Source organism: Paenibacillus sp. TSA_86.1 (assembly GCF_052691815.1).
Genome location: NZ_JBQZGE010000001.1, coordinates 863,903 through 1,325,275 on the forward strand (window position 1 = coordinate 863,903; position 461,373 = coordinate 1,325,275).

Annotated in this window: 400 protein-coding genes, 3 tRNA genes, 1 other RNA gene, 3 pseudogenes and 1 riboswitch (2 of these 408 only partly in view); of the genes and pseudogenes, 324 read left to right on the forward strand and 83 right to left on the reverse strand. The window is 45.9% G+C overall.

The window, feature by feature from the left end:
* The 9 genes and pseudogenes from ACUTVW_RS04035 to ACUTVW_RS04075 all read left to right on the forward strand — a co-directional run.
* On the forward strand, nt 1-287 hold the 3' portion of the coding sequence (locus tag ACUTVW_RS04035) for a hypothetical protein (protein ID WP_445644592.1). It extends 286 nt beyond the left edge of the window; the window shows 287 of its 573 coding nt (coding positions 287-573); the start codon falls outside the window, past its left edge; its stop codon occupies nt 285-287.
* 4 nt (nt 288-291) lie between these two features.
* Nucleotides 292-999, forward strand: a complete 708-nt coding sequence (locus ACUTVW_RS04040; protein ID WP_445644593.1) for a hypothetical protein — start codon at nt 292-294, stop codon at nt 997-999.
* Complete coding sequence (locus tag ACUTVW_RS04045; protein WP_445644594.1) at nt 999-4,079, forward strand: discoidin domain-containing protein; 3,081 nt, start codon at nt 999-1,001, stop codon at nt 4,077-4,079. Before ACUTVW_RS04040 ends, ACUTVW_RS04045 begins: the two co-directional genes overlap by 1 nt.
* 59 nt (nt 4,080-4,138) lie before the next feature.
* Nucleotides 4,139-5,332, forward strand: a complete 1,194-nt coding sequence (locus tag ACUTVW_RS04050; protein WP_445644595.1) for a discoidin domain-containing protein — start codon at nt 4,139-4,141, stop codon at nt 5,330-5,332.
* A 54-nt stretch (nt 5,333-5,386) separates the two neighbouring features.
* Nucleotides 5,387-6,739, forward strand: a complete 1,353-nt coding sequence (locus tag ACUTVW_RS04055) for a LamG-like jellyroll fold domain-containing protein (protein ID WP_445644596.1) — start codon at nt 5,387-5,389, stop codon at nt 6,737-6,739.
* 82 nt (nt 6,740-6,821) lie between these two features.
* A pseudogene (locus ACUTVW_RS04060) lies at nt 6,822-7,424 on the forward strand (LamG-like jellyroll fold domain-containing protein); the annotation flags it as partial.
* Nucleotides 7,425-7,604: 180 nt separating this feature from the next.
* The gene (locus tag ACUTVW_RS04065) at nt 7,605-9,023 is read left to right on the forward strand and encodes a hypothetical protein (protein ID WP_445644994.1); all 1,419 of its coding nucleotides are present in this window, start codon (nt 7,605-7,607) and stop codon (nt 9,021-9,023) included.
* 236 nt (nt 9,024-9,259) lie between these two features.
* A complete protein-coding gene (locus ACUTVW_RS04070) occupies nt 9,260-10,993 on the forward strand; it encodes a CBM96 family carbohydrate-binding protein (protein WP_445644597.1) in 1,734 nt (577 codons plus the stop codon).
* Between the two features lie 306 nt (nt 10,994-11,299).
* On the forward strand, nt 11,300-11,602 hold the full coding sequence (locus tag ACUTVW_RS04075; RefSeq protein WP_445644598.1) for a YunC family protein: 303 nt from the start codon (nt 11,300-11,302) through the stop codon (nt 11,600-11,602).
* A 205-nt stretch (nt 11,603-11,807) separates the two neighbouring features.
* Here ACUTVW_RS04075 and mtnA read toward each other — a convergent pair whose 3' ends face one another.
* Together mtnA and mtnK are read right to left on the reverse strand one after the other, a co-directional pair.
* Nucleotides 11,808-12,872 carry an S-methyl-5-thioribose-1-phosphate isomerase gene (gene mtnA / locus ACUTVW_RS04080; protein ID WP_445644599.1) on the reverse strand — a complete coding sequence of 355 codons (1,065 nt, stop codon included), beginning with the start codon at nt 12,870-12,872 and terminating at the stop codon, nt 11,808-11,810.
* A gap of 23 nt (nt 12,873-12,895) precedes the next feature.
* A complete protein-coding gene (mtnK, locus tag ACUTVW_RS04085; protein ID WP_445644600.1) occupies nt 12,896-14,113 on the reverse strand; it encodes an S-methyl-5-thioribose kinase in 1,218 nt (405 codons plus the stop codon).
* Nucleotides 14,114-14,411: 298 nt separating this feature from the next.
* Between mtnK and ACUTVW_RS04090 the strand changes: the two genes are divergently transcribed.
* The 9 genes from ACUTVW_RS04090 to ACUTVW_RS04130 all read left to right on the forward strand — a co-directional run bounded on the left by ACUTVW_RS04090 (nt 14,412) and on the right by ACUTVW_RS04130 (nt 22,308).
* Nucleotides 14,412-14,873, forward strand: a complete 462-nt coding sequence (locus ACUTVW_RS04090) for a Dps family protein (RefSeq protein ID WP_445644601.1) — start codon at nt 14,412-14,414, stop codon at nt 14,871-14,873.
* 150 nt (nt 14,874-15,023) lie between these two features.
* Nucleotides 15,024-15,602, forward strand: a complete 579-nt coding sequence (locus tag ACUTVW_RS04095) for a DUF1802 family protein (RefSeq protein WP_445644602.1) — start codon at nt 15,024-15,026, stop codon at nt 15,600-15,602.
* 390 nt (nt 15,603-15,992) lie between these two features.
* Nucleotides 15,993-16,775, forward strand: coding sequence for a Fe-S cluster assembly ATPase SufC (sufC, locus tag ACUTVW_RS04100; RefSeq protein WP_441925694.1), 783 nt, complete (start codon nt 15,993-15,995; stop codon nt 16,773-16,775).
* Between the two features lie 24 nt (nt 16,776-16,799).
* Nucleotides 16,800-18,104: a Fe-S cluster assembly protein SufD gene (gene sufD / locus ACUTVW_RS04105; protein WP_445644603.1), complete on the forward strand. Its 1,305-nt coding sequence runs from the start codon at nt 16,800-16,802 to the stop codon at nt 18,102-18,104.
* A complete protein-coding gene (locus ACUTVW_RS04110) occupies nt 18,101-19,321 on the forward strand; it encodes a cysteine desulfurase (protein ID WP_445644604.1) in 1,221 nt (406 codons plus the stop codon). The genes sufD and ACUTVW_RS04110 overlap by 4 nt, the downstream gene beginning before the upstream one ends.
* Entirely contained in the window at nt 19,311-19,742 is a 432-nt protein-coding gene (gene sufU, locus ACUTVW_RS04115) for a Fe-S cluster assembly sulfur transfer protein SufU (protein ID WP_434752005.1), read from the forward strand. Before ACUTVW_RS04110 ends, sufU begins: the two co-directional genes overlap by 11 nt.
* Nucleotides 19,743-19,762: 20 nt before the next feature.
* Nucleotides 19,763-21,160 carry a Fe-S cluster assembly protein SufB gene (gene sufB / locus ACUTVW_RS04120; RefSeq protein WP_434752004.1) on the forward strand — a complete coding sequence of 466 codons (1,398 nt, stop codon included), beginning with the start codon at nt 19,763-19,765 and terminating at the stop codon, nt 21,158-21,160.
* A gap of 153 nt (nt 21,161-21,313) precedes the next feature.
* Nucleotides 21,314-22,027 carry a M23 family metallopeptidase gene (locus ACUTVW_RS04125; protein ID WP_445644605.1) on the forward strand — a complete coding sequence of 238 codons (714 nt, stop codon included), beginning with the start codon at nt 21,314-21,316 and terminating at the stop codon, nt 22,025-22,027.
* 140 nt (nt 22,028-22,167) lie between these two features.
* Entirely contained in the window at nt 22,168-22,308 is a 141-nt protein-coding gene (locus ACUTVW_RS04130) for a hypothetical protein (protein WP_167375722.1), read from the forward strand.
* 83 nt (nt 22,309-22,391) lie between these two features.
* Here ACUTVW_RS04130 and ACUTVW_RS04135 read toward each other — a convergent pair whose 3' ends face one another.
* Nucleotides 22,392-23,438, reverse strand: coding sequence for an HD-GYP domain-containing protein (locus ACUTVW_RS04135; RefSeq protein WP_445644606.1), 1,047 nt, complete (start codon nt 23,436-23,438; stop codon nt 22,392-22,394).
* 125 nt (nt 23,439-23,563) lie between these two features.
* The gene (locus tag ACUTVW_RS04140) at nt 23,564-24,307 is read right to left on the reverse strand and encodes a molybdenum cofactor biosynthesis protein (RefSeq protein ID WP_445644607.1); all 744 of its coding nucleotides are present in this window, start codon (nt 24,305-24,307) and stop codon (nt 23,564-23,566) included.
* A gap of 119 nt (nt 24,308-24,426) precedes the next feature.
* Between ACUTVW_RS04140 and ACUTVW_RS04145 the strand changes: the two genes are divergently transcribed.
* The 7 genes from ACUTVW_RS04145 to ACUTVW_RS04175 all read left to right on the forward strand — a co-directional run bounded on the left by ACUTVW_RS04145 (nt 24,427) and on the right by ACUTVW_RS04175 (nt 31,180).
* Nucleotides 24,427-25,857 (forward strand): bifunctional metallophosphatase/5'-nucleotidase, encoded by a 1,431-nt coding sequence (locus ACUTVW_RS04145; protein WP_445644608.1) that lies wholly within the window; start codon nt 24,427-24,429, stop codon nt 25,855-25,857.
* Between the two features lie 69 nt (nt 25,858-25,926).
* Nucleotides 25,927-27,048, forward strand: a complete 1,122-nt coding sequence (locus ACUTVW_RS04150; protein WP_445644609.1) for an HD-GYP domain-containing protein — start codon at nt 25,927-25,929, stop codon at nt 27,046-27,048.
* Nucleotides 27,049-27,266: 218 nt separating this feature from the next.
* Entirely contained in the window at nt 27,267-28,403 is a 1,137-nt protein-coding gene (gene yfkAB, locus ACUTVW_RS04155) for a radical SAM/CxCxxxxC motif protein YfkAB (RefSeq protein WP_445644610.1), read from the forward strand.
* Between the two features lie 53 nt (nt 28,404-28,456).
* Entirely contained in the window at nt 28,457-29,803 is a 1,347-nt protein-coding gene (locus tag ACUTVW_RS04160; RefSeq protein ID WP_445644611.1) for a hemolysin family protein, read from the forward strand.
* 238 nt (nt 29,804-30,041) lie between these two features.
* Nucleotides 30,042-30,341: a spore coat associated protein CotJA gene (locus ACUTVW_RS04165; RefSeq protein WP_445644974.1), complete on the forward strand. Its 300-nt coding sequence runs from the start codon at nt 30,042-30,044 to the stop codon at nt 30,339-30,341.
* Complete coding sequence (locus ACUTVW_RS04170; RefSeq protein ID WP_445644612.1) at nt 30,313-30,588, forward strand: spore coat protein CotJB; 276 nt, start codon at nt 30,313-30,315, stop codon at nt 30,586-30,588. The genes ACUTVW_RS04165 and ACUTVW_RS04170 overlap by 29 nt, the downstream gene beginning before the upstream one ends.
* Before the next feature lie 22 nt (nt 30,589-30,610).
* On the forward strand, nt 30,611-31,180 hold the full coding sequence (locus ACUTVW_RS04175) for a manganese catalase family protein (protein ID WP_434751994.1): 570 nt from the start codon (nt 30,611-30,613) through the stop codon (nt 31,178-31,180).
* Nucleotides 31,181-31,356: 176 nt separating this feature from the next.
* Here ACUTVW_RS04175 and ACUTVW_RS04180 read toward each other — a convergent pair whose 3' ends face one another.
* The 4 genes from ACUTVW_RS04180 to ACUTVW_RS04195 all read right to left on the reverse strand — a co-directional run bounded on the left by ACUTVW_RS04180 (nt 31,357) and on the right by ACUTVW_RS04195 (nt 34,960).
* Nucleotides 31,357-32,349, reverse strand: coding sequence for a 3-oxoacyl-[acyl-carrier-protein] synthase III C-terminal domain-containing protein (locus tag ACUTVW_RS04180; protein ID WP_445644613.1), 993 nt, complete (start codon nt 32,347-32,349; stop codon nt 31,357-31,359).
* A gap of 62 nt (nt 32,350-32,411) precedes the next feature.
* Entirely contained in the window at nt 32,412-32,753 is a 342-nt protein-coding gene (locus tag ACUTVW_RS04185; RefSeq protein ID WP_445644614.1) for a hypothetical protein, read from the reverse strand.
* Between the two features lie 188 nt (nt 32,754-32,941).
* Nucleotides 32,942-33,310, reverse strand: coding sequence for a carboxymuconolactone decarboxylase family protein (locus ACUTVW_RS04190; protein WP_445644615.1), 369 nt, complete (start codon nt 33,308-33,310; stop codon nt 32,942-32,944).
* A gap of 12 nt (nt 33,311-33,322) precedes the next feature.
* Nucleotides 33,323-34,960: a thiamine pyrophosphate-binding protein gene (locus ACUTVW_RS04195; protein WP_445644616.1), complete on the reverse strand. Its 1,638-nt coding sequence runs from the start codon at nt 34,958-34,960 to the stop codon at nt 33,323-33,325.
* Between the two features lie 405 nt (nt 34,961-35,365).
* On the opposite strand from ACUTVW_RS04195, the gene ACUTVW_RS04200 reads away from it, so the two are divergent.
* From ACUTVW_RS04200 to ACUTVW_RS04240, 9 genes are all read left to right on the forward strand, one after another.
* Entirely contained in the window at nt 35,366-36,334 is a 969-nt protein-coding gene (locus tag ACUTVW_RS04200) for a Gfo/Idh/MocA family protein (protein ID WP_445644617.1), read from the forward strand.
* 33 nt (nt 36,335-36,367) lie between these two features.
* Complete coding sequence (locus ACUTVW_RS04205; protein WP_445644618.1) at nt 36,368-37,054, forward strand: HAD family hydrolase; 687 nt, start codon at nt 36,368-36,370, stop codon at nt 37,052-37,054.
* A gap of 196 nt (nt 37,055-37,250) precedes the next feature.
* The gene (locus tag ACUTVW_RS04210; protein WP_445644619.1) at nt 37,251-38,141 is read left to right on the forward strand and encodes a carbohydrate ABC transporter permease; all 891 of its coding nucleotides are present in this window, start codon (nt 37,251-37,253) and stop codon (nt 38,139-38,141) included.
* A gap of 22 nt (nt 38,142-38,163) precedes the next feature.
* The gene (locus tag ACUTVW_RS04215) at nt 38,164-39,045 is read left to right on the forward strand and encodes a carbohydrate ABC transporter permease (RefSeq protein WP_445644975.1); all 882 of its coding nucleotides are present in this window, start codon (nt 38,164-38,166) and stop codon (nt 39,043-39,045) included.
* A 117-nt stretch (nt 39,046-39,162) separates the two neighbouring features.
* A complete protein-coding gene (locus ACUTVW_RS04220) occupies nt 39,163-40,908 on the forward strand; it encodes a sensor histidine kinase (protein WP_445644620.1) in 1,746 nt (581 codons plus the stop codon).
* Nucleotides 40,909-40,922: 14 nt separating this feature from the next.
* Nucleotides 40,923-42,530: a response regulator gene (locus ACUTVW_RS04225; RefSeq protein WP_445644621.1), complete on the forward strand. Its 1,608-nt coding sequence runs from the start codon at nt 40,923-40,925 to the stop codon at nt 42,528-42,530.
* Nucleotides 42,531-42,659: 129 nt separating this feature from the next.
* The gene (locus tag ACUTVW_RS04230; RefSeq protein ID WP_445644622.1) at nt 42,660-44,060 is read left to right on the forward strand and encodes an ABC transporter substrate-binding protein; all 1,401 of its coding nucleotides are present in this window, start codon (nt 42,660-42,662) and stop codon (nt 44,058-44,060) included.
* A 93-nt stretch (nt 44,061-44,153) separates the two neighbouring features.
* A complete protein-coding gene (locus ACUTVW_RS04235; RefSeq protein ID WP_445644623.1) occupies nt 44,154-44,489 on the forward strand; it encodes a cupin domain-containing protein in 336 nt (111 codons plus the stop codon).
* Nucleotides 44,486-46,396, forward strand: coding sequence for an alginate lyase family protein (locus tag ACUTVW_RS04240; protein ID WP_445644624.1), 1,911 nt, complete (start codon nt 44,486-44,488; stop codon nt 46,394-46,396). The genes ACUTVW_RS04235 and ACUTVW_RS04240 overlap by 4 nt, the downstream gene beginning before the upstream one ends.
* Nucleotides 46,397-46,562: 166 nt before the next feature.
* Here the strand turns inward: ACUTVW_RS04240 and ACUTVW_RS04245 are convergent, their stop codons facing one another.
* The 5 genes from ACUTVW_RS04245 to ACUTVW_RS04265 are packed head-to-tail and all read right to left on the reverse strand — an operon-like array spanning nt 46,563 to nt 52,907.
* Nucleotides 46,563-47,741, reverse strand: a complete 1,179-nt coding sequence (locus ACUTVW_RS04245; RefSeq protein ID WP_445644625.1) for a YheC/YheD family endospore coat-associated protein — start codon at nt 47,739-47,741, stop codon at nt 46,563-46,565.
* Between the two features lie 37 nt (nt 47,742-47,778).
* Nucleotides 47,779-48,885 (reverse strand): YheC/YheD family endospore coat-associated protein, encoded by a 1,107-nt coding sequence (locus tag ACUTVW_RS04250; RefSeq protein WP_445644626.1) that lies wholly within the window; start codon nt 48,883-48,885, stop codon nt 47,779-47,781.
* On the reverse strand, nt 48,885-50,258 hold the full coding sequence (locus ACUTVW_RS04255) for a YheC/YheD family protein (protein WP_434751975.1): 1,374 nt from the start codon (nt 50,256-50,258) through the stop codon (nt 48,885-48,887). Before ACUTVW_RS04255 ends, ACUTVW_RS04250 begins: the two co-directional genes overlap by 1 nt.
* Before the next feature lie 52 nt (nt 50,259-50,310).
* Nucleotides 50,311-51,510 (reverse strand): YheC/YheD family endospore coat-associated protein, encoded by a 1,200-nt coding sequence (locus tag ACUTVW_RS04260; protein WP_445644627.1) that lies wholly within the window; start codon nt 51,508-51,510, stop codon nt 50,311-50,313.
* 29 nt (nt 51,511-51,539) lie between these two features.
* Entirely contained in the window at nt 51,540-52,907 is a 1,368-nt protein-coding gene (locus tag ACUTVW_RS04265; RefSeq protein ID WP_445644628.1) for a YheC/YheD family endospore coat-associated protein, read from the reverse strand.
* A 233-nt stretch (nt 52,908-53,140) separates the two neighbouring features.
* On the opposite strand from ACUTVW_RS04265, the gene ACUTVW_RS04270 reads away from it, so the two are divergent.
* The 3 genes from ACUTVW_RS04270 to ACUTVW_RS04280 all read left to right on the forward strand — a co-directional run bounded on the left by ACUTVW_RS04270 (nt 53,141) and on the right by ACUTVW_RS04280 (nt 55,424).
* Nucleotides 53,141-53,488, forward strand: a complete 348-nt coding sequence (locus tag ACUTVW_RS04270) for a YlbF family regulator (RefSeq protein ID WP_434751972.1) — start codon at nt 53,141-53,143, stop codon at nt 53,486-53,488.
* A 113-nt stretch (nt 53,489-53,601) separates the two neighbouring features.
* On the forward strand, nt 53,602-53,889 hold the full coding sequence (locus ACUTVW_RS04275; protein WP_445644629.1) for a hypothetical protein: 288 nt from the start codon (nt 53,602-53,604) through the stop codon (nt 53,887-53,889).
* A gap of 200 nt (nt 53,890-54,089) precedes the next feature.
* Nucleotides 54,090-55,424 carry a DRTGG domain-containing protein gene (locus ACUTVW_RS04280; protein WP_445644630.1) on the forward strand — a complete coding sequence of 445 codons (1,335 nt, stop codon included), beginning with the start codon at nt 54,090-54,092 and terminating at the stop codon, nt 55,422-55,424.
* A 146-nt stretch (nt 55,425-55,570) separates the two neighbouring features.
* Here the strand turns inward: ACUTVW_RS04280 and ACUTVW_RS04285 are convergent, their stop codons facing one another.
* The 3 genes from ACUTVW_RS04285 to ACUTVW_RS04295 all read right to left on the reverse strand — a co-directional run bounded on the left by ACUTVW_RS04285 (nt 55,571) and on the right by ACUTVW_RS04295 (nt 56,824).
* On the reverse strand, nt 55,571-55,891 hold the full coding sequence (locus tag ACUTVW_RS04285) for a YtpI family protein (protein WP_445644631.1): 321 nt from the start codon (nt 55,889-55,891) through the stop codon (nt 55,571-55,573).
* 88 nt (nt 55,892-55,979) lie between these two features.
* The gene (locus ACUTVW_RS04290; RefSeq protein WP_445644632.1) at nt 55,980-56,468 is read right to left on the reverse strand and encodes a hypothetical protein; all 489 of its coding nucleotides are present in this window, start codon (nt 56,466-56,468) and stop codon (nt 55,980-55,982) included.
* 26 nt (nt 56,469-56,494) lie between these two features.
* Entirely contained in the window at nt 56,495-56,824 is a 330-nt protein-coding gene (locus tag ACUTVW_RS04295) for a YtrH family sporulation protein (protein ID WP_026081169.1), read from the reverse strand.
* Between the two features lie 290 nt (nt 56,825-57,114).
* Between ACUTVW_RS04295 and ACUTVW_RS04300 the strand changes: the two genes are divergently transcribed.
* From ACUTVW_RS04300 to ACUTVW_RS04335, 8 genes are all read left to right on the forward strand, one after another.
* The gene (locus ACUTVW_RS04300) at nt 57,115-61,419 is read left to right on the forward strand and encodes a DNA polymerase III subunit alpha (protein WP_445644633.1); all 4,305 of its coding nucleotides are present in this window, start codon (nt 57,115-57,117) and stop codon (nt 61,417-61,419) included.
* A gap of 526 nt (nt 61,420-61,945) precedes the next feature.
* Nucleotides 61,946-62,437, forward strand: coding sequence for a phosphatidylglycerophosphatase A family protein (locus ACUTVW_RS04305; RefSeq protein ID WP_445644634.1), 492 nt, complete (start codon nt 61,946-61,948; stop codon nt 62,435-62,437).
* 281 nt (nt 62,438-62,718) lie between these two features.
* Nucleotides 62,719-62,907, forward strand: coding sequence for a glutamate decarboxylase (locus ACUTVW_RS04310; protein WP_090920220.1), 189 nt, complete (start codon nt 62,719-62,721; stop codon nt 62,905-62,907).
* A gap of 343 nt (nt 62,908-63,250) precedes the next feature.
* Nucleotides 63,251-64,144: an acetyl-CoA carboxylase, carboxyltransferase subunit beta gene (accD, locus tag ACUTVW_RS04315; protein ID WP_445644635.1), complete on the forward strand. Its 894-nt coding sequence runs from the start codon at nt 63,251-63,253 to the stop codon at nt 64,142-64,144.
* Entirely contained in the window at nt 64,145-65,248 is a 1,104-nt protein-coding gene (locus ACUTVW_RS04320; RefSeq protein ID WP_445644636.1) for an acetyl-CoA carboxylase carboxyltransferase subunit alpha, read from the forward strand. It abuts the gene before it with no gap.
* A gap of 107 nt (nt 65,249-65,355) precedes the next feature.
* Nucleotides 65,356-66,783: a pyruvate kinase gene (gene pyk / locus ACUTVW_RS04325; protein ID WP_434751961.1), complete on the forward strand. Its 1,428-nt coding sequence runs from the start codon at nt 65,356-65,358 to the stop codon at nt 66,781-66,783.
* Between the two features lie 132 nt (nt 66,784-66,915).
* On the forward strand, nt 66,916-67,422 hold the full coding sequence (locus tag ACUTVW_RS04330; protein WP_445644637.1) for an acyl-CoA thioesterase: 507 nt from the start codon (nt 66,916-66,918) through the stop codon (nt 67,420-67,422).
* A gap of 6 nt (nt 67,423-67,428) precedes the next feature.
* Entirely contained in the window at nt 67,429-67,827 is a 399-nt protein-coding gene (locus ACUTVW_RS04335; RefSeq protein WP_167375723.1) for an FxsA family protein, read from the forward strand.
* A 124-nt stretch (nt 67,828-67,951) separates the two neighbouring features.
* Here ACUTVW_RS04335 and ytvI read toward each other — a convergent pair whose 3' ends face one another.
* The gene (ytvI, locus tag ACUTVW_RS04340) at nt 67,952-69,070 is read right to left on the reverse strand and encodes a sporulation integral membrane protein YtvI (protein WP_445644638.1); all 1,119 of its coding nucleotides are present in this window, start codon (nt 69,068-69,070) and stop codon (nt 67,952-67,954) included.
* A gap of 496 nt (nt 69,071-69,566) precedes the next feature.
* On the opposite strand from ytvI, the gene citZ reads away from it, so the two are divergent.
* From citZ to ACUTVW_RS04360, 4 genes are all read left to right on the forward strand, one after another.
* Nucleotides 69,567-70,679, forward strand: coding sequence for a citrate synthase (gene citZ / locus ACUTVW_RS04345; protein ID WP_445644639.1), 1,113 nt, complete (start codon nt 69,567-69,569; stop codon nt 70,677-70,679).
* A 147-nt stretch (nt 70,680-70,826) separates the two neighbouring features.
* Nucleotides 70,827-72,119: an NADP-dependent isocitrate dehydrogenase gene (icd, locus tag ACUTVW_RS04350; RefSeq protein ID WP_445644640.1), complete on the forward strand. Its 1,293-nt coding sequence runs from the start codon at nt 70,827-70,829 to the stop codon at nt 72,117-72,119.
* Nucleotides 72,120-72,134: 15 nt separating this feature from the next.
* Nucleotides 72,135-73,076, forward strand: a complete 942-nt coding sequence (gene mdh, locus ACUTVW_RS04355; protein ID WP_445644641.1) for a malate dehydrogenase — start codon at nt 72,135-72,137, stop codon at nt 73,074-73,076.
* Nucleotides 73,077-73,211: 135 nt separating this feature from the next.
* The gene (locus ACUTVW_RS04360; RefSeq protein WP_445644642.1) at nt 73,212-73,637 is read left to right on the forward strand and encodes a hypothetical protein; all 426 of its coding nucleotides are present in this window, start codon (nt 73,212-73,214) and stop codon (nt 73,635-73,637) included.
* A 300-nt stretch (nt 73,638-73,937) separates the two neighbouring features.
* Here ACUTVW_RS04360 and ACUTVW_RS04365 read toward each other — a convergent pair whose 3' ends face one another.
* Nucleotides 73,938-75,497: a histidine kinase N-terminal 7TM domain-containing protein gene (locus ACUTVW_RS04365; RefSeq protein WP_445644643.1), complete on the reverse strand. Its 1,560-nt coding sequence runs from the start codon at nt 75,495-75,497 to the stop codon at nt 73,938-73,940.
* 354 nt (nt 75,498-75,851) lie between these two features.
* Here ACUTVW_RS04365 and ACUTVW_RS04370 point away from each other — a divergent pair, with 354 nt between their 5' ends.
* The 12 genes from ACUTVW_RS04370 (at nt 75,852) to ACUTVW_RS04425 (ending at nt 89,141) form a co-directional block, all read left to right on the forward strand.
* Entirely contained in the window at nt 75,852-76,724 is an 873-nt protein-coding gene (locus ACUTVW_RS04370) for an SDR family oxidoreductase (protein WP_445644644.1), read from the forward strand.
* 330 nt (nt 76,725-77,054) lie between these two features.
* Nucleotides 77,055-77,393, forward strand: a complete 339-nt coding sequence (locus ACUTVW_RS04375) for a cupin domain-containing protein (RefSeq protein WP_445644645.1) — start codon at nt 77,055-77,057, stop codon at nt 77,391-77,393.
* Nucleotides 77,394-77,476: 83 nt separating this feature from the next.
* Entirely contained in the window at nt 77,477-79,306 is a 1,830-nt protein-coding gene (pnpS, locus tag ACUTVW_RS04380; protein ID WP_445644646.1) for a two-component system histidine kinase PnpS, read from the forward strand.
* Between the two features lie 137 nt (nt 79,307-79,443).
* The gene (locus ACUTVW_RS04385) at nt 79,444-80,172 is read left to right on the forward strand and encodes a response regulator transcription factor (protein WP_090920260.1); all 729 of its coding nucleotides are present in this window, start codon (nt 79,444-79,446) and stop codon (nt 80,170-80,172) included.
* Between the two features lie 150 nt (nt 80,173-80,322).
* Complete coding sequence (locus ACUTVW_RS04390; RefSeq protein WP_445644647.1) at nt 80,323-81,519, forward strand: methyl-accepting chemotaxis protein; 1,197 nt, start codon at nt 80,323-80,325, stop codon at nt 81,517-81,519.
* 252 nt (nt 81,520-81,771) lie between these two features.
* Nucleotides 81,772-82,527, forward strand: coding sequence for a phosphate ABC transporter ATP-binding protein PstB (gene pstB, locus ACUTVW_RS04395; protein WP_434751948.1), 756 nt, complete (start codon nt 81,772-81,774; stop codon nt 82,525-82,527).
* 64 nt (nt 82,528-82,591) lie between these two features.
* Entirely contained in the window at nt 82,592-83,251 is a 660-nt protein-coding gene (phoU, locus tag ACUTVW_RS04400) for a phosphate signaling complex protein PhoU (protein WP_445644648.1), read from the forward strand.
* A 248-nt stretch (nt 83,252-83,499) separates the two neighbouring features.
* Nucleotides 83,500-86,154, forward strand: a complete 2,655-nt coding sequence (polA, locus tag ACUTVW_RS04405) for a DNA polymerase I (RefSeq protein ID WP_445644649.1) — start codon at nt 83,500-83,502, stop codon at nt 86,152-86,154.
* A 60-nt stretch (nt 86,155-86,214) separates the two neighbouring features.
* Nucleotides 86,215-87,060, forward strand: a complete 846-nt coding sequence (gene mutM, locus ACUTVW_RS04410) for a DNA-formamidopyrimidine glycosylase (RefSeq protein ID WP_445644650.1) — start codon at nt 86,215-86,217, stop codon at nt 87,058-87,060.
* Between the two features lie 130 nt (nt 87,061-87,190).
* Nucleotides 87,191-87,955: an MntP/YtaF family protein gene (locus tag ACUTVW_RS04415; RefSeq protein ID WP_445644651.1), complete on the forward strand. Its 765-nt coding sequence runs from the start codon at nt 87,191-87,193 to the stop codon at nt 87,953-87,955.
* A gap of 29 nt (nt 87,956-87,984) precedes the next feature.
* Nucleotides 87,985-88,581, forward strand: coding sequence for a dephospho-CoA kinase (gene coaE / locus ACUTVW_RS04420; RefSeq protein ID WP_445644652.1), 597 nt, complete (start codon nt 87,985-87,987; stop codon nt 88,579-88,581).
* Nucleotides 88,578-89,141: a lytic transglycosylase domain-containing protein gene (locus ACUTVW_RS04425; protein WP_445644653.1), complete on the forward strand. Its 564-nt coding sequence runs from the start codon at nt 88,578-88,580 to the stop codon at nt 89,139-89,141. The genes coaE and ACUTVW_RS04425 overlap by 4 nt, the downstream gene beginning before the upstream one ends.
* A gap of 97 nt (nt 89,142-89,238) precedes the next feature.
* Here the strand turns inward: ACUTVW_RS04425 and ACUTVW_RS04430 are convergent, their stop codons facing one another.
* A complete protein-coding gene (locus ACUTVW_RS04430) occupies nt 89,239-89,460 on the reverse strand; it encodes an alpha/beta-type small acid-soluble spore protein (protein WP_017689472.1) in 222 nt (73 codons plus the stop codon).
* Between the two features lie 115 nt (nt 89,461-89,575).
* On the opposite strand from ACUTVW_RS04430, the gene nrdR reads away from it, so the two are divergent.
* The 5 genes from nrdR to ACUTVW_RS04455 all read left to right on the forward strand — a co-directional run bounded on the left by nrdR (nt 89,576) and on the right by ACUTVW_RS04455 (nt 94,277).
* Entirely contained in the window at nt 89,576-90,043 is a 468-nt protein-coding gene (gene nrdR / locus ACUTVW_RS04435) for a transcriptional regulator NrdR (protein ID WP_445644654.1), read from the forward strand.
* Nucleotides 90,044-90,234: 191 nt separating this feature from the next.
* Nucleotides 90,235-90,307: transfer RNA gene (locus ACUTVW_RS04440), tRNA-Ala, on the forward strand.
* 412 nt (nt 90,308-90,719) lie between these two features.
* On the forward strand, nt 90,720-92,009 hold the full coding sequence (locus ACUTVW_RS04445) for a hypothetical protein (protein WP_445644655.1): 1,290 nt from the start codon (nt 90,720-90,722) through the stop codon (nt 92,007-92,009).
* 571 nt (nt 92,010-92,580) lie between these two features.
* Nucleotides 92,581-93,543 carry a helix-turn-helix transcriptional regulator gene (locus tag ACUTVW_RS04450; RefSeq protein WP_445644656.1) on the forward strand — a complete coding sequence of 321 codons (963 nt, stop codon included), beginning with the start codon at nt 92,581-92,583 and terminating at the stop codon, nt 93,541-93,543.
* Nucleotides 93,544-93,650: 107 nt separating this feature from the next.
* Nucleotides 93,651-94,277, forward strand: a complete 627-nt coding sequence (locus ACUTVW_RS04455; RefSeq protein ID WP_445644657.1) for a type 1 glutamine amidotransferase family protein — start codon at nt 93,651-93,653, stop codon at nt 94,275-94,277.
* Between the two features lie 136 nt (nt 94,278-94,413).
* Here the strand turns inward: ACUTVW_RS04455 and ACUTVW_RS04460 are convergent, their stop codons facing one another.
* On the reverse strand, nt 94,414-96,672 hold the full coding sequence (locus tag ACUTVW_RS04460) for a sugar-binding protein (protein WP_445644658.1): 2,259 nt from the start codon (nt 96,670-96,672) through the stop codon (nt 94,414-94,416).
* 399 nt (nt 96,673-97,071) lie between these two features.
* Between ACUTVW_RS04460 and ACUTVW_RS04465 the strand changes: the two genes are divergently transcribed.
* Nucleotides 97,072-104,871, forward strand: coding sequence for an immunoglobulin-like domain-containing protein (locus ACUTVW_RS04465; protein WP_445644659.1), 7,800 nt, complete (start codon nt 97,072-97,074; stop codon nt 104,869-104,871).
* Between the two features lie 94 nt (nt 104,872-104,965).
* Here ACUTVW_RS04465 and ACUTVW_RS04470 read toward each other — a convergent pair whose 3' ends face one another.
* From ACUTVW_RS04470 to ACUTVW_RS04480, 3 genes are all read right to left on the reverse strand, one after another.
* Nucleotides 104,966-105,496, reverse strand: coding sequence for a hypothetical protein (locus tag ACUTVW_RS04470; protein WP_445644660.1), 531 nt, complete (start codon nt 105,494-105,496; stop codon nt 104,966-104,968).
* Nucleotides 105,497-105,631: 135 nt separating this feature from the next.
* Entirely contained in the window at nt 105,632-106,570 is a 939-nt protein-coding gene (locus tag ACUTVW_RS04475) for an FAD:protein FMN transferase (protein WP_445644661.1), read from the reverse strand.
* A gap of 9 nt (nt 106,571-106,579) precedes the next feature.
* Nucleotides 106,580-107,509 (reverse strand): LysR family transcriptional regulator, encoded by a 930-nt coding sequence (locus tag ACUTVW_RS04480; protein ID WP_445644662.1) that lies wholly within the window; start codon nt 107,507-107,509, stop codon nt 106,580-106,582.
* Nucleotides 107,510-107,689: 180 nt separating this feature from the next.
* Between ACUTVW_RS04480 and ACUTVW_RS04485 the strand changes: the two genes are divergently transcribed.
* From ACUTVW_RS04485 to ACUTVW_RS04505, 5 genes are all read left to right on the forward strand, one after another.
* The gene (locus tag ACUTVW_RS04485; protein ID WP_445644663.1) at nt 107,690-108,304 is read left to right on the forward strand and encodes an NADPH-dependent FMN reductase; all 615 of its coding nucleotides are present in this window, start codon (nt 107,690-107,692) and stop codon (nt 108,302-108,304) included.
* Nucleotides 108,305-108,317: 13 nt separating this feature from the next.
* Complete coding sequence (locus tag ACUTVW_RS04490; protein ID WP_445644664.1) at nt 108,318-110,768, forward strand: flavocytochrome c; 2,451 nt, start codon at nt 108,318-108,320, stop codon at nt 110,766-110,768.
* Between the two features lie 321 nt (nt 110,769-111,089).
* A complete protein-coding gene (locus tag ACUTVW_RS04495) occupies nt 111,090-111,899 on the forward strand; it encodes an alpha/beta hydrolase (RefSeq protein ID WP_445644665.1) in 810 nt (269 codons plus the stop codon).
* Nucleotides 111,900-111,951: 52 nt separating this feature from the next.
* On the forward strand, nt 111,952-112,470 hold the full coding sequence (locus ACUTVW_RS04500; protein WP_445644666.1) for a MarR family winged helix-turn-helix transcriptional regulator: 519 nt from the start codon (nt 111,952-111,954) through the stop codon (nt 112,468-112,470).
* A 245-nt stretch (nt 112,471-112,715) separates the two neighbouring features.
* Nucleotides 112,716-114,068, forward strand: a complete 1,353-nt coding sequence (locus ACUTVW_RS04505; protein WP_445644976.1) for an FAD-binding oxidoreductase — start codon at nt 112,716-112,718, stop codon at nt 114,066-114,068.
* A gap of 230 nt (nt 114,069-114,298) precedes the next feature.
* Here the strand turns inward: ACUTVW_RS04505 and ACUTVW_RS04510 are convergent, their stop codons facing one another.
* From ACUTVW_RS04510 to ACUTVW_RS04525, 4 genes are all read right to left on the reverse strand, one after another.
* Complete coding sequence (locus ACUTVW_RS04510) at nt 114,299-115,699, reverse strand: prolyl oligopeptidase family serine peptidase (RefSeq protein ID WP_445644667.1); 1,401 nt, start codon at nt 115,697-115,699, stop codon at nt 114,299-114,301.
* 159 nt (nt 115,700-115,858) lie between these two features.
* On the reverse strand, nt 115,859-116,155 hold the full coding sequence (locus tag ACUTVW_RS04515; RefSeq protein WP_445644668.1) for a putative quinol monooxygenase: 297 nt from the start codon (nt 116,153-116,155) through the stop codon (nt 115,859-115,861).
* A gap of 114 nt (nt 116,156-116,269) precedes the next feature.
* Nucleotides 116,270-116,920 (reverse strand): nitroreductase family protein, encoded by a 651-nt coding sequence (locus tag ACUTVW_RS04520; RefSeq protein WP_445644669.1) that lies wholly within the window; start codon nt 116,918-116,920, stop codon nt 116,270-116,272.
* A 39-nt stretch (nt 116,921-116,959) separates the two neighbouring features.
* Nucleotides 116,960-117,379: a MarR family winged helix-turn-helix transcriptional regulator gene (locus tag ACUTVW_RS04525; RefSeq protein WP_445644670.1), complete on the reverse strand. Its 420-nt coding sequence runs from the start codon at nt 117,377-117,379 to the stop codon at nt 116,960-116,962.
* 367 nt (nt 117,380-117,746) lie between these two features.
* Between ACUTVW_RS04525 and ACUTVW_RS04530 the strand changes: the two genes are divergently transcribed.
* From ACUTVW_RS04530 to ACUTVW_RS04570, 9 genes are all read left to right on the forward strand, one after another.
* Complete coding sequence (locus ACUTVW_RS04530; protein ID WP_445644671.1) at nt 117,747-119,348, forward strand: helix-turn-helix domain-containing protein; 1,602 nt, start codon at nt 117,747-117,749, stop codon at nt 119,346-119,348.
* A 108-nt stretch (nt 119,349-119,456) separates the two neighbouring features.
* Nucleotides 119,457-120,440: an ABC transporter substrate-binding protein gene (locus tag ACUTVW_RS04535; RefSeq protein WP_445644672.1), complete on the forward strand. Its 984-nt coding sequence runs from the start codon at nt 119,457-119,459 to the stop codon at nt 120,438-120,440.
* Between the two features lie 60 nt (nt 120,441-120,500).
* On the forward strand, nt 120,501-121,283 hold the full coding sequence (locus ACUTVW_RS04540) for a hypothetical protein (RefSeq protein ID WP_445644673.1): 783 nt from the start codon (nt 120,501-120,503) through the stop codon (nt 121,281-121,283).
* A gap of 610 nt (nt 121,284-121,893) precedes the next feature.
* The gene (locus ACUTVW_RS04545; protein ID WP_445644674.1) at nt 121,894-123,321 is read left to right on the forward strand and encodes an NAD(P)-binding domain-containing protein; all 1,428 of its coding nucleotides are present in this window, start codon (nt 121,894-121,896) and stop codon (nt 123,319-123,321) included.
* A 175-nt stretch (nt 123,322-123,496) separates the two neighbouring features.
* Nucleotides 123,497-124,003 (forward strand): hypothetical protein, encoded by a 507-nt coding sequence (locus tag ACUTVW_RS04550; protein ID WP_445644675.1) that lies wholly within the window; start codon nt 123,497-123,499, stop codon nt 124,001-124,003.
* Between the two features lie 353 nt (nt 124,004-124,356).
* On the forward strand, nt 124,357-125,103 hold the full coding sequence (locus tag ACUTVW_RS04555) for a DeoR/GlpR family DNA-binding transcription regulator (protein WP_445644676.1): 747 nt from the start codon (nt 124,357-124,359) through the stop codon (nt 125,101-125,103).
* Nucleotides 125,104-125,105: 2 nt separating this feature from the next.
* A complete protein-coding gene (gene pfkB / locus ACUTVW_RS04560; protein WP_445644677.1) occupies nt 125,106-126,017 on the forward strand; it encodes a 1-phosphofructokinase in 912 nt (303 codons plus the stop codon).
* An 80-nt stretch (nt 126,018-126,097) separates the two neighbouring features.
* A complete protein-coding gene (locus ACUTVW_RS04565; protein ID WP_445644678.1) occupies nt 126,098-128,065 on the forward strand; it encodes a PTS fructose transporter subunit IIABC in 1,968 nt (655 codons plus the stop codon).
* Nucleotides 128,066-128,171: 106 nt separating this feature from the next.
* Nucleotides 128,172-128,405, forward strand: a complete 234-nt coding sequence (locus ACUTVW_RS04570) for a hypothetical protein (protein WP_445644679.1) — start codon at nt 128,172-128,174, stop codon at nt 128,403-128,405.
* A 164-nt stretch (nt 128,406-128,569) separates the two neighbouring features.
* Here the strand turns inward: ACUTVW_RS04570 and ACUTVW_RS04575 are convergent, their stop codons facing one another.
* From ACUTVW_RS04575 to ACUTVW_RS04585, 3 genes are all read right to left on the reverse strand, one after another.
* Nucleotides 128,570-129,709 (reverse strand): zinc-dependent alcohol dehydrogenase, encoded by a 1,140-nt coding sequence (locus ACUTVW_RS04575; protein WP_445644680.1) that lies wholly within the window; start codon nt 129,707-129,709, stop codon nt 128,570-128,572.
* 30 nt (nt 129,710-129,739) lie between these two features.
* Nucleotides 129,740-130,903 carry an oxalate decarboxylase family bicupin gene (locus ACUTVW_RS04580; protein WP_445644681.1) on the reverse strand — a complete coding sequence of 388 codons (1,164 nt, stop codon included), beginning with the start codon at nt 130,901-130,903 and terminating at the stop codon, nt 129,740-129,742.
* Between the two features lie 209 nt (nt 130,904-131,112).
* Nucleotides 131,113-131,967 carry an SDR family NAD(P)-dependent oxidoreductase gene (locus ACUTVW_RS04585; protein WP_445644682.1) on the reverse strand — a complete coding sequence of 285 codons (855 nt, stop codon included), beginning with the start codon at nt 131,965-131,967 and terminating at the stop codon, nt 131,113-131,115.
* Nucleotides 131,968-132,165: 198 nt separating this feature from the next.
* On the opposite strand from ACUTVW_RS04585, the gene ACUTVW_RS04590 reads away from it, so the two are divergent.
* The 4 genes from ACUTVW_RS04590 (at nt 132,166) to ACUTVW_RS04605 (ending at nt 136,130) form a co-directional block, all read left to right on the forward strand.
* Nucleotides 132,166-132,600, forward strand: coding sequence for a MerR family transcriptional regulator (locus tag ACUTVW_RS04590; RefSeq protein ID WP_445644683.1), 435 nt, complete (start codon nt 132,166-132,168; stop codon nt 132,598-132,600).
* Nucleotides 132,601-132,652: 52 nt separating this feature from the next.
* Nucleotides 132,653-133,555, forward strand: a complete 903-nt coding sequence (locus ACUTVW_RS04595; protein ID WP_445644684.1) for a LysR family transcriptional regulator — start codon at nt 132,653-132,655, stop codon at nt 133,553-133,555.
* Between the two features lie 46 nt (nt 133,556-133,601).
* On the forward strand, nt 133,602-134,336 hold the full coding sequence (locus tag ACUTVW_RS04600; protein ID WP_445644685.1) for a spermidine synthase: 735 nt from the start codon (nt 133,602-133,604) through the stop codon (nt 134,334-134,336).
* Nucleotides 134,337-134,504: 168 nt separating this feature from the next.
* Nucleotides 134,505-136,130 carry a sensor domain-containing diguanylate cyclase gene (locus ACUTVW_RS04605; protein ID WP_445644686.1) on the forward strand — a complete coding sequence of 542 codons (1,626 nt, stop codon included), beginning with the start codon at nt 134,505-134,507 and terminating at the stop codon, nt 136,128-136,130.
* 64 nt (nt 136,131-136,194) lie between these two features.
* Here ACUTVW_RS04605 and ACUTVW_RS04610 read toward each other — a convergent pair whose 3' ends face one another.
* Nucleotides 136,195-137,187: a Gfo/Idh/MocA family oxidoreductase gene (locus ACUTVW_RS04610; protein WP_445644687.1), complete on the reverse strand. Its 993-nt coding sequence runs from the start codon at nt 137,185-137,187 to the stop codon at nt 136,195-136,197.
* Between the two features lie 227 nt (nt 137,188-137,414).
* On the opposite strand from ACUTVW_RS04610, the gene ACUTVW_RS04615 reads away from it, so the two are divergent.
* Nucleotides 137,415-137,499: transfer RNA gene (locus ACUTVW_RS04615), tRNA-Leu, on the forward strand.
* 164 nt (nt 137,500-137,663) lie between these two features.
* On the opposite strand, the gene ACUTVW_RS04620 is transcribed toward ACUTVW_RS04615, so the two are convergent.
* Both ACUTVW_RS04620 and ACUTVW_RS04625 read right to left on the reverse strand, forming a co-directional pair.
* Nucleotides 137,664-137,855 (reverse strand): hypothetical protein, encoded by a 192-nt coding sequence (locus ACUTVW_RS04620; protein WP_445644688.1) that lies wholly within the window; start codon nt 137,853-137,855, stop codon nt 137,664-137,666.
* Between the two features lie 143 nt (nt 137,856-137,998).
* On the reverse strand, nt 137,999-138,595 hold the full coding sequence (locus ACUTVW_RS04625; protein ID WP_145329283.1) for a helix-turn-helix domain-containing protein: 597 nt from the start codon (nt 138,593-138,595) through the stop codon (nt 137,999-138,001).
* Nucleotides 138,596-139,041: 446 nt separating this feature from the next.
* Here ACUTVW_RS04625 and ACUTVW_RS04630 point away from each other — a divergent pair.
* From ACUTVW_RS04630 to ACUTVW_RS04685, 12 genes and pseudogenes are all read left to right on the forward strand, one after another.
* Nucleotides 139,042-139,434 (forward strand): annotated as a pseudogene (locus ACUTVW_RS04630) (phage holin family protein); the annotation flags it as partial.
* 312 nt (nt 139,435-139,746) lie between these two features.
* The gene (locus tag ACUTVW_RS04635; RefSeq protein WP_445644689.1) at nt 139,747-140,034 is read left to right on the forward strand and encodes a Dabb family protein; all 288 of its coding nucleotides are present in this window, start codon (nt 139,747-139,749) and stop codon (nt 140,032-140,034) included.
* A gap of 174 nt (nt 140,035-140,208) precedes the next feature.
* Nucleotides 140,209-140,664, forward strand: coding sequence for a DUF86 domain-containing protein (locus ACUTVW_RS04640; protein ID WP_445644690.1), 456 nt, complete (start codon nt 140,209-140,211; stop codon nt 140,662-140,664).
* A 17-nt stretch (nt 140,665-140,681) separates the two neighbouring features.
* The gene (locus ACUTVW_RS04645; RefSeq protein ID WP_445644691.1) at nt 140,682-141,584 is read left to right on the forward strand and encodes a DUF4261 domain-containing protein; all 903 of its coding nucleotides are present in this window, start codon (nt 140,682-140,684) and stop codon (nt 141,582-141,584) included.
* Between the two features lie 183 nt (nt 141,585-141,767).
* Nucleotides 141,768-142,223, forward strand: a complete 456-nt coding sequence (locus ACUTVW_RS04650; protein ID WP_445644692.1) for a YtxH domain-containing protein — start codon at nt 141,768-141,770, stop codon at nt 142,221-142,223.
* Nucleotides 142,224-142,447: 224 nt separating this feature from the next.
* Nucleotides 142,448-143,260, forward strand: a complete 813-nt coding sequence (racE, locus tag ACUTVW_RS04655; protein WP_445644693.1) for a glutamate racemase — start codon at nt 142,448-142,450, stop codon at nt 143,258-143,260.
* 267 nt (nt 143,261-143,527) lie between these two features.
* Nucleotides 143,528-144,766 carry a M14 family metallopeptidase gene (locus tag ACUTVW_RS04660; protein WP_445644977.1) on the forward strand — a complete coding sequence of 413 codons (1,239 nt, stop codon included), beginning with the start codon at nt 143,528-143,530 and terminating at the stop codon, nt 144,764-144,766.
* 101 nt (nt 144,767-144,867) lie between these two features.
* Entirely contained in the window at nt 144,868-145,125 is a 258-nt protein-coding gene (locus ACUTVW_RS04665) for a hypothetical protein (RefSeq protein WP_445644694.1), read from the forward strand.
* Nucleotides 145,126-145,269: 144 nt separating this feature from the next.
* On the forward strand, nt 145,270-145,572 hold the full coding sequence (locus ACUTVW_RS04670; RefSeq protein WP_090920458.1) for a heme biosynthesis protein HemY: 303 nt from the start codon (nt 145,270-145,272) through the stop codon (nt 145,570-145,572).
* A gap of 21 nt (nt 145,573-145,593) precedes the next feature.
* Entirely contained in the window at nt 145,594-145,815 is a 222-nt protein-coding gene (locus ACUTVW_RS04675) for a DUF1450 domain-containing protein (protein WP_090920463.1), read from the forward strand.
* A gap of 80 nt (nt 145,816-145,895) precedes the next feature.
* On the forward strand, nt 145,896-146,177 hold the full coding sequence (locus ACUTVW_RS04680; protein WP_445644695.1) for a hypothetical protein: 282 nt from the start codon (nt 145,896-145,898) through the stop codon (nt 146,175-146,177).
* A gap of 133 nt (nt 146,178-146,310) precedes the next feature.
* Entirely contained in the window at nt 146,311-147,141 is an 831-nt protein-coding gene (locus tag ACUTVW_RS04685) for an aldo/keto reductase (protein WP_445644696.1), read from the forward strand.
* 407 nt (nt 147,142-147,548) lie between these two features.
* Here the strand turns inward: ACUTVW_RS04685 and ACUTVW_RS04690 are convergent, their stop codons facing one another.
* From ACUTVW_RS04690 to ACUTVW_RS04705, 4 genes are all read right to left on the reverse strand, one after another.
* The gene (locus ACUTVW_RS04690; RefSeq protein WP_445644697.1) at nt 147,549-148,283 is read right to left on the reverse strand and encodes a DsbA family oxidoreductase; all 735 of its coding nucleotides are present in this window, start codon (nt 148,281-148,283) and stop codon (nt 147,549-147,551) included.
* 78 nt (nt 148,284-148,361) lie between these two features.
* Nucleotides 148,362-148,793: a cytidine deaminase gene (locus tag ACUTVW_RS04695; RefSeq protein WP_445644698.1), complete on the reverse strand. Its 432-nt coding sequence runs from the start codon at nt 148,791-148,793 to the stop codon at nt 148,362-148,364.
* 64 nt (nt 148,794-148,857) lie between these two features.
* Nucleotides 148,858-150,921 (reverse strand): LTA synthase family protein, encoded by a 2,064-nt coding sequence (locus ACUTVW_RS04700; protein WP_445644699.1) that lies wholly within the window; start codon nt 150,919-150,921, stop codon nt 148,858-148,860.
* A 291-nt stretch (nt 150,922-151,212) separates the two neighbouring features.
* Nucleotides 151,213-152,364: a THUMP domain-containing class I SAM-dependent RNA methyltransferase gene (locus ACUTVW_RS04705; RefSeq protein ID WP_445644700.1), complete on the reverse strand. Its 1,152-nt coding sequence runs from the start codon at nt 152,362-152,364 to the stop codon at nt 151,213-151,215.
* Nucleotides 152,365-152,610: 246 nt separating this feature from the next.
* Between ACUTVW_RS04705 and ACUTVW_RS04710 the strand changes: the two genes are divergently transcribed.
* Nucleotides 152,611-153,237 carry an O-methyltransferase gene (locus ACUTVW_RS04710; RefSeq protein ID WP_445644978.1) on the forward strand — a complete coding sequence of 209 codons (627 nt, stop codon included), beginning with the start codon at nt 152,611-152,613 and terminating at the stop codon, nt 153,235-153,237.
* A gap of 185 nt (nt 153,238-153,422) precedes the next feature.
* On the opposite strand, the gene ACUTVW_RS04715 is transcribed toward ACUTVW_RS04710, so the two are convergent.
* Nucleotides 153,423-154,634, reverse strand: a complete 1,212-nt coding sequence (locus tag ACUTVW_RS04715; protein ID WP_445644701.1) for an asparaginase — start codon at nt 154,632-154,634, stop codon at nt 153,423-153,425.
* A gap of 415 nt (nt 154,635-155,049) precedes the next feature.
* On the opposite strand from ACUTVW_RS04715, the gene ACUTVW_RS04720 reads away from it, so the two are divergent.
* Nucleotides 155,050-156,258, forward strand: a complete 1,209-nt coding sequence (locus ACUTVW_RS04720; protein ID WP_445644702.1) for a cytochrome P450 — start codon at nt 155,050-155,052, stop codon at nt 156,256-156,258.
* A gap of 58 nt (nt 156,259-156,316) precedes the next feature.
* Here the strand turns inward: ACUTVW_RS04720 and ACUTVW_RS04725 are convergent, their stop codons facing one another.
* Nucleotides 156,317-157,522 carry an MFS transporter gene (locus ACUTVW_RS04725; RefSeq protein ID WP_445644979.1) on the reverse strand — a complete coding sequence of 402 codons (1,206 nt, stop codon included), beginning with the start codon at nt 157,520-157,522 and terminating at the stop codon, nt 156,317-156,319.
* Nucleotides 157,523-157,754: 232 nt separating this feature from the next.
* Between ACUTVW_RS04725 and hemE the strand changes: the two genes are divergently transcribed.
* The 6 genes from hemE (at nt 157,755) to ACUTVW_RS04755 (ending at nt 164,204) form a co-directional block, all read left to right on the forward strand.
* A complete protein-coding gene (gene hemE / locus ACUTVW_RS04730) occupies nt 157,755-158,819 on the forward strand; it encodes a uroporphyrinogen decarboxylase (RefSeq protein ID WP_445644703.1) in 1,065 nt (354 codons plus the stop codon).
* Complete coding sequence (gene hemH / locus ACUTVW_RS04735; RefSeq protein WP_445644704.1) at nt 158,812-159,762, forward strand: ferrochelatase; 951 nt, start codon at nt 158,812-158,814, stop codon at nt 159,760-159,762. The genes hemE and hemH overlap by 8 nt, the downstream gene beginning before the upstream one ends.
* Nucleotides 159,762-161,189, forward strand: a complete 1,428-nt coding sequence (hemY, locus tag ACUTVW_RS04740; RefSeq protein ID WP_445644705.1) for a protoporphyrinogen oxidase — start codon at nt 159,762-159,764, stop codon at nt 161,187-161,189. The genes hemH and hemY overlap by 1 nt, the downstream gene beginning before the upstream one ends.
* 137 nt (nt 161,190-161,326) lie before the next feature.
* Nucleotides 161,327-162,727 (forward strand): CapA family protein, encoded by a 1,401-nt coding sequence (locus ACUTVW_RS04745; RefSeq protein WP_445644706.1) that lies wholly within the window; start codon nt 161,327-161,329, stop codon nt 162,725-162,727.
* 27 nt (nt 162,728-162,754) lie between these two features.
* Nucleotides 162,755-163,507, forward strand: a complete 753-nt coding sequence (locus ACUTVW_RS04750; RefSeq protein WP_445644707.1) for a glycerophosphodiester phosphodiesterase — start codon at nt 162,755-162,757, stop codon at nt 163,505-163,507.
* 64 nt (nt 163,508-163,571) lie between these two features.
* Entirely contained in the window at nt 163,572-164,204 is a 633-nt protein-coding gene (locus ACUTVW_RS04755) for a fumarylacetoacetate hydrolase family protein (RefSeq protein WP_445644708.1), read from the forward strand.
* A gap of 141 nt (nt 164,205-164,345) precedes the next feature.
* Here the strand turns inward: ACUTVW_RS04755 and ACUTVW_RS04760 are convergent, their stop codons facing one another.
* Entirely contained in the window at nt 164,346-164,750 is a 405-nt protein-coding gene (locus ACUTVW_RS04760) for a hypothetical protein (protein ID WP_445644709.1), read from the reverse strand.
* Between the two features lie 229 nt (nt 164,751-164,979).
* Here ACUTVW_RS04760 and ACUTVW_RS04765 point away from each other — a divergent pair, with 229 nt between their 5' ends.
* From ACUTVW_RS04765 to ACUTVW_RS04780, 4 genes are all read left to right on the forward strand, one after another.
* Nucleotides 164,980-165,789: a DUF92 domain-containing protein gene (locus ACUTVW_RS04765; RefSeq protein ID WP_445644710.1), complete on the forward strand. Its 810-nt coding sequence runs from the start codon at nt 164,980-164,982 to the stop codon at nt 165,787-165,789.
* A 14-nt stretch (nt 165,790-165,803) separates the two neighbouring features.
* Nucleotides 165,804-166,382, forward strand: a complete 579-nt coding sequence (locus tag ACUTVW_RS04770; RefSeq protein WP_445644711.1) for a TetR/AcrR family transcriptional regulator — start codon at nt 165,804-165,806, stop codon at nt 166,380-166,382.
* A gap of 84 nt (nt 166,383-166,466) precedes the next feature.
* Nucleotides 166,467-168,398 carry an ABC-F family ATP-binding cassette domain-containing protein gene (locus ACUTVW_RS04775; protein ID WP_445644712.1) on the forward strand — a complete coding sequence of 644 codons (1,932 nt, stop codon included), beginning with the start codon at nt 166,467-166,469 and terminating at the stop codon, nt 168,396-168,398.
* A gap of 188 nt (nt 168,399-168,586) precedes the next feature.
* Complete coding sequence (locus tag ACUTVW_RS04780) at nt 168,587-169,525, forward strand: hypothetical protein (RefSeq protein ID WP_445644713.1); 939 nt, start codon at nt 168,587-168,589, stop codon at nt 169,523-169,525.
* Nucleotides 169,526-169,695: 170 nt separating this feature from the next.
* On the opposite strand, the gene ACUTVW_RS04785 is transcribed toward ACUTVW_RS04780, so the two are convergent.
* From ACUTVW_RS04785 to ACUTVW_RS04805, 5 genes are all read right to left on the reverse strand, one after another.
* A complete protein-coding gene (locus ACUTVW_RS04785) occupies nt 169,696-170,736 on the reverse strand; it encodes a M42 family metallopeptidase (RefSeq protein ID WP_445644714.1) in 1,041 nt (346 codons plus the stop codon).
* A gap of 114 nt (nt 170,737-170,850) precedes the next feature.
* A complete protein-coding gene (locus ACUTVW_RS04790) occupies nt 170,851-171,237 on the reverse strand; it encodes a LapA family protein (protein WP_445644715.1) in 387 nt (128 codons plus the stop codon).
* Between the two features lie 133 nt (nt 171,238-171,370).
* Nucleotides 171,371-173,161, reverse strand: coding sequence for an oligoendopeptidase F (gene pepF, locus ACUTVW_RS04795; RefSeq protein ID WP_445644716.1), 1,791 nt, complete (start codon nt 173,159-173,161; stop codon nt 171,371-171,373).
* A gap of 267 nt (nt 173,162-173,428) precedes the next feature.
* Nucleotides 173,429-173,614: a hypothetical protein gene (locus tag ACUTVW_RS04800; RefSeq protein WP_090924720.1), complete on the reverse strand. Its 186-nt coding sequence runs from the start codon at nt 173,612-173,614 to the stop codon at nt 173,429-173,431.
* A gap of 3 nt (nt 173,615-173,617) precedes the next feature.
* On the reverse strand, nt 173,618-173,851 hold the full coding sequence (locus tag ACUTVW_RS04805) for a hypothetical protein (protein WP_090924721.1): 234 nt from the start codon (nt 173,849-173,851) through the stop codon (nt 173,618-173,620).
* 163 nt (nt 173,852-174,014) lie between these two features.
* Here ACUTVW_RS04805 and ACUTVW_RS04810 point away from each other — a divergent pair, with 163 nt between their 5' ends.
* A complete protein-coding gene (locus tag ACUTVW_RS04810) occupies nt 174,015-174,212 on the forward strand; it encodes a cold shock domain-containing protein (RefSeq protein WP_056700251.1) in 198 nt (65 codons plus the stop codon).
* 106 nt (nt 174,213-174,318) lie between these two features.
* Here the strand turns inward: ACUTVW_RS04810 and ACUTVW_RS04815 are convergent, their stop codons facing one another.
* Both ACUTVW_RS04815 and ACUTVW_RS04820 read right to left on the reverse strand, forming a co-directional pair.
* Nucleotides 174,319-175,491: an MFS transporter gene (locus tag ACUTVW_RS04815; protein WP_445644717.1), complete on the reverse strand. Its 1,173-nt coding sequence runs from the start codon at nt 175,489-175,491 to the stop codon at nt 174,319-174,321.
* A gap of 40 nt (nt 175,492-175,531) precedes the next feature.
* Nucleotides 175,532-176,848, reverse strand: coding sequence for a multi antimicrobial extrusion protein MatE (locus ACUTVW_RS04820; RefSeq protein WP_445644718.1), 1,317 nt, complete (start codon nt 176,846-176,848; stop codon nt 175,532-175,534).
* A 181-nt stretch (nt 176,849-177,029) separates the two neighbouring features.
* Here ACUTVW_RS04820 and ACUTVW_RS04825 point away from each other — a divergent pair, with 181 nt between their 5' ends.
* Together ACUTVW_RS04825 and pfkA are read left to right on the forward strand one after the other, a co-directional pair.
* Entirely contained in the window at nt 177,030-178,109 is a 1,080-nt protein-coding gene (locus ACUTVW_RS04825; RefSeq protein ID WP_434751852.1) for a tetraprenyl-beta-curcumene synthase family protein, read from the forward strand.
* A gap of 53 nt (nt 178,110-178,162) precedes the next feature.
* Entirely contained in the window at nt 178,163-179,134 is a 972-nt protein-coding gene (gene pfkA, locus ACUTVW_RS04830) for a 6-phosphofructokinase (RefSeq protein WP_123064288.1), read from the forward strand.
* A gap of 79 nt (nt 179,135-179,213) precedes the next feature.
* On the opposite strand, the gene ACUTVW_RS04835 is transcribed toward pfkA, so the two are convergent.
* From ACUTVW_RS04835 to ACUTVW_RS04850, 4 genes are all read right to left on the reverse strand, one after another.
* Nucleotides 179,214-180,563, reverse strand: coding sequence for an MATE family efflux transporter (locus ACUTVW_RS04835; RefSeq protein ID WP_445644980.1), 1,350 nt, complete (start codon nt 180,561-180,563; stop codon nt 179,214-179,216).
* Between the two features lie 253 nt (nt 180,564-180,816).
* Complete coding sequence (locus ACUTVW_RS04840) at nt 180,817-182,001, reverse strand: putative glycoside hydrolase (RefSeq protein WP_445644719.1); 1,185 nt, start codon at nt 181,999-182,001, stop codon at nt 180,817-180,819.
* 162 nt (nt 182,002-182,163) lie between these two features.
* Nucleotides 182,164-182,364 (reverse strand): hypothetical protein, encoded by a 201-nt coding sequence (locus tag ACUTVW_RS04845; RefSeq protein ID WP_445644720.1) that lies wholly within the window; start codon nt 182,362-182,364, stop codon nt 182,164-182,166.
* A gap of 161 nt (nt 182,365-182,525) precedes the next feature.
* The gene (locus ACUTVW_RS04850) at nt 182,526-183,347 is read right to left on the reverse strand and encodes a YitT family protein (RefSeq protein ID WP_434751847.1); all 822 of its coding nucleotides are present in this window, start codon (nt 183,345-183,347) and stop codon (nt 182,526-182,528) included.
* 304 nt (nt 183,348-183,651) lie between these two features.
* On the opposite strand from ACUTVW_RS04850, the gene ACUTVW_RS04855 reads away from it, so the two are divergent.
* The 4 genes from ACUTVW_RS04855 (at nt 183,652) to ACUTVW_RS04870 (ending at nt 187,110) form a co-directional block, all read left to right on the forward strand.
* Nucleotides 183,652-185,241 (forward strand): DEAD/DEAH box helicase, encoded by a 1,590-nt coding sequence (locus ACUTVW_RS04855; RefSeq protein WP_445644721.1) that lies wholly within the window; start codon nt 183,652-183,654, stop codon nt 185,239-185,241.
* A gap of 200 nt (nt 185,242-185,441) precedes the next feature.
* Nucleotides 185,442-186,260, forward strand: a complete 819-nt coding sequence (locus ACUTVW_RS04860) for a YesL family protein (protein ID WP_445644722.1) — start codon at nt 185,442-185,444, stop codon at nt 186,258-186,260.
* A 51-nt stretch (nt 186,261-186,311) separates the two neighbouring features.
* Nucleotides 186,312-186,502: non-coding RNA, 6S RNA (gene ssrS, locus ACUTVW_RS04865), on the forward strand.
* A gap of 215 nt (nt 186,503-186,717) precedes the next feature.
* A complete protein-coding gene (locus tag ACUTVW_RS04870; protein ID WP_445644723.1) occupies nt 186,718-187,110 on the forward strand; it encodes a DUF1499 domain-containing protein in 393 nt (130 codons plus the stop codon).
* 75 nt (nt 187,111-187,185) lie between these two features.
* On the opposite strand, the gene tpx is transcribed toward ACUTVW_RS04870, so the two are convergent.
* Entirely contained in the window at nt 187,186-187,704 is a 519-nt protein-coding gene (gene tpx, locus ACUTVW_RS04875) for a thiol peroxidase (protein WP_445644724.1), read from the reverse strand.
* A 148-nt stretch (nt 187,705-187,852) separates the two neighbouring features.
* On the opposite strand from tpx, the gene ACUTVW_RS04880 reads away from it, so the two are divergent.
* Nucleotides 187,853-188,479, forward strand: a complete 627-nt coding sequence (locus ACUTVW_RS04880) for a rhomboid family intramembrane serine protease (RefSeq protein WP_445644725.1) — start codon at nt 187,853-187,855, stop codon at nt 188,477-188,479.
* A 70-nt stretch (nt 188,480-188,549) separates the two neighbouring features.
* Nucleotides 188,550-189,461: a LysR family transcriptional regulator gene (locus ACUTVW_RS04885; protein ID WP_445644726.1), complete on the forward strand. Its 912-nt coding sequence runs from the start codon at nt 188,550-188,552 to the stop codon at nt 189,459-189,461.
* A 59-nt stretch (nt 189,462-189,520) separates the two neighbouring features.
* On the opposite strand, the gene ACUTVW_RS04890 is transcribed toward ACUTVW_RS04885, so the two are convergent.
* Entirely contained in the window at nt 189,521-190,201 is a 681-nt protein-coding gene (locus tag ACUTVW_RS04890) for a zinc metallopeptidase (RefSeq protein WP_434751840.1), read from the reverse strand.
* 26 nt (nt 190,202-190,227) lie between these two features.
* Complete coding sequence (locus tag ACUTVW_RS04895; RefSeq protein ID WP_434751839.1) at nt 190,228-190,656, reverse strand: MerR family transcriptional regulator; 429 nt, start codon at nt 190,654-190,656, stop codon at nt 190,228-190,230.
* 352 nt (nt 190,657-191,008) lie between these two features.
* Here ACUTVW_RS04895 and ACUTVW_RS04900 point away from each other — a divergent pair, with 352 nt between their 5' ends.
* The 3 genes from ACUTVW_RS04900 to ACUTVW_RS04910 are packed head-to-tail and all read left to right on the forward strand — an operon-like array spanning nt 191,009 to nt 194,270.
* Nucleotides 191,009-192,409 carry an ammonium transporter gene (locus ACUTVW_RS04900; protein WP_445644727.1) on the forward strand — a complete coding sequence of 467 codons (1,401 nt, stop codon included), beginning with the start codon at nt 191,009-191,011 and terminating at the stop codon, nt 192,407-192,409.
* Between the two features lie 41 nt (nt 192,410-192,450).
* Nucleotides 192,451-193,536, forward strand: a complete 1,086-nt coding sequence (locus tag ACUTVW_RS04905) for a DUF294 nucleotidyltransferase-like domain-containing protein (protein WP_445644981.1) — start codon at nt 192,451-192,453, stop codon at nt 193,534-193,536.
* Nucleotides 193,533-194,270, forward strand: coding sequence for an exonuclease domain-containing protein (locus ACUTVW_RS04910; protein ID WP_445644728.1), 738 nt, complete (start codon nt 193,533-193,535; stop codon nt 194,268-194,270). The genes ACUTVW_RS04905 and ACUTVW_RS04910 overlap by 4 nt, the downstream gene beginning before the upstream one ends.
* Here the strand turns inward: ACUTVW_RS04910 and ACUTVW_RS04915 are convergent.
* Nucleotides 194,256-194,765: a Mov34/MPN/PAD-1 family protein gene (locus ACUTVW_RS04915; RefSeq protein WP_445644729.1), complete on the reverse strand. Its 510-nt coding sequence runs from the start codon at nt 194,763-194,765 to the stop codon at nt 194,256-194,258. The genes ACUTVW_RS04910 and ACUTVW_RS04915 overlap by 15 nt on opposite strands.
* 166 nt (nt 194,766-194,931) lie before the next feature.
* Here ACUTVW_RS04915 and ACUTVW_RS04920 point away from each other — a divergent pair, with 166 nt between their 5' ends.
* Nucleotides 194,932-195,483 carry a TlpA disulfide reductase family protein gene (locus tag ACUTVW_RS04920; protein ID WP_445644730.1) on the forward strand — a complete coding sequence of 184 codons (552 nt, stop codon included), beginning with the start codon at nt 194,932-194,934 and terminating at the stop codon, nt 195,481-195,483.
* A 106-nt stretch (nt 195,484-195,589) separates the two neighbouring features.
* Here the strand turns inward: ACUTVW_RS04920 and cimA are convergent, their stop codons facing one another.
* Nucleotides 195,590-197,209, reverse strand: a complete 1,620-nt coding sequence (gene cimA / locus ACUTVW_RS04925; RefSeq protein WP_445644731.1) for a citramalate synthase — start codon at nt 197,207-197,209, stop codon at nt 195,590-195,592.
* 444 nt (nt 197,210-197,653) lie between these two features.
* Between cimA and ACUTVW_RS04930 the strand changes: the two genes are divergently transcribed.
* From ACUTVW_RS04930 to ACUTVW_RS04940, 3 genes are all read left to right on the forward strand, one after another.
* Nucleotides 197,654-198,967 (forward strand): DNA polymerase IV, encoded by a 1,314-nt coding sequence (locus tag ACUTVW_RS04930; protein WP_445644732.1) that lies wholly within the window; start codon nt 197,654-197,656, stop codon nt 198,965-198,967.
* Between the two features lie 120 nt (nt 198,968-199,087).
* On the forward strand, nt 199,088-199,330 hold the full coding sequence (locus tag ACUTVW_RS04935; protein WP_421897132.1) for a ferredoxin: 243 nt from the start codon (nt 199,088-199,090) through the stop codon (nt 199,328-199,330).
* A gap of 169 nt (nt 199,331-199,499) precedes the next feature.
* A complete protein-coding gene (locus ACUTVW_RS04940; protein WP_445644733.1) occupies nt 199,500-200,945 on the forward strand; it encodes a L,D-transpeptidase in 1,446 nt (481 codons plus the stop codon).
* Nucleotides 200,946-201,029: 84 nt separating this feature from the next.
* Here ACUTVW_RS04940 and ACUTVW_RS04945 read toward each other — a convergent pair whose 3' ends face one another.
* On the reverse strand, nt 201,030-201,167 hold the full coding sequence (locus ACUTVW_RS04945) for a hypothetical protein (RefSeq protein ID WP_434751832.1): 138 nt from the start codon (nt 201,165-201,167) through the stop codon (nt 201,030-201,032).
* Nucleotides 201,168-201,422: 255 nt separating this feature from the next.
* Between ACUTVW_RS04945 and ACUTVW_RS04950 the strand changes: the two genes are divergently transcribed.
* From ACUTVW_RS04950 to ACUTVW_RS04960, 3 genes are all read left to right on the forward strand, one after another.
* The gene (locus ACUTVW_RS04950; protein ID WP_445644734.1) at nt 201,423-202,520 is read left to right on the forward strand and encodes a quinone-dependent dihydroorotate dehydrogenase; all 1,098 of its coding nucleotides are present in this window, start codon (nt 201,423-201,425) and stop codon (nt 202,518-202,520) included.
* 135 nt (nt 202,521-202,655) lie between these two features.
* Nucleotides 202,656-203,471, forward strand: a complete 816-nt coding sequence (locus tag ACUTVW_RS04955) for a GTP pyrophosphokinase (RefSeq protein ID WP_445644735.1) — start codon at nt 202,656-202,658, stop codon at nt 203,469-203,471.
* Nucleotides 203,458-203,964 (forward strand): DUF309 domain-containing protein, encoded by a 507-nt coding sequence (locus ACUTVW_RS04960; RefSeq protein ID WP_445644736.1) that lies wholly within the window; start codon nt 203,458-203,460, stop codon nt 203,962-203,964. Before ACUTVW_RS04955 ends, ACUTVW_RS04960 begins: the two co-directional genes overlap by 14 nt.
* Before the next feature lie 125 nt (nt 203,965-204,089).
* Here the strand turns inward: ACUTVW_RS04960 and ACUTVW_RS04965 are convergent, their stop codons facing one another.
* Nucleotides 204,090-204,638: a thioredoxin family protein gene (locus ACUTVW_RS04965; RefSeq protein ID WP_445644737.1), complete on the reverse strand. Its 549-nt coding sequence runs from the start codon at nt 204,636-204,638 to the stop codon at nt 204,090-204,092.
* A gap of 218 nt (nt 204,639-204,856) precedes the next feature.
* Between ACUTVW_RS04965 and ACUTVW_RS04970 the strand changes: the two genes are divergently transcribed.
* The 6 genes from ACUTVW_RS04970 to ACUTVW_RS04995 all read left to right on the forward strand — a co-directional run bounded on the left by ACUTVW_RS04970 (nt 204,857) and on the right by ACUTVW_RS04995 (nt 211,647).
* Nucleotides 204,857-206,593, forward strand: a complete 1,737-nt coding sequence (locus tag ACUTVW_RS04970; RefSeq protein WP_445644738.1) for an RsmB/NOP family class I SAM-dependent RNA methyltransferase — start codon at nt 204,857-204,859, stop codon at nt 206,591-206,593.
* Nucleotides 206,590-207,351, forward strand: a complete 762-nt coding sequence (locus tag ACUTVW_RS04975) for a pseudouridine synthase (protein WP_445644739.1) — start codon at nt 206,590-206,592, stop codon at nt 207,349-207,351. The genes ACUTVW_RS04970 and ACUTVW_RS04975 overlap by 4 nt, the downstream gene beginning before the upstream one ends.
* A gap of 23 nt (nt 207,352-207,374) precedes the next feature.
* The gene (locus ACUTVW_RS04980; protein ID WP_445644740.1) at nt 207,375-208,178 is read left to right on the forward strand and encodes a Cof-type HAD-IIB family hydrolase; all 804 of its coding nucleotides are present in this window, start codon (nt 207,375-207,377) and stop codon (nt 208,176-208,178) included.
* Between the two features lie 129 nt (nt 208,179-208,307).
* Nucleotides 208,308-209,399 (forward strand): hypothetical protein, encoded by a 1,092-nt coding sequence (locus tag ACUTVW_RS04985; protein ID WP_445644741.1) that lies wholly within the window; start codon nt 208,308-208,310, stop codon nt 209,397-209,399.
* 194 nt (nt 209,400-209,593) lie between these two features.
* Nucleotides 209,594-210,142, forward strand: coding sequence for a GNAT family N-acetyltransferase (locus ACUTVW_RS04990; protein ID WP_445644742.1), 549 nt, complete (start codon nt 209,594-209,596; stop codon nt 210,140-210,142).
* Nucleotides 210,143-210,516: 374 nt separating this feature from the next.
* Nucleotides 210,517-211,647 (forward strand): glycosyltransferase family 4 protein, encoded by a 1,131-nt coding sequence (locus tag ACUTVW_RS04995; protein ID WP_445644743.1) that lies wholly within the window; start codon nt 210,517-210,519, stop codon nt 211,645-211,647.
* A 63-nt stretch (nt 211,648-211,710) separates the two neighbouring features.
* On the opposite strand, the gene catA is transcribed toward ACUTVW_RS04995, so the two are convergent.
* Both catA and ACUTVW_RS05005 read right to left on the reverse strand, forming a co-directional pair.
* The gene (gene catA, locus ACUTVW_RS05000; protein WP_445644744.1) at nt 211,711-212,361 is read right to left on the reverse strand and encodes a type A chloramphenicol O-acetyltransferase; all 651 of its coding nucleotides are present in this window, start codon (nt 212,359-212,361) and stop codon (nt 211,711-211,713) included.
* Nucleotides 212,362-212,514: 153 nt separating this feature from the next.
* On the reverse strand, nt 212,515-213,573 hold the full coding sequence (locus ACUTVW_RS05005) for a YkvI family membrane protein (protein ID WP_445644745.1): 1,059 nt from the start codon (nt 213,571-213,573) through the stop codon (nt 212,515-212,517).
* Between the two features lie 203 nt (nt 213,574-213,776).
* On the opposite strand from ACUTVW_RS05005, the gene ACUTVW_RS05010 reads away from it, so the two are divergent.
* The 4 genes from ACUTVW_RS05010 to ACUTVW_RS05025 all read left to right on the forward strand — a co-directional run bounded on the left by ACUTVW_RS05010 (nt 213,777) and on the right by ACUTVW_RS05025 (nt 215,618).
* A complete protein-coding gene (locus tag ACUTVW_RS05010) occupies nt 213,777-214,358 on the forward strand; it encodes a xanthine phosphoribosyltransferase (protein WP_445644746.1) in 582 nt (193 codons plus the stop codon).
* Nucleotides 214,359-214,456: 98 nt separating this feature from the next.
* On the forward strand, nt 214,457-214,786 hold the full coding sequence (locus ACUTVW_RS05015) for a hypothetical protein (RefSeq protein ID WP_434751820.1): 330 nt from the start codon (nt 214,457-214,459) through the stop codon (nt 214,784-214,786).
* Between the two features lie 119 nt (nt 214,787-214,905).
* The gene (locus ACUTVW_RS05020; protein ID WP_445644747.1) at nt 214,906-215,124 is read left to right on the forward strand and encodes a hypothetical protein; all 219 of its coding nucleotides are present in this window, start codon (nt 214,906-214,908) and stop codon (nt 215,122-215,124) included.
* A 164-nt stretch (nt 215,125-215,288) separates the two neighbouring features.
* On the forward strand, nt 215,289-215,618 hold the full coding sequence (locus ACUTVW_RS05025) for a carboxymuconolactone decarboxylase family protein (RefSeq protein WP_445644748.1): 330 nt from the start codon (nt 215,289-215,291) through the stop codon (nt 215,616-215,618).
* Nucleotides 215,619-215,712: 94 nt separating this feature from the next.
* Here ACUTVW_RS05025 and ACUTVW_RS05030 read toward each other — a convergent pair whose 3' ends face one another.
* Nucleotides 215,713-216,177 carry a C40 family peptidase gene (locus tag ACUTVW_RS05030; protein WP_445644749.1) on the reverse strand — a complete coding sequence of 155 codons (465 nt, stop codon included), beginning with the start codon at nt 216,175-216,177 and terminating at the stop codon, nt 215,713-215,715.
* A gap of 5 nt (nt 216,178-216,182) precedes the next feature.
* Nucleotides 216,183-216,314, reverse strand: a riboswitch (cyclic di-AMP (ydaO/yuaA leader).
* 382 nt (nt 216,315-216,696) lie between these two features.
* Here ACUTVW_RS05030 and pelA point away from each other — a divergent pair.
* Together pelA and ACUTVW_RS05040 are read left to right on the forward strand one after the other, a co-directional pair.
* Complete coding sequence (gene pelA, locus ACUTVW_RS05035) at nt 216,697-217,650, forward strand: pectate lyase (RefSeq protein ID WP_445644750.1); 954 nt, start codon at nt 216,697-216,699, stop codon at nt 217,648-217,650.
* Between the two features lie 196 nt (nt 217,651-217,846).
* Nucleotides 217,847-217,931: transfer RNA gene (locus tag ACUTVW_RS05040), tRNA-Leu, on the forward strand.
* A gap of 143 nt (nt 217,932-218,074) precedes the next feature.
* On the opposite strand, the gene ACUTVW_RS05045 is transcribed toward ACUTVW_RS05040, so the two are convergent.
* Nucleotides 218,075-219,463 (reverse strand): glucuronoxylanase, encoded by a 1,389-nt coding sequence (locus tag ACUTVW_RS05045; protein ID WP_445644982.1) that lies wholly within the window; start codon nt 219,461-219,463, stop codon nt 218,075-218,077.
* Between the two features lie 373 nt (nt 219,464-219,836).
* Here ACUTVW_RS05045 and ACUTVW_RS05050 point away from each other — a divergent pair, with 373 nt between their 5' ends.
* The 6 genes from ACUTVW_RS05050 (at nt 219,837) to ACUTVW_RS05075 (ending at nt 226,214) form a co-directional block, all read left to right on the forward strand.
* Entirely contained in the window at nt 219,837-221,183 is a 1,347-nt protein-coding gene (locus ACUTVW_RS05050) for an ABC transporter substrate-binding protein (RefSeq protein WP_445644751.1), read from the forward strand.
* Nucleotides 221,184-221,304: 121 nt separating this feature from the next.
* Nucleotides 221,305-222,186, forward strand: a complete 882-nt coding sequence (locus tag ACUTVW_RS05055; protein ID WP_445644752.1) for a carbohydrate ABC transporter permease — start codon at nt 221,305-221,307, stop codon at nt 222,184-222,186.
* Nucleotides 222,186-223,010, forward strand: a complete 825-nt coding sequence (locus tag ACUTVW_RS05060; protein WP_445644753.1) for a carbohydrate ABC transporter permease — start codon at nt 222,186-222,188, stop codon at nt 223,008-223,010. Before ACUTVW_RS05055 ends, ACUTVW_RS05060 begins: the two co-directional genes overlap by 1 nt.
* 75 nt (nt 223,011-223,085) lie before the next feature.
* Nucleotides 223,086-224,075 carry a LacI family DNA-binding transcriptional regulator gene (locus ACUTVW_RS05065; protein ID WP_445644754.1) on the forward strand — a complete coding sequence of 330 codons (990 nt, stop codon included), beginning with the start codon at nt 223,086-223,088 and terminating at the stop codon, nt 224,073-224,075.
* Nucleotides 224,076-224,193: 118 nt separating this feature from the next.
* Nucleotides 224,194-225,126 carry an alpha/beta hydrolase gene (locus ACUTVW_RS05070; protein WP_445644755.1) on the forward strand — a complete coding sequence of 311 codons (933 nt, stop codon included), beginning with the start codon at nt 224,194-224,196 and terminating at the stop codon, nt 225,124-225,126.
* Between the two features lie 224 nt (nt 225,127-225,350).
* Nucleotides 225,351-226,214 (forward strand): divergent polysaccharide deacetylase family protein, encoded by an 864-nt coding sequence (locus ACUTVW_RS05075; protein WP_445644756.1) that lies wholly within the window; start codon nt 225,351-225,353, stop codon nt 226,212-226,214.
* Here ACUTVW_RS05075 and ACUTVW_RS05080 read toward each other — a convergent pair.
* A complete protein-coding gene (locus ACUTVW_RS05080; RefSeq protein WP_445644757.1) occupies nt 226,189-226,938 on the reverse strand; it encodes an N-acetylmuramoyl-L-alanine amidase family protein in 750 nt (249 codons plus the stop codon). The genes ACUTVW_RS05075 and ACUTVW_RS05080 overlap by 26 nt on opposite strands.
* 191 nt (nt 226,939-227,129) lie before the next feature.
* On the opposite strand from ACUTVW_RS05080, the gene ACUTVW_RS05085 reads away from it, so the two are divergent.
* Entirely contained in the window at nt 227,130-227,324 is a 195-nt protein-coding gene (locus tag ACUTVW_RS05085; protein WP_445644758.1) for a YqzE family protein, read from the forward strand.
* 106 nt (nt 227,325-227,430) lie between these two features.
* Here the strand turns inward: ACUTVW_RS05085 and ACUTVW_RS05090 are convergent, their stop codons facing one another.
* The 3 genes from ACUTVW_RS05090 to ACUTVW_RS05100 all read right to left on the reverse strand — a co-directional run bounded on the left by ACUTVW_RS05090 (nt 227,431) and on the right by ACUTVW_RS05100 (nt 231,555).
* Nucleotides 227,431-228,456, reverse strand: coding sequence for a hypothetical protein (locus tag ACUTVW_RS05090; RefSeq protein ID WP_445644759.1), 1,026 nt, complete (start codon nt 228,454-228,456; stop codon nt 227,431-227,433).
* Between the two features lie 129 nt (nt 228,457-228,585).
* Nucleotides 228,586-229,791: a YqhG family protein gene (locus ACUTVW_RS05095; RefSeq protein ID WP_445644760.1), complete on the reverse strand. Its 1,206-nt coding sequence runs from the start codon at nt 229,789-229,791 to the stop codon at nt 228,586-228,588.
* A 3-nt stretch (nt 229,792-229,794) separates the two neighbouring features.
* Complete coding sequence (locus ACUTVW_RS05100; protein WP_445644761.1) at nt 229,795-231,555, reverse strand: DEAD/DEAH box helicase; 1,761 nt, start codon at nt 231,553-231,555, stop codon at nt 229,795-229,797.
* 340 nt (nt 231,556-231,895) lie between these two features.
* Between ACUTVW_RS05100 and ACUTVW_RS05105 the strand changes: the two genes are divergently transcribed.
* The 11 genes from ACUTVW_RS05105 (at nt 231,896) to ACUTVW_RS05155 (ending at nt 253,038) form a co-directional block, all read left to right on the forward strand.
* The gene (locus ACUTVW_RS05105; RefSeq protein ID WP_445644983.1) at nt 231,896-234,445 is read left to right on the forward strand and encodes an adenosylcobalamin-dependent ribonucleoside-diphosphate reductase; all 2,550 of its coding nucleotides are present in this window, start codon (nt 231,896-231,898) and stop codon (nt 234,443-234,445) included.
* Nucleotides 234,446-234,808: 363 nt separating this feature from the next.
* Entirely contained in the window at nt 234,809-237,598 is a 2,790-nt protein-coding gene (locus tag ACUTVW_RS05110; RefSeq protein WP_445644762.1) for a hypothetical protein, read from the forward strand.
* Complete coding sequence (locus ACUTVW_RS05115; RefSeq protein ID WP_445644763.1) at nt 237,591-240,311, forward strand: hypothetical protein; 2,721 nt, start codon at nt 237,591-237,593, stop codon at nt 240,309-240,311. The genes ACUTVW_RS05110 and ACUTVW_RS05115 overlap by 8 nt, the downstream gene beginning before the upstream one ends.
* A gap of 39 nt (nt 240,312-240,350) precedes the next feature.
* Entirely contained in the window at nt 240,351-240,920 is a 570-nt protein-coding gene (locus ACUTVW_RS05120) for a flavin reductase family protein (protein WP_445644764.1), read from the forward strand.
* Nucleotides 240,921-241,382: 462 nt separating this feature from the next.
* Entirely contained in the window at nt 241,383-243,470 is a 2,088-nt protein-coding gene (locus tag ACUTVW_RS05125) for an acyltransferase family protein (protein WP_445644765.1), read from the forward strand.
* A gap of 294 nt (nt 243,471-243,764) precedes the next feature.
* A complete protein-coding gene (locus ACUTVW_RS05130; RefSeq protein WP_445644766.1) occupies nt 243,765-245,078 on the forward strand; it encodes an extracellular solute-binding protein in 1,314 nt (437 codons plus the stop codon).
* Nucleotides 245,079-245,209: 131 nt separating this feature from the next.
* On the forward strand, nt 245,210-246,091 hold the full coding sequence (locus tag ACUTVW_RS05135; RefSeq protein ID WP_445644767.1) for a carbohydrate ABC transporter permease: 882 nt from the start codon (nt 245,210-245,212) through the stop codon (nt 246,089-246,091).
* Between the two features lie 36 nt (nt 246,092-246,127).
* Nucleotides 246,128-246,982, forward strand: a complete 855-nt coding sequence (locus ACUTVW_RS05140) for a carbohydrate ABC transporter permease (protein WP_445644984.1) — start codon at nt 246,128-246,130, stop codon at nt 246,980-246,982.
* 29 nt (nt 246,983-247,011) lie between these two features.
* Nucleotides 247,012-248,841: a sensor histidine kinase gene (locus tag ACUTVW_RS05145; RefSeq protein ID WP_445644768.1), complete on the forward strand. Its 1,830-nt coding sequence runs from the start codon at nt 247,012-247,014 to the stop codon at nt 248,839-248,841.
* Complete coding sequence (locus ACUTVW_RS05150; RefSeq protein ID WP_445644769.1) at nt 248,838-250,439, forward strand: helix-turn-helix domain-containing protein; 1,602 nt, start codon at nt 248,838-248,840, stop codon at nt 250,437-250,439. Before ACUTVW_RS05145 ends, ACUTVW_RS05150 begins: the two co-directional genes overlap by 4 nt.
* A 19-nt stretch (nt 250,440-250,458) precedes the next feature.
* Nucleotides 250,459-253,038, forward strand: coding sequence for a beta-mannosidase (locus ACUTVW_RS05155; protein WP_445644770.1), 2,580 nt, complete (start codon nt 250,459-250,461; stop codon nt 253,036-253,038).
* A gap of 144 nt (nt 253,039-253,182) precedes the next feature.
* Here ACUTVW_RS05155 and ACUTVW_RS05160 read toward each other — a convergent pair whose 3' ends face one another.
* Nucleotides 253,183-254,313 carry an FAD-dependent monooxygenase gene (locus ACUTVW_RS05160; RefSeq protein WP_445644771.1) on the reverse strand — a complete coding sequence of 377 codons (1,131 nt, stop codon included), beginning with the start codon at nt 254,311-254,313 and terminating at the stop codon, nt 253,183-253,185.
* 284 nt (nt 254,314-254,597) lie between these two features.
* Here ACUTVW_RS05160 and ACUTVW_RS05165 point away from each other — a divergent pair, with 284 nt between their 5' ends.
* The gene (locus ACUTVW_RS05165) at nt 254,598-255,080 is read left to right on the forward strand and encodes a MarR family winged helix-turn-helix transcriptional regulator (protein WP_434751793.1); all 483 of its coding nucleotides are present in this window, start codon (nt 254,598-254,600) and stop codon (nt 255,078-255,080) included.
* Between the two features lie 95 nt (nt 255,081-255,175).
* Here ACUTVW_RS05165 and ACUTVW_RS05170 read toward each other — a convergent pair whose 3' ends face one another.
* A complete protein-coding gene (locus ACUTVW_RS05170; RefSeq protein WP_445644772.1) occupies nt 255,176-255,475 on the reverse strand; it encodes a hypothetical protein in 300 nt (99 codons plus the stop codon).
* Between the two features lie 208 nt (nt 255,476-255,683).
* On the opposite strand from ACUTVW_RS05170, the gene ACUTVW_RS05175 reads away from it, so the two are divergent.
* From ACUTVW_RS05175 to ACUTVW_RS05190, 4 genes are all read left to right on the forward strand, one after another.
* Nucleotides 255,684-257,714 (forward strand): Na+/H+ antiporter, encoded by a 2,031-nt coding sequence (locus tag ACUTVW_RS05175; protein ID WP_445644773.1) that lies wholly within the window; start codon nt 255,684-255,686, stop codon nt 257,712-257,714.
* A gap of 89 nt (nt 257,715-257,803) precedes the next feature.
* Nucleotides 257,804-258,595 (forward strand): polysaccharide deacetylase family protein, encoded by a 792-nt coding sequence (locus ACUTVW_RS05180; protein ID WP_445644774.1) that lies wholly within the window; start codon nt 257,804-257,806, stop codon nt 258,593-258,595.
* A 319-nt stretch (nt 258,596-258,914) separates the two neighbouring features.
* Nucleotides 258,915-259,124: a YwbE family protein gene (locus ACUTVW_RS05185; protein ID WP_445644775.1), complete on the forward strand. Its 210-nt coding sequence runs from the start codon at nt 258,915-258,917 to the stop codon at nt 259,122-259,124.
* A complete protein-coding gene (locus ACUTVW_RS05190) occupies nt 259,124-259,732 on the forward strand; it encodes a DUF4269 domain-containing protein (RefSeq protein ID WP_445644776.1) in 609 nt (202 codons plus the stop codon). Before ACUTVW_RS05185 ends, ACUTVW_RS05190 begins: the two co-directional genes overlap by 1 nt.
* Here the strand turns inward: ACUTVW_RS05190 and ACUTVW_RS05195 are convergent.
* Entirely contained in the window at nt 259,729-261,144 is a 1,416-nt protein-coding gene (locus tag ACUTVW_RS05195) for a hypothetical protein (protein ID WP_445644985.1), read from the reverse strand. The two genes, ACUTVW_RS05190 and ACUTVW_RS05195, sit on opposite strands and share 4 nt — an antisense overlap.
* A gap of 302 nt (nt 261,145-261,446) precedes the next feature.
* On the opposite strand from ACUTVW_RS05195, the gene ACUTVW_RS05200 reads away from it, so the two are divergent.
* The 20 genes from ACUTVW_RS05200 (at nt 261,447) to ACUTVW_RS05295 (ending at nt 290,620) form a co-directional block, all read left to right on the forward strand.
* Nucleotides 261,447-263,240 (forward strand): sensor histidine kinase, encoded by a 1,794-nt coding sequence (locus ACUTVW_RS05200; protein WP_445644777.1) that lies wholly within the window; start codon nt 261,447-261,449, stop codon nt 263,238-263,240.
* The gene (locus tag ACUTVW_RS05205) at nt 263,215-264,828 is read left to right on the forward strand and encodes a response regulator transcription factor (protein WP_445644778.1); all 1,614 of its coding nucleotides are present in this window, start codon (nt 263,215-263,217) and stop codon (nt 264,826-264,828) included. The genes ACUTVW_RS05200 and ACUTVW_RS05205 overlap by 26 nt, the downstream gene beginning before the upstream one ends.
* A gap of 181 nt (nt 264,829-265,009) precedes the next feature.
* Entirely contained in the window at nt 265,010-265,996 is a 987-nt protein-coding gene (locus tag ACUTVW_RS05210; protein ID WP_445644779.1) for an ABC transporter permease, read from the forward strand.
* A 17-nt stretch (nt 265,997-266,013) separates the two neighbouring features.
* Nucleotides 266,014-266,922: a carbohydrate ABC transporter permease gene (locus tag ACUTVW_RS05215; RefSeq protein WP_445644780.1), complete on the forward strand. Its 909-nt coding sequence runs from the start codon at nt 266,014-266,016 to the stop codon at nt 266,920-266,922.
* A gap of 130 nt (nt 266,923-267,052) precedes the next feature.
* Nucleotides 267,053-268,582: an ABC transporter substrate-binding protein gene (locus ACUTVW_RS05220; RefSeq protein WP_445644781.1), complete on the forward strand. Its 1,530-nt coding sequence runs from the start codon at nt 267,053-267,055 to the stop codon at nt 268,580-268,582.
* A gap of 161 nt (nt 268,583-268,743) precedes the next feature.
* Nucleotides 268,744-269,442 (forward strand): hypothetical protein, encoded by a 699-nt coding sequence (locus ACUTVW_RS05225; protein WP_445644782.1) that lies wholly within the window; start codon nt 268,744-268,746, stop codon nt 269,440-269,442.
* A gap of 309 nt (nt 269,443-269,751) precedes the next feature.
* Nucleotides 269,752-271,506, forward strand: a complete 1,755-nt coding sequence (locus ACUTVW_RS05230) for a sensor histidine kinase (protein ID WP_445644783.1) — start codon at nt 269,752-269,754, stop codon at nt 271,504-271,506.
* 27 nt (nt 271,507-271,533) lie between these two features.
* Entirely contained in the window at nt 271,534-273,162 is a 1,629-nt protein-coding gene (locus ACUTVW_RS05235) for a response regulator transcription factor (protein WP_445644784.1), read from the forward strand.
* Nucleotides 273,163-273,286: 124 nt separating this feature from the next.
* Nucleotides 273,287-274,978 carry an extracellular solute-binding protein gene (locus ACUTVW_RS05240; RefSeq protein ID WP_445644785.1) on the forward strand — a complete coding sequence of 564 codons (1,692 nt, stop codon included), beginning with the start codon at nt 273,287-273,289 and terminating at the stop codon, nt 274,976-274,978.
* Between the two features lie 283 nt (nt 274,979-275,261).
* Nucleotides 275,262-276,152, forward strand: coding sequence for an ABC transporter permease (locus ACUTVW_RS05245; protein WP_445644786.1), 891 nt, complete (start codon nt 275,262-275,264; stop codon nt 276,150-276,152).
* A 29-nt stretch (nt 276,153-276,181) separates the two neighbouring features.
* Nucleotides 276,182-277,060, forward strand: a complete 879-nt coding sequence (locus ACUTVW_RS05250) for a carbohydrate ABC transporter permease (RefSeq protein ID WP_445644787.1) — start codon at nt 276,182-276,184, stop codon at nt 277,058-277,060.
* Between the two features lie 32 nt (nt 277,061-277,092).
* A complete protein-coding gene (locus tag ACUTVW_RS05255) occupies nt 277,093-278,178 on the forward strand; it encodes a glycoside hydrolase family 53 protein (RefSeq protein WP_445644788.1) in 1,086 nt (361 codons plus the stop codon).
* 53 nt (nt 278,179-278,231) lie between these two features.
* A complete protein-coding gene (locus ACUTVW_RS05260) occupies nt 278,232-280,304 on the forward strand; it encodes a beta-galactosidase (RefSeq protein WP_445644789.1) in 2,073 nt (690 codons plus the stop codon).
* Nucleotides 280,305-280,520: 216 nt separating this feature from the next.
* Complete coding sequence (locus ACUTVW_RS05265) at nt 280,521-281,960, forward strand: NAD-dependent malic enzyme (RefSeq protein ID WP_445644790.1); 1,440 nt, start codon at nt 280,521-280,523, stop codon at nt 281,958-281,960.
* On the forward strand, nt 281,960-282,625 hold the full coding sequence (locus ACUTVW_RS05270) for an HD domain-containing protein (protein WP_445644791.1): 666 nt from the start codon (nt 281,960-281,962) through the stop codon (nt 282,623-282,625). The genes ACUTVW_RS05265 and ACUTVW_RS05270 overlap by 1 nt, the downstream gene beginning before the upstream one ends.
* A 315-nt stretch (nt 282,626-282,940) precedes the next feature.
* Nucleotides 282,941-284,008 carry an FUSC family protein gene (locus tag ACUTVW_RS05275; protein ID WP_445644792.1) on the forward strand — a complete coding sequence of 356 codons (1,068 nt, stop codon included), beginning with the start codon at nt 282,941-282,943 and terminating at the stop codon, nt 284,006-284,008.
* Between the two features lie 134 nt (nt 284,009-284,142).
* A complete protein-coding gene (locus ACUTVW_RS05280) occupies nt 284,143-284,604 on the forward strand; it encodes a pyridoxamine 5'-phosphate oxidase family protein (protein WP_445644793.1) in 462 nt (153 codons plus the stop codon).
* A 194-nt stretch (nt 284,605-284,798) separates the two neighbouring features.
* Nucleotides 284,799-287,174 (forward strand): RNA polymerase recycling motor HelD, encoded by a 2,376-nt coding sequence (helD, locus tag ACUTVW_RS05285; RefSeq protein WP_445644794.1) that lies wholly within the window; start codon nt 284,799-284,801, stop codon nt 287,172-287,174.
* A 301-nt stretch (nt 287,175-287,475) separates the two neighbouring features.
* Complete coding sequence (locus ACUTVW_RS05290; protein ID WP_445644986.1) at nt 287,476-289,299, forward strand: adenine deaminase; 1,824 nt, start codon at nt 287,476-287,478, stop codon at nt 289,297-289,299.
* Between the two features lie 391 nt (nt 289,300-289,690).
* Nucleotides 289,691-290,620, forward strand: a complete 930-nt coding sequence (locus tag ACUTVW_RS05295) for a hypothetical protein (protein ID WP_445644795.1) — start codon at nt 289,691-289,693, stop codon at nt 290,618-290,620.
* A 140-nt stretch (nt 290,621-290,760) separates the two neighbouring features.
* Here the strand turns inward: ACUTVW_RS05295 and ACUTVW_RS05300 are convergent, their stop codons facing one another.
* On the reverse strand, nt 290,761-291,690 hold the full coding sequence (locus ACUTVW_RS05300; protein ID WP_445644796.1) for an AraC family transcriptional regulator: 930 nt from the start codon (nt 291,688-291,690) through the stop codon (nt 290,761-290,763).
* Nucleotides 291,691-291,862: 172 nt separating this feature from the next.
* Here ACUTVW_RS05300 and yicI point away from each other — a divergent pair, with 172 nt between their 5' ends.
* The 3 genes from yicI (at nt 291,863) to ACUTVW_RS05315 (ending at nt 296,805) form a co-directional block, all read left to right on the forward strand.
* Nucleotides 291,863-294,181: an alpha-xylosidase gene (yicI, locus tag ACUTVW_RS05305; protein ID WP_445644797.1), complete on the forward strand. Its 2,319-nt coding sequence runs from the start codon at nt 291,863-291,865 to the stop codon at nt 294,179-294,181.
* Between the two features lie 98 nt (nt 294,182-294,279).
* On the forward strand, nt 294,280-295,332 hold the full coding sequence (locus tag ACUTVW_RS05310) for a phosphotransferase (RefSeq protein ID WP_445644798.1): 1,053 nt from the start codon (nt 294,280-294,282) through the stop codon (nt 295,330-295,332).
* A 102-nt stretch (nt 295,333-295,434) separates the two neighbouring features.
* The gene (locus tag ACUTVW_RS05315; RefSeq protein ID WP_445644799.1) at nt 295,435-296,805 is read left to right on the forward strand and encodes an MFS transporter; all 1,371 of its coding nucleotides are present in this window, start codon (nt 295,435-295,437) and stop codon (nt 296,803-296,805) included.
* 160 nt (nt 296,806-296,965) lie between these two features.
* On the opposite strand, the gene ACUTVW_RS05320 is transcribed toward ACUTVW_RS05315, so the two are convergent.
* From ACUTVW_RS05320 to ACUTVW_RS05330, 3 genes are all read right to left on the reverse strand, one after another.
* Nucleotides 296,966-297,523, reverse strand: a complete 558-nt coding sequence (locus ACUTVW_RS05320; protein WP_445644800.1) for a GNAT family N-acetyltransferase — start codon at nt 297,521-297,523, stop codon at nt 296,966-296,968.
* A 141-nt stretch (nt 297,524-297,664) separates the two neighbouring features.
* Nucleotides 297,665-299,011, reverse strand: a complete 1,347-nt coding sequence (locus tag ACUTVW_RS05325) for an MFS transporter (RefSeq protein WP_445644801.1) — start codon at nt 299,009-299,011, stop codon at nt 297,665-297,667.
* Nucleotides 299,012-299,040: 29 nt separating this feature from the next.
* The gene (locus ACUTVW_RS05330; RefSeq protein WP_445644802.1) at nt 299,041-299,463 is read right to left on the reverse strand and encodes a MarR family winged helix-turn-helix transcriptional regulator; all 423 of its coding nucleotides are present in this window, start codon (nt 299,461-299,463) and stop codon (nt 299,041-299,043) included.
* Nucleotides 299,464-299,672: 209 nt separating this feature from the next.
* On the opposite strand from ACUTVW_RS05330, the gene ACUTVW_RS05335 reads away from it, so the two are divergent.
* The 3 genes from ACUTVW_RS05335 (at nt 299,673) to ACUTVW_RS05345 (ending at nt 301,688) form a co-directional block, all read left to right on the forward strand.
* Entirely contained in the window at nt 299,673-300,146 is a 474-nt protein-coding gene (locus tag ACUTVW_RS05335; RefSeq protein ID WP_445644803.1) for an RbsD/FucU family protein, read from the forward strand.
* 344 nt (nt 300,147-300,490) lie between these two features.
* Complete coding sequence (locus ACUTVW_RS05340; RefSeq protein ID WP_445644804.1) at nt 300,491-301,012, forward strand: GNAT family N-acetyltransferase; 522 nt, start codon at nt 300,491-300,493, stop codon at nt 301,010-301,012.
* Between the two features lie 55 nt (nt 301,013-301,067).
* On the forward strand, nt 301,068-301,688 hold the full coding sequence (locus ACUTVW_RS05345) for a TraX family protein (protein ID WP_445644805.1): 621 nt from the start codon (nt 301,068-301,070) through the stop codon (nt 301,686-301,688).
* Nucleotides 301,689-301,810: 122 nt separating this feature from the next.
* On the opposite strand, the gene ACUTVW_RS05350 is transcribed toward ACUTVW_RS05345, so the two are convergent.
* Nucleotides 301,811-305,485 (reverse strand): non-ribosomal peptide synthetase family protein, encoded by a 3,675-nt coding sequence (locus ACUTVW_RS05350; RefSeq protein WP_445644987.1) that lies wholly within the window; start codon nt 305,483-305,485, stop codon nt 301,811-301,813.
* A gap of 66 nt (nt 305,486-305,551) precedes the next feature.
* Nucleotides 305,552-307,297 (reverse strand): methyl-accepting chemotaxis protein, encoded by a 1,746-nt coding sequence (locus tag ACUTVW_RS05355; RefSeq protein ID WP_445644988.1) that lies wholly within the window; start codon nt 307,295-307,297, stop codon nt 305,552-305,554.
* 506 nt (nt 307,298-307,803) lie between these two features.
* On the opposite strand from ACUTVW_RS05355, the gene rpiA reads away from it, so the two are divergent.
* The 11 genes from rpiA to ACUTVW_RS05410 all read left to right on the forward strand — a co-directional run bounded on the left by rpiA (nt 307,804) and on the right by ACUTVW_RS05410 (nt 319,654).
* Nucleotides 307,804-308,475, forward strand: a complete 672-nt coding sequence (gene rpiA / locus ACUTVW_RS05360) for a ribose-5-phosphate isomerase RpiA (protein WP_445644806.1) — start codon at nt 307,804-307,806, stop codon at nt 308,473-308,475.
* Nucleotides 308,476-308,530: 55 nt separating this feature from the next.
* Entirely contained in the window at nt 308,531-308,992 is a 462-nt protein-coding gene (locus ACUTVW_RS05365; protein ID WP_445644807.1) for a MarR family winged helix-turn-helix transcriptional regulator, read from the forward strand.
* A gap of 208 nt (nt 308,993-309,200) precedes the next feature.
* Nucleotides 309,201-310,289, forward strand: a complete 1,089-nt coding sequence (locus ACUTVW_RS05370; protein ID WP_445644808.1) for a cobalamin B12-binding domain-containing protein — start codon at nt 309,201-309,203, stop codon at nt 310,287-310,289.
* A 15-nt stretch (nt 310,290-310,304) separates the two neighbouring features.
* Complete coding sequence (locus ACUTVW_RS05375; RefSeq protein ID WP_445644809.1) at nt 310,305-312,020, forward strand: ATP-binding protein; 1,716 nt, start codon at nt 310,305-310,307, stop codon at nt 312,018-312,020.
* Between the two features lie 180 nt (nt 312,021-312,200).
* Nucleotides 312,201-312,530, forward strand: a complete 330-nt coding sequence (locus ACUTVW_RS05380) for a hypothetical protein (protein ID WP_445644810.1) — start codon at nt 312,201-312,203, stop codon at nt 312,528-312,530.
* 42 nt (nt 312,531-312,572) lie between these two features.
* Nucleotides 312,573-313,286, forward strand: coding sequence for a class I SAM-dependent methyltransferase (locus ACUTVW_RS05385; protein ID WP_445644811.1), 714 nt, complete (start codon nt 312,573-312,575; stop codon nt 313,284-313,286).
* Between the two features lie 131 nt (nt 313,287-313,417).
* Nucleotides 313,418-313,855, forward strand: coding sequence for a GNAT family N-acetyltransferase (locus tag ACUTVW_RS05390; protein WP_445644812.1), 438 nt, complete (start codon nt 313,418-313,420; stop codon nt 313,853-313,855).
* 210 nt (nt 313,856-314,065) lie between these two features.
* Nucleotides 314,066-314,524 carry a MarR family winged helix-turn-helix transcriptional regulator gene (locus ACUTVW_RS05395; protein ID WP_445644813.1) on the forward strand — a complete coding sequence of 153 codons (459 nt, stop codon included), beginning with the start codon at nt 314,066-314,068 and terminating at the stop codon, nt 314,522-314,524.
* Nucleotides 314,521-317,688, forward strand: a complete 3,168-nt coding sequence (locus ACUTVW_RS05400; protein ID WP_445644814.1) for an MMPL family transporter — start codon at nt 314,521-314,523, stop codon at nt 317,686-317,688. Before ACUTVW_RS05395 ends, ACUTVW_RS05400 begins: the two co-directional genes overlap by 4 nt.
* 200 nt (nt 317,689-317,888) lie before the next feature.
* On the forward strand, nt 317,889-318,515 hold the full coding sequence (locus ACUTVW_RS05405) for a GDSL-type esterase/lipase family protein (protein WP_445644815.1): 627 nt from the start codon (nt 317,889-317,891) through the stop codon (nt 318,513-318,515).
* Nucleotides 318,516-318,601: 86 nt separating this feature from the next.
* Nucleotides 318,602-319,654, forward strand: coding sequence for a phosphotransferase (locus tag ACUTVW_RS05410; protein ID WP_445644816.1), 1,053 nt, complete (start codon nt 318,602-318,604; stop codon nt 319,652-319,654).
* Nucleotides 319,655-319,770: 116 nt separating this feature from the next.
* On the opposite strand, the gene ACUTVW_RS05415 is transcribed toward ACUTVW_RS05410, so the two are convergent.
* Both ACUTVW_RS05415 and ACUTVW_RS05420 read right to left on the reverse strand, forming a co-directional pair.
* Nucleotides 319,771-320,448: a tetratricopeptide repeat protein gene (locus tag ACUTVW_RS05415; protein WP_445644817.1), complete on the reverse strand. Its 678-nt coding sequence runs from the start codon at nt 320,446-320,448 to the stop codon at nt 319,771-319,773.
* A 248-nt stretch (nt 320,449-320,696) separates the two neighbouring features.
* Nucleotides 320,697-321,575 (reverse strand): AraC family transcriptional regulator, encoded by an 879-nt coding sequence (locus ACUTVW_RS05420; protein WP_445644818.1) that lies wholly within the window; start codon nt 321,573-321,575, stop codon nt 320,697-320,699.
* A 193-nt stretch (nt 321,576-321,768) separates the two neighbouring features.
* Between ACUTVW_RS05420 and ACUTVW_RS05425 the strand changes: the two genes are divergently transcribed.
* Entirely contained in the window at nt 321,769-323,286 is a 1,518-nt protein-coding gene (locus tag ACUTVW_RS05425) for a tagaturonate reductase (RefSeq protein ID WP_445644819.1), read from the forward strand.
* Nucleotides 323,283-324,797 carry a UxaA family hydrolase gene (locus ACUTVW_RS05430; protein WP_445644820.1) on the forward strand — a complete coding sequence of 505 codons (1,515 nt, stop codon included), beginning with the start codon at nt 323,283-323,285 and terminating at the stop codon, nt 324,795-324,797. Before ACUTVW_RS05425 ends, ACUTVW_RS05430 begins: the two co-directional genes overlap by 4 nt.
* Nucleotides 324,798-324,949: 152 nt before the next feature.
* On the opposite strand, the gene ACUTVW_RS05435 is transcribed toward ACUTVW_RS05430, so the two are convergent.
* On the reverse strand, nt 324,950-326,980 hold the full coding sequence (locus ACUTVW_RS05435) for a beta-galactosidase (protein WP_445644821.1): 2,031 nt from the start codon (nt 326,978-326,980) through the stop codon (nt 324,950-324,952).
* Nucleotides 326,981-327,105: 125 nt separating this feature from the next.
* On the opposite strand from ACUTVW_RS05435, the gene ACUTVW_RS05440 reads away from it, so the two are divergent.
* From ACUTVW_RS05440 to coaD, 19 genes and pseudogenes are all read left to right on the forward strand, one after another.
* Nucleotides 327,106-327,939, forward strand: a complete 834-nt coding sequence (locus tag ACUTVW_RS05440) for a helix-turn-helix domain-containing protein (protein WP_445644822.1) — start codon at nt 327,106-327,108, stop codon at nt 327,937-327,939.
* A gap of 305 nt (nt 327,940-328,244) precedes the next feature.
* Nucleotides 328,245-329,033 carry an alpha/beta hydrolase gene (locus tag ACUTVW_RS05445; protein WP_445644823.1) on the forward strand — a complete coding sequence of 263 codons (789 nt, stop codon included), beginning with the start codon at nt 328,245-328,247 and terminating at the stop codon, nt 329,031-329,033.
* Between the two features lie 66 nt (nt 329,034-329,099).
* Nucleotides 329,100-329,759: an SGNH/GDSL hydrolase family protein gene (locus tag ACUTVW_RS05450; RefSeq protein WP_445644824.1), complete on the forward strand. Its 660-nt coding sequence runs from the start codon at nt 329,100-329,102 to the stop codon at nt 329,757-329,759.
* A gap of 14 nt (nt 329,760-329,773) precedes the next feature.
* Entirely contained in the window at nt 329,774-330,655 is an 882-nt protein-coding gene (locus ACUTVW_RS05455; protein WP_445644825.1) for an SMP-30/gluconolactonase/LRE family protein, read from the forward strand.
* A gap of 337 nt (nt 330,656-330,992) precedes the next feature.
* On the forward strand, nt 330,993-334,067 hold the full coding sequence (locus tag ACUTVW_RS05460) for a X2-like carbohydrate binding domain-containing protein (protein ID WP_445644826.1): 3,075 nt from the start codon (nt 330,993-330,995) through the stop codon (nt 334,065-334,067).
* 282 nt (nt 334,068-334,349) lie between these two features.
* Nucleotides 334,350-335,891: a response regulator transcription factor gene (locus ACUTVW_RS05465; protein ID WP_445644827.1), complete on the forward strand. Its 1,542-nt coding sequence runs from the start codon at nt 334,350-334,352 to the stop codon at nt 335,889-335,891.
* Between the two features lie 23 nt (nt 335,892-335,914).
* Nucleotides 335,915-337,684 carry a cache domain-containing sensor histidine kinase gene (locus ACUTVW_RS05470; RefSeq protein WP_445644828.1) on the forward strand — a complete coding sequence of 590 codons (1,770 nt, stop codon included), beginning with the start codon at nt 335,915-335,917 and terminating at the stop codon, nt 337,682-337,684.
* 331 nt (nt 337,685-338,015) lie between these two features.
* Nucleotides 338,016-339,314, forward strand: coding sequence for an extracellular solute-binding protein (locus ACUTVW_RS05475; RefSeq protein WP_445644829.1), 1,299 nt, complete (start codon nt 338,016-338,018; stop codon nt 339,312-339,314).
* A 130-nt stretch (nt 339,315-339,444) separates the two neighbouring features.
* Nucleotides 339,445-340,344 carry a carbohydrate ABC transporter permease gene (locus ACUTVW_RS05480; RefSeq protein WP_221790616.1) on the forward strand — a complete coding sequence of 300 codons (900 nt, stop codon included), beginning with the start codon at nt 339,445-339,447 and terminating at the stop codon, nt 340,342-340,344.
* The gene (locus tag ACUTVW_RS05485) at nt 340,337-341,167 is read left to right on the forward strand and encodes a carbohydrate ABC transporter permease (protein ID WP_445644830.1); all 831 of its coding nucleotides are present in this window, start codon (nt 340,337-340,339) and stop codon (nt 341,165-341,167) included. The genes ACUTVW_RS05480 and ACUTVW_RS05485 overlap by 8 nt, the downstream gene beginning before the upstream one ends.
* 132 nt (nt 341,168-341,299) lie before the next feature.
* A complete protein-coding gene (locus tag ACUTVW_RS05490; RefSeq protein ID WP_445644831.1) occupies nt 341,300-344,350 on the forward strand; it encodes a glycoside hydrolase family 2 TIM barrel-domain containing protein in 3,051 nt (1,016 codons plus the stop codon).
* Between the two features lie 197 nt (nt 344,351-344,547).
* On the forward strand, nt 344,548-344,853 hold the full coding sequence (locus ACUTVW_RS05495) for a hypothetical protein (protein ID WP_090923916.1): 306 nt from the start codon (nt 344,548-344,550) through the stop codon (nt 344,851-344,853).
* Between the two features lie 430 nt (nt 344,854-345,283).
* Entirely contained in the window at nt 345,284-345,718 is a 435-nt protein-coding gene (locus ACUTVW_RS05500; protein WP_445644832.1) for a hypothetical protein, read from the forward strand.
* Between the two features lie 273 nt (nt 345,719-345,991).
* A pseudogene (locus ACUTVW_RS05505) lies at nt 345,992-346,201 on the forward strand (helix-turn-helix transcriptional regulator); the annotation flags it as partial.
* A gap of 78 nt (nt 346,202-346,279) precedes the next feature.
* Nucleotides 346,280-346,798, forward strand: a complete 519-nt coding sequence (locus ACUTVW_RS05510; RefSeq protein WP_445644989.1) for a GyrI-like domain-containing protein — start codon at nt 346,280-346,282, stop codon at nt 346,796-346,798.
* Between the two features lie 201 nt (nt 346,799-346,999).
* Entirely contained in the window at nt 347,000-347,356 is a 357-nt protein-coding gene (locus ACUTVW_RS05515) for a DUF3021 family protein (RefSeq protein ID WP_445644990.1), read from the forward strand.
* Between the two features lie 531 nt (nt 347,357-347,887).
* Nucleotides 347,888-348,670, forward strand: coding sequence for a hypothetical protein (locus tag ACUTVW_RS05520; RefSeq protein WP_445644833.1), 783 nt, complete (start codon nt 347,888-347,890; stop codon nt 348,668-348,670).
* Between the two features lie 404 nt (nt 348,671-349,074).
* The gene (gene rsmD / locus ACUTVW_RS05525) at nt 349,075-349,683 is read left to right on the forward strand and encodes a 16S rRNA (guanine(966)-N(2))-methyltransferase RsmD (protein ID WP_445644834.1); all 609 of its coding nucleotides are present in this window, start codon (nt 349,075-349,077) and stop codon (nt 349,681-349,683) included.
* A gap of 1 nt (nt 349,684) precedes the next feature.
* Complete coding sequence (gene coaD, locus ACUTVW_RS05530; RefSeq protein ID WP_434753027.1) at nt 349,685-350,191, forward strand: pantetheine-phosphate adenylyltransferase; 507 nt, start codon at nt 349,685-349,687, stop codon at nt 350,189-350,191.
* On the opposite strand, the gene ACUTVW_RS05535 is transcribed toward coaD, so the two are convergent.
* Nucleotides 350,169-351,452: a nucleoside recognition domain-containing protein gene (locus ACUTVW_RS05535; RefSeq protein ID WP_445644835.1), complete on the reverse strand. Its 1,284-nt coding sequence runs from the start codon at nt 351,450-351,452 to the stop codon at nt 350,169-350,171. The genes coaD and ACUTVW_RS05535 overlap by 23 nt on opposite strands.
* Nucleotides 351,453-351,780: 328 nt before the next feature.
* Here ACUTVW_RS05535 and ACUTVW_RS05540 point away from each other — a divergent pair, with 328 nt between their 5' ends.
* Complete coding sequence (locus ACUTVW_RS05540) at nt 351,781-352,821, forward strand: SepM family pheromone-processing serine protease (protein ID WP_445644836.1); 1,041 nt, start codon at nt 351,781-351,783, stop codon at nt 352,819-352,821.
* Between the two features lie 178 nt (nt 352,822-352,999).
* Here the strand turns inward: ACUTVW_RS05540 and ACUTVW_RS05545 are convergent, their stop codons facing one another.
* Both ACUTVW_RS05545 and hmpA read right to left on the reverse strand, forming a co-directional pair.
* Nucleotides 353,000-354,244 (reverse strand): nucleotidyltransferase, encoded by a 1,245-nt coding sequence (locus ACUTVW_RS05545; protein WP_445644837.1) that lies wholly within the window; start codon nt 354,242-354,244, stop codon nt 353,000-353,002.
* A 280-nt stretch (nt 354,245-354,524) separates the two neighbouring features.
* Entirely contained in the window at nt 354,525-355,760 is a 1,236-nt protein-coding gene (gene hmpA / locus ACUTVW_RS05550; RefSeq protein ID WP_445644838.1) for an NO-inducible flavohemoprotein, read from the reverse strand.
* A 510-nt stretch (nt 355,761-356,270) separates the two neighbouring features.
* Between hmpA and ACUTVW_RS05555 the strand changes: the two genes are divergently transcribed.
* The 19 genes from ACUTVW_RS05555 to trmD all read left to right on the forward strand — a co-directional run bounded on the left by ACUTVW_RS05555 (nt 356,271) and on the right by trmD (nt 374,171).
* Nucleotides 356,271-356,777 carry a YceD family protein gene (locus tag ACUTVW_RS05555; protein WP_445644839.1) on the forward strand — a complete coding sequence of 169 codons (507 nt, stop codon included), beginning with the start codon at nt 356,271-356,273 and terminating at the stop codon, nt 356,775-356,777.
* A gap of 65 nt (nt 356,778-356,842) precedes the next feature.
* Nucleotides 356,843-357,016 carry a 50S ribosomal protein L32 gene (rpmF, locus tag ACUTVW_RS05560; RefSeq protein ID WP_017689233.1) on the forward strand — a complete coding sequence of 58 codons (174 nt, stop codon included), beginning with the start codon at nt 356,843-356,845 and terminating at the stop codon, nt 357,014-357,016.
* A 400-nt stretch (nt 357,017-357,416) separates the two neighbouring features.
* Entirely contained in the window at nt 357,417-357,965 is a 549-nt protein-coding gene (fapR, locus tag ACUTVW_RS05565) for a transcription factor FapR (protein ID WP_240036837.1), read from the forward strand.
* Entirely contained in the window at nt 357,962-358,957 is a 996-nt protein-coding gene (gene plsX, locus ACUTVW_RS05570; RefSeq protein WP_445644840.1) for a phosphate acyltransferase PlsX, read from the forward strand. The genes fapR and plsX overlap by 4 nt, the downstream gene beginning before the upstream one ends.
* Nucleotides 358,958-358,965: 8 nt before the next feature.
* Nucleotides 358,966-359,955 carry a beta-ketoacyl-ACP synthase III gene (locus ACUTVW_RS05575; protein ID WP_434751721.1) on the forward strand — a complete coding sequence of 330 codons (990 nt, stop codon included), beginning with the start codon at nt 358,966-358,968 and terminating at the stop codon, nt 359,953-359,955.
* A gap of 25 nt (nt 359,956-359,980) precedes the next feature.
* A complete protein-coding gene (fabD, locus tag ACUTVW_RS05580) occupies nt 359,981-360,919 on the forward strand; it encodes an ACP S-malonyltransferase (RefSeq protein ID WP_445644841.1) in 939 nt (312 codons plus the stop codon).
* A 120-nt stretch (nt 360,920-361,039) separates the two neighbouring features.
* A complete protein-coding gene (fabG, locus tag ACUTVW_RS05585) occupies nt 361,040-361,789 on the forward strand; it encodes a 3-oxoacyl-[acyl-carrier-protein] reductase (protein WP_445644842.1) in 750 nt (249 codons plus the stop codon).
* 150 nt (nt 361,790-361,939) lie between these two features.
* Entirely contained in the window at nt 361,940-362,173 is a 234-nt protein-coding gene (acpP, locus tag ACUTVW_RS05590) for an acyl carrier protein (protein WP_024630176.1), read from the forward strand.
* A gap of 176 nt (nt 362,174-362,349) precedes the next feature.
* Complete coding sequence (gene fabF, locus ACUTVW_RS05595; protein WP_445644843.1) at nt 362,350-363,588, forward strand: beta-ketoacyl-ACP synthase II; 1,239 nt, start codon at nt 362,350-362,352, stop codon at nt 363,586-363,588.
* Between the two features lie 13 nt (nt 363,589-363,601).
* On the forward strand, nt 363,602-364,300 hold the full coding sequence (gene rnc / locus ACUTVW_RS05600; RefSeq protein ID WP_445644844.1) for a ribonuclease III: 699 nt from the start codon (nt 363,602-363,604) through the stop codon (nt 364,298-364,300).
* A gap of 187 nt (nt 364,301-364,487) precedes the next feature.
* A complete protein-coding gene (gene smc, locus ACUTVW_RS05605; protein ID WP_445644845.1) occupies nt 364,488-368,057 on the forward strand; it encodes a chromosome segregation protein SMC in 3,570 nt (1,189 codons plus the stop codon).
* Nucleotides 368,058-368,146: 89 nt separating this feature from the next.
* Nucleotides 368,147-369,160 carry a signal recognition particle-docking protein FtsY gene (gene ftsY / locus ACUTVW_RS05610; RefSeq protein ID WP_445644846.1) on the forward strand — a complete coding sequence of 338 codons (1,014 nt, stop codon included), beginning with the start codon at nt 368,147-368,149 and terminating at the stop codon, nt 369,158-369,160.
* Nucleotides 369,161-369,298: 138 nt separating this feature from the next.
* On the forward strand, nt 369,299-369,946 hold the full coding sequence (gene trhA / locus ACUTVW_RS05615; RefSeq protein ID WP_445644847.1) for a PAQR family membrane homeostasis protein TrhA: 648 nt from the start codon (nt 369,299-369,301) through the stop codon (nt 369,944-369,946).
* A 272-nt stretch (nt 369,947-370,218) separates the two neighbouring features.
* Nucleotides 370,219-370,569 carry a putative DNA-binding protein gene (locus ACUTVW_RS05620; RefSeq protein ID WP_434751713.1) on the forward strand — a complete coding sequence of 117 codons (351 nt, stop codon included), beginning with the start codon at nt 370,219-370,221 and terminating at the stop codon, nt 370,567-370,569.
* Nucleotides 370,570-370,635: 66 nt separating this feature from the next.
* Complete coding sequence (gene ffh / locus ACUTVW_RS05625; protein ID WP_434751712.1) at nt 370,636-372,012, forward strand: signal recognition particle protein; 1,377 nt, start codon at nt 370,636-370,638, stop codon at nt 372,010-372,012.
* Between the two features lie 54 nt (nt 372,013-372,066).
* Entirely contained in the window at nt 372,067-372,339 is a 273-nt protein-coding gene (gene rpsP, locus ACUTVW_RS05630; RefSeq protein ID WP_434751711.1) for a 30S ribosomal protein S16, read from the forward strand.
* 23 nt (nt 372,340-372,362) lie between these two features.
* Nucleotides 372,363-372,593: a KH domain-containing protein gene (locus ACUTVW_RS05635; protein WP_123064426.1), complete on the forward strand. Its 231-nt coding sequence runs from the start codon at nt 372,363-372,365 to the stop codon at nt 372,591-372,593.
* A 302-nt stretch (nt 372,594-372,895) separates the two neighbouring features.
* The gene (gene rimM / locus ACUTVW_RS05640; protein ID WP_445644848.1) at nt 372,896-373,408 is read left to right on the forward strand and encodes a ribosome maturation factor RimM; all 513 of its coding nucleotides are present in this window, start codon (nt 372,896-372,898) and stop codon (nt 373,406-373,408) included.
* 1 nt (nt 373,409) lies between these two features.
* Complete coding sequence (trmD, locus tag ACUTVW_RS05645; protein ID WP_445644849.1) at nt 373,410-374,171, forward strand: tRNA (guanosine(37)-N1)-methyltransferase TrmD; 762 nt, start codon at nt 373,410-373,412, stop codon at nt 374,169-374,171.
* A gap of 90 nt (nt 374,172-374,261) precedes the next feature.
* Here the strand turns inward: trmD and ACUTVW_RS05650 are convergent, their stop codons facing one another.
* Nucleotides 374,262-375,209, reverse strand: coding sequence for a polysaccharide deacetylase family protein (locus ACUTVW_RS05650; protein WP_445644850.1), 948 nt, complete (start codon nt 375,207-375,209; stop codon nt 374,262-374,264).
* A gap of 407 nt (nt 375,210-375,616) precedes the next feature.
* Between ACUTVW_RS05650 and rplS the strand changes: the two genes are divergently transcribed.
* The 8 genes from rplS (at nt 375,617) to ACUTVW_RS05690 (ending at nt 382,447) form a co-directional block, all read left to right on the forward strand.
* Nucleotides 375,617-375,958, forward strand: coding sequence for a 50S ribosomal protein L19 (rplS, locus tag ACUTVW_RS05655; protein ID WP_024630190.1), 342 nt, complete (start codon nt 375,617-375,619; stop codon nt 375,956-375,958).
* A gap of 306 nt (nt 375,959-376,264) precedes the next feature.
* Nucleotides 376,265-376,885, forward strand: coding sequence for a signal peptidase I (gene lepB, locus ACUTVW_RS05660; protein ID WP_434751707.1), 621 nt, complete (start codon nt 376,265-376,267; stop codon nt 376,883-376,885).
* A gap of 35 nt (nt 376,886-376,920) precedes the next feature.
* Nucleotides 376,921-377,784 (forward strand): ribosome biogenesis GTPase YlqF, encoded by an 864-nt coding sequence (gene ylqF / locus ACUTVW_RS05665; protein ID WP_445644851.1) that lies wholly within the window; start codon nt 376,921-376,923, stop codon nt 377,782-377,784.
* A 407-nt stretch (nt 377,785-378,191) separates the two neighbouring features.
* Nucleotides 378,192-378,896: a ribonuclease HII gene (locus ACUTVW_RS05670; RefSeq protein ID WP_445644852.1), complete on the forward strand. Its 705-nt coding sequence runs from the start codon at nt 378,192-378,194 to the stop codon at nt 378,894-378,896.
* 31 nt (nt 378,897-378,927) lie between these two features.
* Nucleotides 378,928-380,916 (forward strand): hypothetical protein, encoded by a 1,989-nt coding sequence (locus tag ACUTVW_RS05675; RefSeq protein WP_445644853.1) that lies wholly within the window; start codon nt 378,928-378,930, stop codon nt 380,914-380,916.
* Nucleotides 380,913-381,224 (forward strand): EscU/YscU/HrcU family type III secretion system export apparatus switch protein, encoded by a 312-nt coding sequence (locus ACUTVW_RS05680; protein ID WP_445644854.1) that lies wholly within the window; start codon nt 380,913-380,915, stop codon nt 381,222-381,224. Before ACUTVW_RS05675 ends, ACUTVW_RS05680 begins: the two co-directional genes overlap by 4 nt.
* Entirely contained in the window at nt 381,218-381,616 is a 399-nt protein-coding gene (locus ACUTVW_RS05685; RefSeq protein WP_445644855.1) for a YraN family protein, read from the forward strand. The genes ACUTVW_RS05680 and ACUTVW_RS05685 overlap by 7 nt, the downstream gene beginning before the upstream one ends.
* 279 nt (nt 381,617-381,895) lie before the next feature.
* On the forward strand, nt 381,896-382,447 hold the full coding sequence (locus ACUTVW_RS05690) for a nitroreductase family protein (protein WP_445644856.1): 552 nt from the start codon (nt 381,896-381,898) through the stop codon (nt 382,445-382,447).
* Nucleotides 382,448-382,761: 314 nt separating this feature from the next.
* Here the strand turns inward: ACUTVW_RS05690 and ACUTVW_RS05695 are convergent, their stop codons facing one another.
* A complete protein-coding gene (locus ACUTVW_RS05695; RefSeq protein ID WP_445644857.1) occupies nt 382,762-384,372 on the reverse strand; it encodes a YifB family Mg chelatase-like AAA ATPase in 1,611 nt (536 codons plus the stop codon).
* A gap of 415 nt (nt 384,373-384,787) precedes the next feature.
* Here ACUTVW_RS05695 and ACUTVW_RS05700 point away from each other — a divergent pair, with 415 nt between their 5' ends.
* From ACUTVW_RS05700 to ACUTVW_RS06065, 74 genes are all read left to right on the forward strand, one after another.
* Nucleotides 384,788-385,243: a MarR family winged helix-turn-helix transcriptional regulator gene (locus tag ACUTVW_RS05700; protein ID WP_434751697.1), complete on the forward strand. Its 456-nt coding sequence runs from the start codon at nt 384,788-384,790 to the stop codon at nt 385,241-385,243.
* Between the two features lie 247 nt (nt 385,244-385,490).
* On the forward strand, nt 385,491-386,651 hold the full coding sequence (gene sucC / locus ACUTVW_RS05705) for an ADP-forming succinate--CoA ligase subunit beta (RefSeq protein ID WP_090923884.1): 1,161 nt from the start codon (nt 385,491-385,493) through the stop codon (nt 386,649-386,651).
* Between the two features lie 63 nt (nt 386,652-386,714).
* Nucleotides 386,715-387,644 carry a succinate--CoA ligase subunit alpha gene (gene sucD, locus ACUTVW_RS05710; protein ID WP_434756599.1) on the forward strand — a complete coding sequence of 310 codons (930 nt, stop codon included), beginning with the start codon at nt 386,715-386,717 and terminating at the stop codon, nt 387,642-387,644.
* A gap of 242 nt (nt 387,645-387,886) precedes the next feature.
* Complete coding sequence (dprA, locus tag ACUTVW_RS05715; protein WP_445644858.1) at nt 387,887-389,017, forward strand: DNA-processing protein DprA; 1,131 nt, start codon at nt 387,887-387,889, stop codon at nt 389,015-389,017.
* Nucleotides 389,018-389,109: 92 nt separating this feature from the next.
* A complete protein-coding gene (gene topA, locus ACUTVW_RS05720) occupies nt 389,110-391,209 on the forward strand; it encodes a type I DNA topoisomerase (protein ID WP_445644859.1) in 2,100 nt (699 codons plus the stop codon).
* Nucleotides 391,210-391,215: 6 nt separating this feature from the next.
* Complete coding sequence (gene trmFO, locus ACUTVW_RS05725) at nt 391,216-392,571, forward strand: FADH(2)-oxidizing methylenetetrahydrofolate--tRNA-(uracil(54)-C(5))-methyltransferase TrmFO (RefSeq protein WP_445644860.1); 1,356 nt, start codon at nt 391,216-391,218, stop codon at nt 392,569-392,571.
* Between the two features lie 26 nt (nt 392,572-392,597).
* Nucleotides 392,598-393,140: an ATP-dependent protease subunit HslV gene (gene hslV / locus ACUTVW_RS05730; protein ID WP_434758333.1), complete on the forward strand. Its 543-nt coding sequence runs from the start codon at nt 392,598-392,600 to the stop codon at nt 393,138-393,140.
* A gap of 117 nt (nt 393,141-393,257) precedes the next feature.
* On the forward strand, nt 393,258-394,664 hold the full coding sequence (gene hslU / locus ACUTVW_RS05735; protein ID WP_445644861.1) for an ATP-dependent protease ATPase subunit HslU: 1,407 nt from the start codon (nt 393,258-393,260) through the stop codon (nt 394,662-394,664).
* Between the two features lie 1,001 nt (nt 394,665-395,665).
* Entirely contained in the window at nt 395,666-396,073 is a 408-nt protein-coding gene (gene flgB / locus ACUTVW_RS05740; RefSeq protein ID WP_434751693.1) for a flagellar basal body rod protein FlgB, read from the forward strand.
* Nucleotides 396,074-396,078: 5 nt separating this feature from the next.
* Nucleotides 396,079-396,531, forward strand: a complete 453-nt coding sequence (flgC, locus tag ACUTVW_RS05745) for a flagellar basal body rod protein FlgC (RefSeq protein WP_445644862.1) — start codon at nt 396,079-396,081, stop codon at nt 396,529-396,531.
* 53 nt (nt 396,532-396,584) lie between these two features.
* Complete coding sequence (gene fliE, locus ACUTVW_RS05750) at nt 396,585-396,896, forward strand: flagellar hook-basal body complex protein FliE (RefSeq protein ID WP_434758332.1); 312 nt, start codon at nt 396,585-396,587, stop codon at nt 396,894-396,896.
* A 130-nt stretch (nt 396,897-397,026) separates the two neighbouring features.
* Entirely contained in the window at nt 397,027-398,613 is a 1,587-nt protein-coding gene (gene fliF / locus ACUTVW_RS05755; RefSeq protein WP_445644863.1) for a flagellar basal-body MS-ring/collar protein FliF, read from the forward strand.
* A gap of 2 nt (nt 398,614-398,615) precedes the next feature.
* Nucleotides 398,616-399,641, forward strand: coding sequence for a flagellar motor switch protein FliG (gene fliG, locus ACUTVW_RS05760; protein ID WP_445644864.1), 1,026 nt, complete (start codon nt 398,616-398,618; stop codon nt 399,639-399,641).
* Nucleotides 399,634-400,491 carry a FliH/SctL family protein gene (locus ACUTVW_RS05765; RefSeq protein ID WP_445644865.1) on the forward strand — a complete coding sequence of 286 codons (858 nt, stop codon included), beginning with the start codon at nt 399,634-399,636 and terminating at the stop codon, nt 400,489-400,491. Before fliG ends, ACUTVW_RS05765 begins: the two co-directional genes overlap by 8 nt.
* Nucleotides 400,478-401,797 carry a flagellar protein export ATPase FliI gene (gene fliI / locus ACUTVW_RS05770; protein WP_445644866.1) on the forward strand — a complete coding sequence of 440 codons (1,320 nt, stop codon included), beginning with the start codon at nt 400,478-400,480 and terminating at the stop codon, nt 401,795-401,797. The genes ACUTVW_RS05765 and fliI overlap by 14 nt, the downstream gene beginning before the upstream one ends.
* Nucleotides 401,798-401,808: 11 nt before the next feature.
* Nucleotides 401,809-402,258 (forward strand): flagellar export protein FliJ, encoded by a 450-nt coding sequence (gene fliJ, locus ACUTVW_RS05775; RefSeq protein WP_445644867.1) that lies wholly within the window; start codon nt 401,809-401,811, stop codon nt 402,256-402,258.
* A 43-nt stretch (nt 402,259-402,301) separates the two neighbouring features.
* Nucleotides 402,302-403,240 (forward strand): MotE family protein, encoded by a 939-nt coding sequence (locus tag ACUTVW_RS05780; RefSeq protein ID WP_445644868.1) that lies wholly within the window; start codon nt 402,302-402,304, stop codon nt 403,238-403,240.
* A gap of 37 nt (nt 403,241-403,277) precedes the next feature.
* Complete coding sequence (locus ACUTVW_RS05785; RefSeq protein ID WP_445644869.1) at nt 403,278-404,726, forward strand: flagellar hook-length control protein FliK; 1,449 nt, start codon at nt 403,278-403,280, stop codon at nt 404,724-404,726.
* Nucleotides 404,727-404,745: 19 nt separating this feature from the next.
* Entirely contained in the window at nt 404,746-405,303 is a 558-nt protein-coding gene (locus ACUTVW_RS05790; RefSeq protein ID WP_445644870.1) for a flagellar hook capping FlgD N-terminal domain-containing protein, read from the forward strand.
* A 50-nt stretch (nt 405,304-405,353) separates the two neighbouring features.
* Nucleotides 405,354-405,683: a TIGR02530 family flagellar biosynthesis protein gene (locus ACUTVW_RS05795; RefSeq protein WP_445644991.1), complete on the forward strand. Its 330-nt coding sequence runs from the start codon at nt 405,354-405,356 to the stop codon at nt 405,681-405,683.
* A gap of 81 nt (nt 405,684-405,764) precedes the next feature.
* A complete protein-coding gene (gene flgG / locus ACUTVW_RS05800; protein ID WP_445644871.1) occupies nt 405,765-406,583 on the forward strand; it encodes a flagellar basal body rod protein FlgG in 819 nt (272 codons plus the stop codon).
* Nucleotides 406,584-406,649: 66 nt separating this feature from the next.
* The gene (locus ACUTVW_RS05805; RefSeq protein WP_434751683.1) at nt 406,650-406,871 is read left to right on the forward strand and encodes a flagellar FlbD family protein; all 222 of its coding nucleotides are present in this window, start codon (nt 406,650-406,652) and stop codon (nt 406,869-406,871) included.
* Nucleotides 406,871-407,326 carry a flagellar basal body-associated FliL family protein gene (locus tag ACUTVW_RS05810; RefSeq protein ID WP_445644872.1) on the forward strand — a complete coding sequence of 152 codons (456 nt, stop codon included), beginning with the start codon at nt 406,871-406,873 and terminating at the stop codon, nt 407,324-407,326. Before ACUTVW_RS05805 ends, ACUTVW_RS05810 begins: the two co-directional genes overlap by 1 nt.
* 39 nt (nt 407,327-407,365) lie before the next feature.
* Entirely contained in the window at nt 407,366-408,364 is a 999-nt protein-coding gene (fliM, locus tag ACUTVW_RS05815) for a flagellar motor switch protein FliM (protein ID WP_445644873.1), read from the forward strand.
* Nucleotides 408,354-409,655, forward strand: a complete 1,302-nt coding sequence (fliY, locus tag ACUTVW_RS05820; RefSeq protein ID WP_445644874.1) for a flagellar motor switch phosphatase FliY — start codon at nt 408,354-408,356, stop codon at nt 409,653-409,655. Before fliM ends, fliY begins: the two co-directional genes overlap by 11 nt.
* A 28-nt stretch (nt 409,656-409,683) precedes the next feature.
* Nucleotides 409,684-410,049: a response regulator gene (locus ACUTVW_RS05825; protein ID WP_090923862.1), complete on the forward strand. Its 366-nt coding sequence runs from the start codon at nt 409,684-409,686 to the stop codon at nt 410,047-410,049.
* 11 nt (nt 410,050-410,060) lie between these two features.
* The gene (locus ACUTVW_RS05830; protein ID WP_445644992.1) at nt 410,061-410,597 is read left to right on the forward strand and encodes a flagellar biosynthetic protein FliO; all 537 of its coding nucleotides are present in this window, start codon (nt 410,061-410,063) and stop codon (nt 410,595-410,597) included.
* On the forward strand, nt 410,594-411,349 hold the full coding sequence (gene fliP / locus ACUTVW_RS05835) for a flagellar type III secretion system pore protein FliP (protein WP_434751679.1): 756 nt from the start codon (nt 410,594-410,596) through the stop codon (nt 411,347-411,349). The genes ACUTVW_RS05830 and fliP overlap by 4 nt, the downstream gene beginning before the upstream one ends.
* A gap of 25 nt (nt 411,350-411,374) precedes the next feature.
* A complete protein-coding gene (gene fliQ / locus ACUTVW_RS05840; RefSeq protein ID WP_090923860.1) occupies nt 411,375-411,644 on the forward strand; it encodes a flagellar biosynthesis protein FliQ in 270 nt (89 codons plus the stop codon).
* Nucleotides 411,645-411,654: 10 nt separating this feature from the next.
* On the forward strand, nt 411,655-412,443 hold the full coding sequence (gene fliR / locus ACUTVW_RS05845; protein ID WP_445644875.1) for a flagellar biosynthetic protein FliR: 789 nt from the start codon (nt 411,655-411,657) through the stop codon (nt 412,441-412,443).
* Between the two features lie 23 nt (nt 412,444-412,466).
* Nucleotides 412,467-413,549 (forward strand): flagellar biosynthesis protein FlhB, encoded by a 1,083-nt coding sequence (flhB, locus tag ACUTVW_RS05850; RefSeq protein ID WP_445644876.1) that lies wholly within the window; start codon nt 412,467-412,469, stop codon nt 413,547-413,549.
* A 24-nt stretch (nt 413,550-413,573) separates the two neighbouring features.
* Entirely contained in the window at nt 413,574-415,607 is a 2,034-nt protein-coding gene (flhA, locus tag ACUTVW_RS05855) for a flagellar biosynthesis protein FlhA (protein ID WP_445644877.1), read from the forward strand.
* Nucleotides 415,604-416,962, forward strand: coding sequence for a flagellar biosynthesis protein FlhF (gene flhF / locus ACUTVW_RS05860; RefSeq protein ID WP_445644878.1), 1,359 nt, complete (start codon nt 415,604-415,606; stop codon nt 416,960-416,962). The genes flhA and flhF overlap by 4 nt, the downstream gene beginning before the upstream one ends.
* Nucleotides 416,959-417,846 carry a MinD/ParA family protein gene (locus tag ACUTVW_RS05865; protein WP_445644879.1) on the forward strand — a complete coding sequence of 296 codons (888 nt, stop codon included), beginning with the start codon at nt 416,959-416,961 and terminating at the stop codon, nt 417,844-417,846. The genes flhF and ACUTVW_RS05865 overlap by 4 nt, the downstream gene beginning before the upstream one ends.
* A 31-nt stretch (nt 417,847-417,877) precedes the next feature.
* Nucleotides 417,878-419,326 (forward strand): chemotaxis-specific protein-glutamate methyltransferase CheB, encoded by a 1,449-nt coding sequence (cheB, locus tag ACUTVW_RS05870; protein ID WP_445644880.1) that lies wholly within the window; start codon nt 417,878-417,880, stop codon nt 419,324-419,326.
* 32 nt (nt 419,327-419,358) lie between these two features.
* Nucleotides 419,359-421,434, forward strand: a complete 2,076-nt coding sequence (locus tag ACUTVW_RS05875) for a chemotaxis protein CheW (RefSeq protein ID WP_445644881.1) — start codon at nt 419,359-419,361, stop codon at nt 421,432-421,434.
* A 42-nt stretch (nt 421,435-421,476) separates the two neighbouring features.
* The gene (locus tag ACUTVW_RS05880; protein WP_272035097.1) at nt 421,477-421,938 is read left to right on the forward strand and encodes a chemotaxis protein CheW; all 462 of its coding nucleotides are present in this window, start codon (nt 421,477-421,479) and stop codon (nt 421,936-421,938) included.
* Nucleotides 421,939-421,975: 37 nt separating this feature from the next.
* A complete protein-coding gene (locus ACUTVW_RS05885; protein WP_445644882.1) occupies nt 421,976-422,569 on the forward strand; it encodes a chemotaxis protein CheC in 594 nt (197 codons plus the stop codon).
* Entirely contained in the window at nt 422,562-423,059 is a 498-nt protein-coding gene (locus tag ACUTVW_RS05890; RefSeq protein WP_445644883.1) for a chemotaxis protein CheD, read from the forward strand. The genes ACUTVW_RS05885 and ACUTVW_RS05890 overlap by 8 nt, the downstream gene beginning before the upstream one ends.
* 4 nt (nt 423,060-423,063) lie before the next feature.
* Nucleotides 423,064-423,504, forward strand: coding sequence for a hypothetical protein (locus tag ACUTVW_RS05895; RefSeq protein WP_445644884.1), 441 nt, complete (start codon nt 423,064-423,066; stop codon nt 423,502-423,504).
* A gap of 15 nt (nt 423,505-423,519) precedes the next feature.
* Nucleotides 423,520-424,308, forward strand: coding sequence for a FliA/WhiG family RNA polymerase sigma factor (locus ACUTVW_RS05900; RefSeq protein ID WP_445644885.1), 789 nt, complete (start codon nt 423,520-423,522; stop codon nt 424,306-424,308).
* Nucleotides 424,309-424,367: 59 nt separating this feature from the next.
* Nucleotides 424,368-425,777 (forward strand): DUF342 domain-containing protein, encoded by a 1,410-nt coding sequence (locus tag ACUTVW_RS05905; RefSeq protein ID WP_445644886.1) that lies wholly within the window; start codon nt 424,368-424,370, stop codon nt 425,775-425,777.
* Between the two features lie 51 nt (nt 425,778-425,828).
* Entirely contained in the window at nt 425,829-426,143 is a 315-nt protein-coding gene (locus tag ACUTVW_RS05910) for a hypothetical protein (RefSeq protein ID WP_445644887.1), read from the forward strand.
* A gap of 62 nt (nt 426,144-426,205) precedes the next feature.
* Complete coding sequence (locus tag ACUTVW_RS05915) at nt 426,206-426,793, forward strand: hypothetical protein (protein WP_445644888.1); 588 nt, start codon at nt 426,206-426,208, stop codon at nt 426,791-426,793.
* A 2-nt stretch (nt 426,794-426,795) separates the two neighbouring features.
* Nucleotides 426,796-427,422 (forward strand): hypothetical protein, encoded by a 627-nt coding sequence (locus tag ACUTVW_RS05920; RefSeq protein WP_445644889.1) that lies wholly within the window; start codon nt 426,796-426,798, stop codon nt 427,420-427,422.
* Nucleotides 427,423-427,646: 224 nt separating this feature from the next.
* Nucleotides 427,647-428,345, forward strand: a complete 699-nt coding sequence (rpsB, locus tag ACUTVW_RS05925) for a 30S ribosomal protein S2 (protein WP_445644890.1) — start codon at nt 427,647-427,649, stop codon at nt 428,343-428,345.
* 116 nt (nt 428,346-428,461) lie between these two features.
* The gene (gene tsf, locus ACUTVW_RS05930; protein ID WP_445644891.1) at nt 428,462-429,112 is read left to right on the forward strand and encodes a translation elongation factor Ts; all 651 of its coding nucleotides are present in this window, start codon (nt 428,462-428,464) and stop codon (nt 429,110-429,112) included.
* 230 nt (nt 429,113-429,342) lie between these two features.
* A complete protein-coding gene (pyrH, locus tag ACUTVW_RS05935; protein ID WP_445644892.1) occupies nt 429,343-430,071 on the forward strand; it encodes a UMP kinase in 729 nt (242 codons plus the stop codon).
* Nucleotides 430,071-430,625, forward strand: coding sequence for a ribosome recycling factor (gene frr, locus ACUTVW_RS05940; RefSeq protein ID WP_434751662.1), 555 nt, complete (start codon nt 430,071-430,073; stop codon nt 430,623-430,625). The genes pyrH and frr overlap by 1 nt, the downstream gene beginning before the upstream one ends.
* Before the next feature lie 89 nt (nt 430,626-430,714).
* A complete protein-coding gene (locus tag ACUTVW_RS05945) occupies nt 430,715-431,482 on the forward strand; it encodes an isoprenyl transferase (RefSeq protein ID WP_445644893.1) in 768 nt (255 codons plus the stop codon).
* A gap of 16 nt (nt 431,483-431,498) precedes the next feature.
* A complete protein-coding gene (locus ACUTVW_RS05950) occupies nt 431,499-432,293 on the forward strand; it encodes a phosphatidate cytidylyltransferase (RefSeq protein ID WP_445644894.1) in 795 nt (264 codons plus the stop codon).
* A 71-nt stretch (nt 432,294-432,364) separates the two neighbouring features.
* Nucleotides 432,365-433,504, forward strand: coding sequence for a 1-deoxy-D-xylulose-5-phosphate reductoisomerase (locus ACUTVW_RS05955; RefSeq protein ID WP_445644895.1), 1,140 nt, complete (start codon nt 432,365-432,367; stop codon nt 433,502-433,504).
* A gap of 114 nt (nt 433,505-433,618) precedes the next feature.
* Nucleotides 433,619-434,890, forward strand: a complete 1,272-nt coding sequence (rseP, locus tag ACUTVW_RS05960; RefSeq protein ID WP_445644896.1) for an RIP metalloprotease RseP — start codon at nt 433,619-433,621, stop codon at nt 434,888-434,890.
* 65 nt (nt 434,891-434,955) lie between these two features.
* Nucleotides 434,956-436,410 carry a proline--tRNA ligase gene (proS, locus tag ACUTVW_RS05965; RefSeq protein ID WP_445644897.1) on the forward strand — a complete coding sequence of 485 codons (1,455 nt, stop codon included), beginning with the start codon at nt 434,956-434,958 and terminating at the stop codon, nt 436,408-436,410.
* A gap of 154 nt (nt 436,411-436,564) precedes the next feature.
* Nucleotides 436,565-440,887 (forward strand): PolC-type DNA polymerase III, encoded by a 4,323-nt coding sequence (locus ACUTVW_RS05970; RefSeq protein WP_445644898.1) that lies wholly within the window; start codon nt 436,565-436,567, stop codon nt 440,885-440,887.
* Nucleotides 440,888-441,144: 257 nt separating this feature from the next.
* Entirely contained in the window at nt 441,145-441,606 is a 462-nt protein-coding gene (rimP, locus tag ACUTVW_RS05975) for a ribosome maturation factor RimP (RefSeq protein ID WP_434751655.1), read from the forward strand.
* Between the two features lie 124 nt (nt 441,607-441,730).
* Complete coding sequence (gene nusA, locus ACUTVW_RS05980) at nt 441,731-442,828, forward strand: transcription termination factor NusA (protein WP_090923835.1); 1,098 nt, start codon at nt 441,731-441,733, stop codon at nt 442,826-442,828.
* Between the two features lie 25 nt (nt 442,829-442,853).
* Nucleotides 442,854-443,162: an RNase P modulator RnpM gene (gene rnpM / locus ACUTVW_RS05985; protein WP_445644899.1), complete on the forward strand. Its 309-nt coding sequence runs from the start codon at nt 442,854-442,856 to the stop codon at nt 443,160-443,162.
* Nucleotides 443,155-443,484 (forward strand): L7Ae/L30e/S12e/Gadd45 family ribosomal protein, encoded by a 330-nt coding sequence (locus tag ACUTVW_RS05990; protein ID WP_342555501.1) that lies wholly within the window; start codon nt 443,155-443,157, stop codon nt 443,482-443,484. The genes rnpM and ACUTVW_RS05990 overlap by 8 nt, the downstream gene beginning before the upstream one ends.
* A complete protein-coding gene (infB, locus tag ACUTVW_RS05995) occupies nt 443,477-446,098 on the forward strand; it encodes a translation initiation factor IF-2 (RefSeq protein WP_445644900.1) in 2,622 nt (873 codons plus the stop codon). Before ACUTVW_RS05990 ends, infB begins: the two co-directional genes overlap by 8 nt.
* 25 nt (nt 446,099-446,123) lie before the next feature.
* Nucleotides 446,124-446,483 carry a 30S ribosome-binding factor RbfA gene (gene rbfA, locus ACUTVW_RS06000; protein WP_434751651.1) on the forward strand — a complete coding sequence of 120 codons (360 nt, stop codon included), beginning with the start codon at nt 446,124-446,126 and terminating at the stop codon, nt 446,481-446,483.
* A gap of 19 nt (nt 446,484-446,502) precedes the next feature.
* Entirely contained in the window at nt 446,503-447,480 is a 978-nt protein-coding gene (locus tag ACUTVW_RS06005) for a DHH family phosphoesterase (protein ID WP_445644901.1), read from the forward strand.
* Nucleotides 447,474-448,397, forward strand: coding sequence for a tRNA pseudouridine(55) synthase TruB (truB, locus tag ACUTVW_RS06010; RefSeq protein ID WP_445644902.1), 924 nt, complete (start codon nt 447,474-447,476; stop codon nt 448,395-448,397). Before ACUTVW_RS06005 ends, truB begins: the two co-directional genes overlap by 7 nt.
* A gap of 70 nt (nt 448,398-448,467) precedes the next feature.
* Entirely contained in the window at nt 448,468-449,406 is a 939-nt protein-coding gene (locus tag ACUTVW_RS06015) for a bifunctional riboflavin kinase/FAD synthetase (RefSeq protein ID WP_445644903.1), read from the forward strand.
* A 159-nt stretch (nt 449,407-449,565) separates the two neighbouring features.
* Nucleotides 449,566-449,835 (forward strand): 30S ribosomal protein S15, encoded by a 270-nt coding sequence (gene rpsO / locus ACUTVW_RS06020; protein WP_056700672.1) that lies wholly within the window; start codon nt 449,566-449,568, stop codon nt 449,833-449,835.
* Between the two features lie 259 nt (nt 449,836-450,094).
* Complete coding sequence (pnp, locus tag ACUTVW_RS06025) at nt 450,095-452,197, forward strand: polyribonucleotide nucleotidyltransferase (protein ID WP_445644904.1); 2,103 nt, start codon at nt 450,095-450,097, stop codon at nt 452,195-452,197.
* 174 nt (nt 452,198-452,371) lie between these two features.
* Nucleotides 452,372-453,367 (forward strand): polysaccharide deacetylase family protein, encoded by a 996-nt coding sequence (locus ACUTVW_RS06030; RefSeq protein ID WP_445644905.1) that lies wholly within the window; start codon nt 452,372-452,374, stop codon nt 453,365-453,367.
* A gap of 100 nt (nt 453,368-453,467) precedes the next feature.
* Nucleotides 453,468-454,748: a M16 family metallopeptidase gene (locus tag ACUTVW_RS06035; protein WP_445644906.1), complete on the forward strand. Its 1,281-nt coding sequence runs from the start codon at nt 453,468-453,470 to the stop codon at nt 454,746-454,748.
* On the forward strand, nt 454,714-455,157 hold the full coding sequence (gene dut / locus ACUTVW_RS06040; RefSeq protein ID WP_445644907.1) for a dUTP diphosphatase: 444 nt from the start codon (nt 454,714-454,716) through the stop codon (nt 455,155-455,157). Before ACUTVW_RS06035 ends, dut begins: the two co-directional genes overlap by 35 nt.
* Nucleotides 455,158-455,343: 186 nt before the next feature.
* Nucleotides 455,344-456,243 carry a dipicolinate synthase subunit DpsA gene (gene dpsA / locus ACUTVW_RS06045; protein WP_445644908.1) on the forward strand — a complete coding sequence of 300 codons (900 nt, stop codon included), beginning with the start codon at nt 455,344-455,346 and terminating at the stop codon, nt 456,241-456,243.
* Nucleotides 456,240-456,836, forward strand: a complete 597-nt coding sequence (locus ACUTVW_RS06050) for a dipicolinate synthase subunit B (protein ID WP_445644909.1) — start codon at nt 456,240-456,242, stop codon at nt 456,834-456,836. Before dpsA ends, ACUTVW_RS06050 begins: the two co-directional genes overlap by 4 nt.
* Nucleotides 456,837-457,140: 304 nt before the next feature.
* Nucleotides 457,141-458,358: an aspartate kinase gene (gene dapG, locus ACUTVW_RS06055; RefSeq protein WP_445644910.1), complete on the forward strand. Its 1,218-nt coding sequence runs from the start codon at nt 457,141-457,143 to the stop codon at nt 458,356-458,358.
* A gap of 47 nt (nt 458,359-458,405) precedes the next feature.
* Complete coding sequence (gene dapA / locus ACUTVW_RS06060; protein WP_445644911.1) at nt 458,406-459,284, forward strand: 4-hydroxy-tetrahydrodipicolinate synthase; 879 nt, start codon at nt 458,406-458,408, stop codon at nt 459,282-459,284.
* 479 nt (nt 459,285-459,763) lie between these two features.
* Nucleotides 459,764-461,373 carry the 5' portion of a ribonuclease J gene (locus ACUTVW_RS06065; protein ID WP_445644912.1) on the forward strand. 76 nt of this gene lie beyond the right edge of the window, so 1,610 of the gene's 1,686 nt are visible here — the first part of the coding sequence; the start codon lies at nt 459,764-459,766; the stop codon falls past the right edge of the window.

Here is a 461,373-nt window from a genome sequence, read left to right on the forward strand (position 1 = left end):
TGCAGGAGCAAGCTGCTGTTCCCAAAGCTCAGGCGAAATATGCCAAGGTGAAAATTGAGATCACTGCCGAGAAGCAGCAATCTACCTTTTACACAGACAGTTTCATGGAGAAGGGGAAGTATAGCAATCCTTACGTAGAGAGTGATTCTGGTGTACTAAGGTTAAAGAGCGAATACTCATTAAAAATGGATCAGACAGCGGTCACTTCAACTGGAGCGGTCTATCAACAAAAGGTTGAGCGTACGAAATTCAAAAAGATAGATCAGATCAGAGTAGGGAAGGGGTGATTCGATGGCAGTTCCTGCAACGACCGGGCAGTTGAGAGAACGTGTAGAGGATATGATGGTAGGCGATTATATTGTCTGGAAATACGATATTACCATTACTGGATATATTTTTGGGGGAAGTACAAGTGCTTATACCGAAATTCCAGTAACAGGACATCCATTAGCTAATATGCCGTCCAAGTATTTTTGGTATGCGATCAAGGTAGGTAAAGGGCTATTGATAGCAGATCGAGTTGTAAACCATACGGTGACATGGGATTGGCTGAACGCCAATCGATTTGTTGAAGGCTCACCACGTACCATTAGTGGGGTCTCGGGTGTCGTTCGTTGTCTTAGCGGTGGAGTTACGTATGCGGATGTTGATGGCAATAGAACTTTTGAAAACAAGAACATGGGATGTTTCCCTGTGGATAATGAATGGGATAAATACATCATTAATTTTCCTGTCGCCTTAATTCAAAAAGAAATGAAATTGAATGATGTGTGGAATTACGATCAAGGTGTTCAAACTTGGACAAGTGATACTTCAGCTAATGGGATCTATACCTCAAGTTCAGGTACAAAATCAGCACAAGTGAATAGCACATACAGAAGTATTAGGGGAGGGAATAGTCTGCTATCTGGTATTTGGGGAGGATTTGGGATATACCCGACTAATACTTCTTCTGTTGATTGTGGATTTCGTCCAGTATTTGAATATAAGGAGGTGTAATGATGGCGACAGTAGGAGAGCAAATCAAAGAACCGGAAGCAGGATGGAGACGATATGATGACACTCATCCTTGCTTAAAGTATACAGGAACGTGGACTACTCCATCCCCAACCAATGCAGGTTACTATGGTGGAAGTATAAGAGTAACGAGCCGAGCCGTTGATAATAACTATGTTACATTTTCCTTCTTTGGAACAAAACTCAGGATTATCTCTGATTTTTATTCTGATAGGCATTCTGACAACGCTATTACCATAGATGGTGTAACAGAGATATACAGTGCCTTTCGTACAGTAGGTACATCTAGTCTTCAGCAAGCTATAGTGTATGAGAAAGTTGGACTGACTTTGGGATTTCATACGGTTTCTATTGCAACTGGACATAATCGCATAAATTACACTTTAGATGCAATTGATATTGACGAAACAGGATATTTGTATAGCTATGCGTTAACTGCTCCAGAATCAGGATGGAAGAGAATCGATGATTCGAGTCCACAAGTAGCAGTAAGTGGAAATATAGCGCGGAATACTACAGATAGTAACTTTCACAATACATCAGCGATATTTACCCAAGATACTACAGGTCAGATTAATTTTAAGTTCTACGGAACTAAGTTTAGATTGATTGGAGCAAAAAATACAAATCGGTCAACCAATATAGAAGTTTTTATTGATGAGGTCAAAGATACATCTTTTTCTCAAAATGGAGCTTTGCTATACAAGTCAATGGACTATGAAAAGTCAGGACTTCCGTTGGGAACACACATCATCACCATTAAAGGGAATGGTGTATATGGTCTAGATGCAATAGATATAGATAATACTGGTTACTTGTTAGCTCAGTTGGGACAACAATTAACTGCACCAGAACCACGGTGGAGAAGATATGATGATAGCCACAGTGCTTTTGTCTATCTTGGAGAAAACTGGATCTACCAACAAACAGGAGTATCAGGTCTATATAATTCAACGCATCACTATTCCGCTCAAGGATTAGGTGGGAATGAAATTAAGCTTAAATTCTATGGAACGAAGTTTAGATTAATATCAAGTACAGGCTCAGATTTTGCAGATGATATTTTGGTAACCATTGATGAAAATACAGAATATTTTAGTGCGAAAACGGGAAGCACAATAGCCTTGAGACAAAGACTCACTTACGAAAAGCTAAATTTGCCATTAGGCGTTCATGAGGTTAGGCTTACCAGCGGAACCAATGGAAGTTGGAGATTGGATTTAGATGCAATTGATATTGATGAAAATGGTGAATTGTTAGCTCAAATAGGATCACAACTGTCTTCTCCAGAGGTTGGTTGGAAGAGATACGATGCAGATATTATACCTGAACACTTTGGGACTGATTGGAAAACCCAAGCAAATGAAACTGGTCGAATTTTTGAAGGGGGTTCTGTTTTATATACCAATGTTATAGGGAATTATATTAAATTTTCTTTTACAGGCAACAAGATTCGTTTGATCGCTGAGCTGTATAGCACATATGATCCAAGTGTTGAGATAGAATTGGATGGCAATAAAGAATCGATATCTTTAGTGTCGCCTAAGAGAAAATCACAAACTATGGTATACGAGAGAACAAATCTAGTTAATGGTAGACATGAAATGACAATTAAAAAGGTAATTGGAACTACAAACATGCATATTGATGCAATTGATATTGGCTATGATGGTCGCCTATTTCATCCAGAAGAAGTAACGACTGTTACAGAACTTGAAGTTGGCAAACGCATTAGATGTCATTATCAGTCCTCAACAGCAAATACGATGGGTTTTTTTAGTGGATTAGGAGAGCAAACTTCTGAATTAATTCCTGCCACGAGTTCTGCAACGCCAAATGGTGACTTTTACTACATTATGGTTGAAGATTGGAATGGTCGAAAACGGTTAGTAGCAGATAGAAACATTCAACATAGTATTAGTTGGGATACCCTAAACATGAGTGGAGTGGTTAGTGGTTTGTCAGTTTCATTGGCAGGACCTAAAGAGGCAGTTACTTCAATTCGTCTTCTTACAGGTGGTATTACTGCTGCAGACAAAGATAATGAGTGGGATAAATATATTGGGAACTCTACTCTGAATGATAAAGTGACCGCTGGAGATAACAATGTATGGAATTATAATGGTGGTGCTTCTTGGACTTCAACGACCAATGTCGCTGGAGCAGGAAACAGAACGGGTCGGGGGGCAAATGGAAACGCAGGGGCAAGCGGATACAATCCATCAGCCTATGTAGCGGCGGCAACTGCCACAGGGTTCAGACCTATGATGGAAATCGTAATCCTTCCTATGTATAAAACGTTAATTAATTATAATGAAACTTATGCTAAATTCTCTGAGTTGAACTATTCTTATTCAAAGCAAACTGCAATTCCATTTATGGACTCGAACACATCACCATCAGGTATAGCTGCCGCTAGTAGTATATATATTGGTGCATCTACATATGAGCCATGGAGAGCTTTCAATGGGACTTCTTCAAATGCAGCAGATTGTTGGGCAACTGAAAGTGGCAAAGTGACAGGATGGCTTGCTTATAAATTCACAGGCAAAGTAAGTGTATATAAGTACTCAATAACTTCTAGGAACTCTTCTGTAGCAGGCGATTATGCAAAAGAATCAGCGCCAAAAAAATGGACTTTCGAAGGTTCAAATGATGGAGTAAGTTGGACTGTATTAGATACTCAGCTGAATGTAACAAATTGGAGTATAAACGAGACAAGAATTTTTGAAATTACAGAGAGTTCAGTAGAGAGTTTCATTAATTTTAGATTAAATATATCTGAGAATAATGGTGGGAATTCATTTACAACTGTAGCAGAGTTAAGAATGTTTGAAAGGATAATTATAACTAATCAGGGATGGAGCATCATATCTACAACTCATCCATCAGAAAATACTTTCATTAGTGAAGGAATGGCGGATTTGAACGTATTTAATAGAAAACCTTTTGAATTTAAACAAGCGCTGAGTAAAAAGGGTAGCTTAGGTGCAGGTGAAATGTTTAGTACAAGTATAAACTTGAAAAAATATATTGAAATTCTAAACTTAAATGTGAAGTAGACAGATGACTGATTCTATTTCTTTTTAATTTGATCATATAAGAAAGGGGTTAGGATCTGATGGCTATAAAGAAAGTAAGATTCATACTACAAAAATCAAGTTATCAATATACAGCTTTCGGCGGAGTGAGGTTTTATAAGAGTGAAAGTGAAATCGTGAACTCTGGAACACAAATTTCGGCTAATCCAACCAGCGGAGAAACACAGAACTTTTTAACTACCGCGACTGTTGGATACTCATCAAATAATTATTATTACATGCCATTTCCTTTTGATGTAAATAAACCACAACGTGGGACATACACAGATAAATGTTACTGGCTTACGGATAGCGCTGCTTCTGCTTACACACTGACTGTTGAATTTAAAGCTCCCTTAAGTACATTATATAAAATTGAGTTTGTGGCACGTCCTGATGGTGCATTCACTAATAGGGGAATAGATAAGCCTGTTAATGTTGAACTTGTAGATGAAAATGAGAAAGTTCTAGTCCAAACTATTATCACGCCAACGAGTCAGGTTAATACTGTACAGACACTTTTTGTTCCTGCAATTATTTCAAGCAAGATCTTACTTTTTTCTGGTGAAAAGTCTTTTAGGGTAGAAAAGACTTCATACACAGAGAGTTACATTCCCCAGTTGACAAGTAATGTTTCATCTGCAGGAGCAGCCAGTGCTTCTCAAGCTAATTCTGGTGCGGAGGCTTACAAAGCATTTGATATAAGCGACTCTACCTCTTGGTACTCTGGTACAAACACTCCCTGGTGGATTCAATATGCTTTCGTTACTCCCAAAAGAATTAATAGGTATGGGATTAAACAACTATCTTCACAGGAACCCTATTATCCTAAAAGTTGGACTTTTGAAGGCTCTAATGATGGAGTAAGTTGGATTGTGCTAAATGAAGTGAAAAGCTTCTCTACATGGAAGGCAGGAGACTACGATTATTTTGATTTTGAAAACGAAACTTCATATGTTATTTATCGTTTGAGTATAACTCTTCCATATCAAAATGGCAGGGGTATGCTAATAAGTGAATTATCAATGCATGAAAAAATCGAACCCTTAATTATACAATTAGATAGGTGTCGAGAAAATGAATTTATTAAGTATGGTATGGAAGATGTAACTAGTGAGATATACTCGAAATTGAAAGACGTAGTTAGCGTCGAACAAACGCTAGAATCAGGAAAAACCTTTGAACATACAGTTGATATGTCAAAGCGTAGAGTGCATAAAATTAAATTAGGATAGCTCCAGTACACACCAATTCGGTGTGTTTATTTGGTTGTGAAAGGAGATGCTGATGTGTCAAATTATAATCCTACATATACAACGTATTTAATGAATAGGTATGGAGTTGCATGGTATAAGTTTGATGAAACAGTTGCAACATCTGTAGTGGATAGTAAGGGAACAAGCGTAGCAACAGTAAATGGAACGACGGTTATTCCTGGAATCACAGGGAAAGCAAGGTCCTTTAACGGAACAAGTGATTTTATTAAATTTAATGGGAATCCTGTCATACCTGCGGGAGCAAAGAGTATTCGTTTAAGAATGCGTTTTCCCACAACACTCCCCTCTAGTAATGCTTATCCATTTATGACAGTTGAAAGTTATGCCTCTCAGCACGGCCTTGGATGTGGGGTGGAATTATCAACTGGAAGGTTGTTTTTTAATGCTGGGCAAGCACAAAATGCATTAAGATTTCAAGTTTTTACTCCAAATAATATTTGTGATGGTCAATGGCACGATTATCTATTTACGTGGGATGGAACGAAAAATACAAATGCAGTTAAGCTGTACGTTGACGATATGAAAACGCCTGTGGCCCAAGCGACATCGTTGTCGGAAGAAACAACTCCTTATTTTACAGGTGGATTGACCATCGGACGGGCGGTATCCGCTTCGTTTTATGCAAAATTCGACTTAGACTCCTTTGAAATCTATAATTCTGTGATTGATCCCATTACTAATAAATTTGTGGTTTCATCAGAAGATACAACATATTCCTTTTACAAAAAGGTTGGCATGCCGCTAATTCCAGTGATGGATAGATTTGATAATGAAATTGGTAGTGCTATCGGATCGGCAAGCTATTCAACGGGTTACACATGGAAGGCATTTGATAATGATGGGACTACATATTATGGGACTAACTTCATACCTGATTCATCAAAACCAGTATATATAGGTTATAAATTCAATGAACCTGTATGTGTGAAAAGATATTCTTTTTTAGCCGGATTGAGAACATTTAAATTTATGGCATCTAACAATGGAACTTCTTGGGACATACTTGATACAAAAACATCATTGATATCAAATACATCTACAATACAAACCTTCGATGTGCAAAATGAAAAAAAATATAGTTACTACAAATTAGAAGCAACATTGGTGACGAGTGGAAACGCCTGGATTACCATTTATTTCGTTCAATTCTATGGATTAATGCCCCCTATTTTATTAGAAATTCCATCGAATGAAATTAATTATATTCAAAAGGGAATGGACAAAGGGTTTCAGATGGATATAAATGAAGAATTGAATATTCGAGAATATAACAAACATGACTCAATACAGTTTGAATCAGGTAAACTCTTCAAACAAAAGATCGACACGTCTCAATTACCAATCAAAAGCGTATCAATTACATAAGTTTATGAAATGATTTTTTGACAGGTATCATAGAGTGTTAGGAAAGGAGCTGGAGGTATACATGGCTAACACAAAGTACAATATGGATAAGCATGGGGTAGCTTGGTTCAAATTGGATGAGACAATTCCTACGAGTGTCATTGACAGTAGAGGAGCGAACACTACTGCTGTTACAGGTACATCAATTGTTTCTGGATTTAAAGGAAATGCAAGATCTTTCAAAGGATCAGATTTAATTCAATTTAATAGTCAAGTTATACCAATAGGAAAAAAGAGCATTAGATTTAAATTGAAACGCAATGGTATTCCATCAGGCAATGAGTTTTTAGTCTCCAATGAGCTTGGAAGTTCGGATAGACATGGAAACAGGATAGCTATACTTAACACTGGTCAGATTGGTTGGACGAGCTGTAAGGGGATCGCTGGTTCATTTCGATTTGGAGTTTGGTCACCTGATTCAGTATGTGACAATCAATGGCACGATGTCTTATTTACATGGGATGGGACTACATCGGTTAATGCTGTTAAATTATACGTTGATGATATGAAAAATCCAGTAACACAGACAACGGCTACCGCAACTGAAACTGTGTCTGCAAGTGCAAATCTTGTAATAGGTGCATCCAGTTTATCAGCGGCAAGATTATTCTATTCGGGTCAAATGGATGAAGTGGAAATATACAATGATGTAATATCGGGAGTGGAAAACAGATTCCTTGTTTATCACGAGGGGAACTATAAATATTTAAATAACGAAAATTGGATAATCATTTCATCAACCATAACAGAGCAAGATATTATAAAATATGGAATAGTTGATTTATCTAACATTTCTGAATCTGTATGGTCAAAACTAGAAGGTGAAGTGGATCTATGTTATTACACTGACGAGCAAGAGAGATTGGAAGTATCCTTCAACATCGAAACCGAACCGTTCACCCTCGCGGAAGAGTGGGAAGACAAAAAGATTAAAATCATTGAATACACCGACGACCCGAATCAAGCGGAATCAACGATCACGATTGAAACCGAACCATTCACCCTCTACGACGAGTTAGGCGAAACTGTGGACGTGCTCTATTATACAGACGATCCGGCGAAAACAACGGCAGAATTGAATTTTACGGCGAACTACTCCCCATTGGATGAACTTGAGGGAGATTTTGACGTGGTGACATGGACCAATGATGAAGAGGTTATTGCTGGCAATCGAGATATGTCACTAATTTATGATGCGCTACCGTTCGAGCAGATGATTGTACAGCCAACCGATCTGGTATTATACGGGGATCTCAAAAAGCTGGTGGCTACTAAAATCGTTGACAGTCGCACCGAGGGGACATTAAGATTCGCTGCTTCGTTTGATTCCGGGCTGACGTGGAAAACGTATCGCTTCGATAGGTGGGTCAGTCTGGACATTCAGAACACGACATTGTTCAAAAGAAAAGGCATGACTGTTGAAACGCTAAATACGATTTCTCAACAAGACCTGGCAGGACTCACACGGGTAGCGTATTATCTAGATAATAGTGAGCATTATGAGAACAACTATGCTTTGGATCAGATGAAGATGGTTGTGGATGCTCCTCGTCATACGGTGGAAGTTCAGCAGATGGCGTTACAAATCCTGAATACAATGGCGACGATAAACCTGACATTCTCCGGGAATAAACTTCAAGGAGTACTGGAAGATGCAGACAAGGGTAAAGTGAGATATCGTGTGCTTTTGAACGGCCAATCGTATTATCCAGCAGATGGACAGTTTACACGTTTACTGCCTTCGCCGTTTAATATTGAGATTAACGTGGATGAACGGAAGCTAATCTTTGGCAAGGAAAATTTGTTAAGAGTTGAGTTCCAGGACTATTGGGGTGCGGTAGATTCCAAGGAGTTTAGTTTTATTGGAACTTATTCAGGACTCATGTTTATGGACGAATCAGGAGATTACTTATCGGATACGTTTGGAGGCATTCTGAAGCAGCTTGATTATGAAGTGATTATTGCTGGTCAAACCACATTAACCAAGAAAGTTAAACTGATTAATCAACTTGGATACGCTGTAGATCATGTTTATCTCGAAATGGACAAGAGGTTGCAAACGAGTGGAGTTGAAGTTCAATTATCCCGACAGGCGGATCCATTTCTGCCGATGGATTACTTGACTTATGGGCTCATCAAGCCGGAAGAAAGCATTGATTTTTATATTCGGATTGCAACTGATATTCATGCCAAGCCAGACCCGAATGGAATTTTTGAGATGATTGTCAAGGCCGATCGAGTGTAGCTCTCAATACAATGAGACAGGAAGTGAGTGGGATTAACAACGGGGAGACGTCATTAAACAGCTACATACATCTTAAAAGTCCGGATAATCGTTTTCGAGCGAAATACGTTCTATACAATCAGATAGACACAGATTTGCCCTCAACATTGACATCTGCTATAAGGAAAAATAGTGAGAGGTTTTCCCGAGTCTCTGTTCGTGTTAAAAAATTCAAAGAAATGCGAAGTTCGTTATCCGTGGTGTATGCAACGCAATCCGATCTGCATGGCTTCATCCAGGCCTCACCCAAATATGATCTGGAAAGTGCACTTTATGTAAGAGAACATAATCGTGCACAGGGTAAATATGAGCTTCTGGAAGCACCAAGAGTCACGTTGAACTTGAAACCTGTGGCAGATGCAATGACTCGTAGTCTGCTCCGCTTACAAACGATCAATTTTGGTGATACACAGCGTATGATGATAGGCCGGGATGAATTGGAGCAATTCGAATCGTTCATTGACTTTGGAGACATAGACACACGAATACCTGATCTGATGTATCTGGAAGAAGCCAAGCTGAAAATATATTACACAGGAACAATCTCGCCAGGAGCATCTATTGAACTACATCAGCCGGATACATTGTGGAGTGAATATGGGATCACGTACGCGAACAAGCCTCATTCCATTCAACGCTTAACATCAAGCTATCGAATCAATACAAGCGAGCGTTATGTTGAATTTGATATGATGGACATATTGAAGATGCTCAGGAACGGTGAACTCCAAAATATTGGCATGATGATTCAATCTAGTGGCTTATCTCCAATCTATTTCAATACCCGTGAGTCTGCCAAGCCACCTGTATTACAGATTAAATATATTACTTCGCAGATCTATTCCATTGGACGTACGGAAAAACAAAGTGAACTTTTTGTCTATGGAGCTGGACGTAAGGAACTCAATGCCATATTAACTGTGCATAGTGATATCGATTTTGCTTGGCTGCAATCTATTTTATATGTACATCGTTATGAAGATCATATGCATCATGATGCGCCTGCCGTTGTAGCTGTGAATCGTCCAGATCTGAATGCATATATGGGCGTAGGACATCGAACGGAAGCAAAGTTGGATTCAATCCTTTCGATCGTTGAAAGAACGGTGAGTGAGCAAGAGGCATCCATTCGTATTTCCAAGCCTGAAGCTCCAGCCAAGATTACAGTTTCGATAAGCACAGAATCAGATAGAGACAGCGAATTAGCAGTTAGGCAAAGCACCGAAGATGAAAAAGTGGCGGAACTTGCTATATCTCATCCTGATTTGTCGTCAGCCATAACGATTGATCCGAAGATTTCTCTAGTCAGTGAGTTGACCGTATCCAGGCCTTTTGCTGCAGATTTATTGAACGTTTTACACATATCTACACCTGAATTACCTTCGGTCGTAGCAGTTTCTAATTACACTAAAGCAAGAAAAACACTGGATTCGGTGTTAACGATTATACGTAGTGATGAAGCTGCAATAACTTCGGCACTTGCGTCGAGTAGACCTGATCTTGACAGTGTGTTGTGGACGAGAGTAACTGATGAAGATGAAAAGCATAGTATTATAGAGATTCCTTTTGTCGAAGAGATGATTTCGCACTTGATTGTATCCAGACCGGATGCTCTTTCAAGCCTGGAAGTTAAATATTCGAATGATCTGGAAGTACATATTAGCGTCAAGGAAAGAGAATACTTGGAGAGTTTGGTTCAGGTTCGAGAATGGAAAGATCTCCAGTCCATGGTTGAGGTTAGACAAATTGCAGATCTGCACACGGAGATGATCATTTCTAAACCTGATCTGTATACCTGGGTCCAACCGAGAGTCGTTGCTGATGAGGAATTAAATGTCGTTGCAAGCGTTCGTAAACGGGCTGTAAGTGATCTAGTCACAACAGTGACTTTTAAAGGTCAAGGGGATCATGCATATTCCTATATTCTATAAAAATATATTTCATGACTAGGTAGGATAATAAAATATTAGGTGAGGTAATAAATAAATTGAAAGAAGAGGGCATAGCTGCCCTCTTCTTTGTTATATTCATTTTCTATTCATCTAATTCATTTTTATAAATATCTTGTTGAGTTACAGGCATTTTGCTTCCATCTGGGAACGTAAACACGTAATTTCCTCCTAATTTCTCCATTTTAGTTTTAGTTTTTCTCCTTCCACGGCAGGTGTCCACACGGCGATTCGCCAACAGGCATACAATTATCGTGATCTGTTGAAGAGGAGGTGGATCGTGAGATTATGGTGACGATGGAGCCGATTGTGGTGGGAGAGCATGTGCTCGTTGGGGTAGAAGTGAAACTTCCCAAAACGACACTGTTAACAATTAATACATCCAAAGGATATATCATGTGCGGCGCTCTTGATGTGGGTTTACTGAATGATAAGCTGGGCGATCGCAAGATTGTGGCTGCGCGTGCGGTTGGTGTACGAACACTGGAGCAACTGCTTCATGCACCTATGGAATCGGTAACGACTGAAGCAGAAGCTATGGGAATTACCGTAGGTATGACAGGCGCAGAAGCATTGTTAAAAATGATCTAAAACAAGTGCTGGAACACCTTTCCACACTACGCTACAGTAATAGAACCGAAAAAAGGGACGAAGTCGGAGGTATCCTTCTTGTCCCTTTTCTTTACAGACCCACAGCTACGGTTGGTGGCTATGTTATATAGTTTCTATACTAAATATTTCTTCGAACGTTACTTATGCAAAGAACTCTACATGATTTTTACATGCTTACTGTCTTTTATTCTGCGAATAAAGCAGCCAGGTTCTCCTGAAAAGGAGCACGAACAATACCTTTTTCCGTAATTATGGCAGTAACGTATTCGTTCGGAGTTACGTCAAAGGCTGGATTAAATACCTTAACACCCTGCGGTGCAGTGCGCTTGCCGAATCCTTCGGTAACTTCCTCTGCAGCACGTTCCTCGATGGGAATCAGATCGCCGGAAGATGTGGACAAGTCGATGGTTGATAATGGGCTGGCTACATAGAAGGGAATGTTGTGCGCCTTGGCTAGCACAGCGAGGCTGTACGTACCGATTTTGTTGGCGACATCTCCATTAGCTGCTACCCGATCTGTACCGACAATAACAGCTTGTACCCAGCCTTTGGACATGACCATGCCAGCCATGTTATCACATAGCAGAGTGACATCAATTCCCGCTTGTTGCAGCTCAAATGCTGTCAACCGGGCACCTTGAAGGACGGGACGTGTCTCGTCAGCAAAAACCTTGAGATGAATGCCGCGTTCCTGTGCGAGATACATCGGAGCAGTTGCCGTGCCGTATTTGGCTGTAGCCAAACCGCCAGCATTACAATGGGTTAGTACACCCATCCCATCCGCAAAGAGAGGCAAGGCATTCTCCCCGATCATGCGGCACACTTCTTCGTCTTCTTTCTGAATCAATAGTGCTTCCGCTTCAAGTTCGTCCGTGCTTTTTTCCAGACTCAATCCGGCTTCTGCCACTTGGTTAGCCTTTTGCATCATGCGATCTAACGCCCAGAACAGATTTACCGCTGTTGGGCGAGATGTCGCCAAGTGTGCACAGACAGACTTCACATGATCGAGCCAACCTTGAATGGCGATACCATCATAAGCTTTGGCTCCAAGCACAACGCCAAACGCTGCTGCGATACCAATGGCAGGAGCGCCGCGTACTTTCATGGAATGGATGGATTCCCATACTTCCTCAGGGGTGTACAGTTTCAGCATCAGAATCGTTTCGGGCAGTAAACGCTGATCGAGCATTTCAAGCTTGTCCTTTTTCCAATTTAGCGAAGACAGAGGCTGGTGTTCAGGGGTTGTCATGGATGTTCCTCCGTTCAATAATGTTAGACTTTAACCGTTGTGAGAGCAGAAGATACCAGATCTAGAACCTCACCGATTGTATTTACGTGACGATTGTTCTTAATCAAGGCTTTACCAACGGCCAGTGCCTTGCGCTGTGAATGTTCACGTTCAGTAGCATCCGTAATGGTGTCGATGTCAGCGACGTGGGCAAGTCCTACGATGCGACGTACCATTTTAGCCCCGGCAAAACCAATCGTATCTCGAAATAGCTGCTGTACATACAGGTCTTGATAACCTGGCGTTTTAGCCATCGGGTCAATGAGATCAGAAGCCCAGAGTGCACGGAAACGAGTTTCGAATTCAGTCCATACATCACGTACCATATCCAATAACTCCGTTTCACGTTCATTCCGTGTAGACTGATCCTGAAAACGGCCAGACAGCGAAACATGATGAAGCAGCAGGTTCGCCAGTACGGCGCCTACATCGAAGCCCATCGGTCCATAGAAAGCAAATTCAGGATCGATTACTTTGGTCGACTCGCTTGTGACAAAAATACTGCCGGTGTGCAAATCAGCATGAAGCAGTGCCTGGCCGTGGGTCAGAAACTTTTCTCGTAGCAAAGCAATCTCCAAATGCAGTGCTTCGTCCGTACGAAGCGCTTCGGCTTCATCCTCAATCGCTGCTTCATAGTTGTTATTTTGTGCAATCCGATACGGTTCATCAAAGATCAGGTCTTCTGTTATTTTACACTGGTCCGGGTTGACGAAGCGTCCCTGCTGTTCTTTCTTCTGTTGTTGGTTCATGCCGAGGTCGGAAGTGAAGAAGAGGGTTCTCGCCATAAACTCCCCAATGTGCTGGGCAAAAAGAGGGTAAGAATCTCCGTCAATCAAACCTTTACGCATAATGACATGGTCACTTAAATCCTCCATAACCGTTAATGCAAGATCATCGTCATAATGATACACTTCGGGAACCATTCCCGGGCATAGTCGATATTCTTCCTGCAAAATTTCACGTTCAATGCGGGCACGTACGAGGGAGAGCGGCCAGGATTCGCCCACCACTTTCGCATAAGGAAGCGCCTGTTTGATAATGATACTTTTATCGGAGTTCTGATCCGTAATATGAAAAACGAGATTCAGGTTGCCGTCACCGATCTCACGACAATCCAGATTCGCATCTGCCGTAAATGGACCCGGTAAAGTTTTGGCTAATTCGATCGCTTCTTGTGGGGTTAAAGGATGATATTGAGTCAAAGGTGCCACCTCCATATATATGAAGAAACAGGAAAACCCACTTCTTTGCTTGGTTTATGACAGTATATCGGATAAAGCGCGGTTTTTGAACTTTTTTTTGAGACAAGTCAGAGTTGTCGTGATTCGAAGATCGGGCTCAAGGGTAAAAAAGAATAGGCCGGATGGTTGGGTTAAACCGCGCCGCACAACACTTTGGTGGACCCAGCGGGTTCTAACATTGACTTTCTGTCTTGCGTGCAGGGTCACCTGAAAATGACGTTGGACAGACTACATTTTAAATTAAAGGATGGGATAGAATATGGCTACAAAAAACAAAACAGATCAAGCGAAATCCGTGGAACAAGTACTTAATCGTCAGGTGGCTAACCTGAACGTGCTGTATGTCAAAATCCATAACTATCACTGGTATGTAAAAGGCCCGAACTTCTTCACACTGCATGTAAAATTTGAAGAATTTTATAACGAAATCACCGTTCAAATGGATGAAATCGCTGAGCGTCTGCTTACACTGAAAGGCAGCCCGGCAGCAACGATGAAAGAGTATCTGGAGATGGCATCGATTCAGGAAGCTTCCGGTAAAGAAGATGCTAACGCTATGGTACAAAACCTGATTGAAGATTTCGCAACACTTTCCAATGAGTATCAAGAAGGAATTGATCTGGCCGATGCGGCTGAAGATCAGCCAACTGCAGACATGCTGACAGGCTTCAAAGCAGATCTGGAGAAACATATGTGGATGCTTCGCTCTTACCTGGGTTAAACCGTTTCAGGGCGGACTTTAATCCGTCTCTAACCCATTCGCTGCTGCTGTGTTCACCAGTAAAGTGTCCGGTGCCGCCTGCTCAAAGTTGTCAGATGAGTGCCCGAGCGTCTATACTGCTGTCAAGAGTGACAGGGGAGGGCTAACACAATGTTAGACACTAGAGCGATACCGGCATTAAAGGAATGGGCTTCTGCCATCAAAGCGCTGGAAAACGGTCGCCAGATTATGGTGATGCGCAAGGGCGGGATTGTAGAGGAAACAAAACATTTTGAGTTGAAAAGTCCGGCATTTTACTTGTATCCGACTTATGAGCATCAGCGTAAAGAACTGATCAAGTCCTTGGATCAATCCTATGTTGAAGAATCGCTGGCCGAATGGGTGCCTGAAGCTTCAACCGTCTGCATTACAGCGTATGCTGAAGTAACGCAGGATTTGGAGATTCGAGATCAGGAGATGCTGGATCGACTTCTGGAATATCATATGTGGACTGCGGATTTTGCCGAATCCCGTTTGAAGTGGAAAAAGAAAGATCCGCTCCATGTTTTGATTTTACGTGTGTACCGTTTGCAGGAACCGATGGAGATTTCCGTATTGCCTGAGTATAATGGCTGCCGTTCTTGGATTTCCATTCCGAATGGTCTGGTGACGCGCGATATGACGCCGGTGCTGGACGTTGCGGATTTTGCCGAACAGGTACAGAAGATTAACGAGACACTCAGAATGTAATCTTTTTATTTAGAAGAATTTAATGTTGTTACAGTGGAGGACTTGTCCAGAAATGGATAAGTCCTTTTTCATTCGGCGCAGAAGCTGAACAAACTGTGAATTTTGTGATTTATATCACTGTCTAATCATGGAGAAAATGTTTTCTCATTTGATTCAAACCGGCATTTATTATAGAATCAATAGGAATGAAGTTTCCTGTGAAAGATAACGATTGATAGGAAATGACTTGATAATCATTGAGAATCAGTTTAGAATTATTCTAAAGTGATTATTGCTTCACAGATGTATGATGAAACAGAGAAAGTCAGGGGAAGCCCTGTTCAGATATAATAGGCGCTTTTTCGTTTTCACAGCAAACATCAATTTAATCAATGGAGGGAAACAATACACATGACTACGAATTTCGTCATTGAAGGTCTGAAAGCGACCATTGAAGGTAAAGAAATCCTGAAGGGAATTAACCTGGAGATGAAAGGTGGAGAAATCCACGCAATCATGGGACCGAACGGAACAGGTAAATCCACGTTGGCTTCTGCTCTGATGGGACATCCTAAATATGAAGTAACTGACGGTACAGTAACACTTGATGGCGAAGATGTACTGGATATGGCTGTAGATGAGCGTGCACGTGCGGGTCTATTCCTGGCCATGCAATACCCGAGCGAAATTGCGGGCGTAACGAACTCCGACTTTTTGCGTAGTGCGATCAACGCTCGCCGCGGCGAAGGTAACGAAATCTCCCTGATCAAGTTCATTCGTCAAATGGAAGGTAAAATGAAAGAACTTGATATGAACCCTGAGTTTGCTCATCGTTACCTGAACGAAGGATTCTCCGGCGGTGAGAAAAAACGGAATGAAATTCTGCAAATGATGCTGCTTGATCCTAAAATTGTAGTCCTTGACGAGATCGACTCCGGTCTTGACATCGATGCTTTGAAAATTGTCGCAGACGGTGTAAATGCAATGAAGAGCGAAGATCGTGGTTTCTTGATCATTACCCACTACCAACGCTTGCTTAACTACATCACTCCTGACTACGTTCACGTTATGATGCAAGGTCGGATCGTGAAATCCGGCGGACCTGAACTGGCTCAACGTCTGGAAGCAGAAGGCTATGATTGGGTAAAAGCAGAACTGGGAATCACAGATGAAACTGTAGGTCAAGAAGCGTAAAGACAAAACGGAGGAGGATAATAAATGACTACACAAACAATTCTTCCGGTTGAATCTGAAGCGCTTCGCGCCTTGTCGGAAAGCAATAATGAACCCGGCTGGTTAACTGAGCAGCGGCTCGAGGCTTTGAAGCTTGCGAGTGAGCTGGCGCTTCCCAAACTGGAAAAACAAAAAATCGAACGCTGGAATGTCAGCGAGTACGGCACATATAAAGCAGGTGCAGCGATTTCTTCCCTGGAAGAAGTTCCTGCATCGATCAAAGAACTGGTTCAGGACCAGGCAGAAGGCAGTCTGGTGATCCAGCGCAACTCTGGTGCAGTATATTCCAAGTTGTCTGCTGATCTGGCAGCACAAGGTGTTATCTTCACGGATTTGGCAACTGCTGTTCGTGAACATGGCGATTTGGTCAAATCGTACCTGAACACAGCAGTCAAAGCTGATGAACATTCCATTGCCGCATTACATGCAGCTTTGTGGAATGGCGGGGTGTTCCTGTACGTACCGAAAAATGTAAACATTGAAGTTCCACTTCAAGCTGTGTTGCTCACAGACGATGCTTCTGCAACCTTTGCACCTCATGTACTGGTTATTGCTGAAGCGAACAGTTCAGTTACTTACGTAGATAACTATGTATCTGGCGAACTCTCTTCACCGGTCTTCCATAACGGCGTTGTGGAAGTTTTCGTAAAATCGGGTGCAAAAGTACGCTTTGCAACGGTACACCAGTTGAATGTCAACGTAACGGATGTTTCATTCCGCCGTGCTGTTCTGGAAAATGACAGCTCGATCGAATGGATTGTTGGTGAGATGAACAACGGTGATACAGCAAGCAACACGATGAGTGTCTTGAAAGGCAATGGATCCACTTCGGACTCCAAAGTGATTGCTGTTGGCTCCGGTTCACAGAAGATTAACTATACAACCGAAGCACGTCACTTCGGTAAAAATACGCCAAGTCAGATGATTACACGGGCGGTTATGCGTGAAGAGGCTTCGGCAATCATCAACGGTATCACCAAGATCGAGAAAGGCGCTACAAGAGCCGATGGACAGCAAACCGAGAAAGTATTGATGCTGAGCCCTAAAGCACGCGGAGATGCCAATCCGATCCTTCTGATCGATGAGGATGATGTAACAGCAGGTCACGCAGCTTCTGTAGGCCAGGTAAATGCGGAGCAGATCCATTACTTGATGTCGCGCGGGATTAACCGTACGGATGCGGAACGTCTGATTATTTATGGCTTCCTCGCACCGGTGGTGGCGGATATTCCTTTGGAAGCACTGCGTACCCAATTGCAGTCCCTGATTGAGAAGAAGCTGGGACAATGAACCCATCCATTCGCGAGCAGTTCCCGATCCTCCACCAGGAAATCAATGGACATCCGCTCGTATATCTAGATAGTGCCGCGACTTCGCAAAAGCCTCGTGCTGTGATTGACGCGGTTAAACATTATTATGAGTATGAAAACTCCAACGTGCATCGCGGTGTGCATACACTTGGAAGCCGTGCAACGGATGCTTATGAAGGCGCTCGTGAGAAGGTTGCCAAGTTTATCAACGCTCGGCGTACGCAGGAGATCATCTTTACACGCGGCACAACGACAGCCCTGAATCTGGTGGCTTCGTCTTATGCAAGGGCCAACTGTAAAGAAGGCGATGAAATTGTCCTTACACAGATGGAGCATCATAGCAACCTCATTCCTTGGCAGCAAGTGGCCAAGGAGACAGGTGCCACATTGAAGTACATTCCGCTTCAGCCTGACGGCCATATTGAACTGGCCGATGTGGAGCAGACAATTACGAACAAAACCAAAGTTGTCGCGATTGCTTATGTATCCAACGTGATGGGGCTAGTGCATCCCGTTAAACAAATCGCTGAAATCGCCCATCGCAACGGTGCAGTTATCGTTGTGGATGGTGCACAAAGCACACCGCATATGAAGGTGGATGTGCAAGATCTGGACTGTGATTTCTATGCGCTGTCCGGTCACAAGATGTGCGCTCCAACCGGGATCGGTGCACTCTACGGCAAAAAGGCGCTGCTGGAGTCCATGGAACCGATCGAATTCGGTGGTGAAATGATTAATGACGTTGGACTGTACGATTCCAACTGGAAAGAACTGCCGTGGAAATTCGAAGGTGGAACGCCCATTATTGCAGGAGCAGTAGGATTGGGCGCTGCCATTGATTTCCTGGAGCAGATCGGTATGGATGAAATTGCTCATCATGAAGGTGTACTTGCCGCATATGCAACGGAACGCCTATCAGAGATTGATGGACTAACGATCTATGGTCCGGCTAAACGTCATATTGGTGTCGTAACCTTTAATCTGGGAGATGTCCATCCCCATGATGTGGCTACCGTTTTGGATGCCAGTGGTATAGCCATTCGTGCAGGGCACCACTGCTGTCAGCCGCTGATGCGCTGGCTTGAAGTAAGTTCAACGGCTCGTGCGAGCTTTTATCTATACAACAATGAACAAGATGTAGATCGGCTTGTCAGCGCCTTAATCCAGACAAAGGAGTATTTTGGCGATGCAACTTGATGATCTGTACCGGCGTGTTATAATGGACCATTACAAAAATCCGCGTAACCGCGGAACGTTTGAGAATGACGTCGTAACGGTGAATTTAAACAATCCAACGTGCGGCGACCGGATTTCACTGCAGCTGATGCTGAATGACGGAATCGTTCAGGAGGCCAAGTATACGGGGGAAGGTTGTTCTATCAGCATGTCTTCCGCATCGATGATGACGGAGGCTGTCAAAGGCAAGACGATAGAGCAGGCACTCGATCTGGCTAACCGTTTCTCCTCATTGATGCAAGGGGGAGAAGTCGATTTCGACGACTATGAAGATCTCGAAGCCCTATCCGGTGTGAACAAGTTCCCTGCACGCATCAAATGTGCCACTCTGGCCTGGAATGCATTACGCAAAGGAATTGACGAAGAGGACAATGTACAATAACGATAGGGAGGTCGAGCAAGATGGCTAAAAAAGCACCAGAAATGGAAGAGTACAAGTATGGTTTTCGCGATGAGCATAAATCCATCTTTCAAACCGGCAAAGGTCTGACAGCGGAAGTTGTAACGGAAATTTCCAAAATCAAGAACGAACCGGAATGGATGCTGGAATTCCGTTTGAAATCCTTGAAGCAGTTTGAGAAAATGGCAATGCCTAAATGGGGCGGCGATCTGGACGGACTGGACTTCAACGAAATTCAATACTATGTTCGTCCTTCAGAAAAGCAAGGGAAAACATGGGAAGAGGTTCCTTCCGAAATCAAAGAAACGTTTGATAAACTGGGTATTCCGGAAGCAGAGCAAAAGTTCTTGGCAGGGGTATCGGCTCAGTATGAATCCGAGGTTGTATACCACAACATGCAAAAGGAACTGGAAGACCAAGGCGTAATCTTTATGGATACGGATACGGCTCTCAGAGAGCATCCGGAAATCCTGCGTGAATACTTCGCTACTGTTATTCCGCCAGCAGATAACAAATTTGCTGCCCTGAACAGTGCGGTATGGTCTGGAGGAAGCTTCATCTACGTACCTAAAGGCGTAAAATGTGAAGTACCTCTGCAAGCCTATTTCCGGATTAACTCCGAAAACATGGGTCAATTCGAGCGGACATTGATCATTGCAGACGAAGACAGCTTTGTACACTATGTAGAGGGTTGTACAGCTCCGATTTACAGCACGAACTCTCTGCACAGTGCGGTAGTTGAGATCATCTGTAAGAAAAATGCTCGTGTTCGTTACACAACGATCCAAAACTGGGCACCAAACATCTACAACCTCGTTACGAAACGTGCGGTTGCTGAAGAGAATGCAACGATGGAATGGGTCGATGGTAACATCGGTTCCAAACTGACGATGAAATACCCAGCGGTTGTACTGAAGGGCCGTGGTGCTAAAGGTTCCGTTCTGTCCATCGCTGTTGCAGGTAAAAACCAGCACCAGGATGCAGGCGCGAAAATGATTCACCTCGCTCCGGATACAACTTCCACGATCGTATCCAAGTCGATCAGTAAACATGGGGGTAAAGTAACGTACCGTGGTCTGGCTTCCTTTGGACGCCAAGCTGAGGGCGCGAAATCCAACATCAAATGTGATACACTCATTCTTGATAATGAGTCCACATCGGATACGATTCCTTACAACGAAATCATGAATGATAACATCATGCTGGAGCATGAAGCAACGGTGTCCAAAGTGTCTGAGGATCAACTCTTCTACCTGATGAGCCGTGGTCTTACCGAAGCGGAAGCAACACAGATGATCATCATGGGCTTCATTGAGCCATTCACAAAAGAATTGCCAATGGAATATGCCGTTGAGATGAATCGTCTCATCAAGTTCGAGATGGAAGGTTCCATCGGTTAAGACATATGTAATGGGAAAAGACGAACTTTCATGGTTCGTCTTTTTTTTTGCCATAAGGTGAGTAATCTTTGATTTAAAATGTAAAAATAAGACTAATAGCACAGGCCAATTCATAGAGTTAAGCATTAAATGATAGAAAAAGGATGTGATGCTATGAATGCAAACCCTTTCGTAGGGTATCGAATTACAAGTTCATTCGGTTATCGAATTCATCCTATACATGGAGGCCAGACGTTTCATCGAGGAGTAGACCTGGTCACTGAACCCTGGAATGGCCCTGTATACGCTTTTCTTGAAGGAACGGTACGTTTTGCAGCGGAGGGACGAACAGGCTCTGGCTTTGGCGGATACGGGCTCACCGTGGCGTTGGAGGATCATCGTGAATACCTGCATTGTTATGCTCATCTTTCACGTATTGCTGTTCGTGCAGGCCAGCAGGTGAAGCGAGGTCAGCTTATTGGATATCAAGGCAGTACAGGGCAGAGCACGGGTCCGCATGTGCATTATGAGATTCGAAAAACAAGCTCACCTTCCTACGGATATACCGCGAGTGAACATGGAGTCGTTGAACCAACAGCATATTTGCTAAAAGAATATGGAACGATCTCTCAGGAAGAGGAGGGTCCACCGATGACAAGCGAGGAAAAGCAATTGCTTACGCTTATGCAGAAGCAACTGGAGCTTCAGGGGAGATGGATTCAAGAACAGAAGCGATTGTCCAATATGAGCTGTCCTGACTGGGCACAGGAGGCAATGACGTATTACCTCCCCTTTATTCAGGATCACACGGGAAGTTATGACTTTTGGAGAACACTTGTGATCATGTATCGGAAGGAAAAAGGAATAGAAGTACAACAAGAGGATTGAAGCTGTAAGGTCAGTATAAGAAAGATATATGGGTCTTCTATGGGCTATAAACCAAATCGGGAAGATTGCCGTTTCGCCCGGTTCCTCCAGCAGGGAAGCATCATATGTTAGGGTATACCTGATAAAGAGGAGGCAATCACATGAGCGAAGTAGGTTATGGCTGTAAAGGCAACGTTGGTGGTGTAGGCGGTGTAGGTGGATACAATCCATGTACGTCGGTTGGCGCCATCTTGGTACTGTTCATCTTGTTGGTTATCATTACAAAAGCTTTCTGTGTGTAACTCAATCGACTGAATATACGTAAGACAGATTAAGGGAAGCTCAGTTGAGCTTCCCTTTTAAATATTTTCTCTGTTATACCGACTTATTGCACGTAAATCTCAACGATGGCAATATCTCTTTCTTTCGCTAAATCGATAAAGGCCATAGAGGTCTGAACGAGTGGGCGGAAGTAGTCAGCTGGATTATTCATGACGATGACACCAGTCTGTCCTGTTGTGAGGAGTACTTTTTTGCCTATAAAATTCGGAAGCATATGTTTGATCAGTTCCTGGGTAGCTTCGCCATTCAACTGACCGAAACTGAGGCTGTATAGCTCACACAGAACAGAAATTAGCTCTTGCTTGGTTTGGTACACCCGATTTGTAGTCATCGCACTGTATACGTCAGCTACAGCAGTTATACGAGCATAAGGATGGATTTCATCCCCTCGCAAGCCATGTGGATAACCGCTCCCATCTTCACGTTCATGATGTTGTAGGGCAACCATAGCAATGATTTCATCCTCAGTGGAAGCTTTAATAATATCGTAACCGTAAAAGGTGTGTTTTTTCATTTCTGCGAATTCTTCTGTCGTTAGTTTACCTGGTTTATGTAAGATTTCAGAAGGGATTTTGGACTTGCCAATATCATGAAGATACCCTGCTTTGGCTACCGTAAGACATTCGTCGGGACTATAGCCCATCCAGCCGGCAATATAAAAAGCGAGCATACCGACCTGCAAGGAGTGATTGTAAGTGTAGTCACTGTCTCCATCCAGCATAAGCAGCAGGGAAACAACGTCTTTTTGTTTTTCGAGTTGTCCCGTTAAAGTGCCCAAAATTTCATCAACCTGTGACTCATCAATAAAGCCTTTTTCTATGGCTTGTTGGAACAGAGATTCTGTGCCTTTGATCGTGTCGTTAAACAGATTGGTTAACAGACGGGTCTGATCGGAAGGCAAGTTTTGTTCATCAGAGTGAAGGTTGGATGTATGTTCTACATCTGCGAAATCAATTCCATGATGCAGCAGTTTAGATATATCATCTTCACTGAGAACGGAACCTTTCATCAGCATGTGGAGACCTGAAGTGTTGTAGATATCATTTTTTAGCAGGTCGCCGGGTTTAAGATCTGTAACATGCACTCTCACGTATAAACCACCTTTTCCTCGACTAATATCGACACATATCATTATAATAACAAGAAAAAAATGGGTTGACAACGACTTATTTACTGTTCATGTACCTCTGTAAACAGCGGATAGACCCATTTTTTCTAGTCCAAAGGGTTCCAGGGGCCTAGTTGATGGCCCTTCCACTCCGAGCCGTCTTCCCAAATTTCCTTTTTCCAGATTGGCACAGTTTGCTTCAACCTTTCAATGGCATAACGGCTTGCATCGTAACAATCGCTGCGATGAGGTGAGGATACCGCAATAACGACACTAACCTCTGCCACGTCTACTTTGCCAATTCGATGACTGATCGCACAGCGCACACCTGGCCAGCGTTCTGCAATTTCCGTGCCGATCGCAGCCATATGGGACAGAGCCATGGGGACATATGCTTCATATTCGAGATGTACCGTGCGTTGTTCGCCAGTCATTTCACGTGTCGTTCCTACAAAAGTTAAAGCAGCACCATGATTGGCGGTAATGACCAAATTCGTGGTGTCCTCCACAGATAACGGAGCATTGCTAATCACATACAGGCCATCTTCTGTACGATGCTCTTGGGTAGGTGGCTGTTTATCATCATGAGGTCTAACCGTGCCATCTCCTCCGGATACAGGAGGAATCAAAGCCAGTTCGTCTTCCGCCTTAAGTGGTGTATCGGCTGGAGCATAATTCTGGTTTACTGCCAGAAAGGAGGAACGAATCTGTGAGGCAGCATCAGGATAAGCCTGGCCTAATTGTTCTTTGAGCTTGAAAGCCGTAGGCGCATCACCGTCATACTCAAATTCTATTTGGGATGTATTTAAACGTTCTGCAATACCTGCAAATAGTTGAATTGTAAATTTCATGGAATGAATCGCTCCTTTTTGATCTCTAAACCCTATAAATATATCATAACGACGTAGAAAATGTTATGCTTATCCACTAGAAGAATGTACGTTTAATGAACGGCAGAGGAGGCGGTGTAATGCGCAGCAGCGAGAAGCAAACATTAACCATTCTGCACACCAATGATGTCCACAGTCATTTCGGCTCCATGAGCGCGATCGCTGCCATGATTCGTGAGGAACGTGCTCAAGCAGGGCATCTGCTTGTTCTTGATATTGGTGATCATATGGATCGAATGGCTATTGAAACGGAAGGTACCTTGGGCATGGCTAATGTGGACGTGCTCAATCTGACAGGCTATGACGCTATTACGATCGGTAATAATGAGGGGTTAACCTTTACGCCAGACCAGCTCGCCCAGTCCTATACCGGACTCCTTTGTCCGATTGTATGTGGCAATGTGTTTGAACAGGATACAGGACATCCCCCAGCCTGGATGAAACCTTGGAGTATTATTGAAAAGGGACCATTTCGCATTGGTCTATTGGGAGCAACGGCCCCATTTAATACCTTCTATGAACTCATGGGCTGGCAAGTGACGGATCCTGTAGAGACGTTAAAAGATCAGGTGAAGACGCTGCGGGAACACGTTGATATCATTATTGTTTTGTCCCATCTGGGCCTTTCAACGGATAAAAGACTGGCGGAACAGGTTACTGGTATTGATGTTATCCTGGGTGGACATACCCATCATGTACTGGAAGAGCCTTTGGTGATTGGCAAGACTGTGCTGGGAGCAGCCGGGAAATTTGGCCAATGGCTTGGGAAGGTCGTGCTGGAACGAGCAGGAGAAGCAGAGCCTATACAGTTAGTACGCAGCGGTTGTGTGCCGGTACAGAGCACCATGCTGGATGAGCAGGTGTCTTTGGCTATCGCTACAAACGCTGTAGAAGCTGAAAGAATGCTGGATCAAACAGCGGTGATCACAGATCGTACGTTACGTGTTCATTACGAGCAGGAATCTCCTTTTGCTACCTTGCTTGCACAAGCCGTTCGGCATTTTACGGGAGCGGAACTATCGCTTGTGAATGCGGGTCAGTTGCTCGGAAACCTCCCGCAGGGGGACATTACTAAAGGAATGTTACATTCCCTATGTCCATCTCCTATAAATGCTTGTACAATATGCTTGAATGGTTATCAGATTCGTGAAGCACTGGAGCAGTCACTGCTGGAAGAGTTCATCTCTAAACCCATTGTAGGTTTTGGTTTTCGAGGGCGAATTCTAGGGACGTTATGCGTGGATGGAATGGAAGTTCGTTATGATCCCAGTGCGCCAGCCTATGATAAGATTCAATCCATTCTTGTGAATCATATACCTATAGAAGAACAGCGTGAATATATTGTTGGAACGCTTGACATGTTTACGTTTAATGTAGGATATCCTTCTTTGGCTCAAGGAAGCAACATCCAATATTACCTTCCGGAATTCATACGTGATTTGCTGGAAAGGGAATTAAAACGACCAGGGGCACTGGAGGAGAGCCTGCATAGCCGCTGGTTTCAAAGTTAGAACATGACTGCCTTCTGCTGATGCGGCGGCTAGTGATCATTACATCTACGGAGCGGGAGAGGATAGGCTGTGCGTTTAGTACATATAAACTTATTGCAGCCTGGCATGAAGCTGGGGAAACGAATTTTTAGTGAAGAAGGTCTGGTTTTACTCAGTGAGGATGTAGAACTGACGAGCCGGTTAATCGGGCGATTGAAAGATCTTGGGATTGGATATGTCTATATTCAGGATGCTGCGACAGAAGACATTATCGTGCCCGATATGTTACAGGAAGATACAAAGCGAAGGGCACTTGTGGAGATCAAACAACAATTTCAACATATGTCCGGCTTCAAAAGCAAAAACCGGATCACACACTTCGGTAAAGCGCTTAGCGGTGTAATGAACAGCATTCTGGAGGATATCGGCAGTCAAAAAGAAGCCATGATCATGTTAATGGACATGAACTCCAGCGATTTTGACCTCTATAATCACTCACTCAATGTTTGTGTGTATACGCTCGTACTCGGTGTAGCCTCAGGTTATACACGCCAGCAGCTCATGGAGATTGGTCTGGGCGCTCTGCTGCATGATATCGGAAAGACACAGATTTCCTCCGACATTTTACATAAGCCTTCACGTCTTAGTGATGAAGAATACAAGATCATTCAGCAGCATACGACGTATGGGCACCGTATTCTTAAGGATGAACCCGGCATACCCTTACTTGCAGCACACTGCGCACTGCAGCATCATGAACGAATTGATGGCAGTGGTTATCCTTTTGGTTTGAAAGGCAATGAAATCCATGAATATGCGAAGTGGATTGCTCTTGCCGATTCGTATGATGCCATGACGACCAATCGGGTCTATCGTCAAGCTTTATTACCGCATCAAGCAGTAGAAGTACTATACACAGGATCGGGAACCCTTTATGAGCAGCGGATGCTTGAAAAGTTTAGAGACTGTGTGGCGATCTATCCCGTAGGTATTTCCGTAACGCTGAGCACTGGGGAAGTTGGCGTCGTAGCCGCGATTCAACCTCGCGTACCACAGCGGCCGCTAATTCGTGTTCTTAAGGATGCAGAAGGTCAGGTGCTCCGTGCACCGTACGAAATAAATCTTGCAACGAAGCTTTCCGTGATGATTACAGGAGTAGAGGGAGCGGAGAATTCGACTTCGCTTCTGAAGCATGAGCAGTTGAATAGTTAGCGAACGAAATATAGTGCAAGCGCTCAGGTGGTCACATGGGATAGATGAAGCTAATTTCCCGAAGACGCATGAGCGTTTTTGTCATGTAATGGACAGGGTTTGGCTGTGCAGGAAGATTCGTAATTGTGCTATGATAAAAGATAACTCCCAAAAAAGGTATCTAAGGTATGATGAAAATAAAACTTTTTAGGTTAATAAAAGGAATAAGGTGAAGAACTATGACCATGCTAAACTCAGGATCGGTACAACCGATGCCTTTATCGCCAACGAATGATCCGTGGGATCCGATTGGCTCTCTGCGTACATATGGCCGCCATGTGCTGACCAGTGTAGAAATGACAGTGACACATCTATGCAACATGCGCTGTGAACACTGTGCCGTAGGGGATATGCTTACGATGCAAGAGGCACCCGCACTGCCGCTCTCACTTATGTTGAAACGACTGGATGAGGTAGAACATCTTCAGACGATCAGTCTGACCGGAGGCGAACCCAGCTTTAGCCAAAAGACGGTGGATGAAATGATAATTCCACTGCTTAAATATGCCAAAGAACGCGGGATTCGTTCGCAGATCAATTCCAATCTGACGCTGGATATCAGCCGATATGAGAAACTGCTCCCATACCTGGATGTGATGCACATTTCATTCAATTACCTGAATGCGGATGATTTCCATCAGGTCGGGTTTGCCAATAGCGGCAGATCAGTGAAGCGTGAAGTTGCTGTGAAAATGTATGAAAAGATGATTGAGAACTCTCGCAAGTTGAGTGAAGCCGGCATGTTTATTTCTGCCGAGACGATGATTAATTATCGTACCCACGATAAACTGGATGGCATCCATCAATTAATACGGGAAATGGGTTGCGTTCGGCACGAAGTACATCCGATGTATAGCTCTAACTTTGCAACCGCTCTGCCAGTGCTCTCGCTGGATCATATGAGAGCTGCCATTCACAAGTTGCTTGATGTTCGTGACAAAGACATGTGGATGCTCTTCGGAACGCTGCCGTTCTTCGCATGCAGTGCGGCCGAGCAGGATCGTGAGCTGATTAATCGTTTGTACAGTGAACCTAATGTGACGGTTCGTAATGATCCGGATGGACGCAACCGTGTAAATGTCAACATGTTTACGGGTAACGTATATGTGACTGATTTTGCAGATATCCCGGCGTTTGGTAATATTCATGATCGTAAACTGGATGATGTCTTCCACGAATGGGCTGCGGAGCATCCACTCAATCAGACGGTAAACTGCCATTGCGATGCTGCATCGTGTTGCGGGCCGAACCTGCTTGTGGCTGACATGTACTATAAAGGCGTGGACTTCAAATCGAGAAAAGCAATTACACGTTAAATGTTAATATTCCAGGTGCATTCCTGAAATAGACAGAGAAGGGGAGTTACATCTTGGGCATTCATACCGAATTTCATCTTGGACAGCTGGTATTTAATCTGGTCTGTGTCTTTTTGCTCGTATTTTTGAATGGCGTATTTGTGGCAGCGGAGTTTTCTCTCGTCAAAGTAAGACAGACACGCCTGACACAATTACAGAGTGAGGGAAACCGTCTGGCTGGTTATGCATTAAAGGTGAACGGTAAGCTGGATGCCTATCTGTCGGCAACACAGTTCGGGATTACACTCACATCTCTCGGACTGGGATGGTTAGGTGAACCTGCAATCTCCAAACTGCTTGTGGAACCGCTGATGTTTAAGCTGGGTGTGTCCGATACAAGCCTGATTACAACGGTATCCGTTATTATCGGATTCTGTATCATCACGTTTTTGCACATTGTGCTTGGTGAGCTGGCTCCTAAATCGCTGGCGATTCAAAAGACAGATGGGGTAGCGTTGCTTTTATCCGCACCGTTGCTGTTATTTTATAAAGTTTTCTTCCCGTTCATCTGGGTTCTTAATGCTTCGGCGAATGCTTTATTACGTCTGGCGGGCATTGAACCGGCGAGTGAAAGTGAAGCCCATTCCGAGGATGAGCTTCGCATTCTGATGAAACAGAGTGCCAAAAGTGGTGTTATCGACAAGGATGAGATCAAGCTGATGGATAATATCTTTGATTTCTCCGACATGCTGGCTCGTGAGGTTATGTTGCCTCGTACAGATATGGACTGTTTGTATACCCATCTGTCGCTGGAGGAAAATCTAAAGATCATCAACGCAACGAAGCATTCCCGTTACCCGGTAGCGGTGGAGGATAAGGACGAGATTATCGGATTTATCCACATCACCGATCTGCTGCTGGCGGAACCGGAGCAGCAACAGGATCTGGCTTCACTTGTGCGTCCAATTCTGAACGTGCCCGAGTCGATGGAGATCAGCCATGTGTTACGTCTGATGCAGAAAAAGCATTCCCAGATGACCCTTGTCGTAGATGAATATGGGGGTACTGCAGGACTACTGACGGCCGAAGAAATTCTGGAAGAGATCGTTGGAGATCTGTATGATGAGTTCGAAGATGAGCGTCCACATATGGAACGGATCGGTGATGCGTTTTCGATCGATGGACGTTCGTTGATCGAAGAAGTGCATGAATGGACTGGAGCGGTCATCGAGGACGAAGAGGTAGATACCATTGGCGGATGGTTGTTCAAAGAGCTGGAAGGTAGTCCAGCCAAGGGCAAAACACGTGAGCGGAACGGCTATGTCTTTGAAGTGGAAGAGTCAGCACGTTTACGAATTAACCGGGTCAAAGTGTACAAGCAAACGAAAACACAAGATACAGACATGGAAGAGGAACAGTGAACTGCTGTTGCCTGTGATTGATGATAAATGATAAACAGTAGAAAACAGACAAGACCTTTGAAAGGGGTGCTTTGGCACCTTTCGAAGGTCTTTTTTGCATGGGTGGGAATAAGCAAGTTTACTCTGTAAATGGCAAAAATCTGCTCATCGTTTTGCAAAAAGGGATTATCTTGCTCAGCACGACATATGGTTATAAGGACAGGAAATGATGGGAATGTACTGCATGCCTTGTGAAGGAATGCAGAATGCATGTCTTTGGATCATAAAGGAGGCGTTTCGATTGAAAGATCCTCAGGTACGGGCTTATGTTCCTTTTGTGGGGCCATTTGATCCGTGTAAACCTCTAGGTGTTCGTACGTATCTGGTTCCACCGCAATTATTTATTCCCTTTCAGCCCATGGGTTGGCCGCAGTACAGTCCAGCTGAAGCCTTAAGACTGGGCACGTTGTGGCCAGCGCTGTATAGTCCGTATACCTCAAAAAAAATGAAGGAAAGGGCGGTGGAGAACGATGGAGAAGGAACAGCCGAAGCCTTGTGACGCCCAATATTACGAACTGCTGGAGGAGCTACAGGCGCTGGATTTTGTTCTGGTCGAGCTGAATCTTTATCTGGATACACATCCGGGAGATTTTCAGAGCATTGAGCAGTACAACAAATTTAGCCAGGAACGGATGCGTGTTGCACAAGAGTTTCAGCAATTATATGGTCCGTTAACGAATTTCGGTCATTCCTTTTCCAAATATCCATGGGAGTGGTCCCAGACACCTTGGCCTTGGCAAGTATAAAATCGAAGGAGGCGTCCTGTACATGTGGGTTTATGAAAAGAAATTGCAATACCCGGTTCGGGTGAGTAAATGTGATCCTCATATGGCAAAGCTGCTGATGGAACAATATGGTGGTGCGGATGGAGAACTCGCAGCAGCTTTACGCTATCTGAATCAGCGTTATACTATTCCTGACAAAATTATCGGTCTGCTAAATGATATCGCGACGGAGGAATTTTCTCACTTGGAGATGATTGCAACGATGATCTACAAGCTCACCAAGGATGCCACGATGGAGCAGCTGGAGCAGGCCGGGTTGGACGCTCATTATGCAGGACATGATCGGGCGCTTTTCTATAACAACGCTGCGGGTGTACCCTTCACGGCCTCCTATATTCAAGCGAAGGGCGACCCCATCGCTGATTTGTACGAGGATATCGCAGCCGAAGAGAAAGCCAGGGCTACATATCAATGGTTAATTGATCTAACGGATGACGTGGACTTGCAGGACAGCCTGAAATTTTTGCGGGAACGTGAGATTGTACACTCGCTAAGGTTCAGAGAGGCCGTTGAGATTCTGAAGGATGATCGGGAGACGAAGAAGATTTTTTAATTACGAAATCAAACAGACCTATAGCCAGAAAAGATAACGGGCAGTCCAGGAGGACTGCTTTTTTGTTCGGGTACTATTACTTCATACCCATAAAATCAGAAAAAGGGACGATTCATTAAGGTGTTGACCCCCAAAGTCGTCCTGCAGATCTAGAATAAACGTATGAATAAGCGCTCTTAGTATTCAACGACCATGGCAACATTTTGCCATCCGGCTCCAACGGTCCAGAACAACACTTTGTCACCACGCTGTATCTTGCCGGAGGTTATCGCTCGATGCAGTGCAATAAACGGACTGCTGGTGGAGGTGTAACCGAACTCATCTCCAATATAGACAGCGATGTTATCATCAATGCCGATATTCTCGGATACCGCACGGATGTTGGCAATCGACAGTTGTGAGAAACAGGCAGCTTTGACCTCATCCGGTCTGATTTCATTGCGTGTTAGTAACGTGCGAATGGATTCTGAAGCGGCATCGACACAGATCGAGTCATCAAACGGTGTGAATTTCACATGAAAAGCTCCTGCATCCACACCTGTGCTTCCGAGCTTGGCAAGCCCCTCCGCCGGAAATAGTGAATTTTGATATACACAGGTATCCGTCTGATAGATTGAATCGATAAATCCAACAGCATGTTCATCCCGTTCGACAATGACGGCTGCTGCAGCATCTCCGAAATTTGCAAAATAAACCGGATCATCCGGATTGGCATGTGGGGCCACATAATCCGAGCCTAGGATTAAAGCACGTTTAATCCTTGGATTACCGAGCATCTGCCGACTGACTTGTTCAAAAGCCGCAGTCATACCTGCACAGTTGGCATTGCTATCGATACAAATGGTGTGAGATGCTCCATGGATCAGATGATGAATCATTAAGGAGTTCGTAGGGAAAATATATTCGGGTGTTTGGCTTGCATAAGCAATCAAGTCGATATCCTGGCCGGTTAATCCGGTTTTAGCCAGCAGATTTCGGGTCGCCTCGAAGGCCATTGTCAGTGAGTTTTCGTCAGCGTGATCAATTTTGTAACGTGATTCACGCCCGAGTGCTTTTAACAAACCACGGATATCTACCCCTCTTGCATCAAAGTGTTCAATATAAAAGTCGTTGTGCACCTTGGTTTCCGGATGATACATATCGATATCAACAATACGAATTCCAGCCATCGTCATCCTCCTCTTATGTGGAAAGGCAGAGCTGTGATGAGAACACCAGACAATCTAAGGCGTTACGCCGAAATAATTTCCAGATTGTCGAGCCCTACGGTCCGACCCAGTCTGGCAAGTTGCATTTTCAAAATGGCATTGTTCTCCAGGGTTAACACGACTTTTTTATATTCGTCCTTTTTGAACATGGCCAGGCATCCCTCAAGAAGAGGTACGATCTCAGGGGCGGTAACATTCAGCTTTTTGCAGTCAATGTCCAGGTTGAAGTCTTGGGTGTTGATGGAAGAAATCGTATCCTGATATGCCGAGATCGAACGAAGACCATCCTCTTGAGAAAAAGAACCTTCCAATTCAATGTACAACACCTTGTTTGAAGCATCTGTCTTTAGAATAAATTTTCCCATTACGTGTTCTCTCTCCTTTGTAATATGAGTGAAATATATCCTCTATGGAATATTGCCGTCCATTAGACCCTAAAGAGAGGGATACCAGGTTGTTAAGCCGGAAGGATAATTTACCCATATTATAAAGGTAATAATGTAAAAAGATCAATAAAAAGGTCGAATAGTGTATAAAAATGTAGAACGTTGAATTACTGGATTTCCTCAAGCGTGGCAAGTAATACATTAAAAGCGCTGATAATACGCGGAACACCTACGCACGGCGCCAGATGGAGTAATATTCCTTTAAGTTCATCCAAGGTAACCCCTACGCTTAGAGCCATGGCATAATGGACACCGAGCTGTTCGAACTGTCCCTGCGTGATTAACGATGAGATGATAGCGACTTCTTTCCACTGATCCGTAATCGTTGTTCTCTGAAAAATATCACCATATGCTGTTCCCATAATAAACTCGGACAGCTCGGGAAAGTGTTCCTTAATCGGTGCAAATGCCTTCGCACCATATTCTCCGGAAAGCTTGCTAAAGCGTTCTAAACCTTGCGTCACCTGTTCACTCATGACTTGTGCCTCCTAATCCAAATTGACAACCCGGTGTGCCGTTGGCGGAATCTCGTCCCGATCCGTCAGCAGTTCGATTACAGCGACCCGTTTTAACTTCAAAGCAGCCTCCAGCGCGGCGGAGAACTGTGCCAACGTTTCTGTACGGAAAGCCGTAGCTCCCAGTGACTCGGCAAATTTGACGGCATCCATGGGAATCTCGAAGAGGGTACCATCGATGCGTCCCGTCGTTTTTTCCATACCTTTCAGGGCCATATCCAGCTGTTTGTTGTTGACAACAATAAAAATGACAGGAATATTTTTGCACACAGCTGTATTAATTTCTGTGCCCAGCATCATAAAACATCCGTCTCCGGTGATACAGATCACCGTCTCTTTGGGTGAGGCGGCTTTGGCCCCAATAGCCATACCGATGGCATTCCCCATGCAGGCAAAGTAGGCATCAAATATGAAACTGCCCGGTTTCTTCACTTTATAACGCTGAACGGCGTGAAAGCCATGGCTGCCATCATCAACGAACAATTTATGATCATAGGGCAGCAGGTCGCTCATTTGATCCAGCACCGAAGCGAGAGAGAGATGTGGCAACTCTGGTAATGGGGACTGATATTGAACTGGTTCAGTGATCGCTTCGGAAACAGCTACTGTAGCGGACGGCAGAGTGGTGAGCAGGTATTGCAGATTATCCTTGATGTCCCCTGTAATATGTAAGGTCTGAGATTGTAGAATTTTGCCTACAAAGGTTGGGTCGGTATCCATTTGAATCAGTTGTGCCGGATGATGATCTGGTTTGAGATTACACAGCGTCATATCGCTAAGTCTGGAGCCGAGAACAATATAAAGATCACTTTGATTCAGCATCTCGTCGCCATGTGAGAAACCACCTACACCGCAAGGTCCGTGATAGAAAGGGTGATCCCATACTATGGCTCCTTTGCCGCCGGGAGTTGTCACAACAGGAATTTTTAACGTTTCAGCTAGTTGTTGCAGCTCCTCATGTGCCCCGGAACGAGTTACGCCTTTACCTGCAATAATCAAAGGATGCTGAGCTTGTTGGATTAAAGGCAGTATTCGATTCAGATTAGAGATGCTGAGCATTGGCTCAGATTCAGGAATAACAATGCGGCAGGATGCAAGCTGTTCGGTTTGTACGTCAAAAGGAAGACAAAGATGCACAGGGCCTTTGTTCGGGCCTAGTGCAATGGAAATGGCATGATTCAAAATAGTTCCGAAGTGATCTCCACGCTCAACCAGTTTGCTGAACAGTGTAGCAGGCTTGAACATTTCAGCCAGATCGGCCAGATAAGAAGAGGAGTCCTGACACTGGGGGATGCCCAGTTCCTGAATGGATTGATGACCGGTAAGGAATAACACAGGAAGATTATTTGCTTTGGCATGAGCCGCAGCTGTGAGCAGATTGGTTCCTCCAGGGCCCGAGGTAGCAATAGCGACACCCAGGCGGCCTGTCTGCAATGCGTAACCCGAAGCTGCGAAGCCTGAACTGGCTTCATGGCGGCCGGGGATAAATTCCAGACCGTAATCTACCATTTTCAGAAGAGCAGGACAGATGGATTTTCCGATAATACCAAATACATGAGTGACACCCAGATTGCGCAGCGTTTCTGCTAAATAGTCTGCAACAGTTCTCACGCGAGGACACCTCATTTCGAGTAGTAGGTTTTTAGTACCAGGAGGCTTATCCGATTGTGCATGTTGGTATTTGTCTAAGGTTGTAAGAAGAAGAATTCCTTGGTATTAGAAATCGTATCTTTTTTTGTGGTTTTTTGTCAATCTTTTTCCTGATTCAAATTTCCTAAGCCTTAAGTTGTGAACACTTCATTTTTTATGAACCCGTTTTCATATATGCAATGTAGATTATGCAACTTATTACCTATTCGCATTACCGCGATGATGCAACAGTGTGGTAGTTGAACATCGTGTCAACAAGTTGATCGATTCTTTACACGTTAGTGGATTGGATTGGATAAAATCACTAGTTCAACTTAAATAACAGAGGATTTCTGCTATACTGAAAATGAATTGGAGGAGAAGGTAATGACATCATTGAAAATGGCTGTGATCGGCCTGGGTAAGATGGGTTTACATATGATTCACCAAGCGGAGAATACATCAATGGATATCCCCGTGAAGATTACTGCGGTGTGTGATGCGAATGAGCAAGGATTGCAGGCTTTTGCAGCAACCCATCCATCGGTAAAAACATATCTTGACTACAAACAGCTGCTGGATGAGCAGCAGATTGACCTCGTGTATATTGCTGTACCACCTAAATATCATTGTCCGGTCGTTATGGAAGTGCTGGAGCGCCGGATTCATGTGTTCTGCGAGAAGCCGCTGGCGAACAGTCTAGACGAAGCACGCAGGATGGTGGAAGCCGCGAAGCAGGCCGGCGTGGTGCACGCTGTTCATTTCTCGATGCCGCATGAATCTGCCGTGTTAAAGCTGCAAGAGATGGTTAAACAACATAAAGTGGGTGACATTCGCAAAATCGACCTGATTCTGCAATTCCCGCAGTGGCCGCGCTCATGGCAGCAGAATGACTGGATTACAAGCCGTGATCAGGGAGGATTCATCCTTGAAGTTGGCATTCACTGGATTCATATGATCCAGAATGTATTCGGACGCCTCCGTGTACTGAACGCTCAAGTGATTTATCCGGTCGATCAACCGGATGCGTGTGAACAGGAAGTACAGGCTGTGCTTGAAGTGCAGGACGGAACCCGTGTTCATCTACAGGGGATTTCCCATTTTGCCGGTGAAGAGAGAGTATCTATGGTTGTGTACGGCACCGAAGGTACCATTGCGCTGGAAAACTGGGAGGAACTGATGAGTGGACAGATCGGACAGCCGCTCTCTCCAGTAGAAGTGCCGGAATCCTCCAGTGAGCTGCCTGTTTTGAAACATGTAATCGCAAGGATTCAGGGCAGACCTGGCAGAATTTATACGTTCCATGACGGATATGAGGCACAACAAGTGCTTGAAGCACTTCGGAACAGCCATTAAATAAATTTTACTCCGAAAGGAAGTTGTTTGAATATGACCACAAAAAATGCCTTGCGTAAACCGGAAGCGATGATTTTTGATATGGATGGTACGCTGTTTCAGACAGAGACTTTACTCTTGCCTGCCTACCAGCAGTTATTTGATACCTTGCGTGCAGAGGGACATTTTGAAGGAGAAACTCCGCCGGAAGAGCGGATGCTTGGAAGTCTGGGTATGCTGCTTGAAGATATCTGGAAAGTGGTTATGCCCGAGGCATCCGAAGCGGCTCATCGCCGTGCAGATGAATTATTGCTGCAACTCGAGATTGAAGGACTGGATGGGGGAGATTCCAAACTGTATCCCGGTGTAAAAAAAACGCTGGAAGCACTGAAGGCCCAGGGTATTCGTTTGTTTGTTGCCAGCAATGGTCTGGAGGATTATGTAAAAGGTGTTGCGTTTGCACATGAAATTATGCCGCTGTTTGAAGGGGTATACAGTGCGGGTCAGTACAAAACACCTTCCAAGATCAATCTGGTGCAGATTCTGCTACAGAAACACCGGATTCAAGATGCATGGATGGTAGGGGATCGTTCCTCGGACGTCGAAGCGGGCAAAATGAACAACCAAACCGTCATTGGCTGTGCTTATGCCGGGTTTGGCCGGGATGAGGAGCTTGCCGGATCCGATGCGCTGATCTCGAATTTCACCGATTTGCTCCGCCTATATGAAGAAGCAGAATGAGCCGTTAATTCGGCTTAATCCTTGAAGTAGCAACCCTTATCGATGCACCTGCATGGGCGTGATTCACGCCCATGCAGGTTTTTTAGGTTGGAGCAGGAAGTTACATCCTCCCCTGTAGAAAGTTGATTTCCCTATCCCGCATAGGTTGTAAATCCCACTATACTTTCATTCAAAAGCTATAGGGGGTCTGATTCTGATGAAACCATCCAAACTGAACGCCTACATCTTCATCGTCCCGAGTCTCTTTCTCACACTGGTATTCGGAATCTATCCGTTGTTATGGGCTCTGCGTTACATGTTCTATGACTATCAGGGCATTGGAAAGCCGATCTTCATCGGACTTGATAACTTTGCACGTATTATGCGTGATGCACAGTTCTGGGACTCAGTCAAAAATACGGGGGTATATGCACTGGGTAAACTCGTCATTACCATTCCGCTATCCCTTATTCTGGCCATTATCCTGAATCGCAAGTGGCGTGGACGCTCCTTGTTCAGGGCCGTTTTTTATCTTCCAACAATCTTCAGTGCATCCGTTATGGCGATTGTTTTCTTTATCATTTTCAATTCATATAACGGCATTTTGAACCAACTGCTGCTCAAGTATCACATCATCTCCTCACCGATTGGTTGGCTGGATGCGAATCATGCGATGCTGACAACGATCATGATTGCTATATGGGGCGCTGTAGGGAACTACATGTTATTGTTCATTGCAGGTCTGCAAAGCATTCCGGAGGAGCTGTACGAGGCGGCATCACTAGACGGAGCGAGTGAGTTTCAGAAATTGCGCAATGTAACGATCCCGCTGCTTGGGCCCGTGCTGCAAATGATCATTATGCTCGCGATTACGACAGCACTTAAGGGGTACGAGAGCATTATGGTATTAACCGAAGGTGGGCCATATGGCAAAACAGAGGTCATGTATCTGTACCTGTTCAAACTGTTGTTCCCGGTTTCGGCAGACGCCCAATCCTTGCAGCAACTCGGTTACGGAAGTGCAGTCGGCTTCACGACAGCACTCATTGTAGGGGCGGTTACGCTCATTTACTTCCAAATTTCCAAAAAGCTTAATGATATCTACTAATGACGAACAGGAGGAAACGATGATGACTCAAACCGTGCTTGCACCTGCATCTTCCAATTCAAGTTCATACCGCTGGGCTCGCTGGACGAAGCGAACAATCCTCTTCATCTTTCTGCTGATCATTGCACTCTTATCCCTATTCCCGATTATCCTGGTGTTGCTAGGCTCGTTCAAAACCAACCAGGAGCTTACCGGAGGAGCAACGATTTGGCCGAAGATATGGCAGTTTACAAACTACGCCCAGGCGTGGAAGACTGCGAATTTTTCCGGCTTTACGATCAACAGCGTCTTTGTAAGTATGGCTACAACTGTAGGGACACTGCTGATATCTTCGATGGCAGCTTATGCGGTGGATCGGGTTCATTTTAAAGGTAAAAAAGCATACACCCTGCTTATGGCATCCACGCTGTTTATTTCGATTGGTGCCGTTGTACTCAGACCGCAATTTGATCTTATGGTCAAGCTGGGTCTGAATAATTCCCTATGGGGTGTCATCATCATATTAATTAGTGCACATGCGGCTACGTATTTTATTCTGGTCGGGTTCTTCAAGAGTATTCCCCGTGAACTGGATGAGGCAGCGATGATTGATGGCTGTAATTTCTTCACAACCTATTGGCTGATTATCCTGCCACTTCTGCGTCCGGGTCTGGCCGTTGCCGGTTTGGGTGTGTTTCAGAATTCATGGAATGAATATATTCTGCCTTTTGTGTTCACCATGAGCAATCCCAAGCTGCAGACATTGCCGGTTGGTCTGGCCAACCTGCGCTACGGAATCGGGGCTGCAGCTGAGGTTCAGTTAATGATGGCTGGCGCATGTCTGTCCATTTTGCCACTGTTAGTTGTATACATCTTTGCGAATAAGTCCTTTATGCAAGTTACGCTGGGGGCTGTCAAAGGTTAGGCTCACAAAGCGGAGGAAGAGATATTTGGGGAACGGTATTCCGTGCAGATTCCGCTGTGCTATACTCTTTTTAATTACAGCGGACAGGGCAAGCCCTTGTTCAAGGAGCGACCGCCTATGATGGCTTATTTCTACAAAATGTCTCTGAAAAAACGAATACAACTCATCTATATTTTTCTCGTTGTTTTGTGTATTAGTGTGACGGGAATCTGCTCATATCTCTTTGCTGCAAAAAGCATAGAGCGGAATGCCCTTGAGTTAAAGAAAAGCATTCTGAACAAATCGGTACAGGTGATGGATGAACATCTGCGTCATATCGTGGTGTCATCCTACTCGTTCATGCTGAGTGACACGTTCACACAGGTGATGCGCGATGTTCGTAATCATAATGATAAACGTTATTATCAGAATCTCTCTCTGCTTCAGACAACGTTTGCTCAGTTGAAGCTGGTAGAGCCGTTGATTGATACGGCTTACTTGAAGACACCGATCGGCAATTTTTTCTCAACGAAAGACTTCCCGAATCAAAGCACTGCATTTGACAAGGAGTATGGAGAGGTTGTGAAACAACCCGGCTGGAATACGATGTGGTTTAGTTCACATCCCAGTGAATTGTTCCAATCCCGTGGCAATGTGTTATCGCTATTGCTCAAACCGATTGTGATTGATAACCACACGTTTACGGAAGTCTACATGGTCGTCAACATGAGGGAAGCCGCGATGCGGGACATTCTGAACCAGGATCTGATGAACAGTCAGGTGCAATTGTTTTTATTGCACAAAAACGGAAGTGAAGTCATACGTCCGGGGGCGGGCACATTTGATCTGGTAACGGAGCCCGGATTTGCACAACGTTTAAATCGGGAAGCCGGTGATTTCACCTATACGAACGGACAGGGGCAAGACATGCTGGTGAACTACTCGGCTCTATCCATGAATGAGGACTGGGTTATGGTCAGTGTGCAATCCAAGGCCGATTTGTTATCTCCACTGAAGAAGATCCGCTGGCTGGTCATTCTGATTATGTTGTTCTGCATCTTGCTGGCGCTCGCGCTGTCCGACTTGTTATCCTCCGCCCTTTTGAAACCGCTGAACAAATTGCGGCGACTCATGGTTGAGGTGGAGTACAATGACCTGGACGTGCGGTTTCGCAGCAAATATGACGATGAAGTCAGTGCCGTTGGCCATCGCTTCAACCGAATGCTGGATCAGATTCAGATTTTGTTTGAAGAGGTACGCGACACGGAACACGACAAGCGGCGGCTCGAAGTGAAGGCGCTTCAAGCTCAGGTTGATCCTCATTTTCTGTACAACACATTAAATACGATGTTCTGGAAAAGCGAGAGCGGAGAGAAGAAGGATGTTAGCGCCATGATTGTCTCTCTCTCCCTGCTGTTCAGGCTTGGCTTGAATGACGGGAAAGATATGACGACTGTAGAGCAGGAGATCAGACACGTCGAGCAATACATGCAGCTGCAGCAGCAATGCTACGAGAACTTGTTTGAATACCGGATTGAGGCAGAGGAGTCGTGCAGGAGTATCGAAATTTTGAAAATTTTGCTCCAGCCTCTGGTTGAAAATGCAATCCTGCATGGTTTTAATGACAAGGAAGATCTGGGATGTATTCTCATCCGCATTGATCGTCATGAAGACACACTCCGACTTGCGGTCACGGACAATGGATGCGGCATGGACGTGGCGAAAGTTCGCGCGGAAGAAATACCTGGAGGCGAACGGAAGGGGTATGCCCTATCCAATCTGGTTGACCGATTAAGCCTGCAGTACGGTGAGCAAGCTTCGCTTGTATTTGATAGTGAAATAAACGTGGGAACTACGGTGGTTATCACCATTCCGATCAGCTAGGAGGGAGCGTACGTATGGAGCAATTAACGATGTGTGTTATGGATGATATCCAGGCTGTGGTCAAGGGCATCGCTTCCACCATTCCGTGGGAGGAGCATGAGGTTCGGATCGTTGGCACAGCGAACAATGGAGAACAGGGCTGGTCCCTTCTGGTGGAAGAGCAACCAGACATTGTGATCACGGATATCAAAATGCCTCGGCTCAGCGGACTCGAACTCATGAAGCGGGCAATGGATGCCGGACTGAGAACCAAATTTATTTTTATCAGTGGATATTCTGATTTTCAATATGCCCAGGAAGCCATCAAGCTGGGGGCCTTCGATTATCTGCTCAAGCCGTTTACTCCCGAAGAAATCCTGGGTGCGGTGCTCAAAGTGAGACAAGTCATTGAAAATGAACAAGCGAAGTCGAAGCAGCTTCAGAAGCTGAAACAAAAAGCGGTTAGCAGCAGCGAGTACGAACGTCAAAGTTATCTTCTCGGCCTGTTGCGGCATGAGATTGGAGGGTTTCTGAATGAGAGCCGGTGGGATGAGCTAAACATTGATCTGGATTCCTCCAATCTGAATGTGATGGTCATCGAGGTGGACGGGTATACACGATACGGCTCCACGATGCATCTGGATGCAGAGATTGTGCCATTTGCAGTGCAAAATATTGTCAGCGAAACATTAAATCGGTATACGAGAAGCATTGTGCTTCGTGAAAACCGATATCGGCTGGCAGCTATATTTGATACATCCGACCAGATTGAGGTATCGGAGCTTATGGAGCAATGCCGTCACAATGTGGAACAATACAGCAAAAAGACGATCTCCATCGGTCTGGGCACCATTGCCCGGAGACCACAGGAAATCTGGATATCCTATGCCAATGCAGATAAGGCGATATCCTATCGCTTTTACAGTGAGGGGAACTGCATTTTCAACTATGCAGAACTGGAGAATCAGGAGGTGATCGCCCCTGTGTATCCTTTGGAAAAGGAAAAGGAACTGTTTTACGCACTAAAATGCGGTAATGAGAGTTCCTGTCACCGGATCATCGATGAGATTCTGGAAGTATGGCAGAGCTCCAAGGGGTTCCCCGAGCCACTGACGATGATTCGTCTGTTGTCAGGACTTGCATTTGCCATCTACCGGGCATTCTGTGACGAAATCACGGAAGAAGAGCGTCTTCGTCTGGAAGCAGATCTGACCGTGCTTGAAGCGATGCGCTCGTTGACTTTTGACGGCTGGGGAGCATATATCAAGCATTTTAGCAGCATGGGCTGTGAGATCATGGATAAGAAACGGCTTACAGATGTCAAACAGGCGATCAGCAAATCCAAAGAGTATATCAGCATGAATCTGTCCGAAAATCTGACATTGCAGACGTGTGCGCAGTCCGTGCACTTAAGCCCGAGTTACTTTGCGAATGCGTTCAAGAAGGAGACGGGCATGACGCTTATCCAATATATTACGAAGCTCAGGATGGAAAAGGCGAAGGAACTGCTGGTTGCGGGTGTACAGGTACAGGAAATATGCCAGATGCTGGGGTATGAGGACAGACCGTATTTCAGTGGTCTTTTCAAGAAATACTGCGGTATGACCCCGACACACTTCCGGCAGATGTACGAGAACGGATAAGACAGAGATCGTCATTTTTCCCACCATGCATAGTCAGAATGTCCCTCACTTCGACTGAAGCGGAACGTTTATCATTACGGTAACGGGGAACCAAACAGGTTGTCCAGACAAGCATAAGGGGGCATTTCAATGGTTAAGAAGTGGATGATGACTACACTAAGTGCTGTGCTTGCATTAACCGTAGCCGGTTGTTCAACAGACAGTGGAACGACAACGGACAGCGGGGCAGCGGCTGGCGGCGGAGAACAGAGCAGCGGAAAAACAAAAGTGATCTATTGGACTCCGGATCGCCACGATGCTGATTTTATGAAATCCAAGATTGATCAGTTTAACCAGACCAACAAGGATAACATCGAAGTGGAAATGACCGTTATGGGTGACAATTATCCGCAGGCCGTTGATATTGCTTTTGCGAGTAAACAAGCTCCCGATGTGTTTCAAATTGACGATTTCCAAACGTATTACCAGAAGGGGTATCTTGCTCCAATCGACGGATATATGAGTGATGCGATGAAGGCCACGTTCAAAGACAGCCTGATCGAAAATAAAAATACAATTGATGGAAAAGTCTATACCCTTCCGAATACAGGCCAGATCTGGAGACTGGTGTACAATAAAGATATTTTCCAAAAAGCAGGCATTGCTTCTCCGCCTAAAACCATTGCTGAGATGGTAGCAGACGCAAAGAAAATTACCGAAGCAGGTAAAAGTGAAGGCATCTATGGCTTCGCCAGCCCGTTCAAAAGTGGTAGCGGTTTCTGGAGAGCGGCGAACACCATTGCCGGTGCAAGCACGAACGAAGGAATCGACGGCTTTAACTACAAGACAGGTCAGTTTGACTTCAGTATGTACAAGTCGATTGCCGAGGCACTTCGTCAAATGAATCAAGACGGCAGCATGCTGCCAGGTGTAGAAAGCCTGGATATTGACCCACTGAGAGCGCAATTCGCACAAGGCAAAATCGGGATGTACATTAACCACTCCGGTGAGCCGGGCGTCTACAAAGATCAGTTCCCAACCAAAGAAAATTGGGGTGCAGCACCTGTGCCAACAGATGATGGTACGATTAAAGGCGCTTCACAAGTCATTGGCGGCTCCTATATCGGCATTAATGCCGACTCGAAAAACAAAGAAGCAGCTTGGAAGTTCATGGAGTACGTATACAGCACGGATCTGCAAAGCGAGTATTATGAAAAAGGGTATGGTATCTCCCTGATCCCTGCAGTACTCAGCTCGGATAAAAAACCTAGCATTCCAGGCATTGAAGGTTTCTTGCCGAAAAGAGTTGATGCAATCTTCCCTGCGAATCCAGGTGTCATTACAGAGAGCTCGCTGGAAGGTATGAAATGGGCTGAAGCCTTCTCCGCTTATGTATTCACTGGTGGCGATCTGGATGGGGTAATCGAGGATCTGAACACACGGTATAATGCAGCACTTGAGAAAAGCAAAGCGGCAGGCCTGACTAAAATTGCGGCAGATCCATCGTTTGATTCATCCAAGCTTCAAGGTAAACTGTCCAAAGAAGAGTAAAACCTAAACATGGCGGCCGTCGTATTCATACTTCGGTCGCTTCACTTTACTGAAATTTTCAAAATTATCTTGCCTTGGAAAGGGGAATATCCAATGATTATTGACCAGAATTCCGTAAAACCACATATCATTAACGAAACAAGTTCGCGCAAAATTTTGGGGATGGGTGGAACACTCATGATGGTCGAAGTTACGTTTAGCAAAGGTGGAATCGGCGAAGTTCACTCCCATGATGCGCATGAGCAGGTCAGTTATATTGTAAAGGGAAGCTTTGAAGTTCAGGTGGGCGAAGAGACCAAAATTCTCAAAGCCGGAGACAGCTTTTATGCTGGCTTGAATGTGCCCCACGGAGTAAAGGCACTGGAAGATGCGATCATACTGGATGTGTTTACGCCATTCCGTGAGGATTTCCTTGAGGTTGACCAATGAGTGATTTTTACCTTTCGGCGGACGAACTGCAGCAGGCAGCTCTGTACTACCAGGAGCACTTTCCGGAGGAAGCCCGAAATTCAGTGACGATCGCGAACCGTGCCATTCTGAATGAATTTATCGTGCCGTATACCCATGATTTGACCAACTGGATTCCACTTGGCACACCGGTGGACTGGCTTCATAATCCGACCAATGATCTGGAGTTCACTTGGGGCATCAACCGCCACTGGCATATGCTTGATTTGGGTAAAGCTTATCTGATGAAAGGCAACCCGTTATATGTGACGACATTTATAGATCACTACCGCACGTGGAGAGAACAGAATCAGGTGCCTGTTGATCTGGCGTATGACGAGGCTGTTTTTTTTCAGAAACCAGGTCCTTGGCGTTTGCTTGAAACAGGTCTGCGTGTGCAATCCTGGATTGCCGCGTACAAATATATGGAATCCAGTCCGCAACTGGACGATGCCTTTCGGGCCGAATTTCTGCAAGGGCTGGAGGAGCATGCAGAGTTCCTGACGCATTATCTCGGTAGTACAGAGATCAATCACGCCATTATGCATATGCAGGGTTTGTTTATGATTGCAGCTTTTTACAAGGAGCATCCACGCAGTCCATTCTGGCGTCAAGTGGCTACCGAACGGTTGGAGCTCTGTCTGTTGCATCAGTTGAACGAAGAGGGTATCCAGGTTGAGTTGAATACCCATTACCATAACGCAAGTATCGAGATGTTTGGCACACCGTATCTGCTGGCAGGTATATCCGGGCATCCATTTTCCGTGTGGTACGGAGAATGTTTGCGTAATATGGCCGCATTTACCGAAGCGATGATCAGACCGGATCATCAATCAACAGGTATTGGAGATTCCGACTGGCTTAGTGACGGGCGGCAGCGGTTGACGCTGCTGGGTGCGATTCTGGGCGATAAGGATCTCATGGCACGCGGAACCGACAGCTCCGAATGTCTCTGGTTAGTAGGTGCAGCCACATATGAGAAGTGTATGAGATTGCAGTCTGGTGCTTCCCGTTCATTGACGAGCCGTACTTTTCCGAAGACCGGATATTATGTAATGAGAGATGAACAGCAATATCTGTTCTTTGATGCAGCGTCAATGGGTGGGGCTCACGGTCATGCGGATGCCTTGAACATCGAATGGATGTGGAATAACCGACTATTTTTCACGGACACCGGACGTTATACGTACGAAGAAGGGCAATGGCGCCATTATTTCAAGAGCACGCGCGCGCATAATACGATTACCATAGACGGGACGGACCAGACACCATATGTATCTACCCAGCAATGGGGGCGGCCTGAGGCAGAAGCAACAACACATCGCTATGAAAGTCACGCAAACTATCACTTTATGGATGCTTCTCAGGATGGATATACACATCTGCCGGATCGGGTTACCCATCGCCGTTGGGTGATGGCAGGAAAAGGTGTACCTTTGCTCCTGGTGGTTGATTGGCTGGATGCTGAGGGAACACATACATTGGAACAAAGATTCCATCTGCATCCGGAAGCCAGACTTGTGATCCGGAAGGAAGACCGCGCTAAACAGAGAGCTGGCATTCGATTTGAAGATTCTTCCGTTAAGCTCTGCATGAAGTTTTTGATGGCGGGAGAAGGTAGTGACACATTTGAGGTAACAGAGCAGGTAGGCTGGGTATCGGAAATCTACGGCTCGAAGTCCGAAACAGCTGTTATCCAGGGCCAAGCTGAGTTCTCGGGCAAAGTGGGAGTTGTAGCTATATGCCTGCCAGCGGATGAATCAGAGGAGGCTGTGAAAGTTACGGAGGTTGTGTTTGAGCCTGATCAAATGAGATTCACGCTATCTTATGAGTATCTTGGTAAGGCAGCCCGGATTGTTATCGACGAACATCTGGTAAACTGGAAGTAATTGCACGGGAATACGAAAAATTGGATAAAAAGATGTGCACCATGCCTTACAGCTAGAGAGGTTGAAGTAGGACTGAAAAAGGATTGAAGGCTCAATGTATTATTGAACCTTCGATCCTTTTTGTTTTGTTCGGCTTGGAAGTTATACTTTATGATCATCGAGTTGATTATTTCACCCTGCGGCTGCGTTTTACTCTCGCTGCTTTAGAAGTAACGGGCCTGGGAGAAAGAGGTTTTCTGACCACTTCCGCAGGGCGGTTGTGGTACACCCACAAGGCATATTCCAGTGGCTGGGTGATCGCTTTATAATAGATGCTTCGTTCACCAATTCGGGCAAAGACCTCACGAGCAGGCTTGGGATTGACCTCCAACAGGTAGATATGCCCGCTCTTGTCTATCGCCAAATCCAGAGCAAGCTCGCACAGATCCCCGTAGGTATCCTCCAGGAACGTGGCCACATCAATACCGAATTTCTCTGCCGTTAATGTCACTTCTTCCCGTAGCTCTTCCTCAAGAATCCACTGTTTCATCAATCGTTGCATGGCAACGGCCTGACCGCCGCCGTGAAGGTTGGAAGTTACACTTTTCTCTGCGCCCATACGCCCTGCACATCCTGTGAGCTCCCACTCGCCTTCTCCATTTTTCTGAACCAGCATGCGGTAATCATGTACCCTTCCGTTAGGGAGCTGGAGCTGAATTCCTTTTTGCACGAGATATTTATCTTTCATATTCCAGTGCTGGAGCAGGGGACCGAGCCTTGATAGATGGACTTTGCGCGGCGTAATAATGCGGCGTTTCTGATCCCGCCCCTGCACAAGCACCGTACTGGGCTCCTTGCTACTGCGTTCTACGCGCAGAATGCCGCGGCCGCCCGTACCGTTGATCGGTTTCAGATAGATCAGCGGGGAAGACTTCAGCATACGGTTTACATCGGACATATCCTGAAATAGTATCGTTTCCGGCAAATGCTGCCGAAACGCGGCTTTCTCGGAGAGTGTCTGATGAATCGTCCATTTATTGCGTAAAGGCCTGTTCAGGAAACGCAGATGTCCATATTTTGCACGAAATGCAAGCAGTTGCTGGAAGCGGTGGTTGCGCTGAATGCGACACCGGTCAAAGATCAGATCCGGGAATGCGCGCCATTCCCTGGACCAGCCTTTCTTTTCCTCGTATACCATTGCTTCGATCTGCTTGCCGCCAGAATGTACATCAGCAGGTGTGAATACGTAAATATCGAGTCCCCGTTTGCGCCCCTCCAGAATCATTCGGCGGTAAATGCTTCGTTCTTCCAGAGCGCGGTGTTCATTCAGATACAACGTCATAATGCCCAGAACAGGTGAGGACACAAACAATCACCTTCTTTGTATGCAGTATTCCTGTCCGTCATCGTACAGACTGGCGGGCAAGATAAGCGCTGTACTGGAAAATGCGTTCCAGTGAACGCCGTCTGATCTGTGGTTCATCAAATTTCATAGGTTTGGCGTTAGCTTCAAAAAACCAGAGCTCTCCCAGGTCATCCACGCCAAGATCCATGGACATTTCACCAAGCGTATGTCCCGAGCCGCGCTCAACCTGTCTTGCAATCGTTAGTGAGGTGGATTTCACCCTCTTCATCAGAGCCGTGGCCATCTCTTCTCCAAACAGTTCGGTGAGCAGCTTCTCCGGGTCTTCTACACTGCCGCCGCGAGGTACATGAGTTGTAATGCTGCGCGAGCCTGCGAGCCGTGCTCCGATTCCAGTCACGCTCCACTGTCCCTTGCCATTTTTCTGCACCAGCACACGAAGGTCAAAAGGACGCTTGTGAGAAGAAGCCAGCTCAATGCCTTGCTGCATGATATAGGGCGTGTGTCCGGTTTCCTTTCGAATTCGTGCCCATAACTTGGATAACGTGGCCGCTTTGTACGTCATACTCTTCCGGGTATTCTGTATTTTAAGCCGGTAAGGCAGTTTTTCTTTTTCCTGAAATTTAAGCATCATAATGCCTTTTCCTGCTTTGCCGCTCTCTGGTTTAAGATATAGATAAGGGTATGTTCGAAGTACCGTGCCGAGTGAAGAGGCACTGCGCATCCGCCGAGTGTGAGGAATCAGCGGCTGGGTGGACTTGGATTTTTTCAGCCATTCGAACAGATTCCATTTATTGAAAAAAAACGGATTATACAGCTCAATGCCGGATTGCAAACATTCTTCTATTTTCCGCTGAACCGAAGGCTTGCGCTCGTCTTCCCGGTTAGGAATACGGTTATACAACACATGAGGGAGGGGAAACGGCCGTGAAGTCCATTTGCCGCTCCCTTTGTTGTACGTATATCCTTTCACGGTAGGTCCAGTGACATTAAAATCCCGAACGGTAACGATATAAACGACATACCCCATGCTTTCACCCGTTTGCAGAATATCCTGAAAATTTTGATGATTCCCTCTGAACATACGCTGTTGATCATGCATGGTGAGCACGGCGATCACAGGTTTGAAATCATCGTGAAGGCTCATCAAATGCCTTCCCTCTTCCGGAATTTGCTCAAATACAGGCAATGCTCCAAGATGTGTTCCACCGACGATTTGCCCTCCACCCGGAGTGAAGGGTGACGGAAGATGGAGCGTCCGGGTTTGGCGTTCGCTTCGAACATCCATACATGTTCCTCCTGATCAATGCCCAGATCAAAGCCAATCTCACCAATCAGATGCTGGTGCTGGGATTCAATCGCCTGGGCCAGTGTAATAGCGACAGATTTCGCCTGCTGCAGAACCTCGCCCGCTCGTTCCCCGAAATTGCGGCTAAGTGCCTGTTCAGGGGTCATTAGAGAGCCGCCATTTTTGATATGGGTTGTGACACTTCCTCGTCCTGCCTTTTTGGCGCCAATGCCGACAACGACCCACTGATTGTTCCCGTTTTTGTGCATATGGAAACGAAAATCAATAGGACAATCGTCAATTTCGATCAGCCGTATTCCCTGTTGAACGACATAGCCCCGTAGCTGTTTGCCATGTCTGCCTTGAAGCATGCGCATCAGGCTATTGAAAGAACCGAAGCGTAGCAAGGCATTACCACCTTTTTTGCGATAACGTGCAAAATATCCACGTTTGGGCGAATAGGTCAAACGGTAGATCCCGTTTCCGAGGCTGCCTGCGGTTGGTTTATAATAAACGAACTGATGCCGCTCAAGCATTTCCTTCATCTGTTCGATCGTTGGGTTGGTGATGGATTCAGGGATGTAACGCCCTGCGGTTGGTTCGTTCTCCAGCAATTTGTAAATATCCGATTTGTTGAAGAAACTCCAGTTGAAGAAGGGAATTTTGCGGCGAATAAAACGTTCCCGAAGCTGATTGATTGCCGGTGAGAAGTCGGAGCGTCGGCTCGGCAAACGGTTGTAAACAACATCGGGCAGCGGAACCGTCCTGCGGATGAAACTTCCGCTCTCATTGAGAAAGTAACCGGAAACCGTCTCGTTCTGCCAGTTGATATCCCGCGGAGTGAAGGCATAGATATAGGATTTGCGGCTTCCTTCACGGAGCAGCTGTTTGATGAAACCTGTACGGGAGCCAAAAGGGTTGGAGCTTGATGATGAACCGTCGGATAGCACTCCGATGAGTGGACCCAGCTGTACTTCATCATTCTGGAGGTTACGAAGATAAATGCTACCCCGTTTGGGAACGTTCATTAAATTACGGATGCCTGATGCCAGATACAGATGTTTCCCGGCTTTGCGAATGGGTTTGATGGTGGCTGGCACGCGATCACGCCCGAAACGCAGATGTATCGTCTTTTTGCCGGACAGATTGAGGCTTTTCATTAAAGCATTAGATACGTACACCACTTTTTCGGGTTTTTGGGTGAAATGCAGATTACAAAAGGTCAAACTCATGATTTATCCTCCTATCCTGAAAAAGATCCTTGTGCTCCATGGCAAGCAGGCATTACAGGCCTTCGCCGCCTGGAATCGGGATGCGTTTCAGGCCAGCTTTGCTGGATGAATTCGGCATTTTCAATGGACGTGAGACGTCCGCGAGAACATGTTGTTGCAACAGATAACGGGCGTAAGCAAGCGGTTGTGTATACGTCTGGGCATGCATGCGTGTGTCACCTGATTTGGCAAAGGAGGTGCGGCCTGGTTTGGAATTCACTTCAATCAGCCACAACCTGCCACCTGAATCCGTTCCGAAATCCAGACCAAGTTCTGCAAGTCTGCCGAAACGGCTCTCCAGCAGCGGAGGAATGAGTGTGGCAGAATGCCTGATTTGTTGCAGCAACGAAGCTGCCTGTTTCTTACCATATCGTTCAGTGAGGTATGCATCAGCAGGATAAGCATGACCCCCGCCGTGAAGATTCGAGGTTAGAGAACCTTCGGCTCCTTCCCGAACCATGCATCCGGTTAGCGTCCAGTGGCCTTGCCCGTTTTTTTGAACCAGCGCCCGGATATCAAATGCTCTTCCAAGGTGGCTAAGCTCCAGATAAGGCTGCACAATCAACTTTTGTACAGCCTGATGTGATTCCAGCCAGGAAGATACGTCCGTCGCTTGATGAAATGTCATATTAAAGTGTTCGTTGCCTGTATTACGACCTTCCGCGATCCAGACAGATGGCGTATCTCCCATCGATAGACGAAAGGTGTTCTTGCCATGAGTTCCTGCTGCGGGTTTGAAAAATAAACCTTTGGGCCAGCGTGCAAGCCATATTTCCCAGGGAATAGACGGCCTTACCCGGGAGGTTGGGGCAAGAAGTCCCCGAAGCTTATTTGACTTGGATAACACGCGATGGACTTCCCATTTGCCAGGAAGTGCGGTGGACCATGAACGCTGTCGAAGACTACTGGCATGAGGTAAATATTGCTCCAACTGCTGCCTTGTATTTCTGGAGAGCGGTCCCAGGCAACGGTTCATCACCAGACCAATCGTTGGAATACGAACAGCTTTCCATTGCTTCTGATGATAGGTATATCCTCTGATAATGCTGCCCTCAGCAAACGGAGATGGGATCGGGATGACGATGATTCGCAGTCCATACCTGGGACTTTCCACACAGAGCTGGCGACAGAAATATTCATCTGCAAAGGGAGGTGAGCCTTCTGCTCCACGAACCAGAATAGCGATGGTGAAGTTCTGCGACGATGTAAACATGTTGCTGCACCTCCTTCTTGGGATAAACTTCAGAATCCGGCCAGATATGTGGAGTATTCAAGCATCGCTTTGACCGAAGGGCGAATCTTGCTTTCGCTCAATGGTGTATTATCATTTTTGGATGGTTTTGAATTCACCTCGAGCAGCCACACACGTCCACTCGTGTCTAGCGCCAGATCGATACCGAGTTCACCGAAATGGGCCGGAATGGCACTTTCAATGCCTTTGGCGATATCTAGAGCAGCTGTGTGCAGTCCTGCATATGCCGAAGCTTTGGCGGCACTGGATAGCTGTGTTTTGGCTACGGCTTCTTTGACGGTGCTGAGGCTTCCGCCTCGCGCCAGATTAGAGACGTAATGACTACCGCCTGCGATACGAGCGACGATGGAGGTTACGCTCCACTTGCCCGTTTTGTTCTTCTGCACAAGCGCACGGAAATCAACGGGCCTGCCGCTGTTATCAATCAGAGTCAGCCCTTGCTGGATCTGGTAACGCGTTGTTTTCATTTTTCCGGACATACTGGCATACAGTTTATCCAGAGAAGCATACGATTGCTTGCGGGTACCTCCAACACTTGTCGCCAGCGTCAGATAACCTCCTTCTGGCTGGCGGGAGACCCGGATAATGCCTTTGCCAAGTGAGCCGCGCACCGGCTTCAAAAAGATAACCGGATAACGTTGGCACATGGTCTTAAGGGTCGCTGATGTTTTGAGCAGATGGGACTCGGGCAGCACCCGTTTGAGTGTCGTGATGGACTTAAGTGCGTCAAACACCTCATTTTTGTCCAGAAACTTTTCATTAAAGGTGTGTGTGCCGTAAAGCGATTTTACTTCTTTCATAAAATGCTGTACGCTAGGTTTGTTCTCGAGTTTGCGGGACGTCAGCCTGTTATTGACCACATCTGCTACTGGCAGAACGGTCTTTTTCCAGCCGTCATCATACACCCAGCCTTTCATATAGCCGGTTACTGCTCCGATGTCCTCCGGTGTGAAAAAGGATACATAGGCGCCCTGCTTTCGGCAGGCATGCACTAATTCCTGGCAGAACATCGTAATCGAGCCAAAGGGCCGATCGGGCTGATCGGGGTAATCCTGGCTGACCATAACACTGATGTAGGGTCCCAGGCGAAGCGTATGGCTGGAAGCGCGATAAGATACCCTCAGGACCGAACGGGGCACAAGGCCGGTTTTGCTGGCTACCGTCTGATTGAGTCGTAATCCGTCATATCGGGGAACCGGAATAACGGTAACTTCACGGCGGTACGAACCGAATTGCAACTGAAGAGGCCTTCCCGAAGGAATCTTGAGTGCCTTGAGGACTCCTTCGCCCAGCATGATGACGTCGTCCTGCAGGATGCCCGAGCCGGTAACCTGTATCGTTACTTTTTTAGTGGACATCACGGATCTCCTTCCGGGCGGCAGCTTGATGTCTGATCTTGAAGTTGAACGGCATCTGAACATGGCATGTGCTTCATCATATGAGGACATATACCCCTTGGTGATTGACCCACCCGGAATTAAATGTGTTTGATTTAGGGCGTTTCTGGGCGATCTGATCCAGAACCTTTTGTTTGAGAGCATAGAATGCATATTCTTACACGGATGAACAACCAATCAGAGGAGGAATTATAGTGATTATTTATGACAAAGCGAATGATCTGGCAAAAGCACTAAGAGAGAGCAGTGAGGTAGAGGAGATTACCTCTGCAATGAAATTGATTGAGGCTGATCCAGAGGCCAAAGCGATGCTCGACAACTTCCGTAACCAGCAGATGGAATTACAACAACGCATGATGAGCGGAGATATGCCGGCACCAGACGAGATGGAAAAAATGGAAAAGGTGTTTGAGGTATTAAGTCTGAACCTGAACATTCGCCGCCTGTTTGATGCAGAACGTCGCCTGAGTGTAATCATTGAGGATGTAAATAAAATTATTGCAGACAGCCTTGCTCATCTGTACGGCGGAGCAGAAGCTTAAGGTATTAGCTCAATAAGCACGAGCACTGACTTGTCTTGTTTTTTTCTCTAAACCTCTCATATTACCTCTGAATCGTTCATAGACTAGCTATATATGGAACGAAGGAGCTGTGAATGGTGAAGAGGTTGAAAAAGACAAAACATGTCATCTACCTGTTGATTGCATTGTCGATGCTGGTGATTGCGCTCCCGCGTATTTCCTTTGCTGGCGGAATGGACTGGGTTAATATTTTTGGCATCGTGTGGGTGCTGTTCTCCCTGTTGATTGTAGGTGCTCACCTGCATTTCATTCTTGGCGTGGACGAGGAGAAGAAACGTGCGCTGGAGGCTGTACACCGGGCGAAGTTACGGCAATGGGAGATGAAACTGCTGGACAAGCAGGAGCGGAGCAAATCGGTGTGAACTGGATAAGACCGGAATCCTTGAATCAGGGGGTTTCGGTCTTATTTGTGTATTTCAGTAGAACATCCGTGATCGAATCTTTCACGATAGAAGTGAGATGTTTTTTCCTAACAAGTTCAGGTACCAGATGGGGTTATTTTCCTTAGGTCGTGTTATAATAGATACAGTATAGTACAGATGCAACCTCGGGGGTGGTACAGATGGACGGGCAGGAAGAGAATGTCACGAAGCATGAACAGCTTCTACAGCATATTGAACAATTGAAGGTAGGCAGCAAAATCTCGGTGCGCGGGCTTGCGCGTGAACTGGGAGTAAGTGAGGGAACAGCTTATCGTGCTGTCAAAGAGGCAGAGAACTTCGGACTGGTCGTGACCAAAGAGAGAATCGGGACGGTGCGGATCGAGAAAAGACCTCGGGGCATGTCAGAGCAGCTGACCTTTGCCGATGTGGTTACTATAGTGGAGGGACATGTGCTGGGCGGTAATGAAGGACTGGGGAAACCCTTGCACAAGTATGTGATCGGGGCGATGAAGGAGCAGGCGATGGCTCGTTACATTGATGCGGGCAGTTTGCTTATTGTCGGGAACAGGGAAGATGCCCACTCCTTGGCATTGGAACAGGGTGCAGGCGTGTTAATTACGGGTGGTTTTGGTACAAGCAGGGATGTGAGGATTATGGCAGATGAGCTTGGATTACCCATTATATCCTCCAGACATGATACCTTCACGGTAGCCTCCATGATTAACCGTGCCATCTTTGACAGGCTCATCAAGAAAAAAATTATGTTGGTGGAGGATATCATCGGTCAGAAACCGCGTCTGCAGGTGCTCAAAGTGACGAGTTCCGCCGCGGATTTTCATAAGTTAGTGTCGGAGACAGGGGAACACCGTTTCCCGGTTGTGGATGAATGGAATCGTGTGATCGGGATTGTGAGTCTCAAGGATGTCAGTGAGTTGCAGGCGGAACAAAGTATTGAAAAGTGTGTTGTCCGCCGACCGATAACAGCCTCGCTGCAGACATCTCTCGCTTCCGCCGCGCAGATTATGACCTGGGAAGGCATTGACTTCCTGCCCATCGTTGATCGCAACCGCAAGCTTATTGCTTCCGTTACACGCAAGGAAGTGTTGCAGGCCATGCGTGATGCGCAGAAGCAGCCTCAGCTTGGCGAGACCTTTGATCATCTGATCTGGAACGGATTCGCGGAGGAGCGTGGGGAGCAGAATGAACTGTTGTTCCACGGCTTTATTATTCCTCAGATGGCAACGGATCTGGGTACGATCTCGGAAGGGGTGCTGCTGAATGTCATGACACAAGCTGCACGTAGAGCAGCATGGGACGTCACGGGCAACGACCATGTGGTCGATAACGTAACGACTTATTTTGTCCGCCCGGTACAGATTGAGGATCAGATTATGGTGCGCCCCATGATTCTGGAGACGAGCCGCCGGACATGTAAAATGGATATCGTCATTACTCGCGAGGGCAATGTGGTATGCAAAGCGGTCATGACGCTGCAATCCATTGACCACGCTTAGAATAAACTGTATATGTTGGGCAAGCCGATGGCTGAAAACCATATCCACGCACACAAAAAGAGAGCTTATTGCTCTCTTTTTGTGTGCCAATATATTGGCCAAACCTGATTTGTAACGAAATCCTTAGGATTGTGCGAAGATTCAGACTAAGCAGGTGAGTCACTGGAATGTTGTTTAAGTCTTGCATAGTAACTGCGATTACGAATCCCGGCAAATACGTTATAGGCACCCATCACCAGAAAAAGCGCTTCCACAATGACAGATAGCGTAGAACCGGTGAAAACAAACATCAGGATCAGTGCGAGAATGATGAGCATGCAGCCCATCCAGATATTCGTCCAGGAACGATACAAACCCGCAACATGGTTGTCGGGAGCCCGGCGTGAACGAATGCTGTTCAGCGCAGAACAGATCATAGCGATGGCGAAGAGGGCGATCAGCACATACTTGAATACTTCGATCAACACGCAGAAGCAACTCCTTTTCTGAAAAAAGACTGCCCTTATTGTATCATGTGCACATGCAGACAAGGGCAGTTTTTTGCAGTTTTCGGAATTATACGGGAACATGCATGCGAATCTGTACCCACACTTGCAAAACACCTTCCATGACAAGCATGGTTTTGACCTGAACGGAGTACTCTTTTTCTCTGACTTTGTAAATTTTCTGGTTAAGCATAATACGTGTCATTTTGCTGTATTCGTCGATGTTAAAAACATCCCTGCCTCGCAGGACTTCAAGCTCGTCCCCGAGTTTTTGCAGCATTAATTTCAGCGAAGCCTCGTCTGGGCCTTTGTCGGATTCTTCGGCACGAACTTTGATCTCTTTGATGACCGTTTGACGTTTACTGTATTTTTTCAGTGTTTTGATATCTTCCTCGTTCTGGTGCAGCTGTAGCTGCAGCTCCTGATTATTCAGCCACAGTTTGTTGTAACTAAGATGAAAAACACCGTTATACACGACACATCCAGCAATCATTCCCAGCACGAATACGGCAGTCATGCGCATCAGCGGGCGGTAACGGGAGAAGGGAGGCAGTCTCATGCGGGGTCATCATGGATCATCTTCATCTAACTCCGGCCTCCACCGCACACCCATTTCACCAGTTCGGTTCCCATATGTGCACCCATAAAGGCTGAGATTAGGTACAGGATTTGTTTGACTGCCGGTGACAGGTTCCCATCCAGAAAATTACTCTCAATCACACGCATCGGGTCGATCGTACCGCCTACTGCGGCAGCGAGTGCCCATATTTTGATCTTGCCGGAAATATCGAGCATCGTTTGGGTGGGAGGCTGGAGAGAGATGACAGCCCCTATACCTCCAATCATCGCGCCGCCCAGCACGATTCCGAATGCAATAAAAAAATCAAGAATGGCTTTGGATAAAAAAGTGCTCACCCGTAACACCCCTTTCAGACCCAGCAGTCTACCTCCTGTCTTTGGTTAGCAACAGAGGAAGCAGCTTGTACTTCTAATGTATGGGCGAGCCCCCTGACGTTATGATAAAATAGAATAATAAACTCTTTTATTTAGATAGAGATTTCAATTTTAGCGGGAACATTCATGTAGGTGCATATTTACGCGAACTTCGATGATTCGGATTTTGCGCATTATAAAGTACACTACGGCGGCACATAGCATCAATGATGAGAGCTGCCACTGTAAGCGGGGAAAGGAAGTAAAAAAACATGAGTTCTTTTGTGCATTTGCATGTTCACAGTGAATATAGTTTGCTGGACGGCGCTGCGCGTATTCCGGATCTCGTGGATAAAGCCGCAGATCTGGGAATGACGACACTTGCGCTGACCGATCATGGCGTGATGTATGGTGCTATTCCATTTTATAAAGCCTGCATAGCACGGGGAATTAAACCGATTATCGGCTGTGAAGCATATATGACGGCGGGTTCTCGCAAAGAACGGGGGAGCCGGAAGGATCAACCGATTCATCATTTGATTTTGCTGGCGAAGAATATGACCGGTTATCGTAACCTGATGAAGCTGTGTTCCATTGGACATCTGGAGGGTTTCCATTACAAACCACGTATCGACATGGAGAGTCTGGCAGCGCATCATGAGGGGATTATCTGTCTAAGCGCTTGTTTGGGCGGCGAAGTTCCCCAACATCTGTTACATGGACGTGAAGATGAGGCGCGCCGTGCGGCAATGCGTTACAAAAATATTTTTGGCTTCGATTTTTATCTGGAACTGCAGGATCACGGGCTGGCTGAGCAAAAAAGAGTCAACCCCCAGCTGATCAAGCTCGCAGCTGAACTGGAAATTCCACTTGTGGCAACGAATGATGCCCATTATTTATCGGAAAACGATGCAGAGTTGCAGGACGTGCTGATCTGTATCGGAACAGGCAAAACCGTTGACGACGAGACACGTTTGCAGATCGGAACGAACCAACTGTTCTTGAAGAGCGCAGAGCAAATGGCTCGCCTGTTTCCTCATGTGCCGGAGGCCATTACCAACACGGTGCGTATCGCAGATTCTTGTGAACTGGAGCTGGAGTTTGGCAAATCCATTTTGCCGGAATACCGTCCGTTGCCTGAAGGTCTGAGTCCATCAGCGTATCTGCGTCAATTGTGTGAGGAAGGCATGAACGCACGTTATGCCAATTCTGATCGCTGGAACGATGAGGTGCTCCGAACAGAGCTGGACCAACGGCTGGACTATGAGCTGCGTGTTATCGACAGCATGGGGTTCTCGGATTATTTCCTGATTGTGTGGGATTTTATCGCTTATGCGCACAAGCAAGGCATTGTTACCGGGCCAGGTCGGGGTTCATCGGCAGGAAGTCTGGTTGCGTATACGCTGCGTATTACGGATGTGGATCCGATGAAATACAATCTGCTCTTCGAACGTTTCCTGAATCCGGAGCGGATATCCATGCCCGATATTGATATCGATTTCAGTGATGAGCGGCGTGATGAGGTTATCGATTATGTGGCAGAAAAGTACGGCAAAGCCCATGTTGCACAAATTATTACATTTGGTACGATGGCTGCTCGGGCAGCTGTTCGTGATGTAGGGCGGGCGCTGAATGTACCCTATGGCGAAGTGGACAAGGCTGCGAAGCTGATTCCTGCACAGCTGGGTATCAACATTGAGCGTGCAATGGAAACTACGCCTGAGCTGAAGATGCTGTACGAAACGAAACCCAAGACACGTGAGCTGCTGGATATGGCGATGAAGGTTGAAGGCATGCCGCGTCATGCTTCCACGCATGCTGCGGGTGTTGTCATATCCAGGGACCCGCTGACAGATGCTGTACCCCTGCAAGAAGGTAGTGAGGGCACAGCATTAACGCAGTACTCCATGGAAAATCTGGAGTCCATCGGGCTGCTTAAGATGGATTTTCTCGGTCTGCGCACGCTCTCCATTATTGAACGGTGCTTGCGTTGGATCGGGGAGCGCGCAGAAGTCCCCGATTTTACAAGGATTGCTGACGACGACCCACTTACGTATGAGATGCTGGGACGCGGCGATACGATGGGGATATTTCAACTGGAATCTGCCGGAGTACGCCGTGTGTTGAAGGAAATGAAGCCGAGTGTGTTCGAAGATATTATCTCCGTACTGGCGTTGTATCGTCCAGGTCCAATGGAGTTTATCTCCAAATACATTCAGGGTAAGCATGGTCAGATTGAAGTGGAGTATCCACATGATGATCTGGAGTCGATTCTGAAAGATACGTACGGCATCATTGTGTATCAGGAGCAGATCATGCAGATCGCATCCCGTATGGCGGGCTTTTCCTTGGGGGAAGCGGATTTGCTTCGCCGAGCTGTTTCCAAGAAAAAACGGGAAGTACTCGATCTGGAACGAGGGCACTTTGTTCAGGGCAGTTTGAAACAGGGATATAGCGAAGCAGAAGCAGACCTCGTCTACGATATGATCGTCAAGTTTGCGAACTACGGTTTTCCGCGTGCTCACGCAGCAGCATATGGCGTGCTTGCGTTCCAAACGGCATACCTGAAGGCCCATTATCCCATCCATTTCATGGCCTCCATGCTTACTGCTGTTATGGGCAGCCATCGCAAGGTAGCCGAATATGTAGTTGAATGCCGTCACATGCAGATAGATGTGCTTCCGCCAGATGTGAATGAAAGTGGTATTTTGTTTACGCCTGTATTTACTTCATCTGCTGTGCAGGAGAAGGGTGAAGTGGGGGAATCGGGCAGTATTGAACAAAATAGTCGGAACGGGCTTGGAGAACGAGCAGAGCATGCTGAAAAACATGAACCTAACCAAACTCGCGATGATGTTTCTCATGATAATTATGGTGAACATGCGGAATACGAGGATGCTCCGTTACCGGATGATCCTGGGCCTCTCCCGGATGATCCAGAATTTATAACGAAATTCGAGAGGAATGGATCCGGGGACGATTGGCAGGCTATGTCCGCTATGGCTGACTCGGAAGGATCCGGGCATCGGTTAGATCCGGGTCTCGTGAGGGTTTCCGCATCGGATTCTGTGCAGGATCAGGAAGATCATGAAGCTATGCAGGATCGTGATGGAGTGCAGCGTACAGAGAATGCTCCGTCTGATGATGAGGCACTCAACCAGAAGCGCGATCAGGCGCAAGATGATGCCTACGACCAAAAAGCTGATCAGGTACATGGACAGATTGTGGCAAAGGCAACTGGACATTCATCAGGTACGGATCAGGGGGGAGCTTCTGAAGATGTGGAAGCGACTGAATTAAGCGGTAAAGACAGCGAAGCGGTCACCCTATGGTCTTCGGGAGCCATTCGTTTTGGGCTGGCTGCGGTGAAAAATGTAGGTACACAGGCCATGGAAAGCATCATGGCTGTCCGGCAGGAAAAACCGTTCGATAGCCTGCTCGATTTTTGTCGCCGTGTTGACCTGAGGGTGTGCAACAAACGTGTCATTGAATCGCTGATTCAGGCGGGGGCGTTTGACAGCTTGCCAGGACACCGTGCTCAATTGCTGGCGATGTTAGATGAGACGGTTGAAGCGGCTCTGAAATGGCGTAAAGAGCGTGAAGACCTGCAGATTCAGTTATTCGACTTTGTGGAGACACCAAACTGGGAGATTGAATATCCTGAAATTCCACCGTTTTCGACGAGTCAGCAGTTGGAGCTGGAACGTGAGCTGCTCGGTCTGTATCTGTCCGGTCATCCACTGGATGACTACGAAGATGTGCTCGCATCGAGCGGAGCTGACCGGATCATGGAATTAACGGAGGCGGCGGATGATACGATGACCGTCGCCGCAGGTATGGTGGTGTCTGTGAAGTCGATTACGACGAAACAGGGCAAGGCTATGGCGTTCATGGAGCTGGAAGACCAGGTGGAACGCTGTGAAGTCGTTCTCTTTCCCGAGGTATGGCGGCGGAGCCAGCAGCATGTCGGGAAAGGTGAACTTCTCGTCGTGCGTGCCAAGGTGCAGCAGCAGGACGAGGGTTTTAAGCTGCTGGCTGAGGAAGTGTCGCCGCTGACACCGGCGGCATTGGAGCAGCAGCTGCGCAGCCGCGAGCGCCGCGGCAAGCCCGGCGGCGGCAGCGCTTCGCGCCCGGCGCAGGCGGCTTCGCCGCAGCGGCCGGCGGGCGCTGGAGCCGCAGCGCAGCGCAGCAGCGCAAGCGGTGACGCTTCCGCTGCGCGCGCAAGCGGAAGCCGTGCCCCTGCTGCGACGCGCAGCGGGGCAGGCACAGGCGCCGCAGCCAGCGCAAGCGCGGGCAGTGCAGCGCCAGCGGCTAGCGCGGCGGAGCAGGGCCGCGCGCCGCGTGGGGCCGAGCAGCGGGTGTTCGTGAAGCTCACCCCGCAGGCCGAGCAGCCCGAACTGCTGGCGCGCCTCAAAGAGCTGCTCCAGCAGCACCCCGGCCCGGTGGCGACCGTACTCTTCTACGAGCAGCAGCAGAAGCTGCTCGCCCTGAGCGACGCCTACCGGATCAAACCTTCACCGGCACTGTTCTCCGAAATGGAGAGGATGCTTGGTGAAGGCACAGTCAAAATCAAATAAAGGCTGAAGCGGTTATCACTACCTTCAGCAGGGGATGTCCGCAGTTCACATCATAGAACTGCGGACATCCTTTTTTTCTATATATAGGCTCTATTTGTAGGATCTTTTATCCCTGTATCTCTGTATCCCTTCTATTCAAGCGCAGACGTTCAACAGGAGGGGTATGTTGCGCGAATATACATTTCTTCCAATTGGGAGGATCATGAGGACCGTTATTACGGTGAAAAACAGCAAAATACGGCAAAAAAGTTTATGTTATGAGGCAATATCGTCACATTGGTACGTTAGAATCGAATGATGATTTGGAAGGGAAGAAGAGCATGACTGTGTTTCGTTAGCTATTCAATTATGTACAACTGTGTACATGCACACGAACGAAGGGAGTATGGGGACTGGGATGACAAGGCGTCTTGCACTCAACCTGTACATTCGCACAATTTATGAACATTTTGGAAGTTCACTGCATACACTTGAGAACACCGAAGAACCTTGAGGTTCTCGGGGGATTGATGCGGGAGGTCGAGATATGTCATATGAGATCGCGGAAGCTATGCTGGCCCGGCGGGGTGTACAGATTGATGCTATCGCAGAAATTGTATATCGTTTGCAAAAAGGGTACCACCCGGAATTGACCATGGACGACTGTGTAACCAGCGTGAAATCCGTTTTGCAAAAAAGAGAGGTACAGTATACACTGTACACCGGTATTGCACTTGACGAACTGGCTGAAAAGAAACTTCTGCCCCAACCGCTGCAAGCCATTATGGAAGCGGATGAGTCCTTGTATGGGGTGGACGAGACTCTCGCTTTAGGAATAACGCATGTGTATGGCATGATTGGTCTGACCAGTTTTGGTTATCTCGACAAAGAAAAAATGGGCGTTATTCATGATCTGAACGAACAAAGATCGGCGGTTCATGTGTTTCTGGATGATCTGGTCGCAGGTCTTGCGGCTGCCGCCTCCGCTCGGATTGCACACAAAAATATTAAAGCCAAGAAATACACTTCTGACCGTTAAAATCCATTATTTCCATGTAGATCGTTCGATTGTTGCTTCAACCTGTTTCAGAGGATCAGGGGCGGCTATGGCTGCCCTGGAAGGTTTTGACCTATTTAAAAAGTCTGCGAATTTTATCACATCCCTATGACCTTCTCGCTTGCCAAGCAGGGATCAATGTCCCGAATCATCCGATTTTCTCCTTAAAGGTCTTGAACCCTTCCTTGCAGAAAAAAACGGAGGTATGGTATCATTAGTCCAATATACGGGCTCTGAACATTAGCTTAGGGGGCGGACATGGCATGTGGACGGTGATTTATATTGCACCGACAGCAAAGGTTGCGGACAAGATCAAGACTAAGCTTTCGGAAGAAGGTTTTCTGGTACAGACCCGTCCCATCAGTTTATCCAAGCAGCAATATGAGATTCGCGTCCCTTCTGGGGAATTGGAAGAGGTTCAGGAAGTATTGAATTCCATTCTGCATTCCTGATTCACTCGATATTGAAGTGCCTTGGCAGATAACAAAAAGTACCACCGGTACATAAGGGACTGACCGCGGAAGCGGAAAGAGGAATCGACTTGCATGTGCGTTATGCTGCTGTCCTTCCTTCTTTTTTTGTTAATCGGTTATTGCAGGTAACATCAATCGTGCAGGAGAAGCCATTGATTCTTACCTTGTATCGGCGGATTTTTTGTTGTGAATGCTGGTCAAGGTCCAAGGCTTTGCATGAGTTATAAGCGTAAGCGGTTTACCGCAGCATTGCAGATCAGGCTGATTGATACAGCGGACTGTGGCCTGCGGCCATCAAATCATTGGCTGGAGAGGTGTAGTTGTGTTCAAAGATATATTCCAAAAGAAACGGAAGTACGCCACCATACCTTCCGAGCGTGCAATTCCAGGTGAACGTCAGGAAACCATTGAGCGCCCAAAACGTGAAATACCTGAAGGGCTCATGAACAAGTGCAGCAAGTGTGGCACCATTCAATATAGCAAGGAACTGGAGAAAAACCTCAAAGTATGCCCGGCCTGCGGCTACCATATGCGTCTTAACGCCATGGAACGTATTGCAATGGTTCTGGATGAAGAAGGTTTTGTTGAGCATGATGCCGATATGGTTTCGGTTGATCCACTTGGATTCCCGGGGTACAGCAGTAAGCTGGAGCAGCAACGTCTGAAATCGGGTTTGAAGGAAGCCGTTATAACAGGAGAAGGCACGATTGAAGGTCTACCTGTTGTGGTTGCTGTAATGAGCTTTGATTTCTTCACAGGCAGCATGGGTTCTGTAGTCGGAGAGAAAATTACCCGTGCGGTTGAACATGCCATTGAGAAGAAGCTGCCTTTAATTATTTTCTCTACTTCGGGCGGTGCGCGGATGCAGGAGAGTATTCTGAGTCTGATGCAGATGGCTAAAACAAGTGCGGCTTTAGCACGTTTGGACGAGCAGGGCGGGCTGTATATTTCCGTGATTACCGATCCGACGACGGGCGGGGTTTCGGCTAGTTTCGCGAGCCTTGGCGATATTATTATCGCTGAACCTGGTGCTGTATTTGGTTTTGCGGGCAGAATTGTTATCGAGCAAACGATTCGTCAGAAGTTGCCGGATGATTTCCAGACCGCCGAATTCAACCTGCAGCATGGTCAACTGGACATGGTTGTTCACCGGAAAGAGCTTCGGTCAACCCTCGGTAAGCTTCTCGATATGCACAGTGAAAAGGGAGGGGTCTAAATGGCGGGTAGTTTGCCATATGAAGCGCCTCTGATTGAGATGCGCAAAAAGATTGAAGAACTCGTTCAGTTTGGACAGGAAAAGGGTATTGATTTTACCGAAGAGATTGCCCGTCTGGAAGAACGATATCATAGACTGGAAGAAGAGATCTATACCGGCATCACAGCGGCTCAGAAGATGCATCTGGCACGTCACCAGCAGCGGCCAACAGCGCTGGATTTGATCCAGCTTATTTTTACCGATTTCACCGAATTGCACGGTGATCGGATGTTTGGCGACGATCTTGCGGTTGTAGGCGGACTGGCCAAGCTGAATGGACAAACGGTAACGGTTCTTGGACAACAGCGCGGAAAAGACACGAAGGACAACATCGCCCGCTTTTTTGGAAGTGCTCACCCGGAAGGGTTCCGTAAAGGGCTGCGTCTGATGAAGCAGGCTGACAAATTTGGCCGCCCAATTATTACGTTTATTGATACTAAAGGAGCGTATCCGGGTAATACTGCGGAAGAGAGAGGTCAATCGGAAGCGATTGCTCGCAATTTGATGGAAATGGCTAAGCTATCGGTTCCTGTCATTGTTGTTGTCATTGGTGAAGGTGGAAGTGGCGGTGCTCTGGCTATGGCTGTAGGTAACCGGGTGCTTATGCTCGAACATGCCATCTATTCGGCGATTTCTCCGAATGGCGCGGCTTCAATTCTGTGGAAAGACGCATCCAAGGCGGATCAAGCGGCTGAAGCGATGAAAATTACTGCAAAAGACCTGCTCGAGATGGAAGTGATCGAAGAGATTATCCCTGAGCCGCGTGGCGGGGCGCACCAGGATTACGATACAGCTGCGGCAGCGATATCGGAAGCTCTTGTTCGTCATCTGGAAGAGATGAAAGGCTGGAGTGCAGAGCAGCTTAAGCAGGATCGTTATGATAAATTCCGGAAAATTGGCTCAGTAACCTTTGAAGCGCCAGCAGCTGTGGTAGAACCTGCTCGAGAAAGCGAATCTCCAGGTGAATTAGAATCACAATCCGGGTCGGAATCGTTCGAGGCAGAAGCATCGGAAGAGCATCTCAAGGCAGAGCCTGTGAGAAATTTGTCGGGAAATGCAGAATGATGTGACGAATTTCCTATACAAATGATCAAAAGTATAGTAAATTTAATAGTTGGAAAAAGAAAAATAGAGATATAAAAGTTAGACCTTAAAATCGGAGGAAACCCAAAATGCGCAAAACGAAAATTGTATGTACGATTGGCCCATCCAGTGAATCCCTGGAGAATACCAAAAAACTGATTATGGCTGGCATGAACGTAGCCCGTCTGAACTTCTCCCACGGTGATTTCGATGAGCACGGCGGACGGATCGTAGCGATTCGCCAAGCATGTGAAGAGCTGAACAAAACCGTAGCAATCCTGCTGGATACCAAAGGACCGGAAATTCGGACAGGTAAACTCGAAGTGGAGCCAATTGAATTGGTTCAGGACGAGTACATCACTTTGACAACAGAAGAAATTCTGGGAACCAAAGATCGTCTTTCCATTACGTATGCAGACCTTCCTAAGGATGTTGAAGCAGGATCTACAATTCTGATCGACGACGGTCTGATCGGACTGACTGTGGTAGAAGTACAAGGCACTGAAATCAAATGCCGTATCGTTAACGGTGGTTCAATCAAAAGCAAAAAAGGTGTTAACGTTCCAGGCGTTGCGATTTCCCTGCCAGGTATCACCGAAAAAGATGCTAACGATATCGTATTTGGTATTGAGCAAGGTGTGGACTTCATCGCAGCTTCTTTCGTTCGTAAAGCAAGTGACGTACTTGAGATTCGTGAATTGCTCGAGAAACATAACGCAGGTCACATCCAAATCATCTCCAAAATCGAAAACCAACAAGGTGTTGACAACCTGGACGAAATCCTTGAAGTGTCTGACGGCCTGATGGTTGCTCGTGGAGACTTGGGTGTAGAGATTCCTGCAGAAGAAGTGCCACTGGTTCAAAAACGCATGATCGAAAAATGTAATGTTGCAGGTAAACCGGTTATTACAGCTACACAGATGCTGGATTCCATGCAACGTAACCCGCGTCCGACTCGTGCGGAAGCAAGTGACGTTGCCAATGCGATCTTTGACGGTACAGATGCAATCATGTTGTCTGGTGAGACAGCTGCCGGTAAATATCCGGTAGAATCCGTACTGACGATGTCCCGTATTGCAGAAAAAGCAGAATCTGCTCTGCCTTACCAAGAGCTGTATCTGAAACAACGTGTTGCACAACAAACAACCGTTACTGAAGCGATCAGCCAATCCGTTGCTCTGTCCGCTCAAGATTTGAACGCAAAAGCGATCATCACTTCGACGGAATCCGGACACACGGCACGTATGATCTCCAAATATCGTCCAGAAGCTCCAATCATCGCGGTGACTACAGAAGACAGAACTTCCCGTCGTCTGGCACTGGCATGGGGTGTAACTCCAGTCAAAGGCAGATTGGTAGATTCTACGGATGCACTGTTCGAAAATGCTATTGAAGGTGGCGTGAAATCCGGTCTGGTTAAAGAAGGAGACCTGGTTGTCATTACAGCGGGTGTTCCTCTGGGCCGTTCTGGTTCGACGAACCTGATCAAAGTAAGCCAAATTCCGAACAACGCTTAAATCTAGTGCATAATTCGGAAAGCAACAGGAAAGAAGCAATGGGGCCTTATGTCCCGTTGCTTTTTTTCCATCTTCATGACACGATTCTGCGATTCCATGCGTATGAATGGTAGAGCCAAGGAGGCTGAGTACGTGCAAAAAGAGAGTAATGGTAATTGGTATACAGCCCGTCTTCGTGTACGTTATCAGGAGAGCGATCAGATGGGGGTTGTCTATCATGCGAACTACCTGAACTGGTTCGAGATCGGCCGTACCGAGATGATTCGCCAAATGGGGTATACATATCGTAAAATGGAGGAACAGGCACTGTTGCTTCCTGTAACCGGTCTGGATGTGAAGTATCATAAACCGGCGCGGTACGATGACGAGATCATCATTTTCACTCGAATCACTGCTTTTAGCGGCCTGCGCCTGAATTACGAGTACGACATAAGACGTATGCCTGAGGAACATGATGTTTCACTCGCTATCGGTGAACGGGTGTGGGCACATGATGAATCCCTCCCAGGTGAACGGTTGGTGACGGGCTCTACCCAGCATGTGTGGGTGAATACCGACTGGAAGCCGGTTAGACTGGATAAGGTCGCCTCGGAGCTGTATAACGCGCTTGAAAAGGTGTGGTTTTCAGGAAAGGAGTAACAATCAATGCGAAAATGGATGTGGGCTTTACTTTTATTAATTCCGGTGATTGAGCTGTTTGGTTTCATTCTGATGAGTGATTGGATCGGGGCCGGAAAAACATTGCTTCTTATGATTCTCACGTCCTTGATTGGTATAGCCATGTTGCAGTTTGAAGGGCGAAAGGTATTGATGGATGCCAAGCAGGAGATGGAGCGCGGTAAGGTCCCTGGGCGGAAGATGGTCGATGGTCTTTTTGTTTTTGTCGGCGGATTCCTGCTGTTGATCCCTGGTTTTGTGACCGATCTCATCGGTTTTACGTTAGTATTTCCATTAACACGTCCAGTATATCGGTTATTCTTCCTGGGCTGGTTGGAGAAAAAGATGAGAAACGGCAGCATTACATTTTATCGCCGTCCGAAATAAGAGAGCATTTATCTCGTTTAAACCAAAAGTCTCCGTTCTGCAGGAACCTTCTGCCTGAAACGGAGACTTTTTTTTACACAAGTTTAACTCGAACACGATAACGCTTGATACTCTTTAATCAGATTCATCGGACTCTGCCATTGATGATATACGTCCTCAGATCACGCAGTACATTCGCTCGATTAAAAGCATCGAGGATAACGAGACTGACTGGGCCGATAATGAGACCAAGCACGCCAAACAGCTTCAAACCAACAAACATGCCTACTAACGTTGCAAGTGGGTCCAGCCCCACACTACTCGCAAGAACCTTCGGTTCGATGATCTGCCGGGCAATGAGCAGGATGAGATAGATTACGCTAATGCCGATGCCAAGATAGATATCCCCGTTCATGAACAAATACGCCGCCCACGGTACCATGACGAGCCCTACACCAAGATAAGGAAGCAGGTCAACCAGACCAATCAGCAGGGCAATCGTAAACGCTGACTTGACTTGAAGAATGAGGAGTCCAATCATCACGAAGAGTGCTGTAATCGAAATCATGATAAGCTGAGCGCGTACATAACCGAAGAGCGCTTTTTTGAGATCAAGCCATATGTCGGAGATCGGCTTGCGAACAGAGGACGGAACCCAGCCAGATACCGTAATGCTATGACGCGTCCAGCCTTTGCTAATGAAGAAGGTAGACAGCAACACAACGATAAGAACTGCGCCCATATTAGGCAAAGAAGTCAGCAGGTTAAGGATCATATTGAAAAACCCTGTGACAAGATCGGTCACAGCTGTTCCTACTGTCTCTGTGGTTTTACTAATATTGCTATTGATGGTTTCCTGATAATTCGGGTTTTCTTTATAAAATTCGTTAATCTGAGCAATCAAACTTTGGATCGTATCGTTCTGTGTCCAGCGGACAAACGTTTCTTTGATTTCGTCCACATGCAGATCAAAGCTGGTTGTTAGTGATATGACTTCCTTAACCATGCGAGTGACGGCCGCAGACAAGATTACAGCGATTGCACCAAAATACAATATGAGGGACAAGGTTACTGCAAGCCAGCGTGGGAAACGGAGTCTGTGCTGGAGCAACTTCACGAGCGGATTCATGGCATAGGCAATAATCCAGGCAATGACAAAAGGATATAACAGCGGGAACAATAGATATATTGCTATAGCAATCAGAAGGGTAGCTACAATGACCCATAGACCGCGAAGCAGACGTTTGAGAATGATTCGATCCAAATATCACCTCTCCTTTATTCACTCAAGAGCTTATCTTATTAATATAGAGCAATCGTAAGTTTTTGAAACGCAAAAAGAACAGTCTGCAACCGTGTGCCGGAATCTTGCTTTGCACATCGTCTGCCTAAAGTATGCCTGAGTTTACCAAATTATAGCAATACATTTTTTTGATTATATTTTTGTTTCCATTCGCTAATGACTTGAATTGTTTAGCACACATTAAATGTCAACCTTGCTTGTGTAAAGGCTTTCAAAAATGCTTTATCAGTCCGATAAATATGTTTGATGTGCGAATGAACTCTCATCATGTTCACATAAACGACAAAATCCAGTATGATGATATAAGTAAATACCGATTGACAGATAATAAAACCGGATTTTGGCAACTTAGGTCATTTTTAAAATGAAACGGTTTACAAAAGAGGTTAAGTGCATTTTGGCACTGATATGACTCTGAATGATTCCTGATTTCGCTTATTTAAAGGAGAGATGTAATATGACAGCTACCAAAGGTCTGGAAGGCATCGTTGCAACAACCTCTTCGATCAGCTCTATTGTAGACGGTGTGCTTACATACCGTGGATACGATATCGATGATTTGGCCGAACATGCAAGTTTTGAAGAAGTTGCTTATTTGCTCTGGTTTGGCAAATTGCCAACAACAGATGAATTGAAGTCACTTCGTAAAAGTCTTAGCGACTACGCGCCGATTCCGAGCGAATTGATTGCACAAATTAAATTGTATCCAAAAAACATTAGCACGATGGCGGCTCTTCGTTCTGCAGTCTCCGCACTTGCGCTGTATGATGAGCAAGCGGATGAGATGACAGAGGCAGCAAACGAAAATAAAGCGGTCAAGCTACAAGCCCAACTGCCAACGATTGTGGCAGCAATCTCACGTATTCGTAAGGGGCAAGAGCCTGTGGCGCCAAAAGAAGGCGCTTCCATTGCTGAAAACTTTTTATACATGATGACAGGAGAAGAACCATCCGAAACGGCGGTAAAAGCACTTGATCAGGCACTTGTTCTGCATGCAGATCACGAACTGAATGCTTCAACTTTTGCTGCCCGCGTGACTGTGGCTACTCTGTCTGATATTTACTCAGGCGTTACTTCTGCCATTGGAGCTCTCAAAGGGCCTCTGCACGGTGGTGCAAATGAAGCTGTAATGAAGATGCTGGACGAGATTAGTACACCGGATCGTCTGGAAGCGGCTATTCAGGAGAAACTGAACAACCGCGAGAAAATCATGGGCTTTGGACACCGCGTTTACAAAAACGGTGACCCGCGTGCAAAGCATCTGCAGAAGATGTCCAAAGAACTGGGCGAGATGAATAACGATACACGTTTGTATGACATGTCCGTGAAGATTGAAGAAATCGTGACAGGTCAAAAAGGATTGAAGCCGAATGTCGACTTCTACTCCGCTTCGGTTTACACTCAACTGAAAATTGATCAAGAATTGTTCACACCGATCTTTGCAATCAGCCGTGTGTCTGGTTGGACAGCTCACATTCTGGAGCAGCTTGCTGACAACCGCATTATTCGTCCACGTGCCGAGTACACTGGTCCAACAGATCAAAAGTACGTTTCCATTGATCTTCGCTAAACGTTAACAAAAACAGTATAATCATATAGATGAGGTGAGGGGCTTGTGAATATGAGGCTGTATTGCCGAGTAGAGACGGCCCTTCCTTCCTGCAAAAATGTGGTATGCTTCATACTGTGAAACCAAAACTTAGGAGGAATTGTAATTATGAAATTAGAAAAATTTGCACTCCCAACTGAAGGCGAAAAAATTCAAATTGACAACGGTACGCTTCAAGTACCTAATAATCCAATCATTCCATTCATCGAAGGTGACGGTACAGGCCGTGACATCTGGAAAGCCGCAGTACGGGTTTTGGATGCAGCCGTTGAAAAAGCATATGATGGCAAGAAAAAAATCGCTTGGTATGAAGTGTTTGCTGGCGAAAAAGCATTCAATACATACGGAGAGTGGCTGCCGAATGATACGCTCGAAGCAATCCGTGAATACATTGTAGCAATCAAAGGACCTCTGACTACGCCAATCGGCGGCGGTATCCGTTCCCTGAACGTGGCACTGCGTCAAGAACTGGATCTGTACACTTGCCTGCGTCCTGTTCGTTATTTCGATGGTGTACCTTCCCCGGTTAAACGTCCTGAGCTGGTAGACATGGTTATTTTCCGTGAAAATACAGAGGATATCTATGCAGGGATCGAGTACGCTGAAGGTTCGGAAGAAGTGAAAAAAGTGATCCAGTTCCTGCAACAGGAAATGGGCGTTAACAAAATTCGTTTCCCTGAAACTTCCGGTATCGGTATCAAACCTGTATCTGAAGAAGGTTCGAAACGTTTGGTTCGTGCAGCGGTACAATACGCTGTTGATCACAACCGCAAGACCGTTACCTTGGTACACAAAGGTAATATCATGAAATTCACTGAAGGTGCCTTCAAAAACTGGGGTTACGAAGTGGCTGAAGCAGAATTTGGCGACAAAGTATTCACATGGGCACAATATGATCTGATCAAAGAAAAAGATGGCACAGATGCAGCAAATGCAGCACAAAAAGCAGCAGAAGATGCTGGCAAAATCATCGTAAAAGATGCCATTGCCGATATCGCTTTGCAACAAGTATTGACTCGTCCGGGTGAGTTTGATGTTATCGCAACATTGAACCTGAACGGTGACTATCTGTCTGATGCTCTTGCAGCACAAGTTGGCGGAATTGGTATCGCACCTGGTGCGAACATCAACTACGTAACTGGACATGCTATCTTCGAAGCAACACATGGTACTGCACCGAAATACGCGGATAAAGATCTCGTAAACCCTGGTTCCGTAATCCTCTCCGGCGTAATGTTGCTTGAGCACTTGGGCTGGCAGGAAGCAGCTAACCTGATCTACAAAGGGATGGAAACATCCATTAACAATAAAACGGTAACGTATGACTTTGCACGTCTGATGGATGGCGCAACTGAAGTGAAATGTTCCGAATTCGCTAACCAAATCATTAAAAACCTGTAAGGGGAGATGTGAATCGTGACTATTCAGCGCAAAAAAATCACCGTTGTTGGTGCCGGTTTTACCGGTGCCACAACTGCACTGATGCTTGCCCAGAAGGAACTTGGAGATGTTGTACTGGTTGATATTCCTCAACTGGAGAATCCGACCAAGGGTAAAGCACTCGATCTGCTGGAGGCCAGCCCGGTGCAAGGGTTCGACAGTCATATCGTGGGGACTTCCAACTATGAGGATACAGCTGGTTCGGAGATTGTGATCATTACAGCCGGAATTGCCCGTAAACCGGGCATGAGCCGTGACGATCTGGTGAATACGAATGCAGGTATCGTGAAGTCCGTGTGTGAAAATGTGAAAAAATATTGCCCTGATTCCATTGTCATTATTCTGAGCAACCCGGTAGATGCAATGACGTATGCAGCATACCAGACACTCGGTTTTCCGAAAAATCGTGTAATTGGACAGTCGGGGGTTCTCGACACTGCACGTTACTGCACGTTTATCGCACAGGAGTTAAATGTATCGGTCGAGGACGTACGCGGATTTGTGCTTGGTGGTCACGGTGACGATATGGTACCGCTTGTTCGTTATTCGAGTGTAGGCGGTATTCCAATCGATACGCTGATCCCGGCAGAGCGCATTGAAGCCATCGTGCAGCGCACCCGTGTAGGTGGCGGAGAGATTGTAAACCTGCTGGGCAACGGCAGTGCTTACTATGCTCCGGCAGCTTCACTGGTCCAGATGACCGAAGCTATTTTGAAGGACAAAAAACGTATTATTCCGGTTATCGCTTATCTTGAAGGTGAGTATGGATATCACGATCTGTTCCTGGGTGTGCCAACCGTTCTGGGTGGTAACGGAATCGAGAAGATCTTCGAACTGGAGTTGACTGCCGAAGAAAAAGCAGCGCTTGATACGTCTGCAGACTCGGTACGAAATGTCATTTCAATCGTAAATATCTAAGTTTGAAAATGATTTGAACTTGGGAATTAAGAAAAACCTCCGTAAAAACGGAGGTTTTCTTTTCTTTGGATAAGTTCCCCAGTATAATGAGATGTGATATACAGCACAGCGAATATGTTGAGGAGGATGAAAATTTTGACAATGATTATGTATCTGCTCCATATCGTCGGAGCACTGGCCATGGGATTTTATCTGATCCTGCCATTCGTGGTTGGGAAAATCCGTACAATGAGCTTGCCAGCACAGGAGGGAGCATTTGCGTCACTTCGTTCGTTGAACAAAGTAGCACAGTATGCACTTATTATCCAGCTTCTTACAGGCGGTTATTTAATGACCAAGGGTAGTTACTCCCACCTCTGGATGGCTGTTGTCGTAGTACTGCTTCTGGCTATTGCAGCCATTGGCGGAATTATGGGTAAACCGCTGCGTCTTGCAGCAGAAGGTGTAAAAAATAATAAGGATGTCACACCATACCAAAGTAAAATTCGTATGTTCAGCACGCTGCTTGCCGTGTTCTTGCTCATTATGGTGTATCTGATGGTAGAAAGATCCATTTTCTAAAATAACTCATATAAATTCATAGATTCCAGATGGTCTATGATCTTAAGGTGAAGCGTTTGCACCAGTTCAGGACAAGCGGTTAGAGCAAGATAAACGCGCTGGCTCAGTAAACCGAGCTTGCCTTCGAAAGCTGTGGCGTAAGTCCCATTACATGAACTTAATTGAATAGTTCTAACCGGTAAAACTAAACAGACAGCCTCTTGGTAGGGGCTGTCTGTTTAGTTTTGTTGATAACTTTTCCAGGTATTAGAACGTAATATTACGTAGCGGCATAGACAAGCCTGGAATTACAGTGTTCAATTAACTAACACTTCCAGCGTGCACGCGCACCGCATTACGACCATTCCGCTTGGACTCATACAGGGCATGATCGGCATTACGGAGTAATGATTCCAGCGTATCCGACTCACTGCCGGATTGGGATACGCCAAAGCTGGATGTGAGAGAAACGGACTCGCCTTGTACGTCGAGCGGTTGATTCAATAATGCAATTCGCAACTTTTCCGCGAGATTATAAGCTTGTTGGAGCGTGTTGTTTGGCAAGGCAATAACGAATTCTTCTCCTCCATAACGGGCAAATGACATCCCACTGTTCAGATAGCTATTGCACACAGTGACAACGTGAATGAGGGCCTGATCGCCGACATCATGTCCGTAGGTGTCGTTGATTCGTTTAAAGTGGTCAACATCAAACAATATAAATGAGATTGGATGATGGTTAAGCAGGGCTTCCTGAAGCAATTCCCTGCCTTTGTTCAAAAATTGAGTTCGATTGTAAATCTTGGTTAATCCATCGTAATAAGCTAGCTGCTTCAGCTGTTCCTGTAAAAAGCGTTGTTCGGTAATATCAATTAACATAATAAGAATACCTACAACCGCATTGCTACTATTGAACACATACGATGTTCTGACCTGGTAACAGACGGTTTCACCGCTTAACTGCCAGTAAAGGTCTGTTTGCAGTCCTTCTCTGTCGTATTCAACAGGAAAGGTCTCTCCTGCAAGTCTGAGCCATATGTCATTCAGGGGTTGTCCAACCATCGTTGTTTGAATATCAGGCAACATATGTCGGAGCGATCGGTTGAAATCAACGAGACGATATGAACTGTCCAGCACGAGTACCCCTTCACGCATGCTCTCAAAAATGCTATCTTTCGCAATCGGAACAATGGTTAGCAGACGTGAGGACAGAATAGCCCAAATATACATGGCAGATGTGACACACATCAGTACAGGAACAGGGTCTAAACCAAACGGGGTCACGCCGAGCAGGTACACGAATGCAGCAACCATCGGAATAATTTGCGAAACAATCAGCGTAAGCAGTTGACGACGATACATCTTTTTGGTGTGCCGCCATTGTGCGATTAATATAAGGCCAGCACATAAAAGACAGGAGAAGGTGAATGCCCCGTGCACAACATACCATTGTCCGATATCCATCGCCATGACAGGGATCGTGCTGTCCTCACGCAGCCACACTCTTTTGTAATAAAGATGGTGCCAATCATTCGTAGAAACGAGAAAAACGGTGATGGAAGGAATGATGAACAGCGCTGTCGTCAGCCATTTAGACAACTTTTTCCCGGTGTATCGAATCATTAAAATCAGACCAAGTGGAGCCGAGACAGGCATGCCAATATACTGAACGATATTCCAGAACTTCATCTGTTCAAGTGTATTACTGGCGAGACCGATCGCATATCCGAAAGTGTAGACCGAAAGGGAAGCAGTGTACAGTATGAAGATACTGGCATTTGGAAAATGCGCTCTTCTGAAATACGTATACATACACAGAAACAAGTTCAGTACCGCTGAAGTGGTCACAAGTGTAATGTATGAATTAATATGCGATTCCATGTTCAGATCTCCATGTCAATTAAATTATGTTTATACCTGTATATTTTCCATTGTACATCAGCCCCAGCTACATAGGAATCACTTTGAATCATGAAAAAGGTGGAATCACAAAAAATAAACATTCCTGACATGCTGATGTTTCAATTCCGTTGATTAATTTCCCATAAAAGTGGTAAATAACGAGTAGAAGCAGCTTATTAAACAAGCACTACTCCTGAGCTGCAGAAGAATAATCTGGTCGGTTCATGCCATCCTACAGAGTGAGACTTATGAAGAACGAAAGACAAAGAAACCTGTTGTTGGTGTCCGAGTCTTTTTCATTCCAGCATGTTCATTTTGAAAGGAGAATGTAAAATGTCTAGCACTACCCAACAAAATCAAAAAACAATGCCTGCACAGCATCAGGATCAACGTCCAGGGATCGAATCCGAGATGACCCCAAAACCGGAATTTGAGAAACCCGAGTACAAGGCGGCTGGTAAACTAATGGACAAGGTGGCTCTGATTACTGGAGGGGACAGCGGTATTGGACGGGCTGTTGCCGTGACGTATGCGAAGGAAGGCGCCGATGTAGCGATTGTATATTTGAGCGAGCATGAGGATGCGAAGGAAACGAAACGTCAGGTGGAACAGGAGGGGCGCAAGTGCATCCTCATTGCGGGTGACATCGGTGATGTGAATTTTGCCAAGAAAAGTATTCAGCAGACGGTGGATGAGCTCGGAAAACTTGATATTGTGGTTAACAATGCGGCTGAACAACATCCGCAGCAGAATCTGGAGGACATTACGCCAGAGCAACTGGAGAAAACGTTCCGCACCAACATCTTCGGAATGTTTTATGTAACACAAGCTGCTATGCCACATCTGAAACAAGGAAGTACAATCATTAATACGACATCGATTACTGCTTATCGAGGAAGCCCAACACTATTGGATTATTCGTCTACTAAAGGGGCGATTACGTCATTTACCCGCTCTTTATCGATGAATCTGATTGAAAAAGGGATTCGTGTGAACGCCGTAGCTCCTGGTCCGATCTGGACACCACTCATTCCCTCGACATTTGACGAGAAGAAAGTAAGCGAATTCGGAGCAACGCAGCCGATGAAACGTCCAGGACAGCCGGATGAGTTGGCACCAGCTTATGTGTATCTTGCTTCCGATGACTCCTCTTATGTAAGTGGACAGGTTATGCATGTGAACGGCGGAGAGGTTGTTAACGGTTAAAATATAGTCTGTAGAGGCAATTGAAAAACGGGCAGGTGTACGAAAATATCTCAAAAGCGGGACGCTTAATGGATCATAGCGTTCCGCTTTTTGGTTTCTATTCTTCCTTAAAGAAGAGGGGAGGTGGGGAGCGTCAGCTATTTTGTAACACGCGATTTACAAAAGTCTGTATCTGCGTTGATAGATCTATGATACTTTATACAGGTCTGACTATAAAGCAATGGAGTGTGTCGGACGGGAAGAAGCAAGACTTATTGCTCATTTTACATGGAAAGATATCTCATTATATGTGATATGATAGACCGGATAATATATTCGGGAGGCACTCCTATGAAAATTAGCAAACAGAACGCAGCACATTATATATGGGGAGCACAGTGTGATGGCTGGCATCTTGTTCAAGGCGAAACACTTAGTGTGATTCATGAGCGAATGCCTGCAGGTACGACGGAAACAAGACATTTACATACGAAGAGCCGTCAGTTCTTTTTTGTTCTTAGCGGTGAGGCATATATGGAGCTTGATGGAGAAATCGTAATATTGGAAGCGCACGAAGGCATTGAGATTCCACCGGGTGCCCCCCATCAGATGCAAAATCGAAGTGCGGCAGATGTAGAATTTCTTGTCATTTCACATCCAACAACACGCGGTGACCGCACCGAGCAGTGATTGAAAGGTTATTCTGCCATCATCGGAGTGGTTATATAAATATTTTGTTCAACGGATTAAAATATAACAGAAGGAAGAGATCAATGAGACCGTTTCGCATTCGCCTGGCACTGATTATGATGGTGCTCATTGGCATTTCCGTCATTGTAGCCGGATATACGATGGGCAGAGTTTTCAAGACCACTCACATTGCTGCACTGGAGCAAACGATGGTGCGTGAGATTAATTTGTTAAAAGCCACCTTCCCGTTTCATGATGCTTCCAATCCGACTTCAGTAGAGACACGGAAGTATTACTCGGATCGGGCACTCGAATTGGATCGTCTGACAGACTCGCGGGTGACCTTTATCAATAAAGACGGTATAGTCATCGGGGATTCCGAGAGCGATCCTGCAACAATGGATAATCACTTGAATCGGGAAGAGGTTAGGACGGCTAACGAAAATGCTTTTGGACAGTCCATCCGGTATAGCGCAACGTTAGGACAGGATATGCTGTATGTGGCGCTGCCTGTCAATTCGGATCAAAGTGACATGATTGAGATGCCAAGCGGCAAATTCGACGGTTATATTCGGTTATCGATGAGTCTGCAAGCGGTGGATCAGGGACTTCAACGCGGATGGATGATTATGTTTGCCGCGCTGGGATTGCTCTTTTTGATTGTGGCATTTGTCAGTTATCGTGTAGCCAGAGGGCTAACGTCGCCAATCGAGCATATCACCAAAGTGGCACACCGGATTACAAAACTGGAGTACGATGCCAGAGTAAAAGTTACACGCAGGGACGAGATTGGCCAGTTGGGTCTGGCAATTAACGGAATGGCGGACAGTTTGCAGTCCCAGCTCAAAACCATTCGAGACAATGAAGCACTGCTTCAAAGTGTCTTGGCCAATATGACGGGCGGGATCGTCATGATTGATGCGACGCAATCGATCGCACTGGTCAATCGGGAAGCGGAGCGTATACTCGGTATCCAGGCCACGAAAGTTACAGGTAAACCTTATACTGAACTGAAGCGTCATTACGAGTTGACACGCACGATTGAAGAGAGTGTGGCTTTACAGGAACGTATGCACGAAGAAGTAAGTGTATTTAACCCGGAAGAACGGTTGATAAGGCTTGATGGTGTACCGATGTCGGAAGACAATGGTGGATATCGGGGCATGTTATTCCTTTTGCAGGATGTAACCGCGATTCGGCGATTGGAATCCATGCGCAGCGAGTTTGTTGCCAATGTCTCTCATGAACTCAAAACACCTGTGGCAGCGGTTAAGGGGTTCGCAGAAACCTTGCTCAGCGGCGGTGTGCAGGATAAGGAAACAGAACGCTCTTTCCTGCAGATTATCTATGATGAAGGTGACAGACTAAATCGGTTAATTGGAGATATTCTGGAGTTATCCAAGATTGAATCCAAACGTGCACCTCTGGAATGCTCCCCTGTCCATGTGCACTCGTTCTTCGAAATGGTGCTGGGAACCTTGTCCAAGGTGGCGGAGAAAAAGCAGATTCGTCTGGAAATGAATGTCCCTGAGGAATTGTATATCGAAGCGGATGAGGATAAAATGAAGCAGATTTTCATTAATCTTTTATCCAATGGCATTAACTATACGCCTGAAGGTGGAAGAGTGAAACTCCAAGTGAAGATGGATCAGACGAGTGAGGAAGAACAGGTTATTTTCTCGGTGTCTGATACAGGAATCGGCATACCCAAGAAGGATTTGCCGCGAATTTTCGAACGTTTCTACCGGGTGGACAAAGGCAGATCACGCAATTCGGGTGGAACAGGGCTGGGACTCTCTATTGTTAAACACTTGGTGGAGCTGCATCACGGCAAACTGTCGGTGGATAGTGAACTCGGGATGGGGAGCACCTTCCGGGTTATCCTGCCATTGATCCAGGAAGAAGAAATATAGTTTACTTCAAATGAAAATTAGGCGTATAGAAGCAAAATGTAAAATGAGTCATTTGCTTTACACAGCGTTAACAAATTAGTGCTATGATAGAAAAAGTGTTGTGGCAACAGACAACCTATGAAGAGAGAAGGGGTATCATGGCACAGCGTTTGCTGGTTATTGAAGATGAACCGACATTATCGAGATTACTTACGTATAACCTAACACAAGAAGGGTATGACGTAACGGCTGAGGACCATGGGTCAGCAGGATATGACCGTGCCTTGTCCCAGGATTTCGATTTGATCTTACTGGACTTGATGCTGCCAGGCATGAATGGTCTGGATATTTTGAACAAACTGCGCATTCAAGGGGTAAGTACACCTGTCATTATCCTTACGGCGAAGAATGGTGAAGCCGAGGTTGTGCAAGGCCTGAAATCGGGCGCGGATGATTATATTACGAAACCTTTTGGTGTATCCGAGCTCTTGGCACGGGTAGATGCGGTACTCAGACGTTATTCCAATGGCGATGATCTGCCGCAGCCTGAAGATAAAGACGGCTCACGCATTATTCTTGGCGAACTTGAAATTTATCCGTTGAAGTATGAAGTGACTTTAGGTGGACAATCGATCAGCCTGCGTCCGAAGGAGTTCGAAGTCCTGTTATATCTCGCTAAAAAACCCGGAGTTGTGCTGACTCGGGATGACCTGATGAATGCGGTCTGGGGTTTCGATTATATTGGAGGCCAGCGAACCGTAGATGTACACGTCAGTTCATTACGCAAAAAGCTGGAGCTTGATCCCGAATCCGTTCATATTGATTCCATCCGTGGTGTAGGTTATAAATTGGTTGTCAAAAGAAAAACTCCCCATCATTCTAGCTAAATGATCGGGGAGTTTTATTTTTACGTACATTTTACACAAAGGAAGATTTTTCTTCATTTATGGGGAGTAGGATGAGGTTATCCAAGTGATGCTTTGTACCTATAATTCCACCTTAGGGCGGAGCTAACACGTAAAGGAGAATGTGTAAATATGCCCACTTTGTTAGAAGCTAGACCTGAGAATCTGGATGCTGATTTACAAAAAGAGGAACAATCATCGGTTATGCCTGACTTGGAACCAGACGAATCAGTCAGCGAAATTCTTGATGAGCATGCCGTATCATTGTACGAATATTTCCGTCAGGTGCCCGTAGCAAAGGGAGATACTACCTGCGGAGAAGCGGCAGCTATGCTGAGTGATGGACTAGAACACCCGTGTATTGTGCTCTGTGATGAACACATGAGACCGACGGGATTATTGATGCGTGAGAACTTATATCGTTTACTGAACGGAAGGTTCGCCGCGGACTTATTTTATCGTAAACCGGTTGTGAATGCAGCTGACACGTCACCGGTTATTGTAGATATACATACGGAACCAGCAGCTATTATTGATGCTGCACTTCGGCGGGCTGAGGATCACTTCTATGACTGCCTGCTCGTAACGGAGCAGGAACGCTTGATTGGTGTGCTCACCATACGTGATGTGATGTCGCTTTCCCGTAAGCTGCAGCAGGCGGCATCCGCAGACCGGATATGTACCGTGACGGAGAGTGGACAGGAAATTTCACGCATTCATGAGGCCGTAACCAAACTGGTTCAAGCGGCGAATCAAACTGTACGAGAAGCTGGGCAAGTTATCCTCTTATCCAATGATGGGGAAGGACGACTGCGTCAAGTCGAGTCTTCCTACCTTCAGGTTCATGAGCATATGGGAGATCAGGGCAAACACGCCAGTCAGATGCTCGAATCCATCAAAACAGGTGCGGGGATGGCACGCTCCATTCGAACGCTGGCAGATCAGAGCGGACTTCTGGCATTAAATGCATCCATTGAGGCTGCTCATGCCGGAGAATACGGTAGAGGGTTCCAGATCGTAGCCGGAGAGATCCGCGCCCTTGCCAAGCAGACGCGAGAAGTTGCAGGCAACATGACGATATTGCTTCAGGACATCGAAGGTTTAACCCAGCAGACGGTATCTCTCATTCAGGCAAGTGGGAAGGAGATTGATGACAGTGCGGTGTATGTGAGGGAAGGAGCAGCGGCATTCGGAAAGTTAAACCGTGCGGTAAATGCGTTGTCCTGCATTGTTGAAACTATTGCTACCGAAGGCGTGGAAGCGGGTAGGGTTGCGGAGAATATCCAGTTGAAGCTAAAAGCCATGATTACAGATCATTCGGAGTTATGAAACGAAAGCTCAACCGAGGCACAGTTTATTGAAAATTGCAAAAGCAAAAAAAGAGAGACCCGGGACTTTGAACTAACGGCCGAGGTCTTCTTCAGGTGTTTTTTACATTCCGTTAACATGAAGGTGGTACTGTTTTTACAATGTTACGTTAGGATATTAAAGATGACCGTGCTAACGGGTAGAGCGTATTGGCGCTGGTCTCAACGTAAAGGGAATCCGATGATCCCTGCAGCGAAGGAGAAGTGAACATCCATGAAAGACCTCATTCATATTGATGGACTTAATTTATACTATGACACGCATCATGCGCTTAAAAATATATCGATGGACCTGCCGGAGAAGACCGTTACGGCGTTTATCGGGCCGTCAGGTTGCGGTAAATCGACATTACTCCGCACATTGAACCGGATGAATGACATGATTCCGGGTGTTCGTGTGGAAGGACAAGTTATGCTGAACGGTTCGGATATTTACAGTAATGAGATTGAGGTGGAGACGTTACGGAAACGGGTAGGCATGGTATTTCAACAGCCGAATCCTTTTCCCAAATCCATTTATGATAACGTAGCGTACGGACCGCGTCTGCACGGTGTAAGCCAAAAGGCAGAACTGGATCAGCTCGTTGAGCAAAGTTTGGTTCACGCGGCACTGTGGGATGAAGTGAAGGATGTACTGAAAAAGTCGGCGTTAAGTCTGTCTGGCGGACAGCAACAACGTCTGTGCATCGCACGTGCACTGGCCGTACAGCCGGATGTGCTGCTGATGGACGAAGCAACTTCGGCACTCGACCCCATCTCCACGCTGAAAATCGAGGAATTGGTCAAAGAGTTGCATCATAAATATACCATCGTCATGGTTACGCATAATATGCACCAGGCTGCGCGAGTATCTGGACGCACCGTGTTTTTCCTGAATGGCGAAGTGGTGGAGGCAGCTGATACGGAGACGTTATTCTCCACACCGCAAGATTCCCGGACCGAGGACTATATATCCGGCAGGTTTGGTTAAGGCGAGCTGAATAAGAACGATCCCGGTTTACCCGGAGATGATAGAGAAGGAGGACATGAAACTTATGATTCGCAGAAAAGAGTTTGATCAGGAGCTGGAAGAACTTCGCACCCTACTTAAACAAATGGGGGAACATGTAGGAAATGCCCTGGACGGTGCTATTAAGAGTTTGCAGACATTGGATGTGGAGAAGGCTCAGGTCATTATTAAGAATGATGCGAATCTCAATGCTCTTGAGGACAAAATCATGGAGCTGGGTTCCAAGCTGATTATTACACAGCAGCCCGTAGCCAAGGATTTAAGACGCATTATTGTGGCCTTCAAAATCTCCAGTGACTTGGAGCGTATGGGTGATCTGGCCCTCGATGTGGCTAAGGTGACCATCCGTATGGAAGGGCAAGAGCTGATTAAGCCGCTGGTGGACATTCCACGTATGGCGGAAGTGGTGAAATCTATGATTGATGAATCCATTGAATCCTATCTGAAGGAAAATACGGATCTGGCCTATAAAATGGCACAAACGGATGATCAGGTGGATCAGCTGTACAGTAACATGATCCGAGATCTCTATACGTTAATGACCGATCAGCCAACGAATGCATCACAAGCCATGTTGCTGTTGATGGTTGGACGTTACATTGAACGTATCGGTGACCATGCGACCAACATTGGCGAGAGCACCGTGTATCTGGTTACGGGTCAACGCCCGGACCTGAACCAATAAGTTATCGGGGGCAGGCTCTGCTGCACAAGCCGTGAAACATGCACATACAAGATAAGAGTTGATGATCGAAATGAGGAACTTTCTTCCGACTGGCCTGTGCACAGGCTGACTGGGAAGGAGGTTCTTTTTTTGCAGAAGAAAAGCGGGGAAAAGGGTTTTGAAGTTTTTTTGTTGTAGGTGGCAGGTATGGTATCATGAGAGTAGGTATGTAAGTGCAAGTCTGACCATATGATACGCGAGGTGCTGGAATGGACAAGTTTATTCTTATAGATGGAAATAGCATTATTTATCGGGCGTTTTTTGCTATGCCTCCCCTGACCAATTCGAAAGGGCTGCATACGAACGCGGTATACGGCTTTACGACGATGCTGCTGCGCTTGCTGGAAGAACACAAGCCTACGCATGTGATGGTGGCATTTGATGCGGGTAAGATCACCTTCCGCCACGAAGGGTATCAGGATTATAAAGGCGGTCGTGAGAAAACGCCATCGGAGTTGTCCGAGCAGTTTCCGTTGCTGAAAGAACTGTTGCAAGGACTCGGGATTGCGCAATTCGAACTGGCTGGTTATGAGGCAGATGATATTATCGGGACGCTGACCAAACGTGCGGATGAAGTGGGCAGACAGGTGCTGGTGGTATCAGGTGACAAAGATATGCTGCAGCTCGCTTCGGACCATGTACATATTGGATTGACGCGCAAAGGCGTTACGGAGATCGAGCTGTATGATCCTGCTCAGATTAAGGAACGTTACGGTCTGACGCCGTTGCAGATTATTGATCTGAAGGGTCTGATGGGGGATGCTTCCGATAATATTCCGGGTATTCCAGGTGTAGGGGAGAAAACGGCGCTGAAGCTGCTGCATCAGTTCGGTTCGGTGGAAGAGGTGCTGAACGGCACGGGTGAACTGAAGGGCAAGATGAAGGAAAAGATTGAAGCTCACGCCGAGGATGCAAGAATGAGTAAACAGCTTGCGACCATTCACCGCGAGGTTCCGCTGGAGCAGACGTGGGAGGATATGCAGTTTGACGGATTGAAGGAAGCGAGTGCTGGACCTGCACTGGCCAAGCTGGAGTTTAAGTCTTTGCTGGAGCGTTTGTCCTTTAGCGGCAGCATTGCTTCCGAGCAAGAGGCTATTCCGGCTGCAGAAGTGGAATCTACCATTGCAACAGAAGAAAACCTTGGAGAACTGATGGATGTACTGGGCTCGATTGACGTGCTTCATGTGGAGACGCATGGAGATAACCCGCATCAGGCGAAGCTAATCGGTCTTGCGGTGGGTGCCGGGGAGAAGTATACGTTCATATCTCCGGAATTGTTACAGTCGGGTGCGGCGGCTCCTGTACGAGAATGGCTTGCAAGTGCCGAGCAGCCGAAGCGTGGATATGATCTGCATCGCGTGGATTTGGCTTTGCATGCACATGGTATTGAATTCGCCGGTGCAGCATTTGATGTGCAACTGGCTGCCTATTTGCTTGATCCAACGGAGTCGAATCAGACGATTAGCGGGCTGACTTCCAAGTATGGGTTGCCTTCGCTGGTTGAAGACGATACCGTTCTGGGGAAAGGCGCGAAATACAAAGTGCCTGATGCGGATGTTCTGAGCGATTTTCTGTGCCGGAAAGCCGCTGCGCTGGCCGCGATTATCCCGCTTCAGGAACAAGCGCTGGAGAGCGATGAGATGAACTCGCTGTTCCATGAACTCGAGATGCCGTTATCTCGTATTCTTGCTGACATGGAGAAGCAGGGCATCAAGGCCAACACAGCTGACCTGCAAGCGCTTGGTAGTGAGTTTGAAGGACAGATCGGCAAACTGATGGCGGAAATCTACAAGTTGTCCGGCACGGAGTTCAATCTGAATTCACCAAGACAACTCGGCGAGATTTTGTTTGACAAGTTGGGCCTTCCTGTCGTGAAGAAAACAAAAACAGGCTACTCCACCGATGCGGAGGTGCTCGAAAAGCTGGCCCCTTACAACGATGTGGTGCAGCATATTTTGCAATATCGCCAGCTTGCCAAGCTGCAATCTACGTATGTGGAAGGTTTGCTCAAAGAGATATCGAGTCGGGATGGTAAGGTGCATACCTTCTATCGTCAAACCATTGCAGCGACAGGACGGCTGAGCAGCCAGTTCCCGAACTTGCAGAACATTCCGATCCGTATGGAGGAAGGACGCAAAATTCGGAAGGTCTTTGTGCCGTCCGAGCCGGGTTGGTCTATACTGGCAGCCGATTACTCCCAGATTGAGTTGCGTGTACTTGCACACATCTCAGATGATGAGCGGTTGAAAGAAGCTTTTGTGCAAGATATGGATATCCATACGAAGACTGCTTCCGATGTATTCGGCGTGAAGCCGGAGGATGTGGACAGTGATATGCGTCGTTCCGCCAAGGCGGTTAATTTCGGAATCGTATACGGGATCAGTGATTACGGCCTTTCTCAAAATTTGCACATTACACGGAAAGAAGCGGCACAGTTCATCGATCAATACTTCGAAGTATTCCAGGGTGTGCGTCGTTATATGGATGATATCGTGAAGGAAGCACGGCAGGACGGTTATGTGAAAACATTGCTGGAACGTCGCCGTTATTTGCCCGAAATCAACGCAAGCAATTTCAATTTGCGTTCCTTCGCGGAACGTACGGCGATGAATACACCCATTCAAGGTACTGCGGCTGATATCATTAAGCTGGCGATGGTACAGATGGATGAGGCGCTGCGGGAACGCAATCTTCAGAGCCGTATGCTGCTTCAGGTGCACGATGAGCTCGTGTTTGAAGTACCGGCGGATGAACTGGAACTGATGAAGGAGCTTGTGCCTTCAGTCATGGAAAAGGCGCTCTCGCTGTCGGTTCCGCTAAAAGCTGAAGTTAGCTTTGGTGAGAACTGGTATGAGGCAAAATAGATAAGAAAGGGTCCCGCTGAGCGTCATCTTCCGTTATAATATAAGGGAGGTGAGAACATCATGCCGGAACTACCGGAAGTCGAAACAGTCAGAAGAACATTGAATCAACTTATTGTAGGCAAAACCATTGATCATGTTACCGTTAATTTGCCGCGGATTATTCAGCGGCCTGATGATATAGAAGCATTTGCACTGGAACTGGCAGGACATACCGTGATTAGTGTTGAGCGCCGGGGCAAGTTTTTACGTATTTTGCTGGACGGGCTTGTGCTGGTCTCCCATCTGCGGATGGAGGGACGTTACGGGGTGTACCATCAGGACGAAGAGGTAGAGAAACATACCCATGTCATCTTCCACTTCAATGATGGTACGGAATTGCGATATAAGGATGTTCGTCAGTTTGGAACGATGCATCTGTTCAGTGCAGGCGAAGAACTGGTTTCGAAACCACTAATGAAGCTTGGATTGGAACCGCTGGATGAAGCTTTTACCGTGAATGCGTTCGCTGAAGCAGTGGGGAAACGTACCACCAAAATCAAAGCCGTTTTGCTCAATCAGGCATATGTCGTCGGGATCGGGAATATTTATGTGGACGAGGCACTCTTCCGTGCAGGTATACATCCGGAGACGATTGCCAAGACGCTGACTGAGGCACAGCTGGAGGTGCTGCACGAAGCCATTGTGGCTACGTTGCAGGATGCGGTGAATGCCGGGGGCTCCTCGATCAAGTCGTATGTCAACGGACAAGGCGAGATGGGCATGTTCCAGCATCAGCTGAAAATATATGGCCGTAAAGCGGAGCCTTGCCACACCTGTGGCACGTTGATTGAAAAAAGTGTCGTTGGCGGACGCGGGACGCATTTTTGCCCGAATTGTCAGCGACTTGATCTCTCTAACCTGAACTGAATCAATGAAATGATGAAATCATAGCACCCTTGGATTCCTCCCTCCATATACTGATATGGCAGAAATAAGCGGGCATATACCCATACTGACATCATCAGTTGGCACGTACCGCACAGGGGAGGAATCCGGGGTGCTGCATCATTTTATTTCATTACTGGCGCTTGCTTTTGCAGTGAGTTTAGATGGTTTCGGAGTTGGAATTACATATGGACTTCGGAGGACCAAGATTCCGCTCTTATCCATTGCTATTATTTCACTTTGTTCGGGATTGGTTATCGCATTGTCTATGCAGGTTGGGGTGTTATTATCTCATGTCGTGTCACCAGGTGTGGCTTCGATAGTGGGAGCTGTCATTCTGATTGTGATCGGTGCGTGGTCGCTCTTGCAACTGATTCTACGGCGAGGTAAAGAACATGAAGATACAGAGAGCGGAGTGTCGCAGGAAAAGGTGGTTCAGGGAAGCGGGACAACAGATTCAGGTCTGACATCTGGAGCCAAGAATCAATTGATGGTCCTGGAGGTGCAGCCTTCGCCAACGGATGGGTCGGTGGAACGAATGGTGTTTACACTTGAACTGCGCAAGCTTGGCGTGGTCATTCAAATCCTGCGTAGCCCGTCCAAAGCAGACATGGATAATTCAGGTAGTATCTCGGCTCAAGAGGCGATGTGGCTGGGGATTGCGTTGTCACTTGATGCTTTCGGAGCAGGGCTAGGTGCGGCGTTGCTTGGCTTCCCTACGCTGTGGACGGCACTCGTAATTGCATTGTTCAGCGGAGCCTTTCTGTCCGTTGGGTTGAAGGTTGGATTACGTTTTGCAGCACAGCGCTGGATGCAGAAGCTTTCGATTCTGCCAGCTCTGATGTTAATGATTATGGGAATATTCAAGTTGTTTTGAGGAGTAATTAAGTGTTATGAGGTGAGACGATGAATATAGGCTTAACGGGCGGAATCGCAACAGGCAAAAGCAGTGTTTCCGCCTATCTGGCCAGTAAGGGAGCGCTGCTCATCGATGCAGATGTTATTGCCCGGGAAGTCATGTTGCCTGGGCATCCCGTTTTGGCTGCCGCTGTTCAGCGGTTTGGACAAGCGATACTAAATGAGGACGGAACGCTGGATCGGAAAAAGTTGGGAAGTATTGTTTTTCAGCAACCGGAGGAACGTAAAGCGCTTGAGGCCATTACTCATCCGGCCATACGTAAGGAGATGCGTGACAGGGCAACTGCATATGAATTAAACCACCCGGACAAGCTGGTGGTATCGGATATTCCATTGCTGTACGAGTCGGGCCTTGAAGATGGTTTTGCGGAAGTTATGGTTGTGTATGTCCCGAGAGCAGTACAACTGGAACGGTTGATGAGTCGGGATCAGATGAACCGTGCTGATGCGGAAGCGCGCATTGCGGCACAGATGGATATCGAACGAAAAAAAGAGCGGGCAGATATCGTCATTGATAACAGCGGTTCATGGGAGCAGACGGAGCAGCAATTGCAATCTTTTTTAACGCATAAGGGCTTGTTATGAAAATATTGCGTAAAAAGCGTGTATTGTTGATTATGTTTGTTTCCTTTGTACTTGTGTTATTTCTAAACAGCAACTGGATGACATGGTTTTACCCGATTGAATATAAGGAAGAGATTCGGGCCCAATCTCAGAGTTATGAGGTGGATCCGTTTCTAATCGCTTCGATTATCAGGGTAGAGACCAATTTCAAGACGAGCAAGGAATCCAAGCGCGGTGCGATCGGACTCATGCAACTTATGCCAGATACGGCAAATTGGATTTTGGAGCAAGCCAAGATTCCTGATACTTCCCTGGAGGAATTAAAGCATGAACCGGGGCGAAATATTCAACTCGGAACATGGTATTTACGGAATCTGTCGGATCAGTTTAATGGCAACGAAATTGTGATGATTGCCGCGTATAATGCCGGACCGGGGAAGGTCAGCAGCTGGTTGAAAAACGGTGTATGGGATGGCAAACTTGAAACGGTAAAGGATATTCCTTTTGGCGAAACACGCCACTATGTACAACGGGTCATTTACTATTATAATCAGTATGTGAAGATCTACGATACGTTCTAGAGCGATGCCTGCAAAAGAGATACAGAAAGCACGGAGCAGACCGGTAGTGTACCGGCCGCCCCATGCTCCTCTGTGTAACGTATTACGATGCAGATAATTATTGGTATTGACCTGCCAATTGCTGTTCTGCAATTGTTACCAGACGCTTCGTGATGTATCCACCGATCGAACCGTTCTCGTAAGAAGTCATGTTACCTTGGTATCCGTCTTGCGGAATGCTGATTCCGAGTTCTTGAGCTACTTCATATTTCATTTGCTCCAGAGCTGCGGAAGCTTTAGTTACAACCAAGTTATTGGAGTTACCGTTGCTTTGTGCCATTGCTGTTCACCTCCTCGCGGGTTGGTAAAAGTATTATGTGTCGCGAATGCGATTTTCATTACAAGATATGCTCAGGGAATATGTGGTAAAAAGTAAAAGTGGGAAGTGATCTTAGTTGAAATGTCCTTATTGTGGTTATTTAGGCACTAAAGTGCTGGATTCGAGACCAGCCAATGAATCCAAATCCATCCGCCGCCGCCGCGAATGCGAGCAGTGCGCCAGAAGGTTTACAACATTTGAGATGATTGAAGAAACACCGTTGATCGTCATTAAGAAGGACGGCAGCCGGGAAGAGTTCAGCCGTGACAAAATTCTCCGTGGTTTGATTCGTGCGTGTGAGAAGCGTCCGGTATCGGTGGAAACGCTGGAGATGATGGTATCTGAAGTGGAGAAGTCACTGCGTAACACAGCCGAAGCGGAGGTAGAGAGCCGTCAGATTGGTGAATTGCTAATGGAGCAGCTGTTTCCGGTGGATGAGGTGGCGTACGTGCGTTTTGCTTCTGTATATCGCCAGTTCAAAGACATTAACATGTTTATGAAAGAACTGAAATCACTGCTGTCCAAGGATGAACTGGAGGAGTAGTGTAGTGGGGGAAAAGGAGAAGAGCAATCCGGGGGCTATCGTTGATATGTGCCCGCAACATGAATGTTCTTCTCCATACGATTTCGGCGGTTCAAAAGGGTATTGACAGTCCAGAAGGGATTTTATATGATATAGAAGTCGCCTGTAAAATGAGTTTTTGCAGTGCTGGACAAGATGTAACTTCATATCCTGGGGCCTTAGCTCAGCTGGGAGAGCGCATCGCTGGCAGCGATGAGGTCAGGGGTTCGATCCCCCTAGGCTCCATACTAAGGAAAAGCCGCTCCGAAAGGGGTGGCTTTTTGGGTTTTAAGCGTATGAGGAGTAAACTGCAAGTTTTAGTTTATGTGGACTGACGTGTAGGGAAAGGGTTCACAAAATGCGTTTCATATAAGAGCGCATAGTCTGAAGCTAATGCTAAAGTTAACATAATAAAAATTTTACACCAGACGATGAAGAAAATAAGATGGAAATATCAAATAATATTAGAAAAGACAACATATGGAGTAGCACGTTTTTAAAACAAATAGTAGCTTGGTGTCTATATTAATTAAAATACTTCCAGTGAGTGAGGTCTTCAATGATGTGGTCATTCATTCTAAATGTTTATGAATACATAATTCTTGTTATTTCTTTAATAGATAACTTGGGCACTTGGATAGTTGTGAGGATTCTGCTCATGTATGGTTTCTTGCTTGTTTGTTTGACTGTTTTATTGGTAGTTTATGATATGCTTATAATTAGTTTATCCCAATTGTTGGCTTATCTATATGAATTATCAAGAAAGAGAAGATCCATTTCTACAATAAGACTGCTCTCTGAATGGTTCTATTTGTTTGACAAGCTTTTATATAAAATTTCACCACACTTATTTCAATATAGTTGGCCAAGTGACAATGTGTTTAAAAAGTCAGATAAATACAGCCCGATTGTGCTATCTCGTACTTTAAGTGCATTATTTATTAGCATGGTTGCAGTTAGCCCTACTAATTTTGTAATTTGGGGTACAATTGCTATGTACTATTTTCCTACTGCCCCTATAGCAAGCTATAATTGGCTTAGACAATTGTCTTTTGATAAGGTTTACTTAGCCCTTACAAAATTTGAGTATGAGAAAGTAAATGATTTTGTTAGTTTTAGTCTGTTTGTTCTCTCTCTGCTGATCCTTTTACGGTTATCTTCCTCTTCATTTAAATGGCGTGCTATGATGAAAGTCAATGAGGAGAAGTATGAAAAAGTAATTAGATATCAGGAAACTATTGAGAACGAGTTATGGAAAATTAGAACCGGGTCATACACTAATATTTCCGAACTCAATCTTAAAATCAGTTCTTTACCGAATATTTATTGTCAGTTAGTTACGAAGACTGATAATTACTTATTTGAAGATAATAAGTTAAAACGAAAGACGAAAGAGTCTTGGAGACATTTCCAGTACAAGAACATTCAGGATATTTACAAAGGGCTTGAGTCTTTCCAAGTTCCTCTACAGAAGATAAATGAAGTCTTAAAAGATATTTCTGATTTGAAAGTTGGCTATATTTATCTGAGAATTAACAAGTGTGTGAGGTATGAAACAATTAAATTGGGACTGTATAGAGAAACTCATCTTGATTGGGAACTGATTGAAGGAGATAAATTTCGGAAGGCTATTGAAAATAGGTTAGAGAAAATTTCATATTTATCTGATCGATTTATGAAATTCAAAAAAATTAATAATGGTATGCTAAGTAAAAATGAGTTCGTTGAAGAATATAACAAATATGGTGGTTCGGTTGCTTACGAGGACATAGTAAAGTATACAGAAAGTAAATTGGAAGAAGAACTAATAAATTTTAAGAGATTTCTCCATAGAGCACTGGAGGAAGCGATATTTTCTCATACTGTCCTTGAGCAATATCTCACACTTTCGCATAAGAATACACGATTTAGTCTGCTTAAGATAATCTCTAACTTTATTACTAAATAGAATTCTGCTTAAATGCTTCAAAAAGATAGATGAAATCGAGACTACATTTTGACTTACTTAGTTACACGCTGGGTTATTGTTGTGAAAATGACTGTCCATAGAAGAGCGAATTTCTGCCAGTGAAGCTCTCAAAAGTTCGATCACCCTAAACTACATACTTCAAGAAAGAAAGAACGTCATGTGGTTGCTTTTACTGTGGAAAAATAGGGACTGTAATCTAGCAGGACCCATAATAAGGGCCGTTCAAGAGTCGTAGAAATTATGTGATTTTTAATAAGATCCTGAACTTTGAAGGAAGCGAGTATAATACAGCCCAATAGACCGCGTTAATATTATTTGCTTAAGTAACAATTGTGGTATAGAGCATCACTGGCAGCGATAGGTCAAGGGGGCGATCCCCTTAGGTTTCATAAGAGTGTTACAAAAAAACGGCAGAAATGCCGTTTTTTTGTTGGAGTCAATTGTTTCTCATGTCACAGATGAAAATTTGTTTCTCTGTGGCTAATAACGAATGTATGTAATTGACGCATGTGGAATTTCTATTATGATGATATGGGGGGAGGGTTGTCTTATGCCGAAAAATGATAATATGTTAGCCATTCTATGGATGTTAAATTCGGGAGAAAAGTTAACTGCAAAACAAATATCCGAAAAGTTAGAAGTCAATATAAGAACCGTTTATCGGTACATTGATGCACTATGTTCTAGTGGAGTGCCGATCATATCCGACGCAGGTCATCATGGTGGATATAGCCTGTTGCATCATTTTATCAGAGCGCCTCTGCTATTTGATATCGAAGAAAAAAAGACACTCCTTCATGCTGCTGTTTTTGCAAAAGAAGCTGGATACCCATCGAGCGAGACATTAGAGAATGCGACAGCCAAGTTGAAAATGTATTCGAATGAGCAACAGGAGAGCGAACTAAACAAACATGTAGCTGGATTTGAAGTGATAAACCGCATGGTCAGCCCTTCAAGTCAGCTCATATTAGCGGAATTGGAACATGCTGTAGAAAACGAAATCACTGTAGAGATGGATTACCGTACAAACCATGAAGATAAGCCAAAGAACAGGATGATCGATCCTTATGGAATCGTTTACTGGAACAATAAATGGTATACGGTTGCATTTTGCCACTTAAGAAATGAAATACGAAGTTTCCGGGTAGATCGGATTTTACGAATCAAGCGTACTCAACTAATCTTTAAGCGTCCTGAAGCTTTTTCTAGCCGTGAATTTTTTATGAAAAACCTGTTACCTGATCTTGTAGGTAAGGACGGGTTAATTTGTTTAAGGATCGAAGGCAGGCCAGAGGCGTTAGATGAACTAAGCATGCATTGGTTTTTCGGCCATCATCTGCAAGAGCGAACATTGAATCAAGCCATCTTTTTATTTGAGGAAAAATCCATTCATCATTCTGTCCCTTATTTTCTCCTATCCTATGGTACATCCATTCGAATCATCGAACCCCAGCGTGTGAAAGACAGACTTGTTGCTGTTGCAACAGAGTTAATGGAATATTATCAACAATAATAGCTTCACTGACAGCAGATGTCAGTGAAGCTATTTTATAATGAGATAGTCAGTGATTATCGATGGATTGTAGTCCTTGATAGATAAGAAAAGGGAGAAATTTAAAAATGAAAAATACAGTATATCTTTATGTTTTTGACAGCATGTCCGATTGGGAAATAGGTCATTTAACGGCCGAGCTGAACTCAGGAAGATACTTTAGAAAGGGACTGGCTTCAGCACAAATAGTAACCGTTGGGATCGAAAAGACTCCAGTAACTACAATGGGCGGATTGAAAATAATACCTGACATTAAAGTGGATGAGTGCAGAATTAGCAGTATAGATGCACTAATTTTACCAGGGGGAAACACATGGACAGAGGATATTCACAGGCCCATATTAAAAATTGCCGAGATGTGTCTACAAGAAGGGATCGTCGTTGGAGCCATCTGTGGTGCTTCCATAGGACTCGCTCAAGCAGGATTATTAGATTCACGTTTTCATACAAGCAATGATCTGGCTTACCTTAAAATGATTTGTCCGTCTTACACAGGCGAAGAATATTACAAATTGGAATCTGCAGTTACCGATGGAAAACTGATCACCGCTTCCGGAGTAGCTCCACTTGAATTTTCTGTTCATGTTTTAAGAGCGCTAGATGTGTTTTCTCCAGAAACATTAGAAGCATGGTATCATCTTAATAAAACGCATGAACCTCAACATTTCTACGAATTAATGAATTCAATTCAATGACAGCTCTACTCAAAGAGAAACGCCACCACTTCAATGTGATGGCGTTTCTTTGATGGATCGCTTCGTAAATCTGTCTTCTTATTGGTAGTAAAGTAAGGACTTTTGCTAAAATGGTTCTTTAGGGGGCCACTTTAGGTTAGATATTGTTCAGTTTGAAGCCGCTCGGCGCACCGGGTACGGCCGGTTTTCGCTGTGCGAACATCCAATCAAAGACATCGGTGTAGTCATTGTTCCAAGCTGGCAAGTTAGAGGACTGTGCTGTGGGAGCTATTGTCCAAGTTCCCATAGTTATCTGGTTATAAAGAACCGCCGCTTCAACTTCATGGGCTATATAATCAGCCAGAACAGGTGTGTTGGCAGGATTCGGCCTCAGATTCGGTTGATCAAATTGATTGTAGGGCCATGTAAGTACTTCATTACTTTCAAAGCGTGAAGCCCTCGCATTGACCATTTTCGGCATATTGGTATTGATGAAATTATTGAGGTTAGTCTGGTAGCTTCCAACATTATGAGCATTTAAAAACATCCAATAGGCCAGGGTGGTGTGAGCGTTATTGTCCTTAGCGTTCGGTGAACCGCTTACCGGGGCCATAGGTGCGGCGGCGGCGAAGAAACCAGGGTGGCTGTTAACTAAGTTGTTCGTATACTGGCCTCCCCAGGAGAAGCCCGCCGCGTAAACACGGTTAGGGTTTACTTCGCCGCTGGCAATCAGGGCGTCTATGACCTTCTTAACATTCTCTGTTGAAGGAACGGATACGCCGTTATAGGAAATATTCAGGATGTGGCTGGCGTATTTTTCAGGATTCTGTGCCATTTTTTTCATCAGAGCGACGGAGCCGTTGGCGGATTTCATGGCTGCTTTTTGGTCGGCTGCTGCGTTTGTTCCGCCGCGTGACATGCCATGGGTATACACATACAGCGGTAATCCTTTCATCACGTTACCGTCTTCATCCTTGTGAAGGTAGAGCGAACGATTGACCGAATTATCCGTGAATGTTGTGAACTTATCAAGGATGGGATTCACAACTTTTTCCTGTTCAAAAACTACGTTTTGAAGCGGATTCCCTTCTGTTAGTACGATCTCACCCTTGGGGATGAGGGTGTAAACCTGTTTTGTCGAGTTACTACTGCCATCTAGTGTTGTATTGCCGCCGCTTTGTGAATAAAATTCAGACTCAACGACGATGTAACGGCCACTCGCCAGTCCGTCCTGATAATCTGGTGAATTGCTTACCGGCCCCACATAGCCTCGTACCTTAGGTTCGTCATTAGCGTATACCCTTGTGATCTTGCGTGGTCCTTCAAAGGTCACTGCTTCACCGTTTAGGGTCGTATTCCTAGCCGATAAGGCAAACAAGTCCGGATTAAGCGCGGAGCCTATCGCCGCCTTCTCTTCGCCTAAATCAATGATAACAGCCGTAGTGTACTCGCCACTGGCGAAGTTGTCATTCCATACGATAAAGGGAAGTATGCCCGCGTCCGGATCATTTTTGAATGTCACATGAATGGTATGATTAGCCTCAATATTCGAAAAGGTATAAGTGCCAGCAGATGGTGTCACGCTCTCGCCATCTACCGTTACCGTATCCACAACTTTACCGGAATCGGGGGTAAACGTAATTTCTTTGTTAGAGCCCCGATCCACTCTCAGCACATCGCCGGGTGGGTTCGACATGATTGAGCCGCCCGGTCCGGCAGTGGCGGTAATGGATAATCTAGTGTCCACTTCATTGGCCGAGATGAGCTGCAGGCTGTCTGTAAATGAATCAGAGCTGGTATAAGCTGCGTCTGGAATTCCAAAAGAGGAAACGACTTCATAGCGGTCAGCACCGTTTTCTGTCGAGTTATTGATATAAACCTCAAAGGTAAGCATTCCCTCCTGTAAGGTCAAATTTCTTTTGGGTATTCTCATCTCCACAATGTATCCTGTTTCCGTGATCTGGGTCCATGCAGCTCTGCCTGGAGCGGCCTGCCCTGAAAATACACCCGTCGAGCTGACGCGCCATTGGTTTGAGCCTCCGTTTCCGGTACCCACATAAAACTCCAGGCTGTCATACCGATGATCTGCGCCAGCTCCCTGATATAGATTACTATCATTCACAACTACGCGGGCATACAGGTATTCATGATCCCAAAGGATTCTGGCTGTACCCGTGGCATGGGGTCTGGGGTCGGTGGGTACCGTGCTTTTGTTGATGTGATGCTCCATGGTTTGGCTCCAGAGGGGGTCGTTTGACCCGAGTTCGGGAGTTCCAAAAATGGCGGCCTTTGTTTCATTCGCTTCTGCTGAGCTCTCGATGTTGTCATTGTCGGCAGCGTAGCTCGTAGGCATTAGCGAGGCCACCATGACCAAGCAACAAAGGAACGCGAGCATTTTTCTAAATCGTTTTGGCATAGATGCAATCCTCCTTATTTTTTGATCCGGTACGCTCATGGTTTACTCGCATCCGTATTTGGAAGCGTTATCAAGTTGACAAGCGCACAACTATATATATTATGTTTATCTGGGGTTAAATCCTTTAATTTGAATGCAGAGTATATTTTGGAATAAAAACGATGACTTCGAGGGATAGGGACAACGCTTCAGTCCACATCAAATTTCAAATTGTAATAAAAAAGTCCACGTTATTAACATGATAGTACATTGAATTGAAATATCGGAACACGTAATATGAAAAAATGTAAGCGTATTCATTTTGGGGTGATCCTCTAGTTTCTTGAGTGAAGGGGTCTTGGTTTGAAAGCGAGCTATGGTTTTGTGTGCTTCTGAATATTCAATGAGGGGAAGAATGCTATGCGAAAGCGAATGACAAACATCACTTTGGTTTTACTGTTAACCTTCAGTAGCTGTTTTAGTTTTGGTATGCCATTTAACAATCAAGCTTCAGCTGACCTAATTACACCAACGATGTTGGCGCATTATCCATTGCTTGAAGATGCATTGGATCAATCAGGTAATGGCAAGCATGGGACGGCTGTAGGCAATATCACGTATGCCGATGGTCTTACTCTGCCTGGAGGGACAGATAGCAATACGAACTACGTACAGCTTCCTACGGGATTGTTTGATGATCAAGAAAATACAACGATTTCTGTATGGATCAAGAGTAACACGGGAAGCGGGAACTACTCCGCATTATTCTACGGTACACCAGCAGCTGAAAATAATTTGCCAACCAATTACTGGATGTTTAATCCATCGAATCCAAGTGGTGATTTTAAGTCCGTATTTACAGATCGCAATAATGTTGACCAGCCGTGGACGACTGAGGTAGGTGTATCAGGCCCTTCTACGTCGCAGTATGAAGGTCAGTGGACTCACTATACTACGGTCATCACAGAACACGCTGTTACAGGTTACATTAACGGTGTAAGTATAGGCACGGCTGCCAAAGACAAAACAACAGCCAGTTTTGGTACGGACCTGCAAGCTTACATCGGTCGCTCCAATTATCTAGGGGATGCTACTTTTGCGGGTAGCTTTCAAGATTTAAGAATTTACGGAGAGGCACTAAGTGGTGAAGATATCGCTGGAGTATATCAACAATCGCTCGATGAAAAGCAAGTACAACAAAGTAAAAAAGAGCTATCGTTAGGTGATGTATCCGCCGTTACAGAATCGCTTGAACTTCCTTCTGCCAATAAATATGGCGCATTGATATCATGGACCTCCAGTGATAAAAGTGCGATAAGTCCAACCGGGGAAGTGTTTTTACGAGAGATGGAGCAACAAGTGACGCTAGCTGCAACCATTTCTTTAGGTGGGAGCCAAGCAACGAAGGAGTTTATCGTTACCTTATTGCCTAAGGATGACTCAGCTATTACCGTTCAAGAAAAGTTGCTAAATGATGATCTGATTCTTCATTACAACATGAAAACGACGACAGAAGTAAACGGTGAACTCGTACTGAAGGATGTCGCCAATAAGAAAGTCACATTTGATGGGATTTTTAAAAATGCAAACCATGGACAATTCATTTCAAATCGTGAAGTTGGCTTTATTTCCTTCAATGGTGGAAACTCTACATCGAATAGTGGATATGTGGAGATCCCTAAGGGCTCAAACGGACTAGACCTATTACAAGGTCTGAATGATATTACCGTATCTTCCATCGTGAACTGGACGAATGATGGTACGAATCGCTGGATTTTCGGTTTGGGTACGGTGTTAACACCGGAAACGAACAAATATTTTTTCGTAACCCCACGTCACGGTAGCGGATCAGGCAATATGATTGCTACAGGTATATCTAAAAATGGCTGGCCGAACGAAGCATTACTTACAGGTAGCGCAAATTCCAACCTGATCGGTGGACAGTGGAAGCATGTAACCGTATCCTTCTCCGAAGCCAGCAACAGGATCACGTTATTCGTGGACGGAGTCAAGGTTGCTTCAGGTGATGCAAAGGGACTCAAGCTGTCAGACATCATTAATCCGGATTCTACGTTCTCTGGTTTTATCGGGAAGTCCATCTTCGCGAATGATCCGTATCTTCAAGGAAGCGTGGCTGATTTCAGAGTATATGACCGTGCGTTGACGGAGCAAGAAATGGGCGAGTTATATCAACAAGAAGCAGTGACTCACATCTCCCAGATACGTCAGCTCACTGTTGATGATGCAGCGAATCAACTTCGCATAGATCGGTACTTGGACGAAGCTGATCAGAGTGCGGATAAGATAACGAAAAACGTTACCTTACCGACAAGCGGTAAAAACGGCGTAAACATCACTTGGAGTTCCAGTCAGCCTACAGTTATTTCTAACAGCGGCGCTGTACAACGTCCAAATGCTCAAGCAAGTGATGTTCAAGCAGAGCTTACAGCTACTTTAACGTATCAGGGAGTATCTACATCGGCTGTATTCCCTGTTACGATCTTGAAGCAATTCGATGACCAGCAGAAGGTTGATCTGGATGCTGAACAATTAGAGATCTACAATGCAGACAACGTTAAAGGCAATTTACGTCTTGTGACTACGGAGGAACAAGGCTCCACTATTACGTGGACGTCTAGCAAATCTACTGTTGTTAAAGGAACAGCCGAAGCGGCTGGAAATGCTACACAGCTGGGCTGGGTAAGCCGTCAAGCTACGGATATACCCGTTAGGTTAACAGCTACAATTACGAATGGATCAGCTTCTAAAGAGCGTACGTTTGACCTTACCGTTAAAAAAGCAGCTGCGCCAGTACAGCTTGATGCGTACTTCTTTGCGTACTTTACAGGTGAATATGAGGGCGGTGAAGAAATCTCCTTCGCTACAGCCGAAGACCCATTGTTCTGGAAAGCACTGAATAATGGGAAGTCGATCCTTCAATCGAATATGGGTGAAAAGGGACTTCGCGATCCATTCATTATTCGTTCAGCAGAAGGTGATAAATTCTATATGCTTGCAACCGATTTGAAAATGGGTGAGAGTACGAATTTCGACCAGGCTCAAATTACGGGTAGTCATTACATGATGATTTGGGAGTCGGAGGATCTCGTTAACTGGAGCGAGCAGCGTATGATCAAGGTTGCTCCCAAGACGGGAGGAAATACGTGGGCACCCGAAGCGATCTATGATCAGGCAACTGGTGAGTATATCGTATTTTGGGCATCTTCAATGAAAAACACAGAGACATACGGTGATTATAACGGAAGACCAGCAGGGCAGTACAATGTGATGTACTACGCAACAACACGAGATTTCTACAACTTCTCAGAGCCAAAGGTCATGATTGATGAGTCGCTTCCAACCATTGATACAACGTTTATTGAGCATAATGATATGTTGTACCGATTCACCAAATCAGAAGTGAATACGAAAGTGTATGTGGAAAAAGCACCTAATTTCTATTATGACAAGGATGGTATTGCAGCCAATGGGCTTCAATACGACGCTGTTCCGGGTACACGCGATAATAAACTTGGCTTGATCGGAAAAAATGGAAATAACGAAGGACAAACGATTTTCAAAGATATTACTAAAGACAAATGGTATCTGTTCCTTGATTCATGGCCATATCATGTACGATATACAACGGATCTGGATAGTAGCACGCAATATATGAACAATGTGTTAAGTAGTGATCAATATGCACTTCCGCCAGGACCAAGGCACGGAACGGTGATTCCAATCTCACGTGCAGAGTATAATGCTTTGCAAGAAAAGTATGCATGGAAAGGCCCAGCACCATCAACAGACCCGGTTGTACATTACTCATTTGATGCAGATACGGTGAATGGTACAACGTTAAACGACATTTCGGGTAATGGCCATCACGCAACACTCGTAGGTGGAGCAACCATTAATGAAGAGGATCGTATCGGTAAAACGGGTGCTTCGCTAGAGCTTAACGGGTCAACAGGATATGTGAAGCTGCCCGATAACTTGATTCAATCTTTGAATCTGGAGAAGGCTACATTCTCAACATGGGTTCAAATGGACAGAAATCAGGCCAATCAGAGAATATTTGATTTTGCTTCCGAAACAGGTAGACAGGTGAACCGCAATACCATGTATCTGAGTACACAAGGGGATTCAGGTAGTTTAGAGTTCGCTGTTGTAACCCCTTTTACAGAGAAATTTAGCAATGACAGCACGAAACTAGGGTCGGATTATAAATATGCAGTGAGAAAAGCCGGACTATTACCAACGAAAACTTGGCAACATGTTGCCATTACTATGGATGAATTTGAGGCCGTATTGTATGTGAATGGTCAAGAGGTTAAACGTAGCTCGACATTTAACGTTGAGCCGAGAATGTTACTGGAAACAACGATGAATTATATTGGTAAATCGAGAAATAGCTCTGATCCTCTATTTGATGGGAAATTGGATGATTTCCGTATTTATAATCGTGCATTATCCGGTGAAGAGATTGCAATATTAGCAGATGAAGACATTACTCCTCCAGTAGAGCAGCCATCTGGAGCTGAGCTCATTCTGCACTACGACATGAAGGATATCGATCGTGCGAACGCGACGGTTAGTGACCAAACCGGAAATTTCAACGGGAAATGGATGAATCCGTCTAAAGCAGAGTGGATTCGTACAGAAGATGCTGGTGTGCTGAGCTTTAACGGGGGCAGGGCGGACTCTTATGTAGAGCTGCCACAAGGAGTTCTTGATGGATTAACGGATATCACCGTTTCATCGATTGTGAACTGGAGCGGTAAAAATGCTGCGGAGTGGTTGTATGCATTAGGAAGGCCGAATAATAATACGCACTACACCTATTTCACACCACGTTATAATGCTAACGGTCTAGCGCGTTTAGGCATCGCGACGAATGCCTGGAATAATGAGTCTTCAACTTCTACCACGGGCTTAAAGAATAATGAATGGAAAGTGGTTACGACTGTTGTTTCAGGCAAGGATGGTACACTAACAATTTATATTGATGGTGTTGCTGTTGCATCAGGCTCAACGAATGGAATGACGCTAGAACAAATCAAAAATACTTCAGGCAGCAGTGGATACATCGGTAAGTCATTCTATACAGCTGATCCATACTTCGGCGGGTTGATTGCAGACTTCCAAATCTATGATGGTGCTATGACGGCGGCAGATATTACAACACTTAAGGTTCGTGCTGATCAGAAGATTGCTTCGATGGAGGGCATGCTGGTAGCAGCTGCGACAGAGAAATTAACGATCGATGATCTCCTTGCTTCGAATACATCCAAAGATGCGATTATAAGCAATGTAACCTTGCCAACATCAGGTGCCTATGGCACAACAATAAGCTGGACCTCAGATAAGGGCAATGTGATCTCAACTACAGGTGCCGTAACTAGACCTGCTAACGCAACTGGCGATCAGGTTGTAAAGTTAACAGCGGTATTTACAGATGGTACTGAGACAGTTAACAAAACTTTCACGTTGATAGTTAAGGCATTGCCGAGCGATGCCACTGCTGTAGATGAAGCAAAAGCAGCACTAGTTGTTCATAACATTCATGATGTAAGAGGTCATCTCTCATTACCGGCCTCTGGACGATATGGAACAACGATTACTTGGGCTTCTGTGCAACCAAACGTTGTTTCAGTGACTGGTGAAGTAAAACGTCCGGCGCACGGTAGTGGAAATGTAGACGTGAAGCTCACAGCTACGATTACATTAAATTCAGCATCCACTACGAAGGAATTTATTGCGAAGGTGAAGGAACGGCCTGCTGATGAAAAATATGCAGGATACTTTTTCACATATTTCACTGGTGAAGGTACTTCAACGGGGGAGCAAGTTTACTTTGCATTAAGCAACGGTAATGATCCGTTGAACTGGCGGGAATTGAACGAGGGTAAACCTGTACTGACCTCTACTTTAGGAGAGAAAGGGGTACGTGATCCGTTTATTATTCGTTCACCTGAAGGTGACAAGTTTTACATGATCGCCACCGATCTGAAAATTAACGGAAATGGTGACTGGGGCAAAGCACAGACATGGGGCAGCCGTTCCATTATGGTTTGGGAATCGAATGATCTAGTCAACTGGACAGATCAACGCATGGTAGAGGTTGCACCGGAAGAAGCAGGTAATACCTGGGCACCGGAAATAATGTACGACAAGACAACAGGCGAATATATCGTATTTTGGGCATCAAGAATGTTTGATGATGCATCCCATACAGGCAGTGCTTATCAAAAAATGATGTATAGCAAGACAAGAGATTTTTATACGTTTACTGAACCGCAAGTATATTTGGATTATGGATACTCCATCATTGATACAACAATGATTGAACATGATGGAAAAGTGTATCGTTTTACGAAGGATGAACGAGACAACGGAGCTACTGCTCCATTTGGCAAGATGATTTTCCAGGAGGTGGGTGACTCGATCCTGGATCCAACCTTCAAGATGATTAATCAAGGCGTGGGTAACATGAAATGGGTTGAGGGTCCAACAATCTTCAAATCGAATACAGAAGAAAAGTGGTATTTATTCGTAGATGAGTTTGGTGGAAGAGGTTATGTTCCATTCGAGACAACCAATCTTGCATCAGGTGTGTGGACAGTATCTTCTAACTCCAACTTACCGGCTAGTCCGCGTCACGGAACGGTCATTCCCATTACACAAAGTGAGTATGATGCACTCAGTGGGAAGAACGTACCGGTTAGAGGAATTAGCTTGGACAAAACAACATTGACCATCGCAGAAGGTCAATCGGGGCAATTGACAGCTACGATCGCACCGGCAAATGCAACGAAAAAAGCAGTAACCTGGAGCTCAAGTAATCCAGCTGTAGTTACTGTAAGTGCGACAGGTCGAGTGACAGCGGTTGCACCAGGAACAGCAAACATTACAGTCACTACAGTAGATGGTAATTTATCATCCCGTGCTATGGTAACAGTGACACCGCAAGCACCAAGCAGTGGTAACGGAAATGGTGGCGGTGGCGGTAACATCCCTGCACCTACAGTACCACCAGCTACAGGTGCAAGTGGGCCAGTGGTGATGGACAACGGTCAAATAAACATTAAACCAGTTATTAATGAGAGCGGTACTTCTAACGTGAAGTTAAGTGCCGATACAGTGAAGCGTGCGCTTGATCAAACGACAGGTGGTAAACTGCAGGTACGAGTCGATGGTGATCAAAGCTTGAACGAGCTAACCGTTGAGCTAGCGGTAGATCCGCGCTTAACAAGTGGAACTTCTAGGGTAGATCGTATCGAGATCAATACAGGCTCAGCGGTCGTAACCTTGGCAACCGAACGGCTAGGAACAGGAACAGGCGCAGGTGCAGGGAAAAAGTTAGAATTGTCCATCAAGAAAATAGCAGCGAATCAACTGCCAGCTGGCACACAAGCTGGGTTGAATGGTAAGGTCGTATACGATATCAAGCTAACGATAGATGGTACGAAGCTTACAGCGTTTGATGGTAGAGAAGATCTAGTGATTGCATTGCCATACACACTAAAGGCTGCCGAAAATTCAAACAACGTCATCCTATACGATGTGAAGGACAACGGAGAGCTAAGAGTGGTGACGAATGGTAAATATAATGCAGCGACAGGTCAAGTAGAGTTCAAGCCAACGGGTCTAAGCAAGTTTACGATAGCGTATGTTGCAACGAGCTTTCAGGATGTGACCCAAGGCTGGGCGACGGATGCGATCTGGGCATTGGGAGCAAGAGGCATTGTGAAGGGTGTAGGCGATGGCGATTTTAATCCGAAGGGTCAAGTGACAAGAGCAGAATTCATCACCATGCTGATGAATATGTTGGAGTTATCGGTTGAGAGCGAGGCCGCAAGTTTTAGTGATGTGAAGCAAGGAGAATGGTACTCTGAAAATATCGCAAACGCGCAGAAGCTGGGGATTGTGAACGGGAAACCAGATGGTAGTTTCGGAGTCCATGAGAACGTGACGCGAGAAGATATGGCCGTTATGGTATACAAGGCAATCCAAGTGAAACAACTAGCATTAGCAAGTGCTGAAACTACAGCCTTCAAGGATGAAGCAAACATCGCAAACTATGCGAAGCAAGCGGTAGAGGCAATTCAAGGAGCGGGCATCATAAACGGTGTAGGTAACGATGAGTTTGCGCCGAAGAAAAATGCTAACCGTGCAGAAGCAGTAGTGATGATCTATAATTTATGGAGTTTGATGTAGGTGTATTAGTATAGAGAAACGCCATCACATTACGTGATGGCGTTTTTATTTGGAACACTGGGAAACTTAGCGTACAAGAACGAGTTTTCGTTGACTATTCAGAGGTGCGCGCTTTTTGCCTGGTTTCTATTAGCTCGAACGCCTCATCCATGCCGAGTGAGAACATAACGCTCTCGCTCGTTATCGGCTGAAAGTAGAATTCCAGCTTTTCTTTCCCGAATCGCTTTTCCAGATCCGTCCACTGTTCTGTTGACAATAAAAGAAATGCTAACGTGTCACTGCCCAGGGACTCCATAAACCATCGAATCTGATACCGGGGAGCAATCATTTTCTGCATAGCTCGAATGGCGCTGTCCCGATCAGTCCGATCATCAGCGAACGGAATTGTAAGCTTTCGATCGTTCGAACTTAACACGATATCGACGCCCCTTGGTTTGTCGATTTCGTTAATTTCACACTTGATTTGGTGAGATTCCGACAGTTGACCGTTAAAGTAATGGATGATATCTCCCTCGTCTTCTCTCCAATCAATCCATATTAACGACTCGTACCCGAAAAACTGTTCCATGACGTCTTCATCGGACGAATGTTGCAAGACATGGATAATCGGTTGAAGCGTACTCATTGTCATCCCATCCCTTATATAAAGTCGATATATACTCTATATTATCTTATAGGATGGTCAGTTCTGAATAGGGCAACGGACTCACTGCCTTTCGGAAATGGAACTATTCTCATCATCCAATTCGATGTTAAACCTTTAGCTTGATACCGTTTGGATTCTTCCTTGCAGATTGTCGGTATAGGCCAGGTTTCCATCAGTTGTGATGACGGCGGCCCCGATATGTTTCATTTGATTCACTTTATGAATAAGGGAGACCGCGTCTAACCCGAATAATTCTGTCGTATAGATATCACAGTCCAACGATCTATCCGCAATAATCGTTAACGAAGCAATGTTACTTTCGATGGGATATCCTGTTTTGCTGCTGAATATGTGGTGGTACTGCCGGCCTTGCTTCTCTAAAACGCGTTCGTATATGCCGGAGGTAACGACGGATTGCTCCCTGATGCTAACGAGTGCGGCTGCGTTGCCTCTGGGTAAAAAGGGATTCTGAATGCCAACATTCCAGTGACTGGAACCGGACGGGGATTCACCATGAACAAGAACATTTCCGCCCATATCAACCATAGCTGATTCAGCTCCGTTTTCTTTGAAAAAAGCCATGACTTGATCGGCAAAATAACCTTTGGCGATAGCTCCAAGGTCGATCTCCATGCCTTTTCTTAATAAATGCACGGTTTGCTGCTCATCATCGATCTGTATATGTTCAGGGTTCAAGAGCTCCAGAACCTTCTTAATCTCTGTATCCTCTGGTACTTGTGCCTCGCGGAACCCGATTCTCCACAATTTAATCAATGGGCCTATCGCAATATTCAAAAAAGAATCTTCGTTCATACTGTGTTCTTTGCCTATTTTGATGAGATCATACAGTTCCCTGTCTACTTTGAGCGGGTGGGCTGCAGCTTCTTTTTTCAACCTGGCAAGCTGTGAGTGATCACTATTGGCGCTGAAAACTTTTTCATAATGAAACAACCTGTTTTCTGCTTCCCGAGCTAGTTTTTCAGCATTTGTCCCCTTGATATAGAGGGATATTTGAGTTCCCATGAGAGGTATTGTTTGCGTAAAAGTGTTCATGACAGCCTCCTATACCGCACATGGTTGGCCATGATTCAGAAAAGTATGGATAAGGTCATGGTCAACGCTAGTCAGTTTTCTTTCTCCATGATGAGCTATAAAATAATCCAGACTGATCTTATCGGTCGGAATGGGATAGATGTTGTACTCCGAGCCACACTCCTCGATATTTACACTTTCAGGTACAATGGTCACGCCCACATTATGTTTTGCAAGTTTTAATACGGTGCGGATTTCGTTGCTTTCCATGACGATATTGGGTTGTATCTTGTACACACTAAGTAATTGATCGATCTGTTTTCGGATCGCAGATCCTTTGGACGTTAGAATGAGCCTTTGATTCAAAATAGTACTGATATCAAAAGTTCCCTCCGGAATTACCGCAACATCCTTCTGGTATAGTTCACAGCTACGCGGAATAACAGCTCGGTAACTGTGTCTGCCCCAGCTAACGGAATTCAAGTTTGGAGATATACTGCTCGAATTTTGACCGATCCAGAAGTCCAGCTCATTGTTTTGGAGGCGCTTCTCATTTTTCTCAGGCAGATCCTCGACAAGGTTTATTTTACAAGCTGGATGAAGGTTCAAGAAAGACGGTAAAAAAAGAGGCGTTAAATAAGAACCAAGGCTGGCAAGAATTCCGATCCTTAACAGCTTGTTGCCGATATCCGACACATATGAAATTTCCCTCACAAGTTTGGCATAGCTATGTTCGAGTGAAGTTAAATACTGATAATATATTTTGCCCTGCTCGGTTAATCGGTACGGCAGCTTGCTGCGAGTGATGAGTTCACAGTTCAACTGACTTTCGACTTTTTTAATCACCTTCGTGAGATAGGGTTGAGAAATATAAAGTGACTGGGCAGCTTTGCTATAATTGCTGTATTTCAAGAGGCTGTCGATGTAACATAAGATATCCTGAGACTCTAATTTAGACATGGTCCTCATCCTTTGTGAAAAAAGTAACAAACTTTGAATTTGAGCTGATTATAACAAATTGGTTATCAAACTGCAATGAATAACTATTAGATCAATCTTCCATTCCTATGTTAGAGTTATGCCGAAAGAACGAGTCTGACATGTACGAATATCATTTCGAATGACAGAAAGGGGATTACGATGAACTATTTAGCTATTGTGGGCACCAATTCAGATGTATCAACGAACCGTATGCTGCTTCAATTTATGCAAAAGCATTTCACGAGCGAGGCCAAGATTGATCTATATGAAATCAAGGATTTGCCTGCTTTTATTGAAAAAGATGACATAGAGGATGCTGAGGTTGATATCCCTGAAAAGGTAACAGATCTATCGAATCGAATTGCCGAAGCTCAAGGCGTGATTATCGCCACCCCGGAATATGATCATGCCATACCTGCCGTTCTGAAAAGTGCACTGGAATGGATCAGCTACACCACTCAAACCTTGAAGGACAAACCTGTTCTAATCGTGGGTGCTTCACACGGCTCACTTGGCTCTTCCAGAGCGCAAGCGCATCTTAAACAAATTCTGGATTCGCCAGAGCTTGGTGCGAGAATGATGCCTAGCAGCGAGTTTCTTTTGGGAAAATCACAGAGTGCATTTGATAACAGTGGCAGTCTCATGAATGCTGAGAAAGTAGCGGAGCTGGAAGAGATTTTCAGCGAGTTTGTTTTGTTTACGGAGATTACTAGGGAGCTACTGTCCAAAAGAACGTTGAAAAGAAAAACGAAAAAATTTTCCTGGCAGGAGTAGGGGGCTAATCATAATGAAAATCATAGCGATCGTTGGTACAAATGCTAAGAAATCGTATAATCGCAAGCTGCTTCAGTTCATGCAAAAACATTTTGAATCCAGAGCAGCCATTGAAATCCTTGATATTACAGATGTGCCGATGTTTAATCAATCCGATAACCAAACGAACAGTGCCATTATACAATCGTTTAATGAAAAAATCATCGCAAGTGATGGCGTCATTATTGCAACTCCAGAATATAACCATTCCATCCCTTCATCCCTTAAAAGCCTGCTCGAATGGCTGAGTTTTGAAATCCATCCGCTGGCTGGCAAACCCGTGATGATCATTGGTGCATCACAGGGAACACAAGGCTCTTCGCGTGCACAGCTACATCTTCGTCAAATCCTGGATGCACCAGGTGTCGAAGCCAATGTGATGCCAGGATATGAGTTTTTACTTGGGAGTGCACATAAAGCATTTGATGAATCAGGTAAGCTGAACAGTGAAGGCACGATTGATTTCCTGGAGGTATGTTTCCTGCGTTTCCTTCGCTTCGCCAACATTTCTAATCAGCTGAATGAGGAAGAAGAGTTCACCTATAAACCGGGTGTGTATGAAGTTAATGCCATAGGTCATAGCGGAAATCTTCCGATGAAGGTGTCCTTTAGTGAAAATCGAATCGAGAGTATCGATATTGATGCGAAGGGAGAAACCGAGGGCATCGCCGATGTTGTTTTTGTAAGAATTCCGAATAAAATTATCGAAGGACAGACGCTCAATGTAGATGCGCTCTCCGGTGCTTCTGAAACGAGTAACGCTGTCATTAACGGGGTAGCCAAAGCGGTTAAGCTGGCTGGAGTTAATCCGGATATTCTGAAAAGACGTGCAAAACCTGCCAGTAGCCAGCTGAAGGATGACGAGGAATATACTTGTGATGTGGTCGTTGTAGGGGGAGGTGGCGCGGGTCTAAGTGCTGCTGCAACAGCTCTACAACAGGGAGCAAGTGCCATCGTTCTTGAGAAATATCCAGCTGTGGGGGGAAATACGATCCGTTCCGGTGGTCCTGTCAATGCAGCAGATCCTTTATGGCAACAACAGTTTAGTGAGAACCCAGGAGAAAGACAGACTATTGAGAATTTATTACGTACCGATGAGCGTTTGATCCATCCCGAATATATCGATGATTTCCATGCACTTAAAGAGGAATTCACAGCGTATCAGGACAAGTTCGGGACAGAAAAAGCTTATCTATTCGACTCTCCACTGCTGCACAGAATGCAAACGTATTTCGGGGGAAAACGTACCGATCTGAATGGCAACATGATCTATGGACAATACGATCTGGTCAAAGTACTTACTGACCGTGCCTTGGAAAGTGTGACGTGGCTTGAGGAGATCGGTGTGGAATATGATAAGAGCATCGTATTTGCTCCGGTTGGTGCCCTATGGCGCCGTGGTCACAAACCTGTCAAGAGTTATGGATCTGCCTTTATCATCGCACTTAGCAAGTATGTAGAAGAAAATGGCGGACAAATTATTACAGATAGTCCGGTCAAACAGCTAATCATCGAAGATGGAAAAATAGCAGGTGTTATCGCAACGGGTGTCAATGGACAGAAAATTACCGTGCATGCGAAAGCCGTTGTGCTTGCTAGCGGCGGTTTTGGTGCAAATACACAGATGCTCAAGGAATATAACACCTACTGGAGCCATATTGACGATGATATCAAAACAACGAATTCTTACGCGATGACGGGTGATGGAATATCGCTTGGCAAGAGCGCAGGGGCGGCACTAACCGGAATGGGCTTTACCCAAATGATGCCTGTAGCCGATCCAGAGACGGGTGAACTGTTCAGTGGACTGCAAGTACCACCTGAGAACTTTGTCATTGTTAACAAGAAAGGTGAGCGTTTTGTTAATGAATTCTCTGGCCGGGATGTATTAACCAAAGCAGCTATTGAGCAAGGCAGTTTATTTTACCTGATTGCGGATGATGAGATCAAGAAGACCGCAGCGAATACCAGCCAAGAGAAGATAGATCGTCAAGTCGAAGCGGGTACTCTGTTCAGAGCGGATACGATTGAAGAACTGGCAGTGAAAGTGAATATGGACCCTCAGGTTCTCAGAACGACGATTGATAAGTATAACTCTTACGTGGATGCGGGCTTTGATCCGGAGTTCCATAAGGATACGTTTAGTTTAAAAGTGGAAAAAGCACCATTTTACGCTACGCCTAGAAAACCTGCAGTTCACCATACGATGGGTGGCATCAAGATTGATACCCAAACTCGTGTATTGGATGAAAACGGTCAACCAATTGCCCATCTGTATGCCGCAGGAGAAGTAGCAGGCGGGATTCACGCAGGTAACCGTTTGGGCGGTAATGCCTTGACAGACATCTTTACGTTTGGACGAATCGCGGGTAAAACGGCTGTTGAAGAAATGAATTGTGTAGCCAATGTGAAAATAGAACGTTAGAAAAGGAGATACGAGAAGGGGATACATCAAATGTGAGTTAAGCTGGAGCATGAGAAGACAGGTGCTGTTTACACAGTAACTGTCTTTTTCATTATTTAGAGCAGGAAAAGAGTGAAAGAATGAGTGAAAGAAAGGGAATTCTTTTGGCTGTGTGAGAACAAAGAATACCCTAACTTAAGTTAGATAGGTTCGGTGAATTCAAAACTGTAAGCGTTTTATAAATTCGTGGACAAATGGTTCGAAAGAGTGATATATTATTTCTGTAAGAAACAATATTATGTATAACGGATATTAAAATGCGAATAAAGGATGGGATGTACGATGAACAGTATCGAAACAACGATGAAATCCTTTGACGGAACACAGCTTTATTTTAGCAAGAATACAGTGGAGGATGCGAAGGCAGCCGTAGTCATCGTACATGGATTAGCTGAGCATGCCAGCCGTTATGATTATCTAACAGAGAAACTGAACGGGCGTGGATTCAACGTGTATCGTTTTGACCATCGGGGTCATGCGAGATCGGAAGGACAGCGTACGTTTTATAGTGATTTTCATCATCTGATTGATGATGTCAACGCTGTAGTTGAGGTGGCGCTACAAGAGAGCGGTGATACGCCACTGTATATTATTGGACATAGTATGGGTGGGTTTGCTTCTTCATCATTTGGAACGAAATATCCAGGAAAAGTGAAGGGTATCGTATTATCAGGAGCGCTTACTCGATTTAATACGAAAGTGGCTGGAGAACTGCCGATGGCTCTGCCAGCAGGCACGTATTTCCCGAATGAACTCGGCAATGGAGTGTGTAGTGTTCCTGAAGTCGTATCCGCTTACGCTAATGACCCGCTGGTAGAAAAAGAGATTTCTGTAGATTTGTTTAACAGTTTGGGGTATGGAGTAGAATGGCTGAAAGAACATGCGAAGCAATTTGTTGATCCGGTGCTTGTGTTACATGGAGCGAATGATGGGCTGGTTAGCGAAAAGGATTCCCGTGACTTTTACGGAGATATCGCTTCGGCAGATAAAACACTGAAAATCTATGCACATCTCATGCATGAAATATTTAATGAGACAGCACGGGATGAAGTGATTGAAGAAGCGATTTCATGGATTGAAAAACGAATCTGATTTCAGTAGAGTATTAGAGAGACGGAGACTCTGAAGACGAAAGGGATTATGCATGAAATTAGATTGGATGGGTGACCATCGGGGGCTTGTCGAGAAAATAATCAAATACGGCAATGCATACTCGAACACCTACAAGCTGCAACGAAGTTACGGAACGGATATGACCTTCTCTGCTGCTCAGATTCAGACACTCGAATATATTCTGGAAGCAGAGGATCAGGAAGAGAAGATGTCCGAGATGGCCGCACGTTTGGGCGTTAGTCGGAGTACATTTTCTAAAAATGTGAAGAATTTAACCGAAAAAGGACTACTGGAAAAATATCATTTAAGCGGTAACCGCAAAGATATTTACGTCAAACCTTCTGCTAAAGGTCGTGAGGTGTACACCAAGTACACCGCATTTGTCCGAGAGCTTTGTTTTGATGATATTTTTAAGCTGGCAGACCGGATTACGGAAGCCGACAAAAAAAGCTTCATTCGTATCATGGATCTGTTTGCCGACGTACTCGTCTGGTACGGTGAAAAAGAACAGGAACCACGTAAGCTCATCAAAATTGAGCCGGATAACTGATCGTTCCCAATGCCGGAAACAGCGTAGCGAATATGTAGTTTTTGTTTTAATTACCAGAATGATGATTACGAAGTGAAAAAAAATTCTCTTAAAGCTTTATATTTGCTTTAAGGGAATTTTTTTGCGTATAGGACAGTCCACAGCCCATTCCCTCCGCGTATGCCGGTCATACAGTATAAAATGCCTGATGCAGAAGTGCTGTATAACGATCAATATTGCAGGGAGTGGAATGTTTGAAAACAAACATGAAAACAAAAACAAAACTGACTGGCCGCGTCATCTTTAAAGGAGATCCAGGTTATGAGGCAGCACGTAAGAACTGGGACCCACATACCGACAGGTATCCTAAAGTCTTCGTTTTTGCCCAAAAAACGAAAGATGTCTCCAATGCCATCAAATGGGCTCGTGAAAATAACGTACCGATCCGGCCGCGAAGTGGAAGACATGCACTTGAGGTTAATCTGTCACAGGTGAACGGTGGGATTGTCATTGATGTCAGTGATCTGAACACCATCAAGCTGAATAAAACAACAGGAACAGCCGTTGTGGGAGCGGGAAACCGCGTTGGGAGAATTGCACATACACTCGCACGCCAGGGGTTTATTGCTCCATTCGGCGATAGCCCTACAGTAGGTATAGGCGGTATTACGCTGGGAGGAGGCATCGGTCCTCTTCAACGCACGATTGGTCTAATTAGTGATAATTTGCTCGAATTCGAGATGGTGGATGCGAACGGGAAAATCATTCGTGCAAACAAAAAATGTAACGCAGATCTGTTCTGGGCATCTCAAGGCGGTGGAGGAGGGAACTTCGGGGTCTACACCCGTTACAAGTTCAAAGTACGCCGTGCACCAGCCAGAGCGACAGTCTACCGGATTACCTGGCCATGGGCTCAATTCGAGAAGCTGCTCAAAGTGTGGCAAAAGTGGGCTCCATCGGTGGATACCCGGCTCGGGAGTGAACTGTCCATCGGGCCCAAAAAGGGCGGAAATGTCAGTATGGAAGGTCTGTTTCTTGGTTCCAAATCGGAGGCACTACGGCTGCTAAAACCGATGACCAGCACGGGTACGCCTTCCCAGACGATCATACGGTCAGTCCCTTACACGGAAGCCGTCACTTTTCTGTTGCCGCCCGATCCAGTGCTTACCCAAAGATACAGTAATCAATTTTCCTCCGGGTTTGGCCGAAAACCATTCCCGGATCGGGCAATCCAATCGATGCGAGAGTTTCTGGAACATGTGGAAGGTGAGTTCGCCGGATTCTTTTTCCTGAACTGGGGCGGTGCCGTTAGCCGTAAATCACCTACCTCCACAGCATTTTACTGGCGTAAAGCCAAGTTCTATGTGGAATGGAACAGTTCATGGACCAAACCGTCCCAGGCAGCAAAAAACATTGCGATTGTGCGGAACACACGCAAAAAATTACAGCCATACATCGTCGGTTCGTACATTAATGTTCCAGATCAGGGAATCAAACGTTCGGGGCCTGTATACTACGGAGCGAACTATGCCCGTTTGCGCAGAGTCAAAGCGAAATACGATCCCCAAAATGTGTTTAATAACCCGCAAAGCATTCGTCCGGCACGCACTTTAAAATGAGAGTGATGGAAATAGGATTACACGGGTGTAATTGAAAAATAGAAGTCATGGAAAAGGAGCCGCTTATCGCGGCTCCCGGACTCTACGCCAATATAACGGAGTCTATTTTACAGACACTTTTGTGTGTGTATTTCTTTCCAAACTTACTCTTCGCTTGACTAACATTCTGTTAGAATGCCCCTCAACGCCTTCGAATTAGACAAGTACGTATTGCACATACATTAGTCTAATTACTTTTTTTGGTTAGCCAGCCACTCCATAAGTGTTACGGCTTTGCCTTTGATTTTCACAGGTTTGCCATTGAAGTCTTTGGAGATGTCATTATTCAGAACAGGAATCCAGGACCAGTGCCCATTGTATTCATATGGAGCATTATCCCCGTTCCCTTTGGTATATACCCCACTCATATCAATTACCTTATCAAAATAGGAGTAATGAGCTTGTTTGGCTCCTGCAGCAATCAACCGCTTGTAGGTGGCCGTTGACGTTTTGGACGTATCCACCGTCTGATCGGCTCCTGCAGCTGTGAACCAGATCGGAATGTTCTTCAGTTTGGCGATATCTTTTTTGGTTAACAAGGCATCCTCGTATGCTTCTGCGGAAGGATAAGCAGCGGCAAAGTAATCCGGGTTCGCAAGCAGCATATTTAGAGTCATAAATCCGCCATTAGAGCATCCGCCAATGTAGATGCGATTCGTATCAATATCCGCTGCATGCTGTTTGACATATTTTTTGATCAAAGCGGTTAACGGTTGGGTATACATACTTTTTCCGTCCTTGGTATATTGCCCGGTTCCGTCATTCATCCAGAATGTTGGTGTTTGTGGAACCAATACAGCAGCATCTCCAAAATACTTTTGAATCGATTCATCGGCTAACGCTGTTACTTTATTGCCCAGAAGGGCAATTCTCGGATCGGTACCTCCTTCACCAGCACCGTGAAGCCAGATGATCAATGGCTTTTTCTTGCTGGTATCGGGCATATAGGAAGCATAGGTCAGATTAATCTGACCAAACTTGGAGTCTTTGTAGCTGAATTTGCCTGATGAATCAAACACATCAACACCCTGTTCTATCATCGTGTGTGGCGTATCTGGTCTTGTGGTTAGATGCTCGACGGCATTGCCCGTGTTATCCTGGAGTGATTTTTGCTGAATAATCGTATATTGAAGGTCTGCATATCGATTAGTAAAACTCTGAAGATCAAACGTAAACGGGCTACTTGTCATCAGATCTGGATGAACTTTCATTTCAATTGTAATATATTGTCCACTGGACATGGAGATTTTATTGCCATCTTTGTCGGAAAGGTAGGCTCGCTCTATCGTTCTGCTACTGCTATCGAAGCCATCGTATTTTTGCTGGGTTTGAAAATTAATCATCGGATAACTTCGTTCTGCAAGAACTTTGAACGTGTCTGTAGTAAGTGTGTTTCCTTGAATGGCTACGCCGGCATCGAGAATGATTTTGTACACACCAGGACCCCAATCATACCCTTTGGTCACAAGGGAGTAGGAGAGAGGAGACCGTGTATCAGAAGAATTGTTTGCGCTTACATTACTGGAGACGAGAAGAGTTGAAGTCAGAGCAAGAGCCAGGAAACCGGAGAGCAGTCCTTTTTTCATATTCATCAGCATATACCTCCAAATGGTTTATGTATTCAGCCTTAATCATTGTACCATTTCAGGATTAACATGGGAAATTGGATTGCTTTCTCCTGCTTATTTGCAAATAAAAGAACCGCCTGAAGATCACCATGAGGTGAAATCCAGACGGTCTTTCTTATATTATTAGTGTTTAACGGCTTCGCCGGCAAACACTTCAACGTTCAAAGGCGCAGCCATGAATGCCGGAGCTTCTTTTACAAAGGCTTGGAAGTGAGCACTGGTGTTATGAGCAGCGTTTGCTGCTTCGTCCTTCCACAGCTCGATCATGGTGTAGCTTTGCTCACGTTCTGTGCTTTTAACCAGATCATAGCTGATGTTGCCTTCTTCTTGACGTGTCGCAGCGATCAGTTCTTTGGCAGCAGCCAGGAAAGCTTGTTCTTGAGCGGCTTGTACTTGCAAATGTGCGTGAATGATAATCATCGTTGTAACCTCCAGATCGTATTTTGCAATTTTGTCTAAAACTATCTATGATACTGTGTATCCACTTGTCGAAGCGGTCAGAGCGTCTTAATTATAGCAACAGTTATAATCTGCTTATGCCCAAGTTGTGATTGTATCTACAGGCAGACGGTAAGATGGGTGTCCTTCTTTCGCAGATTTACCAATGGAAACCAGCATAACTGGTTGATAACGATCTTTGTCCATGCCAAATGTTTCTGCAATTTGGTCTTTCTCATAACCACCGATCGGGTTCGTGTCATAACCATGTGCACGCGCAGCCAGCATCAATTGCATGGAAGCAAGGCCAGCATCAATCAGGTTAACGTCACGCAGATCGGAAGCAGGCATGTTGTCATAATAAGGTTTAACAATTTTCACTTGTTGCTCTGCAATTTCTTTTGGCATAAATCCATGCTCAACAGCTTTGCCAAAAATTTCTTCCAAATACTCGCCATTTTTCATATCGATGAACACACCGATCACAGCAGCGGAAGTGAGCACTTGATTTTGGTTGAATTTTGCAAGTGGTGCGAGCTTTTCTTTGCCTTCAGGTGTATCTACAACCAGAAAACGCCAAGGCTGCATGTTTACAGAAGATGGAGCACGGGAAGCTTCTGCCAAAATTTCAGTCATTTCTTCACGGCTGATTTTCACTTCAGGGTCATACAGTTTGACGGAACGACGGCCGTAGGTAATTTCGTTAAAATCATTGGTTTTTTGGAATTTGCTTTGTGTTGTAGTCATGGAAATCTCTCCTCTATATATGGGTGTTAAAAATAAGGTTTAAAAATTGTTTTGCATTCGTTCCAAGAAATTGGCAAGTGCATGAATCTCGTCTTCACTGAAACCATCCAGAATTTGATGAATATAACTCGTTTTCTCTGTTTTATATCCTTCAATCTGTTTGCGGCCATGATCCGTGAGACGAACAAAGGTTACCCGATTATCCTCAGGGTTTTTGCGTCTTGTGACCATCTGGTCGGCTTCAAGTTGTTTCAGATGGCGCGTAATTGCAGCACTGTCGATGTTAATAATTTTCTGGAGCATGGACTGGTTAATCTCGTCAACCTGATCAAGCTCATGCAGAATTTCAAAACGAGAGGAACTGATCCCGGTGCAGCGTTCAAACTTGGGACTGATTCTGTTCCCCAGCACATTCAGCAGATTAATGATCTGCTCTTCTTTGGAAACCATACGTGTCATGACTAGACCTCCCGGGTGAATCCAATCAACAACGGCGTATGTGAACAAATAATTAAAGTTGCCAGTATACAATGCCATTGCTTCATGATTCTGTGGCTGCTCTCAATCGTTGATAGATCAATAGTTGATACGTCAATCATTGATGGCTCAATTAATATAACATGTGATTTTGGATAATGCAACAGGTTTGGAGCATTTAAAAAAAGATTTTTTTGCTTTTCAAATCATGAGATATGCATACGAACCAAGTTTTTGTTTCTATAGCTTATCCCTAGATGTATGATTTAACTCTATGGGGCTGGATCTGATCCCGGGTTCCATTGATAAAAATGAGAAGCAAGGGTTTATCCTAAGGAAAGGGGTTACCATGGAAACAAATCATTGGATTAAAAGAATGAAGCAACTATATATCTCTTCTGTACACATCTGTCATTATGCTGGTATTCCAGAGCAAATCCAGCACAGGGTATGGAAAAGGTTCGCCTTATGTAGAGTAACTGATGGCAGAGGTACTCTGATGATCGATAATGTGATGCATACCGTTTCTCGTGACGATTGGTTTATGTTGGCTCCAGGTATGCATGTGGAATTACAGACAGATATGGAAGCTACTCTTCGATATCAGATGATCTTATTTTCCGGTGCGGGACTTGTTCGAACACAGAATATTTGGCGCACACAGGCATTTGATTTTCCTTTTACGGGCAAGCTTCAACTTTCTTCCAACAGGCGAGATATTCAGGACATGATGGATCGATTAATCTATAAAAACCACACTGCATCCGAGTTGGAGAGCACAGCCAAGAAACATCTTTTACACCAGTTGTTGATTCGGTTGCTGACTAGTGTGGAAGTCATCGCTAAACCTCAGGCAGGAATGGATCTGGCAATGGATTATATGACGCGCCATTATATGAAGGAGATCCGGATGGATGAGATGGCCCGCATGGCGGGACTTAGTGTGAATCATTTTATAAGAACATTCAAACGTCAATTTAGGCTGACACCGATGGATTATATCTTGAAACAGCGTATGGCGAAGGCCAAACAGCTATTGTTTTCAACAGACAAAATCAAGGAAATCGCGGAGCGAGTTGGATATAGAGATGAGCACTATTTCAGCAGGGTATTTAAGAAAAATGAAGGTGTTGCACCAACATTTTATATGAAAAACAAAGTTAGTCGTATTGCAACATTGTATTATGGTCTGGATGATGTTGTGTTTACGCTCGGGTTAAAGCCTGTGTCTGCGTTGTCTTATGATCAGAGAGTGACTCATTCTGTGCAAATGCCTACACGCCAAGCAGATTCTCCGCAAGGACTTATTCTGGACAGTTCCGGTCAGCATTATGATCAATTGAGGGGATTGCAGCCGGATCTGATCATCACGAGTGATCGTATGGAGCCGAATGAATCTCTGCAACATATTGCGCCAACGGCTATTCTTAAACACACGAATCAAGTTGGGGAAAGTCTGCTGTATGTGGCGGACATTATGGGACGCAATGAACAGGCTATTCACTGGATAGAACAGCATGCGGAATTAAGCCGTGTTCTTCAAGCGCATATTCATTCCAAATGGGGGAAACAGACGGTGATGTTTATCCGTGTGTGTTCCGAATTTTCTCGCATGTATGGTCTCCATACCCAGACGGGTACCTTGTTATATGAAGATTTGGGGTTCCAAATCCCTGGGCATTACCCGAACGAGCACTGGGCAGTGGAGATGAATATCCACGATGTGCAGCTATACAATGCGGATCATCTTTTTATTATGGTGGATCCTACGAAAGAAGCGCATGCTCAATTACAACAGCTGCAGAAGTCTGTTGGGTGGTTGGCATGCAAAGCGGTGCAGGCAGGGCATGTTTATGATGCGGGCGATATTTTTTTCAAAACGTTGGGTCCAACCGGACGTTTAGCGGCGATGCGATATGTAGCCGAGAAACTCGGTGTTACCGTAGGGTGATATTTTACAAATGAAGAGAGTGGAATAATCCATGGCAAGCTACTTTGCTTTTCCCTACCATAATGATAATGATTATTATTATTAAGTAGAGAAGGGGAATGACAATACATGATAAGACAGAGAACAGTTTATATGATCCTGTTGTCCCTGTTCGTGCTCGTTCTGGCAGCATGTGGCAAGACAACATCGGAAGCAACAAATGGAACGTCTGCGAAACAGGACACAACGGTTGAAGAGAAGGGCACACAAACGGTTAAACATCTGAAGGGGACTTCGGTTGTACCGCAAAAAATAGAGCGTATGGTTGTATTATCTGCTGCGTACATTGATCACATGCTCACCATTGGTGAGAAACCTGCGGGCGTTAATGTGGAAGTTCGTTATGGTGGAGATTACTTGCCTTATCTGGCAGATCAGCTTCAGGGTGTTCCAACGGTAGGGTCGGCAGATAGTCCCAACCTTGAAGCGATTGTTCAGATTGATCCCGATGTCATTGTGATTGAGAGTCGAACAGCTGAAAATTCATATGATCAGTTGGAGAAAATTGCTCCTACGATTGTATTAGGTAACGATTGGATGGATTACAAAGGCGATACAGCGTTTTGGACTCAGGATTTACTGACTATTGCTGGAATGTACAATAAGGTTGATCTGGCTAAAGAAAAAATCGCGGAAGTAGAGCAGCAAGCAGATCAACTTAAAGCTAAAATAAAACAATTGGATCAGAAAAAACTGGCTTATCTAAGAGTAAGGGAGAAGAACCTGCAGATTTATGCGGCAACAGGTCACCCAACCAACACGCTCTTGTATCATGATCTTGGGTTTGAACCTTCTGCAGTGACACCTGCTGAACAACGTGAGGATTTGTCCATGGAGAAGATAGCAGATATCGATGCCAATTATGTTGTGCTTGAAGCAGATCCAAATGCTCAGGACTATTTAAGTAAAATGCAAGAAAGCTCACTTTGGAAAAACGTCCCGGCTGTTGGAACTGGTCAGGTCTATCAAACCGACTCCTTCTGGCTATTTAAAGGATGGGGAGCTATAGGACGAAGCGAAATATTAAATGAAATTAAAGATATGATTCAATAGATGGTACGTTATTCAGGGCATGACCGATCAGAGATGTTGGGAGTGTTGGAGACTTCTTTTGTGACGAGCATTCGTGGGGCAAATGAAGCTTCCATATATTCGTTTGGTGTCAGAGATCTTTTGCTTGAAGAGAAGAGAGACCAGATATTGTACGAACAAGCCGTACAACAAGGACTGGAGCTCGGCGGTACAGGAAGTGTAGCGGTCGGAACTCTTTTTGCCAAGCGGTATTCCGTATGGGTAATGGCTGTAATCTCAGCTAGCAGTTTATACGATACTATCCTGAACATTGAGGAAGATATCGTCCGATTTGAATTGAATGGAACAGGCGGAATGCGCTATGAGACCCAACTGGAGCTAGGGCAAGCTCTGGACAGCAGGAGGCAGGGGCCTGCAATGGAACCGTCAAGTGAAGTTCTGGTTCAGCGAAAGACGGAAATCAGCTTGCTTCGGGACCGTTTGCAGCTTCATTTGAACCGGATTTTTCAATCGATTGCCGAGGCAACGGGAGCAAGTATCAGGGTAATGAATGCACTGGTTGCCCATAATGTGCAACAATTGATTGCACAAATAATACACGATAGTGACATATGGAAAACACAAGATCGGCTTACGCTCATTGAGCATGATGCGATTATATGGCTGGAGGAGTCAAAGGATAATCCATTTTACACTCGTTTGCAGCGTTTTGAACATCCGGATTGGCAGGGGGCGCCGTTTCTAATTCGTCGGTATTGCTGTCTGGCATATCAAGTTAATAGTAGCAGTTCTTCTCATGGCTATTGTACCAGTTGTCCAAAACTAGATTCAGAAACGCGAGAGCGCATGCTTTTGAAACGCTAATTGTATAGAACACGTTTAGACAAAAAAACAGTTACAGTCGGTATATCTCCGAAGGTAGCTGTTTCTTTTTTGCGTAAGAGCCTTGCCTTCAAAAACCAAGAAATTCCTGTGAATTAGGCGGCTCACATAACGAGTCCTAGGCATAAAGTATAGGAATACAACATCGGAAAAGGGCTCTTATGTAGGAGGGAGGATAATCTTGTGAGTGGCATATCCAAAAAGAAGCGCAGGTTATCTTTAATCAGCAGAGCACGGAGTAAAGGTCGAAAGAAGTCAAAAAAACGGTTGATCTCAAAAAGGGCGACGTGATCGGGCTGTTCTATGCGGCCAATGGCTTGACCGTTTCACTAAACTTAGGCAGTGGTTCAACAAACGGGATTTATTGGTCTGTTCATCAGATGACTTGAACATGTTTTATTTCGTGTAAACGAACAAGTGAATTTATTATTTTTATGCTAAATGACAATAAAGCGGCCTCGAACTTCCAATGCTTGAGCTGAACTCATATAATAACGCTAATTACATTCGGGTACTGTAGTATAACACCTGGATGATCATGTACGATGCAACGAAGCCTGTTCCTGGAAAGATACGAAAGGGTTGATGAAGCATGGGCCTGGAAGCTTTGAATGAACAGGTGAAGCGTGATTTAGCGTTGTTAAGTTTTGGCGGAACCAACTGGGTCCGTGCACAAGAGCATCTGGAAGGGCATGTATATGATGTTGTTATTGTAGGTGGAGGACAGAGCGGGCTTGGGGCTGCATTCGGACTTCTGCGCGAACGAATCTCGAATATTCTAATCATCGACGAAAATGCGGCCGGGAAAGAAGGACCTTGGGAAACGTATGCACGAATGGTTACGCTGCGGACGCCCAAACATCTGACTTCAATAGACTTAGGTATACCATCTCTGACCTTTCGCTCATGGTGGGAGGCTCAGGCAGGTGTTGAGGGATGGGAAAAGATCGACAAAATCCCGCGCAGGGATTGGATGGATTATTTGCGTTGGTACCGGGAGGTGCTGGATCTGCCTGTGCAAAACGAAGTGAAGTTGCAACGGATTGAACCTACGCAGGAAGGGATTCATCGGCTGCATGTAAGCGGAAAAGGGACATCCCAAAAGATTATTCTTGCCAGGAAAGTTGTGCTTGCGACCGGTATACAAGGGGGCGGAGAGTGGTATATTCCATCTCTAATCGCAGATCATCTGCCGAGAGAATGTTATGCACACACTTCGGAAGAGATTGATTTTGAACGGTTAAAAGGGAAAAAGGTTGCTGTCCTGGGTGGTGGGGCCTCGGCCTTTGATAATGCAAATCACGCCCTTGCCTCCGGTGTGGCCGAAGCTCATGTTTTTGTCAGGCGTGCACAGCTGCCGCAAGTGAATCCAATTCGACAAATGGAACAATCCGGCATGATCGAACGATTTCACGCATTACCTGTTCCTGACAAGTATCGAGTGATATCTCACTTTTTCAAATTTAATCAACCGCCCACCAATGATACATTTAACCGCGCAGCCTCTTGGCCTGGATTTGAGCTGCATCTGGACTCCCCATGGCTTGGCGCAGAAGCGACAGACCAAGGAGCCCAGGTCCAAACCGCGCACGGCACGTATACATTTGATTTTCTAATTATAAGTACGGGTCTGCTCAGCGATCCCGCACTTCGCCCTGAACTTCGACTTGTGGAGCAGCATATTGCTCGTTGGCATGACTGTTACGAAGCTCCGCCGGAATTTCGTAATGTGTTGCTCGATGCACACCCCTTTTTAAGTCCCGGATTTGCAATGACCAGTAGAAGTGAACAGGGAAAGTCGTTATTGCATGGACTGTTTATATTCAATTATTCTGCACTGGCCAGCTGTGGTTTATCGGCTTCAGCGATATCGGGAACAAGGAGCGCCATCCCCAAACTGGTTTCAGGCATAGCGGATCAGTTGTTCCTTGATGACCGGGAGGTTACGCTGCAAGAGTTTTACAAGTATAATGAACCGGAATTCACAGAGACATGGGTGAAACGTCATGTGCTTGGTTAAGAGATAACTTCATAAGTGGCCACCATGCACTTCAGTCATAACATGCAATCCTAATATGTAATTCGTGCAGCATACGATGCTGTGCGTTTTTGCTTTTTTTACGATGTGACTTACGCTCGGTGCACATTTGTTGTAAAATGTCGTTTGGAACATGTTTAAAGGTAGGGATAAAGAAATGGAACCTAAGAAACAATTAAAACAAATGAATTATGAGCAGTTTAGAGCCCATGTAAAAAAAATGTCACGTTTACGCAAGGTTCCCCTGATCAAAATTGTGGCTTTTCAAGAGAAGTTTATGAGGATAGAGGAATTGCAGTTTTATGACGTGGAACACAATTATATGAGCGTTCAGGCCTGTAATACGTTGTGGATGAACCTGGAAAATAAATCATTCCGTAACATGGTGTCTCAGCCATTGCAGATCTATCAGCAGATGCCCAATCTTGGGCGGCTTTCTTTCGAGAATCTGATCCGGGAATTATATGATACCGCTGTACCCATTCTTATGGATTATGATCCTGCCGAATACTACACCCTGGAACAGTTAGTTGAGATACTGGCAACGGATGAGGAAAAGTTAATTGAGCAACTGGAGATGGGAAGATTCAAGGATGCTTTTATTAATGAAGAAGGTAAATGGCTCAAACCCAAACCGGAAGTGGGGAGTATCGAGTCGCTGTAGCAGGAAGCTCCGCTTCATTATAGCAAGAGTACGAGTATCATAGATTGTAACGCCAAAATCCTGCAACATCGCCGCCAAAATCGGCGGTAGTTGCAGGATTTTTGATGAGGTAGCTAGTAAACATATCGAATAACAAATCCATCTCTGCAGGAATTGGGAGATTCGGGCATCGATATGATACGCTGGCTCTGGATCATGATGCTTTTATCTTCTGTGGAACAGCCTACGGAGGAAGCTTCAACGATTCATAAGTCGAATGATGAATGTTTTTGAAGGTTTTTAAATTATCTTGAATGAAAATGGTTGTTTTTTACGGGATATATGATACTATAGAAGCAGTTGGAGGAATGTATATGCTGACTGAAGAACGATATGCCGCAATTGTAGAGCGCTTACATTTACAGGGAATTGTGAAGTTGCAAGAGCTAGTTGATGTGTTGGGTGTTTCTGAATCCACGATCAGAAGAGATTTGATTGATCTGGAAAGCCGTCAGATGCTCAAACGTATTCATGGTGGTGCCTCACTGGTGAATGAAAAATCATTAGAACCAGGTATGGAGGAAAAAACGTTCAAAAACATTCAACAGAAAACAGTGATTGCCCGGTTGGCAGCACAGGAAATCCAGAATGGTGAGTGTATTTACCTGGATGCTGGCACAACAACACTGGCTATGATCCCTTTTATTGAAGCCAGGGATGTAACGGTGGTCACCAATGGACTCTCCCATGTGGAGGCACTGGTAAGCAAACAAATTCGGAGTTACTTGCTGGGCGGCATGATGAAAACTCATACCAAAGCAGTGATCGGCAGCATCGCGCTGCAGAACATGGACAATTTCCGGTTTGACAAGTGTTTTCTGGGAAGTAACGGAGTGGACCCTGAAATGGGGTATACAACACCTGATCCGGAGGAAGCCTTGATTAAGAGGCGAGCACATCAATTGTCGGGAAAATCTTATGTGCTGGCTGATTCCAGCAAAATAGGGGATATTACTTTTGCCAAATTGTTTGATTTGGAGGAGGCAGATCTGATTACGGAGCGAATGCCAGAACATTGGCGGTCGGTAATCACCCAGAAAACTAAAATAATTGAGGGATAGCGATGATATATACGATAACACTCAACCCGTCCATTGATTACATCGTCGAAGTGCACGATCTAAAACTTGGCGGACTAAACCGCATGAATCGGGATTTGAAACTACCTGGCGGCAAAGGCATTAACGTTTCACGGATTCTGAATCAGCTCGGAGCGGCCAATACGGCTATCGGATTTTTGGGCGGCTTTACGGGACGTTTCATTAACGACAAGTTGCAGGAAGAAGCTATTCAAACGGACTTTGTTACCATTGCAGATGATACTCGCATTAACATTAAGCTGAAGCACGGGGAAGAAACCGAAATTAACGGTCTCGGGCCAGCGATTCGTGCAGAAGAGGCGGAGCAACTGCTGAATAAACTGTCTTCTCTGAAAAAAGGAGATATCGTCATTCTCTCTGGCAGTGTTCCGCCCTCACTCGGTTCTGATTTCTATAATCGTCTCATTCAAGTTTGCAAGCAGACAGAAGCCGAGTTTGTCATTGATACAACAGGACCGGCACTGATGGAAGCGCTCGTTCATCAACCATTGTTGGTAAAGCCGAACCATCATGAGTTGGCAGAATTGTTCGGCGTGACCATTGGGACACGTGAGGAACTCGTATCTTACGGACGTAAAATGCTCGAAGCGGGTGCCAAACATGTACTGATCTCCATGGCTGGAGAAGGAGCATTGTTCATCACGGAGACGGATGTTTATCACGCAACCGTACCTAAGGGCACCGTGAGAAATTCAGTTGGTGCAGGCGATTCCATGATTGGTGGATTTGTAGGGACATACGTGCTGCAGGGAGACTTGCTTGAGGCATTCCGCACGGGGGTAGCTTCCGGCAGTGCGACTGCTTTCTCCGATGACCTTGCTACTCGTGAGTTTATAGAAAAATTGCGTAATCAGGTTACGATTACAACGCTTTAAATGGCAAGAATAAAGTAAAGTGAAGAACTGATGCAGGGCCTGCCATGTGCAGGCCGACGAACTTAAGGGAGTGTTCCAAGATGAAAATCACTGACTTAATGATCCAGGAAACGATGATCATGGATCTGCAAGCAACAACAAAAGCCGAGGCTATTGACGAATTGATTGCCAGCCTTAACCAAAGTGGACGGATTAATGATCCGGTACTGTTTAAGGAAATGATTTACAAAAGAGAAGCGGAGTCCAGCACAGGCATCGGTGGCGGAATTGCCATGCCACATGCCAAAACCAAAGCGGTGAATGAACCGACAGTTATTTTTGCAAAAAGTAAACAAGGTTTGGACTTTGAAGCACTGGATGACCAACCTGCTCAACTCTTTTTCATGATTGCAGCTCCAGAAGGTGCAGGTAATACACATCTCCGCACATTAGCGGCTCTTTCAAGGTTGTTGGTTGACAGCGATTTCATTGCCGAACTGATGAACACCAATACGCCACAAGAAGTGAGCGCGTTGTTTGATGCAAAACAGGCGGAAGCCGCGGAGAAGGAAGCTGTGAAAGAGAAAACAAAAGCGGACAAAGCTGCACAGGCAACCTCGACTGAAAGTGATACTAACAACGTGAAAAACAACTTGGGTGTCATTGTTGGCAATGCGAATTCAGAAGACTTTGTTGTCGCTGTTACAGCTTGTCCGACAGGTATTGCTCATACATTTATGGCTGAGGATGCTTTGAAGAAAAAAGCACAGGAAATGGGCATTAACATTCGTGTTGAGACCAACGGTTCTGAAGGTGCGCAGAATGTGCTCACTGTGGACGAGATTGCTCGTGCTAAAGGGGTCATCATTGCTGCTGACAAAAATGTGGAGATGACTCGCTTTGATGGCAAACCGGTTCTGCAGAGACCGGTAAGTGATGGAATCCGCAAATCCGAAGAACTGATCCGTAAAGCGGTGAATGGCGATGCGCCAATCTATCGCAGTCAAGGTGGAAACGCGAAGGATGAAGGTGCAAGCGATAGCAAGATGAGCGTGGGAAGCAAAATTTACAAAGATTTGATGAACGGGATTTCACACATGCTGCCATTTGTTGTCGGCGGTGGTATCCTGCTCGCGATCTCCTTCTTGGTTGAGCAGCTTGCAGGTTCTGATAATCCGATTTTCAAATTGCTGCAAACGATTGGTGGACAAGGAGCGTTCCACTTCCTCATTCCTATACTTGCCGGATTTATTGCGATGAGTATCGGTGATCGTCCGGCCCTGATGCCTGGTATGGTTGGTGGTTTGATGGCCGTAAACTCCAATGCAGGTTTTCTTGGTGGTCTGGCTGCCGGTTTCCTCGCAGGTTACGTTGTCATTGGTCTCCGTAAAGCGCTGAAAGGTCTGCCTAAGGCGATTGACGGCTTGAAACCGATTCTGCTCTATCCGGTACTTGGTTTACTAATCGTTGGTACGATTGCTTATTATATTTTTGATCCGGTTTTCGGTGCTTTGAACACATGGCTTGTAACTGCACTCGGTAATCTGGGTACAGGTAATAAAGTATTGCTTGGTTTGCTGCTCGGGGGTATGATGGCGATTGATATGGGCGGCCCGTTTAACAAAGCGGCTTATACCTTTGCGATTGGTGTATTTACATCCAGCGGCAATACAGACGGTGCTTGGATGGCAGCGGTTATGGCAGGCGGTATGGCTCCTCCACTGGCGATTGCGCTTGCAACAACGTTCTTCAAATCGAAGTTCACGGAGCAAGAGCGTAAATCCGGTCTGACAAACTATGTACTTGGTCTTTCCTTTATTACAGAAGGTGCAATTCCATTTGCAGCGGCTGATCCGCTTCGTGTACTGACCTCCTGTATTATCGGTTCTGCGGTAGCAGGTGGACTTACACAGTTGTGGAGTATTAACGTTCCTGCTCCGCACGGTGGTATTTTCGCAGCGGCACTGGCTAACCATGCATTGCTCTTCCTGCTTGCTGTTGCGATTGGCTCTGTGATCTCAGGTCTAATTCTGGGATTGTGGAAGAAGTCACCTACGCTTGTTAAATAATAAAATGGTTTAATGTTAGCTCGAGTGATCGTATTACACCAACGTGTTACGATGGTCGACCCCAAGCATCTCTCCAATGAATAAATTCATGGAGGGATGCTTTTTTATGTTTGTTGTTACGCTTGCCATCATGGAGAACGATCGGATCAAAAGTCCGGTACAGAAGCAATTTTCTCACAATGCGGAGCATTATGTCCCCAGTGTAATTCATGCACAAGGCGAGGACCTTGCTCTTCTCGTTGAAAACCGAATGGATCGGAAGCGGGTCTCTTTTACGAAAAAAATTGATTTTGATGATTGGTGCCAGGCGTGCGTCCCTCTGTGGATAGGCTCGTTTTGAGCTTGAAGCCAAGTTGTTGCATGCAAAGACCGTAAAAAGACATCGTAATGAACTATGATAGACATAAATCAAGGCAGATTTACCTGTTCGAAGGTAAGTCTGCCTTTTAGCGTGAACCTGCCATAAAATAGCATGAACTTATAACGATGTATCAGATACTAAATTCAAGGTTTTAAAATAACCTTGGTGCATTCATCCTCGTGATCGTTAAAGATCTGGTAAGCTTCGCTTGCGTTATCTAGTGATATCCGGTGTGAAATAATTTCGGTTGGATCGAATTCGCCAGCCGTAATTTTGCGGAACAGTTCAGGCATGTAATGAATCACAGGAGCTTGTCCCATTCTAATGTTAATATTACGTTCAAACAGATTGCCTAAAGGGAACATATTGTAGGAAGAGCCATAAACGCCTGTAAGCTGGAGTGTCCCAAATTTGCGCACGGCTTTCATGCCGATTTCAATAGCACTGAGTGCTCCGCCATGAAGTTTCAACTTCTGACCGATTTCTTCCAGCATCGTTTTTTTGCCATCCATACCAACACAGTCAATGACGATATCTGTTCCACCATGGGTTATCTCGCGGATGTGCTCACCCATATCATCATACTCTTCAAAGTTAAAGACCTCCGTATCATTCATACGTTTGGCTCTGTCCAGCCGATAAGGCAGACGATCCACGGCGATAACCCGCTTGGCTCCTTTCATCCAGGCAAACTTCTGTGTCATCAGCCCGATGGGGCCGCTACCAAGCACAGTGACGGTATCACCCGGTTTAACGCCGGCATTTTCAACACTCCAGTATGCTGTTGGCAGCACATCAGAAAGGAATAGCAAAGCTTCATCTTCCAGCTCACAGGATTCAGGAATAACAAATGGAGTGAAGTTGCCGTACGGCACTCGCATGAGTTCAGCCTGACCACCCGGATGACCACCGTATCGCTCGGTGAAGCCGAAATAACCTCCTGTATGAATGGTGGGGTTTCCATTGGAATAATCACACTGACTTTCCATGTCATGGTTGCAATAAAAGCATTCACCGCAGGCAATGTTGAAAGGAAGCACAACCCGGTCTCCTTTTTTTACTCGTGTCACCTCGGGTCCAACTTCTTCCACAATCCCCATGGGTTCATGACCAATGACATAATCTTTGGCAGCAGGAAGCGCCCCCTGATAAATATGCAAATCCGATCCACAGATCGCGGTTGAAGTAATACGAACGATAATATCATCCTTCTGCTGCAGTGCAGGGTCTTCAACCTGTTTTACTTGAATGTCCTTGATGCCCTGAAACGTAACGGCTTTCATCTTCATACTCCTCCATAGGTTTATACTAATTTAAACGACAGGCCACTTCACTTTACGCAACGCATCCAGCAACTCTGGTGGAGCATTCAGATTGTCTCGTACCAGATCACGCGGTGTTAAAGCCATCCACTGATTGAGAGAAACATCCTCAAAACGGTCACTTCGGAAGATTTCCAAAAACCATAAGGTGTCTTTACCAGTATTTTGTATATAATGCCCCATGGCTACGGGAACATACCCCACATCTCCTGCCCGGTAATCAAAGGTGCGTGCGTTACCATTGCCACCAAAGACGGTCATTCTGCCTTCACCTGTCAAATAGTATTGCCATTCGTCTGCATTCGGGTGCCAGTGTAGTTCTCGCATCGCTCCGGGTTTGATCTCAACAAGGGCTGCAGCGACAGTGGTGGAGATGGGGAAGTTGGTGGAATCTACGATGCGTACACTGCCTCCGGGTGTAATCAAGGGCTCCTGTGCAAGCAAACGATGGGTAAACGGGAGAGGAACCGTTCCGTAGGGAGATTGGATCTCCTGGCTCTCCAGTGAACCGGGTACATGATCTTGAAAAATATAAACCTGCTCCTTGGGCATCGACTGAAAAGCCGATTCAGGAACGCCAAAATTCAGCGATAATACCTCAGGCGGAGTATGAGCAAACCAGTCAGAGATTGATAATGTGTTCAGGTCAGAGAAGCTGCCATCATCAAATACTAATAAAAATTCGCACCCGTTTTCCAGACCTTGGATCGAATGAGGCAGCCCTTTTGGGAAAAACCAAAGATCACCCGGGCCAACGTCCGCGATGAAATTCCGCCCGTTCTGATCAACAGAGGTGATCCGGGCCGTTCCCCAGATCATATAGGCCCATTCGGATTGCTGGTGCCAATGCAGTTCACGTACGCCGCCTGGAGTCAGGCTCATATTCACTCCCGCAAGCGTAGTGGCGACAGGCAGATCGCGTACCGTAATCTCGCGTGACCACCCACCGTGGTTCAGTTGCATATGGGTGTCCGAGAAGGACATTCTGAGGTTAGGTAACAAGCCGTTATCCGTCTTAGGTGGAACGAGCATATCTGGGTTTTGTCTGTCTCTCAGTACATCCCGTGGTCCATAATCGGGTCCTCCTGCACCGTCACTGCGAATAGGCTGTGGGATGATGAATGGTTGAGCACTGGGTTGTTTTTCTTTACTCATCACGATGTCTCCTTCCGATCCGCCGCGTTACAAGTCATACGGATTTCTCACTATGCTTACACCTATGAAAGCAGGCTTGGAAAATATGAAGGACAAAGATAAAAAAGAAACAAAAATAAAAAAACAAAAGACTCGACCTTATTCGGTCAAGTCTGGAATTAGATCTCTTTAGGACAGAGATCGGAGATCGGCAAATTTCAAAAATGATATTAGGTACTCAGATAATGATGCTTGTAGATTTCATCTACCCGTCGAAGCACAGTAGCGCCCTGCTCGCCAAAACGAAGGCGGGTGGTTTTGTTGTTAACTAGAAACGTACCGGATTCATGTCGGACTGTCCCGATGGCTGCCTCATGAAGCAGGGATGCGCCACGACTCGGATGAGCAAAAAATAGTTTCATCACGGGTCTGATATAAAAGGGCAAACCGGATGCCTTATCGCTTTTCAGCGTATTGTTACCGCCCGGATCTACACTAAGAAGCCGAATACCATCTGCCATGGCAGTGGGAGCAGCCTCTTGAGTCCACAACGATAGGGCGAGTTTGGATGCTGCATACGGGCCGAACAGCTTCTTAAACGAGGTGGGTCGTTCCAGCATGTTACGGTCAAACGTTCTCATCATGCCAAAAGCAGTTGTGGAAGTGTTCACCACCGTTTTCAACTGCCCGTGGCGAAGCAGATCGTAAAGCTCCCGGTAAATGATATAAGGAACCACAGTTTGAAGTTCAAAGTGCAGCTCATGCCCCTGATCCGAATATTGAAGGGTGGATGCGCTGCCTCCCGCATTGTTGAACAGGACGTCGATTGCATTCGTCTGTAAACGAACCTGCTCAAGCGCAGAACGAAGGCTGCTATAATTCGTCAGATTAGCTTGAACAGATATTAACTGCCTCGAGCTTAACGCAGCCTCGATTTCGGTATCATCTACAGGAAAAGGGGAGCGATTAAGGCCGATGATCTGCCATTGTTCTGTTAGAAGTTTTCGTGTAAGCTCCAGACCAATTCCTGAGGTGGAGCCTGTAATTACGGCTGTGCGAAGCGGGTTAGCGTGGTTCATCATCATAACCTCCAAATGGTTTCATGTCATGTCAGAATCAATCGGTATGCCTGAATAGATCAGTTGATTTTGCCGATTCATCTGCAGGAGAGGTTATTCTACAAGTTGGAGCTGACTCCAAGTCAAGGGGGAGAATTTTGGCTTGACTTGGAGTCAGCTCCAAGTTATATGATAGAGAGAGCTATGTATACGGGAGGGGTAAGGATGAGTGCTCCAACTATGTTCTCCATTCACGAGACATCAGAACGGTCGGGATTATCCAAAGATACCATTCGTTATTATGAGAAGATTGGTTTGCTTCCCCGCGCGGAGCGAAAAGCTAGTAGTCATCGTGTCTATTCCGAGCAAGATATCCAGACGATGAGTCTGATCACATGTATGAAGAAAACAGGTATGTCTCTGGAGGAAATGAAGCCGTTTCTAAGGATGTCACTCGAATCGGATTTGAACGATTTCCCGGAAGAACGGGAGATGCTGATTAATTATCAGAAAAAGGTAGAGGAACAGATTGCCTCCATGCAACAGGTCGTGGATTTTATTCAGGAGAAGCTTGAAAAGCGCAGCATGTTTCCTGAAAATTTTCCGATTACAGGAGAGCATTTGCTGACGGGACTAACCAAAAAGAACACATTTTCATGAGGGAATGTGAGCTGTGCGGTTTACCATGGATGAGAAAAAAAGGGGATACGTCATGACATTACAACAGCTTAAATACGTAATAGAGGTTGCCACGCACGGCTCGATGAACGAAGCTGCCAAACGGCTTTTTATCTCTCAGCCCAGCTTGTCTAACGCGATTCGTGATCTGGAGAAGACGCTTCGCATTACCATTTTTGAACGTACAAATAAAGGTATTACCCTCTCCAAAGAAGGGGTCGAGTTCCTAAGTTATGCGCGTCAGGTCGTGGAGCAGGCTGAACTGTTGGAGAATCGGTATCTGAATGCCAAGCCGTCTCCGCAGCATTTTTCGGTATCCACCCAGCACTACGCATTTGCGGTGAATGCATTCGTACGGCTTGTTCAGCAGCATGGTCAGGATGAATATGAACTGGCCCTGCGCGAGACCAAAACGTATGAGATCATTCAGGATGTGAAAAGTCTTCGCAGTGAGATCGGCATTCTCTATCTAAATGAGTTCAACGCCAAAGTCATCAACAAATTGTTGAAGGATGCGGGTCTTGTGTTTACAAGCCTGTTTACAGCGAAACCCCATATCTTCATCAGTGTTAACAATCCTCTCGCCAAGCAGGAGTCTGTCGCCATCGAGCAGCTTCAAGATTATCCTTACCTGTCCTTTGACCAAGGAGAGTATAATTCGTTTCATTTTTCGGAAGAGATTCTAAGTACACTATCACATCCCAAAAGCATTCAGGTGAACGACCGGGCAACGTTATTTAATCTGCTTATTGGTCTGAACGGGTATACCATATCGACAGGGGTGCTTAGCGCCGATCTGAACGGCAACGAGATCATACCGGTTCCGCTCGAATGCGAGGAATCGATTAATGTAGGGTGGATTAGTCATAAAAGTACGTCTCTTTCCAATCTTGGCGTTGCTTATGTACAGGCATTACACGAGGCCATTGGCCTGTAATACTGATTGTACAGGTTCGTTTTATTTACCCGAAGGGAGCAGGAAGTTGAGAGTATTATACCGGAATAAAAGTGAACAGCATGAGTTGACTGTATATGAGACCAAAAGGCTTTATGGGGAGAAGGGGCACTTCCGTGTATTACAGTTCTCGAATGATGCGGTTCAGGGTGCAATGGATCTGGAAGAGCCTTCGAGAATTGTACTGGAGTATCCGCGGGCTATGTTACATCTGATGGAACAAAATGATCCGCATTTCAATCATGTATTCGTGGTGGGGCAGGGCATTGGTACAATTCCTGCATATCTGTCAGATCGACAAGTCAAGGTGGCGGAGCTGGACGCGGAGGTTGTGGAAATAAGCCAACACTTTTTCGGATATAAAAGCTCATCGGTGTTGGTTGGTGATGGCCGAGAGCTGTTGGAACGGGAGCAGGCAGGAACATATGATTACATCGTTATTGATGCATTTACAGCAACGGGAACGCCGGAACAGTTTACGAACCGTTCTTTTTTTAGCATGGTGAAAGACAAGCTGGATGCAAATGGTGCAGTGCTGCTTAATGTGTTCGGACGCTCAGGCAACGACAAACTTGTGAATGCAATCTTTACAACGCTTGGAACAGCGTTCCCTTATATACGTGCTTTTGCGCTCCCGGCAGAGCCAAATGTTGTCCAGAATCGTATTCTGATGGGCAGCCATCGTCCGATTGATGTTCGGGTACGGCTTATGGCAGGTTTTGTGGAAGAAAATCTGGAAGAAGGCCATATCATTGAAGGGTAAGCAAACGAAGTGAGATTAGCGTCTTCCCCCTGTAGGCATGAATTTGTCATGAATTCGTCAATCCCATAAATAAATGTTAAGATACTTCGTTCTCTTCATTGTTTCTTAACAACTTTATTATATGATGGTACAGGTATGCCTTTTTATGAAAATCCGGGGGAAGCAAACATGATTGCAAATAAAATATGTTCCAGATTACGCAGAAAAGTCAAGAAATTCAAAAAGGTTAGTCTTACTGCATTACTTGGTGGGTTCGTTACAATCTCTGTCCTGATGACACTTACAATTATGGTGATTACTTCGTATACCACCCAGAAACAAACTCTTATTAACAATACCCTTACCGTTAACTATGCAAGTGCGGTACAGATGAGTCAAACGCTAAACTCACTATTTGAATCGATGCAAAAAAGTTTAAAGTACGGTGCGGCGCATTTTAAAGATGTCGATTACAATGACAAGGAGAAACTTAATACTACGCTCGATTTGATCCATAATAGCAGTGATTATTTTAATGCTATAGTACTGGCTGACAAGACAGGGCTTGTACTATCGATGTCACCTTATTCTCAGGTCAGTGTTGGTAAACACGTTAGCTCCGAAGCGGCCAAAACAGCGATTAAATCAAGAACCTCATACATATCGGATGCCTATTTGACTCCGCGAACGAAGCGCAGAATTGTTTTTCTCAGTGAACCGATTGTTGATCCGGAGGGGGAATTCAAAGGCATGATTAGTGGAAGTATATATTTGCAGGAAAATAATATACTCGATTTGTCATTTGGAAGTCAACTGAAGACCAGCAATGGAACGTACTTTTTTATTGTTGACCATAAGGGGACTTTGCTTTTTCATCCCAATGTCAACCGGATCGGAAGAGATATAAGTGAAAACACAGTGGTTCAGAAACTGATAAAAAATCAGACAGGACAAGAGCAATATACGAATCTGGATGGGGTTAATACGCTTGCAGGGTATTACAAAGTTCCAGCAACCAACTGGGGAGTTGTTATCGTATCCCCGACTCAAGTTGTCTATGATCAGTTAAATCGCCAGATCGGACTATTGCTGCTATACATAGCAGTACCATTTATATTGTTGACTCTGATTGTGTTAAGAGTTGCTCGCAAACTCGTGCATCCATTTGTATTTCTGGCTGATCTTGTGCAGCAAGTGGACAAAGGGCGAGTGGAGCTGCCTGTTGTGAAACCGCATTGGAACAGGGAAGCAGATCTGCTCACACGAACGATGCTTGGAGCAATGGCAAGTTTTAGAAACAAGACAGATCAGCTGGTATATGATGCGAGAACCGACGTGTTGACCGGTTTGAATAACCGTAGAACCTTTGAAGAGGTGATCCAGGAATGGATTCAAGATGAGAATCTGTTTGCCATCATTGTTCTCGATATAGACCGCTTTAAGTTGATTAATGATACTTACGGTCATTCTGCTGGGGACGAGGTGTTAAAACAGATCGCCAAGCTAATTCAGATATCTGTAAGATCTGAGGATATTTGTTTCCGATTTGGCGGGGAAGAGTTTGTTGTTTTGCTGCGGAATTACGATTCGAAGATGGCTTATGAGACAGCTGAGCGAATTCGGATTTCGGTTGAAGAAAGTGTACTGGCTGTTGACCGATCGGTTACGATCTCGGCCGGTATAGCAGAGTTTCCAATGCATTCCCGTTCGGAATCCGAACTGTTCCATCTGGCCGATAATGCGTTATATCTGGCAAAAGAAGAAGGACGCAATCGAACCGTTGTCATTCAGACGGTGGAAAAAGCAGAAGAGTAGCACAGAAAAACAGAAACAGACCCTTATGAACAGGGTCTGTTTCTGTTTTTTTTATCTATTTGTTTCAAATGAATGATGACAAGATTCGGTCACATAAAGCCATGGTGCCAACATTGTCGCGAGCACTGGAGAGCGGAACGGTACCCGTCTGACAACAGGCCATAAAGTGTTTCATTTCGCCTACGAAACCACGCAAATAAAGATCCCTGTATGCACCGGACATTGGCGTGCCAGAAGGCGTATATACCGCATCGTGTTCCTCAAGAGACTTCCAGGGAAGCTGATCTCCTTGCCGGGATTTATGTACCGTGAGTTTATTGATTTCATCGGCTAGTGCAAATCCGTGTTCAAAGGTAACCAACACACTTTCGCTCTCTCGTGACCATGCACTCATACCTGTAAAATAAGCACTGCCCGTCACACCATGATCAAAAATGAGGGAGATGCTCTGGTTAATATATTTTCCATCTCGTACGGTGGTTCCGGTTACTTGTATGGCTTCCCCAAACAGATAACGCATCAGATCGACCATATGTATAGCAGCCAGCTTGATAAACTGTTCTTCATTTTCGCAAAAAGGAGTGCTGTCTACGGCAAATTTCATCTGGAACGAACGTACTTTACCTAGTGTTCCCCCATCAATGATTGTTTTGAGTTTCTGATAGATCGGAGCATAGCGTTTCATAAAACCGACCATGACTATAACACCGGCCTGATCTGCTGCTTCAGCTACCTTTGTGGCTTCTTCTGCATTCCAGCCGAGTGGTTTGTCCACATAGACGTTGTGACCGGCCTCAATCACGTCCAGAGCAAGTCTGGTTTGATCTGCAGGCTGGGCAACCACGACGACTCCATCGCACGCTTCCTGCTCCAACATCTGAGGGGCGTGGTCATAGGCTTGACCTGAACTGCCGAATTGCAGCAGAGCGGCCTGAGAACGTTCGAGATTCCGTGTGGCTACAGCCTGGATGGTTGCACCTGCCTCGATCGCTGCAGGGTAAATATTCGTCGAGGCATGGAAGCCGGCTCCAATAAAGCATAGTTTTGAATTCTGCAAATGAAAGGCTCCTTCCTGTCCCTAGTTACATTCGTTATCAATGTGAGGATTTCTATTCTATAACATAAGCAGTTGGGGTCTGAGAAAAAAGGACATATGTCCCTAAAGACAGGGTGGAAAAAGTTGTTGCATTATAAAATTGGAACATGTATACTCTGAATTACGGAAAAACAAGGAATTGTTTCACCGGTTATGCTTTTCATTGATGATGAGAAGATACATATTATGCGGTCGTGGCGGAATTGGCAGACGCGCACGGTTCAGGTCCGTGTGGGCTAACCCCCCGTGGAGGTTCGAGTCCTCTCGACCGCATCAAAAAAGAAAAAAGGTTTGTACTTGCCTTGTAGGCACGGTACAAGCCTTTTTTTCATTTCTCTTTTCATTTCTCTTTTCTTTGAGCTAGAGAGAGATGAGAAGAACGCGGGGCTTTTCGTTACCTATAACATAGGGACTTCACATGACGGCTTTTTATGATATTAACGCTCCTGAACACGACTGTTCCATATAGTGGTGGTCAGCAAACCGCACAGTATGCCAGCCAAGCCGCACATGGTAACGCAGAGCATCAACGGAAGGGGGGCAAAACGGAATAGAAAAGCAATCCCGCTGCCAAAGGTGGTCCCTGCAAGAAAGCCGAGGGAGATCCCCAGATGTTTCGATGACTTCATTTCGTTCACCTGCTTCCAAGATGAATGTGACGGTTTCATTTTGTGGTATTTACAGGTAAATTATGCATGAACCAAAACGTATGCATCTAAAAAAGGCTCTGGCCCCGATCAGGGAGCGCAGAGCCTTTTGGCTGTTCGCTATGTTAGTGATTACGACGATCTTTAAGAATGACATCTGCGAACAGAATGGTCTTCGGGATGCGGAAAAATTGTTCCGCTTGTTCCTGAAACGCGGCAGAAGGCAGCGTTCCCTGATGCAGCCATTTGCGGAAAGTGCCGGGATGAACCCCGATCCAGTGGCTGACATCTGTCACCGACAAATCATGGACCATACATAAGCCAGTCAAAATACGGTTACTCACCGGAGAGCGGGTTACCGTCCGCTTCATGAAGCGGGAAGGCTCAGGTTGACAGATCACAGGACTATTGCGCACAACCTCTTCATTAAAAAGAATATGTCGCGGGTAGCCAAGCAACTGACAAGTCTTGTCCAGATTGGTACTGCCGGGTATTCGCCCTTCATACACCCACGCGCTTACACTGCGTGAGGAGATCGAGAGGTCTTCAGCGAGCTGAGACAATTTAATATCATTGGCCATCAGCACGGCAAGAAGAACGCGATTGCGGATTTGACAGCGTGTCGGTTTGCGGAACCGTTTAACACGGACACCTTTTCCCAAATATTTACGGTTGATCAGAGACCACGCCTGGATGGAATGTTGTTCTGGTTGATTAGGCATATTTCCTCCGATTTTTTTAACCAAATACTACAATAAATAAAGGGGTACTTTCAAGTGCCGCATTTACTGGTTTCAAAACCGCTTGTGCGTCATTCTACATGAAAGAGGGAACTATGAACTAGACCTCTAGCTATTCGCATCCTAGTATATTCCTAGATTACAATGATTCACTAAAAAAGATGGAATGAATTGTACGGGATTACAAATTATTTAGTTCTAATCACCTATTCTTAGGTCTTTAGAACTTTTGTGTTGTTTTTGCTGATATTATGCTGTTTGTGCCCCTGAGTCCCTAATATATTTACGGTTCTATTCATAACAGGCCAGCGTAAAAGTGCACAAATCTGAAATAATAAATCCGCATGTTCAGCAAGGCAGTTGAACTGTCACAATCTCTCATTCTTACATATATTGTAGGGTACTCAAACCAGGATAACAAGGGAGAGGTGAGGAACGTGAGCCCAGCGGTGAGTTCGGTTACTGCTATATCGGGAGCGGTTGTAACGTTCGCTTTTGGCGGGTGGGATCAGCTGCTTAGTTTGCTTGCTATCGCTATGGCTATTGATTATATTACAGGTTTGGCGGCCGCTGTGAGAACGGGAACGGGATTGAACAGCAATATTGGCTTTTGGGGACTTGCGCGTAAAGGGCTAATGCTTACCGTTGTTCTGCTGGCTCACCGCATTGATCTGATTATGGGAACCGATATTATCAAGGGAGGGGCTATTTATTTTTACTTGGTGAATGAATTAATCTCGATAACGGAGAACTATGCCAAAATTGGACTGCCATTACCCGACAAGCTCAGACAGGCTATCATGGTGCTCAAGAAACAGGAGGAAAAGAACATTCTGCTAGATAAGGAGTGGACTATATCTCAGCAGACTTCCGGCAGTCAGGCTTCCGTAAAAGAAGATACTCAAACAAATCAAGATGTTCAAACTGTGCAGGACAAGGATAAGAAGGCAGAGAATGGGGAAGTCTCCTCTGATCAGCAGTCGGAACCACCGAAGGGTTAGTCAGATTCACTACCATTGTTCAGGAAACGCATACAAGCATCCTTTCGTAATAGACGGTGATATGATATATTTTGGATACACGAAACATAACAAATGGTTCTAATCATTAATTCAAACGAGGTGTTTACCCAAATGATTAAGCATATTGTCCTGTTCAAAATGAAAGATCGTTCCACAGAAAGTATTGAGGCTGCTGCTCAGGTTCTGCGTAATCTGGAAGGCAAAATTGATGTTCTGATTTCACTTGAGGTAGGTATCGATGTACTGCGTTCGGACAGGTCGTTCGACATTTCACTGACGGCGGAGTTTGCTTCGCTGGAAGATCTTCAGGCGTATCAGGTTCACCCGCTCCATCAAGACGTTATCAAGTACATGAACGAAGTCAGAGAACAGTCCATTGCTGTAGATTATGTGATCTGAGGATTTAATCATTCTATTCTGGATTTGAAGGGGAATCTTCATGAGCGATTTAAGAGACGTTATGGAATTTCTATATATTTTTGTTGTGTTTCTGATCGCTTGCCCTGTCATGATCTTCTGGCTTAAGCGCAGAGGAAAACGAGATCGATAACTCACCGAACGGGAAGTGAATGAATGTATTATGTGAACAGGGAACAGATCGCCCGCCGGCTTGACGCGGTACCTGAAGTAGCCGAAGGGCTCAGGCAAGCTGTAAAGGCTTGGGATAGTGGTCTGGTGTTAGGGATGGTACAGGAACGTTGCTTGCATCTTGCCATCGAGATTGTGACCGATGTGGGGAGTTATCTCATTGACGGCTTCATTATGAGAGATGCAAGTAGTTATGATGATATTATTCAAATTAACTATGAAGAGCATGTGTTCGATGAATCTACCTATGAGGTATTGCGTCAACTCGTCACTTTGCGAAAACCTCTTGTGCAAGATTATTACAGCTGGCAGCGGCCTGTATTGCATCCATTAAGCGTTACCTTGCCGGATATATTGGAAAAGTTCTCCGGCCAGGTAAGCGTTTATGTGGAAAAAGAACTTGGTCCTTTCCAGGGAAATGAAGGCCAAGGGACAGAGTAAGGAATGAGGGAAGCCGTATGGAGAAAGATTCAAAAGAGATAGATCAAGGAAACCGTGAAAGTGGAGAGACTTCTTCTGGTTTTCACCCCGTGTATATGGTGGAGTTCTTGTTCAACGAACAGCCGGATGTGAATAATCATGTGTTACAGGAGGCGCTCATCAACCGGACGGGACAAGGACGACTTGATGTAAAACAGGGAGATAAGGAACAAGGAGCGAAGGAGATGCTGGTGTTCTACCATATGGAGCACAAGGTTGCCTTCCAGGAAGGCAGTATTCCGGCTCAAACTTGTTTTCTTCCCGCACATGAGATTGTGGAACGGACACGTTTTGCAGGGGCTTTGCAGCAAGCCTGGCATTGGCCTGAAGCGGGACAAGCTGTTGAATCGGCTCGTTACTCCATTCGTATTCATGATATGTTTACTGCGGCTATGCCGCGTAAGCAACGTCTGAATTTGTTTCAAGAAACTGTCTTAGCTGTATTGGATGCACTGAAGTGTGATGCGCTTTACTGGTACGGCAGTGACAAGTTGGTTGAACCTGCTGCTTATATTCAAGCCCAGGAACGGGAAGAGCATCTGTACGCAGCGATGAATGTGCGCATGTATCAAGCAGGGGGGACGGAAGAACAGCCGGAACTGGTCATGGATACCGTAGGTTTATCCGCGCTTGGCGTGCCTGATGTGCAATGTCACTTTACTGGACTTGACCCCGATACGGTGGCTCAGACACTGCTGGGTGCCGCTTATTACATATTTGATCAGGGAGATGTGCTGCAGGATGGTCAGACTTTGGGTTCGTCGGGTGGACGGCGCTGGCGCTGCGAGCATCAGGCTGCTCTGATCGCACCAGGACGCTATGTCGTAGATCTGAATCCAGGGGAAGAACACACGGTGTCTAAGCCGCAGACGGTTCAGTAAAACAGAATGACAGTGGGCGACTTACACCAGAGCAGCCTTTGTTCAGATTTTTTTAATCAGGAGTGTCAGGTCAAGCCCATCATGCTTATAATGCATCAACAGAGTAGGCATTGGCCCAGATGAGCAACCTATATGGTTGATTCATAAACCGATGTCTAATCCAAACAAAGGGAGAGATGAGTCATGAAAGATTCGAACAAAAGCTTGTTGTGGGGTGCTTTGATCGGCTCGGTTGTTGGTTCGGTCACGGCATTGCTGCTTGCGCCAAAATCAGGACGTGAACTGCGTCAGGATATCTCCGATGGTGCTCGTCAGGTATCGGACAAAGGTCAGGAATTGGCCGTGAAAGTTGGGGAGCAAAGCTCACAGATCGTATCCAAAGTGAAGGAAACGGCGGATGTGGTCATTAAGGATATTCAGTCCTGGCGTTGTTCATCGGATGGCAAGGAAATTCGGATTTCCGGCGCAATCGCGGAAACAGACAAAGCAGAAGTGCAGATTCAAGTTCAGCCTGAGATCCAGGTTCAGGATCAAGCGCAGGAGGTAGTACAAAATCAAGGCCTGAAATTGGAAACAAAAGAGCAAGGTTCGGAGAGCGTGGCAAAGCTTTCTGCGGATGAATCCAAAGACGCGAAGTAAGAAGTTGTGGTACCAGCAGGCTTTCCCCGTTCCGGTGGAAAGCCTGCTTTGTTGTGTGTCTATGCGTTGCATGCTAACAGGGTTTATGTACTTGAATTTGAACACGGCGATGAAATCGGGTAAGATGTAGGTACCTTTTTGCCGGAAATTTCATAGGGTAGGTAGAAAGCTTTTTGATATGTGGTTATCAGAATGAATTTAATGAAGAAGGAAGCGGTGTGTTCGTGCAGCAAGCTATTGCTATATTAGACTCCGGTGTAGGGGGATTGACCGTTGCGAAGGAAGTAATGCGTCAGCTCCCGCGGGAAAAGATCATTTATTTTGGGGACACTGCCCGGACACCGTACGGACCCCGTTCGTCCGAACAAGTGAAACAATTTACGGAGCAAATCGTTGATTTTTTGATCCAGTTTAATCCGAAAGTTATCGTTATCGCCTGCAATACAGCGACAGCCGCCGCACTGGAGTATATCCGGGCTAAGGTGAATGTGCCTGTCATCGGGGTGATCCATCCTGGAGCAAGGGCAGCCATTATGGCGACCCGTACCGGTCGAATTGGTGTAATTGGCACTGTAGGCACGATTGGAAGCGGTGCTTACACGTCGGCGCTCAAGCAGCTGTCACCATATGTAGATGTGGTCAGTCAGGCTTGTCCCACTCTGGTGCCCCTGGTGGAGCAAGGTGAATTTCGTTCCGAACATACAACACATACGGTGGATCAAGCGCTCGAAGATATTAAAGGACAGCCCATTGACTGCCTGATTCTCGGCTGCACTCATTATCCGTTTCTGATGGATACGATTCAGGATGTCATGGGGCAAGAAGTGAAGCTCATCAGCTCAGCCGATGAGACAGCGAGGGAAATCAGTACGATCTTATATGATAAACGCAAGTTGGCAAGCGGAGATGAAACGCCTGTTCATCAATTTTTCTGTACAGGTGATCCGCGTATGTTCCAGAATATCACCAAGCTGTGGCTGGGAGAACAAATTTCCAAGACACCTGTCGTTTGGCAAGTCACACAGCTGTCGGAATAATCGTAATTATTTTATTGGTCAAAAGGATGAAGCAGCATTTCTGTTTCGAATATTGCTTCGGTGCCCGAACCTGTACAGGTTCGGGTTTTTCATATTTCTCTGCTTGGGTGCAGCTGTGTTTAACTCGGGTAGCCAGATTGATCTATATGCAGAAGTCTGCGAATGATGTCACATGACGGACAACCGGGTTCGCATACGATAAGACAGACACGTCTAGGCGATAACCAAGCGCAGGAAGAATTGGATCCTGTGGAAGGGAGAGACAACATGGAACTACAGTGGATTATCGTGAAAGCAGGAGATACACTGCCGAGGATAGCTTCGGCATATCGAATGACCAAGGAGCTGTTATGTGCGTTGAATCCTGAAGCTACGTCGCAGCCTTATCTGCTTGCGGGTCAGATGCTGCGTGTGTTGCCTGGAACTGGACGCAGATATGCTGTACCCCCGGGAGAAACGGTACAGGAAACGTCGCGGCGTTTCGGAATAACGGAAGACCAGCTTCGTTTAAGTAATCCGGAGATTGCTAAGGAGAAGGATTGGGGCGGCAGCTGTATTCATATTCCGCTGAATGATGGAGAATCTATCGTGAACATCGAAGGTGAATATGGGTATCGTGAATTGATAAGGGACATACAGCGATTGGAATTGCGTTATTCCTGTGTTGAATCGGGGGTAATCGGTACAAGTGTGATGGGAAAAAAACTGCCTTATGTGCGGATTGGGCAAGGGGCGCGACATATTCATGTAAACGCATCGGTTCATGCCAATGAGTGGCTGACCTCTCCTGTTCTGATGAGGTTTATCGAGGAGTATGCTGAGGCATATAACTCACATTCACTTTGGCACACCTTTGATCCGCAGCGATGGATGCAAGAAACAACCTTATGGGCCGTGCCTATGGTGAACCCGGATGGTGTAGAATTAGTTCAGGAAGGTGTAGTAAATCATCATGCCTACGCTTCGGAATTACTGGCTTGGAATGGTAGCCGTTCGCACTTTACACACTGGAAGGCTAACATCAGGGGGGTAGATCTCAACGACCAGTTTCCTGCATATTGGGAAGAAGAGGTTGCGCGCAGAGGCGTTTATTCTCCCGGCCCACGGGACTACGCCGGTACGGCTCCACTGACTGAACCTGAGGCGCAAGCACTTGCGGAGTGGACGCAGGAGCATGCTTTTGCTGCGGTTGTATCTCTCCATAGTCAAGGTCAAGAGATTTATTGGAATTACCGGGATCTGGAGCCGAGAGAGAGTGCGCCACTGTCGCGCAAACTTGCCAAAGCATCGGGGTATAAAGCTGTAAAGCTGGGTGGTAGTGATGCTGGATATAAGGATTGGTTCATTCAAACGTTTGGCAGACCAGGATTTACGGTAGAGGTGGGTTCGGGAGTGAATCCGCTACCTGTGGAGCAATTTGATGACATTTGTGTGGAAGTGGGTATGCTACTGGCAGAACTGTTATCCCATGGGGAACGGGAAGGTGGAGCCCAGGGTCAGGCGTGAAACGAATCTGAAATTCAAACGTATAACTGGAACGGACGCTGGAGCGGCGTTCGTTTTTTAATTTTTTTGATCATAGTGCAGTCATAAAAGGGGGTCATACGATGAAGTGGAGAAGATTGATGTCGTTTCAGCGGTGGGTTCATGTGTTCAAGAGACTTCCGCGTCTGCTCAAGGCCCCGCAGATTCCTTTGGGCGAAAAGCTGTTGTTTATTATTCCGGCGCTTCTTTACTGGATGCTTCCTGATGTAATGCCATTTATGCCGATTGATGATATCGGGGTTACCTTGATACTGATGAACTGGTTTGTAAGCCGTGCTGAACGTAAATATCCTGTGTTGGTGGAAAGCGCAACATCTTGAGGTCGTGTCTAAAATATGACTTCACGTTGTTTTCGCATCAATGTTATTGCGATTAGCTGTAACTTTCTTTACAATAGATGCTGGAGTTTAAAACGTATGCTGAAATTGTTGGAACCAGCAATGATAATATAGGAGATGAATCGAATGAACTGCAAAATCACTCGTAACGCAGCAAAAGTGTTGAAGCTTGAACTGGACAAGCCGGAGAACGAAGGTAAACTATTGCGTGTAGTGATTACACATGCACACGGAGACCACGCGCATTACGGACTTGATCTGGACACGCCAGGAGATAATGACACCGTGGTATCTACGGACAAAGGTATTGACGTTATTTTGGAAAACGGACAACCTATGCTGGATGGCGTGAAAATTGATTACCTCTACTTGCCGCAAGAAGGGTTTGTCATTACAAATCCGTCCAAAGGCAACCACGGCGACCACTAAGGGAGCGAAGAAGGGGAACTCATGGCTAACGATATCCGCGTATGCGAAAAATGTAATCATATCCGATTGAAGTCGATTGTGCCCAAGCTGGAGAAGATGGCGCCAGGCACAGAGATTAAAATTGGTTGTAAATCTTATTGCGGCCCGTGTGCAAAGCGCGCTTTTGTTTTTATTAATGGCCGGTATATCAGTGCTCCTACAGAAGAAGAGGTACTGACGAAAGTTTCGAAGTTCATTAAGTGACTTTGGAAAAAAGAATAAGGGCGGCTTGGTTAACCCATGCTAACAGGGTAACAGGAATATGATTCCGAGGAGGAGTACTCATGCCCAAGCGTTATGATTCCAGTTTGCAAGCCGGTACAACTGTATCTCAGGCGCAAAATGCGGTGAACAAGCTTCATTATGCTGTTTCTCAAGCCATGTCCCACCCGAATCTGCAGACGATTGTACAGGCAGAGCAACGGCTCGCACATACCGAGCAGGCCATGAGGCAAGCGGAGTTGTCTCTAGGAGGACAAGGCTTCGAATTGGCACAGGAAATGTTCATTGAGGAGAAGAAGAGATTAAATTCGATCCAGAATCAGCACAGGCAAGAGGGGAAATAAACGGTTTCTGTTACATCTGAACCTGTAGGCAAACATTGCCTGCAGGTTTTTTTGGTTTAATCTAACGCGCTTAAAATTCTGTCAGAAGGTTAATAGACCAAGAGCAGGCAAAAATCAATACGGGAGGTACAGGATGACCAAACATATTACAGATTGTACAATTCTGAACAACGGAGTGACAATGCCATGGCTTGGAATCGGGACGTATAAGGCTAAGGGTAAAGAAGTGCAACAGGCGGTAGAAACCGCTTTGGAAGTGGGGTATCGAAGTATCGATACCGCATCGATTTATGGCAATGAGGAAGAAGTGGGACAAGCCATTGCGAGCAGCGGCGTAGCCCGTAACGAGTTGTTTGTAACGACCAAACTCTGGAACGATGATCAAGGTTATGATTCGACACTTAGAGCTTTTGAAGCCAGCCAGAAGGCGCTGGGGTTAAATGTCATCGATTTATATTTAATTCATTGGCCTGGCCGTGACCAGTATAAAGAGACGTGGAGAGCGTTTGAGCGTCTCTATAGCGAAGGAAGTGTGCGCGCGATCGGTGTGAGTAACTTTCAAGTGCATCATCTGCGCGATCTTATAGATGAAGGTGGTACTGTGCCTGCGGTGAATCAGGTGGAGTTACATCCGGGTCTGATCCAGCAGGAACTGCAGGATTTCTGCGGAGCACAGGGGATTCAACTGGAGGCGTGGAGTCCCATCATGAAAGGGAAGTTGAATCAGGAATCTACCCTGAAGGGACTGGCTCAGAAGTATGGCAAAACACCGGCTCAGATTATTCTGCGCTGGGATATCCAGAATCAGATTGTGACAATTCCCAAATCGGTAACACCTGAGCGGATTCGCGAGAATGCGGATATCTTTGATTTTGAACTGACCCCGGATGAGCTGAGACAGATTGATGCACTCGATGCGGACAAACGGACGGGACCGCACCCGGATCAACTATTTTGGGATTAAGGGCGAAGCTGATTTTCCAGTTAAACAAGTATGGACGTTGGAGTAAGCTTCAAGGATGAATCGTTCTTTCCAACACTGCGCTTCTACAGAATCGATTTCGTCCTTTCCGCAGCAACGTTTCATTGAAGAGATACTAGGAAAATGATCTTCGGAAGGCGAAGGGCAGTGACAAAACGGAGGGCTTCGCTTCTCCGTTTTGTTCTGATTTTGTAACTTTTCTGATATGAAGAGGAAGGCAACAGGTGATGAATGAATAAATTATGGATAAACAAAAATGAGCACTGAAGGCCACTAAAAAGTTTAAAGGTAATTCAAAAGTGCTGAAAGGTACATTGAAGCCGCTTTTCTAACGGCATTAAAAAAGCAGCAAGGTCATGAGCATAGCCATGATCCTGCTGCTTTTTATGTTAGTTGGACGGTTTGTTTTGCGGAACCTCACAGCCTTCATCTGTGCATACACCGTTACCATCTGCTGCGGAATCATCAGATTCAACAATGGTGAACGGGGAGCGATCATCCCATGCTTTTTGCAGGGCATCGAGGAATACATCATCAGGTTGTGCGCCCGAAATGGCAAATTTGCGATCCAGCACGAAGAATGGAACACCTCGGATGCCGAGCTGTGCACCTTCTGCCTGATCGGCACGTACGTTCTCTGTAAATTGGTCGCTGGACAGAACAGAAGCCGCGGCTTCACGATCCAGGCCAACTTCCTGAGCAAGATCAGCCAGCACTTGATGGTCACCGGTATGTTTGCCTTCAATAAAAATGGCTTGGAACAAGCGTTCACTCAGTTCAAGTGCTTTGCCCTGAGTGTCTGCCCAGTGCGTCAAACGGTGAGCAGAAAAGGAGTTCGTTATAACCATTGCATCAATGTTATATTCGAGACCTGCTGTACGAGCATTGGCATTCATCTGTGCATTCATGCCTCGAGCTTGCTCTTCACTGATGTTGTATTTGGAAGAAAGATACTCACTGTTCGTTTTGCCGCTGTTCACTTCTGCATTAGGATCCAATTCAAAACTTTTGAACTGCAATTTCACTTCATCCCGGTGAGGGAATTTCTCTAGTACATTTTCAAGACGGCGTTTACCAATATAACAGAAAGGGCACATGAAATCGGACCATATTTCAATATTCATTGCTTTAAAACCTCCATTTAATTCTCAATTGAAACTTTTATAGTTACAATTATAAAGAAACTTTCGAAAATTCGCAAGTTAATCGTGTTTATTTGGATAAGCCTTTGACCAATGGTTGGGTTGAAGCTCATTTAATGTTTTGAAAATAAGTTGTCCAGATGGATCGTAAACTGCTGCTTTGACTTCCTCACCCCAGTAAAAGAGGCGTTCCTGACAGATTCCGCATGGCGTTAGCACTTTAAATGCTGTATTTTCGTCATCGCGGGCGATACAGAGAGAGTGGGTGACGCGCTCATTTAATTTGTGGGCTTCCAGATAAGCTCCGGTTTCCATGCATAGATGTACAGCATCATTGATCACCTCGGGAGCCACGCTAATGAGGAGAGAGCCAGCGTCCGTGAATACGGCGCCTGCCCCGCCCCATCCTTGAGGATAACGCTGTTGTACAAACTCGGCAGCGGCATCAAACAGTTTTTGTTCGATATCGTGTGAATGGGTGCTGGATGACATGTAATGATGTTCCCCTTTTTGTATGGAATTCGGATCTCCATTCATTCAAATATTCTTTTTCTAATCATGGAGTCGAGATTTGTTCAGGTGCACTTGCTGTATTTTCCTCACGGAATTGACGAATCAGATCGTAGGTAATCAGTGTATCGGAAATATGCAGACGCTTGGAGGCTGTCTCAAAACCGGCTTTGCAGGCATTGATGTCGGTCTTTTTGTGAGTAGACAGATCATAACAGGTTCCATTTGCGTATATGTGATCATCCGACGGAATAAAGAACGTCTTGCCATCTGTAAAAGAACCATTACGCAGCACGACCATGCGTTCCGAGCCATCGTACACGTTGTTTCCCATATGATAATAGGATTCATCGGATATCCCGAGCAAATGTAGCACGGATGGTGTGATATCCAGCTGCCCCGAAGGTTTTTCCAATGTACCTGCTTCAGCTCCATCCGGCAGATGAACCAGTAGTGGAACTTCGTTCATGATCTGTGTCATATCAAGGTCGTTCAGTGGACGTTTCAAAAACTTCTCATATTGTTCTTTATCCTTAATGGAACTGTCATGGTCCCCATAGAACATAAAGATTGTATTTTCCCATAAGCCCCGATTTTTCAGATCCTCCACCATACCACCTAGCGCAGCATCCACATAATGAACCGATTGCAGGTAGTTTCCGAACATGGTACCTTCGAACTCACCTACATCCAGCTGCTGTTTATCTTTAGGAATGGAGGAGTATGGGTGGTGGCTGCTAAGTGTGATGAGGAATGAATAAAATGGCTCCTTCACCTCGCTGCTCATTTTCTCTACGGACTGCCGGAAAAAAGAAACATCGGACAAAGACCAGCCAAGCGGGTCATCTTCCACAAAATCATTTTTGCTGTAGAACTTGTCATACTTCATATTCTGATACATCGTATAGCGGTTCCAGAAGCCGCTCTCATAAGCATGAAATACGTTGGTGTTATAACCCTGATCCTTCAAGATGGAAGGCAGCGAGTCATACGAATGATCCGCATAACGCACAAACGCCGATCCTACCGGAAGGGGATGTAAAGAAATGTTGGCGCCAAAATCAGCATCCGACGTTCTGCCTTGACCGGTCTGATGGTAAAAGTGACTGTAATACTGGCTTTCTTTCATTAATTCATTAAAATGTGGTGTGATTTCTTGTCCGCCAATGCTTTGTCCGATCATGAAATTCATAAAGGCTTCACCCTGCACGATAATAACATTGCTGTCTTTGTATTTTCCAAATAAGGCCTGATTGTGCTGCGCCGCATTCGACTGCCGCCGATCTGCAAAATAAGCTTGAACCTGCTTGATATCGGCTGCATCGGCCTCGGGGCCGGAACCAACATGATCTTTGACATAGGAGTACACATCGTAGCCGTGAAAAGCGAGTAAACCGGTTACGTTGTACATGGATACATTCCACCAATTGTTCTCAAACAGCCCTTTGGCCCAGGTTTTGCTGTAATAATAGATCGGGCCAGCGCCAAGGCCGAGTCCCAGCACGAGAGCTGTGAAGCCTGCAAACAGGCGGCGGCGAAGACGTTTTTTACGAGCGCTCGAAGAAGTAAAGGAAGTGGAGGAGTATCCTTCATCCCCCCCATAACCACCGTCATAACTGCTTGTGTACATACCTGATGGTTGAGCTGAGCGATAACGTCTGCTGAACAGTAACATCACTGCAAATGGAATCACGATTAGTACATCGGCAAAAAACCAGAAATCACTCGCATAAATCAAAGTAGCGATGCTGTCCCCAAGTGCATCAACCTGTCGTGCCTGTAACAGCACTGGTACAGTCAGGAAGTCCTGAAAGTAGCGATAATAGACCATATCAGCATAGATAAGCGCAGTAAGAACCAGATGAAGAATGGCAAGTGCTACGATCATACCTCTACGTGGAAGCCACCAGACCCAGAAGGACAGAAGCAGCAAGGAGCCGATAGCAATGACTTTGTCGAGCAGTCCCATCGTGATGTTATAGGCGTGCAAGTTGTGATGCAAGAGCATCAGTTTAAGTAGAATAAGTAAGGTGAAAATAACATACAACGTCAGTGGATGACGCAGAAGCCCGCGCGTTTCGGAACTTCGCTTAGGCGGTGTGACAACCATAGTGTTTCCCCCTTGTTATTGAGTAGCAATTCATGCCAGAGATTAGGTTGCATTACATATCTTTATTTGTTTTTTGTTAACGGAATGTAAAACAGGGCTTCATATATTATAGCGTGACCGCTTGGTATTTCAACCATGCTCGTCATATCGGTCTGCCGTATACGTCTGAGCGTTCCAAAGAGGCAAAGTGAAGTTGATTAGATTAGTGGTATCAAGCAAACAAAAAAATGAAAAAACGCAAAAAAAACGCCCTTACCATAGAGGTCAGAGCGTTCCTATGCAATACGTTTATTAAACTTGCGGTGTCTTGTTACGCGGTGGCAATGGGCCCAAGTACTGATAATACTGGGTTTCAATCCGTCCATTGAACAGCTTGCGGCGCTTGTCCGCTTTGTGCCCGAAATACTCTTCGAATGTCTTGGTGGAGGTGATCGCAAAAAACGACCATGTCGGCATCTCCAGATAACTGCGGCCGAGGGAACGAAGCAGCTTCTGTACTTCTTTTTCTTCACTCAGACGTTCGCCATAAGGCGGGTTGGTAATAATGACTCCATACTCTCCTTGAGGTCTAGCCCGGTGAGCTGGCAGTACGCTAACTTCGATATCTTTGGCAAAACCTGCACTTTTGATCGCCGCTTGCGCAACTTCAATTGCCTCGGGATCAATGTCGCTGCCTGAAATTTGCAGAGGCACATCGTCACGCACAGCATCGAATGCTTCCTCGCGCGCTTGTTCCCACAGTTCAGCAGGAATCACATCCCAATTCTCAGAGTTAAACGTGCGGCGAAGCCCTGGCGCGATGTTCCAGCCGATCATTGCAGCTTCGATCAGCATGGTGCCAGAACCGCAGCATGGATCGTAAAACGGACGGGAAACGTTCCAGCGGCTGAGCTGAATCAGTGCAGCTGCCAGTGTTTCTTTCAGCGGTGCTTCTGTTACAAGTTTGCGGTATCCACGTTTGTGAAGTCCAGGCCCTGTTGTGTCCAGTGTAATAAGGGCGCGGTCATTCAGCAGAATGACTTCAACGACATAACGTGCTCCATCTTCGGGGAACCATTCGGTGTGATGTGTCAGCTTCAGCTTTTCAACAATCGCCTTTTTGACAATACCTTGTGATGCTGGCACGCTGCTTAGTTGTGATTTCTGTGATCGACCTTCCACCGGAAATTCACCGTCTGCCGGAATCCATTCTTCCCAAGGCAGTGCTTTGGTGCCCTCAAACAATTCGTCAAATGTGGTTGCGGGGAATTCCCCCATGTTGACCAGCACGCGGTCCGAACTTCTCAGCCACAGGTTACAGCGACAAATGTCAATATAATCTCCTGTGAAAAATACTCGGCCATTATCGACCCTGGCATCCTCGTATCCCAGCTGTTTCAGTTCCCGGGCAACAACAGCCTCAAGTCCCATTGCTGAGGTTGCGATCAATTGCAATCGAGCCATATAAATTCATTCAACTCCATTTCGAGCCGCAGAGGGCGTACCCTTCTGGCAGCGATATAGTAACGGTGCGGCCTTGCCGCTTTCCGTGAAAAAACTTACAATGAGTAATGCGGCTTAACCGCAAAAACTTCAATGCAGGTAATGCAGCGTTCTATAGCCTGTGTTGAATAACAAACATTCATTATAAAACATTGGCATCCATATGAAAAGCAGTCCAAGTGTCCAAGGAGGAACTTCGTGGTGAATATGACCCCTGACGAATATGTAAATCAATTATTTCAAGAGGATGAGCTCTTGTTAAAAGTAAAAGAAGCCATTCGGGTGAATGGCATGCCGGAGGTTTCGGTGGCGGCGGCTTATGGTCGTCTGCTCACCTTCCTGGCGAAAACTTCAAAGGCCGAAGCTGTGCTCGAAATCGGTGTGCTCGGCGGGTACAGCGGTATCTGCCTGGCTCGTGGTTTAAGCGAAGGGGGAAGCTTGACTTCACTTGAACTGAAAGAAGAGTACGCAGCGATGGCTCGTGCGCATCTGGAGGAAGGCGGATTTGGCGGGCGAGTCGAATACCGGATTGGGCCTGCGGCAGACAGCCTGGAGCAATTGGTACAAGAAGAGCGTACCTTTGACTTTTTCTTTATTGACGCAGATAAGGAAAATTATCCGGTTTATCTCGATTATGCGATTCGTCTTGCGCGTCCGGGTGCAGTTATCGTAGGTGACAACTGTTTCCTGCGCGGTCGAACACTTAATCCGGACAAGCAAGGGCCTGCTGTGCTTGCCGTGCGTCGCTTCAATGAACAGATGGCAAGTGACCCGCGTCTCGTCACGACTATGCTGCCAGACTATGATGGTTTAGCGCTGGCTTGGGTGAAATAGATCCATTGAACTCCGATGAAAGCTTGGTAGAGAGCCAAGTTAAATGCAAAATTACATCGCGGTGACATGCGGTTTTAATGTCTAATATTCATTATAAAGTTTGTGGGGATAGGAAAAAAGCCGAAGCGGGATGAACCTTTGCTTCGGCCTTTTTCACGTACTTCTGGCCATGATTCTTCGCTAATTTATACCTCTGGTGTGCCGTATGTTTCGAACCACTTTTTAATCGTATCAAAATCATCACTGAACGAAAGTCCAAGCATCAACAGAATCCGTGCTTGCTGTGGGCTAAGATTATCCCCGGCGATAATGCCTTTGCCTCCACCATATACGCTGCCCGATCCTGTTCGGGTTGTGGTTGCGAAAATAACCCCTTCTTCAATCGCCTTCGTACGGGCTTGACCCATTGCTCTGGAGATGCCGCCCGCTCCTGTACCGGAAGTAACGATTCCCTTCACTCCGCTCTTTACAAAGCCTTCAATTGCACCGCCACCTGCTTCTTGATAGGAGATGGCAATTTCGACTTTGGCAAGATCGGCTTTGGTGATCTTACGAAGATCAAATGCTGGCTTCGCTGTACCTTCGGGTTTCATGGCTCTCGCAGGAGCACGGTAAATTCGGATGTTTTCTTCATCGATATAACCAACAGCGCCGAGCATTGGCGTTTCAAAAGTGTCTGTCCGATAATCATTGGTCTTGGTTACACCGCGAGCAAGCTGAATAGTATCGTTGAGCATCAATACAGTGCCAAACGATTTGGTTCGGCCGCTGCCGGCCAGTTTGATGGCATTGTAGAGGTTCGCTTGAGCGTCGGAGCCAATCACCGTCCATGGTCTCATGGAGCCTGTGATGACAACGGGTTTATCGCTTTGAACCGTCATATCAAGGAAGTAGGCGATTTCCTCCATCGTATCTGTGCCTGTAGTAACCACTACGCTATCATATTGAGCTAATGCTTTATCTACCGTTTGAGACAAGTCGTACAGATCAGCCATCGAATAGGAGCCGGAACCGGAATTGCCGAATTGCAGCGTGCTTACATCCGCAATTTTTTGCTTGTCCGGCAAATCTTTGACCATGTCAGCAATGAGCAGTGTGCCTGCCTTGTAATTTTGGAAGCTGGTTGCGTCCTCGGATTGTCCCGCAATCGTTCCGCCTGTTCCGATCACAAGCACATTAGAGAGGGGAGATTGTTCGGAGGATTCCGGCACAGCCGGGATGGTGGTGTTACGTGCTGGCGTGGTCGGGGCGCTTTGAACTGTTCCTGTTGTGCCTTTTACCTCTACCGTAGCTGCTTGAGCAGCATGAGTTCCCATAGGGGAGAGAGAAAGGGTTAGTGCAGTTAGTGCGGCAGTACTCCAAACGGCCCAAGGACGAAGGTTAGAATGTTTTTTCATGCTGACACGCTCCTTTAAGTGAGTTTTGTGTGAGGTAATGTTATTTTTTTGTGTATGTAGATTAAAAATATTTTATTTTGTGTTAGTTAATATGACAAATATAGATTTCAATAGAGATAACGGTTACATTCATAGGATTATAGAGTTAAATGGCTATTTTATAAGGTGAATGACTAAATTTAAGTTGTTTTATCTTAATAAATAAATAATAAAAGTGAACTTTATATATTTATATGAAATGTTTGTGTAATTAAATATTACATAAACTTATTTGACAAAGATAAGGTGGTTAGGACCAGGAGATGGGCCGCGAGGCTTATTTGCGTTATTTTATTGGAATCTCCATCCAGTTGTGTGTATAATGAATAAGAGTTTATATGTAAATAAATATATATTATTGATTGGAGGAAACACGATGAAACAAGCGCCCCGAAAATATGCCAATTATATTCCTATTCGGGAATTGCACAGCAAGGAGCAACAACTATTTCCCTTCCAGGTGTATGCAGAACTTCGTGAGAACACTCCAGTCCGATATGATGAGCATCGTGAATGCTGGGATGTATTTCGATATGAGGACGTGCAGTATATTTTGAAAAATCCAAAACTGTTTTCTTCCGAGCGTAATCGCGCGGGCTCCAGCATGTTAACGACAGATCCTCCGAAGCACAAACAGCTTCGTGATCTGGTCAACCAAGCGTTTACCCCCAAGGCGATTGAAGCTCTGGCGCCACGTATTCAGGAGATCACGGATGAGCTGCTGGCTCCGCATTTACCTGATGGAAAGATGAACCTGATTGATGACCTCGCAACACCACTGCCTGTCATCGTTATTGCTGAGCTGATTGGGGTTCCGGCTACAGATCGCCATGAATTCAAGCATTGGTCAGATGTACTTGTGAAAGGCGCGCGAGATGACAGTGAAGAGGCGTTTCAGGAGTTGGCCAAAGAGAAACAGCAGAACATGCAGGAGTTATATGCCTATTTCACAGACATTATGGAGCAGCGCCGTATAGAGCCGCAGGACGATCTGATCTCCTTGCTACTCGCTGCGGAGATTGAGGGTCAGAAGCTGACGGAGGAAGAAGTGGTTAATTTCTGTATTCTTTTGCTGGCCGCAGGGAATGAGACAACAACCAATCTGATCGCTAACGCAGTACGTATCCTCTCGGAGCAACCCGAATTGCAGAAGGAGTTGTGTGAGCATCCGGATCGGGTCGCGAGTGCTGTAGAAGAAACGCTGCGTTTTTATCCGCCGATTGTGGCGATTGGACGTGTTGCGAGGGAGACCGTGGAACTAAGAGGCAAGACCATTAAGGCAGGTGAACAGGTGATCTCCTGGGTGGGGGCTGCCAATCGTGACAGTTCACAGTTCGAACGTGCAGATGAGTTTGTATCCGATCGTAAGCCGAACCGACATATGGGATTTGGATTTGGTATTCATTTCTGCCTGGGTGCACCGCTGGCGCGATTGGAAGCCAGGGTTGTGCTGCACACATTGCTTCAGCGTATGGAACAGATACAGTTAGTACTTGATCCTGAAAGCTCGTTAGAGCCAATCCAAAGCGCATTTGTCTTTGGTGTGAAGGAATATCCGATTCAATTCCAGGAACGACACATATAAAAGAAAGCCGCTCTCAGTCCAGAAATGGCACTGAAGCGGCTTTTTGTTTCGTTAAGGGTCAGGATTCATTTAGACGAACAGGCTTTTTGTACAATTTGAACCGCACCCAAACCATATTGAGCAGTAACAGGCCACCGGATACGATAAAGAGGCCCTCGATGCCGATGAAACCAGCCATAAATCCACCGATGATTGCGCCAAGCATGTTGCCTAGCGCCAGTGTACTTGTGTTAAAGCTGAATGCCCGGCTAATCATGTTGTCGGGTGAGTACCCGCGAATTAATGCATTTACACTCGGGAGCAGTCCGCCCATAAATATGCCCATGACAAAACGGACAAGGATGAGTTGCCATACCGTTTGAACAAAAGCCTGAGGTATAAGCATAATTCCGGTTCCGATCAGTGAAAAGGTGAGCACCCGGTGTGAACCGATCCGGTCGCTGAGTTTTCCGAGCACAGGTGACATCGCCATATTGGATAGACCCGTGACAGCGCCGACCATACCAGCCCAGAATGCAACATTCACTTGAGTTCCATGCAGTTTCTCTACATAAATAGGCAAGAGTGACATTGGACTGATCATCGCGAATTGCAGCAGGAACGTCACCGCAAACAGTGCAGGTAGCTGAGGTGATTTAGTGAGTTCTTTCAAACCGGATAATACGGATTGGTCGGGTAGCTTTGCGGCTTCTTGACGGTCGAATTTCTCCCGTACCAGGAACATTGCCAGCATGGAAGCTGTGAAGATAAGTCCACCTGTAATATAGAAAATGGGACGGAAGCCCACCGCATCTGCAAGCAATCCACCAATGAGCGGACCCAGAATTGTGCCCGCTACCTGACCGGACTGGCTAATACCCATGGCAAAACCCATGCGATCCTTCGGTGTTGTGCCTGAGATCAGGGCAACAGCCGCCGGATTGAAGCCGGAGATCGTTCCGTTAAGCAGACGCAAGAAGAGGAGTTGCCAAGGATTTTGCACAAAACCCATCAAGGCAATGACAATAGCCATCCCAAATCCGGAGCGAAGCAACATAATTTTTCGTCCGTATTTATCCGACAGCTTGCCCCAAAGCGGCTGAAATAAAAATGAGGTGAGGAAATTGGCTGCAAAAATAAATCCGGCCCAAATACCAATTTCATGCTCTCCTACAACGCCTAGATCTCTGGCAAGAAATAGAGATAAAAAAGGCGTAATCATCGTCATTCCTGCATTGACGAGGAATTGTCCGAACCAAAGCACAATGAGATTAACTTTCCACATTTTCAAAGTGCTTTCACTTCCTTTCAAAGATTTTTCTGTAACTCTCAAAAAAACCGATTCTTTCATTATATCATAAATGGCATATAGAGAGGGGCATGACGAATGGAATAGATTAGGGTGTAACGAATGTCATAGTATTGTCACTTGGAACACATCCCCATAAGGTTGTTACGGCTGTTTAAAAAGGGCATAATGGTAGTTATGAGTCCAAAAACTATTGGAGGCTTCTTACATGAGCTATAATGATCGACTTATTCGGGCCAGTTTCAAACAGCAGGTAGACCGTGTGCCAGTATGGTACATGCGCCAGGCTGGACGTTACGATCCCGAATATCGCAAAATTAAAGAAAAGTACTCCTTGCTTGAAATATGTCAACAGCCTGAGCTGGCGGCTGAAGTTACACTCATGCCTGTACGTAAATTGGGTGTGGATGCGGCTATTTTGTATTCCGATATTATGAATCCGGTTGCTTCACTCGGCATTGATTTTGACATTGTGAAAAATATTGGGCCGGTGATCGATAATCCCATTCGTTCGGCTGCAGATGTAGAGCGTCTGCGTCCCATTGATGTTGAAGGGGATCTGTCTCACATTCTGGAAACGATCCGTATTCTGGACAAGGAACTTGACGTTCCGTTGATTACGTTTGCCGGGGCTCCGTTTACGATAGCCAGTTACCTGATCGAAGGGCAGCCTTCGAAAGGGTATATCCGAACCAAATCGATGATGTACAGTGAGCCGGAAGTGTGGCATAAACTGATGCAGAAGCTTGGTGATATGGTCATTACATATATTCGTGCCCATATCGCAAATGGCGGTAAGGCATTTCAGTTATTTGACAGCTGGGTAGGGGCACTCTCTCCCAAAGACTTCAAAACGTATGTGCTGCCAACGATTACTCGTATCTTTACCGAATTATCCGATTTGAATGTACCGAAAATCTATTTCCCTGGTGTGGCTTCAGGTGAACTGTTGCCAACGCTGCAAGATCTGAATGCAAATGTCATCGGGCTGGACTGGAGAGTTTTCATTTCTGAAGGACGCAGACGTCTAGGTGGAAAATTCGCCGTGCAGGGTAACCTTGATCCGTATATCCTGACTGCGCCAATGGAATTAATCAAAGAACAGGCGAAAGTGATCATTGATGAAGGGATCAAGGATCCGGGTTATATTTTCAATCTGGGACACGGCTTGTTCCCTGAAGCTTCGCTTGATAAATTAAAAGAACTAACGGCATATATTCATCAATATTCAGCAGAAGCGTTAAAGACGGGAGTGACGGTAAGCAATGACTAATACAGTAGGCGTACTGGTGATGTCTTATGGCACACCTGAAAATATGGAAAGTGTTGAAGCGTATTATACGCATATTCGCAGAGGGCGTCCGCCTGAGCCAGAACAATTGAAAGAGCTGACAGATCGCTATGAAGCCATTGTTGGCGGTGTTTTTCCGCTGCGTGAGAACACGGATAACCAAGTGAGAAGTCTTCAAAAGGCGTTACAGCAAGATGAGCGCCGTGGTGAGGTTGAATTCCGCTGTTACCAAGGACTGAAGCATGCTTATCCTTTTATTGAGGATGGCGTGGAACAGATGGCCAAAGACGGTATCCAGACCGCCATTGGCATTGTACTTGCGCCCCATTTCTCAACGATGAGTGTGGGTAGTTACATCAAACGTGCACGGGAAAAAGCCGAAGAACTAGGCATCCAGATGACCTTTATTGAAAGTTATCATTTGCATCCGAAGCTGATTCAGGCTCTTTCCACGCGAGTGAGCGCGAAGCTGGACGCATTTGAAGAAGCGGGAGCCAAACGCGGGGATGTGAAGGTTCTGTTCAGCGCGCACAGCTTGCCAGCACGAATTGTTGACATGGGCGATCCGTACCCGAATCAATTGCTGGAGACTTCCGAAGCCATCGCTTCCCAAGTGGGGATTAGCAACTGGCAATTTACCTGGCAAAGTGCCGGACGAACAGCTGAGCCATGGCTGGGTCCGGACATTCTGGACACCCTCCAGGAGCTTTCACGTGAACAGGTGGAAGATGTGCTTGTGGCTCCAATCGGCTTTGTATCGGATCATCTGGAAGTCTTGTATGATCTCGACATTGAAGCCAAAGCGATCGCGAAAGAGATGGATATGCGGTTAATGCGTATCGACTCCCTTAACAGTGATCCTCTGTATATGGAGACATTGAGTGACTCTATCATTAGCCAGTGGCAGCAAGGGTCTGATAACTAATGGAAGACAAGAAACGGCGCATTGTTATTATCGGCGGGGGTCTTACAGGCCTCAGCGCAGCATTTTATATCCGCAAGCATTACAGGGAAGCTGGCTTTGAACCTGCGATTACCTTGCTTGAGAAAAGCTCGTCCATGGGCGGTATGATTGAAACGCTGCATCGGGACGGATTTGTAATCGAGAAAGGGCCTGACTCTTTCCTGGCTCGCAAAACAGCGATGATTGATCTGGCGAAGGAACTGGAGATGGATCATGAACTGGTCAGCCAGAATCCGGAGTCCAAGAAAACATACATCATGCAACGTGGCAAACTTCATCCGATGCCGGCAGGTCTGGTTCTCGGTATTCCAACAGAGTTGAAATCTTTTCTTAGAAGCGGACTTGTTTCTCCGGCAGGGAAATTGCGGGCGCTAATGGACTTTATTATTCCGCCCAAGCGCACAACTGAGGATGAATCTCTTGGTTATATGATTGAGCGCAGGCTCGGTCCAGAGGTGCTGGAAAACCTGACTGAACCGCTTCTGGCGGGGATTTATGCGGGAGATATGCGAAAGCTGAGCCTGCAAGCAACTTTCCCGCAGTTTGGAGAAGTGGAGCGGGATTATGGCAGCTTGATCCGAGGGATGATGACAGGGCGTAAACCTGCCGAGACACATACGGGCACCAAACGGAGTGCGTTTCTGAACTTCCGCCAGGGGCTGCAAAGTCTCGTGCATGCGCTTGTTCATGAGTTGAATGATGTGGATCAGCGTCTGAATACAGCTGCCCAATCCTTGCAACGACTGGATGGTCAAGATACCGGATATCGGGTTGAACTTGATAACGGACAATTTTTGGAGGCGGATGATGTTGTGATCACCGTGCCTACCTATGTGGCTTCTGACCTGCTCCAGCCCCATGTGGATACATCGGCGCTGGACGCGATCAATTATGTATCCGTTGCTAACGTTGTTCTGGCCTTTGAGAAAAAAGAAGTAGAACATGTCTTTGACGGTTCAGGATTCCTTGTGCCAAAAAAAGAGGGGCGTAATATTACGGCCTGCACATGGACCTCAACCAAATGGCTGCATACCAGTCCGGATGACAAGGTCCTGCTTCGTTGTTATGTTGGCCGTTCCGGAGATGAACAAAATGTGGAGCTTCCCGACGAGGCACTTACGGAGCTTGTGATGAAAGATCTTAGAGAAACGATGGGGATTGAAGCCACGCCGATTTTCTCGGAGATCACAAGATTGCGTAAATCCATGCCGCAGTACCCTGTGGGTCATCTTGAGCACCTGGCTAATCTTCGTAAAGAGCTTGGGGATAAGCTTCCGGGTGTTTACATTGCCGGGGCAGGTTATGAGGGTGTGGGACTGCCAGACTGTATCCGACAAGCCAAAGAAATGTCCGTAAAGGCGGCAGCACAGCTTACTGCAATGAAGTAAAAGCATGAACTTTATATCTGCCGTCCCGATGTAGCAGCATCTACAGAAGGGACGGCTTCTTTTATAGGATGTACATCCAGAATATGCTTGATATAATGGTATGCATATGGATCTTTTGTTAAGAAGAGGAGTTGCTTATGTATCCCCCAAGATCACAGAAAAGTTCAGAAAAGAAAAAAGTAAGACGAACCCGTAATACAAAAATCAGGATCGTAAATGTAATATTAATTGCAGCGATTGGTCTTATCGGCTTATATTACATGCTGAACACACGTGAACAGCAACCGTCCCAGCCTGTGAATTCAGAGGTTGTGAAGCAGGAGCAGCCTTCCGGATCGGAAGACAAGGGTGGAGGTGCAATGAATCAATCGGATACTAAACCCGCTGATACACCGGATGAAAAGTCTCCCGAGGTTGACGAGAAGCCAGAGGCAGAGCCGGGTAATACTGGAGACAGCTCTGAATCGGGCACGGGTAAAACATCGGGGGCAGCCAGTGAGAAGCCTACATCTGGAACGAAGCCTTCAAGCACCGGAAAAGGAACTTCAAGTAAAACAGATGGGAACCAAGGAAATCCTTCTACCTCTGATGCATCGAAGGATGTCACCATTCATTTTGTCGGGGATATTCAATTTTCCGGAAAAGTTGCAGAGTTGCTGGAGAAGAATGGATATAACTATCCATTTGCAAAGCTTGGCACAATGTTTAAAGACGACGATTTAACCATCGGTAATCTGGAGACTCCGGTGACCCATGGCGGCGCAGGGGCCGCAAACAAAACATATGTGTATAAATCTTCGCCTAAAGCTTTGCAAGCGATGGCTGCGGCAGGATTTGATGCAGTCAATCTGGCGAACAACCACATCCTGGATCAAGGAGTGGAAGGTTTAGTAGATACCTTGACGTATCTTAATGATTACGGTATTGCGCATGCTGGCGCTGGTATGAATGGCACCGAGGCTTATGAGCCTGCCTATTTCGAACGTAAGGGCGTGAAGATTGCCTTGCTTGGTTTCAGTCGGGTTGTTCCCGTAGCCAGCTGGAAAGCAGACGGAAATCGAGCTGGTGTGGCGGAAGCGTATGACTCTACAAGAGCAGTCGCAGCGATCCAGTCGGCACGTAAGAAGGCAGATCTGGTTATCGTTGTAGCCCATTGGGGTGAGGAACGTGTGAGTACCCCGAATGTGGATCAAACAAGGCTTGCGCATGAGTTTGCAGATGCCGGTGCTGATTTGATTATCGGTGGTCACCCTCATGTTTTGCAAGGGCTTGAGTACTACAAAGGCAAGTGGATTGCATATAGTACGGGTAATTTTATTTTTACCAGATCTACGAACGAAGAAACATGGAAAACAGCTGTCTTTCAGGCCCGTTGCAGCCGTGATGCTGTATGCAGTATGAAAGTGATCCCCTATGAAGCCGCTCTTGGGCAGGCTGTGCCGATGCTTGATGATGCAAACCGGCTTCTGCTGGAACAGATGGCTAAGATGTCACCGGGGATTGCGGTTAATGCGGATGGAGCTGCTGTGCCTAACTAAGGAGCGTACTACTGAGGAGAGATGATCATGAACAATCTGTGTGTGGCGCATCGTGGGTTTTCTTCCATTGCACCGGAGAACACGATGGCCGCTTTTAATATGGCGATGGAAAGACCGGAAGTTCAATGGATGGAACTGGATGTACAGTTATCCCGTGACGGTATACCTGTAGTGATCCACGATTTCACACTGGAGCGGACGACGAATGGCAAGGGTCTGGTGAAGGATATGGATTGGTCGGCGTTGAAACAACTGGATGCAGGATCATGGAAAGGCAAGAACTACACAGGCGAGCGCATTCCTTCCCTGAGTGAACTTCTGGATCGTTCATGCGGCAAAGTTCGTTTAAATATTGAACTGAAAACACAGGGGAATATGTATCCCGGTCTGCCTGCTGCCGTAATTCATGAAATTAGAAAAAGACATATGCAACATGATGTCGTTATCACCTCTTTTGAACCGGCCGCATTGGTTGAAGTGAAAAAGCTTGCGCCGGAATTAGAAACGGGTCTCATCATTGATGCCAAACCGGGGGATTTGCTTACAGCGTTGAAACAAATGCACTGCACGTTCCTCTCGCTCGGATATACCAATGTGGATAAAGCGTTGATGAACCAAATGCACGCTGCAGGCATTCGAGTGATGGCATGGACAGTAGATGACAAGGCAAGTATGAAAAAGCTGGCTGCTATCGACCCAGACGTCATGATATGTACAAATCGCCCTGATGTTTGGGAAGACGCGTTTCAGGAGACCAGCAGCCGTTTTTTCAGACCTTAATTGTAGTACCCGTAGTCGAACTAACAAACGAAGCATTGAATCCAGCAAAGGTGGTTATAACTCTATGTTGACTAATATTCGCAATGTGTATTGTGTTGGACGAAACTATAAACTTCATGCCGAGGAACTTGGGAATGCGGTTCCGGATGAACCGATGATTTTTATGAAACCTTCCCATGCTGTTGTACCTCTGACTGGAGAAGTACTTGAACTGCCATTCGAGAAAGGCGAAGTTCACTATGAGGCTGAATTAGTCATTCGCATTGGTCAGGATTACAAGCGGGGAGTGCTTGTCGATGAACTGGTCGATGCTTATGCGTTTGGGATTGATTTTACCCTCCGTGATGTGCAGACGGTAATCAAGAAAAAGGGACACCCGTGGACGGCTGCGAAAGGCTTCAAAAACTCCGCACCGATCACGGCGTTCCAGACATTCCCTGGAGCGGCGTCACTGCTCGAAAAGGATTTTACGTTGACCAAGAACGGGGTTCGGGTTCAGCGTGGCAATATCGTTAACATGATCTTTAGCCTGCAGGATATTGTGGATTATGTAGGTCATCATTATGGCCTGGGGCCGGGAGATATTATTTTCACGGGAACGCCAGAGGGTGTAGGTGCTGCACAGGCAGGAGATGTGCTTGAACTGGCCTGGGACGGTGAACCCATGGGGGCATGTACAATCAAGGCAGCGGACTAAACGATCAACAAAGTGATCCGCAAGATGTATGGCAATACAGCACAAATCAACATAGAATCGTGTTAGTGGGGGGAGTGCGTAATTGCGCTCCTTTTTGCGTTGCGCTGCCTTGAATCATTTAAGATCGAAGCGAAAGGTAAACTAGATATATGATCTGTTGGCACTCGCTGTGATCAGTTCTGCAATTTCCATGGATTGAAGCGCGTGTTGCTCGAAGCTGATACTTCCGCTGGCAAGACGCTCATCCAACTGTGTCTGAAGCTGTTTGATCTGAATAGCGATGGCTTTGGCGTAATTACCGCCACTCCTCTCTGCAATCGTTCGCAGCGAGTGTCCTTCATACAGCCTATCCGCCAGTTCCTCTTCGGAAGTTTGGTTTAGTGCACGAAGCAGTTCATCGTCATCTTTCTCACTGCTGTTATCCAGGTCAACAATAGACCATTTCGGTTCAGGAATGGGAGAAATCGTTGATTTTCCCCATGCAGATCCAGCGAAAGACATCGTAACAATCATCGTACCCAGTATGAAAACTCTTTTCATATTCATAGTCGTGCTCCTCGTTTCTATCGTTGTGTACGAAATGAATCGCAGCTGTTCTTGTTGTTTGAGCTGAATGTATTGTAACTCGGAAACCTGAAGCAAAACTTAAAATCAAATAAGGTTTTGTTTAGCTGCATGTCCGGTTTCGGCATTGGTCTCAAACCGTGGTATAATTAACTTTCAAAAATAAATAAACGTCATGTGGACGGTGTAGAGATCACATGCAGGAGAGCTTATGGATTGGATGATTGGTGCTGTATGCGCTTCTCTGGTGGCAGGGGCTGCTTATGCAAAAAAATCGCTAACCCTGTCCGGATGCCTTGCAGCAATCCTGATGGGGACGATATATTACGGGGCAGGTAATCTGTTCTGGTTCGGGACACTGCTATTATTTTTCATTACGTCTACGCTGCTTTCGAGATTTCGTAAAGAACGAAAGCAGGAGATGGAGAAGTCTTATGCCAAGACAGGCAATCGGGATGTCGGGCAAGTCATGGCTAATGGCGGAATAGGCATGCTGTTATGTCTGGCAAACTGGTTTATTCCGCATCCGGCGTGGATGTATGCTTTTATCGGGGTCATGGCGACGGTCACTTCGGACACGTGGGCTACAGAAATCGGAAGTCTCAGCCGCAAGCCGCCTCGTTCTGTGCTTACCTGGAAGGTGTTAACGCCGGGGGCTTCGGGCGGGGTTTCATTATGGGGTAGTTTCGCTGCGGCTTTGGGCGGGGCAGTTATTGGTGCAGGCGCTTTTGTTTTTGCATCGATTAGTGGTATAGATCAAACCGGATGGCTGGGCTGGACTGTGGTTGGACTGATCGGCGGATTGGCGGGAGCATTCGCGGATTCCTATCTAGGTGCAACGGTGCAAAAGATGTATCGCTGTGTGGTATGCGGCCGTGAAGTTGAAGTTCATGAGCACTGTGGTCAACCAACAGTACGTGCTCGGGGCTGGTCATGGATGAGTAATGATCTGGTCAACGTACTGAGTTCGGTGATAGGCGCATGTGTAGCCATAGGGTTAGGCAGTATTTTGGCGTTATAGGGAGGGAATGCAGGTTGAATACGGTGCAGGGAGATAAATCGGAGGCTATTTTGGATGCAGCCTACGGCATTTTTGGTTCGAAAGGGTTCTACGAAACCAAGATGTCCGATATTGCCGATGAGGCGGGCATTGCCAAAGGCACGATTTATTTATATTTTAAAAGTAAGGAACAATTGTTTGTCGCTGTATCCAAACGGGATTGTAACAGCTTTATCAGCCGTTTGGATTATGCACTGCAAGCATATGAGAATACAGGTGACAAATTGGGGGCCATAGCCAAGACACATCTGACGTATTATTATGAACGTCGCAATCATACCAAGTTATTTTTTATGGCGCCGAATAATGATCCGGATTTGATGAAATTTATGAAAGCATTTATGAACGAATATATGAGCATGGTATGTAAGGTTCTTGAGAGTGCTGGTGTCCCTGAGCCTGTGCTGCTGGCTGAAGCCTATATCGGCATTTTGGATCGATTGAAGATGGATATCATGCTGAATCCTGAATTTAATGAGCAAGATCTGAATAAACGAATCGCTTTTGCGGCGGCGTTATTTTTGGACGGTTGTCGTTCTTTTCTGCGAGTATAAGCAGCTTTGTTTGATTGCGTAGTAAAGGTTAGCTTTATAGTGAATAAAGCATTTCAAATTATAGAGAAGTGTGGGTAACGGGCAATGAATATAATGACGGTAGAACAAATTGCAAAAAGTTATGGCGAGAAAGTTCTGTTCAAAGATGCTTCATTTGGTATGGCGGATCAGGATAAAATCGGCGTTGTTGGTGTGAATGGTACGGGGAAATCCACGTTTTTGCGGGTTATTGCAGGTCTGGAGCCAGCGGATGAGGGACAGATCTCCATCGGTAATGACGTGCGAGTGCAGTTTTTGGCACAGAATCCGGATTTTAATCCGAACAATACGGTATTGCAGCAGGTATTCGAAGGGGATAGTGCCGAAATGAGAACGGTGCGCGAATATACGGAAACGATGGAGTTGTTGGAACTAAATCCATCGGATACCGCCCTGAATGAACGTCTGATGCGTCTGAATCAACAGATGGAGCAGCTCCAGCTTTGGCAGATGGAGAGTGAAGCAAAGAGCATTCTGTCCAAGCTTGGCATACAACAATTCGATGCGCTTATGGGCACATTGTCAGGCGGACAGCGAAAAAGGGTTGCGCTTGCTTCGGCGTTAATTCACCCTTGTGAACTGCTCATTCTGGATGAGCCGACGAACCATATTGATAATGATTCCGTTGTTTGGCTGGAACAGTATTTGCAGAAGCGCCGCGGCGCTCTGCTAATGATTACGCATGACCGGTACTTCCTGGATCGTGTAGCGAATGTCATGCTGGAGCTGGACCATGGGCGTTTATTCCGTTATGAGGCAAATTATACGCGGTTTCTGGAATTGAAGGCTGAACGGGAAGAGCGGGAGTCGGCCACGGAGCAAAAGCGGAAAAATCTGCTGCGAACCGAGCTGGCCTGGATTCGCCGGGGAGCAAAAGCGCGTACGACGAAACAAAAAGCGAGAATTGATCGCTTTGAACAACTCAAGGATCAGCAAGGAGTTCAACGTTCCGGCTCTCTGGAGGTGTCCGTTGGCTCTACACGTTTAGGTAAAAAGATATTGGAGATTGAACATCTCTCCAAATCGGTTGATGATCGCAAGCTGATTGAAGATCTCAGCTACATTGCTGTCCCAGGAGACCGGGTAGGTATTGTGGGTCCTAACGGTAGTGGTAAATCGACCTTGCTGCAGATGATTTCAGGTAGATTACAGCCGGACGCTGGAGAGGTTGTTCTGGGACCAACCGTGAATCTGGGCTACTTTACACAAGAGCATCAGGAAATGGATGAAACGCTACGAGTCATCGAGTATATCAAGGAAGTGGCCGAAAATGTGAAAACGGCAGACGGTTCACTGATTACCGCATCCCAGATGCTCGAACGTTTTTTGTTTAGCCCGACAGCTCAATGGACACCGATTGCACGGTTATCTGGCGGAGAGAAACGCCGTTTGTATCTGCTTCGCATTTTGATGGCAGCTCCGAATGTGCTGTTACTGGATGAGCCGACCAATGATTTGGATATTCAAACACTTGCTGTGCTTGAAGACTACCTGGATGAGTTTCCGGGTGTTGTATTTGTTGTATCCCATGATCGCTACTTCCTTGATCGTACAGTGGATAAAGTGCTGTCGTTTGAGGGGAATGGAGCGGTGCGTGTGCATGTTGGTGATTACAGTGAATATGCGGAATGGATGCTGAAAAATGCTCCTGGTAATCAGGAAAGTGGTGCTGGAGCAGTCAAGAAACAGGTAATTGAGAAAAGTCCCGAGGCTTCCGCTGCATCGCAGGCAAAACCTAAACTGAAATTCAGTTTCAAAGAACAACGTGAATATGATGAGATCGATGAAAATATTGAGAAGGCCGAAGCGAATCTGGCCCGGATTAACAAGGAGATGGAGGAATCCTTCAGCGATTCAGCTCGTCTTCAGGAGTTAATGTCGGAGCAGGCCGAGGCAGAGCGTCATCTGGATGAATTGATGGAGCGCTGGACTGTACTGAACGAGCTCGCAGAACAGATTCAGCAGAACAAAGCCTAATCTGCATCATGCATGTAAAAACATATCATTGCCTTTCTTCGTAAGTTGGCTGAATGCCGCTTTGAGGGAGGGCATTTTTTATAGAAATATGGATCATGAATTAGACATGGGTAATAAATTATGAAACGGGAGTGCTGTTTATTACGTTGTATTAGTAAACAATTCTATAGAAGGGAGCGAACGTTATATTGATGAACACAGAAATGAATGAACAGCTTGCCGTACTTAAGGAAAAAGGCAGAATCTACGAGAAATGGACGAAACGTCTTCATAAACTCCAAGCTGAAGAGAAGCAATGGCAAGCGAAGGTGGAGCACTGTACGGAAGTGCTGCAGAAGGAGCAGAGGGATGTTGACCGGCTGAACGGTATGAGCTTGGCCTCTTTTTTCTATGATCTGATTGGCAAGAAGACTGAGCGGCTGGAGAAAGAAGAGCTGGAATTGCTGGAGAGCAAGGCAGCATATGATACGGCATGTCGAATGTTACAGGATGTACAAGAACAGCGGACACAAGTCGAGCAAGAACTCCAGAGACAACAGCAATATCAGTTCTGGGAGAGTGACTATCAGATATTGTGGGGCAAGAAAGAGGATCGCTTACTCAAACTGGATGAAGAACTGCAACATCTAGCCGAAGAGCGGGAACATCTGGCGAGTGAGCTACAAGAACTTAATGAGGCTTTCAGAGAAGGTGAGTATCTGGTATATGCGCTTGAACGTGCCGAGAAAGCCTTGGAATCAGCGGGGAATTGGGGCATCTATGACATGATGGGCGGAGGTGTGCTCTCAACGCATATCAAGCGTAGCCGTATGGATGATGCTCAAGTAGCTATTATAGATGCGAGCAAACGCTTGCGGCGTTTTCAGAAGGAGTTAGAAGATGTGGAGATGGCAGTCCGTGCTGATTTGAATCTGGGAGGTTTGTTATCTTTTGCGGACTATTTCTTTGATAATTTCTTCGTGGATTGGATGATTCAGGACAAAATTCGTAGCGCCGAAAAACAGGTCAGACATGGACTTAGTATGGTGCGCCAAACAATACAGGTATTACAGGGTGAGATTAAGGATCACGAAGCACAGCTTGAGCTAAAGGAACGTCAATATCACGAATATATCGAACAGGCGTGATCAATGATCGTGTTGTACATTGCTGCCAGTTCCAGAACAAAGGACACCTCTCCTCTACACATGCTGTCATGTGCGGGGAAGAGGTGTCTTTATGTCATTTGAAGCAGATTTAATGAACTAATAAATGAGCTTAATCAGCTAGATCAATGAATTAGATCGGATGATGTGAACTACTTGTTAGTAATGTATGCGGCAAGTAGTCGTGCTGTATTTATCACTGCGTTTTTATGAGTGCGTTCCATGGAGTGCGAAGCGTGGACTCCAGGGCCGATTAAAGCTGCACGAATGTTGTTACCGCCACGTAGAGCAGCACTTCCATCTGAGCCATAATGGGGATAAATGTCCACCACATAATCCATGCCATCCTGTTGAGCAAGTTCAATAAGACGGCTTGTCATATCGTAGTCATAAGGACCTGAAGAGTCTTTTGCACATATAGATACATCGGTTTCTTTACAACTCAGATCATCACCCATAGCACCCATATCCACGGCGATCATTTCGCTAATTTCTGGCGGGATATAAGCAGCACCGTGCCCCACTTCTTCATAGTTTGAGATCAGTAAGGAAACGTTATGTACGGGTTTCCAGCCTTCACGATGTGCAGATTCGAGGATCCCGAACAGGGCGGCAACGCTTGCTTTATCATCCAGATGGCGAGATTTGATATAACCGCTTGGTGTAATGACGGCCCGCGCATCGAAGGAGATAAAGTCGCCTACACCAATGCCTAGCTTTAAGACATCTTCTTTGGATGATACAACTTCATCAATGCGGACTTCCATATGATTTTCCGAGCGCTCAAACGTACGGGCATCCGGATATACGTGTACGGAGGGATGCAGAGTAAGAATGGTTCCGGTGTAAACCTTGCCATCCCTTGTGTGAATGGAACAATACTCGTTCTCGATACTATGCATCGTAAAACCGCCTACGGAGGTCAATTTCAACGTGCCATAAGGGGTGATGGACCGCACCATGGCACCAAGTGTATCTACATGCGCACTTAGAGCAATGGTTCTGGAAGGATCTTCGCCAGGTAACGTAAGCATAGCCCCGCCTTTGTTGTTCAGTTCACAGGAGATATTCAGAGATTGGGCCTCCTTGCGGATCATCTCTATAATGTGGTGAGTGTATCCACTGGGACTTGGTGTATCAAGTAGCTTTTTTAAAAAAGATAAAACGTAAGATTCATTAATGGTAAAACTCATCGTTATATTCCTCCTTAATCATGCAGGCGTTGATTCAATAGAACAAATAGAATACAGCCTGTCTGGCGAAGAATGATGTGCATTCCAGTTCCGCCAGCAGGCTGTCTCTTATTTCTACAACGTACCTGGATTGTTTCCTTTGTGTTGACTCTGGATGGAGTCATTGTGTAACTGGCTGTCATGTTCAGGTTCGTTTGAACCTACGGAATTCATGTTATCATAAGATACAGGTACAACCTCGCTGACTGCAGAAGCTTCCAGTTCAGCGACACGCAGATGCAGGCGTTTGTTCTCCCGCTGAAGACGATACTGGCGGTATATTCCGTATGAACCTACAATAATACCGCCAATTAGAGTACAGCCCAAAATAAGCAAAATTAACGGAACCCGAACGGTATTAAACAGAAGATTAACTTGAACAGAATCTACATTAATGACTGCGAAAATACCTGTAAGCAGGGCAAAAACAAGACCCGCTATAAGCGCCCATTGCATTTTCATGATGTTGCCTCCTTGTTGTTGACCAATTGTGAACTAAACTGCATTACCCTTTTTCAAGCAGACTGCATCTTGCTTGATTATAAAATCCCTTGCCGCTTGGGGCAAGGGATATAGATTACAGGGATGTACGCCCTTATTTGGTTAATTGTTCCATCTGCTCTATCAATTCCTTGAATACACTCATCGCTTCACGAATAGGCTGTGGCGACGACATATCGACACCTGCTTTTTTCAATATATTGATGGAGTAGTCACTGCCGCCACTCTTCAGGAATCCGAGATAACGATCGACTGCAGGTTGACCTTCTTCCAGGATTTGCTTCGAGAAGCTGGTCGCTGCCGAGAAACCTGTAGCATATTTATAAACATAGAAGCTGTTATAGAAGTGGGGAATACGTGCCCATTCCATCTCGATATCTTTGTCTACGACCATATCTTTACCATGGTATTGTACATTCAGATCATAGTAAATTTCGGATAGAAGCTGTGGTGTAAGTGCTTCGCCCTGTTCTGCACGTTCATGAATAATTTTCTCGAACTCAGCGAACATGGTTTGACGGAATACAGTCGTTCTGAACTGATCTGCATAATAGGTAAGCAAAAACAGTTTTTCCTTCGGATCAGTGGATTTATTCAACATGTAATCCATGAGCAGAGCTTCGTTTGTCGTGGAAGCGACTTCTGCAAGGAAGATCGTATACTGTGCATCACGATACGGAAGGGTGGTATCTGAATAATGCGAATGTAACGCATGACCCATCTCATGTGCCAATGTGAACATGCTGTTCAGATTGTCCTTATGGTTGAGAAGTACATATGGGTGAGTGCCATAAGCTCCCCAAGCATAAGCGCCTGAGCGTTTGTTCTCATTTTCGTATACATCAATCCAGCGATTATCATATCCAGCTTGAAGTGCCTCTGCATATTCTTTGCCGAGCGGCGCCAGACCTTCCTTCACGGTCTTTTTAGCTTCCTCATAGGTAATGTCCATTTTGTATTCATCCACAAGTGGAGCGAACAGGTCGTACATGTGCAGCTGGTCTACACCAAGCAACTTTTTACGTAGATCCATATAACGGTGCAAGAGCGGAAGGCTTTCATGGATCGTATCTACCAGATTGTTATATACATCCGTTGGGATGTTGTCACCATACAGGTTCATTTCCATTACAGAAGGATACTTCCGCACGTTGGCATAAAACATATTTTTGGTTACGTTGGCATTCAGTGCTGCGGCAATCGTATTTTTCTGTTTTGCATAGGTTTCATATACCGCTTTGAAAGCACGTTCCCGAACTTCACGGTTTGGATTCTCCAGAAACTGAATGTAGCTACCATGTGTCAGTTCGACTTCTTTGCCTTTCTCATCTTTAATCCGTGGGAACTTGAGATCCGCATTGTTCAGCATGCTGAAGATGGTCTGCGGTGCTTGAGACAGATTGCCAACCTGTGCGAGCAGTGCTTCTTCCGTCTGGCTTAATACGTGTGCCTTTTCCCGTTTCATCTCTTCCAAGGTAAACGTATATGCGGAGAGACTCTCATTCTTAATAAGGGCGTCAAGCTCTGAATCCGGTAAAGAAAGAATCTCAGGTGTGACAAAGGAAAGTGCTTCGCCTACCCGTACTCCGAGTTTCTGAGCTTTTTGGGACAGGCTTTGATATGTAGGATTAGCTGTGTCTTCATCTTGGTGCATGCGAGCGTACACGAAAAGCCGTTCAAGCTTGAGCCCGATTTCGTCTTCGAATTCGAAGCTGCTTTTAAGGACGTCCGGCTGATTTAATTTGCCTTGGAATTCGGAGGCTTTTTTCATCATAGAAGATACTTCTTCATATTCCTGATCCCAAGCCTTCTGATCGGCAAATAAATCTTCCAGTTTCCAAGTATGCTCGGCGGGTACTTCGGAACGTTTTAATAGTTTACTCATGGGAATCCTCCTTTGATTATGTGCTTGATGTGCTGAAAATATCGGCATAGCCGCCTTCGTCTCCTGTGCATATGCGGCAGGAGACGAAGGAATCAGACTAAGAGTCAGAAGAACAGATAACGATTTCTGATATTTCAACAGCCTTCCTCCTTACCATACGAATAACTTAGGAAAATTAAATCCAAATAACTTCGTATAGTATGGCCTGGGCACAGCTGAAATATTTGGGTGCCTTGAACCGGGTGTAATCACATTCAGTATCTTGAATCAGGCTCCCATGTTAACGAGGTAATATACGATGAGGAAAAAGGCAAAGCAAACGAGCAACGTAGCGATTAGCGCCATTCCCCTTCTTAGACGATCCGGGACGGAATTACGTCCTAGAATTAGAGCAAACCCGAGTGCAAAGGCAAGGATGATAAAGATAACGACATTGCCTGAATCCAGCTGCATCGATTAAACTCCCTTGAAGGCGGCCATTAGCGCACGCCATTCCTCTTCGCGATTTTCGAAATCCTCCTTTGGAAAACGGCGCTCAGCCCAATGCATCAATGCCGGACGGCTGAGGAAGGTATGGCATTCTTCGCCCCACTCTTCGGAAATTTCCCGTAGAACGAGATATTTGCCTTGGACTTCTACAGTCATCATATTCCACTTGTCTGTTTTGTATATTTCGTGTTTTTTTATCATAGGTAGTCTCCAAACTAACGGTTTTGGTAAAATGATACCGTACCCTACGATGCAAAGCAAATTTTTTCATCATTTATGGAAAAGATAAATTGCAAAATGGAAGCCCATACAGTATAATGAAGGTATTCGCCATAGATGGCGATATTTTTAGGAGGTTGTTCATTTGAAAGGTACAGTTAAATGGTTTAACGCAGAAAAAGGCTATGGCTTTATTTCAGTTGAAGGCGGCGAGGACGTATTCGTACATTTCTCCGCAATCCAAGGCGACGGCTTTAAAACATTGGAAGAAGGTCAAGCGGTAGAATTCGAAATCACTGATGGAAACCGTGGTCCTCAAGCAGCTAACGTAACTAAATTGTAAGATTTTTCCGTTTACCGGACTTCTTATAAATTCTATTATAGCTGAACATAACAAACACAAGCACAGTCCCCATTTGGAGGCTGTGCTTTTTTTGATTTTGCAAAACCTATGATGAACGACTGGTTAACGTACGCAATAATTGGATACCAAAACCAACCAGAGCAGCCAAGGCAAAGGCCATTGCCGTAAGATAAAACGTCTGTCGTCCAGTATGCTCGAGCAGCAAGCCTCCTAAGGTTCCGCTAAGAAGTCCAGATGCACTCGACCAGACGATAGTAAACAGAGCCATGCCTGTTGCGCGGAAATCATCCGGAACCAGCCGGGTTATGTAACGAACGGCTGTGACATAGAAGATACCAAAGGTAACACTGTGCATGGTCTGAATGAGAACAACGGCAGCAGGTGTATGAGAAACAGACATGAACAGTAATCGGATGGTATACATTAAGGCTGCCAAGGTGAGGAGCGGAAGTTCTTTGTATTTATTTCCATATTTGCTCAGTAGTAAAAATATCGGGATTTCACTCACCGAGGAGATGAGTAATGACCATCCAATCAATCCTTCACTCGCACCCAAATCTTTGAGTGTTATTGTCAGAAAGGCTTCGTTCATTCGATGTCCCATAGCGAGCAGGAACACGCAACCGAAAAAGATAAGAACTTCTCTGCGCTTCAGGATAGCCCACAGACCGGACAATTCCATTCTGCTACCGCCACCGGAGGGTTGATCACGTAGTTGAAAGCTGATGAGTAATGTCACAGCCGCGAGGCTAATGCAAATTCCCATCGTCCATTCGGCACCAAAGGAGCCCAAAAGATAACCGATGCTAAGGGCGAAAAAAGCGTATCCAATGGAGCCGAAAACCCGAATGGACGTAAAGTTACGGCCGTATTTGCTCGCCGTTGTAATGGCCATCGTATCCGAAAGCGGGTAGACCGGATAATAGAAAAAGTAAAATAAAGTTACGAGTATAAACACTTCTCCAAAGCTTGATGCATTAGCCAGTAGGACACCGGTAATTAATTGCCCGCCAAGCAATAGGATCATCACTTTCCGTACCGTCTTGTATTTGTCGCTCGCCATACTCCAAAACATATTGGAGAATACAGAGATGAGCGGACCGATGCCATACAGGTAACCAATCTCGGCCGGACTGAAGCCAAGATGGCTGAAGTAAAGTTGGAAGTAGGATACTACCAGTGCGGTAGAGCCAAAGATGGTGAACATTAGTGCCCGAAGCCAGTTCTGATCTGGCCGGGCAGTGTGGCTTAATTTCATGATGAGAAACTCCATTCTTGAATGCGATTCAGTGTTTAATTTATTTTTGCGGTACAGACATCGTTGGTTCCTTTTGCGTGCGCCGGATGACCATCCAGACAATAACAAGCTCTGCGAGCAAACCGATGGATTGGGCGGCTGCACCGATCATGCCATTCCAAGCGGGAAAGATGCTGACCAGAATAAGTAATACTATAACAGTGCAGATGGCATTGGCGCTCTGCGAACGAAACATGGTTTTGGTCTGTCCGCGAAGCAGGATGAGGCCGTTACTGAAATCCAGAAATGGGGAAATCAGTGGGAAGAGCACAAAAGCGCGCAGTGTCCATAGACTTTGTTCAAGCAGCTGTCCCTGAACGCTCATCATATTCTCTAATACCCATGGTCCCAGAGGGGTATACGCAATGGAGACGGTCATAGTGAACGGAATAAAACCGGTAACGAGCGCAAATTTCTTAACGAGCTTGGCATCCATCCTATAAAAGTTGAGCACGATCTGATGAATATAGGTGAAAAAACTTAGCATGAGCTGCATGAGACTGCTCGCTACAGCAAACGAAGAGATAGCCAGCGCGATTCCAGTTGTTTTGCCAAGCACAATGTTGATCACAGGACCTATAAAAAGAGCTACAAAGCTGGAGAGAAGCAATGGTTTGTAGAAACGATACACATCCCCCTTACTTTCTACAGGGTGCTCTTCAAGCTTCGCTGGCATTTTTCGCATAATGCTTCTGCCCTCCAGGTAGCTGACAAGGGCTTCAATCATCATACCTGCAGCAAAGATGATAGCGCCTACACGTCCACTGTTAACGGAGTCTGTGTAGATGAAATACAGAGATAATCCATACATACCTGCTAATCGAAATATCATGCCAATGGTGAGCCATTTGGTTCTGTTGTTTGTGATGATAATGCCCTGGTAGATATTACGGATGACAGAAAAAATACTTACATACATCAGGATCTCGTAAACGTCGATCACTTTGTCCAGCAGATCCGGGCTTACGCCGAATAGATATTTGAACACCCCAGTACCCACGGGGGAGTATACAATGAGAAACCCAATCAGTAACACGCAGGCCAGAAATATTTTGGTTACAAACGTAAGAGCCTGAAAAGAGAGGCGGTCACGCACCAGCGCAGAACAGGTTTGGCGCAGCAAAGTGGAGGGACGCTCCGTGAGGGTCAGTAAACTTCCGGCAATGGCATAACTTGCAATAACAGTCTCGGGATGAGCTGAACGTGCGAGTGTACTGTTAATAATTACATGCGATATGGTAACGAGAGAGGCGGAGATGCCAAGCGGCACAAAAAAAGAAAATAACCGTCTCCACGAAAGTGGTTCATCTGACGACATGTCAACGACTCCTTTGATGGATAGAAATATGGATAGTATATCATAAAGCTTTGGGTGAGGATGCGAATTTTTACGCGGTTTATGCGCCAGATCATTTGTACAATTAAGGGGTTCATATTATAATAGGAATGGTTAAAAATCGCTCTAATACGTATTCAACCAAAGTGGAGGCACATTTATTTTGAGCCAATCAAATCGAAAACGTCATCAGTACCCGCGAGGACCGCTGGCATTGATGAGAGGGGTGTACAAATACACCATTCCGGAAACGCGTAAGGCATTGGATGGATGGCGTGCTCAAGCTGAGACGATTCCAGACGAGGAATTACGTACGCAAGCACTTGCCAGTCTAAGGGATAAGCAATTTCACTGTGAAGGTGGAACCGTCTATGCTTTGGCAGATATGCCTAACAGACACATACTCATTCCTTTGATCGTTTCATATCAAACCATAAGTGATTATTTGGACAATCTGTGTGATCGCAGCACCTCGATGGACGCAGATGACTTTCGTTTGCTCCATCAATCCATGCTTGATGCGGTAGATCCCGAGGCAACACCTGTCAATTATTATGCACTCCGCGAGGAGCAGGATGACGGTGGATACCTGCGGAATCTGGTGACCACATGTCAGGAGTTGACCCGTCAGCTGCCCGGATATGCATCGGCCAAGCCCCAAATACAGGATCTGGCAGGCCTATACACGGACCTGCAGGTATATAAGCACATCAAACCGGAACTGAGAGAAACGGCTTTGCTTGAATGGTGGTCGGAGCATCGCCACCGCACACCTCAGTTTCGCTGGAACGAATTTGCCGCCGCTACTGGCTCTACTCTGGGTGTATTTATGCTGTTCCTCGCTGCAAGTGACGATCAGCTGACCGAAGAGCAGGCGGTTTCAATCCACACTGCCTATTTCCCGCACGTATGCGCATTACACATCATGCTCGATTATTTGATCGATCAGGATGAGGATCGTGCTGGTGGGGATCTCAACTTCTGCAATTATTACGAGAATGTAGAGATGATGCTGGACCGAATTGCTTTTATTGTGGAGATGGCTCGCAGTGATGTGCAGAAGATTCCGGGAAGTTCTTTTCACCGAATGATTATTGAAGGACTGATAGCCATCTACCTGTCTGATCCCAAAGTCAGCGAACAACAGGAAGTTCGCGTTGTGTCCAAACGTCTGATGAAGAATAGTCCGATTACACGCGTGTTTTTCTTCATTTTCAGTCGCTGGATACGAAAGCATATGTAAGTCAGGTGTATTGTTGCGGAGCCTGAAGTGAAACTAGAGGAGGAAGAAACATCATGACAGCAGTAAAGAAAATCGCAGTGCTAACGAGCGGTGGTGATTCACAGGGGATGAACGCGGCTGTTCGTGCGGTTGTTCGCAGCGGACTATTTCACGGATTGGAAGTGTTTGGTATTCAACGTGGATATCAAGGGCTTTTGAACAATGACATTTTCCCAATGGATCTGCGGAGTGTGGGAGATATTATTCAGCGCGGGGGAACCGTTCTGCAATCTGCGCGCTGTAAAGAGTTTTATACCGCTGAAGGGCAGCAAAAAGGGGCAGATATTTTGCGTGCGCGCGGCATTGACGGTCTCATCGTGATCGGTGGGGACGGTTCATATCATGGCGCAAACAAACTGAGCAAGCTAGGTATTAACACGATGGGCTTGCCAGGTACGATTGATAATGACATCTCATTCACGGATTATACGATCGGATTTGATACATCCGTAAGCGTTGTGGTTGATGCGGTGAACAAATTGCGTGACACGATGTCTTCGCATGAGCGTTCTTCCATCGTTGAGGTTATGGGTCGTCACTGCGGAGATATTGCGCTGCATGCCGGACTTGCTTCTGGAGCAGAAACCATCCTGGTGCCAGAAGTACCTTTTGACATGGACGAAGTGGCTGAGCGTATGAAAGCCAACTTTGCACATGGCAAACGTCACAGTATTATTATTGTGGCTGAAGGTGTAGGTAAAGGCGAAGACGTTGCCAAGGAACTGATGGAACGCTGCCCGACGTATGAGCCGCGTGTTACCGTTCTTGGACATATCCAGCGCGGTGGTACTCCAACGCCATTTGACCGCAACCTCGCTAGCCGTCTTGGTGACTTCGCCGTTCGTAGTTTGATTGCGGGCGAGACGGATAAAGGCTGCGGACTTGTCAAAGGTGAACTCGTTCTGACCGACATCGATAAAGTAGTAAACACCAAAAAAGCGTTTGATATGGAAACGTATGAGCTTGCACAGCGCTTGTCTCAATAATCATTTATAATAAATAAAGAGCACAGCTCCGAATCATGCGGGCTGTGCTCTTTATTTATTTAGGATATAAGTGGTTACCTTATGTGCGAAGCGCAGCATGTTTCTGTACCCGGAAAAGTCTCCATAGAAGTGCAGTGGCACCCACTGCGAGTCCTGCAATAAGACCAATCCAGTATCCAAATGCCCCAAGCGAAGTGTAGGTTGCTGTAAAATAACCAACGGGTAAACCGATAATCCAATAAGCGACAAAGGTAATCATCAATGCCGGATTTACATCTTTGTACCCGCGTAGCGCTCCTTGTGTGGGTGTTGCAATGGCATCCGAGATTTGGAAGAAGATTGCATAGATCAGGAAATGCTGGGTTAGCGTAATAACTTCTTGTTCATTAGAGTAAATTCTTGCAATCGACTCTCCAAAAACGACCAATATGATCGCTGTAATCAAAGAGAGCCCGATTGCTCCCCCGATGCCAAGCAAACTATACTGTTTGGCATCTTTCAGTCGTCCAGCCCCATTTTCGAAACCTACCAGGATGGTGAGTGCCATACAGATGCTCACAGGCAACATATAGAGCGTGGAAGCAAAGTTCAGCGCTGCTTGATGCGCGGCTATGGTGACCGTATCGAATCGGCTCATCAGCAAGGTAACTGCGGCGAAGATGGACGTTTCAAAAAAGGTAGCGAATCCAATTGGAATACCAATAGCCAAAAGTTCCTTCCATTTACTCAGAGAGATCCGTGACCATTGACGGAATATACGATACTGGGCAAAAGGCTCCATGCGATGGGCAAAAAACAGGCTGATCAGGAAAATAAGCCAATATGTAAAAGCCGTGGCTACGCCTGCGCCCACACCGCCCAATTGAGGGAAACCAAAGCGCCCGAAGATGAGCAGATAGTTCAGCACAATATTGACGGGCAAGGAGACGAGGGTTATGAGCATGGTGACACGTGTCTGTCCAAGTGCATCCATGAAACTGCGCAGCACCGTGTACCCGAACAGAGGCATGATGCCAAAGGCAAGCGCACATAAAAAATAAAATGCTACATTCGCAACATGTGGCTCCAGCGGCATTCCATTTAGAATGGGACTTAGCAGAAGAGCGCCAGCACCAAGTACAAGTAGTCCCACAGTAATACCTAGGTAAAGGGCCTGGATGACGCTATGTCCAATTTGCTCGTGTCGCCGCGAGCCGAGCAGATGGGAGACCACGGGTGTTATGCCCATCAGTATCCCGCTAAGTCCCGTTTGTATGGGCATCCAAAGGCTTGTACCAATGGCGACGCCTGCGAGATCGGCGGGGGAGAACTTTCCGGACATATTGGTATCAAAAAATGACATGGCCGATAAGGCAATCTGAGTAGTGAAGATAGGTAAAAATATAACCAGGAACTGTTTGATTTTTTGTGAAAAATTCGATGTGTTCATATTCACTGAGAGTGCCTCGCGATCCTGTATAGTTATCATTCTGATGTCACATCAGACAGCTATTTATTGTAGAGGATTTTTAAGGATTTGAATAGTGCTTCAAAAGAGAGCGTCTTAAAGTTAGACTTCATTAGAATGCCCAGGGCATCTAAAAAAACCTCGATCCGTTATGAACGGGTCGAGGTTGGGAGAACTAAGGTTGCTGTTTCGAGATGGGTGAGGTTAAAGGAATATCCGTACGTATGAGTTCAAATTATTTGTATTGCACGCCAGGTGTGTAACGATTGGATGCATTCCACAGCAGATATTCATCCACATTCATTTCCTTCATCGCTCTGATCTGATCTTCTACCTGTTTCTTGCCGTACTTCGTATAATGTCCGCTGCCCAGCCAGCTTGCTGTGAAGTCTTGAATCCATGGACGAATGACCGGTTTGAGTTCTTTCGTGGGGTCCAGCTTCTTATGCGTGTCCTTCATGGAACCTTTAATGGTAGTATAAGGGTCTTTGTCAGGGTCCTTCACACCATACCAGCCCGTTGAATAATGACTTGGGTATACCATGGGCGAGATGACATCCACGTTTTCTGATATTTTCACGAAATCCTGACCAATTCCTTCGGCTGCTGGCACCGAGGCTGCATAACCGAAAATATCTACCGAGACTCGAACGCCAAGCGGTGCAAGTTCTTTGCGTGCATATTGCACAAATTCTGCGACAACGTCTACGCGTGATTGATCCGTCTGGGTGTACTTCAGTTTGTCCGCGCGCGTTTCGAAACCTTCAGGAAAACGAACGTAGTCGAACTGAATTTCCTTGAAACCAAGCTTGGCAGCTTCTTTGGCAATTTCAATGTTATAATCCCAGACTTCCTTGCTGTAGGGATTCACGAAACTGTCTCCTTTACCGTTGGCCCACACAGAGCCGTCTTGATTACGGAAGGAAAGCTCGGGGTTCTTTTTGGCAAGAATGGTATCTTTGAATACAACGATACGCGCAATGGGATAAACCTTATGTTTTTCTAATCGTTTCATCATGGCATCGATATCCCGAATGAAGGACTTCGCTTCGCCCATTCTGTTCACTGCTGTGTTTTTCGTGGGGTAGGTAATGTATCCCAGATCATCTTTGACATCAATAACCATAGCGTTCAGTTCGGTTTGATCTGTCAGTTCCAGCAATTGTGCCATTCTTGCACCACCTGCACTGTATGCGGTGACATATATGCCTTTAACGACAGGTGCATCGGGTTGAGGGTCTACCTTGGCAGGAGGATTGTTAGCGTCGATGACGACCTGATCTTTTTGTGATTGGATGATAGCGCTATTAAAACTGCTGTTGAGTGAGGGTACTGACATATGGTTGCCATGATCTTGCGCTGCGGACGAACCCCCAAAACCTCCAAATGCCAATGCGAACAAGGCCCACAGTATGTTCATATTTTTCCACTCCCTTTATGTACATTCCATAATTGTATTATACAGCAAAGTCCTCCGTGCTTTTAACCATATTAATCCTTTTATGAAACATGTGGAAAAATTGAAAACCGCTTCCTGACTGAGGAATACCTCGTCAAGAAGCGGCGTAAACGGTCTAAAAAATTATTGAATATATACATCATTCTGATGCTCACAAATACTGTACTGAATAATTTCCAATGCATCTCCCTGTTCCAGGATGCCCAGCCCATCCCGGAGAACAATCAGTGAGTCGAGTTCATTCGGTTTCAAGAAAGGGAGCATTTCAGGGCACCATCTGTTGACGATATCAAACAGTTTTACCGTTTCCGTATCCACAATCATCACCCTTTCCTACTCGAATTCCAAAATGGTAAGTCATTCGGCGCGAATCGGGAAAGCATATGGCTTTGTGAAAAGTAAAGGTTAGAACCTGCTTACAACATATTTAAGAGCGGTGCACCATTATTATACCACAAACTTATGAATTGTTAACGGGCGTATGTCTAACTGCGTCGGAATGAGCCCATGACACCCACCGTTTCTACAATGTTAACAAAAGCCTTCGGATCGGTTTCTTTGATAATCCGTTTGATCTCAACCAATTCGTAACGGGTCGTCACTGTCATTAACATATCCTTTTCAATGTCCGTGTATGCCCCTTGCGTTTTAATTTTTGTAACTCCGCGCGGTCTGCTCAGCAGTTTTTTCAACATGGCTTCGGTTTCGTTCGTGATAATGTACAACGTTACTTTGATATGACTGATATGAATGAGATCCAGCACTTTACCAGTAACATAGATCGACACCATGGAGGCGAGAGCGCTGTTCCAGTTATTGTTCAAGTAACCGGCTAGTAGAATGATAGCTCCGTTCATACCTGCCATGACGGTACCGATTGGAAAATCACGATTTCTTGTGAATATAGAGCCTACAATATCCAGACCTCCAGTAGAGCCGCCAACTCGGAAGGATACCCCTGTGCCGAGTCCAACAAGCACTCCGCCGAACACACAGCTTAAGAGTGGGTCGGAGGAGACAGCAGAAACAGGCAGCAGTCCAATAAACCAGGAGGTGGCTGCTACCGACACAATGCTCAATATAATGAAACGTCGTCCAAGAATAAACCAACCTGCTATGAGCAGGGGAATGTTAAGAACAAAATACATTATACTAAGATTCAGATTCGTAAAATAACCTAAAAGCATGGAAATACCTGATACTCCACCGCTGAGAAGCTGATGGGGTACCAAAAACCAGTTGAAGCCGCAAGCAATCGCTGCAGCACCCAAAATGATCACTAAAGAGTGCCAAATTATTTTGGGCAATTTAATCACCTCATTTTTATTTAAAACCAGATTGCTGGTAATCTTGAATAGTTTTATGATATAATGATTTGTGGATATTCTTGAGTAGGAAACTTTTCCCAAATCGATAGCTAAAATTTGAAATGTTTCAAACCCATGATTGTAGTTTTAGTCTTATCTTGGGGACCCATTCATGGAATTATGTTCGTTCATGAAAATAATTCGTCCCATTGGGATACCCTATAAATATTAACGCTACTTAAGAATACAGACAACAAAGTGGATTGTCCACCATGTCCACCATATAAAAGGAGTATGAATAATTTTGACAAATTTAAATTTCACAGATTTCAATCTTGAACCACTGGTGCTGCAAGCCATCACTGAGCTCGGGTTTGAAGAAGCAACGCCGATCCAATCCAAATCCATTCCTCTGGCACTTGAAGGCAGAGATTTGATCGGTCAAGCTCAAACAGGTACGGGTAAAACAGCGGCATTCGGTATTCCGTTGATCAGCAAAATCTCCAAAACGGATGATAAAATCCGCGCCCTCATTATGGCACCTACACGTGAACTTGCGATCCAAGTCGCTGAAGAGATCGAAAAACTTACTCGTTTCAAAGGTCTGCGCTCCCTGCCAATCTACGGCGGACAAGACATCGTACGTCAGATTCGTGCATTGAAAAGAAAACCACAGATTATCATCGGTACACCGGGACGTCTCCTTGACCACATCAACCGCAAAACAATCAAACTTGATGATGTACAAACTGTTGTATTGGACGAAGCAGATGAAATGCTCGATATGGGATTCATGGAGGATATCCAATCCATCCTGAAACAAGTTCCAGACGAGCGTCAAACGATGTTGTTCTCTGCAACAATGCCTCCTAATATTCAAAAATTGGCTCAACAATTCTTAAATAATCCAGAACACGTTTCTGTTATTCCTAAACAAGTCAGCGCTCCGTTGATTGATCAGGCTTATATTGAAGTTCCTGAGCGTCAAAAATTCGAGGCACTTAGCCGTTTGCTGGATATGGAATCTCCAGAACTGGCTATCGTATTCGGACGCACAAAGCGTCGTGTTGACGAATTGGCTGAAGCTTTGCAAAAACGTGGATATTCGGCTGACGGTCTTCATGGTGACTTGTCTCAAAACCAACGTGATACAGTAATGCGTAAGTTCCGTGATGGCAGCATTGATGTACTCGTTGCTACAGACGTAGCCGCTCGTGGTCTCGATGTATCCGGCGTAACACATGTAGTTAACTTTGACCTTCCGCAAGACCCTGAAAGTTATGTTCACCGTATTGGCCGTACAGGTCGCGCGGGTAAAGAGGGTGCAGCATGGTCCTTCGTAACACCGCGTGAGATCGATCACCTGCACTTCATCGAGCGTGTAACACGTCACCGTATTCCGCGTAAACCGTTGCCAACAATGGCAGAAGCGGTTGAAGGGAAACAACGTGTAACGGCTGAACGTCTCCTGGAGATTGTTCAATCCGGTGAACTCAATGAATACAAAGGTATCGCTATTCAAATGCTGGAGCAGTACGATTCCGTACAATTGCTGTCCGCAGCTTTGAAACTCCTGACAGGTGATAAAAAAGATGCTCAGGTGGATCTGACTCCTGAAGATCCGATCCGTGCAAAACGCCGCAGACCGGATGTGCGTTCGGGCGGACGTAAACCATCAGGTTACAGCGGTAACCGTAGCAGCAGCGGAAGCAGCGGCGGTGGTTACAACCGTGATCGCAACAGCAGCGGCGGCGGACGTGGCGGTTATAATCGTGACCGTAACACTGGTGGAAGTGGAAGCAGCGGTGGAAGCGGAAGCTACAACCGTGACCGCAAACCGCGTCCAAGCAACAACGAAGGACGTCGTCCTGCTAGAGACAACTCTTTCGAATAAGTGCAATATTAACGAGGATGGGGCAGGATGCTGCTCCATCCTTTTTACTTTGTAAATGTTCATGAAATTTCCATTTATTAGAGCTGTGAGGTTAAGTTAGAGGGATCTTCTTTCGGGAAATGCTGGCTTTTCCTATATATAATAAGGTATATTAATATTAGAATTCAGGTTACACGCAAGGTGCGGAGGAGGAGAAATGTTTGGAATTTAAAGGAGCTATGGGCGGGCTTTACCGGCTGACCGAATGGATTACAAGACTGGCCGCAAGCAATCTTTTGTGGGCGATCTGTTCGTCACCGTTCTTGTTTTTCATGGTTATGAAACTGCTCGTGATGCAGCAGAATCTCGCTAACGAATCATTGCAAATGAACTGGGCTATTGCCATTGTGGCACCGCTTACACTGTTTCCTGCGACATCCGCATTGTTTACGGTTGTTCGTAAATGGAATATGGGGGATACGGATGTACCGATCTTCCGTACATTCTTCACAGGTTACAAGGAAAACTACAAACAAAGTTTAATCGGGGGTATTTTCTACACACTGCTGTTCGCTATCATGTATCTGGACTATACGGTATATATGACGCAGTTCCGTAACATGCAGCTTGTCGGAATTATTATGCTCGTGCTGTTGTTACTATTGTTTGTGTCTCTGTTTAACTTCTTCTCGATGGTCGTTCACTATCACATGTCGATTGGGCTCATTATCAAAAATGCAGTTCTGCTGACGCTGATTCGACCTTTCCGTGTGTTCTCCACATTGCTGGGGAGTGGGTTACTGTTCTATTTCGGATTGCGTTATCCGGTGCTGTTTATCTTTTTCATTATGAGTATTGTAGCTTGGTTTGCATTCTTTAACTTCTATGCGACCTACAACAAGATGCAGGAACAGATGCAAAAGCTTCAATTGAAGAAAGAGGAAGAAGAAGCTGCTGCGTTGGCTGAAAAACCAGCCGAACAGGATGATCTGCAACCTGCCGAACCTTTGAATCCCAAAGACTTTACACAGCAAAAATAAAACATGTCTGTATGGCATTTACTTTTTACACAGTTAGGGATATAATAATTGTACATCCTGCGATGTACGTTTCGGTTATTCGTTGTTTTGAACCAATGATGATGTCTTCGGGAGATTAACACAGAATGTTGCTGAAAAGCCCTGTCTATACGACATGGGGACTTCAAATGCATTTTTGCAGTCACCCACCTGCCAAGCAGGTTCATAAGACAATGTAGCCGGACGGCATAGGCGGGTTTCTATTTTTTATGATGTACAGCACCCTGACTTTTCCTTTTACGAGGAAGTTGGGGTGTTTTTATGTTGGTTTATTGTTTGACATGAATGATGCATTGAATCTGGGGTGGAATTGTCCGTGTATTTTTGTTAAATATGATGCTTACCCTTTTGTTACTACTTGAACAATGTTACACTAGAATACATAACTGGAACGGTTACACTCAAAGGAGGAAGGGTCTTGACCTTAAAGAGAACGCTCGTCGGTATCATCCGAAGTATGGAGGGGACCAGCGATCGAGCCAAGGATCCCAAATTAAAAACGCGGTATTACAATTTATCCAAAGAAAAAGCCTGGGAAGAGGTATCTTCGACACTTAAGAAAATTCCGGGTTATAAAGTATTACATGAAGTACATTCAGTGGGTGAGATTATACTGGAGAAACGTACAACGTTTGGACGCACGATGGATATTACAGTTTCCATTATTTCGGTAAGCCCTGTTCGGAGTGCGGTGGATATGTACTCTGCTTCTCGCGGGTCAATGGGGGATCTTGGTTCAAACTATCGTACGATTATGCACTTGTTCTCTATACTGGATAAAAAGCTGAGCAAGTATAAGGCGAATGAGTGAAATAAATGATGAAATAACAAAAAGCGAGAGAAGGCTGGCCTTCCTCGCTTTTATGCTGCACATATGGAACCTATTTTACAGCAAGGCTTTTACTGCAGCAATAGCTTGCTCGAAGTTAGGGGAGTCTGTCATTTCAGGCAGGTACTCCACATATGTAATTTTGTCTTCGGCATCCAAGACGAAAATAGAGCGCATATCAAGTTGGAATTCTTTGATCAGGACGCCAAAGTTCTCGCCGAAAGAGCGTGTTTTGTAATCGGAAAGAGTAACTACGCGGTCAACGCCAGCTGCACCGCACCAACGTTCCTGTGCGAATGGTAGGTCAACGCTGATAGTCAATACAACAACGTTCTCTCCGAGATCAGCAGCTTCAACATTGAAGCGGCGAGTCTGCGCATCACATACGCCAGTATCCAGAGAAGGAACAACGCTGATTAATTTGATCTTGCCTGCGAAATCTTTCAGAGACGCATCTTCAATCAAGTTTTTGCTCACAGTGAAGTCAGGTGCCTGGTCGCCCACTTTCAATTCGGGTCCGATCAATGTGATAGGGTTGCCTTTAAATGTGGCTGCGCCTTTACGTTCTTGTGTCATAAATAATGTTCCTCCTTATAAATTGGTGATCCGTGCCAAAATCCATTATAATCTTTTATGAAAGACATTGTCCAATCTGGGCGTGAATCTGTACGATGGATTTAAAAGATAGGTTGATTTTAACAGGGTGGAGTGAAAGTGAAAATCTATGATATTTATTCGTTATGAAAATTGGAAAGATTATTTGAAGTACTTCCCTTTGACGTCGATTCTTTTAATTGCAAATGTGGTTATGTTTATCGTGTTATCGCTTAATGGCGGATCAACGAACAATATGGTATTGCTCAAGTTTGGCGCGCTGACGAATTATGAATTGTTTGCTCAGGATTGGTGGCGTTATGTATCTTCCATCTTTTTGCATGCGGGTTTCGGTCACCTTTTATTTAACAGTTTTGCGCTGATTGTGTTTGCACCACCGATGGAACGTTTGCTCGGATCGTTGAGATACGGCGTGTTGTATCTTGGAGGAGGCGTGGTAGGTAATATTCTTGCTGTTGCATGGTACAATTCGGTCGGCGAAATTACGATTTCGGTAGGGGCGTCTGGTGCGATTTATGCTGTCTATGGGGCATTTCTCTATGTGGCCTTGTTCCAGCGTAGCATTATGGATGAAACCTCGCGCAAAACGATGTATACGTTGCTGCTGTTCGGGATTATTTTCTCCTTTGCGATGTCAGGCATTAATTGGATGGCGCATTTAGGTGGTTTGCTCGGCGGATTCTTTATTTATGGTTTGATTATTCGTTTGTGGAAACCTCGTATTTTTAAGAAGTAGTCGGAACGTTCTCAAGACGGAATGTGATCAAAGATATAGTAGGGTAAAACAGATTGGAGCGATCAGGCAAGTGGAATTAAGACAGTTGCATTATTTTCTAAAAGTGGCTCAGAAGGAACATGTTACACAGGCGGCTGAAGAGCTACATGTGGCACAGTCCGCAGTCAGTAGGCAGATTCATCAGCTTGAGGAAGAGCTTGGCGTTGATCTTTTTATGCAAAAAGGACGGAATCTGCAGTTGACTGCGGTAGGGCAGCTTTTTTGCAAACGGGTAGAAGGTATCTTGAAGGATCTCGACAAAGCCGTTGGTGAGGTGCATGAGTTTCTTGACCCGGAACACGGGGAGATTCGGATCGGTTTTCCGCACAGTCTCGGAATTCATCTGATTCCTTCTGTAGTAGCGGCTTTTCGTCAGAAGTACCCGAATGTGAAATTCAGATTTAAGCAGGGTATGTATCCAACATTGATAAGGGATGTATTATCAGCGGAAGTGGACTTGGCGTTTATTTCACCATTTCCGGAAAAACATGACCAGGTTGCTGGAGATATTGTGCTGACCGAGGAGTTACATGCAATTTTGCCGCCAAATCATCCGTTTGCAGGGGAGGAGACCATTGCGCTGGAGCAGTTGAAAGATGAGAAGTTTGTGTTGTTTAGCAAAGGGTATTCCTTACGACCAATTGTATGGCATGCCTGTCTGGAAGCTGGATTCACACCGAAAATTGCCTTTGAAGGTGAGGAAACGGATACGATTCGCGGGTTGGTAGCTGCGGGTATGGGGGTCAGTCTCCTGCCTGAAATGGCATTATTTCAGACGAACCCTCTTCAACCTGCGCATGTGGCGATTTCTCATCCGAAGGTAACCAGAACGATAGGATTGATTCATCGTGCAGATGATAAACTGCCATTGGTTGCCCAATCTTTTCGCTCGTTTTTGCTGCAATACTTCGGTTTACAACAAAACAATACCCCATCCGAATAACGGTGGGGTATTGTTTTGTTTGTTTATTTAACTTTTAGTTATTTTATCGGCTGTGGTAATTAATCGCGGCTGTTAAAGATTCCGATGTAACGAATCAGTTCAAGCAGGGAGATCAATGCAGCAGCAACATAAGTCAAAGCAGCGGCGTTCAACACTTTGGCTACGCCTTTTTCTTCTTCATTGCGGATGTAACCTTCAGAGACCATGATCTCACGTGCTCGATTGCTGGCATTAAACTCGACCGGCAATGTGATCAATTGGAATGCGACGGTAACGGAGAAGAAGATAATACCGATTCCAACCAGATTCATGGCGTTAAAGAGGAAACCTGCGATCAAGAGGAACGGTGCAAGTCCGGATGCAAAGTTTACAATCGGGAAAATCCGGTGACGTAATGCCAACATAGGGTAACTTTCCTTATGTTGAATGGCATGGCCTACTTCGTGACAGGCAACGGATAAGGCCGAGATGGACTTTTCGTAGTACACAGGTTCTGACAAACGTACAACCCGGTTAATCGGATCGTAGTGGTCGGAGAGTGCTCCGCGAACGGGTTCAATCGGTACATCGTGCAGGCCATTGGCGTCAAGCATGTGACGGGCTGCATCATAACCAGTCATTCCGTTCTGGTTGGGTACTTCTGACCAGCGTCTAAAGGTGCCTTTAACGCGAAATTGCGCCCATAATGAGAGCAAAAAGGCGATGATAATCAATACGAACATACCGTTATTAAAACTCATATCCATTCCTCCGCTTTCTTAATAAGCTACATCATGGTGTGCTCAAGCAAGATTTTCAATGCTTCCATTGTACCGGCGCTTTTGGTAAGTAGTCCTGCCATCATCTTGCGAGCTTGTACAGGTTTCATCTCTCCAAGCAGTGGTTTTAGTTCATTGACCTCTCGCTCAAGCTGCTGTACATGAAGTTCAAGTGTTGTCAGTTTGCTTGCTACTTGTTCTTCTGTACTGACCAGACGCCACTTTTCAAGAGAATGCTTAATCTCTTCGAGACTATACTTCTCTTGTTTCATCTGTACAATACGTTCGAGTCTGGTTAAGGTTTCATGACTATAGAGACGATAATTTTTTTGTGTGCGCTCTTCGGGAGCAATTAACCCGAGCTTTGTGTAATAGTCAATTGTCCGTTCGCTTACACCAGCCGTTTTGGCGAGTTCGCCAATTCTAAAAAGTTTCATATCCCCAATGATATTCACCTCGCTTGCAAGTTCAAATGTAGGGAAATGTAGTTTCCACAAGCGCTTCAATCGAACACGCCCAATTATTCTTACTAATAAGTATGATACATGAACATGAACCGTACAGTCAAACGTTATGCTTTGATCGATAGCTTGCTTCCTTCTTATATCTATGTGCTCAAGGCATGTGAATATGTACTTAAGTGCAAGAAAAAGACGTAAGACTTTATTCCCATAAAATATTTTTGGAATTGATTAAAATACTCTTGTCAACTTTCCTAACTTCTGCTTATAATGACATTAAGAGTTTCACGTCATGTTAATAAACATAACATTCGAGGGAGTGGGGTACATGAGAAAGAAATGGTTAGTTTCAATGTTAGCAATGCTTACTTTGTTGGCATTTCCGATGAGTGCATTTGCAGCAGCAGCAGAGGGGCCAACAAATATTGAACTTCAAAGTGGTCTGAACTCTGCATTTACCTTCTTGGCCGTAGTGCTGGTGTTCTTTATGCAAGGGGGATTTGCACTCCTTGAAGCAGGTTCGACACGAATGAAAAATGCAGGACATATTGCGGGTAAAACAATCCTGACATTGGGCATTTCAGTGATTGCATTCTGGGGACTTGGTTTTGGCCTCGGGTTTGGTAACGGTAACGGATTCTTTGGAACAACTGGTTTCTTCATGAGTGGCGACAACATGGCATCTTCCTTTGATTCACTGGCTGCCTCTGATGTTCCGTTAACCATTAAATTTATATTCCACCTTGCATTTGCTGCTGTCTCCCTGGCGATTGCCTGCGGTGGTATGGCAGAACGTGCAAAGATGAGCGTATATATCGTGTTTGGTACACTGTATACCATTATTATGTATCCGGTTGTTGCTCACTGGGTATGGGGCGGTGGCTGGCTTGCAGAGCTGGGTATGCAAGATTTCGCGGGTTCAACAGTTGTTCACTTGACTGGTGCAACTGCGGCGCTGGTAGCTACTATTTTGCTAAAACCACGTATCGGTAAATACAATAAAGATGGAAAACCTAACATCATTCCAGGTCATAACCAAGTGTATTCCGTACTCGGGGTCATTATCCTCTGGATCGGTTGGTTCGGTTTTAACCCGGGTAGTACGTTGTCCGCGATGGGTGAAGGATTCTTCGGTTATGTGGCATTGACTACAAACGTCGCTGCAGCTGCCGGTGGTGTCGCGGCACTGTTGATCTCCTGGGCAGTTCTTGGGAAATCAGATATTCCTAGCATGTTAAACGGTGTGCTTGCGGCACTCGTAGCTATCACAGGTGCTTGTGCTTTCGTAGAACCTTGGGCGGCTCTGGTCATCGGTGCACTTGCAGGTATCATTACTTTCTTCACGGCTCAATATTTCGAGCGCAAAGGTATTGATGATCCAATCTATGCCTTCTCCGTACACGGTATCGCTGGTATGTGGGGTGCAATCTCCACAGGGCTGTTCGCTACACCTGAACTTGCTGAGAAAGTGGGCGTAGGTCAAGCAGGTCTGTTCTATGGGGGTGGGTTCCACCAACTGGGGGTACAGTTATTAGGTCTTGTCGGTGCATTTGCCTTCGTGCTCGTGATGTCCTTCATCATTCTCGGTGGTATGAAAGCTTTGATGGGGATCCGCGTTACTGAAGAAGAAGAAACCATGGGTCTCGATCTGAGTGAACACGGTACGTATGGATATCCTGAGCAAATGAAACATACAGAATCCAAGTCGGGCGGTACGTTCAGCTCCTGAGGTAGATGATGATTGAAATTGCTTCAAGGAGGCTGGATATGATGGAACCTATCTCAACAACAAATCTTTCCTGGTCTTATCAAGGGATCGATGGTGCGGTTTCTGCAGATGAACTGCGCCAGGCGCGCGTCATTTTACAGAGAGAGCTCCAGAAATCACTGTCCGCTTCCTTGTCGCTGGTAGAATGGTACGAGACGGTAAATGAACTGCATGACCGCATTGCACGGAAAGCAGTAGAGTTATGCATTCAGGGGATGGTAGAGGAGGGCTTAGGCCAGCCTCCCGTCCCCTATGCCTTTATCGTATTCGGAAGCTCCGGCAGGGAAGAAGCGACATTATGGAGTGATCAGGATAATGGCATGATTATCAGCGATGCTCCGCATGCAGGAAAAGAAGAATATTTTACGGAACTGGGAATACGTATTGCTGATCTATTGGAACAGTTGGGTTATGCCAAATGTGAAGGTAAGGTGATGTGCTCGGAGCCGCTATGGCGTAAAACGCTGAAATCCTGGAAGCAGCAGCTCTCCGAATGGAGTTCTGACCTGAACTGGGAGCCTGTCCGCAACCTGATTATTGCTTCCGATATGCGTTTTATTGCGGGTGAGGTTAGTCTGGCAGATGCTTGGCTTGCGAGTTTTTACGAACAGTTTCGCCGAGTGCCTGAACTTTCGGACGCCGTGCTGCGTAATACAGTAAAGCATAAGGCAACGTTGAATATACTTGGACGTGTGGTTACAGAGCGATTTGGTGAACACGCAGGCGGTTTTGATGTCAAATACGGTGTGTATATTCCGCTGGTCAACAGTGCCAGATTTTTGGCTTTGCAGCATGGGATTCAGGAATCATCGACATTAAAACGTATGGAGAGACTGACTTCACTTGAGGCGATTCCGTTTCAGTTAACGGATACCTGCCAACGTGCTTTTTCTGCGGCTTTGAAGCTGCGCCGAAGTACACCGGTTGTTATCCGGGAGGAACTGCAGCAGAGTAGCGGTTTTCTGGATGAAAAGCAGATGAAACAAAAGCAAATCCTTTATGATCTGAGAGAGACTCTGGGACTTGTTAAGCGAGTACATCGTGCTTTGCAAAGACAGTTGCGATTTGAAGAAAGGAGACGTCTATGAGAGAGCCGGCAAGGGGCAGTACAGGATTTTGGAATTCGCTGCGTCAGGGAGGGGTTCCTTCCGCCATCGCTTCCATTATGGGAGCCCCTACGGCGCAACATATGGCGTTCATCCGTTCCATGATGAGGGAGCAGCGCAGGCCTGAAGTGTTGCATACACCGCTAAATGAACTGGATGCAGTTGTGTTTGATCTGGAAACAACAGGGTTTTCTCCCCAACATGGAGACGAAATTCTGTCCTTCGGTGCAGTGCGCATTCGAGGCGGTGTTGTGCTGGAAGAAGAACAATTCTATACGGTGGTACAGTCAAAAACAGCGGTGCCGAAGCATATTACCGAACTTACCGGCATTACGCAACAGATGACGGAAGAGGCTCCTACGTTGCTGAAGGGACTGCATGATTTCATGTCCTTTGTTGGCGGGAATGTATTGGTTGCTCATGCGAGTGCGCATGACCGGGCTTTTCTCAATGCGGCGTTGTGGCGAACCTCTAAGGTTAGGTTGACCCATCGTTTAATTGATACGATGATGCTCGCCCGCTGGCTTGAACCTGCAAGACCGGGATACGGACTGGATGAATTGCTAGAATCCAGAGGCATTCCCATCTATGGGCGGCACCATGCGCTTGAGGATGCCAGAATGACAGCACAGTTATGGTCTAGTTATCTGGAGGATATGAAACGTGAAAACGTTGAGACATTAGGTGATCTCTACACCCGGTTAAGTCATGCGTAGTGCCAATGGTACTAGGCTATAGGTGGGTGGAATAGACGATGGTTCACTTTGTCGCTGTTTTTCATCCGCTATAATCTGATACGAGTTCAGAAGCATGGGGGATTCCAGTTCGCTTGAAACTGCTGGAGCCGAAAGATCAGGCGCGCCGATCAGATAGGCTTGTATCATTCCTGCGAAGTGCGGAAGGGCCTGCAAATCTTCTTGCGAAGGAATGGGCCATGTACGCGGGTGGGAGTGAAAGATGCCAACGATGGTACATTCGGAGTAAAAACATTGAATCCATTCCGTTTGATCCAGTAAGAAGTGATGCAGCGGGTCAGGCGCTACGTTACGAATGGGCTGAAACCGACTGATTCGTATGCCGCCCGCTGCGGATTCACCCAGCACAACTCCGCAGGCTTCCTGCGGCAGCGAAAGATGCATATGCCTGGACATTTCCTGTTCCACCGAGCGGGGAAGGGTTAAGGTGTTTTGCTGCCCGTGAAGTGCTGCCATTTGTATTCACCCCTCTCTCTTTGGCTCCTGCTTCATGCAGGAGTCCTTTTTTATTTTATTTTGTTCTAACCGGATTGTAAAATTTTAAGGGAAAAGGGTACAATATGATAAAGAATTGATTTAACAACATTTGAGACACTTTGACTGAACAAGAGGGTGGATAGGGATGAAACGTAACATATACATATTGCTTGGAGTTGTCCTGCTTGTTGGCATAGCTCTGGCTCAGAATACAGACAGTGGCATTGCTGCTGTTTTTAAGCAAGAGCAGCCTATGCCTACAGAGACAGGACCGAAGGCGGGTTTGCTGGCACCGCCGTTCTCTCTGACAGGGTTGGATGGTAAGACTTATAGCGTGGGTGGGGCGAAAGAAAAAGCTACCTTTGTTAGTTTCTGGGCGTCATGGTGTGAGCCATGTAAGCAAGAAGCACCGGAACTAAACCATTTCGCGGAAAAATACAAAGATAAGCTGGATCTATATGGTGTGAATGTTACTTCATACGATAAACTGAAGGATGCGAAAACTTTTGCGGACGAGTACAAGCTTTCATTCCCGATCCCGCTGGATGAAAAAGGAACGGTATATGCCCAGTATAACGGCGTTGCATTTCCGACCAATGTGTTGATTGATTCCCGCGGTGTGATTCAGGAGATCATTCTTGGTATATTGCCGGAAAAAGAGCTGGAAAAAAAAATAAAAAAGTTGATTGCAGATTAGGATTTGTCTGCTCACTTGTTTTGCATCTAAAGAAGCTTCTGCTACCATCACGAATGGTTGCAGAAGCTTCTTTTATTTTCCGGGAAATATAAAGTGGGCTTAAACCTTAGTGATTAATTAGCCCAGGGGTTGGGATCGAAAGTGAATCCGGCTCGTTCAAGATTTTTTCCTGAAGCAGAGCATATCTGAAGCTATGCACAAGCGCTTCCCAGCTGGCTTCGATGACGTTCTCGGATACCCCAACCGTGTTCCAGGTATTCTCTGTATTTTTGGATTCGATCAATACACGAACTTTGGCCGCGGTGGCATCCTTCTCATCCAATACACGAACTTTGTAGTCAGACAAGTGCATATGGGCAAGAGAAGGGAAGTATTGCACAAGTGCTTTCCGAAGTGCGTTATCTAGCGCATTGACTGGACCGTTGCCTTCTGCTGCAGTGTACACACTTGTTCCCGCGACATTCAGTTTGACAAAAGCTTCGGAGACTACGGATTTACCAGCCGTTTTTTCCACAAGCATTTTGAATGATTCAAACGTAAACAGTTCTTTCATATCGCCATTCGCTTCACGAATTAACAGTTCCAGTGATGCGTCAGCACCTTCAAATTGGTAACCTTGATGTTCCAAATCCTTGATTTTTTCAATGATCTGGCGTGAGTTCGCACTGCTTGGGTCAAACTCCAAACCGAGTTCCTGCGCTTTGGACACGATATTGCTCTGTCCGGCCAGTTCAGAAACAAGAACTCGCTGCTTGTTGCCCACCAGTTCAGGTACGATATGTTCATATGTCCGGGAATCCCGCAAGATGGCAGATACGTGGATACCGCCTTTGTGAGCAAATGCAGCATTACCAACATAAGGTTGATTAATGGGCATATTCACATTCGCGATCTCGCTGATGTAACGGGCAACATTGGTGAGCTGTTTCATGGAATCTTCCGATACACACTCGTAACCCAGTTTCAACTGCAAGTTCGGGATAATAGATGCGAGATTAGCGTTACCACATCGCTCACCATATCCGTTCATTGTACCTTGAATCTGACGGGCACCGGCTTGTACAGCGCTAAGGGTATTGGCGACAGCCAGTTCACAGTCATTATGGGTATGAATACCAAGATGTGCATGAGGCAGTGTCCGATGCAGGTTGGATACGATCTCATGAACTTCGTGCGGCATCGTTCCACCGTTGGTATCACACATCACAAGCCAGTCCGCACCGGCTTCATGAGCTTTGGTCAAGACGGCTTGTGCATACTCGGGGTTGTTTTTGAACCCGTCAAAAAAGTGCTCGGCATCAAAAATGACTTCCATTCCGCTTTGCTTCAAATATGCGATGGAATCGTAGATCATAGACAGATTTTCTTCCAGTGTTGTCTGCAAGGCGGTATGCACATGAAAGTCCCATGATTTTCCGACCAGCGTGGCTGCTTGTGCCCCGGATTCAATCATACGCTTCAAGTTGGCATCTTCGCTGGCAATGCTGCCTTTGCGGCGTGTACTTCCGAATGCAACGACCTTGGCGTTCAGCTTCAGTTCCTTGACTCTTTTGAAAAACTCAATGTCCTTGGTGTTGCTGCCTGGAATTCCGCCTTCAATATAATGAGCACCGAGGTCGTCCAGCTTTTTGGCAATTTTGAGTTTGTCATCTGCGGATAAGCTGACACCCTCTCCTTGTGTGCCGTCACGTAAAGTCGTATCGAAGATGGAGATGGCCTTTGACATGAAGATCCTCCTTTTAGGTAAAGCGCTTTTTTATAAGTTTTGGTCGTGTGGTTGAAAAGCAGGTGGAAATGTTAATGGATAAATCCTTCGATGTAGCAACGCTACACTGTGTTAAACTGACTTGATAGATTTGTCCCAAACGCGTGAATTTGTATAATTAATTATTATAGCATCATTATAGCCAAATGCTACATTGAATTCGCAGGTTAACATAAACATTTGCCGATTTAAATGTAAAAAGCGTCCGGGGATATAAAACAGACATCTATGTTATAATTTGGTTTAACGGAAGAGAGGGGATTACGGTGACTATAATATGGGAGAATGTATTGATTGCAGTTATGCTTCTGATCATTATTGGTCTGGTTGTCCGGGCCATTTTCAAGAACAACAATAGACCTGGATGAAAATAAAGTGAACTCCCGGGCCGGGAGGATAGAAAGGATGGGGGGCGTGAAGTCTTCAGACAGCAATCCTCCAATCGATGTAAGTGAGTATTATCCGGCAGCAGGCAGAGTGATTCTTCATGTGGACATGAATGCCTTCTATTGCTCTGTACATGAAGCAGAAGAGCCGGAGTTATATCGTGGAAAGGCAACTGCCGTTGCGGGAAGCAGTGAACTGCGCAAAGGTGTCATTGTTACTTGTTCATACACAGCCCGAGGCAGAGGGATCTCCACGGGCATGGTTGTACATCAAGCAATGAAAAAATGTCCTGATCTGATTGTAATTCGACCTGACTTTCACCTGTATCGTCAATACTCCAGAGCTTTTATGCAGATTGCATATAGTTATACGCCGCTGCTGGAAGCAACTTCGATTGATGAGTGTTATCTGGATATTACGGGTTCCAAACAATTCGGTACACCTGTCGAAATCGCTGAACAGATCCAGAATAGGATCAGGGATGAGCTTGGCCTGCCTTGTTCCATCGGTATTGCGCCGAACAAACTACTCGCCAAAATGGCTTCTGATCTTAAAAAGCCAAACGGTATATCGATTTTGCGGATGAGGGATGTACCGCGCATTTTATGGAACAGACCGTGTAACGAGATGTTTGGCATCGGTAAAAAGACGGCTGAGAAACTCAAAAAGCTGGGGATTGATACGATCGGTCAATTGGCTAAATCGGATGAAAAAATGCTGACTGACCTGTTTGGTGTTAATGGAACATGGCTCAAAAATTCGGCAAATGGTATTCATCATTCTCCGGTCGTTGCTGAACGGGAAGCGAACAAGTCCATTGGACACACGACGACACTGCCAGCCGACGTCTCTGAACAAAGTGATATCCAGCGGGTATTTCTAAACATCAGTGATCAGGTCGCCCGAAGATTACGCAAACATGAAATGTTCAGTCAGGGCATTCAGATCACCATTCGTACCCCTGACATGAAAACGATCACGAGGTCACGCATGATGGATATCCCTACAGAGGACGCAGCAGTCATTTACCGAGAGGCTTGCCAGCTCTTTGCAAAACACTGGGGAAGCGGAAAGCCTGTACGAATGCTTGGCATCACGCTGCAGAATTTGATTCCACGAGAGGAATCCGCTGTGCAGATGGATTTGTTCGAATATGAGCAGAAGCCAAAAAAGGAAAGTTTGATTCGTATTATGGATCAGTTACGGGATAAGTTTGGTGAGAATGCAGTTGTCACTGCAGGTATGCTGGGTGATGATCCTTCCACATTGCTTCGCAACCACAAGGTAAGGGGGACGTCACTGCAAAAAGATAACTTGCAAAGTCTGGACTAAATAGGGATAATATAAAGTTGTGGTTGTTGCAATTTGATTTGTAATTATTCTAACTTTGGTTTAATATGTTTTTAGATAAAAACACGGTTCGTGGAGAATCCTAGGAGGAGAGATTGTATAATGAGTAAGTATACTTGGGTTGAAAAAGATACATGCATCGCATGTGGCGCTTGCGGAGCAACAGCTCCAGATATCTATGATTATGATGATGAAGGTTTGGCAGAAGTTATTTTTGATGGTGATGCCAACCATGGAATCAAGGCTATTCCTGAAGATTTGTTCGATGATATGCAGGATGCATGCGATGGCTGCCCTACAGACTCCATTAAAGTAGCGGACGAGCCTTTTAATAAAGAAGGTTAATTTTTTTCTTCATATTGTATATCAAGGCACATGTTTTGTCCCAGTGACAGAAGGTGTGCTTTTTTGTATGTTTATATGGTTAGTACCAAGTAACGAAGTCCTATGCACATTTTGCCTGTGGCTGCCGATATATACTCTATAAGCACAAGGCGGAATAGTGGAGGATTAGATGCAAAACACGGATCTAAGGTCATATGTCAAGAAGCATCCAGATAATAAAATGGCTTGGTATTTGCTTGGCAAAGAGTATCTGGGCGAAGGACAGGAAGCGAAGGCGAATTATTGTTTCCAACAAGCGGGCGAAGTGTACGAAGCTTTTGAACGCAGTAAAGCTCCTGCCGACATATGGATGGATTACCAGGAGAAGCTGGTAGAGGAGTCTGAGCAAAAGGAGAAAAAGAGACGCAGACGCAAAATGTGGCTGACGCTGCTCATGTTTTTGCTGTTAGCGGGACTTCCGCCTGCAGATGCCCCGGGTGGTAAACATGAGGTGGCTGACGCGTTATCCGCAGCTCTGGAGACTGAGGATGATGCATCAGATGCATCGCCTGTGAACAAAGAACGAGGAGCGAGTACAGCACCTGTGGAACAGAGCAATGTGTTCACTGCGGCTGCGTTTGGCGGCCAAAATGATGGAGGGGCTGCTCTTGCCGCAGTCTGGTCAAGATCGGGTAATGGACTTCATACTACAGCTGTACTCGGTATGCAGACATCGGATAAATGGTTGGTCTGGAAGCGGGTTATGCCCGTAAAATATATTGTGCAGACCAATTCAAAAGGCAAACTTACGGCTCAGAGTTATGATGCAAAACAATGTAACTGTAAACCTCCTGAAGTATCCTCGAAGATTAAACGGTTGGGTCTCGCTTGGACGAGCAAACAGGAGACAGCTGCCGTTTTATCCAGTGCCATCATATCCTATCATAAGCAGCATAAAACTTGGCCGAAGAGTGTCGCAGCACTGGCACAGCCGTTTCCTAACAATATATTGGGTGAAACTTCAGCTGAAATGAGCGAGATGTTTCCAGCGTTGTTAGCGATGTCTCAAGCCAAGGTTCGAGCTGGGGAGGGGAGTTCTACTGGTGACGGGATACCGCAGGCTGTTGAATCGTCCGCTGCGAAAAAGGCCCCGTTTGCGGATACATTGGGTGGACAGCCGTTTTTAGAGAAACCGCTTGAGATTGTTATTGACAAGAGTAACCACAGGTTGGCACTCATAAGCGGGAGTACGATCGTACGGATGTATGAAGTGGGCCTGGGCGGGAAGCGGACGCCAGAGGGCTCATATGTCATTACGGATAAGGTTGTTAATCCGAATGGTCACGCGAATGGAGAGTTTGGAAGTCGAGGCATGCAGCTCTCGAATACGAATTATGCCATCCACGGGACTAATGAGCCTGATAGCATCGGACTGGACGAGTCCCTTGGATGTGTGAGAATGAGCAAAGCGGATGTGGAGGAGTTGTTCGCCCTTGCTCCGCAAGGAACTCCGGTGCGCATCGGTAAAGACCTGCTGCCAGAGCTTACGCCTGCTCCGCAAGCCGAACAGCGGTATAAGTACAAACTTGTTCCGCAGCAGAACAATCCAAACAAAACATATCACTGGCTTAATTGATCCTGCGTATCTCTGATGTATCGGCAATGTTCCCGTTCATCTCAAAGATCTTCATATGTATGTCCGGCTGGCTTACTGAATCATCTACATATTGGCAATAATGATCAGTGCGCCGATGATAAGGATTAAACCGCCAACACTGGCTGCTGTCCATATAATGGCTTTGCGGTTAACCTCTTCTTTTTTTTGCTGTAATGCAGGTGGTTTGCGTTTTTGAGCCATGTTTTCTTCGTCCTCCTTAATAGGTATCGAACTGGTCTAGAGTAACCATGCTTTCATTGTAAAGAATTTGGCCCGCTATTTCCAGTAGTTGGGTTGATTTCTTGTGCATAGATCATCTGAATTGAATTTTGTTTGTCTATGCGTAAATGACTTTCTTTTTGAAGGAGAAACGGCTAGACTTGTGTGTAGAGTTTTTTTACATATGAGGACGGAGAGCGGCCATATGGCGTACCGAACCAGAACGGAGTGAGTGATTTGTTATACAAAAGTCTTGCTAAACCTTTATTGTTTAAAATGGATCCTGAGCAGGCCCATCATCTAATCATTGGTGGCCTTAGCGGTGTAGGCAGAGTTCGTCCAGTTCCGTCCGGACTACGTGTCATGTACGGCGTACGTGAAACACCGGATCTGGCAGTGGACATGTTTGGTTGTCATTTTCCTACACCGGTTGGTCTAGCCGCAGGTCTGGATAAAAACGGACAGGCCGTAACCGGGTTTTCCTCCATCGGCTTCGGATTTATGGAAGTGGGAACGGTGACGCCGCTGGCTCAGTCCGGCAATGATCAGCCTCGTTTGTTCCGTTTACCGCCAGATGAGGCGCTGGTGAATCGAATGGGTTTCAACAATCTGGGTGCAGAAGCGATGGCAGGCGAGCTTGCCCGCCTTCAGGAACGACGTATCCCCGTAGCGGTCAATATCGGTAAAAATAAAGCAACTCCAAATGAGGAAGCTCATCTGGATTATGCGAAATGTATACAGGCGTTATATACTTATGCAGATCTGTTTGTGGTTAATATCAGTTCACCAAATACACCGGATTTGCGTAATCTGCAACATGGGAATGAATTAAAAGAATTGTTGGCTGCGGTGATGACCGAGATGAACCTTCAACAGGCTAAAGCTGGCGGAGAAGCCAAATCTGTGCTTGTGAAAATAGCGCCTGACGTGAATGATCAGGAACTTGAATACATGGTTAGTACGATTGCCGCGAGTGGAGTATCGGGTATCATTGCCACAAATACGACAATCAGCCGTGAAGGTCTTTCGCATCAGCATGCGAAGGAAACGGGCGGGCTTAGTGGCAAGCCGCTACGTGAACGTTCAACGGAAATCATTCGTCAGGTGTACAGACAGACGGAAGGCAAGCTTCCGATCATCGGCTCGGGTGGTATTTTTACAAGTGAGGATGCGTACGAGAAAATTAAAGCCGGGGCAAGTCTGGTGGAAATCTATACTGCGTTGATCTATGAAGGACCTGAAGTGAATCGCCGGATCCATGCCGGATTGCGCGAATTGCTGCGTGAGGACGGTTATCATCATATTTCAGAGGCGGTTGGTGCAGACCACCGTTAAGGAGCGAGTTACACACCCCAGACACGATTTATAGAAGCATGGAAGAGTAGAACATGGATCGGGACTCTTCCCCCCGGCTAACATCATGTATAATGGATAGGAACAGGGGATGCTATAGAGACAGGAGGCTTAACCATGGACGGTAGAGACTGGGGTACATTTTTACTTCCTTATGAACAAGCGGTAGAAGAATTAAAGGTCAAATTCAAGACGATGAGGGCCGAATTGAAGAAACGGGAAGAGTATGCCCCGATTGAATTTGTTACTGGCCGTGTCAAAAAAATCTCCAGCATTCTGGAAAAATCAAGACGTCTGAATGTCGCACTGGATGATGTGGAGACGGGGATAGAGGATATTGCAGGCATTCGAATCATGTGCCAGTTCGTGGATGATATTCGTCGGGTTGCCGAGTACATCAGAGCACGGAAAGACTTAACGGTGTTAATTGAAAAAGATTATATAACCAACTTCAAAGAAAGTGGTTATCGGAGTTTCCATATGATTATTGAGTATCCTGTGCAGACGGCTTTGGGGCAGAAAAAAGTGCTCGCCGAAATTCAGATCCGGACGCTTGCGATGAATTTCTGGGCAACGATCGAACATTCCCTGAGCTATAAATTTCGGGAAAGTCTGCCGGATGATATGAGAGCGAGACTGAAGAAAACGGCAGAGGCTGCCTTCGTACTGGATAACGAGATGTCAGCAATTCGTCTACAGATCCTTGAAGCGCAGAAGGCGTTTGAGGATGATTCCAATATTGTGTCAAGAACGCTCAGCATCATTCAGCAGCTGTATTTCTATCATCTGGTTCATGAGGCGATTGAAGCTCAGAGAAGATTTAATGATTGCTGGGAACGGAATGATATGGAGGGACTCAAAGTGCTGCTGGACGATGTGAAGGAACTCCTGAACAACGCCAGAAAGGGCGAAAATCCCGATGAACAGCTATGAACCGCTCTACATTGATTATCTGATTTATTTTAATCGGGATCAGGATTACTTTGAGTGTCACGAGGTGCTTGAGGAACTGTGGCTGGAGCGGAACCGTGATCCTCTGTACAAAGGACTGTTACAGATCGCGGTAGGATTGTATCATTACCGAAACAGGAATTTTCGTGGAGGACTTATGATGCTCCAGAGTTCGCTGGAGTTGCTGGAATCGTATCCGAACAGTAGTCTCGGAATCCGCCTTGGAGATTTGATTACGGACGTTCGTGAACTTGTAAGGGATTTACAGGGAAATGAACCTGAAACAATCCGGTATCGTGATCTGTCTATCACCATTGAAGACAGGGCACTTATCGAGCTGATACAGATCAGATCTTTAGAGCTGACGCCTAATGTTCCACAGCGGCGAAGTCCAACACGAGGACGAATTTACGAAGAGAAAATGAAGGCGTTGCAGCAGAATCAAGTGCATGAGCACCAGGAGAAACGCTCATAATCATGCCAATAATTAGGATGAAACTCCTATGTCTTGAATACAAAACACCCCGTCGATTCCGGTAAAGGAATGATCGGGGTGTTTTTGGTTATTGAATGTAGTCTTTTACCTGGAGTTCATTCAAGTTAGCTTTTACTTGGGGCTGCGTTGCTTTTATATTTTTCGAAAAATTGTTTGTAGTCATCCAGCGAATAACCGTTGTCGCTTCCGTTCTCTTTCAGGCCGCCAACCATGCGGTCTTTCTCAACGCCATCTTGATAATAGACGAGTGTAGGTGTGAATTCGATGTTGTAATCGGTCCAACCCGCTTCAAACTCACGCAGATTAAATTGTGGAAGCTTGATTCCTTCACTGTCCACGAGCGGCATCAATTGTGGTGTCGTTGCACGGCAGTGTGAGCAGTCGGAAGCAAAGAAATAAACAAAGAAACTGTCTTTCTTGTCAATTCTGGCCTTCAGATCAGCGGGCAGGATAATCTGTTGATAGTTAGGATCATCGAGCAATTCCCGTGTAGCCGGATTAAGTTTGGAAGCTGCGATTCCATATGCGTTTTCTACAGTATCCATCTGTTTCTTGGATTGTTGGTTCACAAGAACCAGCGCAGCAATCATGACGACCAGTATACCAAGGAATATAAGGATTGTGGCGCTCTTCTTTTTCTTCTTGGAATTCATTGTTCATCCCCCATTGTTCATATCGAGATAAATTGCAACAAAAATATAGGTTGGGATAATATACATAAACAACCGAATTTTTGCTTATAAAACAATCTATTAGCATTATACTACATTACACGCTGTAGTGGAATACACATGATAGGATAGGCAAGTAAAATGAGGATATGATAACATAGAGCAATATGTCATTTTAACAGGATAGGATGAGTGGAATTATGGCTGTACAGCTGCCTTTCATCTTTGCGGAGCGAATGCAACATTTGCTTGGCGAAGAATTTGAATCTTTTATGAAATCATATGAACAATCTCCGCATGCCGGACTTCGAGTGAATACACTTAAAATATCAATGGAACAATTCGAAAAGATAGCTCCGTTTGACTTGAGACCCATTCCGTGGTGTGGAACTGGTTTTTATGTGCCTCATGGAGTGAAGCCCGGTCTGCATCCGTATTATCACGCGGGTCTGTATTATATTCAGGAACCAAGTGCAATGGCTCCGGTGGAGCAATTGGATGTAAAGCCGGGTGACCGCGTGTTAGACTTGTGTGCTGCGCCAGGGGGGAAATCCACTCAGATTGCTGCCAAGGTTCAAGGTAAAGGAGTGCTGGTCACGAATGATATTCATGCGGAGCGAACCAAAGCACTGGCCAAAAATGTGGAACTGTACGGCGTAAGAAATGCCGTTGTGCTGAATGAGTCACCCGAACGCATTGCGGAAGCGTTCCCTCATTATTTTGATAAAGTGTTGATTGATGCACCTTGCTCAGGTGAAGGCATGTTCCGCAAGGATGAAGACATGGTGAAATCCTGGGAACATCATTCTGTGGAGAAATGTGTGCTGATGCAGCGCGACATTCTGGAAACGGCAGCGCGGTTACTGGCTCCGGGAGGTACGATTGTTTATTCGACTTGTACTTTTGCGCCGGAGGAAAACGAAGCGATGATCGCCGAGTTTTTGAAGATGAACCGTGACTTTGCCGTGGTAAATATTGCGGATAACGCTGGTTTTGCCCCAGGACGCCCGGAGTGGGTGCGCCGGATGCTGCCCGTGCAGGCAGCTGAGACAGAAGAAGTGTTGGATCAGACGCGCGGCACAGCCCGATTATGGCCTCATCTGATAGAAGGGGAAGGACATTATGTTGCTGTGTTAAAACACCTTGAGCGTATTGAGAGTGGCACGAGACGTTCAGAAGAACTTATTGATGAGTTCAATGGAAAGTCAGGGAAAGATCTGGATGAAGAAAGACAAAGTATCGGACAACGTGTACAGGAGTCCGAATTGTTGCATGACCCAAGTGAGGATCGTTCCTTTTTACGATCGGCTTCGCTTCCTATGACCAAAGCCGATCGTAAAAAGGAACGTTTGTTACGGGTTGAATCCAGAGAAAGCAGTGACCGAAGTGCGCGAGGCGGCAAACAGGCTTCTAAACCAGGCAAGAAAGGGAAAGAGGCTGGAGGTCGCAAGTCTGAACGAGGTCAAGGACGAGGTGCCGATTCAGGTTCGTCTGATCCGTTAGCGGTGTACGCTCAATTTGTAAATGAAAATCTGGATATGATGCTTGAAGGGGAGACGGTATGTTACGGGGATCGTGTATACCAGTCAGCAGTAGGTGCGGCCCGTCTGGAGGGACTTAAAGTGATTCGTCCGGGGTGGTTTATGGGCACGATCAAGAATGGCCGCTTTGTGCCATCCCATCCACTGGCTTGTGCTTTGCGTTCATCGGAGGCTCGTCGTAGTGTGAATCTTTCCTCTACGGATGGGGAAGCGGTGAGGTACCTGAAAGGGGAAACGCTGAACATAGAGCAGGAACGGGTCCATTTTCAGGAAGGAACAGTACCCAAAGGGTACGTGCTGGTATGTGTGGATGGATATGCGGCGGGTTGGGGCAAATGGTTGGATGGTGTGTTGAAAAATGAATACCCGGCAGGCTGGAGGTGGACATCCGTATGAGTGGGAAAGGCAAACAAACGCAGCGCTTGGACAAAATATTGAGCCATATGGGTGTAGGAACACGCAGTGAGCTTAAAAAAATGGTGAAGCAGGGACGTATTCATGTGGACGGCAAAGCAGTGAAGGACAGCGGCATTCAGGTGGATCCGGCGATTAACGTTATTGAAGCAGATGGCGAGCGGATTGTGTACCGGGAAATGATCTATCTGATGCTGCACAAACCGCCAGGCGTTGTGTCTGCGACGGAAGATACTAGGGATAAAACCGTGCTGGATCTGTTGCGCAAGGAAGATCGAGTCTTCCAACCGTTTCCGGTAGGAAGGTTGGACAAGGACACGGAGGGGCTCCTTATTTTGACGAATGACGGCCCCCTCGCCCATGATCTGTTATCTCCTCGCAAGCATGTGCCCAAAACGTATGAAGCACGGGTACGAGGAAAAGTAGACGAAGAGGATGTAAAGCGTTTTGCAGCCGGACTGCAGCTTGATGACGGATACGAGACCATGCCGGCGGAGCTGACCGTGCTGGGATATGAAGAAACAGACGGAGATATTGTATCGCTTATTTCACTGATCATCCATGAAGGGAAATTTCATCAGGTTAAACGCATGTTCCAGGCTGTGGACAAACGTGTTATCTACCTGAAACGTGTAGCGATGGGAGAATTGAAGCTGGCTTCCGATCTTTCGATCGGGACTTATCGCGAATTAACAGCAGATGAATTGACCTGTTTACGAAATAATGATGCAGCCAACTAAACACAGATGAGGATGAAAATCATATGACGTATAAATTGATTGCACTGGATGTTGACGGAACCTTATTGAATGATCATCATGAACTGACGGAATGGACACAAGAAACGTTGATTCAGGCCTCCCGCCATGGGGCAGAGATTGTACTCTGTTCAGGCCGCGGTCCGGCCAACACGATTCCTTTTATGAAACAGATGGGGCTGGATGGTTATGTTATTACGCATAACGGCGCTGTGACTGCACAGGTGGATACGCGGGAAGTTATTCATCAGTTTGCTTTGGACACCCGGGGACTTGAACCTGTTATGACGTACTGCCGTGAAAATGATGTGCATTTTGACATCAATACAGCCTTTGGTCTGTATGTAGATCAACCGGAAGGTCTGGAGCTGCAGGTAAGACAGATGTATTACAATTTCCTGGCTGAGCCGCTCAAGCTACCCCGGTGGGCAGATATGACTGAACCACTTGCTAAGTTTACAGCGTTTGGTCCGATCGAGCAGATGGACGCTGTCCAGCGCGAATGGACGTCCTGGAATTTGCCTTATTACATGACACGCAGCGGAGATTTTTTCATTGATCTGATGCATCCGGAAGCTTCCAAAGGAGCTGCGCTCAAAAGACTGGCTGATTCCAAAGGCATTGCTTCTTCCGAGATTATGGCCATCGGCAATTATTTTAATGACATTACGATGCTCACCTTCGCCGGAAAAGGGATCGCAATGGATAATTCTCCTGAAGAGGTGAAAGCAGCATCCGATGAGGTGACCTTGTCCAACAATGATGAGGGCGTTGCGCACGCTATTCACAAGCATATTTTATCCGTATAATTCTGCGTTTACTTGTTACCTGATCTGTGTAAATGGACCTACTCGACCTGCGAAAATGTACAGTGCCTCATAAACTACTCTCTCCGGGGACATCCTAAGAGAATACGTTAGGAATGAGGAGGACTTGCAATGATAGAGATCGATTTAACGACAGATCTGCGAACAGCAAGTGGTGAAGTGCAGGATATTATGGTGGATGACCGATATACAGGCTCGCTTTTACTGATATACAGGGAAGGGGAGCGTCTGTCAGGCAGCCTTCAACTGGAACAGGAATCGATAGAAGAGGCAGTGGAACAGCTCATTATAGATAAGGTGCACGCTTATGTCCGTGCGCTTGCGGATGCGGTGGCGGCATCTTACTATGAAGTTTTGGTGAGCTGTGGCACGTTGCATTCCGTCCTGCGACCAGTGGACATGGATGAGGAAGAAGTATGGTCTTCCCCTGGAACAATAGCAACGGAGAATTACCTTGGGTATGACGAGAGCCGTTATGATGATGTATTACCTGATGAAGAGGTGAATCTCATTCCTGCATCTCGGGATGATTCTTTTACATACGAAGACCGGGAACATCTGCTGGAAATGGAGATGGTCAGTGCCGGTCGTAACTTATCAAGTTATGTGTTCAACGATGTCGAAGGAGAAGAGATGGCAGAAGCTACGCTGAAACAGTATGGAGCCGATGCACATGGAGAGATTCACTGGTATGACGAACCTGATGAAACGGTGCAGGAAGCTGCAGCGGAACTGCTTGTAAGGGAACTGGACGAGGAGATCATCGATACGATTACGATTCGGATGTGGCATCAGGGTAACGAACTGCAGACGCTTGAGTGGGTGCACCGTGATTTTTCCGAGGAACTGGAGGAAGACGAAGAGCAAGAAGAATCATTGGATTCCATCGATGATTGGATCGAGCCGGAAGAAGCGGAAGAAGCAGGCTATGTCATGCTTAGGAACAGGGATCGGGAGTTCAGAATCTATGATCTCTTCGTTCAGGAGCGCGGAGGCCTTCCGGTGGGTACGGCAACTATTGATACGTCCCATTCGGATCTGACGGGTTATATGGATTATGATGTGCCCGGTACGAGTGTGCAGCGGAGGACATTGGTGGAAGTACTGATGCGAGAGCTGAATAAAGAGATCGAATTTGACTCCTTACATCTCACCATGTTGTATCGTAATCAGATTATTGATGAAGCCAAAATGGAAGGGTAAGAGGCGAAAGCCTTTTATCCTTTTTTTGAGTTATCTTGAATTGATTTTGACGAAAAAATCTTTTCCCGGTATAGTACGATTAGTTATTTTAATTAATGCAGTTGCGATGGTATCGAATGGGAGCGACTTTTGGATTTGGACGTAGTCCAAACCAAGGGAAGCGAGCAGTCGAAACCGGAGCATATAGGAGGGGCATGATGACGGAATCATTCACAATTCGCAACCCATACATTAATGATAATTTTCAAGCTGTTCATGCACAGCCAGAGGACACGGAAGAAGTGTTATCCTTGCTTGTAGAGACGGCTTCCTGGCTGAAAAGTCAAGGATCTTCCCAATGGAGTGCATTGCTTCAAGGGGAGGATTCTCATGATACACCTTCCGCTATTCGGCGAGGCGATGTCTTTGTTTTCAAAAAAGAAGCGGAGATTGCTGGAATGGTCATTCTCATGAAGAAGCCAAGTCCATGGGATATCAAGTTATGGGGAGATCACGCCCATGCGGATGATAAAGCACTCTATCTGCATCGGCTCGCGATTCGAAGAAAATATGCTCGAACGGGTCTGGGGAAATCCATATTACAATGGTCTACCAGCGGCATACAATTTAAAGAAAAATCTCTCGTACGACTTGATTGCGGCGCTGACAATGTCAGGTTAAATGCTTTTTATGCAGGAAATGGATTCAGTTATGCAGGGGCTCACGAAGGATTCAGCATTTATGAGAAGCCGGTTGAGTTGTAGAGAAACTGGTTGAGATATGCTGCTGAGAAAATGATTAAAAAGAAGCCGGAAGCTGTTAAGCTTATCCGGCTATATTGATGTGAACAGCTGAATGGATTGATTAGTCAAGAAATGTGAATTTATACTTCTGTATGGAGAGTAGATTGAATACGTTGTATATACGACTTGATGTTTTAGTTGTCAAAACAGTGGATGTTCAAGCTTTTTTATGTCATAATGAACATTGATGATATGCAATAAAATGCATGAAAATACATTTTGGTGTATAGAACGAAGTGCATGGCTTTAGAACCGCTTTACTGAACATATGTTCTAATATATCATAAATGAATGTAGAAGAAGAGAAATGAAGCTGGGAAAGGGGGATAATGACGTTGAAATTGCTACAGGCCCTATTTTTTCCTCCGGAGCAGCCCGGAGGCGTATCCTCTATGATTCCTTACATGCAGGAGAGGTTTGCGAGTCCAAGATGGGAGATGGATCTGTTCTCCTTGCCCAAACGAATTCGTAACAAAGGGCGAGAGGAAGTCCGGTTTGAAACGTTTGATTGGACCATCTATCAGGATAGTCCTGTGGTGCAAAAATATATTCAGACCTATCGCGACTATCTCTGGTGGACCCGGCTTCGGATTCAGAAGCCCTATGATCTGATCCATGCTCATCACCCTATTGCAGGGCTTGCGATGAAAACGGTATTTCCTGAGGTTCCCCTCATTCAGACGATTCACTCCAGTTACGAAAGAGAGCTTATCCTGAATGGGCGTATTGAGCCTAATGGGATAGAGCATCAGTTCCTGCAGGCCATTTATGGGGAACTTGAACATCGTGCAGAGCGACTGTTAACGGTATCCGATTCGTTCCGTCGATATTTGAGCCCGTATGTGAAACACCCAGACCGAATTGGAATTATTCCGAATGGTTTTGATGAAAAACGGTTTAAGCCGATTCCACATGAGAATGCAGTTCCGCAATTGGTCACGGTCTGTCGTCTTGTTCCGGCTAAAGGACTTGATATTTTGTTTAAAGCCTGTGCGGAACTGAAGGATAGAGGGCTTGATTATGTGCTCCATATTATTGGAGATGGACCGATTCGTCTGGATCTCGAAGAGTTGGCACAGCGTTTGGGAATCTATAATGAGACCATTTTCTATGGATATACACTGCATCCTGAAGAGTTTATGCCGTTCTTTGATGTGTTTGTACTGCCATCACGTGCAGAAGCCTTTGGTTCGGTGTTCGCTGAAGCGGCGTTAAGCTGCCTGGCTCTTGTTGGCACGGACGTAGGGGGAATACCTGAACAGATTGAAGATGGAATAAACGGCTTGCTTGTGCCACCTGAGAATCCATCTGCGTTGGCTGATGCCCTTGAAAAGGTCATGCTCGACCCGGCATATCGCTATGAACTGGCTCGTTCCGCTTGTGAAAAAGCTAAAACCTTCTATTCGCTGGGAAGATCGGTGAATGATTTGAAAAAGATGTACCTGCAATTTCAGGCACAAGCCTGAGAAATAACAACAACACACAAAAGCCGCTGTAGGTATACAGCGGCTATTAATATTTAACAGATTTTAAAACAGCCAATCCGTTGGATGACTTGCTAAATCCTGAACAGCATTCATGAACAATCCGGCGTGGTAACCATCACAGACCGAGTGATGAACCTGTAGTGATAGTGGCAAAAATATGGAATTCTCTTTATGAATGAATCTCCCTGCCGTAATGATGGGTAGAAGGTAACGACTATTGTTATTAATATTTAAGTTGAACCCAGTAAACGATGTCCATGGAATCATAGAAAGAGAGAAGATATTTTCAGGTATAGGTGTCTTGGGAAATAACTTGCCTGAACGTTTATATTTTTCGATATCGGAAATGTAGTCTTCTTGAAACGTACTGAAATCATTTGTAACACGAGTCCATATGGCAGAGAACGACTCAGATGGTTGATCAAAGATGGTATAAAGTGGATCCAGCGTATCCCAATAACCTAGATCTCCATCATTATTGTAACTCGTTCTAAAAGAGGGATGTGAATTGATTACATGCGTGATCAAGAAGATAAACACAGGATAGAATCGATATTCTTTTTGTTTGATGAGTTGATATACAGCACTAATATCAATTTCATTGGTTAGGCTGAATGAAGTATTTTGATTCATATAGTGATGAAATATGTCTGTTCTTTTCCAACTGCTAAAATCGATTTTATTAAAATTCATTAGATGAGCCTCCTAAATTTTATTTGAAGCGAATTTAGGAGGCGAAATTGTCTGCTTTCTTCATAAAGAACCCATCCTTAATTAAGATTTACTTTGAATTGTACCATAACATGACCCATTATTATTAATGACTTCCACCCCAGATCTGTGTATTCAATTCATATTGTTCCGACCACGAAATGTGCCCCAGCGATCCATAATGAGTTTACCCGCCCAAAAGAGTGCCATACATCCAAAGATAGGGTAAAGAATAGATAAGAGAGAGCTGAAGCCAAATTGGCTGAGTGAGTAACACAGCATCATGATGACTAGTGTAATCAATCGGGGATGAACCTGGATATGTTGCCTGAGCTGCAAGGTCATGCCGTAGATGTCAGCAACAAACGTAGTGAAGATTTCCATGAAAATGAGTGTGACATATACGGACTGCACAACCCATCCCAGCTGAAAAGCGATACTGCCCATAGGGATTTCAAACTGTATGATGCCTGGCATCTGGGCCGACATGGCAAAATGGGCTGCCATCAGCATAAAACCAACGCCGATTCCCCCTGTAATTCCACCCCATTTTAACGTATTACGATGACGAATCTGGTTGCCAACAGGTACAAGTACCGCTTGAGCAAGCGCGAGATTAAAGGCGGTGTAGAGCAGCGGGGATAACCATACTTGAATGGGATTGCTATCTGTTGTTAGTGTGACAAAACGAAAAACACCTGGATGATGGAGTGTACTGAATATCATAAGCAGGGAGAGCAGGAGCATCATGGGCACAACAATGCTGTTCATTTGCAAAATAGCCTGCATTCCGCGTCCCAGAAGAAGGTATGTACCCAACAAAGTAATGATCAAGCCCGTTTGGTAGTGCAAACCCAGATGTTCCATAAAAACAGAACCTGCCCCGGCGAGCATGACGCTGTTAACGCCGATGAGAACGATAAGAGTTACCCATGTGATCCATTTACCAGCCCTATGGCCAAATAAATGTTTGTTGAGATCCTCATAGGAACGAGAGCGGGTATCATGAGCAATAAGCATCATTTTTGTTCCGAGCCAGACAAAGAGTATGGTGGACAATGCGATGGTGATTGTGGCCCACTTGCCATACTGGGTGAAAAACTGCAAAATTTCCTGCCCTGTGGCGAAGCCGGCTCCTACGACGGTTCCGATGTATGTGAATGCAATCTGTAGCACCCGGAATACCTGTTTCAATGCGTTACCCCTTTCAGGTCCCGGGATTGGTTAGCTATGCGGGTACCATAGTACAAGTTATGCTTGACCCATAAAAGTCATGACAGCAGGATGAGGAACGAGTGAATAATGGTGTGATCCAGCCTTATGACGGATTTCGCTTGAACTTGTAGCTCGATATATGATACTTTAAACCTCATAGGATAGGCTTGGGAGGTCAAATCATGGATGTATTAAAACAACGAATTTTACAAGAAGGTGTCGTCATTTCGGATCAGGTCTTGAAGCTGGATGGTCTGCTGAACCATCAGATTGATCCTGCATTAACGATGGAGATGGGACGGGAGTTTGCTGCGCGTTTCCGAGAAAGTGGAGTGACACGGGTGATTACGGTCGAATCTTCAGGTATTCCGGTGGCCTTTGCTGCAGCACATGAACTGGGGGTACCCTTGGTATTTGCCCGCCGTAAAAAAACGCTTCTGGCTGATCCGGATGCTTACTGCGAACGCGTGCCATCCTTTACGAAAGGAATTGTAACGGACATCATGGTATCTCGCGAATACATTCATGAGCATGACCGCATTTTATTCATTGATGATATTATAGCGAACGGAGACGCTGCTCGCGGTGTCATCAAAATTATCGAGCGTTCTGGCGCAGAGCTGGTAGGATTCGGTGTGGTGGTGGAGAAGTGCTTCCAGGCTGGTGCCCGCACGATCCGGGAGCAAGGCATTCCAGTGGAAGCCCTTGTACGCATTCGTTCACTGAATAATGGCACCGTGCAATTCGACGATAATGAAATGTGACTTTTTGAAGGAAATAGGGCCTAATTTTTCAACTATGGCTTTGCATGGCCGTCGATTTCATTTATAATGGGGTTATGTTAGGGAGAGGAGGCAACAACATGGGGAACCAACCGGCAACAGACCAATTTTTTATTGATAAGCTGGCGAAATCGAAAGTTCATTTTGAACGTGCCCTGGATTGTAAACATACGGAATTCGATGACCTTTATCCCTATATGATTGAACATCCTCAATTTTTCTGGTACAAACGCTATGTTGCCTGGTCAGAATTGCTGACGATTGTAGGCTTGTGTGAAGAGTTGTCCTTCTCTTGGAAAGAACAATTTACACCGCACCAAGTGGAGTACCTTGAAGAACGTGTGATGTCCGCCAAAGTGCTTGATTTTTGGTTCGAGAAGAACGACAGCAAAGAGCACGCGCAGCGGTAAACTCTCAGTCGGGACATTTTTTCGAATGACATGACAGTCCAATACAGTCACGTGAGACCTAAATGACTTTTCATTTAGGTCTCTTTTTGTAAAGAAATTTGAGTATGGGAGTTAGAGACATGATTAGTGATACAGAGTTGGATGCCCTGCGTTTGTCAGGGGAGAAGGTAAGAGTAGTGCGGGACGAGCTGGAGTCTAATGACGTAACGGGTATCGTGGTTGCCTGGGATGATGGGCAAGTACTTATACGCAGGCAGAATCGCCGTGTTGTGAAGCTGGATCGGTCTTACCGTTATCAGTTGTTCAGTGAGCCTCGTCAAAGTGTTTTAAGTGAATAAATAACGGATTCACGTGACCGGAAATCTTCTCCAAAGAGAATATTTTCAACACCGAATGTTTGGAATTACCATCAAGGCTGGGCATAATTGCGACACAGGCGTGGGAAGATAGGTACAGTGGAAATAATCGCTGTGTTTACAGCCGAGAGGGTGTGCTGCAAGTCATGACATTGATGAATGATAAAGTTCATGCGTATAAGGATCAGATTGGCGCATTAAGCGATGTTCTCCCCGATGTGGTGAAATCATATCATGAGTTCACGGGTGAGTGCTTCCAGCCGGGTGTGCTTGATGCCAAGACCAAGCAGTTAATTGCGCTAGGTATCGGTTTGTTTGCTAATAATGAAGTCTGCACGTTCTATCATGTAGAAGAGGCACGTTCCAAGGGCGCGACCGATCAGGAGATCATGGAGACCGTAGCTGTCGCTGGTGCAGTGGGCGGCGGACATGCTCTGTCACAGGGAGCAATGAGGGTGCAGAAGGCGCTGCAGTAGTCTTACGATGTTACAATAAAAAGGAGGTTCCGGTTTAAACCGGAGCCTCCCTTTTATTGTAACTGCTTATGTGGATGTAGATCGGAATGGTTTCTTAGATTTTACCCAACATTTTGTTATACATAAATTGACCTGTAACGCGTCTTGCTGTCACATAACGATCATTGAAATAAGGGTTAGACAACTTGGTGATGCTGATACCTTTGCTAGTGGAAGCATGAGCAAATTGACCTCCGCCAATGTAAACGCCTGTATGTGAGATGCCTCTGCCCGTTGTGTTGAAAAATACCAGGTCTCCTGTACGAATGCTCGCTTTGGATATCGGAGTTCCTGCTTTGGCTTGTTGTTGCGACGTGCGTGGCAATTCAATGCTGTATTTGTTAAAAAGATATCTCATAAACCCGGAACAATCGAAGCCAGCCATGGTTGTGCCGCCCCACTTATACGGGATGCCTGTCATATTGTTAACCATTGTATTAATTGTACTTGCCTCTGTGCTTGTTGCTCCGGATGTAAATAGTACAGCAGCTCCAAAAATGGAAATAATCAGTTTTTTCAAAATCAATGTTCTCCCTTCGATGCCTACGGAGTTAGCTAAGGGTTCGGTAGAAGGTTCCCTATATTTCCTATGTATAAGAATAATTCACCCAAAATGGTTCCCCCGTTTTCAATCCTGAAACTCGGCAAATGAATAATTAAGTTTTTGTAACTATTTGAAACTATATTGCATAAATACGTAATTGTCAAACCTATTTAAAGCCCTTCTTTTAACGTCAATGTTAGCGGAATTATCGTTTTTAGTCATAATTATGTTTAAAAAGGGCTGAAAAGATTACAAAAAAGTCATTAGTGTTTCATGGGAGACAAGTGTGGATATTAAACAAGCTTGTCAAGAGCTAAAAGGGTACTCCTTTATGTTAAATTAAAGAAAATACATATAGGATGTTGCATATATTGACAAATGTTTGTTTATTGCATATCATACAATTATTAAATACAAAATTTGTATTTAAATTGTTTTCATTGGAATTATTATGAGGGAGTAATCAAATTTGTGAATTGGGGAGAGTGTTATTGAGTGAAAGCAAAAAAATTAGTAACATTTGTACTGGCATGTTCAATGGTGTTTTCCGTCGCGGGAATGGCCGTTCTTCCTGCACCAACCGTATCGGCGGCAGATGCCTCTGGTACAACAGCGAGTTTGTCCGATATTTTGAAAAATCAGCGCCCGGATGGTGGCTGGAGAAAAGATTATAGTCAGACGTCAGGTGAATGGGCTAAGTCAACAATTGATAATAAAGCTACATATTCAGAAATTAGAAGACTTGCAACTGAATTCAAGAAAACAAATGACCAGCGATACTCGGCTGCTGCAATCAAAGGCATTAATTTTTTGCTTAACATGCAATATTCCAATGGCGGCTGGCCACAAGTCTATCAAAGTTCCGGTTATCATAAACATATTACTTATAATGATGATGCAATGATTAATGTGATGTACATGCTCGATGAAGTCGCAGCACGTAAGGGGAACTTTTCCTTTATCGACAGTTCACTCGCAAATCGTAGTAAAAATGCGGTTTCTAAAGGAGTGGACGCCATCCTGAACACCCAGGTGGTATCCGGTGGGAAGTTAACGGCTTGGGGACAGCAGCATGATTCCAGTTCACTGAGACCTGCAGGAGCGAGAATCTATGAAGTGCCGTCACTGACGGCAGGTGAAAGTGTTAATATTGTGAAGTTTCTGAAAACAAGATCGGCTAATTCGAGAATCACTGCATCCATCAAAGGTGCCGAAGCTTGGTTTAACAAAGTGAAAATTACAGGATATCGGTATGAGCGTGGGAACGGGGACAGCCGAATCATTGCTGATTCGAGTGCATCACCGATCTGGGCGCGTTTCTATGAACTCGGTACGGACAAACCTATCTTTGTTGGACGTGATGGCGTCGTGAAATATAAGCTGAGTGATATTGAAAAGGAAAGAAGAGGCGGTTATGCATGGTACGGCAACTGGCCGTCCAAGCTGTAAAAGATCTTTTCTGGACAGTAGTGAATAACACATCACCAACGGTTATGTATAGCTTCATCACAGGCAAGCCCAAGGGGTGCGAACCGACTACGTATTCGGTTCGCACGTATTTGTTTATTTTTATGTATTGACAGGTCAAAGCACGCGTGATATATTATTTCTTGTCGCCGATAATAATTGGAGAGACAAAATATATGCGGTCGTGGCGGAATTGGCAGACGCGCACGGTTCAGGTCCGTGTGGGCTAACCCCCCGTGGAGGTTCGAGTCCTCTCGACCGCATCGAATAAAAAGGTTCCTCAGATTAACTTCTGAAGGAACCTTTTTTTATTCGAATTGATTCTGGAATACTTCTCTTGAAGAAAAGCCCCCGATTCCTTACGTGCCACATGAGCATGTAAGGAATTGAGGGCTTGGTTTGTATTTTACTGATTCACGGGTTCAACAGCAGGCGTAACGTCAGTGTCAACGTTAGTCTCCATATCCGTCAATGGAAGTTCAATTTCAAACTCGGAGGCAATGTCCTCTTCCGAAATACGGTTTGTACCTGTGAGGTTAGCTACAAAAGTGGTTACACTGCGCGCTGGAAGCTGTGCAGTAAAGGCTCGGTTAGATACATTGATTGCGGATTGACTTGCCAAGTTCCGATTGGCGTCTGTCACCCAAGAAGACACCGTGGAGGCATTGCCATTCTGCAGCACGAACTTTTGGCTAACCGCAGAGGTACCACGGTTAATGGCTACGATAACCACTCGGTTGTTGCCTTTGTATGCAGATACGAAAGTGTTTGTGTCCGGATTTTTGGAAGCATCAACTCTGACATAGCCTGGGCGTATGAATTTGGAGAAGTGGGCCATGTTATAACCACGTTTACTGATCGTACCATCTTCTTTCATTGGTCCATATGATCTGCGGATGTACCACCATACATAGGCTTGGAAATCGCCTTCAACCATTGCATTGTGCATGTGGTAGGAGATATCCAATGCTTCTGGCCAGCGATCAGCCGAATTGTTGTCACTGTTTGGATAATACACCTCAGTCATCCAGAGCTCTTTGCCGGCTCCCTTTTGTTTGAAAAGAGGGTAGGCAAAGTTGCTGAACTGTGTTCCATACAAATGTGCTCCCAGAATGTCCATGTTAGCAAGCGCTTGTGGATCATTCAGAATCGGGTCAGATATGTTTTTGAGGTATTGGAAGGATTCTGGAGCCATGACTTTGGCACCTTGAATGCTACCTGCGTTTTCTTTCATGAAACGAAGAATCTCTTGCGGCGTCCACCAAGTCCAGTCATGAGCATAATCCGGCTCGTTTTGAACGGAAATGGAATACAGGTTTACACCGTTATTTTTCATATAAGTTACAAAATCATTCAGATGTTGCGCGTAAGCAGCGTATTTGTCATACCGTAATCGTTTTGCATTGGTATCACCGTTTCGATTAAACGTCTCAACCATACTGCTTGGAGGGTTCCAAGGTGATGCAAAGACGATAGCTCCTTTTTCAATCGCACGTTTGGCTGTAGCCAATTCACGAGACCAGTTATTCCGATCCGGGTCAACCCAGATTCGGAGCACGGAGAATCCCAGTTGGTTCTGATCATTTCCGAAAGCGGTTTCACGTTGTGCCGCCGTTAAGTCGCCAATCCAGACGGGATGGTTAATGCCGCCGAAACCACGGATTACTTGTTTCTGTGAGGATAAGTTGATGTTGGCGTCACTCGCCGCGGATACGTTCGTTGGAGTTAACATCAGTGGCAGAGCAGTTAAGCAGGCTAACAAAATGTTGACTGATTTTTTAAATTTGAGATTCATCTTCAATGTGTACACTCTCCTCAATATAAGTGACTTGCGAAAGCATGGACAAGAAAAATAAATTCCTCGGCATAACTTCGAATAGGGCGGGCATCACATCCTCTCGATCAAGATGCATCTAATAGATGATTGGATAACAAGGAAAAGTTTTGTTTTGTAAATTCTACTATATTATTCCTGTGAAAAATACCCGATATATTGCAGTTCTTTGTAATTTTTTATATTTTTATGACATGAATACTATTTTCATAGGAAAATAAGCTTCTGTAAAATTTATGTCAACCGGTTGACATGTCAGAATATCGCCATTATGATAAAGCTGTATTCAAAATGTATGCGCATTCATAACGAACATCAGGGGGGAAGTTGAGAAATGAAAAAGATATGGGTACCGTTTGTTAGCGTATTGTTACTGATGTTAATCATCACCGCCTGTTCCTCAGGAAAAACAACGAATTCTTCATCGCAGGGTTCTGACAAGCAGGCCGGTGAGGCTTCAAAAGAGGTGAAATTAACCTTTTTCAACACTTCGGCTGAAGTAAACGGCGTCTTTGAAAAGTTGTTCAAAACGTATCATGAGCTACATCCGGAGGTAACCATTGAGCTAATCCCTACCCCGATTGGTGGAGCGCAGCTGGAGAAATTTCAATCTCTGCTTGCATCTGGCAATCCCGCAACGATTGCAAATCTGGATGCAGGTACGATTCTGCAATATAAAGACAAATTTCTTAATATGGATTCCGAAAAGGCAACATATGAAGGCTTAACGAAACCTGGTGCTGTAGACGGAGCCCTGCTGGATGGTCAATTTCTGGGTATCCCTTGGACAGCACAAGGATACGGTCTTTTATACAACAAACGGGTTGTAGATGACGCGATGGGTGGCTCTTTTGATCCGAACAGCATTAAAACTCGTGATGATCTGGAAGCTGTTTTCAAAAAAGTAGAGGCTGCTGGCAAAGCACCTGTCATGCTACATGGTGCAGACTGGTCACTTGGAGCGCATTATCTGGGACTGACCTATTCTCTTCAATCGAGCAACGTGGAAGACAATCGTAAATTCGTGAAGGACTTGGAAAATGGAACTGCGAAGCTCACGGACAATGCTGCATTTAACGGATTGATTGATACGTTCGATCTGCTGAAAAAATATAATGCACGCAGCAAAGATCCGCTGGTGGCAGATTACACCAAAGACAGTACAGATTTTGCTAAAGGAGAAGCTGCTTTTTATTTCATGGGTGACTGGAACTGGGCTGTGATTGGCAGTCTGGAAGGTCGGGACAAAGAGTTCGGCATTATCCCAGTTCCGGTCAGCAACAATCCCGAAGATTACGGAAATACACAAGTGGCGTACAGTGAGCCCAAACTCATTGCAATCGATAATTCAGGTTCTACGGAAGCTCAGCAGGCTGCGGCCAAAGCATTTATTCAATGGATGGTAACGAGTGACGAAGGGCAGGAGGCGATTGTCGGACAGATGGGTCTGGCGCTGCCATATAAAGATGTCAAAGTGAAAAGCAGTAACATTTTATCCGAAGCGGTGAACCAGTACGTAGACCAAGGAAAGGTGTTGAATATCAGTGTGATTAACTATTTACCACAGGATTACTGGGCAAAGACTGGCGCATCGATGCAGAAATATTTGGCAGGTGTTATTGATCGGAAAGGACTGGCAGAGGAAGTGCAAGCTTACTGGGCTAGTCAGGCGGGAAAATAGAATTATAAACGTTTGAAAGAGGATGTGCATCCATACAGGGGGCGCATCCTCCATTATTCCAATCGTTCATTAAATCATTCATCAAGCCGTTACCAAGCCAAGGGACACACAGGAGGTCAACATGGATAGAAAAATACGGATGAGAAACGCGGGAACCTTCTTACTCTTTGGAGCGCCTTCCGTCATCGCTTTTCTCGCAGTGGTTGTGATCCCGTTTATCGTTGGATTGTACCTTACGTTCACCAATTGGGATGTTCGTACCGGGGATAACACATTTATTGGTATATCCAATTATATCGCGGTCTGGCAAGATAGTGTGTTCTGGACTCAATTATGGTTCACCCTGAAATATGTATTTTTCACTGTCATTATCGCTAACGCTGCTGCTTTTTTTGTCGCTCTTGTCCTGACCGGCGGGGGTAGAGGTGAGCAATGGCTTCGTACAGGTTTTTTCACACCGAATCTGATTGGCGGCATTATTCTCGGATATCTGTGGCAGACATTATTTTCGCAGGTACTGCCTTATCTGGGGCAAAAGTATGGTTGGGTCTGGTTTGAGACATCCTGGTTAACCAACACGGATACTGCTTTTTGGGCACTGGTCATTACTACGTCATGGCAACTGATTGGTTATTTAATGATCATCTATATTGCCGGCTTTGCCGGGGTTCCGAATGATGTACTCGAGGCAGCCAGCATCGATGGAGCAAACCGTATGGCAACGATTCGCCGTATTATGCTGCCGCTTACGATTCCGGCCATTGTCATCTGTGTATTTATTTCAATTTCCCGTTCATTTCTGACCTATGATATCAACCTTGCATTGACCAAAGGAGGGCCGTTTAACTCCACGGAGCTGGCGACCTACCATATCGTGCAAAAGGCATTTTTGTCCAACCAGTATGGGGTTGGTCAGGCGGAAGCTGTAGTGCTCTTTGCAGTAGTCGCTATCATTGCGCTGACACAATCGTACCTGCTCAAGAGATTGGAGGTTGAATCCTGATGTCAAGCCGCCAATATCTTCCCTCGTTGAAAAAAATACTGCTGTACGTTTTGCTGTTCCTGTTTCTAACACCGTTTTTGCTGATTATTATGAACTCATTCAAATCGACCCAGCAGTTCGTGGAGAATCCTTTATCACTGCCAGCAGGTATTCAACTGGATAACTACGTCAGTGCATTTGACAATATGAATTTTCTGGACGGATTTTTGAACTCGCTGCTGATTACAGTCGGTTCGGTGATCCTGATTCTTTTTTTCTCATCCATGACGGGTTATCTGTTTGTCCGCTTCAAATGGCGCGTGAACGGCATCCTCTTCTATGCAATGCTGGCTTCACTTGCTCTACCGTTTCAGGTATTAATGATCCCGCTGGTGATGTTATACGGCAATATGAGTCTGCTCGACTCCAAAATAACCTTGCTGTTTATGTACCTGGGTTTCGGTGTGCCTTTTGGCGTATTTACGTTCCACGGATTTATTAAGGGCATCCCGTATGAACTCGAAGAATCTGCTTTTATTGAAGGTAGCTCTCGTATGAGAACGTTCTTCCAGATTGTGCTTCCCTTGTTAAGACCGGTATTTGTTACTCTGATTGTGCTGGATGTGTTGTGGATCTGGAATGACTATTTACTTCCCAGCTTGGTACTGTTATCACCGGAACACAAAACGTTGCCGCTCTCGACGTATAATTTCTTCTCATCATATTCGGTGGATTATGCACCGCTGATGGCTGGTTTGATCATGACAATTATTCCGGTATTGATTATGTATCTGGTTCTGCAGAAGCAGATTATTAAGGGAATTACAGAGGGTGCATTGAAGTAGAAACGGGACGGCTGGAGTGAAATGGAAAACGATTAAGTTTATAATGGATTAAAAAGAGCAAGGTGGTTAACAGTTATGCCCAAGATTGATGATGTTGCCAAAAAAGCGGGAGTATCTGTCACAACGGTGTCCCGTGTACTGAATAATAGAGGCTATATTAGCGAGGGAACCCGTGAAAAGGTCTATCGCGTAATGGAAGAGCTCGATTATCAACCCAACGAGATGGCAAGAGCACTGTTTCGCAAAAAATCCAATATGATCGGTTTGATCATTCCAGATGTATCCCATCCTTTTTTCAGTGAGATGACATATCATCTAGAGTATTATGCGGATAAGTCCGGATACAAACTGTTACTGTGTAATTCGAATCGGGATGTTGGTAAAGAGAGCAAATATATTGATATGTTGAAAAAAAACAAGGTGGACGCCATCATCACAGGCAGTTCTCTGCTTGAAGTGGAACATTATCTGAATCTCAATCTGCCGATTGTTTCACTGGATCGCGAAGTGGCTGACAACATTCCGGTCGTTTCTTCGGATAACGAGATGGGAGGCAGGCAGGCTACACAACTTCTGCTCGACAAGAATTGTAAACAACCTGCTTTTCTCTATCGAGGGATTGGTGGGCCGCACCATGTCGCTTTGCTAGCAAACGGGAGGGCACAGGGATATGAAGAAGTGATGCGTAACGCGGGTCTCGATCCGATTCATCTACAGCTGAACGCATCCGCTAGGGACGAGCAGGAGATTCAACAGGAGATCATACAGTTTCTGAATCAACATCCCGCAGTGGATGGCATATTTGCAAGTAGTGACGTCATTGCGGCTGAAGCGTTACAGGCCTCTCGTCATGCGGGAAGACATGTCCCTGAGGATATGAAAATTGTCGGTTATGATGATGTGAAAATTGCTTCGTTGCTCAGTCCGCGTCTAAGTAGTGTACGACAACCGGTGCAGGAGATGGCAGAACGCATTATTGAACTGGTTGTACAACAGATTAAGGGAGAAGACATTCCGAGTACAAACCTGTTTCCAGTCCAACTGATTGAGCGGGAAACAACATAGAAGGGGTGCTTTGAAAAAAGCACAATTCCTGTGTTGTTCGTATGTCAACCGGTTGATATACAGGCGCACAAGTAAGTTAGTTACGTTATGAATTCTTTACGAGACAGGGGGATACAGAATGGATTTTATGAGTAGGGTGACACCGGAGCTGCGGGCGGGTCTACTGGGACTTGAGGTCATACAGTTGCCAGAGGACTTGATGAAAGCACGTACGAATGCCGTGCAAGTTGTTCAAACTTCGACAGCTGTCGAGATTGTGAACATGTACATTCACGGAGTGGATGGAAACGAACTGCAGCTTCGTATCTATACACCTGCGCATATAGATACAACGGATAGACCGGCCCTGTTATGGATTCACGGGGGTGGGCTGATTCTGGGAAATCCCGAGGGAGATGATCAGCTGTGTACAGATTTTGCGATCCGTGCCGGGTGCATTGTCGTCTCTCCGAATTATCGATTGGCACCGGAACATCCTTATCCTGCAGGACTTGAAGACTGTTATAGCACACTCGAATGGATATCTGGAGAGGCCGTGACACGAGGAATAGATCTAGAGCGTATTGCCGTTGGGGGAGCCAGTGCAGGGGGCGGGCTTGCAGCAGCGCTCACTCTTTTGACAAGAGATCGGAAGGGGCCTGAACTGTGCTTTCAGCTGCCTCTGTACCCGATGCTGGATCATCGGAATAGTACATCGTCTAGCTATGAGATCACATATCCTTCGGTATGGAACCGAGCACACAACATGGCGGCCTGGCAGATGTATCTCGGACCGAAGTGGAACGATGATATTCCTGAATATGCTTCTCCAAGCCTTGCTGCCGATCTTACAGGTCTGCCACCTGCTTATATTTGTGTCGGTGAGCTGGATCTGTTCCGGGATGAGATCATGGACTATGTTATCCGTCTGACGAGAGCAGGAGTTAAGGTCGAATTTCATCTGTATCCGGGTTGTTATCATGCTTCAGAGCATGTAGCTCCCGAAGCGGAGAGCAGTCAACGGATTCGAAACGAGTATATTGAGCGTTTAGCTCAGGCATTAAACCCGTGAACCGGAGCCGAAATCTGATTTTTGCAAAAAAGTGATCGTTTTACTGACAAGTTAGTGGAGTCCGTAATATAAAATTGGTGATGAGTTCACATGATAAAGCTTGCTCTAATGCAGGCTTTTTTTGTGTTCCAATTATTTTAGAATGAATTGGGAAAGTGAACTTACATAGAACTGCAGCTGGAATCAAACAATGAGAACACCAAGTACAGAGGAGGCTGCAGGATATGATGCGACATAAATGGAGAAAAGGTTACTGGGGGGGACTGAAGTTTCGATTTTGGATCTTCCTGTGTGTCGTAAGTATAGTCATTGCCTCAGGAGGAACCGAAGTTTCTGCTATGCCGCCAGAGACGAAGTTATCATCATCTCAGCTCAATCGAATGGCCATCATTATTGATGATGTCGGCAATGATATGAGGGGTACCAAGGAGATTCTTGATATGCCTGTGAAGCTGACTGTGGCCGTAATGCCTTTTTTGCAAACAACGAAAAAAGATGCGATCGCTGCGCATGAAAAAGGGATGGATGTGATTGTTCACATGCCGATGGAACCCAAGAAGGGCAAACCGGAATGGCTTGGCCCAGGGGCCATCACATCCAATCTGACGGATGAGCAGGTTCGGGAACGGGTGGAAAAGGCTATTGAAGATGTTCCCTATGCCATCGGTATGAACAATCATATGGGTTCCAAAATCACTTCTGATAAACGCATCATGTCCATTGTACTGGACGTTTGTCGGGAGCATGGGCTATTTTTCGTGGACAGTCGTACCAATTTTCGCTCCGTGGTCGGAGAGCTTGCTATAGCCAAAAAGTTGCCGCCTGTGGGTAATGACATTTTTCTCGATGACCAAAATTCAAAGGCACACATCCGCAAACAGCTTGATCTGGCTGCTCAGCGTGCGGTTGACAAGAAAAGCTGCGTTGTCATTGGTCATGTGGGTCACACCGGAATGAACACTTCCGCAGTAATACGCGAGTCGGTATCCCGCTTGCAGAAGCGGGTTCAATTCGTTGGTATCGGCGATATGATAAGGGATGTATGGCACTGGGAAGCAGCCCCTACACTACCGACAGATAATAAATGATACCGTCTGCAATCGACTGGGCAATGCGTTTTTGTTCTGCCGGATTATTGATTCTGGCCCGGTCGGCTGCATTACTCAAAAAACCGGTTTCCACAATAACTGCGGGCTGTTTCACGTAATTCAGCATATAAAACGGCTTGCCCCATACCACTTCACGATGGGTACCGCATAAGCGATTCATGGCATCCTGAATGGATTGCGCCAGCAAATAACTTCTACCCTCTCTCTGGTGCAGCACTACAGGGCCGTGCGTAGCTGAGCGCGAACTCCAATTGGCGTGAATACTAACGACGATATCGGTGCTAACTTCCTCACTGAGGCTTTTGCGCTGTGCGAGATCCCTAACGTGACGTGAGCGGCTGTTTAACCAGCGATTCTCATCACTAAGTGCATAATCGCCGAGGCGGTTAATGATGACCGCGTAACCTTTGCTGCGAAGCAGCAAATATAACTTTTGACTGATGGCCAAATTAATGTCTTTCTCCAAAACACCTGCGTCGGATGTGCCGCCGTCTATACCTCCATGTCCAACATCCAGCAAAATAGTCGGCGCTGCAAAAGCGTGATGGCTGGAGCGATAGGCATCCCCTTCGGTGATTGGCATGATGGATGTCTGATCAGCAGATGGATCAGGGTGATCCAAACGGAACGCCGAGGACAGACCAGAAAGAGAATGTAAACTAATTAGCAAGGTCACGGAAACGGTCAATAACAGCTTGAACATGCAAATACACACTCCTATTACGGTATTTATGGTTCAGAAGCACAAGGGAGACAGGATGGATACCTTTGGCATTAGACTGTGCATTTTGCATCATTTCATACGCTGCTGCACAAAATAATGTTTAGTTCCATCACGTTCTGCACACAATAGGAATAACGGTCACGTTACGGTTGTGCGGAAAAGGAGGCTGTATGATGGCTAAGAGTGATGAGTTGGTTAAATACATTACACAGCGTGTGGTGCATTATATCGACACCCCGAAGGATGAACGGAAAGAGCGGAGAGCGCAAAGCAGGAGGAAAGAGCCGTGGTCGATGAAGTGGTTTGGCATGATTCCTTTTGCGGTATCGCTATGGATGGGTAAAAAGAAAAAAGGTTCTGAGTGAAACTCTGAGTGAAGTGTTGTCTTAAACCTGTATAAATTAAACAAAAAGACGCAGTCCGAGAAGGGACGCGTCTTTTTATCATGTGATTGGAGTTTGTGCTTGTCTTCTACAGATTGATCATGTAAAAATGCCCGTCAAGCAAAAGCTTATTCAAAGGTACAAACCGTTGAGTGGAGTCAAAACCTCCAAGCCCTACATAAAGAACAGACGCTGATTCTTTCCCTGTCCCAGTGGTTAAACCTGATCTATCCTTGTTACCCGTTTGGATTGGGGGTATTGCTTCGGGTTGTTGCGTATGCCACATTTGGTATCCGCTTACTGGCAAGGGGCCTCCGTAAAATAGATTGCGTTCTCCTGCTGAAAAAACAAGAGCACTAAGATGACTGTTCTGAATCCGTTCCTTGACTTGAGAGAGTTGAAGAGGTTCAGATGTTAGCCAGGTTAGTTGTAATGAGGGGCCAAAAGCTGGCCGCAAACGGACTGGATCTGTGATCCACGTTGTGGCGGCAGGCATGGCCTGCAATTCTTGCAACTTCGGTGGGGCCGAAGATTGCGTTCCGGGACTTTTCTCTAAACGTTCCAACACATCACTCGGTAACAAATCTCCATTCGATGCATCAATATACAAGGCAGGATAATTCGCACGTCCCACTTTCCAATACGCCAGCAGAGGAGCAGCATATCGACGCGTAAGCTCTCCACCTGCGGTTTGTATTGTGCTCAGATTCAATTGCTGTCGTTCCAGAGCCTGTCCTAACAACTCGTTATTGTACAGCACTTCTTCTCCCTGACCGTACTCGCTAAGGAAATACTTTCCTTGTTCAGTTATGGAAATAATCATATACCCGATTCGTTGATCCTGAACGTTGGCGTAAACAAGCCAGCCGTGGGTACCCGGCCCCAAAGGATAATATTCAAGCTGGGCAGTAAGCCAGTCCGAATTAGATGTGCCAAGCACACTAGCTTGTTGCTGGGCATATTGCTCTACAGCAGCGGGAGCCAACCTGTCGGTGAGTACAGCCGCGTGAGCTGTTGACCCGAATGAGAAGAGGGTGAGACCGATCATTACGCTCAGGAAGACGTATAGGGGCTTCCATAGATTTTCTCGTTCTGTCGTGGCGTGTATCTTCAACTTGAACACCTTCTTCCTGATTCCATTGTAGAGCAGAGACGATGCAAAGAGTGCTGCAAAGTGTCGGTTCAGTGATCATGAATAAACACTACTTTTGCCAGCATTTGCAGGAAAAGTAGTGTCTTCGTCTTATCTTAAGTGAAACATGCCGCTGCTAATGGCGGTGACCTTCACCTTGGGCTCATATTGCCAGATCATTTCGGTTCGTCGTGTCTCATATTGCTGTTTCATTGCTTCACGATCCATGACCGCCTGTTTTGCTTTTTCTTGCTCTGGGTCTTCCTGATCCTGAGTAAGCATAACGGCTGGTTCGGCAGCCAATTCCACGTCATCCGTGACTGGCTCCAGTACGCCACGAACCCGATTATGGAAAGACGGAGCGGGTGATGGAGGGGAAATCGCCTGAACATCAGCTGAAGTCTGTACATCTGAATGGGTTGCTGAGGGTTTAGATGAAGCAGGAGTGGCATCTCCTTCAGTAACCTCAGGCATATCTTCCCGCAGCACGGCTTCATAATACGCGTCGACAACATCCAGTTCCAGTTGCAGGCGTTCTTTGGCTTTTTCTGCCCAGCTATAATCAAGTGTACTCAGATGATTGGTGAGATGCATTTCGAGAGCAGCCCCGGCATCAGCGAGTGAAATTTTGGGTGACTGAGCGTGCATATTTTCAGCCAGCCTTGGACTGAGATCACGCCGGTTCAGCTTGCTGCCGAATTTCTCGATAATTTCACCCGAGCGCAATGAAATGCCGAGAAAATGTAACTCCTCCCGTTTCAGATCACACGCAAACTCCACTTTAAAACAAACGCCTAACCAAGGTTCATACACAGCTGGAACTGTGGCCCGAATCTGACGTTTGGCAGCTTGTTCAAACAGGTTAACAAAAGCACCACCTTCGCGTGCCGCCTCAAAAATCTGTTGCAACCTGCGGCTGCCATACACGACATCTTCCCGCAGAATGCGTCCAGGGCCGAGCTGTGGCATTGAGGGTGTGATGCCGAAATAACGTCCGAGAATCGTATCTTTCGGTGCATCAGAGTTCGCTTCCGTAGAGACTCGAGCAGGCTCTGCAGCTTTGATTTTGGCTTCTGCCGCTTCCGTTATTTGCTGGTAGGCCTCCGGGTCAAAAACAAATGTAAAGGACATAGTCTCAGGTTCCACCCCGACACGTTCCACAAATCCCCAGTAATAGGGACGGTTCGTTAATGCCTTGTCTGCTTCAGGTGACAGCTTAACGGTAACATGAGCAGGGGATCGTTCCATGATCTGACAATCCAGGGCTTCCAGGTAGGTCAGAACATAAGCCTGGATCTCATGCGGTGACATCGTCATGGATCAGTTGCCTCCTTTGTGCAGATCAAGTTGGGTTATCAACGGCACCTCATCCGCGACTTCACGCTGAATCGTGCTCAGCGATTGACCGAGCGAGTCCATTTTGCGGCGAATATCTTCTTCGTTCTGCGATTCCAGCATAATTTTGTACAGACTTTTTTCAATGGATTCATTTTTCTCCAGCCGCTCCAGAATGACATCCAATCCGCCGATGACCATCTCAAACATATTAATTTTCTCATGCAGCAGATTCAAAATATGTTCTTCAATCGTGCCTTTGGTAGACAGGTTGAAAATGTTAACGTCATTCTGCTGCCCTAGCCGATGAACCCGGCCAATCCGCTGCTCTACCCGCATCGGGTTCCACGGCAGATCAAAGTTGATCATGTGATGACAGAATTGCAGGTTGATGCCCTCACCGCCAGCTTCCGTGGCAATCATTGCCTGCACGCGCCCGCGGAAGAGATCCATCATCCAGTCCTTTTTACCCCGATTCATACCGCCCCGATAAGGAACGGCTGTAAGGCCGTTGTTGCGAAAATAGTTCAGCAGATATTCCTGCGTCGCCCGGTATTCCGTGAAAATAATGACCTTCTCATTCATATCACGAATCAGTTCCATCGTTTTTTCGGCCTTTGTATTTTCTTTAATCGCCTTGATATGGGCCACCAGCTCCCAGATTTTATCTCGCAGCGGGGAATCGAGCGGAAGTTTCTTAGACAGATTCACAAGGGTTACAAATACGGCATCCCGGCTGCTACAGACTTCCCGTTGTAACGTGACGAGCGAAAGCATGCTGCTGAGATTACCGCCCGCTTCCTGGTACTGGTCTTTGACAAACGAGGTCACCCCGTCATAGAGCGTCTGCTCTTCGGGGGAGAGTTGCAGATCTACGTTAGAAACGTTCCGCTTCGTAAATTGCACGGGGCCTTCCCCTCGTCTGTTACGGATCATCACTTTGGACAGCTCGTCTTTGAGCTGTGCCTGATTTTTGGGAACACGTTTATCCACAACAAAGTTGGCTGCAAAATCGCCCTGACGACCAAGCTGGCCAGGCTTTAGCAAGTTGATGAGATTGAATAGTTCACTCATGTCGTTCTGCACAGGCGTAGCCGTGAGCAATAGGCAATATTTTTTGCGCAATTTCAACATGAATTGGTAGTTGGTCGTTTTTTTGTTTTTCAGTTTATGGGCCTCATCAATGATGATCATGTCATAGTCTGTGCCCAGCAGCATATCCTTGTGTGGGTCGCGCTTGGCCGTGTCCATGGAAGCGACTACGACTTCATTTTGCCAAGAGTAGGCTTTTTTCTGAGCAATTGCAGGGATGCCAAATTTGGAATTCAGCTCACGCACCCATTGCAGCACAAGAGAGGCAGGTACGAGAATTAATACTTTAGATACCAGACCACGAACCATATATTCTTTCAGAATAAGACCGGCTTCTATCGTTTTGCCCAGACCTACCTCATCGGCAAGAATGGCCCGGCCTGACATTTCAAATAATACTTTGCGTGCCGTATCCATCTGGTGAGGAAGCGGGGTCAAACCTTGCAAATGCTTCAGACACTGGATTTCATCAAAGTTCGGAATTAGATTGGTTTCTTCCGCCTGAATGCCAAGTTGAAAAAGACGGTAATCCCCCCAAGGGCCGCCTTTGTCCAAACGTGATTCAAGCTGGCTAAGCCAGTTACGATCAAACTCAAGAGGCACAGGCAACTCAGCTACAGGTTGATTCGGATGATGCGGATGTTTCCGGTTCATGATGCGACCTCCTCTGCCATTCTATTTATGTTGGACATGATCTTCACGGATTACTCCGATGAAAGAACAAACTTCTGAGCGTTGTATCCCGGATTATAGATCATTCAAAATATAGATAATGTTTTATTCGTAGGTAATAGTATGGACGAAGGAAAGGGAGTTCATAACCTGTTCCGCATCGTAACCGGTGAGATTATAAGGGTTTTTTGTGGAATATCAATATATAGTGTAATATACTGGTTATATATCACTATATGTAGTATTTTTGCATATTTTATTCACAGGAAAAGCAGTTTGTCTGATGAATTGAATTGTCTATTCGGGGAGGTTGATTTCAATGATGTCATCCAACAATACACAAACGAGTCATCCAGAGGATAACCAGGAAAACAAGCAAAAACTGCATGGGCTCAGCGAGAAAATATTTCTGGATCGTTATGCCTGGAAAGACGAGGATTCGAATCATGCAAAAATCGGAGATATCGTACTTGTGCTAACGAAGGATGATCCCAGGTTCCCGGTGAAGGAAGTGGGGCAGATTGTAGAGCGGCAGGGACAGCATGTTAAAGTACGGACGCGAAGCGATGTGATTATAGAGACCGATGTGGAGAAATTGACGCTCACGATAGAGAAGACACCAGAAGAGATGTGGGATCGTCTTGCGAGAGCGATGGCATCTGTTGAATCGACACCTGAAGAGCAGGTATTGTGGGAGAAGAAATTCCGTTCTGTGCTGGATGACTGGAAGCTGGTTCCTGGGGGGCGCATTGCTGCTGGTGCCGGAGCCAGTGATGAATTGACGCTGTTTAACTGTTATGTCATTCCTTCTCCGCAAGACAGCCGGGGCGGTATCATGAAGACGTTGACGGAAATGACCGAAATTATGGCCCGCGGTGGTGGGGTAGGTATCAATCTGTCTTCGCTTCGTCCGCGGCGAGCTATGGTAAAAGGCGTGAACGGTTCGTCCAGCGGATCGGTATCCTGGGGCGGTTTGTTCAGTTATACAACGGGCCTTATCGAACAAGGCGGCAGCCGTCGTGGTGCGTTGATGCTGATGATGAATGATTGGCACCCGGATGTGCTGGATTTTATTACGGTAAAACAAACGATGGGACAGGTGACCAATGCGAATCTGTCGGTTTGCGTGAGCAACGCGTTCATGGAGGCCGTCAAGCAGGACGGGGATTGGGAGCTTGTTTTTCCCGATACCCGTGATCCCGATTATGATATCAAGTGGGAGGGCGATCTGAGCCGGTGGAAGGCAGAAGGACATAAGGTCATTCCATATCGCACGGTGAAAGCGCGAGAAATATGGCATACGATTATTGAATCTGCGTGGAAATCAGCCGAGCCTGGCGTTGTATTCATGGAGTACTATAACCAGATGTCTAACAGCTGGTATTTTAATCCGATCATATGTACTAATCCTTGTGGTGAACAGGGTCTTCCCGGCTGGGGGGTATGTAATCTGTCGGCGATTAATCTGTCCAAATTCTATGATGAAACCAATCACGATGTGGCGTGGGACGAACTGGCGGAAACCACGCACATCTCGGTCAGATTTTTGGATAACGTGATTGACGCGACGCCGTATCATTTTGAAGAAAATCGATTAAATCAGCAGCGTGAACGCCGGGTGGGGCTTGGCACAATGGGGCTTGCGGAGCTAATGATCAAACTTCGTATCCGTTATGGCAGTACAGAGTCGCTTGATTTTCTCGATAAACTGTACGGATTCATGGCCAAGGAGGTCTATTTGGCTTCAGCCGAGATTGCTGCGGAGAAAGGTGCGTTCCCCGCGTTTGAGGTAGAACCTTACTTACAGAGTGGATTTATGAAACAGATGACAGCAACATATCCTGAGGTTGGAGAAGCCATCCGTGAAAATGGGGTTCGAAACGTGACGCTGATTACTCAAGCGCCTACGGGAAGTACCGGAACGATGGTGGGAACGTCGACCGGCATTGAGCCGTATTTTGCCTTTAAATATTTTCGCCAGAGCCGTCTTGGGTATGATGAACAATTTGTACCGATTGCTCAAGATTGGCTCGAGCAGCATCCCGGCGAACCTTTACCGGATTATTATGTGACTGCGATGGACCTTTCAGCTAAGAATCATATTCGGGTTCAGGCCAGGATTCAGAAATGGGTGGACAGTTCGATCTCCAAAACGGCAAATTGTCCGGCTGATTTTACAGTGGAGGATACGGCAGAACTGTATGAGTTAGCCTTTCATCTCGGTTGTAAAGGGGTAACCATCTATCGGGATGGCAGCAGGGATGTGCAGGTGCTCTCCACCTCGAAGAAAGAAGACGCCTCGGAGAAAGAGAACGGGAATACGGAGGTTAGGGCAGGTTTGCCAGCGACGGCCGAACAAGTAACAGAAGTTGTTGTGGATACGCAGTACAAACGCCGTCCGCAAGTGCTACGCGGTGCAACGTATAAGATCAATACGCCGTTTGGCATGGCCTATATTACGATTAACGATCTGGATGGTACACCCGGCGAGATTTTCCTCAATGTTGGCAAGGCAGGCTCGGATGTATTTGCGATGGCTGAGGCATTAGGCCGGGTCTGCTCTCTATTCCTGCGATATGGTGACCATGGTCATAAAGTGGAGCTTCTGATCAAACATCTGAAGGGCATCGGCGGTTCAGGGGCGATTGGCTTCGGAGCCAACCGGGTGGAATCCATCGCCGATGCCGTGGCCAAAGCACTGGAAAGCCATGTGCAGATGGATGAGGACAATGGAGAGAACGATGCTGAAGGTGAGGAGCAAAAGGCTTGTGTCCAATCGATAGACTTATGTCCTTCATGCGGTTCAGCATCGCTGATCAATGTGGAAGGCTGTAAAACATGTAGTAGCTGCGGTTACAGCAAGTGTAATTAAGCAGATTGAATGAAAAGTCCCCTATGGTTTTGGAATTATGACACTATTGTAATAATTGATTGCCGTGTTTATTAAGGTGAGTTCTATAACATATTTGAATAGATGCATCTATGGATAACAGATATTTGAACATTCAAGAGTTAAAAGACCTTGTAGGATAACGCTTTCGTAGCTTCAAGGTCTTGTTATTATCGAGTTGGCTAGGTCAGAGTTTTTGGGTGAATTGAATTTAGAGTATGAAAAATTTAGCTGATCTAACGACTTTTGGCGACTAAAGAGGCAGACTATTTAATTATCTACATGGTATAATTTTGAAGATATACATTTAGTAAGTATTCCATGAGAAACGAAAGGAGAAGTAGGATGAACAGAAACGAAGATGAAGGGGCAGGAATGGTTTCAAAAGTTTCTATCGGTGCCCGAAATCTTGGAGAAGAGGCAGTTAGGAAAACATTGCCGACGTTCGACTTGTTATTAAAACAAATTGAGCAAATCCGATCGAGTTCACTACACGTGGGAAACGATAACGGGATTCAAACTCCCCCTAATAACACAATTGGTATATTTGGCAAAAGAGGCACAGGAAAAACATCAGTTTTGTATACGCTGATTAATAAGTTAATACCTGCAGAACACAACAAACAAAAACACTTTAGATTTCATAATCATAACTTGGGAATTATTGAACCTGATCAATTCGGTGACAATACAAAAATTATGGGATCCATTGTCGGCTTATTAAAGAAGGCAGCTGAAAAACAGATCATGCTGATTAAAGATACTGGAAGTCATAGAAGATCAATCGATGCGTTCGAACCCTATTTTAACAAAGGAATTTTCATACCAGGCAATCCCCTTCAGCAACAACTAAATGATTTGATTGAGTATCACTTGTATACCGAAAGCGAATACCGTAATCTTCTTGTCCATACTTACGATGATCTGGCTACTCATATCAAAAAATCCTCTCACTTATTAACTCCGGATATCGAGTTTAAGGAAAAACTGCATGGTCTTATAACCTGTTTGGTTAAGAATCAGCGGATTTTGCTTCAGACTTCACAAGACAATAAAATAAAAATCGAGCCGCTTTTTTTTATTTTCATTGACGATATTGATTTGAAAATGACGAGAAGCCGTGAACTGCTGGAGGCAGTATTGCAATATGCAAATCACCCAAATGTCGTTACCGTTCTGTCAGGTGATTATGAAATTCTAAAGGAATCCGTCATGCTGGATTTAATAAGGGACGAACAACTGCACTTTAGTAATTTGAGGCCGATTAGTAAATTAAATGACAAAGAAACCATCATGGATCGAAAGAAAAATCTGGCACATGAATATATAAAGAAAATGATCCCTCCTGCACGAAGACATCAATTGTTGTACTGGAACAATAATACAATACCTGGATTTTCATTCGATAACGAAACCTTGATGGATCAACTTCTCAAGATGTTTGGCGAGTCCAGTCTGTTCAGCCATAGATCTGTTGGAGAAGAAAAGCTTCAGCCGATTACAATTAGTTATACGCTATTTGACAGAACACCTCGGGGGATTGTGAATGTTTATTATCATATTAATGAAATCAATCAACAATTTCCGCTCGAGATGGACGAGCATCGCAACATAAATAATCCAGAGTGGTTCAATATCGTAAAAGCACTTATTGATACGATTATTCTCTCTTCCACCAGATTGGTTGTGGAACAAGAATTTATCCTTGAACATTTTATAAGATGGGGAAACAATTCAAGTAACTCATATATTGATTATGCGGCTCTGAATTATGTAATAGACGAAGTAAATCAGAATGAAAAATCAACCCATCAAGAGAATTTGGATTTACTATTGTCACTAGTTCTGATCGGAGACATAGCTAAATCATTATTAATCAATATGAAGGTGGATCAAAATAAATGTCACGAGATTCAAAATCATTTGTTTGACTCTTTGTTGAAAAGCAAAGACACTAAAACAAAGCTGGGAAATATTGCAGAGTCGATTATAAAACATATTACTTTTCGAAATTCCCTTTTTTTTGTTGATCAGGCCTCGGAGCACACAGAATGGTTAAGTTACAAAAAAAGTGAAGGTAATGTTCATTCCGAAAGTCAGGAAATTCAAGAACGTTGGATGTTTATGTTAATAGCAACCTTACTGGAGAAAGACAAAGAACCCCAGTTGCTCGTTCGTTTATATTTACAATTATATCAACAAAACAGAAATGAGAAGAAACTGGATTATAGCAGGGGGATTTTAGATTTTCTTTCTGAACGGAGTTCCAGAACGGAACTATATGATTATTATTCAAATCTATACGCATATCCCCAACAGGATTGGTCCGAACTTATTTTCTCATGGGTTAGGAACACCACACACTTCAATGAGCTTTTTGTCAACATGTTGATTCAATTGAATTCATTGGATGATCATAGTTTTGATTCCTATGTCAAAGAAATTGGAAGTGAACCGGAGGGAGTTTCTGCTACAGCAGAGGCATCGCGTCTTAAAAAAATTCTCACCAATATTCAGAACCAGTCCAAAACGCAAGAACTTTCTTTGACACCAAATCAGAATGCCGCAATTCTAAGAAGAATCAAAAAATTCTATGAAGATCTTTTAAGTAGAATCAGAGACGATCATCAAGGGCTGTTTGAGGTTGAATGGAAATCGAGCGACTCAGTCAACCAAGCAATGGATGTTTTTTTAAATGGAACTGACGGCATGAAAACAAAATATAAAGAAGTGAAGGAATTGATCAAAAATAAAAAAGTACAAAACAAGTATGAAGCGTATGCGGACTACATAGAAAGACGTCATAAAGTCAGTAATCTTGCTAACAATTATAGAGTTTGGTTTGGAAGGAAAGAGGCTGATAACCTTATAAAGGTGCTTCGAGAGCAATCTTTTTTAGCTCCCAAAAACTTTTATGCAGTCGAGCTGCATGTCTTAAGACTTCTAAAGCCTTATCTTCTCCAGGTTAATGAAAATATTATCCAAGATCAAGAATACGAAGCTGCAAAAGTTCAGATGCGGCAGAATCTGAGCTCTGCGTTTGAGGAAGCAATGAGTATAACCAGCAGTGAATTAAATGCACTTGATATGGAATTATGGGAAGATGAAGATTCAGAGGAACGCGAAAATGCCTAGTAAAGTAAACTTGATGTTACATGTTGCATTTTTTCCTATTAAAGATCTATTGTTTGCACACAACATGGAACTGGTTGAGGTAGCGCGGAAAGTCCATCAGAACGAAAATAAAAGCCTTAGCTCCAGTTATAAACTGAGGAGTAAGTTGTATCCCTCACTTTTGACCCTATGTCGATCGTCGACTCTGGATCAGATCGATCTGTTACTGGAGAAGTTTCACCCCTATTTGTTTCGCCAATTTTTTGGTTCAGACACGATGACTTTGGAGGAGATGGAACTTCAGCTTTACAAATATTATTTTAACCTCATAGGACACTTCGCTCGTGCATTGTTGTCGCATCGGGACGGAGAGATGGTTTTTAAGTATTGGAAGCAGGAGGTTCATGCAGACGAGAAGCACTTGGCTGATGTGTGGGAAGCTTTTACCGAATTCGATAAAGTTCATATGTTTAGCACCTTGAGTCGTCTCCTACCTCTGGATTTATTTATAGTTAAATATCATGCAGATAATTATTTACTTGAACCGCTCCAACTTGATGGACTATATCAACATATCAACTTAGCAGATGCCCCGCTACATGACGTTTTGCGGCAGGGAGTAGCGGAAAATCATATGCATGCGAGTGCAGCTTCTACGTTTACGTTGCTGTGGCAAGCCTGTATGAACTTTAATGGGATTTTCAAAGATAATATTGTGGGAGATTATATCAGAACATTTAAAACTTCCTTCTCTTCTACTTCCACGCAGGTAGGAGAGTACCTCTTGACTGCTCAACTCTTAAGGCGTGTACTGTGTTATTATTTTGATTCCGGAACAACAATAAAAATCAGCAAGTGGATGGTTTCCTTTACAGCTAAGCCATTTGGAAGATTGAATGAGTTATTATTCAATGATCTTCACTTTGCTTCAATTGAGGAATTGAAAGATAACTTGGAAGTCTTAAATAAAATGTTTAAAACAAACATTGAGCATGACGAGACAGATTGGGTTTTTGACATTTTCGGTGAATACAAGCATATCAATACGTACGGCGAGTTTGTATTCATGCAACAGGTGATGAAATATATTGAGTCTAAAGACAGAGAAAAGCGAAATCCTGAAACGCAAGAAGTGTTAACTTTGTTTTTTCGGTACATCCGGATCAAAAATGAGTTCTATCAGCAAGTAAACCAATCTAAGGCGATTAACGGGCTTGACTACTTCCGTACTTATTTCAGCAGAGCGACCGGCATCTTTGATTCGAAAAGTGAACGTTTCTATCTGGATATGTTAAGGAACTTATTTCAGAATCAATATTTGCAGAAAGTTGAGTTTAGAATTTCGATCGAGAAGCGGGAATCGCATAACAGACTCACAATTTTGCGAATTCTTAAAGCGTATCGCTTAATTTTAAGCGAGGATTACAATGTTGACCAGGACCGTCAATCTTCTTTTCCACGTATTGGAATTGTCTATCATCTGATGAAGGAAAAGGATGATCTGAATAAGGATTGGAGGCTCGCAAATAGTGAGGGTCAAATTGACAAGCTTCATTACGGAAAAATCCAACGGAGTTATTTGGATAAGATTAAAATGATTTTGAATCTGCGTAACCGTATCCCCTATTTGTCCCATTTTATTGTCGGATTGGATGCGGCCAGCCTAGAAAATAACACGCCGGTTCAGGTATTTGCTCCGGTATATGGTGTAGCAAGAAACAGCGATAACGACAAAATGATGAAAATTGATCATAACGGCAACAAGATTAAGCATCAAAGTTTGTTTTTTACTTTTCACGCTGGTGAAGACTTTAGGCATTTAAATTCTGGTTTGCGCCGAATCGATGAGGTTATCGATTATTGCAAGTTTCATTCGGGAGATCGAATTGGGCATGGAATTGCGCTGGGCATTTCAGTAGAAGAGTGGGTGAAAGAAAACAGCAAAGTCATTATTCCGCAAGGAGAATATCTTGATAATCTGTTGTGGATATGGGGAGTGTACACCAAGATATCAGATATCAACTACAAAACTCATTCGTACTTGCAACACAAAATACATGAGGTGGTTAAAAATATACTTGCCAACGAGTTCGACTACGGTATTTCCATTGAAATGTTATATGAAACATACAAAAGACGCTTTAAAGAGATTCCAGAAATTCTTGAAATGGGTAATATCTCGTTTACGGATAACGAGAACGAGTTGAGTCAAACGAAGTGGAGCCCCGATCGCATTATGCGTATGTATCACGATCGTATTTATCTCGAGAGGTTCGCCGCACCTATTTATGTTAACACTACGGATATAGAGAAGGAAATTACGGTGGATATGCAACGCTATGTCAGGCGAAAAGTAGCTATGAACGGTATTGTTATTGAAGTGAATCCATCCTCTAACCATACCATTGGGGAGATGAATTCACTCTTCGATAATCAATTTTTTCAGATCAATAAGCCGCATGACAAAGAATTGGATAATATCATGATTAGTATTAATACGGACGATCCAATCGTATTTAATACTAATATCAGTAATGAAATTGCTTACTTATATTACGGTATGCTTTATCGGGGAATTGGAAAAAGTGCTGCAATTCACTGGATCGAAAGTATTCGAAAATCCGGGATGGATACGTCTTTCATTCGCGACAACATCAGCAATTATGACTATTTAGAACAGTTGGATCGTCTTATCATGGCGCTTCAAGATCCTATGTATTGTGAGGAATGTTAGTGTATTCCAAACTTGAAAAGAGAGGAGCGAGCTGAGTACATGCATAAACCGATTAATGAACCTGTTTTTTATTCTTATCCCGGCATGGTTGCAGTGGTAACTTCGCGTCATGGAGATGTGCAGAATGTGATGGCTTCTGGTTGGCATACATATATCGGGTCTTCTCCGAGCGTGTATGGCATTTCGTTGCGCAAAGAAACCTATTCTTACCAACTCATCGAGCAGAGCGGTGTATTCGGAGTTCATTTTCTACCTGCCCATCGGTCAGAGTGGATTCAGGCCGCAGGAACGTTTAGCGGGAAAGACACAGATAAGTTTTCAGAATTTGGCATCACCTACAGTGAGGGAATGCGAGTCAATGTACCTATTCTGGATGATGCGTATTTTGCTTATGAATGCAAGGTGATTGATATTACAACCTATGGTGACCATGAGTGGATTGCAGGCGAGGTACTGCAGCGTTATCGGGATGATGATTACTTTATGGATGATGGGCTGGTCAATCTTGAAAAGCTGCAAATTCCAATGTACACAGGTCGTTCCAGCTACCGTATTCTGGATGCAGGCGCCACAGAAAAGATTCACCCGTTCCACCTCCTGGAGTCCTAGGAATGAAGGAGCAATTATGAGCAAAACTTTCAATCCGCTCGGAGATCGGTTTATAATGGATAGTGGCTGCTGAGTAAGTCGGCAGCTTTTTTCTATTTGAACAGGCTCAGGTAATTATGTCCAGTCCATGTAAAGCACTATATTAAACGTTAGATATAGAGTATGATTTTACAGCTGGTTGTACGGGGAGGAAAGGTTACATCGGTTAAACGGGTTTGTAACTATTCTTGTCATTTATATAGATGGTTTTAGAAGTATAATGCTAATCGTAACCGTGAACTCACGAAAATATATAAGATTCACAATCTATACAACTAAATCTATAGGCAGTTCGTCTTTGTTATGTTGTAAATGAAAGATGGAAGGTGCAATACGTATGATAATAACAACCAGAATGACCGAACGTTTCAGGATGCCCCGATCTCGATGGATGTGGACTCGCAGTAACAAGGAGGGGCACGTATGTCACAATCAGTGAAAAAAAAGAGGCATATGAACGGACTGGATGGTTTGCGAGCCATCGCGGTACTTGGCGTAATTGCTTATCATCTCAATTTGGATTTTATTCCGGGCGGCTTGCTCGGTGTAGGTATATTTTTTGTGCTGTCGGGTTACTTGATTACAGATATTTTGTTATCCCAGTGGCGAGAACATGGACGCATTGCTCTTGGTGATTTTTGGTTAAGACGTTTTAGACGCTTGCTGCCTGGCATGGTGACTGTGACAGCCGTTGTAATGCTCTGGCTGTTATGCACAGACTCATCCCGGCTTGCTTCACTGAGAGGGGATATTTTATCCGGTGTTACGTACATAAGCAATTGGTGGTATATCTTTCACCATGTTTCGTATTTTGAAAGTTTCGGCCCACCATCGCCTTTTGGACATTTCTGGTCACTGGCTGTCGAGGAACAGTTCTATCTGATCTGGCCTCTTCTGTTGATCGCATCGATTGTGTTGCTCAAAAGAAAAGGATGGCTCGTTGTTTTCATTGTTGTTGCAGCTGAACTATCGGCTGGTGCAATGGCCATCATGTATAACCCGGATCTAGATCCAAGCCGTGTATATTATGGAACAGATACCCGTGCGTTTGCCCTGCTTGCAGGGGCTGCGTTAGCTGTAGTCTGGCCGAGCCGTAAGCTGTCCGGCACACTACCTGCGATGAATCGGCTTGTATTGGATGCATCAGGGGTGGCAGCCCTGGCGGTGTTGATCTATATGATGCTGAATACCAGTCAATACGACTCGTTCCTGTATCAGGGCGGTATGGTGCTGCAAGCCATTGCGGCGACAATACTGGTGGCTGTACTCGCGCATCCTTCATCGTTCCTGGGACGGATCATTGGGGCAAAACCACTACGCTGGATCGGTGAACGTTCATATGGGCTTTATCTGTGGCATTATCCCGTCATTGTCCTGACGAGTCCTGTTGTAGATACAGGTGGTGCTCATCCTGTACGTATGATGTTACAGGTAGCTGCAACGGTTGTACTGGCATCCATGTCACTAAAATATATTGAGAACCCGATCCGATATAACGGATTTCGTGATTCGTTGTCCAAACTGTGGGGAAACGGGTGGACTTCCCTCGTTCCCAGGCATGTATGGTGGAAACGTTCAGGTCTGCTGATGACATTACTGTTATTATGTTATACGGTGTCACAGATGGTACTGCCTGTATCAGCTAATTCAGATTCCCATTCGGTATCGATGTCTACCGTGTTCAATGGAGAGAAATCTGCCGAAGAAAAGGGTCAGGATGTTGTACCGGCTGCAACCAAACCTTCGGATTCCGGGAAAAAGGATCAAGCGGCTCAGTCAGGTCCTGAATCAGGGTCGGATGGGAAAACGGATGGAAATAACAAGTCTGAAGCCGGATCTGCAGAAGGCTCGAAACAGGGCAAGCCGGATGATTCATCCAATGTTAGTGGGGATCAGGACAAGACGTCCGAAAATCAGCCTGATTCCAATTCGTCCGCATCTGGCGACGAAGAAACGGATCCACCGAGTTCGAAACCAGATGGTGGTGCAACCGATGCGACGGATTCAGGCCAAAAAGATACACCTCCGCTACCTGTCGTAAAGGATGGGAAAATCCAATATACCGTTATCGGAGACTCGGTTATTCTGGATGCCAAGCCTTATCTGGAGCAGAGTGTATCCGGTGTGTACGTCGATGGTCATGTCGGCCGTCAGATGTGGCAAGCCGGGGATGTGTTGAAGGATCTGAAGCGTAACAAGCTAATGGGCAGCCAAGTGGTGCTGGAGCTTGGAACGAATGGTTCATTTAACTCCAAAAATTTAAAAGCTGTGCTGGATGGGTTGAAGGATCGAACCCGAGTATACCTTGTCACGGTACGTGTGCCGCGTCCTTGGGAGCGAACGGTCAATAAGGCTCTGACGGATGCAGCCTCCAGTTATAGTAATGTTTCTCTTATTGACTGGAATCAGGCGAGTGAAGGTCATGACGAATATTTTGAAAAAGACGGGGTGCATCTGACGGCAGAAGGTTCTGAAGCTTTTGCAGCTCTCGTGAAAAGCAGTCTTCGGTAACAAGTTGATTAAACTGTAGGAACCTGTAATTCGAACTTATCTATGTATTCTATTCAGTAGTGTTACGTTATACGTTCATCAAGTAGAGTCTATATACATCCTTAAAGTCTCTCCCTGAGGGCAATGTGTTGAAGTGATTTTTGACTTCTTGACATTGTCTTGGGGAGGGCTTTTTTTATTAGATAGACGGAAAACCGATATTATTCACCCCTGCATCCGTGGATCGTCACCTTATGTTATGGTAGCGTTACCATTTACAATACAAGTACCAAATGCTCAAGGGGGAGTATAACGATGTGGAAAAAGTGGTTTTCAGGCATGTTGGCATTAAGCTTATTTGCAGTTATTCTGGCAGGATGCACAAGCGGTGATTCATCCGAAACAGGCAGTGGGAAAGACAAAGTCTCCGTGACCATCTGGCATAACTGGACCGGACAGGACGCCAAAGCGGTGGCGATGCGAAAGATTATCGAGGATTTCCGCACGGCACATCCAGAGATTGAAGTGGTGGATGAAGGCTTGCCAACGGACGGTCTCAAAACTAGACTGCGCACGGTTGCGGCAGCCAACGAGATGCCAGATCTATTCGTTATGTGGCCAGATGCGATGACGAAGGAGTTTGTGAAAGGGGATCTGTTGCAGCCGATTAACGCAGAGCTGGATGCGAAGCCGGATTGGAAAGAACATTTTATTCCGAATGCGCTGGATGGATACACGGTAGATGGCAATATTTATTCTGTGCCGATGAATCTGGCACCCAGCTCTTTTATTTATTACAACGAGGCGCTTTTCAAGGAGCATAACGTAAAAATTCCTGAAACTTGGGCTGAGTTGGAGCAGGCGGTAGCTACGTTTAACGAAAAAGGCATTATCCCGATGGCGCTGGGTAACAAAACGAATTGGGTGGCACAGTCCACTATTTTCAGTACGCTCGCTGACAGGGTGACGGGTACAGACTGGTTTTTGAAGGCGGTAGCCCAGGACGGGGCAAGCTTCACCGATCCGGATTTTATTGAAGCGTTGAAGAAAATGCAGGAGCTTGGCAATATCAAAGCTTTCCAGGATGGATTCAACAGTATCGATGAAACACAGATGATGCAGCTTTATTTTCAAGGGAAAACGGCTATGGTCATGAACGGCGGGTGGGCGCTTGCAAACCTCGTCAACAATGCACCGAAAGAGGTGTTAAGCAATACACATATTACGATTTTGCCCCCTGTGGAGGGAGGCAAGGGAGAACCAAGAACAACATCAGGCGTCGTTGGAACAGGTCTTGGTGTCAGCAAAAAGCTGAGCGGTGCCCAAAAAGAAGCCGCGATGGAGTTGTTCTACGCACTGGCTGGGCCGGATGGCCAGAAAGCTACGCTGGATAGCAGCACCCTTGTGAGCTACAAGATTGATCTGGATAAGTCCAAAGCGCATCCGTTGTTCGTGGAGCTGTACGATCTGATGCAGGAAGTGAAAATTACACCGGTATACGATTCCAAGCTGGGGTCGGCTACGGTTGAGGTGATTAACAACGGGTTGCAAGAGCTGCTGATGGGTGGCAAAGCAGAGGACATTGCGGGCCGAATCCAGGCAGCGCAGGCAAATGCAATGAATCAATAGGCTGCTACTCGCTGCTGATTAATCAAACCACTGTTTATTCCCCTTCCCGGCAGGGGAGGGGTTTTTAGATCAGAGATCGAAGTCCGATGCCGGACAGAACAGAAAGGCATTAACGAGGGGAAGTGAACCGATTGAACCTATTGCAAAGTCGGCGTTTTATTATGCTGGGGCTTGCTCCGGCTGTCATCATCTATGCATTGTTTGTGTTTGTGCCGGTTGTATGGTCAGCGTATTATGGCTTTTTCAACTGGTCGGGCATTGGAGCATCCAAGTATATTGGTTTAAACAACTACGTGGAAATCTGGAATGACGCGATCTTTTGGCGGGCTTTGAAAAATAACGTCATTTTTGTGCTGGCTTCGGTATTTGGCCAGATTCCATTAGCACTCATGCTGGCCGTTATGCTGCATAAAAGCAATCCGCTCCAGCGGTTTCTACGCTCAGCTGTATTTCTGCCGATGGTATTGTCTACCGTGGTCATCGGCATGATCTGGCAGTACATTTATCATCCGCAGATCGGGATTCTCAATTTTCTACTGGATGCGTTAGGGCTTGAGAGCTGGAAGCTGCAGTGGTTATCCGATGCCAGGATCGCCATATTTTCACTCGTGCCGCCACTTCTCTGGAGTTTTGTTGGATTGTATTTGATCATCTTCATCTCGGCCTTGCAGAACATCCCGGGTGAAATTCATGACGCAGCCAAAATAGATGGTGCATCAGGTATCCGCAAATTGGTGTCCATCTCTCTTCCAATGATCTGGGGCACGGTTCAGGTGGCGATTATCCTGTGTATTTCAGGCAGTCTGAAATCCTTTGATCTCGTCTACATTATGACAAAAGGCGGGCCAGCTCACGCTACGGAGCTACTTGCTACGTATATGTATAACTCGACATTTACAACATACCGCTACGGTTTCGGTAGTGCAATCTCAACAACCATTGTTCTGATTTCCTTGCTGCTCATCGGAACAAGCCAGTGGGTGACTAGCCGGAAACGCAAAGAAAACCGATAGAAAGGAGGCACGTACATGCAAATAACACCTGTGTCTATGACAACACGAAGAGGCCGTGCAGGGCAACCCGTTCGCCGGATTCGCAGCGGAATCGTTTGGACGCTGCTGACGGTCTATGGTATTTTAACATTGTATCCGTTTTATTGGCTCGTGATCAGTGCGTTCAAAACCAATGAAGATTTCTACAGCAGGCCTTTTGGTTTGCCAGCTCACTGGAATACGGCTAATTTCACCAATGCGTGGGAAAGTTCGAAACTGGGAACTGCTTTTGGCAATTCACTAACGGTATCGATCGGGTCGCTGATCTTGACATTGTTTATTGCTGCCCTGGCTTCCTTCATTCTGGCACGATTCCAGTTTCGCTGGAAAGGGCTGATTATGACGTTTTTCGTTGTAGGCATGCTCATCCCGATTCATAGCACCCTCGTTCCTTTATTTATTTTGATGAAACAGATGTCCTTGCTCAATACGTATTGGGCATTAATCCTGCCGTATACGGCGTTTGCATTGCCTACGGCGATCTTTGTGCTTACGGCGTATCTCGTCAGCATTCCGCGTGATATTGAGGAAGCGGCATTTATGGACGGAACAGGGCTGTGGGGGCTTTTCACCCGAATTATGCTTCCAATGTCACTGCCTGCGCTTTCCACCGTGACCATTTTGAGTTTTCTACATGCGTGGAATGACTTTTCTTTTGCCCTTGTATTTATTAATAAAACCGGATTAAAAACGTTGCCACTCGCCATAGCGAACTTTGCAGACGGATATCAGACTGATTATGGTCTAACGCTTGCTGCCATGACCCTGTCGGTTATTCCAACCATTATTGTTTATCTGATTTTCCAGGAACAAGTCATGAAGGGCATGACAGCAGGCGCAGTCAAAGGGTAAACGAAAGCGTATCCAAAGGAGGAACAGAGTTGGTTCGCTGGCTTACATCTTCACTGCAACGAAAGCTGTCCGTGGTGGTCACAGCTTCGATGATTGTGCCGCTGCTGGCGCTCGGACTGTTTGCTTTCCTGTTTGCTTCACGCATCACAGAGGAAAAAACGAAGCTGTCGGGCATGGACACGCTGAAACAGGTGGAGGCGAATCTTCGTTATATGCTTCAAGATGCTGAGAATTTGTCCATTTTCCTGATTGGAGAACGGGATATTCAGCAGTATCTAAGCCGTAATGAAGACCATGAACTGGATCGCATTGATATTTTAGGCCGAATGACCAACCTCGCTGCCTCCAAAAAGTACATCGCCAACATAGCGATATATCCTGGAAGGTTCGACGCCGCGTTGTCAACCGCCACGTGGTATGAAGCAGACGGGGAACGGATGTTTAATCCCTCCCTCCCTAGTGGACATGCGGATAAGAGGTGGACGGGAGTATATCCGGTACGAAATTATGCCGGAATTCAGAATGTCATAACCTTAATTAGGCCTATTCGCAGCATTCATGACTATCGTCCCATCGGCTGGCTCGCGATCAGTCTGGATGAAAAGATCATCACCAAAGGATGGCCTGCACTGGGACTAGGGCAAGGAGAAGGTAGACTAGAGCTGATTGGCAACACCGGAGATATCCTGTCTTCCATGGATAAATCCCGGCTTGGACTTCATGTATCTGATCTGGAACCAGGACTCATCACGCGCATTCAGAAGGGGCACAGTGGAACGACAACGTATGGTGAGGAAGAATTCAAGCGTACTGTGCTTTATTATGCTGAGGAAATGACGGGCTGGACGCTGGTTGGAACGGTTCCTTATGAACAGTACAAGTCTGAAAATAGTTACATTTTGATTTTAACTGCGGTTGCAGTTGCCCTGTCTGCGTTAATCAGTGGCGGTTTGATATGGTTCACGGTTCGCAGGGTTACAAGGCCGCTGCTTTTATTAAACAGGCATCTATCGCGGATTGACCCGAAGCGTCCATTGCCCTTATTTCGAGCGGAGAGCGATGACGAGATTGGTAAACTGGGCGAGAGTTATAATCTGCTTGGGGCACATATCGAGTTGCTGAAGGAAGAGATTATCCGCGGTGAAGCTCGTAAAAAAGAAGCGGATCTGCGTGTGCTCCAGGCACAGATCAATCCTCATTTTCTATATAACACACTCTCCTCCATTCACTGGATTGCGTTGATGTCCAAGGAAAATCGAATCGCAGATATGGTGGAGGGACTGAGTGATTTTCTACGCATTAGTTTGAATAAAGGACAGGATTATTGCCCGGTTGCTCAAGAAATTGCGCATATCCAGCATTATGTGCGAGTACAGTCGATTCGTTTCCCGGATCAGTTCGTGCTGCATTATATTGTTGATCCTGCATTGGAGCAGCGAATGATGCTGAAGCTTCTGCTACAGCCATTAGTGGAGAATGCCATGATTCACGGGATTCAGAAGGCAGGAAGACAGGGGACCATTACAATCATGATTCAGAAGGACTCGGTAGCTGAACGTATGAACATCCTGGTGCTCGACGATGGTGCGGGGATGGCTCCGGATAAGTTGCAACAATTGCAGGCAAGCCTTGTACCCGCAGATGAAAGTGGCATGCTGCCATCCGGCAGTCATTCAGAAGGGAAGCAAAAAGGGAAGCAACTGGAACATTCATGGTCTGATGGAGGTTATGGTCTCCGTAATGTAAATGAAAGACTGCTGCTCTACTATGGGACGGATGCGCTCCTTGAAGTGAACAGCAGAGAGGGCGGGGGTACCCGGATTTCGTTTTCCATTCCAATCCTGGAGGAATCGCCATGAGATTATTAATTGTTGATGACGAAGTTATTATTCGCACAGGTCTCGCTAGTGTCATTGCCTGGCATGAGCTCGGTATTGATGTTCTTCAGCCTGCCGCTTCGGCGGAAGAAGCATTGACCCGTCTAGCCGAGGAACGTCCACATATCTTGATGACGGATATTCGGATGAATGGAATGTCTGGGCTGGAGCTGGCGGAAGAAGCGTTGCATCTGCTTCCAGGGCTGGAGGTCATTATTTTATCGGGTTATGATGATTTCTCTTACGCCCAGCAGGCTATTCGCAACGGGGTCAAGGACTATCTGCTCAAAACGAGCAAACCGGAAGAGATCATCAAAACGGTATTGCAAGCCAAGGCGAGAATTGCCGAACGGTGGACAGAAAAGTCTCGCGAAGGACAATGGTTACGTGAGAACCGGGAGAGGCAGTTTGCCGGGTGGGTAATCGAAGGCAATACCGATTCGGGGAGTTGTCCCGTTTTTTTGGCATTTGGCGAGGAAGCCGCGTTTCCCGTTCAAGATATTCAGTATGGAAGTAATGGTAATCGATCTAAGAGCAGACAGGTTGTTTTGATTCATGCGGAAGGCTGGGGCCGTTCTTCGGATGCGTTGCTCCGGTTCGCTGTGCAAAATATGCTGGAAGATGTGCTGCCAGGAGCAATAGCTCAGATTGAGAAGCAGCATATTGTCTGCATTCTGCCTTACACTTCTGAGATGGGCGTAAGCATATATAGATTGGAAGATGGGTTATACCGGGTGGAACAATGGTTGAAATGTACACTTCGGGCAGCCGCGGGTGAGGCTGTTCACCGCGCCTCTGAACTGCACCGTAGCTATCAAACGGCGCTGGCAGCTTTTCGCTACCGTGGGCTAATGGAAGCTAAAGTGTGGAGATATGAAGAAATCAGCGGCCGGCAAGGTGGCAAAACGGTTCTGACACATGAGGAGGAAACCACACTCGGCACGTTGTTGCTCGATCATGATCCGGTCGCACTAACGACGTGGATTCGTGAGCTGATTACGAGAATGATTGCTGAACCGGGCGTCACACCCGGATCATATACAGCTTGTCTACACTCGGCAGTTATCGCAGGACACCGCTGGCTTGCGCGCACACTACAGGCGATTGGAAGAGAACAACCGGCCCGGCTCGAACCCTGGACTCCGGACGCGGATAAGACACCTGCAGAGATAGGAGACGAACTGTTTCATCATCTGTACGATCTGATGGATACATATCATAGCCGTATGGGACAGGGGCAGGCCGCACATGTGCAAAAAGCGATCGGTTATATTGAAACCTCACTGACACAGGATGTCAGCTTGCAGCAGGTGGCTGGGCAAGTTCATTTGCATCCAGGGCATCTCAGTGAGTTGTTTAAGAAAGAAATGGGTGTAACCTTTGGCGACTTTGTTACGGACATGCGGATTAGACGGGCGATGGATATGCTCGCAGTGTCGCCGGCGAAAGTGAGTGAAATCGCTGCAATTAGTGGTTACGAGGATGTGAAGTATTTTAGCAGACTGTTCAAAAAGCATACAGGCAAGACTCCGAGTGAATACCGGGAGCAGGCACTTGTTTACAAATCTTCAGGCAGTTAGACGGAAGGAGCGGGAGTACATGGTAAACGTTCATCGTTCGACTCAGGATCTATCAGGACAGTGGAGAATACAGCATTATGAGGTTGGAGAGAAGCGAGCAATGGATGTCGCCGCTGCGGCACTGGATGACCGGTTCTGGATCGGCGCGGCGGTGCCAGGTGACGTTCATGGGGCACTCGTAGAGCGCGGCATCATTGATCCCCCTTATTTTGGACATAACGATGCCAAAAGTCGCTGGATTGAGCAGAAGGAGTGGTGGTATCGCACCACCTTTAATCTGGAATTAGATGCCTCCTCCGAGGAGCATGTTGAACTGGTGTTTGAAGGGTTGGACACGTTTGCAACGGTTTACGTCAATGGGCACGAGGCTGGAAAAACAACCAATATGCTGATGTCTCATACCTTGGATGTGACCCGTCTGCTGCGAAGCGGCTGGAATGCCATTGCCGTAAAGTTTGATCCGCTTCATCTTCATCATCGTGACAAAGAGATGTTTGACTGGTCTTCCTACACGAAAGAGCGCCCTTGGCTGCGTAAAGCAGCGATGAATTTTGGCTGGGACTGGGGGCCACGTATCGTTACAGTGGGCATCTGGGGAGCTGTACGATTGGAGCGCTACACGGTTGCCAAGCTGCAGAATGTGTACGCACGAACCGAGTCTGTGAGTAAGACGGAGGCTCAAGTCCAAGTCACGGCAGATGTACAATCGGTTCTTTCTTTCCGCAGCAGGCATAAACGGGCACAGCCTGTTATCACTACTTGTGATATTCGCCTTATAAACGACACTGGAGATGTTGTCGCAAGTTCTGCCTCATTATCTGTGACTGAGGGGAAAGCAGAGACGGTACTCGACGTGCTTCATCCCCGCTTATGGTGGACTCATGATCTGGGTGAACCCTATCTGTACAACCTGGAGGTTACGTTGTATGCGGATGGCATAGCCGTGGATCGTTATTACCAGGCTTATGGCATACGGACGATTGAGCTGACGCTGCATAATGAGCAGGGAGAGGGGCGCTTTGCTTTTATTCTGAACGGGCTCACAATCTACGCCAAGGGAGCAAACTGGATACCCGCCGATCAACTGATTGGAATGATTCCGAACTCGCGATACCGTGAACTTGTGGAGCTGTCTGTAGAAGCGCATATGAACATGCTACGGGTGTGGGCAGGGGGTATCTATGAGAAAGATGTCTTTTATGATGAGTGTGATCGGCAAGGGGTGCTCGTATGGCAGGATTTTGCGTTTGCCAATGCGTTGTTCCCGGATTTCAATCGTGACTTCATGCACAATGTACAGCAAGAGGTTGAGAATAACGTCCTTCGTTTACGTAACCGTGCTTCGCTAGCGATCTGGTGTGGTAACAACGAAATCGATTGGTTGTACGATATGAAGACGGCGAGCGGTGATATCACGAGTCCATTCTATGGGCAACATATCTACCATGAGCTGATCCCTGAGGCGTTGGAGCGGCTTGATCCGTCTCGTCCATATTGGCCTTCTTCGCCTTATGGCGGAAACCATGGACAGGATGCGAATGATCCGGATACCGGAGATCGACATAACTGGCAGGTGTGGCACGGTTCGGTATATCCGAGAAAAGAAGGAGAAATCCCGGTGCTGGATTACAGCATTGAAGGGGTTACGTTTAAAAATTATAAAAAGGATCATGCGCTGTTCAGCAGTGAATTTGGCATGCATGCTTCGGCTAATCGGTACACGCTGGAGAAAAATATGCCTGCTGGCCAATTTTACTGGGGTAGTCCCGAAATGGCCTATCGCAACAAGGATACCAATCATCAGAAAGGCATTCTGTTGATGGAAGGGTACACGGGCATACCTCAGAATATAGAGGAATACATGAACTTTTCCATGCTGACACAGGCGGAGGGGCTGCGCTATGGCATTGAACATTTTAGACGAATCAATGATCGTAACAGCGGTGCTCTGGTATGGCAACTAAATGACAGCTGGCCCGGTACAAGCTGGTCGATGATTGATTATGAACTGCTGCCAAAGGCATCCTTTTATTATGCAAAAACGTTCTTTCATCCTGTATTACTGTCTCTGGAGCATGAACCTGAGCAGCCACTTTCTTTATGGGTAGTTAATGATACACGGGATGAAGTGGCTGGTGAACTTAGGCTGAATGTCTATGACCTGCATGGAGAGCGACTGTATTCTACTACATATGAAGTGAGGGTGCAGGCTCAGACATCGATGCGGATCGAAACATTGGAGGAAGCTGAAGTGCTCGGGACAAGACAGGCGGAAGAAGTGATGGTGGAACTGCGGGCCGAAGGGTTTAAAGCGCCCATGAATCGGTATTTTTTACGTGATCCTAAGGATATCGTGTTGCCTCAGTCCCAGCTCAGCGTTCATGTGAACGAAGAGGAACAATCGGTTACGGTTACTGCAAGTGCTGCCATTGCACGTATGGTGAAGCTGGAGCTGCCTCTAGGACGGATTCGATGCAGTGATAACTATTTTGATCTGCTACCGGGAGAGAGTAGAACGGTAACGCTTCGGCATCCGGAGAACAGAGCTTTGCCACTCACAGAGCTGCGCGTAAGTGCTCTAAATGGTATTGAGGCTTGAAACCGGTGTAAGCAAACTACGTGGAGTAGTCTACTGTATATTCCAACCAACTTGAAATGATAAGTCAGAAGCCATGGTTCCCCGTAAGGGAAGACATGGCTTCTTCACTTGGTTAGGACATATGCTGTGCAGCCCGGTCTCTAATTAGCGAAAGGATTCATAACGTTGCTGAAAAGAGGACTCCATTTGCAGTTGGCGTGCCAACTGCTGTTGAACTTTGGAGCCGCGAATGGCTTGCAGCTGCTGCAGCACATCGGTAGATCCGAAATGATCCTCGGCCATCTGTATGAGCAGTTCAGAGAGGACATCGGCATCTTCGAGTGCAGCATTCAAGCCAAACGCTCCTGTTGGCGTCATCGTATGAGCAGCATCACCGATAAGCACGACATTATCATCCGCCCATCGTGAGCTGTAGCTACTCTCCACGGACAGCAGCACAAAGTCGCTCCAGTCCTTAATATGCGCAGCGACAGAATCGGCGAGACAAGGGAAGGCGGATACGAGCTTGCCCACAAAAGGAGCAAAGGGCTGTTTACGCAGCTGGGTATATCCTCCCTCGGGAATGTTCCATCCAATCTGTACGTAACCGCCGTATTGTGAAAATAGCGCAAGCTGCTGACCGTCCATGCTTGCCATGCGAACCGCAGGTTCCCATCCTGGAGGGGCGGGGATCCGTGCCCACAACAGATCGTATCCGTGCTTGCGTATCTCGGGTACAAGGCCGGCGTGTTTGCGTACCGCCGAATATCTGCCGTCAGCACCTATCACGACGGATGCTTGAATGGAGGCAGGAACCCCATTTTGCCGCACGTTAATGCCAGCAACATGGCCACTTTTGTCCCGAAGCAAACCGGTCATGATTGTACTGAAGCGAACCTGATGCAACGGGCTTAACGCTTCGGTCTGGCTTGTGATCGCTTGGAGCAGATGATCTTGTGGTACGTGCACGCCCACATGATGCTCCCCTTTGTCTGCATCGGGGTTAATGGTATGCAGGATGTTGCCTTCTTCCCAATATTGGATCTCTTCAAGCGGTAAAACACCCTGTTCTTGAATGTGCGAATATAACCCGTGTTTGTTCAAAATGGCTTCGCCGTCTGCGTTCAGAAGTTCCCCGCGGAATGATTTATGTAGATGTGGCTGTCGCTCAATGAGTAATGTAGAGATGCCTTTCCGATTGAGCAGATACGAAAGCAAGGCGCCTCCCGGGCCTGCCCCGACGATACAGACATCGGTATGACTGATATCGCTCGTTTGAGGTTTCATCGATTTCATGTACATTATTCCCTTGCTATATAATGGTGAAGATCAATTGCTGACATTTGTTTACTTTATGATAACAAATTTATTTAAATCATTAAGTAACTAAAAGTAACTTAAAGGATATACGTTATTATAAACAAAGTATCCCTTATATACAAGAGGCCTAATCTTATTTTTTATCTCATCGAAGAGAAGGAAACCGCTGCTCATAGGAAACCTCGTTTTTTTCACAACTAACGGAGTGTAAATATGTTACAATATAAGGCAGGTTATGATGAAAGGCAGGAGGAACGGATATGAGCCCGAATACGGAGCGAAACTCGCAATTGGCAAACGTTGATCAATTGATGGAGGCCTTCTTCAGATATAAGAATAAAGTGTTGGATCAGCAGCAAAAGTCGGAAACGAACTGCAGACTGAATCCAACGAAAATCCATATATTAGGCATGATTTTGCGTGAAAAACGCTGTATGGCCGTAGATGTAGCACGTCAGCTCAGTCTGTCATCCGGAGCAACAACCATTGTGCTTAATCAACTGGAAAGTGAGAACCTCATTCAACGGGAACGCAGCGAGGAAGATCGCAGAATCGTGTGGTTATCCTTAACGGAAGAGGGAGAGCAATTAACCAGAACATTGAACGCCAACCGCGGCCGTATGACATGGGAATTGTTACAAGCATTGACGGAGGAGGAACAGCAGTTAATGTTGGGCATGCTCAAGAAAATAGAAATGAAACTGCTGGAAGATATGAAATCTTTCGAGCAGACGTATCGTTAATGTATATGACACTTGAAGACGTCAGTCCTCATCTATTCGTCCCACTACCGGGCATGAATTTGTGAAGACTGGCGTTTTATGTGTTACAGCAGTGTTTATAGATGAAAGCGGGATACATGATCGGTCAGGCCTTCCTGGATAAGAATATCTTTCTGTCTGCTGCCCATTAAGTCGAAATGGGGGAAGGGTTGTCTCCGATGAATGTAACGTGGGTCTAAACCGTGTTCGTCGCACCATTGTTCCAGGCGATCCAGGTCGTCGCAGCCTACTTTGGTAACACTGGTGATTCCAGGAAATCTGGAGTCGATCCAGAAATGCGTGAGATAGGCGATCTCCCCGCGCGCGACACGTTCTTTCCATGCTGCAAGTTCTTGCCGTTTAATACCAAAAGCCATAGTTGAACGTTCCTTTCTAACAGAGTATGTGCTTCACATATTGTACATCTTATATATGACCTCGATCAAAATGTTTCAGTACCATGCGTATCAGCTTCGTTGAAATGGGTAAATGAATATGAAAACTTTGTTATAAAGGCCTATACTTTTGTTAAAATAAAGGCATTACGAACGATTCATGACTTATGCAGCGGAAAGGGTTGTCATCATGGAACTATTCATTGCGGTACTTGTATTGCTGGGACTGATCGGTTTATCTAACGTGCTGAACCGGTTCGTACCTTTTATTCCCGTTCCGCTTATTCAGATTGCACTGGGGGTAGGTGTGGCTTTACTGCCAGCTGGTGTGCATCTGCCACTGAATCCGGAATTGTTTTTTGTACTTTTTATCGCTCCATTATTGTATAACGATGGGAAAAGAACACCAAGGAACGAACTATGGAACCTTCGTGCGCCGATACTTTTGCTTGCGCTGGGATTGGTGTTCGTTACGGTTGCTGTTGCCGGATATGCCATACACTGGCTGATTCCGACGATTCCACTGCCTGCTGCATTTGCGCTTGCAGCCATTCTGTCTCCGACAGATGCGGTGGCTGTAGGAGCTATGGCTGGACGTGTGCATCTACCCAAAAGCATTCATAGACTTCTTGAAGGCGAAGCATTGATGAATGATGCTTCGGGTCTGGTTGCTTTTAAATTCGCAATTGCAGCGACGGTGACCGGTTTCTTTTCACTGGCTCAAGCAACGGTTAGTTTCATTGCTATTGCTGCAGGAGGTCTGCTCGCCGGTGCATTAATGTCTTTTTTGTTCATCCGAGTGGGCATGTGGATTCGCAGACTGGGTATGGAAGATGTAACGATACATATGCTGCTTCAGATTCTTACTCCATTTGTAATTTATCTGGTGAGCGAAGAGATCGGGGTCTCCGGCATTCTGGCGGTCGTTGCAGGCGGGATCATTCATGCGATTGAACGTGACCGGGCCGAATCGGTTCAGATCAAGATGCAGGTGGTATCTGCGAGCACATGGTCTGTTATTTTATTTATTTTGAACGGCCTGGTGTTTGTCATTCTTGGTGTACAGGTTCCGGATGTGCTCAGTAAGATCTTTGTGAACGTGTCATTTAATAACTTCGAAGTGTTAGGGTATGTATTGCTGATCTCAGTATTACTTGTCATGCTTCGTTTCCTCTGGATTTATTTGTTTTGGCAAGTCAATGAATGGCTGCGTGCCAAGTCCACTATTGGCAAACCTCGCTTCAAGGAAATTACAATTCTCTCCTTATCAGGAGTCAGAGGTGCGGTAACGTTGGCTGGAGCATTTTCGATTCCGTTTGTGCTACAGGATGGTTCACCGTTTCCTGAGCGAGATTTGATTATTTTTCTGGCGGCTGGTGTCATTCTGTTCTCTCTGATTGCTGCGAGTGTGTTGTTACCTGTGTTAGCCAAAGACGAGGGGAAATCTTCTGAGGAAAATACACCACATAAGTCTGAACGGAAAGCACAAGACATTATGCTGAATGCCGCCATCCGAGCAGTCAAATCCGAGATGAATGATGAAAATAAAGCTGCAGCAGTGGCTGTGGTATCCGACTTGTCCAAATATATCAAACAGGTGGCGGGTCAGTTTACAGCAGATCATGGCAAAGCATTGCAAAAGCAGGAAACGGCGATTAATCTAATCGCTACACGGGCAGAGCGCAGAGAGATCGAAGCGATGAGGGATGAAAATGCTCTGGGGCATGAGGCAGCCTTCAAATGTGACAACTGGCTGGATCGCAAAGAGATGATGCTCTCCAATCGTACCAATACACAGCTGCTGGCGTCGCTTAACGAGATTGGCCGGATGCTGAGCCAACTGTTCACAAGCCGCTCCAGCAAACAAGACCAGCCCTTTATGCTTGAAAATGCCGAACTGTTCCGCAAGGTCAAGCTGCGCACATCTCAGGCGGCGATTAAGGCCATCCGGGCACAGATGAATGACACGAATCGTGCGGCGGCCCTCTCGGTCATTTCCAAATATGAACGGGTTATCGCGAAGTTACGTGCGTGGAACCCGGACAAGACGACGGAAGATCCGTTTAATCAGGATAAACTGGAGCTTCAGATGGTAGCCATTCAGGAGCAGCGTAATACGGTGCAGCAATTATATGAGAACGGGGAGATTACACGCGATGTTGCGGCCAAATTACGTCGTTATATCAATGATGTAGAAGCAACAGCTCTGAAAAACGATTAATCATTATTAATCGATCATTCATGAGTTCACATGAATCGGGCAATGCTAACGGAGAGTTTGACGTATGAAAATCAAAGTGAGGATACGACATGAACCTGAAAGCAACCCGATTCATTGCATTGATCATGCTGGCTTTAATGTTGCTTGGCAGTTCAACAAGTTTGGCATATGCCAAGCCAGTGCAGAAGAATCGTCAGTATTATGAAGAACGGGGAGAGATCGTATGGGAAGTTCCCACACAGGATAAACTGATTGCCCTGACTTTTGATGATGGGCCGGACCCTGTCCAGACACCGCAGATCTTAGCTCTGCTGAAGCAGTATCACGCAAAGGGAACTTTTTTTGTGCTCGGCAAATGGGTAGAGAAATTTCCTGACATTGTCAGACAGGAACAGCTTGAAGGGCATGAGATTGCAAATCATACATTTGCTCATACCTATGCCGTTCGTTCAACAGCAGCGGACAAATATTTGAAAGACATGGAGGCGGCTGAGCTTTCCATTGTGAATGCAGGTGCGCATCGCCCGCTGCTGTTCAGACCTCCTGGAGGTTATTACAACGATATGGTGATTCAGGCAGCTAAGCAGAAAGGATACACCATCGTCTTATGGTCTTGGCATCAGGATACCCGGGACTGGGCTTTACCAGGTGTATCAGCGATTACGAACAAAGTGCTGAATAATGCACGTAATGGAGATATCGTTCTGTTTCATGACAAAGTAGAAAGCAAATCCCATACGATTGATGCACTGCGAACGATCCTGCCCAAACTGCAGGAGCAAGGGTTTCAGTTTGTTACCGTATCTGAACTTCTTGCTGTGAAGGCCCGTGAAGCCGCCAAGGAGGGGGAAGCGTCCTCACTATCGCGAAGCCAGCCTTAATGCAGTAAGTAACGCTGGTCCGTGAGGCATCCTATTGCCAGCTGGTCGCAAACAGAGTGCCGCAAGCAAGCGCACATCTATTTTGTTATTGTACCGACGCCAAACAACCGCATGCCTTGAAGCACTCATGGCTGCGGTTGTTTGGCATGAAAGATTTTTTATGGGATTAGTGTACTTAGGACGTTTTCTGACAGACCCTAGTTATGCCTGTAAGCTGCTTATAGATAAGTCAAACGCTTTTGTTTTGCAGTCGAAAGGTCTACAATAGATAAAGTCTTTTGCATCAGAATAAATTATGTTATTAGAGAAGGTGAACACATTGAATGGACAAAAGAGAGCTGACATCAGACCTGGTTTGGAGGTTGATATCGTACTGAAGCAGGATCAATCCTCCGGCAAACTGACGAGAGGAATCGTCAAGGATCTGCTAACCAAATCTCCTTCTCATCCGCATGGGATCAAGGTGAGGTTGACAAGCGGTCAAGTGGGGCGAGTGAAACAAGTCATTACTGCAGGTAATCACCTGTAATGAGCATGAACGGGAGGCTGGATACAACCGAAAAAGTGATGGAACACCTGTCGGTTGGCAATCAACGTCAACAAGATGCTTACCGTGTTTTGCAGGATAGCGGACTGCTAGCCAGGCTTGCTCCCTACTCTGCGTACCCTGCGGGCACTGTGCCCATTGACATCGATCTTCCTGACAGTGATCTTGATGTGCTGTGTTGTGCCGACGACCTGAAAACTTTTCAAGCAGAGCTGAGTGGCCAACTGGAGGGTATTGCGCTAAACAGCAGGATACAGTGGACATACGGAATTGGCGATTCGGATCAGAAAGCATATATTACATGTGAACTGAAATTGGGGTCAAGGCCTGTCGAAATATTTGTACAGGCTGTGCCTGTTGAGCAGCAAAATGCTTACCTGCATATGCAGGTTGAATGGAGTTTGTTGCAATTATGGGGAGAGGCGGGACACCACGAGATTCGCAGATTAAAACAGGCAGGGTGGAAAACAGAGCCAGCCTTCGCCCATGTACTTGGGTTAGAGGGTAATCCTTATACAGAGCTGCGTGAGCTGGCCGAATTGAAGGAGCAGGAGCTATGGGAGTTTGCCCGATCACGCGTTACATTTTAGATGAGAAAGATAGCCACAAGGGTAGTAACCGTTAATCCAAGAATCACCGGTTTCAGATTACGCCGTGCAAGCTCAAACGGGTTGACCCCGCAGATGGCTGCCGCCGGAATTAACGCCCACGGAATCAACGTTCCGCCGCCAACCCAGATTGCAGCTACTTGGCCTAGCGCGGTAAGTACCGGCGCTGAATCTGCTGAGCCTGCAAACATGGTAGCAATGGAGCCCACGAGGGAAATTCCCGAAAAGCCTGAGCCATCCAGACCTGTCACAGCTCCAGTGACGGTCATGGTAATGGCCCCCACGGTTCCATTCATAGGAACAATTCCCGCAAGTGCGACCCCAAGATCATTGACGATCCCGTGTGAACCTTCAGGAAGCGGGTTCATAAATAACTCCGTAATGGCAGCATCCCCGAGATAAAAGAATGCCGCAATCGGAATAACCGGCCCAAATACTTTGAATCCGAACTGGAATCCTTCAATGAGATAAGTAGTCGTTTCCTCTGATCCGTTATGGCGGTGTGCAATAAGAGAAACGGCAATCAGAATAACGACGGCAGTTCCGCCGATTAATGCTGTCGCATCCCCGCCTTGCAGGTTCAGCACAAACATCAGTACGACATCCAGTGCGAATAACAACGGAATGAGTATAGCGAATGTTTTTCTCCAACGAAGAGGCATCTCTTGGACTGGTACAGACTCATGCGCCTCAGGCTGTGGCTCAGACGTCGACTGTTGCTTTTGCGTAAGCTCCTGTTCCTTCCATTGGGTGGATTTCATCTCTTGGCGAAGCATCCAGAAGGAGGTAAGGGTAGATACCGTGCCCATGACGATGACGAGAGGCACACTGGCAGCCATCACTGATGCAACGGGAAGACCTGCCGCGTCTGCTGTAAGTTTGGGAGCACCTTGAATAATGTAGTCCCCTGACAGGGCAATGCCATGCCCAAACAAGTTCATCGCGATGGCAACTCCAATCGGAGGTAATCCGACACGAACGGCTACGGGTAGAAGTACAGCTCCAATCAAGGCAACTGCAGGAGACGGCCAGAAAAATAAAGATACGACCATCATAATAAGTCCAATACCCCAATATGCAGCTTGAGGCGTACGAATAAATCGGGTGAGCGGTGTGACCATGACTTCATTAATACCTGTTCGGATCAGAACCCGGCTCATGGCAACGATAATAGAAATGATAAAAATTGTACTTAACAGTTCCTTTGTTGCGTAGATAAAACTGTTGAAAATCCCGCTGACGGAGCCGCTTAACGTTTCGGTTGCCAGCAGTCCGATGGTCATAATACCTGCGACACAGATGATCGTTGTATCTTTGCGCCGAACCATGACGGCGATAATCAGGGCAATAAATGCCAAATAGACATAATGCAGTGGGATGAGTTGAATATTCATCATCATAACAGCCTCCCTGTATCCCTGGTCATCGATCCTGGGAGTGCTATATCCTATGCATGTCAAGCCCGGATGTTCAAGGAGGAGAATAGCAGGATTTTTTTTACATTCAGAGAATTATAGGAGTGACACGAAGCATACGCACGACAGGGCATATGATTATATCAAGTCACGAGAGCACACATCCGTGAGTCACCGAACCTGATAGACATGGTCAAACCGGGGTGATTACAATATACATGCCATCGGAAGGAAGAAACTAGAAAAATTCAGCTCAGCCTGAATCAAAAGGACGGTAATGTATGAACTTGATCCGTTCATTGCGCTTCAAATTTATTGTGGGACTTACGCTAATCATGTTGCCGCTTTTTATGTTGTTATACTACAACAACGTGTACGCAATGAAGGTCGTGCGTGATAAGGTATCCCTCACCAATATGAATCATCTGGCCAAAAACGTGGAGCAGAATGAGCGCGTATTACAGGAGACCAATCGATATCTATATAGCTTGGGTGAGCGTGACCCTGATATTATCTCCCTGTTTTTTCTTGAATACGGAAGTGGAGACTACACCATTGCCAAGCAGCGTATTATGAACAAATTTATGACCGATATCGGTTTTTACAATCTCATTGATTCTTTTTATTTGTATGATGCGGTGAATGATGACCTGTTGCTGGCGACCGCAGGCAATTATGATATCAAAAAATCGGTGGTACAGCGCAATATGCCTGCCCAGATGCGCCAGCTGGAGGGTGACATCCAGAGACCGGAATGGAGCATCGTCCGCGGAGGATCATTTAATGCACTTGTGAAAACGGTACGGATTAATCAGCAGTTCTATGCCGGGGCACTGGTCGATATGAATGCACTGAATGACTCCCAGCAGTTTGCTGAATCGGGGGACAGAGGCGGTGCGGTTATCGTTACACCTGACGGCAGAGCTTTATCCGATTCTATGTTAAATACCGGGCAAATCAAGTTGGTCGCGGATCATTTGACCGGTTTGAAAAGTCCATATCAGGTGATCTCTGAACCGGGCAGTGGGGCTCGTCAATATTTGATGGTGGGAATTTCATCCGCAATGTCGGAGATGAACTATGTCGTGTTATTACCAGAGGAAGATATGATGCGCAATCTGCCGTTTTTCCAGCAGATCATCAGGTTGCTTCCGATTGGGGCGGCCGTAATTTTGATTACGGCGCTTTTCTTCCTGCGGCAGCTTCTGTTCCGTCCGATGAATGCTCTGATTCGGGGTATGAGAAGAGTCAGCCGTGGTGAATTGGATGTGACGCTAGAGGCACCGTCTTCGTCTGAATTAGAGTTTGTGACACGAAGCTTCAATCAGATGATTCAAGAGATTCAGCATCTGAAGATTGATGTGTATGAGGAGCAGCTGCGGACGCGGGAGGCCGAGTTCAAACAATTGCAGATGCAGATTAATCCTCACTTTTATCTGAACTCTCTGAATATTATTCATAGCCTGGCTTCCCTGCAAAAGCATGAACTGGTACAGCAGATGGCAGGTCATCTGGCTGACTATTTCAGATCCAGCTTACGGGCTGGCAAACGTGTAATCACGCTGAATGAAGAAATGGAGCATATTCGGCATTATCTTGAAATTCAGAAGCTGAGATTCCCAAGCAAGCTCGATTTTGAACTGGATATTGGTCCGGATGTGGGTCATTATGTGCTGCCACCGCTAACGATCCAGCCTTTTGTCGAAAATGCAATTATCCATGGATTTCAACGCAGAATGCAGTCGTTTGTGATTCGTATTACCATTCGCCTGACAGAAGCATCCAGCAGTCAAGCAGGAGAAGGTGTACTCCAGCTCCAGATTATAGACAACGGCGTCGGATTTTCACCAGAGCTTCTGGCCCACCTGCAACAGGGACAATATGCCAAAGATCCCGGAGGGCAGCACATCGGCATATGGAATGTTGCTCATCGGTTGCTGGTGAAGTATGGCCCGGAAGCGGGGTTAACGTTTGAAAACAGGACAGACGGAGGCGCTGCAGTAAGCATATATTTGCCTGCTCAGACCGAAGAGCAAGAAGGAGGAACTTATGCGGAACCTGTTGATCGTGGATGATGAAGTGTATGCCTTGCAGGCTATGCTGGAGGGAGTGGACTGGAAGGCAGCCGGGATGGACCAGGTGTTTGGGGCGTGTGATGTCGAGGAAGCAAGACAAGTCATCCGAACCCATGCCATCGACATTTTGATCTGTGATATCGAGATGCCTGGAGAAACCGGGCTCGATCTGCAAAGCTGGGTATTGAAGCATGATCCTGGCATCCTGACCATTTTTCTGACAGGCCATGCATTGTTCGATTATGCCCAGACTGCCATCAAACTGGACAGCTTTGATTATCTGTTGAAACCTGCTCCCGCAGACCAACTGCTTAAAGTGGTTACACGGGCTTTGGATAAAATCAGGGACGGAGAGCAGCGTACCCGAACGAACGAAGTTTACGAAACCGTATACAAACGGTGGAAAACCCATAAACCTTTACTGACGGAACGTTTCTGGAAGGATGTGGTGTCCCAGCGCAGTACACTTACGCCACAAAGGCTGCAGCAACTTGCAGAATTGTACGGTGCGGAGATTGATCCTGAGGTGCGTGTGTTGCCCATCGTGATTTCAGTTGAAGAGTGGGTGCGTGAATTTAATCTGCGAGATGAAGAGGTACTGGAATACGCTCTGCGCAATGCAGCCAGAGAAATGTTGCTTGGAGAGAAGCCGGGTGAAGTGTTTCAAGATCACAGCGGGTTAAATATTGTGCTTGCCTACGAGCAAGATGACGTCATCCTTGCTGCAAGTGAAGCGGAACAGCGCTGCCAGCGTTATATTCAGGAATGTGGCACATACTTCTATTGCCGTTTGTCCTGTTATGTCGGTGCACCCGTATCTGTAATCGAACTGCAAGGTATGTTAAATGAACTCATGGATATGGAGCGGCGCAACATTAAAGAGCTGGAAGAAGTTTTTGTTTACGATGAGCGTGATCGGGATCAGGAAGACCGGTTTTTGCCTATCCCATGGTTCTCGGAACTGTCTATCCTTTTTGAAACAGGTAAAGTAGAAGATTTGCGCGAACGCGTGGATGAAATATTCGAGTTGCTTGCTGCCCAGGAGAGCTTATCTCCAGAGATACTGCGCCTCTACTTTCATGCTATGCTGCATGTTGTCTACCCGCTGCTACATCAGAAAAATGTGTCCATCCGCAGTTTGTACCCTGGAGAACGGGAGCCGGAAGAAACGGTAGTCACTGGGTCATTACCGCAGCTGAAGCAGTGGACCCTTGATCTCATTGAACGTGTCATTCCGATTTTATACCCGGACGATCAGAACCCGATGTCGATTGTGGATCAGTTATGTATCTACATTGAGAACCACATCGGTGAAGAACTGATGCGCGAGGAACTGGCTGCTTTTGCCGGATTTAACCCGGCTTATCTGTCCCGGTTGTTCCGTAAAGAGAAGGGGATGTCACTGTCCGAATTCATTCTTCAGCGCAGAGTAGCCATGGCGAAAACGCTGTTGTCTCAATCCACCGTCAAGGTGACAGATATCGCAGGTAAAGTGGGGTACTATAACTACTCTCATTTTACGAAAATGTTCAAAAAATGCACCGGAATTACGCCGCAAGAGTTTCGCAAACAATCCAGAACCGTGTAATCAGGCGCAGCATGCTGCGCTTTTTGTTTGTTTTTTATGGTATGAAAGTCATAATTTGATAACTGAATAGGTCACCACAGCAGATAGAGGACTTGATCGACCCGCCGTATACTTGAACCACAGGAGGCGCACGGAGCTTCATCCTGAGGAAGAATTCAAGAGGAGTGAGGGAGAACACGTTATGAAGACACAACCCCAGGCGGGTAAGGGCGTACGAATATCGGAGATACCGGAAGGCACGGTTCGAAAACGCAAGTCCGTGTTATTCAATCTTGGCAAGTACAAAGTGCTTTACCTGATGTTTTTGCCAGGTATTCTGTTTCTGCTGGTAAACAATTATATGCCGATGTTCGGCGTTCTGATCGCATTCAAAAATGTAAACTACGCGGATGGAATATGGGGAAGCCCGTGGAGCGGGTGGGATAATTTTAAATACCTGTTCTCAACCAGCGATGCATGGGAGATTACGCGAAACACTCTTGCATACAACACCGTGTTCATTGCACTCAATCTTACGGTCGGCGTAGGTCTCGCCATTTTGCTTAACGAGGTTAAAAACAAAGCGATGTCCAAACTGTATCAGTCGCTGATGTTGCTGCCTTATTTTTTATCGATGATCGTAGTTAGTTATCTCGTATTGGCTTTCCTCGGCAAGGACTCGGGATTTATGAACTCGACCATACTGCAAATGTTTGGAGGGCAGCCGATTGACTGGTACTCTGAACCGAAGTATTGGCCGTACATCCTGCCGCTTGTGAATACATGGAAAAATATCGGTTATTATGCCGTCATTTATCTGGCTGCTGTAGTGGGCATTGATGAAGAATATTATGAAGCGGCAGTGCTGGATGGTGCATCGAAGTGGCATCAGATTCGTTTTATCACCATTCCTTTTCTGATTCCGCTGATCGTTATTATGACACTGCTTCAGATTGGCCGTATCTTCTATGCAGATTTCAGCTTGTTCTATCAGGTTCCGCTGGAATCAGGCGCGCTGTTCCCTGTAACCAACGTACTGGATACGTATGTATATCGGACATTCCTCATAGGTGGAGACATCGGGATGTCATCTGCAGCAGGCTTGTATCAAGCAATTGTCGGTTTTGTCCTGGTGCTGGTGTCCAATACCATCGTTAGACGAGTCGACAAAGATAACGCATTATTTTGAGAGGAGGCAAGTCAGTTTTGAAAACACGTGATCCATTAGCTGTATCCAAGCGTTCCGCAGCCGTCATTCATTTCATGTTTCTATTCTATGCCATTGCCTGTATCGTGCCGATCATACTGGTCTTCGCCATCTCTTTCTCGGACGAGACAACCGTTATCGCGAGTGGTTACAAGCTTATTCCGGAGAAATTCAGCCTCACGGCCTATGAATTCCTGTTTAAAGATATGGATCAGATTCTCCACTCGTATGGCATATCCATTATAGTTACAGTCGTAGGTACGATCACGAGTGTTGCCTTGACCGCTCTATATGCTTATCCGCTCTCGCGGAGAGATTTGCCGTACCGCGGCTGGTTCGCCTTTTTCATCTTCTTCACGATGTTGTTCAATGGTGGACTTGTTCCTTGGTATCTGGTTTACGTCAACGTGCTGGATCTGAAAAACTCTATTTTAGCTTTGATCATGCCATTGCTGTTATCACCGTTCTTTGTACTCGTGATGCGCACATTCTTTGCGAACTCCATTCCGGTATCCATTCTGGAATCAGCGCGCATTGATGGAGCAGGTGAATTGAAAACGTTTTTGCGCATTGTCCTGCCGCTCTCGCTGCCCGTTATGGCAACCGTTGCGCTCTTCAGTACGCTGAACTACTGGAATGACTGGTATCTTAGTATGATTTTTATTTCGGATAACCGGACGATCAGCCTTCAGTATCTTATGTACCGGACGCTGCTCGATATTCAATATTTAACAACCAACTCCAACGTTTCTTCACAGATTTCGTCGCAGGGCGGACTTCTCAATCTGCCAAACAAAACGCTGCAAATGGCAATGGCTGTCGTTGGTATTGGTCCAATTGTACTGGCATATCCATTCTTCCAGCGTTACTTCATCAAAGGTTTGACAGTAGGTGCTGTGAAGGGATAACTCCGGGCCGGTTAGGGAGTAAGTAGGATCAACCGAAGATAGACGAAAGGGCATATACAGAAAGCTTGCCGTTTATTAGGAATTGGGGCTAAACGGTGAAAGGTCCATCATATGAACAGGAGGGGTTCAATTGGTTCAAACATTAAAAGGTTGGTCACGTATGACGGCAGCGGCCATGGCGCTGGCACTTGTGCTTGCTGGCTGCTCGTCCGACAAGGGGAACACAGCAACACCGGGTGCTGAAGGCAATACGCCGAACACAAACAATGAAAAGCCTTATGAGGTTTCCTTGTTCTATCCGGGAACACCTCAGAAAGATGTTGCTCTTGTCGAAGCCGAAATCAATAAAAAGATGGAGCCGAAGATTGGAGCTACGATTAAAATCAATGCGGTGGACTGGGGACAGTGGGATAACAAGCTGAACCTGATGATCTCCTCGGGGGAAAAGGCAGATATTATTTTCACCGCTGCTTGGCAGAACTACACGGTAAACGTGGCAAAAGGCGCATTCCTGCCGCTGAATGATCTGCTGGATGCACATGGTCAGGATATCAAGAAAAATCTGGACCCCGCTTTCCTCGAAGGTTCTCAGGTGGATGGCGTGAACTATGGTGTACCAACAAACAAGGAACTTGCAGCCACTCGTGGTGTACTGGTGCGCAAGGATTTGGCTGACAAATACAAATTGGATCTGACAACCGTTAAAACATGGGCTGATCTCGAGCCTTTACTCAAAACGATCAAGGAAAATGAGCCTGCAGTAACACCGTTCTATATGTCCAATACGAATGGTAATGGATTACTTGAGAATCTGGATTGGGATTACCTCGGTGATGCCTCTGTACCGGGTGTGATATCCAAGACAGCTGGTGGTACAACGGTACTAAACGAGGTGGAAACAACTGAATTCAAAGAAGCCGCTGAACTTGCGCGCAAATGGTATCAAGCAGGTTACATTAACAGTGATGCAGCAACATCTAATGTATTCCCGAAAGACCAGGCCAAAGCCGGAAAAGCCTTCATGTGGACGGATGGTATGAAGCCAGGTAAAGACAAGGAAGAAGAAGGGTATGTAGGACATCCGCTCACGCAGATTGAGATGACAAGTCCAACGATTACAACAGGGGATGCATCGGGTGCGATGCTCGCGATCTCCCGTTCTTCCGAACAACCGGAAAAAGCAATGCAAGTCATTAACTTGTTACACTCTGACAAAGATATTAACAATTTGCTCAACTTCGGTATTGAAGGCAAACACTATGTAAAAGTAGAAGGTCAAGAGAACATCATTAAGTTGCCTGACGGCGTAGATGCAAATAGCCGTACCTACAATCCAGGTGCACAATGGCAGCTGGGTAACCAGTTCCTGAACTATCTGTGGGATAACGAAGATCCGCAGAAATGGGAGAAGTTCAAGGAGTTCAATGCCAAAGGTGTAAAATCTCCTGCCCTCGGGTTCACCTTTAACAGCCAGTCGGTTAAAAACGAAATTGCGGCTGTAAATAACGTCAATAAACAATTTAAGCCGGGCATGACTTCGGGTGCCGTTGACCCGAACGAGATGATTCCGAAGTACTTGGAGAAATTGAAAGCAGCAGGTATTGATAAAATTATCGCGGCCAAACAGGAGCAATTGGATGCATTCCTGGCTAAAAAGTAAAAAAATGTTCTGACGAAGTAGTCCATCAAATCTACTTCATCTGGCAGGACGCAAAAGGGGATGTTATCGATGAAAATCGATAACTCCTTTTTGTGTTTGGATTGTTAATCAAAAATAGGAAAATTATGATATAATCAGGGGGTTGATTAGGAGGTGTTTGCATGTCGAGAACCAGGCTTGCGTTCTCAGTCTCTTTATTGCTGTTTGCTGTCATCTTTACCTTTAAACATCATCTCGGTTTTTCAGTAGGTGATTCATTATTGTCATTCATTGGTATTTCCCCTTACACGACATCTTACTTGAGCGGTGTACATATCACGATGTATTTTGGACTTGGCATGTTGGCTTGTGGATATTATCTTACACGCAAGGAGATCATGCGTAAGTTTCCACTCTTGGCAAGAACGTTGTGGATAGGTGTGCTGATCATCATATTTAGCTATTCATATATGACGGACAAGCTAATGTATGTGGTGAAATGGGAAGCCACGGGTGTGAGTAGCTTATCTTATATGCAAAATGATAGCTCGTGCACCTATGATGTGTCGTCGAATGGGCAAGCTTTTGCCACTTGCAAATTGACGCTGAAAAATTATAGCAGTTCAGCGGTCGCGGCTATGGTTAAGCCTGATTTAGCTGAAAGTTATTCCAATCAGGATGACCCGTTGTCCAATTCCTTAAAGTCGGTTCAGTTACAGGCGGAATCCATTCAGATCAAGCCCAGGGCAACTTTTACAGGGAAACTTGAATTCTCAGGTGTGGCGAAATGCCCGCTGGAAGTGAGTGGGAACTTGAAGGGAATCGTACTAGATGTGGCGGTGGATGGGACAGATACCATTTTTGATTACGACATTCCTTAGTGTGTGTTAAACAGACTTTAGATCCAAGTACATAAAATATAGTGAATCACTTGCAGAAGGAAAAGTAAAAGGAAGTCTTTGCGTACAAACAGAGCCGGCTATTGCCGGTTTTTTTGTATGGAGAAGTTGAATTTAGTGCTGAAAAATTGCTTTTATCTCCTTTTCCATCGAGTTCATAGCGCTTACGATGAATAGTGGCACACTCTATTTATTTTCATGTGCAAGAAATAGATTGTATTTACAGCGAACTTGACTACAATTAATGTCACTATATAAGTAGAAAATTAGATGAAGCGAGATGAAACTTCCATGTCATACCGGACAAATTTGTTTTCCAAGATGGTCATTTTAATTCTGATCATGCTTATTCCCGTTGTTCTCCTGTACTGGTATTCCAATCATAAAACAACGGCTGTACTAAGGGCCGAACTGAATCGTTCGAACAGCAATCAACTTGAATTTTTCCAGAATCAAGTCAACACCAATATAGAGCTGTTATCTTCTTGGCCTAACTTGCTGATCCATGATCCGGATATTGCGAGCTTTCGGCGGATATTTGCGGAGAGCCGTTATTTTGATCTGGATGCAATCAATCTCGTCAAGCGCATCCAGAACAAACTGAGCATTCAGGAAAGCTCCTCTAATTGGGAGACCAAATTATATCTGTATTCTCCATCGTTAGGCAGGGTGATCTCGGAGCGGGATGCTCGTACTTACGACAAGCAGGCTTTAAAAGAAAGTCTCATTTCTGGCTGGGATGTGCACAAAATTAAGGATGGGCAAAATGATCGCTTCAAGTTCAGTTGGATCACCGTATCTCCTTATGGAATCGAGAATCCTGCCGAGAATGCAGAAACGATCATCAAGCTCGAATTTGACAGTGATAATATTCGAGATATGCTTGATAAATTCAAAGGCGACGGCAGACATGACCCGTTCTATTTTCGTGAAGAAACAGGGGTGATCTATAATCGGAGCTCAGATCACACGTTGACCAATCAGTTGATCGAAGAATTATCTAGCCATGCACTGCAAGACGTGGAAAATCGCACGATCGTCATTGGAAAAGAGCCGTATATGGTCAATTCTGTGAAATCAAGCACAACCGGCTGGTATCTGGTGGATTATATGCCGCTATCGGATATTCTGAAACCGATTCACCAGTCAAACCTCTTGTTTTATTCTGCGATGATCTGTCTGTTGCTGATGAGCTGCATTGCTGCGTATCTGTTATATGTGCAGGTTCAAGTGCCAGTGAAACAACTGATCCGTGGCTTCCAGCGCTTGAAGCAAGAAGATTACTCGGTTCGTATTGAGCCAAAAGGCCGTAATGAGTTCAGCTTTCTGTCCGAGCGTTTCAATTCGATGGTGGAAAAGATTCAGCAGTTGTTTGAGCATGTATATCTCGAGCAGATCCATGTTCGGGAAGCGCGCTTAAAGCAGCTGCAGTCACAGATTAACCCGCATTTTTTCTATAACTGTTTCTCGTTTATTACAAGTATGGCGAAGCTGAAACGGGTGGATGCCGTTGTAGCCATGTCTCACAATCTGTCGAGATATTACAGGTATACAACAAGACAGGAACGGGATGTTGTTCCGTTGTCGGAAGAGATTGAATTTGTGACCAATTATCTGGAAATTCAGCGTATGCGTATGGAACGTATCCATTACACCTTGGATCTACCGGAAGACATGCTGCGAATTGAAGTTCCGCCGCTGATTGTACAGCCTTTGGTCGAAAATGCGGTTATCCATGGGATTGAAGCAGATGCCGAAGCGGGTGAGATCCGAGTCTCCGGTGAACAACGGGATGGCACCATGTTTTTGATGGTTGAAGATGATGGGCAAGGCATGACACAGGAAGAACGTGAAGCGCTGCTGATCAAACTTGCAGGGGCGATGGATCAGGAGATGGGCTGTGGATTATGGAACGTGAATCAGAGGCTTCAACTCAGGTATGGAGGGAAAGGTGGCATTCAAATCACAGCATCGGAGCTTGGGGGAGTCCGTGTGACCTTGTCATGGCCAGTGGAACAACAACCTCTGCTGGAGAATGAAGAGTGAATAGAAGTGGACGAGGGAGTGACTCAATTGATCGATATATTGCTTGTTGATGATGAAACGTATGTAACGGAAAGTTTGGAGTTAACGATTCCTTGGGGTGAGCTTGGAGTCTCAACGGTGCTGCGTGCAGCATCGGGCAAGGAAGCACTGGAAATCATCGAGGAAAATGCTGTGGACATCCTTGTTACAGACATTCGCATGCCCGGTATGACAGGTCTTGAGCTGATTGCCGAAGTGAACCTGCGCTGGCCTCATGTACGCTGTATTCTGCTGACAGGTCACAGTGACTTTGAGTACGCCAAAAAAGCGATTCAATTGCAGGCGGCTGATTACATTTTGAAGCCAGTTAATGATGATGAGTTTATGCAATCGGTCTCAGCGGCGATTACCTCACTGCGGGATGAGTGGGATGAGTTCGACAAGTATCATCGTCTGTTATACAGTCGTAAATCGGATTACAAGATTTTAAGAGAGAATCTTATGCATGATTTGTTGCTTGGTCGAGAGATTTCATCGAAAGCTGTGCGGGAGCAGTTAGAACAATATGAGCTTCATATGGAGCCGGAGCAGCCTGCGGTGATGATGTTGATTCGGCTTACCGGACGTTTTACAACTATGGATGAGCAATCGCTTGATCTGATGGATTTTGCTGTGGGGAATATTGCTGAGGAAGTGCTAGGAGAGACATACCATGTCTGGTTCAGCCGCGGGCCTCATGATTGTTTGGTTATGTTTTTGCAGAACAGGGATATGGCAGAGGTATCTCATGTAGGGAGTAACACCATGCGAGATGCGGCTGAGACTTTCCGGGAGCATGTAGTGCGTTACCTTCAAGGGGGTCTGTCCGTAGTTGTGACCCCGCCATTTCCTTTTCATGAACTCACGAATGTGTATCGAAAAAGTCTGGGATCTCTTATTCTCTCGGGACCGGAAGAGCATAAAATCATCTATATCGATATGGAAAACACCATAAACAAGCGCCCTGACAATGATGCGGCTCAGGCTCTTGACGAGTTGTACAAGCCGCCGGTATTGCCTCAGCTGCTGGAGACCAAACAATGGGAGGCAGCAGCCGCAAAGTTGAGTGCTGTATTTGACGCGGCGGAGCGGGTTTGTTTATCCAGGGAGCATGTGTACGAGATGTACTTGTCGGTCACCAATGCTTTTATGTACATTGCCCACAAGCAGGGTCACTTGGTTCACGAGATTGATCATGCAGGGTTTGACCTGTTACTGGCTCATCAGTTAATCCAATCTCCAGAGAAGTTACGACGCTGGGCGATGGACATGCTGGCGAAGCTGCAAGAGGAACTATCAGACCAAGAAGGTGCACAAAGCCGCAGACATGTCATTAAACAAGTACAGGAACTGGTAACCAGAGACACGGGGCAGGATCTCTCCGTGAAGATGATCGCGGATAAAGTCTACTTACATCCGGTATACCTTTCGAAGATATATAAAGCGGAGACAGGCGAAGGTCTGGGAGATTATATGATTCGTATGCGTATGGAACGTGCGCTGTATCTGCTCAAAAACACAAATAAAAAAATATATGAGATTACAAGTGAACTGGGGTATCAAAATCCGCAATATTTCAGCAAAATGTTCAAAAAACATTATGGGTTAACACCGAACGAATTCCGCGATCAGACATAAATACAACATGATTCGAGCATATAGGTTGGTAAAGGTGCAGAAATCTTGATTTCGTATCATAGGCTGATGTACCTGACCCGTCCTATAATGAAAGGGTAACCAAAACGATTTAAGGGGGAACAACATGAGAGCGCAATCAACGAAAAAGAGATTCTTGTCGCTTCTCGCTACAACGCTGTGTCTGACCGTCGTGCTTGCAGGATGTTCGGGTGGCAATGAAAGCAAAGAGAGTGCAACACCAAGCTCCACGGGAGCTCAAAATGAATACAAGGAAAAGTATGACCCGGCAGTAACGATCACAACCGCATGGGGGATCGACCCGGAGCTAAAATTCAAAAATGGCGAATCTATGGAAAATAACGTCGCTACCAAATGGGCGAAGGACAAATTCGGTATTGATATTAAATCCCTTTGGTCTGTAACCGATACAAACAGTGCATTCGCAACCAAACTTCGTTTGGCGATGTCCTCTGGTCAGGAAATGCCTGACATTGTAACCGTTGGACAACCTGACAATCTCGTAGCTCAAGATTTGATTGATTCGGGCATGTATCAGGAAGTTGGACCGTTGTTTGACAAATATGCTTCGGAAACATGGAAAAAAGCGATGGAACAAGATCCGAACGTATGGAATCAATACAGCCGTGATGGAAAAAGAATGGGTATTCCTGTACTGGACTACGCGTACAACAATGATTACTTGCTCTGGATTCGTCAAGACTGGCTGGACAAGCTGAACTTGAAAGCGCCAAAAACCATTGACGAGCTGGAAGCCGTAATGGAAGCGTTCAAAAACAAAAATCCGGATGGATTGGCTCCAGACAAGGTAACGCCACTCAGCATCGGTTTCAAGAAGTCCATGAACACATGGATGGGCGATCCATCCTGGATCTTCGGCGCTTATGGTGCACTGCCTTCCCAATGGAATGTAGGTGCAGATGGCAAGCTGGAGTACGGTTCGATTAACCCAGGCATGAAACAAGGATTAACGAAGCTGAATGAATGGCTGACAAAAGGTTATATTCCTCAGGAAGCAGCGCTGTGGGATGAAAATAAAACGGCAGAACCGGCAGTTGCAGGTACAGCCGGTATTATTCCGGGTCCATACTGGATGAGTGGATGGCCACTGAATGATACGGTGAAAAATGTCCCGGGAGCAGTTTGGAAACCTATTGAGATCCCAAGTGGTCCTGATGGCAAAGCGATGCGCCATGGTACAGCATTTGTTAATGGTGTAACATTGATCAAAAAAGATATGGCTCACCCGGAAGCATTCTTTACGTATCAAAACTATCTGTTTGATAATTATGCAGATCCGAAACCAGGAAGTGAATATGATAACGGCCTGTTCGCAGGTTATGACTATCAATTAGATGCAAACGGAAAACAAAAACGCTATGAAGACATCGATGGTGGACATGTCAACGTCGTACGTTATTTGCTCGTGCGTGATGGTGCCCGTATTCCGGATGCACAGATGAAAGCTTTGATGAATTTGGCGAGTGGCAAAGAGCCGGAAACCAAATTGGAAAAAGATGTAGCCGCGAACTATGGTAAAGAGACACCTAATGCAGCAAAAGTGTTGCTTGAACAGAAAGATATTTCGTTCAAAAACATGTTCACAGGCCCTACAACAAAAACAATGAAATCCAAACTCGATTACCTCAACAAAATCGAGAACCAAACGTTTAATGAAATTATCTATGGCAAAAGTCCGGTAGATTCGTTTGATACCTTTGTTCAAACTTGGAAATCCGGTGGCGGCGATCAGATCACGCAAGAAGTTAACGCGTGGTATGACGGCGTGAAAAAATAATCGGCTATACGCTAAGAAAAAGTAAAGCCAACATGGACGCACAGACGATACAGGTCTGTGCGTTTTTTCATTTTTTTAACGTAACCTGATGCTTGAAGAAGCCTGTAAAACAGTGGCTTAACCACTCCGAGAGTTCCTCTAATCAGTACATGTCCAAAGTAGTTGCTTTTGTGCCATTTATATTGCTTTTATGCGCTGTTTGGGGGTGCTGGAAGGTTGATATAATTTGCCTATAGAGCCACTCAGGAGTACTTGAGTAGGAAGAATTACAGGGGGAGCAATCATGAGAACTTTAAAACGAACTTGGCCATTCCACGTAATGCTGCTGCCAGCTATCATCTTTCTGATTATTTTCAGTTATGTGCCTATGGGCGGAATCGTTATGTCTTTTCAGGACTACAAACCATGGCTGGGGATCAGCGGCTCGGAATGGGTCGGGCTTGACAACTTTAGATATTTATTCGAACGTGAGGACAGCTTGCAGGTCATCTGGAATACGCTCATTATCGCTGTACTCAAATTGATATTTAACCTGTTTGTTCCGTTTGTATTCGCCATTCTGCTCAATGAGGTTCGCAAGATGGCCATTCAGCGTACGATCCAAACGTTGGTATATCTGCCTCACTTCTTGTCCTGGGTTATCCTGGGCGGGATTCTGCTTGATTTGTTGTCCACGGGAGGACTGGTGAACCGGGTACTCGGTACATTTGGACTCGGACCCTATTTCTTTCTGGGGGATAACAGCTTGTTCCGACCAACGATCATTGTGTCGGATGTGTGGAAGGAATTCGGTTATAACATGATTGTTTTCCTGGCTGCCCTGGCCGGCATTAACCCGGCACTGTATGAAGCGGCAGAAATTGATGGCGCAACTCGCTGGAAGCAAACGCTCCACATTACGATTCCGTCGCTCGTACCGATGCTGATGGTCGTGGGAACGCTTGCTCTAGGAAACGTGCTCAATGCTGGTTTCGACCAAGTTTATAACCTGTACAATCCGCTCGTATATAAATCGGGAGACATCATTGATACATTCGTATATCGCTCGGCACTGGAAAATGGAGAGATGGGCTTTGCAACCGCGATTGGATTGTTCAAATCCGTGATCAGTATGATCCTGATCCTCGTATCCTATAGCCTGGCCAAGAAATACGCCGGATATCGCATATTCTAATCGAACCAACATAGAAGGAAGGGACTACGATGTACCATAAATCACGATCATATCGCGTCTTTAACGTTATTAATATCAGTTTTCTTATTCTGATTGCCATTATGTGTATTATACCTATGGTTCACGTATTAGCCGTATCATTCAGTAACAAGGCTGCAGCAGATGCAAATCTGGTCAGTCTCTGGCCGGTAGGGTTCTCCCTCGAAGCTTATAAAAAAACGATGAATAATCCAGTCTTTTTAAACTCGCTCTGGATATCACTGCTACGTACCGTCATTGGTACAGGCATAACGCTCCTGATTACCTTCCTGGCAGCATACCCGCTGTCCAAGGAGAATAGTGAGTTTAAAGGCAGAACCATCTATTCCTGGGTTTTCGTATTCAGCATGATTTTCAATGGCGGTCTGGTGCCGTTCTACATGGTTATTCATAACATCGGTTTGATGAACTCTTTTTGGGTGCTGGTGCTCCCGGGGGCGGTTAACACCTTCCTGGTCATCCTGATGCTGAACTTCTTCCGCGGTATTCCCAAAGAACTGGAAGAGGCGGCGCTGATTGACGGAGCCAACCATTTCAGAACGTTGTTCAGCATCTTCCTGCCGATCTCCATGCCTTCCATTGCAACGATTGCACTGTTCAGCATGGTGTTCCACTGGAACTCCTGGTTTGACGGTCTGTTGTACATGAACAACGCTAAAGATTATCCGCTAGCAACGTTCATGCAGACGGTTATTGTCAAACGTGATATGAGTACGATGGCGATGAATCCGCAGGAAATGGCAACAATTTCTCAAACGACGGTGCGTGCAGCTCAAATTTTTATCGGAAGTGCGCCGATCCTTATTGTGTATCCGTTCCTTCAACGTTTCTTTGTAAAAGGTATGACACTGGGCTCAGTAAAAGGCTGAGCCCCAATCCCTAATCACTGGAGGCTGATATTTTGAATCAATCAACCAATCAACCATTCACTCTTGGCATGGATGTATCATTTATGGACGAGATTGAACAGCATGGGGGGACATATCAGGATGAGCACGGCAAGGAGGAAGATTTGCTGACCATTCTCAAGATGAATGATACGAATGCGATACGGCTTCGCATCTGGAATGATCCTGTCGGTGGATTCTGTAATCTGGAGCGCACCGTAGAAGTAGCCAAACGCATCAAGGCACAGGGATTACAGTTCCTGCTTGATTTTCATTATTCGGACCGCTGGGCTGATCCAGCCAATCAGTGGAAACCGAAAGCTTGGGAGCACTTGCCCTACGAGCAACTCAAACTAGCTGTGTGCACGTATACAGCGGATGTGCTCCGCACTTTGAAAGAACACGACGCTTTGCCGGATATGGTTCAAGTTGGTAATGAGATTACACCAGGCATGTTGTGGGACGATGGGCGTGTCAGCGGTGAAGAGCATGATACCGACGAGCAGTGGCAACGTTTTGCCGGGCTTGTGAAGTATGGTATTGCAGCGGTAAAATCAGTGGATCCTTCGATTCAGATCATGATTCATATTGACCGTGGTGGTGACAACGCCGAAAGCCGTAAATTCTATGATCGTTTTGAGGCGTTAGGGGTAGAATTTGACGTCATCGGTCTATCTTATTACCCTTGGTGGCATGGGACACTGGATGCCTTGCGTGATAACCTGAATGATCTGGCCAAGCGCTATGGAAAACCGATTAACGTAGTTGAAACGGCATATCCGTGGACGCTGGAACAGCCAGAGGACACCCAGTGGATCATGAATCAGGAGGACATGCTGCTGCCGGGTTATCCTGCAACGGTAGAAGGTCAGACCCAATACTTGCAGGATATGTTACAGATTATCCGTGAAGTTCCTGGTGGTCTGGGACATGGATTTTATTATTGGGAGCCTGCGTGGATTCCGAGTAAAGAAGAATGGTCTGTAGGACACCCCAATAACTGGGGGAATCTGACGATGTTTGATTTTAAAGGACGCAAGCTCGAATCATTTAAGGCGTTAACGGCAGCGCAAGAACGGAATGCCACAACCCTCGTTTAAGAAGGTATGCCTAAGCAAAATATTCGTAATTCAACAGCAAGGGAGTTTTCATAATGACATATAAATTTCCACCTGTAAGTTCCAAAGCCCCACACATGTTACATGGTGCTGACTATAATCCGGAGCAATGGCTTCGTTATCCAGAGGTTCTTGAAGAAGACATTCGTTTGATGAAACTGGCGAAGTGTAATGTGATGTCCATCGGTATTTTCTCTTGGGTATCGCTTGAGCCGGAGGAAGGTGTCTATACGTTTGAATGGCTGGATCAGGTGCTGGATCGCTTCGCGGCGAACGGAATTTATGCCTTCCTGGCAACGCCAAGCGGCGCCAGACCTGCCTGGATGTCGGCAAAGTATCCTGAAGTGCTGCGGGTCTCCGAGAAGCGGGTTCGTAACCTGCATGGCTTCCGCCATAACCATTGTTACACCTCTCCGGTTTACCGGGAAAAAGTAACCGCGATAAACAGCAAGCTGGCAGAACGTTACTCGGATCACCCGGCTGTCATTGGATGGCATATCTCCAATGAGTTTGGTGGGGACTGTCACTGTGATTACTGCCAGGAAGCCTTCCGAAACTGGGTTCAAAACAAGTACAAAACATTGGATGAGCTCAATCACTCATGGTGGACAACGTTCTGGAGTCATACGGTGACGGATTGGAGTCAAGTGGAGTCTCCGGCACCGCATGGTGAAACCCAGGTTCATGCCATGAATCTGGACTGGCGCCGTTTCGTGACGGACCAGACCGCTGATTTTATCGTACATGAGACCAAACCACTCAAGGGCAAAAATCCGAATTTGCCGGTAACGACGAATTTGATGGAGTTTTATGGAGGCTTGAACTATTGGAAGTTCGCGGATATTCTTGATTTCCTCTCTTGGGATAGCTATCCGACATGGCATGATGCAGAGGACGATGCGAAACAGGCGTCCCGGATTGCGATGATGCATGATATTGTACGTTCGATCAAAGGTGGACAGCCATTCCTGCTGATGGAGAGCACACCAAGCTCTACAAACTGGCAGGATGTCAGTAAATTGAAACGTCCTGGCATGCACCTGTTGTCTTCTTTGCAGGCGGTAGCTCATGGATCAGATAGTGTTCAGTATTTTCAATGGAGAAAAAGCCGCGGTTCAAGCGAGAAGCTGCACGGTGCGGTAGTAGACCATGTGGGAACTGAGCACACCCGTGTGTTTCAGGATGTGACCGATGTAGGCACTGCACTGCAAAGCATGGAGGATATTGTGGGGACTACGGTTCCGGCTGAAGTTGCGATTATTTTCGATTGGGAGAACCGCTGGGCCGTGAACGACTCTCAAGGTCCACGTAATATCGGGGTGAAATACGAGCAGACTGTGGAAGCTCACTATGAAGCGTTCTGGAAAAAAGGGGTAGCTGTAGACGTCATCGACATGGAAGCCGATCTCTCTAAGTACAGAGTGCTTGTGGCACCCATGCTGTACCTCGTTCGTGAAGGTGTGGGAGAGCGTATTGAACAATTCGTGGAGCAGGGCGGCACTTTTGTTGCTACCTACTGGTCCGGCATTGTGAATGAGAACGATCTGTGTTTCCTGGGTGGATTCCCCGGCCCTCTGCGTAAAACGCTCGGCATCTGGTCTGAGGAGATCGACGGGTTGCATGACCGCGAATTGAACGGAATTATTCCAGCGCAGGGTAACGAACTTGGACTTGCTATGGAGTATGATGCAATTGAACTTTGTGATCTGATTCATCTTGAAGGTGCAAAATCTCTTGCCGTGTATCGTTCTGATTTCTATGCAGGACGTCCAGCGTTGACTGTGAACGAGTTTGGTTCCGGTAAAGCGTATTATATGGCTGCACGGATGAAAGCACCGTTCTATGATGACTTCTACGGCAAACTGATTGCAGAACTGGATCTGGAGCGTGGACTTAAGTCGGACTTGGCTGCAGGAACGACAGCACATGTACGTACAGACGGTGATTCCGATTATGTATTCGTTCAGAACTATACGGAGAACGAGAAACAGATTCAACTGGATCGTCATGCTTACACCGATGTGCTTAGCGGCGAATCGGTTGAAGCGAGCTTGAACTTGCAACCGTATGATATTCGTGTACTGCGCAGAACAGCAAATCGCAAGTAGGTCAGAATAGAGAACGAACGAATCTTGCAGATAGAAGAAATATTAAAATGGATTGTCTAGGGCCTTGGAACAGGCACCAAGGCAATCTTTTTTATTTTGTCTTATATGGGGCTTATGGGCTTTTTTTGGACAATATAAAGGATAATCGTGTCCACGTAGCGAAGACAAACACGTAACTTGTCAACTTAAGACTTTCATTGTCTGGGAGGAATTGAAATGAATCAGAGAAATCTGGACGGCAACAGCATTATTATTCGGCTGGAAATGACAACGAAAGATATCAAGTTTGGCGAAGTGGCTTCGGCCATCTCGGAAGCTGGGGGAGACATCATTGCCATTGACGTCATTTCGACCAATCAGGATGTCAGTGTGCGTGACTTGACTGTCGCGGTCACCGATTCGCAGGATAACAGCAAAATTATAGAAGCGGTACGCCAGCTTAAAGGCGTGTCTATCATTAACGTATCGGATCGTACTTTTCTGCTGCATCTGGGCGGCAAAATTGAAGTCACGCCGAAGACGCCGATTCATAACCGGGAAGACCTTTCCCGTGTGTACACACCGGACGTAGCCAGAGTGTGTTCCGCCATATCGGAGGAGCCGGGCAAAGCCTTTTCATTAACGATTAAACGGAATACCGTGGCAGTCGTTTCTGATGGTAGTGCAGTGCTGGGACTCGGCAATATTGGTCCGCGTGCGGCTATGCCGGTCATGGAAGGTAAAGCGATGCTGTTCAAACAGTTTGCGGGTGTAGATGCGTTCCCGATCTGCCTGGATACACAGGATACGGAAGAGATCATTCGCACAGTGAAAGCGATATCACCTGCGTTTGGCGGCATTAATCTGGAGGATATCTCTTCACCGCGCTGTTTTGAGATCGAACGCCGATTAAATGAAGAACTCGATATTCCGGTATTTCATGATGACCAGCATGGTACAGCCGTTGTACTGTATGCAGGTCTGATCAATGCGCTCAAACTGGTTGGCAAGTCTATCGATGAGGTGAAAATTGTCGTGTGCGGCATCGGAGCAGCGGGTGTAGCCTGCAGTAATATACTTTTATCTGCAGGTGCGAAGCGGTTGATCGGTGTAGATCGCGACGGAGCAATCGTACGCACGAATTCGTATGATAGTGATGTCTGGACGGAATATGCCGCACGAACCAATCCCGATCTGGAGACGGGTTCCTTGCGAGAAGTTATTCGGGATGCCGATGTATTCATTGGTTTATCGCGAGGTAATTTGTTGACTCGGGAGGATGTGCAGACGATGGCGGACCATCCAATCGTATTTGCGATGGCTAATCCCGTACCTGAGATTATGCCCGCACTGGTCGAAGATATCGTTGCCGTAATGGCGACAGGACGTTCGGATTATCCGAACCAGATTAATAACGTGCTTTGTTTCCCAGGTATGTTCAGAGCTGTACTGGATTGCCGGGCAACGGAAATTAATGAAGAGATGAAACTAGCTGCTGCTCAGGCGATTGCCTCGTCCATCTCGGATGAAGAGCGTACACGTTATTACATTATCCCAAGTGTATTTAATGATAAGATTGTCAAATCGATGCGCAGCCGTGTTATTGAAGCGGCAATCAAGACAGGTGTGGCAAGACGTGTACCGCGTGAACAAGCCCGTGAAGGCGGAGAATCCTGATGACATTAGATTCGTCTACTAATGAAACCATTCTTCATGCGGCTCGTGCTTTTGTGAAGGAAGAAGCATCCAGACATTCCGACGGGCATGACTGGTCACATATTGAGCGTGTCACTGCCCTGGCAGTCACACTCGCTCAGCACATGGGAGCGGACCCATTCGTATGTGAGCTGGCTGCGCTGCTGCATGACGTACCGGATGAGAAGCTGAATGACAGTTTGGAGGCCGGTATGGCGAAGCTGCATGCTTGGCTGGATACCCAGCCCCTGGAGTCGGCCACTCGTGAGTCGGTAGTGAACATCATCAGCACGATATCGTATGCGGGTGGTCAAAGAGATGCGGCTCGCTCGCTGGAAGCCCAGGTCGTGCAGGATGCAGACCGGCTTGATGCACTTGGAGCAATCGGCATTGCCCGTACATTTGCATTCTCGGGAGCCCGCGGCCGTGAAATGTACGACCCTTCCTTACCGCCGAGGGAACAGATGACTCGGGAGGAATATCGGAATGGGCGCAGCACAACGATCAATCATTTTTACGAAAAGTTATTCAAGCTTAAGGATCTGATGAACACGTCCTATGGCAAGGAACTGGCCCAGCAGCGTCATGATTATATGGTGCAGTTTGTGGAGCAGTTCAAGCAGGAATGGGCAGGTTCGGATCGTTAGAATCGATTTTGGGATCACGCGCTAAGTGAATAAGGCCAGACTCTAAGAAAAATTTTGTTTTCAACTTTGTTAAATCAGCTTCATCCTTTTGCCTGTTTTGGGTTAAGTTATGCTCAGAAGGTGCTGAAAGGATGAAGTTTTTTATTGTGTTCTGTTATGCATTTTGAAACTGGGAATGGCAAAGGCGCGAGCGCTCATGGTACAATAAATCGTTCTCCTGAACTTAATTCGGGCCAAAATAGAAATATGGGGTAATAATGAACATGATTATCATCAAATGTAAACGAATATGTCGGGTAGTAGGAGGGGGATGCCATGTCATTTGGGGCACGTGTACTTAAGACAGGTATAGCGGTCACGCTGGCTTTATTTCTGAGCAGTTTGTTTCTGAACCCGCAATCTCCTGTGCCTGCCGCCATCGCAGCGATATTTGCCATGCAGCCTTCCATCTATCGTTCGTGGAAGTATTTCCTCGATCAGTTGCAGACAACAACGCTGGGTGCGATTGTAGCTTTGCTAGGGGGCATGGTGCTGTCCAATGAACCCATCGCCGTAGGGTTAATTATTGTGCTGGTTATTATGATTTGTCTTAAATTAAATATGGGTGAAACGGTAGGGCTGACACTGGTTACGGTGGTATCCATTATGGAGGCCTCTGGAGATTGGCATTTTGCACTGAATCGCTTCTTGTTAACGCTTGTGGGCATTATATCGGCCTTCCTGATTAATATCTCGGTGTTTCCTCCTAAACCGAAGGTACAGTTTGTGAAGCAGATCCAAAGCGTGTTTAACGGGATGTCATTGCTGCTTCGAACGTCGATCTCGGATGAGATTAAAGAGGTAATTTTCCGGGAAGAGAAAAGCAATCTTGGCGGGTCGATCAAATCTTTATCTGACAAATATCATCTGTTCGAAGAAGAGCAGAAGAAGATGAAGCGTGCCAAATTCAGCGAAACCCGTCAGATGGTCGTATACAAGCAAATGCTGCTCAGTTTGCAAAAGGGATACGATGTACTGGATTCGGTAGAACGTCATTACTTTCAGGCACAGCGAACACCGGAAATGGATCTGTTTTTTGATACCCATCTCGAACGGGTCATTAAATTCCATGAACATGCCTTGCTCAAATTCGAAGACAAATTAAAACCGAACGGTGAAGAGGCTGCCCAGTTTGTAACGGAAAATGATCATTTTATGGAACAGGTCATTGCCCAGTTCGATGTTGATAAGGGCGGCATGTTAAGGTTATCGATTGTGGCCGCGGCTATTTACGATTATGGATATCAGCTGGAACGGCTGAATCGGCTCGCGGACCATGTGCACACTTCAACTGAAGACAAAGAGTCACATGACAGTATGCTGAACTGGCTGAAATGGCCTTAGTTGCAAAAATCAGATACAATAAAGAAACAACCAAACCCGGACAGTAAAGTCCGGGTTGTTTGGTCTATCGGTGAAATCAACCTATAAAATGAGAAAAATGACAACGATGATGAACGAACTAAGGGGTAGAAGAGATGGAGTTAAAGCAACTGGACCTAGAACTTATGGAATGGTTTAACGGAAGCAACCTGGAGAGCAAGCAGCACGAGGCATTGCAATTGCTGACCGTAACTGACGCACAGTGGCCACATCTGGCTATGATCAGCATGGGGGAAGTCATTGCTGTAAGCCCGAGCTGTCTTCGTTTGGCACTCTGGCAAGGTACGCAGACGAGTATGAATATGATGGAAACAGGTAAGGCTACGTTAATTGCAGTGCAAGGACAACGTTTATTGCATGTAAGACTTGAAGTTCGTCTGTTGCCTGAACTAGCGGAAGCTGTCCACCCGCGAGATCGATATGAGTGTGCTATCCTTCAACTTCGTATAGATCAAGCACCTTATGCGGAAATTACGTCTGGCATCACGTTTCAATTAAAAGATCAGATCGGAGCTTTGGCTCGCTGGACGGAAACCATTGAGGATTTAAAGAAGTAGCGTTAAAACAACAAATAACGTCTCCGCTTGCATCGGGACGCTGTCACTGGTAAAATATAAAATGGTTTTCAGGAATTAGAATTAATTAACATAAAATTAAAATGTTTACTTTCTAATAATTATACCATTGCCTTTTCGGGCTTGTCAAATGGATATTCGAAGACACAATCCGGGGAAAGAGAGGCGCACAACTTATGAGTACAGAGCAACAGTGGGATAAAGAACAGAGACGGGTGAACACCGTTACCGATCAGATTGAGCGCAAAATCGCTACATTGGAAGAGGAGGTGGGCTCTTTCCGGGACGAAGTCGTTGGGATGCGAAAAGACTTCTGGGATGAAGTGACGATGAACTTCAGTGAAGCCGATGATGTCGGGGAGACGTCAACAAGCATGAGGCAACAATCACAGGTCTTGTCAGACCGCGAACGAAGTCATCTGAATACAGCAGCCGCACTGGATAAAATGAAACGTCTACATCATTCACCTTACTTCGGACGGATCGATTTTAAGGAGGACGGATACCCGGATGCGGAACGCATCTATTTGGGCATTGCATCCCTTCTGGATGAGAAGGAAGAATCCTTCCTGATCTATGACTGGCGTGCACCCATTTCTAATCTGTATTACGATGGCGCACCGGGGCCGATCTCATATCGTACGCCAAGTGGCGAGATTAGCGGAGAGATTGAGATGAAGCGGCAATTCGTTATTCGAGACGGACGTATCCGCTTTATGTTTGATACAGGGGTAACGATTGGAGATCAGCTGCTTCAGGCTGTGCTCAGCCGAACGTCTGATGCACAGATGAAGAGTATTGTCGCAACGATCCAGAAGGAACAAAACCGGATCATTCGTAATGACAGGACGCGCATGTTGATTGTACAGGGCGCAGCGGGTAGCGGCAAAACCTCTGCCGCGCTCCAGCGAGTCGCTTATCTTCTCTATAAATACCGTGAGCATCTGCAAGCGGATCAGATGGTTCTTTTTTCACCGAACCCGATGTTTAACAGCTACGTATCTACGGTATTGCCAGAACTTGGCGAGGAGAACATGTTGCAGACGACGTTTCAAGAATATCTGGAACGCCGTTTAGGCCGCGAATATCAGCTTGAGGATCCATTTATCCAGCTCGAATATGTGCTTACGGAAACCGAGGAGCCTGGTTATGATGCACGAATGTCCGGTATACGTTTCAAGTCTTCTGCATCATTCCTGAATGTGATCACCCGCTACAAGGAAAGCATGCTTTCAGGCGGAATGAGATTCAAGCCTGTACGCTTTCAAGGCAAGGCAATTGTGGATGCGGAAGCGATGGCTGAGAAGTTCTACAGCTTCGGCTCTTCTGTCAAGCTGGTGAGCAGGCTGGAGTTGCTGCGGGACTGGTTGCTTAAGGAACTGTCGGCATTTGGTAAAAGCGAACTGGATGCGCCTTGGGTGGATCAGCAGCTCGATTTGATGGAGCCGGAAGATTTGCAACGCGCTTACCGACGGTTAAAACGGAAACAAAAAGGCAAATCACATACATTTGATGATTTTCAGCAGGAAAGAGAGATTTTAGCCAGAATGGTGGTTAGTGATCGGCTTAAGCCTTTACGCAAATGGATTAAATCCCTGCGTTTTGTCGACATTCGTCAGTTGTATGCGAACCTGTTCCAGGATCAGACACAGATGGTTCATTTACTGGATAGAGAGTCCCTGCCGCCTCACTGGGAAGAAATCTCGACGATGACGCTGCGTAGATTAAAGGTGCAGGAACTGGCCTATGAGGACATCACGCCGTATTTGTATTTGCGCGAACTGTTGCTGGGTTTCCATATTAACTCGAACATTCGCCATGTCATTATTGATGAAGCACAGGATTATTCTGCATTTCAGCTGGCCTTTATGAAAAGACTTTTTCCTCATGCGAAGATGACGGCTCTTGGTGACTTCAATCAGGCTATTTATGCACATTCGTCTGTACTTAGCGGTACCGGGCCATTAAGTGATCTATACGGGCCAGAGAATACAGAAGTTATTGTGCTGACACGCAGTTATCGCTCTACGATGGAGATTGTTGAGTTTACGCGTGGCATGGTTCCGGGCGGGGAAGAGATCATCCCGTTCAACCGCAACGGTGAGAAGCCCAAAGTCATCGTGACCTCGGACGTGAAACAACATATTGAACAAATCAGTGCGGATCTGAGTCATCTGATGCAGGAGGGGTACGAATCTGTAGCGGTGATCTGTAAGACGGCTGAGGAAGCCAAGGAAGTTCATGAAATACTAAGTCAAAAGCTGAACAAGGCTCCCAAGCTGATCAAAAAAACGACGCTGGCTTTTGAGCAGGGGGTTCATGTCATTCCGGCTTATCTGGCGAAAGGTGTGGAGTTTGACGCGGTGTTAATCTATAATGGCTCCGCTAGTGCTTATTCTCGTGAACAGGAACGTAAACTGTTTTATACTGCCTGTACCCGGGCGATGCATCTACTGCATGTGTACTCGTTAGGGAAACCGAGTCCATTTATCACCTCACAGTCTGAAGAGTGGTACGAAATGAATGATATACCTGCGACACGCGTGGAGTAGTATCCGCCGCTACATGCGAAGTAAATCTCAAGATCAGGTCAGCCAGAGCATCTGGTTGGCCTTTTTTGAGTATGCTAACACGAGAAGCATGGCCTAAGATGGTGACATAGACAGACATATCTTCGTTCATATGGATAAATAAAGTGAATCTCCTTGTATACATATACAATCAATGTAATTTTTCTTTACACATGAAGCTCAGGCTCATATAATCGTAACAATCTATTTTTTTGACAACGGGACAGGTGATTTCATGAAGGAGGCGGACAAATTGAATAAAACAGCTTTTGAGCGGCCGCTGATGGCCGATTGTGTACCGGATCTGGTCGCTACAGCCCGGGGAGATATGAAGGCAACATTGGTGATTCGGGGCGGCACGCTGGTGAACGTGATATCGGGGGAAATCCTGCCGGACATGTCAGTCGCCGTACAGGGGGCGCGAATTGCGTATGTTGGCAGGGATGTAAGCCATACAATCGGAGAACATACCCGCATCATTGAAGCAAATGGAAAATATATGGCTCCCGGATTGTTGGATGGTCATTGTCATATCGAGAGCACGCAGATGAAAGTATCCGAGTTCGCAAGAGCTGTCCTGCCATCCGGTACGACAGGTGGTTTCTTTGATCCGCATGAAATTTCCAATGTGCTTGGGCTTAAGGGACTGCGGCTCATGCTGGATGAAGCACGTACTACACCGATGGCAGCCTATATGCAAGTGGCATCATGTGTGCCTTCGACTCATCCGGGTCTGGAGACGACAGGCGCTTATATTGGTCCGGAAGAAGTAGCCGAGGCACTTTCATGGGGACCGGATATGATTGGTCTTGGCGAGGTGATGAACTTCCCGGGAGTTGTGTATGGAGATGAAACGATGATCGGGGAGATTCAAGCAACTTTGCGTGCAGGCAAAGTTGCGGATGGACATTTTACGTGGGCTTCGGACGACTGGCGTCTGCCTGCTTATGCGGCGAGTGGTGTCACAGGGGATCATGAGTGTGTTACGAAAGAAGATGTGGTGGAGCGTCTGCGGCTTGGCATGTATGCGAAGATGCGCCAGGGTTCTGCCTGGCATGATGTCGCCGAGACCATCAAAGCATGTACGGAGCTTGGACTGGATACCCGGCGAATGATGTTGGTGACAGATGATCGCAGCTCTGAATCTTTGCTGAAAGAGGGCCACATGGACTTTGTCGTTCGACTGGCGATCTCCCAGGGTGTAAAGCCCGTTACAGCGTTCCAGATGGCTACCATTAATACGGCAGAGCGATTCGGCGTGGCGCGTGATATCGGAGCGGTGATTCCGGGTAACATTGCCGATATTATTTTGTTAGACGGGCGCCTTGCGGATGTGCGTGTAGGCATGACGATTGCGGCCGGGCAAGTCGTAGCTGAAAGTGGTAAAATGACAGCCGTTTGGGATACCTTCACTTATCCTGAGGAAGCGCTCAATACGGTGAAGCTCGAAGCAAACATCCAGCCGCAGGATCTGGAACTGGCTGCACCCATTGTAGAGGGTACTATAGGCGCGCGCATTATTCATGTGACCGAGAATCATGTGGAAACGAAGGAAAAGCATGTGAAAGTGAATGTGCAGGCTGGCAAGGTGGTTCTGCCTGTCGCAGGTGAAGTATGCAAGATCGCCGTGCTGGAACGCCATAAACAAACCGGTAATCGCGCAGTGGCACTGGTCGGCGGGATCGGGTTCACTTCGCCAGCCGCTATTGCAATGACGGTAGCCCACGACAGTCATAATTTGCTGATCATCGGAAACGATGATGCACTTATGGGGGAAGCTGGTAACCGTGTCATCCGCATGCAGGGTGGTGTAGCTGTTGTCACTCCTGCAGGAGTGACCGAGTTTCCGCTTCGTATCGCCGGACTGATGTCGGTAGAACCCTTCGAAGTGGTTGCAGAGCAGTCGGCAGCAGTCAGCGAAGCACTGCAAACGGCAGGTTGCACGTTAAACAATGCTTTTATGACGCTATCCCTGCTGGCACTGGTTGTTATTCCAGAACTGCGATTGTCCGACATTGGACTGGTGCGGATCTCTGCAGAGGGCATTGAGCGGGTATCCCTGTTTGATGAACCGAATACAGATGAAGCTGGAACATCACAGAATTGAATGATGAGCTGAAAAGTGAAATTGCAAACCGCCTTCGGGCGGTTGTTTTTGTTTGTGAAAAGAGAAGTGACCGTGTGAAAAACGTAGTTCATCTAAATAGGTCTACAGAATCTAAGTGTTATAAGAGAATATAGACTGAAGTCGTGACTTAGATTATAGATTTTACATAGAACATTAAAATTTGTGACTTTTGAACTATGTATTCAGAACTGTGAATACCCGAAATAAGTTATATGATTCTTTCGTCGTGAGTCTTAAAGGTGATATTGCGTATAGAAGAAGTTTAGATTCATCGTACTTCCATAATAGTGCAAGAAATGAATAATAAACGACATCCGTTCCTTCGGATTTATACGTAAGAGCTGCCATAACTTCAAGGGAGTGTACAAATATGAAAACTAAAAAAGAACTTCGTTTTATTCTGCTGATGAGTTGCCTGGTGCTGTGTTTAAGCACAGCCTGTTCTACCCGAGTCGATGCTGTAGGTTCCATTGAACCGGTGGACAGTTATGCCACGATTCATGGTAAGCTGGATCGTCCTGTACGAGCTACATGGGTGTGGGATACGATCCAGATTCGAAATAATGCCCAAGATATATTGAAGTTTGCTGCGGAGAACAAAATTAATACGATCTATTTGCAGATGAACCGGGATGTGAAAATCCCTGAATACAAAAACTTTATCCGGCTTGCGCGGGCTCAACGTATCGCTGTTGACGTGATGGATGGACGTTCCGCTTGGGGATTGACCGAAAGCCGGGAACAGATAGCCTCCTTTATGGACTGGATTGAAACTTATCAGACACAGGCACTGGCTAATGAGAAATTTGCAGGCATTCATCTGGACATTGAACCCCATGTGCATCCGCAGTGGAAGATCAATCAAGCCGGCGTTATTACACAGTGGCAGGGAAATGTGAATTACATCGTAGAACGTGCTGCCCGCATGAAGATGCCGGTGGCGGCCGATCTGCCGTTCTGGCTGGATAATTACAAAATTCCGGGTTCAACGATGGCGGTAAGTAGCTGGATGATCCGTAAATTTGATTCGATTACGATTATGGCTTACCGTGATACAGCGGCTGCAATCTACAATGTCGCCAAGGATGAACTAATCGATGCCGCTTCAGTAGGCAAGAAGATATCCATCGCGGTGGAAACGAAGCAGAGCAAGGAAGGCAACTTTATTACCTTCTACGAAGAGGGGGATGCCTACATGGAGGAACAGTTGAAGCTGGTGGAGAAAATGGCAAGTGCACATGCTTCTTTTAATGGTTTTTCGGTTCATGAGTACTCTTCCTGGAAGACGTTAAGAAAGTAGAGCAAGATTCGTATTCGTAGGGGTAACGTAAATAAAAGGTGCTTGCAGCGAACTTGCTGAAGGCACCTTTTATTGTTCTTTTATAAGCATATTCTATCAAATCCTCATGGATGTAACGATGGATGTGATTGATTCCTATTTTAAATCTGTGCCTCTGTAAACGCAGCGTGCGCAAGTGTCACGTTTTTGGAGAACACTTTGCGATAATGAGATGGCGTAGTATTCTTGTGTTTCTTAAACGTGGTAATAAAATAACTCAGATGCTCGAATCCAACATCCATGGCGATATCAACAATTTTATGATCCGTATTCTCAAGATGCGCGCAGGCCTGCTGTACCCGGTAATAATTAATGTAGTCGACAGGGGTCTTCTGCACCATCTGTTTGAAAAAGCGACAGAAATGCCCCTCGCTCATATTCGCTTCACCCGCCAGGTCTTTTAATTTGAGCGGTTCAGGATAACGTTTGTGAATATAACTGAGTACTGATTTCAGGCGCTCCATCTTATCCGGTGTCCCACCGCTAACTTCGCCTTTGAGCGGCAGTACTTTCCGCTGTTCAAACATGCGAGCAAGTATGAGATAGAGATAGGCTTTGGTGGATATCTCACAGGTGACTGTGCCGCTCGCGTGATCTGCGAGGATGCGCTTCAGGTAGGCCAGAACTTCGGAACCCCAAGCTTCATCAGGCGTGATGTGATAGGGGAGTTGTATACTTTTTCGCAAAATAGGTCCGATAAACTTCTCCTGCACCGCATCAAACGTATGGCTGCCCAGCAGATCGGAATGAAACACAATGGAGGAAAAGATACAAGGCTCATCACCCTTCAAATATCCTGCATGGATCTCACCCCGATGAATAAAAACAGCCTCTCCGGCTTTTACCTCAACTCGGTTCATGTCAATCTGAAACACGGCAGAGCCTTGCGTCACCATGGTGAACTCCATCTCATCATGCCAGTGGCAATCCAGAATGCTATCCCCATTTAATTGCTGAATGTCCGGGTATACACTAACCGGGTACATGGCGTTGCCGTGAATTCGATCTTCCCGTAAACGTTCACGTTCCATCGTGGAACCTCCTTATGTATATGAAAGGATGTAATCGTTTGCAATTTATACTAATAATCTGCCCTGAATATGTGAAGTATATCAAAATACTGATATAATCGGTCAAAATAGAAGAAGAAATCCTTCATTTATATCAATATCATTATAGTATAACCGAAGGAGGTAATCCAAGATGAAATTTACCGATGGCTACTGGCAGATCCGTGACGGATATCATGTTCAAAATCCGGCGGATATTCGAGATATTGTACAAAAGGGTGATTCCTTTACTGTATATGCAGCAACGAAACGCATTGAGCGCAAAGGCGATACACTGAACGGAACGCTGCTCAAAGCAACCTACAGTTCCCCCATGCCTGATGTCATTCGGGTGCAATTGAACCACCATAAGGGCAAAGTGAATCCAGGCCCTGAGTTTGCACTGAACACGCTAAATACCGATGTGCAAATGGTCCAGGATGAGAACGGTGCAGAGTTGAAAAGCGGAAATCTTCGTGTAACCGTGGACAAAACAAAAGGTTGGGATATTGGCTTCCACTATAATGAAAAACGTCTGACAGGCAGCGGCTGGAGAGGCCCTGCGTACATCGAGTCAGCGACAGAAGGAGCGTTCTTCCGGGAGCAGTTGGAGCTGGGAGTGGGCGAATATGTCTATGGTCTGGGTGAACGCTTTACCCCGTTTGTGAAAAACGGTCAGGTTGTCGATATCTGGAATGAAGATGGCGGTACAAGCAGTGAACAGGCCTATAAGAACATTCCGTTTTATCTGTCGAACAAAGGGTACGGCGTATTTGTCAACCATCCCGAGAAGGTATCCTACGAGATCGCTTCTGAGAATGTATCCAAAGTGCAGTTCAGTGTACAGGGCGAAACGCTGGAGTACTTCATTATCGGCGGTGCGAATCCGAAAGAAGTTTTGGATAACTACACCAAGCTGACAGGCAAACCGGCTTTGCCACCAGCATGGACATTTGGTCTGTGGCTGACGACTTCGTTCACAACGGATTATGACGAAGCAACGGTGAATCATTTTGTCGATGGCATGGCTGAACGTGATCTGCCTCTTTCCGTTTTTCACTTCGACTGCTTCTGGATGAAGGAGTATCAGTGGTGTGACTTTGAATGGGACAAAGACATGTTCCCTTATCCGGAAGGCATGTTGAGACGTTTGAAGGATAAGGGACTCAAAATCTGCGCCTGGATCAACCCATACATTGCTGAGAAATCGATTCTGTTCGATGAAGGGATGGAAAACGGTTATCTCGTCAAGACAGTGGATGGCAGTGTGTGGCAATGGGATAAATGGCAAGCCGGCATGGCGCTCGTGGATTTCACGAATCCGGAAGCAACGGCATGGTACAAAGCCAAGTTGAAATCCTTGATCGATCAAGGGGTGGACTGCTTTAAGACGGATTTCGGCGAAAGAATCCCGACCGATGTTGTGTACCATGACGGTTCCGATCCGGTGAAAATGCACAACTACTACACATTCTTGTACAACAAAGCCGTATTCGATGTGCTCGAAGAAAACCTGGGTAAAAACGAAGCGGCCTTGTTTGCACGCTCTGCAACCGTAGGTGGTCAACAATTCCCTGTACACTGGGGCGGCGATTGCTCGTCCAACTATTCCTCCATGGCAGAATCACTGCGTGGCGGATTGTCTCTCGGTCTCTCCGGGTTTGGCTTCTGGAGTCATGACATCAGCGGATTCGAAGCGACAGCCGAGCCAGACGTATATAAACGCTGGGTACAGTTTGGGTTACTATCTTCCCACAGCCGTCTCCACGGCAATGAATCATATCGTGTACCTTGGTTGTTCGATGAAGAAGCTGTCGATGTCGTGCGTGATTTTACAAAATTAAAACTCAGTTTGATGCCATACCTGTTCAATTCAGCGGTAGAGTCCTCTGTGCAAGGTCTGCCGATGATGCGGGCGATGGTGCTGGAATATCCAGAGGACCCGACTTGTGCGACACTCGACTTACAGTACATGTTCGGAGATTCTATCCTGGTTGCACCGATTTTCAACAAAGAAGGTGATGTTCGATACTACCTGCCGGAAGGAACATGGACCAATTATCTGACAGGGGAAAAAGTCCAGGGTGCACGCTGGATCAGTGAAAAACATGACTTCAAAACACTGCCGATGATGGTCAAACCGAACAGTCTGATCGCAGTAGGTGCAGTTGATAGTAAACCGGATTATGATTTCGCGGACAACGTATCCCTGCATTTGTTTGAACTTGCTGACGGAAAGACAGCGCAAGGAGCAGTTGTTAACCAAGGTGCTGAGCGTGAGTTGCAAGTGACAGTCACTCGCAGTGGATCGAAGCTTGAAGTTCATGCCGAAGGTGCAGGCAAGCCGTGGAATATCGTACTTCGCGGTGTGCATTCCGTATCCAGGGTGGACGGCGGGTCACGGGAAGTTGGTGCACAAGGTGTCATCGTAGCTGCTGCAGCAGGTACGGGCAAGCTTACAATCGAGCTGTAACATGTTAAAATAGGACAAGGAAGGACGGTGCCTGAAGGCGCCGTCTGTTTGTTTATCTAGACAGGACAGAATAAGAAATGAGAGGGCAGTGGCACGTTATGGCACATCAACACCAACAAAAACATGAGCATCAACATTCGGGCTTGCACAGCCCGATATCTGAGAAAGTGCTGCATGCACTGGTTCACAATCATTTCGGGGATCATGTTGTCGTAAAGCAGTTTGGTTTGCTGCAGGGTGGTCTTTTTAATACAACATATCGCATTCAACTGGAGCACACGCCAATTACAGATATCATTTTGCGACTGGCTCCAGAACATGTGCAACATCTGCCAAACATAAACAGTGGCGAGTCAGCACAGAGTGATCCGTTATTTTCATTTGAACGCACGATGATGGCGGCAGAACCAGTCATCTATAAGCATTATTGTAAGGCAGGCATTCCTGCACCGGAAGTGCTGTTTTGTGATGACAGCGGTTTGCATGTACCGCGAACCTATATGTTTATGACTTTCATCCCAAGTGTGCAGCTGGATCATTCGTCTATTGGGGCAGTGGATAAGGAACAGTTGTATACCCAATTAGGTACGTATACGGCGGCAATGCATCGTATTGAAGGATCATCATTCGGTTGGCCGCAGGCGGATGGTTCGATTCGCGGATCAAAACACTGGTCTGAGGTGTTAATGGCTATAGCCGAAGAAACAAGCAGAAAGGCGGCCCAAATCGGGTATATGCCTGGTGTCGGGGAAGAGATTACGGCAGTCTTCGAGCAACACAAGACCCTTTTTGATCAAATTAAGCAACCTGTGCTTGTCCATAATGATCTATGGGCAGCGAATGTGCTTGTGCACGGTGAACCAGGGAAGATGAGTATTGCTGCTGTGATTGATGGGGACCGCTCCATGTTTGCCGATCGGGAATATGAGGCCATCCTTAACACGGATTCCGCTACGTTTCATACAGGTTACGGATGTCTCCTTGATCCATCACCGGATGGGCAAGCGCGCCGGCTTGCGTATCGTCTATTGTCGTCTTATTTTAACGCTTACGTTCATCAGCATCAGGTGGACCAGCCAGAGGATGGCCAAATATTTGAAGAGCGTACCATGGCATTGCTATTACAATGGAAGCAGCTTGGTTTACGCTAAACCATCTCAATCCCTACCCATTTTGACATATGCTGAATAATCAACCTCAGATAAACCGACAATAACGCTGTTGTGTGTAGAATCTGAGAAGGTGGTTAGGGTATGTCTGATAAAAAGTGGGACCTTGTCGCACTTGCTTCCATCCCTGTTATTATGACGCTAGGGAACTCCATGCTTATACCGATTTTGCCACAGATTGAACGGGAATTGAAGGTATCTTCATTCAAGGTCAGTATGCTGATTACGGTATATGCTGTAGTGGCCATTCTGCTGATTCCGCTAGCAGGATATTTATCGGATCGATTCGGCAGGAAAGTCGTTATTATTCCCAGTCTTGTCATTGCAGCCGTTGGAGGAGCAATTGCAGGGATTGCTGCATGGATATTGAACGGTGATGTCGCTTACTGGACGATTCTTGGGGGAAGGTTTTTGCAGGGAGTGGGGGCAGCAGGCGCATTTCCGATTGTCATTCCTCTTGTGGGAGACATGTTCAAGAATGAGGATGAGGTGAGCAAGAGCCTGGGCATCATTGAAACCTCGAACACCTTTGGCAAAGTGCTTAGTCCAATTCTAGGGGCGGCGCTTGCAGTATGGTTGTGGTATTCGCCATTTCTGGCAATTCCAGTGCTCTGTCTTATTTCGCTAATCCTTGTTATATTTCTGGTGAAAACGCCGAAAAGGAAGGAAAAACCGCCTACCTTTTCGGAATTTGTTGCCTCCATCCGAGACGTTTTGAAAGAAAAGGGACGCTGGTTGTATGCGCTGTTTGCAATCGGCGGAATTTGCATGTTTCTTATTTTTGGTGTCCTTTATTATCTTTCCGAAACGCTGGAGAGTGAATTTGCACTCAAAGGAGTAGTCAAAGGGCTTGTTTTGGCGATCCCCCTGGCTTCGTTATGTCTTGCTTCATTTATGGCAGGGAAGTGGATTGGTAAAAATAAATCCCGCATGAAATGGCTGGGTTTTGCTGGACTTGCTTTAGTAACCGTGTCACTGGGAATCATCGGCATGTTCGATAATATATACGTTGTGGTAGGGCTGTTCACCCTGGGGAGTGCAGGTATTGGTGCTGCATTGCCATGTCTGGATACACTGATTACAGAAGGTGTGGATAAGAAGCAACGGGGCACGATTACGGCTTTGTTCAGCAGTATGCGATTTATCGGGGTATCCTTAGGCCCACCTGTGGTGTCTTTGCTGATCGGTTCCCACCACTTTTTGCTTTTTGGCATTCTGGCTGCGTCGGGTGCCGTTGGAGGGTTGCTAACATTACTCGCCGTAAAGCCTGAGAAGGGCGGCAAGCCGTCTTCAGGTCAGGGTTCGAAGCAGGATGATCAAGAGGAGCGGGACGTGCAGGATAATCAAGAGAAGCAAGATGGCCAAGATAAGCTGCCCAAAAGGCGTGTGCAAGAGAGTGAAACCGATCAAGGATATAGACCTTCACCCCTGCGCCGTAAAAAAAGTCCTTTTTAACTTGGGCATCTGAATGATGCCTTACGTAAAAAGTAAATCAAAAAACGCGTTTACGTCCCGGCAAGCAGCACAACTGCTTGCCAGATGTAAACGCGTTTTTATAAGGCTGTATAAGTCTCTATAGAGTTCTCGGCGCATTGTTTGTTGTTTTAGCTATCGGTTACTTTATCGGTTCGTTGAATAACTTATACCAATATAACGTGGTTCCGATATCAGCATTAGATGACTGCTTTAATGTGTCAACCCCACCTAGTATGAATCCTTGCTTCACATAAAATTGGCATGCGCCGAGATTGTCGTCTTGTGCTTCCAGGGACATACCAACAAGCTTTCGTTGTTTAGCCCACTCTTCTGCTTTGTTCAAGAGCAATTTACCGACGCCACTGCCTCTGTAATCTTTTTTGGTAGCAATGTTTTCAATATAACAAAAGCGATTCCAATCCTTGATGATTCTAATTTGTCCTATGCAAGTATGATTCATATACGCTAAAAACAACGTTTTATCCTCTTGGTTTATATATTGGTCCCAATCAAGTTTGTCATCTGGAAAACGGATTTCTCTCGGTTCATCCAAAAGGACTTCTTCATAAGACCACTTTCCGGATTGTAAACTGGGGACAACTCTACCATACAACTTAAAAGAATCATTGGTCTTATTAATGTCTTCTATTAACTCGGTATTTAGTGGAGAAATCATGATTTTGCTCTCACGATTCAAAATTACTCACTTCCTTATAGTTAACTGAATAAACCGCTCTCTATTATAATACCATAAAAAGTGAATTGTCCCTTGTTATAACTTTTTCTAAAAACACGTATGTTTCAGGCTATACACATTTTAAAGCGAAGTAACTGCTCATTATTGCCTTTTTTCAGGTTCTGCTTGCAATTCATTCGAGTCGTTTGATGCAGTGCTATCCGTAGCCGCAATATGTGTATGAGATAACAATGGATGTGTTACGATCTGGAAACTGCCGCTCCGTTTTCCTTGAATCAGATAGATCAGCAGGAATACGATCATGAATAAGACAGAGTACCGATACATTTCCGTATAGCTGGTCAGAGAGGCGATGGAGCCAAGCAGAAGAGCTCCTATGGCAATACCAAGATCGAGTGTATTTAAAAACATACCGTTTGCCATACCCCGCTGAGCAGGGGAAACGACCTGAATCATCCAGGTCTGCAATGAGGATTGCATGGAGCCATAGCCAATACCGTATATAAAAGCAGCTACAAACAGGATTGGCATCGTTGTTGCCCAAGAAAGCGTAACAAGGCCGAGTGCAATACATACCGCTCCCGGGATTAATAAAGCTTTAGGCCCTTTGCTATCGTAGATGCGACCCGCAAATGGTCTGACGAGTAAAACCGCCAGTGCATTGAAGAGGAAAAACAGTGCCGGATTCGCGAGATGGGCCTCTTTGCCATACAATACGATAAAACCAACCAGTCCGCCGTAGGTAATCGACAGCAAACCGTTCAGTACACTTGGCAGAATCAGCTTGCGGTTAAACGGCATTTTCGCTCTGGAACCCGGTTTGGTTCCCGAAACGGAAGCTACAGGACGGACACCTTGTTCTTGTTGTGATTGTTGCGTCGCAGTAGCCAGGGAAGCCTGTGTCTTTGCCGCTTTTTTTCGTGTCAGGCTATAACTGAGCGGATAGATCACGGCGATCACACCGGCGGTACTCAGCATAAGCGTGACAAACCCGGCTCCTTGTAGCAAGGTAACACCAATGATTGGACCCATAGACATTGCCAGGCTCGTAGACAAGCCAAAATACCCCATCCCTTCGCCCATTCGCTTGACGGGTACAATGTCGGATGCCATCGTTGGAAATGCTGTACTGCTCAATCCGAATCCAACACCGAATACCATGCGAAGAAATAATAGAACGGCGATCCCGGCAGCAAAATAATAGCCAAGCGTGGCGAGCAGGGCTATAGACAAACCGATAAAAATCATCGCATTACGCAAGCCCTTCTCCAGCGCTTTCGCAGAGTAGAGTCTTGCGGCTATGGCACTTAACGCAAACAGACACGTGAATAGACTCACTTGAAAGGCGTTGGCCTGGAATCGATCCTGTACATAAGAGGGCAGTGGCGAAACGATCATGTGCAGTTGCAGAAATAACAGAAAATTACATAACATGAGCAAAATAAAATCCGTTGTCCATAATCGGACAGGTGCTGATTGTTCTTTCATCGTGAACCATTCCCCCTGAGTAGTGATAGTTACAGATTGTGATTAATGAGGGAAAGAGTATGCTTAAATGCTTCCATCTGGTCTTTCGGTATACCTTCAGCAAGTTTTTTATTCATTTCTCTTTCAATAGGAACAAGGATATCCATTAACGCTTTACCTTCATGGGTAGGGTATAACAGATAGGCTCTTCGATCGTGGTCGCTCGTTCGGCGTTCGACCCACCCTTTTTTCTCCAGTAAATCGATGATCCGTGCCGTAGTGGGCTGGTCTTTGAAAACAAAGCCTGCCATTTCCTTCTGGTTAACACCTTCCGTACGCACCACATTAAAAAGCACAGAGAATTGCTCTGTGGTAATATCGTAGGGTTTGAATTGTGCGGCCAACAGAGCAGCCGTTTTGCGGTGGGTGAGCCCGAGCATGAATCCAACGGATTGCTCAAGAGAATAATCCATGTATCGGTGAACCTCGCTTTCCGTAGAAAAATATCTCTAAAATTCATATAGTTGTTATGACAACTATATGTGAAACAAGTATATTTGTCAAAGGCAATGGATATTCCACATGTACATTTCATAACGATGCAAAGCGCAAACAATCCTGATAGAATAAGAATGAAACGGCTTCCAAAATAATAAAATGAGTTATGAAGGAGCGTTTAAAGATGCTGAAAAATATTCCTCCGATCCTACCGCCAGAGCTTCTCAAACGGATGTCCGAAATGGGGCATGGTGATGAACTTGTGCTCACCGATGCGAATTTTCCGGCAGTCAGCCATGCCCAACGTTTAGTACGTTGTGATGGAGTAGGCACTGTTCAACTGCTGGATGCTATATTACAGCTGTTTCCGCTTGACACCTATGTAGAACGGCCCGCCGCCGTGATGCAGGTGGTCAAAGGAGATCCGGTCATACCGATCATCTGGGAAGATTACCGCCGGTTAATCGAAACGTATGAGGACATGAGCGATGCTCTGGAATACGAAGAACGTTTTGATTTTTATGAGCGCGCTGCCAAGGCCTATGTCATTGTTGCAACGGGGGAACGGGCACAATATGCAAATCTGATTTTGAAAAAAGGAGTTATCTTTCCTGAATCCAGCTCCGCTCAAGCCCAGCTGAACTCAGAATCCAATTAAAAATATATCGTTATGGCGACGGAGCAGGTGAAGCTTTCGTCGCTTTTTTACCGTTTGTTTGAACGTAGTCAATATACAGCAACATAAGCAGTGGGCATGGATTCTACGAGAAGGTGAAGGGAGGTATAGCTAACGCAGGTTCGGATCACAAGACGTAGGCAGCTGTTTGCATGAAATATACTTTATCTATGTACACTTTTGGGGCAAGGTGTGGGTTTACTGCAAACTTTGCTCTAATTGATGAATGGGGGAAAGGGATCATTTATTTTACAATGAACATAGAAAAGATATGCTTATTGAATTGTATTTAATTGATTTGAATTGAACTGAAGGGAATGAAGGAAATGGAAATTGGAATCAGACAAGCCGAGTTAGATGATATTTCTGAAGTATCCAGGCTTTTTAATGATTATCGAATGTTCTATGGTCAGGATTCAGATCTGGAAGGAGCATCCCGCTTCATACATGAAAGAATGAGTAATCACGATTCAATTATCTTCATTGCTGAATGGATTCAAGGGATAAAAGAAGAGTCAGATGCAGCCAGGTATGAGCAGTGTGATGAAATCAAGGGGAAGGGTGCCGGTTTGGTGCAGATTTATCCTAGCTATAGTTCCGTTTCTATGGGGCCGATCTGGATCCTGAACGACTTGTATGTGGATTCCAATGATCGAAAACAAGGTATAGCCAGAAAGCTGATGCAGGCTGTTATGAAGCAGGCACAGGAGCATAAAATCATTCGTATTTCACTCTCTACGGCGATAAGCAATCAGCAGGCACAAGCCTTGTATGAATCTGAAGGATATACGCGGGATCAAAGCTTCATGTATTATGAGTGTAGTGTAGGACGTGAAAATGAATCCTGAATGAATTACACTTCGAATCATCTGTTTAGACGGGGAAAAGGAGGGATGAACGAGTATGATGCAGTGGATTGCCATGATTACGATGCTGATTGATCATATAGGCGCTGTTTTTTTTCCACATGTGGTTGAACTAAGAATTATCGGTCGTATCGCTTTTCCAATCTATGCCTTTGCCGTATTTATCGGCTACAAGCATACACGCAATGCACAAAAATACATATGGCGCTTATTTTGGATCGCTGTAATTTCTCAAGTCCCTTTTGTTGCTGCGTTTAATCATTTTTCGCTGAATGTGGTCTGGACTCTCTGGTCGGCATTACTTGTTCTGCTCGCGCTGGATAAACTTCCTTCGAAGTTTCTTGGTATCCCGATTGTAATCGGGGCAGGATTGGTGATGGAATGGACACACATGGACTATGGCATGTATGGGTTGATGTTGGTACTTCTGTTTCGTTACTTTAAAGGGCCAGTTCTGGTTATGGCACATGTTGTGTTAAATATACTTTATCTGATGTTACATCATAGCTTTCTGCAGATGTATAGTGTGCTCGCAACAACCGGTATTGCCATTGCACAGTACTATCAGGCCGGTTTTCGTTTGAAAGGGCCACGATGGATCTGGCGATATTTCTATCCGGCTCATCTAGCCATCATTGCGGTGATCCGCTGGATATAGAGATGAGATGTGGCTGACAGTCAAGTGTGTTGGCTATGAAAAAAACCACTTTTCCGCCGTGTTTGACGAGAAAGTGGTTTTTTACTTTATCTGGCTGTTTGTAAGCATTTATGCAAATAGGTTTAATCTGCAACCGTCGTTGTACCGTAATTCGGACGAATCGGTGCCGGGAAATAACCGATCTGAACAGCATAGTCCAGCATGGTATGAATGAAACGGTCATCCGTCTTGGCACAGAAGATTCCTGCTGGTTCGACGTAGGCTGTCGTTACCGGCGATGCATAGGCATATGCTGAATCCTTCGCTCCGTCGCCTTCCAGTTGAGCGATAGCAAGCTGCAATGCTTCAGGCTCTTTTGTGATGGTTGCATCGAATAACCAGCGGGTATAGTCCTCAAACGGCATGGTATCGACATCATAACCAGCACGTTTCACGGCTTCGACTAATTCGTCATACCGAATCGGCTCCGGATTACAGATATGGAACACACGTCCAGCTGTATCCTGACGCAAAGCGAGGTGTACAATCGCTTCGCTGGCATAATTGATAGGGGTAAAGTCCATCAGCCAGTCTGCGGCAGGGGCTTTGCCAAGCAACAACATCGCTTTAATCATGCGGTAGATGGCATTGCTGTCGATATTCGTTTGAAAACGACCGGTATGAGAATCACATGTCAAGTTGCCTGCACGGTAGATGCTGACAGGCACACCTTCTCCTGCAGCAGCCATGAGTACTTTTTCCGCTTCGAGCTTACTGTCGGAGTATACGTTGTCTACATGCAACTCTGCCGGGAAACGGTCATATTGCAATGAAGATTCCCATTGTCCGCTGAGAGCCAAATCTTCGGGTATACCCATCGTGGATACATGATGGAACGAAGCCCCTTTTTTGTTACGTATCAAATTCAGCAAGGCAACCGTACCCTCGACATTGGTTTTGGCGAATTGCGTCGCCTCTCCGAAATGACGAACATCAGCCGCGCAGTGAATGATACGGTCGATTTGTATCTCAAGCAAAGCTTGCTGCTCGTCGGAAAGCCCTAGATTCTTTTCCTCCAAGTTGCCTTCCACAATCACGACACGATCTGCAAGTTGGTCAGCAAGTTGTTTGCCGAAATAACCATGCATTACTTTACTTAAACGTTCCATTGCTGTCGTACCATCGCTTGGACGGCGCACAAGAGCGTAGATACGTGTAGAAGACTTCACAATCAACTGCTGCAGTACATGTGAACCCAGATAACCGGTTGCGCCAGTCAGCAGCACATGTTCAGGCTGAAGAATGTTCGGGTAACCAAGCTGAGATGACAGTTCCACCGGATGTTCAGCAAGTTGAGTGATCATGCCATTCGTAGTAGAAGCCCCTTTAACAGCATCTTGTTGCTTGGATAAAAGCTCTACTCGGTGAGCAAGCGCACGAATTGTTTTTTCAGCAAAGAAATCGGCAATTTTTAGCTGCGGATAATGTGGCTTCAGAAGAACCAGTACATGGATGACCCGCAGGGAGTCGCCACCAATACTGAAGAAACTGTCTTCAACTCCAAAATCATCATGTTGCAGGATTTCCTTCCATGCATGGAAGAGAACAGATTCCGTTTCTGTCTCGGGCATCACTCGATCAATCTGATCGGTATGACGTTCAACGTGTGGCATGGATACCATAGCTTTGCGATTGATTTTTCCTGTTGGTGCAACGGGCATCTCATCGAGTTGACAGATCCATTTCGGAACAAAATACGATGGAAGCTTCTCGGATAGAGCTGCTTTGATATCGGCTACGGAGAGGGTGCTCCCATCTTTGGATGTGAAGTAACCCACGAGCATATTTTGACCGTCCGCTTCCTTTTTCGGAATAACGGCAACGTTCTGGATCTGCTCGAGCCGAGCCAGATGATCTTCAATTTCCCCGATCTCAATCCGATGACCGCGAATTTTGAGCTGTGAGTCACTACGTCCCACATATTCCAGCAACCCGGTATCCAGCAATTTGGCAATATCCCCGGACTTGTAAATTTTCTCGCCAATAGCAAAAGGACTACTAATGAAGGACTGCTCTGTTCGCTCAGGCTGGTTCAAGTACCCTTTGGCGAGTGCGGGAGTGGAAATATACACTTCACCAGGTACACCTACAGGGCAGAGCTGCTGCTCTTCATTGACAATGTATACTTTGTAATTATGAATGGGTCTACCGATTGGAATGTTAACGATGTGGCCTGGAACCTGCTCACTGATCCGGTGTGTGGTGGTAGCGACAGTGCATTCAGTCGGGCCATACACGTTAACGATATCAATCTGGTTACCGAATTTGCGTTGGAAAGCCCGAACTTGCTCCCCGTATAGGGCTTCTCCGGCTACGGTGATGATGCGCACTTTTGCCAACTTATGAAATCCTTCATCCGACAGATAAGAGGCCAGCTGATTGAAGAAAATTGTGGGTAAAATTGTAATGATGGTGGTGCCTGTTCGCTCAATCGCACTTGCAAACTCTTCAATAGACACCCGTTCTTCCGCCGATAACAGATAGAGCTCAGCACCATAGAACAGAGCACCGATCGTATCCCATACCGATGCATCGAAGCTGTATGTGGCAAACTGAGTTAATACATCCCCAGGCTGAATGTCACAGTCGCGCTGTACAACGCTGCCCAGATTGGTGACACCCCGGTGGGCGATCAGTGCGCCCTTCGGTTTGCCAGTAGAGCCTGAAGTATAGATCACATAAGCGAGATCATCCGGCTTGATATCCAGATTGGGATTGCTGGCTGCGAATCCTGCAAGTCGTCCGTCAACGGATAGAATCTGACGTACCGTAGAAATGCTGGAGAATAACTCTTTGGCCTGATCATACGAAGCTTCTGTTGTCAGTACAAATGGTGAAGCTGTATCTTCGACAATATAGCTGTTCCGCTCTTGCGGATGTTCAGGATCAATCGGTACATAGGCACCGCCTGCTTTAAGAATACCGAGCAGTGAAATGATGGTGTCCAGACTTCGATCCATAAAAATACTGACGAAGTCACCTTGCTGCAATCCGTTCGATATTAACACACGGGCAACCTGATTCGCGCGTTCATTTAATTCCCGGTACGTATAACTTGCTGAGAGTGAGGTGATCGCAGGAGAATTCGGATAGGCTGCGGCAGTTGCTTCGAACCAGCTATGGATCGTTGAATGAACGGGTTCAAGTACAGCCGTGTCATTCATCTCCCGATAGATCAGGCGGTCAGAAGCAGATAGAATGTCTACAGCGCCAATCGCTTTGCAATCATCACGCAAGAGAGCGAGAAGTAATGTCTGAAAATATTCTGCATAACGCAAAACAGTTGACTCTTGTAGTAACGAACGGTCATAAAACAGATCTAGAATGATGTCGCTCTGATCATAACGAACGTTCCAATTCATCACCTGAGGAGCCTGAGGCAATTGTACGCTGTTCAGCATAAACAGTGTCTCGGGATATCCTCCGGTTTGTTGTGTATAGGGAATCTGAAGCTGCTTTGTAATCTGTTCGAACAGTTCACAGAACGTTGTCTTGCCTTGAAGCTGTAATGAAAGATAGGAAGCTGCCTGTTCTGGAGCAAGTACTCCGATAGCCAGCTCCGATTCAGCAGACAATCGGAATAACAAGGCTGCGTAAGCTGAAAGCAATGCAGGGTACACCATCTGTTCCCCAAACTTCTGTTTAAGTTCACGACTCAATGATGCTTTCAATGTAATATGAGTAGACTCATAAGAGAATGTTTGCTGGCGACGTCCATAATCCAATGGAATCTGAAGAACAGGTAAGCCAGATTCCATGGAGTGGGATAATGATTGGTTTTCAATCACTTCAGGTATCCTCCTTGGTTCAAACCGAGTTTATTATTATTGTTGCTTGCTTACATTAAAATGAGAAATCAGTTCCTGAAGCTCTTCAGACATATCTGTGAGTCGAGTGGAGGAGTCTACCAGGGTAATCAGGGATGCCTTTTGTTCGTCTACAGATACAGAAATTTTCTCACTGCTGTCAGCGGTCTTGCTAACACTTGCAGACAAGTCATCAGCTGTTGCAGTCATTTCTTCTGTACCCGCTGAGATTTCCTGCGTTGCACTGGATACTTCCTGAATTTGGTGGGATACCTTCTTAGCTGCTTCAAGAATTTCATCAAACAATTGACCGGTTTGATCTGCTACAGAGAGTCCTGTATCTACTTCGGAAGTACCTTGTTCCATGGCTTGAACGGCTTGTTTGATACCCGACTGGATCTCTTGAATCAATACGCCAACCTGACTGGTTGCCTGCTCGGACTGTTCAGCGAGCTTACGTACTTCACCAGCAACTACTGCAAACCCTCTTCCTTCTTCACCTACACGAGCCGCTTCAATGGATGCATTAAGGGCAAGCAGATTAGTTTGGCTTGATATCCCTGAGATTATGTTCAGAATATCACCGATTTCCTGTGAACGACTCTCCAGCACTTCGATCGCTGAAGCCGTATTTTTCACAGATTGAGTGATCAGGTTCATTTGTTCGGATACCTGACGAACTACACTGTTACCTTGCTGTGAACGACGCTCCATCTCATACGCTTCGTCCGCAACACTTGCGGAGCTGCTCGCGATGGTCTGAATCACGGTAGCCATCTCGGACATTGCGCGGGCGCTGTCACGGGTGGCCTGTTCCTGTGAACGAATGTTGGAAGTAATATGGGTCACGTTACTGTTAATGGAGTCTGCGTTGTCACTGTTGCGTTCAGAGACTTCGTAAAGTTCCTTCGCAGATTGATTCACTTCCTGGGATGTCATTTGCACTTTTACGATAGTGTCGTTAATTCTGCGTACCATGACGTTGAATTTCTCGTTAACGAGTCCCAGATCGTCTTTTCCTGTCGGAATGGTGACATCCAAATTACCTCTGCTGACTTCATCAATGCCTTTGATCAGATGACGAATCGGAGAGAGTGTGTTTTTTACGACAAGGTATTGAATAATGAGGAACAAAAGCAAGAACGCTACGAGAATAATAACTCCATTTAATAACAACGAGTTCAGACCTGCCGGAACGGCTTTGGCATCCGCGTCTACAGCGAAGTAAGCGAAGATCTTGCCGTTGCTGTCTTTGATCGGATAAGCAATGGTTGTCCACGTACCGAAGTCATCAGAGTAAAAGGTTGTGAACGTTGGACGATCCGTATTCAGCATTTCTTTCAGGGCATTGGCTACAATGACCGGTTGTTCGTACATATCACCAATGTTTACGTTATCGCTCTGAAAAGCCTCTCTCAGGTTCGTTGGCATCGCAACAAGGGAAGTTAACCGTTTGTTGTCGCCGCCAAGCTCCACACCGAAGATATAGGCTTGTGCAATGTTAGGATAATATTTTTGCATTTCATCAAAATAAGCTCTTAGTTTCGTCTGTGCAGTACCTTCGTAGCTGCGCTCTGTGATTGCGGTTTGAACATCTGCAGGATTAATATCTTGGGCCCACTTTTTCGTGATCTGTTCTACTTGTCCATGCAGCTGATCAACCAGAACCGTTTTTTGGAAGTAATAACTGCTTGCAATCAAAGCTACGCCAATAATGATAATGTTGGTAAATGAGAGCAATAGATTTTTGGAGAAAAACGACATGTTTTTCCAACTCAATGATTTCACTAATTTCCACTCCTGATCTTCTGTAAATTAAGAAACTGTAGGTATGCTTTTGGTACAAAAAGCTACTGCATTTCGTCATCTCCTTCAAAGGGAAGTATGAGACAATGGTCTTGGTTTCTTAGCCACTATTCGAGACTTATGTACCTTATGAAACCATATGTGTCTAATTATTAAAACACATCTATATCTATTATGTCGTGTAAAATGTCGTTAAATTGAATAGTTTTGTTAAAATTTTTTTAACTTTTTACGTATTTATGGACATAACTCTTTGTTTATAGGTAATTAGTACTGTTTATTATTAAAAATTGCCATTTTTTAGTTTCATTCTGTATTCTATAACATAGTGGGAAAAAATACACCATTAATCATCAAAGAATGGTCTCAACCTGGCTTAGAAGCATGGATATACATCGGATGAGGTTTTATCTATAATAACTACATATGGTTGTATACAAATTATGAGCAGACGGGGGATAAGAATGAATCTGAAACAGATTGCGGCAGAACATGCGGCAGCGTTCGTTGAAGATGGAATGAAAGTTGGTTTGGGCACGGGCTCGACCGCGTATTATGCGATATGTCGAATTGGGGAGCGGGTTCGGGAAGGCCTGAATATTCAGGCAGTAGCTACCTCAGAGGCTTCAGACAAACTGGCTCGGGAATGGGGCATCCCCATTATTCCTTTTGACCAGATCGGACGTTTGGATCTGACGATTGACGGGGCGGATGAAGTCGATCCGGATTTTAATCTGATCAAGGGCGGTGGCGGTGCTCTTTTGAGGGAAAAAATAGTGGCGGCGAACAGCGATAAACTGATCATTGTTGCTGACGGCAGCAAAGCTGTGAAAAAACTGGGGAAATTCCCTTTGCCGGTTGAGGTCGTGCCTTTTGCATCGGAATGGACCTTTCAGGCACTTGAAAAAATGGGATGCCAGCCGAAGTGGAGAATGGACGAGCATAAACCATACCTCACGGATAACGGAAACTTGATTGCAGACTGCCATCTGGGAGCCATTGCTGACGCAGCAGAACTTAACCTGCATCTGAATATGCTGCCAGGTGTCGTGGACAATGGATTATTCGTGAATATGGCCAACGTAGTGATCATCGCCAAAGAAGACGGCACTATAGACGAGCTTCACCGTCCATAATGAAGGTATTGGAACGTATAACGGGAATGTATACAACTGATGGAGGATTATAGAAATGTTGAAAACGGAGGATAACCGGGAGCTGTCCTTGCAATTGTTTGTGGTTCTTATACGAGCCTACAATTCGGTGACATCACGTTCCAATCGGGACATCCAGAGCCACGGACTCAATTCCACAGAATTTGGCGTACTTGATTTGTTGTATCACAAAGGACCACAGGCCTTGCAGAAGATTGGTGAAAAAGTATTGATGTCCAGTGGCAATATTACTTATGTTGTTGATAAGTTACAAAACAAGAATTTACTGTTTCGCCGTCCTTCCAAAGAAGATCGCCGGGTGATATATGCTGAGCTGACGGAGGAAGGAAAACAGTTATTCACGCAAATATTTCCACAGCATCATCAAGTCATTATCGACATTTTGGAGGGACTTGAGCCTTCCGAAAAGATGGATGCGATACGTCTGCTGAAGAAGCTTGGACTCGCTGCAGAAGGCAAAACGGACCTACGTTTATAACGTAGATCCGTTTTTTTGTGTCTGTAACATGCCTCGGATACTGGCTATATGGCTTGCGTATGGCTGCATAATATAGGAAGATTGGTTATAACGTCGAAAGTATATACACCAGCTTCATGTATACTAGATTAGTAGAGTTGCCTTGAACTGAAACATATAGATGAAGCAGATTTGCGGCAGCAGGTGTAGACAAAGGAGGAATGCGTCGATGAGTCATCGGGAGGCCGGAGAACGTTTACTTCAAGATGCAGGGATCTTGGCCGAGAAAATAACCGAAATGCAGTATCGGTTGCAGCCCGACTTAATGGAGCGTTTCGGTCCGATTGGAAAAATAAGAACCAAGCAGGACTCACAGTACAGTCTAAGCTATCTGGCAGAAAGTGTGCTTGTGAAAAGTCCCAGTTTGTTCACTCACTATATATCATGGTTAAAAGTGCTGCTTGCCGGTTATCAGGTATCGGCAGAGGATCTGGGATTGAACCTTAAGCTGATTAAAGAGGCATTATATGAAGAATTCGAAGAACCTCATCGTACATTTTTATTAGAATATTTGGAGATGGGGATCGATGTAACGAAGGAACTGGAAACCCAGACCAATTTTATTCATGCATCAATGCCCTACGGACTGGAAGCAAAAGCATATTTGCAGTATTTGCTCGATAATCAGCGGAGAGAAGCTTTTGATATTATCGAGTCTGAATTGGATGCTGGCGCGTCGATCCGAGATATATATCGCTACATTTTTCAGCCTGTTCAATACGAAATCGGTCGGTTGTGGCAGCAAGGCCAGATTAGTGTAGGTCAAGAGCATTTCTGCACGGCGGCAACGCAATCGTTTATTTCACGGTTGTATTCCAGATGGATGATCGGGCCGAATCAGGGTAAAAAACTGGTCGCAGCCTGTGTAGGAAGTGAACAGCATGAAGTAGGGCTGAGAATGCTCACGGATGTTTTCGAAATGGAGGGCTGGGATACGTATTATCTGGGTGCTAATGTTCCGAATGGAAGCATTGTCGAAGCCATCAAGCATCATGAGAGTGATGTGGTGGCGATTTCCGTGACGATGACTTATCATCTTCATCTGGCAAGAGAATTGATCGAACGCATTCGCGACCATGCAGAAATAGCCCATGTCAAAGTGATGGTAGGCGGTTATCCGTTTAATATAGACAAAGATTTATGGCGAACAGTCGGTGCTGACGGTTATGCACCTGGAGCAGACGAGGCGGTTGCTATTGCTGAGCGCATGCTTATTTCTCCGGTGTCGCTTGACAATGTAAGTAAGGTAATTGAATAGGAAAGGGCTGAAGTGATGCCTAATGACAATGAAGAAATGCAGAGACTGCGCAGAACGATCGAGCAGTTATCGGATCAACTGATTCGAAGCAAGGAGCAAGAGGAGCGTACATTGTCGGCATTTTCGGACATGAACAATGAACTGGTTACGCTCCAGCGGCAGCTCAGTAAGAATAATGCTGGTCTTGAGACGGCACGCCAGCAGGCAGTGGCATCTGATGAATCTAAAAGTGCTTTTATGGCGGTCATCAGTCACGATTTTCGCACACCGCTGAACGGAATATTGGGGATGGCAGAATTGTTAGCGTTATCGCCTCTATCGGCGGAGCAGAAGGAATCAGTAACGGTTATCCAGGAGGCGGCCAAGCTCCTGCTCAAATTAATTCAGGATCTTCTGGATCTTTCCAAGCTTGAAGCAGGTCAGGTGCGTCTTGAACAGGGAGAAGTGAAGCTTCAGGAAATTCTGGATCACATCTTCCGTTTGCTTAAGCCGCAGATTGATAAGAAAAGAAACCAGTTTTTGATTGATTGTGATTCGGAAGTCGCCGCTGTACTTGAAGGGGATTCCACGCGAATTACACAAATACTGATCAACCTGATTCAGAACGCAAATAAATTTACTACGGATGGTTCAGTTAAGATGCGGGTTAAACTTGTAAAACAACATGCAAGTAGACAGCTTGTTCGGTTCGAGGTGCATGATACTGGCATTGGCATTTCAGAGGAAGACCAGGCTCGTCTCTTCCAGCCTTATATGCAGACAGAACAGGGACGTTTGAAGGAATATGAAGGTACAGGTCTTGGCTTGTCGATCTGCAAGTCACTCGTTACTCTGATGAATGGACAGATTGGTATCGAGAGTAAAGAAAGAGAAGGATCTACTTTCTGGTTTGAGCTTGAACTTGGACTACAGATGGCTGGAAGCGGAGAGATTGCCCGCCAAACGGGTGGAGATGAAACTTCGGTGAATCCAGATCAGTCTGCGGCAGATTCTCGTGCCTTGCCGATTTTGCTGGCTGATGATAATGCCATTAACCGTCAGCTTGTCCAGCTGCAACTCAAAAAGCTTGGTTTTTCAGAGCTTGAAATTGTAATCAATGGGGAAGAGGCTGTAGATGCGTTTCGTCATAAGAAATACAGCCTGATTCTGATGGATAGTATGATGCCGGTTATGGATGGAATCGAAGCTGCTCGTCAGATTCGTACAATAGAGCGGGATGAGATGCGTCAACCGACGCCGATGATTGCAATGACTGGCAATGTCATGCAAAGTGAGAAAGATAAGTGTTTTGAGGCTGGAATGAATGATTTTATCGGTAAGCCGTTTACTTTGGAGTTGCTGGGCTCAATCATTCGGAAGTGGCACTCCGCATCGAAACCCGTGCAGATTCTGAATATGAACGTGGTTCGTGAAATTGCTGAATTAAATACGGATGGCAGTCAAACGTTGCTCAGTATGCTACTGGAGATGTACCGTGCGGAAACGCCGGGAAAAATCGAGGACTTGCGCAGACATGTGGTTTCAGCCGATCATGAAGCCGCAGCCGAGACAGCACATGATTTAAAATCAGGGAGTTTGAGTCTCGGCATCAGTTACCTTTCAACCTTGTTCAGTCAGATTGAGGAACACGCCAAGCAAGAGCAAACTCATCAGGCAGAGCCTTTGCTTGATAAGCTTCTTCCCGCGTATCAGGCTGCATGTAGTGCACTTCAGCAGACTAATCAGAGTTGAATTATACCCAAGGATACCAAGGATATGGTCTATCGCTTATATGAAGCTTGCCCCACCTATAAGGAACTGCTGACGATTCCTGGTGCAGGCCATGCCACCGCCTTTCGGGTGGATCGTGAGAAATATAAAGCGGTTATGGATTGACTAACAAGCCTAGAATTTACTTGGAGGTAGACAGACATGCCACGATTTTCAAGGGAATGCTCGTATTGTCATAAACCTATGGGAGCGGATGAATTCAAATGTAAGTCCTGCGGCAACATGGTCACGACCAAGACGGCCAAGCCGGAACAGTCTCATATGATGGAGTACGAAGAATCAACACTGGATCAGTACTCGATGGGGTTGCTTGTGATCATGACGTTGTTTTTTGCTCCCGTTGCCATGACCGTTGGTGGAGTGTTGTTGTTTAATGAGTATGCCAGTAAACGGGATGCCGGGAAAATTCTTGTCACTGCCAGTTTAATAATGATGATTATCTATCTGATTCTTTTCTTCGTTTTTGTGTGAAGGTTACTGTAAAGGTCTAAATCCATTGCAGGAGGTAGCGGAATGCGAGAAGAACAATTTGAGGCTGCTCGTCAAGCTGAAGCGGGATATCATTCCAACTTTTATCAAAACAATGAATTGTTTGAAGACGGAACATGGATGTCCAGACCCATGCCTATGGTGATGGACATGTTGGAACGTTTGCTTGTTCATAAGCAAGAATTACGTGTGCTTGACCTGGGATGTGGTGTCGGCAGACATGCGATTCCGATTGCACAACGTCTTGCAGATACTAACAGCGAGGTTATTGGCGTGGATCTGCTGGATGAAGCGGTAGAGGGTCTTCGCAAATATGCGAAGCAGTACCAGGTAGATCACATCGTACAGGCTAAAAAAGCAGACGTTGAGCATTATCAGGTTCAACCGAATGCTTTTGATTTTATTGCGGCGTGTTCCTGTCTGGAACACACATCCAGCAAAGAGGCCTTTCTTGAAACAGTAGAGCGGTTACAGGCGGGAACCCGGATCGGAGGTATCCACTGTATTACGATGAGCACCAGTGTCGAGGAAAAAGAAATCCAGACCGGGCGTCAGATCGAGCCGTTGATTGAGTTGAATCTGTCCACATCCGACGCCATTGCGCTGCTGGAGCAAGCCTACGAGGGATGGAATATCCTTTTTCAGGAGCATGTGACCCAGGCGATTCAGGAAGAGAAGTATGATGAACCAACCGAGTTCCGTTGTGAGCTGCTTCGGTTTGTTGTGCAGAAAGAGTAATGGACTTATCTTGAACTTTGCCAAATTACAGTCTACAATACGATAACAGGTTGAGAATGCCTACACGATCGAATGGCTGAATAAGCTTTAAATATTCTCGGCAGAGAAGTACGTATATTGGAGGAATTGTTTTGTTGAAAAACTTGAAGCCACGTCTGCAGGAGCCGGAGGTGCAGGAGTTATTATCCTACGCTGTCTTTCCAGATCCGGATCAGGTCAATCAGACAGTAGAGCAGTATGTGACACGCAGTAATCTGTTTCTGACCGGATATGAGGACGAAGAACAGCTGGTTGGTCTGATTGGTTACGAACATACGGGAGCGAGCGAAATTACCATTCGCCATATTGCGGTGCTGCCGGAGAACCGATTCAAAAATTATGGTCGGGGTATGATTTCACAGGTTCTTGCAGAGTACAATCCAGATACCTTGATCGCAGAGACGGATCAGGAAGCAGTGGAGTTTTATCGAAATACGGGATTTGTCGTCTATAGTCTTGGTGAAATGGTTCCAGGTGCGGAGAGGTTCCGTTGTGTTCTTGAAAAAGAAGAGGATGAGGACGACGTATAACAGGGTCTGCGCGTAACGTATTCAGCATATCATTGGATATGAAGAAATCAGACAGGATATTGGGCTTGGCATAGGTGCCGAGCCGGATGTCCTATTTTTTTTGTTTTAAAAATAGGAAATAAGTATTGCTCTCGAACATAGTTTCATTATAGAATAGTTTTGCTGATGAATAGTTCGTTAGATGAACTAGTTTTGGAAGGAGGAACGTACATGAACACGCCAGATGCCAAAAGTTTGGTGAATCGTTATCTGGACGCTTCGTTTTTGGTGACCAAGCGGTTTGATACGCGGATACGCGAAAAGGTAGGCCAGACGGTCACAACCGATCAGTTCTGTGCTCTGCGTCTCATTCACGAGAAACCTGCTTGCACCCCATCGGATCTGGCAGAGCTTCTATGTGTTGGCAAGAGCAGCATTACGGCTCTGGTTAACAAGCTGGCTGACCGGAATCTGGTGCATCGAACGGGTGATGAGCGTGACCGCCGTGTTATCTATCTGACTTTGACGGATGCTGGCCTGAAGATGTACAAGGAGACCGAATTGGAGATTCAGAAGCTGCTGGAACCTTACCTGAAACATTTTACACCGGAAGCGGTTCAAAACTTTATTGATTCATTTGAGAAGCTGGCAGCACTGCTAACACAAGAAGAAGGGCTGGAGAAGCAATGAGAGCGATATTAAAAGGGCGCTGGTGGATCATGGGGCTGTGGATTGTCGCCGCCGCTGTATTGATGTTTACCGCGCCAAACATGAGCGAGTTGATTCGTGAAAAGGGACAGTTTTCTGTTCCGGAAGGATACTCTTCCACCAAAGCTGCAGCGATTCTGGATGAAGCGGCGGCCCAAAATGGGGAACAAAAGGGCACCTCGATTGCACTCGTATTTTATAATCCGGATGGTCTTGGCACAACAGGCAAACAAGAGGCAGAGAAAGCAGTTAAACTGCTCGAAGCCGACAAGCAAAAACTCGGCATTTTGTCTGTGCTGGAGCCTTTCTCCCAGCCGGAACTGTCGGACAAAATGATTTCGAAGGATGGCAAAACCATTCTGACCTCGCTCTCGATTGAGATGGGTGATCGCACCGTCAAGGAAATGCGAAATGACCTGAATGGCGCGCTGAAATCAGTGAATGTTGAACATTATATTACAGGTAAAGGTTTGATTGATGAGGATACGATTGAGAGTTCTCAAGAAGGACTTAAGAAATCGGAGTATATTACGGTTGTTTTTATTTTGCTTATTCTTTTCGTAGTTTTCCGCTCGTTTGTAGCTCCGTTTGTACCGCTGCTGACGGTGGGTATCAGTTATATCGTGTCTCAGCAGATTGTTGCGTTCCTGGTAGATGGGGTTAACTTCCCGCTCTCCACGTTCACGCAGATCTTTATGGTTGCAGTCATGTTCGGGATCGGAACGGACTACTGTATCCTGCTGATCAGCCGGTTCAAGGAAGAGCTTGCACGCCATGAGAACACATGGGATGCCATTATTGCTACATATCGCACCGCAGGTAAAACCGTGTTTTTCTCCGCTTTGGCAGTATTGGTTGGATTCGTGGCCATCGGTTTCGCACAGTTCATGCTATATCGTTCTGCGGTAGCCGTAGCAGTGGGTATCGCTGTGATGATGCTGGCCCTGGTAACCATTGTGCCATTCTTTATGGCTGTGCTGGGCAGAAAGCTATTCTGGCCATCCAAGGGTTCACTGGAACATGCCGAAAGCAAAATCTACGGGGCAGCAGGGAAGTTTTCTCTTAAACGTCCGTGGGCAGCCCTGCTGATTGTTGCAGCAGTCACCGTGCCTCTTCTCGTGACCTATGACGGGAAGTTGTCATTTAACAGTCTTGACGAGATCGGTGACAAATACGATTCGGTTAAAGCGTTTAACATTATTTCGGACAGTTTTGGTCCAGGTGAGTCCTTGCCGGGTCAGATCGTCATTCAGAACGACGAAACGATGGACAACGCAAAATATATGGCTGTAGCAGAGAAGATCAGCCGCGAAGTAGAGAAAGTTCCCGGGGTTGCAGGTGTTCGTAGTATGACACGTCCAACAGGGGATGAGATTAAAGATTTTGAAGTAACCAAACAAGTAGGTACATTATCTGACGGTCTGGGCGAGGGCAAGACAGGTCTGGATAAAATCAGTGATGGTCTTAGCAAAGCTAGCAATGAACTGAGTAAAAATGAACCTCAGCTTAAACAAGCCGCGAGTGGAGCTGGAGAGCTGACTAAGGGCACAACTCAGCTGCAATCGGGTATTACGCAGCTCAGCGATGGATTAAAACGCATTGAAAAAGGCATTCGGGACGGTTCATCTGGCGCAGGGGATCTGAAGGCTGGGCTTCAACAAGCCAAAACCAGTGCAGACCAGCTTGCCAAAGCGAATAACCAGTTGTTGCAGGCCTATCGTCAAGCTGGAGCAGGGGTTGCTGCACTGGGTGATGGAACGAAGGAACTGGAACAGCAATTGACAGGTATTTCAACAGCCTTGACGAGTCTGACCGCATCGTTCTCTGCGCTGGAAGAGCGTTTCCCGGAGTTGCAGCAAGATGCCGACTATCAACGCATCAAAGGCACGATTGGTCAAACCGGTTCAGGTACAGCGCAGCTTGCGCAGGGACTGAACCAGATTCAGACGAATCTGAGTACAGCTGCAGCCGGCATTAATCAGGCGAATGAAGGTTTTGCTGCTGCAGCATCCGGACAGAAGGCGCTGGCTGATGGTCTGGGTCAGATTGTGGCAGGTATTGGTCAACTGGAGACAGGACTGAAACAGGCCGCCGATGGTCAAGGTAAAGTAATTAAAGAGATTCCTTCCATCCAGAACGGCCTGGGTCAACTTCAGGGAGGACAGGAGAAGATCCAGAAGGGCTTCTCGGATCTCAGTGGCCAATTAACGCAACTGACAGATGGTTTGAATCAAAGTGTGGATGGAATCAAGAAGGTGTCGGGGGGGCTCGATTCCGCTCAGGATTATCTGACACAACTTCAAAATTCACCGGATTCCGATCTGGCAGGTTGGTATGTTCCTGAAGAAGCCTTGAATAACAAGGACTTCAAGAAGGTATTTGACACGTATCTGTCCAAGGATCGCAAGACGATGACGCTGGATGTTATTTTTGCAGAAAATCCGTATGGTAAAGAGGCGATTGACCGTGTGCCGGATATCGAGGCAGCAGTGAAACGTGCAGTTCAGGGTAGTGCGCTTGAAAAAGCCGACGTTGCCGTGGGCGGTGTAACCAGTACGTTTGCAGATTTGCAGTCGATCTCGAACAAAGACTACACACGTACCGTTATGCTGATGCTGGCAGGAACCTTCATCATTTTGGTTATTCTGCTTCGTTCCATCATCATGCCGATCTATCTGATTATTTCATTGCTGCTTGCATACTTCACATCGATGGCACTGACAGAAGTGGTCTTTGTGAATATTATGGGCTATGCCGGAATCAGCTGGGTCACTCCATTCTTTGGTTTCGTAATGCTGATTGCGCTTGGTGTAGATTACAGCATCTTCCTTATGGATCGTTTCAACGAAAACAAAGGCATGAGAGTACAGGATGCGATGTTATACGCGATGAAAAACATGGGAACCGTTATTTTGTCTGCAGCGGTTATTCTCAGTGGAACTTTCGCCGCGATGTACCCTTCAGGGGTGCTCTCGATGATGCAAATTGCGACCGTTGTGCTCAGTGGTCTGATTCTGTATTCCCTGTTGTTCCTGCCATTCTTCGTGCCTGTAATGGTGAAGACGTTTGGTCGGGCTAACTGGTGGCCGTTCCGTAATAAGGAGCAGTCGGAATCAGCGGATTCCAATCATAACGTGGGCATGTAATCATAATTGATCATTTAATATTAAATAGAAGGGGCTCTGCCGCATGATGCGGTGGGGCTTCTTTTGCATATTGCAAATAATGGACACAAAGACAGGTGTCTGCCTAAGGACACTATCCCGCGCTTAGCCAGCTTGATCTTCATATGATATAGGGCAGTTCATTATTGATCAGGGAGATCAGCAGAGAGAGGGGCGGCGGGATGGTATATCGTTATGTGGCAGTAGGAGATTCGTTGACGGTAGGTACAGGAGCGTTGCTCGGAACCGGATTTGTTCCAATCTATCGCCGTATGGCTGAAATGAACCTTCGTACGTTCGTATCTATGGAGAATTTAGGGGTGAACGGATTAACATCTGGAGAACTGCAGCAGATGATTAACGGACATCCCCGGGTGCGCCAGGCACTACGTGAAGCAGATATTATCACGATATCCATTGGCGGCAACGACCTGATCCGTACATTCAAAGCCAGCGGAGGTATGCCAAGCGCAGGGAAAATGACGCAGGTGCTGGGTGAAACGCGTAATCACGTATCCCAGGTCATGAGACAAATTCGCCAGTTAAAAGGGGATAACAAATACATTGTGCGTTCTATCGGTTTGTACAACCCATATCCACAATCGACCGAGGCAGCATACTGGGTGCGGCAGTACAACACCTATCTGAATGGTGCAGGATCAGGTAACTATGCATGTGCACAGGTTTACGATAAGTTTGAAGGACGGGAACGGGAGTTGTTGTTCTGGGATAGAGTGCATCCGAATGCAAGAGGATATCGGGTTATCGCAGACCAGTTGAATCGAACAGGTTATGTTCCTTTTGCTTGAAGGCTGAAGAAGGCTAGACCTGTCATGCGACTTCCGATATGATGAAAGGGTTCATTTAAATCATCGTAATAGAGGAGTTAAAACCGGTGTCTAACAAGCAAAAACAATCTCTTCTTCCAGCTGAACAGCAACTGATCTCGGAAGTGTTAGCCTTATACGGCTTCACATCGGAGTGGCAAGGTGAGCGTAATCAAGGCGGTATGAATAACTCTACCTTTGTGCTGCACACAAGGGATGCAAATTATGTATTGAGACAATACGAAACACATAATGATCAAGCGAAAATAGCCTTTGAACATGGCGTGCTTATGGCCCTGTCCGAGACAGATTTTGCACTGAATTCGCCGAAACCTGTCAGCTCATGCTCTAATGAAACTTATCAAATCATCCGGGATCGTTTCACAGGAGCTTCTAAAATCGTGACTCTGTTTCGTTACCTGGAAGGTGTCAATCCCGTATGGGATTCTCCGGGCCAGTTGCTCCCGTTAGGGCAGGCCGCAGGTCAGTTGTCATCCGCGCTGGCCAAGCTTGAATTGGAACTTGAGCCTGTTTATCCGGCGTATTACCGGATTGAAGACGCTTATCCGCTCTGTACTTCAGCCCGTTTGCTAGAGTTCTGTGCTTCTCCGCCAGAGACGCTTGCAGCATGTGCCGAGGAGTTAAGACAGCTGCAACATGAACTGCCAGGTTTGTTCGAAGTACTGCGCGGAATGGAGCAGCTTCCGCATCAGCTCGTGCATGGTGATGTGAACGCATCCAATGTACTGGTGGATCAGGAAGGCAATGTGAGTGCGATTCTTGATTTTGAGTTCGTAACCTGGGATTTGCGGGTGATGGAGCTGGCTGTTCCAATGTCTGACATGCTGACGATGGACAAGAGTGAAGAGTGGATGTGGCAAGCGCAAGCTAATCTGATTCGGGGATTTAGGGAAAATGTTGAACTGAACGCTGACGAGCTGAAAGCGATCCCGCAGTTAATCTTGCTGCGGAGTCTGGACGTGGTAATGCATTTTATCAGCCGAATGCTGGAAGGAACAGATGAGCCGGAAGTGGCTATAGAGCAGATTGTGAAGCTGAAACAGCGCATCGATTGGATGCGTATGAACGAGGAGTTATTACGCAGACTGTTAACGGAATAACATGTATATTGTAAATTGTAAATAAAGAGCACGAGTCTTTGCTTTCGGTTGGGAAACAGAGGCTCGTGCTCTTTTTATATTTTTATAGGATAGAAATATAGTGTCAAGATATAAACTTATAGCGCCCGTTTGCGGAACCAGCTGCGGACAGCCCAACGTCGTTCCTGACGTTTTTTATACTTTGGCAAGGAACGATACACATTCAGGGATTGATCATAAGCCTGTTTGGCATCATCGTTACGCCCTAATGAACGATATACAGAGCCAAGCAGATAAAAGGCCTCACTGGAGGAGGAATGAATCTCTTGGAACTGCTGTACGTAATGAAGTGCTTTGTCGCGATCGGTGTCCTTGAAGGCTGTAGCAAGAGTTAGATAAGGCTGTCCATACTTGACTCTCGGATTAATCTCAAGTGCATGTAAAATATGACGTTCACCATCCGGGATTTTGCCTAGATACAATTCGGTTGTGCCTAGAGCTTCCCAGTAATCCGCAGATTGTTCGTAAGGACGTTCCAGTTCAAGTAAAAGGGCGTATGCTTCACTGTAACGTTTGCGTTCGATGAGCAGTCTGGCCAGCTCCAGCTTGGAGGATACTTCGTTAGGGTTCAGCGCCAGCTGTTGTTTCAGCCGGGACATGTTACGCATACGTTTGAGGGGTTTGGTGAAGCTGGGAAATACACCAACAAAGCGACGATCCAGAAAGTACAGAATGACGAGCAAAATCAGAATGGCAAGGAATGGATTGCCAATGATCTGCCAAAGCAGACCAAAAATCAGAAATTTAATAATCACAGATTCAACTCCAGTTACATTTTAATCGCGTATGCACGCCTTGAATATCATACCATATCCCCCTTTGGAAGAATATGTGTGTGTATATGATAGAAAGAATATGTGTGTGTACATGGATATGTGTGTATATGATTGAGAATATGTGCCCGCATAGGTAATAGAACCTATTCACCGACACGAGATGATACGTTGAATCATAATGATGTGGAGAGAGTGAATCTCCCCTGAATGTTCATTTTAACCAATTATTAACTATTACGGACCATCGTTCTACGGTAAGCAGCTGGTGTGGTGCCTGTCAGTTTCTTGAACTGTCTGTAAAAATGGGGAAGGCTATCGAAGCCGCAAGCGTCTGCGACAGCAGCCATCGTTTCATCCCCTTGAACGAGATGTTCTTTCGCCATAATAACTCTGCGAGCCAAAACATAATCCGTTAAAGTCATCCCTGTGTAACGTTTGAAAGCCCGGCTAAAATGTGCAGGTGACACCGCAGCCTGTTGTGCGAGGTCAGGTAAAGATAACCCGCTTCGCAGTTTATGATCAATGTCAGACAGGATGGAGGACAACCATGATGGAGCAGGCAGTGACGTTGTCGTATGAGCTGGTCCGGAAGCTGATTCGAGTCGTTCCAGAAATATCAGCAAAAGCTGCAGGCGGAGCAGTGCGGCGTGAGAGCCCAGATGATGATCGGAACGGAACTCCGTATGAATATCGTCGATCATGGCTGATACTTGTGCCCGCTCGGTCTGGCCCAGATGTCTTTTGTATACTCGCCGTTTGCGGCAGCGTTCGAATGGGTGTAGCAAGGATGAGGACACGCCTCCAGCAGTGGAGGCCAGCAGACCGGGACTGAAGAACAGTGCTGACGAGGTAACCGGATTGCCCGCATCCGGCAAAGCGCGGTGCACGGTACTGCCAGGAATAAGAAATAAATCTCCCTCCTGCATATCTTCGAGAACTGTATCGATAAAAATACTGCCTTGTCCCCGATAGACATAGATAATTTCATGCCAGTCATGCAGATGGTCAGGCAATTCATTTTGCGGAGATTTCGTATCACTATAGACAAGACGAAACGGTATGCCCGACTCCGTCTGGATGGTGGTGCGTACTGGGAAATGTTCCATATGGACTCCTTTGGAGACAAATGTCTCTGGTAAGATGACAATTCTGATCATAAAACAGTATATTTAACGCAATATAAGCAATTTTATTTCCTTTTATTGATGATACAATGAATTTAAAGCGTTTACAATAAAAGGATGCCAGCTTTTGATGTTCGCATTCTGAGTTCGCAAATAATCGGTGAGGTGAGTGTCCATGTCTGCAAGCACAAAGCGGCCAAGATTGAAGATGCATCTGCTTGGCAATGATAGTCAGCGCAAATGCAAAGAAATGATTGAACGTCCCGTCAAAGTTCTGCAGATCGGGGAAGGCAATTTTTTACGAGGATTCGCAGACTGGATGCTCCATGAGAGTGCTCGGCAAGGCAAGTTCCATGGCTCAGTGGCCGTGACGCAGCCTCGGCCTGGAGGCAAGGCCAAGCTGGAGCAGATTCGTGATCAGGACGGACTATATACGATGATTACGCGTGGGCTGTCTGAAGGCAAACGTGTGGAACGTACAGAAATGGTTTCGGTTTTCTCTCAATTTATTAATCCGTACGAGGAGTGGCAGACGTTTCTGGAGCTTGCAGAACTGCCATCGCTTGAATTTGTAATCTCAAATACGACAGAATCCGGATTGAAATATATACAATCAGACTATATTCCAGGGGAACCGGTTCAATCTTTTCCAGGTAAACTGACCGTGTTCCTGCACCAGCGATATGTACGTTTCGGTGGAGATCCATCCAGAGGACTCGTTCATCTGCCATGTGAGCTGCTGGAGGGTAATGGTGATGTTCTGCGAGAATGCGTGCTCCGTCATAGTGAAGATTTCGGATTCTCAGGCAGCTTCCGGTCCTGGATCGAACATCATAATCTGTTCCTGAATAATCTGGTGGACCGGATTGTGACGGGTGCGCCGACACAGGAAGAGGCAGATGCACTTACAGAGCGCTGGGGTTACGAGGATCAACTGATCAATACGGCAGAGCCTTATCATTTCTGGGCGATCCAAGGCGAGGAGTCACTGGACAAGCGTCTTCCATTGAAACAAGCAGGACTCAATGTGCACTGGGTAAAAGATTTGAAACCCTATCAGCTGCGGAAGGTGCGAATCCTGAACGGTTCACACACATTGATGTCTTCTCTGGGTTTGCTTCGCGGTAAACAACATGTAAGAGAAACGATGGAAGACCCGCAGTTTAGTTCGTGGATCAGGCAAGCAGTGCTTGAAGAGATTGTGCCTGCGCTCGACATGCCTGAGCTTGGACTGGAGCAATATGCGGAAGAAGTATTCGAGCGTTTCCTGAATCCATATATTGATCACAAGCTGCAGGATATTGCACTGAATACAGCTGGCAAATTCAAGGTTCGTGTACTGCCGACCCTCCTGGCCTATGAACAAAGTCAGGGAAGCTGGCCTGAGCGGTTAATTCAAGGTTTTGCAGGATTTCTATATTTATATCGTCCAGTGCAGACGCAGGATGGTTATACGGCAGAACTTCTAAACGGGGAATCTATTTCATTAAGAGATGATCCGGATGTACTGGCAGCTTTGGCGGCTCATTGGGATGGCTACGATCACTTGACTAGTGGAACTGTTGAGCTGGACAAAAGAGTTGCTGCGGTGCTTTCCAATGAAGTGATCTGGGGAGAAAACCTGAATGCAAAAGAAGGATTGCGAGAAGTGCTCGTACATGAAATCGGTAGACTGGAAGGTGAAAGAAAATGAGTACAACCAAAACAGTGAGTGACTGGATTGCGATCCAGCCTCAGGATGATGTCATTATAGCACTTCGAGATTATGTCAAGGGAGAGCGTATTGATCTGCCGGACGGGGCATCGTTCACCCTGGTGGATGATGTGCCTAAAGGACATAAAATAGCGGTGCATGATCTTGCGCAGGGAACGGATGTAATGAAATACGGCTTTTCCATCGGTATCGCGCAAGAACCTATTGCACAAGGAAGTTGGATACACAGTCATAACTTGAAGACAGGTCTGCATGGACTGCTGGAATATGAATATCAGCCCGGAAGTTCCTTGCCTGTAGACATGCCCCCTGAACATCTGCGTTCTTTTGATGGTTATTTGCGTCCGAATGGGGAAGCGGGAATCCGGAATGAAATCTGGATTGTCAATACAGTCGGATGTATTAACAAGGTGTGTGAAGCCCTTGCTCGTATGGGACAATCGCAGTTTGGCAGCCGTGTTGACGGGGTGTATCATTTCCCGCATCCTTTCGGTTGTTCACAACTCGGAGATGATCTGAAGTATACACAGCAGCTGCTCGCTTCGCTCGTGGAGCATCCAAACGCCGGTGGTGTACTGGTGATTGGTCTGGGCTGTGAGAATAACCAGGTGGATGAGTTCCGTGAGTGCATTGCACCGGAATATCGGGAGAAGGTACGTTTTCTCAAAGCGCAGGAGACTGACGACGAGTTGGAAGAGGGACTGCGTTTAATGGAAGAACTGGTTGAGGTTGCGGAGCAAGAGAAACGTCAGCCGCTGCCGCTGAGCAAACTGAAAATTGGCTTGAAATGCGGGGGGTCAGATGGCTTGTCAGGCATTACAGCGAATCCGCTTGTAGGGGCTGTTGCCGATCTGCTCGTTGCTGCGGGTGGAACAGCGATTCTGACAGAGGTTCCGGAGATGTTTGGTGCGGAAACGATCTTGATGAACCGGGCAGCAGATGAGCAGGTATTTAACGATCTGGTGGATCTGGTGAATGGTTTCAAGCAATATTTCGTGAACCATGGTCAAAACATCTATGAAAATCCTTCACCGGGCAATAAGGCTGGCGGAATTACAACACTCGAAGAGAAATCACTCGGATGTACCCAAAAGGGAGGACGTTCCTCCGTTGTTGATGTGCTGCGCTACGGTAAACGAGTAACCAAGACGGGTCTGAACATTGTAGAGGCGCCGGGTAATGATCTGGTTTCCGTTTCGGCCTTATCTGCGGCAGGAGCACATATCGTACTATTTACAACCGGGCGTGGTACACCGTTTGGCGGTCCGGTTCCTACCGTCAAAATTGCTACACAATCCGATCTGGCGAATCGTAAAAAGCACTGGATTGACTTTAACGCAGGTCAGTTGCTTGAAGGACAAACGATGGATCAGGTTAAAGAGCAATTATTCAGTCAGATCATTGATATTGCTTCAGGACGTGCGCAGACACTTAGTGAGCAGCATGGTTTCCGTGAGATCGCTATTTTCAAAGACGGAGTAATTCTCTAAGCAGACGTATCTATTTGCAAAAGTAAACAAGGCATCCTGCAAAAATAAAACAAGGCATCCATCCCGCTCTGCTTGCAGCAGACAGCCGGATAGATGCCTTGTTTAGGCTCATAGCCTTTAAGCAGTAATGTGCTACGGCTTTGAACATAACGCTACGTGGTGCATGCAAAGATCTGTACTCCGCGAGCTTCGATTTTAATATTTCCTTTAACTTCCTGACCCGTTAACAATTCACGAACAACTGTATCACCCAGGTCATAAGATTGTGTGGAAGCATTGTGATTCATAACGAACAGATAGGTTACTCCGTCTTTGGTTCGCGCATTTACTTCCACGCCCTGCGGGGTTTCCAGCAACGGTTTTATATTTTTGGACGAGGCAAGATCTGCAAGTAAACCGTCCAGGAAAATGTCATCCGGATCGGAGGCGATGTACCAGGCTTCTCCTTGACCAAAGGTATTGCGTGTAAGTGCAGGCATGCCTTGATAGAAGTCTTCACCGTACTCGGCAATCACTTCGGCACCTTCACTGTGCAGGAGGTCACATAACATACCGCACTCGTATACGCCTTCGAGTGAGCCAAGCGTTTCCTTTAGAACGATACTGTTTTTCTGTTCCGGCAGCAGGGCATCCAATTCTTCCACCCAGATGCCAAGCAGATTGCGAAGCTCACCCGGATAACCGCCAGTGGTCACGAGATCATGTTCATTGACGATTCCGCTGAAGAACGTGGTCAGAAAGGTGCCGCCAGCCGCCACAAACTGCTCCAATTTTGCCGCAAAGCCCGGTTTGACCATGTAAAGAACAGGGGCAAGAACCAGAGCGTATGCGCTGATATCGGTATCTACACTGACGATGTCCACTTGAATGTTTCTGTGGAAGAAAGCCGCATAATATTTGTGAATTTGATCGACATATTTCAGAGCCACGGTCGGTCCGCTTGATTTTTCGATAGCCCACCAGTTATCCCAGTCGAATACAATCGCTACTTTGGACTGCACTCTGGCATCAAGTGTGGTGTCACCCAAACGTTGCAACTCCTGACCAAGCTGCGCGACCTCTCGGAACACCCGTGTATGTTCATGTCCCGCATGTTCGATGACGGCACCATGATATTTCTCGCATGCACCGATTGAACGGCGGAGCTGGAAGAACATCACGGTATCCGCGCCATGTGCGATGGACTGATAACTCCACAGCCGCATGACACCAGGGCGTTTGAGTGAGTTATAAGGCTGCCAGTTCTGCTGACTTGGTGTTTGCTCCATCAGCATAAACGTTTGACCGTCTTTGAGCCCACGCATAAGATCATGAGCCATGGCTGTATAGCTGATCGGAGTGGCAAGACCGGGATAGCTGTCCCAGGAGACGATATCCATGTACTTCGCCCATTTGAAATAGTCAATCTGTTTGTAAAAGCCCATTAGATTGGTTGTTACGACTGAATCGGGAATATGTTTTTTGATCGCATCATATTCCAGCAGATAACATTCCAACATGCTGTCCGAGTTGAAGCGGGAATAGTCCAGCGAGATCCCTTGGAAAGACGAACTGTTGTGGCCCCAATGTTCACTCAGGTTACTTGGAAGCACAATTTCGTCCCAATCATAGAATGTATGGCCCCAAAAATTCGTGTTCCAGGCTTTGTTGACCTGATCAATGGTTTTATACCGTTTTTTCAGATATACACGGAATGCTTTCTCGCAGTTTTCACAATAACATTCGCCCCCATACTCATTGGAAATATGCCAGACAAGGACAGCGGGATGATCTTTGTATCGCTCTGCGAGTTTGTCTGCGATGATCTGGGAGTACTTGCGGTAGGTCGGACTGTTCGGGCAGGAGTTATGTCGTCCGCCGAATTTCCGTTTGCGTCCGTCTGTATCCACGCGCAGGACATCGGGATAATTTTTGGCCATCCAGGCTGGATGAGCAGCGGTACTTGTGGCAAGGCAGATATACACTCCGTTTTCATACAAACGATCAATCAATTGATCCAGATATTCAAAGTTATACGTCACCTCGTCAGGCTGAATTAGTGCCCAGGAAAAAACGTTAATGGTGGCCATATCAATGCCGGACAGCTTAAACATACGCAGGTCTTCCAGGTGGGTCTCGTGATCCCATTGTTCAGGGTTGTAATCGCCTCCATAGAACATTTTGGGTAGTTTGCTACTAATCAACGTGTTCACCTCTTGTATAAGAATAATCCTATACTATATGATACATATGACTTTTGAAATATAATAAAAGTAATGATCTATATAAGAATATGGAACTCCATTTGATTGGATATGAGGAGGTTATCATGCTTATCTCACCCGGACATCAACGTTTTTTTATGACATCGCGGGACCAGCCGCTTCCACTATATATTGAGAGCATCGGATACAACGGCAATCAGGAAAAGGTCTTCCGACCTGCAGGTTATCCTTGTTATCACTGGCTGCAAACGGTCAAAGGGGCGGGAGAGTTCAAGCTGTCAGGAGCCTCGGCCATTCTGGGTGAAACTTCTGGCATTTTGCTTCCGCCAAACCTGCCGCATGAATATGCGCGTGTTCAAGGGGAGTGGGAGACGATCTATATCACATTTGGTGGTTCCCAGTGTGCTGCCATTGTAGATTCGCTCGGTTTAAGCGAGGGCAATTTTCACCAGTGGGATTCCGATAGTCCACTAAACGATTACGCTCAGCATGTGTTAGATTCGATGGGGAGTGACCAGGATTTATCCGGCCTGGAAGCCTCAGCGGACATGTACCGTTTTTTGATTTTGCTCAAAAAACACGGAATGACCGGCAATCGCTCCTCCATATCACATGCCGTAACAAGACTTGCTCCGCTTCTTGCGTTTATGGAGCAGCATTACGGTGATCCGGAAATTGGGCTAGAGCAGATGGCTTCGATTACCGGTATTTCGTCCAGACATCTGAACACGCTGTTTAAACAATCCTTCGGCATAACAGCCTATAGTTACTTCATTTTGCTGCGTATACGCAAGGCCAAAGAAATGCTGACAGGGAGTATAGAGCTTACGATCAAGGAGACTTCGGCACGGGCTGGATTTCGGGATGTCAGTCATTTTGTAGCCACCTTTCGCCGGATTGAAGGGGTTACCCCTGAACAGTTTCGTAAATTGTACTAGGGCGTGTCTTGATTGAAACCGATTAAAGTACATCTTTAACCACCTTTTCGCCCCCTGCTGCGTCACTTCCCCTTGATGTGCCCCGGCACACCTGCCGGAAACTTCCTGGCTTGGAACAAAAATTCGGCAAAATCTGCTTCCTTCAGCGTTTTCAGACAGGCCCCAAACGGGATCAGGTTGAACAAAAAGATATGCAGAAGGGTATTGATGCTTGCTCCTGTTGCCGTTATGATGGTATCGAATCCCTGAATCGAAAACGATTATACGGAATGATTCCTTACTGACGAGAGAGGATGAGCTATATCATGAGTTCGACTATTCCTTTGTGGGAAAAGGCCGCTCCTTATGGGGCCGTAGGACATGAAGACGAAATTCCACATTTGATTCCTTTTATTCAACCTGGTTCCAAGAGCGCTATCATTGTATGTCCAGGGGGTGGATACGGCCATCTCGCTGACCACGAGGGAGTACCCGTTGCTGAATGGTTAAACCGGGCTGGCATCAGTGCTTTTGTGCTCAAATATCGTGTAGCGCCGCATCGCCATCCGGCACCCCAGGCAGATGGGCAGCGTGCAATCCGTTATGTACGGGCTCATGCGGAACAATACGGGATTAACCCGTCCAAAATTGCAGTGCTTGGTTTTTCGGCAGGCGGTCATCTCACAGCCACTTTGGGTACGCAGTATGACGAGGGACAACCGGAACATGAGGATCGGATCGAACGGGAAAGTTCCCGTCCAGACCGTGTCATTCTTTGTTACCCCGTGATCACGATGGAGTCATATGGACATGAAGGATCTCGTATCAACTTACTAGGCGAGGATGCAACCGAAGAACAGGTTCAAGCGTTCAGTGCAGAGCGGCAGGTGAAGGCAGACGCTCCGGAAGCTTTCATTTGGCATACGAGTGATGATCAGGCTGTACCCGTGGAGAACAGTTTGCGATATGCTCTGGCATTGGGTGCACATGGGATTCCATATGACCTTCACATCTTTGAGAAAGGTTCACACGGCCTGGGATTGGCGGAGAACGATGCTACGGTTCGGGTATGGTCTGATCTGTGTCTCGCTTGGCTGAAAAATCAAGGCTGGTAATGTCGGGACACATTCTGTTCAGACAGTGAACTTACGACTCAATATCCAGCAAAGGAGAACAAAGCCATGAAATTGCAAAAGAATGACAGACTTCTTTTTATCGGAGATTCCATTACCGATTGCGGTCGAACTCATCCTGTAGGTGAAGGAAGTTCAGGACTGGGTCATGGGTATGTCGCACAGGTGTATGCACTTTTACGTTCCATTTATCCTGAACTGATGCTGAGAGTGCAGAATGTGGGTAATAGTGGGAATACCGTTCGTGATCTGAAGCAACGCTGGCAGCAGGATGTACTTGACTTGAAACCGGACTGGCTCACGATCATGATTGGTATTAACGATGTGTGGCGTCAGTTTGATCATCCGCTGGCTGATTCACAGGTGTTCCTGGAGGAGTATGAGGCAACATTACGTGAGTTGGTTGCATCTGTCCGATCGAATCTGAAAGGACTTGTTCTGATGACTCCCTATTATCTTGAGGCTAACCCGGAAGATCCGATGCGGGCAACGATGGACATTTACGGAGATGCGGTTCGCAGGGTAGCATCGGAATATGATGCGTTGTTTGTCGATACGCAGGCAGCATTTACACCGCTGTGGGATCATTTTTATACATCGGTGCTCACACATGATCGCGTACACCCGGATGCTACAGGTCACATGGTGCTGAGCAAGGTTTTTCTGGATGCGATTGGATTTGAATGGTCTGGAAATAAGAAATCCTGAGGAGGAGCGATGATATGAGTCATGTAACTGTAGTTGTAGATACGCCAGCGCAATTGGGAGAAGGTCCAAGCTGGGATGCTAAAAATAACCGTTTGTTATGGGTAGATATTGAAGGTTTCAAGGTACATGCGTACGATCCGGTGACTGGTGAGGATCAGGCATATGACGTGGGTGAACATGTCGGAGCAGTGATTCCCTATCGCGGCGATGAAGTGATCGTTGCACTTCGTAGTGGATTCTATACATATCATCTGCTTACGGGTGAGAAGCAGGCTATCGCAGACCCGGAGCAAGATAAATCCACCAATCGGTTCAACGATGGAAAATGTGATGCATACGGACGTTTTTGGGCTGGCACCATGAGTCTTAACAACGAGGATAAGGCGGGCTCGCTATACTGCCTGGAGGAAGGAAAACCTGTGCGCACTATGGTGCAGCAAGTATCCACATCCAACGGTCTCGGCTGGAGTCCGAATCGTGAATTCATGTATTACATTGATACGCCGACACGTTCCGTTGATCGTTTTGATTTTGATCTGGCTTCCGGCACGATCTCCAATCGGACAAGTATCATTTCGGTTCCTGAAGAGATGGGATTCCCGGATGGCATGACTGTAGATGCTGAAGGGATGTTATGGGTTGCTCACTGGGGCGGAGGAAGAATTACCCGCTGGAACCCGGAGACAGCAGAACTGTTGCAGCAGATCGAAGTGCCGGCAGATCAGGTCACTTCCTGTTGTTTTGGCGGCCCGGACCTCGAAGACCTCTATATCACGACCGCACGTATCGGAATTAAGGAAGAACGTCTGCAGGAAACGCCGCAAGCCGGTTCACTATTTGTTGTTAAGCCAGGTGTTCAAGGGCAGGAAACACATGTCTATGGGCAAAAAGCTTAAGCAGATTGAACAGATAAAATATGGGTGAATCCGAGGTGCTGTGAGAACAGCATCTTTTTGCTGTGTCTAACTCTAAGTATCAAATTTTTTTAAAAAAGAGGCTCTTCCGACAGAGGGGAAAAACGTTTTCTATCGAATGTTATTTATGAAAGAATAATCCATTTTATGTTAGTTCTTCACACTCATTTGTAAGCGCTTAACATAAATGAAGGGAGGTGAGTTTCCTCATCAAGGACAGGTAAGGATTCGTCTGAAACGCCATCATCAGCAGGATGAGACAGCGGGGATAGACCGAATTGCCAAAAATGTTCAAACGCGAAAGGGAGGAGTTGTTGAGATGAGAACGTGGATGAGCAAGCTGCGAATGATGAGTTTGAGTGTGGCTATTGTTACAGCTTCACTGGGTGGCCTGGGGATGGCTGGAACTTCCGCGGCTGCGCCGAGTGAGGCCTACGAATGGAAGAACGTCGTTACTGGCGGAGGCGGAGGTTTTATTCCGGGTATTATCTTTAATGAATCGGAAAAGGATCTGATCTACGCGCGAACCGATATTGGAGGAGCTTATCGCTGGAATCCGGTAGACAGCAGCTGGACTCCGCTCACTGACTTTGTAGGCTGGGATGACTGGAACAATAACGGGGTAGATGCACTCGCATCCGACCCGGTTGATCCAGACCGGGTGTATATGGCGGTAGGAACGTATACGAACTCGTGGGTAAAGGATAATGGGTATATTTTCCGTTCTGCAGATCGGGGAGATACGTGGCAGAAAACGGAGTTACCCTTCAAGGTAGGGGGAAATATGCCCGGACGTTCCATGGGAGAACGTCTGGCTGTGGACCCGAATGATAACAGCATTTTGTATTTCGGAGCTCGTAGTGGTAACGGATTATGGAAAAGTACGGATTATGGAGTAACCTGGAGTGAAGTAACGAGTTTTCCGAATCCGGGCAATTATGTTGAGAATCCTGCTACGGAGTATACCAGTGACATTGTAGGTTTGGCCTGGATCACCTTCGATGAAACGAGTGGTTCTGCTGGACAAGCGTCGCAGACGATTTACGTTGGGGTAGCCGACAAAAGTGAAAGCATCTATCGCAGTACAAACGGAGGATTGACCTGGACTGCGGTTGCTGGACAACCTACGGGGTATCTGCCACATCACGGAAAAATGGACGTGGATGGAAGTTTGTATATCACTTACAGCAATGGTGCCGGGCCCTATGACGGAACCAAGGGCGACGTCTGGAAGCTGAATACGGCCACGGGTGTATGGAAAAACATCAGTCCTCTACCAAGCAGCAATTCAGAAAACTATTATGGTTATGGCGGCTTGGCTATTGATGCTCAGGAGCCTGGCACAATCATGGTGGCAACGTTAAATTCCTGGTGGCCAGATGCCATTTTGTTCCGAAGCAAGGACGGCGGGGATACCTGGACACGTATATGGGATTTTGAAGGATATCCTGACCGTAAATTCAGGTATACGCAGGACATATCCGCAGCGCCTTGGTTAACCTTCGGTGTAAATCCTGCACCTCCTGAAATTTCACCGAAGCTGGGCTGGATGATTGCTGCTCTGGAGATTGATCCGTTTGATTCCGATCGGTTGATGTATGGAACGGGGGCAACGATCTACGGCACCAACAATCTGACCGACTGGGACGAGGATAAGAAAATTAACATTTCCGTTATGGCGAAAGGCATTGAAGAAACCAATGTCATTGATCTGATTAGCCCGCCAAGTGGAGCACATTTAGTGAGCGGATTGGGTGACATTGCCGGCTTCCGTCATGACGATCTGACTCAGGCTCCAGCCACCATGTTCACTAATCCAAACTACCCTTCCACTGAAAGCCTTGATTTTGCCGAGCTTAGTCCCAATACGATGGTACGTGTGGGCAAAGCGGATTATATGGTTGATCCCAATGCAAGATCGATTGGTTTATCCAGTGATGGAGGAAAAACGTGGTACAAAGCAAGTGCAGAGCCGTCAGGTACTACAGGAGGCGGAACCGTTGCGATCTCGGCGACTGGAAACCGTCTATTATGGAGCACATCGGATCGCGGCGTATTCTACTCTGCCGGGGGGAATTCATGGACGGCAAGTACAGGTATACCTGCGGGGGCCAAAGTGATTTCCGACCGGGTCAATCCTGACAAGTTTTATGGATTTGCCGCAGGCAAGATCTACGTTAGTGTTAATGGTGGAGCAACATTCACAGTATCTCCGGCTTCCGGGCTTCCGGCTGAAGGCAATTCGGATCTTGATGCTGTGCCAGGTGTAGAAGGTGAACTGTGGTTTGCAGGAGGAAGTGAGGAGCAGGGGCCATATGGCTTGTGGCACTCAACAGACTCTGGAGTTACCTTTACGAAACTTGCCAATGTAGAGGAAGCGGACAGCGTTGGTTTTGGTAAAGCAGCTCCAGGGCAAAGTGTTGTCGCCTTGTACATCGTTGCGCAAATCGATGGAACCCGAGGTTTCTTCAGATCGGATGACGGTGGTGCGAACTGGGTGCGGATTAACGATGATCAGCATCAATACGCGCGCGTGACTACAATTACAGGTGACCCGCGCATTTATGGCAGAGCATATCTCGGTACCAATGGACGCGGAATATTTTATGCGGATCCGGTTAATGGTAATGGCGGCACACCAACGGTACCGAATTCGACAATCACCCCGGTTACAGCTCAATTTGATCTGAATCCGGTTCATCAGGCTAACCTTCCTGTCATGTTAACCCTCAATGGCAATACGCTGACTTCCATTCGTAATGGAAATACGATACTTGCCTCGGGTATCGATTATACTGTAGCAGGTGGTCAGGTTGTGCTTCAGAAAAGTTATTTGGCTACACTACCTAAAGGTTCTGCCGTGTTGACCTTCCAGTTCAGTGCAGGCAATCCAGCAGCGCTGAATTTGACGATCAAGGATACCACAGTGATCACCCCAAGTGGGGACATTCGTATTGAGATGTACAATGGTACAACGGCAGCTACGGGCAGTTCGATCAACCCTAAATTCAAACTGACCAATACAGGTACATCGCCACTGAATTTGTCTGACGTAAAAATTCGATATTACTACACGGTGAATGGTAACCAACCTCAAAACTTCTTCTGTGATTGGGCGGCTGTGGGAAATGCCAACATTACCGGTACGTTTAGTTCAATCACTCCGGCGTTGCCAGGCGCAGATCATATGTTAGAAGTTGGATTCAAGGCAGCTGCGGGAACCCTGGGTGCAGGACAGAGCACAGAAATCCAGATTCGCTTCTCCAAAGACAATTGGTCCAGTTACACACAAACGGATGATTATTCCTTTGCAGCTACCCATACGGCTTATGCCGACTGGTCCAAAGTAACCGGATATGTTGCTGATCAGCTTCAATGGGGAATAGAGCCGTAATATCAGGCGGGTTCCGCAAATCTGATGGAAGAAATAGAGCATGAACAAGGAGTCTCAAGACGCCCGAGTAGGTAATGGCGTTTTGGGACTTCTTGTTTTGTCGAATTTTAGTGTAAACTATAAGTAGTTACTATTGCTTAAACATAGGATTTAAGATATAACAATATGTACGATTATTATAATTTTCATGTAACCGCTAACAAGAACAACTTCAATAACCAACATATAGAGGGCTAAACGATATAGATATAGAGTGATAGATGAGACAGGGGGGTCGCGATCATGAACCGGTTGTGCAAGGTGCTGATTGTTGACGATGAATTTCTGGTTAGACAGGGTATTAAGCACCACATGAACTGGGAAGCAGAAGGATTTAATATTGTAGGTGAGGCATCCAATGGCGAAGAAGGTTTGCAGCAGGTAGATCTGTTAAGACCAGATATTGTCATTACCGATATTGTGATGCCCGTTATGGATGGTGAGACATTTGTCCGCACACTCAAAGGGCGTTATCCTCATATTGAGGTCATTGTTCTAAGCAGTTTCAGTGAATTTGAATATGTTCGTTCTACATTACAGCACGGAGCGGCAGATTATATATTGAAGCCCAAGCTGGATACCAATGAACTTTTGGAAGTGCTGAGACGTACCGCTGGCAAAATACCTGAGCTTCAATATGAGCCTTCGCATGATGGCTGGCGGCTTGGTCAACTGATGGAGAAGATGTTATCCGGATTTACGCTGGATGAAGACAGTGAAATGCCAATCATTCTGGACAGATTTCCATTCGGAGCTTTCCGCTTACTCGCATTTCAGCCTGCGGATCGCAGTTCTAAAGATCAAGATCATGACCAGATTGAAGCTGAGGTTCGAAAGCGGATGCCAGAGATCGAATGTGCCATTTTGCCAGCGGAGAGCCGATTACCTGTAATCCTTCTGAACGTGAAACCGGATCAAGATGAAGACATGGTTGAACAAATCAGGCTATGGGCTAATGAAGCAGGAGATTCACAGAACGCTCCAGTGTGGGTACTTAGCCAAAGATTCAGCTCCTTTGAGAAGATGGGGGAGATGTATCGTGAACGGCTAATTAAGTTAATTGAGTTTTGCTTCTATTATACAGATCGTGCGATTCTGATTGATGGTGAGCTTCCACCTATGCAACCTGCCGGATATCAGTTCAATGTTAATATGTTTTTGCAGCATGTGAAACGGAATCGGGTGGAGGCGGCCAGAGAATATTTGCGTGATCATGCAGCAACGCTGGGACGAGATTATATTGCTGATGTATTTGAGATCAAATCGTTTCTTGGCAACTTGATCTTCAATGTTACGATTACGTTAGCAGATATGGATGTTCAATCGTCCGGACTTGAGGAGAGTAAATATACGTATTTCAAAAACGTTGACGGAGCTTCAACCCTCACCGAAGTAATGCTGGTTCTGGATCAATTCATGACTGAGGTTCAGGAATGTGCTTCCGGTTCAGGCGGCAAACGAAGTGATCCGAATATGACTATGCTGCTGGATTACATGCATGCGCACTATGATCAGCCCTTGGGACTGTCCGAAGTAGCCAAGCATTTTCATTTTAACCCGTCGTATTTATCCAGCTACTTCTCGTCACATAAGAAAGAAGGGTTTAATGAATACCTGAACAAGATTCGCATTGAAAAAGCGGAGGAATTGCTGCGATCGGATGATGTCACGATATCGGAAATTAGCAGCATGGTGGGGTATTCGGATCACAGTTACTTCTGTAAAGTGTTCAAAAAATTCACGGGATTATCTCCAAGTCGCTATCGGCGTAAATTTTGGGCTTAAATAGAAATGGATGAGATTACTTCATGAAAAAGTGGAAAAATGGCTTGTCGCGCCTCGGATTATTCCCCAAGCTAATATCGGTTATGGTTGTCAGCATTGTCCTGGTTTCGGTACTTATATTGTGGACAACGATCCATATGTCAACCAACCTGTTTACAGAAACGTTCAGTATCACCAATTCGAAGGTGCTCAGCCAGATCAAAACGAATTTTGATGCGTTTAACGACTCCATTGCTGCGGTGACCAACAATGTGGCCCAAAGTGGAGCGATTCGGGGGTTTCTATCGGATGGTGACGGGAATTCGGTTACGATGTCCAGATCGTATTACAGTATGCGTGAAACGATGAAGCGGGTTCAATCCATCATTGAGTTTTATGAAGTAGGCATTACCATTGCGGGTGTAAATGGACGAAGTTTTTCAACCAATCCTTCATACATTCAGAAAACAGCGGAAGAATTAAAAAAGGATCAGATCACGAAGGCAGCGACCGAGTCGCCGAGCCGTCTGATCTTTGATGACTATCAGGCCCAGACCAAAGAGGGCACAGTGCAGATGATCTCTGCGACCAAAGCGCTGACAGATCGAGCGAGAAACCGGATTTACGGTACGGTTTATATCACGATGAGAGAAGAGTCATTTCGTCAGTTTTATGCCAATTTTACAAGTCGAGGCAATGATGTCGTCATTATGAACGAAAAAGGGGAGATCGTATCCTCTAACAGGGAAGACTGGATCGGCACGACGCAACGTGAACTGTTATCTTATGCCCAGACGATCAATGAAACGACACCCAAAAATATTACGGCACGAGTCATGGGGCAGGAGAGCATCATCGTATCTGAATATTTACCGTTTTACCGTTTGTACATGGTGAACATTGTGGATAAGGAATCTGCGATGGGACAGCTGATTGATATGAAAACGGTCGCCTTGATCTGCGCTGCGATTGTATTTGTGGCTCTGTTGCTGGTGTTCCTGATTACAAGCCAAATGACAAAATCACTACGCAGACTGGTCAAGCAGATGTCGAACATCACGAAAAGTGACCTTGATAACTACATTCCGGTCAGTGGAAGTTATGAGAGCAGACAACTGGGGCATGCGTACAATTACATGCTGGATGAACTGCATGATTATGTGGATCAGCTTGTACAGACGCAGCAGGAGCAACGTAATGCTGAGCTTGCGGCGTTGCAGAGCCAGATTAATCCTCACTTCCTATACAACACCCTGGCTTCCGTCAAAGTATTGGTGCAGCAAGGGAACAAAGATCGAGCTGCGGAGACGATTAATGCATTAATTGGTTTGTTGCAAAATACGATCAGCGATGTCAGGCAGACCGTAACGGTGGAGCAAGAGGTTGAAAACCTGAAAAATTATGTCTTCATCAATCATGTGCGCTATGGTGGGCGGATTAAAGCGGCTTTTTATGTAGCTCCGGATTGCACGCACTATCATGTTCCCAAGCTGGTGATCCAACCTTTTATTGAAAATGCTTTCTTCCATGGTTTTATCAAAAAGGAAACGGGCACGATTCATGTGATGGTTTCGCGCGCAGGGGAATCACTGGTCTGTGAGATCATGGATAATGGAGATGGAATTGAAGGACTAAACATGGAGGGGGCACTGCCCAATCCGAAAAACAATCGTCAGCTGTTCAGCGGTATCGGTATCCGAAACGTACATGATCGAATTGAGCTTTTGTATGGCTCACCTTATGGTGTGACGATTATGAGCACCGTTGGAGAAGGGACAAGAGTTACGGTAACTCTGCCGCTCATTACGAGTTGAAAAGTGGATATGAGCTCCCAAAATACGTGAACCCTTCATTTCTGATCCCGGAGATGAGGGGTTTTTCATATGGAAAATCAGGATCGGCCTGCATAGTTGTAAAATTTTCAGCTCAAAATAGTACAAAATCAAAAGAAAGTACAAAAATCCAAATTATGTGCAACCGTTTTCTGTAAAGGTTTTCATTGTGGCAATAAGAAGACAAATCTGCACAAAATTTTTACTAACGAATGGAGAAATGGGAATGATAAGATGAATACATCGAAAGCAACCGCTTTCAGAAAACGCAAACAAATTTACAAACAAAGAGGTCGAAGGGGAGTTGAATGTTTTGAAAAAAATGTGGGTATTGATGCTCGTAACGGTATTGCTGTTGTCCGCATGTTCATCCGGCGGTGGAGGTAAAGAAGCTGCTAGCGGTGGTGGTGGCGAGAAAGCAAAAGAAATTACGATCTGGGCTTGGGATAAAGCATTTAACGTCGCTGCTCTGGAGCAAGCTAAAGCTATTTATCAAAAAGAAAACCCTGATCTGAAAATCAACATCATTGAGAATGCTCAAGATGCGATCATTCAGAAGCTGAACACTGGATTGAACTCCGGAACAAGCAGCGGTCTGCCAAACGTAGTTCTGATTGAAGACTATCGTGCACAAAGCTTCCTGAGCGCTTATCCAGATGCGTTCAAGGATTTGTCTTCAACAATCAAAGCATCCGATTTTGCAGAGTATAAAATTGGACCAACTTCTTATGAAGGCAAACAATACGGTATTCCGTTTGACTCCGGCGTAGCTGGTTTGTACTACAGAACAGACTTGCTTGAGCAAGCAGGCTACAAAGCTGCTGACCTGCAAGATATCACGTGGGATGATTACATCAAAATCGGTGAAGCTGTAAAAGCAAAAACGGGTAAAGAGCTTCTGTCTCTTGATCCGAACGACCTGGGTATCATCCGTATGATGATCCAAACTGCAGGCAAATGGTACACAGCTGAAGATGGTAAAACACCTGACCTGAACAAGAACCCTGCATTAAAAGAAGCGTTTGAAACATACAAAAAAATGATGGATGCTAACGTTGTTAAATTGCACTCCGACTGGAGCCAATTCGTTGCCAACGCAAACAGCGGTGCTGTAGCAACAATTCCTACAGGTAACTGGTTCTCACCATCCGTTCGTCAAGAAGCTTCCCAATCCGGTAAATGGGCTGTAGCTCCAATGCCGAAAATGGCTGGTCAAGCAAATTCTGTACACGCATCCAACTTGGGTGGTAGCTCATGGTATATCATGAACGATGTTCCTGGTGCAGATCAAGCAGCTGACTTCATGGCTAAAACGTTTGGATCCGACAAAGAGTTGTATCAAGAATTGTTGACTAAAATCGGTGCAATCGGTACGTACACACCGGCTGTTGATGGTGATGCATACAACAAACCAGACGAGTTCTTCGGAGGTCAAAAAATCTTCGCTGATTTCGCTAACTGGACTAAAGAAATTCCAAAAGTAAACTATGGTAGCAACACTTATGCAATCGAAGATATCTTGGTTGTTGAAATGCAAGCATACCTGAACGGTAAATCAATCGATGACGTTCTGAATGATGCACAAAAACAAGCTGAGGCACAATTAAACTAATATCCCAAGGTAACTTATAGAACCTAGGAAACAACGGAGCCGTCTCCCTTGTCTGGCGCAAGTCGAGCTGGACATGGCGAGAGGCTCTGTAGGTTCTAACCATGTTGCATGGAGAGAGAGGAGCCATACTGTGAAAGCCATAAATACAGGAGACAGTCTCCAAAAGAAAAATAATTTGACTGGATGGGCTTTTGTTTTGCTGGCTGTTGTCGGAATCGTAGCATTCTACTTCTATCCGATGATTCAAGCGCTGCTCTTATCATTCAAGTCAGGCAAAGGTGCCAACCTTGAGTTTTCGGGCCTCGCGAACTACAAAAGATTGCTCGTGGATACAACATTCCGGACGGCTTTATCGAACACATTCATTTACTTAATCATTCAAGTACCTTTAATGATCATTCTCGGTTTGTTCATTTCCGTATTGCTGAATGACAGCACACTGCGTTTCCGCAGCTTTTTCCGTACTGCAATCTTCTTGCCTTGTGTAACTTCACTTGTTGCTTACTCGGTTGTATTCAAATATTTGTTTGCACCGGATGGTATGGTGAACCAGGCATTGCTGGGGATGCACATTATCGGCACTCCAATCCAATGGATTACTGACCCGTTCTGGGCTAAAATTACGATCATAATCGCCGTTACTTGGCGTTGGACCGGATATAATATGATTTTCTATCTGTCATCCTTGCAGAACATCGATCAATCGATCTATGAAGCAGCGAAGATTGACGGAGCGAATGCTTTCACTCAATTTTTCAAAATCACTGTACCATTGCTTAAACCGATCATTCTCTTCACGTCCATTACATCAACGATTGGTACATTGCAAATCTTCGATGAAATTATGAATATTACCAAAGGTGGTCCGGGTAACGCGACCATGTCGATCTCACAGTACATCTACAACCTTTCGTTCAAATATTCACCGGACTTCGGTTATGCAGCAACCGTGTCGTATTCCATCGTAATTCTGATCATTATATTGTCCATTATCCAGTTTAAAGTGGCAGGTGATAATAAAAATGGCTAAATCAAGAGCAAAACGCATTTTCACATATGTTTTCCTGTCCATCGTCGCTTTTATTTCCATCTTCCCATTTTTCTGGATGGTCGTCAGTGCTACAAACAAATCGGTAGACGTAACTAGAGGCACTTTGCTACCGGGCTCTGCTCTAATTGAGAACATTAACAAACTGCTTGATTCCACGAATCTGGTGCAAGCTTTGGGGAATTCAGCGATAATCTCGATCGTTTCCACGATTCTGGCTCTGTTGATTGGTTCCATGGCGGGTTACGGATTTGAAGTGTTCCGTACGAAATCCCGCGATGTCGTGTTTAACATCCTGTTGATGTCGATGATGATTCCGTTTGCAGCGATTATGATTCCGCTCTATCGGATGTTTGCAACCATTTCGAGTGTAGCACCGGTAATCGGTATTAATACGATGGCTTCCGTTATTATCCCGACCATCACAACAGCGTTCCTGATTTTCTTCTTCCGTCAGAACACCAAAATGTTCCCGAAAGATTTGCTGGAAGCAGGACGTATTGATGGTCTGAGCGAACTGGGTATTTTCTTGAAAATTTATATGCCTACGATGAAAACAACATACGCAGCAGCAGCGATCATTACATTCATGAGTAGCTGGAACAACTATCTATGGCCACTCATCGTATTGCAAACTCCGGATCAGCAAACCATTCCGCTCCTGATCTCCAACCTGGGCGCAGGTTATGCTCCGGATTACGGGGTTATCATGACCGCAGTTGTTATTGCAACACTGCCAACCGCAATTGTGTTCTTCATTATGCAAAAACACTTTGTTGCAGGTATGGTTGGTTCTGTAAAATAAGCATTAACCGCGTATCACGTCCAGATGGACGAATGCAGGAAAGAAGAGAGGACGCCTGTACAGGCGTACCTCTATCTTTTTTGTATAGATGAAAAAAAATTATGACACGATCAGCAGAGGGAGAGAGAGCCGATGAAAGCAACAAAGGCAGATATCAACTGGTTAGGTGACGTAAGCGTATTTGAGGTCAACCGTCTTCATGCCTATTCCGATCACCGTTATTACAGCACGATGGAGGAAGCAAAGGCTTCCGCTGCAATGTCAATGCGTTACGATCTGAATGGAACATGGAAATTCAACTATGCAATTCGTCCGGATTGCCGCCCAGAACTATTTTATTCTTCCGAGTACTCCAGCGAAGGCTGGGATGATATTGAAGTGCCAGGACATATTCAGCTACAAGGGTACGGACAGATTCAATATGTGAACACGCAATATCCGTGGGATGGATTGAATGAACTCCGTCCGCCAGCTCTGCCGCAGGATAAAAACGCGGTGGGTAGTTACATTCGCACATTCCATCTGCCAACAGGCTGGGAAGCAAACCCGGTATACATTTCATTCCAAGGTGTGGAATCCGCATTTTATGTGTGGCTTAACGGACAATTTGTGGGATACGGGGAAGACAGCTTCACGCCATCTGACTTTGATCTGACACCATTCCTTCAGGATGGAGAGAACAAATTAGCGGTTGAGGTGTATCAACGCAGCACGGGTAGCTGGTTAGAAGATCAGGACTTCTGGCGTTTCTCCGGTATTTTCAGAGATGTCTATCTGTATACCGTGCCAGTTGCACACATTCGTGACGTTCATGTTCGTACGGATTTGGATGCTTCTTATACAAACGGTTCGTTGGAACTGGATCTGAAACTGGAAGGAAAAGCGGCAGCAGGGGCACGGATCGAAGCTGAACTTCTGGACAAGGATGGTAATACAGTCAAAAGATTTGGCGGTAATGAAGTGGCTGATGGTCTGGTACAACTTCGCGAAGAAATCGGTAAAGTAAACCTCTGGAGTGCAGAGATTCCGTATCTGTATCGTTTGTACATCCGTGTATATGATGCAGCAGGCAACCTTGTGGAAGTTGTTCCTCAAGCTGTTGGTTTCCGTAAATTCGAAATGATCGATAAAGTGATGCATATCAACGGTAAGCGTATTGTATTCAAAGGGGTTAACCGTCATGAGTTCAATCCGCGCCGTGGTCGTGCTGTAACGAAGGAAGACATGCTGTGGGATGTACGTACGATCAAACAAAACAATATGAATGCGGTTCGTACATCACATTATCCGAACCAAAGCTTGTGGTATGAGCTCTGCGATGAGTATGGACTCTATGTGATTGATGAGATGAACCTGGAAACTCACGGCTCCTGGCAGAAGCTTGGCGTAGTAGAGCCATCTTGGGTAATCCCTGGCGACAAGCCCGAATGGCATGACATTGTTATGGATCGTGCCATCTCTATGGTAGAGCGTGACAAAAACCATCCGTCCATTCTGATCTGGTCTTGTGGTAACGAATCACATGGCGGTGAAGTGATCTACAAAGTGTCCCAATACTTCAAATCGGCAGATCCAACACGTATGGTTCATTACGAAGGTGTGTTCCACGACCGCCGTTTCAATGACACAAGTGACATGGAATCCCGGATGTATGCAAAACCGGCTGACATCGAGGAATTCCTGAACGATAATCCGACCAAACCATATATTAGCTGTGAGTATATGCACGCGATGGGTAACTCCATTGGTGGTATGCATAAATACACCGAACTGGAAGACAAGTACCCGATGTATCAAGGTGGCTTCATCTGGGATTACATCGACCAATCGATTTACAAAAAAGACCGTTACGGTAAAGAGTACCTGGCGTATGGCGGAGACTTTGGCGATCGTCCTTCGGATTATTCGTTCTGCGGCAACGGGATTGTGCACGCAGATCGTAAAGTAACAGCTAAAATGCAGGAAGTTAAATTCCTGTATCAGAACATTAAACTGTTCCCAAGTCGTGATGGCGTTAAGATTGTGAACCAGAATCTGTTCGCAGATACTTCAGCGTTTGAACTCGTGTACAGCCTGGAGCGTGAAGGACATGAAGTATTGCGCGGCACACTGGATGTAAATGTTCCTGCGGAAAGTGAAACCGTAGTAGAGCTTCCTTTGAATGCAAAGGCTCTTGAAGGTGGCGAATATGCTGTAAACGTGGCGTTTGTCCTGAAAGAAGCAACGCTGTGGGCTGACAAAGGTGACGAAGTAGCATTTGGTCAGTTCATTTTCACACAAGAAGGTAGCGGCGCAGCTGTTGCAACGGACAAAAACCTTGTGGGCGATATTCAGGTCGTTGAAGGTGACGTAAACATCGGCGTTCGCGTAGGTCAAACGCATGCGTTGTTCTCCAAGCAGTTTGGAACACTGGTTTCCCTGAAATTCTCCGGACGTGAAACCATTGCGATCCCGCCTGCACCATTGTTCTGGCGTGCAGCGACAGACAATGACAAGGGTACAGCGATGGGCTTCGAGCTTGGTGCATGGTATGCTGCCAGTCTGTTGCCGCGTTCTGTAGAATGGAAACATGAACAAAAATCGGATCAATACCGGATTGAGTTCACGTACCAACTGAACATCTCATCAGATGTACAGGTGAAAGTGATCTATACGGTGCTTGCGGATGGAAGTGTACATGTGCATAACACGTACAAAGGAACCGAGGGATTGCCAAACCTGCCAATTCACGCGCTGTCGTTCAGAACGTCTCCGGATTATGAGAATGTGGAATGGCTGGCGATGGGTCCAGAGGAAAACTATTCAGATCGTGCATTTGGCGCTCGTCTGGGCATCCATGGCAGCAAGGTTGCAGATACGATGGCTCCATATCTTGTTCCGCAGGAGTCGGGCAACCGTACCGGTGTACGCTGGGCCAAGCTGACGGACAATGCAGGACATGGTTTCAAAATCGAAGCTTCCGGTGCGCCGGTTGAACTGAATGTGTCACCATATACAGCGTTTGAACTGGAAAATGCACAACATGTCTATGAGTTGCCACCCGTGCATTACACTGTCGTGACGGTAGCCGGTAAACAAATGGGTGTTGGCGGTGACGATAGCTGGGGCGCTCCGGTACATCCGGAATATCAAATTCCTTCCAATGGTGAGCTGAGCTTTGAATTCGTTATTCGTTCACTGTAAAAGGGAAGCATACGGTAAGAACAACAAGTGATGTTGCCACCCGTATCAATGTAGTGGTAACTTGAATTGAAACGTGATTATATCAGAGGCAGAGGTTCCCCTTGGATGGGGGCCTCTGTTTTTTGCTTACCCTTATTGAAACCGTTCTCACTCCATTCTCGTAGAGTACTGGACAAAGATACTGAGGAGGGGACAGGATGAGCAGAAAAGCAAAAACAGGGGTGTGGGTGACAGTGATCGCCGTTCTGGGTATCATTGTTGGATCATTTATATGGTATTTCAATACGGCTTCAGGTGAACGTGCACTCAAAACGATGAGATCGAATAATGCGGGCGGGTTGGAACGTGTAGTGAAAGTGTATAGTAATTCGGGTGAACTGATTCAGACATACGAAGGCAAGATTGATGTACAGGATACGGAGTATGGCAACAAAGTATTGTTTGACCTGAACGGGAAACGGGTTGTGATCTATAATGCAACGATTGTAACAGAAGAAAAATAAAAGTTATGAAGTCACTGGCATTCGGAATATCCAGGGTGTCGTAACAGATTCAAGAGACATAATTCTACTTCTGTAGTAAAATTAAGGAAAAGTATGAGAGTTGAGTGATTCAGCATGATGATATTAATCGTTACTCTTTCCTTGCTGGGTATGTTAGCGTTCTATAGCTTAATTGTTTACGTCTTGATTCGCATCATTTCAAAAAAGGCTTTTAAAGTGACGTTAACGAAGTTAGAGATAATTGAAATCATAACTTGGCTTGCACTGATTTTTGTTGCTTTCTATGCGATCAGATCAGGATCATCTTCTATGTTCTTGCCGTCTGTCTTACTTCTCGTACCATTGATCAATATGCGAATCTCGAATCGAAAAGAAAGAGAACGTGTTAAACAAGAATGTACTTGAGTTGTTGTGGATAGGAGGTTGTGCTTTGATTCTGGACAAAACAACCGATACGTCAGGGCTGACACAAGTTGCCGAACTATCCGATGAATTGCAGCCTGTTTTTGACAAAGTCGCTGAAAAATATGCTTCGTGTGATATTGAACTGTACTTTGTGTTCCGCTGCCTGCCGGAAGATTACGGACGCAAATCAAGTGCTAGATATGTAAAGGCAGAAAAGGTGATCTATTTCGATATGACGGTTAGCGAAGACCGTTATAAGACCTGGAGCAAAAGTAAACAGCGATATGCATTAAGCCATGCGTTTTATACATTGCTGAGCGAAAAGATAAGGAAGTATAAGATAGATCATCTGGAAATGGATGCATTTATTACAGATATGGGCGCGTGGCTTCAGGAAATTGGGTGGCTGCAGACGGAAGAGGAAGCAGAGCTTGGTGAGATGGAAGAGAAGTATGTATAGTGAACAGTTGGGTTTAAACATGTACAAAAATATCATCACATGAGAAAATAAACACTCGCCGTGTTAACAGACTGCCGACTAATTAGTCGGTTTTTTTAGTAATAGACAAATCAGAGCATTTCTGAACAAGAAGATCTTAAAGCGTTCTTTTACACTGTAGAAGAAAGGAGATGAGAGATCCTGGAAATATTTAAACTGCTTCACCAATCCATTGATTATGTGGAAAGACATCTGCATTTGCCGATTGAGATTGAAGACATTGCTAGGGCAGGCATGAGTTCGAAATATCACTTTCAGCGAATGTTTCATGCAGTAACCGGCGTAACGGTTACCCAGTACGTAAGAAATAGAAGGCTTACACTTGCGGCTCAGGAATTAGCGGGAACCAACTGTAAAGTTATTGATGTTGCACTTAAGTATGGTTATGAAAGTCCAGCAGCATTTACGAAAGCATTTCAAAGGATGCACGGGGTAACACCTCTTGAGGCAAAGAAAATGAATGTGAAACTTAAAGCTTTCCCTCGAATCTCCTTTCAAATTCAGGTTAGAGGAGAATCAGAGATGAATTATCGAATGGTCAAGGAAAAAGGCTCTATTGTATTTGGAAAAAGCGTTATCATCCATGAAGATGCGTATAAAGAGATACCCATATTTGTGGAGGGGATTTGGAAAGATGGGACCCATGGTCAGATACTCAAGTTGTTAGAGAAACCAGCTGGAACATTGTTGTATGGGTATCATTATGATTTTGCTGAGAATGGTTCGAGGCGGTATTTGATGGGAGCAGAAGCGCCAGAGGGCATTCAGGTACCGGATGAATTTACTGTTCTTCCTATACCTGATCAAACTTATGCTGTTTTTGACAGTCGAGGGACGATGGCAGATGATGTCGAGATTGATGTAAGTATTCAGGATATTTGGAAACGGATCTACACCGAGTGGTTCCCGTCAACGAGTTTTGAACAAGTGGAAGGACCCTGTATAGAAAAATATTACTGGGTGGATGATGAGCAGAAGGATTTCATCACTGAAGTATGGATTCCGGTTCGTAAAATTGCAGAGGACATTAAATCGTTGTAAGCCGCAGTTAAAGGTGATTTCTGTATTGCACAGGAGTCATCTTTTTATGTTCCCATGGATATCTGTTAGAAGGGCGAGACCTGAAGTTCTTTTTCTTAGATACCACATGATTTCCATGTTTGAATATTCAAACATCTCTTATATGGTAATATTGAGGAGATGTATATCTATTTCTTTTGTGAAAGAAGGTTGGAAATCTTGGTGACGAATGCACTATTAAGAGGTGGAATACCTTTCGTGATCATGAGCAGTATCGCTCTGATCCTTTATTATCAAGGAAAATATGCTGACGCTAAAGGCACTTTTTTTGCAAGTCTGATTGCTCTTTTTGTCGGTGCTGCAACTGTTATTTATAACATAGAACATTGGACTTTGGCGAAAAAAAGCGGTGTCCATTTTATTGTAATGCTTGTAACCATTTATCCGATCCTGCTGTTAAGTGGCTGGTTTACGATTAATTCTGTTTTCGATGCTTTTAAAGTTTTCCTGTTTTTTATTTTTGTTGGGATCATTTTATGGTCTGTACTTTACATATTAGTTCGATTTTTCTCTCGATAAATTGCTCCTTGGACATATCATATGACTAAAAAATCAAATTAAAAAATACTTGAAACCCCTCAACAATTATAGTTTTTTCAGTGATTAGATAGAAAAGTAAAAATAGTAAAAATGTAAAAGCGTATCTATGTAAAATTTTATAACACAAAATAGGCTCTCTTTTTGAGGGGGCTTACTCAGGCTGTCTAGAAAGTATATGCAGTCTTTTTTGTGTCTTTTAATTCATGAGGATACTGCGTTATGTTGTGGAATATTTTAGGTTACCAATTACAGCGACAAAGTTCATAGTTTCCTTATTTTCAACGTGTTAGTATAAATACATAAATAGAAAATATTAGAATTAAATAGAATAATATAGAAAAATAAGGTGGTGATTTCGATGTGATCCTGAATCGGTGAAAAACCTAAACTCGTTTTTAGTCCTTGTAACTTGGCTGCGATGAGTGGAAACTCATGTGGAAAGCGAAACAGTATCAAGTGAATAGTGCAAAACGATATTATATTAAAATTAACCTAACGGAGGAGTTCAAAATGGAAGGTAAAGTATTTAAACTATTATTGACCGTTTCCTTTACATTCAGCACATTATTTGCTTCAGGTGGAATTTCGTATGGTATGCCTAATTCTAATGTGTCAACTGTTGATGGTGTGAACCAACATCTTGAGGAGAGTATACTTCTAATACAAGAGGATCTTGAAAACAAAGGTACTAGTATTGAAGCAGGATTAACAGACCTCACTCTTTTATTTGAACAGCAAAAACAAGGGAGTTCTGATCTCAAAGAGATCGAAAAGTTGGAACAGCTAATTAGTACTATAGGAGACTTGTCAGCAGACTATAATAATTATAGAAATGGTGATATATCGACACATAATAAAAATAACATTACTTTACAGGCACAAGGGGCAATTTACGCTCCAGCAGTTGCAGCAATCGCTAGTTGGTTCGGGACCCAAGGTTATCTTTTATCAGCAGAACTATTGATACATGCTAAAGAGAATAAAATCTATATGTCTAACTACAGTCCAGCTTATGGATCTCGAGTTAAGAGTTCTTCCGTAACGCAAAGGATACTGGCAAGTCCCTCGAGATCAGGCTCGGGAGTATTTCCTAATTCGGGAGGCCAGATAGACAAAGACCTTTATTACGCAATACATCGTTTTAACTGGACAAAAAACCCGTCTTTTCTTATATCTGATGTATATAATTTTGAAATTGGTCAATATAGTGGCCTTGCAGGTACAGCTGTAAACGCTATGTATTTTGCGCAGCAAGAAGGGTATCTAACACCATACCAGGTTTTGTGCAGATAATTAATCTTTATAAATCTAAAAGACATATTATCTTCATCGTCATACCCTCGTCAAACAGAGAATGAGACATACTATACAGCGACGACTACCTCCGTAACTTAACTGCGGAGAGATGATATGTATTACAACAAAAAGAAGCCCTCTTTCGAGAGCTTCTTTTTCATGGGAGAGGAGAAACCGGACGAAGAGCTTATGGGGAAACGTAAGTCTTCTCCGCGGTTGTCTACGACACTTGTGATGTCGATAATTATAGAATGGCCTAAAGGTTTCCTTTTTATACATATCCGTCAACAATCCGTCAACAATTTTTTGTATAGGCAGAAGCAGTGTTTTTCAAACAGAACCGGAGTGTGGTACGATAGATTTATCAATAAACTTACATAGAGAGAAAAGGTGACACATTCGTGAGAGTGGTATCTGGAAGTGCGAAGGGCAGGCCGCTAAAGGCTGTTCCCGGCACAGGTACGCGACCGACCACTGATAAGGTGAAGGAAGCGTTGTTTAGCATGATTGGCCCTTATTTTGAGGGCGGAGCAGCATTGGATCTGTTTGCAGGCAGTGGAGGTCTCGGCATCGAGGCACTGAGCCGGGGCATGGACAAGGCTGTTTTTGTTGATCTGGAACCGAAAAGTATTGAAGTGATCCGCGCAAATCTGAAGGCTACCAAGCTGGAGGATCAGGCGGCTGTATATCGGAATGATGCAGGTCGTGCGCTCAAAGCGCTGGCTAAACGTAACACAACTTTTGATCTGGTGTTTCTCGATCCGCCCTATCGCATGAAGGACGGACACGAGTTAATGTTAACGATGCACGAACTGGAACTACTTGGGCAGGGGGCAACCATCGTGCTGGAATATGAATCCAAGCATGAGTACCCGGAACAATTTGGCCCGTTTGAACAAACGCGTAAAGCGGTGTACGGGGAGACCGCTGTATCCATTTACGATTATGTACCCGGTGCGGCAGCAGATGAAGAAAACAGCATCACAGAAGAGGAGGTTCCTCATGACTGAAATGATTCAGCGGAAGGAACGCATTGCTGTATATCCAGGAAGCTTTGATCCCGTAACGATGGGACATCTTGATATTATTGCAAGAGCGTCGAAACAGTTTGACCGTGTTATTGTTGCTGTATTGAATAATATGAGTAAAAATCCGCTGTTCACGGTAGAGGAACGTAAGGACCTAATCCTCACTGTAACCAGCCACCTGCCTAACGTGGAAGTGGATAGCTTCCGTGATCTGACAGCGAATTATGTGCGGCAAAAGGAAGCACAGGTCATTGTTCGTGGCATTCGTTCGGTAACCGATTTTGAGTACGAGCTACAGCTCGCTTCCACGAATAGTAAGTTGAATCCGGATGCAGAAACGATTTTTATGATGACCAACCCGAAATATTCCTACCTCAGTTCCAGTATCGTCAAAGAGATTGCTCATTATCACGGTGAGGTAACAGATCTGGTATCTCCTGAGGTCGAAGCTGCACTTCGTCAGAAGATCAGCGAGAAAAATGGCGGTTAATCCATAAGGTCAGACCCGAAAGACTAATCATCACCCCGAGAAGTATAGCGAAGCCTACAACTGCGGCAGGGAGTGCGCTCCATATGACTTGTAATGTACTCGCGCTGTCTGAAGAATACCGAAATGCCCACGAGAATAAAGAGTCTGAGTTCTTTATTGCAACGGTCTGCCATGTGGCCGAGACTTCTGTTGTTGCTCGACTGAATGGTTCCCACAACCACAGGGTAAGGACGAAGGCAGTCAATCCATGTCCCAATCGAACGAAAACAAAAAAAAGCATCGATTGGAGTCCTGGGATGGCTGTCTTCAGCATCGATGAGACTTGTAAATGCGAGCATAGCCCCCCCCAGCCAAGCGCGCCTGCCAGAAAGGCCATGAGAATGGCGGGAGCCAGTAACGTTTTGCTGATGTGATATGTGCCTAGATGAAGCTCGAGTACAGATGGCCATAAAGCGGCTGAAAAGCCAGGGGTCAGATAAATGGAGAGTAACCGGATCAGTACGGCAAAAACGATGATATATCCTCCGGTTAACATTAGTGTTTGCACTGCCTGGGATACGGTATCGCCCAGCAATTTACCAAAACCTCTTGCATCCCGGCTGTGTGCTTCTCTGGCTGCAAGCAACATACGAGAAACGATACTGCTTTTTTGAGGTGCTGGAGGTACAGGGGACGGTTGGTTTTCGGCTGTCTGTGCTTTGTTTTGGGCTAATTCTTTGCGAGATAGTGGGAGGAGACGAATGCCAACCGCAGCGGCGATCCAGCCGCTAATCCAGTGTATCATCAGTAGAAAATATCCGGCGGCAGGCTGCTGAAGAAAAGCACCTCCAACAACGAGCAGAATCATCATTGGATTGGCAAAATGAGCTGCTGCCGCAATAATAACCGCCTGTCTGGCGGTCATTTGTTGATCCTTGACTAATCGGGATACGGCATCAGCAGCGGCCGGAAATCCTCCGCACATGCCTACGGCGAGAGCGAAGCCGGATTGGCCGGGCAGTTTGAACAAACGACGCATTAAGGGCTCCAGCAGAACGCCTAAGGCGTGGGTAAAGCCAAACGCGGTAAGCATTTGCGATAACATCAGGAATGGCAGTAGCGCTGGAAATACAATTTTCCACCAGATGTCCAGACCTTGAATCGAGGCGTCAAATGCTTCCTTCGGAGATGCAACGATCGCAATAACCAGCATGAATGCACTACTGCTCAGGAATACAGTTCGCAACAAACCCGGACTTCGAACCTCACTTGATACGGACATCGTTTCACCTCATATCGATTAACGCCTTTCAGGCATCGGGATTGTAGTGGACGGCCGAATGACGTCCGTAAACGGTTCGGCCTTGACCGGACAGACAGCCGGTGATGCAGCGGCCTATCCGGCCTGTACCATTGTATGCAGGAATAGCAAGGTGTTAGAATTGCATTAAACAGAATATAGAATAAGATGAGCTAAATATTTACACGAAAGCAACTTTTGCGGAGTTGTTCAGGGAGCTATTTTCCAATTAGGGTGCTCCTAGAGTGGCGGTGCAGTGTAGAGCTTGGGTTCAGCTTGTATAGAGATACAAAGAACGGAGGCTCAAGAGATGAATCGGTTCCGGAAATCGGGTGCTTTCAGAGCTTCGATCTATGTGATCGCGGTGGCTCTGATCGTCTATCTTACGGTGTACATGCCAACGCCATATATTATCTATAAACCTGGCAGCGCAGATGAAGTTAAACCCATGGTTACCGTGAAAGACGGTGACCATGATGAAAAAGGCGTATTCATGATGACCACGGTGTCGGCGACATATGCCAACTTATTTTTGCTAGGTACATCGTATTTTGATAAAAATGCGCAAGTGGACAAAAAGGAAGACCGTCTGCGTGGCAAAAGCGAGGCGGAATACTCGGCTGAACAGGTCTGGTTCATGAGTGACTCGCAGTCATCTGCCATGGAAGCAGCGTATGAAAAAGCAGGCGTCGCGTATTCCATTGTGCCTGAGCATATCTTTGTGTTCGGTCTCTCGGAAAATCCGAAGCCGGACGGAGATATTGAGCCCGGAGACATTATTATGGGTGTAAACGGAACAGCAACGCCGGACAATAACGTACTTGCCGAGCAGCTGAAGGATAAAAAAGCGGGAGATACCGTGGAAATGCAGTTGGAACGCGGCGGTGAGACCATCAGTCGGGATGTAACGCTGGTTGAGGTCAAAGACAGCAAGACAGGCAAGACACGAACGGGTCTCGGGGTGATGATCGGTGCGGTTCAGAAGGTGAAGCCGGAAGATCCGAATAAACAGATCACCTTTTCAAGTACTCAGGTGGGCGGGCCATCTGCCGGGCTGATGTTTACGCTTGAGATTTACAATCAGTTAACTCCCGGTGATCTGACCAAAGGACATCGTATTGCTGGTACAGGCACAATTACTAAAGATGGTGTCGTAGGTGCCATTGGTGGCGTTCAACATAAAATTGTCGCTGCTGATCGTAAAAACGCTGAGATTTTCTTTGTGCCAAAAGACAATTACAAGGAAGCCGAGGCTAAAGCAAAAGAAATCCACACGGGTATGAAGCTTGTACCTGTAAGCACACTTGATGATGCTCTGACTTATCTGAATACCTTGTCTGTGAAATCGTAATGAAATGGAGTATCCGGGCAGAGGAAACAGGCCCAGAATTTTTTGGCAAAATAAATGACAAAATCCCTTGTGATGACGGCCGGTTTAGCTGCGCACAAGGGTTTTTTTTGCTGGATGACAGGGTTGCGTGATATTGCACCTATGTATCTAATGAGGCGTTATTCACGCAGATGTTCAATCACATTCTCACAGGTGAATCGTAGTAGTCGCTATACATGACGCGTGAGATGCTGCGTGCATCATGCTGGTCATGGGCAAGTGCGTAGGCGGCTTGGGCTTGAATGTCCAGCTCCAGTTGAGCATGATCAAACGTGGATGGCTTCGTGACAATGGGCAGAGAAGCTGTTTTTTTCATCTGTTTGAGCAGGCTCTGGCCTTTCGAAGTAAAGCCGAGGACACGTAGGTATCCGGGGCTGCTGGCTAACCGCTCTGGTGAACACTCATCTTTGGTGTGATTCAAGAGCAGGTGGGCGAGCATGCGCTGCAGTTTGGTGCGCGTGTACCGCCGGGTTTTGAGTGCATTCAGGAGACCTTCGACTGAAGGCTCCGGGAGCTGGGCGAGTGAGCGAATGAGCCGATGCTCCAGTCCTTCCGTGACTTCGGCGATGCGTTCCAGCTCGCAGGCACGGCGGGTAGCCGCCATGTGCAGCAGCGGCTGTGCAAAGCGCTCCCAGTGCATGGGAGCGCGCCCTTCCTGCCATTCGCGCTGCAGAATGGCAAGGGTTGCCGCCGGCACGTATGGTGCGGCGGCGTTAGGGCCGTCCGCCAGCAGCAGGCGGCGGACGGCAGTGGCACTGGCGATCGCCCCCGGGCCGGGCGTCGCCTGGTGATAGGCGGCACCGGTACGCGCCGCCGTCAAGGGCTGGATCGCGCTTCCAAGCCGTTGCAGCGCGATGAGGTAGTGCAGCCCAAGCGAATTGTTGGGCTGCTCCAGCAGTGCGGCGGCGTCGTGAGCATCGACGCCGCCGGGCGCCAGCGCTGCCGCCGCGCTTGCGTACGCGGCGGGGTAGCTGGCGCCTTCCCGCAGGCGGCGCGCGATATCCTCGCGCAGCCCTGCGGGCTCCACAGCCAGCACGCGCGCAATGCGCTGCAGGCTGTCGATGTCGCCGGACTCGCTGCCAAAGCAGAGCGAGTCCACAACCCCGGTGCGGTGCAGCAGCGATACCGCACCAAAGGCAAACCACTCCGCCGGTTGAACCGCATACGCAACCGGCAGTTCAAGTACAAGATCGGCGCCAGCATGGAGCGCCATCTCGGTGCGTGCCCTTTTACCAACGATGGCGGGTTCGCCACGCTGGAGAAAAGGGCCGCTCATCACGGCCACAACGGCGTCTGCTCCGCTAAGCCGCCGGGATTCATTCAGATGATGCACATGTCCGTTGTGTAACGGGTTATACTCCACAATAACGCCTACAGCTTTCATGAGCAGTACTCCTTTCATATTATAAATATAGCAGCCTCTTTTCAGAAAAACGTATAGGTCAGCGTTTCGCTTCTCCAAGTTGTTATGTGCTCTTCGTCTCTATGTAATGATTCATTCAATGATAGTCATTAGCCTCTTCCATCATAGAGGAGAGCTTGTGTGAGAGCAAATCATGAAAAAAGGTACAGGATCAGCATCCGCAGATGCACCCGTACCTTAATTCAGGTTAATATTCCATTTGAATAAATCTAATTTAACACATTTTCGGTAGTCGTTTTACTCAAACATTCTCCGTTGCAGGAGCAAGACTGGCTTTTGGTCCGAAAAATTCATAATGAATGCGATCCTCTGCCACACCAATCGATAGAAGCTCTGCATAGACTGAGCGCATGAAAGCTACCGAGCCGCACAGATAATAATTCGCATCCGGTTCTTGTATGACTTCGCGAAGCCATGCCGCATCCATGTATCCCTGCTTGTAAATTAGTTTGTTCTCCCGATCCGAATCAACAGGAGCCGTGTAACAATAGTAAGCTTTCAGATGAGAATACTCTTGAGTCAATTGGTCTACATGATCGCGGAACGCATGAGATATTCCATTCGGGCTAGCGTGTAAAAAGGTGATCGGACGCTGATTAGCGGACTCTATCAGCGTGTTTAGCATACTGATCATTGGCGTCAAGCCTACACCGCCACTCAGCAGTACAACAGGACGCTGATCTTCCATATCTAATGTGAAATCACCAGCTGGAGCAGAGATTTCTACCATACTGCCTTCCGTAATGTGATCGTGTAGGTAATTAGAGATCACTCCGCCTGGACGACCTTGTCCGCCCAATTCGCGTTTTACGGATATCCGATAATAGGGTTTGCCAGGTGCGTCGGAAAGGGTATACTGACGAATCTGAGTGAATTCCTGACCATGAGGCTGGATTCTGATGCTGATATATTGCCCCGGTTGATATGAAGCAATAGACTGGTCATCTTCCGGCATCAAATAAAACGAAGTGATGACTTCGCTCTCTTGCACTTTTTTCGCAACTTTGAAGTTTCTGAAACCGTCCCATCCGCCAGTCTGATTGGCGGCTTCGCTATACATATCCTGCTCGATACCAATAAAGGCATCTGCAATGACTTGGTAGGCATCGCCCCATGCCGTTAAGATTTCATCCGTTGCGGCATCACCTAATACATCCTTGATGGCTTGAAGCAGATAAGTGCCAACAATCGAGTATTGCTCAGGCACAATGCCAAGACTGCGATGTTTGTGAGCAACCTGACGAACAGCTGGCAAGATGGCAGCAAGGTTATCGATGTGCAGGGCTGCTGTATATACCATGTTGGCGAGTGCGGCTTGCTGACGGCCCTGTTTCTGGTTAGCGTGGTTGAAAATGTTCAATAACTCCGGGTGAGCGGCAAACATCGTTTGGTAGAAATGGCGTGTAATGGCCTCACCGTGAACTTCAAGTACAGGTACAGTAGATTTGATTACATCAATCGTTTGTTGGCTTAACATGTAATTTCCCTCCCGATTATCATTGATATATGGTCTGCAAAGGTTGCTTGTGAAAATGCTCATGTATGCTAATGGTGCTTTCGATTTATAGCAAGTATAGACAGCGGGTTAAATGGCCTGTGTGACATAGATCACACCAATCGTTAACGATTAGTGACCATATAAAAAGGGAAGTGCATCGGGTGTAAGCAGAGAATAGTTTCACAGGTATACTTCTGGATAATGACTTGTAGTTATTCCGGAGTAGGTCTATAATAGATCAGATGTGACGGTTTCATCGGAGCTACTGTTTTTCAAAAAGGGTGTAAAGTTAAAAGTGTTGACAAACCTCTTGGAAAATCGGTATAATGATTTTTGTTTGTTAAGTCAGTTTCATAAATCTTTTACGGGTGACAGCCATAATACATACAGTCAGGAATGAACGCACATATTAGGATCGTCTTGAACTGTATACTGCCGCCATTCGTAGGACAACTATTTATGAAATTGGTTTCGTTTGGAGTGATGAACATGTTAATGCCATTTCGCAAAGTGGCGACCAGTGATCGTCCCGTAAAGTTTAATGAACAATGGGACATCCAACATCTGGTTTCTAACCGACAAGATATCACAGCCGTTACCCCGATGACTGCGGATTTATCTGCTGAGATCAGAGAGGGGAACGTTGTGGATGTTCATGGCAAAATGACAGTAGGGATGGACATGTTGTGCTCCCGTTGTCTTAAGCCGCTTAGTGAACATTTTCATATTGATTTTCATGAGCAATTCAAGCAGGGAAAACAACCGGAGGAATTATCCGAGGATGACGATACACTCTATGTGGATGGGGATAGCGTTGATCTGAAGGTATATACCGAGGGAACTTTTCTGCTGGATCTTCCGTTTGTACCGCTCTGCAGCGAAACATGCAAGGGACTCTGTCCCAAGTGTGGCCACGAGCTGAACGAAGGTGACTGCGGTTGTGATACCCAGGTTATCGATCCGCGGCTTGCAGGACTCAAGGATTTTTTTAAATGAGCATGATTGAAAATCGAACGTAACAACTACCTGTAAAGGTTGATTTTGATAAGGAGGTGGGAATAATGGCAGTACCTCAACGGAGAACGTCCAAGACGCGTCGCGACAAACGTCGCACTCACTTTAAATTGGCTGTACCGGGCATGGTGAAATGTGAACAATGTGGCGAACTTAAACTGAGTCACCACGTGTGCAAAGTGTGCGGAACGTACAAAGCAAGAGAGATCATCTCTCAATAATAGCTGGACATGAAGCAACACTTCATCTTTGATGAGGTGTTGCTTTTTTGTATGAGGAAGAAATCAACGGACACCTGGCCTCGGCCGAGGTTTGGATGTGCGATTAATCTACGAACAACGCTTTGCTGAAGTGATGTGAATTTGTTATACCAGCCTTTCTTTTTGACACGGGATGAGATATACTATAGTTTAGTACCAGGTTCTAAGATTTGACGTTACATACAGATCATCATAAACTTTTAGGAGAAGCTCCCTTGGGTGAGCGGGGGTTACAGTATATAGAGAAATAAAGACTTGAATGACTGAACCTGACCGAAGGGCGGTTCCAGAAACGATACAGCGGGGGGTGTCAGGCATCGAGCGTTTACCGAAGAGACAGAGACAACAGCAGTTAACTAAAATGATAGATGAGAATCCGTTTGTGACCGACCAGGAGCTTACACGTCAATTGAAGGTAAGTATTCAGACGATCCGTCTTGACAGGTTGGAACTTGGAATACCGGAGCTTCGGGAACGGATGAAACTGATGGCGGAGCGCTCGTATGATCAGGTGCGCTCACTGCCCCTGCATGAAATTATCGGTGATATCGTGGACTTGCAGCTGGACAAGAGCGGAATATCTCTGTTTGAGATCAAAGAGGAGCATGTTTTCTCAAGAACAGGCATTGCCCGTGGTCATTATGTTTTCGCACAAGCCAACTCGCTGGCAGTCGCTGTTATTAATGATGAGATTGCTTTAACAGCTTCGGCAGATATACGTTTTGTTCGTTCGGTTCGTTTGGGAGAGAAATGCATCGCCAAGGCTTATGTCAAATCCATCCCCGGTCAGAAAGGCAAAGCAAAAGTTGAAGTGTTCACCTATGTGGGTGAAGAAATGGTGTTTCAAGGGAATTTTGTGATCTATCATTCAGGTGGAGAAGACAGCAAAGAAGGAGGTCATTTGGAATGAGAATCGTCATTGATGCCATGGGTGGCGATCATGCCCCTGCGTCAACCGTAGAAGGAGCTATTGCCGCGGCTACGGAATGGGCCGATACAGAGATCGTCCTGGTTGGCGATGAAGCCAAGCTTGAACCTCTTTTAAGTCAGTCTGGAGCAAGACTGGCCAACTTGAGCGTCCGGCACGCTTCCGAAGTGATTGGTTCAGATGATGAACCGGTAAAAGCGGTACGGCGCAAAAAGGATTCCTCAATGGTTGTAGCTGGACGTATGGTCAAAGAGAAGGAAGCCGACGCGATGATCTCGGCAGGTAATACCGGAGCATTAATGACGGCAGGATTGCTCGTTGTAGGCCGGATGGACGGAATTGAACGTCCGGCGCTTGCTCCCATGATTCCTACGATGGATGATGTGGGCGTGCTTGCGCTTGATTTGGGTGCGAACATGGATGCTAAACCGGAACACCTCGCACAATATGCGTTGATGGGCAGCCTATATCGGCAAAAAGTACAAGGCATTGCATCCCCGAGAGTGGGATTGCTCAATGTAGGAACAGAGCCGGGCAAAGGCAATGAACTGACAAAGCATGCCTATCCGTTGCTGGAACAACTTCCCATTCGTTTTGTGGGGAATGTAGAAGCACGGGACGTACTTACTGGCGCCTGTGATGTGCTCGTGTGTGACGGGTTTGCCGGCAACATTTTGCTCAAATCGCTGGAAGGCGCGGCAGGAGCAATTTTTGGCCTGCTCAAAGAAAAATTTACTTCGTCCTTCAAAAATAAACTGGCTGCGGCAGTGCTCATGCCGGAATTACGTGGTTTGAAGAGCAAGCTTGATTATACGGAGCACGGTGGTGCGCCTTTGTTAGGTTTAAGTGGATTGGTCGTGAAAAGTCATGGTTCGGCGGATGGCAATGCGATCAAAAATGCCGTGCGTCAGGCGCGGATTGCAGTGCAAAATCAGTTGGTGGATAGCATATCTAAGGAAATTAGCGGGAAGTGAGTGACGATATGAATAATTTGCGCCCGGTAGGGATCATTGGTACAGGTAAATACGTGCCGGAGAAAATTTTGACAAACAGTGATTTGGAAAAAATGGTCGATACGAATGATGAATGGATTGTCAGCCGTACAGGCATCAAGGAGCGGCATATTGCTGCACCGGATCAAGCCACTTCTGATTTGGCCTATGAAGCAGCATTGAAGGCCCTTGAATCGGCTGGTATGACTGGTAGCGATCTGGATCTGATCATTGTTGCAACGATTACACCGGACTCCTCTTTCCCGTCAACAGCTTGCATTCTGCAAGACAAACTGGGAGCCAAGGGAGCTGCCGCATTTGATTTGTCCGCTGCTTGTTCCGGGTTCGTATATGGTCTTGCTACGGCAACCAGCTTCATTAAAAGTGGAATGTATAACAATGCGCTTGTAATCGGTGCGGACTGCCTGTCACGCATTACAGACTATACAGATCGCAACACTTGTGTTCTTTTCGGTGATGGAGCGGGTGCTGTAGTCGTTGGTGAAGTTCCGGAAGGCCGTGGATTCAAAGCATTTGATCTCGGTGCAGAAGGGGCGGGAGGCAGTCTCCTTAACATTGAAGGCGGTGGTTCACGCCTGCCAGCAAGTGCGGAAACGATTGAGAACAAAAAACATTACATCTATATGAACGGCCGTGAAGTGTTTAAATTTGCCGTTCGTGTTATGGGTACAGCAACGATTGAAGTTCTTCGCAAAGCTGGCATGGATCGTACCGATGTAGATTTGTTCGTTCCGCATCAGGCGAATGTACGAATTATTCAATCGGCAATGCAACGGCTGGAACTTCCAGAGGAGAAAGTGGTTGTTAACGTAGACAAATATGCGAATACGTCGGCAGCATCTATTCCGCTTGCACTGGTTGAAGCGGCAGAAGAAGGCCGTATGAAAGCTGGAGATACCGTTTTGATGGTTGGTTTTGGTGGCGGTTTGACATGGGGCGCATCCGTACTCGTATGGTAAACTAGACAGCTGGAGGATGAATGAAATGGGTAAAATCGCTTTTGTATTTCCTGGACAGGGATCACAGACTGTAGGTATGGCTAAGGATGCATATGAGTCTGTGCCTGCAGCCGCTGAAGTTTTTCGCACAGCAGATGAAGCTCTGGGCTTCTCGCTAAGCAACCTGATCTTTGAAGGGCCAGAGGCCGAGTTGAAACAGACATCCAATACACAGCCGGCTCTGCTCACAGCAAGCATCGCACTGCTGGAGGCTTTCAAAGAAAAAGGAATTGAGGCGGACTATACTGCAGGACACAGCCTGGGAGAGTATAGTGCTTTAGTGGCAGCAGGTGTTCTGTCATTTGAGGATGCTGTGCAAATTGTCCGTGCTCGTGGTCAATATATGGAAGAAGCCGTTCCAGGTGGGCAGGGAGCTATGGCCGCTATACTAGGTGCAGATCGGGAAGCGCTGGGGGTGCTTTGCCGTGAAGTGTCAGAGAGTGGTCTTGCGGTTGAACTTGCCAACATCAATTGTCCGGGACAAATCGTCATTTCAGGTGTAAAAGAAGGCGTTGCAGCCGTGTCAGAACGGGTAAAGGAAGCCGGCGGCAAACGTGCGATTGCAATCGAAGTGAGTGGTCCGTTCCACTCTTCGCTAATGAGAGGCGCTGCGGAGAAACTTGCGGATAAGCTGAGCACAGCTACGTTCTCACCTGCGAAGGTTCCTGTGGTAGCTAACGTTACGGCAAGACCTGCCGAAAATGGACAATTTCCTGACTTGCTCACGGCTCAGGTCTATTCTCCGGTTTTATGGGAAGACAGTGTGACATGGCTGATTGAGCAAGGCGTGGATACGTTTGTTGAGATTGGTTCGGGCAAAGTCTTAACCGGTTTGATTAAAAAAACAGATAAAACCGTAAAATTATACAATGTGAACAGTCTTGAAACATTGGAAGCCACTGCAGCTGATCTTAAAAATAATTAAATCACATAAGTAAAACCATTTATTTACATAACAGCGATTGTAAGGTTATTCTGTCATCGGAGTGGCTGTGTAAATAATCAAAGTTCAACTTGTGTAGATTCAGGGAGAGGAGGAATGGTTATGTCTAAACCGTTAGAAGGTAAAAATGCATTGGTAACCGGAGCGTCACGCGGGATCGGCCGTAGCATTGCGCTTGCCCTGGCAGAAGCTGGAGCGAATGTGGCTGTAAACTATGCCGGCAGTCAGGCTGCTGCAGAAGCAGTAGCCGATGAGATTCGAGCAAAAGGTGTTCAAGCTATCACTGTTCAGGCGAATGTAGGTCTGATGGCTGAAGCGGAACAAATGGTGAAAACGACGATCGAAGCGTGGGGCAATGTGGATATTCTGGTGAACAATGCGGGGATTACCCGGGACAACCTCATCATGCGTATGAAAGAAGAAGAGTTCGATCAGGTAATCGAAACAAATCTCAAAGGGGTATTTAACTGTCTAAAAGCAGTAACACGTCCGATGATGAAGCAGCGTTCAGGTAGAATTATTAACATTTCCTCTGTCGTAGGTGTACTGGGTAATCCAGGACAAGCAAACTACGTTGCGGCGAAAGCTGGAGTTATTGGTTTAACGAAGGCCTCTGCTCGTGAACTTGCTTCTCGCGGAATTACGGTGAACTGTGTTGCACCAGGTTTCATTGAAACCGATATGACAAAGGAATTGTCTCAAGAGCTGGTCGATGGTATGCTTAGTGGCATTCCGTTGTCCCGTTTGGGTCAGCCGGATGAAATTGCGGGAGTGGTTACATTCCTGGCATCAGAAGCTTCATCTTATATGACAGGTCAAACACTGCATGTCGATGGCGGCATGTACATGTAAATTTCCTGGACTTGAACTACAGTCGGGGAACGGGCGCTGGACGATCCGAAATGCCGGAAAAAGGCCGGGTTCCCCGGCCGGGAGCCGCATATGTCTTCTATGGCATTTTGCCTGCGATTCTCGTATAATATCTAGGAGGAGGTGAACCGGATGTCCGATGTATTGGAGCGTGTAAAGCGCATCGTCGTTGACCGTTTAGGCGCAGACGAAGCTGAAGTTACACTTGAAGCATCTTTCAAAGAAGATTTGGGTGCTGATTCTTTGGATGTAGTGGAATTGGTCATGGAATTGGAAGATGAATTTGATTTGGAAATCTCTGATGAAGATGCAGAAAAAATTACGACCGTAGGTGAAGTTGTTAATTACATACAATCTCATACCTAAAGTCAATTAAGTCCCGCTCCTGTTTTCGAACAGGCGGGACTTCTCATCATTCATTGGTTTTTCACATCCCGCAGACGGGTTGCTTCGCTGATCTTTACTGAAGGCGTTCCGTATCCGAGTCTGCGGATATTCCCACAAAATACTTGCGAAATGCAGTCGATATAGAGGTGAGTCGGTTGAAACAAAGAGTTGTAATTACCGGAATGGGCGTAATGACATCGCTCGGAAAAGATTTAGAGACGTTCTGGGGCAGTTTAATGGCAGGAAAGTCCGGGATTTCTCAGATTGAGGCGTTTGATGTTAGTGAATACACGACACAGATTGCAGCCGAGATCAAAGATTTCAACCCGGAAGAATATATGGATCGAAAAGATGCACGGAAGATGGATCGTTTTGTACAGTTCGCTGTGGCAGCTGGTTTCAAAGCGGTTGAAGATAGCGGTCTGAAAATCAATGAGAACATTGATGCAGAGCGTTTTGGTGTATCCATTGGTTCTGGTATCGGTGGATTGGGAACTTGGGAGGATCAGCACAATGCGCTCTTGCAAAAAGGTCCTAAACGTGTCAGTCCATTCTTTATCCCGATGATGATCTCAAATATGGCGTCTGGACAGATGTCCATCTCACTTGGTGCCAAAGGTCCGAACATCAATGTCGTTACCGCTTGTGCAACAGGAACACACTCCATTGGAGACTCGTTCAAGTTGATTGCAAATGGTGATGCAGATGCGATGATTTGCGGCGGTGCTGAAGCAACCATCCGTCCAACTGGACTAGCTGGTTTCTGTGCGATGCGTGCCATGTCTACACGCAATGAGGATCCCGCTAAGGCAAGCCGTCCTTTTGATACAGGTCGTGACGGATTTGTTATGGGTGAAGGTGCTGGTGTTCTAATTCTGGAGTCCCTTGAACATGCACAGGCTCGTGGCGCACGCATCTATGGTGAAGTCATCGGTTATGGTCTGACGGGTGATGCTCATCACATGACAGAACCAGATCCGGATGGAGCAGCGCGTTGTATGACGATGGCACTTCGTAATGCGGGCATTAAGCCAGAAGAAGTGGATTACATCAATGCACACGGAACTTCAACGCCAGTAGGTGACCGTTCCGAAACGCTCGCAATCAAAAAAGCGTTTGGCGATCATGCTTACAAGCTTGCAGTCAGTTCAACGAAATCCATGACAGGTCATATGCTTGGCGCTGCAGGTGGCGTAGAGGCTGTAATCTGCGGATTGTCGCTGACACATCAGACACTGGCTCCAACGATTAACCTGGAGGATCAGGATCCTGAATGTGATCTGGATTACGTGCCTAACGTTCCGCGTCAAACTGAAGTGAATATAGCAATGTCCAATTCATTTGGATTCGGCGGTCACAATGCCACCATTATTCTCAAAAAATTTGAAGCATAAGGGGCTAGTTCGTTTGAGTGAAGATCTGAAGCAGTTACAACAAAAACTTCAAATCAAATTTGACAACAGGCAGCTTCTAAAACAAGCGTTTACCCATGCTTCTTATGTAAACGAACATCGATTCAGTCAACATCAGGATAATGAGCGTCTGGAGTTTCTGGGCGATGCTGTGCTGGAGCTGACTGTATCGGAGTACTTGTATCATCTGTATCCTAACCGTCCGGAAGGAGAACTGACAAAGATGCGGGCATCCATTGTCTGTGAACCTTCCCTCGTCAAATTTGCTGAAGCGCTCAATTTTGGACAATATGTACTTCTTGGAAAAGGTGAGGAATTAACTGGAGGACGTACACGTCCGGCTCTTCTGGCGGATGTGTTCGAGTCATTTATTGGTGCATTATATCTTGATCAGGGTCTTGAGCCTGTTCGAACATTTCTGGAGCAGCATGTTTTTCCGTTAATCGTTGTTGGCAGCAAGCTGCAAATGAGTGACTACAAAACAGAGTTGCAAGAACTCACACAGCATCACAATATGGGAGCTCTGGAATACCGGATCGTAGAAGAACGGGGACCAGCCCATGAACGTGAGTTTGTCTCAGAGGTCCATATGGGTCAAGAACGGCTTGGCCGAGGTACAGGACGTTCCAAAAAAGAGGCGGAACAACAGGCGGCATCTGCGGCGCTTGAACGATTGAAGCTTCCGGAAGCCTGAATGGTACCAGACAGCGCTTAGACAAACGAAGAGCAAAGAGCAGCCCGCGGGCCCGCCCCGGCGGAAGTATCGGCCGGACTGCTTTTTGCTCTTTTTTTTGTAAAGAGACTCGGGATCATCTTCGGATCTTTAACTAGGTGCTGAAAGCAGTATTTGAAATTTGCAAGAGGAGGTGACGAGAAGCCCTATGTTTCTTAAACGAATTGAATTGGGTGGATTCAAGTCATTCGCCGACAAAACGGAAATGGAATTTGTTCGTGGTATCACAGCGGTTGTAGGTCCGAACGGAAGCGGTAAAAGTAATATATCCGATGGGATTCGCTGGGTATTGGGGGAGCAAAGTGCCAAATCACTGCGTGGCGGTAAAATGGAAGATGTTATTTTTGCAGGCAGTGATGCACGGAAAGCAGTCAACTATGGAGAGGTTTCACTTACGCTCGACAATGAGGATCATGCATTAGCTCTGGATTTCGGGGAAGTGACCGTGACCCGTCGTGTTCATCGCAGCGGGGACAGTGAGTATTTTATTAATAAACAATCTTGTCGTCTGAAGGATATTACCGAGCTGTTCATGGATACGGGTATTGGTAAAGAGGCTTACTCGATTATTGGTCAAGGGCGAATTGAGGAGATTTTGAGTACTCGTTCCGAGGATCGCCGTGGGATTTTTGAAGAGGCTTCAGGTATTGTTAAATATAAATCCCGCAAACGGGATGCCACACGCAAGCTGGATGAAACGGAGCAGAATTTACTGCGTATTCACGATCTTGTGATCGAATTGGAAGATCAGATTGGTCCGCTTAAGGAACAATCCGAGAAAGCAATGCATTATAAGCAGCTTCGTTCCGAACTGAAATCGAAGGAAATCTCGATGTATGTGTATCAGATTGAACAGATTCATGCTTCCTGGAGCAAAGCAAGTGAACGGCTGGAATCGCTCAAACAGGAAGAGGTAGGTCTCGCTGCGATTGTTTCAACACATGATGCAAAGCTTGAAAATGACCGTAATGCACTGCGTTTGCTGGAAGCGGAGACAGAGGAACTTCAATCTGCCCTGCTGCAGTTCAGCGAAGCAACCGAGAAAAGCGAAGGTCTCGGTGAGTTGCTTCGGGAACGTACACGTCATCTGCAGGCGAACCAGGAGCAATTGAGGGAAGCACTGGCGGTGAGTGAGGAAAAACATCGCGAGCGTGAAGCGGAACTGCTTGCCTTGCGTGAAAAGTTCGGCAAGCTTGAAGTGGAGCTTGCGGATGTGAAGAATCGTTTGGCTGAAGAAGAAGCCAAGCTGGTCGGTGTTACCGGCGGAATAAGTCAGCAGCAGGAGGAAAGTCTGAAAGGAAACCTGCTGGAACTGATGAATCAGATGGCACAGGCTCGAAACGAAATTCGGTACGTAGACCAGCAAAAAGAAACCATAGAGCGCAGGATGAACCGTGCATCAGAGGAATCCGGCAAATGGGAAGAGCAGAAACAAACGCTGGAAAGCCGTAAAGCTGAAATTCAGAAAAAGGTTGTGCAACTAGGTAAGGAAATTAGTGAACTGCGCGGGGGGTATATTTCTGAAAGTGAGCGACTGCAGTCTCTGCAAAAGCTTCTGGAAGAAAGCCGGAGCACTGTGCGTAAATGGGAGCAAAAACGTGAGGCGCAGGTGTCCCGCCGGGATACGATGAAAGAAATGCAGGATGATTTTGACGGCTTTATGCTGGGTGTAAAAGAAGTGCTCAAGGCGTCGCGGAAAGGTACCTTGAACGGGGTACATGGTGCCGTGGCAGAACTCGTCAAAGTTCCTGAGAAGATTGAGCTTGCGGTAGAGACGGCAATGGGTGCTGCGCTGCAGCATATCGTTATGGAGAATGAGGCGGTATCACGGCAGGCGATTGCATTCCTTAAGCAACGTCAATTGGGACGCGCGACCTTCCTGCCACTGGACGTTATTCGCCCCCGGGCAATCGGTTCAGGTGAGCGATCAATGGTGGAGGGCATGGACGGTTTTGTAGGTATCGGTGCAGAGCTTGTGCAGTATGATTCAAGATATGCTTCTATTATCGGCAGCTTGCTTGGCAATGTCATCATTGCAGAAACGCTGGAGTTTGCGAATAAAATTGCGGCACGTTGTCAGTATCGTTTCCGTGTTGTGACCCTGGAAGGGGATGTCGTTAATGCTGGCGGTTCCATGACAGGCGGAAGTCAACACAAAAAAAATGGAAGTTTGCTCAGTCGCAAGCGGCAGCTGGATCAGCTGGATCAGGATATAGTAGATACCGAGCAGCAGATTGTGAAGCTGCATCGCAGTGTGGATGATGTGAAGGATCAGTTGGAGCAGTGTCAGGACAAGCTGGATCAGCTCCGTCAGTCTGGTGACGATACCCGGAATGCGGAACAGCAGGCCTCTATGGAAATGAAGCAAATTGAACATGAACTGCGCCATGTACTGGAGCAAGTTGCTGTGGCGGGTCAGGAAAAGAGTGGCTTCACGGAAGAGATCAAGGAACTGGAACAATCCCGGGTTGAAGCAGAGAAAAAGCTCGTGCAGCTTGAGGAAGATGAGAAAGCGACACACCGTGCGATTCACGCGGCAGAGTTTGCCCGGAAGGCGAATGAGTCTGCAAAAGAAGAATTGCAGAGTCAGCTGACCGAACTGAAAGTGCGGGAAGGTAAGCTCGATCAGGAGCGCTTTTCTAATGAGGAGCAACTGCGGAGATTGGAACGTGAGGTCGATTCTCTTGTAAAAGATCTTCGTCAGAATCGTACGTTGCTCGCTTCGATGGAAGCTGATTTTAAGAAAACGCAGACCGAGAGTGTAAAACAGATCGAAGATTTGAACGAATACAAGTTAAAAAAGGCAAAGGCATCTCAGGAGCTGGACTTCAAACGTGCTGCCCGGAGTGAATTGTCGAAGAAACTGGAACTGGCCGAAAGTGAGACGAAGGAGCAGCGCACGCAGCTCAAAGCGGTAGAAGAGCAGATGCGTCAGACTGAAATATCCGTAAACCGGCTGGATGTTGAACTGGAAAACATTTTGCGTAAGCTGACAGATGAATATGAATTAGGTTATGAACTTGCCAAAGAGCGCTATCCTGTACCGGAGGATGTAGAAAGCACCCAGGCGGAGGTTCAGAAGCTGAAACGTGCCATCTCGGCTCTTGGCGAGGTGAACCTCGGTGCGATTGAAGAGTTCCAACGGGTGAATGAGCGGTATGAGTTCCTGAACGAACAGAAGAATGATTTGGTGGAAGCCAAAACGACATTGTATCAGGTCATCAAGGAAATGGAAGATGAAATGGCGAAACGGTTCAAATTTACGTTTGATGCCATTCGCCGTGAATTCGGTACCGTATTTACGAAGCTGTTTGGCGGTGGACGTGCCGATCTTGTTCTGATGGATCCTGAGCGACTTCTTGATACAGGGATTGATATCGTAGCACAGCCGCCAGGCAAGAAATTGCAAAATCTGCAGCTGTTGTCGGGTGGAGAACGGGCCCTGACGGCTATGGCTCTGCTGTTTGCTATTCTGCATGTGAAACCTGTGCCATTCTGCGTACTGGACGAAGTCGAGGCTGCACTGGATGAGGCCAACGTTGTTCGTTTTGCCCAGTACTTGCGCGAGTTTTCTGAACAAACACAATTTATTGTGGTTACCCACCGAAAGGGTACGATGGAAGAAGCAGATGTCCTGTACGGGGTTACGATGGAAGAGGGCGGAGTATCCAAGCTCGTTTCGGTTAAACTGGAAGATGAGGAAGCTGAAATCGCCTGATTGGATTTGCACACAGCTGTAGAACATGACTCATTTTATTTTTTATAACAATCATTACGATTCGATTATGTACACGATGGAGGGGCTTTATGAGTTTCTTTAAAAAGCTGAGAGACAGCATTGCAAGTAAAACGGAGTCGGTAACCAAACAGTTCAAGGATGGACTCGAAAAGACCCGTAAAGGGCTTGTGGAGAAAGTAACCGATCTGGTCATCCGCCGCAAAAAAATAGATGAGGAGTTCTACGAGGAACTCGAAGAGATTTTGATTGGTGCAGACGTAGGCGTGAATACCGTCATGAATCTGATTGAAGACCTGCGAGCGGAAGTGAAAAAACGTAAAATCGAGGATGCGGCTGAGTTGCAGCCTGTATTGTCTGAGAAGCTGACGGATCTGCTACGCGGTGAGCAAAACAATGAACTGAAAATGAATCCAGACGGTATTACGGTCATCTTGTTTGTCGGCGTGAATGGAGTTGGTAAAACAACAACAATTGGCAAACTGGCGCATCGTTTCAAACAGCAGGGGAAAAAAGTGATCATGGCTGCAGGGGATACGTTCCGTGCCGGAGCGATTGAGCAGCTTGAAGTATGGGGGCAGCGCGCAGGTGTGGATGTGATCAAGCAGCAATCTGGTTCTGATCCTGCGGCTGTTATGTATGATGCGGTACAAGCTGCAAAACAACGCGGAGCCGACGTGCTGCTGTGTGATACTGCAGGCCGTTTGCAAAATAAAAGCAATTTGATGGACGAGTTAAACAAAATCTATCGTGTCATTCAACGTGAGATTCCAAGTGCGCCGCATGAAGTGTTGATGGTGCTGGATGCAACGACAGGACAGAATGCTCTGAACCAGGCTAAACTTTTCGGAGAGAAAAGCGGGGTGACAGGTCTTGTTTTGACTAAACTGGACGGAACAGCCAAAGGTGGAATCGTCGTTGCTATTCGACAGGAGCTGGACTTGCCCGTGAAGCTGGTTGGTCTTGGAGAGAAGATTGATGATCTGCAGGAGTTTGACTCCGAGCAGTTCGTACATGCGCTATTCGCCGGATTAATTCAGGAGCAGCCGGCAGAGGAAGCTGAAGACGAGAATACACAGGCCTGATCGGGGACCTGAACGATAACCATGTACGTTGTATTGCCGCTGCATCATGTGAGAGCTCACGTGTAATGCATCGGCAATACGTGTATAATGGAATGTAACCGAAATCGTAATCGTAATGGGTTAGAAAGGAAGGTTGATATGGCCAATACCTATACCTATTCCCGCCGTGAAGAGGTCGCCAATGCCGTGACACATGGAATCGGTGCTGCGCTTAGTGTAGCAGCGTTAGTGCTGTTAATTGTATTTTCCAGTATGAAAGGCACGGCTTGGCATGTTGTGAGTTTTACGATTTATGGCATTACGATGTTAATGCTGTATACCAATTCAACGCTTGTGCATGCGCTCAAAGAGGGAAAAGCTAAAGATTTGTTTGAGTTTTTTGACCACTCTTCTATATACCTGTTTATTGCAGGCACTTACACGCCATTTTTGTTCGTCGCTGTTCGAGGAACACTGGGCTGGACGTTGTTCGGTATCATCTGGGGTATTGCTCTGGCGGGAGTAATCTTCAAAGCGTTTTTCACGAAGAAGTTCCTGTTTATGTCTACGATCTTCTACATCGCCATGGGCTGGCTGATCGTTACTGCCTGGCAGCCTCTTGTGACGGCCATACCGACAGGTGGAATTGTGCTGCTGGTTGCTGGAGGTCTGATGTATACGCTAGGTACGTTGTTCTATGTATGGAGAGCTTTTCCATTTCACCATGCGATCTGGCATCTGTTCGTGCTGGCAGGAAGTATTCTTCATTTCTTTGCCGTAATTATTTATCTGACCCCGCTTCGTTAGAATCAATAAACGAATCGCCTCTTGAACTGGAGACGCTTCGTTTTTTATTTTGGATCACGTATATAGAAGCTTACAATATCAGACGAAGCTCAGCTGTAAAAATAAGCTTACAGAGTGTCTTCAGATGGCGTTTTTGTACCCTCGTGGCAGGGCTTTGTCTCTCTTTTTCTTGTGACAAGTATTTTTGCTTGACATCCTGATTTGTTTTAGGTATTATTAGGAACGTTGCAAGAGTGTAAAGTGTTTTTCCTTGACGAAGGGAGTGCCCCGATATGAGTCAAGAAAACCGGCTTGAGAAGACAAACCGGATTAACTTGCTTTTTGCTTTTTATGAATCACTGCTTACAGAGAAACAGCAAACGTTTCTGAAATATTACTTTCATGATGATTTTTCACTCGGTGAAATTGCAGCCGAGTTTGAGATCAGCCGCCAGGCGGTATACGAACATATTAAGCGTGCTGAGCAAGTGCTCGAAAATTACGAAAGCAAGCTGGGCTTGCTAGAGAAGTATGAGAGACGCAGCCGCTGCCTTGAAGATTTACAACATGCACTTGAACGCGCTGGCGTTACTATGGATAACAACAAACCAATACACGATCTCGTCGCACAGCTGACCGAATAGTTATTTTTAGAGTCACTTGGGACGAATCGGTCTGAAAAACGTATTTAAGCTTAAGGAGGTGGGATCATGGCATTTGAAGGATTAACGACCCGATTGCAGAATGTGTTCAGCAAGCTGCGCGGCAAAGGCAAGGTGTCTGATGAAGACGTAGCCGAAGCGATGCGTGAAGTGCGTCTGGCATTGCTTGAAGCGGATGTAAACTTCAAAGTGGTCAAGGAATTCATCGCCAAAGTGAAAGAGAAGGCTGTCGGCAAAGAAGTGATGGATAGCTTCACACCCGGAATGGTCATCATTGATATCGTTAACAAAGAGTTAACGGATCTGATGGGTGGAAGTCAAGCCAAGCTGGCCAAGGCAAACAAACCACCTACGGTGATCATGATGGTTGGTTTACAGGGTGCAGGTAAAACGACTACATCCGGTAAACTGGCGAAAATGTTACAAAAGCAAAACAGCAGACCCTTGCTGGTTGCGGGTGATATTTATCGTCCGGCTGCGATCAAACAGCTACAAGTGCTGGGAGAACAGATTAAGGCGCCTGTATTCACCCTTGGTGATCAGACAAGCCCGGTAGAGATTGCACGTCAAGGTCTGCAGCATGCAAAAGACAACGGAAACGATTATGTTATCGTTGATACAGCAGGACGATTGCATGTCGATGAAGAATTGATGGAAGAACTGCGTCAGATTCACAGCGTAGTGAATCCCGATGAAGTCTTGCTTGTTGTCGACAGCATGACGGGTCAGGATGCGGTTAACGTGGCAGAACACTTTAACCAGCAACTGGATTTGACAGGAGTTGTCCTGACGAAACTGGACGGCGATACACGTGGTGGTGCGGCACTATCGGTCAAAGCAGTCACAGGCTGCCCGATCAAGTTTGCCTCTCTCGGAGAGAAACTTGATGCACTTGAGCCGTTCCATCCGGAACGTATGGCTTCACGGATTCTCGGTATGGGTGACATGCTGTCACTGATTGAAAAGGCACAGTCTAACATCGATACCGAAAAAGCCAAGGAAATGGAACGTAAGATGCGTAATGCAGAGTTTACGTTCGAGGATTTCCTGGAGCAGATGGATCAGGTGAAGAAGCTTGGACCGATTGACCAGATCATGGATATGATTCCGGGTATGGGCAAGATGAAACAGGCCAAAGACCTGAAGGTGGATGACAAACAGATGGGCCGGATCGAAGCGATTGTCTATTCAATGACAACCGAAGAGAAACGTAACCCGGATATGATTAACCATAACCGCCGGAAGCGTATTGCGACTGGAAGTGGAACATCGCTCGCAGAGGTGAATCGTCTGATCAAGCAGTTTGACGAGATGCGCCGTATGATGAAGCAGTTCTCGGATATGATGGGCCCTAAGGGTGGCAAGAACAAAGCGATGAAACAGCTGAAAGGTCTCGGTAAAGGAATGAAGTTTCCTTTCCGTTGATTGAATCTAAGGCTGAATAAGATATAGATTTCATTGAAGGAGGTGAATTTTCAAATGGCAGTTCGTATTCGTCTGAAACGTATGGGTGCTCACAAAGCTCCTTTCTACCGCATCGTGGTATCGGATTCCCGTTCCCCACGTGATGGTCGTTTTATCGAGGAGATCGGTTACTACAACCCGGTTGAACAACCGGCTGTTGTTAAGATCGATGAAGATAAAGCATTGCAATGGCTTCAAAACGGTGCACAAGCATCTGACACTGTCCGCAACTTGCTGAGCAAAGCGGGCGTGATGAAGAAATTCCACGAGTCTAAATTATCTAAATAAGGTGCTGATTCGGAGGGTCATCTATGGAAGAATTAGTAAGCATAATTGCTAAGGCTTTGGTCGATCATCCGGATGATGTGGCGGTTCGGACGGTTGAGAAAGACCGGCTTGTCGTTTATGAGTTAACCGTGCATCCCGACGATGTCGGGAAGGTGATCGGAAAACAGGGACGAATCGCAAAATCTCTGCGTACGGTCGTCACATCAGCAGCAGTTAAGATGGATAAACGGGTTACCGTTGATATCATATCTTAAAGATATACGAAAGGGGGTTAGGATGCATGTCCTAGCCCCTTTTCGTGCATGCTGAACTTAATATGTTGGATTAGATATTAAATTAAAATATTTTTGGGTATGAGTGACTTCGGAGCAGTGGAGGGGACGGAATCGATTCTGGAGAAGCGTTAGCGTTCGCCTTTATCACCTCATTTTCACCTTTTCAAAATAGTTCAAAAAATGAGGGGGTAACAGCGATCGGAAGAACGAACCGTCGCCGGAACGGCTGTGCGAGAGTCGAAGTACCTGTTTAGTTTGATTGAATTTCGTAGGAGGATTGTATGGCAGAGTTTATGAATGTAGGTAAAATTGTGAATACTCACGGTATTCGTGGCGAGTTGAGAATCATGCCTTTGACTGATTTTCCGGAAGTTCGTTTCGCGAAAAATGCTGAACTGTATTTGTTTACCCCGGATAATCATCCCGTACTCGTTACGGTGGAATCTTCACGATTGCATAAAAATATGTATATCGTTCGTCTGAAAGAATATGGAAACATTAACGAAGTAGAAAAATTCAAGGGCAGCATTGCGAAAGTGTCCAAGGAAAACCTTGCTGAACTGGAGGATGGCGAGTATTATTTTCACCAGATCGTAGGATGTACTGTGCTTACGGAAGAGGGGGAAACCCTCGGAACAATCTCGGAGATTCTTACACCGGGCGCAAATGATGTATGGGTGGTCAAAACTCCAGCTGGAAAAGAAGTGCTGATCCCTGTCATAGATGATGTCGTTCTGGATGTTAATGTGGAACAAAAGCAGGTCAAGATTCACCTGATGGAAGGACTGCTGTAACATGAAGGTTGATGTATTGACGTTATTCCCGGAAATGTTCGATGGTGTGTTTGGAACGAGCATTCTCGGTAAAGCGCAGGCAAAGGGGCTTGTCTCGCTGGGGGCGACCAATTTCCGGAATTACGCAACCAATAAACATAACACTGTAGATGATGCTCCATACGGCGGGGGTGGGGGAATGGTGCTTAAACCTGACCCGATCTTTGCTGCGGTAGAAGATGTCCTGGAGCAGCGCGGAGAGGCTGCCGCCATGATGAAAGCTCCGCGGATTATTCTGATGTGTCCGCAGGGTGAGACATTTACACAGAAAAAAGCAGAAGAACTGGTTCAGGAAGATCACCTGATCTTTATATGCGGTCATTATGAGGGCTATGATGAACGTATTCGTGAATTCCTGGTCACGGACGAGCTATCCATTGGTGACTATGTTCTGACGGGCGGCGAACTTCCTGCCATGGTGGCCATTGATAGTATTGTGCGATTGATCCCAGGCGTTCTTGGCAATGAGACAAGTGCGGTGACGGATTCATTCAGTACAGGGCTGCTTGAATACCCTCATTACACCCGTCCACCTGAATTTAGAGGTATGAAGGTGCCGGATATGCTTTTGTCCGGGCATCATTTGAATATCGAGGCTTGGCGTAGAGAGCAGTCCCTGATTCGTACGTTGGAGCGTAGGCCGGAACTGCTTGAGACGGCTGATCTGACTGAGAAAGAACGGAAATGGCTGAAGCAGTATCAGTCTGAACAAGATAAGAAATAGTATAGAAAAAGCCGAAAGGACAGTAGAGACTGTACTAATCGGCTTTTTCTTTTGGTAACGTAAGATGGAATCATTTAGAGCGTTACTCAACTATATCCCCTTACCGTGCGTATTGGTACCCGTTCGTAGCAAGGTAGGTAGATCGGTGTCGTTCGTAACCGTCAGGCGCGGCAGAAGCATAGGTGAATCACCTGGACGAACAAATCCAGGAATAACGGTGAAGCCCATACGATATCCATGTTGTTGCAGCTTATAGATCATCTGTGCACTGAAATAACCATATGGATAAGCGATGTATGGAGTATCAATACCTATATGTTTGATCTGTTCAATATCCTGATCCAGTAGACTGGTATCGAGGGTAACGGGCAGATCGTCTCCACATACCATATACCCTTTGTGATGCAGGTTGAACGTGTGGCTATTATACTCAAACACGTCGCTTCCAGCCTGCATCTCTTGCTTTGAGATATCACTTTTTTTGTTGGGGTCAAACGCCACAGGGGTAGACTGAATTCGGCTTCCTATTACAAAAAGTGAAGCATGGAAATGATATTTTTTGAGTACGGGATAGGCCAACGTATAATTGTTTTGATATCCGTCATCAAAAGTGATGACAAATGATTTTTCAGGTAGCGAAATTTCCCCATTAACATACTGTTCAAGCTGGGCGAGCGTGACGGTTCGGTATCCGTTATCGTGTAAGTACTTCATATTTTGCTCGAAGACTTCCAAGTCAATGATGGATTTATTGTTAGGTTCATGATTGTCCTGCTTTGGTGTAACATAATGGTACATGAGTACAGGAACTTCTGCAGCTGTGCCTTGTTTAATAACAAAGTTAGAGCGATCCAGCTTGGAGTGCATGGAAAAGTCAGAGTGAGATAACGTAAAGAGTTTACGTTGTACGATATTCCAAGACGAGCAGGCTTTGTGAGATAATGCGTTGGTGGGATGGTTAACAGCATAAGCATATAATGTGACGGTGCATGTGAGTAAGGCAAGTGCGATTAGTATGATTTTTTTTGAGTACTTCATGTCTCTCCTGGTTCTCCTTTAATATTCATCTATTTCTGTATATTATGAGTTGCTCATGATCATGAGCTTTAAACTACATGATAGACGATCTTCTATTAAGGAAAGTTACAGTATTTTATCTTTTACAGAGGTTGATTTCTGGAACACTTCACCTGCAATCTTGAACTCTTGTTTAGGGTATGAAGAAGTGGTTGCGGGTTAGCTCCTTCAGTATACTCTGGTAAAGAAGCTTTTAAGGATGCATACTGCGCAAGTGCAATAGTTGTTTATTTATGCTTGTGTTTTGATATGCTGCGTGATACAATAAGTCTGTTATGTGGAATACGGCGGTCCTCTATGGATAATGAAGGAGACAAGGTGATCTCTGGAAGAAGTATGAACGCCTGTACGGAAGGAGGGAGTCATAGATGAATATCGTTCAAGCGATTACACAAGAACAACTTCGTAAAGATATTCCGAGTTTTCGTCCTGGTGACACTTTGAAAGTGCACGTTAAGGTAATCGAGGGAACTCGTGAGCGTATCCAATTGTTCGAAGGTGTTGTGATTAAACGCCGTGGTGGTGGAATCAGTGAGACTTTTACAGTTCGTAAAATTTCTTACGGTGTAGGTGTGGAAAGAGCTTTCCCGCTTCATTCCCCTAAAATCGATAGAATCGAAGTGGCTCGCCGTGGTAAAGTGCGTCGTGCGAAGCTTTATTATCTTCGTGAACTACGCGGTAAAGCAGCGAGAATTAAAGAAATTCGTTAATATAACGGATACCGGGAAGGGCTTGGAGACAAGCCCTTTTCGTTTTTGTCCGGGAAAAGTTGAACCGGAGGTACACTTCCGAGTAAAATGGTATGGCGGATATGCGGCGTAAAGTCCGGGAGGATTGTGACATCAGTTATTCAAGGCATTTGAATTGTGGTTCAATGTACTGTTGTAATGCTTGGCTGCAAGAATTACATAACTGAGTTGAGTATTTTGCTTTCCCTAAACTTGGGTTAGGGAAGATGCAAATGAGCTGGATGTATACTGCTATAATCATGTACTGTGAAGAGAGGAAGATCTTGAATGGAACAAGAAGTTCAACAGGACCAGGGCACACCTGCCGTAGAAAAAAATAATCGATCCAAAAAAGCTAAAAATGAAATTGTAGAGTGGCTGAAGGCTATTGTCATTGCACTTGTGCTGGTCATTCTCATTCGCTGGCTGCTCTTTAAACCCTTCGTTGTGGACGGGCCGTCCATGCAACCGAATTTCTCCACAGGAGAACGTGTCATTGTTAATGAAATTCTGTATGATATCCGTGAGCCAAAACGTGGTGAAGTTATCGTCTTCCATGTACCTTCCGAAGGGCGAGATTTCATCAAACGTGTTATCGCAGTTGAGGGAGATACAGTGCAGGTTCAAGGGGATACGGTAACCGTTAACGGACAAAAGGTTAATGAAACCTATATTCAGGGTGCTATTGATGCAGCAGAAGCCACTGGAGGTACGTATAACGTGAAGGATTTCCCGAATGAACAATTCCCTGATGGTAAAGTGCCACCGGGTCATGTATTTGTCATGGGAGATAATCGACCGAACAGTACCGACAGCCGGATGATCGGTTATGTATCGCTAAAAGATATTATTGGCCGAGCGGATGTTATTTTCTGGCCAATTGGAGAAATTAAGTGGATCAACCACTAAGATTCAAAGTATGTATTAAATGAGGTGAAGACAAGGTGACGATACAATGGTTTCCAGGTCATATGACCCGAGCCAGACGCCAGATTCAGGACAAGTTGAAGCTCATTGACGTGGTCATCGAACTATTGGATGCCCGTCTGCCTGTCTCCAGCCGTAATCCGATGATCGACGAGATTTTGATGGATAAACCCCGCATGATTTTGCTGAATAAGTCGGATTTGGCGGATGCCAAAGTGACGCAAGAGTGGATAGAATATTTTAAAAAAGACGGCATTACGGCTTTCCCTGTAGATGCTTCGACAGGTACAAATGTCAAAGATATTCCTACTCAGGCAAGGCTTCTTCTGAAGGAGAAAATTGATCGTCAACTGGCAAAAGGCATTAACCCCCGTGCTGTTCGCGGATTGATTGTTGGTATTCCGAACGTCGGCAAATCCACATTGATCAATCGGTTGGCTGGACGAAGCATCGCTGCGACCGGAGATCGTCCGGGTGTAACCAAAGGACAACAGTGGATTAAAGTGGGCAAGGAAATGGAGCTGCTGGATACGCCAGGTATTCTGTGGCCGAAGTTTGAAGATCAAAATGTTGGTTACCGCCTTGCTGTAACGGGTGCGATCAAAGAAGAGATCTTGAATGCAGAAGATATTGCGTTCTTTGGAATCAGTTATCTGATGCGTTATTATTGGGACGCTTTGGAAGAGAGATATGGTCTTCAGGAGTTCTCTAAAGATGCAGACGATTCGGACAGCGTTATTGCTATTATGGAGAAAGTCGGTCGAATCCGCGGGTGTGTAGTTAGCGGTGGGCGTATTGATCTGGAGAAGGCATCTCGTGCGTTTCTACGGGAATTACGTGCAGGCAAGATGGGACGCTTCTCAATGGAAGCTCCGTATTAATCAAACAGGAACACAAGAGCCGAAGGAAGCGGCCGTTACCGGGTTACCGGGAACGGTCTTTTTTGTCTTATGAAGGTTAATCGGGACTTGAAAATGCTTATATGAATGGTGAATATTAGAAGTAAAGTGTGCTTGGTGGAATTGTTTGTTCAGTATATGAGGTGTTCTGGAATCATGATATGATAAATGATGGCGCAAATTTGCAGAACATGAGTTTGTATGTATTCAATTTAGCCTGATTATGACCGATAAATGAAGACATCAAGATCTTTTTATATAACACTTTTAGTATGAAGAAGTGTGTAAGATTGCGGTTAAACAGAACAAAGATGCGTTGTCTACGTCTAATTATTATACATTACTTGGGATTACACAGGTGCATGAAACGTGTGAGGGAGATGAACAGAATGACAGCAAACCAGGAAACAGCGGAGCTTGCACTGCCAGAACTGCCGCGCAAGCCGAAGAAAAAGATAAAAGAAATCAGCGAACCCAAAGATCTGTTATTGTATGAGCGAGAGTACTGGGGAAGCGGGTTTGAATATATCGCAGGAATCGATGAAGTAGGGCGTGGGTGTTTGTTTGGCGATGTTGTTGCAGCGGCAGTGATCCTGCCCCAAGGGCTAATTCTGGAAGGCGTTAACGATTCTAAAAAGCTGTCGGAAAAAAAACGGGAAGCGCTGTATGACATCATTATGGAGAACGCGACAGCCGTTGGCGTGGGATATGCAGACGCTGAAACGGTGGATCGTCTAAATATTAAACAGGCTGCCAGACTAGCGATGAAACGTGCGGTAGAGGCACTTGAAGTAACGCCTCACTACATGCTGGTGGATGCAGAAAAGGTAGATATGAATATACCACAATTGTCTATCATTAAAGGGGATGCAAACAGTCAATCTATTGCAGCTGCTTCGATCATAGCAAAGGTAACAAGAGATCGGCTGTGCAAGGAAGAATGGGATACGTTGTACCCCGAATACGGTCTGTCGGTACATAAAGGCTACGCCACACAATTTCATCGGGAACAGATTATGGCTCGTGGGGCAACACCAATGCATCGGCGCAGTTTTCTCGGCAATTTACTCGGCGAACAGCAAACGTTGTTTTAACTGAAAGGGAACGGAAAGGAGGGAGAGCGAGTTGAATATCAGCTCCATGATTCGTGGTTTAATGGGAGACAATAAACCTGGAAATCCCAAGGCGCTTGAATTAAAGGAAGGTCAGGTCGTTCGTGGCTCTGTAGTCAGCGTGTCAGACGACGGAGGAGACGCTGTGCTCCAGATTCAAGGTGTGCAGGTGCGTGCCAAACTGGAGACTCCGCTCCGCCCAGGTGAGACGACACTGCTGCAGGTTCAGCCACCAGGAGAAAACGGAATAACCGTGATGAAACCCGTTGCGGGTTCTCTTGCAGAATTACCTCAGGCTTCACTGAATAATTTGTTGCAAGAAGTAGGCTTGACTGATACAAAAGACAACCGTGAACTGTTGCTTGCCATGCAACGCAGTGGGCTGCCGCTAACCAAGGATAATGTATCTATGGTGCAAAACATGATGGCAGCCAAACCTGCACAAGTGCCTGTGGAGGAATGGGTACAGGCAGCTGGAATTGCTTTTCAACGCGGCCTGCCTGTTACAGCAGAAACGGTGAAAGGATTACATCAGACTGTATTTGGGCCTCCTTTGCATCGGTTGTTAAGTAATCTGGCGGATCAGCTAGAGTCATTGTTGTCCCAAACGTCAGGAAAATCGGCAACGGGCGGAGAAGCAGCGATAGGATCTAAAGCCGGGACCGTTCCAGGACAATCAGGAGCGTCCGCGATACTTCCCGATGTTGCTGTTCAACCAGAGGATGGCGCAGCGGCGGTAAATGTGAACCGTTCGGGAGCAGGAACACCAGTGGCGGCTCCTTTGTCATCGCAGCAGAATCAGGTTCAGGCCACCCAGGTAGCTGGTGTGCCGATGGCTTCAGTTGAATTGGAAGGTGCAGCGGAAAGCACGCAGCAGTTGGCTAAAGGCAACATACCGCTGAATGCGGGCCAGACGAATGGTGGACAGGCTGGCGCTGAGGGTGTTGCCAGCCAGGCTGGGACGGCTGGCAAAGGGAACGCAGGTATTCCGGCAGGTACCGGAATACCTGGAGAGGGCCCGCGCGCTGCTGAGGCGGGCCAAGGTGTGAGCCGTCCGGGTACAACGGGGACGGCAGAAGCTGCGGCCGTTCGTGCAGACGGCCGCTCAGACACGCCTGCTGCTGCGGCAACGCCGTCCGCAGCAGGCCAGGCAGCGCCAGCAGAACCTACGCCAGCACAGCTGGCACCAAAGCTGCTGGCGCTGCTGGACGCGCTGCGCAGCGCGTCCGCTGCCGCACCGGCACAGCCGGGCGCGGCGGCACAGGCCGCCCCTGCTGCGCAGCCGGCTGGCGGTGTTGCCGCCGCACCTGCGGGAGCGGCGGCAGCGCACGCGCCTGTCACCCACGGGGGGGACCCGTGGGTGGGGCGCGTGCTGAAGCTGCTCGGTGCGGAGCACGAGCAGCAGGCCGTTCACGGCGCGGCGATGCAGCCGCGCGTGGGTGAAGCGGCGAGTCCGGCGAATGCGGACACGCTCAAGGGCTTGCTGCTGCAGCTTGCCAGCAGCGACAGTGCCCCGGCGGCACTGAAAGATGCCGCCGCGCAAGCTGTACAATACCTGACAGGTCAGCAGTTATTGCTGACAACGGATCGCGGTGCAGCCTTTGCTCAGATGCACTGGTTTATCCCGATTACCGGTCCGGACGGAGAACAGACGGCCTCTGTACAGATTCAGTCACGTCGCGGTCAGCGCGGGGAACTGGATGCGTCCAATTGCCGTTTGCTGTTTGATCTGGACATGAAAAGTCTGGGACATACCCTTGTCGATGTACATGTCGTGAATAATATTGTCAGCTTGCGAGTGGTTAATGATCGTGAGGAGATGGGTGCTCTTTTGGAAAGTGGACGTGAAGTAATCCATCAATCGCTCGACAAGCTCGGGTACCAGTTATTGACCTTTAGGGCAGAACCTTGGCCTGCAGGGCAGGAGCCTGGAGGAGAGCGTAAAATGACCGCAGCAGATTATAGCCCTGAGCGATACAAAGGGGTGGATTTCAAGGTATGAAAGAGGAATCACCACAACCGGAGCTGTTATCCAAAAAAGCAGTTGCACTGAAATATATTCCAGGAGAGAGTGAGGCGCCTGTCGTTGTTGCTAAGGGACGGGGCAAAGTGGCTGAAGCTATTCTGGACAAAGCAAAGGAAAATGGCGTACCTGTGCAGGAGGATGCCGCACTTGTGGAAGTACTCTCCAAGTTGGATTTGGATGAACAGATCCCGGCAGAGTTGTATCAACTGGTGGCAGAGGTGCTGAGCTATGTTTATCGAGCCGATCGACTTGCCTCAGGTCGTGGTGATGATGACACATGGTAGAACCGGGAGCTGGACAGAAGCCGAATGGCAGACTGACTCGTCAGCAAAAGGGAAGAATAGGCGAAGATGAAGCTTGTCGCTGGTTAGAGGAACATGACTATTGTATCGTTCAGCGAAACTGGCGTTGCCGTAGTGGTGAAGTGGACATTATCGCATCTCGTGAAGAGTTGTTAATCTTTGTTGAGGTTCGAAGCCGAAGTTCTTATTCGCGATTCGGAACCCCGCAAGAGTCTGTCGATCAGCGCAAAATGCAACAAGTGCGTTCAACGGCTGCGATTTACATGCAAATGAACGGAGAACATGCTCGTCAGATTCGATTTGATGTTATTGCGGTCATGATTAATCATACCGGGGAGATTAGTTCCGTAAATCATGTAGAGAATGCGTTTTAGCTTTTAGCCGAACGTTTCAAAAGATGAGCTAGTAGACAACGATAAGGCCTACAGCTCATCTTTTTTGATTTCACAGCAGAACAAAGCAGTGAATGTCTCTCAGTATACGAAATACGAAATATCAAATCTCATATGTAACAACAGGTTCCACAGAACAAGATGCACCGTAGTTGGCTTTTTATTTCATAACTTACTCGTTCTTTTGAATCTGTTCAGCAGATGGGTGTATAATGAATGCTGTAAACTTGCGTGTACTATTTGGAGAGGGAGGCATGACCCATGAGTAAAACGACAAACCCAAGCAACGAAGTACGCCATGCGATTGAAAATCGGCGTACAGTCAAAAAGTTTAAAAAAGATGCTGTTCCAACGGAGCAGATCATCGATTTGCTGGATACAGCCGTGTGGGCGCCTAACCATAAATTGCGTGAGCCGTGGAGATTTGTATTGTTCAATGGCAAAGGACGCAAAAAGCTCGCGGAGGCCATTGAAGCCGAGATGGGCGAGGATAACAAGTTTTCGTCGAGTGTGCAGCAGGTGCCTGCCATCTTGCTTGTCGTTCTGGAAGAAGACCCGAGACAAGCGATTTGGGATGAGGACTTTGCCGCAGTCAGCGCCATGGTTCAGAACTTTATGCTCGCAGCATGGAGTGAAAAGATCGGTACGTTTTGGGTAACCAAACCCTTTTTATATGCACCTAAATTTCGGAAGCCACTTGGCATCAAGCCCGGGGAAAAAATCATTGGTATGATCTATATTGGATATCCTGACGCCATTCCATCTGCTAAAGAACGTATTCCTGCCAAGGACAAGCTAACGTTATTTGAATAAACTTCATTTGAGACCACGTAGATGTGGTCTTTTTTTATTTTGCAATAGAGATTCGGTGTCAGCTTCCCCCGGTAATTCCGGGCAATCGGACGGATCAGCATGTCCTGAATACCTTCTCAAGCATGCTTACATATTCCCTCCGATAAGCTCTGTTTGAAAAGAGATAAGAGATATTCATTTAACATATGATCACATTTGCCTGCCGTATCACGTTTGAATCTGCTTCTGATGCCAACCAAGCCGTATAGATATTCTTCATTACACATGCAAATAGAGAACATATACGGCTTTTTATTAGCAACTGAGTATCCGTATTAAAATAAACTCAAATCTAACTGACGATACTGGATCGCTTCGGCCACATGAGCTGTCAAAATCTCACCATCATGATCCAGATCAGCGATCGTCTGTGCCATTTTCATAATTCGGTCATGGGCACGCATGCTCAGATTCAGTGTCTGCAAAGTTTGATCCAACAACTGCTCTGCTTCGCGTGGGAGATGAATGGTTTTACGTAAAAATGTGCCGGAGAGTTGGCTGTTCCAGCGGACGGAACGCTTTGCATACCTTTTGGCCTGAATGGAATGAGCGGTGATCACCTTGGCCTGCATCTCGGCGGAAGAAGGAGAAGCTCCCGAATTACGCCAATCTCCTGGCGGCGGGACTTCGACCTGCAGATCGATTCGATCCAGCAGCGGGCCGGAAATTTTCGCCCGGTATGCTGCGACGCGTGCCGGACTACAGATACAGCGCTGTTCCTCTGATTGCGCCGACAAATATCCGCAAGGGCATGGGTTCATTGAGCATGCCAGCATAAATTGTGCAGGGAATGTGAACGCAGCTCTTGCCCGGCTGATCGTAACCGTCTGGTCTTCAAGCGGCTGCCTCAGCACTTCAAGAACCTGACGCTGGAATTCTGGCAACTCATCCAGAAACAAAATCCCGCGATGAGCAAGACTGACCTCACCCGGTTTGGGAATACCGCCGCCACCGATCAGGCCTGAGGTAGATATCGTATGATGTGGAGAGCGAAAAGGTCTGTCCGCGATTAGTCCTGGCGGAGCTTCTTTCAAATGACCAGCTGCACTTAAAACTTTGGTTACTTCAAGCGCCTCTTCTTCCGATAAAGGAGGCAAAATTGTCGGCAACCGTTTGATTAGCATCGTTTTACCTGTGCCAGGCGGACCAACCAGCATAATATTATGCATTCCGGCAGCGGCAATCATCAGTGCTCGTTTGACATGATGCTGCCCCAGCACATCGCTGTAATCTTCATAAGAAGAGGAGATATTTTTCTTTCCCTGAATCCTCTGCTCACTGGACGACCCGGAGATTCGCAGATGACTGTAATCCTTCAAAGTAATCGGCCCGGCATTCGCAGTTGTACTGGGTGAGAAACTTTGGGGAGTGTTTGGTGTGTTGGTCACATCAGGAGCCAGATCCTTAAGATGGCGAAGCCCATAAATCCCAATGCCTCGAATCAGACGAGCCTCTTCCACATTTTCATAAGGAAGCAGAACAGAAGTGAAGCCCTGCCTTTTCGCTAAATCTACCATCGATAAAATGCCTGGAACAGCCCGGATTGAACCATCCAGTGCCAGCTCCCCGAGTACCAAAGTTCGTTCCTGTGGAGGCAGAACAACCTGGCCGCTGGTCGTGAGTAGAGCGATAGCAATAGCAAGATCGAAGGAAGAACCTTCCTTGCGCAGATCGGCTGGAGCCAGATTAATCGTAATACGCTGCAAAGGATACTGATAACCACAGTTTTTAATGGCCGCTCGAACCCGTTCCACGGCTTCTCTGATTGCCGAATCTGGCAGTCCGATAATTGAAGTCAGAGGTAGACCGTTGGATAAATCGGTTTCGACTTCAATTAATACACCGTCAATTCCGTAAAGACATGAGCTATACAATTTTCCATACATAACAAAAAAACACCTCACTCGGGTAGTCAGCTCCGCACAGGGCGGGCCAGTCTCGAATTAAGGTGCTTCCTCAGCTTCTACTAGCATTCTATATAAAAGGAATCAGAGCGTCAACCCGGGTATGAATGATGCTGCAATATGCTTACTCAATTCCTATATTGTCTCGTTCAGGTTTACATCCGTAATCGTATTCATAATTCGGATATGAATTACTTGTAATTATATTTTATGCAACTAAATTTAACATGATTAAATGTAAAAGTGAAATAATTTGCTCAATTATTCTTTTTTTAATCTATTTTATGATAAGATAGTAATGGGGGATGTTCCATTCACCGCAAATATATGATGAGGTAATAAGGTTATTCCCTGAAATAAGCAATCTAATGTACATTAGGCAGGTGAGACAGACAATATGCAGACAGACCGTTTAAAGCTGGATAATCAATTATGCTTCGCTATATACGCTTGTTCACGTGAAATTACCAAGTTGTATCAACCCTACCTGGAAGTGCTTGGTGTAACATACTCCCAGTACCTGGTTTTGATGGTATTATGGGAACGGGAGGAATGTACAGTGAAAGAGATCGGTGAGGCTTTATACCTCGATTCAGGTACGCTTACTCCTCTTCTAAAACGTTTGCAAGCAGCAGGATTCATCCATCGCGAGCGCTCAGCACAAGACGAGCGTAAAGTGCTGATTACACTGACCGATTCGGGACGTGAGCTTAAGAATAAAGCGTTATCCATACCTGAGGCCATTCAGGGAGATGCTTGTCTCAACAGTACGGAATTTGAAGCACTGCTCGGTCAGTTTAAGGGCTTGCTCGAGAAAGTCCACGAAACGAATATAAGTACAGCTAAAAAATAATAATCAAAGCTTCTATTTTACGAAAAACCTTAGTCCATTCGACTGAGGTTTTTCCATTTATATCCAAGCATTCACAAAAAGGGATCATATCCATATCAAAAAGCTGTCTATTAACCATTACTTTTTAAGGAAAGCGTTTTAAAAACATGTTACAATGAATTGGGTTTAAGTGAAAATAGTCAACATATGTCTTTTGTTCGTCTACCAGCCCGCCTTGTTGCAGTCATGTTGATAGGAGGATTCGAGAATGAATATCCATGAATATCAAGGAAAAGAAGTACTGAAACAGTATGGAGTTACCGTTCCAAACGGAAAGGTTGCTTATACAGTCGATGAAGCGGTTGCGGCCGCAGAGGCACTTGGCAGTCCGGTGACTGTTGTTAAAGCGCAAATTCACGCAGGGGGTCGGGGTAAAGCCGGCGGCGTGAAAGTAGCAAAAAGCACAGAGGAAGTACGTGCCTATGCATCCGAAATTTTGGGCAAAGTATTAGTAACCCATCAAACAGGACCAGAAGGTAAAGAAGTGAAACGTCTTCTGATTGAAGAAGGATGCGATATCCGCAAAGAGTATTATGTGGGTGTTGTTGTCGATCGTGCTACAGGACGTGTAGTCATGATGGCTTCCGAAGAAGGCGGTACAGAGATCGAAGAAGTCGCTGAAGCTACACCTGAGAAAATTTTCAAAGAGGTAGTTGACCCTGCAATCGGGTTGCAAGTGTTCCAGGCACGCAAACTGGCTTACAGCATTAACATTCCGAATGAACTCGTGAATAAAGCTGTGAAGTTCATGCTTGCGTTGTACAAGGCATTTGTTGAAAAAGATTGCTCTATTGCCGAGATCAACCCGCTGGTTGTTACCGGAGATGGAAACGTTATCGCGCTGGATGCGAAGCTGAACTTCGACTCCAACGCACTCTTCCGTCACAAGGACATTCAAGAACTGCGTGACCTGGATGAGGAAGACGAAAAAGAAATCGAAGCTTCCAAATACGACCTCAGCTACATAGCGCTTGACGGCAACATTGGCTGTATGGTTAACGGTGCGGGACTTGCGATGGCTACGATGGACATCATTAAATATTATGGTGGAGACCCGGCCAACTTCCTTGATGTTGGGGGCGGTGCAACAACAGAGAAAGTTACAGAAGCATTCAAGATCATTCTGTCTGATGCCAAAGTAGCCGGAATCTTTGTTAACATCTTCGGTGGTATCATGCGTTGTGATGTCATTGCCAACGGGGTTGTTGAAGCAGCGAAGCAGCTTGGCCTGACCAAACCGCTGGTTGTTCGTCTTGAAGGAACTAACGTGGAACTGGGCAAACGCATTTTGGGTGAATCCGGCCTGAATATCGTTCCTGCTGATTCCATGGCCGATGGAGCACAGAAAATTGTTGCCCTCGTGAAATAGGTTCATTCCTTCGTACCGGAGCTGTCCGGGAATTGAAAAATAACCGTAAGGATGTGAAGCAACGTGAGTATTTTGATCGATAAAAATACAAAAGTCATTACGCAAGGCATTACGGGTTCAACGGGAATGTTCCACACGAAGGGCGCATTGGACTACGGAACCCAGATGGTAGGCGGTGTTACGCCAGGTAAAGGCGGAACCAATGTTGACATCACGCTGGAAGACGGTTCAGTAGTCAGCCTGCCGGTATTTAACACGGTGCAGGAAGCGAAGGAAGCTACTGGCGCAACAGCGAGCGTCATCTATGTTCCTCCTGCATTCGCAGCAGATTCCATCATGGAAGCTGTTGACGCAGAGTTGGATCTTGTTATCTGTATTACAGAAGGTATCCCTGTTCTTGATATGGTCAAAGTAGATCGTTTCATGGATGGCAAAAATACGGTATTGATCGGTCCTAACTGCCCAGGTGTTATTACACCAGGCGAGTGTAAGATCGGTATTATGCCTGGATACATTCACATGCCAGGACATGTCGGTGTTGTTTCCCGTAGTGGAACACTGACGTACGAGGCTGTTCATCAGCTGACAACTCGTGGTATTGGTCAATCTTCTGCTGTAGGTATCGGGGGAGACCCGGTTAAAGGCTCCGAGTTCATCGATATCCTGAAACGCTTTAACGAAGATCCACAGACACACGCTGTCATCATGATTGGTGAGATTGGTGGTACTGCGGAAGAGGATGCAGCAGATTGGGTGGCTGCTAACATGACCAAACCGGTGGTAGGTTTCATCGGCGGTGTTACAGCGCCTCCAGGCAAACGTATGGGCCATGCTGGTGCGATTATCTCCGGTGGTAAAGGTACAGCCAAAGAGAAAATTGCGAAGCTGGAATCTTGCGGTATCAAAGTTGCTCCAACGCCAGCCGAAATGGGTTCTACGTTGGTAAGTGTGCTTGAGGAACGCGGTATTTTGAATTTGTGCACGACACATTAATCTTGTTCCGTTATAATAGAAGAAACAGCTCGGAAACGACTTGTTTCCGTAGACGTTGATTCAGGAGACGGTAAAGGTAAGCAACCTTTTGTCCTTAAAACAGGGCGAAGGGTTGCTTTTTTGCGTTTTTTTTGAAAATGCAGACAAGCTTTAAGGTGTAATTCGTGCAACCGCTTGCAATTTATCGTTGCTTATCACACAATATGAGGGGAGTTTTTCTCTCCTTAACGGGAGGCAGAAACATGGAAGAACGTTGGATTTTGTTTGGGCTTTATGAAATGGAAGGCATCGGGAAGAAAAGTATTGCAAAATTGATGACAGGCCGGCACTTGCTTCAGGAACTGCTTTATTATGAAGAAGGAGACTGGATTGCAGCTGGACTGAGAAAAGATCAGGCAGCTCGTTTGACCAGAGATTTTAATGCCAGCTGGATTGAAAGCAGAAGAAAACAGGTTTATGATCGTGGGATAGAGGTTATTACTTATCTGGATTCGAATTATCCTATATTAATGAAGGAAACCGCACAGCCTCCCTGTATTATGTATGCTCGGGGAGATACCGAGTTGCTGAATACACCTTCAATAGCTATGGTTGGGACACGCATGCCGACAGTTTATGGGCGTAAGGTGGCTGAGAAGCTTGCAGAGCAATTGTCTCATGCGGGCTTAACGATTGTAAGTGGACTTGCCAGAGGCATTGATCGCGTGTGTCATGAAGCTGTATTGCGAGCTGGCGGTAAAACCATTGCTGTTTTTGGTACAGGGGTAGATATGGTTTATCCACCGGAAAATACGAGTCTTGCCGAACAAATTGCCGAAACAGGTCTGCTGCTGTCTGAATACCCACTCGGAACCAGGGCTCGTCAGGGACTTTTTCCCGAGCGAAATCGGATTATTGCGGGATTAACGCTGGGTACGCTTGTCGTAGAAGCTGATATACGAAGTGGTTCACTCATTACCGCTGATGCAGCACTGGAGGCGGGCAGGGATGTATTTGCTGTTCCAGGGCCAATTACTTCTCCGAAGAGTCGAGGGGCGCATAATTTAATCAGGCAGGGGGCCAAATTGGTCACTTGTGTCGCTGATTTATTGGAAGAGTATCGTTTAGACTTGCCAAATGCAGAACAACTTCCTTACAATAGAGGACGTTCGGCAGAAACACCGAGACCTGCAGAGCGGAGTTTGTTTCCAGATGTGGAGCTTTCTACCGATGAGCAATGTATCATCGTTTTACTTGAGCAGGAAGAGCAATCTTTGGATCAATTGATTGATCAGTTAGGTTGGGATTTTGGACATTTACATTCAGTTCTGTTATCTTTAATCATAAAAAAGCAGATTAGCCAATTACCAGGAACCAAATATGCGAGGGTATGAGGATGCTGCAACCTGTGCAGTATGTGGAATATATAAAATACGAACGAAATGAAGTACATGAACAGTTTCATGACTGAGAGGAGGATGAACCTATGGCGGATGCACTCGTAATCGTGGAGTCGCCCTCAAAGGCGAAGACGATCGGCAAATATTTAGGCAGCAAGTTCATCGTGAAAGCTTCGATGGGGCATGTACGCGATTTGCCAAAGAGTCAGATCGGCGTTGAGGTAGAGAATGATTTTAATCCGAAATATATTACGATCCGCGGTAAAGGTTCAGTATTGAAGGAACTTAAGGATGCACGCAAGAAAGTGAAAAAAGTGTATCTCGCAGCTGACCCGGATCGTGAGGGTGAGGCCATTGCCTGGCATTTGGCACATGCGCTTGAACTGGATGACACGGCTGATTGCCGAGTCGTATTTAATGAAATCACCAAACAGGCGGTTAAGGACGCTTTCAAAACGCCGCGTAAAATTAATATGGATTTGGTCAATGCTCAGCAAGCCAGACGGATTCTGGATCGGCTCGTTGGATATAAGATTAGTCCATTATTATGGAAGAAAGTGAAAAAGGGTTTGTCTGCAGGTCGGGTTCAGTCTGTTGCAGTCAAAATTATTTTAGATCGGGAAAATGAAATTGACGAATTCGAACCGGAAGAGTACTGGAGCATCACTGCTAAACTTAGCGCAGATGGCAATCCGTTTGAAGCAAAATTTCATAAGTTAAACGGAACCAAAACCGAGCTTGGCAGTGAAGAGGAAGTACAGGCGATTCTGAAGCAGATCGAAGGCGCTGACTTTACAATCAAGGAAGTGAAAGAGAAGGAACGGACACGTAACCCTTCTGCGCCATTTACGACAAGTTCACTTCAGCAGGAAGCGGCACGCAAACTTAACTTTCGGGCTTCCAAGACGATGTCGGTTGCACAGCAACTTTATGAAGGTGTGGATCTTGGGAAAGAAGGCACAGTGGGTCTGATCACGTATATGCGTACAGACTCGACTCGTATCGCGGTTTCCGCGCAAGAAGAAGCCAAAGAATACATCATTGGTAAGTATGGCGAGACATTTGCACCAGAGAACCCTCGGAATTATTCCAAAAAGGCTTCCAATGCTCAGGATGCACATGAAGCGATTCGTCCAACTTCAATATTACGTGATCCAGATTCAATTAAATCGTTCATGAGCCGTGATCAGTTTCGTTTATACAAGTTGGTTTGGGAACGTTTTGTAGCAAGTCAGATGTCTTCAGCTATTCTGGACACTCTCTCGGTAGACATTGCTGCAGGAGATACGATCTTCCGTGCGGCAGGTTCCAAGGTTCGCTTCCAAGGGTTTATGAAAGTATATGTGGAAGGCAATGACGATGGCACAACGGATGAAGATCGTTTACTGCCGCCTCTCAAGAGTGGAGATGTCCTGAAGAAACAGGAGATTGAGCCTAAACAGCACTTTACGCAGCCGCCACCGCGTTATACCGAAGCACGGCTTGTTAAAACATTGGAAGAGCTGGGCATAGGTAGACCGAGTACATATGCCCCTACTCTGGAGACCATCCAGAAGCGCGGATATGTTGCGATCGAAGAGAAAAAGTTTATGCCAACAGAGCTGGGAGAGCTGGTCATCGAGCAGATGGAAGAGTTCTTCCCGGAAATTCTGAATGTTGAGTTTACCGCTAACATGGAAGGGGATCTCGACCATGTGGAAGAGGGCTCCGAAGACTGGGTTAAAGTATTGGCAGAATTCTATGAATCTTTCGAGAAACGACTGGAGTTTGCCGAAGAAGAAATGAAAGAGATCGAGATCGAAGACGAGGTATCGGATGAGATCTGTGAGAAGTGCGGCAAACCACTTGTATACAAACTTGGACGTTTTGGAAAATTCCTTGCATGTTCAGGGTTTCCTGACTGCCGCAATACAAAACCAATCATTAAAGATATCGGTGTAACTTGTCCGAAGTGTAAGGAAGGGCATGTCGTAGAACGGCGAAGTAAAAAAGGTCGTATATTCTATGGCTGTGACAAATATCCGGAATGTGATTTTGTATCATGGGATAGACCTTCAGCTAAACCTTGTCCAAGCTGCGGATCGTTAATGATTGAGAAACGGAACAAAAAAGGGACAAGATTACAATGTACTTCATGTGATCATCAGGAGCCGGTAGAAGAGCCGGATGATGAATCAACGGATTAGCATATTATGGGGGTAAAGATTTTGACAAGTGAACAACAAGTAGTAACGGTTATCGGTGCCGGACTGGCTGGATCAGAAGCGGCATGGCAGATTGCTAGTCGCGGTGTGCGCGTGAAATTGGTTGAGATGAGACCGGTTGTCAAAACACCGGCTCATCATACGGATAAATTTGCAGAACTCGTCTGCAGTAACTCTCTGCGTGCCAATGGACTGGCTAATGCAGTAGGCGTGTTGAAAGAAGAAATGAGAATGCTGAATTCGCTCGTGCTGGGTGCAGCTGATCGACATGCTGTTCCGGCAGGCGGAGCCTTGGCTGTAGACCGGGATGGCTTCTCGGGTGAGATTACATCAACTCTGCATCAGCATCCGCTTATTGAAGTAGTAAACGAAGAGCTTACTTCATTGCCAGAGGACGGGATTGTTGTTGTAGCGACCGGCCCACTGACTTCACCGGCATTGTCCGAGCAGATCAAGTCTTTGATGGGTGAGGAATACTTCTATTTTTATGATGCTGCTGCACCGATCATTGAAAAAGATTCTATCGATATGAACAAGGTGTATCTTGCTTCTCGGTATGACAAAGGAGAAGCGGCTTATCTGAACTGTCCAATGACAGAAGAAGAGTTTGACGTTTTCTACGAAGCGCTCATTACTGCTGAAGTTGCTCAGCTGAAAGAGTTCGAAAAAGAAATCTATTTCGAAGGTTGTATGCCCATTGAAGTGATGATGAAGCGGGGGAAACAAACGGCTTTGTTTGGTCCAATGAAACCTGTAGGTTTGGTTAACCCTCATACGGGTGAGCTGCCTCATGCTGTGGTGCAGCTCAGACAGGACAATGCAGCTGGAACATTGTATAACTTGGTTGGCTTCCAAACGCATCTGAAATGGGGAGAACAAAAACGTGTCTTCTCTTTGATTCCGGGTCTTGAGAATGCAGAGTTTGTGCGTTACGGTGTTATGCACCGAAATACATTTATTAACTCGCCAAAACTGCTTCGCCCGACGTACCAGTTCAAAGAGCGTCCTAATTTGTTCTTTGCCGGTCAGATGACAGGTGTCGAAGGATATGTTGAATCAGCCGCATCGGGTCTAATTGCAGGTATCAATGCAGCCAAGGCAGCACTAGGACAGGAACTTGTCGTACTTCCTGTAGAGACTACATTAGGCAGCATGGCTCAATATATAACTACTGCAGACTTCAAACACTTCCAGCCAATGAATGCTAACTTTGGTTTGCTTCCGAAGCTGGAAACTAAAATCCGCAACAAAAAAGAAAAAAACGAAGCACTTGCTAACCGTGCGCTGGATGGAGTCGCCAGATTTGCGGCTTCAGAAGGTCTAACCGTTCCGGAACGCGTATAAATTATTCGTGGGGGGGAGCTGATATCATGGATATGTCATTTCATGCTACAACGATCTGTGCTGTTCGTCATAACGGCAAGGCTGCAATTGCAGGCGATGGTCAGGTAACCATGGGCCAGAGCGTTGTAATGAAGAATACAGCCAAAAAAGTAAGACGTTTATATCGTGGACAGGTTGTTGCCGGATTTGCCGGTTCTGTGGCCGATGCGATTACACTGTTTGAAAAATTCGAAGGTAAACTTGAAGAACATCATGGGAATCTGCAGCGGGCTGCGGTGGAACTTGCCAAAGACTGGCGGCAAGATCGGATTCTGCGAAAACTTGAAGCTTTACTGATTGTGATGGACAAAACAGGTATGCTGCTTATTTCAGGTGGTGGCGAGATTATTGAGCCGGATGATGATATCATTGCGATCGGCTCAGGTGGTAATTTTGCTTTGTCAGCTGCGCGGGCTCTCAAACGTCACGCTGGGCAGCTGGAAGCAAAAGATATCGCTCGTGAGTCTCTTCAGGTGGCCTCTGAGCTGTGTGTATACACAAATAGTAATATTATTGTCGAAGAATTGTAAGAAGCAAGAAATCTCCCGTACAGGAACATGATGCTGCATCTGCTCCGGTTTACGTTAAGGAGATTCTTTGCACTTGCGGCTGAACTGACGTCAACATATTAGCAGGAGGGAAGTATAATGAATACTCAAGCCTTAACGCCAAGACAGATTGTTACGGAACTTGATAAATATATTGTAGGTCAAAAACAGGCGAAAAAATCTGTAGCAGTAGCGCTTCGTAATCGTTATCGACGCAGTCTTTTGCCAGAACATACACAGGATGATATTGTACCTAAAAATATACTGATGATCGGGCCTACAGGTGTCGGTAAAACGGAGATTGCACGTCGTCTTGCCAAACTGGTAGGGGCACCTTTTGTCAAAGTCGAAGCGACCAAATTTACCGAAGTGGGATATGTTGGACGTGATGTGGAATCCATGGTTCGTGATTTGATTGAAACATCATTGCGCATGGTCAAACTTGAGCGTACTGAAAAAGTGAAGGACAAGGCAGAAGAAGCAGCTAACGAGCGTATTGTACATATTTTGGCTCCTTCTCAGTCCAAGTCCAAAAACCAACGTAATCCGTTTGAAATGATCTTTGGTAATAACGCGAACGGAAATGCTGGCCAGGAGCAAGAGGAGCCTGAACCGGATACTGGCGTGACAGAACGTCGTCGTAAAATCAGATTTGATCTGTTGTCTGGTAAACTGGAGGACGACATCATTGAAATTGATGTAGAAGACAGTACACCAAACATGATGGATATGTTTGCCGGCCAGGGAAATGATCAGATGGGCATGAATATGCAGGAGATGTTCGGTAGTTTGTTGCCACGTCGTACGAAGAAACGTAAACTGGCCATTAAGGAAGCACGTAAAGTACTTATTCAAGAAGAAGCGAGTAAATTAATTGACATGGATGATGTGACCCAGGAGTCGATAAGACGAGCAGAACAGACGGGCATTATTTTCATCGATGAGATCGACAAGGTCGCCAGTCAAGGCCGGGGGAGTGGCCCGGATGTTTCTCGTGAGGGCGTTCAGCGTGATATTTTGCCTATAGTAGAAGGTTCAACGGTGATGACCAAGTATGGACCTGTCAAAACGGACTATATTTTGTTTATGGCGGCTGGTGCATTTCATGTAGCCAAACCTTCGGATCTGATTCCGGAGCTTCAAGGACGCTTCCCGATTCGTGTAGAGCTGAATAGCCTTACCTTGGAGGAGTTTGTTTCTATTTTAACGGAACCTCAGAACGCATTAACAAAGCAATATGTCGATTTGTTGCGTACAGAGAATATTGAGATTGAGTTCTCGGAAGAGGCTATACGAGAGATTGCCAAGCTCGCAGAATCGGTTAACCAAAACACAGAGAACATTGGCGCTCGCCGTTTGCATACCATTCTGGAAAAACTTCTGGAGGACTTGTCCTTTGAGGCTCCGGAGCTTACGTTAGAGCGCATGGTAATTACACCGGAGTATGTACGTGAAAAATTAAATGATATTGCAACTGATCGGGATTTAAGCCAATATATCCTCTAATCAATAGCTAGGTACGATTAAGCGTATGTTGCAGTATTACAAGAGAAGATCGTGTTATTAGTGAAACAAAGGGTATGGATCGAAAAACAGTGAACATTCATCAACATGTTCTGTATTCTATTACAGATCATGCTGCACGGGTGTCATGTTTAACGGTGTATACCTTTTATTTTTATTATGGCTAACAGTTTTTGATCAATGGGCCGATAAAAGATAGGTAGCGATATGGTGTCAGAATCTAGGACTTGTGCCGCATGTATATTGGAAATAAAGGGTAGCGGATTAGTGGGGATTCTCATTTTAACCGACCATGTATTTCCATTAAAAGAATTTTAATTATTTAATTGATGTCTCTTACTAAGCTTATGCTCTGTAAAAACTTGCGTAAATGCGCAAAACGTCGTTTTGTGGAAAAGTGAGAGTACATCAATTGTTTTCCATTTATAAAATAGTAGGTGCCCATACAATTGTTAAGAAAGTGTTGCGTAATCAATTATGTATTCCATGATTTCCTGTACATAAAATGTTTAGATAAACAGTAGCAACTTAGGAGAAGTATTGCTAAATATGAGCTGGAAACCTTAATATGGCGGTAAAAAGTGCTAAACGTAACAAACGTGTATATCCGTGTAGCAACGTCCATCTCCGCATAATCAGACCGAAACACAGGTGGGAAAGATGATATTTATTTTAAGAATGTGTAAGGTTGCGTTACAAGATTGTTAACACATTTTTGATTTGGGACTGAATATTTACGAAAAAAAACGAAATTTGCAGAAAATACACAAAAAGCCCTCTCTTGAAGAAAAGATAGGGCTTTTTTCTTATTGTAATATATCCCAAACTCGAAGAAACTTATGATATACGACAACATCAGAGTTAATTCTACTTAAGTCCTAGAAAACCGTGTAAACACGAATGTTTTTGTCGAAAAACATAAGCAGTTTCGCGTAAAAAGGTTCAATCTTTTTCCATATATACTAAAAGAGAGGAGGGCTATCGTGAATCTATTAAATGATATCAGCTTCAAAAGATTACAAGGTGCACTCGATGCGTCGAATATGAGACAACGAACGATTTCTGACAATATTGCGAATGCTGATACCCCGTATTTCAAGCGCTCAAACGTTTCTTTTGAAGAAATGCTTCAGGAACAGATGAACGGTGATATGCCTGTTTTGAAAGGGAAAGTAACGGATCAAAGGCATTTTGTCATAGGACCTTCCTCTTCTGTGCCAACACCAGTAGTTAATATGGACCAGTCCACGTCCATGAATAACAACCAGAATAATGTGGATATTGATAGCGAGATGAGCTTTCTTGCAGACAATCAATTGCGTTACAGTGCTTATATCCAGCAAGTAAATGAACAAATTAAAATGATGCGAGTAGGCGTAGAAGGGAGATAACAGCGTTGAATATTAGTAACAGTTTTGGAATCAGTGCCTCGGCTCTTACGGCTCAACGTTTGCGTATGGACGTCATTTCTTCCAATATTGCGAATGCAGAAACAACACGCGCGAGCATGTCGAATGGGGTTGCAGTTCCCTACAAACGGAAAATGGTAGTTCTTGAACCGAATAAACCATCCTTCAGTACGATGTTGCAAAATCAAATGCGTGGCGGAGGTTCAGGCGACGGTGTCAGAGTAACCGAAATTCGCGAAGATCAATCACCACTCAAACCGGTTTATGATCCGACTCATCCGGATGCAAACGCTGATGGTTATGTGTTCATGCCTAATGTGGATGTTGCTAAAGAAATGGTCGATATGATCTCGGCTTCACGTGCCTATGAGGCAAACGTTACTGCACTGAATTCAACCAAAGCGATGATTTCCAAAGCCATGGAGATTGGAAAAGGTTAACTGTTGCATCGTTCGACAACCACTAAAAACAAGAGATAAGGGGAGGGATATTCATGATTCAGAATAATATGTTCAATGTTCAGGGAGTTCAGCAGTTGCAAATGAAGAGTGCAGCTGAAAATAAAACTTCCACACCAGCCGAGAGCATTCAGAGCTTCGGTACATACTTACAAAATGCGTTGGGGTCGGTCGCCGCACAGGAAACTCAGGCCCATGAAATGTCTAATCAATTTTTGTTAGGCAAGGCGAATGTGGATCAGGTGTTGATAGCTTCAGAACAAGCTCTGCTGAGTCTGCAACTTACGAGTCAGGTTCGAAACAAAGTGGTTGAGGCATATCAGGAGATTATGCGCACGCAGATGTAAGATATCGTTTGCGCAATAGTAGCGCTGATCATTACTACAAGCAGCTGCGATGCTTCTCCTGTGAAAAGCTAACGGAACGCTAAGGCTTTTATCAGGACAGACTAAGCAAAGTTTCGGATGGGGTGACAGAGTGAATGAGAGAATTGCCCAGTACAGGGATAAGATTTCACAGTACTGGAATAGCTTTAGCAAGAAGCAGAAAACATTATTTATTTCAACCTTCCTATTTCTGATTTTGGCAGCTGTGGTTCTTACGATGCAGTTATCCAAGACAGAATACGAAGTTGCGTTCACTGATTTAAACTCAAGTGATTCAGCTGGTGTAATCAATTATCTGAACTCTTCAAATATCCCATATAAACTTAGCGCGGACGGAAAAAGTATTTCTGTGCCCAGCACGGATGTGGCGCTGACCAAAGTGAATATTGGTTCCCAAGGTATCATTCAAAATGGTTCGCTGGGTTATAAAGCATTTGAAAGCTCATCATCGCCAATCGGCATGACAGATAAAGAGTTTGATGTGAAGTATAACAATGCGTTAAATGGAGAAGTCGAAAAGCTGCTCCAGCGTATGCAGGGGATTCAGGATGCGAAAGTCCTTGTTAACATGCCCAAAGATAATATCTTTGCCGGTCTGGAAGAAAAGGACAAAGCTTCGGCTTCCGTAGCATTGCAGTTTAAACCAGGTTATCATCCTAACCAGGCAGCTGTAGATGGCTACTTTAATTTGGTTAAAACAGCCATTCCAAACCTGCCGATTGAGAATATCACCATCACAAACACGGATGAGGCTGAACTCATTCCAACTGCTCGCGGTGGCAGTGGCGGGTTGTCATCCGAAGTGCAGGAAAACATGGCGCTTCAGAAAAAGTTTGAGAGCGATGTGCGTAACAACGTGAAGCAATTCCTCTCTCAAATTGTTGGTGAGGACAAGGTCAACGTGTTGGTTTTCTCAAAACTGAACTTTGATAAAGTGACTAGCAAAGAAAATACGGTCACACCCGTCGATCAAGAGAATATGAAGGGCATCGAAATCAGTGTCCAGCAAATCCAGAAGAGTTACACTGGGGGGGCAACTCCGACAGGTGGTGTAGCAGGAACCGGCCAACAGGACGTTCCCGGGTATCCGTCTTCAGATTCAAATAGCAATGCGAATTCAGAAGAATCTTCAAGCACAATCAATTATGAAGTAAATCGAATTGCCAGAGATATCATTTCAAGCCCATATACTGTAAAAGATTTAACCATCAACGTGGCGGTTGAACCACCCACAGGACAGACAGAGTTACAACAGCCCGTTCGAGATGCGATTGAAAATATTCTAGTTAATATCGTTCGAGCATCATTGGCAGACTCAGGTACCACAATAACTGACGCAGACCTTACAAAAAAAGTCTCAGTTATGTCACAAGGCTTCGCAACAGCTGCAGATGCGAATACAGGCTTCCAATTAACACCTGCGATGATGTGGGGTGGTGGAGCACTGATTGCGGTCCTGATCGCTGCAGTGGTTATTTTGTTGGTACGTCGTCGTCGTAAACAAAATGAGATTCAAGAAGAGGAAGAAATTCCGCTCCCAGTAGCAACAGAATTCCCGTCCATAACATTGGACAGTGTGACGAACGAAAGTCAGGTGCGCAAACAATTGGAGAGTTTGGCCAAGAAAAAGCCAGACGAATTCGTCAATCTGCTGCGTACGTGGCTGGCTGACGAATAGAGGTGAACACATTGGCAAAGGCAGGCAATGCAGGATTAACGGGTAGACAAAAAGCAGCAATATTGTTGATTACACTAGGTCCGGAAGTATCTGCTCAAATCTTCAAACATTTGCGTGATGAGGAGATTGAACAGCTTACGTTGGAAATTGCCAACGTGCGGAAGGTAGATGCATCCGAAAAGGATCTGATTATGTCCGAGTTCCATCAGATTTGTTTGGCACAGGAGTACATCTCTCAGGGAGGGATTAACTACGCCAAAGAAATTTTGGAGAAAGCACTTGGTTCTTCGAAAGCACTTGAAGTTATCAATCGTTTGACAGCTACGCTGCAAGTTAGACCGTTTGACTTCGCACGCAAAGCTGACCCGAATCAAATTCTGAACTTTATTCAGAATGAAAGTCCGCAAACGATTGCGCTTGTTCTGTCTTATCTGCAATTCGAACAAGCAGCGGCTATTCTGTCTTCTCTCCCTCAGGAGAAACAAGCAGATGTTGCTCGCAGAGTAGCTGTGATGGACAGCACTTCACCAGAAGTTATTTCACAGGTGGAACGTGTGCTGGAACAGAAACTGTCTTCTACCGTAACGCAGGATTATACAAATGCAGGCGGTATCGAATCTATCGTTCAGATTTTGAATGGGGTCGATCGGGGTACGGAACGTACAATTTTGGACTCCCTCGAGATTCAGGATCCGGAACTTGCAGAAGAGATCAAAAAACGGATGTTTGTTTTCGAAGACATCGTCAATGTGGACGATCGTTCCATTCAACGTATTATTCGAGATATCGACAATGCCGATCTTCAACTTGCACTCAAAGTCGCAAGCGAAGAAGTGCGTGAAGCTGTATTCCGTAATATGTCGAAACGGATGTCCGAAACATTCAAAGAAGAAATGGAATTCATGGGCCCTGTAAGACTGCGTGATGTGGAAGAAGCTCAGACACGTATCGTAGGTACGATCCGCAGACTGGAAGAATCCGGTGAGATCATTATCGCACGTGGTGGAGGAGATGATATCATTGTCTAATTTGATTAAATCTTTCCAGTATGTACCAGTCGAAGATCATAAAAGGCTCGAAAATCATCACCGTTATGGCGGTGATGATGAGACGGAATTCGATGAGGGCAGCGGGGCAGTTTCTGAATCGGAAGTGCTTCGGGCACGGGTGGATGAGGAGACAGAACGTCTTACTGCTGAAATGCTGGAAGATGCCAAGGAGTTTGCAGAAAAGCAGGTGCGTGATGCTTCGGAAGAAGCGGAGCGAATGCTTCAGGAAACCCGGGAACAGATCGATCGCTGGTGGCAGGAACAACGAGAGCAGGATGAACATCTGACCGAAGCTCTCCGCGCCCAAGGTTTTCAGCAAGGGTTTGAAGAGGGAAAAGCACAAGCTGAACTGGATCTCCAGGTGAAGATCGAAGAGATGATGAACGAAGCTCAAGGCGTGCTTCAGGAAGCGTACGTTGCCAAAGAGCAGATTATTCAGGAAGCAGAGCCGTTTTTAGTTGAACTTGCATGTGGCATCGCGGAGAAAGTAATAGATAAACAGCTTACCGTAGAGCCTGAACACATGATTGAATTGATACGTCAGAGTTTGTCGAGGAAAAGGGAGCAGGGACAGATTGCGCTTTGTGTAGCGCCAGATCAGTTTTCTTTTGTACAAGCTGCTCGGGAGGAACTGGCTCTTTCGATTGATTCGCAAGCGGAGTTGCAGATTTTACCTGATGCTACGGTTAAAGATAAAGGTTGTGTTATCCGTTCTTCATTTGGAAGTGTTGACGCAAGAATTGATACACAACTTACCGAAATCAAAAAAGAACTGATCCGCATAGCACTTGAGGATGAGGAGCGAAGACATCAACATGAAGGTTCTTAGTTCACAGCGTTATATGGAGCATCTGCGGCAATTCGATCCTGTACGTATAAACGGAAAAGTAACTCAGGTTATTGGTCTGATGGTTGAATCAGAGGGGCCAGACGCCAGCATTGGCGATGTATGTTACATCTACCCTGGTAAATCTGCCAAGCCGTTGCAGGCTGAGGTTGTCGGGTTTCGTGATAACAAGGTGCTGCTTATGCCGCTGGGTGAACTTCAATCCATCGGTCCCGGTTGTGATGTAGTCGGAACAGGTAAACCGTTAGGTGTACAAGTAGGATCCGAATTGCTCGGTAAAGTGCTGGATGGACTTGGTCAGCCGCTTGACGGTTCATTGTTGCCATCCAGAATGCCGATGTATTCAACTTCAAACACACCTGTGAATCCTATGGACAGACCTCGTGTGCTTGAAACGATGAGTGTCGGCGTGAGAGCAATCGATGGTTTGCTCACCGTAGGTAAAGGTCAGCGGGTTGGTATTTTTGCCGGTTCAGGTGTAGGTAAGAGTACATTGATGGGTATGATTGCCCGGAATACCGCAGCAGATGTAAATGTAATTGCACTGGTGGGTGAACGTGGACGTGAGGTTCGTGACTTTATCGAGCGGGATCTAGGCCCCGAAGGGTTGGAACGATCTGTCGTCATTGTGGCAACATCAGATCAGCCTGCTCTGATTCGGATTAAAGGCGCTGTAATAGCAACGACGATTGCGGAGTATTTCCGAGATCGGGGCATGAATGTCATGTTAATGATGGATTCGGTTACCCGTTATGCCATGGCTCAGAGGGAAGTCGGCCTGGCTGTTGGGGAACCACCTGCGATGAGAGGGTATACGCCTTCCGTTTTTGCAAGTTTGCCAAAACTGCTGGAACGAGCAGGGACAGGGCCAACAGGTTCAATCACCGCCTTCTATACCGTGCTCGTTGATGGGGACGACATGAACGAGCCAATCGCAGACGCAGTCCGGGGCATATTGGACGGTCACATTGTGTTGAACCGTTCGATAGCCAATAAAGGTCATTTTCCAGCGATTGATGTACTTGCAAGTATCAGTAGGGTCATGAAGGACATCGCTCCCGAAGACCAGATTGATGCGGTTAACAATATGAAACGTCTGATGGCTGTGTACAAGGAGTCTGAAGATCTAATCAACATCGGTGCTTATCAACGTGGTTCAAATGCAGCTATAGATGAAGCAATGGATCAGATTGATCATATCTGGAATTTCACCAAGCAAAAAGTCGATGAAAAAGTAACGCTAAGTGAAGTGCAGGAGCGTTTAATTCTTGAATTCGCAAGGAGATGAAGGGGTAAACGATGAAATTTCGATATCATTTCCAGAAGGTTGTTGACCTGAAAAGCAATGAGAAGACACAGGCAGAATGGATGTTATCCACAGCAATCGGTAAACTTCAGACAGAAGAAGAACAGTTGTTGCAATTGATCAATGATCGAAATAATCTGATGAACGTCATTCAATCGGCAATTGAAAATTGTGCTTCCATATCCAGTTTGCAAGAAATGCAGCGATATGCATATCACCTTGACGAATGCATATCGCGGAAGAACAGTGATGTCGAGCATGCTCAGGTCAACGTGCAGCAGAATCAGAGCTTCCTAAATGGAAAAGTGATTGACGAAAAAGTGTGGCTTGGAGCGAGAGATAAGGCTAAAGGCAGATTTCAGCAGGAGATGCTCCTCCGGGAACAGAACGATCTGGACGAGATGGCTACTGTACGCTTCGCTGCCAAAGCCCGCGCGAACTGATGTGAGCCGGATGCGAAGTTGTCTCGTGAAGGAGGAATGAACGGTGGCTGTTAAAGACACTGATATCGAAAAAGAATCCGGGAGTGGATGGGAAAAGTTTCTCATGATCTCGATCCCGATTGTATTTACAGTTGTGCTGTTAGGTGTGCTGCTTACCCTATTTAATGTAGATATTCGGAATAGCGCGCTTGAACTTGCCAAAAAAATTCCTATAGTCAAAAATTGGGTGCCTGATCCAGTGCTAGACCCTGAGAAAGAAAAGCTGGAGAAGAGCGAAAAACAGGTTGAAAGCGCCGAAGCGACGATTGAAAAACTGAAATCCCAAGTCACTGCAAAAGAAGCAGAAGCAAAAGCGGCTAAAGAAGCTGCTACTGCGGAGACGCAGAAAACGGCTGATTTGCAAAAGAAACTCGATGACGCCAAAAAGGCTGCTGAAACAGCTGCAACTACAGAACCTGAAGCAGAAAGTGATTATCAAAAACAAATCAAAGGATTAGCCAAAATGTACGCGGATATGAGTCCAAGCAAGGCGGCGCCGATTTTGCAAAATATGACGAAGGAAGAAATGGTTCTCATGTTAAACGCAATGCAGTCCACTGCCCGGACGAAGGTGCTGGAGAAGATGGATCCGAAGACTGCAGCGGATGTAACCATGCTGATGAAAGATGCCAAACCTTCAGGCGATCTTGCCTTGGATGCACTGCAATCGCGTTTGAAAAAGGAAACAGCAGCGGCAACTACGACAACGACAACCAACAGCAAGAATTTGGATAAAAATCAGTTGAGTCAGACCTTTGCCTCCATGTCTGCTTCCAGCGGCGCCAAACTGTTGCTGGAAACGTATAAAATAAGCCCGGACAAAACACTGACTATACTTAATTCTGTCAACGATGCAACTCGATCGCAACTGCTTGAGAACATGTCAAAAGAAGATTCAGTTGAGACGGCCAAGGTGTTGAATCGGCTGATGGGCAATAAGTAACTGTTTTGATCTTAACGCATGGAGGGGAGGTGAAAAAATGTCACTTATATATCAAATGAATACCACAGCTTCTTCCAAAACATCTGGTGCAACTCAGTCATCTACAGCCCAGTCGAAAGGTTCGGTTACTGAAACTGGCGGTGGGTTCCTGCAGACCTTGGCACAGTCATTGACTGGAGGCGGGGGAAACAGTCAAGGTACTGAAGCAACAAATGGTGTAGCAACAACAAAGTCCGCTAATTCGCTAATGTTTACGTTTGCTTCAGAGAATGAAGGCAAGAACACGTCGATCACGGACACGTTAAGTTCATTATTTGCTGATACGGATTCTTCGGATTTAAGTGGAAAGCTTGAGAAATTATTTGGTGATTTGGATCGTTTAGATGAAGCTTTGGACAGTGATCCAGCCTTGCTTGCAGGCCTTCAAACATTGATCCAGCAATTGAACGCTTTATTAAATAAACATGACAGCAATGAGCAAACTTCTTTAGATTCAATCACTGGTAATCAGGAGCTTGACGCGAAATCTGGATCTGCTATTGAATTATCTCAGCATCCGGCTGCAATGCGTTTTGTATTACAGGACGTGTTAACACAACTGGCAGAAAAAGTTCTTAAAACGGATAGTGCTGTAGTAAAACATGCTCCCGAATTCCAACAACTTCTTCAGGATTTGCAAAATCAGTTGAAACAAGCTGGAATCGAGACGGATAGCAAAAAGGGTTGGTCAGAACTCAAATCGGCACTGGAGACGCTCTCCATGATAAAGGGTTCAACTAATCAAGCGGCTAATGTAGCTTCGGCTACAGTATCTAAAACAGCAGCAAATGTATCTGAAACCAATGGAATAGCAGCAACGCAGTTGGAATCAAAAGCTACAACCATTGATTCAAAATCTGTTTCAAATGAAGATGCATTGATTCAGCATCACACGATTGTCACTGCTGGAGAGTTGTCTTTACGAAGCTCGGGTACAGCGATGGGGAAGCCGGCTGAGCCAGTGATGCAGGCATCGCATTTTGCTAAGGAAATGACACAATTCATGGTGAGCAAACTGGATATTGTGAATCAAAAAGGTTTTTCCGAAGCGACAATCTCACTCCGACCTGAGCATTTGGGAAGATTGGATGTGCAGATTACGTTACAAAACGGACAATTGGTTGCCAAGTTTATGACAGAACATGTTATGGCGAAAGATATGCTTGAACAACAGATGATGCAGCTTCGTTCCTCATTACAGTCACAAGGCATTCAAGTGGAGCGGCTCGAAGTAACTCAGAACAGTTCGCTTGGATCCGAAATGTATCAGGATGGTGGTCGGCAACAGGGAAACCAGTCTCAGGAGCAACGGCGTTCCCGTGAACGTGGGGAGCAGACCGATGAAGCTGTAACAGCAGCTGGACTGCAGGAGGAGTTGCGTAACTGGCGGAGTGAGCAAGTGGAGGGCAACGACATTAAGCGCGATTCATTTAGTGCAGAAGCTTAAACAGGAATGAGGTGAATACATGGCGAACGAAATTTTTTCTACGAATAACACGTGGCCCAACTACTCAGCTGCGAATAGAGCAACAACAAGTACTGCGACAAAAGAGCTGGGTAAAGATCAATTTCTCAAAATTTTGATTACACAGTTACAGAATCAGGATCCGCTGCAGCCGATGGAAGACAAAGAATTTATCGCTCAAATGGCTCAATTTACCTCGGTGGAGCAGCTGGTAAATATCTCAACACAGCTCAAAACGTTGAATCAGTCACTCGGGGCTGTATCTGGCATGATTGGCATGGAGATCAGTTGGCTTTCTTCTGATAAAACGGATAGTGGCACATCTCGTCAAGGTATAGTAGATTCCATTATTGTGCGGGACGGGGTTCAGTACGCGAAGGTGGGCAACGACGAAATCAAGCTGGACGAGATCATTCAGGTAAATCGTGCAAAACAAACGGAAGAGAGCAAGACTCCTGTAGAGAATGTTCAGAGTCGTGTTACAGATTCTAATGATAGTGAGTCATCTGATGTTGATGCCGAGAAGAGTGATTCCGAAGAACGTGAGCAAAGCATATGAGTGACCGTATAATAGTTGGACAAATGTACACAGGGCCGGTTACTCCGAACATGCTTCGCAAACCCCAAACAGGAGAAACATCTGGTGCACCGGTTAAACCTTTTGCACAAGTACTGGGGGATAATCTGCTAAAACTCAGTAACCATGCAGCGAAACGATTAGAACAGCGTGGAATTGAATTGAAAACGGAGCAGATGAAACAAATTGGGTCTGCACTGGATAAAGCTGCGGCCAAGGGGGCCAAAGAGTCTCTAATCCTGATGCAAGATATGGCTTTCATCGTTAATGTCAAGAACCGAACTGTCGTTACGGCAATGGATAGTGCGAGTATGAAAGATAATGTCTTTACTCAGATTGATAGTGCTGTAATTATTTCTTAACCGGCTGGCCCTTCTCGGGAGCCGGAATGCCGCTGACTGACTGACGCGGCAACCAAATTAAGGCTGGGAGGATTTTTAAAAATGTTGAAATCGATGTACTCAGGCGTTTCCGGTATGAGGGGTTTTCAAACCAAACTCGATGTCATTGGTAATAATATTGCGAACGTCAATACCGTTGGATTTAAGGGAAGCCGAGTGATGTTCAAAGACATTATGAGTCAAACGACTTCAGGTGTAACAGCTCCAACAGCTACACCAACCGGTGGTGTCAACGCACAACAGATTGGTCTAGGTGTGTCGGTGGGTTCCATTGACACCATGCACTTGGCGGGAAGTCCAATGACTACGAATAGACCTACCGATCTTCGGATTAACGGTGATGGATTTTTCCTCGTTCGTCTGAGTGATGACCAAGCGACTCCATATCTGACACGTGCAGGCAACTTTACGGTTGATGCGGATCGTAATCTGGTAACTTCTGACGGATTATTTGTTCTCGACAATGGTGGAGCAAATATTACGCTAGAAGATGATGTCGTTTCATTTACGATTGGTCAGGATGGAATGATTAACCAGACGATGGCTGATGGAACAATCCAGACAGGATCACAGCTAGGTATTGGTAAGGTAGTAAACCCGTCAGGTTTGGAGAAAATCGGTGGCAACTTGTACCGTATGACGGCCAACGCAAACCCTGGTGGAACGCTTGATCCAGTGACTGCCAACAGCGCAGCGGACGGTACGGGGTCTATCGTTGCCGGTCAACTCGAAATGTCAAATGTGGATTTGACCAATGAGTTTACGGAAATGATTGTTGCACAACGTGGATTCCAGGCGAACTCCAAGATTATTACAACATCAGACGATGTGCTTCAAGAGGTCATTAACCTGAAACGTTAATAACTGATTAGTAATTTTGAAATGGTGGGGGAGCTTGCTCCTCCACTCTGATTGAGGGGGCTTAGCATGATTTCAGTTACGCGATTAAATGGTTCTCCCATGTGGTTGAATGCGCTGATGGTCGAGATCGTGGAAGAGACGCCGGACACGTATATCACTCTGGTAACGGGAAAAAGGCTAATCGTTCTTGAGAAGGCCGATGTGGTGATTTCCAAGATCAAAGAATACAATCGTGAAATTGGAGTTCAGGCAGCCACGATTAAAGTGCAGCAAACGGAGGAGTCCTGATGAAAAAAATGATGCCCTGGATTGCAACGGCGTTACTTGCAATCACACTTATTGTGGTCGTAGTTATTGTAATGATTGGGCCAGGCAAGAACGACAATACACATACAGCGGCAGCTGCTGAAGAAAAAAAGCTGACTGCGGATGAAATTGTAGAGGTTTCGTCCGAGCTGGCACAGATTAAGACTAATTTGGCTGGTGCAGACCGTATTATTATTGTTAGCTTCTCTTTCGAGTTATCGGATAAAAAAGCTAAAGAAGATTTTGAGAAAATCAAGAATATTACAGTAAAACCAATTGTCATTCAGGCGCTTGCAGACACCAAGGCTGAGGAACTAAGTTCGGCTAAAGGGATGAAACAATTCAATGAGCGACTGACAAGGCTAATCAATGAGGCACTGCCTGAGCCGAAATTGAAAAGCACTAGCGTTTCAGACATTGTTATAGCACCAATATAGTGAATAGAACAAGCTGTAGACCTGTAAGGGGGTGAGAACATGGTGGATGTATTATCACAAAACGAGATTGACGCCCTATTAGCAGCCCTTTCTTCAGGCGAAATGGACGCCGAGGAATTGAAAAAGGAAGAAACTCAGAAGAAAATCAGGTCTTATGATTTTAAGCGGGCAGTTCGTTTCTCCAAGGACCACATTCGAAGCCTGACCCGTATTCACGAAAACTTTGCTCGTTTTCTCACCACTTATTTTTCGGCCCAGCTGCGGACTTTCGTTCAGATCAATGTTGTGCAGGTAGAACAGTTGCCTTATGACGAGTTTATCCGTTCTATTCCCAAGATGACGATTTTGAACATTTTCGAAGCAGAGCCATTACAGGGGCGAATGGTCATGGAGGTTCACCCGAACGTGGGATATGCGATGTTGGATCGCCTGCTTGGAGGTACTGGCAGTGCTCCTACCAAAATTGCAAGCATGACGGAAATTGAAACGACAATTATGGAACGGATATTCAGCCGAGCTTTCGAAAGTTTGCAGGAAGCCTGGAAGACGGTACTGGATATCTCGCCTCGAATGGAAGCGTTGGAGACGAATCCTCAGTTTATGCAGATTGTATCTCCCAATGAGACCATTGCCTTGATCTCGCTAAGTACCAAAATCGGCGATACCACAGGCATGATCAATTTGTGTATACCGCATGTCGTTCTTGAGCCTATTATGTCCCGGTTATCAACACATCAGTGGTTTGTTTCGGAGAAGAAAACGAGAGCTCCGGAAGAATACGAAGCGCTGAGGTCACGTGTGAACAAAGCCAAATTACCTGTTGTAGCCGAACTTGGTGAATCCAGAATTTCGATAGCCGAGTTTTTAGGATTATCGGTTGGCGATGTCATCACGCTGAATAAACCGGTGGAAGAAGGGCTTTCCATTAAAGTTGGTGACAGGCTGAAGTATATCGGCAGTCCGGGAACGATTAAGGACCGTGTGGCTGTGCAAATAGATCAAGTTGTCACCGAAGGAGTTGAAGAATTTGACGAGTAAGGATTATTTATCCCAGGAAGAGATCGACGCTTTGCTCCGGCAATCGGAATCCATCTCGAGTTCTGAACCCGCTGAGAAAACGGTTGATGATTTTCTGACGGAGCTGGAACAGGATGCCTTGGGGGAGATTGGTAACATCACATTTGGCAGTGCTGCGACAGCATTGTCCACGCTATTGGGCCTTAAAGTAGATATTACAACACCTAAAGTATCGATCATCAGTCGAACACAGTTTGAAGAGGCTTTCCCGAAACCCCATGTTGCTGTTCATGTAAATTATGTGGATGGATTCGAGGGTATTAACTCACTGGTTATCAAAAAGAGAGATGCACAAATTATCGCTGATTTAATGCTAGGCGGTGAAGGAAATCCGGCCGACGAAGAACTGAACGAAATTCACATTAGTGCGGTACAGGAAGCGATGAACCAAATGATGGGGTCTTCTGCCACATCTATGTCGACCATCTTCAACCGGTTTGTTAATATTTCTCCTCCAGGGATTGATATTCTCAACTTGGAGAGCGGCGAGGGTGTGACCAATCTACCACCAGATGAAACACTTATTCAAGTTTCGTTCCGTCTGTTAGTGGGGGATCTGATTGATTCGAATCTGATGCAGTTGCTTCCTGTACATTTTGCGAAAAACATGGTGGATATGTTAATTGGAGGTGCTCAAGAGTCGACATCCAGTGCTCCTGTAGCTTCAACACCCGAGCCTGCTCCGGCACCAGTTGCACCACCAACGCCGCCACCGGTTATGGAACAGCCGCCGGCTCAGCAACAGATGCCTCCACATGTTCCACAGCAGCCTGTTCAGGACTATAGTGGATATGGTCAAGCACCGATGGGGATGCCTCAAGGTATGCCACCACAGCAACCATACGGCATGCCACCGCAGCAGCCATACAACATGCCACCACAGCCAGCTTACGGTGAGCCTCAACACTATGGTGGTGCACCAAATAGGAATGTGAATGTACAGCCTGTTCAATTCGCTAATTTGCAAAATGGGGCTTTTGCTAATGTAGACGAGAACAATTTGAATTTATTGATGGACATTCCCCTTAAAGTCACCGTAGAATTAGGAAGGACCCAAAAGCAAATTAAAGATATATTGGAATTATCACAAGGTTCGATTGTCGAACTGGATAAGTTAGCTGGTGAACCTGTCGATATTTTGGTCAATAACAAACTGATCGCCAAGGGAGAAGTTGTCGTCATTGACGAAAACTTCGGTGTTCGTGTTATAGATATTCTAAGCCAATGGGACCGTATTCAGAAATTACAATAAGCACAATCTAGGGAGGATTTGAACCAACATGGCAAACCGAATTTTAGTCGTAGACGACGCTGCATTTATGAGAATGATGATCCGGGACATTTTGTCCAAAAATGGGTACGAAGTCGTAGGAGAAGCACCAGACGGTGCGCAAGCAGTTGAGAAGTTTAAAGAACTTCGTCCGGATCTGATCACAATGGATATCACAATGCCTGAGATGGATGGTATTGCTGCATTGAAAGAGATTAAAAAAATCGATGCAAATGCAAAAGTAATTATGTGTTCTGCGATGGGACAACAGGCGATGGTTATTGACGCCATTCAAGCTGGTGCCAAAGATTTCATCGTTAAACCTTTCCAATCTGATCGGGTTATCGAAGCGATTAGCAAAACACTGGGAGCTTAAGAAACATGTTGATGGCTCAGGGTGGTACTCCAGAACCAGCTGGCGCGGGAATCAATTATTATCTACAGCTAGTATGGGTGATTGTTGTCCTGGCCGTCATTCTGGTTCTTATTGTCTACCTGATCCGATTCTTGAACAAACGGAATCAGCAATGGTTTCGAAGCGGAACCATTCGCATTTTGGGCGGAGTCGGACTAGGACAAAATAAGTCACTGCAAATTCTGGAGATCGGCGGAAACGTTTATTTGATTGGTGTTGGCGAGAACATACAGCTGCTGGATAAAGTTTCGGATCTGGAAGAAGCGCAGAAAATTGTAGATTCCTTTGAACGGGATGCTACTTCACAGCAAGGGAGTCTCTCACCGATCATTGCCAAGCTTGCTAAACGTCTTCGTAAAGAAGAACCGCCTCGGGATATAGAAATTGAGGACACCACTTCTTTTCATGAGATGTTTGAATCCAAACTTCGGCAGAGGCCAAACCGTAAAGAAAAGATGGAGAAGATCCTGGATCAAGACAATACTACAGATCGGTCGAGGGATTCATGAAGAAAAAGATTTGGTTAGCGTGTTGTTTCATAGGACTTATCAGCCTGGCATCCGTTACGGTGGCTTTTGCCGAGCCGATTCCTAACATTGATATTCAGATTGGGAACGGTGACGGTAGCACGCCGAGTACTAGTTCATTATCTATTATTCTATTAATTACGGTGCTGAGCATAGCACCGGCATTGCTGGTATTGATGACCAGTTTTACGAGGATTGTTATTGTGCTTGGATTTGTCCGAACCTCACTCGGAACCCAGCAAATGCCTCCGAATCAGGTATTGGTTGGTCTGGCACTTTTTTTAACACTTTTCATTATGTCCCCAACGTTGTCTTCCATTAATCAGGTTGCATTGCAACCCTATCTCAAGGGAGATTTGACACAAACAGAGGCTCTTGAAAAGGCAGCAGATCCGATTAAGAAATTTATGTTTACTCACACGCGTGAGAAGGATATCTTGTTGTTTATGAAATACACTCAGGCGGATCAGCCTAAGTCGTATCAGGATATTCCAATCACTGTAATGGTACCTGCGTATGCAATCAGTGAGCTTAAGACAGCCTTCCAGATGGGATTCATGATATTTATCCCGTTCCTGGTAATCGACATCGTTGTGGCGAGTACACTCATGGCTATGGGTATGATGATGCTTCCCCCGGTCATGATCTCATTACCTTTTAAAATACTGCTCTTTGTTCTGGTGGACGGGTGGTATCTGGTAGTCAAGTCACTGTTGCTGAGTTTCAATACTTGAACCGGAATGTTAAAGGAGGACGGTCATGACTTCGGAGTTTATTATCGGTCTGGCCGGAAAAGCGGTATACACGTCATTGCTGGCCAGTGCTCCTATGCTTATACTAGCTCTGGTTGTAGGACTTGCTATTAGTATTTTTCAAGCAACGACTCAAATTCAGGAGCAAACGCTCGCCTTTGTACCCAAAATTGTTGCAGTACTGCTCGCAGTACTTATGTTTGGGCCCTGGATCTTGAATATATTAATGGATTTCACGTTTAACATACTCGATAATCTGTACAGATACGTAGGGTAGGCTTTAGCCAATGGAGACATTGCTGCAAAGTTTCCCTGTTGCTCTGCTTATGTTTTGTCGAATAGCCTCATTTTTTGTAACAGCACCGGTTTTTTCGGCTCGAAATGTACCTACTTCATTTAAGGTGGGAATATCTGCTTTTGTTACGTTGACGGTTTACATGACCTTTGGCATCCATCAAACGGTTCCGACTGACTTAAGTTACATCCTGTTGGTTATCAGAGAAATCTTTGTTGGCCTGCTTTTAGGATTTACAGCCTACCTTCTTATGACTGCAGTCCAGACCGCGGGTACATTTATCGATCTTCAGATCGGTTTTGCTATGGCTAATGTTTACGACCCCATGACTGGTGCATCTGCACCACTTACAGGTAACTTGAAATACGCTTTTGCCATGCTGCTCTTTTTGACAATGAATGGTCATCATTATTTGCTGGATGGAGTGGTTTATAGTTACCGCTGGATTCCATTATCAAATCAATTTTATATGAGACTGGCAGATGGGAGTATAGCAGAATTTTTGGTGCAAACGTTGGGGCAATCATTTATGTTAGCCTTTCAAATGGCAGCTCCTATTGTAGTAGCATTATTTTTGACAGATGTAGGCTTGGGGTTTCTGGCCAAAACGGCTCCACAATTTAATGTTTTTGCTGTCGGAATGCCACTTAAACTTCTTGTTGGCTTGGCCATTTTGCTTTTGCTCGTTCCCAGCTTTGGATTTATATTTAGTCAATTATTTGAAGCGATATTTAAATCCATGGAGAAATTGCTTGGGACGATTGGGCAAAGGCCAGGATGAGGGAGATGGAGGGTAAGACTCACATGAAACTTCAACTCGACCTCCAGTTATTTTCCGGAGAGAAAACGGAAAAAGCCACTCCCAAGAAGAGAAATGATGCCCGTAAAAAGGGACAGGTTGTCAAGAGCGCAGAAATTTCTGGAGCTTCCATTCTTTTGTTTACGTTTTTAATCCTTATGATTTTTAGTGATTTCTACAAGGTGCGTATCGTTCGATTGTTCACGGATATTTTCATGAACAGGCTGAGCATGGAAGTGAATAGTGAGAATGTGATGGCTCTGATGATGCGATACGGAATAGAAGTTATGTTATTGCTTGCACCTGTTTTGATTGTTGCTTATCTTGTAGCCTTACTTGTGAACTATATGCAGGTTGGATTTCTCCTCGTAGGTGAGGGATTGAAGCCGAAGCTTGAGAAGCTGGATCCGATTAAGGGCTTCAAAAACATATTCTCGCTGAATTCATTGGTAGAATTCGCCAAGACAGTCTTTAAAATGACAATTATTGGTTATATGGTATACAGCACCATTATCAGTTACAAGGCAGACATTGCAGCACTTTCCCATTTCTCACTTGATGCAATTTTGCACTTTGCTGCTTCAATAACTTTGAACCTCGGTGTTAAGATTTCCGCAGCATTAATGGTTTTGGCTATATTTGATTACATCTACAAAAAGTATGACAACGAAAAAAAACTTCGCATGTCCAAGCAAGATATCAAGGATGAGTATAAGAAAATGGAAGGCGATCCGTTAATCAAGGGCAAAATTCGGGAGCGTCAGCGTCGTATGGCTATGCAGCGTATGATGCAGGAAGTACCGAATGCGGATGTAATCATCACAAACCCGACACACTTTGCTGTAGCATTGAAGTATGAAGGGTCTGAGATGGAAGCTCCGCAAATTATTGCTAAAGGGCAGGATTATGTGGCTCTGCGCATTAAAGAAATTGCCAAAGAACACGGTGTGATAACAATGGAAAACAAACCACTGGCACGGGCATTGTTCCAGAGAGCTGAGATTGGTGACGCTATACCAGCCGATTTGTTCCAAGCTGTAGCCGAAGTGCTGGCTTATGTATATAAACTTAAGGGCAGAACGAAATAACAGGGATCGGAGGCCATACATTCATTGAAAACAAAAGATTTAGCTATCCTTGCGGGGATTATCGGCATTGTGTTAATGATGATTCTCCCGATCCCGGTCTGGCTGCTCGATATGCTGCTTGTTGTCAACATCTCTATTGCTTTGATGATCTTGCTTGTTGCCATGAACAGCAAAGAAGCGTTGCAGTTTTCCATATTTCCGGCTTTGCTGCTCATTACTACATTGTTCCGTTTGGCACTAAACATCTCAACCACGAAGCTGATCCTTGGTAAAGGTGATGCGGGAGCCGTTGTTGCTACTTTTGGTAGCTGGATAGCTGGCGGTCAGATAGCCATTGGATTTGTCGTGTTTTTGATCCTGGTGGTAGTACAGTTTATCGTTATTACCAAAGGATCTGAGCGTGTAGCTGAAGTAGCAGCGAGGTTCACCCTTGATGCTATGCCAGGTAAACAAATGAGTATCGATGCGGATCTGAATGCAGGATTAATCAACGAACAGCAGGCTCGTGAGCGTCGTTCCAAAATTGAACGTGAAGCTGACTTTTATGGGGCGATGGATGGTGCCAGCAAATTCGTAAAAGGGGATGCCATTGCAAGTATTATCATTCTCCTGATTAACCTGATCGGTGGCTTTATCATCGGTATGACAGTACATGGTTACGATTTTTCAACATCACTCTCCACATACTCGGTTTTGACGATAGGGGACGGATTGGTTAGTCAGATTCCTGCACTTCTCATTTCGACAGCAGCGGGGCTGATCGTGACCAGAGCCTCATCGGAAGGGAACTTGGCAGATGACATTACTGGCCAGTTGTTTACATATCCGATACTGATTTATATCGTAGCTTTTGTTATCGCGATGCTGGGATTCTTTACTCCAATTCATGTGATCACAACGCTCCCGTTGGCAGGCGTTCTTGCTTATGCTGCCTGGCGAATGCAGAATAATCTGAATTTGAAACAGGAAGCAGAAGAACAAATGGAAGAAGAACAGCAGATTGAAGAAGTCAGAAGTCCTGAAAGTGTTATTAATTTGCTTCAGGTGGATCCGATCGAATTCGAGTTTGGTTACGGGCTGATCCCACTTGCTGATAATCAACAAGGTGGAGACTTGTTGGATCGAATCATTATGATCCGCAGACAATGTGCTCTTGAACTGGGCTTGGTGGTTCCTGTCATCCGAATTCGAGACAACATTCAGCTAAGACCTAATGAGTATGTGATCAAAATTAAGGGGAATCTGGTTGGGGGTGGGGAACTGCTCTTGAATCATTATCTTGCGATGAGTCCTGGATACGACGAAGAGTCTGTAACAGGAATAGAAACAATAGAGCCAGCTTTTGGACTGCCTGCACTTTGGATTGATGAAGTAACTAAAGATCGAGCAGAACTCGCTGGATATACTGTTGTCGATCCGCCTTCTGTCGTTGCCACTCATCTGACAGAACTCATCAAGAAACATGCCCACGAACTGCTTGGAAGACAAGAGACGAAGGCACTTGTGGATAATCTTAGAGAGAATTATGGCGCACTTGTGGATGAGCTCATTCCTTCCGTCCTTTCGATTGGTGATATACAAAAGGTACTTGCCAAGTTGCTGCGTGAAAAGGTCTCGATTCGTGATATGGTAACGATCTTTGAGACACTTGCAGATTACGGAACATATACGAAGGATCCTGATGTGTTGACCGAGTATGTCAGACAATCATTATCACGCCAGATTACGCAACAATTCTCACAAAAAGGCGAAACCCTTCAAGTGATTACCGTTGGACCAGGACTTGAGAAGAAAATTGCTGAAAGTGTACAACAGTCAGAACAGGGCAGCTACCTGGCACTGGATCCAGTCTCTACTCAAAGTGTGTATCAAAAACTGAGTGAACAAGTTAATCGTTTAATTCAATCGGGCCAACAGCCCATCGTGTTAACTTCTCCAACCATTCGAATGTATCTGCGTCAGGTTATTGAACGAACGATGCAGGATATTCCGGTGCTTTCCTATAGCGAGTTGGAGCCGAATGTTGAAATTCAAAGTATCGGGGTGGTGAACTTATGAGAGTAAAACAATACGTTGTTGAGACCATGCCCGAAGCTATGCTTCAAATTCGCAAAGACCTGGGAAGCGACGCCGTCATTCTGTCCACCAAAGAAATCAAGGTGGGCGGAGTGCTCGGGATGTTCCGCAAGAAACGGATCGAAGTGGTTGCAGCAGTAGATAAAGAACAATCCAATCAGACGAAGGGGCCTTCTGTAAAGAAGACACAAAATCCATTTACGCCTGTGCCCCGTGCGTTTGTACCGGAAGCTTATGCTCAAACCGCTCGTTCTTTTGCGGCTGGTTCTGAAGAAGGGGGAGCTGCAGCTGACCAAAAAGGGCATGAGAAAACGGCGGTTGTTCCATCTGTATCCAATTCAAGTGATATAGATGCAAAGATGAATTACGGCTCAGATTCACTGAGCAGTGAGCATAAACCGCGACCGCAAGGGGCGGATTTTTCGGGTTCAACATCTAGTGTCAATGATCCTGGTTTAGACCAGCATCAGGATAAGCTTTTTAATGAGTTACAGGATTTGAAGCAGATGATGACCAAGCTTGCTAAACAAGGTACAACCGCTAATGCGCTTCCTGATGAATTAATGAAGTGCCAGGAGCGACTGATGGAACAAGAAATTTGGCCAGAAGTATGGGAATCTTGGTTTGAACCCATTCAGCGGGGGTTAGTCGAGGGTGAATTGCACGAATCGGATATCGAAAAGGCACTGAGTTCTGAGGTTGCGGATTTCCTGAAAGACCGCATTCAAGAGGGAATTCTGCCGAACACTCGGATTGTGTACGTAGCTGGACCAACGGGAGTTGGCAAAACAACGACGATTGCCAAGTTGGCTGCTGAACAGATGTTTAAAAATCAGCGTAAAGTGGGTTTCATTACCTCGGATACGTACCGGATCTCTGCGGTTGAACAGCTTAGAACATATGCATCGATTCTGAATGTGCCACTAGAGGTTGTGCAATCTCCTGGGGATACACAGCGTGCCATTTCCAGATTAGAACACTGTGATCTGATCTTTATGGATACGGCAGGCAGAAACTATAGAAATGAATTGCTTGTCTCTGAACTGCAAAGTTTGCTTGCTCCCGTAGAGAATAGTGAAACCTTTCTGGTCATGAGTATGACTGCGAAAAGCAAGGATATGGTTCAGATTACCGAACATTTCAGTAAATACGGATTGGATAAAGTGATCTTTACCAAGATGGATGAAACAGGAACCTGCGGTCCACTGTTTAATCTGCTTCATCGTTTCCCGATGAAACTTGCTTATGTAGCAAATGGTCAGAATGTGCCTGATGATCTGCTGAAGCCTGATGCGGAATGGTTGTCCCATGCGTTATTGGGAGACGGGACACAATGAAGGATCAGGCAGCATCACTCCGAAGTTTGGTCTCTGCGCCACTGGAGAGCGATGAAAGCAAAGGAAGTAACCGTTCCTCCAAAATTATTACGGTAGCTAGTGGTAAAGGCGGGGTAGGCAAGTCCAACTTTACACTAAACTTTGCACTGACACTGCACTCCATGGGAAAAAAGGTACTGGTATTTGATGCAGATATCGGCATGGCAAATATCGATGTTTTAATGGGAACTTCTTCTTCCTATAATCTGTATCATCTTTTATACCGACATAAAACTATAAGGGAAATCATACAACTGGGTGCTGATGGCCTGCCATATATAGCAGGTGGGTCGGGAATGAAAGAATTATTCTCCTTGTCGGATCGTGATCTGGAGTTTTTCGCCAGTCAGGTGGAAGACATTGCGCAAGAGATGGATTACGTCATTTTCGATACCGGGGCTGGCCTCTCCAAGGAAAATATGAGATTCATCAGTGCTGCTGATGAATGCCTGATAGTAACTACACCTGAACCGACTTCAATAACGGATGCTTATGCCTTAGTCAAAGTAATGCATGGCCAGGAGCACGCAACTCCTTTTCGAATGATTGTAAACCGGGCTGAAGACGAAAGGGAGGCGGAGCGTGTAGCGGATAAAATCGCTGGAGTGGCAAGAAGGTTTTTGCAAACAGACATCCCGCTTTTGGGGTATATCTCAGAGGATGCTCAGGTCGTTACAGCGGTGAAGAAACAGACGCCCTATCGCTTGGCCTATCCCCACTGCAAAGCTTCTAAAGATATACAGAAACTTGCTCTTCGATATCTGGCTGCACCTGCAGCCCCGGAATCCGGAACCTTGTCAGGAATCAGGGGATTTATGAAAAAGTGGCTTAAACGAACAACATGATTTCTGAATAAAGGAACAGGGGTGACACAATATGGCGGTCTATCAAGTATTGGTTGTCGATGATTCCGCTTTTATGCGCAAAATTGTGACGGATTTAATTGAAGCGGACTCAGAGTTTAAAGTTACGGCAACAGCGTCAAACGGCAAAGAAGCCATCCAAAAAACGTTAGAACTGAAACCTGATATTATCACGATGGATGTTGAAATGCCGGAGATGAATGGACTAGATGCGCTAAAATCAATAATGGAAGATTCTTTCATTCCTGTGATTATGCTCTCTGGTATTAATGAACAAGGCATGAAAGAGACGATTATGGCGCTCGAAGCTGGTGCATTTGACTTTATTCGTAAGCCCTCTGTCGTGCATGATCAGGATATTGCTCAGGTTGGCAAAGCACTGGTTGAACGAATGCGTGCAGCCATGCAAGAAGTGAAGCGAAAAGCTGAACGTAAAGAGTCGATCAAAAAAATGGAGGCTGCGCGCAATACCGTTGTCCCTCCAGAGCAATTAGTGAAGAAGGAGGAGCCGACGAAGGGCAAGGTTGAATCTTCCCGTAAAGCGGTTCCGCCGGTACTCCCGAAAAGTGAGCGTTCATTCGAAAAACGTGCTGAAGTGGTGCAGGCTAAAAAGCAACCAAGTATCCCGCCGATTCAGCCGAAACCGGATCGTACGACCTCTAAAAAGGAAATCATTGCTAGGCCTGATCAACCAGTTCGCATGACAAATACGGATAAAGCGGGCAAACCACCTGTAAGTCCACTGCAAGCTCGCAAAGAGGTCAGACCGCCAGATGCGCCTCGGCTCACGACAAAGCAGCCAGCAGCCAGTTCTGTGCCTGTTCCCGCTAAAGAGTCGATCAAGCTTAACACGGCTCATAAAGCTTCGGGGGGAATGGAAGGATCTTTCAACAAAATTGTTGCGATCGGTTCTTCAACTGGTGGACCAAGAGCTCTCAAGACCTTACTGGAACAGCTACCTGCAGATTTACCGGCACCAGTAATTATTGTGCAGCACATGCCACCTAATTTCACCCGTTCGCTGGCTCAACGGTTGAATACATTCAGTCCGCTACATGTAGTTGAGGCAGAAGACGGAATGATGCTAAAAAAAGGAACGGCTTATATTGCCCCAGGTGGTTTCCATTTGAGAGTTCACAAGGCAGCGGACGGAAGATTCATCTTGAAGCTGAGTGAGGATCAGCAAGTGAATGGTCATAGACCTTCGGTGGATACAATGTTTGAGTCACTTCTGCCGTTTACATCTTTACAACGACACCTTGTACTTCTGACAGGCATGGGAAGTGACGGGGCGCGTATGATGAAAAAATTATACGAGACCGGAGTCACTTCAACTTTTGCCGAAAATGAAGAAACGTGTGTTGTCTATGGTATGCCGCGTTCAGCTGTAGAGCTGCAATGCGTGCGTCATCTTCTGCCCCTGCAGGAGATTGCGCCAAGACTTGTTCAAGCAGTGAAATAACGGAGTGTAACTTATGGAGGAGGTGCCTCACAATGGACATGAACCAATATTTATCCATGTTTATTGATGAGTCTAATGATCATCTGCAATCCCTTAACGAAAACATGCTACAACTTGAAGCGAATCCGGAAGATCTGGGCATAGTGCAGGTCATCTTCCGTTCAGCTCATACTCTCAAAGGTATGGCGGCAACAATGGGCTTCGAAGATCTGGCTTCACTGACACACAAAATGGAAAATGTACTGGATATGGTGCGTAATGAGAAACTGAAAATGCAGGATTACATCTTTGATACTATGTTCAAAAGTTTAGATGCTTTGGAGACTATGGTTCAGGATATTACCGGAGGCGGTGAAGGTAAAGCGGATGTCACCTCTATTGTTGCTTCGCTCCAGGCTATTGAAAGTGGCGAATGGACAGGAGGCAGTGCTCCTGCTGTACAAGCAGACAAGAAAAGCGATTCTTCGATCACCAATGCTGTAGAACTGGACGAATTCCAATATTCAGTACTTGATCAGTCTATAGCCGAGGGTCACCGTGTATTCTACGTTGAAGTCCTTGTAAGTGAGCATAGCCAGTTAAAAGGTGTTCGAGCATATATGGTGTTTGACATGCTTGAGCGTTCGGGTGAGGTTGTTAAAGCCTATCCTTCTGTTCAGGATATCGAGCAAGAAAAGTTTGAGCGCAGTTTCTCGTTGTATTACATAACGACCAAAGAGGCGCAAGAACTGGAAAAGGGCATTATGAGCATCTCGGAGATTGAGAGTGCCAAGTTGATTCAATTGGATCAAGAAACGTTGCAGCAGATGACCAATCAGGCAGCCGCTGCAGTTGCGGTAGAAGCTAAACCAGAGACTGTTGCTGTTAAAGATGTACCAGCTCCAGACTCTGCTGCTCCTCTAGAAGAAGTGAAAGCAGCTTCCGCGAAAGCGACAGCGCCGAAACAGGCGGCTGCACCTTCACGCACCATCCGTGTTGACATTGAGCGTCTCGATGTACTGATGAACTTATTCAGCGAATTATTGATTGACCGTTCACGCCTTGAACAATTGGCAAGTGAGACAGGTAACAATGATCTGTCTGATACGGTAGCGCACTTGAGTCGTGTGAGTACGGACTTGCAGAACATCGTACTGAAATTGCGGATGGTACCTGTAGATACCGTTTTTAATCGCTTCCCGCGTATGATTCGTGACCTGGCCAAAACATTGGATAAGAAGATTGATCTCGTCATTACTGGTGCTGAAACGGAACTGGACAGAACGGTTATTGACGAAATCGGCGATCCGCTCGTGCATTTGCTGCGTAACGCGGTAGACCATGGCGTAGAATCTATTTCGGAGCGTGTTGCGGCTGGTAAACCGGAGATGGGTACTGTTAATCTGCGGGCTTTCCATAGCGGTAATCATGTGTTTATTGAGATTGAGGACGATGGTAAAGGGATTTATCGTGACAAGCTCCTGCAAACTGCGATCAAACGTGGCGTTGTAACAGAAGAACAGGGTGCAAAAATGACGGATGATGAAGTTAATCAATTGTTGTTCGCTCCTGGATTCAGTACAGCTGATAAAATCTCGGATATTTCTGGCCGCGGTGTAGGTCTGGATGTAGTAAAATCAAAAATTACTTCGCTTGGCGGTAATGTAACCATTACTTCCACGCCAGGCAAAGGCACGAACTTCTCTGTACAGCTTCCGTTGACCTTGTCCATCATTGCAGCGATGCTTGTGCGGCTTGGTTCAGAGAAGTATGCTGTTCCGTTGTCTTCGATCGTTGAGACGGCCATCGTACAGCGTGAACAAGTACGTAATATCCATGGTAATAAAATGATTACGTTCCGGGAGTCTTTGATACCGTACCTGTCATTAAGCGAAGTTTTCGGAGTGCCGGACTTCAACGATGCGGATGAGAAAGAAACCGAGATCGTTGTTATTCGAAAAGGAGACCGCCTGGCAGCTGTCGCTGTTGAAGAATTCATTGGCCAAAGTGAGATCGTTCTTAAATCGATGGGAACGTATCTTCCTGCTATTGAAGGAATCTCTGGTGCAACGATACTTGGAGATGGACAAGTAGCTCTGATTCTTGATCCAAATGCGTTTATTAAATAAGTATGAAGATGGAGTTTTACATTGAATAGGGAGGTTTTTTACATGGAAGAAGAGTTGAAAGTCATCGTCTTTAAATTAGGGTCCGAAGAGTACGGTATTGAGGTGGACAAGGTTCAGACTATTGAGCGCATGATGCCGATTACCCGCGTTCCCAAAACACTTTCCTTCGTAAAAGGAGTTATCAACCTGCGCGGTGTTGTTATTCCGGTGATTGATCTCCGCGGACGCTTCTCCCTTGCAGAAACGGAGTATACAGATCAAACACGTATCGTTATTGTAGGCGTGGACGATATGCAGGTTGGTTTTATCGTTGACTCTGCCAATGACGTTATTGACATTAAAAGCAGTTCCATCGATACTCCACCTGAGGTGGTCGGTGGTGTTAAAGCGAGATATCTACGTGGTGTTGCCAAATTGGAAGATGGCCGCTTGTTGATTATGCTTAACCTTAATGAAGTATTAAATAAAAGCGAGATTGTGCAGCTGGAAAGTGTTGAGGGCTAGCACTGTGGAGATGTTTAGCCGATTTGAGGGTTTCCAAATGGATGTGCTCAAAGAGGTCGGTAATATTGGAGCAGGCAACGCCGCTACGGCGTTGTCTCAACTCCTTAATAGACCGATTGATATGGGCGTACCCACTGTTCAGATGCTCCCTTTCGAGGAAATTGCTGAAAAAGTGGGTGGCGATGAGCGGATTGTAGTCACAATTTTTCTTCGTGTAGAAGGTGAAGCACCTGGTAATCTCTTTTTTATGATGACCCCTGAGGCTGCAAAGATGTTATTGAATCGTCTTGCTGGTTTTGAGCTAAAAGAAGGCTTGACGTTCACAGATATGGAGTATTCCGCCCTGTCTGAGATTGGAAACATTTTGGCTGGATCGTATCTGTCTTCTCTGGCGGACTTCACAAAGCTTTCGATGTATCCAACGGTTCCAGGGCTGTCCATCGACATGGCAGGAGCAATCTTAAGTTATGGGCTACTGCAATTTGGAGAGATGGGCGACTCAGCATTATTAATTGATACTTCTTTCTTTGAGGGTGAAGATCAGGTAGAAGGGCAGTTTTTCCTGATTCCCGACCCGCCTTCTTTTGCAAAGATTTTTGAATCGCTAGGGGTGCCACTGAACCATGATTGAGGACAAGAGCATCGTTAAAGTCGGTATGGCGGATCTGAATATCGCTCAACTTCCTGGCGTAATCCGTACCACTGGCTTAGGGTCGTGTGTGGGACTAACGATGTATGACCCACAGCTAAAGCTGGCTGGAATGGCGCATGTCATGCTTCCAAGCTCAGAGATTGCCCGGGAGGGGAATCTGAATACGGCTAAATATGCGGACACGGCATTGCCAGAATTGCTTGAAAAGATGCTAAAGTTGGGCGCATCTCAATCACGGATTGTGTCCAAGATGGCTGGAGGTTCACAGATGTTTGCTTTCTCAGGCGCAGGGGATACGATGCGAATTGGACCACGGAATGCAGATTCCTGTCGGGAAATGTTGGAACAGCTCAAAATTCCTCTACTTGGCGAAGATACAGGAGGAAATTACGGGCGCACTATCGAAATGAATTGTGAGACAGGACTTTTAACTATTCGTAGCGTACAAATGGGTGTAAAGGAATTATAATATAATGATAGGAAACTACCGCATTAATCTTGGAGCAGGCATAGTCGGATTCGTTCTGACTTTTTTTGTAGCATTCAGCAGCAATGTGTTGATGACCAGTTTAATACGCGGATTAATAGGATTCGCAGCCTGGTATGTCCTAGCATATGGTCTGCGTTGGGGATTGGGAGTATTGTTTAGCCCTCGTGTAGAAAATGGATATGGTTATGATTCAGAGGGTGCTCAAGATCTAAGAGGTTCACAGGTGGACATCAAACTCGAAGACGATGGACAAGAGCTGAATGACTTGCTCAAGAATGGACAGAGCGACTCCGCCGGGGCTGATCATCCACCATCTGAGACGAAAGCTCCAACGGGATTTGCTCCTTTGGATCCGCCTAAACTCGTCCGGACCAAAGACCCGGAGGAATTGGCGCAGGCCGTTCGTCACCTGACAGACAAATAAGGAGGGTGAAATCAATTGAACGAGCGTAAAGCTTCACATTTGAACCATTCTGATCTGTGGGAAAAATGGAAAGAATACGGAGATCTTGAAGCAAAAAAAATGTTGATCGAAAAATATCTTCATATCGTTAACTATGTGTCAGGCCGACTGGCAGTGGGGTTACCCAAGAACGTTCCGAAAGACGATCTGGAGAGCAATGGAGTCATGGGTCTCATTGATGCATTGGAAAAATTCGATTATGAACGAGGTTTGCAATTCGAGACCTACGCTTCGTGGAGAGTTCGCGGAGCTATACTGGACGGATTACGTCAAGGAGACTGGGTTCCCAGATCTGTACGTGAGAAAGCGAAGCGGATTGAAGATGCTTACCAGCAACTGGAGCAGACCTATTTGCGTTCTGTCAGTGATGAAGAAATGAGTCAGTATCTGGACGTGTCAACTAAGGATTTTCAACATATGCTTCAGGAGGTGGCAGTTATGTCACTCTGCTCACTGGAAGATCCGATCCGGGAAGAAGAGTCAGAGACACGTCTCTCTTTAATGGTAGATGAAAAAGCCAAAAATCCAGATCATAAGGTCAATGAGTTTTATTTAAAAGATGCGCTGGTACAAGGGCTTGAAAAGCTGACAGTTAAAGAACGAACGGTGGTTTCTCTTTTGTATTACGAAGACCTTTCTCTCAGTGAAATCGCAGAGGTTATGTCTCTTTCGCCGTCTCGTATCTCCCAACTACATTCCAAAGCCATCTTACGGCTTCGCGGCACACTGGATAAACAAAAAGATTTGCTGATGCGTAAAGACTAGAGAGCAGAAGTTAAGATATGTGTAGGGAGTGGACAGGCTAATAAGGAGGAAGATCGGCGTTGACACTACAGACTGTTATGGAAAAATGTCTAAACGTTGTTATATCAGATGATAAATGTACAGCTTACCTTGAATATTACAACGAAGAAGAAGGCTTTTCTTGTACTATGGAAGAGCTTGAACAATTTGTGGAGAGTAAAGGCATTAAACACGGTCTAATGCGAGAAGCATTATTAGTTTTTGTTAATAACCCGTCAGTTTACCTGAAGGATAGGTGCAATATAGCCCAAGGAGTGTCACCCATACAGGGAGTCGATGGATATATTCATGTTTTGATCGGTAAGGAAGAGGACACCGAACAGCGTCCGATGGAAGCAGAAGATGGAAAAGTCGATTACAAAGAGCTGATACGTTTGGACAACGTTCGTAGTGGCCAGATCATTGCAGAACGTATTGATCCTGTTGATGGTGTACCGGGCAAAGCAGTGACCGGGGAGGAAATTCCTTTTCGTCCCGGAAAAGAAGCCAGATTTAAAGTTGGAAAGAACGTTGTTGTTAGCCCTGACGGCTCTGCGATGTATGCCGCACTGGATGGTCTGGTTAGTAGAACAGAAGGAAACAAACTTAACGTATTTCCGGTATACGAAGTCAATGGCGATGTAGATTATAAACATGGAAATATTGATTTTGTCGGTAATGTTGTTATCCGGGGTAATGTGCTTACCGGTTTTAAAGTAAAAGCGGCAGGCGACATTCGTGTCATCGGAGGAGTCGAAGGAGCGGAACTCGAAGCAGGTGGCTCTATCGAAATTACCGGTGGTATTATTGGTTACAACAAAGGTTTGATTCATGCAGGTCATCATGTGAAATGTACCTTTATCCAGGAAGGTAACGTTGATGCAGGTGAAGATGTACTCGTAACCCAAAGTATTATGCATTCCAATGTACGTGCCGGTCATGCTGTGATTTGTGCAGGAACCAAAGGACTTATCGTTGGAGGTTCAACACAGGCTGGAGAATGTGTCTCTGCCCGTGTAGTGGGCAATACCATGTCTACTGTAACCTCGATAGAGGTTGGCGTGCTGCCAAGGCTCCGAAACGAAATGAATGAACTACGTAAGGATATTAGAGAACAGATGGACTCCTTGGACAAAACGAAGAAGGCGCTGACTTTACTTGATCAGCTGGCAGCAGCAGGACAACTAACGCCAGACAAAATGGCTATGAGAATCAAATTAAACTCGACACAAAAATCAGCTCTTCATCAGAGTGAAGAAATGAAAACTCGTATCTTGGAAATTGAAAAGGTACTTGAAGATACAAGTAGAGCCCGTGTTGATATTCTGAAGGTGATCTATGGAGGCTCTAAAATAGTTATCGGCAGATATACGAAATTTATTAAAGATCCAGTCAGTCGAATGTCATTTTTTTATCAAGATGGAGATATCACGATGACTCCGTACGTTTAAAACAAGCAACAGGCTTATGAGGAAATCCATTCGAAACCGTGAGGTGAGCGTATGAGTTTCAAAGCAGTGGAGTTGCAGATTGCGGTGCCGCGAACCAGTGAAGCCGGACGATATCAAAGTGAAACTCAGCAAAGGCCTGTTACCGATCAGAATCTGCTTGCGGAACAGACGGCAAAAGAAGCAAATGAGGCAAGGCAGCGCAGTGAGGCCATGGCTGAAACATCGCATACTTCGGTGCGTGATGGTCATGCGGGTGGCGGGGAGTACCATAGTGGGGCTGATGGACAGGATGGAGCCGATGAGCAGGAGAATGTAAAACTTGCAGAGCATCCCTACAAAGGTAAACATGTTGACCTGTCTATGTGAAAGAGTACAACCAGGTTGGAAGCTTGCGCCCCCGGTGGTCGTAACAAAAGGAGAGAAGCAATTTGTCACCATGGATCATTATTGTCGTATTAGGAGCTTGTGCAATTGCTTATGCATTCATCATGCCCCGAAGAGACAAGGAACAGCAGCCATCGCATCAACTGGTGCAGGAGATGGAGTCAACGCTCGAACATTATATGACAGAGATTGAAGAAGATAACGACGCCCTTATTCAACGTGTGGCTGAACTTAAAGGTGAAGCTACAGCAGCGGATCAGCGTATGCAGTCGCAACTTCATGAATTACAGCAGCGGCTTGATCAACTGGAGCAGCAAAAAGTAACGACTGCTGAGGTTATTGCGTCACCGCCTGTGGAGAGCATAACGGGTAAAGCTTCTGAGGGGCTGCAGGCACAAAAACTTTTGGACAGTGTAAGAGCTGAGAACAATCAACATTTTGCATCGGTGTCAGAGTCTCAAGTCAAGGCAGGATTCTTAGAGCCGAAGCGTGAATCTATTAAAGATCGTTACAAAGAACTTTTTAGACTACATGATGAAGGAAAGTCTATGGACTCCATTTCTAGACAAACAGGCATACAGCTTGGTGAGGTGCAACTCATATTGCAGCTGGCAGAGCGGGAGGAGAGCTAACCATGGATAAGCGGTCTTTGTGGATCGGAATAGGAAGCGGTATGATTATCGGGGCTGTGTTACTTCAACTGGCTACGGTTGGACAAAAAGCTCTGTCTGACAGCAGTTTGGAACCAGTGCAACCTGAAAACTGGACGAAAGAACAACTGGAGACAGCAGCAAAGAGTCTGGATCTGAAGTTAGTTGGTGCCCAAGACGAGTTGTATACAGAAACAGAATGGGTGGATAAGAAAAAGCAGGAAAGCAGCAAAATGCAGGGGGAAACAGCAGTAAAACCTAACCAAAGCACTTCTTCAACGAAGCTGGCGGAACCAAAACAGCCACAGCAGCCAGAGTCCACTGATGTCAAAGACCAAACACAGATTAATCAGCCGCAAACAACCAAACCTGCCACACCAAGCAAACCTAAGGGAGCTGCTGTAACGTTCAAGGTGCGCTCTGGCAACAGTTTGGTTATGGTTGCTGAAAACCTGAAGGACGTCGGTATCGTAGATGATGCGCAAGCTTTTATCAAGGCAGGCAATGCTGAAGGGATTAATAGAAAAATTCAAGTGGGCACTTATTCTCTTGAAAAGGGCGAAAGTTTCAAGTCGATTATTGCTAAAATCACCAAAGAACCGTCAAGCTGAGTATGAATGCTCGGACTAGACGGTTCTTTTTGATAACCTGAAGTCATGAAAATTTAGATTCAGAAAATGTTGCAACAGGTTGTCACTTATGATATATTAAATAACGGTGTTAAAACACACGCTGTGCTAATTTTGTTGAGGGTGCTTTCCTATTGGAGAGTCTTAGCGAAAAATGATGCTGGCGGAGGGACACAATAAAAAACCATATTAGGAGGTGTGTGAAGATGGCAGTAATCTCCATGAAGCAGCTTCTCGAAGCTGGGGTACACTTCGGTCACCAGACTCGTCGTTGGAACCCAAAAATGGATCGTTATATCTTCACTGAAAGAAACGGAATTTATATCATCGATTTGCAAAAAACGGTGAAAAAAGTCGAAGAGGCTTACAACTTCGTTAAAGGAATCGCGGGCGAGAATGGTACTCTTCTTTTCGTAGGTACTAAAAAACAAGCTCAAGACTCCGTTAAAGAAGAAGCTGAACGCGCTGGTCAGTTCTACATCAACCAACGCTGGCTCGGCGGTACCCTGACTAACTTCTCTACTATTCAAAAACGTATTGATCGTTTGAAACAGTTGGAAGCTTGGGAAGAAGACGGTACTTTCGCTGTTCTGCCTAAAAAAGAAGTTATCTTGCTTCGCAAAGAAAAAGATCGTCTTGAGAAATTCTTGGGCGGTATTAAAAATATGAAAGGCCTGCCAAGCGCCCTGTTCATCATCGATCCACGCAAAGAGCGTATCGCTGTTGCTGAAGCTCGCAAATTGGGCATTCCAATTGTGGGTATCGTTGATACAAACTGCGATCCGGACGAGATCGATTATGTTATCCCAGGTAATGACGACGCGATCCGCGCTGTTAAATTGCTGACAGGTAAAATGGCTGACGCTGTTATCGAAGCTAACCAAGGCGAAGAAACTTCCGCTTAATAGTTTCGAACATATCATTCATAAATTAAATGAAAAGGGTGGTTGGTAGGTGGATAACCTCTCACTGCCCTTTTTTTAGAGTGTACGTACAATACTTAATCTGGAGGGAATTTATAATGGCAGTTAATGCGAGTGCGGTAAAAGAACTTCGCGAAAAAACGGGCGCAGGTATGCTCGATTGCAAAAAAGCACTGGAAGAAGCAAACGGTGACGTAACGAAAGCAGCTGAATTGTTGCGTGAAAAAGGTCTTTCCGCAGCAGCAAGCAAAGCTGGACGTGCAGCAACTGAAGGCGTTGTAGAATCCTACATTCACGCTGGTGGCCGTATTGGTGTTCTGGTTGAAGTTAACTGCGAAACTGACTTCGTTGGTAAAACGGATCAATTCAAAGATTTCGTTAAAGACGTAGCAATGCAAATTGCTGCAGCTAATCCGAAATTTGTTACACGCGAAGAAGTTCCTACTGAAGAGCTGGAGAAAGAGAAAGAAATCTTGAAAGCTCAAGCATTGAACGAAGGCAAACCAGAAAAAATCATTGAAAAAATGGTTGAAGGCCGTATCGGTAAATACTACGAAGAATACTGCTTGATGGAGCAAACTTTCGTTAAAGATCCAGACAAAACAATTTCCCAATTGCTGAATGAAAAAATCAGCCAAATCGGTGAAAACATCTCCATCCGTCGTTTCGTTCGTTATGAACTGGGTGAAGGTCTGGAGAAAAAAGTAGATAACTTCGTAGAAGAAGTTATGTCCCAAGTAAACAAATAAGACGTTTTTTAAACCGACAAGCAGGATGAATTTTCGAAGATATAAGAATGATGAAACTTCGAAGCGTAAACTCCCTTATATCTCAGGAAAACTGTACCTTATCGGTTAATTGTTTTTCCTAAAAGAGTGGAACACTTCTGTGTTCCTTTCTTTTTAAGCAGGAGGCTATACGCGAAAAGTTTTGTTGGTTGAACACCAGGCGTGTTCAATTCAAAGTGGAGGGTGAACAATTGGAACAGCCAGTATTTAAACGTGTTGTCTTAAAGGTCAGCGGAGAGTCCCTTTCCGGTCAGAACGGCTATGGTATTGATGCAGAAACGATCTCTTCCATTGCGCAGCAGGTAAAAGATGTTGTTGCACTCGGTGTACAGGTTGCTATCGTATGTGGCGGAGGGAACATCTGGCGTGGGATTGCCGGTAGTGAAAACGGGATTGACCGTGCAACTGCGGACTATATGGGCATGCTGGCGACGGTTATGAACTCGCTCGCACTGCAAGATGCGCTTGAACAGATTGAAGTGCCAACGCGTGTGCAAACATCCATTGCCATGCAACAAATCGCAGAGCCGTATATTCGTCGTAAAGCTATTCGTCATCTGGAGAAAGGCCGTGTTGTTATTTTTGCAGCAGGTACAGGTAACCCATTCTTCTCCACCGATACAACAGCAGCACTTCGCGCAGCGGAGATTGAAGCGGAAGTTATCTTGATGGCAAAGAATAAAGTGGATGGTGTTTATTCAGCAGATCCATTTAAAGATAGCACAGCTGAGAAGTTTGAGCAGTTGACATACCTGGATGTATTGAACAAAAACCTTGGTGTAATGGATTCAACGGCATCCTCGCTCTGCATGGATAACAACATTCCGTTAATCGTATTTAACATTACAGAACAAGGTAACATCAAACGCGTTGTTCTGGGCGAGCGTATCGGAACAATCGTTAAAGGGAGTGTAGATTAATGCCACAAGCAGTTAAACAACATGCTGAAGAGCGTATGGAGAAAGCGATTCAGGCACTGCGCCGTGACCTGGCTACCTTGCGTGCAGGCCGTGCAACGCCGGCTCTTTTGGATCGTGTTCAAGTCGAGTATTACGGTGCAATGACGCCTTTGAATCAACTCGCTAATATCAGTACACCAGATTCCCGTACACTGATGATTCAACCGTGGGACAAATCTGCAATGAGTGATATTGAACGTGCGATTATGAAATCAGATCTGGGACTCACTCCAGCAAATGATGGAAGTATGATTCGTCTGTCTATTCCACCGCTGACGGAAGAGCGCAGAGCTGAACTTGTCAAGTTGACTAAAAAGTTCGGCGAAGAAGGTAAAGTCGCAATTCGTAACATTCGCCGTGATGCGAATGATGATATTAAAAAAATGGAAAAGTCCGAGATTTCCGAAGATGAATCCCGGAGACATCAGGACGACATTCAAAAGTCGACTGATAAATTTATCGCTGAAGTCGATAAGGTACTTGCTGCCAAAGAAAAAGAAATCATGGAAGTGTAAGACAAGCGCAGCCCCTCCAATACGGTGGGGTTTTGTCTCTTTTTCCAAGCTTCAGATGAAGAAACTTCAGGGATTTTGGAGGAACAGGAATGATCAAACGGGTTCGGTCGTGGTGGAATGGGGCTGACAAGCAGGAAACGCTGACTATATCCGAGGATAATATCCCGCAGCACGTCGCCATCATCATGGACGGCAATGGACGATGGGCCAAACGTTTGGGTCTCCCGCGTATAGCTGGACACCAGAACGGCATGAAGGCAGTTAAACGTGCAACCATCGCGGCGGATGAACTGGGCATCAAATATCTGACGATGTACGCTTTTTCGACAGAAAACTGGACGCGTCCAAAAGAAGAAGTGGATTTTCTGATGAGACTTCCGCAAGAATTTTTGGCTATTGAGTTAGAAGAACTGATAGAAAAAAATGTACGTATCCGTATGATGGGACATGAAGAGCATTTGCCTTCGCATACGGTAAATGCTTTGCGGGAAGCCATTCGTCTTACAGAACATAATACCGGTCTGGTGTTGAACTTTGCGATGAACTATGGAAGCCGCCGGGAAATGACGGAGTGTGTGAAAGAAATTGCTATGCAGGTAAAGTCGGGGGAATTGGCTGCAGAAGATATCACACCGGAACTTATTGACCAACATATGCTGACCGCAGATCTACCTGATCCGGATTTGTTGATCCGAACAAGCGGGGAACTGCGGCTGAGTAATTTTATGTTATGGCAGCTTGCATATAGTGAATTATGGTTTACGGATATATACTGGCCCGAATTTGGCAAACAGCATCTGCTTGAAGCAGTAGCCGAATATCAGCGCAGAACAAGGCGTTACGGCGGTTTGAAATAGATGGAGGATGAAGCCGTTGAAACAGCGATTAACGACAGGAATAATAGCAGGTGTGTTGTTTTTGGGATTTTGCATGCTTGGCGGCCTATGGTATCACGGGTTAGTCTTGCTTATGGCTCTCATCGGTTATTATGAGTTTGTAAAAATGACGGGGGTGAAGCCTTTTTCAGGTGTAGCCCTGATTGGATATGCGGGAATGATCTCCATTGTATTTCCTTGGGAACTGGTATGGGATTACAGACCGTTATCCTTGTTTCAAATTTTATGGATTGTCATGTTAATTCTGATGACCGCTTCGGTTGTCACTAAGAACAGAGTGCCGATTAATATAGTGGCTATGCTTTTTATCGGCGTGCTGTATATTGGTACAGGGTTTTATTATATTGCAGAGTCCAGACATTTACATCATGGCTTGTTCTGGACATTCCTCTTACTGGGTTCAATCTGGGCAAGTGATGCCGGAGCTTACTTTGTAGGCAAGTGGATTGGCAAAAACAAACTTTGGCCTTCGATCAGCCCGAACAAGACCGTAGAAGGGGCGCTCGGTGGCATTGTCATTGCTGTTGTCACCTCGGTGGTGTTTGCACTGGTTTCGGATGGGTTGCTCTCCTGGCAGAGAGCGATTGTGATCGGGATAGCCTGTGCAGTAGTAGGTCAGATGGGGGATTTGATCCAGTCAGCCTACAAACGCGTATACAACATTAAGGATTCAGGCAATCTTCTTCCTGGGCATGGCGGTATTCTGGATCGGTGCGACAGCTGGATTGTGGTGTTTCCATTTGTACATATTCTGATGCTATTGCCTTATTAAGAGGAAACAGGTGCAAGGTGATAGAGTCGACCGCCTGCAAGTATCGGATTCATTAGAGGTGAGGTGCAGCAATGAAAAAAATAGCGATTCTTGGTTCGACGGGGTCGATCGGAACACAGACACTGGATGTTGTCGATATGCATCCAGAACACTTTCAAGTGGAAGCGCTGGCTGCTGGGAGCAATACAGATTTGCTGATTGAACAGGCAAGACGTTATCAGCCGAAAAAGATTTCTGTGGGTTCCAAGGAACTGGCCGACAAAGTTGCTCCACATGTACCAGCAGGCACGAAAGTGTATTACGGTTCGGAAGGTCTCATTGAGATTGCTGCAGGAACCGATGCAGACACAGTTGTTACCGCCGTCGTAGGAAGTGTTGGACTAGAGTCTACGCTTGCTGCAATAGATTCAGGTAAACAGATTGGACTTGCGAATAAGGAAACTCTGGTTACGGCTGGTCATATCGTGACAGCAAGAGCTGTGGCAAAAGGGGTAGCTATTTTGCCTGTAGACAGTGAGCACTCGGCCATCTTCCAGTGTTTGAACGGAGAGAACCGCTCAAGTGTGGCTGGAATTACATTGACTGCGTCAGGTGGTTCGTTCCGAGCTCTTACTCGTGAGCAGCTCCAGCAAGTAACCGTAGAAGATGCGCTTAAACATCCAAACTGGTCAATGGGTTCCAAAATTACAATTGATTCCGCAACAATGGTTAACAAAGGACTTGAGGTCATTGAGGCGCACTGGTTGTTTGGTCTTGATTATGATCAAATTACAGTACTTCTTCATCCAGAGAGCATTATTCATTCATACGTAGAATTTGAAGACACAAGCATTATTGCCCAACTAGGAACTCCGGATATGCGTGTCCCTATTCAATACGCGCTAACCTACCCTGATCGTATGCCTTCTCCGGCAAAACGTTTGTCTCTTGCTCAAATTGGACAACTTCAATTCCGGGAGATGGACATGGATCGCTTCCCGTGTTTAAGAATGGCATATGAATGTGGTAAAATGGGAGGAACTGCAACAACGGCATTTAATGCAGCCAACGAGGTTGCTGTAGCCCGTTTCTTGCGGAAGGAGATTTCATTCCTTAAAATAGAAGATATCATTGCTTCTGTGCTTGAAGCGCACCGGAATGTGGACAAACCTGATTTGGAGCAGATCGCTGCTTGTGATCAGGATAGCCGCAAGCTTGCTTCCTTGTTGTAATCTCTTTTTTTAGAGACAAACTGGAAGAAGGGATTCTCTTGTGCGGCATTAGAGAATAATGATAGTCTAGAGGGACAGACTGCGGTACGTGCCGTGAAGGAGGATGAATAGGGATTGGAAACCATACAAGTGGTATTTCTAACGGTGCTGATGTTCTTTGTCATCGTGACGGTGCATGAATGGGGGCATTATTACTTTGCGAAGCGTGCCGGCATTCTTGTGCGGGAATTTGCGATCGGTTTTGGTCCCAAATTATTCTCATATAAAAGAAATGAGACGCAGTTCACACTGCGATTGCTGCCTTTTGGCGGATATGCACGAATGGCAGGAGAAGATCCGGAACTGATTGAAATCCAGGAAGGACAGACCATAGCGGTACGGGCTGTAGAGGATCAGGTCAAAATGATCTATCTGGATCAATTGGATAACCGTAAAAATGTAATTCGCGGAGAAGTGATCTCCATAGATATGGAGAATACGCTCAAGCTTCAACTGGATGTGGATGGTGAAATACAAGACTATCAAATTCATCCGCAAGCGATGCTGGTAAGCCGTGGAAAACAGACACAGATCGCTCCTAAAGATCGGCAGTTTGGCAGCAAAACGGTGGCTCAACGCGCCTTGGCAATTTTTGCTGGCCCGCTTATGAACTTTATTCTTGCTTTTGTTCTGTTCGCTGTTTATGCATTGATGGCAGGCGTGCCAGTTGAAAATCCGAAGAATTTGCAGATTGGCGAAGTGTTCAAAGGCGGGGCAGCGGATCAGGCCAATTTGCAAAAAGGTGATATTATTGAAACCATTAATGGTACTGTGATCGGTACAGATTCGAAAAAAATGGTGACGATGATTGCCGAATCCAAAGACAAGCCGATGGAATGGACACTGCGCAGGGGGAATGAGACGTTTAATATCACTATTACCCCTCGAGCGGTAGAAGGTCAGGAAGGCGGCAAGGTAGGAATTGCACCTGTTCTGCCTACACGTTCTGTAGGATTTGTGGAAATGTTCAAGTTTTCAGGAATAGCTATGGTGGACACCACCAAAGTTATTTTTGAAGGATTCAGACATCTGATCAATCAGTTTAGCATGGATGATATTGGTGGACCTGTGCGTACCTTTGAGGTTACTGGACAGATTGCAAAGCAGGGTATCGAGCAATTAACAAGATGGGCAGCGATTCTAAGCCTCTATCTGGGCATATTCAATCTGCTTCCAATCCCTGCGCTTGATGGCAGTCGTCTCGTTTTCCTTGGAATTGAAGCGCTGCGGGGTCGACCAGTCGACCCTAATCGTGAAGGCATGGTGCATTTTGTCGGGTTCGCGATGCTCTTTGTGCTGATGCTGGCGGTAACATATAATGATATACTACGTTTAATTAACGGATAATTACGGTTTGACTACGTGCTGAGTAATATTCAGTGCTGGTCGTTATGGGAGGACGCTGGAGTCTTATGTCAAAGGAAAACGATAAACAATTCGTGACTGAAATTACACCGCAGGGTGAGGATTTCTCTCGCTGGTACATTGATGTTATTAAAAAAGCAGATCTTATGGACTATTCACCGGTTCGTGGCTGTATTGTGTTCAAACCGGACGGATTTGAAATCTGGGAGCACATTAAGGATGAAATGGATCGACGCTTCCGCGAAACGGGTCATCGCAATGCATACTTCCCGATGTTCATCCCGGAGAGCTTTTTCCAAAAGGAAAAAGAGCATGTGGAGGGTTTTAACCCTGAGTTGCCTTGGGTAACCGAAGCGGGTGGAGAAAAGCTGGAAGAACGTTTGGCCATCCGCCCAACGTCTGAAACCATTATCGGACACATGTACTCTAAATGGATTCAATCCTATCGCGACCTGCCGGTTCTGATTAACCAATGGGCTAACGTTGTCCGCTGGGAAAAAAGAACGCTGCCGTTCCTGCGCACGAGTGAATTCCTGTGGCAAGAGGGGCATACAGCGCATGAAACGGAAGAAGAAGCACGCGAAGAAACGATGAAAATGCTGGAAATCTACCGTGAAGTTGTTGAAGAGTATCTCGCTATTCCGGTCATTACAGGCCAGAAAACAAAATCGGAAAAGTTTGCCGGTGCGGTGGATACTTTCTCCATTGAAGCCATGATGAAAGATGGACGTGCGGTGCAGGCGGGTACTTCTCACTACATGGGTACGAACTTTGCCAAAGCATTCGAGATTCAATATTTGAGCCGCAACAATGTTTTGGAACTTGCTCATACCACTTCATGGGGAACGAGCACACGTTTGATCGGGGCTTTGATTATGGTTCACGGGGATGACCGTGGTCTCGTACTGCCGCCAAAAGTGGCACCAACGCAAGTGGTGGTGATTCCGATTGGACCGCCAAAAACACGTGACTCCGTTGTAGGTCGTGCGGATGAACTGTTCGCAGAACTGAAAAAGGCTGGTATTCGTGTGAAAATGGATGATCGCAGTGACGTTCGTCCAGGCTGGAAGTTTAACGAATACGAGATGCGCGGTGTACCCATTCGTCTAGAGATTGGCCCTCGCGATATGGAAAACGGTGTATGTGTGCTTGTATCCCGGATTACCGGAGAGAAGAAAGTGGTAGAACAGGCGAACCTGGTTGAAGAAATTCAAACCTTGTTAACCCAAATTCAGACTGACATGCTTGATCGTGCACGTACGTTTATGTCAGACAATTTCTACTCGGTGGATACATTGGATGAGATGAAAGAATTGATGGAAAATAAACGCGGATTTACACTGGCTGGCTGGTGTGGATCAGAAGTATGTGAAGATAAAGTAAGAGAAGTCACGGGTGCAACTAGCCGTAACATTCCGTTCCAGCCTGCGGAAGAGAAGCACACATGTCTGGCTTGCGGTGAACAGGCAAAACACACCGTTGTGTTTGCAAGAGCATACTAGACTAGTCAATGGCTTGATATTGAGAACTTATTCACCAGATTAGTAATGAATGAAGAGCTTCTGTCGGATAAAATGGATCGGTGCGGGTTCGGATCGAGGGTCATTTTTGAATACAGAGGCTTTTCATGTTTTAAGGGGGCACAGGAGGAACACGATGAGTGGATTTGAGGAGAAGAGAAAACGGTTTGAGTTGTTGATGAAACAGGCAGAACTTCCGGCAGGCTTGACGGATCCTTATTTCCTGGATGGGTGGATTGAACGGGTAGAGACCAATCGTGCGAATCGCGAATGGCACATCCAGATTGGGAAGGATACACTGGTACCTGCGCCGATCTATCGAACGTTCAGTCTGCATATTCAGGAGAAGATGAATCATATTGCCAAAATCACTTTTGCCTTTAAATATACGGACAAGGTGCTGTCTGGTGATATCGTGAAAGAATATTGGAACCTGTTCCTGGAGTGGGTTACACGCGAAATTCCGTCTGTAAATGGCTGGATGAATCGTGCGACAGTGGAATGTGAAGCCGATCTGCTTCAACTGACGATGAGTGACTCCACGTCAATGGAACTGGCACGTAAGAAACAGATTGACCAAGCCATTACCACGTTCTACGAAAAATATTTCCACTTGCCTTTACGCGTCAAGATGCAGGTGGGTGAAGCGGGAAGTAATAAAGAGGCGATGGAACAATTCCAGGCCCAGAAGAAGGTAGAAGAACGTCAAGTTATTGAAAAGATGATGAGCGAAGTCACGGAGACCGAACTGCCAGAGGATGAAGAACAAGGCGATGTGCGTTTGCAAATGGGTTATGAGATCAAAGAGCCTGCTGTGCCTATGCAGGAAGTTCAGGATGAAGAGAAAAAAATTACACTTCAGGGAACAATCTTTGGTCTGGACCGCAAGGAACTGCGGAATGGAAATACGTTATTTACCTTCTATCTGACAGACTTTACGGATTCGATGCAAATGAAGATGTTTGCCAAAACCAAAGAAGATGTCAAAATTCTCAGTTTGCTTGCAAATGGGAAATGGGTAAAAGTTCGTGGACGTGTTGAATACGACCGGTTTATGCAAATTCCTGAACTCGCCATGATTCCTTCGGATCTGACTGAAGTCAAGGCGCCGCCATCCCGGAAGGATTCAGCGGAGGAGAAGCGCGTAGAATTTCACTTGCACTCCACGATGAGTACGATGGATGCGGTAACGTCCATTGATAAATATGTGAAAACAGCTGCTGACTGGGGACACAAGGCCATTGCCGTAACGGACCACGGTGGTGTTCAGGTTTACCCGGAAGCATCCAAGGCAGCCAAGAAAAATGGGATTAAAATGATCTACGGCCTGGAAGCCAATGTGGTGAATGACTCCGTAGCGGTTGTCCTGAATCCACAACCAATGGATCTGAAGACGGCCACGTATATCGTATTTGATATCGAGACCACGGGACTGTCGGTAACGCAAAACAAAATCATTGAGATTGCCGCTGTCAAAGTTCAAGAGGGGAAAGAGGTGGATCGTTTTGCTACCTTTGTCAATCCGCATGAACGAATCCCATACAACATTCAGCAGTTAACCAACATTACAGATGAGATGGTAAAGGATGCACCAGAGCTTGAACCGGTTATTCGTGACTTTGTTGCTTTTGCTGGAGATGGTGTACTGGTCGCGCACAATGCACGGTTTGATATGGGCTTTATCCAGGCATCCCTCAAAAATCTGGACATGCCTGAGCTGCCAAATCCGGTGCTTGATACCCTAGAACTGGCTCGTCTTTTATATCCAAAAATGAAAAATCACCGGTTGAATACATTGGCTGATAAATATAAAGTTGCGCTGGAAAGTCATCACCGGGCGATCGATGATACGATTGCTTTGGCAGGGATCTTGAATGGACTCATCAATGATGCAGCTCAATTAAAAGGTCTAACGATGCTGGATCGTTTGAATGATTTCGTTGGGGTAGACCTGTCGAATACACGTCCTTTCCACTGCGGAATTTACGCGTTGAATGATGTAGGCAAGAAAAATCTCTATAAGCTGGTTTCCCTCTCACATACCGAGTACTTCAAACGTGTTGCATGTATACCGAAGTCCAAGCTCGTAAGCTTGCGCGAAGGATTAGTTGTCATATCAGGCTGTGAAAAAGGAGAATTCTTCGAAGCTGTCCTTAACAAATCTGTGGAAGAGGCTGAGGAAATCGCCGAGTTTTATGACATTCTGGAGATTCAACCTCTGACCATGTACATGCATTTGGTGGACAAAGGACTTGTGGCTACGCCAGAAGAGTTAAAACTTGCGGTTCGTAAAGTCGTAGATATTGGCGCCAAATTGAATAAACCTGTCATTGCTACAGGTAATGTTCATTACTTGGAGCCGCGAGATAAAATCTATCGGGATATTACGATTCATGGCATAACCGGTTTCAGTCCGCTCAAAGACCAGCGCAAACCTGATGCTCACTTCAGAACGACAGCCGAAATGCTGGAGGAATTCCAGTTCCTTGGACAGGATAAAGCGTATGAAGTTGTGGTTACCAATACCATTGAGCTAGCCGATCGTTTTGAGGAGATTAAGCTCTTCCCGGACAAACTCTTTACGCCGATTTTGGAGGGTGCGGAGGAGGAAATCCGTAACACCTGTTACAACACGGCCAAATCGATCTATGGTGAAGACCTGCCGGAAGTTATTATTGCTCGATTGGAAAAAGAATTGCAGCCAATCATCAAATACGGATTTTCTGCCAACTATCTGATCTCCGAACGTCTCGTTAAAAAATCAAATCAAGATGGTTATCTTGTAGGTTCGCGGGGATCGGTGGGTTCGTCCGTCGTAGCAACGTTCCTGGGCATCTCAGAAGTTAATCCGCTTCCTGCACATTATATCTGTGTGAACCCTGAATGTAAGCATAGCGAATGGTTCCTTGACGGTAGTGTGCCGAGTGGATTTGACTTGCCAGACAAACCGTGTCCTGATTGTGGTGGGAAACTCAAAGGGGAAGGACAGGATATTCCGTTTGAAACTTTCCTTGGGTTTAAAGGGGATAAAGTTCCCGATATCGACTTGAACTTCTCGGGGGATTATCAGCCCCATGCCCATAACTACACGAAAGTGCTGTTTAGTGAGAAAAGTGTGTTCCGTGCGGGTACGATCGGAACGGTCGCGGAGAAAACGGCGTTTGGATTTGCGAAGAAATATGAAGAACAACATCAAAAGAAATGGCGCGGTGCCGAGCTAAATCGTCTGGCATCCGGTTGTACCGGTGTAAAGCGAAGCACGGGACAGCATCCCGGCGGAATCGTCGTTGTACCGGATTATATTGAAGTGGAAGACGTAACACCTGTTCAATATCCTGCAGATGACGTTACAGCCGAGTGGAAAACGACCCACTTTGACTATCACGCTTTTGAAGAAAACTTGCTGAAGCTTGATATTCTGGGACACGATGATCCGACCATGATGCGTATGTTACAGGATCTTACGGGCGTTGATCCAACAACGATTCCGATGAATGATCCCAAAGTGATGAGCATGTTTAACTCCACGGAGGCTCTTGGCGTAACTCCAGAGTTAATTCGCTCCCCTGTTGCAACCTTCGGTGTGCCCGAGATGGGAACCAAATTCGTGCGTCAGATGCTTGTCGAATCCCAGCCGTCGTCTTTTGCCGACTTACTCCAGATTTCCGGGCTTTCTCACGGTACGGGCGTATGGCTTGGCAATGCACAGGATCTCATCAAGAACGGTACATGTAACATCAAAACAGTAATTGGTTGCCGGGATGATATCATGCTGTTCCTGATTTACAAAGCGGGAATGGATGCAAGTCTTGCCTTTAAGATTACGGAAAGTGTACGTAAAGGACGTGGACTGCCACAGGAATGGATTGACGAGATGAAAAACTGCAAGGTACCGCAATGGTACATTGACTCCTGTCTCAAAATCCAGTACATGTTTCCGAAGGCCCACGCAGCTGCTTACGTTATTTCCGCGGTGCGTACGGCATTTTTCAAACTGTATCATCCGATTGAATATTATGCGACCTACTTTACCGTTCGTGCAGATGAGTTGGATATCGAACTGGTATGTCAGGGTTATGATGCCATATACCGCAAAATCGTAGAGATTGAACAGCTCGGTTTTCAGGCGCCGCCAAAAGAGAAAAACATGCTTCCTGTTCTGGAAATGGCACTGGAAATGACAGCCCGCGGTTTCTCGCTTAAACCGATAGATCTATACCGCTCGGAAGCGACAAAATTCATTGTGGACGAAAAGTCATTGATTCCTCCATTCTCTGCACTGGCAGGTATTGGCGATAATGCGGCTCGTAACATTGCCGCAGCCCGCGAACATGGTGAGTTCCTGTCGATCGAGGACTTCCAGCAGAAATCCAAAGCAACCAAAACGATTGTGGAGTTACTGACCAATATGGGATGTTTCCGTGGTTTGCCTGAGAGCAACCAGCTTTCTTTGTTCTAAAAGGTCGAAACAACACATTTTCACGTCTGGAGCCATGTAATCTGATTTTTTCCTTCATTAGTGCGGTTGCTGCGCAATGGATCGCTTACTTGTCACTATTACCAGACTATGTTATAATTTTTGAAGTGAACGAGATAGTACGAATTTCTGGAGAGTGGGGAAACCCACTCTTTAGTCTTTGGTATACAAGAATCTTGGGTATTTAATCATCTGCCAGCGATTTTAGCTGGTGTAACCTAAGTTGGAGGTTATCGGTTTTGAGCACAACGAATATTAAATCTACCGTGGAAGAAATGATCCAACCCTACTTGAATGAACAAGGCTTCGAGCTGGTTGACATCGAATACGTCAAAGAAGGCAGCAACTGGTTTTTACGGGTGTATGTCGACAAAGAGGGTGGAATCGACATCGACGATTGTGTCTTGATCAGCGAAAAGCTCAGCGTCAAGCTGGATGAAAACGATCCGATTCCATCTGTCTATTTCCTTGAAGTGTCTTCTCCCGGTGCGGAACGTCCACTGAAAAAAGCAGAGGATGTTGCCAAAGCCGTAGGCAAGAATGTGTTCATTACAACCTACGAGCCGGTGAATGGAATGAAGGAATTCGAAGGCAAGTTGCTTTCCTTTGATAACGAGGAACTTGTGATCGAAGCAGGCAAGAAGCAGCATACCGTTTCTTATGAAAAGGTTGCCAGTGCGCGCTTGGCTATTTTGTTTTAGAGTGCCTTGTTCACTTGATTAATGAAAAAGACACATCTCACGATAACGGCAAGGTGCTCACAAGTTTCGAGCCTTTCGCCGTTTTACGTATGGGATGCCATGTTTGAAAGGGGGATCAACATTCATGAGTATGGATTTTATTGAAGCAATGAATGAATTGGAACGGGAAAAAGGGATCAGCAAGGATGTGCTGTTTGAAGCGATCGAGGCTGCACTTATCTCCAGTTACAAGCGTAATTTTAACACGGCGCAGAACGTACGTGTTGACATGAACCGTAATACGGGGGTTATTCGTGTATATGCCCGCAAACTGATCGTGGAAGAAGTCCTGGATTCGCGAACTGAAATTTCGTTACCTGCTGCACGGGAAATTAACCCTCACTTCCAGCTGGAAGATATTGCGGAGATTGAAGTTACGCCGCGCGACTTTGGACGTATTGCCGCACAGACGGCCAAACAGGTTGTTACCCAGCGGATTCGTGAAGCCGAACGCGGCCTGATCTACAATGCTTTCGTGGATAAGGAAGAAGATATCGTTACGGGAGTAGTGCAGCGTCAGGATTTGCGCAATATCTACATCGATCTGGGCAAAATCGAAGCGGCACTGCCGCTCACCGAATTAATGCCGAATGAGAAGTTTGTGCACGGTGACCGTATCAAGGCGTATATTACCAAGGTTGAAAATACGACCAAAGGGCCGCAAATCATTTTGTCCCGTACTCACCCTGGGCTTTTGAAACGTCTCTTTGAGCTGGAAGTGCCTGAGATTTTTGACGGCGTAGTTGAAATTCGTTCCGTTGCCCGTGAAGCAGGGTTCCGTTCCAAAATCGCAGTTCATTCCCGCAATGAGGAAGTTGATCCGGTTGGATCTTGCGTAGGTCCAAAAGGAATGCGCGTGCAGACCATTGTGGGTGAGCTGCGCGGTGAGAAAATTGACATCGTTCGATATTCCGAACAAGTGGATGAATATGTGGCTAATGCACTGAGTCCTTCCAAGGTCTTGGAAGTTCATGTGTTTGAGGAAGAAAAGATGGCTCGGGTGATTGTTCCTGACTATCAACTGTCCCTTGCCATTGGCATCAAAGGCCAAAATGCCAGATTGGCAGCCAAATTAACGGGCTGGAAAATCGACATTAAGAGCGAGAGCCAGGCGGAGCAGGAATTCGGCAGAGAAAAAGATTCTTCTTCGGAAATGCATCAGGATTCCGTCTCCGTCGATTAAAGGAAAGCACGGGGGGCGCTGACGTATGAAACCTAAAAAAGTGCCGCTGCGCAAATGTGTGGCATGCCAGGAAATGATGCCCAAAAAGCAGCTGATTCGCATTGTTAAAACGCCTGAGGACGAAGTGCTGATCGATTTGACTGGTAAAAAGTCTGGACGCGGCGCATATCTGTGCGGCAAAGAGTCTTGTTTCAAGCTTGCACTAAAAAATCGAGCGCTGGATCGAGCACTGAAGAGCAAAGTTTCACCAGAAATTTATGAGCAGCTCGCTGCGGATTTTATCTCAGTTGAAGATGAATTCATAGCTGCACAGGAGCGTGAAGAGGATGAGTGATACGAAAGTACTGTCTTACCTCGGGCTCTCTATGCGCGCTGGTAAACTCCTTACAGGTGATGAGATTGTGCATAAAGCGGTACGCTCGGGTGAAGCCAAGATGGTTATTGTCGCAGGTGACGCTTCAGCGAATACACAAAAGAAATTTCGCGACAAATGTGCTACTTACAAGGTTCCGCTTCTTATCGGACTAGATCGTGACCGTATAGGGTCAAGTATCGGTAAAGACACGCGGGTGGTTCTTGCGGTAACAGACCTTGGGTTTGCAAAAATGATCTCCAAGCAAGTCGGTATAATGTCGGAGGTGGAGTATATTGAGTAAACAGGAAAACAAGGAAAAATTGCGAGTTTATGAATATGCGAAGTCCCTTAACATGAGTAGTAAAGAAATTATTACCATTCTTAAAAAACTGGATATTCCCGTTAACAATCATATGAGTGTGATGGAGAATGGTTCAGTCGGTAAGGTGGAACAATTTTTTAAAGATATCAAATCCACTGCCGCATCGAAACAAGGTAACGAAGCCAAGTCGGTTACGACTTCGGCTGTGCGCAGTGACAAACCAGTGGACAGCAACAAGCCGGGCGGCGGAGTGAACACGCCGAATGACAGTAACACAACCGGTAGTCCCGTACAAACAAAAATACAACAGGAAAAGCAGGTAGGTATGAACAATAGACCAAATTCCAACAATAACAATGGCACTCAAAGACCAAGCGGCCAAGATAGCCGTAACAGAACAACAACTTCCCAAGGCTCAGGCCAAGGAGGACAAACAGGAAACCGTCCAAGACCAGCATCAAGTGGTCAAGGCAGCACAGCTTCACGTCCGCAAGGTTCGGGTCAACGTCCGAACAATAGTGGCGGTCCTAGCAGAACAACAACGGGATCAAACACCAGTGGTCCTAACAGATCAACAGGGCCGAACAGCGGCGGTAACTCCAGCAACAGCGCTAACCGTAGTGGTGGCCAAGGGCAAGGCCAGGGACAAGGTGGCCAACGAAGAGGCGGTCAAGGCAGTTCCGGTAATAACAATGGCAACCGCTCCAATGGTGGAGGCACAGGCGGTGGTGGACGTCGCTTTGACGACAATCGTGGTGGCAACTTCCGTAATAACCGCGGTGGCAAGAACAACCGTAACAGAAATCAGCAGCAGTATGTTCAACGTGAGAAAATCGATAACACACCGAAGAAAATCATCGTTCGCGGTGACATGACGGTTGGTGAAACAGCAAAACTTCTTCACAAAGATGCTTCTGAAGTGATCAAAAAACTCATCGGTATGGGTGTAATGGCAACCATTAACCAAGAGCTGGACATTGATACTATTCTCTTGCTTGCAGGTGAATTCGGTGTTGAAGTTGAAGTGAAGATCGTGCTTGAAGATGACCGTTTTGAAACTGTGGAAGAGAATGATGATGCTGCAGATCTTCAATCACGTCCTCCGGTTGTAACGATCATGGGTCACGTTGACCATGGTAAAACAACATTGCTGGATGCTATTCGTTCCACGAATGTAACTGGCGGTGAAGCGGGCGGAATTACGCAGCATATCGGGGCTTATCAGGTTGAGATTAACAACAAGAAAATCACATTCCTTGATACTCCAGGTCACGAAGCATTTACAGCGATGCGTGCGCGTGGAGCACAAGTTACGGACATGACGATTATTGTTGTCGCTGCGGATGATGGCGTTATGCCACAAACCGTTGAGGCAATTAACCATGCCAAGGCTGCTGGTCTGCCGATTATCGTTGCAGTCAACAAAATCGACAAACCGGGCGCTGATCCGGACAAAGTAAAACAAGAACTGACCAGTTATGAACTCGTTCCGGAAGAGTGGGGCGGAGATACCATCTTTGTCAACGTATCCGCGAAACAAAGAATGGGTCTGGAAGGTTTGCTTGAAATGATTCTGCTCGTTGCAGAAGTAAATGAATACAAAGCGAATCCGGATAAACGTGCCCGTGGTACGGTGATTGAAGCTGAGCTGGATAAGGGCCGCGGCCCAGTTGCACGTATCCTTGTACAGCATGGTACATTAAAAGTCGGGGATGCTTTCGTGGCAGGTAACTGCTTCGGTCGTGTACGGGCAATGGTCAATGATAAAGGCCGTCGTTTGAAAGAGGCAGGACCGTCTACTCCGGTGGAAATCACGGGTCTGACTGAAGTTCCAGGTGCGGGAGATCCGTTCATGGTCTTCGAAGATGAGCGTAAAGCTCGTTCCATCGCTGACAAACGTGCGATTACGCAACGTGAATCCGATCTGGGTACGCACACACGTGTAACTCTTGATGATCTGTTCCAACACATCAAAGATGGCGAGATCAAAGATTTGAATGTGATCATTAAAGGTGACGTGCAAGGTTCGGTCGAGGCATTGAAAGGTTCCCTTGCCAAGATCGAAGTTGAAGGCGTACGCGTGAAGATCATTCACAGCGGTGCTGGTGCGATCACAGAATCCGACATTATTTTGGCTGCGGCTTCGAATGCCATCGTGATTGGTTTCAACGTTCGTCCTGAAAATCAGGCGAAAATTACTGCGGATCAAGAGCAAGTAGACATTCGACTACACCGCGTGATCTACAGTGTTATCGAAGAGATTGAACAAGCAATGAAAGGTATGCTTGATCCAATCTACAAAGAAAAAGTTATTGGTCATGCTGAAGTTCGTAATACCTTCTCCATTAGTAAAGTAGGTACCATTGCAGGTTGTATGGTTACCTCGGGCAAAATCACTCGTTCTGCGGAAGCACGCCTCATTCGTGATGGTATCGTCCTTTACGAAGGTAAGCTGGATTCCCTGAAACGATTCAAAGATGATGCCAAAGAAGTGGCTCAAGGTTACGAGTGTGGTATCACATTGGATAAATACAACGATCTCAAGGAAGGCGATGTCATTGAAGCCTTCATCATGGAGACCGTACAACGATAAGCAAGGAAGTATGAGGTGAACAACAATGGCTAAGGTTCGTACAGGTAGAGTGAGCGAGCAGATCAAGAAAGAACTGAGTCTGCTCATCCAGTCAGAACTGAAAGATCCACGTATCGGTTTTATCACTGTAACGGGAGTTGAAGTGACTGGCGACTTGTCGCAAGCCAAAGTTTATCTGAGTGTCTTCGGTGAACAGGAGCAGAAGGATAACTCGCTTAAGGCACTTGCCAAAGCAAACGGCTTTCTGCGCACGGAACTCGGGAAACGTATCCGTTTCCGTCATGTTCCCGAGTTGATATTCAAGATTGACGAATCGATCGCTTACGGCAGCCGGATTGAAAAGCTGCTTGGCGATATTGGTTCCGACAAAAACGAATCCCAGTAACAGAATAGAGGAGACGGCAATGCACACTTATGAACAGGCGCTCCAGGCAGGAAAACAATTCCTGCTGGAGCATGACGATTACCTGGTCGTGTCGCATGTACAGCCGGACGGTGACGCAGTCAGCTCGACGGTAACGGTGGGCTGGCTGCTGTCATGTCTGGGAAAGACATTCACAATGATCAATGAAGGTGAAATTCCGCAACGGATGCGTTTTTTGTGGCAGGCGGACGCCATTGTGAACATGACCGAACACCCCCCGGAACGTAAATATAAAGCGATCATCTGTGTAGATTGTGCTGACTTTGCGAGAGTGGGGCTTACCCGTCATTATTTTGAAGAAGATGCAATGATTCTAAATATCGATCATCATCCCACAAATAACGGATATGGAGCAGTAAACATCATTAAATCCGATGCAGCAGCAACGGCTGAGATTTTGTTTGAACTGCTGCAACTCTTCAACATTACATGGGATAAGGATATAGCTACAGCGGTATACACGGGTCTGCTTACAGACACGGGTGGTTTCCGTTATGCCAATACCAGTCCTAATGTGATGGCTACGGCTTCCCGTTTGCTGGAACACGGTGTGGATGGGCCTTATCTTGCACAATCACTGCTGGAAGAGATGACTTTCCCGCAAGTCCGTATTTTGAACAAGGCGCTCTCATCTTTGCAAATGTCAGAAGACGGTAAAGTTGCATGGGTCATTATTACACCCGAGGATATGCACGCATGTGAAGCGGTCAACGAAGATCTGGAAGGGATTGTTAACTACACTCGTAACATTCGAGGAGTAGAAGTAGGTATCTTTTTCAAAGTAATCAACGAGAATGCCACTAAAGTTTCTATGCGCTCGGCTGGCAAAATAGATGTAGCGGCACTGGCACAAACCTTTGGCGGCGGCGGGCATGTTCTCGCAGCTGGATGCCGAATGGAAGGTAAGCTGGACGATATCGTGGAAAAAGTGCTAAAGCAGGTGAATTTTCAATGGTAAAACCGTTTGAAGGCATTCTCCCGGTTTATAAACCGGCCGGTTTCACTTCCCATGATGTTGTAGCCAAAATGCGCCGAATACTGAAAATGAAGCGGATTGGTCATACGGGTACTCTCGATCCGCAGGTAACCGGGGTTCTCCCGCTCTGTCTCGGGAGAGCGACAAGGGTTGTGGAGTATATGCAGGAACTTCCAAAGGAATATCTGGCGACACTCAGATTGGGACTCGCTACAGACACAGAGGATCTCACGGGTGAAGTGATTGAACGATCAGAGTCCGCTGTGGAAGTCAGCCAGGAACAGGTTCAGCAGGTATTGGAGCGGTTTTTGGGTACAATATCCCAGGTTCCGCCGATGTATTCTGCAGTAAAAGTGGATGGGAAACGGTTATATGAACTGGCACGTGAAGGTAAAACGGTGGAGCGTAAGAGCCGTGAGGTCACGATCTATGAGCTGGAGCTTACCGGAATTGAAACCAGTGATGGAGTAACTGATATATCATTTCGCGCTTTATGTTCAAAGGGAACCTATATTCGAACTTTGTGTGTAGATATTGGCCGTGTGCTTGGTTTTCCTTCCACTATGGTTAAATTGGAGCGCACCATATCAGCCGGAATATCTGCAGATCACTGTCTTCGTATCGAAGAAGTGGAACGTCGCATGACCGAGGGTACGCTGGCAGAGGCTCTGATCCCTGTAGACGAAGCGATTTCTTCTATTCCAGCCCACAAGGTTGGAGAGGAACAGACGAAGGGCGCTCTTCAAGGTCAGAAGCTGTCAGCACGTTTACTGGATCCGCCAGCAGAGAAGCCAGGAGTGCTGCGTCTGTATGCTCAGGATGGAACGTTTCTGGGGATATTTGAGCGGGATGAATTGAAACCAACTGTGAGGGCTGTTAAAGTCTTCTTACCGGAATAAAGAGGTACCGGGCTTGGAGTGATCACGAGGTTCAAGCTTGGCCCATCAAGTGAAATGCAGGTGAATGATTGTGAAAACCGTAATGCTAACTTATCCGCAAACCTTACAATCGGCTGAACTGACTACACATCCCCAAGTGCTGGCGATCGGTCAATTTGACGGGCTGCATCTCGGACATGCAAGTGTCATTCTATCCGCAGTTCGCATTGCAAGGGAATCGGGCATGAAATCGGCTGTCATGACTTTCCATCCACACCCGAAGGAAGTAATGCGTAAAGGGGATTACGAAGGTTATCTCACCCCTCTCAGGGACAAAGAAGAGATTCTGGCTGGCATGGGAGTTGATATACTCTATGTAGTCGAGTTCAATGAATCATTTTCACAGCTCTCGCCAGAGCAATTTGTTCACGAACTGTTACTTCCTCTTCAGACACGTACAGCTGTTGTTGGATTTGATTTCCGCTTTGGTCACAAAGGTGCAGGGGACGAGCAAATGCTTCGTACGCTGGGTGATGGAGAAATGACGGTAGAGACGGTTTCTCCGTTTCTGCTTGGCGGGGAGAAAGTAAGCAGTTCCTTGATTCGTGCTTTATTGAAACGTGGGGAGATGGATGAGGCAAGTCAGTGGCTTGGACGCCCCTATAGTGTCAGAGGTACTGTTATTCACGGAGAGAAACGGGGACGAACCATCGGTTTTCCTACCGCCAATCTCGAACTTGTCGACCACTATGTTACCCCAGCCAAAGGTGTATACGCCGTGCGAGTTAATGTCGGGGATCAAGAACTGGCAGGTGTGATGAACCTGGGTGTCAAACCGACCTTTCACGAGAATGGAATGAGACCGACATACGAAGTGCATCTGCTTGATTTTGATGGTCAAATTTATGATCAGGAGCTGAAAGTAGAACTGGTGCATTACATTCGAAACGAACGAAAATTCGATTCCATTGACGCTTTGATTGCTCAGATTCGTGAAGATGCACTCACCGCTGCTCGCTTGCTTTCCTAAAAATCTTTCATAAGATTCATGTTTACATTTACTTTGTTCGGGCAACTATGGTATAATGTACTACGTTGTCGAATGAGATGACACTAACCTTAGCTTGGTTACACGCTCTCACCGGCGGTGACGAGGCTAACGGCGATTATAATGAAGGAGGTGAATAGGATGGCATTGACTCAAGAACGTAAACAACAACTGATCGACGAGCACAAAACTCATGAGTCCGATACTGGATCACCTGAGGTGCAAGTTGCTATCCTTACGGAAAACATCAGAAGTTTGACAGACCACTTGCGTACGCATAAGAAAGACCACCACTCACGTCGTGGACTTTTGAAAATGGTAGGTCAACGTCGTAAGCTTTTGGCTTACGTGAAAAACAAAGATGTTAAACGTTACAGCGCACTGATCGAAAAACTCGGATTGCGTCGTTAATTATCGTACATGTTTTCAAAATCAACCTGGCTGTTATCCGCCGTTCTTTTGTCTAAAAGGACAAGCGGAGCTTACAGCCGGGTTGTTTTGTAGATGAACATGTTGCCATATATTTGTAGCTGAGGGCTCCGCGAGGAGCTTTTGTTTTGCAAGTCAGCCTGCACTCCGTCCGACTCAAGCTAATGAATGCTGGACAAGCAGGAAATACTGTAAGTATGCAGAATCCATTGTGATAGGAACGAATTAAAGGAGGGATTTCATGGAACAACGTGTTGAAATGCAGCTTGGTGGAAGAAAACTTACGCTTGAAACCGGGCGTTTGGCCAAGCAGGCAAATGCTGCTGTTAAAGTAACATACGGAGATACGGTAGTGTTGTGTACTGTGACAGCATCCAGTGAGCCGAAAGATTTGGACTTTTTCCCACTGACAGTAAACTATGAAGAAAGATTGTACGCTGTAGGTAAAATCCCGGGTGGATTTATCAAGCGTGAAGGCAGACCATCCGAGAAAGCGATTCTGGCAAGCCGTCTGACGGACCGCCCGATTCGTCCATTGTTCCCGGAAGGTTTCCGTAATGATGTGCAAGTTCTGAATATTGTTATGAGTGTGGATCAGGACTGTGAACCACAAATTGCAGCAATGATTGGTACTTCAGCAGCACTTAGCATTTCAGATGTACCTTTTAGCGGACCAATCGGTGGCGTAAAAGTGGGTCGCATTGATGGCGAGTTCATTATTAACCCAACCATTGCGCAGCTTGAAATTAGTGAACTTGAACTGGTGGTTGCAGGAACTAAAGATGCGATCATGATGGTTGAAGCTGAAGCGAATGAATTGCCAGAAGAAGTGATGCTTGAAGCAATCATGTTTGGTCACGACGAAATCAAGAACATTGTGGCTGTTATTGAGCAGCTCGTTCAAGTTGCTGGCAAAGAAAAGATGGCTGTGAAGCTGCATGCAGTTAATGCTGATGTGAACAGCAGTGTACGTGATTTTGCAAGTGCACGATTGGTGGAAGCTGTTAAAATTGCTGAGAAACATGCACGTCAGGATGCGATTGATGTCGTGAATGACGAAACGGTTGCTCACTTTGAAGAGAAATACATCGAATCACCTGAATTGCTTAAAGACGTGAAAGAAGTGTTGCACGATATCGTCAAAGAAGAAGTGCGCCGTCTGATCACTCATGATAAAGTTCGTCCGGATGGACGCGGTCTGGCCGAGATTCGTGCAATTGAATGTGATACTTCCCTGCTGCCGCGTACACATGGTTCAGGTCTGTTCACACGTGGGCAAACACAAGCACTGAGCATCTGTACACTAGGTGCACTGGGTGATGTTCAAATTCTGGATGGTATCAGTCTGGAAGAAACAAAACGTTTCATGCATCATTATAATTTCCCTCCGTTCAGCGTAGGTGAAGCTCGTCCGCTTCGTGCGCCAGGACGCCGTGAAATTGGACATGGTGCGCTTGGTGAGCGTGCGTTGTCCAAAGTCATTCCTTCTGAAACGGACTTCCCATACACGATTCGTTTGGTGTCCGAAGTGTTAGAATCCAACGGTTCTACGTCCCAGGCAAGTATCTGTGCAAGTACACTTGCTATGATGGACGCAGGTGTACCAATCAAAGCTCCGGTAGCTGGCGTGGCGATGGGTCTGATCAAAGATGGAGAGCATGTGTCTATTCTGAGTGATATTCAAGGTATGGAAGATCACTTGGGCGACATGGACTTCAAAGTTGCGGGAACACCTGAAGGCGTAACTGCTATCCAAATGGATATCAAAATTGATGGAATCGACCGTCAAATTTTGGCTGAAGCGCTGGCTCAAGCGAAAGAAGGTCGTATGCACATTTTGGGTAAAATGACCGAAGTGATGAAAACACCTCGTGAGCAATTGTCCCAGTATGCACCTAAAATTACGACTATGCATATCAATCCGGATAAAATCCGTGATGTTATTGGTGCTGGTGGTAAAATCATCAATAAAATCATCGAAGAAACTGGTGTTAAAATTGATATCGAGCAGGATGGACGTGTCTTTATCGCTTCTTCCAACCAGGAGATGAATGATAAAGCGAAAGCGATCATCGAAGGCATTGTACGCGAAGTGCTGGTTGGCGAAATCTATGTCGGCAAAGTAAAACGCGTTGAGAAATTCGGTGCATTCGTTGAAGTGCTTCCAAACAAAGAAGGTCTGGTTCACATCTCTCAATTGTCTACTGAGCGTGTAGCGAAAGTAGAAGATGTTGTGGCGATCGGTGATTCCATCACAGTAAAAGTAACCGAGATTGACCCGCAAGGCCGGATCAACTTGTCCCGTAAAGCTGTACTAACAGCGGAAGCACCTGCGCAATCCTAGGCAGCTGACGATTGAATAACATATGCATGATTGAATGAAGAGACAGAATGCGAATTTCTGGCTCTTTTTTTAACGTTAAAATTAGAATGTGGTTATTCATTAATCAGGGCTTTTAATCATATTCCTGCCCTTGTCCTCATATGATGGGGACAAAGACGGCAGGAGGATGGAGCTGTGAGAAACCAATCCAAAAAACTGGCGGTTGTTCTCGCGGGTATGGCATCGGTCATGCTAATCGGACAAGTCGACAGTGTACGTACATACATTACGGAGATCCGTGATGGTCCCGGCACACAGAATGCATTTGATATGTTTAAGGAAGCTACCGGAGAAGAATCGTTGTTATCCGCGATTAAGGATAAGGCAGCCGAGACACGAATTGCACCGGTGAATGCGAGAGTTGATCGAGTATGGAAAGCAATCCCGGGGTATAATGGGCTGGAGATTGATGTGGAAGCAACCTACCGAAAGGCACTAGGTGGCACGCTGAATACCAAAATTCCGTATGTTTATCGCCAGATTGAACCTGAGATTCAGTTAAAAGATCTGGGAGCACATCCGATTTATCGAGGCAATGCGAGTAAACCGATGGTTTCTTTTATGATCAATGTCGCATGGGGGAATGAATTTCTCATTCCCATGCTGGACACGCTTGATGCTGAGAAGGTGAAAGCTACTTTTTTTCTGGATGGTAGCTGGCTGAGCAAAAACGCCGAACTCGCCAAGGAAATTCAGAAGCGTGGACATGAGCTGTCTAATCATGCGTATTCACACCCGAATATGAGTCGTTTGAGTACGGAGAGAGCAAGACTGGAGATAAGCAAAACCCAGGAATTGCTGCAGCAAACGCTTGGTGTAGAAAATCGCTGGTTTGCACCGCCCTCGGGTGATTTTAATCAAAAAACGGTGGATATCGCGACATCCATGGGTTTACAAACCGTCCTGTGGACGCTAGATACGGTGGACTGGCGCAAACCAAGCCCGGACTCCATCATTGCCAAAATTGCGAATAAAACGGAGGCGGGTTCATTAATTCTAATGCATCCTACAGCTTCCTCTGCGGGTGCGCTGAAAGGCATGATTAATTCCATTCACGCCAAGGGATTGTCGCTTGGAACGGTAAGTGAGACGTTGTCTTCCGAACGGGCGGATGGGCATGCGGTTGAGTGAACGCCGTTTTTTTGTTAATATCAAAAAGTTGGAACTAATGTCTATCTCAATCTTCGAAGATTGGGGTCAGGGCAATTATAGAGATGTAGGAGGGCCAACCGTGAAAAAAATTCAGCTGGGCAATGGCCTCAGAGTAGTGATGGAACAAATCCCGACCTGTCGTTCCGTATCGTTCGGAATATGGGTCAAAACAGGTTCGCGTAATGAGCAGCTCGAAAATAACGGGGTATCCCATTTTATTGAACATATGCTTTTTAAGGGAACAGATCGTTTCGATGCCAAAGCCATTGCGGAGCAGTTTGACGCTATCGGCGGTAATGTGAATGCATTTACCTCCAAGGAATATACCTGTTATTATGCGAAAGTGCTGGATGAACATCTGCCGATCGCGGTCGATGTATTGTCCGATATGTTTTTTCGCTCGAAAATGGACGATGGTGAACTGGCTAAAGAAAAAAACGTGATTCTGGAAGAAATCTCAATGTACGAGGATACGCCTGACGATATGGTTCATGATTTGATGGCTTTGGCTGCATATGGAGAACACCCGCTTGCTTATCCAATCCTCGGCACAGAAGAACGTCTTAAAGCGATGGATTCCAGTCATTTGCGTGCATACATGAAGGAACATTACACGATCGAGAACACAGTGATCAGCATTGCGGGCAATATAGATGACAGTGTAATTGATCTGATGGAGAAACACTTTGGTGGGTTTGACGTCAAAGGGGTAACGGAAGAAGTGAACATGCCGGCATTCCAAAGCGGACAACTCTTCCATAAAAAGAAAACGGAGCAGAATCACATCTGTATCTCGTTCCCAGGCTGTAAAATTGGAGATCCGCTTCAATTTGCCATGGTTGTTCTTAACAATGCGATTGGTGGGGGAATGAGCTCCAGACTATTCCAGGAAATTCGTGAAAAGCGCGGACTCGCCTATTCCGTATATTCCTATCATAGTTCGCATGCAGACAGCGGTCTATTTACAATCTATGCGGGTACAGCTCCGAAACAGACGAAGGAAGTATTGGAGCTGACCAAAGAAGTGCTTCGCGACCTGGCTGTAAATGGTTTATCTGAGGATGAACTGCGTAAAGGCAAAGAACAACTGAAAGGCAGTTTAATTCTGAGTCTGGAGAGCACGGGCAGCCGAATGAACCGACTTGGGAAAAACGAATTGATGCTTGGCAGACATCATACACTTGATGAGATGATTGTCAAAATTGAGCAAGTAACGATGCATGATATTAATGCTGTGCTTGATCTGATGTTTGCAGAGCCGTTTGCACTTGCTATGGTAGGTGCTTCAGACAAGACGATTGCGGGATTGAGAAGGGATGATTTAGTTGCATTACGTTCAGATAAAGAAACTACCAGGTAACGAAGATATTAAACTACCGCAAAAAATGTCCGAGCTGGCTGCTGGATTTGATGTTGTGGCCGCATTAGAAGAAGAGGTTGTACTGCAGCCGGGTCAGCGCACGTTGATCCCGACTGGGCTTGCAATGGCCATGCCAGCTGGGCTGGAAGCTCAAATTCGACCACGTAGCGGGCTGGCATTCAAACACGGTATTACCTGTCTGAATACTCCGGGCACGATTGATGCCGATTATCGCGGAGAGGTGAAAGTGCTGCTCATTAATTTGGGACAAGAACCATTTACGATTGTGCGCGGAGAACGCATCGCCCAGATCGTGTTCCAGACAGTTCCTGTCATCGAATTGACTGAAGTGGAAGAACTTTCAGAGACCGTACGAGGCGATGGTGGATTTGGTCATACGGGTAAGTAACGTGTGTTATATCTCCTTTGTCCGGAAGTGCTTAGTTTAAATAACATCTGGATACATCGTGTATCATAGCCGTCCTTCACAGGGCGGCTTTTTTTGTGTTGAACATGAGTTCATTTATTGTTTTCACCCCCCTGTAGGCTGCTGCATACGATAAGGCATACATGTGGTGAAAGGAGTGACGTCCCGATGCTGACCGGAGTCCGGATTGTTGTTCTGGGCGGAGATGCGAGGCAGCTTGAAGTCATTCAAAAGTGCGCCGAGCTGGATGCAGCGGTAAGTGTGGTAGGCTTCGATCAACTGGAGCAAGTTATTCCGGGTATTGAACACCGCGAACTTGAGGATGATGTATTTGCTTCTGCAGATGTGCTGGTACTGCCAGTCGTGAGTTGTGATGATCAAGGGAAGGTTGGATCTTCGTTCAGTAGTGATGCTATTGTTCTGAAAAAGGAACATATGGCTGCTTTGCCAGAGCACTGCACCGTGTTTACGGGCATGGCTAAGCCATTTTTGCGTGAACTTTGCCAGGAGAACGGCCTACGGCTTGTTGAAGTGCTTGATCGTGATGACATTGCACTGTACAACTCGATTCCGACAGCTGAGGGAGCCATCGCCATTGCAATTAAAGAGACGGATTTTACGATTCACGGGTCAGAATGCATCGTGCTTGGCATCGGCCGAACAGGGTTTACGCTAGCTAAAACTCTGCAGGGGCTTGGGGCCAATGTACGGGTGGGAATCCGTAGAAATGAAGATGTTGCCCGCGCAACAATCATGGGCTGGAAGCCTTTCATGACAACGGATTTAGCCGCTCAAACCGGGGAAGTTGACTTGCTTTTTAATACGATACCGACTATGATAATCACAGCACAAATCCTGTCCAGAATGCCTCAGAAAGCAGTCATTATCGACCTTGCATCCGCTCCTGGCGGCTGTGATTTCAGATATGCCGACAAACGCGGCATTAAGGCACTGCTCGCACCAGGCCTCCCCGGCATCGTTGCTCCCAAAACGGCTGGCGGCATTATTGCCGACGCGTTAATCCGTTTGCTTTTGGAAGAACAGAACGCACGGGAGGTTAAATCATGAACTGGCAGGGTAAAACGGTAGGATACGCAATTACGGGGTCTCATTGTACGTTTGAAGAGGTTATGCCGGTCATTAGCCGCTTTGTGTCCGAAGGCGCGAACGTCATTCCGATTATTTCGAACTCGGTACTCACGACAGATACTCGTTTCGGCACGGCCCAGAATTGGCAAAAACAATTGAAAGATATAACGGGTAATGATATTATCTCTACAATTGTTGAGGCAGAGCCTCTAGGGCCCTCCAAGCTTCTTGACGTGCTGGTTATTGCACCATGCACAGGAAATACAACGAGCAAGCTGGCTAATGCAATGACCGACAGTCCGGTGCTAATGGCTGCGAAAGCGCAGATGCGTAATCAGCGTCCGCTTGTGCTGGCGATATCGACGAATGACGGTCTTGGTTTGAATGCAGCAAATATTGCAAAATTACTTGTGGCCAAATATTTGTATTTTGTACCATTTGGTCAAGATGATCCAATGAAAAAACCAAATTCGTTAGTTGCCAAAATGGAACTGATTCCGGAAGCTTGCTGGAGTGCACTCGAAGGCAAACAGCTGCAGCCGATGATTGTGGAGCGCACTCCACAGGCATAAGAATCAGAACCAGGGCAATAACGTTTATACGCTTGGAGAAATGAAGAAGGGTTCGAGAGACAAAGAAAATCATGGGGGACGATAGCTGGATTACATGGCTACCTCTACCACGTTCCTGTTCATAAGGGCATTCCTGCTTGCAAAGGATTATCATGCAGCAAGCAGGAGAGGTGTATTTACAATACATGTCTCATCATGCCGTATACATTGCTGAGATTATCGCATCGGAACGCTCCCAAGGGTTATGCATTTGTTGATTTGACCCGTGTCCAGTCTTCTTGCGTACACAAATGGAGGAATAAAGATGCGTATTATGGTACAAAAATTCGGAGGTACGTCGCTCTCCACCGTTCAAGCGAGAGAGCATGTACTCCGGCATGTTAAACGTGAGCTTGAAGCAGGACTAAACCTGGTTATTGTGGTATCAGCCATGGGTCGCCGCGGTGAACCTTATGCAACGGATACGCTCTTGGACTGGGCTGCGCAGAACGGAAATGCATTATCTGCTCGCGAAAAGGATTTACTGCTGTGCTGTGGTGAAATCATCTCTGCAACAACGCTCAGTAGTTTGCTTGAACATGAAGGCATTCCAACTTCAGTGCTGACCGGCGCACAAGCGGGTTTTGTGACGGACGACAATTTCGGGAATGCCCGGATATTGGATGTCCGTCCTGTTCGTGTGCTGGAACAGCTTCAGTTGGGGCGTGTCGTTATCGTAACCGGATTCCAGGGACAGACGGAAAAAGGCGATTTCACTACACTCGGCCGCGGGGGCAGTGATACATCTGCAACAGCGCTGGGTGCAGCATTGCGCGCGGAGATGGTGGATATCTATACGGACGTAAACGGCATTTTGACGGCTGATCCTCGGATCGTTGAAGATGCACGTCCGCTGACCGTAGTTAGTTATGCGGAGATCTGCAATATGGCTCATCATGGGGCCAAGGTCATTCATCCGCGAGCGGTTGAAATCGCAATGCAGTCCCAAATACCGGTAAGGGTAAGATCTACTTTTGCAGATACAGAAGGCACACTTGTTACTCATCCGGAAGGATTCCAGGATGTACAGACAGGTATTATTGACCGTTATGTAACCGGTATTGCTTATGTGAGCAATGTTACGCAAATTACAGTAGATGTTCCCGGCGGAACGGATCGTCTGCAATTGAAAGTATTTAAAACGATGGCTGAAAACTCAATCAGCGTTGATTTTATTAATGTTACCCCCTCAGGAGTTGTCTATACCGTGTTTGATAGTGATTCCGAGAAGGCTATACGTGTATTGCAGGAGATTGGTCTCAAGCCTCAAAGCTTGTCTGGCTGTGCCAAAGTATCCGTCATTGGCGGGGGAATTAACGGTGTGCCCGGAATTATGGCTCGCATTGTAGAGTCTTTGACCCTCGCAGACATTCAGATCCTGCAATCGGCAGATTCCAATACAACGATCTGGGTGCTTGTCAAAAAAGAAGATATGGTTCAGGCTCTGAGGGCGCTTCACGCCTCATTTGAACTTCACTTATAAATATCGAAGTTAGCGGAGCCGGACCTGTTTTGAGGGAGGAAATCGAAGTGGACTTTGGAAGATTGATTACAGCAATGGTGACTCCGTTCAATGCACAGGGAGAGATTCATTGGGAGGAAACCGCACGTCTCATCGATTATCTGATCGTTGATCAAAAGTCCGAGACTCTCGTGGTCTCTGGAACAACAGGGGAGTCGCCGACACTTAGTGATACGGAGAAAGTTCAATTATTCGAATTTGCAGTGAAACATGCGGCTGGACGGTGCAAGATTATTGCCGGAACAGGTAGCAACAACACGGCGCATTCCATCCATCTTACTCAGGAAGCTGAGCGTGTCGGGGCGGACGGTGTATTATTGGTAGTTCCATATTACAATAAGCCTAGCCAAGAAGGTATGTACAAACACTTTGAAGCCATTGCTGCAGCTACCACGCTGCCAGTGATGCTCTACAATGTGCCTGGGCGTACTGTCGCGAATCTGTCTGCCACAACCACGTTAAAACTCGCACAAATTCCGAATATCGTGGCTACCAAAGAGTGTGCTTCTATGGAACAGGTTACCTTAATTGCTACGGGTGCACCGGAACATTTCAGAGTGTATTCCGGAGATGATGCAGCAGGGCTGCCGGCTATTGCTGTTGGGGCTCATGGCATCGTGAGTGTGGCGAGTCATGTGGTAGGCGCGGAGATGAAAAAAATGATCGAAGCCTTTTACGGTGGTGATCCTCTTCAAGCTACACGAATCCATCAGAAGCTCTTCCCGCTCTTCAAAGGGTTGTTTGAGTGTCCGGAGCCTTTGCCAAACCCGGTAGCGGTAAAATATGCGCTAACCTTGCGTGGTTTGAACGTAGGTTCAGTGCGTTTGCCTCTGATTCCGCCAACGTTAGATGAGCAGGATTACATTGAAAATTTGCTTCAACTGTAAATAACAGTTAGATTCTACACTGGTTTATTAATGATAAGCATGAACGCTTTGTTTAAGGAAAGAACTGCACCTCTAAGGTTGAGGCTGCGGTTCTTTTTTTTGCCAGTGTTGTAAGGTTTCTTTTTTGATAGGTAAGGGAAACCTACAGGTTAACGAGAGAGTGACTTGTTTTTTCTGTTTTTAATCATGTATAATGATGTCAAGTGACTGGGTGCGGTATTTTTTTGAAATTGAAAGCGACATCGTTTCGATGGTGTGGCTTTGCTGTGAAAAAGGAAGGAACGGCTAAGAGGCACAATTCAGATCCAACCTGTTGGTGATGGGAATAACTTCGAAGAACTTCTTCCAAATATCGTGAATAAAGGTGTTCTTTTACATTCGCTCCTGATTCATAGGTGTGTAATGTTTGAACTACTTTTCTTAACTTACAATAAATAATAAGGTACGACGTCCAACTACCATAGGAGGTTCAGATTCATTTGTCTAAGAAAAATAATAATAATAACGAAAAGCTGATGATTTTTGCATTGGGCGGCGTAGGCGAGATTGGTAAAAATATGTATGTTATCCAATACGCGAACGACATTGTTGTCGTAGACGCTGGTCTTAAATTCCCGGAAGAAGACATGCTAGGTATTGATATTGTCATCCCTGACATTTCGTACTTGACTGAGAACCGTGATAAAGTAAGAGGCATTATTTTGACTCACGGACACGAGGATCATATCGGTGGTTTACCATATGTTCTCAAGCACTTGAACGTACCTGTATACGGAACTAGGCTTACACTTGGTCTAGTAGAGAACAAGCTGAAGGAAGCTAATTTGCTGGGTGATACGAAACGTATTCTCATCAATGCAGATTCGGAGATCGAACTGGGTTCGACGCTGAAAGCATCATTCTTTGCTACTAACCATAGTATTCCGGATTCCGTTGGGGTATGTGTTGAAACACCGGAAGGTGCAGTTGTACACACGGGTGACTTCAAGTTTGATCATACGCCAGTGAATGGTCAATATGCAGATCTTCAACGTATGGCACAGATCGGAACGAACGGCGTACTCGCGTTGTTGTCTGACAGTACCAATGCGGAGAAACCTGGATTCACACCATCGGAGAAAAATGTAGGTATCGTGCTGGAAGATATTTTCCGCAAAGCAAGCCAACGTGTCGTTGTCGCAACGTTTGCTTCCAACGTACACCGCATTCAACAGGTTATCAATGCAGCAGAGGTAACTGGACGTAAAGTAGCAGTTATCGGACGCAGCATGGTAAACGTTGTAGGTATTGCTTCGGAACTGGGTTACCTGGAAATTCCGGACGGTATGATCATTGAACCGGAAGAAGTAGGCAAAATGGCGGCAGATCGTGTGGTCATTCTGTGCACAGGTAGCCAAGGCGAGCCAATGTCAGCATTGACACGTATGGCACGCTCTACGCACCGTAAAGTGGATATCCTTCCTGGAGATACGGTCATCATTGCGGCAACACCTGTACCAGGTAATGAGAAGTATGTAGGCCGTACAATTGATGAACTGTTCCGTTTGGGAGCCAATGTGCATTACAGTGGCGCTAACAGCGGTGTTCACGTATCTGGTCACGGTAGTCAGGAAGAATTGAAGCTCATGCTCAACCTGATGAAACCGAAATACTTCCTCCCAATTCACGGTGAATTCCGGATGCAACGTCGTCACGCGGTTCTTGCTGAATCCGTAGGCATCGACCCGGACAACATCTTCATCACAGATATCGGTGAAGTTGTGGAGATTCAAGGTGGAGCAGCACGCAAAGCAGGTAAAGTTACTGCTGGTAATGTGTTGATTGACGGCCTGGGTGTAGGTGACGTAGGTAACATTGTACTGCGTGATCGTAAGCTTTTGTCACAGGATGGTATTCTTGTTGTTGTGGTAACACTCAGCAAGCAGGATGGTAAAATCGTTTCTGGTCCGGACATCATCTCCCGCGGATTCGTGTATGTACGTGAATCGGAAGGACTTCTCGATGAGGCTAACCGTATCGTTAGTAGCACATTGCAGAAGTTGATGAGCGAAAATGTGAATGAGTGGGCTTCACTCAAAACAAATGTTAA

Bases quoted from the DNA above. Each gene is read 5' to 3' on its own strand.
- pstB (WP_434751948.1), top strand. From the start codon at position 81,772: ATGAAAGACCTCATTCATATTGATGGACTTAATTTATACTATGACACG.
- nusA (WP_090923835.1), top strand. From the start codon at position 441,731: ATGAGTATGGATTTTATTGAAGCAATGAATGAATTGGAACGGGAAAAA.
- ACUTVW_RS05805 (WP_434751683.1), top strand. From the start codon at position 406,650: ATGATTTCAGTTACGCGATTAAATGGTTCTCCCATGTGGTTGAATGCG.
- ACUTVW_RS05700 (WP_434751697.1), top strand. From the start codon at position 384,788: ATGCAGACAGACCGTTTAAAGCTGGATAATCAATTATGCTTCGCTATA.
- catA (WP_445644744.1), bottom strand. From the start codon at position 212,361: ATGAATTTTAATAAAATCGATTTTAGCAGTTGGAAAAGAACAGACATA.
- ACUTVW_RS04510 (WP_445644667.1), bottom strand. From the start codon at position 115,699: ATGAATATGAAAAAAGGACTGCTCTCCGGTTTCCTGGCTCTTGCTCTG.
- ACUTVW_RS05455 (WP_445644825.1), top strand. From the start codon at position 329,774: ATGAGTCATGTAACTGTAGTTGTAGATACGCCAGCGCAATTGGGAGAA.
- sufD (WP_445644603.1), top strand. From the start codon at position 16,800: ATGACTACACAAACAATTCTTCCGGTTGAATCTGAAGCGCTTCGCGCC.
- ACUTVW_RS04490 (WP_445644664.1), top strand. From the start codon at position 108,318: ATGAAAATCATAGCGATCGTTGGTACAAATGCTAAGAAATCGTATAAT.
- acpP (WP_024630176.1), top strand. From the start codon at position 361,940: ATGTCCGATGTATTGGAGCGTGTAAAGCGCATCGTCGTTGACCGTTTA.
- ACUTVW_RS05830 (WP_445644992.1), top strand. From the start codon at position 410,061: ATGGCTCAGGGTGGTACTCCAGAACCAGCTGGCGCGGGAATCAATTAT.
- ACUTVW_RS05350 (WP_445644987.1), bottom strand. From the start codon at position 305,485: ATGGAATCTGGCTTACCTGTTCTTCAGATTCCATTGGATTATGGACGT.
- ACUTVW_RS05210 (WP_445644779.1), top strand. From the start codon at position 265,010: ATGAAGACACAACCCCAGGCGGGTAAGGGCGTACGAATATCGGAGATA.
- ACUTVW_RS04680 (WP_445644695.1), top strand. From the start codon at position 145,896: ATGCCCAAGCGTTATGATTCCAGTTTGCAAGCCGGTACAACTGTATCT.
- trmD (WP_445644849.1), top strand. From the start codon at position 373,410: ATGAAGGTTGATGTATTGACGTTATTCCCGGAAATGTTCGATGGTGTG.
- ACUTVW_RS05790 (WP_445644870.1), top strand. From the start codon at position 404,746: ATGGCGAACGAAATTTTTTCTACGAATAACACGTGGCCCAACTACTCA.
- ACUTVW_RS05295 (WP_445644795.1), top strand. From the start codon at position 289,691: ATGAAAACTAAAAAAGAACTTCGTTTTATTCTGCTGATGAGTTGCCTG.
- ACUTVW_RS04705 (WP_445644700.1), bottom strand. From the start codon at position 152,364: ATGGCTCGATTGCAATTGATCGCAACCTCAGCAATGGGACTTGAGGCT.
- hemE (WP_445644703.1), top strand. From the start codon at position 157,755: ATGAGCTATAATGATCGACTTATTCGGGCCAGTTTCAAACAGCAGGTA.
- ACUTVW_RS05340 (WP_445644804.1), top strand. From the start codon at position 300,491: ATGGAAATTGGAATCAGACAAGCCGAGTTAGATGATATTTCTGAAGTA.
- ACUTVW_RS04525 (WP_445644670.1), bottom strand. From the start codon at position 117,379: ATGACACGTATGGTTTCCAAAGAAGAGCAGATCATTAATCTGCTGAAT.
- ACUTVW_RS04305 (WP_445644634.1), top strand. From the start codon at position 61,946: ATGTCATATGAGATCGCGGAAGCTATGCTGGCCCGGCGGGGTGTACAG.
- ACUTVW_RS04565 (WP_445644678.1), top strand. From the start codon at position 126,098: ATGAAAATCACTGACTTAATGATCCAGGAAACGATGATCATGGATCTG.
- frr (WP_434751662.1), top strand. From the start codon at position 430,071: ATGCCACAAGCAGTTAAACAACATGCTGAAGAGCGTATGGAGAAAGCG.
- rbfA (WP_434751651.1), top strand. From the start codon at position 446,124: ATGGCTAAGGTTCGTACAGGTAGAGTGAGCGAGCAGATCAAGAAAGAA.
- cheB (WP_445644880.1), top strand. From the start codon at position 417,878: ATGGCGGTCTATCAAGTATTGGTTGTCGATGATTCCGCTTTTATGCGC.
- ACUTVW_RS05055 (WP_445644752.1), top strand. From the start codon at position 221,305: ATGGATAGAAAAATACGGATGAGAAACGCGGGAACCTTCTTACTCTTT.
- ACUTVW_RS05620 (WP_434751713.1), top strand. From the start codon at position 370,219: ATGAGTCAAGAAAACCGGCTTGAGAAGACAAACCGGATTAACTTGCTT.
- ACUTVW_RS04915 (WP_445644729.1), bottom strand. From the start codon at position 194,765: ATGGCAGCACTTCACGGGCAGCAAAACACCTTAACCCTTCCCCGCTCG.
- fliM (WP_445644873.1), top strand. From the start codon at position 407,366: ATGGTGGATGTATTATCACAAAACGAGATTGACGCCCTATTAGCAGCC.
- ACUTVW_RS05085 (WP_445644758.1), top strand. From the start codon at position 227,130: ATGATGGCTAAGAGTGATGAGTTGGTTAAATACATTACACAGCGTGTG.
- ACUTVW_RS04075 (WP_445644598.1), top strand. From the start codon at position 11,300: ATGGTGACGATGGAGCCGATTGTGGTGGGAGAGCATGTGCTCGTTGGG.
- ACUTVW_RS04750 (WP_445644707.1), top strand. From the start codon at position 162,755: ATGAACAATCTGTGTGTGGCGCATCGTGGGTTTTCTTCCATTGCACCG.
- ACUTVW_RS04785 (WP_445644714.1), bottom strand. From the start codon at position 170,736: ATGAGTTTTACCATTAATGAATCTTACGTTTTATCTTTTTTAAAAAAG.
- phoU (WP_445644648.1), top strand. From the start codon at position 82,592: ATGATTCGCAGAAAAGAGTTTGATCAGGAGCTGGAAGAACTTCGCACC.
- ACUTVW_RS05125 (WP_445644765.1), top strand. From the start codon at position 241,383: ATGTCACAATCAGTGAAAAAAAAGAGGCATATGAACGGACTGGATGGT.
- ACUTVW_RS05890 (WP_445644883.1), top strand. From the start codon at position 422,562: ATGATTGAGGACAAGAGCATCGTTAAAGTCGGTATGGCGGATCTGAAT.
- ACUTVW_RS04535 (WP_445644672.1), top strand. From the start codon at position 119,457: ATGATAAGACAGAGAACAGTTTATATGATCCTGTTGTCCCTGTTCGTG.
- ACUTVW_RS05495 (WP_090923916.1), top strand. From the start codon at position 344,548: ATGAGCAGAAAAGCAAAAACAGGGGTGTGGGTGACAGTGATCGCCGTT.
- ACUTVW_RS04090 (WP_445644601.1), top strand. From the start codon at position 14,412: ATGGCTACAAAAAACAAAACAGATCAAGCGAAATCCGTGGAACAAGTA.
- pnpS (WP_445644646.1), top strand. From the start codon at position 77,477: ATGAGACCGTTTCGCATTCGCCTGGCACTGATTATGATGGTGCTCATT.
- ACUTVW_RS04210 (WP_445644619.1), top strand. From the start codon at position 37,251: ATGAAACCATCCAAACTGAACGCCTACATCTTCATCGTCCCGAGTCTC.
- ACUTVW_RS04980 (WP_445644740.1), top strand. From the start codon at position 207,375: ATGACGTATAAATTGATTGCACTGGATGTTGACGGAACCTTATTGAAT.
- ACUTVW_RS05080 (WP_445644757.1), bottom strand. From the start codon at position 226,938: ATGTTCAAGCTGTTATTGACCGTTTCCGTGACCTTGCTAATTAGTTTA.
- ACUTVW_RS05195 (WP_445644985.1), bottom strand. From the start codon at position 261,144: ATGAATATTCAACTCATCCCACTGCATTATGTCTATTTGGCATTTATT.
- ACUTVW_RS04205 (WP_445644618.1), top strand. From the start codon at position 36,368: ATGACCACAAAAAATGCCTTGCGTAAACCGGAAGCGATGATTTTTGAT.
- hslV (WP_434758333.1), top strand. From the start codon at position 392,598: ATGGATATGTCATTTCATGCTACAACGATCTGTGCTGTTCGTCATAAC.
- hemY (WP_445644705.1), top strand. From the start codon at position 159,762: ATGGAAGACAAGAAACGGCGCATTGTTATTATCGGCGGGGGTCTTACA.
- ACUTVW_RS04555 (WP_445644676.1), top strand. From the start codon at position 124,357: ATGCTGACTGAAGAACGATATGCCGCAATTGTAGAGCGCTTACATTTA.
- ACUTVW_RS05380 (WP_445644810.1), top strand. From the start codon at position 312,201: ATGCCACGATTTTCAAGGGAATGCTCGTATTGTCATAAACCTATGGGA.
- ACUTVW_RS05010 (WP_445644746.1), top strand. From the start codon at position 213,777: ATGGATGTATTAAAACAACGAATTTTACAAGAAGGTGTCGTCATTTCG.
- ACUTVW_RS04045 (WP_445644594.1), top strand. From the start codon at position 999: ATGATGGCGACAGTAGGAGAGCAAATCAAAGAACCGGAAGCAGGATGG.
- ACUTVW_RS04665 (WP_445644694.1), top strand. From the start codon at position 144,868: ATGAAGTGGAGAAGATTGATGTCGTTTCAGCGGTGGGTTCATGTGTTC.
- ACUTVW_RS04800 (WP_090924720.1), bottom strand. From the start codon at position 173,614: ATGCAGCTGGATTCAGGCAATGTCGTTATCTTTATCATCCTTGCCTTT.
- ACUTVW_RS05315 (WP_445644799.1), top strand. From the start codon at position 295,435: ATGTCTGATAAAAAGTGGGACCTTGTCGCACTTGCTTCCATCCCTGTT.
- ACUTVW_RS05330 (WP_445644802.1), bottom strand. From the start codon at position 299,463: ATGGATTATTCTCTTGAGCAATCCGTTGGATTCATGCTCGGGCTCACC.
- ACUTVW_RS05695 (WP_445644857.1), bottom strand. From the start codon at position 384,372: ATGTATGGAAAATTGTATAGCTCATGTCTTTACGGAATTGACGGTGTA.
- ACUTVW_RS04645 (WP_445644691.1), top strand. From the start codon at position 140,682: ATGGAGAAAGATTCAAAAGAGATAGATCAAGGAAACCGTGAAAGTGGA.
- hemH (WP_445644704.1), top strand. From the start codon at position 158,812: ATGACTAATACAGTAGGCGTACTGGTGATGTCTTATGGCACACCTGAA.
- ACUTVW_RS05490 (WP_445644831.1), top strand. From the start codon at position 341,300: ATGAAAGCAACAAAGGCAGATATCAACTGGTTAGGTGACGTAAGCGTA.
- ACUTVW_RS04700 (WP_445644699.1), bottom strand. From the start codon at position 150,921: ATGGTTGTCACACCGCCTAAGCGAAGTTCCGAAACGCGCGGGCTTCTG.
- ACUTVW_RS04710 (WP_445644978.1), top strand. From the start codon at position 152,611: ATGACCCCTGACGAATATGTAAATCAATTATTTCAAGAGGATGAGCTC.
- ACUTVW_RS04505 (WP_445644976.1), top strand. From the start codon at position 112,716: ATGAAAACAAAAACAAAACTGACTGGCCGCGTCATCTTTAAAGGAGAT.
- ACUTVW_RS05095 (WP_445644760.1), bottom strand. From the start codon at position 229,791: ATGACGATGTCACCGCATGAGATCCAGGCTTATGTTCTGACCTACCTG.
- fabG (WP_445644842.1), top strand. From the start codon at position 361,040: ATGTCTAAACCGTTAGAAGGTAAAAATGCATTGGTAACCGGAGCGTCA.
- ACUTVW_RS05065 (WP_445644754.1), top strand. From the start codon at position 223,086: ATGCCCAAGATTGATGATGTTGCCAAAAAAGCGGGAGTATCTGTCACA.
- rpsB (WP_445644890.1), top strand. From the start codon at position 427,647: ATGGCAGTAATCTCCATGAAGCAGCTTCTCGAAGCTGGGGTACACTTC.
- pepF (WP_445644716.1), bottom strand. From the start codon at position 173,161: ATGAGTAAACTATTAAAACGTTCCGAAGTACCCGCCGAGCATACTTGG.
- ACUTVW_RS05785 (WP_445644869.1), top strand. From the start codon at position 403,278: ATGTCACTTATATATCAAATGAATACCACAGCTTCTTCCAAAACATCT.
- ACUTVW_RS04960 (WP_445644736.1), top strand. From the start codon at position 203,458: ATGAACAGCTATGAACCGCTCTACATTGATTATCTGATTTATTTTAAT.
- ACUTVW_RS05165 (WP_434751793.1), top strand. From the start codon at position 254,598: ATGAGCCCGAATACGGAGCGAAACTCGCAATTGGCAAACGTTGATCAA.
- ACUTVW_RS05430 (WP_445644820.1), top strand. From the start codon at position 323,283: ATGAGTACAACCAAAACAGTGAGTGACTGGATTGCGATCCAGCCTCAG.
- ACUTVW_RS04125 (WP_445644605.1), top strand. From the start codon at position 21,314: ATGAATGCAAACCCTTTCGTAGGGTATCGAATTACAAGTTCATTCGGT.
- ACUTVW_RS05465 (WP_445644827.1), top strand. From the start codon at position 334,350: ATGAACCGGTTGTGCAAGGTGCTGATTGTTGACGATGAATTTCTGGTT.
- ACUTVW_RS04390 (WP_445644647.1), top strand. From the start codon at position 80,323: ATGCCCACTTTGTTAGAAGCTAGACCTGAGAATCTGGATGCTGATTTA.
- ACUTVW_RS05885 (WP_445644882.1), top strand. From the start codon at position 421,976: ATGGATGTGCTCAAAGAGGTCGGTAATATTGGAGCAGGCAACGCCGCT.
- ACUTVW_RS04580 (WP_445644681.1), bottom strand. From the start codon at position 130,903: ATGAGTAAAGAAAAACAACCCAGTGCTCAACCATTCATCATCCCACAG.
- ACUTVW_RS04945 (WP_434751832.1), bottom strand. From the start codon at position 201,167: ATGGCTCAAAAACGCAAACCACCTGCATTACAGCAAAAAAAAGAAGAG.
- ACUTVW_RS04430 (WP_017689472.1), bottom strand. From the start codon at position 89,460: ATGGCACAAAGCAACGGTAACTCCAATAACTTGGTTGTAACTAAAGCT.
- ACUTVW_RS04725 (WP_445644979.1), bottom strand. From the start codon at position 157,522: ATGTGGAAAGTTAATCTCATTGTGCTTTGGTTCGGACAATTCCTCGTC.
- ffh (WP_434751712.1), top strand. From the start codon at position 370,636: ATGGCATTTGAAGGATTAACGACCCGATTGCAGAATGTGTTCAGCAAG.
- ACUTVW_RS05120 (WP_445644764.1), top strand. From the start codon at position 240,351: ATGCATAAACCGATTAATGAACCTGTTTTTTATTCTTATCCCGGCATG.
- ACUTVW_RS04985 (WP_445644741.1), top strand. From the start codon at position 208,308: ATGATAGAGATCGATTTAACGACAGATCTGCGAACAGCAAGTGGTGAA.
- ACUTVW_RS04170 (WP_445644612.1), top strand. From the start codon at position 30,313: ATGGAGAAGGAACAGCCGAAGCCTTGTGACGCCCAATATTACGAACTG.
- ACUTVW_RS05555 (WP_445644839.1), top strand. From the start codon at position 356,271: ATGTTAATGCCATTTCGCAAAGTGGCGACCAGTGATCGTCCCGTAAAG.
- ACUTVW_RS05395 (WP_445644813.1), top strand. From the start codon at position 314,066: ATGAACACGCCAGATGCCAAAAGTTTGGTGAATCGTTATCTGGACGCT.
- ACUTVW_RS05290 (WP_445644986.1), top strand. From the start codon at position 287,476: ATGGCCGATTGTGTACCGGATCTGGTCGCTACAGCCCGGGGAGATATG.
- ACUTVW_RS04575 (WP_445644680.1), bottom strand. From the start codon at position 129,709: ATGAAAGCCGTTACGTTTCAGGGCATCAAGGACATTCAAGTAAAACAG.
- ACUTVW_RS04660 (WP_445644977.1), top strand. From the start codon at position 143,528: ATGGAACTACAGTGGATTATCGTGAAAGCAGGAGATACACTGCCGAGG.
- ACUTVW_RS04370 (WP_445644644.1), top strand. From the start codon at position 75,852: ATGTCTAGCACTACCCAACAAAATCAAAAAACAATGCCTGCACAGCAT.
- ACUTVW_RS05795 (WP_445644991.1), top strand. From the start codon at position 405,354: ATGCTTCGCAAACCCCAAACAGGAGAAACATCTGGTGCACCGGTTAAA.
- ACUTVW_RS04445 (WP_445644655.1), top strand. From the start codon at position 90,720: ATGTATGGTTTCTTGCTTGTTTGTTTGACTGTTTTATTGGTAGTTTAT.
- fliP (WP_434751679.1), top strand. From the start codon at position 410,594: ATGAAGAAAAAGATTTGGTTAGCGTGTTGTTTCATAGGACTTATCAGC.
- ACUTVW_RS04165 (WP_445644974.1), top strand. From the start codon at position 30,042: ATGCAGAATGCATGTCTTTGGATCATAAAGGAGGCGTTTCGATTGAAA.
- sufC (WP_441925694.1), top strand. From the start codon at position 15,993: ATGACTACGAATTTCGTCATTGAAGGTCTGAAAGCGACCATTGAAGGT.
- ACUTVW_RS04290 (WP_445644632.1), bottom strand. From the start codon at position 56,468: ATGAGACTGCCTCCCTTCTCCCGTTACCGCCCGCTGATGCGCATGACT.
- ACUTVW_RS05115 (WP_445644763.1), top strand. From the start codon at position 237,591: ATGCCTAGTAAAGTAAACTTGATGTTACATGTTGCATTTTTTCCTATT.
- ACUTVW_RS04145 (WP_445644608.1), top strand. From the start codon at position 24,427: ATGCGCAGCAGCGAGAAGCAAACATTAACCATTCTGCACACCAATGAT.
- ACUTVW_RS04845 (WP_445644720.1), bottom strand. From the start codon at position 182,364: ATGATTGTGGATACGGAAACGGTAAAACTGTTTGATATCGTCAACAGA.
- ACUTVW_RS05955 (WP_445644895.1), top strand. From the start codon at position 432,365: ATGAAAAAAATAGCGATTCTTGGTTCGACGGGGTCGATCGGAACACAG.
- trmFO (WP_445644860.1), top strand. From the start codon at position 391,216: ATGGGGGTAAAGATTTTGACAAGTGAACAACAAGTAGTAACGGTTATC.
- flhB (WP_445644876.1), top strand. From the start codon at position 412,467: ATGAAACTTCAACTCGACCTCCAGTTATTTTCCGGAGAGAAAACGGAA.
- fliI (WP_445644866.1), top strand. From the start codon at position 400,478: ATGAAGGTTCTTAGTTCACAGCGTTATATGGAGCATCTGCGGCAATTC.
- ACUTVW_RS04990 (WP_445644742.1), top strand. From the start codon at position 209,594: ATGATGACGGAATCATTCACAATTCGCAACCCATACATTAATGATAAT.
- ACUTVW_RS05100 (WP_445644761.1), bottom strand. From the start codon at position 231,555: ATGAACCGGAAACATCCGCATCATCCGAATCAACCTGTAGCTGAGTTG.
- ACUTVW_RS05865 (WP_445644879.1), top strand. From the start codon at position 416,959: ATGAAGGATCAGGCAGCATCACTCCGAAGTTTGGTCTCTGCGCCACTG.
- ACUTVW_RS04130 (WP_167375722.1), top strand. From the start codon at position 22,168: ATGAGCGAAGTAGGTTATGGCTGTAAAGGCAACGTTGGTGGTGTAGGC.
- ACUTVW_RS04930 (WP_445644732.1), top strand. From the start codon at position 197,654: ATGGGGGGCGTGAAGTCTTCAGACAGCAATCCTCCAATCGATGTAAGT.
- fapR (WP_240036837.1), top strand. From the start codon at position 357,417: ATGATAGATGAGAATCCGTTTGTGACCGACCAGGAGCTTACACGTCAA.
- ACUTVW_RS04475 (WP_445644661.1), bottom strand. From the start codon at position 106,570: ATGAACACTTTTACGCAAACAATACCTCTCATGGGAACTCAAATATCC.
- ACUTVW_RS05140 (WP_445644984.1), top strand. From the start codon at position 246,128: ATGACAACACGAAGAGGCCGTGCAGGGCAACCCGTTCGCCGGATTCGC.
- ACUTVW_RS05400 (WP_445644814.1), top strand. From the start codon at position 314,521: ATGAGAGCGATATTAAAAGGGCGCTGGTGGATCATGGGGCTGTGGATT.
- ACUTVW_RS05470 (WP_445644828.1), top strand. From the start codon at position 335,915: ATGAAAAAGTGGAAAAATGGCTTGTCGCGCCTCGGATTATTCCCCAAG.
- ACUTVW_RS05445 (WP_445644823.1), top strand. From the start codon at position 328,245: ATGAGTTCGACTATTCCTTTGTGGGAAAAGGCCGCTCCTTATGGGGCC.
- ACUTVW_RS04920 (WP_445644730.1), top strand. From the start codon at position 194,932: ATGAAACGTAACATATACATATTGCTTGGAGTTGTCCTGCTTGTTGGC.
- ACUTVW_RS05510 (WP_445644989.1), top strand. From the start codon at position 346,280: ATGAATTATCGAATGGTCAAGGAAAAAGGCTCTATTGTATTTGGAAAA.
- ACUTVW_RS04775 (WP_445644712.1), top strand. From the start codon at position 166,467: ATGAATATAATGACGGTAGAACAAATTGCAAAAAGTTATGGCGAGAAA.
- tpx (WP_445644724.1), bottom strand. From the start codon at position 187,704: ATGACACAAGAACGTAAAGGCGCAGCCACATTTAAAGGCAACCCTATC.
- mutM (WP_445644650.1), top strand. From the start codon at position 86,215: ATGCCGGAACTACCGGAAGTCGAAACAGTCAGAAGAACATTGAATCAA.
- ACUTVW_RS04760 (WP_445644709.1), bottom strand. From the start codon at position 164,750: ATGAATATGAAAAGAGTTTTCATACTGGGTACGATGATTGTTACGATG.
- ACUTVW_RS05540 (WP_445644836.1), top strand. From the start codon at position 351,781: ATGAATCGGTTCCGGAAATCGGGTGCTTTCAGAGCTTCGATCTATGTG.
- ACUTVW_RS05425 (WP_445644819.1), top strand. From the start codon at position 321,769: ATGTCTGCAAGCACAAAGCGGCCAAGATTGAAGATGCATCTGCTTGGC.
- ACUTVW_RS05265 (WP_445644790.1), top strand. From the start codon at position 280,521: ATGAATCAGAGAAATCTGGACGGCAACAGCATTATTATTCGGCTGGAA.
- ACUTVW_RS05370 (WP_445644808.1), top strand. From the start codon at position 309,201: ATGAGTCATCGGGAGGCCGGAGAACGTTTACTTCAAGATGCAGGGATC.
- ACUTVW_RS05170 (WP_445644772.1), bottom strand. From the start codon at position 255,475: ATGGCTTTTGGTATTAAACGGCAAGAACTTGCAGCATGGAAAGAACGT.
- ACUTVW_RS05250 (WP_445644787.1), top strand. From the start codon at position 276,182: ATGTACCATAAATCACGATCATATCGCGTCTTTAACGTTATTAATATC.
- ACUTVW_RS04470 (WP_445644660.1), bottom strand. From the start codon at position 105,496: ATGAGTACGCTTCAACCGATTATCCATGTCTTGCAACATTCGTCCGAT.
- fliR (WP_445644875.1), top strand. From the start codon at position 411,655: ATGGAGACATTGCTGCAAAGTTTCCCTGTTGCTCTGCTTATGTTTTGT.
- rimM (WP_445644848.1), top strand. From the start codon at position 372,896: ATGGCAGAGTTTATGAATGTAGGTAAAATTGTGAATACTCACGGTATT.
- ACUTVW_RS04670 (WP_090920458.1), top strand. From the start codon at position 145,270: ATGAACTGCAAAATCACTCGTAACGCAGCAAAAGTGTTGAAGCTTGAA.
- ACUTVW_RS05240 (WP_445644785.1), top strand. From the start codon at position 273,287: ATGAGAGCGCAATCAACGAAAAAGAGATTCTTGTCGCTTCTCGCTACA.
- ACUTVW_RS05680 (WP_445644854.1), top strand. From the start codon at position 380,913: ATGAAAGAGGAATCACCACAACCGGAGCTGTTATCCAAAAAAGCAGTT.
- ACUTVW_RS05205 (WP_445644778.1), top strand. From the start codon at position 263,215: ATGCGGAACCTGTTGATCGTGGATGATGAAGTGTATGCCTTGCAGGCT.
- ACUTVW_RS04605 (WP_445644686.1), top strand. From the start codon at position 134,505: ATGATTGCAAATAAAATATGTTCCAGATTACGCAGAAAAGTCAAGAAA.
- ACUTVW_RS04695 (WP_445644698.1), bottom strand. From the start codon at position 148,793: ATGTCATCCAGCACCCATTCACACGATATCGAACAAAAACTGTTTGAT.
- ACUTVW_RS05105 (WP_445644983.1), top strand. From the start codon at position 231,896: ATGTCATCCAACAATACACAAACGAGTCATCCAGAGGATAACCAGGAA.
- ACUTVW_RS05520 (WP_445644833.1), top strand. From the start codon at position 347,888: ATGGAAGGTAAAGTATTTAAACTATTATTGACCGTTTCCTTTACATTC.
- ACUTVW_RS04265 (WP_445644628.1), bottom strand. From the start codon at position 52,907: ATGTCCACTAAAAAAGTAACGATACAGGTTACCGGCTCGGGCATCCTG.
- ACUTVW_RS05450 (WP_445644824.1), top strand. From the start codon at position 329,100: ATGAAATTGCAAAAGAATGACAGACTTCTTTTTATCGGAGATTCCATT.
- ACUTVW_RS05345 (WP_445644805.1), top strand. From the start codon at position 301,068: ATGATGCAGTGGATTGCCATGATTACGATGCTGATTGATCATATAGGC.
- tsf (WP_445644891.1), top strand. From the start codon at position 428,462: ATGGCAGTTAATGCGAGTGCGGTAAAAGAACTTCGCGAAAAAACGGGC.
- lepB (WP_434751707.1), top strand. From the start codon at position 376,265: ATGGAACAAGAAGTTCAACAGGACCAGGGCACACCTGCCGTAGAAAAA.
- pyk (WP_434751961.1), top strand. From the start codon at position 65,356: ATGCGCAAAACGAAAATTGTATGTACGATTGGCCCATCCAGTGAATCC.
- ACUTVW_RS04140 (WP_445644607.1), bottom strand. From the start codon at position 24,307: ATGAAATTTACAATTCAACTATTTGCAGGTATTGCAGAACGTTTAAAT.
- ACUTVW_RS04650 (WP_445644692.1), top strand. From the start codon at position 141,768: ATGAAAGATTCGAACAAAAGCTTGTTGTGGGGTGCTTTGATCGGCTCG.
- coaD (WP_434753027.1), top strand. From the start codon at position 349,685: ATGATTCAGCGGAAGGAACGCATTGCTGTATATCCAGGAAGCTTTGAT.
- sufU (WP_434752005.1), top strand. From the start codon at position 19,311: ATGCAACTTGATGATCTGTACCGGCGTGTTATAATGGACCATTACAAA.
- ACUTVW_RS04185 (WP_445644614.1), bottom strand. From the start codon at position 32,753: ATGGGAAAATTTATTCTAAAGACAGATGCTTCAAACAAGGTGTTGTAC.
- ACUTVW_RS05895 (WP_445644884.1), top strand. From the start codon at position 423,064: ATGATAGGAAACTACCGCATTAATCTTGGAGCAGGCATAGTCGGATTC.
- sucC (WP_090923884.1), top strand. From the start codon at position 385,491: ATGAATATCCATGAATATCAAGGAAAAGAAGTACTGAAACAGTATGGA.
- ACUTVW_RS04260 (WP_445644627.1), bottom strand. From the start codon at position 51,510: ATGTTTACATCGTCGCAGAACTTCACCATCGCTATTCTGGTTCGTGGA.
- ACUTVW_RS04910 (WP_445644728.1), top strand. From the start codon at position 193,533: ATGAGAGAGCCGGCAAGGGGCAGTACAGGATTTTGGAATTCGCTGCGT.
- ftsY (WP_445644846.1), top strand. From the start codon at position 368,147: ATGAGTTTCTTTAAAAAGCTGAGAGACAGCATTGCAAGTAAAACGGAG.
- ACUTVW_RS05910 (WP_445644887.1), top strand. From the start codon at position 425,829: ATGAGTTTCAAAGCAGTGGAGTTGCAGATTGCGGTGCCGCGAACCAGT.
- ACUTVW_RS04935 (WP_421897132.1), top strand. From the start codon at position 199,088: ATGAGTAAGTATACTTGGGTTGAAAAAGATACATGCATCGCATGTGGC.
- citZ (WP_445644639.1), top strand. From the start codon at position 69,567: ATGACAGCTACCAAAGGTCTGGAAGGCATCGTTGCAACAACCTCTTCG.
- hmpA (WP_445644838.1), bottom strand. From the start codon at position 355,760: ATGTTAAGCCAACAAACGATTGATGTAATCAAATCTACTGTACCTGTA.
- ACUTVW_RS04485 (WP_445644663.1), top strand. From the start codon at position 107,690: ATGAACTATTTAGCTATTGTGGGCACCAATTCAGATGTATCAACGAAC.
- ACUTVW_RS04635 (WP_445644689.1), top strand. From the start codon at position 139,747: ATGATTAAGCATATTGTCCTGTTCAAAATGAAAGATCGTTCCACAGAA.
- fliE (WP_434758332.1), top strand. From the start codon at position 396,585: ATGATTCAGAATAATATGTTCAATGTTCAGGGAGTTCAGCAGTTGCAA.
- yfkAB (WP_445644610.1), top strand. From the start codon at position 27,267: ATGACCATGCTAAACTCAGGATCGGTACAACCGATGCCTTTATCGCCA.
- ACUTVW_RS04685 (WP_445644696.1), top strand. From the start codon at position 146,311: ATGACCAAACATATTACAGATTGTACAATTCTGAACAACGGAGTGACA.
- ACUTVW_RS04095 (WP_445644602.1), top strand. From the start codon at position 15,024: ATGTTAGACACTAGAGCGATACCGGCATTAAAGGAATGGGCTTCTGCC.
- mtnA (WP_445644599.1), bottom strand. From the start codon at position 12,872: ATGACAACCCCTGAACACCAGCCTCTGTCTTCGCTAAATTGGAAAAAG.
- ACUTVW_RS04335 (WP_167375723.1), top strand. From the start codon at position 67,429: ATGCGAAAATGGATGTGGGCTTTACTTTTATTAATTCCGGTGATTGAG.
- ACUTVW_RS04975 (WP_445644739.1), top strand. From the start codon at position 206,590: ATGAGTGGGAAAGGCAAACAAACGCAGCGCTTGGACAAAATATTGAGC.
- coaE (WP_445644652.1), top strand. From the start codon at position 87,985: ATGAATATAGGCTTAACGGGCGGAATCGCAACAGGCAAAAGCAGTGTT.
- ACUTVW_RS05190 (WP_445644776.1), top strand. From the start codon at position 259,124: ATGAGCATGAACGGGAGGCTGGATACAACCGAAAAAGTGATGGAACAC.
- ACUTVW_RS05460 (WP_445644826.1), top strand. From the start codon at position 330,993: ATGAGAACGTGGATGAGCAAGCTGCGAATGATGAGTTTGAGTGTGGCT.
- dpsA (WP_445644908.1), top strand. From the start codon at position 455,344: ATGCTGACCGGAGTCCGGATTGTTGTTCTGGGCGGAGATGCGAGGCAG.
- dprA (WP_445644858.1), top strand. From the start codon at position 387,887: ATGGAAGAACGTTGGATTTTGTTTGGGCTTTATGAAATGGAAGGCATC.
- ACUTVW_RS04300 (WP_445644633.1), top strand. From the start codon at position 57,115: ATGAGTTCTTTTGTGCATTTGCATGTTCACAGTGAATATAGTTTGCTG.
- ACUTVW_RS04815 (WP_445644717.1), bottom strand. From the start codon at position 175,491: ATGAAATTAAGCCACACTGCCCGGCCAGATCAGAACTGGCTTCGGGCA.
- ACUTVW_RS04110 (WP_445644604.1), top strand. From the start codon at position 18,101: ATGAACCCATCCATTCGCGAGCAGTTCCCGATCCTCCACCAGGAAATC.
- ACUTVW_RS05535 (WP_445644835.1), bottom strand. From the start codon at position 351,452: ATGTCCGTATCAAGTGAGGTTCGAAGTCCGGGTTTGTTGCGAACTGTA.
- ACUTVW_RS04190 (WP_445644615.1), bottom strand. From the start codon at position 33,310: ATGAGTGAACAGGTGACGCAAGGTTTAGAACGCTTTAGCAAGCTTTCC.
- ACUTVW_RS04970 (WP_445644738.1), top strand. From the start codon at position 204,857: ATGGCTGTACAGCTGCCTTTCATCTTTGCGGAGCGAATGCAACATTTG.
- ACUTVW_RS05875 (WP_445644881.1), top strand. From the start codon at position 419,359: ATGGACATGAACCAATATTTATCCATGTTTATTGATGAGTCTAATGAT.
- ACUTVW_RS05060 (WP_445644753.1), top strand. From the start codon at position 222,186: ATGTCAAGCCGCCAATATCTTCCCTCGTTGAAAAAAATACTGCTGTAC.
- ACUTVW_RS04500 (WP_445644666.1), top strand. From the start codon at position 111,952: ATGAAATTAGATTGGATGGGTGACCATCGGGGGCTTGTCGAGAAAATA.
- ACUTVW_RS05180 (WP_445644774.1), top strand. From the start codon at position 257,804: ATGAACCTGAAAGCAACCCGATTCATTGCATTGATCATGCTGGCTTTA.
- ACUTVW_RS05335 (WP_445644803.1), top strand. From the start codon at position 299,673: ATGCTGAAAAATATTCCTCCGATCCTACCGCCAGAGCTTCTCAAACGG.
- ACUTVW_RS04480 (WP_445644662.1), bottom strand. From the start codon at position 107,509: ATGTCTAAATTAGAGTCTCAGGATATCTTATGTTACATCGACAGCCTC.
- ACUTVW_RS05230 (WP_445644783.1), top strand. From the start codon at position 269,752: ATGTCATACCGGACAAATTTGTTTTCCAAGATGGTCATTTTAATTCTG.
- ACUTVW_RS04425 (WP_445644653.1), top strand. From the start codon at position 88,578: ATGAAAATATTGCGTAAAAAGCGTGTATTGTTGATTATGTTTGTTTCC.
- ACUTVW_RS05355 (WP_445644988.1), bottom strand. From the start codon at position 307,297: ATGTCGTTTTTCTCCAAAAATCTATTGCTCTCATTTACCAACATTATC.
- ACUTVW_RS05375 (WP_445644809.1), top strand. From the start codon at position 310,305: ATGCCTAATGACAATGAAGAAATGCAGAGACTGCGCAGAACGATCGAG.
- ACUTVW_RS04250 (WP_445644626.1), bottom strand. From the start codon at position 48,885: ATGAGCCTTCACGATGATTTCAAACCTGTGATCGCCGTGCTCACCATG.
- ACUTVW_RS04570 (WP_445644679.1), top strand. From the start codon at position 128,172: ATGTTTGTTGTTACGCTTGCCATCATGGAGAACGATCGGATCAAAAGT.
- ACUTVW_RS04900 (WP_445644727.1), top strand. From the start codon at position 191,009: ATGAGAAAGAAATGGTTAGTTTCAATGTTAGCAATGCTTACTTTGTTG.
- ACUTVW_RS05685 (WP_445644855.1), top strand. From the start codon at position 381,218: ATGGTAGAACCGGGAGCTGGACAGAAGCCGAATGGCAGACTGACTCGT.
- ACUTVW_RS04255 (WP_434751975.1), bottom strand. From the start codon at position 50,258: ATGAGTTTGACCTTTTGTAATCTGCATTTCACCCAAAAACCCGAAAAA.
- ACUTVW_RS05310 (WP_445644798.1), top strand. From the start codon at position 294,280: ATGGCACATCAACACCAACAAAAACATGAGCATCAACATTCGGGCTTG.
- ACUTVW_RS04040 (WP_445644593.1), top strand. From the start codon at position 292: ATGGCAGTTCCTGCAACGACCGGGCAGTTGAGAGAACGTGTAGAGGAT.
- topA (WP_445644859.1), top strand. From the start codon at position 389,110: ATGGCGGATGCACTCGTAATCGTGGAGTCGCCCTCAAAGGCGAAGACG.
- fliJ (WP_445644867.1), top strand. From the start codon at position 401,809: ATGAAATTTCGATATCATTTCCAGAAGGTTGTTGACCTGAAAAGCAAT.
- rnpM (WP_445644899.1), top strand. From the start codon at position 442,854: ATGAAACCTAAAAAAGTGCCGCTGCGCAAATGTGTGGCATGCCAGGAA.
- rpsO (WP_056700672.1), top strand. From the start codon at position 449,566: ATGGCATTGACTCAAGAACGTAAACAACAACTGATCGACGAGCACAAA.
- ACUTVW_RS05110 (WP_445644762.1), top strand. From the start codon at position 234,809: ATGAACAGAAACGAAGATGAAGGGGCAGGAATGGTTTCAAAAGTTTCT.
- ACUTVW_RS04465 (WP_445644659.1), top strand. From the start codon at position 97,072: ATGCGAAAGCGAATGACAAACATCACTTTGGTTTTACTGTTAACCTTC.
- ACUTVW_RS05670 (WP_445644852.1), top strand. From the start codon at position 378,192: ATGACAGCAAACCAGGAAACAGCGGAGCTTGCACTGCCAGAACTGCCG.
- ACUTVW_RS05045 (WP_445644982.1), bottom strand. From the start codon at position 219,463: ATGAATCTCAAATTTAAAAAATCAGTCAACATTTTGTTAGCCTGCTTA.
- ACUTVW_RS05920 (WP_445644889.1), top strand. From the start codon at position 426,796: ATGGATAAGCGGTCTTTGTGGATCGGAATAGGAAGCGGTATGATTATC.
- ACUTVW_RS04495 (WP_445644665.1), top strand. From the start codon at position 111,090: ATGAACAGTATCGAAACAACGATGAAATCCTTTGACGGAACACAGCTT.
- ACUTVW_RS04275 (WP_445644629.1), top strand. From the start codon at position 53,602: ATGGTGAAGAGGTTGAAAAAGACAAAACATGTCATCTACCTGTTGATT.
- helD (WP_445644794.1), top strand. From the start codon at position 284,799: ATGAGTACAGAGCAACAGTGGGATAAAGAACAGAGACGGGTGAACACC.
- ACUTVW_RS04625 (WP_145329283.1), bottom strand. From the start codon at position 138,595: ATGCCTAATCAACCAGAACAACATTCCATCCAGGCGTGGTCTCTGATC.
- smc (WP_445644845.1), top strand. From the start codon at position 364,488: ATGTTTCTTAAACGAATTGAATTGGGTGGATTCAAGTCATTCGCCGAC.
- ACUTVW_RS04050 (WP_445644595.1), top strand. From the start codon at position 4,139: ATGGCTATAAAGAAAGTAAGATTCATACTACAAAAATCAAGTTATCAA.
- ACUTVW_RS05175 (WP_445644773.1), top strand. From the start codon at position 255,684: ATGGAACTATTCATTGCGGTACTTGTATTGCTGGGACTGATCGGTTTA.
- ACUTVW_RS04550 (WP_445644675.1), top strand. From the start codon at position 123,497: ATGGAACCTAAGAAACAATTAAAACAAATGAATTATGAGCAGTTTAGA.
- ACUTVW_RS04940 (WP_445644733.1), top strand. From the start codon at position 199,500: ATGCAAAACACGGATCTAAGGTCATATGTCAAGAAGCATCCAGATAAT.
- sufB (WP_434752004.1), top strand. From the start codon at position 19,763: ATGGCTAAAAAAGCACCAGAAATGGAAGAGTACAAGTATGGTTTTCGC.
- ACUTVW_RS04905 (WP_445644981.1), top strand. From the start codon at position 192,451: ATGGAACCTATCTCAACAACAAATCTTTCCTGGTCTTATCAAGGGATC.
- ACUTVW_RS05365 (WP_445644807.1), top strand. From the start codon at position 308,531: ATGTTGAAAACGGAGGATAACCGGGAGCTGTCCTTGCAATTGTTTGTG.
- ACUTVW_RS04460 (WP_445644658.1), bottom strand. From the start codon at position 96,672: ATGCCAAAACGATTTAGAAAAATGCTCGCGTTCCTTTGTTGCTTGGTC.
- ACUTVW_RS04320 (WP_445644636.1), top strand. From the start codon at position 64,145: ATGGCGGGTAGTTTGCCATATGAAGCGCCTCTGATTGAGATGCGCAAA.
- fabD (WP_445644841.1), top strand. From the start codon at position 359,981: ATGGGTAAAATCGCTTTTGTATTTCCTGGACAGGGATCACAGACTGTA.
- ACUTVW_RS05015 (WP_434751820.1), top strand. From the start codon at position 214,457: ATGGGGAACCAACCGGCAACAGACCAATTTTTTATTGATAAGCTGGCG.
- ACUTVW_RS05420 (WP_445644818.1), bottom strand. From the start codon at position 321,575: ATGGAACATTTCCCAGTACGCACCACCATCCAGACGGAGTCGGGCATA.
- ACUTVW_RS04895 (WP_434751839.1), bottom strand. From the start codon at position 190,656: ATGAAACTTTTTAGAATTGGCGAACTCGCCAAAACGGCTGGTGTAAGC.
- pfkA (WP_123064288.1), top strand. From the start codon at position 178,163: ATGACAGCAGTAAAGAAAATCGCAGTGCTAACGAGCGGTGGTGATTCA.
- ACUTVW_RS04590 (WP_445644683.1), top strand. From the start codon at position 132,166: ATGAGTGCTCCAACTATGTTCTCCATTCACGAGACATCAGAACGGTCG.
- ACUTVW_RS05275 (WP_445644792.1), top strand. From the start codon at position 282,941: ATGTCATTTGGGGCACGTGTACTTAAGACAGGTATAGCGGTCACGCTG.
- ACUTVW_RS04840 (WP_445644719.1), bottom strand. From the start codon at position 182,001: ATGAACATACTGTGGGCCTTGTTCGCATTGGCATTTGGAGGTTTTGGG.
- fliQ (WP_090923860.1), top strand. From the start codon at position 411,375: ATGACTTCGGAGTTTATTATCGGTCTGGCCGGAAAAGCGGTATACACG.
- ACUTVW_RS04755 (WP_445644708.1), top strand. From the start codon at position 163,572: ATGTTGACTAATATTCGCAATGTGTATTGTGTTGGACGAAACTATAAA.
- ACUTVW_RS05225 (WP_445644782.1), top strand. From the start codon at position 268,744: ATGTCGAGAACCAGGCTTGCGTTCTCAGTCTCTTTATTGCTGTTTGCT.
- ACUTVW_RS04715 (WP_445644701.1), bottom strand. From the start codon at position 154,634: ATGAAAAAACATTCTAACCTTCGTCCTTGGGCCGTTTGGAGTACTGCC.
- proS (WP_445644897.1), top strand. From the start codon at position 434,956: ATGTCAAAGGAAAACGATAAACAATTCGTGACTGAAATTACACCGCAG.
- ACUTVW_RS04220 (WP_445644620.1), top strand. From the start codon at position 39,163: ATGATGGCTTATTTCTACAAAATGTCTCTGAAAAAACGAATACAACTC.
- ACUTVW_RS04955 (WP_445644735.1), top strand. From the start codon at position 202,656: ATGGACGGTAGAGACTGGGGTACATTTTTACTTCCTTATGAACAAGCG.
- rpiA (WP_445644806.1), top strand. From the start codon at position 307,804: ATGAATCTGAAACAGATTGCGGCAGAACATGCGGCAGCGTTCGTTGAA.
- ACUTVW_RS04820 (WP_445644718.1), bottom strand. From the start codon at position 176,848: ATGTCGTCAGATGAACCACTTTCGTGGAGACGGTTATTTTCTTTTTTT.
- ACUTVW_RS05300 (WP_445644796.1), bottom strand. From the start codon at position 291,690: ATGGAACGTGAACGTTTACGGGAAGATCGAATTCACGGCAACGCCATG.
- cimA (WP_445644731.1), bottom strand. From the start codon at position 197,209: ATGTCAAAGGCCATCTCCATCTTCGATACGACTTTACGTGACGGCACA.
- ACUTVW_RS04280 (WP_445644630.1), top strand. From the start codon at position 54,090: ATGGACGGGCAGGAAGAGAATGTCACGAAGCATGAACAGCTTCTACAG.
- ACUTVW_RS05650 (WP_445644850.1), bottom strand. From the start codon at position 375,209: ATGAAGTACTCAAAAAAAATCATACTAATCGCACTTGCCTTACTCACA.
- plsX (WP_445644840.1), top strand. From the start codon at position 357,962: ATGAGAATCGTCATTGATGCCATGGGTGGCGATCATGCCCCTGCGTCA.
- yicI (WP_445644797.1), top strand. From the start codon at position 291,863: ATGAAATTTACCGATGGCTACTGGCAGATCCGTGACGGATATCATGTT.
- pfkB (WP_445644677.1), top strand. From the start codon at position 125,106: ATGATATATACGATAACACTCAACCCGTCCATTGATTACATCGTCGAA.
- ACUTVW_RS05280 (WP_445644793.1), top strand. From the start codon at position 284,143: ATGGAGTTAAAGCAACTGGACCTAGAACTTATGGAATGGTTTAACGGA.
- ACUTVW_RS05970 (WP_445644898.1), top strand. From the start codon at position 436,565: ATGAGTGGATTTGAGGAGAAGAGAAAACGGTTTGAGTTGTTGATGAAA.
- ACUTVW_RS04530 (WP_445644671.1), top strand. From the start codon at position 117,747: ATGGAAACAAATCATTGGATTAAAAGAATGAAGCAACTATATATCTCT.
- ACUTVW_RS04180 (WP_445644613.1), bottom strand. From the start codon at position 32,349: ATGGCTGGAATTCGTATTGTTGATATCGATATGTATCATCCGGAAACC.
- ACUTVW_RS04225 (WP_445644621.1), top strand. From the start codon at position 40,923: ATGGAGCAATTAACGATGTGTGTTATGGATGATATCCAGGCTGTGGTC.
- icd (WP_445644640.1), top strand. From the start codon at position 70,827: ATGAAATTAGAAAAATTTGCACTCCCAACTGAAGGCGAAAAAATTCAA.
- ACUTVW_RS04620 (WP_445644688.1), bottom strand. From the start codon at position 137,855: ATGAAGTCATCGAAACATCTGGGGATCTCCCTCGGCTTTCTTGCAGGG.
- ACUTVW_RS05325 (WP_445644801.1), bottom strand. From the start codon at position 299,011: ATGAAAGAACAATCAGCACCTGTCCGATTATGGACAACGGATTTTATT.
- ACUTVW_RS05020 (WP_445644747.1), top strand. From the start codon at position 214,906: ATGATTAGTGATACAGAGTTGGATGCCCTGCGTTTGTCAGGGGAGAAG.
- ACUTVW_RS04310 (WP_090920220.1), top strand. From the start codon at position 62,719: ATGTGGACGGTGATTTATATTGCACCGACAGCAAAGGTTGCGGACAAG.
- ACUTVW_RS04235 (WP_445644623.1), top strand. From the start codon at position 44,154: ATGATTATTGACCAGAATTCCGTAAAACCACATATCATTAACGAAACA.
- ACUTVW_RS05440 (WP_445644822.1), top strand. From the start codon at position 327,106: ATGCTTATCTCACCCGGACATCAACGTTTTTTTATGACATCGCGGGAC.
- ACUTVW_RS05200 (WP_445644777.1), top strand. From the start codon at position 261,447: ATGAACTTGATCCGTTCATTGCGCTTCAAATTTATTGTGGGACTTACG.
- ACUTVW_RS05825 (WP_090923862.1), top strand. From the start codon at position 409,684: ATGGCAAACCGAATTTTAGTCGTAGACGACGCTGCATTTATGAGAATG.
- ACUTVW_RS05025 (WP_445644748.1), top strand. From the start codon at position 215,289: ATGACATTGATGAATGATAAAGTTCATGCGTATAAGGATCAGATTGGC.
- ACUTVW_RS04805 (WP_090924721.1), bottom strand. From the start codon at position 173,851: ATGATAAAAAAACACGAAATATACAAAACAGACAAGTGGAATATGATG.
- ACUTVW_RS05050 (WP_445644751.1), top strand. From the start codon at position 219,837: ATGAAAAAGATATGGGTACCGTTTGTTAGCGTATTGTTACTGATGTTA.
- dapG (WP_445644910.1), top strand. From the start codon at position 457,141: ATGCGTATTATGGTACAAAAATTCGGAGGTACGTCGCTCTCCACCGTT.
- flgG (WP_445644871.1), top strand. From the start codon at position 405,765: ATGTTGAAATCGATGTACTCAGGCGTTTCCGGTATGAGGGGTTTTCAA.
- ACUTVW_RS05575 (WP_434751721.1), top strand. From the start codon at position 358,966: ATGAATAATTTGCGCCCGGTAGGGATCATTGGTACAGGTAAATACGTG.
- hslU (WP_445644861.1), top strand. From the start codon at position 393,258: ATGAATACTCAAGCCTTAACGCCAAGACAGATTGTTACGGAACTTGAT.
- ACUTVW_RS05245 (WP_445644786.1), top strand. From the start codon at position 275,262: ATGAGAACTTTAAAACGAACTTGGCCATTCCACGTAATGCTGCTGCCA.
- ACUTVW_RS04675 (WP_090920463.1), top strand. From the start codon at position 145,594: ATGGCTAACGATATCCGCGTATGCGAAAAATGTAATCATATCCGATTG.
- ACUTVW_RS05075 (WP_445644756.1), top strand. From the start codon at position 225,351: ATGATGCGACATAAATGGAGAAAAGGTTACTGGGGGGGACTGAAGTTT.
- ACUTVW_RS05260 (WP_445644789.1), top strand. From the start codon at position 278,232: ATGACATATAAATTTCCACCTGTAAGTTCCAAAGCCCCACACATGTTA.
- ACUTVW_RS04365 (WP_445644643.1), bottom strand. From the start codon at position 75,497: ATGGAATCGCATATTAATTCATACATTACACTTGTGACCACTTCAGCG.
- ACUTVW_RS04545 (WP_445644674.1), top strand. From the start codon at position 121,894: ATGGGCCTGGAAGCTTTGAATGAACAGGTGAAGCGTGATTTAGCGTTG.
- rpsP (WP_434751711.1), top strand. From the start codon at position 372,067: ATGGCAGTTCGTATTCGTCTGAAACGTATGGGTGCTCACAAAGCTCCT.
- ACUTVW_RS05270 (WP_445644791.1), top strand. From the start codon at position 281,960: ATGACATTAGATTCGTCTACTAATGAAACCATTCTTCATGCGGCTCGT.
- ACUTVW_RS05160 (WP_445644771.1), bottom strand. From the start codon at position 254,313: ATGAAATCGATGAAACCTCAAACGAGCGATATCAGTCATACCGATGTC.
- trhA (WP_445644847.1), top strand. From the start codon at position 369,299: ATGGCCAATACCTATACCTATTCCCGCCGTGAAGAGGTCGCCAATGCC.
- ACUTVW_RS05070 (WP_445644755.1), top strand. From the start codon at position 224,194: ATGGATTTTATGAGTAGGGTGACACCGGAGCTGCGGGCGGGTCTACTG.
- ACUTVW_RS05155 (WP_445644770.1), top strand. From the start codon at position 250,459: ATGGTAAACGTTCATCGTTCGACTCAGGATCTATCAGGACAGTGGAGA.
- ACUTVW_RS04880 (WP_445644725.1), top strand. From the start codon at position 187,853: ATGATATTTATTCGTTATGAAAATTGGAAAGATTATTTGAAGTACTTC.
- ACUTVW_RS04835 (WP_445644980.1), bottom strand. From the start codon at position 180,563: ATGAACACATCGAATTTTTCACAAAAAATCAAACAGTTCCTGGTTATA.
- ACUTVW_RS04765 (WP_445644710.1), top strand. From the start codon at position 164,980: ATGGATTGGATGATTGGTGCTGTATGCGCTTCTCTGGTGGCAGGGGCT.
- ACUTVW_RS05945 (WP_445644893.1), top strand. From the start codon at position 430,715: ATGATCAAACGGGTTCGGTCGTGGTGGAATGGGGCTGACAAGCAGGAA.
- ACUTVW_RS05810 (WP_445644872.1), top strand. From the start codon at position 406,871: ATGAAAAAAATGATGCCCTGGATTGCAACGGCGTTACTTGCAATCACA.
- ACUTVW_RS06005 (WP_445644901.1), top strand. From the start codon at position 446,503: ATGCACACTTATGAACAGGCGCTCCAGGCAGGAAAACAATTCCTGCTG.
- ACUTVW_RS04230 (WP_445644622.1), top strand. From the start codon at position 42,660: ATGGTTAAGAAGTGGATGATGACTACACTAAGTGCTGTGCTTGCATTA.
- ACUTVW_RS04175 (WP_434751994.1), top strand. From the start codon at position 30,611: ATGTGGGTTTATGAAAAGAAATTGCAATACCCGGTTCGGGTGAGTAAA.
- ACUTVW_RS05485 (WP_445644830.1), top strand. From the start codon at position 340,337: ATGGCTAAATCAAGAGCAAAACGCATTTTCACATATGTTTTCCTGTCC.
- ACUTVW_RS04520 (WP_445644669.1), bottom strand. From the start codon at position 116,920: ATGACTACAACACAAAGCAAATTCCAAAAAACCAATGATTTTAACGAA.
- ACUTVW_RS05690 (WP_445644856.1), top strand. From the start codon at position 381,896: ATGAGTAAAACGACAAACCCAAGCAACGAAGTACGCCATGCGATTGAA.
- rplS (WP_024630190.1), top strand. From the start codon at position 375,617: ATGAATATCGTTCAAGCGATTACACAAGAACAACTTCGTAAAGATATT.
- truB (WP_445644902.1), top strand. From the start codon at position 447,474: ATGGTAAAACCGTTTGAAGGCATTCTCCCGGTTTATAAACCGGCCGGT.
- ACUTVW_RS04965 (WP_445644737.1), bottom strand. From the start codon at position 204,638: ATGAATTCCAAGAAGAAAAAGAAGAGCGCCACAATCCTTATATTCCTT.
- ACUTVW_RS04790 (WP_445644715.1), bottom strand. From the start codon at position 171,237: ATGAAAATGCAATGGGCGCTTATAGCGGGTCTTGTTTTTGCCCTGCTT.
- ACUTVW_RS05990 (WP_342555501.1), top strand. From the start codon at position 443,155: ATGAGTGATACGAAAGTACTGTCTTACCTCGGGCTCTCTATGCGCGCT.
- ACUTVW_RS04720 (WP_445644702.1), top strand. From the start codon at position 155,050: ATGAAACAAGCGCCCCGAAAATATGCCAATTATATTCCTATTCGGGAA.
- ACUTVW_RS05385 (WP_445644811.1), top strand. From the start codon at position 312,573: ATGCGAGAAGAACAATTTGAGGCTGCTCGTCAAGCTGAAGCGGGATAT.
- flhF (WP_445644878.1), top strand. From the start codon at position 415,604: ATGAGAGTAAAACAATACGTTGTTGAGACCATGCCCGAAGCTATGCTT.
- ACUTVW_RS04745 (WP_445644706.1), top strand. From the start codon at position 161,327: ATGTATCCCCCAAGATCACAGAAAAGTTCAGAAAAGAAAAAAGTAAGA.
- polA (WP_445644649.1), top strand. From the start codon at position 83,500: ATGGACAAGTTTATTCTTATAGATGGAAATAGCATTATTTATCGGGCG.
- ACUTVW_RS05635 (WP_123064426.1), top strand. From the start codon at position 372,363: ATGGAAGAATTAGTAAGCATAATTGCTAAGGCTTTGGTCGATCATCCG.
- ACUTVW_RS05150 (WP_445644769.1), top strand. From the start codon at position 248,838: ATGAGATTATTAATTGTTGATGACGAAGTTATTATTCGCACAGGTCTC.
- ACUTVW_RS04450 (WP_445644656.1), top strand. From the start codon at position 92,581: ATGCCGAAAAATGATAATATGTTAGCCATTCTATGGATGTTAAATTCG.
- ACUTVW_RS04515 (WP_445644668.1), bottom strand. From the start codon at position 116,155: ATGATTATCATTCACGCACATTTGCAAGTACAAGCCGCTCAAGAACAA.
- ACUTVW_RS04690 (WP_445644697.1), bottom strand. From the start codon at position 148,283: ATGAATATTGAAATATGGTCCGATTTCATGTGCCCTTTCTGTTATATT.
- ACUTVW_RS04200 (WP_445644617.1), top strand. From the start codon at position 35,366: ATGACATCATTGAAAATGGCTGTGATCGGCCTGGGTAAGATGGGTTTA.
- ACUTVW_RS05405 (WP_445644815.1), top strand. From the start codon at position 317,889: ATGGTATATCGTTATGTGGCAGTAGGAGATTCGTTGACGGTAGGTACA.
- ACUTVW_RS04455 (WP_445644657.1), top strand. From the start codon at position 93,651: ATGAAAAATACAGTATATCTTTATGTTTTTGACAGCATGTCCGATTGG.
- ACUTVW_RS04595 (WP_445644684.1), top strand. From the start codon at position 132,653: ATGACATTACAACAGCTTAAATACGTAATAGAGGTTGCCACGCACGGC.
- pnp (WP_445644904.1), top strand. From the start codon at position 450,095: ATGGAACAACGTGTTGAAATGCAGCTTGGTGGAAGAAAACTTACGCTT.
- ACUTVW_RS04890 (WP_434751840.1), bottom strand. From the start codon at position 190,201: ATGAGTTTTAATAACGGTATGTTCGTATTGATTATCATCGCCTTTTTG.
- ACUTVW_RS05545 (WP_445644837.1), bottom strand. From the start codon at position 354,244: ATGAAAGCTGTAGGCGTTATTGTGGAGTATAACCCGTTACACAACGGA.
- ACUTVW_RS06050 (WP_445644909.1), top strand. From the start codon at position 456,240: ATGAACTGGCAGGGTAAAACGGTAGGATACGCAATTACGGGGTCTCAT.
- ACUTVW_RS04240 (WP_445644624.1), top strand. From the start codon at position 44,486: ATGAGTGATTTTTACCTTTCGGCGGACGAACTGCAGCAGGCAGCTCTG.
- ACUTVW_RS04215 (WP_445644975.1), top strand. From the start codon at position 38,164: ATGACTCAAACCGTGCTTGCACCTGCATCTTCCAATTCAAGTTCATAC.
- ACUTVW_RS04385 (WP_090920260.1), top strand. From the start codon at position 79,444: ATGGCACAGCGTTTGCTGGTTATTGAAGATGAACCGACATTATCGAGA.
- ACUTVW_RS04640 (WP_445644690.1), top strand. From the start codon at position 140,209: ATGTATTATGTGAACAGGGAACAGATCGCCCGCCGGCTTGACGCGGTA.
- ACUTVW_RS05880 (WP_272035097.1), top strand. From the start codon at position 421,477: ATGGAAGAAGAGTTGAAAGTCATCGTCTTTAAATTAGGGTCCGAAGAG.
- ACUTVW_RS04585 (WP_445644682.1), bottom strand. From the start codon at position 131,967: ATGATGATGAACCACGCTAACCCGCTTCGCACAGCCGTAATTACAGGC.
- ACUTVW_RS04375 (WP_445644645.1), top strand. From the start codon at position 77,055: ATGAAAATTAGCAAACAGAACGCAGCACATTATATATGGGGAGCACAG.
- rpmF (WP_017689233.1), top strand. From the start codon at position 356,843: ATGGCAGTACCTCAACGGAGAACGTCCAAGACGCGTCGCGACAAACGT.
- ACUTVW_RS05130 (WP_445644766.1), top strand. From the start codon at position 243,765: ATGTGGAAAAAGTGGTTTTCAGGCATGTTGGCATTAAGCTTATTTGCA.